The organism is Desulfoluna sp. HI9BLuna, assembly GCF_056829775.1.
Map to the genome: position 1 here is coordinate 3,477,434 of NZ_CP186555.1, position 461,373 is coordinate 3,938,806.

357 protein-coding genes, 7 tRNA genes, 1 other RNA gene, 2 pseudogenes and 4 riboswitches (2 of these 371 only partly in view) are annotated in these 461,373 nt (G+C 58.9%); of the genes and pseudogenes, 173 read left to right on the plus strand and 194 right to left on the minus strand.

What is annotated here, in order from left to right; translation table 11 throughout:
- A protein-coding gene (locus ACOYW0_RS14100; RefSeq protein WP_482418835.1) for a DUF3187 family protein crosses the window boundary here: on the plus strand, window positions 1–165 show its final stretch. Its footprint begins 858 nt before the window's first position; only the last 165 of its 1,023 coding nucleotides appear in the window; its start codon lies beyond the left edge, outside the window; the stop codon is at window positions 163–165.
- 52 nt (window positions 166–217) lie between these two features.
- On the opposite strand, the gene ACOYW0_RS14105 is transcribed toward ACOYW0_RS14100, so the two are convergent.
- From ACOYW0_RS14105 to serC, 4 genes are all read right to left on the minus strand, one after another.
- On the minus strand, window positions 218–877 hold the full coding sequence (locus tag ACOYW0_RS14105) for a metallophosphoesterase family protein (RefSeq protein ID WP_482414503.1): 660 nt from the start codon (window positions 875–877) through the stop codon (window positions 218–220).
- Window positions 878–942: 65 nt separating this feature from the next.
- Entirely contained in the window at window positions 943–1,467 is a 525-nt protein-coding gene (locus ACOYW0_RS14110; RefSeq protein ID WP_482414504.1) for a peptidylprolyl isomerase, read from the minus strand.
- 88 nt (window positions 1,468–1,555) lie between these two features.
- Window positions 1,556–2,218, minus strand: coding sequence for a uracil-DNA glycosylase (ung, locus tag ACOYW0_RS14115; RefSeq protein ID WP_482414505.1), 663 nt, complete (start codon window positions 2,216–2,218; stop codon window positions 1,556–1,558).
- A 77-nt stretch (window positions 2,219–2,295) separates the two neighbouring features.
- Window positions 2,296–3,381 (minus strand): 3-phosphoserine/phosphohydroxythreonine transaminase, encoded by a 1,086-nt coding sequence (serC, locus tag ACOYW0_RS14120; protein ID WP_482414506.1) that lies wholly within the window; start codon window positions 3,379–3,381, stop codon window positions 2,296–2,298.
- Window positions 3,382–4,297: 916 nt separating this feature from the next.
- Between serC and ACOYW0_RS14125 the strand changes: the two genes are divergently transcribed.
- On the plus strand, window positions 4,298–4,465 hold the full coding sequence (locus tag ACOYW0_RS14125; protein WP_482414507.1) for a hypothetical protein: 168 nt from the start codon (window positions 4,298–4,300) through the stop codon (window positions 4,463–4,465).
- Between the two features lie 80 nt (window positions 4,466–4,545).
- Here the strand turns inward: ACOYW0_RS14125 and ACOYW0_RS14130 are convergent, their stop codons facing one another.
- The 3 genes from ACOYW0_RS14130 to ACOYW0_RS14140 all read right to left on the minus strand — a co-directional run bounded on the left by ACOYW0_RS14130 (window position 4,546) and on the right by ACOYW0_RS14140 (window position 7,889).
- Complete coding sequence (locus tag ACOYW0_RS14130) at window positions 4,546–6,375, minus strand: AMP-dependent synthetase/ligase (RefSeq protein ID WP_482414508.1); 1,830 nt, start codon at window positions 6,373–6,375, stop codon at window positions 4,546–4,548.
- A 124-nt stretch (window positions 6,376–6,499) separates the two neighbouring features.
- Entirely contained in the window at window positions 6,500–7,357 is an 858-nt protein-coding gene (locus ACOYW0_RS14135; protein WP_180137399.1) for a CoB--CoM heterodisulfide reductase iron-sulfur subunit B family protein, read from the minus strand.
- A 4-nt stretch (window positions 7,358–7,361) separates the two neighbouring features.
- Window positions 7,362–7,889, minus strand: coding sequence for a 4Fe-4S dicluster domain-containing protein (locus ACOYW0_RS14140; RefSeq protein WP_180137398.1), 528 nt, complete (start codon window positions 7,887–7,889; stop codon window positions 7,362–7,364).
- Between the two features lie 240 nt (window positions 7,890–8,129).
- On the opposite strand from ACOYW0_RS14140, the gene ACOYW0_RS14145 reads away from it, so the two are divergent.
- A complete protein-coding gene (locus ACOYW0_RS14145) occupies window positions 8,130–8,381 on the plus strand; it encodes a hypothetical protein (RefSeq protein ID WP_482414509.1) in 252 nt (83 codons plus the stop codon).
- On the plus strand, window positions 8,357–8,782 hold the full coding sequence (locus ACOYW0_RS14150; RefSeq protein WP_482414510.1) for an endonuclease III domain-containing protein: 426 nt from the start codon (window positions 8,357–8,359) through the stop codon (window positions 8,780–8,782). The genes ACOYW0_RS14145 and ACOYW0_RS14150 overlap by 25 nt, the downstream gene beginning before the upstream one ends.
- 391 nt (window positions 8,783–9,173) lie before the next feature.
- Here ACOYW0_RS14150 and ACOYW0_RS14155 read toward each other — a convergent pair whose 3' ends face one another.
- The 3 genes from ACOYW0_RS14155 to ACOYW0_RS14165 form a co-directional block, all read right to left on the minus strand.
- On the minus strand, window positions 9,174–10,364 hold the full coding sequence (locus tag ACOYW0_RS14155; protein WP_482414511.1) for a vWA domain-containing protein: 1,191 nt from the start codon (window positions 10,362–10,364) through the stop codon (window positions 9,174–9,176).
- Between the two features lie 126 nt (window positions 10,365–10,490).
- Window positions 10,491–11,345 carry an AAA family ATPase gene (locus ACOYW0_RS14160; protein WP_482414512.1) on the minus strand — a complete coding sequence of 285 codons (855 nt, stop codon included), beginning with the start codon at window positions 11,343–11,345 and terminating at the stop codon, window positions 10,491–10,493.
- Between the two features lie 403 nt (window positions 11,346–11,748).
- A complete protein-coding gene (locus ACOYW0_RS14165) occupies window positions 11,749–12,810 on the minus strand; it encodes a uroporphyrinogen decarboxylase/cobalamine-independent methonine synthase family protein (RefSeq protein WP_482414513.1) in 1,062 nt (353 codons plus the stop codon).
- Between the two features lie 129 nt (window positions 12,811–12,939).
- On the opposite strand from ACOYW0_RS14165, the gene tatA reads away from it, so the two are divergent.
- Window positions 12,940–13,119 (plus strand): twin-arginine translocase TatA/TatE family subunit, encoded by a 180-nt coding sequence (gene tatA, locus ACOYW0_RS14170; RefSeq protein ID WP_092209519.1) that lies wholly within the window; start codon window positions 12,940–12,942, stop codon window positions 13,117–13,119.
- Window positions 13,120–13,257: 138 nt separating this feature from the next.
- Here the strand turns inward: tatA and ACOYW0_RS14175 are convergent, their stop codons facing one another.
- Window positions 13,258–14,136 (minus strand): alpha/beta fold hydrolase, encoded by an 879-nt coding sequence (locus ACOYW0_RS14175; protein WP_482414514.1) that lies wholly within the window; start codon window positions 14,134–14,136, stop codon window positions 13,258–13,260.
- Window positions 14,137–14,218: 82 nt separating this feature from the next.
- Window positions 14,219–15,106 carry a hypothetical protein gene (locus ACOYW0_RS14180; RefSeq protein WP_482414515.1) on the minus strand — a complete coding sequence of 296 codons (888 nt, stop codon included), beginning with the start codon at window positions 15,104–15,106 and terminating at the stop codon, window positions 14,219–14,221.
- 260 nt (window positions 15,107–15,366) lie between these two features.
- Between ACOYW0_RS14180 and ACOYW0_RS14185 the strand changes: the two genes are divergently transcribed.
- Together ACOYW0_RS14185 and ACOYW0_RS14190 are read left to right on the plus strand one after the other, a co-directional pair.
- Window positions 15,367–16,278: an EamA family transporter gene (locus tag ACOYW0_RS14185; protein WP_482414516.1), complete on the plus strand. Its 912-nt coding sequence runs from the start codon at window positions 15,367–15,369 to the stop codon at window positions 16,276–16,278.
- A 256-nt stretch (window positions 16,279–16,534) separates the two neighbouring features.
- Complete coding sequence (locus ACOYW0_RS14190; RefSeq protein ID WP_482414517.1) at window positions 16,535–19,501, plus strand: hybrid sensor histidine kinase/response regulator; 2,967 nt, start codon at window positions 16,535–16,537, stop codon at window positions 19,499–19,501.
- Here the strand turns inward: ACOYW0_RS14190 and ACOYW0_RS14195 are convergent.
- The 5 genes from ACOYW0_RS14195 to ACOYW0_RS14215 all read right to left on the minus strand — a co-directional run bounded on the left by ACOYW0_RS14195 (window position 19,496) and on the right by ACOYW0_RS14215 (window position 25,134).
- On the minus strand, window positions 19,496–20,092 hold the full coding sequence (locus ACOYW0_RS14195) for a CDP-alcohol phosphatidyltransferase family protein (protein WP_482414518.1): 597 nt from the start codon (window positions 20,090–20,092) through the stop codon (window positions 19,496–19,498). The two genes, ACOYW0_RS14190 and ACOYW0_RS14195, sit on opposite strands and share 6 nt — an antisense overlap.
- 415 nt (window positions 20,093–20,507) lie before the next feature.
- Window positions 20,508–21,152 (minus strand): ATP-binding cassette domain-containing protein, encoded by a 645-nt coding sequence (locus tag ACOYW0_RS14200; RefSeq protein WP_482414519.1) that lies wholly within the window; start codon window positions 21,150–21,152, stop codon window positions 20,508–20,510.
- Window positions 21,149–22,846: an ABC transporter permease gene (locus tag ACOYW0_RS14205; protein WP_482414520.1), complete on the minus strand. Its 1,698-nt coding sequence runs from the start codon at window positions 22,844–22,846 to the stop codon at window positions 21,149–21,151. Before ACOYW0_RS14205 ends, ACOYW0_RS14200 begins: the two co-directional genes overlap by 4 nt.
- Entirely contained in the window at window positions 22,822–23,982 is a 1,161-nt protein-coding gene (locus tag ACOYW0_RS14210) for an ABC transporter substrate-binding protein (protein WP_482414521.1), read from the minus strand. Before ACOYW0_RS14210 ends, ACOYW0_RS14205 begins: the two co-directional genes overlap by 25 nt.
- A 369-nt stretch (window positions 23,983–24,351) precedes the next feature.
- Window positions 24,352–25,134 carry a DUF2284 domain-containing protein gene (locus ACOYW0_RS14215; protein ID WP_482414522.1) on the minus strand — a complete coding sequence of 261 codons (783 nt, stop codon included), beginning with the start codon at window positions 25,132–25,134 and terminating at the stop codon, window positions 24,352–24,354.
- A gap of 908 nt (window positions 25,135–26,042) precedes the next feature.
- On the opposite strand from ACOYW0_RS14215, the gene ACOYW0_RS14220 reads away from it, so the two are divergent.
- The 7 genes from ACOYW0_RS14220 to ACOYW0_RS14250 all read left to right on the plus strand — a co-directional run bounded on the left by ACOYW0_RS14220 (window position 26,043) and on the right by ACOYW0_RS14250 (window position 37,576).
- Window positions 26,043–26,843 carry a dihydropteroate synthase gene (locus tag ACOYW0_RS14220; protein ID WP_482414523.1) on the plus strand — a complete coding sequence of 267 codons (801 nt, stop codon included), beginning with the start codon at window positions 26,043–26,045 and terminating at the stop codon, window positions 26,841–26,843.
- 292 nt (window positions 26,844–27,135) lie between these two features.
- The gene (locus ACOYW0_RS14225) at window positions 27,136–29,694 is read left to right on the plus strand and encodes an ATP-binding protein (protein WP_482414524.1); all 2,559 of its coding nucleotides are present in this window, start codon (window positions 27,136–27,138) and stop codon (window positions 29,692–29,694) included.
- 68 nt (window positions 29,695–29,762) lie between these two features.
- Entirely contained in the window at window positions 29,763–31,154 is a 1,392-nt protein-coding gene (locus tag ACOYW0_RS14230) for a sigma-54-dependent transcriptional regulator (RefSeq protein ID WP_482414525.1), read from the plus strand.
- Between the two features lie 1,400 nt (window positions 31,155–32,554).
- Window positions 32,555–34,129, plus strand: a complete 1,575-nt coding sequence (locus ACOYW0_RS14235) for a BCCT family transporter (protein ID WP_482414526.1) — start codon at window positions 32,555–32,557, stop codon at window positions 34,127–34,129.
- Window positions 34,130–34,289: 160 nt separating this feature from the next.
- A complete protein-coding gene (locus ACOYW0_RS14240; RefSeq protein ID WP_482414527.1) occupies window positions 34,290–35,717 on the plus strand; it encodes a trimethylamine methyltransferase family protein in 1,428 nt (475 codons plus the stop codon).
- A gap of 109 nt (window positions 35,718–35,826) precedes the next feature.
- On the plus strand, window positions 35,827–36,459 hold the full coding sequence (locus ACOYW0_RS14245; RefSeq protein WP_482414528.1) for a corrinoid protein: 633 nt from the start codon (window positions 35,827–35,829) through the stop codon (window positions 36,457–36,459).
- Window positions 36,460–37,078: 619 nt separating this feature from the next.
- A complete protein-coding gene (locus ACOYW0_RS14250) occupies window positions 37,079–37,576 on the plus strand; it encodes a MarR family winged helix-turn-helix transcriptional regulator (protein WP_180137379.1) in 498 nt (165 codons plus the stop codon).
- A gap of 124 nt (window positions 37,577–37,700) precedes the next feature.
- Here ACOYW0_RS14250 and ACOYW0_RS14255 read toward each other — a convergent pair whose 3' ends face one another.
- Together ACOYW0_RS14255 and ACOYW0_RS14260 are read right to left on the minus strand one after the other, a co-directional pair.
- Window positions 37,701–37,940, minus strand: a complete 240-nt coding sequence (locus tag ACOYW0_RS14255) for a hypothetical protein (protein WP_180137378.1) — start codon at window positions 37,938–37,940, stop codon at window positions 37,701–37,703.
- Window positions 37,941–37,958: 18 nt separating this feature from the next.
- On the minus strand, window positions 37,959–39,701 hold the full coding sequence (locus tag ACOYW0_RS14260) for a YeiH family protein (protein ID WP_482414529.1): 1,743 nt from the start codon (window positions 39,699–39,701) through the stop codon (window positions 37,959–37,961).
- A 740-nt stretch (window positions 39,702–40,441) separates the two neighbouring features.
- On the opposite strand from ACOYW0_RS14260, the gene ACOYW0_RS14265 reads away from it, so the two are divergent.
- Window positions 40,442–41,911 (plus strand): ATP-binding protein, encoded by a 1,470-nt coding sequence (locus tag ACOYW0_RS14265; RefSeq protein ID WP_482414530.1) that lies wholly within the window; start codon window positions 40,442–40,444, stop codon window positions 41,909–41,911.
- 618 nt (window positions 41,912–42,529) lie between these two features.
- Here ACOYW0_RS14265 and ACOYW0_RS14270 read toward each other — a convergent pair.
- On the minus strand, window positions 42,530–43,915 hold the full coding sequence (locus ACOYW0_RS14270; protein WP_482414531.1) for a sigma-54-dependent transcriptional regulator: 1,386 nt from the start codon (window positions 43,913–43,915) through the stop codon (window positions 42,530–42,532).
- Window positions 43,902–45,878 (minus strand): c-type heme family protein, encoded by a 1,977-nt coding sequence (locus ACOYW0_RS14275; protein WP_482414532.1) that lies wholly within the window; start codon window positions 45,876–45,878, stop codon window positions 43,902–43,904. The genes ACOYW0_RS14270 and ACOYW0_RS14275 overlap by 14 nt, the downstream gene beginning before the upstream one ends.
- A gap of 404 nt (window positions 45,879–46,282) precedes the next feature.
- Between ACOYW0_RS14275 and ACOYW0_RS14280 the strand changes: the two genes are divergently transcribed.
- The 10 genes from ACOYW0_RS14280 (at window position 46,283) to ACOYW0_RS14325 (ending at window position 59,400) form a co-directional block, all read left to right on the plus strand.
- Complete coding sequence (locus ACOYW0_RS14280) at window positions 46,283–47,011, plus strand: amino acid ABC transporter ATP-binding protein (protein WP_180137374.1); 729 nt, start codon at window positions 46,283–46,285, stop codon at window positions 47,009–47,011.
- Window positions 47,012–47,679: 668 nt separating this feature from the next.
- Window positions 47,680–49,020 carry a response regulator gene (locus tag ACOYW0_RS14285; protein WP_482414533.1) on the plus strand — a complete coding sequence of 447 codons (1,341 nt, stop codon included), beginning with the start codon at window positions 47,680–47,682 and terminating at the stop codon, window positions 49,018–49,020.
- A gap of 47 nt (window positions 49,021–49,067) precedes the next feature.
- Window positions 49,068–49,676 (plus strand): chemotaxis protein CheW, encoded by a 609-nt coding sequence (locus ACOYW0_RS14290; protein WP_482414534.1) that lies wholly within the window; start codon window positions 49,068–49,070, stop codon window positions 49,674–49,676.
- Window positions 49,677–49,749: 73 nt separating this feature from the next.
- Window positions 49,750–52,827 (plus strand): hybrid sensor histidine kinase/response regulator, encoded by a 3,078-nt coding sequence (locus tag ACOYW0_RS14295; protein WP_482414535.1) that lies wholly within the window; start codon window positions 49,750–49,752, stop codon window positions 52,825–52,827.
- 40 nt (window positions 52,828–52,867) lie between these two features.
- On the plus strand, window positions 52,868–54,547 hold the full coding sequence (locus ACOYW0_RS14300; RefSeq protein ID WP_482414536.1) for a chemotaxis protein CheW: 1,680 nt from the start codon (window positions 52,868–52,870) through the stop codon (window positions 54,545–54,547).
- A gap of 47 nt (window positions 54,548–54,594) precedes the next feature.
- Entirely contained in the window at window positions 54,595–55,122 is a 528-nt protein-coding gene (locus ACOYW0_RS14305) for a chemotaxis protein CheW (protein ID WP_482414537.1), read from the plus strand.
- The gene (locus ACOYW0_RS14310; RefSeq protein WP_482414538.1) at window positions 55,100–56,386 is read left to right on the plus strand and encodes a M16 family metallopeptidase; all 1,287 of its coding nucleotides are present in this window, start codon (window positions 55,100–55,102) and stop codon (window positions 56,384–56,386) included. Before ACOYW0_RS14305 ends, ACOYW0_RS14310 begins: the two co-directional genes overlap by 23 nt.
- Before the next feature lie 83 nt (window positions 56,387–56,469).
- Window positions 56,470–56,625 carry a hypothetical protein gene (locus tag ACOYW0_RS14315; RefSeq protein ID WP_180137367.1) on the plus strand — a complete coding sequence of 52 codons (156 nt, stop codon included), beginning with the start codon at window positions 56,470–56,472 and terminating at the stop codon, window positions 56,623–56,625.
- 95 nt (window positions 56,626–56,720) lie between these two features.
- Complete coding sequence (locus ACOYW0_RS14320; RefSeq protein ID WP_482414539.1) at window positions 56,721–57,086, plus strand: response regulator transcription factor; 366 nt, start codon at window positions 56,721–56,723, stop codon at window positions 57,084–57,086.
- Between the two features lie 94 nt (window positions 57,087–57,180).
- On the plus strand, window positions 57,181–59,400 hold the full coding sequence (locus ACOYW0_RS14325) for a methyl-accepting chemotaxis protein (RefSeq protein ID WP_482414540.1): 2,220 nt from the start codon (window positions 57,181–57,183) through the stop codon (window positions 59,398–59,400).
- Between the two features lie 282 nt (window positions 59,401–59,682).
- Here ACOYW0_RS14325 and ACOYW0_RS14330 read toward each other — a convergent pair whose 3' ends face one another.
- From ACOYW0_RS14330 to ACOYW0_RS14350, 5 genes are all read right to left on the minus strand, one after another.
- Window positions 59,683–60,741, minus strand: coding sequence for an HAD family hydrolase (locus ACOYW0_RS14330; RefSeq protein WP_482414541.1), 1,059 nt, complete (start codon window positions 60,739–60,741; stop codon window positions 59,683–59,685).
- 209 nt (window positions 60,742–60,950) lie between these two features.
- A riboswitch (cyclic di-GMP riboswitch) is annotated at window positions 60,951–61,031 on the minus strand.
- A gap of 354 nt (window positions 61,032–61,385) precedes the next feature.
- Window positions 61,386–62,381 (minus strand): ABC transporter substrate-binding protein, encoded by a 996-nt coding sequence (locus tag ACOYW0_RS14335; RefSeq protein WP_482414542.1) that lies wholly within the window; start codon window positions 62,379–62,381, stop codon window positions 61,386–61,388.
- Between the two features lie 258 nt (window positions 62,382–62,639).
- Entirely contained in the window at window positions 62,640–63,416 is a 777-nt protein-coding gene (locus ACOYW0_RS14340) for an ABC transporter ATP-binding protein (protein WP_482414543.1), read from the minus strand.
- Window positions 63,413–64,201, minus strand: a complete 789-nt coding sequence (locus ACOYW0_RS14345) for an ABC transporter permease (protein ID WP_482414544.1) — start codon at window positions 64,199–64,201, stop codon at window positions 63,413–63,415. The genes ACOYW0_RS14340 and ACOYW0_RS14345 overlap by 4 nt, the downstream gene beginning before the upstream one ends.
- 1,918 nt (window positions 64,202–66,119) lie before the next feature.
- Window positions 66,120–66,365: a hypothetical protein gene (locus ACOYW0_RS14350; RefSeq protein WP_482414545.1), complete on the minus strand. Its 246-nt coding sequence runs from the start codon at window positions 66,363–66,365 to the stop codon at window positions 66,120–66,122.
- A 543-nt stretch (window positions 66,366–66,908) separates the two neighbouring features.
- Between ACOYW0_RS14350 and ACOYW0_RS14355 the strand changes: the two genes are divergently transcribed.
- The 4 genes from ACOYW0_RS14355 (at window position 66,909) to ACOYW0_RS14370 (ending at window position 75,158) form a co-directional block, all read left to right on the plus strand.
- Window positions 66,909–68,429, plus strand: a complete 1,521-nt coding sequence (locus ACOYW0_RS14355) for an ATP-binding cassette domain-containing protein (protein WP_482414546.1) — start codon at window positions 66,909–66,911, stop codon at window positions 68,427–68,429.
- Between the two features lie 216 nt (window positions 68,430–68,645).
- Window positions 68,646–70,241, plus strand: coding sequence for an aldehyde dehydrogenase family protein (locus ACOYW0_RS14360; RefSeq protein WP_482414547.1), 1,596 nt, complete (start codon window positions 68,646–68,648; stop codon window positions 70,239–70,241).
- Window positions 70,242–71,116: 875 nt separating this feature from the next.
- Entirely contained in the window at window positions 71,117–72,841 is a 1,725-nt protein-coding gene (locus ACOYW0_RS14365; protein WP_482414548.1) for a methyl-accepting chemotaxis protein, read from the plus strand.
- A gap of 394 nt (window positions 72,842–73,235) precedes the next feature.
- Window positions 73,236–75,158 carry a RecQ family ATP-dependent DNA helicase gene (locus ACOYW0_RS14370; RefSeq protein WP_482414549.1) on the plus strand — a complete coding sequence of 641 codons (1,923 nt, stop codon included), beginning with the start codon at window positions 73,236–73,238 and terminating at the stop codon, window positions 75,156–75,158.
- 61 nt (window positions 75,159–75,219) lie between these two features.
- Here the strand turns inward: ACOYW0_RS14370 and ACOYW0_RS14375 are convergent, their stop codons facing one another.
- From ACOYW0_RS14375 to trhA, 6 genes are all read right to left on the minus strand, one after another.
- Entirely contained in the window at window positions 75,220–75,489 is a 270-nt protein-coding gene (locus ACOYW0_RS14375; RefSeq protein WP_482414550.1) for an NAD(P)-binding domain-containing protein, read from the minus strand.
- The gene (locus tag ACOYW0_RS14380) at window positions 75,435–75,803 is read right to left on the minus strand and encodes a hypothetical protein (protein ID WP_482418836.1); all 369 of its coding nucleotides are present in this window, start codon (window positions 75,801–75,803) and stop codon (window positions 75,435–75,437) included. The genes ACOYW0_RS14375 and ACOYW0_RS14380 overlap by 55 nt, the downstream gene beginning before the upstream one ends.
- A 24-nt stretch (window positions 75,804–75,827) precedes the next feature.
- Complete coding sequence (locus tag ACOYW0_RS14385; protein WP_482414551.1) at window positions 75,828–76,859, minus strand: S1C family serine protease; 1,032 nt, start codon at window positions 76,857–76,859, stop codon at window positions 75,828–75,830.
- Between the two features lie 27 nt (window positions 76,860–76,886).
- Window positions 76,887–78,878: a monovalent cation:proton antiporter family protein gene (locus ACOYW0_RS14390; protein WP_482414552.1), complete on the minus strand. Its 1,992-nt coding sequence runs from the start codon at window positions 78,876–78,878 to the stop codon at window positions 76,887–76,889.
- A gap of 244 nt (window positions 78,879–79,122) precedes the next feature.
- Window positions 79,123–80,010 (minus strand): alpha/beta hydrolase, encoded by an 888-nt coding sequence (locus tag ACOYW0_RS14395; RefSeq protein WP_482414553.1) that lies wholly within the window; start codon window positions 80,008–80,010, stop codon window positions 79,123–79,125.
- 61 nt (window positions 80,011–80,071) lie between these two features.
- Entirely contained in the window at window positions 80,072–80,722 is a 651-nt protein-coding gene (trhA, locus tag ACOYW0_RS14400) for a PAQR family membrane homeostasis protein TrhA (protein WP_482414554.1), read from the minus strand.
- Between the two features lie 598 nt (window positions 80,723–81,320).
- Between trhA and ACOYW0_RS14405 the strand changes: the two genes are divergently transcribed.
- The 7 genes from ACOYW0_RS14405 to ACOYW0_RS14435 all read left to right on the plus strand — a co-directional run bounded on the left by ACOYW0_RS14405 (window position 81,321) and on the right by ACOYW0_RS14435 (window position 88,361).
- Complete coding sequence (locus ACOYW0_RS14405; RefSeq protein WP_482414555.1) at window positions 81,321–82,949, plus strand: methyl-accepting chemotaxis protein; 1,629 nt, start codon at window positions 81,321–81,323, stop codon at window positions 82,947–82,949.
- Between the two features lie 196 nt (window positions 82,950–83,145).
- On the plus strand, window positions 83,146–83,436 hold the full coding sequence (locus ACOYW0_RS14410) for a YciI family protein (protein ID WP_482414556.1): 291 nt from the start codon (window positions 83,146–83,148) through the stop codon (window positions 83,434–83,436).
- Between the two features lie 26 nt (window positions 83,437–83,462).
- Window positions 83,463–84,011, plus strand: a complete 549-nt coding sequence (locus tag ACOYW0_RS14415) for an HD domain-containing protein (protein ID WP_482414557.1) — start codon at window positions 83,463–83,465, stop codon at window positions 84,009–84,011.
- Between the two features lie 128 nt (window positions 84,012–84,139).
- Window positions 84,140–84,490, plus strand: a complete 351-nt coding sequence (locus tag ACOYW0_RS14420) for a potassium channel family protein (protein ID WP_482414558.1) — start codon at window positions 84,140–84,142, stop codon at window positions 84,488–84,490.
- A 196-nt stretch (window positions 84,491–84,686) separates the two neighbouring features.
- Window positions 84,687–84,914 (plus strand): hypothetical protein, encoded by a 228-nt coding sequence (locus ACOYW0_RS14425; protein ID WP_482414559.1) that lies wholly within the window; start codon window positions 84,687–84,689, stop codon window positions 84,912–84,914.
- Between the two features lie 136 nt (window positions 84,915–85,050).
- On the plus strand, window positions 85,051–86,730 hold the full coding sequence (locus ACOYW0_RS14430) for a methyl-accepting chemotaxis protein (protein WP_482414560.1): 1,680 nt from the start codon (window positions 85,051–85,053) through the stop codon (window positions 86,728–86,730).
- A 71-nt stretch (window positions 86,731–86,801) separates the two neighbouring features.
- Entirely contained in the window at window positions 86,802–88,361 is a 1,560-nt protein-coding gene (locus tag ACOYW0_RS14435; protein ID WP_482414561.1) for a phage tail sheath C-terminal domain-containing protein, read from the plus strand.
- Between the two features lie 101 nt (window positions 88,362–88,462).
- Here the strand turns inward: ACOYW0_RS14435 and ACOYW0_RS14440 are convergent, their stop codons facing one another.
- From ACOYW0_RS14440 to ACOYW0_RS14485, 10 genes are all read right to left on the minus strand, one after another.
- Complete coding sequence (locus ACOYW0_RS14440) at window positions 88,463–89,137, minus strand: haloacid dehalogenase type II (RefSeq protein ID WP_482414562.1); 675 nt, start codon at window positions 89,135–89,137, stop codon at window positions 88,463–88,465.
- Window positions 89,138–89,179: 42 nt separating this feature from the next.
- On the minus strand, window positions 89,180–89,524 hold the full coding sequence (locus ACOYW0_RS14445; protein WP_482414563.1) for an antibiotic biosynthesis monooxygenase family protein: 345 nt from the start codon (window positions 89,522–89,524) through the stop codon (window positions 89,180–89,182).
- A 68-nt stretch (window positions 89,525–89,592) separates the two neighbouring features.
- A complete protein-coding gene (locus tag ACOYW0_RS14450; protein WP_482414564.1) occupies window positions 89,593–90,081 on the minus strand; it encodes a methylated-DNA--[protein]-cysteine S-methyltransferase in 489 nt (162 codons plus the stop codon).
- Entirely contained in the window at window positions 90,078–91,535 is a 1,458-nt protein-coding gene (locus ACOYW0_RS14455; RefSeq protein WP_482414565.1) for a DNA-3-methyladenine glycosylase 2 family protein, read from the minus strand. The genes ACOYW0_RS14450 and ACOYW0_RS14455 overlap by 4 nt, the downstream gene beginning before the upstream one ends.
- A 269-nt stretch (window positions 91,536–91,804) precedes the next feature.
- The gene (locus ACOYW0_RS14460) at window positions 91,805–92,443 is read right to left on the minus strand and encodes an amino acid ABC transporter permease (protein ID WP_482414566.1); all 639 of its coding nucleotides are present in this window, start codon (window positions 92,441–92,443) and stop codon (window positions 91,805–91,807) included.
- A 272-nt stretch (window positions 92,444–92,715) separates the two neighbouring features.
- Window positions 92,716–93,480, minus strand: coding sequence for a basic amino acid ABC transporter substrate-binding protein (locus ACOYW0_RS14465; protein WP_482414567.1), 765 nt, complete (start codon window positions 93,478–93,480; stop codon window positions 92,716–92,718).
- 482 nt (window positions 93,481–93,962) lie between these two features.
- Window positions 93,963–95,186: a dicarboxylate/amino acid:cation symporter gene (locus ACOYW0_RS14470; protein WP_482414568.1), complete on the minus strand. Its 1,224-nt coding sequence runs from the start codon at window positions 95,184–95,186 to the stop codon at window positions 93,963–93,965.
- A gap of 479 nt (window positions 95,187–95,665) precedes the next feature.
- Window positions 95,666–96,964, minus strand: coding sequence for an L-cysteine desulfidase family protein (locus ACOYW0_RS14475; protein WP_482414569.1), 1,299 nt, complete (start codon window positions 96,962–96,964; stop codon window positions 95,666–95,668).
- Between the two features lie 514 nt (window positions 96,965–97,478).
- Window positions 97,479–99,395, minus strand: a complete 1,917-nt coding sequence (locus tag ACOYW0_RS14480) for a sigma 54-interacting transcriptional regulator (protein ID WP_482414570.1) — start codon at window positions 99,393–99,395, stop codon at window positions 97,479–97,481.
- A 250-nt stretch (window positions 99,396–99,645) separates the two neighbouring features.
- Window positions 99,646–100,824: a patatin-like phospholipase family protein gene (locus ACOYW0_RS14485; RefSeq protein ID WP_482414571.1), complete on the minus strand. Its 1,179-nt coding sequence runs from the start codon at window positions 100,822–100,824 to the stop codon at window positions 99,646–99,648.
- A gap of 434 nt (window positions 100,825–101,258) precedes the next feature.
- Here ACOYW0_RS14485 and ACOYW0_RS14490 point away from each other — a divergent pair, with 434 nt between their 5' ends.
- A complete protein-coding gene (locus ACOYW0_RS14490; RefSeq protein WP_482414572.1) occupies window positions 101,259–102,830 on the plus strand; it encodes a phytoene desaturase family protein in 1,572 nt (523 codons plus the stop codon).
- A 306-nt stretch (window positions 102,831–103,136) separates the two neighbouring features.
- On the opposite strand, the gene ACOYW0_RS14495 is transcribed toward ACOYW0_RS14490, so the two are convergent.
- Entirely contained in the window at window positions 103,137–103,775 is a 639-nt protein-coding gene (locus tag ACOYW0_RS14495; protein ID WP_482414573.1) for a DUF1326 domain-containing protein, read from the minus strand.
- A gap of 610 nt (window positions 103,776–104,385) precedes the next feature.
- Here ACOYW0_RS14495 and ACOYW0_RS14500 point away from each other — a divergent pair.
- Window positions 104,386–104,865 carry a hypothetical protein gene (locus ACOYW0_RS14500; protein ID WP_482414574.1) on the plus strand — a complete coding sequence of 160 codons (480 nt, stop codon included), beginning with the start codon at window positions 104,386–104,388 and terminating at the stop codon, window positions 104,863–104,865.
- Between the two features lie 108 nt (window positions 104,866–104,973).
- Here ACOYW0_RS14500 and ACOYW0_RS14505 read toward each other — a convergent pair.
- Window positions 104,974–105,050, minus strand: a tRNA-Pro gene (locus tag ACOYW0_RS14505).
- A 228-nt stretch (window positions 105,051–105,278) separates the two neighbouring features.
- Here ACOYW0_RS14505 and ACOYW0_RS14510 point away from each other — a divergent pair.
- The 7 genes from ACOYW0_RS14510 to ACOYW0_RS14540 all read left to right on the plus strand — a co-directional run bounded on the left by ACOYW0_RS14510 (window position 105,279) and on the right by ACOYW0_RS14540 (window position 112,458).
- Window positions 105,279–105,845 (plus strand): hypothetical protein, encoded by a 567-nt coding sequence (locus ACOYW0_RS14510; RefSeq protein WP_482414575.1) that lies wholly within the window; start codon window positions 105,279–105,281, stop codon window positions 105,843–105,845.
- Between the two features lie 25 nt (window positions 105,846–105,870).
- A complete protein-coding gene (locus ACOYW0_RS14515) occupies window positions 105,871–107,649 on the plus strand; it encodes a long-chain-acyl-CoA synthetase (protein WP_482414576.1) in 1,779 nt (592 codons plus the stop codon).
- Window positions 107,650–107,884: 235 nt separating this feature from the next.
- The gene (locus ACOYW0_RS14520) at window positions 107,885–109,474 is read left to right on the plus strand and encodes a S8 family serine peptidase (protein WP_482414577.1); all 1,590 of its coding nucleotides are present in this window, start codon (window positions 107,885–107,887) and stop codon (window positions 109,472–109,474) included.
- 521 nt (window positions 109,475–109,995) lie between these two features.
- Window positions 109,996–110,484, plus strand: coding sequence for a GNAT family N-acetyltransferase (locus ACOYW0_RS14525; protein ID WP_482414578.1), 489 nt, complete (start codon window positions 109,996–109,998; stop codon window positions 110,482–110,484).
- Window positions 110,485–110,568: 84 nt separating this feature from the next.
- Window positions 110,569–110,754 (plus strand): MerR family transcriptional regulator, encoded by a 186-nt coding sequence (locus tag ACOYW0_RS14530; protein ID WP_180137313.1) that lies wholly within the window; start codon window positions 110,569–110,571, stop codon window positions 110,752–110,754.
- Between the two features lie 229 nt (window positions 110,755–110,983).
- On the plus strand, window positions 110,984–111,559 hold the full coding sequence (locus tag ACOYW0_RS14535) for a MerR family transcriptional regulator (protein ID WP_482414579.1): 576 nt from the start codon (window positions 110,984–110,986) through the stop codon (window positions 111,557–111,559).
- Entirely contained in the window at window positions 111,556–112,458 is a 903-nt protein-coding gene (locus tag ACOYW0_RS14540; protein WP_482414580.1) for a patatin-like phospholipase family protein, read from the plus strand. The genes ACOYW0_RS14535 and ACOYW0_RS14540 overlap by 4 nt, the downstream gene beginning before the upstream one ends.
- A 432-nt stretch (window positions 112,459–112,890) precedes the next feature.
- Here the strand turns inward: ACOYW0_RS14540 and ACOYW0_RS14545 are convergent, their stop codons facing one another.
- From ACOYW0_RS14545 to ACOYW0_RS14555, 3 genes are all read right to left on the minus strand, one after another.
- Window positions 112,891–113,568 (minus strand): lysophospholipid acyltransferase family protein, encoded by a 678-nt coding sequence (locus ACOYW0_RS14545; RefSeq protein ID WP_482414581.1) that lies wholly within the window; start codon window positions 113,566–113,568, stop codon window positions 112,891–112,893.
- 227 nt (window positions 113,569–113,795) lie between these two features.
- Complete coding sequence (locus ACOYW0_RS14550) at window positions 113,796–114,545, minus strand: sulfite exporter TauE/SafE family protein (protein ID WP_482414582.1); 750 nt, start codon at window positions 114,543–114,545, stop codon at window positions 113,796–113,798.
- A gap of 19 nt (window positions 114,546–114,564) precedes the next feature.
- Complete coding sequence (locus ACOYW0_RS14555) at window positions 114,565–114,939, minus strand: rhodanese-like domain-containing protein (protein WP_482414583.1); 375 nt, start codon at window positions 114,937–114,939, stop codon at window positions 114,565–114,567.
- Window positions 114,940–115,319: 380 nt separating this feature from the next.
- On the opposite strand from ACOYW0_RS14555, the gene ACOYW0_RS14560 reads away from it, so the two are divergent.
- Window positions 115,320–120,230, plus strand: a complete 4,911-nt coding sequence (locus tag ACOYW0_RS14560; protein ID WP_482414584.1) for an alpha-2-macroglobulin family protein — start codon at window positions 115,320–115,322, stop codon at window positions 120,228–120,230.
- Between the two features lie 530 nt (window positions 120,231–120,760).
- The gene (gene pbpC / locus ACOYW0_RS14565; RefSeq protein WP_482418837.1) at window positions 120,761–123,112 is read left to right on the plus strand and encodes a penicillin-binding protein 1C; all 2,352 of its coding nucleotides are present in this window, start codon (window positions 120,761–120,763) and stop codon (window positions 123,110–123,112) included.
- Between the two features lie 676 nt (window positions 123,113–123,788).
- Here the strand turns inward: pbpC and ACOYW0_RS14570 are convergent.
- Both ACOYW0_RS14570 and pta read right to left on the minus strand, forming a co-directional pair.
- A complete protein-coding gene (locus ACOYW0_RS14570) occupies window positions 123,789–126,989 on the minus strand; it encodes an AfsR/SARP family transcriptional regulator (RefSeq protein WP_482414585.1) in 3,201 nt (1,066 codons plus the stop codon).
- Between the two features lie 254 nt (window positions 126,990–127,243).
- Window positions 127,244–129,358: a phosphate acetyltransferase gene (gene pta, locus ACOYW0_RS14575; RefSeq protein ID WP_482414586.1), complete on the minus strand. Its 2,115-nt coding sequence runs from the start codon at window positions 129,356–129,358 to the stop codon at window positions 127,244–127,246.
- Between the two features lie 562 nt (window positions 129,359–129,920).
- On the opposite strand from pta, the gene ACOYW0_RS14580 reads away from it, so the two are divergent.
- Window positions 129,921–131,246, plus strand: coding sequence for a glutamine synthetase family protein (locus ACOYW0_RS14580; RefSeq protein WP_482414587.1), 1,326 nt, complete (start codon window positions 129,921–129,923; stop codon window positions 131,244–131,246).
- A 267-nt stretch (window positions 131,247–131,513) separates the two neighbouring features.
- Window positions 131,514–132,047: a hypothetical protein gene (locus tag ACOYW0_RS14585; protein ID WP_482414588.1), complete on the plus strand. Its 534-nt coding sequence runs from the start codon at window positions 131,514–131,516 to the stop codon at window positions 132,045–132,047.
- Here the strand turns inward: ACOYW0_RS14585 and ACOYW0_RS14590 are convergent.
- Window positions 132,044–132,439: a hypothetical protein gene (locus ACOYW0_RS14590; RefSeq protein WP_482414589.1), complete on the minus strand. Its 396-nt coding sequence runs from the start codon at window positions 132,437–132,439 to the stop codon at window positions 132,044–132,046. The genes ACOYW0_RS14585 and ACOYW0_RS14590 overlap by 4 nt on opposite strands.
- A gap of 195 nt (window positions 132,440–132,634) precedes the next feature.
- On the opposite strand from ACOYW0_RS14590, the gene ACOYW0_RS14595 reads away from it, so the two are divergent.
- Both ACOYW0_RS14595 and dsrP read left to right on the plus strand, forming a co-directional pair.
- Window positions 132,635–135,907, plus strand: a complete 3,273-nt coding sequence (locus tag ACOYW0_RS14595) for an AfsR/SARP family transcriptional regulator (RefSeq protein WP_482414590.1) — start codon at window positions 132,635–132,637, stop codon at window positions 135,905–135,907.
- A 538-nt stretch (window positions 135,908–136,445) separates the two neighbouring features.
- Window positions 136,446–137,597, plus strand: coding sequence for a sulfate reduction electron transfer complex DsrMKJOP subunit DsrP (gene dsrP, locus ACOYW0_RS14600; protein ID WP_482414591.1), 1,152 nt, complete (start codon window positions 136,446–136,448; stop codon window positions 137,595–137,597).
- 71 nt (window positions 137,598–137,668) lie between these two features.
- Here the strand turns inward: dsrP and ACOYW0_RS14605 are convergent, their stop codons facing one another.
- The 10 genes from ACOYW0_RS14605 to htpX form a co-directional block, all read right to left on the minus strand.
- Window positions 137,669–137,881 (minus strand): hypothetical protein, encoded by a 213-nt coding sequence (locus ACOYW0_RS14605; RefSeq protein ID WP_152004962.1) that lies wholly within the window; start codon window positions 137,879–137,881, stop codon window positions 137,669–137,671.
- 2 nt (window positions 137,882–137,883) lie between these two features.
- A complete protein-coding gene (locus ACOYW0_RS14610; RefSeq protein WP_482414592.1) occupies window positions 137,884–138,702 on the minus strand; it encodes a phospholipase A in 819 nt (272 codons plus the stop codon).
- 196 nt (window positions 138,703–138,898) lie between these two features.
- Window positions 138,899–139,708: a phospholipase A gene (locus tag ACOYW0_RS14615; protein ID WP_482414593.1), complete on the minus strand. Its 810-nt coding sequence runs from the start codon at window positions 139,706–139,708 to the stop codon at window positions 138,899–138,901.
- A gap of 213 nt (window positions 139,709–139,921) precedes the next feature.
- The gene (gene hrpA / locus ACOYW0_RS14620) at window positions 139,922–143,923 is read right to left on the minus strand and encodes an ATP-dependent RNA helicase HrpA (protein WP_482414594.1); all 4,002 of its coding nucleotides are present in this window, start codon (window positions 143,921–143,923) and stop codon (window positions 139,922–139,924) included.
- A gap of 514 nt (window positions 143,924–144,437) precedes the next feature.
- Window positions 144,438–144,998 (minus strand): hypothetical protein, encoded by a 561-nt coding sequence (locus ACOYW0_RS14625; protein ID WP_482414595.1) that lies wholly within the window; start codon window positions 144,996–144,998, stop codon window positions 144,438–144,440.
- Between the two features lie 7 nt (window positions 144,999–145,005).
- The gene (locus tag ACOYW0_RS14630) at window positions 145,006–145,467 is read right to left on the minus strand and encodes a hypothetical protein (protein WP_482414596.1); all 462 of its coding nucleotides are present in this window, start codon (window positions 145,465–145,467) and stop codon (window positions 145,006–145,008) included.
- A gap of 361 nt (window positions 145,468–145,828) precedes the next feature.
- A complete protein-coding gene (locus ACOYW0_RS14635; RefSeq protein ID WP_482414597.1) occupies window positions 145,829–148,009 on the minus strand; it encodes an acetyl-CoA hydrolase/transferase C-terminal domain-containing protein in 2,181 nt (726 codons plus the stop codon).
- A 265-nt stretch (window positions 148,010–148,274) separates the two neighbouring features.
- On the minus strand, window positions 148,275–149,222 hold the full coding sequence (locus tag ACOYW0_RS14640; protein ID WP_482414598.1) for a rhomboid family intramembrane serine protease: 948 nt from the start codon (window positions 149,220–149,222) through the stop codon (window positions 148,275–148,277).
- Window positions 149,223–149,528: 306 nt separating this feature from the next.
- Complete coding sequence (locus tag ACOYW0_RS14645) at window positions 149,529–150,128, minus strand: MarC family protein (protein ID WP_180137290.1); 600 nt, start codon at window positions 150,126–150,128, stop codon at window positions 149,529–149,531.
- A 410-nt stretch (window positions 150,129–150,538) separates the two neighbouring features.
- Window positions 150,539–151,453, minus strand: a complete 915-nt coding sequence (htpX, locus tag ACOYW0_RS14650) for a zinc metalloprotease HtpX (protein WP_482414599.1) — start codon at window positions 151,451–151,453, stop codon at window positions 150,539–150,541.
- 381 nt (window positions 151,454–151,834) lie between these two features.
- On the opposite strand from htpX, the gene ACOYW0_RS14655 reads away from it, so the two are divergent.
- The 4 genes from ACOYW0_RS14655 to ACOYW0_RS14670 are packed head-to-tail and all read left to right on the plus strand — an operon-like array spanning window position 151,835 to window position 155,332.
- Entirely contained in the window at window positions 151,835–152,761 is a 927-nt protein-coding gene (locus ACOYW0_RS14655; RefSeq protein ID WP_482414600.1) for a substrate-binding domain-containing protein, read from the plus strand.
- A gap of 55 nt (window positions 152,762–152,816) precedes the next feature.
- Window positions 152,817–153,623: an ABC transporter substrate-binding protein gene (locus tag ACOYW0_RS14660; RefSeq protein WP_246317700.1), complete on the plus strand. Its 807-nt coding sequence runs from the start codon at window positions 152,817–152,819 to the stop codon at window positions 153,621–153,623.
- A 21-nt stretch (window positions 153,624–153,644) separates the two neighbouring features.
- The gene (locus ACOYW0_RS14665) at window positions 153,645–154,328 is read left to right on the plus strand and encodes an ABC transporter permease (RefSeq protein WP_180137287.1); all 684 of its coding nucleotides are present in this window, start codon (window positions 153,645–153,647) and stop codon (window positions 154,326–154,328) included.
- Window positions 154,329–154,330: 2 nt separating this feature from the next.
- Window positions 154,331–155,332: an ABC transporter ATP-binding protein gene (locus ACOYW0_RS14670; RefSeq protein ID WP_482414601.1), complete on the plus strand. Its 1,002-nt coding sequence runs from the start codon at window positions 154,331–154,333 to the stop codon at window positions 155,330–155,332.
- 252 nt (window positions 155,333–155,584) lie between these two features.
- Here ACOYW0_RS14670 and ACOYW0_RS14675 read toward each other — a convergent pair whose 3' ends face one another.
- The 12 genes from ACOYW0_RS14675 to ACOYW0_RS14730 form a co-directional block, all read right to left on the minus strand.
- Complete coding sequence (locus tag ACOYW0_RS14675; protein ID WP_246317699.1) at window positions 155,585–155,866, minus strand: Trp family transcriptional regulator; 282 nt, start codon at window positions 155,864–155,866, stop codon at window positions 155,585–155,587.
- Between the two features lie 242 nt (window positions 155,867–156,108).
- Window positions 156,109–156,453 (minus strand): CGGC domain-containing protein, encoded by a 345-nt coding sequence (locus ACOYW0_RS14680; RefSeq protein ID WP_482414602.1) that lies wholly within the window; start codon window positions 156,451–156,453, stop codon window positions 156,109–156,111.
- A gap of 278 nt (window positions 156,454–156,731) precedes the next feature.
- The gene (locus tag ACOYW0_RS14685) at window positions 156,732–158,105 is read right to left on the minus strand and encodes a radical SAM protein (protein WP_482414603.1); all 1,374 of its coding nucleotides are present in this window, start codon (window positions 158,103–158,105) and stop codon (window positions 156,732–156,734) included.
- 190 nt (window positions 158,106–158,295) lie between these two features.
- Window positions 158,296–158,985: a type 1 glutamine amidotransferase gene (locus tag ACOYW0_RS14690; RefSeq protein ID WP_482414604.1), complete on the minus strand. Its 690-nt coding sequence runs from the start codon at window positions 158,983–158,985 to the stop codon at window positions 158,296–158,298.
- 369 nt (window positions 158,986–159,354) lie between these two features.
- On the minus strand, window positions 159,355–160,155 hold the full coding sequence (locus ACOYW0_RS14695; RefSeq protein WP_482414605.1) for a 4Fe-4S binding protein: 801 nt from the start codon (window positions 160,153–160,155) through the stop codon (window positions 159,355–159,357).
- Window positions 160,156–160,569: 414 nt separating this feature from the next.
- Window positions 160,570–161,550, minus strand: a complete 981-nt coding sequence (gene moaA / locus ACOYW0_RS14700; RefSeq protein ID WP_482414606.1) for a GTP 3',8-cyclase MoaA — start codon at window positions 161,548–161,550, stop codon at window positions 160,570–160,572.
- A gap of 250 nt (window positions 161,551–161,800) precedes the next feature.
- Entirely contained in the window at window positions 161,801–163,318 is a 1,518-nt protein-coding gene (gene cobA, locus ACOYW0_RS14705) for a uroporphyrinogen-III C-methyltransferase (protein ID WP_482414607.1), read from the minus strand.
- Window positions 163,315–164,247 carry a hydroxymethylbilane synthase gene (gene hemC / locus ACOYW0_RS14710; protein WP_482414608.1) on the minus strand — a complete coding sequence of 311 codons (933 nt, stop codon included), beginning with the start codon at window positions 164,245–164,247 and terminating at the stop codon, window positions 163,315–163,317. The genes cobA and hemC overlap by 4 nt, the downstream gene beginning before the upstream one ends.
- Window positions 164,247–164,480, minus strand: a complete 234-nt coding sequence (locus ACOYW0_RS14715) for an FmdB family zinc ribbon protein (protein ID WP_180137275.1) — start codon at window positions 164,478–164,480, stop codon at window positions 164,247–164,249. The genes hemC and ACOYW0_RS14715 overlap by 1 nt, the downstream gene beginning before the upstream one ends.
- A gap of 139 nt (window positions 164,481–164,619) precedes the next feature.
- Window positions 164,620–165,195: a D-sedoheptulose-7-phosphate isomerase gene (locus ACOYW0_RS14720; protein ID WP_482414609.1), complete on the minus strand. Its 576-nt coding sequence runs from the start codon at window positions 165,193–165,195 to the stop codon at window positions 164,620–164,622.
- Complete coding sequence (selA, locus tag ACOYW0_RS14725) at window positions 165,192–166,595, minus strand: L-seryl-tRNA(Sec) selenium transferase (RefSeq protein ID WP_482414610.1); 1,404 nt, start codon at window positions 166,593–166,595, stop codon at window positions 165,192–165,194. The genes ACOYW0_RS14720 and selA overlap by 4 nt, the downstream gene beginning before the upstream one ends.
- Before the next feature lie 194 nt (window positions 166,596–166,789).
- A complete protein-coding gene (locus tag ACOYW0_RS14730; protein WP_482414611.1) occupies window positions 166,790–168,127 on the minus strand; it encodes an HDOD domain-containing protein in 1,338 nt (445 codons plus the stop codon).
- 466 nt (window positions 168,128–168,593) lie between these two features.
- Between ACOYW0_RS14730 and pyrF the strand changes: the two genes are divergently transcribed.
- Complete coding sequence (gene pyrF, locus ACOYW0_RS14735) at window positions 168,594–169,322, plus strand: orotidine-5'-phosphate decarboxylase (RefSeq protein ID WP_482414612.1); 729 nt, start codon at window positions 168,594–168,596, stop codon at window positions 169,320–169,322.
- Between the two features lie 144 nt (window positions 169,323–169,466).
- Here pyrF and ACOYW0_RS14740 read toward each other — a convergent pair whose 3' ends face one another.
- The gene (locus tag ACOYW0_RS14740) at window positions 169,467–170,351 is read right to left on the minus strand and encodes a tetratricopeptide repeat protein (protein WP_482414613.1); all 885 of its coding nucleotides are present in this window, start codon (window positions 170,349–170,351) and stop codon (window positions 169,467–169,469) included.
- A gap of 544 nt (window positions 170,352–170,895) precedes the next feature.
- Here ACOYW0_RS14740 and ACOYW0_RS14745 point away from each other — a divergent pair.
- From ACOYW0_RS14745 to ACOYW0_RS14860, 24 genes and pseudogenes are all read left to right on the plus strand, one after another.
- Window positions 170,896–172,005 carry a two-component system sensor histidine kinase NtrB gene (locus tag ACOYW0_RS14745; protein WP_482414614.1) on the plus strand — a complete coding sequence of 370 codons (1,110 nt, stop codon included), beginning with the start codon at window positions 170,896–170,898 and terminating at the stop codon, window positions 172,003–172,005.
- A 24-nt stretch (window positions 172,006–172,029) separates the two neighbouring features.
- Window positions 172,030–173,451, plus strand: a complete 1,422-nt coding sequence (locus ACOYW0_RS14750; RefSeq protein ID WP_482414615.1) for a sigma-54-dependent transcriptional regulator — start codon at window positions 172,030–172,032, stop codon at window positions 173,449–173,451.
- 447 nt (window positions 173,452–173,898) lie between these two features.
- Window positions 173,899–174,279, plus strand: a complete 381-nt coding sequence (locus ACOYW0_RS14755) for a response regulator (protein WP_482414616.1) — start codon at window positions 173,899–173,901, stop codon at window positions 174,277–174,279.
- A gap of 185 nt (window positions 174,280–174,464) precedes the next feature.
- The gene (gene gvpA / locus ACOYW0_RS14760) at window positions 174,465–174,680 is read left to right on the plus strand and encodes a gas vesicle structural protein GvpA (protein WP_092209254.1); all 216 of its coding nucleotides are present in this window, start codon (window positions 174,465–174,467) and stop codon (window positions 174,678–174,680) included.
- A 270-nt stretch (window positions 174,681–174,950) separates the two neighbouring features.
- Window positions 174,951–175,607, plus strand: coding sequence for a hypothetical protein (locus tag ACOYW0_RS14765; protein ID WP_482414617.1), 657 nt, complete (start codon window positions 174,951–174,953; stop codon window positions 175,605–175,607).
- Between the two features lie 113 nt (window positions 175,608–175,720).
- Window positions 175,721–176,668, plus strand: coding sequence for a hypothetical protein (locus ACOYW0_RS14770; RefSeq protein ID WP_482414618.1), 948 nt, complete (start codon window positions 175,721–175,723; stop codon window positions 176,666–176,668).
- 68 nt (window positions 176,669–176,736) lie between these two features.
- Complete coding sequence (gene gvpN, locus ACOYW0_RS14775) at window positions 176,737–177,684, plus strand: gas vesicle protein GvpN (protein WP_482414619.1); 948 nt, start codon at window positions 176,737–176,739, stop codon at window positions 177,682–177,684.
- On the plus strand, window positions 177,684–178,016 hold the full coding sequence (locus ACOYW0_RS14780) for a hypothetical protein (protein ID WP_482414620.1): 333 nt from the start codon (window positions 177,684–177,686) through the stop codon (window positions 178,014–178,016). The genes gvpN and ACOYW0_RS14780 overlap by 1 nt, the downstream gene beginning before the upstream one ends.
- A 36-nt stretch (window positions 178,017–178,052) precedes the next feature.
- On the plus strand, window positions 178,053–178,802 hold the full coding sequence (locus ACOYW0_RS14785) for a GvpL/GvpF family gas vesicle protein (RefSeq protein WP_482414621.1): 750 nt from the start codon (window positions 178,053–178,055) through the stop codon (window positions 178,800–178,802).
- 64 nt (window positions 178,803–178,866) lie between these two features.
- Complete coding sequence (locus ACOYW0_RS14790; protein ID WP_482414622.1) at window positions 178,867–179,403, plus strand: Hsp20/alpha crystallin family protein; 537 nt, start codon at window positions 178,867–178,869, stop codon at window positions 179,401–179,403.
- 7 nt (window positions 179,404–179,410) lie between these two features.
- Window positions 179,411–181,540 carry a CDC48 family AAA ATPase gene (locus ACOYW0_RS14795; protein ID WP_482414623.1) on the plus strand — a complete coding sequence of 710 codons (2,130 nt, stop codon included), beginning with the start codon at window positions 179,411–179,413 and terminating at the stop codon, window positions 181,538–181,540.
- A complete protein-coding gene (locus tag ACOYW0_RS14800) occupies window positions 181,530–182,567 on the plus strand; it encodes a GvpL/GvpF family gas vesicle protein (RefSeq protein ID WP_482414624.1) in 1,038 nt (345 codons plus the stop codon). Before ACOYW0_RS14795 ends, ACOYW0_RS14800 begins: the two co-directional genes overlap by 11 nt.
- Window positions 182,564–183,232 carry a hypothetical protein gene (locus ACOYW0_RS14805; RefSeq protein ID WP_482414625.1) on the plus strand — a complete coding sequence of 223 codons (669 nt, stop codon included), beginning with the start codon at window positions 182,564–182,566 and terminating at the stop codon, window positions 183,230–183,232. Before ACOYW0_RS14800 ends, ACOYW0_RS14805 begins: the two co-directional genes overlap by 4 nt.
- A 13-nt stretch (window positions 183,233–183,245) precedes the next feature.
- Complete coding sequence (locus ACOYW0_RS14810; RefSeq protein ID WP_482414626.1) at window positions 183,246–183,989, plus strand: GvpL/GvpF family gas vesicle protein; 744 nt, start codon at window positions 183,246–183,248, stop codon at window positions 183,987–183,989.
- A 4-nt stretch (window positions 183,990–183,993) separates the two neighbouring features.
- Window positions 183,994–184,242: a gas vesicle protein GvpG gene (locus ACOYW0_RS14815; protein ID WP_180137256.1), complete on the plus strand. Its 249-nt coding sequence runs from the start codon at window positions 183,994–183,996 to the stop codon at window positions 184,240–184,242.
- 34 nt (window positions 184,243–184,276) lie between these two features.
- A pseudogene (gvpO, locus tag ACOYW0_RS14820) lies at window positions 184,277–184,546 on the plus strand (gas vesicle protein GvpO); the annotation flags it as partial.
- 4 nt (window positions 184,547–184,550) lie between these two features.
- Complete coding sequence (locus ACOYW0_RS14825) at window positions 184,551–184,916, plus strand: gas vesicle protein (RefSeq protein WP_180137254.1); 366 nt, start codon at window positions 184,551–184,553, stop codon at window positions 184,914–184,916.
- Window positions 184,917–184,919: 3 nt separating this feature from the next.
- Window positions 184,920–185,234, plus strand: coding sequence for a hypothetical protein (locus ACOYW0_RS14830; protein ID WP_482414627.1), 315 nt, complete (start codon window positions 184,920–184,922; stop codon window positions 185,232–185,234).
- A complete protein-coding gene (locus tag ACOYW0_RS14835; RefSeq protein ID WP_180137252.1) occupies window positions 185,224–185,529 on the plus strand; it encodes a gas vesicle protein K in 306 nt (101 codons plus the stop codon). The genes ACOYW0_RS14830 and ACOYW0_RS14835 overlap by 11 nt, the downstream gene beginning before the upstream one ends.
- Window positions 185,530–185,736: 207 nt before the next feature.
- Complete coding sequence (locus ACOYW0_RS14840) at window positions 185,737–186,780, plus strand: GvpL/GvpF family gas vesicle protein (protein ID WP_482414628.1); 1,044 nt, start codon at window positions 185,737–185,739, stop codon at window positions 186,778–186,780.
- 4 nt (window positions 186,781–186,784) lie between these two features.
- Window positions 186,785–187,432, plus strand: coding sequence for a gas vesicle protein (locus tag ACOYW0_RS14845; protein WP_482414629.1), 648 nt, complete (start codon window positions 186,785–186,787; stop codon window positions 187,430–187,432).
- A 45-nt stretch (window positions 187,433–187,477) separates the two neighbouring features.
- On the plus strand, window positions 187,478–189,274 hold the full coding sequence (locus tag ACOYW0_RS14850; RefSeq protein ID WP_482414630.1) for an Hsp70 family protein: 1,797 nt from the start codon (window positions 187,478–187,480) through the stop codon (window positions 189,272–189,274).
- Complete coding sequence (locus ACOYW0_RS14855) at window positions 189,210–190,133, plus strand: Hsp20/alpha crystallin family protein (RefSeq protein ID WP_482414631.1); 924 nt, start codon at window positions 189,210–189,212, stop codon at window positions 190,131–190,133. The genes ACOYW0_RS14850 and ACOYW0_RS14855 overlap by 65 nt, the downstream gene beginning before the upstream one ends.
- Window positions 190,134–190,229: 96 nt before the next feature.
- Entirely contained in the window at window positions 190,230–192,074 is a 1,845-nt protein-coding gene (locus tag ACOYW0_RS14860; RefSeq protein WP_482418838.1) for an ArsA family ATPase, read from the plus strand.
- A 42-nt stretch (window positions 192,075–192,116) separates the two neighbouring features.
- On the opposite strand, the gene arsB (ACOYW0_RS14865) is transcribed toward ACOYW0_RS14860, so the two are convergent.
- The 9 genes from arsB (ACOYW0_RS14865) to hisS form a co-directional block, all read right to left on the minus strand.
- Window positions 192,117–193,214, minus strand: a complete 1,098-nt coding sequence (arsB, locus tag ACOYW0_RS14865) for an ACR3 family arsenite efflux transporter (RefSeq protein WP_482414632.1) — start codon at window positions 193,212–193,214, stop codon at window positions 192,117–192,119.
- 82 nt (window positions 193,215–193,296) lie between these two features.
- A complete protein-coding gene (locus ACOYW0_RS14870) occupies window positions 193,297–193,797 on the minus strand; it encodes a thioredoxin family protein (RefSeq protein ID WP_482414633.1) in 501 nt (166 codons plus the stop codon).
- A gap of 14 nt (window positions 193,798–193,811) precedes the next feature.
- Complete coding sequence (locus ACOYW0_RS14875; RefSeq protein ID WP_482414634.1) at window positions 193,812–194,933, minus strand: permease; 1,122 nt, start codon at window positions 194,931–194,933, stop codon at window positions 193,812–193,814.
- Between the two features lie 305 nt (window positions 194,934–195,238).
- Window positions 195,239–195,314: transfer RNA gene (locus ACOYW0_RS14880), tRNA-Asn, on the minus strand.
- 72 nt (window positions 195,315–195,386) lie between these two features.
- Window positions 195,387–199,247, minus strand: a complete 3,861-nt coding sequence (locus ACOYW0_RS14885; protein WP_482414635.1) for a response regulator — start codon at window positions 199,245–199,247, stop codon at window positions 195,387–195,389.
- Between the two features lie 88 nt (window positions 199,248–199,335).
- A complete protein-coding gene (locus ACOYW0_RS14890; protein WP_482414636.1) occupies window positions 199,336–203,250 on the minus strand; it encodes a response regulator in 3,915 nt (1,304 codons plus the stop codon).
- A 378-nt stretch (window positions 203,251–203,628) separates the two neighbouring features.
- Window positions 203,629–203,704: transfer RNA gene (locus tag ACOYW0_RS14895), tRNA-Asn, on the minus strand.
- 132 nt (window positions 203,705–203,836) lie between these two features.
- Window positions 203,837–205,624 carry an aspartate--tRNA ligase gene (aspS, locus tag ACOYW0_RS14900; protein WP_482414637.1) on the minus strand — a complete coding sequence of 596 codons (1,788 nt, stop codon included), beginning with the start codon at window positions 205,622–205,624 and terminating at the stop codon, window positions 203,837–203,839.
- 32 nt (window positions 205,625–205,656) lie between these two features.
- Window positions 205,657–206,910, minus strand: a complete 1,254-nt coding sequence (gene hisS, locus ACOYW0_RS14905) for a histidine--tRNA ligase (protein WP_482414638.1) — start codon at window positions 206,908–206,910, stop codon at window positions 205,657–205,659.
- Between the two features lie 501 nt (window positions 206,911–207,411).
- On the opposite strand from hisS, the gene ACOYW0_RS14910 reads away from it, so the two are divergent.
- A complete protein-coding gene (locus ACOYW0_RS14910; protein WP_482414639.1) occupies window positions 207,412–208,284 on the plus strand; it encodes a Rossmann-like and DUF2520 domain-containing protein in 873 nt (290 codons plus the stop codon).
- A 22-nt stretch (window positions 208,285–208,306) separates the two neighbouring features.
- Here ACOYW0_RS14910 and ACOYW0_RS14915 read toward each other — a convergent pair whose 3' ends face one another.
- From ACOYW0_RS14915 to ACOYW0_RS14940, 6 genes are all read right to left on the minus strand, one after another.
- Entirely contained in the window at window positions 208,307–208,975 is a 669-nt protein-coding gene (locus ACOYW0_RS14915) for a helix-turn-helix transcriptional regulator (protein ID WP_482414640.1), read from the minus strand.
- Between the two features lie 418 nt (window positions 208,976–209,393).
- Complete coding sequence (locus ACOYW0_RS14920) at window positions 209,394–210,737, minus strand: sodium-dependent transporter (protein ID WP_482414641.1); 1,344 nt, start codon at window positions 210,735–210,737, stop codon at window positions 209,394–209,396.
- A 263-nt stretch (window positions 210,738–211,000) separates the two neighbouring features.
- Complete coding sequence (locus ACOYW0_RS14925; RefSeq protein WP_482414642.1) at window positions 211,001–212,383, minus strand: tryptophanase; 1,383 nt, start codon at window positions 212,381–212,383, stop codon at window positions 211,001–211,003.
- Between the two features lie 61 nt (window positions 212,384–212,444).
- Complete coding sequence (locus tag ACOYW0_RS14930; RefSeq protein ID WP_482414643.1) at window positions 212,445–212,828, minus strand: RidA family protein; 384 nt, start codon at window positions 212,826–212,828, stop codon at window positions 212,445–212,447.
- 342 nt (window positions 212,829–213,170) lie between these two features.
- The gene (locus tag ACOYW0_RS14935) at window positions 213,171–216,155 is read right to left on the minus strand and encodes an insulinase family protein (RefSeq protein ID WP_482414644.1); all 2,985 of its coding nucleotides are present in this window, start codon (window positions 216,153–216,155) and stop codon (window positions 213,171–213,173) included.
- A 673-nt stretch (window positions 216,156–216,828) separates the two neighbouring features.
- Complete coding sequence (locus ACOYW0_RS14940) at window positions 216,829–217,260, minus strand: hypothetical protein (protein ID WP_482414645.1); 432 nt, start codon at window positions 217,258–217,260, stop codon at window positions 216,829–216,831.
- 547 nt (window positions 217,261–217,807) lie between these two features.
- On the opposite strand from ACOYW0_RS14940, the gene ACOYW0_RS14945 reads away from it, so the two are divergent.
- Complete coding sequence (locus tag ACOYW0_RS14945; RefSeq protein ID WP_482414646.1) at window positions 217,808–218,425, plus strand: DUF2062 domain-containing protein; 618 nt, start codon at window positions 217,808–217,810, stop codon at window positions 218,423–218,425.
- The gene (gene rsmA / locus ACOYW0_RS14950) at window positions 218,412–219,284 is read left to right on the plus strand and encodes a 16S rRNA (adenine(1518)-N(6)/adenine(1519)-N(6))-dimethyltransferase RsmA (protein ID WP_482414647.1); all 873 of its coding nucleotides are present in this window, start codon (window positions 218,412–218,414) and stop codon (window positions 219,282–219,284) included. Before ACOYW0_RS14945 ends, rsmA begins: the two co-directional genes overlap by 14 nt.
- Window positions 219,285–219,420: 136 nt before the next feature.
- On the opposite strand, the gene ACOYW0_RS14955 is transcribed toward rsmA, so the two are convergent.
- The 6 genes from ACOYW0_RS14955 to tig form a co-directional block, all read right to left on the minus strand.
- A tRNA-Asp gene (locus ACOYW0_RS14955) sits at window positions 219,421–219,498 on the minus strand.
- A gap of 5 nt (window positions 219,499–219,503) precedes the next feature.
- A tRNA-Val gene (locus ACOYW0_RS14960) sits at window positions 219,504–219,579 on the minus strand.
- Between the two features lie 106 nt (window positions 219,580–219,685).
- Complete coding sequence (gene lon, locus ACOYW0_RS14965; RefSeq protein ID WP_482414648.1) at window positions 219,686–222,076, minus strand: endopeptidase La; 2,391 nt, start codon at window positions 222,074–222,076, stop codon at window positions 219,686–219,688.
- Between the two features lie 262 nt (window positions 222,077–222,338).
- Window positions 222,339–223,583, minus strand: coding sequence for an ATP-dependent Clp protease ATP-binding subunit ClpX (clpX, locus tag ACOYW0_RS14970; protein WP_180137232.1), 1,245 nt, complete (start codon window positions 223,581–223,583; stop codon window positions 222,339–222,341).
- A 3-nt stretch (window positions 223,584–223,586) separates the two neighbouring features.
- A complete protein-coding gene (gene clpP, locus ACOYW0_RS14975; RefSeq protein WP_482414649.1) occupies window positions 223,587–224,201 on the minus strand; it encodes an ATP-dependent Clp endopeptidase proteolytic subunit ClpP in 615 nt (204 codons plus the stop codon).
- A gap of 60 nt (window positions 224,202–224,261) precedes the next feature.
- On the minus strand, window positions 224,262–225,599 hold the full coding sequence (tig, locus tag ACOYW0_RS14980; protein ID WP_482414650.1) for a trigger factor: 1,338 nt from the start codon (window positions 225,597–225,599) through the stop codon (window positions 224,262–224,264).
- Between the two features lie 428 nt (window positions 225,600–226,027).
- Between tig and ACOYW0_RS14985 the strand changes: the two genes are divergently transcribed.
- Complete coding sequence (locus ACOYW0_RS14985) at window positions 226,028–226,717, plus strand: N-acetylmuramoyl-L-alanine amidase family protein (protein ID WP_482414651.1); 690 nt, start codon at window positions 226,028–226,030, stop codon at window positions 226,715–226,717.
- Window positions 226,718–226,780: 63 nt separating this feature from the next.
- Window positions 226,781–226,857: transfer RNA gene (locus tag ACOYW0_RS14990), tRNA-Pro, on the plus strand.
- Between the two features lie 75 nt (window positions 226,858–226,932).
- Here ACOYW0_RS14990 and ACOYW0_RS14995 read toward each other — a convergent pair.
- Window positions 226,933–227,250: an STAS domain-containing protein gene (locus ACOYW0_RS14995; protein ID WP_180137228.1), complete on the minus strand. Its 318-nt coding sequence runs from the start codon at window positions 227,248–227,250 to the stop codon at window positions 226,933–226,935.
- A 573-nt stretch (window positions 227,251–227,823) separates the two neighbouring features.
- On the opposite strand from ACOYW0_RS14995, the gene lnt reads away from it, so the two are divergent.
- From lnt to ACOYW0_RS15020, 5 genes are all read left to right on the plus strand, one after another.
- Window positions 227,824–229,431 carry an apolipoprotein N-acyltransferase gene (gene lnt / locus ACOYW0_RS15000; protein WP_482414652.1) on the plus strand — a complete coding sequence of 536 codons (1,608 nt, stop codon included), beginning with the start codon at window positions 227,824–227,826 and terminating at the stop codon, window positions 229,429–229,431.
- Window positions 229,432–229,623: 192 nt separating this feature from the next.
- Window positions 229,624–230,725 (plus strand): peptide chain release factor 2 gene (gene prfB / locus ACOYW0_RS15005; protein ID WP_482414653.1). Its coding sequence is split into 2 segments (ribosomal slippage): window positions 229,624–229,680 and window positions 229,682–230,725, totalling 1,101 coding nucleotides; the frame shifts between segments, so codons are not numbered across the junction.
- Window positions 230,722–231,270, plus strand: a complete 549-nt coding sequence (locus tag ACOYW0_RS15010; RefSeq protein WP_482414654.1) for an HD domain-containing protein — start codon at window positions 230,722–230,724, stop codon at window positions 231,268–231,270. Before prfB ends, ACOYW0_RS15010 begins: the two co-directional genes overlap by 4 nt.
- A 58-nt stretch (window positions 231,271–231,328) precedes the next feature.
- Window positions 231,329–232,318, plus strand: coding sequence for a thiamine-phosphate kinase (gene thiL / locus ACOYW0_RS15015; protein WP_482414655.1), 990 nt, complete (start codon window positions 231,329–231,331; stop codon window positions 232,316–232,318).
- Window positions 232,319–232,334: 16 nt separating this feature from the next.
- Window positions 232,335–233,114: a TatD family hydrolase gene (locus tag ACOYW0_RS15020; RefSeq protein ID WP_482414656.1), complete on the plus strand. Its 780-nt coding sequence runs from the start codon at window positions 232,335–232,337 to the stop codon at window positions 233,112–233,114.
- Window positions 233,115–233,480: 366 nt separating this feature from the next.
- On the opposite strand, the gene ACOYW0_RS15025 is transcribed toward ACOYW0_RS15020, so the two are convergent.
- From ACOYW0_RS15025 to ACOYW0_RS15040, 4 genes are all read right to left on the minus strand, one after another.
- Window positions 233,481–235,025 (minus strand): amidohydrolase family protein, encoded by a 1,545-nt coding sequence (locus ACOYW0_RS15025; protein WP_482414657.1) that lies wholly within the window; start codon window positions 235,023–235,025, stop codon window positions 233,481–233,483.
- A gap of 67 nt (window positions 235,026–235,092) precedes the next feature.
- Complete coding sequence (locus tag ACOYW0_RS15030; RefSeq protein WP_482414658.1) at window positions 235,093–235,857, minus strand: hypothetical protein; 765 nt, start codon at window positions 235,855–235,857, stop codon at window positions 235,093–235,095.
- Window positions 235,858–236,004: 147 nt separating this feature from the next.
- A complete protein-coding gene (locus ACOYW0_RS15035; protein WP_482414659.1) occupies window positions 236,005–236,529 on the minus strand; it encodes a hypothetical protein in 525 nt (174 codons plus the stop codon).
- A 78-nt stretch (window positions 236,530–236,607) separates the two neighbouring features.
- The gene (locus tag ACOYW0_RS15040) at window positions 236,608–237,570 is read right to left on the minus strand and encodes an AEC family transporter (RefSeq protein WP_482414660.1); all 963 of its coding nucleotides are present in this window, start codon (window positions 237,568–237,570) and stop codon (window positions 236,608–236,610) included.
- A 470-nt stretch (window positions 237,571–238,040) separates the two neighbouring features.
- Here ACOYW0_RS15040 and ACOYW0_RS15045 point away from each other — a divergent pair, with 470 nt between their 5' ends.
- Together ACOYW0_RS15045 and ACOYW0_RS15050 are read left to right on the plus strand one after the other, a co-directional pair.
- Window positions 238,041–238,961, plus strand: coding sequence for a molybdopterin-dependent oxidoreductase (locus ACOYW0_RS15045; protein ID WP_482414661.1), 921 nt, complete (start codon window positions 238,041–238,043; stop codon window positions 238,959–238,961).
- Window positions 238,962–238,970: 9 nt separating this feature from the next.
- Entirely contained in the window at window positions 238,971–241,607 is a 2,637-nt protein-coding gene (locus ACOYW0_RS15050; protein WP_482414662.1) for a hybrid sensor histidine kinase/response regulator, read from the plus strand.
- Window positions 241,608–241,734: 127 nt separating this feature from the next.
- Here the strand turns inward: ACOYW0_RS15050 and ACOYW0_RS15055 are convergent, their stop codons facing one another.
- Window positions 241,735–243,801 carry a methyl-accepting chemotaxis protein gene (locus ACOYW0_RS15055; RefSeq protein WP_482414663.1) on the minus strand — a complete coding sequence of 689 codons (2,067 nt, stop codon included), beginning with the start codon at window positions 243,799–243,801 and terminating at the stop codon, window positions 241,735–241,737.
- Between the two features lie 337 nt (window positions 243,802–244,138).
- On the opposite strand from ACOYW0_RS15055, the gene ACOYW0_RS15060 reads away from it, so the two are divergent.
- The 6 genes from ACOYW0_RS15060 (at window position 244,139) to ACOYW0_RS15085 (ending at window position 253,025) form a co-directional block, all read left to right on the plus strand.
- Window positions 244,139–245,626 carry an OmpA family protein gene (locus ACOYW0_RS15060; protein WP_482414664.1) on the plus strand — a complete coding sequence of 496 codons (1,488 nt, stop codon included), beginning with the start codon at window positions 244,139–244,141 and terminating at the stop codon, window positions 245,624–245,626.
- Window positions 245,627–245,797: 171 nt separating this feature from the next.
- Entirely contained in the window at window positions 245,798–246,787 is a 990-nt protein-coding gene (locus ACOYW0_RS15065) for a Smr/MutS family protein (protein WP_482414665.1), read from the plus strand.
- 373 nt (window positions 246,788–247,160) lie between these two features.
- Window positions 247,161–248,930 carry a hypothetical protein gene (locus tag ACOYW0_RS15070; protein ID WP_482414666.1) on the plus strand — a complete coding sequence of 590 codons (1,770 nt, stop codon included), beginning with the start codon at window positions 247,161–247,163 and terminating at the stop codon, window positions 248,928–248,930.
- 41 nt (window positions 248,931–248,971) lie between these two features.
- Complete coding sequence (locus ACOYW0_RS15075) at window positions 248,972–250,288, plus strand: hypothetical protein (RefSeq protein WP_482414667.1); 1,317 nt, start codon at window positions 248,972–248,974, stop codon at window positions 250,286–250,288.
- A gap of 205 nt (window positions 250,289–250,493) precedes the next feature.
- Complete coding sequence (locus ACOYW0_RS15080) at window positions 250,494–252,287, plus strand: hypothetical protein (RefSeq protein WP_482414668.1); 1,794 nt, start codon at window positions 250,494–250,496, stop codon at window positions 252,285–252,287.
- Between the two features lie 84 nt (window positions 252,288–252,371).
- Window positions 252,372–253,025, plus strand: a complete 654-nt coding sequence (locus tag ACOYW0_RS15085) for a hypothetical protein (RefSeq protein ID WP_482414669.1) — start codon at window positions 252,372–252,374, stop codon at window positions 253,023–253,025.
- Between the two features lie 532 nt (window positions 253,026–253,557).
- On the opposite strand, the gene ACOYW0_RS15090 is transcribed toward ACOYW0_RS15085, so the two are convergent.
- Complete coding sequence (locus ACOYW0_RS15090) at window positions 253,558–254,457, minus strand: CE1 family esterase (protein WP_482414670.1); 900 nt, start codon at window positions 254,455–254,457, stop codon at window positions 253,558–253,560.
- Between the two features lie 304 nt (window positions 254,458–254,761).
- On the opposite strand from ACOYW0_RS15090, the gene ACOYW0_RS15095 reads away from it, so the two are divergent.
- From ACOYW0_RS15095 to ACOYW0_RS15110, 4 genes are all read left to right on the plus strand, one after another.
- Entirely contained in the window at window positions 254,762–255,928 is a 1,167-nt protein-coding gene (locus tag ACOYW0_RS15095) for an ATP-binding protein (protein WP_482414671.1), read from the plus strand.
- Window positions 255,925–257,280: a vWA domain-containing protein gene (locus ACOYW0_RS15100; RefSeq protein WP_482414672.1), complete on the plus strand. Its 1,356-nt coding sequence runs from the start codon at window positions 255,925–255,927 to the stop codon at window positions 257,278–257,280. Before ACOYW0_RS15095 ends, ACOYW0_RS15100 begins: the two co-directional genes overlap by 4 nt.
- A gap of 91 nt (window positions 257,281–257,371) precedes the next feature.
- Complete coding sequence (locus ACOYW0_RS15105) at window positions 257,372–258,067, plus strand: hypothetical protein (protein ID WP_482414673.1); 696 nt, start codon at window positions 257,372–257,374, stop codon at window positions 258,065–258,067.
- A 184-nt stretch (window positions 258,068–258,251) separates the two neighbouring features.
- Complete coding sequence (locus tag ACOYW0_RS15110; protein ID WP_482414674.1) at window positions 258,252–259,172, plus strand: transposase; 921 nt, start codon at window positions 258,252–258,254, stop codon at window positions 259,170–259,172.
- 87 nt (window positions 259,173–259,259) lie between these two features.
- On the opposite strand, the gene ACOYW0_RS15115 is transcribed toward ACOYW0_RS15110, so the two are convergent.
- The 6 genes from ACOYW0_RS15115 to ACOYW0_RS15140 all read right to left on the minus strand — a co-directional run bounded on the left by ACOYW0_RS15115 (window position 259,260) and on the right by ACOYW0_RS15140 (window position 266,784).
- Window positions 259,260–260,210 (minus strand): class I SAM-dependent methyltransferase, encoded by a 951-nt coding sequence (locus ACOYW0_RS15115; protein ID WP_482414675.1) that lies wholly within the window; start codon window positions 260,208–260,210, stop codon window positions 259,260–259,262.
- Window positions 260,211–260,688: 478 nt separating this feature from the next.
- A complete protein-coding gene (locus ACOYW0_RS15120) occupies window positions 260,689–261,723 on the minus strand; it encodes an ABC transporter ATP-binding protein (RefSeq protein WP_482414676.1) in 1,035 nt (344 codons plus the stop codon).
- On the minus strand, window positions 261,716–262,888 hold the full coding sequence (locus tag ACOYW0_RS15125; protein WP_482414677.1) for an ABC transporter ATP-binding protein: 1,173 nt from the start codon (window positions 262,886–262,888) through the stop codon (window positions 261,716–261,718). Before ACOYW0_RS15125 ends, ACOYW0_RS15120 begins: the two co-directional genes overlap by 8 nt.
- A 2-nt stretch (window positions 262,889–262,890) precedes the next feature.
- On the minus strand, window positions 262,891–263,817 hold the full coding sequence (locus tag ACOYW0_RS15130) for an ABC transporter permease (protein ID WP_482414678.1): 927 nt from the start codon (window positions 263,815–263,817) through the stop codon (window positions 262,891–262,893).
- A 103-nt stretch (window positions 263,818–263,920) separates the two neighbouring features.
- Window positions 263,921–264,949, minus strand: coding sequence for an ABC transporter permease (locus ACOYW0_RS15135; protein WP_482414679.1), 1,029 nt, complete (start codon window positions 264,947–264,949; stop codon window positions 263,921–263,923).
- Between the two features lie 14 nt (window positions 264,950–264,963).
- Complete coding sequence (locus tag ACOYW0_RS15140; protein WP_482414680.1) at window positions 264,964–266,784, minus strand: ABC transporter substrate-binding protein; 1,821 nt, start codon at window positions 266,782–266,784, stop codon at window positions 264,964–264,966.
- Between the two features lie 448 nt (window positions 266,785–267,232).
- On the opposite strand from ACOYW0_RS15140, the gene ACOYW0_RS15145 reads away from it, so the two are divergent.
- From ACOYW0_RS15145 to ACOYW0_RS15160, 4 genes are all read left to right on the plus strand, one after another.
- Window positions 267,233–268,327 (plus strand): M20 family metallopeptidase, encoded by a 1,095-nt coding sequence (locus ACOYW0_RS15145; protein WP_482414681.1) that lies wholly within the window; start codon window positions 267,233–267,235, stop codon window positions 268,325–268,327.
- A 684-nt stretch (window positions 268,328–269,011) separates the two neighbouring features.
- Window positions 269,012–270,571 carry a sigma-54 interaction domain-containing protein gene (locus ACOYW0_RS15150; protein ID WP_482414682.1) on the plus strand — a complete coding sequence of 520 codons (1,560 nt, stop codon included), beginning with the start codon at window positions 269,012–269,014 and terminating at the stop codon, window positions 270,569–270,571.
- A 264-nt stretch (window positions 270,572–270,835) separates the two neighbouring features.
- Window positions 270,836–271,267: a putative signal transducing protein gene (locus ACOYW0_RS15155; RefSeq protein ID WP_482414683.1), complete on the plus strand. Its 432-nt coding sequence runs from the start codon at window positions 270,836–270,838 to the stop codon at window positions 271,265–271,267.
- Between the two features lie 195 nt (window positions 271,268–271,462).
- Window positions 271,463–271,567: riboswitch (glycine riboswitch) on the plus strand.
- Between the two features lie 3 nt (window positions 271,568–271,570).
- Window positions 271,571–271,708, plus strand: a riboswitch (glycine riboswitch).
- 230 nt (window positions 271,709–271,938) lie between these two features.
- The gene (locus ACOYW0_RS15160) at window positions 271,939–273,318 is read left to right on the plus strand and encodes an alanine/glycine:cation symporter family protein (RefSeq protein ID WP_482414684.1); all 1,380 of its coding nucleotides are present in this window, start codon (window positions 271,939–271,941) and stop codon (window positions 273,316–273,318) included.
- Window positions 273,319–273,373: 55 nt separating this feature from the next.
- On the opposite strand, the gene ACOYW0_RS15165 is transcribed toward ACOYW0_RS15160, so the two are convergent.
- Both ACOYW0_RS15165 and ACOYW0_RS15170 read right to left on the minus strand, forming a co-directional pair.
- A complete protein-coding gene (locus ACOYW0_RS15165; RefSeq protein WP_482414685.1) occupies window positions 273,374–273,640 on the minus strand; it encodes a GIY-YIG nuclease family protein in 267 nt (88 codons plus the stop codon).
- Window positions 273,641–273,894: 254 nt separating this feature from the next.
- Window positions 273,895–275,877 (minus strand): ribonuclease catalytic domain-containing protein, encoded by a 1,983-nt coding sequence (locus ACOYW0_RS15170; RefSeq protein WP_482414686.1) that lies wholly within the window; start codon window positions 275,875–275,877, stop codon window positions 273,895–273,897.
- Window positions 275,878–276,186: 309 nt separating this feature from the next.
- On the opposite strand from ACOYW0_RS15170, the gene ACOYW0_RS15175 reads away from it, so the two are divergent.
- The 3 genes from ACOYW0_RS15175 to ACOYW0_RS15185 all read left to right on the plus strand — a co-directional run bounded on the left by ACOYW0_RS15175 (window position 276,187) and on the right by ACOYW0_RS15185 (window position 280,283).
- Complete coding sequence (locus tag ACOYW0_RS15175; protein ID WP_482414687.1) at window positions 276,187–276,486, plus strand: hypothetical protein; 300 nt, start codon at window positions 276,187–276,189, stop codon at window positions 276,484–276,486.
- 428 nt (window positions 276,487–276,914) lie between these two features.
- Entirely contained in the window at window positions 276,915–279,065 is a 2,151-nt protein-coding gene (locus ACOYW0_RS15180; protein ID WP_482414688.1) for a CHASE2 domain-containing protein, read from the plus strand.
- Between the two features lie 15 nt (window positions 279,066–279,080).
- Window positions 279,081–280,283, plus strand: a complete 1,203-nt coding sequence (locus tag ACOYW0_RS15185; RefSeq protein ID WP_482414689.1) for a M48 family metalloprotease — start codon at window positions 279,081–279,083, stop codon at window positions 280,281–280,283.
- 621 nt (window positions 280,284–280,904) lie between these two features.
- Here the strand turns inward: ACOYW0_RS15185 and ACOYW0_RS15190 are convergent.
- The 5 genes from ACOYW0_RS15190 to uxx1 all read right to left on the minus strand — a co-directional run bounded on the left by ACOYW0_RS15190 (window position 280,905) and on the right by uxx1 (window position 285,178).
- Window positions 280,905–282,116 carry a diaminopimelate decarboxylase gene (locus tag ACOYW0_RS15190; protein WP_482414690.1) on the minus strand — a complete coding sequence of 404 codons (1,212 nt, stop codon included), beginning with the start codon at window positions 282,114–282,116 and terminating at the stop codon, window positions 280,905–280,907.
- Window positions 282,109–282,609 carry an SET domain-containing protein-lysine N-methyltransferase gene (locus ACOYW0_RS15195; RefSeq protein ID WP_482414691.1) on the minus strand — a complete coding sequence of 167 codons (501 nt, stop codon included), beginning with the start codon at window positions 282,607–282,609 and terminating at the stop codon, window positions 282,109–282,111. Before ACOYW0_RS15195 ends, ACOYW0_RS15190 begins: the two co-directional genes overlap by 8 nt.
- A gap of 58 nt (window positions 282,610–282,667) precedes the next feature.
- Window positions 282,668–283,801, minus strand: a complete 1,134-nt coding sequence (locus tag ACOYW0_RS15200) for a DNA-methyltransferase (protein ID WP_482414692.1) — start codon at window positions 283,799–283,801, stop codon at window positions 282,668–282,670.
- Between the two features lie 367 nt (window positions 283,802–284,168).
- The gene (locus ACOYW0_RS15205) at window positions 284,169–284,819 is read right to left on the minus strand and encodes an LOG family protein (RefSeq protein ID WP_180137187.1); all 651 of its coding nucleotides are present in this window, start codon (window positions 284,817–284,819) and stop codon (window positions 284,169–284,171) included.
- 140 nt (window positions 284,820–284,959) lie between these two features.
- Complete coding sequence (uxx1, locus tag ACOYW0_RS15210) at window positions 284,960–285,178, minus strand: UXX-star selenoprotein family 1 (RefSeq protein WP_482414693.1); 219 nt, start codon at window positions 285,176–285,178, stop codon at window positions 284,960–284,962.
- Window positions 285,179–285,386: 208 nt separating this feature from the next.
- Here uxx1 and ACOYW0_RS15215 point away from each other — a divergent pair, with 208 nt between their 5' ends.
- The 5 genes from ACOYW0_RS15215 to ACOYW0_RS15235 all read left to right on the plus strand — a co-directional run bounded on the left by ACOYW0_RS15215 (window position 285,387) and on the right by ACOYW0_RS15235 (window position 290,340).
- Complete coding sequence (locus tag ACOYW0_RS15215; protein ID WP_482418839.1) at window positions 285,387–285,641, plus strand: HPr family phosphocarrier protein; 255 nt, start codon at window positions 285,387–285,389, stop codon at window positions 285,639–285,641.
- Window positions 285,642–285,980: 339 nt separating this feature from the next.
- Window positions 285,981–287,750, plus strand: a complete 1,770-nt coding sequence (ptsP, locus tag ACOYW0_RS15220) for a phosphoenolpyruvate--protein phosphotransferase (RefSeq protein WP_482414694.1) — start codon at window positions 285,981–285,983, stop codon at window positions 287,748–287,750.
- A 132-nt stretch (window positions 287,751–287,882) separates the two neighbouring features.
- Entirely contained in the window at window positions 287,883–288,356 is a 474-nt protein-coding gene (smpB, locus tag ACOYW0_RS15225) for an SsrA-binding protein SmpB (RefSeq protein WP_180137184.1), read from the plus strand.
- 158 nt (window positions 288,357–288,514) lie between these two features.
- Window positions 288,515–288,915: a transfer-messenger RNA gene (gene ssrA / locus ACOYW0_RS15230) on the plus strand.
- Window positions 288,916–289,089: 174 nt separating this feature from the next.
- Window positions 289,090–290,340 (plus strand): tyrosine-type recombinase/integrase, encoded by a 1,251-nt coding sequence (locus tag ACOYW0_RS15235; RefSeq protein ID WP_482414695.1) that lies wholly within the window; start codon window positions 289,090–289,092, stop codon window positions 290,338–290,340.
- A gap of 264 nt (window positions 290,341–290,604) precedes the next feature.
- On the opposite strand, the gene ACOYW0_RS15240 is transcribed toward ACOYW0_RS15235, so the two are convergent.
- Both ACOYW0_RS15240 and ACOYW0_RS15245 read right to left on the minus strand, forming a co-directional pair.
- Window positions 290,605–291,840 (minus strand): HipA domain-containing protein, encoded by a 1,236-nt coding sequence (locus tag ACOYW0_RS15240; protein WP_482414696.1) that lies wholly within the window; start codon window positions 291,838–291,840, stop codon window positions 290,605–290,607.
- Window positions 291,841–291,843: 3 nt separating this feature from the next.
- Window positions 291,844–292,074 carry a helix-turn-helix transcriptional regulator gene (locus ACOYW0_RS15245; protein ID WP_482414697.1) on the minus strand — a complete coding sequence of 77 codons (231 nt, stop codon included), beginning with the start codon at window positions 292,072–292,074 and terminating at the stop codon, window positions 291,844–291,846.
- 2,111 nt (window positions 292,075–294,185) lie between these two features.
- Here ACOYW0_RS15245 and ACOYW0_RS15250 point away from each other — a divergent pair.
- From ACOYW0_RS15250 to ACOYW0_RS15265, 4 genes are all read left to right on the plus strand, one after another.
- Window positions 294,186–294,434: a helix-turn-helix domain-containing protein gene (locus ACOYW0_RS15250; RefSeq protein WP_152004871.1), complete on the plus strand. Its 249-nt coding sequence runs from the start codon at window positions 294,186–294,188 to the stop codon at window positions 294,432–294,434.
- Window positions 294,435–294,553: 119 nt separating this feature from the next.
- Window positions 294,554–294,772, plus strand: a complete 219-nt coding sequence (locus tag ACOYW0_RS15255) for a helix-turn-helix transcriptional regulator (protein WP_226860032.1) — start codon at window positions 294,554–294,556, stop codon at window positions 294,770–294,772.
- Window positions 294,773–295,241: 469 nt separating this feature from the next.
- The gene (locus tag ACOYW0_RS15260) at window positions 295,242–297,878 is read left to right on the plus strand and encodes a toprim domain-containing protein (protein ID WP_482414698.1); all 2,637 of its coding nucleotides are present in this window, start codon (window positions 295,242–295,244) and stop codon (window positions 297,876–297,878) included.
- 410 nt (window positions 297,879–298,288) lie between these two features.
- On the plus strand, window positions 298,289–298,600 hold the full coding sequence (locus tag ACOYW0_RS15265) for a hypothetical protein (protein ID WP_482414699.1): 312 nt from the start codon (window positions 298,289–298,291) through the stop codon (window positions 298,598–298,600).
- Window positions 298,601–298,637: 37 nt separating this feature from the next.
- Here ACOYW0_RS15265 and ACOYW0_RS15270 read toward each other — a convergent pair whose 3' ends face one another.
- Complete coding sequence (locus tag ACOYW0_RS15270) at window positions 298,638–298,982, minus strand: helix-turn-helix domain-containing protein (protein WP_482414700.1); 345 nt, start codon at window positions 298,980–298,982, stop codon at window positions 298,638–298,640.
- Window positions 298,983–299,147: 165 nt separating this feature from the next.
- Here ACOYW0_RS15270 and mads1 point away from each other — a divergent pair, with 165 nt between their 5' ends.
- The 10 genes and pseudogenes from mads1 to ACOYW0_RS15320 form a co-directional block, all read left to right on the plus strand.
- Complete coding sequence (mads1, locus tag ACOYW0_RS15275) at window positions 299,148–299,354, plus strand: methylation-associated defense system helix-turn-helix domain-containing protein MAD1 (RefSeq protein WP_482414701.1); 207 nt, start codon at window positions 299,148–299,150, stop codon at window positions 299,352–299,354.
- Window positions 299,355–299,381: 27 nt separating this feature from the next.
- Window positions 299,382–301,385, plus strand: coding sequence for a methylation-associated defense system DNA methyltransferase MAD2 (mads2, locus tag ACOYW0_RS15280; RefSeq protein ID WP_482414702.1), 2,004 nt, complete (start codon window positions 299,382–299,384; stop codon window positions 301,383–301,385).
- Entirely contained in the window at window positions 301,382–303,403 is a 2,022-nt protein-coding gene (gene mads2, locus ACOYW0_RS15285) for a methylation-associated defense system DNA methyltransferase MAD2 (RefSeq protein ID WP_482414703.1), read from the plus strand. The genes mads2 (ACOYW0_RS15280) and mads2 (ACOYW0_RS15285) overlap by 4 nt, the downstream gene beginning before the upstream one ends.
- Complete coding sequence (gene mads5 / locus ACOYW0_RS15290; protein WP_482414704.1) at window positions 303,400–304,815, plus strand: methylation-associated defense system restriction endonuclease subunit S MAD5; 1,416 nt, start codon at window positions 303,400–303,402, stop codon at window positions 304,813–304,815. The genes mads2 (ACOYW0_RS15285) and mads5 overlap by 4 nt, the downstream gene beginning before the upstream one ends.
- On the plus strand, window positions 304,815–308,987 hold the full coding sequence (gene mads6 / locus ACOYW0_RS15295; protein ID WP_482414705.1) for a methylation-associated defense system protein kinase MAD6: 4,173 nt from the start codon (window positions 304,815–304,817) through the stop codon (window positions 308,985–308,987). The genes mads5 and mads6 overlap by 1 nt, the downstream gene beginning before the upstream one ends.
- Complete coding sequence (gene mads7, locus ACOYW0_RS15300; RefSeq protein ID WP_482414706.1) at window positions 308,977–310,668, plus strand: methylation-associated defense system protein MAD7; 1,692 nt, start codon at window positions 308,977–308,979, stop codon at window positions 310,666–310,668. Before mads6 ends, mads7 begins: the two co-directional genes overlap by 11 nt.
- Window positions 310,665–316,103, plus strand: a complete 5,439-nt coding sequence (gene mads8, locus ACOYW0_RS15305; protein ID WP_482414707.1) for a methylation-associated defense system ATP-binding protein MAD8 — start codon at window positions 310,665–310,667, stop codon at window positions 316,101–316,103. The genes mads7 and mads8 overlap by 4 nt, the downstream gene beginning before the upstream one ends.
- A gap of 6 nt (window positions 316,104–316,109) precedes the next feature.
- Complete coding sequence (locus ACOYW0_RS15310; protein WP_482414708.1) at window positions 316,110–316,385, plus strand: hypothetical protein; 276 nt, start codon at window positions 316,110–316,112, stop codon at window positions 316,383–316,385.
- A 611-nt stretch (window positions 316,386–316,996) separates the two neighbouring features.
- Window positions 316,997–318,097 carry a virulence RhuM family protein gene (locus ACOYW0_RS15315; RefSeq protein WP_482414709.1) on the plus strand — a complete coding sequence of 367 codons (1,101 nt, stop codon included), beginning with the start codon at window positions 316,997–316,999 and terminating at the stop codon, window positions 318,095–318,097.
- 672 nt (window positions 318,098–318,769) lie between these two features.
- Window positions 318,770–318,931: pseudogene (locus ACOYW0_RS15320) on the plus strand (Wadjet anti-phage system protein JetD domain-containing protein); the annotation flags it as partial.
- 161 nt (window positions 318,932–319,092) lie between these two features.
- Here ACOYW0_RS15320 and ACOYW0_RS15325 read toward each other — a convergent pair.
- Window positions 319,093–319,470, minus strand: a complete 378-nt coding sequence (locus ACOYW0_RS15325; protein ID WP_482414710.1) for a hypothetical protein — start codon at window positions 319,468–319,470, stop codon at window positions 319,093–319,095.
- A gap of 644 nt (window positions 319,471–320,114) precedes the next feature.
- Here ACOYW0_RS15325 and ACOYW0_RS15330 point away from each other — a divergent pair.
- On the plus strand, window positions 320,115–321,164 hold the full coding sequence (locus ACOYW0_RS15330; RefSeq protein WP_482414711.1) for a hypothetical protein: 1,050 nt from the start codon (window positions 320,115–320,117) through the stop codon (window positions 321,162–321,164).
- Window positions 321,165–321,376: 212 nt separating this feature from the next.
- Here ACOYW0_RS15330 and ACOYW0_RS15335 read toward each other — a convergent pair whose 3' ends face one another.
- The 7 genes from ACOYW0_RS15335 to ACOYW0_RS15365 form a co-directional block, all read right to left on the minus strand.
- The gene (locus tag ACOYW0_RS15335; RefSeq protein ID WP_482414712.1) at window positions 321,377–322,480 is read right to left on the minus strand and encodes a GGDEF domain-containing protein; all 1,104 of its coding nucleotides are present in this window, start codon (window positions 322,478–322,480) and stop codon (window positions 321,377–321,379) included.
- A gap of 152 nt (window positions 322,481–322,632) precedes the next feature.
- Window positions 322,633–324,765, minus strand: coding sequence for a ferrous iron transport protein B (gene feoB, locus ACOYW0_RS15340; protein ID WP_482414713.1), 2,133 nt, complete (start codon window positions 324,763–324,765; stop codon window positions 322,633–322,635).
- A complete protein-coding gene (locus tag ACOYW0_RS15345) occupies window positions 324,749–324,979 on the minus strand; it encodes a FeoA family protein (protein ID WP_482414714.1) in 231 nt (76 codons plus the stop codon). Before ACOYW0_RS15345 ends, feoB begins: the two co-directional genes overlap by 17 nt.
- 19 nt (window positions 324,980–324,998) lie before the next feature.
- Window positions 324,999–327,101 carry a TonB-dependent receptor gene (locus tag ACOYW0_RS15350; RefSeq protein WP_482414715.1) on the minus strand — a complete coding sequence of 701 codons (2,103 nt, stop codon included), beginning with the start codon at window positions 327,099–327,101 and terminating at the stop codon, window positions 324,999–325,001.
- Between the two features lie 183 nt (window positions 327,102–327,284).
- Complete coding sequence (locus ACOYW0_RS15355; RefSeq protein ID WP_482414716.1) at window positions 327,285–328,283, minus strand: helix-turn-helix domain-containing protein; 999 nt, start codon at window positions 328,281–328,283, stop codon at window positions 327,285–327,287.
- Window positions 328,284–328,655: 372 nt separating this feature from the next.
- A complete protein-coding gene (locus ACOYW0_RS15360; protein ID WP_482414717.1) occupies window positions 328,656–328,970 on the minus strand; it encodes an aldehyde dehydrogenase family protein in 315 nt (104 codons plus the stop codon).
- Window positions 328,971–328,977: 7 nt separating this feature from the next.
- Window positions 328,978–329,499 (minus strand): hypothetical protein, encoded by a 522-nt coding sequence (locus ACOYW0_RS15365; protein WP_482414718.1) that lies wholly within the window; start codon window positions 329,497–329,499, stop codon window positions 328,978–328,980.
- A 348-nt stretch (window positions 329,500–329,847) separates the two neighbouring features.
- On the opposite strand from ACOYW0_RS15365, the gene ACOYW0_RS15370 reads away from it, so the two are divergent.
- Window positions 329,848–330,963 (plus strand): acyltransferase family protein, encoded by a 1,116-nt coding sequence (locus ACOYW0_RS15370; RefSeq protein ID WP_482414719.1) that lies wholly within the window; start codon window positions 329,848–329,850, stop codon window positions 330,961–330,963.
- 73 nt (window positions 330,964–331,036) lie between these two features.
- On the opposite strand, the gene ACOYW0_RS15375 is transcribed toward ACOYW0_RS15370, so the two are convergent.
- Window positions 331,037–331,363, minus strand: coding sequence for a hypothetical protein (locus tag ACOYW0_RS15375; RefSeq protein ID WP_482414720.1), 327 nt, complete (start codon window positions 331,361–331,363; stop codon window positions 331,037–331,039).
- Between the two features lie 1,456 nt (window positions 331,364–332,819).
- On the opposite strand from ACOYW0_RS15375, the gene ACOYW0_RS15380 reads away from it, so the two are divergent.
- Entirely contained in the window at window positions 332,820–333,521 is a 702-nt protein-coding gene (locus ACOYW0_RS15380) for a hypothetical protein (protein ID WP_482414721.1), read from the plus strand.
- 167 nt (window positions 333,522–333,688) lie between these two features.
- On the opposite strand, the gene ACOYW0_RS15385 is transcribed toward ACOYW0_RS15380, so the two are convergent.
- Window positions 333,689–333,931 (minus strand): hypothetical protein, encoded by a 243-nt coding sequence (locus ACOYW0_RS15385; RefSeq protein WP_482414722.1) that lies wholly within the window; start codon window positions 333,929–333,931, stop codon window positions 333,689–333,691.
- Window positions 333,932–334,255: 324 nt separating this feature from the next.
- Between ACOYW0_RS15385 and dndB the strand changes: the two genes are divergently transcribed.
- The 4 genes from dndB to dndE are packed head-to-tail and all read left to right on the plus strand — an operon-like array spanning window position 334,256 to window position 339,235.
- The gene (gene dndB, locus ACOYW0_RS15390; RefSeq protein ID WP_482414723.1) at window positions 334,256–335,353 is read left to right on the plus strand and encodes a DNA sulfur modification protein DndB; all 1,098 of its coding nucleotides are present in this window, start codon (window positions 334,256–334,258) and stop codon (window positions 335,351–335,353) included.
- Window positions 335,343–336,878: a DNA phosphorothioation system sulfurtransferase DndC gene (dndC, locus tag ACOYW0_RS15395; protein ID WP_482414724.1), complete on the plus strand. Its 1,536-nt coding sequence runs from the start codon at window positions 335,343–335,345 to the stop codon at window positions 336,876–336,878. The genes dndB and dndC overlap by 11 nt, the downstream gene beginning before the upstream one ends.
- Before the next feature lie 17 nt (window positions 336,879–336,895).
- Window positions 336,896–338,875, plus strand: a complete 1,980-nt coding sequence (gene dndD / locus ACOYW0_RS15400; protein ID WP_482414725.1) for a DNA sulfur modification protein DndD — start codon at window positions 336,896–336,898, stop codon at window positions 338,873–338,875.
- A 3-nt stretch (window positions 338,876–338,878) separates the two neighbouring features.
- A complete protein-coding gene (dndE, locus tag ACOYW0_RS15405) occupies window positions 338,879–339,235 on the plus strand; it encodes a DNA sulfur modification protein DndE (RefSeq protein ID WP_482414726.1) in 357 nt (118 codons plus the stop codon).
- Between the two features lie 78 nt (window positions 339,236–339,313).
- On the opposite strand, the gene ACOYW0_RS15410 is transcribed toward dndE, so the two are convergent.
- The 3 genes from ACOYW0_RS15410 to ACOYW0_RS15420 all read right to left on the minus strand — a co-directional run bounded on the left by ACOYW0_RS15410 (window position 339,314) and on the right by ACOYW0_RS15420 (window position 343,624).
- Complete coding sequence (locus ACOYW0_RS15410) at window positions 339,314–341,437, minus strand: ParB N-terminal domain-containing protein (protein WP_482414727.1); 2,124 nt, start codon at window positions 341,435–341,437, stop codon at window positions 339,314–339,316.
- 20 nt (window positions 341,438–341,457) lie between these two features.
- On the minus strand, window positions 341,458–342,138 hold the full coding sequence (locus tag ACOYW0_RS15415; RefSeq protein WP_482414728.1) for a hypothetical protein: 681 nt from the start codon (window positions 342,136–342,138) through the stop codon (window positions 341,458–341,460).
- 979 nt (window positions 342,139–343,117) lie between these two features.
- Entirely contained in the window at window positions 343,118–343,624 is a 507-nt protein-coding gene (locus ACOYW0_RS15420; protein ID WP_482414729.1) for a hypothetical protein, read from the minus strand.
- Window positions 343,625–344,025: 401 nt separating this feature from the next.
- Between ACOYW0_RS15420 and ACOYW0_RS15425 the strand changes: the two genes are divergently transcribed.
- Window positions 344,026–344,856: a lysophospholipase gene (locus tag ACOYW0_RS15425; RefSeq protein WP_482414730.1), complete on the plus strand. Its 831-nt coding sequence runs from the start codon at window positions 344,026–344,028 to the stop codon at window positions 344,854–344,856.
- Between the two features lie 211 nt (window positions 344,857–345,067).
- On the opposite strand, the gene rnhA is transcribed toward ACOYW0_RS15425, so the two are convergent.
- Complete coding sequence (gene rnhA / locus ACOYW0_RS15430; protein ID WP_482418840.1) at window positions 345,068–345,775, minus strand: ribonuclease HI; 708 nt, start codon at window positions 345,773–345,775, stop codon at window positions 345,068–345,070.
- Window positions 345,776–346,092: 317 nt separating this feature from the next.
- Between rnhA and ACOYW0_RS15435 the strand changes: the two genes are divergently transcribed.
- Window positions 346,093–346,168, plus strand: a tRNA-Thr gene (locus ACOYW0_RS15435).
- Between the two features lie 262 nt (window positions 346,169–346,430).
- Window positions 346,431–347,909: a rhomboid family intramembrane serine protease gene (locus ACOYW0_RS15440; RefSeq protein ID WP_482414731.1), complete on the plus strand. Its 1,479-nt coding sequence runs from the start codon at window positions 346,431–346,433 to the stop codon at window positions 347,907–347,909.
- Window positions 347,910–347,983: 74 nt separating this feature from the next.
- On the opposite strand, the gene ACOYW0_RS15445 is transcribed toward ACOYW0_RS15440, so the two are convergent.
- Together ACOYW0_RS15445 and ribB are read right to left on the minus strand one after the other, a co-directional pair.
- A complete protein-coding gene (locus ACOYW0_RS15445; protein WP_482414732.1) occupies window positions 347,984–349,420 on the minus strand; it encodes a hypothetical protein in 1,437 nt (478 codons plus the stop codon).
- A 297-nt stretch (window positions 349,421–349,717) separates the two neighbouring features.
- Window positions 349,718–350,374 carry a 3,4-dihydroxy-2-butanone-4-phosphate synthase gene (ribB, locus tag ACOYW0_RS15450; protein ID WP_482414733.1) on the minus strand — a complete coding sequence of 219 codons (657 nt, stop codon included), beginning with the start codon at window positions 350,372–350,374 and terminating at the stop codon, window positions 349,718–349,720.
- A gap of 211 nt (window positions 350,375–350,585) precedes the next feature.
- Window positions 350,586–350,738: riboswitch (FMN riboswitch) on the minus strand.
- Between the two features lie 437 nt (window positions 350,739–351,175).
- Between ribB and ACOYW0_RS15455 the strand changes: the two genes are divergently transcribed.
- Complete coding sequence (locus tag ACOYW0_RS15455) at window positions 351,176–351,844, plus strand: hypothetical protein (RefSeq protein WP_482414734.1); 669 nt, start codon at window positions 351,176–351,178, stop codon at window positions 351,842–351,844.
- Between the two features lie 42 nt (window positions 351,845–351,886).
- Here the strand turns inward: ACOYW0_RS15455 and ACOYW0_RS15460 are convergent, their stop codons facing one another.
- The 14 genes from ACOYW0_RS15460 to ACOYW0_RS15525 all read right to left on the minus strand — a co-directional run bounded on the left by ACOYW0_RS15460 (window position 351,887) and on the right by ACOYW0_RS15525 (window position 371,976).
- Window positions 351,887–352,849 carry a hypothetical protein gene (locus ACOYW0_RS15460; protein WP_482414735.1) on the minus strand — a complete coding sequence of 321 codons (963 nt, stop codon included), beginning with the start codon at window positions 352,847–352,849 and terminating at the stop codon, window positions 351,887–351,889.
- Window positions 352,842–353,816 (minus strand): PP2C family protein-serine/threonine phosphatase, encoded by a 975-nt coding sequence (locus ACOYW0_RS15465; RefSeq protein WP_482414736.1) that lies wholly within the window; start codon window positions 353,814–353,816, stop codon window positions 352,842–352,844. Before ACOYW0_RS15465 ends, ACOYW0_RS15460 begins: the two co-directional genes overlap by 8 nt.
- The gene (locus ACOYW0_RS15470) at window positions 353,816–354,649 is read right to left on the minus strand and encodes an oxygen-binding di-iron domain-containing protein (protein ID WP_482414737.1); all 834 of its coding nucleotides are present in this window, start codon (window positions 354,647–354,649) and stop codon (window positions 353,816–353,818) included. Before ACOYW0_RS15470 ends, ACOYW0_RS15465 begins: the two co-directional genes overlap by 1 nt.
- 136 nt (window positions 354,650–354,785) lie before the next feature.
- Window positions 354,786–356,831 (minus strand): DUF3131 domain-containing protein, encoded by a 2,046-nt coding sequence (locus ACOYW0_RS15475; RefSeq protein WP_482414738.1) that lies wholly within the window; start codon window positions 356,829–356,831, stop codon window positions 354,786–354,788.
- Entirely contained in the window at window positions 356,819–358,252 is a 1,434-nt protein-coding gene (locus tag ACOYW0_RS15480; RefSeq protein WP_482414739.1) for a DUF3131 domain-containing protein, read from the minus strand. Before ACOYW0_RS15480 ends, ACOYW0_RS15475 begins: the two co-directional genes overlap by 13 nt.
- Window positions 358,253–358,270: 18 nt before the next feature.
- Window positions 358,271–359,764 (minus strand): DUF3131 domain-containing protein, encoded by a 1,494-nt coding sequence (locus ACOYW0_RS15485; RefSeq protein WP_482414740.1) that lies wholly within the window; start codon window positions 359,762–359,764, stop codon window positions 358,271–358,273.
- Window positions 359,761–361,140, minus strand: coding sequence for a DUF3131 domain-containing protein (locus ACOYW0_RS15490; RefSeq protein ID WP_482414741.1), 1,380 nt, complete (start codon window positions 361,138–361,140; stop codon window positions 359,761–359,763). The genes ACOYW0_RS15485 and ACOYW0_RS15490 overlap by 4 nt, the downstream gene beginning before the upstream one ends.
- Window positions 361,137–362,951: a glycosyltransferase family 2 protein gene (locus ACOYW0_RS15495; protein WP_482414742.1), complete on the minus strand. Its 1,815-nt coding sequence runs from the start codon at window positions 362,949–362,951 to the stop codon at window positions 361,137–361,139. Before ACOYW0_RS15495 ends, ACOYW0_RS15490 begins: the two co-directional genes overlap by 4 nt.
- On the minus strand, window positions 362,948–364,678 hold the full coding sequence (locus tag ACOYW0_RS15500; protein WP_482414743.1) for a glycoside hydrolase family 9 protein: 1,731 nt from the start codon (window positions 364,676–364,678) through the stop codon (window positions 362,948–362,950). Before ACOYW0_RS15500 ends, ACOYW0_RS15495 begins: the two co-directional genes overlap by 4 nt.
- Complete coding sequence (locus tag ACOYW0_RS15505; RefSeq protein WP_482414744.1) at window positions 364,675–366,954, minus strand: glycoside hydrolase family 2 protein; 2,280 nt, start codon at window positions 366,952–366,954, stop codon at window positions 364,675–364,677. The genes ACOYW0_RS15500 and ACOYW0_RS15505 overlap by 4 nt, the downstream gene beginning before the upstream one ends.
- Window positions 366,951–368,621, minus strand: coding sequence for a DUF4301 family protein (locus ACOYW0_RS15510; protein ID WP_482414745.1), 1,671 nt, complete (start codon window positions 368,619–368,621; stop codon window positions 366,951–366,953). The genes ACOYW0_RS15505 and ACOYW0_RS15510 overlap by 4 nt, the downstream gene beginning before the upstream one ends.
- Before the next feature lie 15 nt (window positions 368,622–368,636).
- The gene (locus ACOYW0_RS15515; RefSeq protein WP_482414746.1) at window positions 368,637–369,125 is read right to left on the minus strand and encodes an ATP-binding protein; all 489 of its coding nucleotides are present in this window, start codon (window positions 369,123–369,125) and stop codon (window positions 368,637–368,639) included.
- 20 nt (window positions 369,126–369,145) lie between these two features.
- Window positions 369,146–369,484, minus strand: a complete 339-nt coding sequence (locus ACOYW0_RS15520) for an STAS domain-containing protein (protein ID WP_180137150.1) — start codon at window positions 369,482–369,484, stop codon at window positions 369,146–369,148.
- Window positions 369,485–369,522: 38 nt separating this feature from the next.
- Complete coding sequence (locus ACOYW0_RS15525) at window positions 369,523–371,976, minus strand: glycogen/starch/alpha-glucan phosphorylase (RefSeq protein WP_482414747.1); 2,454 nt, start codon at window positions 371,974–371,976, stop codon at window positions 369,523–369,525.
- Between the two features lie 738 nt (window positions 371,977–372,714).
- Here ACOYW0_RS15525 and ACOYW0_RS15530 point away from each other — a divergent pair.
- Window positions 372,715–373,035, plus strand: a complete 321-nt coding sequence (locus tag ACOYW0_RS15530; RefSeq protein WP_180137148.1) for an RNA recognition motif domain-containing protein — start codon at window positions 372,715–372,717, stop codon at window positions 373,033–373,035.
- 73 nt (window positions 373,036–373,108) lie between these two features.
- On the opposite strand, the gene arsB (ACOYW0_RS15535) is transcribed toward ACOYW0_RS15530, so the two are convergent.
- Window positions 373,109–374,293, minus strand: a complete 1,185-nt coding sequence (gene arsB / locus ACOYW0_RS15535) for an ACR3 family arsenite efflux transporter (protein ID WP_482414748.1) — start codon at window positions 374,291–374,293, stop codon at window positions 373,109–373,111.
- A 25-nt stretch (window positions 374,294–374,318) separates the two neighbouring features.
- Window positions 374,319–374,753, minus strand: a complete 435-nt coding sequence (locus ACOYW0_RS15540; protein ID WP_482414749.1) for an arsenate reductase ArsC — start codon at window positions 374,751–374,753, stop codon at window positions 374,319–374,321.
- A 423-nt stretch (window positions 374,754–375,176) separates the two neighbouring features.
- Between ACOYW0_RS15540 and ACOYW0_RS15545 the strand changes: the two genes are divergently transcribed.
- From ACOYW0_RS15545 to ACOYW0_RS15560, 4 genes are all read left to right on the plus strand, one after another.
- The gene (locus ACOYW0_RS15545; RefSeq protein ID WP_482414750.1) at window positions 375,177–377,183 is read left to right on the plus strand and encodes a methyl-accepting chemotaxis protein; all 2,007 of its coding nucleotides are present in this window, start codon (window positions 375,177–375,179) and stop codon (window positions 377,181–377,183) included.
- 136 nt (window positions 377,184–377,319) lie between these two features.
- Window positions 377,320–378,165, plus strand: coding sequence for an EamA family transporter (locus ACOYW0_RS15550; RefSeq protein WP_482414751.1), 846 nt, complete (start codon window positions 377,320–377,322; stop codon window positions 378,163–378,165).
- Between the two features lie 289 nt (window positions 378,166–378,454).
- A complete protein-coding gene (locus ACOYW0_RS15555; protein WP_482414752.1) occupies window positions 378,455–380,515 on the plus strand; it encodes a methyl-accepting chemotaxis protein in 2,061 nt (686 codons plus the stop codon).
- A gap of 348 nt (window positions 380,516–380,863) precedes the next feature.
- Window positions 380,864–382,156, plus strand: coding sequence for a peptidoglycan DD-metalloendopeptidase family protein (locus tag ACOYW0_RS15560; RefSeq protein WP_482414753.1), 1,293 nt, complete (start codon window positions 380,864–380,866; stop codon window positions 382,154–382,156).
- A gap of 46 nt (window positions 382,157–382,202) precedes the next feature.
- On the opposite strand, the gene ACOYW0_RS15565 is transcribed toward ACOYW0_RS15560, so the two are convergent.
- Together ACOYW0_RS15565 and ACOYW0_RS15570 are read right to left on the minus strand one after the other, a co-directional pair.
- Window positions 382,203–382,835: a histidine phosphatase family protein gene (locus ACOYW0_RS15565; RefSeq protein ID WP_482414754.1), complete on the minus strand. Its 633-nt coding sequence runs from the start codon at window positions 382,833–382,835 to the stop codon at window positions 382,203–382,205.
- Between the two features lie 320 nt (window positions 382,836–383,155).
- Window positions 383,156–383,788, minus strand: coding sequence for a corrinoid protein (locus ACOYW0_RS15570; protein ID WP_180137140.1), 633 nt, complete (start codon window positions 383,786–383,788; stop codon window positions 383,156–383,158).
- 526 nt (window positions 383,789–384,314) lie between these two features.
- On the opposite strand from ACOYW0_RS15570, the gene ACOYW0_RS15575 reads away from it, so the two are divergent.
- Window positions 384,315–385,043: an IclR family transcriptional regulator gene (locus ACOYW0_RS15575; RefSeq protein ID WP_482414755.1), complete on the plus strand. Its 729-nt coding sequence runs from the start codon at window positions 384,315–384,317 to the stop codon at window positions 385,041–385,043.
- 165 nt (window positions 385,044–385,208) lie between these two features.
- Here the strand turns inward: ACOYW0_RS15575 and ACOYW0_RS15580 are convergent, their stop codons facing one another.
- The 4 genes from ACOYW0_RS15580 to ACOYW0_RS15595 all read right to left on the minus strand — a co-directional run bounded on the left by ACOYW0_RS15580 (window position 385,209) and on the right by ACOYW0_RS15595 (window position 390,921).
- Window positions 385,209–386,363: a uroporphyrinogen decarboxylase family protein gene (locus ACOYW0_RS15580; protein WP_482414756.1), complete on the minus strand. Its 1,155-nt coding sequence runs from the start codon at window positions 386,361–386,363 to the stop codon at window positions 385,209–385,211.
- Between the two features lie 257 nt (window positions 386,364–386,620).
- Window positions 386,621–387,619, minus strand: coding sequence for a TRAP transporter substrate-binding protein (locus ACOYW0_RS15585; protein ID WP_482414757.1), 999 nt, complete (start codon window positions 387,617–387,619; stop codon window positions 386,621–386,623).
- A 1,034-nt stretch (window positions 387,620–388,653) separates the two neighbouring features.
- Window positions 388,654–388,863: a hypothetical protein gene (locus ACOYW0_RS15590; RefSeq protein WP_180136638.1), complete on the minus strand. Its 210-nt coding sequence runs from the start codon at window positions 388,861–388,863 to the stop codon at window positions 388,654–388,656.
- Window positions 388,864–389,202: 339 nt separating this feature from the next.
- Window positions 389,203–390,921 carry a Na+/H+ antiporter NhaC family protein gene (locus ACOYW0_RS15595; protein ID WP_482414758.1) on the minus strand — a complete coding sequence of 573 codons (1,719 nt, stop codon included), beginning with the start codon at window positions 390,919–390,921 and terminating at the stop codon, window positions 389,203–389,205.
- A 525-nt stretch (window positions 390,922–391,446) separates the two neighbouring features.
- Between ACOYW0_RS15595 and ACOYW0_RS15600 the strand changes: the two genes are divergently transcribed.
- Both ACOYW0_RS15600 and ACOYW0_RS15605 read left to right on the plus strand, forming a co-directional pair.
- On the plus strand, window positions 391,447–391,836 hold the full coding sequence (locus tag ACOYW0_RS15600) for a hypothetical protein (RefSeq protein ID WP_482414759.1): 390 nt from the start codon (window positions 391,447–391,449) through the stop codon (window positions 391,834–391,836).
- A gap of 216 nt (window positions 391,837–392,052) precedes the next feature.
- Complete coding sequence (locus ACOYW0_RS15605; RefSeq protein WP_482414760.1) at window positions 392,053–393,666, plus strand: PilT/PilU family type 4a pilus ATPase; 1,614 nt, start codon at window positions 392,053–392,055, stop codon at window positions 393,664–393,666.
- Between the two features lie 29 nt (window positions 393,667–393,695).
- Here the strand turns inward: ACOYW0_RS15605 and ACOYW0_RS15610 are convergent, their stop codons facing one another.
- Complete coding sequence (locus tag ACOYW0_RS15610) at window positions 393,696–394,844, minus strand: MFS transporter (protein ID WP_482414761.1); 1,149 nt, start codon at window positions 394,842–394,844, stop codon at window positions 393,696–393,698.
- Between the two features lie 156 nt (window positions 394,845–395,000).
- On the opposite strand from ACOYW0_RS15610, the gene ACOYW0_RS15615 reads away from it, so the two are divergent.
- Both ACOYW0_RS15615 and ACOYW0_RS15620 read left to right on the plus strand, forming a co-directional pair.
- Window positions 395,001–395,330: a hypothetical protein gene (locus ACOYW0_RS15615; RefSeq protein WP_482414762.1), complete on the plus strand. Its 330-nt coding sequence runs from the start codon at window positions 395,001–395,003 to the stop codon at window positions 395,328–395,330.
- A 38-nt stretch (window positions 395,331–395,368) separates the two neighbouring features.
- Window positions 395,369–395,644 (plus strand): hypothetical protein, encoded by a 276-nt coding sequence (locus ACOYW0_RS15620; RefSeq protein ID WP_482414763.1) that lies wholly within the window; start codon window positions 395,369–395,371, stop codon window positions 395,642–395,644.
- A gap of 111 nt (window positions 395,645–395,755) precedes the next feature.
- Here ACOYW0_RS15620 and ACOYW0_RS15625 read toward each other — a convergent pair whose 3' ends face one another.
- Window positions 395,756–398,815 (minus strand): cache domain-containing protein, encoded by a 3,060-nt coding sequence (locus ACOYW0_RS15625; RefSeq protein WP_482414764.1) that lies wholly within the window; start codon window positions 398,813–398,815, stop codon window positions 395,756–395,758.
- 7 nt (window positions 398,816–398,822) lie between these two features.
- Window positions 398,823–399,935 (minus strand): sensor histidine kinase, encoded by a 1,113-nt coding sequence (locus tag ACOYW0_RS15630; protein ID WP_482414765.1) that lies wholly within the window; start codon window positions 399,933–399,935, stop codon window positions 398,823–398,825.
- 451 nt (window positions 399,936–400,386) lie between these two features.
- Here ACOYW0_RS15630 and rlmN point away from each other — a divergent pair, with 451 nt between their 5' ends.
- Window positions 400,387–401,433: a 23S rRNA (adenine(2503)-C(2))-methyltransferase RlmN gene (rlmN, locus tag ACOYW0_RS15635; RefSeq protein ID WP_482414766.1), complete on the plus strand. Its 1,047-nt coding sequence runs from the start codon at window positions 400,387–400,389 to the stop codon at window positions 401,431–401,433.
- A gap of 3 nt (window positions 401,434–401,436) precedes the next feature.
- Here rlmN and ACOYW0_RS15640 read toward each other — a convergent pair whose 3' ends face one another.
- The 3 genes from ACOYW0_RS15640 to rplM all read right to left on the minus strand — a co-directional run bounded on the left by ACOYW0_RS15640 (window position 401,437) and on the right by rplM (window position 403,714).
- Window positions 401,437–402,681 carry a GGDEF domain-containing protein gene (locus ACOYW0_RS15640; protein ID WP_482414767.1) on the minus strand — a complete coding sequence of 415 codons (1,245 nt, stop codon included), beginning with the start codon at window positions 402,679–402,681 and terminating at the stop codon, window positions 401,437–401,439.
- A 163-nt stretch (window positions 402,682–402,844) separates the two neighbouring features.
- Entirely contained in the window at window positions 402,845–403,240 is a 396-nt protein-coding gene (rpsI, locus tag ACOYW0_RS15645; protein WP_180137126.1) for a 30S ribosomal protein S9, read from the minus strand.
- A gap of 39 nt (window positions 403,241–403,279) precedes the next feature.
- Window positions 403,280–403,714: a 50S ribosomal protein L13 gene (gene rplM, locus ACOYW0_RS15650; RefSeq protein ID WP_180137125.1), complete on the minus strand. Its 435-nt coding sequence runs from the start codon at window positions 403,712–403,714 to the stop codon at window positions 403,280–403,282.
- Window positions 403,715–403,880: 166 nt separating this feature from the next.
- Between rplM and ACOYW0_RS15655 the strand changes: the two genes are divergently transcribed.
- A complete protein-coding gene (locus tag ACOYW0_RS15655; protein WP_482414768.1) occupies window positions 403,881–404,492 on the plus strand; it encodes a class IV adenylate cyclase in 612 nt (203 codons plus the stop codon).
- Window positions 404,493–404,507: 15 nt separating this feature from the next.
- On the opposite strand, the gene ACOYW0_RS15660 is transcribed toward ACOYW0_RS15655, so the two are convergent.
- From ACOYW0_RS15660 to ACOYW0_RS15730, 15 genes are all read right to left on the minus strand, one after another.
- The gene (locus ACOYW0_RS15660; RefSeq protein WP_482414769.1) at window positions 404,508–404,924 is read right to left on the minus strand and encodes a bactofilin family protein; all 417 of its coding nucleotides are present in this window, start codon (window positions 404,922–404,924) and stop codon (window positions 404,508–404,510) included.
- 41 nt (window positions 404,925–404,965) lie between these two features.
- A complete protein-coding gene (locus ACOYW0_RS15665) occupies window positions 404,966–405,733 on the minus strand; it encodes a hypothetical protein (RefSeq protein WP_482414770.1) in 768 nt (255 codons plus the stop codon).
- Between the two features lie 96 nt (window positions 405,734–405,829).
- Window positions 405,830–406,885: a Holliday junction branch migration DNA helicase RuvB gene (gene ruvB / locus ACOYW0_RS15670; protein WP_482414771.1), complete on the minus strand. Its 1,056-nt coding sequence runs from the start codon at window positions 406,883–406,885 to the stop codon at window positions 405,830–405,832.
- 216 nt (window positions 406,886–407,101) lie between these two features.
- Window positions 407,102–407,719, minus strand: a complete 618-nt coding sequence (ruvA, locus tag ACOYW0_RS15675) for a Holliday junction branch migration protein RuvA (protein WP_482414772.1) — start codon at window positions 407,717–407,719, stop codon at window positions 407,102–407,104.
- A gap of 54 nt (window positions 407,720–407,773) precedes the next feature.
- A complete protein-coding gene (locus ACOYW0_RS15680) occupies window positions 407,774–408,262 on the minus strand; it encodes a crossover junction endodeoxyribonuclease RuvC (RefSeq protein WP_482414773.1) in 489 nt (162 codons plus the stop codon).
- A 73-nt stretch (window positions 408,263–408,335) separates the two neighbouring features.
- Window positions 408,336–409,106 (minus strand): tol-pal system protein YbgF, encoded by a 771-nt coding sequence (ybgF, locus tag ACOYW0_RS15685; RefSeq protein WP_482414774.1) that lies wholly within the window; start codon window positions 409,104–409,106, stop codon window positions 408,336–408,338.
- A gap of 128 nt (window positions 409,107–409,234) precedes the next feature.
- Window positions 409,235–409,804: a peptidoglycan-associated lipoprotein Pal gene (gene pal / locus ACOYW0_RS15690; protein ID WP_482414775.1), complete on the minus strand. Its 570-nt coding sequence runs from the start codon at window positions 409,802–409,804 to the stop codon at window positions 409,235–409,237.
- Window positions 409,805–409,823: 19 nt separating this feature from the next.
- On the minus strand, window positions 409,824–411,179 hold the full coding sequence (tolB, locus tag ACOYW0_RS15695) for a Tol-Pal system beta propeller repeat protein TolB (RefSeq protein WP_482414776.1): 1,356 nt from the start codon (window positions 411,177–411,179) through the stop codon (window positions 409,824–409,826).
- Between the two features lie 6 nt (window positions 411,180–411,185).
- Window positions 411,186–412,025, minus strand: coding sequence for an energy transducer TonB (locus ACOYW0_RS15700; RefSeq protein WP_482414777.1), 840 nt, complete (start codon window positions 412,023–412,025; stop codon window positions 411,186–411,188).
- 37 nt (window positions 412,026–412,062) lie between these two features.
- Window positions 412,063–412,476 (minus strand): protein TolR, encoded by a 414-nt coding sequence (gene tolR / locus ACOYW0_RS15705; protein WP_180137115.1) that lies wholly within the window; start codon window positions 412,474–412,476, stop codon window positions 412,063–412,065.
- Complete coding sequence (gene tolQ / locus ACOYW0_RS15710) at window positions 412,473–413,183, minus strand: protein TolQ (protein ID WP_180137114.1); 711 nt, start codon at window positions 413,181–413,183, stop codon at window positions 412,473–412,475. Before tolQ ends, tolR begins: the two co-directional genes overlap by 4 nt.
- Window positions 413,184–413,433: 250 nt before the next feature.
- On the minus strand, window positions 413,434–415,086 hold the full coding sequence (gene groL, locus ACOYW0_RS15715; protein WP_482414778.1) for a chaperonin GroEL: 1,653 nt from the start codon (window positions 415,084–415,086) through the stop codon (window positions 413,434–413,436).
- A gap of 89 nt (window positions 415,087–415,175) precedes the next feature.
- Window positions 415,176–415,469, minus strand: a complete 294-nt coding sequence (groES, locus tag ACOYW0_RS15720) for a co-chaperone GroES (RefSeq protein WP_092207912.1) — start codon at window positions 415,467–415,469, stop codon at window positions 415,176–415,178.
- Between the two features lie 264 nt (window positions 415,470–415,733).
- Entirely contained in the window at window positions 415,734–415,946 is a 213-nt protein-coding gene (locus ACOYW0_RS15725) for an FmdB family zinc ribbon protein (protein ID WP_180137112.1), read from the minus strand.
- A 149-nt stretch (window positions 415,947–416,095) separates the two neighbouring features.
- Window positions 416,096–416,620, minus strand: a complete 525-nt coding sequence (locus ACOYW0_RS15730; protein WP_482414779.1) for a hypothetical protein — start codon at window positions 416,618–416,620, stop codon at window positions 416,096–416,098.
- A 268-nt stretch (window positions 416,621–416,888) separates the two neighbouring features.
- On the opposite strand from ACOYW0_RS15730, the gene ACOYW0_RS15735 reads away from it, so the two are divergent.
- Window positions 416,889–416,987 (plus strand): 30S ribosomal protein bS22, encoded by a 99-nt coding sequence (locus ACOYW0_RS15735; protein WP_073474648.1) that lies wholly within the window; start codon window positions 416,889–416,891, stop codon window positions 416,985–416,987.
- A gap of 160 nt (window positions 416,988–417,147) precedes the next feature.
- On the opposite strand, the gene hflC is transcribed toward ACOYW0_RS15735, so the two are convergent.
- Together hflC and hflK are read right to left on the minus strand one after the other, a co-directional pair.
- Window positions 417,148–418,089 carry a protease modulator HflC gene (hflC, locus tag ACOYW0_RS15740; protein ID WP_482414780.1) on the minus strand — a complete coding sequence of 314 codons (942 nt, stop codon included), beginning with the start codon at window positions 418,087–418,089 and terminating at the stop codon, window positions 417,148–417,150.
- Window positions 418,086–419,033, minus strand: coding sequence for an FtsH protease activity modulator HflK (gene hflK / locus ACOYW0_RS15745; RefSeq protein WP_482414781.1), 948 nt, complete (start codon window positions 419,031–419,033; stop codon window positions 418,086–418,088). Before hflK ends, hflC begins: the two co-directional genes overlap by 4 nt.
- Window positions 419,034–419,307: 274 nt before the next feature.
- On the opposite strand from hflK, the gene ACOYW0_RS15750 reads away from it, so the two are divergent.
- From ACOYW0_RS15750 to ACOYW0_RS15760, 3 genes are all read left to right on the plus strand, one after another.
- Window positions 419,308–419,658 carry a DciA family protein gene (locus ACOYW0_RS15750; protein ID WP_482414782.1) on the plus strand — a complete coding sequence of 117 codons (351 nt, stop codon included), beginning with the start codon at window positions 419,308–419,310 and terminating at the stop codon, window positions 419,656–419,658.
- Entirely contained in the window at window positions 419,651–420,379 is a 729-nt protein-coding gene (locus ACOYW0_RS15755; RefSeq protein ID WP_482414783.1) for a tRNA1(Val) (adenine(37)-N6)-methyltransferase, read from the plus strand. The genes ACOYW0_RS15750 and ACOYW0_RS15755 overlap by 8 nt, the downstream gene beginning before the upstream one ends.
- Before the next feature lie 170 nt (window positions 420,380–420,549).
- Window positions 420,550–424,620 carry a hypothetical protein gene (locus tag ACOYW0_RS15760; protein WP_482414784.1) on the plus strand — a complete coding sequence of 1,357 codons (4,071 nt, stop codon included), beginning with the start codon at window positions 420,550–420,552 and terminating at the stop codon, window positions 424,618–424,620.
- Between the two features lie 526 nt (window positions 424,621–425,146).
- Here the strand turns inward: ACOYW0_RS15760 and ACOYW0_RS15765 are convergent.
- Entirely contained in the window at window positions 425,147–425,434 is a 288-nt protein-coding gene (locus ACOYW0_RS15765; protein ID WP_180137105.1) for an integration host factor subunit alpha, read from the minus strand.
- 202 nt (window positions 425,435–425,636) lie between these two features.
- On the minus strand, window positions 425,637–426,488 hold the full coding sequence (locus ACOYW0_RS15770; protein ID WP_482414785.1) for a ribonuclease H-like domain-containing protein: 852 nt from the start codon (window positions 426,486–426,488) through the stop codon (window positions 425,637–425,639).
- 207 nt (window positions 426,489–426,695) lie between these two features.
- Between ACOYW0_RS15770 and ACOYW0_RS15775 the strand changes: the two genes are divergently transcribed.
- Window positions 426,696–427,196 carry an acyl-CoA thioesterase gene (locus ACOYW0_RS15775; protein ID WP_482414786.1) on the plus strand — a complete coding sequence of 167 codons (501 nt, stop codon included), beginning with the start codon at window positions 426,696–426,698 and terminating at the stop codon, window positions 427,194–427,196.
- 1 nt (window position 427,197) lies between these two features.
- Here ACOYW0_RS15775 and ACOYW0_RS15780 read toward each other — a convergent pair whose 3' ends face one another.
- The gene (locus ACOYW0_RS15780; RefSeq protein WP_482414787.1) at window positions 427,198–428,670 is read right to left on the minus strand and encodes a sigma-54-dependent transcriptional regulator; all 1,473 of its coding nucleotides are present in this window, start codon (window positions 428,668–428,670) and stop codon (window positions 427,198–427,200) included.
- A gap of 193 nt (window positions 428,671–428,863) precedes the next feature.
- Here ACOYW0_RS15780 and ACOYW0_RS15785 point away from each other — a divergent pair, with 193 nt between their 5' ends.
- Entirely contained in the window at window positions 428,864–430,006 is a 1,143-nt protein-coding gene (locus ACOYW0_RS15785) for an ATP-binding protein (protein WP_482414788.1), read from the plus strand.
- Between the two features lie 365 nt (window positions 430,007–430,371).
- Here the strand turns inward: ACOYW0_RS15785 and ACOYW0_RS15790 are convergent, their stop codons facing one another.
- The gene (locus ACOYW0_RS15790) at window positions 430,372–430,962 is read right to left on the minus strand and encodes a CDP-alcohol phosphatidyltransferase family protein (RefSeq protein ID WP_482414789.1); all 591 of its coding nucleotides are present in this window, start codon (window positions 430,960–430,962) and stop codon (window positions 430,372–430,374) included.
- 433 nt (window positions 430,963–431,395) lie between these two features.
- Between ACOYW0_RS15790 and bioD the strand changes: the two genes are divergently transcribed.
- From bioD to ACOYW0_RS15850, 12 genes are all read left to right on the plus strand, one after another.
- Window positions 431,396–432,103: a dethiobiotin synthase gene (gene bioD / locus ACOYW0_RS15795; RefSeq protein ID WP_180137099.1), complete on the plus strand. Its 708-nt coding sequence runs from the start codon at window positions 431,396–431,398 to the stop codon at window positions 432,101–432,103.
- A complete protein-coding gene (locus tag ACOYW0_RS15800; RefSeq protein ID WP_482414790.1) occupies window positions 432,100–432,975 on the plus strand; it encodes a pseudouridine synthase in 876 nt (291 codons plus the stop codon). The genes bioD and ACOYW0_RS15800 overlap by 4 nt, the downstream gene beginning before the upstream one ends.
- Before the next feature lie 215 nt (window positions 432,976–433,190).
- A complete protein-coding gene (gene bioB, locus ACOYW0_RS15805; RefSeq protein WP_482414791.1) occupies window positions 433,191–434,171 on the plus strand; it encodes a biotin synthase BioB in 981 nt (326 codons plus the stop codon).
- On the plus strand, window positions 434,171–434,458 hold the full coding sequence (locus tag ACOYW0_RS15810) for an ApeI family dehydratase (RefSeq protein WP_482414792.1): 288 nt from the start codon (window positions 434,171–434,173) through the stop codon (window positions 434,456–434,458). Before bioB ends, ACOYW0_RS15810 begins: the two co-directional genes overlap by 1 nt.
- Window positions 434,455–435,186, plus strand: coding sequence for an SDR family NAD(P)-dependent oxidoreductase (locus ACOYW0_RS15815; RefSeq protein WP_482414793.1), 732 nt, complete (start codon window positions 434,455–434,457; stop codon window positions 435,184–435,186). The genes ACOYW0_RS15810 and ACOYW0_RS15815 overlap by 4 nt, the downstream gene beginning before the upstream one ends.
- Window positions 435,187–435,615: 429 nt before the next feature.
- A complete protein-coding gene (locus ACOYW0_RS15820) occupies window positions 435,616–435,987 on the plus strand; it encodes an acyl carrier protein (protein WP_482414794.1) in 372 nt (123 codons plus the stop codon).
- A 13-nt stretch (window positions 435,988–436,000) separates the two neighbouring features.
- Window positions 436,001–437,212 (plus strand): beta-ketoacyl-[acyl-carrier-protein] synthase family protein, encoded by a 1,212-nt coding sequence (locus ACOYW0_RS15825; RefSeq protein ID WP_482414795.1) that lies wholly within the window; start codon window positions 436,001–436,003, stop codon window positions 437,210–437,212.
- On the plus strand, window positions 437,209–437,628 hold the full coding sequence (locus tag ACOYW0_RS15830) for a hypothetical protein (protein WP_482414796.1): 420 nt from the start codon (window positions 437,209–437,211) through the stop codon (window positions 437,626–437,628). Before ACOYW0_RS15825 ends, ACOYW0_RS15830 begins: the two co-directional genes overlap by 4 nt.
- A complete protein-coding gene (locus ACOYW0_RS15835) occupies window positions 437,610–438,743 on the plus strand; it encodes an aminotransferase class I/II-fold pyridoxal phosphate-dependent enzyme (protein ID WP_482414797.1) in 1,134 nt (377 codons plus the stop codon). The genes ACOYW0_RS15830 and ACOYW0_RS15835 overlap by 19 nt, the downstream gene beginning before the upstream one ends.
- Before the next feature lie 247 nt (window positions 438,744–438,990).
- Window positions 438,991–440,808 carry a hypothetical protein gene (locus tag ACOYW0_RS15840; protein ID WP_482414798.1) on the plus strand — a complete coding sequence of 606 codons (1,818 nt, stop codon included), beginning with the start codon at window positions 438,991–438,993 and terminating at the stop codon, window positions 440,806–440,808.
- A 38-nt stretch (window positions 440,809–440,846) separates the two neighbouring features.
- Window positions 440,847–442,271 (plus strand): hypothetical protein, encoded by a 1,425-nt coding sequence (locus ACOYW0_RS15845; RefSeq protein WP_482414799.1) that lies wholly within the window; start codon window positions 440,847–440,849, stop codon window positions 442,269–442,271.
- 684 nt (window positions 442,272–442,955) lie between these two features.
- Entirely contained in the window at window positions 442,956–443,501 is a 546-nt protein-coding gene (locus ACOYW0_RS15850; protein ID WP_482414800.1) for a hypothetical protein, read from the plus strand.
- Between the two features lie 59 nt (window positions 443,502–443,560).
- On the opposite strand, the gene ACOYW0_RS15855 is transcribed toward ACOYW0_RS15850, so the two are convergent.
- From ACOYW0_RS15855 to ACOYW0_RS15895, 9 genes are all read right to left on the minus strand, one after another.
- Window positions 443,561–444,250 (minus strand): DVU0298 family protein, encoded by a 690-nt coding sequence (locus ACOYW0_RS15855; RefSeq protein ID WP_482414801.1) that lies wholly within the window; start codon window positions 444,248–444,250, stop codon window positions 443,561–443,563.
- Window positions 444,251–444,303: 53 nt separating this feature from the next.
- Complete coding sequence (locus tag ACOYW0_RS15860; protein WP_482414802.1) at window positions 444,304–445,509, minus strand: FprA family A-type flavoprotein; 1,206 nt, start codon at window positions 445,507–445,509, stop codon at window positions 444,304–444,306.
- A 112-nt stretch (window positions 445,510–445,621) separates the two neighbouring features.
- Window positions 445,622–445,780 carry a rubredoxin gene (rd, locus tag ACOYW0_RS15865; RefSeq protein WP_482414803.1) on the minus strand — a complete coding sequence of 53 codons (159 nt, stop codon included), beginning with the start codon at window positions 445,778–445,780 and terminating at the stop codon, window positions 445,622–445,624.
- Between the two features lie 58 nt (window positions 445,781–445,838).
- Entirely contained in the window at window positions 445,839–447,716 is a 1,878-nt protein-coding gene (locus ACOYW0_RS15870) for an FAD-dependent oxidoreductase (protein ID WP_482414804.1), read from the minus strand.
- Window positions 447,717–447,973: 257 nt separating this feature from the next.
- The gene (locus tag ACOYW0_RS15875; protein WP_482414805.1) at window positions 447,974–448,942 is read right to left on the minus strand and encodes a flavodoxin family protein; all 969 of its coding nucleotides are present in this window, start codon (window positions 448,940–448,942) and stop codon (window positions 447,974–447,976) included.
- A gap of 209 nt (window positions 448,943–449,151) precedes the next feature.
- Window positions 449,152–449,862: a phosphate ABC transporter ATP-binding protein gene (locus tag ACOYW0_RS15880; RefSeq protein ID WP_482414806.1), complete on the minus strand. Its 711-nt coding sequence runs from the start codon at window positions 449,860–449,862 to the stop codon at window positions 449,152–449,154.
- Between the two features lie 18 nt (window positions 449,863–449,880).
- On the minus strand, window positions 449,881–450,759 hold the full coding sequence (locus tag ACOYW0_RS15885; protein ID WP_482414807.1) for a PstA family ABC transporter permease: 879 nt from the start codon (window positions 450,757–450,759) through the stop codon (window positions 449,881–449,883).
- A complete protein-coding gene (locus ACOYW0_RS15890) occupies window positions 450,756–451,619 on the minus strand; it encodes a PstC family ABC transporter permease (protein ID WP_482414808.1) in 864 nt (287 codons plus the stop codon). Before ACOYW0_RS15890 ends, ACOYW0_RS15885 begins: the two co-directional genes overlap by 4 nt.
- On the minus strand, window positions 451,619–452,455 hold the full coding sequence (locus ACOYW0_RS15895; protein ID WP_482414809.1) for a phosphate ABC transporter substrate-binding protein: 837 nt from the start codon (window positions 452,453–452,455) through the stop codon (window positions 451,619–451,621). Before ACOYW0_RS15895 ends, ACOYW0_RS15890 begins: the two co-directional genes overlap by 1 nt.
- 225 nt (window positions 452,456–452,680) lie before the next feature.
- Between ACOYW0_RS15895 and ACOYW0_RS15900 the strand changes: the two genes are divergently transcribed.
- Window positions 452,681–454,414 (plus strand): PHA/PHB synthase family protein, encoded by a 1,734-nt coding sequence (locus ACOYW0_RS15900; RefSeq protein ID WP_482414810.1) that lies wholly within the window; start codon window positions 452,681–452,683, stop codon window positions 454,412–454,414.
- Window positions 454,415–455,162: 748 nt separating this feature from the next.
- Here ACOYW0_RS15900 and ACOYW0_RS15905 read toward each other — a convergent pair.
- Window positions 455,163–456,530 carry a sigma 54-interacting transcriptional regulator gene (locus ACOYW0_RS15905; protein WP_482414811.1) on the minus strand — a complete coding sequence of 456 codons (1,368 nt, stop codon included), beginning with the start codon at window positions 456,528–456,530 and terminating at the stop codon, window positions 455,163–455,165.
- Window positions 456,531–458,312 carry an ATP-binding protein gene (locus ACOYW0_RS15910; protein WP_482414812.1) on the minus strand — a complete coding sequence of 594 codons (1,782 nt, stop codon included), beginning with the start codon at window positions 458,310–458,312 and terminating at the stop codon, window positions 456,531–456,533. It abuts the gene before it with no gap.
- Window positions 458,313–458,879: 567 nt separating this feature from the next.
- On the opposite strand from ACOYW0_RS15910, the gene ACOYW0_RS15915 reads away from it, so the two are divergent.
- The 3 genes from ACOYW0_RS15915 (at window position 458,880) to ACOYW0_RS15925 (ending at window position 460,732) form a co-directional block, all read left to right on the plus strand.
- Window positions 458,880–459,284: a periplasmic heavy metal sensor gene (locus ACOYW0_RS15915; RefSeq protein ID WP_482414813.1), complete on the plus strand. Its 405-nt coding sequence runs from the start codon at window positions 458,880–458,882 to the stop codon at window positions 459,282–459,284.
- A 114-nt stretch (window positions 459,285–459,398) separates the two neighbouring features.
- Window positions 459,399–459,656, plus strand: a complete 258-nt coding sequence (locus ACOYW0_RS15920) for an SHOCT domain-containing protein (RefSeq protein WP_482414814.1) — start codon at window positions 459,399–459,401, stop codon at window positions 459,654–459,656.
- 458 nt (window positions 459,657–460,114) lie between these two features.
- Window positions 460,115–460,732 (plus strand): DUF2284 domain-containing protein, encoded by a 618-nt coding sequence (locus ACOYW0_RS15925; RefSeq protein WP_482414815.1) that lies wholly within the window; start codon window positions 460,115–460,117, stop codon window positions 460,730–460,732.
- Window positions 460,733–460,738: 6 nt separating this feature from the next.
- On the opposite strand, the gene ACOYW0_RS15930 is transcribed toward ACOYW0_RS15925, so the two are convergent.
- Window positions 460,739–461,373 carry the 3' portion of a hypothetical protein gene (locus ACOYW0_RS15930; RefSeq protein WP_482414816.1) on the minus strand. The gene runs 103 nt beyond the window's last position, so the window shows 635 of its 738 coding nt (coding positions 104–738); its start codon lies off the right edge, out of view; the stop codon is at window positions 460,739–460,741.

The window sequence follows — 461,373 nt, forward strand, 5'->3', positions numbered from 1 at the left end:
GCAGACTACCCGGAGCTGGAAGAGCCGGTGGTGGAGCTGACCATGGGCTTTAAAAAGGTGGTGGGGCCGGGCGTGCTGGAGTTCGGTATCATCGAAAACCTCTTCTTCTTCGACAACAGCCCCGATGCCGGGTTGCAGCTGGGGTACACCCTCAAGCTGCTGTAAGATCTCGCATGTCTCCGGCCTTCGTTTCCCAGGCCTGCCACAGGCGTTTGTGTTATGAAAGGGTTCCGAGCTCTGCTTCGGCGCCCTTTTTTGTTATGGAGACCATGGCATACCGGCCCTGGGCCAGGGCACCGGGGTTGACGATGAGGGTGCCGTTTCGGTTTTCGATGCCGCAGGATTCGTGGATGTGGCCGGTGAGGCAGGCCACGGGGCGGTGGGTGTCGATGAAGGCCGCCACGGCATGGCTGCCCGCGTGAACCCCCGAGGCCAGGCGGTCTGCGCAGGACTCCCACGGCGGCTGGTGGGAGATAAGGACCAGGGGGCCTGTTTCCGAAACGCCTTCCATGGCATACTCCAGCGTCGATGCCAGCTCTTCTTCCCTGTATTCGTTGGGGGTGCCGAAGGGGGTGATGAGGGATCCCCCCAGCCCCAAAAGCGAGACCCCGTCCACCTGCCGCACCCTTCCATGGATTCCCACCCCCTTTTTGATGAGGCCCTCTTCCACGTTTTTTTCATCGCAGTTTCCCGACACCGCAACAATTTGGTCCAGGGGCTTTTTTACGGCAGCGACCACCCGCAAGGCGGCGGCAGGGCCCTGAAAGCTGGTGAGGTCCCCGCAGAGGCAGACGAGGTCCGCCCGGTCAATGGCTTCCTTAAGTTTGGGAAGGTGTTCGGTGTGGCCGTGGATGTCGGAGAGAAGGAGAATCTTCATGGGCGCGGTCCAAATGAAAGGGTTTGCCCCCGGCAGGGCTGCCGGGGGCGATGTTTTATGCGGGGCTATGCTTTGGCGGGGAACTCTTTGTCGAGGATTTTGTTCCACTCGGCGAGCTTGTCCGCGCACTTTTCAAAGAGGGCGTCGGTGTCCCCTTCGATGGTGACGGAGGTGATCTCATCGCCCATGACGATGCTGTTGACCACGTCCTGATCGGCCTGGCCCATGACGCTGCCGAAGACGGAGTGCTTGCCGTCCAGCCAGGGGGTGGGCACGTGGGTGATGAAGAACTGGCTGCCGTTGGTGCCGGGGCCCGCGTTGGCCATGGAGAGGATACCGGGGCGCTCGTGGCGCAGGCTGTTGTCGAACTCGTCGTCAAAGCGGTAGCCGGGGCCGCCCGTGCCGGTGCCGAGGGGGCAGCCGCCCTGGACCATGAAGTCGTTGATGACGCGGTGGAAGTTGAGGCCGTCGTAGAACCCGCGCTTGGCGAGGTTGGCGAAGTTGGCCACGGTGTAGGGGGTTTTCTCGGCAAAGAGGGCAAGGCGGATGTCGCCTTTGGAGGTCTTGAATACTGCGGTAAGATCCTGCATGGTGTTTTCTCCTAAGGTCGAAGGATTTGCATTAATATGGTTTTCTTCGTTGTTGGTGTCGGTGCTGGAGCCTCCCGGCTGCCTGGGGTTACCAGGATACAGGGGTTTTTCCCTGTTCTGCCAGAAAGCGGTTGGCTTCGCTGAAGTGACCGCAGCCCATGAATCCCCGGTGCGCCGACAGGGGCGAGGGGTGGGGCGCTTCCAGGATTCGGTGCTTTGCCTCGTCAATGAGGTGTTTTTTCCCCCGGGCGTAGCCTCCCCAGAGCAGAAAAACGAGGCCGGACCGGCCGGCGCTCAGGGCGCGGACCAGGCCGTCGGTGATCTCCTGCCAGCCCAGGTTTGCGTGGGACGCGGCCTTGCCCTCTTCCACGGTGAGCACCGCGTTGAGGAGAAGAACGCCCTGTCGCGCCCAGCGGGAGAGGTCACTTGAGGCTTCGTCAAGGGGGCGGCCGGTATCCCGGGCCACCTCTTTGAAAATGTTGCGCAACGACGGGGGAATCCTGACCCCGTCGGGAACGGAAAAGGCCAGCCCGTCTGCCTGGCCCTTGCCGTGGTAGGGGTCCTGACCCAGGATCACCACCTTGACCTGGTCAAAGGGGGTGAGGGAGAGGGCCCGAAAGACGTTCTCTTCGGCGGGAAAGACCGAGGCAAGGCGTCGCCGCCTGCAAACCGCCTTCTCTACATCGGCAACGGGTTTTTGGGAAAGCAGGGGAACCTGGTCTTTCCACGAATCAAGGGCATGGTCAGTCATATGATAATGAGGTGATCTCTCTTGCATTGCAAGGGGTTTTCGCCGGAGGCCCGGGTGGCCCTCCGGCTTCCCGGTGCTTAGCGGTGTTTGCGCCTGAAGTCGTTCATGAACTCGCACAGGGCGGCCACGGAGGCTTCGGAGACGGCGTTGTAGATGGAGGCGCGGATACCGCCCACGGACTTGTGCCCTTTGAGGCCGGCAAGGCCCGAGGCCAGGCTCTGTTCGACAAACAGGGGCTCCAGCTCACGGTCTTTCAGCCGGAAGGTGACGTTCATCAGGGAGCGGCTCGCCTTGTCGGCCGTGCCGCAGTAGAAGTCGTCTTCGTCTATGAGGGTGTAGAGGGCACCTGCCTTGCGTTTGTTAACGGCCTCCACAGCGGCCAGGCCGCCCATGGTCTCTTCCAGCCACTTGGTCACCAGAGAGATGGCGTAGATGGGGAAGGTGGCCGGGGTGTTGAACATGGACTCCTTATCCACGTAGGTGCGGTAGGAGAGCATGGTGGGGAGGGTCTGGGGAATCTTCTCCACCATGTCCCTGCGAAGGATCACCACCGCTGTTCCCGAAGGGCCCATGTTTTTCTGGGCGCCGCCGTAGATCATGCCGAAGGGGGAGACGTCCAGGGGGCGGCTCAGGATGTCCGAGGACATGTCCGCGATGAGGGGGACGCCGCCGGTGTCGGGCAGGTCGTGCCACTGGGTGCCGCGGACGGTGTTGTTGGTGGTCATGTGGACAAAGGGGGCGTCGGCAGAGATGTCCGAAACCTTGGGGATGTAGCAGAACTCGCGGTCCCCGGAGCTGGCGGCCACACGGACCCCTTTGTTCTGGATGCGGGCCTCGGCAATGGCCTTGGTGGACCAGGTACCGGTTTCGATGTACTCGGCGGTCTGGCCTTCACCGATGAAGTTCATGGGAATCATGGCAAACTGCAGGCTGGCGCCTCCGTGGACAAACAGCACCTCGTAGTCATCGGACAGACCGTACAGGCGCTTGATGCGCGTGCGCGCTTCTTCGATGATCCCCATAAAAAGTTCGCCCCGATGGCTCATCTCCATCACGGACATGCCGCTGCCCCGGTAGCTCAGCAGGCCTTCCTGCATCTCCTGCATCACGGCGGTGGGAAGGGCCGAGGGCCCTGCACTAAAATTGTGAATCCGATCGTTCATGATTGGTCGCCTTCTTTGGCTGATGGCCTCGCAAAGCGTCGAACACCAGGGAGGTTGGTTGCGGTTCGGGTTCCGTGTCACAGGCAGAAGTCTTGCGAGGCGTGGTCGACGATGACGGGCTCCGGCGCATCTTGCCGATGGCCGTGACGGCCGTGTAACCTGTGAAGCAGGGACGTTGTATCACTTTTATTGCGAAATGGGAACGGAAGGACGGTCCGGGGAAGGGGGGCTCCGGTGCGGGGGGCGCACCGGAGCGGGTTGGTTGAGGAGTATGTGTGTGTGTCGCTGTTGGTCTGTTGTTTGAGTCAGGGGCAGACGGAAGAGCCCGTCCGCAGGTAGGAGATCGTGCTTTTATGGTTTTTGCAAGTTCGAAAAGAAACCGGGGCCCCACCCATTGCGGTGTGACGAGGGCAGAGCCCCGGCGGTTGTTCGGCAGGAGACTCGAGGGGGGGTGAGCCTTCTGCCTGTGCTCCGTTTCGCTGTGAGAAAAATGCATGATCGGTGCCAAACTTTGAAATAAGAAAGTAACGGGCGAAGATCTTTTGTTATTTTTAAGAGCGAGGGCTGTTTCGGCATATTGGGTTCCCGGACAGGGGTGTGTCAAAAAGTATCCATGGATACAGCGGGGGTGGTTCCAAAGGATACAGTTGCCGCTGCCAGGCAGGGGCGTGCATTCCGCCGGTGGCGGATGGGTGCAACCGGGGAACGTGCCACGGCACGGGGGCGGGATCGCAGACCTGGGACTGGAAAAAAAACGTCATTCCTTGTAAATCACTATGGTAAAGGGGCCGTCGGTGGTCGGCACTCACCGTGTGAGAAAACGGGCCATGCATGGCGTCAGGCGTCGTGGGACGGATCGGGCGGGCTGGTGCGGCGGGGGTGTGGCTAATTCATGTTATCGGAGAAGGATCGTCTGATGATGAAAAAAGTTGTGAAGTTGTCTGAGTACAGAAAGAAAAAGAAGCGCGACGCCCACCAGGGGACCGGAAGCCCCTTGAGCACCGTGTGGGTGGTGGCCGGGGTGTTTGGCGCGGCCGTGCTGATGGTGTTTGTGTACCTTGTGCTGACCGGTGGCACTCCCTGACGGAGCACAGGAGGCCGCACGACACCCGGTCTTCTTATGGTGCGCGGGGTGTCCCGGAGATCCGGCCGTGTTCGGTGCCGTCAGGCATACATCGACTCGATGACCTGGGCGTACCGCTCGTTGATGACGCGGCGTTTTACCTTCATGGTGGGGGTGAGCTCTCCGGCCCGCTGGGTGAGTTCGGTGGGGAGCAGGGTGAATCGTTTGATTTTTTTCACGCGGCCAAGCCGCTGGGTGTACTGGTCGATGCGGTATTTGTAAAAGCTGACGATTTCCGGATGGGTCACCAGCGATTCCCGGTCGTCCCATGAAATCTCCATCACCTCGGCCAGGGACTCCAGAATGGGAAACGCCGGGATCACAAGGGCCGAAACGTAGGGCTTGCCGTCGCCTACGGCCACGGCCTGTTCCACATAGACATCTTCCTTCAGGGCGGACTCAATGGCCTGGGGGGCGATGCTCTTGCCGCCGGAGGTGATGATGATCTCCTTGAGGCGGTCGGTGACGCAGACATGGCCCTCGGGGGTGATACGCCCCACGTCTCCGGTTTTGAACCACCCGTCTTCGGTGAAGGCCCGCGCCGTCTCTTCGGGCCTGTTCCAGTATCCCTGCATCACGCAGGGCCCCTTTGCCTGGATCTCTTCGTGGGCGCCCGTGCGCAGTTCCATCAAGGGGATGGGGGCTCCGCTGGTTTCAAGGGCCATGTCTTCCAGGGAGCGGACACACAAGGGAAAGACCTCGGTGAGGCCGTAGCCCAGCCCCATGGGAATGCCCGCGCTGATGAAAAAATCGGCGATTTCGGGGTTCAGGGGCGCCCCGCCCACATGAATAAACCGTGCCCGTCCTCCGGTGACGGACCGGAGCCTTCCCAACCCCAGAAATCCAGCCAGCACATACTTGATCCTCAAGGCCATGCCCACGGACCTTCCGCTGTTTTTGAGGTGGTTTCGTTTGCCGCCGATGCCCAGGGCCCACCGAAAGAGGGCCTGCCGGACAGGGGAGGCCCGGTGCAGCTTCTCCATGGCCGTGCTGTGGATTTTTTCCCAGACGCGGGGGGCGCTGACCATGAAGTGGGGCCTGGCTTCTGTGAGGAACTCTTGGACGTCGTTGGGATCGTGGCAGTAGACGTTCCTGGCACCCCGGCAGAGGGCAAACCAGGTCCAGCTCCGTTCAAAGATGTGGCTCAAGGGCAGAAAGCTTAAAGAGACGTCCTTTTCGGTCATGGGAGAGGGGTGGCCGGTGCTGTAGAGGCCGGTGAGCATGCTTTCGTGGGTGTGCATGGAGCCTTTGGGGCTGCTGGTGGTGCCGGAGGTGTAGATGATGGTGTAGAGATCGGTTCCCCTTGCTTCGGAGAGATGGCGCTCAAGGGCTCGCTGGAGCCCCGGCTCTTCTTTCCCCAGATTTAGAAAATCTTCAAAGCTGTGGCTTTCGATGTCCGGGCTCAGACAAACCCCGGGTGAGAAGGCCACCACCCGTTTCAGGGGGGCTCCCCGGGCTGCCATGGCAAGGGCTTTGTCGTACTGCTCCTGATCGTTGACAAAGAGGCAGTGGATCCCGGCGTCGTTGACGATGTAGGCGGCTTCGTCGGTGGAGTTGGAGGCATATACCGGGACGGTGACCCCGCGAATGGAGAGGATGGCCAGGTCGGCCAGGGTCCAGGCAGAGCGGTTCTGGGAGAAGATACCCACCCGGTCTCCGGGGCCGATGCCGCATGCCAGAAGGGCTCTGGCCAGGGCGTCGGCCGTCTGTTCCATCTCCTTCCAGGTGATCTGGGTCCAGGGGCCGTCGGCCCGGTCTTTCAGAGCCACCTTGTCTCCGTACCGGGGAACCCGCCTCCGGACCATCCGCGCAAGGTGCTTCTCACGTTCCAGAAAGAACCGGGACGCCTCGTGGTGCTGGCTCGCCATCATCTGAACCCTCCGTGCCTTGTGATGACCAATGTTTTAAGCGTGGAACATCCATACTATGGCATGGCTGGTGGAATCAAGGGGCGCATAAAAAAACAAGGAGGGCACAGCGCTCCGGAGCCCGGCGTTAAATCAGGCCCTTGGCGGTCAGCAGTGGGGCCGGGTCCACCAGGTGCCGCTTGATCCACTGGTCCGTGTTCTTCCCCTTGCCCAGGGCCAGGGTCAGGATTTCGGAGAAGTGGAGCACCGGGAGCCTCTGGCCCAGGTCGCAGCGGATCTCCAGATTGAGCTGGCACATGGCGCAGGCCGTGATGAGGCACTCGGCCCCGGCATTCTGGCCGCTTTGGACAATGCCGTTGACCACCTCGGTGACCGCATCGGGGCGGGCCACGGAGAGAAAGGTGCCGCAGCACCTGTTCTGGCCCTGCCAGGTCACGGCCCTGGCCCCTAAGGTTCCGAGGATTTTCTCCATGAGGCCGTGGAAATTTTTCTGGCGCCTGAGCTGCGGGGGACGGGCCAGCATGCAGCCGTAATACGGTGCGTAGGTGAGGCCTGAAAGGGGCTTTTCACCCTGGACAAAGGCCGAGATGTCCAGGCCGTCAATGAGTTCGAAGAAGTGCATGACCTGTTTGGACTCGTCAAAGGGGATTCCCCACTGCCTGTGGAACCGGGTGCGGGCATCGGCGCTCTCGGTGAGGTGGTGGTGGGCCTCCTTGAAGCGAAGGGTGCAGCTGGGGCAGGCCGTGAGAATGGGCCTGCCTGCCGGGGCCATGGCCAGGTTTCGTGTCACCAGGTCAAAGGCCAGGTCCCGGTCGATGCTGTGGGCTGAGGAGCTGCCGCAGCAGTTCCAGTCGGGAAGTTCCACCAGGCGGATGCCGATGGCCTCGCAGAATATCTTGAAGGACTCATGGTTTTCCATGGCCGACGTCTTCATGGAGCAGCCGGGAAACCAGGTGACTTCCATGGGGCGCGTTTCGCATTTCATGGCATTACCCCGCTTTTTTGAAAAGGTTTCGGATATCCCCCAGGGCCTTGACCCGCGAGGGCAGGATGTGGAGCTTTCGTCGGGTGAGCATGCGGACACCAAGGTCCATGTCGCTGAAAAAATCCCGGGTGGCCAGTTTGTAGCGCATCATGATCTCCAGTTTGTGGGTGCGGCCGTGGCGCTTTACCGAGCCCAGCATCTCCCGGTGGAAATGGTAGATCTCCTCGTCGGGGACCTTGTCTCGGGCAATGGCCATCTCCCGGAGGGTGTCCATGACCGCAGGGATGTCGATGCCGTTGGGGCACTCCATGCTGCAGGTGTTGCACCCCACGCAGATCCAGGGCCCGGAGGCGGTCAGGGCCTCCTCTTTCAGGCCGAGCTGCACGAGACGGATGATCTCATGGGGCTTTCTGTCCATGATGTGGGCAAACTGGCACCCGCCGGTGCAGGCACTGCAGTTGTAACAGCGGGTGGGCACGGTGCCGGAGCGGCGCGTGACCTCGGTGATGAAACTGGGCATGATGTCTGCCATGATCCCTCCCTTGGGCTTTGGGTCCGTTTTGTCGGGCGAAGGCTCATCATACCGGTCCGGCACGCAAAGGCCTTGACTCAGGTCAAAAAAAGGATTTTTACCGGGACAACTGGCAGGCAGGGCGGTTTGTGTGTATGGTGGGAACCCGACCCCGAGTGTTGCCTTTGTGGGGTGGCGGCGGGAAGGTTGGCCCATGAAAAAATGACAGGCAAGGACCCGAACAAAAGGCAGGAAAGGCCCATGGCTTTGGATATCAATGAGTTTGTAGATCGTTTGAAAGACGCCTACAAGGCGTGGAACGCACCGGTGATTACCTTTATGGCGGGCATCGGCGCCACCCCCTTTGAGGTGCTCATCGCCACTCTTTTGTCGTTGCGCACCAAAGATGAGGTGACGGCCCCTGCGGCCCGGCGCCTTTTTGCCGTTGCCAACACACCGGAGACCCTCCTGCCCTGGGCGAGGAGGAGGTGGCCAAACTCATCTATCCCGTAGGGTTTTACCCCACCAAGTCCAAGCGAATCATGGAGATCTCCACCATGATCCTGAACAAATACAACGGCGTGGTCCCCGATGACCTTGACGAGCTCCTCACCCTGCCCGGGGTGGGTCGTAAAACAGCCAACCTCGTTCTGGTGGAAGGCTACCAGATGGAGGCCATCTGCGTGGACACCCACGTCCACCGCATCAGCAACCGCATCGGCTACGTCAAGACCAAGAACGCCGACCAGACCGAGATGGCTCTGCGTAAAAAACTCCCGAAAAAGCACTGGATCCTCTACAACGAAATCCTCGTGGCCTTCGGCCAGGTGCTCTGTCGCCCCATCTCTCCTTTTTGCTCCACCTGCCCCGTTGCCGACCTCTGCCCGAAAATAGGCGTGACCAAACACCGATAAGGGCTATCCCTAAAATAATAGTAACTATTCAGCTTGCCTCCGGCGGGTCGCTTTTTTGAAAAAAAGCTCCGCAAAAAACTTTCCAAATACACCCGCCCTTTGTTTTGATCGCCCTTCGGGGCGATCAAAACAAAGGGCGGGTGCAGAAATAACGAATGTCTTTCTGCGAAGCCTGGAATGACTTTATTAAGACCTGTTTGTCAAACTTTTCAAAAGTTTGGCCCCCGGCAGGGCCGCCGGAGGTTTTTTTGAACTGAATCATTACCGATCCTCTAACCCGTCACATTTACAAACGGGCGTAGCCCGTCAGCAAATGCGTAGGGCGAGGAACGAGCCCCGAAGCATTTGCGATCCTGGGGCTCAGCCCCTGCCCGCCGGAGGCATGCTTTTTTTATTTTTCCATGAGGTGGGTGACGGCGCCTTCAAGGCCGTCCAGGGAGAGTTCGTACATGGGAAAGATCTGTCCGATGGCCTGGATGGTGCGGGTATAGCCCCACATGTGGGCCTGGACCGGGTTGAGCCAGACGCAGTGGGGAAAGGTTTCGGAGAGGAACCTCAGCCGCTCGATACTGGGCTTGCCGCTTCGGTCCTGCACATAGATGGAGCCGTCCCGTGAGAGGAGCTCGTAGGGGGCCATGGAGGCATCCCCCAGGATGATGAGCCGGGTGTCCGGGTCGATGGTGGCAAACTCGTCGATGGATTTGGGTTTCCGGTAGCGGCTGGCATCAAGCCAGACGCTGTCGTAGATGGTGTTGTGGAAGAAATAGGTCTTTAAGTCCTTGAACTGGGCCCGGGCGTAGTCAAAGAGGGTCTGGACCACGTTGACGTAGGGTTCCATGGACCAGCCGCCGTTGTCGATCATGAGGATGATCTTGAGGCGGTCCCGCAGGCTCTGATCGAAGACAAGTTCGATCTCCCCCCCGTTTTTCATGGTCTGGTAGATGCTCTCGTCCACGTTGATCTGGTCTTTGGGTCCGGCCGGGATGAGGTTCCTCAGGCGTTTCAGGGCTTCGCCGATGTGGGCCTGGGTCAGGGGGCCGTAGCCGGAGTAGTCCTTGTAGCGGCGCTCCCCTGCCACCTTTACGGCGCTTTTGCTCCGCGATTCGCCTCCCACCCGCATGCCGCCGGGGTGGTACCCGGAGTGGCCCACGGGTGAGTAGCCCCCGGTGCCGATCCACTTGTTGCCCCCGTCGTGGCGCTCTTTCTGGTCTTCCAGGCGTTTTTTGAAATAGTCGATGAGCTCTTCCGGGGTGTATTTGGAGAGCTCGTTTTCGTCCATCCCCAGGGCCTCGGCCATCTCCTTGGGGTTCTGGAGCCACTCGTCCAGCATGGCCCGGGCCACCTCGTCCAGCTCCAGCCCTTCGTCCTCCGGGATTTCCACTCCCTTGAAATACCAGGCAAAGACCTGATCGTAGATATCAAAGTAGCGCTCGCTCTTGATGAGGATGGTGCGCGCGGCCGTATAAAAATCGTCCACGGAGTTCACCAGCCCCGACGAGAGAGCCTTCTGAAGCCGCAAAAAGGAGGTGGGGCTCACCGGAACCCCGATCTCCTTGAGTTTGTAAAAAAAGTCGATGAACATGGTGCCTCCGGCGGGTCGCTTTTTAAAAAAAACTCCGCAAAAACGTTCCGGTTGCAGCAGCGATGTTCCCTTCGTTTCTTAGGGAAAATCGCTGTTGCGAAGTCATCAGGGGGTGCTCATGCCATGTTAAAACATCCGCCTGCGCGTCACCTGATTGGCGGCCCGGCTGTAGTCCGGGCTCTTTTTGAAGAGCACGCCGAGGAAGGGGATGTCCCCTTTGGCCAGTTGCTTGACCTTGAAGTCCGGGTCAGCCTGGAGGGCACGGATCCAGTTGATGAGTTCCCGGGTGGCCGGTTTTTTCTCGATGCCGTCGAGCTCCCGGAGTTTGTAGAAGGTGGTGGTGGCATTTTCCACCAGATCGTCGCTGATATCCGGGAAGTGGACGCGGAGGATGCGGCGCATCACCTTGGGGTCGGGGAAGGCGATGTGGTGGAAGTTGCAGCGCCCGAGGAAGGGATCGGAGAGGTCCTTCTTGGAGTTGGAGGTGATGAGGATCACCGGACGCGTCCTGGCCGAGATGGTCTTGTCGATCTCCATGATATCAAACTGCATCTGGTCCAGGACATCGAGCATGTCATCCTGGAAATCGGTGTCGGCCTTGTCGATCTCGTCGATGAGGAGCACCACGCGCTTGTCGGCGGTGAAGGCCTGGCCGATTTTGCCCATGGCGATGTACTCTTCGATGTCCGAGACGTTGCGGGTGGAGTCGCCGAAGCGGCTGTCGTTCAGGCGCGTCAGGGTGTCGTACTGGTAGAGGGCTTCCACCAGCTTCATGCTGGACTTGACGTTGAGGGTGATCAGCGGCATGCGCAGGCTCTCGCTGATGGCGTGGGCCAGCATGGTCTTTCCGGTGCCGGGCTCCCCTTTGAGGAGCAGGGGCATCTCAAGGGCCATGGAGATGTTGACGATCTTGGCCAGCTCGTCATCCAGGACGTACTTTTTTGCACCGGTGAATACGGCGGCATTTTCAGGTGAGGACATGGGGGATTCCTTTGCTTGGGGAGGAAACGGTGCCTCCAATCAATGTTTTGTCGGGTCGTGGGTCATGGCGTAGACGGAGCGCTGTTCTGCCTCCGGGGCATGCCTTTTCACTGCCGTGGAACCCTGGTCCCGATATCTGCCTGTATCGTGACGTCGCCCCTTCTATGTGGAAGCGTCGGTCGTTGGTCTGCGGATGCGTCGAGCCGCATGGGGCCGTTCGGTGGCCCCTGGCACGGGCATTTTTTTACTCCATTGAGACATCAAACGCCCATTATAAGGGAGAGTTTGTCTTTTTGGGAAGGATTTTATACGGCCGTCAAAAGAAGGGCGGGCCAAGGGAGGAACAGGGGCCCCTGCCGGGCAGGGGCCGCGTACGGTCTGGAGCCTGAGGGCTTGTGGCGCCTTATGCCTGGGCGCGCACCTTGTCCGAGAGGCCTTTGGTCAACGCAAGGACCTTTTCGGCCAGCTCCAGGGAGAGGGAGCCGGTGCCGCAGCTCGGGGTGATGAGGGTGGCGTTTATCAGGGCCTTTCGGTCAAAGCCTTTGGCTTCCAGGGTGCGCATCTGGGCGTCCCATTTTTCATACAGGCTCTCCACGGTCTCCTTTTCGATGTCTGCCTTTTCACCGGTGGGGACGATGCCCCAGGCGATGATACCGCCCCTGTCCAGGTAGGCTTTCAGGGGGGCCTCAAAGAGGATGAACTTGTCGAAGTAGCTGTAGGCGTCGAAGCTGATGATGTCGATGGCCGCGTCGAAGAGGAGGGTCCACTGGGTGTTGGCGCAGACATGGACCCCGGCCAGCCCCCCTTCCTTGTGGACGGCCTCGGCCATTTCGTTTAAGGCGGAGATGACGTGCTCTTCGGTGATGGTGAGGTAGGCGGAGGTACCGAAGCCCGCCAGGGCCGGTTCGTCGAAGAAGACGATGGGCAGGGCCCCGGATTTGCCGAGCATGCGGGCCTGCCAGGCGGCGTTCATGGTGAGGTGCTTTACCATGATGTCCCGGAGCTGGTCATCGTAAAAAATGGCCCGGTCTTCCTGGTCCTTGACAGCGGTGCCGAAGGTGACCGGTCCGGTGATCTGGCCTTTGAGGGCAAGGGCTGAAAGCGTTGGCGCCATTTCCGTCAGGGTGAAGAAGCCTTTGGCGCGTTCTTTGGAGATGCCGAAGGGGGACGCTTCGATGTCGCCGCCCCCCTCGCTGACGGTGAGGTAGGCTTCGTAGAAGGCGAGCATCTCTTCGGCAAAGGCCTCGGAAGTGGGGTCGATCCAGGAGGTCTCTTCGGTTTCCACGAGGCCGGGGAGCCCGGGAAGAAACTGGTCCACCATTCCCTCTTTGGGGTTTGATGGGAGCTGGACCCACAGGGGGATCTCGGGGGTGTGGGCGAGGACGAGCTCCGTGGCCCGGAGGTGGTCGGACAGGGGGAGGCTCCCGATGAGAAGGGGCCTGCCCTGAGGGGTAAATGTGCTCATAATGTATTGAATCCCTTTTCAGTTATAAAGATTGACACCCTGCCGAAGCCGGTGGTATGTTCGGTGGTCGCGTGAACAACTGTGATGTATACTAAAACCCACACAGACCTTTGCATGAAGGGGGAACAGATGTTTGGACTTGGTCCGATGGAACTTACCATCATCCTCATCATCATTCTCATCATTTTTGGCGCCGGACGACTTCCCGAGATCGGCTCAGGAATCGGGAAGGGCATCCGAAACTTCAAGAAATCCGTTTCCGAGACCGAAAACGAGAAGATCGAAGGGGACAAGAAGGACGACGCCTGAATGTGATGGGGCTCGGTATGCCGAGGCGCAACCGGTTGTCCGCTGAGCGTTACGGACAAGATACGCGGTTGGTTCCGGCAGCCTGATACACATTATGATATGCCGCGAAAAGGGGGACTTGACAAGGTCCCCCTTTTTTTATGGTGCCGTGGCCCTTGCCTCTTCTTCCGGGCCTGTTCCCATACCCTCGGCGATGAACCGCCCTGCGCGTCCGCTGTGGGTCTCTTTGTTGCTCTCCATCACCTCCACCCTTGCCTCGGGCATGCTGCCCGCCATCTTCGTGATCTCCTCGACCCCATGCAGTTTGTCGGAGGCCGCCCCGATGACCACCACCGGTGTGGCGACCCCGGGCAGGTCGTCCCATATGGTGTAGCCGTTCAGGGCACCGGCGTTGGCCTTCAGGCGAATGGGCTCGGCGTCCATGACGGTGCGGGTGTATTTTTGGGCCTGTTCGGGCTCCTTTTTTTTGTCCACCCGGAAGTTGACCAGGTACCAGACGATGAGGTAGCGGATGACGGTGAAAAAGCAGGGGGGCAGGAAGCGGATGATGAAGTTGCCCCAGGCGGGGAAGGCAAAGGCGGTGACCGGGGAGATGAGAAAGGCCCCTTTGGGGGAGACCCTCCCGCCGGACATGGCCCGGACCAGGGCCGTGGAGCCCAGGGAGCTTCCCGCCACATACAGGGGCGTGCCGGAAGGGACGAGCTCTGCCGCCACCTCGCCGATGTCGTCGGCGAGCCGGTCGATGTCAAAGCGGGGAAGGGGGCCTGCGGGGAGACGCGCGCTTCGTTTTTCGCGGGACTCCATGTAGATGACACGGTAGTGGGGCGTGATCTCCTCCAGCACCTCGTGCCATCCGGACAGGGCCGAGAGCCAGCCCGCCACAAAGAGGAGGACCGGCTTGTTCTCCCACGAGTCGGTTTTAAAATCAAACAGGGTAAGGGTGACGCCGTCGGAGACGGTCACAAGGGATTTGGATACCAGGATTCCCCTGGTTTCATATCGCAGGAGCTCTCTCATGATTTCTCAGGTCCGCTGGAATGTTGCATAAGGGGGGAATCGGCATCTGTGGGTGTGACCGTTTTCCCGGGTATGGGTTGCTCTACCGGTTGCGGTAGCTGGCGCTGATCTCCTCAAGGGTGGCCAGGTACTCTTTTTGCCTGGCAAGGCCTTTGTAAAGAGCGATGTCGCTCTGGAGCCCTTCCAAGGCCTGGGGGACATCCACGCCGTAGATATTGGTGCCGGACTGGTCGGCCCGGTGAAGCACACGCACGGCGTAGTATGTGGCCAGGATCCGGTACCTGGAACTCCGCCGGAGGAGGTAGCTCCGGCCGGACAGGGTGTGGAGAAAGTAGGTGGCGTAGAGGGTTTCCACTTCGGGGGTGCAGGCGGCGGGGACCACCTGGTGGCAGGTGCTGTCCGTCATGACCTTGTAGAGGTCGGGGAGAAACGCTTCCACCGCATCGGGCTCTTTGTCCAGAAACCCTTTGAAGGCCATGATGTCTTTGGCCCCCAGGGTGCGGTAGAGGTGGGCGATGTTTCGGAAAAGGGCCAGGGTGTCCAGGTCTTTTTCCACGATCTCCGGCGGGTTGCTCGCCAGGCGGGTGAGGGCGCTCTGAAAACGGGCCTGGGGCGCTTGATCCGAGGGGTATTTTTTCCCCAGGTAATCAAAAAAGGAGATCAGCCGTTTCTCCGAATCCGAACAGCCGGCGGCCTCGCCGGAAGAGGACGGGGCGATACCCTCGGGGGTCCCCAGGACCTCGCTTACCTTCTGTTCATGGGTCTCCATGGTGGTATCGCTGTGAAGCTCTTCGCGCAGGTCCTTGACCTCCCCTTTGAGCTTCTCCACATCAACCATCCATCGCTCCTGTTCCTGTTCGACGGCCTGCTGAACCGACGAGCTTTTCCAACGCTGAGCCTGTTTGGCCCCAAAGTAAAGCGCTGCTGACAATGCGGTGATGACGACAAGGGAAATAGCGACACGATTCATGATCACTCCAGATCTGTTATGTAGGAACGGTGACGCGGTTGGCGTTAGGCCGGGAAGGCTCGCCCTGTGGGGAGGGCGGCGTCACAGATGAACAAACTTATGAAAATATGATACACCATAATCGATGCTTGTGCAAAAACTCATGCGGCGGCACGCACCTTCGGTAAATGGGCGAATGTCGTTGCCTGGATGCGTTATTCTGAGAAACCAGGCGTTTTTGTTGCGATTTGAACCCTGCGGTATGGAGATAAGAGGAAACGATGGCGATACCTGAGACGGACACCCCCACCACGACCCCTGCGCAGAAGGCCCGAGGGACCCTGATGATCCTGACGGCGGCCCTGGGGTGGGCCTCCTCCGGGACGGCGGCCAAACACCTGTTTCTCATGGGGGTGACCCCTGCGGGCCTGGTCCAGATGCGGGCCACCCTGGCTGCGGTGCTCATCGGCCTGTGGATCGCCATGACCCGGCCGGACCTGTTTCGCGTGGAAAAGCGAGACCTGCCGCGCATCCTGGCCCTGGGGTTCCTGGGCATGGCCATGGTGCAGTTTACCTACCTGTTTGCCATCAGCCGTATCCATGTGGCCGTTGCGATTCTCATGCAGTACATGGCACCGGTCTTTATCTTTTTCTGGTCCCTGACCTTTGGGTCCAAGAAGCCCACCCTGCTCTCGGCGGCGGCCATTGCCGTCACCGTCCTCGGGTGCTACTTCGTTTCGGGTGCCTATGATTTCGACCTGTCCGAGCTGGACCTGCTGGGGCTGGGCAGCGGGCTGGCCTCGGCCGTGAGTTTTGCCGTGTACACCCTGTTGGGGGAAGGGCTGGTGGGGCGCTACGATCCCAGGGCCGTGACCTTTCACGCCTTTTTGGTGGCGGCGGTGACCTGGAACCTTGCGTCTGCGCCCCTCTCCTTTGTGGGCATGTGCGCGGATCCTGCGTTTCTCTTCTGGGGTCTCTACGTGGTGGTGATCGGAACCGTGGCCCCCTTTCTTCTGTATGTGGCGGGCATGAGGGGGATCAGTTCCGTCAATGCCTCCATCACGGCCACCACCGAGCCGATCTTTGCAGGGCTCATCTCCTGGGTGTTCATCGGAGAGGCCCTGACCCCCGTCCAGATGGCCGGGGCCGCCCTGGTCCTTTTTGCCGTGGGGGTGCTCACCGTCAAGGGGTAAGGCACAGGCCGAAAGCAACAGGGCTTTTTCCCGGGTGTGCTTTTGACCTCCCCATGGATTTTAAGTATAATGACTCATTGGTTTCCGGCTGTGATCCGCCTTTGTCTCTTTAAAGATGTCCCCTTCCTTTTGCGGAGAGATCGCCGGGCCTCCATTACCCACCTTTGTTTGATTCGTATCGCCGCCTGATGTGGCCAGCTGAAGTCCATCGCCCCTCCAATCCGTGTGCGGGCACGCTCTTTGAGGATTGCTACCCATGCAAAACAAACACAAGTCTGCGGGGATCCACGATGCCTTTGTCTGTTCCAGCACCCATGTGTCACAGGAAATTACTGCCATAGAGGACGCCATTGCGGCCCATGGGGGAGACCGCCGTGTCGTTGATTCATTGCGTCAGGCCTGTGCACGTCTGGAGCATGTCCACAGTGTGCATCGGGCTGTCCGGCGGTCCCTTGCCGTGACGTCGGGGATTAAGAGCCCCGAGGTGTTGATCGGAAACGTGTGCCGGTCCCTTGTGGATACGGGAGGGTACGAATCGGTCTGGATTGTCCTGTTCGGCACGGACAGGAGGCAACGCACCTGGGCTCAGTCCGGCATGGGGGATAAGGGGGAGGCCCTGGGCCGAAAACTGGAGGCTGGCTGGCTTCCCCGGTGCGGCAGGGACCTTCTGACGCCGGAAGGGGGATGTTGCCAGGCAGAGGCCTGCGGAATCTGTGCGAACTGCTCTTTTGGCAGCGCGTGCAGCCAGCAGGGGAGCATTGTGACTCGTCTGGCCAGGGGAGGTCAGCTCCTGGGGATGATGAGCGTGACCCTGCCTTCCCAGGAGGCCGCCGGAGACGAGGAGGCATGCCTGGTGCAGGAGGTGGAAGGAGAGATCTCCCGTGCCATTGAGGGGTTGAACCGGGACCTGGACCGGGCCGAGACCGAGGCTGGCCTGGGGGAATCGCGGCGCGTCATGGACACCCTGCTGAAGAACCTGCCGGGCATGGCTTACCGGTGCAAATACGATGGGGAGTGGACCATGGTGCTCGTGAGCCGGGGGGGATATGAACTGACCGGCTACCACCCGGAGGAGATGGTGGGAAACCGGGCGGTGGCCTACAACACCCTTGTCCACCCCGAGGACCGGGCCATGGTCAAGAAGACCGTGGACGAAGGTATTTCGGGCAGCGATTCCTTTGAGATGGAGTACCGACTCCTGACCAGGGACGGCACCGAAAAGTGGGTCTGGGAGAGGGGCAGTGTGGTGCGCATCGGCGGGGTGGTGGTGGCCCTGGAGGGGTTTGTCACGGACATCACCCAGCAGAAACATGCCATCGAGGGCCTCCGCTGGAGCAACCGGCGCTACCGGATCCTGGTGGAGGACATGCCGGCCATGGTGTGCCGGTTTCTGCCCGACGGCCGGTTGACGGACGTCAACGAGAGTTACTGCCGCATGTTCGGCATGGCCCGGGAAGAGCTTTTGGGGCAGAACTTTTTTGCTTTTCTTCCTCCGGCGGTGCGGGACGCCGTGCGGGATCATTTCCATGAGCTGACCCCTGAAAATCCCATGGACACCTACGAACATGAGGTGATCAACCCCACCGGCCGAAGGGGGTGGCAGGAGTGGACGGATCGCGCCATTTTTTCCGATGACGGGGAGCTTCGAGAATTTCAGTCCATCGGCCGGGACATCACGGAGCGGCGCCGTGCTGAAGAGGCCTTGAGGGCCAGCGAGAGGCGGTATCGGGCGTATATCGACAACTCGCCGGTGGGGATTTTTATTTTCGGCGAGGAGGGGGGCTTTGTGGAGGCCAACGAGGCCGCCTGCAGGATGGTGGGCTACTCCCGAAGCGAGCTGGCGACCCTGAAGGTAAGCGACATCGTCGGTGCCGACGCCACCGGCAAGCGAGCGCCCAACTTCGAGCGCCTGAAACGGGAGGAACATGTCCGGTCCGAGACCCCGCTGCACCATAAAAACGGAGCGATTATCCACGGCATCATCGAGGCCGTGGCCCTGGGGGAAGGCACCTACATGGCCTATTTCATCGACCAGACCGAGCAGAGAAAGCTGCAGTCCCAGCTTCAGCAGGTGCAGAAGATCGAATCCGTGGGTCGGCTGGCAGCAGGCGTCGCCCATGACTTTAACAACATGCTTTCCCCCATCCTGGGGTATGCGGAACTCCTGTTGGACGAGCTTCCCGAAGGGGAGGAGTGTTACGGCTATTCCCTGGAGATCAAAAACGCTGCCGAGCGTTCCCGCAACCTGGTGCGGCAACTTCTGGCCTTCAGCCGAAAGCAGGTGCTCCGGCTGGACCCCCTGGACCTCAGGTCCATTGTCTCCGGGATGCAGCCCCTGTTGCGGCAGACCCTCCGGGAGGATATTGCCCTCACCGTTTCCCTTGCGGAGACCTCGTGTCCGGTGCGTGCCGACATGGGCCAGGTGGAGCAGATCCTCATGAACCTGGCCGTCAATGCCCAGGATGCCATGCCCGACGGCGGGGAACTCTCCATTACCGTACGCATGGCCGTTCAGGAGGCCGATGCCCCTCGGCTTCACCTGGATCTCTCCCCGGGGGAGTATGTGCTGGTGGAAGTTCGGGACACGGGGCACGGCATGGACCCCACCACGGCCGAGCATGCCTTTGAACCCTTTTTCTCCACCAAGGGCAAGGGGGGGACCGGGCTGGGGCTCTCCACGGTGTACGGAATCATTACCCAGCACGGAGGGGCGGTGCGCATGGATACCCGCCAGGGGGAAGGCGCGGTGTTCTCCCTCTATTTCCTCCGGGAGGAGGAGCCCGTGGCCGAGATACCCGAGGTGACGGAGGAGAAGACCGTAGCCTCGGGCCATGAGACGGTGCTGGTGGCCGAGGACAACGAGGTGGTGCGGAACATGACGGTGAGTGTTCTGACCCGCCTGGGCTATCGCGTCTTTGACGCCGCAGGCGGTGAGGAGGCCCTGGCCGTGCTGAAGAACCACGAAGGGGCAGTCGATCTGCTCCTCACCGATGTGGTGATGCCGGGCATGAACGGCCGGGAACTCTACACCCGGGTATCCCAGCTCTACAGCGGGATCCGCGTTCTTTACATGTCCGGGTACTCAGACGACGTCATCGCCCACCACGGCGTGCTGGAAGATGGGATCCATTTTATCCAGAAGCCCTTCACCATCGAAGGGCTCACCAGCAAGGTGAGGGAGGTGCTGGATATCGCCTGCTGCGCCGGAGCTTCCGGGTCATGAGAGGTCTTGATAGGCCCTTGAAACACGGGTCACCGTGGTGATGCCGCAGGCCGCCGCAAAGGCAAGGGCAAGAACGGGAAAGGCCGCCGGAAACAGGCAGGCGGCCACGTAAAAGGCGATGGTCTCGGTCCCTTCGGTGAGCCCTTCCAGGTAGTGGAGGGCTTTTCCGCTGGGGTCACGTCCCTGCTTGTGGGCCATGGCCGCATAGGCCAGAAAGCTGGAGCCGGTCCCCACAAAGCTGAAAATGAGCACGGACGCTGCCAGGGCGTTGCGGCCGGGATCGGCCAGGGCAAACCCCACCACCACGGCGGAGTAGAAGATAAAATCCAGGACAATGTCCAGGAACCCTCCCGCATCCGAAGGGCCTGCGTCCCGGGCCAGGATACCGTCGATGCCGTCTGCGATGCGGTTGGCAACAATAAACACAAGGGCCGCACCGTACCACCCCATGGCAAGGGCCGGCACCGCCAGCATCCCCACGCCGAATCCTGCCATCGTCACCTTATCCGCATGCACCCCCCGGGCCTTTAACGGGGCGGCCAATCCCTCCAGGGGGCGTTTCACCCACCCCGCACTCCATTTATCCAGCATATGTTCTCCTTATTTGTTTTCACGACCCTTCAATGGCCAAAATCTGTTCAACAACTGCCTACTATGGTTAACGCCGGAGCAAAAAGCCAGCCTCCGGCGGCCCTGCCGGGGGCCAAACTTTTAAAAAAGTTTGACAAACAGGTCTCACGCCATCATTCCAAGGCTCCGCCGAAATTATTTTGATATGTTCGCCTCCGTGTATCGGTTTTTACGGCGCTTTTTTTCAAAAAAGCGACCCGCCGAAGGCAAGCTGAATAGTTACGTTTCCAGAAGAATAAAATGGGCCTCTCCTGCAAAAACGGTTGCCACATGTCACACACCACGCGAATGCCCTGTGAGCTTTCGCATAACAGCGGCCTCCATGCATTCGCCTTAGGGTTTCCAGGTTCCCCCACCTGGCCGCCGGAGGCGCTTTTTAACGTTTTTCCTGCGTTTCCAATCGAATGAGCCGGCCGCCTTCGGGGATGTCGTCTTCATCGTGGGTGACAAGCAGGGCCGGGATTCCCATGGCGGTGATCTGGTCGAAGACAAAGGCCCGGAAGCTTTTTCTCAAGGGCTTGTCCAGTTTGGAAAAGGGCTCGTCCAGCAGCAGGGCGTCGGGGCGGCTTATGAGGGCACGCATGAGGCTGATGCGGGCTTTTTGTCCGCCGGAGAGGGCCGTCGGGTGTCTGTGGGCCAGTTCGGCAAGGCCCAGGTCGGTGAGGACCTGCAGGGCCTTGGCCCTCCTTTGGCCTGGTTTTCCCCCTGGCAGGGCGAACAGGAGGTTTTCCAGGACGGTCATGTGGGGAAAGAGGAGGTCGTCCTGAAAAAGGATGGCAATGCCCCGTTTTTCAACGGGCAGGCCCGAGAGGGACCGCCCGCCCAGGGAAAGCTCGCCCGTGGCCTTGAAGGCCGGGGCCAGGGCCCCTGAGATCCAGCTGAGGATGGTGGATTTTCCGCAGCCCGACGGGCCCATGAGGGTGACCACCTCCCGGGGGGCCACGGTGAAGCTCAAGGTGTGGCAGAGGGCCTCGGTGCCGTGATGGATGGTGAGGCCGGAGACGGCAAGTGTGTGGGTCATGGGGTGCCTCGCTTGAGTCGTGGAACGATAAGGGCCGCAGCATAGGCCAGGGTGGGCAGGGCGAGCTGGATCAGGGCGTAGACCGCGGCAAGGCGCCTGTCCACTCCGCTGCCGATGGCCACGGCCTCGGTGGTGATGGTGGAGACCCGGCCGCCCCCGAGCATCAGGGTGGGGAGGAACTGGGCGATGGAGACGGAAAAGCCCACGGCCCAGGAGAAGAGAACGGGGCGAAGGAGCATGGGCAGCTTGATCTGGAAAAAGCAGGCCAGGGGCGACCGGCCCATGGAGAGCCCTGCGGTGACGTAGCGCTGGTCAAAGGCAAGGTAAGTGCCGTTGAGGCAGAGCCAGGTGTAGGGAAAGACAAAGAGGAGGTGCCCCCACATCACCAGGGCGAGGGACCCGGAGAGGCCCGCCTTGAGGGCTGCCACCTGGATCCCGAAGACCATGGGGAGCTGGGGGAGCAGGATGGGCAGGGCGATGAGGACCAGGGGCAGTCGCCTCTGGGAGCGTGCCTGATGCTCCAGGCAGCCCACCACGAGAAAAACGGCCGACGCGCTTACCACGGCGGCCATGGCAAAGGACACGCCCATGGGCTCCGAAGCAAAGGGCAGCTCCGCCATCCAGTTCGAAAAGGTCATGCGGGAGGGCAGGGCATCGGGGAACCGCCACCTTCGAGCGATGCTCCAGAGGCAAAGCCCGGCAAAAACGGACAGGGTGACCAGGGCCCCTGCCGGGATGCTGAGGCGGGCGACCCTCGACAAAAAACGGCTTGGGCGACCGCGTCGCCCGTTGACCTGGTTTTTTTTGAGCAGGGGAGCCAGGAGGCGCTCCATGGCCATCCAGCATCCCATGAGCCCCAGGGTCAGGCCGAAGAGGAGCAGGGCCCCTGCCGCGGCCCGGGGCATGAGGGCCAGATCCGGCTCCTGAAACCAGTGAAATACCTGGACCGCCAGGGTGGGGGGCCTGTTGGGACCCAGGAGCAGGGCCATGTCCACCACCGAGAGGCTGTAGGCCATGGCAGCGAAAAAGGGCAGGCGGATCAGGGGGTATAGCTGGGGGATGAGGAGCTTTTGCCAGACCCGGTGGGGCGGGTAGCCGAAGCTGCGCCCAAGCCGGAGCTGACGGTCCGTGTCGATCTGGGAGAGGGCCGCCATGCACATGAGGATGAGAAAGGGGGTCTCCTTGAAGGCCAGGGCCAGGGTGAGGCTAAGGCCCAGGGGGTCCTGGATGATCTGCCAGTCCGGGGGACGGTGCCAGCCGGTGAGCACCGGAGAGACCAGGCGCACCAGCCAGCCGCTGGGGGATATGAGGAAGGCAAAGCCCACGGCAAAGGCCACATGGGGCAGGGCCAGCACAGGGGGCAGCACCCGCCGGATCCACGCCCACCAGCCGGTGCCCCGGGTGAAGGTGACCACAAGAAGGGAAAGGATCAGGGAGAGGATCGGGGCGCCGACGCCTGTCAGCACGGTGAGGCCCATGCTTGCCCCCAGACCCGGTTCGGCCAGGAGCAGGCGAAAAGCCCCTGTGCCCGGGCGCAGCTGTCCTGTGGCTGGTGCCGCGCCCAGGGCGGGAAGCACCACGCCGGCCACACCGCAGGCCAGGGGGGCCAGGCAGAAGAGGGCAACAAGGGTTGGGAAAACACGCAGCATCATCGACGTCCCTTTGGGCATCACTGCCCGTACCGTCTTTTCCACTCCTTCTCAAGGGCCGTCATCCAGGAGGGGTGGGGCTCGGCTACGCTTTTGCAAAGCGTGGGGGCGGTTTTGAAGAGGGCTCGCTCTTCGGCTGTCAACCTGTCCATGGCAAGGACCGTGGGGTCTCCCCAGATGTCGGTGTCCGCTTTTCTGGCCTGGGCTTCGGGGGACAGGAGAAAGTTGATGACCACCTTGGATGCGGCCCTGGCATCGCTGTTGTAAGGGATGGCCAGAAAGTGGCTGTTGGTGAGGGCGCCGATGTCAAAGACCAGGGACCGGGCCCCGGCGGGGAGGAGGCCCTGCCCGGCTTTGGTACGGGCGTCCTGGGGGTTGAAGCTGATGGCCAGGTCGATCTCTCCGTCGTCCAGGAGCTGCACCATATGGGAGCTGCCCGTGGGAAAGGCACCTGCCCTGCGCCAGGCAACGGGGTGCAGGGCGTCGAGCCATCGCCACAGGGGCGATGTGATTCGGTCCACGTCGGCTTCGGAGGCGGGGCTGTACAGGGGGGCCGGGTCGTCGGTCAGGTCCAGGAGCACCTGTTTGAGAAAAGAGGAACCGTGAAACTCCGGGGGCATGGGGTAGGCCACGCGTCCCGGATGGCTCTTGGCGTAGGCCAGCAGGGCCGCTGCGTTTGTGGGGGGCTCCGGGGTGCGCTGCGGATCGAAGATGAGGTTGAGCTGCCCCACGCCCCAGGGTGCCTCCAGTCCATCCACCGGAACGGTGAAATCCCTGTCCACCTGGAGCCTTTCCCGGTCCAGCAGGGTGTCGTTGGGCAGCTCCTTGACAAAGGGGCCGTGGAGGAGCCCGGCCTCCTTCATGGCCTTGAAGTTCTCGCCGTTGATCCAGATCATGTCAACGGAACCGTCCCGGGTTTTGCCTGCGACTTTTTCAGCCAGGATGCGGCCCACAACGTCGGAGATATCTGTGACCTTCACATGGACAAGGCGAATGCCGTAGCGCTTTTTCACCTCGGCACCGGCCCATCGGATATAGGTGTTGATCTCCTGGCTGCCGCCCCAGGCGTTGAAGTAAACGGTCTGCCCCCGGGCGTCGGAAAGGGTCTGTTGCCAGGGCTCGGCGTGGGCCGACGAGAGGGGCAGGAGAAGGGCCAGGCAGAAAAGGAGGCGTGTGAGCATGATGGGCTGTCCTTTCGAAAAGGGCGGTTTATCGGCAGGTGTCTGCTCTATGGGAATTATTGGATTTGCCAATGACGTACTGCGATATACATCAATGCGAAAGACAATGCTACCATTTTGAGGATGTCCGGGGAAGGTGAAAGGGGGGGATATTCAGGGCCAACGCATTCAAAGTTCCATTGCCTCCGGCGGGTCGCTTTTTGAAAAAAAGTTCCGGTAAAAACGAAAAAACGGGAGGGGCTGTGGCCGGTTGCGACGCGTCCAAAAAAATGGAGCCTGTTTGTTTAACGTTTCAAATAGTTGGCCCCCGGCAGGGCCGCCGGAGGCAAAATCTGAATGCGTTGGCCCTGATTGGGTGAAAGGGCAGGGTTATGCGGCGTCTCCATGGAAGAAAACCGCACCCATGGCGCAGACGAAGTGGGCGGTGTGGCTTTCGTTGCTCCACTCCAGATCGATGCCGAAGCATCGCCGGGCCAGGTCCATGAGATTCACCCCCAGGGATTCAAGGCTGAAGATTCGTTGATCGGGCTTGGCGCATATGGTGACCCCCTCTTCAGCGACGCAGCGATCGCATGCCATGCAGGGGCCGGCACCGGCAATGGTGTAGCCCTCTTCCCGTGAGGCGTAGAGCTCATCCACCAGAAAGCCGCGGACCTGTTTGAAACAGAGGCGGTAACGGTCCTGCAGGAGTTCCCCGGAGAAGTATTCCAGGGGCAGGCGAAGGCAGATGACCCGGGCGCTTTTTTTGCCTTGCGTGTAGTGGATAAACGTCGGGCTGAACGGGGGGCAGGCGAGGTTGGTGCCGTATTGGCGGCAGGCTTCGCAGGCCGTTTTGTACCTGCTGTGGTGCTCGATGGCGGAGAGGGGCACCACGGTTTCAAACCTTTCGTAATAGATGGGCTCCCCCGACGGGTCCGCTGCTTCGCAGACGGCCATGGAGACCTCTTCCCCCACGGGGATGCGACGGTCGCGGCTCGAGATGTTGACAGCGTAGGCCAGGGCTTCCTGCCTGGCCACGTGGTTGGTGCAGGCGGCGCACCGTCCTTTTGATTCATCCCTCCAGATTTCGAGCTCCTGTCCGCAGTGGGGACAGGGAAACAGCTCGGGGACAGACATCAGGGTCTGGTCCCTTCCAGGGCACCTGGGCAACATGACTGGCTCTCCTTTGGTGCATGGCACCATGGGCGTTGTGGTGACGGATGGGAACACCCATGGTGTCTCCTTCCGTTGTTTTGCGCCGACATCGTCCATCTTGTCGGGGTGCTCGGTGAAAAAGCAAAAAAAGGTATTTCGCAGGTGCAGTATGCGGTGCTCAAGGTAAGTAATGCGGGATAGTGTCTAATGGTGTGGTATATTTCTATATATCTGAAATTGTATGTTATTGAAAGAAGAAAATGGTCGGCTTTCGGAGCGTTCGCTAAAGAAACAGGCGTATATTATTTAGGTGTAGGAAGACGGAGTGCGGGTTTAAGACTATATATAGTTAAATAGGGCGGGAGACACAGCTTCCAGCTTCAGGGAATGTGGGGATTTTGCCAATTCTTCGCAATTTTTCCAGGCCCCGGGCCCGCCCGGTGGCAGGCCGGCGGGCACCCATGGGTTGCTGCGCGGGGACTTTGTGTTTGGGGCCTCCCTTGGTACGGCTTGTGCAATACGAGGGGTGAATCACCGGCCGGTTCCACCGGAGGGTGAGGGCACGCATGGGCGACGGTGAATGAGCCAAGGCGGCGGCCCCGGCAGATAACGGATGCAGCCCCATTCCCCCCGGAAGAGACGGCTTCTACCCTGTCCGGATACGGCGCATGAGCCACCGCCATTATTATTTGCCGCAGGCGCTTTCAGGCACGTCCCCTGAACGTCCAACCACTGCCTGAAGCGCCCCCATGCAGCCCCCCAGTCTCCGTCAGGTTTCCACGGCCGGTTGACATGCCTCGATATCGGGGACCGGTATCGCCTGTTTGACACCGATGCCGACGCCCTTGGAATTCAACCGGTAACCGAAGAAAGAGAGCCCTGTGCCCCTCTGCGGGGTGCCTCGGCACAATGGGAGCGACGAGCCTATGTTTACTGTCATCGGAGAGCGGATCAACACCACCCTGAAAAGCGTGAAGGCGGCTGTGGCCGAACGGGATGCCGACTACATCGCAGAGGATGTAAAAAAGCAGGCGGCCGCCGGGGCCACGTACATTGATGTCAATGCCGGGGCCCGCATCGGGTGTGAAGAAGAGGACATGCGCTGGCTCCTCGGGGTGGTTCAGGAGGCGACCTCCCTTCCCCTGTGCCTGGACAGCCCGGACCCCGCGATCCTGGAGATGGCTTACGGTCTTGCAACGCAAAAGCCCATGATCAACTCCATCAGCCTGGAGACGGACCGGTTCGAGCCCATGATGGCTTTTTTCAAAGGAAAAGCGTGCCGGGTGGTGGCCCTCTGCATGGACGATTCCGGCATGCCCACTTCCGTGGATGAGGTCTTTGACCGGGCCAGGCGCCTGGTGGAGTCCCTTGCTTCCATCGGGGTGGAGCGGGACGACATCTTCATTGACCCGTTGATCCAGCCCCTGAGCGTGGCAACAGGCAACGGGACCATGGCCATGGAGGCGGTGGAACGCATCATGACGGAACTCCCCGGGGTCCATACCACCGGCGGGCTCTCCAATATCTCTTTCGGCCTTCCCCAGAGGCGGATGGTCAACCGCAGCTTTCTCGCCATGATGATGGCCCGGGGCCTTGATTCGGCCATCATGGACCCCCTGGACAGTGAACTGATGGCCACCTTGACCACGGGCGTCGCCCTGAAAGGCGGGGACAAATTCTGCATGAACTACCTTAAAGGCGTGCGTGCAGGCAGGATCAAGGCGTAATGATTTCGGGGCGCATGCGAAGCGCCCCTTTGATAAGCCGGCTGCGCGCGGCCCTGGTTCCGCCGCGTTTTTTTCCCGTGGTATGGCGGGACGGACGCCGCGCTGCAGCGGCTTTATCGTGGTGCCACCCCGTGGGAACGGGTGGCGGCGCGGTGGGGGGTTGGTTTTTCCGGCGGGTTTGTGATACCCCTGACAACAGGGAAAGATCAGTGGAAACATCCCTTTCTATGGACTCGGCTCATCGCAGGGCGTGGGTCGGGATGGTTCGAATGAACACAAAAAAGAGGGGGGCATGGTGCGACGGCCTGACGTGAAGTTCCTTTTGGCAGCTCTTTTGCTGCTTTTCGCTTTTTCGGCCGCGGCGTCGGCAGCCACCCCTGTGGCCGTGGATCCGTTGACCCCTGAGGAGCGTGAATGGCTCACAGCCCATGACGGCAAGATCCGCCTGGCCCCTTCCCCTAACTGGGAACCCCTTGAGTTTTTTGATGAAAACGGGCGCTATCGTGGGCTCGTTGCCGATTACATGCACCTTGTGGAGGAGCGCCTGGGATTTCGCTTCAAGGTGATCCGCATCGACTCCTGGGAGAATGTCCTGACCCTGGCGCGCCACCGGGAGGTGGACATCATCAGCGCCGCCCATCATACCCGCGAACGGGGGGAGTTTCTGGACTGGTCCCCGACCCTTTTTACCCTCTCCAACACCATCATCGTCAAAAAGAGCGTGCCGGGCGTGCTGACCCTGGGCCGGATGCAGAACATGACCATCGGCGTGCCCGCCGGATACGCCGTGTACCACTATATCAAGGGCACCTACCCGGACCTCAACCTGGTTCCCGTCGCCAGCGGCCGCGAAGGGATGCGCATGGTCTCCTTCGGGGAGCTCGATGCCATGATCATGGAGGTGCCCAACGCCCTGTTCGTCATCGAGGACCAGCAGATCACCAACCTGAGGCTGGCCGGCACCATCGACTTCAAGGTGGAGCTGGGCACGGCCACCCGCAACGACTGGCCCCTTTTCCGGAGCATCATGGAAAAAGGGCTGGCCCTCATCACCGAGGAGGAGCGGGCCGACATCTACAACAAGTGGGTCCGGCTGGAACAGATCCCTTTTTACCGGAACCCCACCTTCTGGACGGTGATCAGCTCCATGCTCATCGTGGTGGCGGTGGTGATGGCCGCCGTTATTGCCATCAACCGCACCCTGAAGATGCAGGTGGCCCAGCGGACCGAAGAGCTGCGCGTCAATGAAAAAAGGCTGGAGGCCCTGCTTCGCCTCAACCAGATGACCGACGCCTCCATGGATGAGATCATGGCCTTTGCCGTGAAAGAGGCGGTGAAGCTGACCCGGAGTCGGTTCGGGTACCTGGCCTTTGCCGACAGCACCGGCTGGCTGTTTGTCCATGACTCTCCGTATTCCGCCGCAGGCAAGGGGTGGACCGCCACCTGCACCCCGGAAGGCTTTCCCGAAGAGTTTCGAGGGTTCTGGGGCGAGGCCCTGGCCAGGCGGGTGCCGGTGACCACCAACGATTACCCGGCCAGCAATCCGGCCATGAAGGGTGTACCCACCGGTGTCGGCCCCATTTTTAGGTACATGAACATTCCGGTGTTGAAGCGCGGAGAGGTGGTGGTCGTGGCCGGGGTGGGCAACAAGCCCGTTCCGTATGACGACGCGGACCAGCGCCAGGTGACCCTGCTCATGGCGGGGATGTGGCGCATGGTGCAGAGGCGGCGATCCGAGGAGGCCCTGAAGCAGAGCGAAAAAAGGTTCCGCGACCTGGTGGAGAGCGCCCTGACGGGCATCACCATCGTCCAGGCCGGGGAGGTGGTGTACAACAACCCCGAGCAGGAGCGGATCATGGGGGCGCTGGCTCCCTTCGGGACCCGCAGGGACGAGGCGATCCATCCCGATGACCTGGAGGCCGTGAACCGTTTTTCCGAGGCTGTCATGAACGGGGAACCGGGCCTCCACGAGGCGGAGTTCCGGCTTACCCCCACCGCCGGAGACATGGGGGAAGGGCGTCAGACCTGGGTGACTTGCCGGGCCAACCCCATCGAGTTCCAGGGGGAGTCGGCCATGCTCATCAACACCATGGACATCACCCGGGCCAAGGAGCTCGAACACCTTTTGGTGGTTCAGGACAAGATGGCCTCCCTGGGCCACGTGGCCGCGGGCATCGCCCATGAGATCCGGAACCCCCTGTCGGGCATTAATATCTACATGAGCACCCTGGAAAAGAGGGTGGCCGCCGGTCGATCCATTGCAGAGCTGGAGCCGGTGTTCCGTCAGGTGCGCTCGGCTTCGGGAAAGATTGAATCGGTGATCCGGCGGGTCATGAACTTTTCCAAGCCGTGTGAACCCAAGATCGTGCTGACCCGGATCAACAAGCCGGTGCGGGAAGCCCTGGCCCTGTCCATGATGATGCTCACCAAGAGCAACATCCATGTGGAGCAGCGGCTGGACGAGGCCCTGCCCAGGTGTTACGCCGAGCCCCAGCTTATTGAGGAGGTGGTGCTCAACCTCATCACCAATGCGGCCAGCGCCCTGAAGGCGTGGCCCTGGGAGAAGCGTATCCGCGTCTCCACTTACCTGGAGGGCGGTGAGATCATTCTTCAGGTGGAGGACTCCGGGCCCGGGGTGCCCCGTGAGGTTCGGGACCGGGTGTTCGAACCGTTTTTTACCACCAAGAACAACAGCACCGGCATCGGCCTGAGCCTCTGCCACCGCATCGTCACAGATCACGGCGGCAGCATCCGGGTGGAAGAGGGCGAAGGCGGCGGGGCCCGGTTTGTGGTGGCCCTTCCCCTGGAGGGCGACCGCGGCGGAGCCGGGAATGTACGGCATGGACTGTAGCGGTGGGTGCACCGATATCACTATATAGCCCGGATCATTAAATGCCCGGGATGGGGACAATGCAGAGTATGATGACGATCGATTACAAAGTATTTATCGTAGATGATGAGGAGACAATCCGGGAGGGAATCACCCTGGCCCTCTCCGACCGGTATACCCTCACGGGGTTTGCCGACGCGGAGTCGGCCATTGAGGGGGTGACGGCCGAGGCCCCGGACCTGATTCTCCTGGATATCGGGCTCCCCGGCATGGACGGGGTCGAGGCCCTGGGCCGGATCAAGGAGATCCATCCGGATGTGCTGGTGATCATGATCACGGCCTACGAGGACATCAACTCCGTGATCACCTGCATGAAAAAAGGGGCCTACGACTACATCATCAAGCCCATCCACATGGAGGGACTTGAGAACACCATTGAAAACGCCCTGGAGACCATTCGCCTGCGAAAAGAGGTGAGGGCCCTGCAGGAGCGGCAGCTCACCGAGAACATGCCCTGCTTCATCGGAGAGAGCAACGCCATCCACGACATCATGGAGTTCATCACCATGGTGGCCAAGAGCCCGGACACACCGGTGTTGATCCTGGGGGAAACCGGCACGGGCAAGGAGCTCATTGCCAGCACCATCCACTACCGGAGCCCCAACTTCAAGGGGCCTTTTGTGACGGTGAACTGCGCGGCCATTCACAAGGAACTCATCGAAAGCGAGCTCTTCGGGTATGAAAAGGGCGCCTTCAGCGGGGCCAGCACCACGGGCAAGACCGGGCTCATCGAGGCCGCCGAAGGCGGGACCCTTTTTCTGGATGAGGTGGGGGACATGGGCCTCGACACCCAGGCCAAGCTCCTTCGGTTCCTCGAAGAGGGCGAGTTTTACAAGGTGGGGAGTACGGTGAAGCGCAAGGTGAAGACCCGCATCGTCTCGGCCACAAACCGGGATCTGGACAAGATGATCACCGAGGAGACCTTCCGCAAGGACCTCTTTTTCCGCCTGGGGGTCATCAAGATCAACGTTCCCTCCCTGAACGAGCGGCGGGAAGACACCCTGATCCTCGCCCGGAATTTCATGCACACCTTTGCCGAGAAGTTCGGAAAAACCATCACCGGCATGACCGAGGAGGCCGAAGACAGGCTCCTTATCTACAGCTGGAGCGGCAACGTCCGGGAGCTTAAGAACATGATGGAGCGGGGTGTGCTCACCGCAAGGGGAGAGAAACTCACCGTGGAGGACCTGGGCCTTGAGGACGTCCGGCGGGGAGAGATCATGGAATCCGGTCCCACCGGCTTTGCGCCCCTGCCCCCCACGGGCATCGATATCCAGGAGGTGAGGACCGCCATGGAGACCTTTTATTTCAAAGAGGCCCTGAAGATGGCCAAGGGCAACGAGTCCAAGGCCGCTCGCCTGCTAAACCTCAATCACCACACCTTTCGTTACCAGCGCAAGAAAATCCTGCCCGACGATTAGGCGGCCCGGACTGCCGGCGCCCTTTCCCGCACAAGGGCGGCCAGAAGAAACCACTCCCCCTTTTTTGCTCTGCAAAGGGGGAGTTTTTTATTGCCTTGAATTGGCACCCGCCTTCTTCCTACTTCATGCCTTCCATGTCTTCATTGCCTTTCCTTCAGATGCCAACCGGAACCTATGCTGTCATGCCTTCACGCCGGAAACCCCACCTGTGTCCGGATGCCGGGATGTGTGCATTTTCCGGGCATGCGTTTATCGGGTGAACCTGGTTTTGCATTCTTTCGAAAGATTTGAAGAATTGTCAGGCGCCTCTGGCAGGGCACATGGCAGGTCCGGAGGCCGTGAGGGAGGACGGGGGGCGTCCACTGAAATTTTCTAGATGAGTGAAAGCCAATGCTGGCAAGCTTTTCTAACTTTATTGCCCTTCCAATGACTACCCTTGAAGCCTTCGGTGGCACGCTCCATGCAATTTCCTGATGCAGACGCAATGAATCGCGTACCCAAAAAAGAGTCGCCGTGCATGGCCGGGAGGTGAGTACCCGCGGCGGTGGTGGGGACGGAACCGAAACCCGCCGTCCCCCACAGAAGCCTTGAAAGGGCTTCCGCCGCATGAAGGAGGGTGCACCTTGTCTGGCCCGGCCAGGGCACGGTGCCCGGAGAAGGGTCCGGGGGTGGTGTTTTTCCTGTTTTATGGCCTGCCCCTGTCCCCTTTGCCCGCCGCACCAAGTCGGGGCGCGTTACCAACGGGAACGATATGGAAGAGACCATGATGCACAACCAACCACACAGCCCACAGTCCCATCCGGCCCATTGCATGCTCTGCATTGAGCCGGCCGACGGTGTGGCCCAGGTGTATCGGTCCTCTCTTCTTGAACCGAGCCCGGAGTGCAGTGACCGTATGACGGTTTCTGCGCTGACAACCCTGAAGCGAATTGAATGCCTGTGTGGTGGTGTACCGCACAGGCATTTTTGTTTTTGGGGGGAGGCCTGGGGCGGTTTTCAGTCCGCAGGGGGGATCCATCCACTGACCCAAGGCCATATGGGGCGAGGATGCCGCGTTTTGACGGTATCTTCTCGTCACCGAACGTATGCCCGCACAGAGCTGAAGGGGGAGGCGCGATGTCCGGCACGCGCGCACTCGGCTCGCCCGAAGGGTGAGAAAATCGAGCAGAAAACCTTGAATGACATTCAATTTTTTGTCTCGGCCGTTTTCTCATGAAATATCCGGGAAAGGCGTTGCGGGGGAGTAGGGAGGGCATTCGGGAAGAACACAGCGGTCAGGCAAAGGGAGCGACGCCCAGGCGAGGCGGCGAGCCCGGAATCATGCCGTAGCCACAGGGCTCAGCCGCGGGGTTTTTCACGGAGTCCCAGAGAAGTCCAACCAATCAAGGAGGAGTGACACATTGAGTAACTCGACGGACAAACCCGTACAAATCGAACCGGTCCTGTTTTTTTCAGCGCTGGTGGTGACCCTGGTCACCTGTATTCCCATCGTCATGTTTCAAGACAAGGCGCTGGTGGTGCTGACCAACATCCGGAAATATTTCACAGGTAACCTGGGCTGGACCTTTATGCTCTTTGCCGTGGCCGCGGTGATTTTTTTCCTCTGGCTGATCTTCGGCCCCTACCGCCATGTGAGGCTGGGCGGCCAGGATGCCAAACCCGAGTTCGGTAACATCAGCTGGGTGGCCATGCTCTTCTGTTGTGGCATCGGCACCGGCCTCATCTACTGGTCTTTTATCGAGCCCATTTATTACATGCAGGGTCCTCCCTTCGGCCTGGAGGTGGGATCCAAGGAGGCCAAGGAGTGGGCGGCCTGCTACGGTATCTTCCACTGGGGCTTTGTTCCCTGGGCGCTGACCGCGGTCTTCGGGGTGCCCATTGCCTACTCGTATTATCAGCGCAAAACCAAGCGCCTCAGCATCGGCGCCGCCTTTGAAGGGCACGTGAAGAGCCCCGGGTTCAAACTGTTTGTGGACCTTCTCATCATGTTCGCCATCCTGGGCAACGTGGTGACGGTTTTGGGCCTGGGTACCCCCATGCTGTCGGCCACCATCGCAAAATTCGCCGGTGTGGAGACCAGCCTGACCCTGGACATCCTTGTCGTGGGCATCTGGACCGTCATGTTCTGCTGCAGCTGTTACTTCGGCCTGGAGAAGGGCATCAAACGGCTCAGTAACTTCAACCTGGTTCTGGCCTTTGTCCTCATGACGGCCGTGCTCCTGGTGGGCCCCACCAGCTGGATCCTCAACACCTTTGTCAACAGCCTCGGCATGATTTTCGACAACGTTATCCGCATGTCCATGTGGACCGACACCGCCGGGCAGAGCGGCTGGCCCCAGGGCTGGACCATTTTCTTCTGGGCCTGGTGGCTCGGGGCGTCTCCCTTTGTGAGCGTCTTCCTTGCCAAGATCTCCAAGGGCCGCACCCTGCGTGAAATGGCCGTTGCGGTTCTTGTCTGGGGCCCCCTGGGCTGCGCCGTCTTCTTCGGCGTGTTCGGCGGCTACTCCCTGTACATCGAGCTCAACGGCGCCGAGTCCATGACCGCCATGATGGCGGCCAGCGGCCCGGCCAAGACCATTGCCTCTCTCATCGCGGCCCTTCCCCTGGGCCAGCTCATGCTGCCTCTGTTCATTATGCTGATGTTCATCTTCTGCGCCACCACCCTGGACTCTGCCTCCTACGTTCTGGCCACGGTGAGCACCAAGGAGCTGCCCATGGACAAGGAGCCTGCCCGCTGGAACCGTATGTTCTGGTCCGTGATCAACGGCGTGGCGGCCATCAGCCTGATGTTCATCGGCGGCCTCAAGCCCCTGCAGGCGGTTGCGGTTCTCACCTCCTTCCCTCTGCTCTTCATCATGCTGGGGGCCGGTTACTTTTTCATCAAGGACCTTCACCGGTATGAGACGCGGTGTGTCTCGGCCCTTCAGCCTCCTCCGGAATCCATGGAAGAGGCGGTGGAAAAACAGGCCGCATAGCGCGGTCCCTTTCGGACGGCATGCAAGAGCCCTGCACTCCCTGTGCAGGGCCTTGCAGCTGGCCGGATGAAACCCTTTGACAGCAAGAAGGCGGAGGGGAGGCGCGCCCCTTCGCCTTGATATCCCGTAATACCGCGGCGTGACAGGAGACTACAAGGACATGGCATTGGCAAACCGTATCAATGTGGTGGGCACAGATGAGCTGGCCCGCATTCACGAAGCAACCGTCCAGGTACTTGAGACCACCGGGGTCGAGTTCAAGTCGGACGAAGCCCTGGCCCTTTTCAAGCAGAACGGGGCCGAGGTGGACGGGCACCGGGTGAAGATTCCCCGCTCCCTGCTGGAAAAATCCCTGGAGAGCGCTCCTTCGTCCATTTCCCTGTGGGGCCGGGACAAAGAGACCGTGGTGACCCTTGGCGAGGGACAGACCCGCACACATGTGGAGCCGAGCAACGGCTGCGTCTTTACCCACGACATGGAGCGCGGGCGAAGGGCCTCCACCATGGCGGACCTCATCGACTTTTTCAAGCTGGCTCACCAGAGCCCGGTATGCACCATTTCCGGGGCCATCCCCGTGGAGCCCAACGACGTGCCCCCTGAAGAGCGCCCTTTGCGCATCTTTTTCGAGACCCTCAAGCACACCACCAAGCCCTTGAAGCGCAACGTGCAGCCCGCCCGGGAAATCGAAGAGATGTTTGCGATGTACGAGGTGGCCGTGGGCAAGGGGTTCCTTGCCGATCACCCCAGCATCTACGCCAGCGTCAACCCCTTGAGCCCCCTGGCCTTCGACACCGAGCCCATTGAAACCATCATGACCTATGCCCGGTACAATCAGCCCGTGACGGTCCTCTCCTGCGCCCTGGCCGGGATCTCCGCGCCCATGAGCCTCCTGGGCGCCGCCGTGCTCCAGAACGCCGAGATCCTCTCGGGCCTGGTCCTGAGCCAGATGGTCACCCCCGGGGCCGGGGTGATCTACGCACCGGCCACGGCCGTGCCCAACATGATGACCGCCCAGTACGTCACCGGCTCCCCGGAGTCCCACCTCATCAATATCGTGAACCTGCAGATGGCCCTGGAGCTGTACCATCTGCCCACCCGCACCATGGCAGGGCTCAACGACGCCAAGGTGCCGGACGCCCAGGCGGGCTTTGAGACCATGCAGAACCTCATGCAGTGCATGCTCGGCGGGGCCCATGTCATCAACGAGTGCCTGGGCGTTCTGGACTCCATCATGACCAACTCCTTTGAAAAGTTCATTATGGACGAGGAGATGATCAGCCGGGTGCTCCGGTTCATGGAAGGGGTGGGCGGGATCCACACCGACCTTTCGGCAGAACTCATCGACACCATCGGGCCCCAGGGCTCTTTTCTTATGCACCCCACCACCATGAAGAACTGCCGGACGGCCTGGCGGCCCACGGTTTCGGACTGGAACAACCACGAAAAGTGGGACAAACAGGGGGGCGAAGACGCCCTGGTGCGGGCCAACCGTCTTTACAAAGAGCGGCTTGCCGCCTGCCCCGAGTCCACCCTGGAGCCCGAACTCGAATGCGAACTCTCCGCCTTTGTGGATAAACGGCTGGGTTGATTTTGCTGTGACTGATGAGCCCGGCCCGGCCTCCGGGGACACGCCGGAGGCCGGGGAGGCGGGCCGATTTTTTTAGACTGGTGCTACGGAAAACGTAAGGAGACTGATTATGGCTGACCTGAAAACCATTACCGAAACCCTCATTGCCGGAGACGATGAAGCCCTTGTGGGCCATGTGCAGGCTGCGCTGGATCAAGGCCTGGAGGCCGGGGTGATTTTGTCCGACGGCCTGATTGCCGGCATGGACGTGGTGGGGGGCCGCATGGAGACCGGAGAGATGTTTATCCCCGAGGTGCTCATGTCGGCCATGGCCATGGGGACTGCCGTGGAGATTTTAAAACCCCTGCTCTCCGAGGACGAAAACGCCTCGGTCGGAAAGGTGGTCATCGGCACGGTGAAAGGCGACCTGCACGACATCGGGAAAAACCTGGTGGTCATGATGATGGAGAGTGCCGGTTTTGACGTCACCGACCTGGGCGTGGACGTGGAGATCGATACCTTTCTGGACGAGATCCGGGAGAAGCAGCCGGACATTGTGGGCCTCTCGGCCCTGCTGACCACCACCATGCCCATGATGAAGTCCACGGTGGAGCAGATCACCGCCTCCGGCCTGCGCGACGGGGTGAAGATCATGGTGGGTGGTGCGCCGGTGGACCAGGCCTTCGCCGATGAGATCGGGGCCGATGCCTACGCCGCTGATGCCGGGTCCGCAAGCAAGCTTGCCAAGGCCATGCTGGCCTGAGGCTTGGACTCGATTTTATGGCACCGCGATGCCTTGCCGTCGTGTGTGCCAGTCCCTCCACAGGAGACCGAGGGGCAAAGGATGTTGCCGACCGCCTGTTGATGTGGTGAAACAGGGGGCGCGATACGTTTCCCGGGCGAATCTTCCCATTCGACCGGATCCTCCTAACGGCGTATCTTCAGGCACCCTTTGCCCCTCGACTCCCATGGCACCCTACCAGAAATCCCCCCTCATTCCGAGTTCCAAATCCCCTTCCCTATTTTGTAATGATTCAGTTGCCTCCGGCGGCCCTGCCGGGGGCTAAACTTTTGACTGATCTCATAACGACGGGTCTAATAAACTGGGTTTAAAAACAGACTCCGTTTCATCTGAATCAATAGCGAATGTGATTTTCCCTGAGGAACGAAGGGGAAAGCACATTGGCAACCTGCTTTTGAGGTGACACACCTCGCCGCCGGAGGCATCGATTTTAAGGTTGTTCTTTTTAAACAGGCGGATATGGCCATGCGTGAAACCAAAAACGCAGGGAAAAAGAGGTGGGTTCTGTACAAGCCCCATGAGAGCTGATAGAAGGGATTTTGTGTGGAATGATCACTTTTATTATGGAGAGGCGTAACCGATGGTTGATGACCATGATATCTGCTACGACCTGTTGATCTCCCTGCGGCAGATCATACGGGCCACGGACCTGCACTCAAAGCAGCTTGTAAAGAAATACGGCCTGACCGGGCCCCAGCTTGTGGTGATCCAGGTGATCGCCAGGGAGGGGGAGATCTCCATCGGGAGCCTGGCCAAAAAGGTGAGCCTCAGCCAGGCCACGGTGACCAATATCGTGGAACGCCTTGAGAAGAACGGCGTCCTGAAACGGAAAAAAGGGGAGACCGACAAACGGCGGGTGCTGGTGGCAGCCACCGACAAAGCCCTTGAGATTATCCAGAACAAGCCGTCCCTGCTCCACGAGCAGTTTGTGGCGCGATTCAATAAGCTCGAATCCTGGGAGCAGACCCTTCTGCTCTCTTCCCTTCAGCGCATCGCATCCATGATGAACGCGGAAAATCTGGAGGTGGCCCCCATCCTCTTTTCCGGTCCCATCAACACCCTGGAAGCCAAGGAGTAACCCCGGCTTTAATTAAGGTGCCCCCCCCTATAGGAAAAATAGAAAAAACAAAAAAACGCCCGCGTGCTACGCGGGCGTTTTTTATTTGGGCCTTCCCTGCCGTACTGTCGGGGGCGGAAAAGACCTATTTGGGCATGTAGGTCATGGTGTTTTTCATGTTGAGCTCGGCATCGGAGAACTCAGCCACCTCGGTGTAATAGTAGGCGTTGGCGTTGATGTCGCGCTCTTCAATGAAATCGGCCAGCGGCTTGATGGCGGAGAGGCTGTCCAGCCAGGGGCCGATGACGTAGATCATGAGAAGGCATCCGGCGATGCTTGCCAGAAGACCTCCGATCCGTTTTGACAATGGGCTGTTAGGGTCCATGGTTTTCTCCTTATTCCGTTAGATCTTGGCGGTGATCTCCGGGAAGACCAGGAAGAACATGATGTAGGCCATGATCAGGGTCAGGCACAGGTTGAGGCTCTGGCCGCAGACATAGAGAATCAAGGGCTTGCCTCCTTTGAAGTAGGACTTCAGCTCCCGGAAGTTGGTGGCCAGGCCGATGCTGGCAAAGGCCAGGCAGAAGAACCAGCCCCGACCGATTTTGGAGAAGCCCCGGATGGCGCCGTGGTCGATGATGACGTAGGCCAGGTCCTTGCCGATGGAGGTGTAGAGGGTCGAGAACGCAATGGAGGCGATGATGAACCCGATGACGAATTTGGGGAATCGGTTCCAGATTTCGATGAGCCCCACCTTGCGGCCGCTGGCGGCCTCCTCTTCAGCCACGAAGTAAATGGCCACACCAAAGGCGATGACGCCGATGAGCACGTTCTGGATCATCTTGATGGTGGCGGCCACGTAAAGGGCCCGCTCCGAGAGGAAGGCGCCGGCCGCGGCCACGGCGCCCGTGGCGTCAATGGTACCGCCCATCCAGGCGCCGCCCAGGATGTAGTCCATGCCGGTGGCCTTGATGACGGCGGGCATGATGATCATCATGATGGAGGTAAAGATCAGGGAGAGGCCAACGGCCAGGGTCAGCTCCTCTTTTTTGGCCCGGCAGGCCGAGGCCGTGGCGATGGCTGCCGAGACCCCGCAGACGCTCATGTCCGCGGAGATGGTCATGTTCATGGTCTTGGATTCGATCTTCAGGATTTTCTGGCCGAACCAGTAGGTGGTGATCAGCACGACGGGGGTCACCACCCAGGCCACGAAGATGCCCGGGATACCGATGGAGAGGATCTTGTTGAAAAGTACCTCAGCCCCAAGGAGTACCAGGCCGGTTTTGATGTAGTACTCGGTCTGGACACCGGGTTTCACCCACTCGGGGGTGCCCACGGTATTGCTGATGATCATGCCGAAGAGAATGGCCCAGGCTGCGTAGCCGATGCCGTAGTGCTTCATGGTGGCGTTGGCCGCGGCCACGTAAGCCAGCACCGCCACGGCGAAGACAAAGCAGAAGGCCTTGGCGAACCTGGCAAAGGAGTCTCCCATGAAGGCGATGCCCACGCCGAAGAAGAGGGCCAGGAAGATCATGAAGCCGATGAGGCCGGGCAGCAGGTTGTAGGGTTTGACGTTGGCCTTCTTCTTGAGGCTGCCCAGCTTGGCGTGGGCGCTGCGCCAGTCATCGATCTTCTTGCCGGCATCGGCATTGAGGGCGGTGTCGCCGAAGTTTGCGGCAGCGGCTGCGGCCTGGGCTGCGGTGGCCGCTTCAAGGGCTTCAGACACTTTGGCCTTGCCCGCGTCGTACTTCACCATCCCCTTGGCCGACAGGGCCTTGGCGTCTTCGGCGCTCAGGTAAAAGGCGGAGATGGGGTTGCCGCTCCATTTATGGGGCTTGCTGGTGAATTTTTTGATGGCCTTGCCCACGGGGCTGGAGGTGGCCTTGAGCTTTTTCTTGGCGTCCACGGCCGAGTACCACTCAATGGTCTTGAACGGCGCCCGTTCACTCTCCTGGGTCAAGGTGGCGTTGGCCTCGGTGATCTTGGCCTTGACCGCGGCGTCTCCCTTGGGAAAGTAAATGATCATGCCCGCAAAGAGCAGGATAAAGCCCAGCCAGATGGCCCAGTAATCTTCTTTTTTCCATAAGTCCGACAGGCGCCCTTTGCCACTGTCGTAGACGATGTTGTCCTTGTTTTCCGTTGTCATATCTCTCTTCTCCTCCCAAATGGTGGTGGAACAGCGTCCCTCGTAAAAGGTGTGCCCGGGTGAAGCAGGCCTCCTGCCCCCTGCATGGAGGGCAGCGCCCGGCAAACAATTCATGCCCGGTAAAGGAGCAAGGGGAATGCCAGAAGATGCAGCGGAATGCATAAGTTCTCGGAATGAAACCGATAAAAATCGCTTATGGATGTTGTTGGGTGTCGGGGGGTGCCCCCTGTAGGGGGCGCAAGGTTAATGAATGAAACTCATCAGTGAATTTGATGAAGAGCATTGGAGGGCAGGGAACAGAGGCGCCCCCGGCGGGTGAGATGATAGGGTGCCGCCTTGGGGGGGCACCTGCCGTGCTGGGGGGGCAGGGGTAATGGTGGCGTTTGCTTTAAGTATTTTATTCGGAGGTGTAGGGACTCTATTTCTGTGGTCTGGTATGACGCAGGAACAGGAAGAAACGAGGTGCCCTTATTCTCTTGCACAAGGTATCGAAGATATAATACTTTGCCCAGTGAAATGGCAAAAACCCTATTGCAAAGCAGGTCTTCTCAATTCGTAGACCATTTAGTCAATCAAATAGCTTGAAGTTGTTCAATTCGCCAAGCTCCGTGATTGCCTTCTAACAATGCTTATGAACGGTCAGATGTCTGTGGCATAAAGAGCTGTTTTGTGATGAAATTCGACGGTATCTGCCATAGCTGTATATAGATATTTCATATCCACTGGGAGGTTTCGAGACGATGACCGTTGATCGTTCCACCGAGTATTTGTTGAGCCTGCTCCACGAACTGCGCAACCTCCCCATGGAAACCGAGTGGGTGGAGTTCAAGCGCAACAACGGCAAGCCCGAGGAGACTGGCGAGTATCTGTCCGCTCTGGCAAACAGTGCCGCGTTGATGGGAAAGGTGCATGCCTATCTGGTCTGGGGTGTGGACGACGCCTCGCACGGGGTGGTGGGCACGACCTTTGATCCTGCGTCTTTACGTGTGGGCGGTGAAGAACTGGAGAGTTGGCTGCTGCGTTTGCTGTCGCCCAAGATCAATTTTCGCTTTCATTCACTTCAGGTGGAGCAAAAAACGGTTGTGATGCTGGAGATCGGGGCGGCCTTTCGTCACCCCGTGCAGTTCAAGGGGACAGAGTTTATCCGGGTCGGATCCTACAAGAAGAGGCTCAAGGATTTTCCCGAAAAAGAGCGAGAGCTGTGGCGGGTGTTTGACCAAACCCCTTTTGAACGGGAAATCGCAGCAGAGCATGTCTCCGCAGGGGATGTTCTGAAGCTACTGGACTATCCGACTTATTTCGATTTGCTCGGGTTGCCTTTGCCCGAAGGCCGCAATGGAATTTTGGACGCCTTGGCCTTAGATGAGATGATTGCTCCCGGAAAAGGGGGGGCGTGGAACATTACAAACCTGGGCGCGGTATTGTTTGCCAAACGTTTGGCCGATTTTCGTTCTTTGAAACGAAAAGCCTTGAGAGTCGTACTGTATAAAGGTGAAGGCCGGGTCGAAACGGTTCGAGAGCAGGAAGGAACCAAGGGCTATGCGGCAGGCTTTGATGGGCTTATCGGCTTTGTTACCAATCTGCTGCCCAGCAATGAAGTGATCGGCAAGGCCTTTCGAAGGGACGTGCCCATGTTTCCTGAATTGGCCATCCGCGAGCTCGTTGCCAACGCCATTATTCATCAGGATTTTCATGCCACCGGTACCGCACCCATGGTTGAGATTTTTGATCATCGTATGGAGATTACCAACCCCGGACTTCCATTGGTCAATACCGAACGGTTTCTCGACAGTCCCCCAAAATCACGCAATGAAGCGTTGGCGTCGTTCATGCGCCGCATTGGCGTCTGCGAGGAGCGTGGCAGTGGCGTGGACAAAGTCGTGTTTGAAACCGAAGTATTCCAATTGCCAGCACCATTGTTTGAAACCACTGAGGAACATACCTGTGCTGTCCTTTTTTCCCATCGAGAATTTAAGGATATGGACAAGGATGACCGCATTCGAGCCTGCTATCTCCACGCCTGCCTGAAATATGTGCAACGGGATTTTATGACCAATGCCACCCTGAGGGAGCGGTTTGGCATCGAAGACAAGAACAGTGCCATGGCCTCACGAATCATAAAAGATGCCATCACCTCGGGCTTGATTCGTTGCCATGATGAGAGTGTCGGAAGCAAGGCCCGTAAGTATCTTCCAGGGTGGGTTGAGTGACCTTTTTGGATTTGTTTGACCGTTGTTTGACTGAAATGGGGATGGTTGGGATGTTTGTTTTTTAATGTTTCTATTTTTCAATATGTTACGTGTTGGCGTTTGTTTGATTTTGTGAAGCGCTATGTCGTTTCTGTAGAACCCAAAGGGTACGTAAGCGCACTCTCATGTGGATGTGACGGGTTGTCCACAGTGGAAGGGTCGTGAGGTAGGGTGGGCTTGCGCACCGCCGAAGAACCTTAACGGTCATGAAACCCCATGCCAGGGTGATCATGGCGCAGCATAGAAAAGGCAAAAGACGTCGGGTTTTCAAACACGAGGCTTGATACAGGCATTGCCCTTACCTTCGGTGCTTCTGCAAACACTGGGTTCCAGTGGCTCAGCCTTTGACCGCTGGAGGTATTCCGGTTAATGTCAAGCGAATCTCAAATGCCTTTTATCGTGTTTATAGAAGAATGAAATGGGCCTCTCCTGTAAAAACGGTTGTCGCAGTCACACATCACGGGAATGCCCCGAGAGCGATAGCATAATGGTTGCCTTCATGCATTCGGCACAGGGTTTCCAGGTGCCCCCACCTGGCCGCCGGAGGCATTTTCCCCTCCTCCCTTTTTTCCTATCCCCTTACGTTCTGTACGACTCCACGTCGATGGCATAGCGCTGGATGATCTTCTGGAGGGACTGGCGCTTGATGCCGCTTTTGCGGGCGGAGAGGGCGACGTTGCCGCCGGTTTCGGTAAAGAGGCGGTGGAGGTAGTCCCGGGTGAAGGACTCGATGATTTTCTCCTTCTGGTCCAGGTAGGGCACGGCAAAGGAATCCGTGGGGGTGTCTCCATGGGGCGGTGTGTCCGGTACTTCGCAGAGGTCGATGGTGTCGCCCTGGGTGAGGGCCACCCAGCCGGTGAGGGTGTTTTCGAGCTCCCGGGTGTTGCCCGGCCAGGGGCGGCTGCATACCGAGGCCATGAGCACGGGGGAGAGCTGTTTCCTGGGGAGTTTCAGGTCCCGGGAGGCCTTGGAGAGGAAGTGCTCCACGAGAAGGGGGATGTCGTCGCGTATGTCCCGCAGCGGGGGCATGGTGACGGTTGCCACGTTGAGGCGGTAAAAGAGGTCTGCACGAAACGAGGCGTCGTCGATTTTGGCCTCCAGGGCCTGGTTGGTGGCGGCCAGGATGCGCACGTCCACGGTGTGGCTCTCGGGATCGCCCAGGGGGCGGATTTCCCGGTTCTGGAGGACCCTGAGGAGCTTGGTCTGGAGGCCGGGGGTGAGGTCGCCGATTTCGTCCAGAAAGAGCGTGCCTCCCCTGGCCTGGTCGAAGAGGCCGACTTTGTCTGTGTCCGCGTTGGTGAAGGCCCCTTTTTTGTGGCCGAAGAGCTCGCTCTCCAGAAGCCCCTCGGGCAGGGCCGGGCAGTTGACGGTGACAAAGGGCTTGGCCTTGCGGTCGCTGGCCTCGTGGATGATGCGGGCGGCCAGGTCCTTGCCCGTGCCGGTCTCTCCCCGGATCAGGACGGTGACGTCGCTTTGTCCCAGCATGGCCAGGGTGTCCAGGGTCTGGCGGATGGGGACGCTGTTGCCCACGAGGGGGCTGCCCGAGGTTTCGGCGAGGCGGGCCGTGAGTTCCCGGTTCTCCCTGAGGAGCCGGTGGCGCTCCAGGCCCTTGGTGACGATGCGCACGAGGGTGTCCGAGGCAAAGGGCTTCTGAAGGAAATCCCAGGCCCCTTTTTTCATGGCTGAGACCGCCACGTCGATGGTGCCGTAAGCCGTCATGAGGATAACGGTCTGGGTGGCATCGTCTGCAAGGATCTGTTCCAGGAGTTCCATGCCGCTCATTTCCGGCATGCTGATATCGGTGAGGATAAGGTCCACGGATTCCAGTTTCAGGATGGCCAGGGCCTCTTCACCGCTTGCGGCGGTGCGCACCGTCACGGGCAGGGCCATCTGAAGGGTGCGTGCAAGGCCCCGGGTCAGGTCGGTTTCATCGTCCACGATCAGGATGGTTTCATGTGGGTTCACTGTTGCTTTTCCCTTTTGTCTCCGGGTCTTTTCGTAAGGGCAGGGTGACCGCAAAGCAGGTCCCCTCCCCGGGGGTGCTTTCCACGTCGATGGTCCCGCCGTGCTGCCGCACGATGCCGTAGCTCACCGACAGGCCCAGGCCCGTTCCCACGCCTTTGGCCTTGGTGGTGAAGAAAGGCTCGAAGATGCGCGTGCGGTCCGAGGGGCTTATGCCCACGCCGGTGTCGGCCACGGTGACCTCCAGGTGGCTGGCGTCGACAAGGCGCGTTGCGACAGTCAGCTCGCCCCCTTTGTCCATGGCCTGGATGGCGTTGATGACAAGGTTCATGAAGAGCTGCCGGATTTTTTCCGGGTCCAGGGGGAGCTCCACCCCGGTGGCCAGGTAGCGGGTCTGGGCGGTTACCCCGACCTTTTCCATACGGTGGCGCAGGATGGAGAGGATATCGTCCAGGATGCCGTGGAGGTCGTGCATGAGGAACTCCGGTTTGTTGACCCGGGCGAAGTTGAGGAGGGACTCCACCACGTGGGTGCACAGGGAGGCGTGCTTGGTGATCACCCCCACGTCCTCTTTGAGCTGGGCGTTGCCCTTCACCTGTTTGTCTATAAGGTCCGCATAGCAGCTGATGACCCCAAGGGGGTTGTTGATCTCATGGGCAAACCCTGCGGCGAGCTGGCCGATGGAGGCGAGCTTTTCGGTCTGGGCCAGGTGGGCGTTGATCTGCTTTTGCCGGGTGATGTCCCTTAAGACCATCTCCATGCCGAGGTAGGTGCCCGAAGCCTCGTCAAAGAGGCCGGTGGCAGTGACCAGGGCGTCGATGCGCACCCCGAAGCGATCCACCATGGAGAGCTCTTTTTCGTAGAGGACGAGTCCTTCCTTGACCTGGGCGCCCACGGTAGCGGCGTCTCTGCCGTCCCAGAAGAGGGTATGGAAGGCTTCCATGAGAAAGGCCTCGGCCATGGAGTCGAGCTTGAACAGGGAAAGGCCTGCCCGGTTGATGTCGGTGAGGCGGTCGTCGGCCCCGAAGAGAAGGATGGCGTTGGGGCTGTGTTCAAAAAGGCGCCTGTATTTGCTCTCGGATCGGGTGAGATCGTTGTGGGCTGCCTCCAGGTTCTCGGCGGCCTCTTCAAAGGCCAGGGCCAGGCGGTCCACCTCGTCACCGGCCGGGATGGGGTCGCTGGGGGTGTCGCCGGAGGTGCCCGACAACCGGGTGAAGGTCTCCAGCAGGTGGGAGAGGCGGTTGTGCACCGTGCGGTTAAAGAGGAGGCGAAACAGGCCCATGAGGCAGAAGAGGGCGGCAAACCCCACGATAAAGACACCCCACGCCTTCTCCTTGATCTGGATGCGATAGTGGGTCATGGGGATGTACAGGGTGTCGGCTGCCACCACGTCCCCCACGGCGTATCCGTAGCTGGCCGCGTCTCCGTAACGCTCCCTGAGCTCTTTCGGAGCGTCTTCGGGAACCCCGTGGCACCTCAGGCAGGAGTCTTCTACGGTGATGGGTTCCATCTTGACGTAGTGGGTGCCGTCCGACCGGGTGATCATGCCCTCCCAGCCGGTCTCCTCGCGGTGGGTGTCGAACCAGGCAATGCGCTCTTCTTCAAAGGGGTCTGCCCGGTTCAGGGGGTTGCGGGGGTTGTCCGCGGCCCGTTTGTAGGTGAACTCCGGGAACCTTTCGTTGAGGTTCTTCATGATCTCCCGGGAGATGTAGGAGGTGGACATGGATTCGATGACAAAGCGGTTGGCAGAGAGCTCGCTTTCCATGACCGGGCGCAGGACATCCTTGGCGTAGGTGCGGATGGCCGAGGCCGTTGCCAGGTGGCGTGCGGCGTTGTGGGCGGCCTGTTCCTCCACCTGGTCCGAGAGCCAGGCGTACTCCACCAGGGAGACCACGCTGCAAAAAAGGAGCAGGATGGCGGAGGCCCCTGCAAAAAACCGATTTTTAAGGGACGCTCGACGTTTCATATGGTACCTGTCACTTCATAAGGTGGACGTCGGGCGGGGTTCCGACCGGCCGGGCCAGGCAACGGGCGCGGAAAGGGAAGTCCCCGGGAGAATCTGTTTTTCTATAGCATAAAAGGAGGATTGACAGAATCTTCCTGTGGCCGTCCACGGGGACCGGTGATGGGGTGAGGGACAAAGGCAGCCGCGGGATGTGCCTTGCCTTCACGATTGACTTTTGTTTCATTGTCGTGAACAATCGTTGCCTTGAAACATGACGCGACCACTGGAAATTCCCTGCGCACGGCGTAAAGGTTCCGTAACGCGGCCTGAAGGGCCGCTGGGGGTTTTTAAGGGGCGCCACACCAGAATCAACCGCCCGTCCCGGATACGGGGCGGCGCGCGCAATCCATCGGGAGCATGGCCGGATGATTCAGTTTGATAATGTAAATAAGTGGTACGGGGACCTGCATGTTCTCAAGGATGTCGATTTTCACGTGGGGTCCGGGGATGTCACCGTGGTGTGCGGGCCCAGCGGTTCGGGCAAAAGCACCCTCATCCGGTGCATCAACCGCCTGGAACCCATCGACTCCGGCTCCATTGTGGTGGACGGCATCGCGGTTCACGACCCCAAGGCAGACCTGACCCGGCTTCGCACCGAGGTAGGGTTCGTGTTTCAGCAGTTCAACCTCTATCCCCATATGTCGGTGCTGGACAACATCACCCTGGCACCGAAAAAGGTCCGGAAGATGGGGGACAAGGAGGCCCGGGAGATCGCCATGGAACTCCTGGCCAAGGTGGGGATCCACGACAAGGCCGACGCTTACCCCTCCCAGCTCTCCGGCGGCCAGCAGCAGCGGGTTGCCATTGCCAGGGGCCTGGCCATGAAGCCGCGGATCATGCTCTTCGATGAACCCACCAGCGCCCTGGACCCGGAGATGATCAACGAAGTGCTGGAGGTCATGATGAACCTGGCCAGGGAGGGAATGACCATGGTGGTGGTGACCCATGAGATGGGCTTTGCCCGGGAGGTGGGCAGTGAGGTGGTCTTCATGGACAAAGGCGTGGTGGTGGAGACCAACACCCCGGATGCCTTTTTCACCCACCCTGAAAACGAACGCACCAAGCTCTTCCTCAGCAAGATCCTGACCCACTGAGCCCCATAACATTCATTTGCCTTCCTTTTGACCCCATGTCGTCCCGTCGGCATGGGGTTTTTGTCTTTTCGAACCCACTGTTATTTCCCCTTACCCCCGGTTGAACCCTGGCAGATCCATGGCCCTGTTTATCCTGTCTTGGCCGGGGCCGGAGAGCGATTTGTTCGGCATAGTGAACGCCATGGACGAGTTCCCCACCCGGGATCTGTCTTACCTAATTGTTGAATCTGTTGGTATAAAAAACAGGGAACACAGGCGCGGTTTTCGAGGCTTTTTGCTGTAGAAAATAGACAAAGTCCGGATGCCCTTTTCATTGCGTATGACTGCGTTTTGTTTTTCGGACAGTTGTTCACTTTAGTGTAATTTCGGCATGCAATACCATGGTTTTCATGAGGCATCAAAGGCATGTCGTTTTAAGTCAGCGAGGGATACAGGCTGAGCTTTTTATGTAGTCAATGAGAAAAAACATGTAAATTTATCTGGTTGCGCATAAAGGAGTTTTTCTGGCGTTTAGAAAAGATGACAAGGGAAAGAATCTGGCCCGTTTTCTGCTTTCATCTTCCGCGTAGCATTGCGCGGTTTTGTTGCGGGGGGGCTGCTGCATGCTTTGAGGCGTTGAAGAACAACAACAGGATGCATCTGTCCAGGTGCTGAGCAAGGTGGTGATTTTGGCTGGTACTTCGCATGACTATGTAAGGGGTTTTTCCCTGGACAGCATGGTGACCATGATTGAGATGAATCAGGAAACATGGTCCCTGAAGCTGAGGTCCGGGGGTCGGGTGGGGTACCTTTACTTCAGGGACGGGGCCGTTGTGGACGCCGCCGTGTGGGAGCTGACGGGCCACGCCGCCGCCCTGGAGCTGATCTCCTGGGAAACCCCTGAAATTGAAATAATCAAATTTTGTGACCGGCCCCGGCGGATCCACACCTCCATGATGCAGCTGCTTCTTGAGGGCAAGCGGATCAACGATGAGGCCAAAGACCAGAGGGCCGATGAAGCCCGGTCCCTTGAAGAGGCCGTGGCCCACATTGAGGGGTTTCGGCTGAAGCGGGGGCAGCAGCTTCTTGTGGCGCTGTTGAACCGCAACAAACACCTGGCCGGGGCCTGGCTGTGGTATTCCCGGACCATCGGCACCCTCAAGACCATCCAGGGGGCCATTGAACGGGCCCTGTTCCTGGCTCCGGAAGACAAGGAGATCGCAGAGGAAAAAGAGCGGTTCGAAAGGGCCCGTGGCGCCGTTACCGATGACCGGGTGAAGCGCTGTCCCTTTTGCTGGGCTCCCCTGAACATGAAGGCGGTGCTCTGCACGGACTGCGGAATGCAGCTTCTCATTACCCGTACCAGCCTCTCCCCGGGCAACAGCAGCTGCGATTCCGATGTCGTGGACACTTCGGTGAAGCGCTTTGCCAGGGTCCTGGCAAGGGAAGCGAACCGGAACCTTTATGCGTCGTATTACATGGCCATGTGCCATTTCAATATCAAGGACACGGACCGCACCTTAGAGCTCTTCAACGACACCGTGGCCCTGGCAGGGGAACAGCCTTTTTTTTCAGACCAGCTGAAGCTCTACCTCACCTGGATGGCCGCCCAGCAGGTCTCGGATGAAACGGGGGAGAAGGCCTCGCCCCAGGCCGAGACCGTGGGGGACGGCAAGACGATTCTGGTGGTTGAGGACAGCGCCACCACGCGCAAGGTCATCGGCGCCACCCTGAACATGAAGGGGTATCGCATCATCGAGGCCGTGGACGGCCTGGAGGCCCTGAGCAAACTCAGCGAAGAGCGACCCGACCTGATCCTGCTGGACATCATCCTGCCCAAGATGAACGGATACGAGATTCTCTCCATCATTAAGAACAAGCGAGACCTCAAGGCCATCCCCGTTGTGATGCTGACCAGCCGGGACGGGTTCATGAGCCGCATGAAGGGAAAAATCGCAGGAAGCGCTGCGTACCTGACCAAGCCTTTTAACCCCGACGAGTTGTTGCAGACCATAGTCAAGCACATGTAGGGCGTGGACCGTGCTCCGGCCCTGTTCTGAAAAACGGGATGTTACAAATGGACAAACGAGAGACCGACGGGCTCGGACCGGATGCGGGAAGCGACACATCGCCCCCCCTGGATGAGCTGCTGGCTGAGATGGGGGCGGAGGAACCGGAGCGTTCCTTCCCTTCCGAAAAGACAGGACCTTTCCGGGAGCCGGAGGCCGGCCAGGCCGATTCCGAGCCTTACATCCGCTTCCGGATGGATGGGGTGCATTTTGCGGTTCCTCTGGGCTGTGCCCTGGAAGTGGGGAGACTCCCCAAGGTGACCCCTCTGCCGAACCTTCCCGGCTGGGTGTCGGGCATCAGCAACATTCGCGGAGACGTGGTCTCCATGGTCGATTTGAAGGCTTTTTTCGGCAGGGGCCCTTCGGTCTCTCCGGGAGGGGGCAGCATGGTTGTGCTGCATGCCCATCATCTCAAGGTGGGGGTTCGAGTGGATCGGCTGGAGGGGATGGTCTCCCTGGCCGAAGGGGCATGGAAGGTCTCTTCCAACCCGTTCACCAGGGGGGATATCACGCCCTATCTCGCAGGGGTTGCCGCCACCGGTGACTCGCTGCTCTACCTTCTTGATGTGAAGGCACTGCTGACCTCGGACCGGATGAACAGCTTTCGAAAGGCGTGAGCGGACACGGGCGGAGGCTCAACACGGAGCTTTCGAGCCGTTACGACAGTCAATATGGGGGACGAATCGTATCGTGGGATCTCAAAACAGCAGCATTGTCAATGGATTTATTGATGAAGTGACAACTTACATTCCGTTGCTTCGCCGCGGAATCGAGGCGCTGTCCGCCGAGCCCCGCCGTGTGGAGGAGGTTCAGGAACTCCACCGGTTGGTCCATATCATCCACGGGGCGGCGTCCCTTGTGGGACTTGTGGGCCTGAGCCATGCGGCCGCGCCCGTGGAAGAGGCACTGGAGGAGGCCATGGAAGGGGCCTTGCCGGTGGATGCCCCTTTCCTCGACGCCATGGCAGAAGCCGTGGACCACTTTGACGCCTTTGCCCTGGGACGGATTACGGACCGTGCCCATGAGACCTCCATGGTGGCCCGATCGGTGGCGGTGTTCAGGCGCCTCCGGGGGTTGCCCGAAACAGGGGACAAAGAGGCCGTGGCCTTGTTTCTGGAAGAACTCGGCGAAGACCCCGGCCCCGGGGACGTCTCTGTCCCCGGGGTTGGGGTGCCGGAGCCTGATCAGGAGCCCACCCTGTGCGTTGAAGGGGATGACGAGGCCGAGCTTCTCCTGGGCGATGTCCCTTCGGGTGCCGAGGGCCTTGAAGGGATGCCCATGCCCGAGGACGACGACGTGGCGTCGGTGGATCCCTTTCTCTTTGATGCCCCTCCGGTGTGTCCCGCTCCCTTTCCCGAACAGGAACCGGACGGTTCGCCGGGGGTTCTGCCGGAGAGCGGCGACGCCCCCAGCGGGGTGGCCCCGGAGATCCTCGCCGTGTTCAACGACGAGGTGGAAGAGCACGTGGAGTCCATCAACCGGAACCTGGAGGCCTTAGAGGCGCAGGTGGCGGAACCCATGATCATGGGGGCGGACGAAAAAGAGAAGATTCGCCAGGTCCGCCGGGCCGTGCACACCATCAAAGGGGCCTCAAGCCTTGTGGGCATGACCGGGCTGCCTGCCTGGGCGCACCGGGTGGAAGACCTTTTGGACTGGCTCTACGATGAGGCCGAAGAGATCACGCCCGAGGCCGTGGCCGTGCTGTTGAGGGCAACGGACATCATGGCTCTTTTCCTGGCCGACCCGTCCCGGGTGACCGACCACGAAATGTCCGCTCTTGAAACCGATTTTTCCCGCATCCGCGGCGCCTCCCCCGGGGCACCTGCCCCTGGGGAGGGGGATGGGCCCCACGGTGAGCCCGGAGAGAGCGTGGGGATCTTTGACGCCCTGTCCGTTGAGGATGAGGCAGCCATGGACCGGGAGGCTGCAGGCGCACCGGGCCCCGCATTGTCGGGGACCTTTCGCGTGGGCATGGAAAAGCTCGACGACCTGGTCAACCTCGCCTCCGAACAGATCATTGCCTTGAGCGCCTTTGACCGGAAACTCGACGCCTTCATGGGGACGGTCTCCGAGCTGGACCTGTCCCGGGCACGCCTGCGGGAGACCTCCCGCAGCCTGCAGGTGGGCTACGAGGTCAAGGCCATCGCAAAACCGGGTGCGGCCCTGGCCGAGGCCGGTGACGGGGATCCCTTCGGCGACTTCGACAGCCTGGAGCTGGACCGCTACTCCGAATTCAACCTCATGCTCCGGGATCTGGCCGAATCCGCGGTGGACATCGGGGAGATCTACAGCGTCATGCAGACCCTTCACAGCGACTTCGAAGGGTACGTCACCCGGCAGCGCGTCCTGCTGAGCGAGCTCCAGGGAAAGTTGATGCACATCCGCATGGCCCCCATGTCCGTGATCACGACCCGGATGCGGCGGGCGGTGCGGGAGGTGGCCGACAGGCTGGCAAAACAGGTGCGTCTGACCATCCGCGGAGAGGGCATCGAGCTGGACCGTGTGATCTGGGAAAAACTGGCCGACCCCCTGCTCCATATCCTTCGCAACGCCGTGGATCACGGTATTGAAGACCCGGAATCACGCCGTAAGGCGGGCAAACCCGACACCGGTATCATCGCGGTATCCGCCTCCCGGGAGGGGAACCAGGTGCTGATCCGGATCCGGGATGACGGGGCCGGGTTGAACCTTGCGGCCATCCGCCGTAGAGCAGAATCCATGGCCGGTGTGGATGCCGCATCTTTGAGCGACGAGGAGCTGGTCTCCCTGGTCTTTGCCCCCGGGTTCAGCACCCGGGGCGAGGTGACGGAGATCTCCGGCCGCGGGGTGGGCATGGATGTGGTGAAAACCAATATCGAAGAGCTCAAAGGCTCGGTGCGCATCTCTTCCCCCGGTCCGGGACAGGGCACGGTGCTTCTGGTGCGTATTCCTCTGACCCTTGCCGTCACCCGAGCTGTGCTGTGTACGGCGGCGGGTCGCACCTTTGCCGTTCCTTTGAACGAGATCAGCGACATGCTGAGGGTCTACCCGGAAAACATGGTGCGCGAGCCCATGGAGTCGGTTCGGGTGGATGATGAGGTCTTTCCGCTCTATCGTCTCTCCCGGGTCCTGGGCATGGCCGACGACACGGCGAGTCGCGAGGGCGTGGGAGACCGGCCCCTTGTGCTCAAGATCGAGTCCCCCGAGAGGACGGCGGCCCTGGCCGTGGACAGCCTCGTGGGGCAGCAGGAGATTGTTATCAAGAGCCTCGGCAGCCACCTGCAATACGTCAAGGGGATCTCCGGGGCCACGGTGATGGGGGACGGGAGCCTGGTTCCCATCCTCAACGTCCGGGAGCTGCTGGACGGTGAGTTGGGTGACGCCCGACCTGCTGCACCGGTGACGGACTCCGAGGCCGACACGCCCCTGGAGGTCCTCATTGTGGATGATTCCGTCAGCGTCCGCCAGGTGGTGGCACGGCTCCTGGAAAGCCGGGGCTGGAAAACCACCTTTGCCAGGGACGGGGTGGAGGCCCTGGAGACACTCTCTTTCCTTACCCCCGATGTGATTGTCCTGGACGTGGAGATGCCCAGGATGAACGGGTACGAATTTTTGAGCGCAAGGCGGTCCCACCCGTCCTGCCGCACGGTTCCGGTGGTCATGCTCACCTCTCGGTCAACGGCCAAGTACCGGGAAAAGGCAAGGGCCTTAGGGGCCGACGGGTACGTTGTGAAGCCTTTCGACAACCGGCAGTTTCTCAACCTGATTGAACGGCTGGCCATGCGGTGAATGGGCACGGCCCACCCTCATGACCCGGAAAGGGGACCAGATGCATACCTATTTATCGTTTACTGTGGGGCCCCTGACCCTGGGCGTGGACATGGGCTCTGTTGCCTCCGTGGAACAGGGCCGCCCGGAGCATGGCGGCAGGCAGGCTACCGTACAGATGGGATCGGTTGCCTTTCAAGGGGAGACTGTGCCCCTGTACAGCGCGTCCCTGCTCCTGGGGGCGGCCGGTTTTCACCATGGCGACACCTCCGGTGCCAAAACCGTGATCCTTCGCCTGGAAGACGGGGCGGTGGCCCTGTCCGTGGACGGGGTGGGCAAGGTGCTGGAAGGCGCTGATAAGGATATGGCGGAGATGCCTCCGGTGTTTAACGGCCCGGCAAAGGACCTCTTCCCGGAGGCCCTGCACGGACCGGATGGCTGGGTTCCCCTGATTCGCCCGGAAGCCGTGGGCAGGGCGGCTGTTTCCCGAAGCCGGATCCCGGTGACAGACGATCTTTCGGCTTTCGACATCGAACCGGCGGTGGAAGCCTTTGATGCCTTTGATGCCTTTGAGGCCGAAGAACTTCTTGTTCCAAATATCGAGCTTGCGGTGGAAGCGTGTGAAGCCCCTGAGGCCGAAGAACTTCTTGTTCCAAATATCGAGCTTGCGGTGGAAGCGTGTGAAGCCCCTGAGGCCGAAGAACTCCTTGTTCCAGATATCGAGCTTTCGGTGGAAGCGTGTGATGCTTCTGAGGCAGACGAACTCCTTGTTCCTGATATCGAGCTTTCGGTGGAATCGTTCGATGCCCCTGAGGCAGAAGAAGTTCTTGTTCCTGATATCGAGCTTTCAGTGGACGTGTGTGATGCCCCTGAATCGGAAGAACTTCTTGTTCCTGACATCGAGCTTGCGGTGGAAGCGTTCGATGCCTCGGAAGCGGAAGCATTTCTTGTTCCTGATATCGAGCTTGCGGTGGAATCGTTCGATGCCCCGGAAGCGGAAGAACGCCTTGTTCCTGATATCGGGCTTGCAGTGGAAGCATTTGATGCCCTTGAGGCCGAAGAACTCGCTGTTCCAGATATCGCGCTTTCGGTGGAAGCGTGTGATGCCCCGGAAGCCGAAGAACTTCTTGTTTCTGATATCGGGCTTGCGGTGGAAGCGTGTGATGCCCCGGAAGCCGAAGAACTTCTTGTTCCTGATATCGGGCTTGCGGTGGAAGCGTGTGATGCCCCTGAGGCCGAAGAACTCCTTGTTCCTGATATCGGGCTTGCGGTGGAAGCGTGTGATGCCCCGGAAGCCGAAGAACTCCCTGTTCCTGACATCGAGCTTGCGGTGGAAGCGTGTGATGCTTCTGAGGCCGAAGAACTCCTTGTTCCAGATATCGCGCTTTCGGTGGATGCGTGTGATGCCCTTGAGGCCGAAGAACTCTTTGTTCCTGACATCGAGCTTGAGGTGGAAGCGTTTGATGCCCCTGAAGCCGAAGAACTCCTTGTTCCTGATATCGAGCTTGCGGTGGAAGCGTGTGATGCCCCTGAGGCCGAAGAACTCCCTGTTCCTGATATCGGGCTTGCGGTGGAAGCACGCGAAACCCCTGTTACAGACGATGCCCTGGCTGAGGCCATCTCCCCCGCCCTGTTGGAAAAGGTGGTCCACCGTGTGGTCAAACGCATGATGGTTGAGGTGGTCTCAGAGCTGGCGGCCGATTCCGTGGCAGCTGATTATCCTGAGGACGAAGGTCTGTGAGAATCGTTGCGCGGTCATGCTGCGCACCATCGTAAAAAGAGAAAAACATGGACGTAAGAGAGTACAAATCCGCCTCATCGGGTTCCCTGATCCTGGCCCCGGCCGTTGGGGCTTTTGCCCAGGGGGAGCCGGTGTGGTTTCTGTTCGGCATCTCCCAGGTGGAGGATATTCTGGGATCCCTTGGGTTTTCCGAGGTGCCCTTTGCCCCGGCCTATGTCGGCGGCCTCGGGGACTGGCGGGGTTTGGCCCTGCCGGTTCTCTCCCTGGAGACCCTCCTGGGCTTTGCCCCCGATGAGGCCGGATACGGCGGCACGCGCATGCTGGTGGTGCGAAAGGCGGGCCTTTCAGGAGAACCTGAGAACTGGAAGCGGGCCCTTGTGCGCATCGCCCCCGGGGCAAGGCTCCTTGGCAGCGCTCCCCGTACCGAGCCCCTGTCTGCGGGGGCGTATCTGGAAGCATCCCTTCTTCCGGCGGTCAAGGGGATGTACCGATGGGAGGAGGGGCTCCTTGTGGTGCCCCATCTTGAACACATCCTGGGAGGGGAGTTGAGCGGTGTATTCAGCCACGACACTTGAAAACGGTATCCGCGTGGTCACCGAGTCCATGCCCGAGACGCGGTCTGTGTCCGTGGGGATCATGATCGATGTCGGACCCCGGGATGAGCCCGAAGGGTGTCACGGCCTGGCCCACCTGGCCGAGCACATGATGTTCCAGGGCACGGGAAGCCGCAGTGCCCGGGATATTGCCCTGATGATGGACGAGTCCGGCGGGCAGATGGGGGCCTTCACCACCCGGGATTACACCTGTTATTCGGCCACGGTCCTGGACGATTACACCACCTACGCCCTGGATCTCATGGGGGACATCCTTCTTAACTCGGTGTTTCCTGAAGAGGCTCTGGAGCGGGAGAAACACTCGATCCTCCGGGAGATCGACGGGGAGTCCGACATCCCCTCAAGCAGGGCCCACGACGCCCTGAAATCCCATGTCTGGGGCCGACATCCCCTGGGGCGCTCCGTGGCCGGTTCTCCGGAGGTGGTCCGGGGAATGACCCGGGAGGATTTGATCTATTTTGTCCACCGCTACTACCTTCCCGACCGCATGATCGTGGCGGCCGCTGGCAACCTTCACCACGGGGATTTTCTCTCCCAGGTGCGGGACGCCTTCTGGCGGATGATGGGGACCGGGGAGAAGACCCATAGCCTTAGCCCTTCGTTTGCTTCCGGGGTGGTGGTGGAGGACGTGCCTGTGTCCCAGGCTTACTTTGCCATCGGCATTGACTGCCTGCCCTACGGGGACGAGGGGCGCTACGGGGTGCACCTGCTCAACAGCATCATCGGCGGCGGATCGAGCTCCCGGCTCTATGCCCGGTTGAGGGAGGAACGGGGCCTGGTTTACCGCATCGGCTCGGAATACCACGCCTATGCCGACGGCGGTATGCTGGTCATCGAAGGGAGCACGGCCCCGGAGTATCTCATCCGGGTCCTGTGTCTTGTGCTGGTGGAGCTGTGGCAGCTTGCCGCAGGGGATGACCCCGTCTCCGAAGAGGAGCTGTGGAAGGCCCGCATGCAGCTGCGGGCCCAACACCTCATCGCCTCGGAGAATTCTTCGACCCGCATGAGCCGCCTGGCCACCCAGGCCTTTTATTTCGAGCGGTTTCTCTCCGGAGAGGAGATCCTATCGTCCATCGACGCGGTGGGGTGTGCGGAACTCAAGGAGACCGCAGGCAGCGGCCTTGCCAGGGCCCTGAAGCATGTGGCTGTCTCCGTGGTGGGCCCCGAAGGGCCCGAGACCTTTACCCGGCAAGGGATCGAGGATCTGCTGGCAGAGTTTGTCTGAAAAAGCCGGGCACATGGCGACGGCATGGCCGTAGGGCCAAGGGGCGTCGTCCATCAATCCATAGACCAAGAAGGAGTGCAATCATGACCATCGACAACGCCGTGAAGAAAAACTGGATCGACGTGCAGAAGAAACATGATGTTCCCGTCAACGCCATCGGGGTCAAGATCAACCCCAAGGACGAGAAGACGCTGAAGGTGTGGAAGGAAGAGGGCATCGATCAATTTGTGAAGCGGTAGGGCCGCAGGTACGGACGATGTGTCCGGGGCGCCCCGGTAAGCGGGGCGCCTGCACCGGCGCTGCATGGGTTTTTGAGTAATTCTGGAGTGAAACAATGGCGAAACATAAAATTCTGGTTGTCGAGGACAGCCCGACGAACATGATCCTTATGACCACCCCCCTGACCGAGGCGGGGTACGATGTCATCACGGCTGTGGATGGCGAAGAGGCCCTTGAAAAGGCCACCGGTGAGCACCCCGATCTCATTGTCCTGGACGTGATCCTGCCGAAGAAGAACGGGTTCCAGGTGTGCCGGCAGCTGAAAACGGCCCCGGACACCCAGGATATCAAGATCATCATGCTCACCAGCAAAACCCAGGACAGCGACCGGTTCTGGGGGACGAAGCAGGGTGCCGACGGGTACATGACCAAGCCCTTTGATAATGGTGAGTACCTGAATGCGGTCAAGGCGCTGCTCTGATCCATCGGGTTCGGTTTGAATCTCCCCTGGTTACGCGGGGTTTTTTCGACGGCCCGTCGTGCATGGGCCGTCGCCACGAGGAAGGAGTGGCGCATTGGAACGCATAAAATCGTTTTTTCAGAGCCTCAAGGTCGGCACCAAGCTGTCTTTTGGCATCGTATCGATGATCGTGTTGGTGATGGCGGTCCTGTTGACGACCATTATTAACTCTTACCGCGAAAACCTGATTGCCAACAGCCAAGAGCTGATGATTGCCTCGATCAAGAACGTGGGCCAGTCCACCGAGGCGGATATCTCGGCCACGGCGCAGATGGTGCGGACAACGGCCATCTCCCAGGCATCGGGGATGTTCGGAGACCGCGAAGGGACCATTGAGCAGATCAAGGCCGGCATGGAGGCTTTCCCCGGCTGCTTTGGTATTGCCATCAACTACGAACCCGACGCCGACGGCCAGGATGAGGCGTACCGCGGCGACACCGTGCATACGATCGACGGTCGGTTTCTCCCGTTTTATCACTGGAAAGACGGGCTCAAACGCGATGAGATCGTGCCCAGTAAGAGTATCCAGACCGCCAAGGGGTGGTACCAGGTGCCTAAGAAAAATGCCCTTGAGATGCTGCGGGGCCGAAACGTGACAGACCTGATGTACTACTCGGATGTCTACCTGACCCGAGGGGTTCCCACGGTCTCCATCGTCCATCCCATCATCCGGGACAGGGAGTTCAAAGGGGTGGTCTCCGTGGACATGTCCATGATCAATGCCCAGGCCGACCTGAAGCGGCTCAAGCCTTATGCCACGGCCCGACCCTTCCTCGTGGGCGAAAAGGGGACGATCCTGGCCGGGGAGCTCTTCGGACAGGCCAAGGTGGGCTCATCCGTTTACAAGGAGCCCGGCTACTCCGACGCATTTTTCCGGTTCTTCAAGGAGCACAAGGGCGGAATGCTTGAGGAGACACGGGCCTCGGACGGCAAAGAGATCTACTATGTGTTCTCCCTTCTTCCCACCACCGGCATGGTGGTGGGCCTGGCCGTTGAAAAAGAGGAGATCGTAGCCCCCATCAACGCCCTTATCGCCAAGATCTCCGTGGGCGCAGTGGTGGCTCTTATTCTCTGCCTGGCCGTTGTCTGGCTGGTGGCGCGGCGCATTGTCGTCAGGCCGGTCAACAACATCATGTCCCTTTTCAGTGAGATCGGTATCGGTAACTTTGACGCCCGTGCCGAGGTCATGAGCCGGGACGAACTCGGCATCATGGCCGAGAGTCTCAACGCCATGCTGGACAACACCCTCTCCCTGATCCAGAGCCGTGAAGAGCGTGACGCCATCCAGGGCAGCGTCATGAAGCTCCTTACCGAAATCAGCGGCCTCACCGAAGGGGACCTGACCGTGCGGGCGGAGGTGACCGAAGACATGACAGGCGCCATTGCCGACTCCTTTAACCTCATGGCCGAGCAGATCGGCCAGGTGGTCCGGGAGGTCAAGGCCGCAGCGGGCCGCGTGAACGACACCTCCGGCGAGGTTCATGAATCCACGGAAAAGCTGGCCCAAACCAGTACCTTCCAGGCCGAGCAGATCGCCTCGGCCATCGACGACATCCGAGGCATGGCAGACGCCATTCGCCAGGTTGCGGAACGGGCCGTGCATTCGGCCTCGGTATCGGAGCAGTCCACGGCAAGCGCCCGTGAAGGGGCCGACGCGGTGAGCAAGACCAACGCCTCCATGTCAGCTATCCGGGAGAACGTCCAGGAGACAGCCCGGGCCATTAAGCGCCTCGGGGAGAGCTCCCAGGAGATCGGCAACATCGTGCAGATCATCGGTGACATCGCCGACAGGACCTCGATCCTGGCTTTGAACGCCTCCATCCAGGCAGCCATGGCAGGGGACGCGGGCCGGGGCTTTGCCGTGGTCGCCGAAGAGGTCCAGCGCCTCGCGGAGCGTTCCACCAACTCCACCAAGCAGATCGACACCCTGGTAAAGAACATCCAGGGGGAGATCACCGAGGCCGGTGCCAGTATGGACGCCAGTATCCAGAGGGTTGTTGAGGGCTCAAAGCGAGCCGACGACGCCCACGCCAAGCTGGAGGAGATCCGGGAGGTATCCGGCGAGCTCGCCGAACTCATCGGCGGCATCTCCCGTACGTCCGAGGACCAGGCCAGGGAGTCGGAGAAGATCACGCAATCCATGGAAGCCATCGGGACCATCAGCTCCGACACCTCGGAGGCCAGTCTTGCAACCGCCGCCCGCATGGACGAGATGGAGGAGACGGCACTTGCCATGATCAGCTCCATCGCGGCCTTTAAGGTGGACGCGGCGTAAGAAAGGCTGCTCGACCTTATTGATTGATCGTGGGCATCTACCCGTTTTTTTCCCCCCCGGGGTGATGCCATCACGTGAAAAACCCCCTGAAGCAAAATGCTTCAGGGGGTTTTTTCATGGGAGAGGCTCCGCCCCGGGTCTTGCTCAAGGTGGGGCGGAGCGGGGAGCCGGCACCTGGATGAAAGGCACCATCGGGGGGGCATGCCGTGTGGGGACGGCATGGGGTATGGTGCCCGGAAAAGGTGCTCGGTTCCCCGAAAAAAAGCCTAAATGGTCATGTTGTTAAATGCCGATGTCGTCGGGGCGGACCATGAGCCAGCGCTTGTTGGCGGAGGGGTACTGCCAGGCCTCCTGCTGCTGCCGGGCGCGGAGGGTTCGGGCCGCCTGGGTGGCTTCCCAGAGGTCTTCCCTGCGGTTGACCCAGAGCTTAATGCCCCCGAACTCTTCGGCCTTGAAGAGCATGGGGTGATCGTTGGGGGAAGCCCCGGCCGCTAAAATGGGGCGGTTTACCGGGTGGATATAGTCCTCGATGGCCCAGACCTTGCCGGAGGTGATGGTGTAAGGGCTCCACAGGGTGGGGGTAAGCTCCATGGTCATGTGCCGCGCTTTGGGGTAGCTCTCATCCAGAAAATGACCTCTCTGGATCTGCAGGCGGGCCGTGGTGATGTTGCCGGTGGCACGGTCCTTGAGCAGGGTGCTGACGCCGATGACGTTTTCGGGTTTGATGTTGAGCCCGTACCGGGGGTCGCAGGCCACCATGCGCACCAGCTCTTCCAGGGCGGAGGAGATCAGGAAGACCTCGATGTCGTTCTCCTGCATGGCGTTGATGAGTTCCCGCATGCCGGGGTAGATACGCGGGGCCTCCACCTCTATCTCGGTAAGCACGCCGCTTTGCCGGTACTTGGCGGGAATGGACGCGCCGTTCAGGGCGAAGAGATCGTCCACGTGGCCCTTGAGCTCTTCCAAGGTAAACCCGGAAAAGATCCGGGCGAGCCAGGGAGACCCCACCTTGGGGTCGATCTCGAAAAGCCGTCGGGCATAAGAGGTGAGGGTGTCTCCCGGAAGCAGGGGGACGATTTCAAGGGCGGGATCCATGGACTCCGGGGTCATGAGTCCCTTGTTTTCCAGGTAGGCCAGCAGGGATGCGTCCAGGTTCCGGTACCAGAGGGTGTTGTCGCAGGCAAAGACAGCAAATTTGTCCTGAAAGGCGTTGCGTTCGATGAGACGGATCAGCTTGTGGCGTTGAGCCCCGGGCCAGTGGGTCAGCTCTGCGGCTTGGGCCGTGCAGGTCAGGGCGATGAGGCTCACTGCAACAAGGGCGACCTTGCGAAACCATGTCATGTCTGCTTTTTCTCCTTGCCATCTTGCGGTTGACAAAAAAACGGATCAGGGGCGGTTCAGCCATCCTGACTGCATGTGTTTCCTGCGGGGGTGAAAAAGCAAACCGGGTGCTTGGGCCAGTGTGGCGGGAGGGGGGTGGGAAGGGCTCCATGGAGCGGTCGCACGGGTGACGGCACTTGGGCTGCGAAGGCGGCCATCGGGCGTCATCCATGGGCAACCCGGCTGTCTTCGTTTGGGGAAGACCCGTGGCTTTCCGTCCCTGCTTCACAACAGGTTTGGCTTTTTCCAGCGTCTTCCCCGACAAGTTGGGCGTCGAGGGCGCTCGGGAAAAAAGTATGTATGAACCGAGAGGTATCCTGGGATTTTTAAAACCAGGAAACATAAGATGTTATCAGGCACACTGTTCCGTGTCCTAGTTAGATATAAACCATACGAGTGAACTCCTGGTCAACGCTTGTTTTTCTTTTTAAACAAAAAAATAAGGCAGTAAGTAAAATGGGCTTTTTATAGAAATCAGTAAATGGAGGGTGGGGGTGTGTAATGCACTGATATGCAGAGGGTTTGTTGTTCAGGTGATGGCGGGCGCTTTGGGGGGGGCGGGGCAGGGCCCTGCCCCCGGCAGGTCGGTTGCATGCTTCCTATTTTCAGTTCAGGAAGCGGTCTGTACAGGCTGTAGATAAATCGGGGACCGTCTGGACCTTGCCCTGGGCCTTTAAAAAAGCGGCGGTGTCCGAGAGGCTGCCTACGATGGAGGCGTCCAGGGAGAGGGCGTAGGTGTGGCGGGCCATGGCCGACTGCATCACCTCCCGGGGAAGCCCCGTGGCCCGGGCCATGATTTCGGCTGTCTCCTCAGGGTGGGCCTGCACAAAGGCCTCGGCGGTCTTGAGGGCCTTTATGAACGCAAAGGTGTCGGCCCGGCGATTGGCAAGGAACTCCTTTTGGGCCAGGAGCATGATGGGGTAGCGGTTGCCAAGGCCGCCGAAGGTCATAAGCTCCCTTCCCCCCTTGAGCTCTCCCATGGAGGGGGTGGGCTCACTGGCGGCAAAGGCATCGATGGAGCCTGCGGCCAGGGCCTCGGGCAGGGTGGAGGGCGACAGGTCCGTTACGGTGATGGTCCCGGCCGGGATCCCGGCAGCACTTAAAGCCGCAAGAAATCCCCCGTAGGTGGAGGTCCCTTTTTTGATGCCCACGCGCTTGCCCGAGAGATCGGCCAGGGTGGTGTAGGGTGAGTCCTTGCGGACGATGAGGCGGTGGCGATGCTCCCCGGTGCAGTGGCTGGCGATGATGGTGAGGTTCTCGGAACGGGAGGCGCTGATGATGGCCGTGGTGTCTCCCATGGTGCCGAAGTCTGCGGAGCCGGAGTAGAGGGCCTCGGCACAGGCCGGGCCGTTGTTGAAGCGAAGGGGTGTCACGTCAAGGCCCTCATCGGCGAAAAAACCTTTTTCCACCGCAATGACGGGCAGGGCGCTGCCGATGCGGTTCTGGAAGGCAAAACGGATGGGCTCTGGGGCCGTCTCCGGTTTCTGGGTGCAGGCGGCAAAGGTGACCGACAGGCCAAGGACCAGGGCGGTAAACAGGAGAGGGATAGGGCCTCGATGGCGCGGTGCGGTGTGGCCTGGGAAAAGAGCTGTGAATTTCATGTGTATGGTTCCTTAACGATGGTTAACGTGAGTTCAAAAAGAAAAAAATGCCTCCGGCGGCCCTGCCGGGGGCCAAACTTTTGAAAAGTTTGCCAAACAGGTTTTTTGGGTGCCCCTCCAGCCCTCCTGAGATAGTGCGGTTAAATCGATAACGAATAAGTGGGGACAGCCTATCCTGTCACGTCGCAGTGTGTAGATAGGCCGCACAAACCATCAGCGTTTATGTCGGGCGTAGCCCGAGCCGAAGGCCTGCTTTCTTTAGGCATCGATGCGGGTGGGGCCGATGCAGCAGGGCAGGGCGTTGAGTTCACGTCTCAGGTCGCGGACCACCGCTTCCATGTCGTGTGAATACCGGGTGCGGGGGCGGGGCAGGCCGATGGGTTTGTCTGCCCGGATGTTGCGGGGGGAGGGCCCCATGACGATGACCCGATCTGCCAGGAAGGCCGCCTCTTCCACGCTGTGGGTAACGTAGACCACGGTCTGGCCGAAGCGCTGCCAGAGCCGGAGCAGCTCGTCCTGGAGCCTTTCCCGGGTGTTGGCGTCCAGGGCGCTGAAGGGCTCGTCCATGAGCAGGACGTCGGGGGCAAGGGCCAGAACCCGGGCAATGGCCACCCGCTGCTTCATGCCGCCGGACAGGGTGTGGGGGTAGGCCTTGGCGTGGTCGGCCATGCCCACGAGCTCCAGGTGGTGCAGGGCCTCTTCGGTGCAGGTTTTATCCGGCTTGCCTTGCTGCTCCAGGCCGAATGCCACGTTTTTCAGCACCGTGAGCCAGGGAAAGAGGGTGGCCTCCTGGAAGACCACGCCCCGCTCCGGCCCGGGGTCCGTGATGGGTTCCCCCCGAAACAAAAGGGTCCCAGAGGTGGGCCGGACAAATCCTGCAATGAGGTTGAGGAGCGTGGTTTTACCGCACCCGCTGGGGCCCAGGATGCAGGTGAACTCCCCATGGCCCAGGGAGAGGGAGACATCGGATAAAATGGCCGGGCCCGAGGCACCGTTTGTGCCGTATGCTTTATGAAGGTCGGTGCAGGAGATCATGCGTCATCCCCCGTGAGGTACCATTTGGCAATGGTCCTCTCTTCAAGGGGCTTGAACAGGAGACGTTCCACCAGGAGCCCGATGAGGCAGATGATGCCGATGCAGGAGAAGGCCGAGGCGTAATCCAGGGTCCAACGGGCTTCGATGATGGCGTAGCCCAGGCCCGTTCCCGTGCCCACCACCATTTCAGCCGCCACCAGGACCCGCCACCCGTTGCCCAGGCCGATGCGAAGGCCGCTGATGGTGGCCGGAAGGGCCCCGGGCAGCAGCACGCGAAGGAGCAGGGTCTTTCCCCTTGCCCCCATCATGCGCGCCGCCCGCAGATAGGTTTCGTCGAGCTGCTGCACCCCGGACAGGACGTTTAAGGCAATGGGGGTAAAGGCGGTGATGGCGATCATGGAGACGGTGGCGGCCTCGCCGATGCCGAAGCAGAGGATAGCCACGGGGATCCAGGCCAGGCCCGGGATCAGCTGTAGGACGTGGAGAATGGGAAGGGTCGCATTGCGAAAGCCCCTGGACCACCCCGCCAGCAGGCCGTAAAAGGTGCCGCACACCGCGGCGATACCGAAGCCAGCGAGCCAGCGCAGGAGGCTGTCCCCTATGTGGCGTATCAGGGGCGCTTCGGACAGGGGAGCGCCGGACACCAGGGCCGCCAGGGTTTGGCCCACCTCCCAGGGGGTGGGAAAGGCCACGTGCCGGTTGGCCTGGATCATCAGGGCCATTGCCTGCCAGATCATGAGAAAAATGAGAAAGGGTAGCATTTTTCCAAAGATGGTTTTTGCCATGGAGGTTCCTGCCTTGCACATGATGTGGGGTTTTTCACGACGTTGGGGCGTTGCGGCGGTTTCAGGCGGGGCACGCACCCAGGGTTACCCTTGATACGTTGCAAATTTCAGTCCACGAGTATCTCATGTTTTGGGCCAAGGGGCACGGGAAAAGTGGGGAGAGGCTTTGTTAGGGTGGGCAAAGCGGAGCGTGCCCATCGTTGCACGGTTAACCCGCACCTTCCCAACTCCATGACAGAGAGCATCGCCACACGCGATGGGCACGGCGCCAGGGCCGTCGCAACCTCAGCGGATACGGCTGTGCCTTTGCCCATCCTACACCACCTCGGGTTATCGCCTCAGATGGCCGTGTATCACACGTAGGATGGGCAAAGCGGAGCGTGCCCATCGTTGCACGGTGAACCCGCACCTTCCCAGCTCCATGGCAGAGACCTTCGCCGCACGCGATGGGCACGGCGCCAAGGCCGTCGCAACCTCAGCGGACACGGCTGTGCCTTTGCCCATCCTACACCACCTCGGGTTATCGCCTCAGATGGCCGTGTATCACACGTAGGATGGGCAAAGCGGAGCGTGCCCATCGTTGCACGGTGAACCCGCACCTTCCCAGCTCCATGGCAGAGACCTTCGCCGCACGCGATGGGCACGGCGCCAAGGCCGTCGCAACCTCAGCGGACACGGCTGTGCCTTTGCCCATCCTACACCACCTCGGGTTATCGCCTCAGATGGCCGTGTATCACACGTAGGATGGGCAAAGCGGAGCGTGCCCATCGTTGCAGGGTTAACCCGCACCTTCCCAACCCCATGACAGAGGCCATCGCCGAACGCGATGGGCACGGCGCCAGGGTCGTCATAACCTCAGCGGATACGGCTGTGCCTTTGCCCAACCTACACCACCTCGGGTCATCGCCTCCGGTGTCCGTGTGTCACACGTAGGATGGGCAAAGCGCAGCGTGCCCATCGTTGCAGGGTTAACCCGCACCTTCCCAAATCCATGACAGAGAGCATCTCCACACGCGATGGGCACGGCGCCAGGGCCGTCGCAACCTCAGCGGATACGGCTGTGCCTTTGTCCATCCTACACCATCTCGGGTTATCGCCTCAGATGGCCGTGTGTCACACGTAGGATGGGCAAAGCGGAGCGTGCCCATCGTTGCACGGTGAACCCGCACTTTCCCAACCCCATGACAGAGGCCATCGCCGCACACGATGGGCACGGCGCCAGGGCCGTCACAACCTCAGCGGATACGGCTGTGCCTTTGCCCATCCTACATCACCTCGGGTTATCGCCTCAGATGGCCGTGTGTCACACGTAGGATGGGCAAAGCGGAGCGTGCCCATCTTTCCACGATTAACCCGCACCATCCCAGCCCCATTGCAGAGGCCATCACCACACACGATGGGCACGGCGCCAGGGCCGTCACAACCTTAGCGGATACGGCTGTGCCTTTGCCCATCCTACACCCCCTCGGGTTATCGCCTCAGATAGCCGTGTGTCACACGTAGGATGGGCAAAGCGCAGCGTGCCCATCTTTGCAGGGTTAACCCACATCTTCCCAACCCCATGACAGAGAGCATCGCCACACACGATGGGCACGACGCCAGGGCCGTCGCAATCTCAGCGGACACGGCTGTGCCTTTGCCCATCCTACACCACCTCGGGTTATCGCCTCCGGTGGCCGTGTGTCACACGTAGGATGGGCAAAGCGGAGCGTGCCCATCTTTGCAGGGTTAACCCGCACATTCCCAACCCCATAACAGAGGCCATCGCCGAACGCGATGGGCACGGCGCCAGGGTCGTCACAACCTCAGCGGATACGGCTGTGCCTTTGCCCATCCTATACCACTTCGGGTTATCGTCTCCGGTGGCCGTGTGTCACACGTAGGATGGGCAAAGCGGAGCGTGCCCATCTTTGCACGATTAACCAGCACCTTTCCACATGATCATCACCACCCGTTCCTGGCCGTCTTCGGCGATGCAGGAGAGGTGCAGGGTGCCCCGGTCGAGGAAGAAAAAGGTGTTGTCGTCGGCGTTGCTCAGCTCGTGGTGCCGGGGCAGGGTCTTGCGCGTTCCTTTGTCCAGGATCTCCCGCCAGGGGGCGTTCAAATCCCGGATGCGAAACACGGCCAGGTCCTGTTTGTAGGTGTCGATGTCGGGGTGGTTCATGGCAAAGCCCTCCTTGTTTTTCTGGTCTGAACGACGCCCCGGCATGTTGCGGCGTGTTCCTCTGTCCGTCATACGACATTGGGGGATATTTGGCACGCGGGAATTGCCGATGCCGGTGCAAGGGAGGGGGAGGTTTTTTTCTTCTGTGGGGGGCTGTGGGCAGGACAGAAAGATATTGATGAAACCTCCCTTCCCGTATAAGAATAAGACACCTTTACCCGATGTATCCACGTCGGGCCCCCTTTACTCCACCAAAGGAACGAACCGATGAGAAACTAGCCAAGGGAATCAGACCAGATCATGTGAATCGGTACACAAGGGCGACCGCTTTCGGGCTGTCATGCCATCACCATTCCCATGTTCCGTTCCCCTCGGCTCTTTTGGTTTGACGTATCGCGTCGGACCCGTCGGTTTTCCCTCCCACATGTGCACCCTTGTTTCTCAAGGGCGTATCATCCACGGGTACACCCATCCGACAACAGAGCGCACTCCCCTTGCCCGACGGTGACGGAACATGGCCATAATAATGATGAAGAGGGAACCATGGGCCACTCAACCGTTGTTTTTGATGCGATAACCTTTTCCTATCCAGCGTCGTGCTCGCTTGTCTTTGATCACCTTTCCGTGACGGTTCCCAGGGGGTGGACCGGCGTGGTGGGGGGTAACGGCACCGGGAAAACCACCCTTTTAAAGCTCGCTGCCGGAGACCTCAGACCGGATTCCGGCCGCGTCACCGCACCGGAGCATGCGGTTTACTGCCGCCAGGACACGGACCGGATGCCAGATCTCCTGGAAGAGATGCTCGTTTCCGGGGACAAGGCCGCAGGCCGCCTCGTCTCGGAGTTGGAAATGGGCTACGACTGGCCCTACCGGTGGGAGAGCCTGAGCCATGGGGAGCGGAAGCGGGCCCAGGTGGGCACGGCCCTCTGGAGACAGCCCCGTTTGTTGGCGGTGGACGAGCCCACAAACCATCTGGACGCCAGGGCAAGGGGGCTTCTTTTCAACGCGCTGAAGGCTTTTCAGGGCATCGGGCTCCTGGTGAGCCACGACCGGGAGCTTTTGGATGCGCTGTGTGATCGGTGCCTCTTTATGGACCCTCCGGCTGTCCGGTTGAGGCCGGGAACGTATTCCCAGGGCCGGGAGCAGGCCAAGCTGGAGGAGCAATCCGCGGAAAAAGAGCGCGAAACTGCAGGCCGGGCTCTGAAAAAACTGAAGCAGGAGGCGGCCCGAAGAAGGGACCGTGCCTCCAGCTCCAACGCCAGGCGGTCCAAACGGGGCGTTGCTTCAAAGGATCACGACGCAAAAGCCAAGATCGATCTCTGCCGCATTTCAGGAAAAGACGGGGCAGATGGTCGGGCCTTGAAACGCCTTGCGGGAAGGATACGCCAGGCCGATGAGACGCACCGGAACATCCGGGTCATCAAGCGGTATGACACCGGCATACGGCTGCCGGACAGCCGGTCGAAGCGTGACTTTTTGTTTCACATCCCCAGGGGGACAATGGCCCTGTCTCCGGACAAGCGCCTGAGCTTTCCCGACCTCGACATGGGGCCATCAAGCCGGGTGGGGATCACCGGAAACAACGGGACGGGCAAAAGCTCCCTGATTCGCTATGTCCTCACCCGAATCCGCATAGCGGAAGAGCGGGTGTTCTTTCTGCCCCAGGAGACAGACCCGGACGAGGCCCGTGGATTTGTCCGCAAGGTCCGCTCGTTGCCCGAAGAGGAGCTGGGGCGGATCATGACCCTTGTCCGCAGGCTGGGATCGCCACCTGCAAGGCTCATGGATACGCGGCAGCCGAGTCCGGGAGAGCTGAGGAAACTTGCCATCGCCATGGGCATTGCCAAGCATCCCCATCTCATTGTCATGGACGAACCCACCAATCACCTGGACCTGCCCTCGGTGACCTGCCTGGAGGAAGCCCTGGCTTTGTGCTCGTGCGGCCTTCTTGTGGTGAGCCATGACAATCGTTTTCTGGCGCGCATTGCCGAGACCCGGTGGCACCTGGCACCTGTGGCGGGCGGGAACGGTAACGTGGCTTTGGAGGTGTCCGGTTTTGCATGACGGGCATGGCCCGTACCCTGGTTGTGCCGGTGCCGGGAACCTGTTTTACTTTCGTGAACCACATTTTCTGGTGTGTATTGACAGGGTTGTCGTTGGAGGCTATGGTTGGGGGAGTTGTCGGCCGTCTGGCCGACTGAGAGGCTTGGGAATCAAGGCACGAACGGTTGGTCCAACACAACGGCTCCCCGTTTTATCAGGGCCGGAAAGGAGGCACAGATGAGCAGTTCCATGGAGGCACAGGTTCTACCGGACAATGACGCGACCCCTTGCTGCGACGCCGTTACAGGGGAGCTTCTCGGGCACTCTCCCCTGCATTCCACAGAAGACCTCAAAGAGGCCATTGCGGCGGGAAGGCTGGCTCAGAAGGCTTGGGCGGGCATGCCGGTGAAAGAGCGGGTCCGGCGGATGATGCCGGTGCGGGAGTATATGATGGCCCATCTGGACGAGCTGGCCGAGACCGTGGCCCGGGATGTGGGGAAAACCCGTATCGACGCCCTGGTTTCCGAGATCGTGCCCGCCATGATGGCCCTGACATATTACGGCGGCAAGGCCAAGGGGTTTCTCAAGCCCCGAAGGATGATGCCGGGGAATCTCTTTTTTGCCAACAAGTGGAGCAGGATTCACCGGGTGCCCTTTGGGGTGATCGGGATTATCTCGCCGTGGAATTACCCCTTCAGTATTCCCTTTTCAGAGGTGGTCATGGGGCTGCTTGCGGGCAACGCCGTGGTTCTCAAGACCGCTTCGGAGACCCAGGCCGTGGGCCTGGCCCTGAAAGAGTGCCTTGCGGCCGCGGACCTGCCCGAAGGGCTCTTCAGCTTTATCAACATGCCCGGTCGCATGGCAGGGGATGCCTTTCTGGAGTCCGGGGTCGACAAACTCTTCTTCACCGGCTCGGTTCCCGTGGGGAAGATCCTCATGGCCAAGGCGGCCGAGACCCTTACCCCTGTCTCCCTGGAACTTGGGGGCAACGACGCCATGCTGGTGTGCGAAGACGCCGACCTGGACCGCGCGGTGAACGGGGCGGTGTGGGCGGGCCTTCAGAACGCCGGGCAATCCTGCGGGGGCGTGGAGCGGATCTATGTGCATGTCGCCGTGTACGAGCCCTTTATGAAGCGCCTTAAGGCCAAGGTGGAGTCGCTGAGGATTGGGTACGATCGCAACCACACCACGGACGTGGGGGCCATTGCCACCGAACGGCAGCTGGAGACGGTGAAGCGCCACGTGGATGACGCCGTGGCCAAGGGCGCGGTGGTCTATGCCCGGTCCAAGCCCCCCAAAGACCCCATGCAGGGACATTTTTATCCGCCCACGGTGCTCACCGAGGTGACCCACGATATGCTGGTCATGGCCGAAGAGACCTTTGGCCCGGTGCTGGGGGTGATGAAGGTGGCCAGCATGGACGACGCCGTGATCCTTGCCAACGACTCCGATTTAGGGCTCACCGGCTCGGTGTGGACGAAAAAGTGGAAGAAAGGGGCCGAGCTTGCACGGCGCATCATGGCCGGTGCCGTCACCGTCAACGATCACCTTATGAGCCACGGCCTGGCCGAAACCCCCTGGGGCGGCTTTAAGGAGTCCGGCATCGGCCGTTCCCACGGCGCCATCGGCTTTGCCGAGATGACCGAATCCCAGGTGGTTGTGCAGGACGTGATGCCCCTTGTGAAGAAAAACCTGTGGTGGCACCCCTTCAGCCCTAGGGTCTACGCCACCATCAAGGGCGTGGCCCAGACCCTGTACGCCCCCACCTGGAAAGAGCGGGCCAAAGGACTTGGCAAGGTGCTCATGGGCTTTCCCCGGATGTTTATGAAGTAGGGTAAATAGATAAGAAAAAACGCTGCCTCCGGCGGCAAGGTGAGCCACCTTGAAAGCAGGTTTCGGATGTGATTTCCCCCTCGTTCCTCGGGGCAAATCACATCCGCCTTTAAAGTAAACATTCACTCAAAAAGATGTTTTAAAACCTGTTTGTTAAACCCGCCTTTATAAAATCAGGCAAACGTTTAGCCCCCGGAAGGGCCGCCGGAGGCATAAGCTGAATAGTAACAAATGCCTTTACCTGTGACGGGAAGATGTCTCGTCTGTGGTAAAGGCATTTTTTTTGTGCGTAGCAGGTGTCGGGAGGAAGGCAACGCAAGCCGGACAGGGATCACGGGGAACGTTCCGGGTGGCAGGGGCTGAGCCTCTTATCCCGGATATTTCATGGCTCGTGAAATATCCGGATGATGCGTTTTGCTTTCAGGCTTGAGATGCATGTTGCATGGAATCCCGTATCAAGGGTGATTCCCTATCACCTATCACCTATCACCTATCACCTATCACCGACGGCATCGCTGCTGTTTTTTTAAAGTGGGACTGTCTCAGAAAATCGGTGATTTGCCACTTGGGTTTTGCCGCAAGGGCAGCCCAGAGCTGAAATTGATCTAAATCGCGGGGCGCAATCGGCGATAACAGAAGTGTGTGGAACAGTGTTTGGTCTGGTGACCAGAGGGTATGTGACTAAATTTTTTTTGACAGAGGAGGGTGTCCCCTGTGCGGCCTGTTTTTGGCTGGGACGGGGTGTTGGTTGCTAAAAAAAATGCGTACGTTTCGTCTGTTCCACGGATGTTGAGACAGGGCCCTTTCAACGGCGAAAGGGCAAGGGCTCATAGTTTCTGGAGAGCCCCGAATTGCATGGCTGCAAAGGAGAAGGAATGCTCAAAAACGTATCAATCAAAGCACGTCTGTTTGTTGTTGTCGGGATGGTCATGGTGTTGTTTGTCGGTATGTTGTTCGGCGTGTTTGAAACGGGACGTTTGGCAAAAGAGGTGGGGATCGATGCGGCTGAGTCGATGATGCTGGAAAGGCAGAAGGAGACGCTGAAGGTGGCGTCCCATACCGTGGGGGAGATGCTGGGCAAGGCGTTAAAGGGCACGACCGACCCTGCGGAGGTGCGTGCCGTGGTGGAAGACCGCATCGCCTCCCTCAGGTTTGGTGAGGATAAGTCGGGCTATTTTTTTGTTTACGACAAGACGACCGTGGTGTGTGTGGCGACCAACCTATCCCTTGCGGGAAAAGAACTCTCCGGCGTCAAGGATTCGGTGGGGGTGTATTACGTCCGCGATCTTCACAATGCGGCCAAAGGCGGCGGCGGGTTTGTACGGTATCAGTACAAGAAGCCCGGCAAGGGGATCCAGCCGAAGCTTGGGTATGCAGAGATGATCCCGGGTACCGGCCTCTGGGTGGGGACCGGTGTCTACATCGACAACATTGACGTGGAGAAAGCACGCATCGAAGCCCTTGTGTCGGGCAATGTGGCCCGAAAGGGGGCATGGGTGGCCGGGCTCGCCGGTGCCTTTTTCCTTTTAATGATCCTTCCCGTGACCCTGACCATTGCTTTTGGCATTTCCCGCACCCTGGGGGAAGCCATTGAAGGGCTTCAGGGCATAGCCGAAGGGGAGGGGGACCTCACCACACGCCTGGTGATCAAGAAACATGACGAGATCGGCGTTTTGGCCCACTGGATCAACGTCTTCATCGAGAACCTTCAGGGCATCGTTCGGGACGTCACGGATAACGCCCGGGGGCTCAACGGTGCCGCAAACGAACTCTCGGCCGTCTCCACCCAGCTTTCCCAGAATGCGGATGAGGCCTCTTCCAAGTCCAGGACCGTTGCCGCGGCAGCCGGTGAGATGAGCGGCAGCATGACCTCGGTGGCCGCCGCAAGCGAGCAGGCCGCAGGCAACGTCGGCATGGTGGCCGCAGCCTCCGAAGAGATGAGCGTCACGGTCCAGGACATCGCCGCCAACTCCGAAAAGGCCAGCACCATGACCCACGAGGCCGTGGACAAGGCGCGCATGGCCAGCCGGAAGGTGGATCACCTGGGCGGGTCGGCCCAGGAGATCGGCAAGGTGACCGAGGCCATCACCGAGATCTCCGAGCAGACCAACCTGCTGGCCCTGAACGCCACCATCGAGGCGGCCCGTGCCGGTGAAGCCGGAAAAGGTTTTGCTGTTGTCGCCAACGAGATCAAGGCCCTGGCTGCCCAGACCGCCGACGCCACCCAGGAGATCAAGCGCCAGGTGGCCGGGATCCAGGGGGCCACCGAAGAGACCGTGGTGGAGATCCGGTCCATCACGGATGTGATCGTGGAGGTCAACGACGTGGTGGCAACCATTGCCGCTGCCGTGGAAGAGCAGGCCGTCACCACCCGGGAGATCGCCGGCAACGTGGCCCAGGCTGCCCAGGGTATCGATGAAGTGAACTCCAACGTGGCCGAAAGCTCCATGGTGGCCGAGAACATCGCCCAGGAGATCAGGGTGGTGAACGCCACCGGCGCCGAACTCGCCTCCAGCAGCACCTTGCTCAGCACCCATGCCGGTGAGTTGACGCGGCTCTCCGATGCCCTGACAGGGATGGTGGCGCGGTTTAAGGTGTGAGAATGGTAAAAGGGTAAAGGCTAAGGGCAAAAGGCAAAAGGCAAAAGGTAATTAGGTAATAGGAAATAGGTAATAGGGTGAAAGGTTGAAGGAAAAGGCTTCCGGTGGCCGCTTTTTGAAAAAAGCTGGACCATAAACCTTTGGTAGCCCCCTGGTTTTCTCCGTGTCCTTCGGAATAAGCCAGGGGGCTTTTTTGTGGAAGGAAATCGGTGTGTTTTGGACGGCAGGCTAATCTTTTCTGGATGAAGGTGGCTCCTGTTGACAACACCCCTGGGTTTCTGGTTGCATGACGGGGCATAAGGGGCACATTCCATGCCTGTGTAAGGATTCAGTTGCCTCCGACGGGTCGCTTTTTGACCTGACTCGTGACCACGTTTGATGAGGAAAGGAAATCATGAACACAGCAGAGCTGCTTAATCGGTTTGGTTTTTCAGGGTTTCGGCAGGGGCAGGAGCCGGTGGTGGAGAGGATCCTGGGCGGGGGATCGGCCCTGGCTGTGTTTCCCACGGGGGCGGGCAAGTCCCTGTGCTATCAGCTTCCGGCCCTGGCATTGCCCGGGCTTACCGTGGTGATTTCGCCCCTCATCGCCCTGATGAAGGATCAGGAAGATTTTCTCAAGGCCAAGGGCATCCCGGCGGCCCGCCTGGACTCTACCCTGACCCGCGAGGCGTCCCGGAAAATTTTGGGGGAGGCCATGGACGGGACCCTCAAGATCCTTATGGTGTCGGTGGAGCGCCTTCGAAACGAGATTTTCAGGGAGCAGCTCAAGCGCATGAACCTATCGCTCCTTGTGGTGGACGAGGCCCACTGCATCTCCGAGTGGGGCCACAATTTTCGGCCCGATTACCTGAAGATCCCCGAGTACAAGTCCTTTTACAATATTCCCCAGGTGCTTTTGCTCACGGCCACGGCAACGCCCAAGGTGGCCCGGGATATCTGCGAGAAGTTCGGTATGGGTGAAGAGAGCGTGGTTCGCACCGGTTTTTTCCGGCCCAACCTGCACCTGCGGGTGCTCCCGGCGGCCACATACACCGAAAAGCGCGGGGCGCTCCTGGCGGCCATGGGGGATGAGCCCCGTGGGCCGGCCATCGTTTACACCACCCTCCAGAAAGGGGCGGAGTCTGCGGCGGCCTTTCTGACGGAAAACGGGTTCCCCTGTGAAGCCTATCATGCGGGGCTGGCACCGGACGTTCGGGCGTCCATTCAGAACCGGTTCATGGAGGGCTCTTTGCCCACGGTGGCCGCCACCATCGCCTTTGGCATGGGCATCGACAAGAGCGACATCCGCAAGGTGATCCACTTTGACCCGCCCAAATCCATCGAAGGGTACAGCCAGGAGATCGGCCGGGCGGGCCGCGACGGCGAGCTCTCCGCCTGCACCCTCATCGGCTCCCGGGAGGGGATTTACACCCTGGAGAACTTTGTCTACGGGGATACCCCGTCCAAAGAGAGCATTTTCAAGCTGGTCTCCGAAATCGCCTCCCACTCCGAGAAGCACTGGGAGGTGAGGCAGTCCGAGCTCACCCGGCAGCTGGACATGCGGCCCCTGCCCTTAAAGACCCTGCTTGTGTACCTGGAGCTTTTCGGGGTGATCAAGCCCGTGCGGGTTTTTTTCGAGAATTACGCCTTTAAGTACGAGCGCCCCAAAGGGGCCATCATCGATGCGTTTCAAGGCGAGCGCCGTGCCTTTGTGGAGACACTCTTTTCCCTGTCCGCCGACAAGAAGGTGTGGAGCTATCCGGACATGCAGGCGGTCTGCCAGGCCACCGGATCTCCCAGGGAGCGGATCCTGAGCGCCCTCTCCTGGTTTGAAGAGCAGGGGATGATTACCCTGAAGCAGGGCCGGGCCGTGGATGTCTTTGAGATTCTCCAGCAACAGGTGGATGTGCCCGCTCTTTCCGAACGCCTCCACGATCTCTTCAGCCGGAAAGAGGTCTCCGAGGTGGCGCGGATTCATGAGGTCCTCGACCTTGCCGACGGCACCGCCTGTCTGCCCCAGGCCCTCTCTGCTTACTTTGGAGAGCCCCTGGAGCACCCGTGCGGGAGTTGTTCGGTCTGCCTTGGCAAGCATCGCCCCATTCCGCCTGCCCCCCATGCCCGTGATTTATCGGCCCTTCACCTTGATCAGGTGGCCGGGTCCTTTGTTGCCGGGCTTGCCAACCGTGATCCGCGCCTCATCGCCAAGTTTCTCTGCGGCATCCCGTCTCCCTCCCTGTCCCGTACCCGGGGAGAAAAGGGGTTTGCCGCCCTGGAGACCGAGCCATTCCATGAGGTGATGGCGTGGTGTGAGAGAGAATTGGGGACCCGTGAACAGTGAATCTGTTCCTGCAGCTCCGATGCCTTGACTATGGGTGCACCCGACCCGTGAAATATCCGGGCTAAGGTGTCCCCACCTTGCCGTCCATATACGTTTCCATGGCAGCCACGGCCCGTTTGGAGAAGGCCACGGCTTCCACCACGGCCTTGGCGCCGGTGACCACGTCCCCGGAGGCAAAGATCCCTTCCACTTTGGCGTAGTCGTACTCAAAGGGGGTGGCGGGCATTTCGGCTTCGCCGCGCCGGTAGACCACGGTGACCTCCTGGGCCCCTTTTCTCAAGGCCGTGCGGGCGACGTCCATGGCCACGTTTCCGGCGCCGATGATGGCCACGCGTTTGCCCAGGCGATAGACATCCCCTTACGGAAAAGCTCGATCATGTCGCGGATGGGTGTAGAAACGGGGTATCCCGTGGTGCAGCGGGGTTTTTTACAGACAAGGCACTGATTGGCCTCTTCGATGACATGGGTTCCCAAGGCAGACTCCTCACGGTTGGGGTGGAGCCTTTGGGACGGGGGTGTTGCGGCGATGCGCGGTCGGTTCTGCGGTGCGTGGAACAGCGGCCCCAAAGGCATTCCCGGACGCTTTCTGTCGGTGGGTTTCCGGAAAGAATGACTCCGATTATCGGGGGCGTTACTATGCCACATCCCAGGCAAAATGGAAAGGGAGCCTTAAGGGATCAGTTCCTGGAATTCATCCAGGGCAGCCTCAATGGGGATGGCTAAGCCGATGCCTTCGGAACCGGCGAGGCTCATGGTGTTGACGCCCACCACGCAGCCTGTTTGATCAATGAGGGGGCCCCCGCTGTTGTCGGGGTTGATGGGAGCGTCGGTCTGGATGTAGGTGTGGCCTTCATGGCTTCGTTTCCCGGAGAAAATGCCGGAGGTCACGGTGTGGGAAAGCCCCAAGGGGTTGCCGATGGTGAAGACCGACTGGCCGACTTTCAGGGCACCTGATTGCCCTTTTTTCATGCAGGGGCACTCTTTCTGGTCCAGCCGCAGGAGGGCCAGGTCATGGGTGTCGCTGAAGGTGACGTCGGTGGCCGTGTAGGTGGAATCGTCGTAGAGGATGACCGTGTAGCTGGGGTTGGCCCGGCTTTCTTCGATGGCCGCAAGACGGGTTTTGAGTTCGGCGAAGCGCAGTGCCGGAGTGGCCCTGTCATTCAGGTGCCTTTGGACGGTGGTGTCGCGCTTTTTGCTCTCTTGCCTGCTGCGGATGACATGGGCAAGTACACGCAGTTCCTGGCGTATCTCCTCGACCTCTTTTTCGCTTACGGTGAGAACATGCTTGTTGGTGAGGATCCGGCAGGAAGAGTCAATAAAGAACCCAGAGCCCGAGCCCCAGGGCGTTTCGATGAACACCGTTGCCAGCCGGCTTTCTTGGACCGGGTTGCCGTGGGGGCGGACCGCGTTGAACTGCCGGGCGATGCCGGTGGGGCCTCCTGGCCGGGGCTGCATGGGGGCCGACCGGATGGCGAGGTACATGCCACCGGTGATAAAGGCCCAGACAACGGTGAGGCTTAAGGTGACCCGTACCCATCTGGGGAGCCGGGTCACGGGCAGCCGGACGGGCTTGCGATCCGAGATGCTGTGGATGGGGTCGTTGAGACGTTCCTGTATCCTTTGGTATTTTTCAAAAACGACGCCGCATACCTCGCACTCTGATCCTGCGACTTGGTCGTGATGGCACTTGGGGCATTTCATGGCAGTTGTCCGTGTGTGGGTGAGCCCTTACTCCAGCACCTCGGTATCGAGATCGGGCGTGTTGATACCGGCCAGGGCCTGAAAGAGGCTGCGGGCCTCGTCGGTGCCGATGATGGCCACCAGGTCGCAGGCCGAGAGCCTCAGGTCTGCGTCGGGATTGGGGATGAGGGTTTCACCCCGGAGAACGCCCACCACGGACACCCCGGTTTCCGTGCGGATGCGCGCCTCGCCCAGGGTGCTGCCCACCAGGGCGCCCGAGGGCTCGAGGCGGACCCACTGCAGGTCGAACTGCTGCTCTGCCCTGGAGAGCTGGCCCAGGGTGGTCATCTGTTCGTGGTCTCCCAGCATGGGGGCGAAGATTTTCTGCCGGAGGGTCTCGGTCTGGTGCTGGATCTCCGTGGGGGGGACGCGAAGGTGGAGAAGGGCTTTACGGGTCATTTCCTGGCCGGCCTCGAACTCCGGCAGGATCACCTCGGAGACGTTCATGTCCTTGAATATTTCGATGAACTCCCTGCCAGAGGCCCGGGTGATGATGGTGATGTCTTCGGCCATGTTCCGGGCATGGGTCACCACGGAGCGAGCCTCCACCGGGCCGGGGAGGGTGATGAGCAGGAGGCGGGCCCTCAGGATGTCGGCCGCTTCCAGCACAATCTCGTGGCAGGCGTCGCCGAAGACCACGGGCAGGTTGTCCTGCCTGGCCAGCTCCACCCGCCGCTGGTCGAGTTCGATGATGACAAAGGGAAGGCCCATGGCCTTGAGGGCCGAGGCAATGTGGCGCCCCACGCGCCCGCCCCCGGCGATGACCACGTGGTCCTGGAATCCCTCTTCCGGGACGTTGACGGTTTCCAGGGGTTCATGGCGGAACCATCGTTTTTTCAAGGTGTAGAGTCGTGGGGTCAGGCCCGAGACAATGGGGGTAAGGACCATGGTGAGCACCGCCGTGGTGAGGAGCAGGCTGTAGAGATCATGGCTGATGGAGGACGTGGCTACCCCCACCCGTGCCAGGACAAAGGAGAACTCTCCCACCTGAAACAGGCCCAGGCCCACGGCCAGGGGTACCACGTTGCCGTAGCCGAAGAGGCGGGTGACCCCCATGAAGATGAGGCCCTTGCCCAGGCTGATGACGGTGACCAGAAGCAGCACCGCCCCGAGGTGGTCTTTAAGGAAGGTAAGGTCCAGGAGCATGCCCACCGAGGCGAAGAAGAGGAGCCCGAAGAGGTCCCTTAAGGGGATGATGTCGCTTAAGGCCTGGTGACCGTAATCCGATTCACTCAGGACCATGCCCGCCACAAAGGCGCCGAAGGCAAAGGAGAGGCCCACCAGGTAGGTGAGGTATCCGATGCCCAGGCCGATGGCGGTGATGGCCAGTAAAAAAAGCTCCCGGGAACCCAGGCGGGCGATGTGGGCCAGCAGTCGGGGCAAAAGGCGGGTTCCCAGGAAAATCATGGCAACAAGAAAAATCGTTGCCTTGGCGGCCGCGGCCCCCAGGTTATCCAGGCCCATACCCGGTGTGCTGAGCTGGGGCAGGATGATCATAAAGGGCACCACGGCCAGGTCCTGGATGATGAGCATGCCCACCATGACCTTGCTGGAGAGGGTGCCCATCCAGCCCTGGTTCATGAGGGTCTTTAAGATGACCATGGTGCTGGACAGGGAGATGAGGGCCCCGAGCCAGAGGGCCGGAAGCCAGCCCCAGCCCAGTGCCTTGCCGATGACAAAGCCCAGGGCGGTGGTGAGCCCCATCTGCAGGGGCGTGCCTATGATGGCGATTTTTTTGACCGGCTTAAGGTCCTTGCTGGAGAACTCCAGGCCCAGGGCAAAGAGCAGCAGGGCCACGCCGATTTCGGCCAGGAGTTCGATGTCGTGGATGTTGGCAACGGTGGTGAGGCCGGTGTGGGGACCCAGGGCGATGCCGGCGGCAATGTACCCGAGAATCAGGGGTTGACCGATACGCTGCATGAGAAGGCCACAGCAGAAGGCCGCGACCACGATGAGGATGATGTCTGTTGCAATGCCCATGGAAACCTCGGTTGCTGTGGCTGAGCAGGTGAATGAGACCGGAGTCCGGGATAACAGGTTTATATTAAAGCACGGTTTGAGCGTTTCTGTGAACAGAATACGATGTCTGGGGACACATTTCGGGCGGGGAGACAGCTTTCAAGCTCGTGGAGGGATGGAATGGGGCTTGCCGCCGGATTGACAGGGGGCGGTCATGAAGGGAGGGACCGCAGCCTTTGTTCAGCGGTCCCTCTGGTCTTTCGGGTCAGGGTGTTTCCAGGCTTTTCAGAAAACGTTCCACTTCGTCAAAGAGCTCCGCGGCGATGGGGCCGCGGACGATACCGTGCTGGTGAAAGGGGATCTCCCGGTAGGTTTTGTTTTCGTGGCCGATGCGGGCAAAGAGTTTTCTGCCGCTTTTGTCGCTCACCTTGGGGTCGCCTTTGCCCTGGACGATGAGGGCGGGAGGGCAGAAGTCAGGCAGGCCTTTCCAGACCCTCTTCATCAGGGCTTTCACCTGGACGAGGCCTGCGATGGGGCTCTTCAGGTAGTTGATGTGGGGGTTGTCCGCGTGGTTGGTAACGAACTCCTTGGTGAACCAGGTGAGACCCAGGGCACGGCAAAGTCGGTTCCAGTCGTTTAAGGCCTCCACGCCGGAGACGGAGAGGCTCTTGAATTTTAAGGGGGCACTGACGGAGATGACGGCCTCAAAGGCCTCGGGCTTGAAGAGGGCCTGGGCCAGGGCCAGTCCGGCGCCGGTGGAAAAGCCCGCCACCACGATGCGCGTGCAGCACGTTTCGAGGATGGCGTGGCCTCGGTCCGCGGAGTCCATCCAGTCGTCGCAGGTGCGCCCGGCAAGGTCGGCAGGGGAGGTGCCGTGGCCCGCAAGCCTGGGGGCGTAGACGGTGTACCCGAGCCCGTAAAGGAATTCAGCCCATTGGCGGACCTCTTCCGGGGCGGCCATGAAGCCGTGGAGCAGCAGGATGCCGGTCTGAGCCTCCGGGTGGCGGAGGAAGACCGGGGCGCCGATATGCCGTGGTTTGGATTCGCCTTCCAGGGCAAAGGCGTCGTAGTCGTCGTAAAAGCGGAGCATCTCCGTAAGGGCGAGAGACTCCCATTCCCGGCATGGTACCTGTTCTTTCCGTGGTTCAATCAAAGCGTCTTGTTGTCCAATCTCGTTTTTCAGTGTGCAGTCACATTCGTTGTCCGGGGCCGTGTCATGCCAGGGAGGTTGCATAGACCCGGTAGATCAGGGCGTAGTGGAGGACGCCCCCTAAAAGGACCATGATGTGGAAGAGTTCGTGGAAGCTGAAGATCCCCGGGACAAGCCGGGGTCTTTTGATGGCGTAGATCAGGGCACCGGCCGTAAAGGATGCGCCGCCCGTGAAGAGCAGCACCGTCTGCCCGGCCGAGAGGTTGGCCAGCACCTGTTTGATGGGAAAGACCGCCGACCAGCCCATGGCGCTGTAGATAAGGGCATAAAGGACCCTCGGGGCCCTGGGGAAGAAAAGCTGGGAGATGAGGCCGAAGCCCACCACGCTCCATTGAAAGGCGATCATGACCCAGCGGGTGTTGCCCTCAAGGCAGAAATAGCTGATGGGGGTGTAGGTGCCGGCGATCATGAAGAAAATGGCCAGGCGATCCATTTTTCGCCAGAAGGAGAGCTCGTTCTCCTGTTTTTTAAAGGCGTGGTACAGGGAACTGGCCGAAAAGAGAAAGACCAGGGAGAGGGCGTAGACAAGGGCCGTGATTGTCATGGACGCCGAGTGGCTGGCGATGCGCAAAAGGTAGACCGTCCCCACCAGGGAGGCGATGGCACCTGCCAGGTGTGAATAGAAGTTGAACGATTCCTGTGTTTTGATTCCCATATCGCTTTCCTCGAAAGAATGGATGGGGCGTCGCGTGGTCCGGCCGGGGGACCCCGCGTCCATGGCCTCTGCCTGACCTTGGTATATAGTATGTTACCGGGGGGAAAGACAGGAAAAAATGAGCCCCACGTTGCTCAAGATCACATGGAATTTCAAGGGGCGGGAGGAGCGGCACCGGTGTGTGTCAAAAGGGGTGTGGGACAGATCTGGCTGAAAGGTAGGTGGGTGGGACAGTTTTTTTTGTGTGCCGCAGGCGTTTTGGCATGGAAGGGACCTGTGTTGTGTCTTGCGGCTCGTTTTTTTGGGGGGCGCTGTCCGGTGGGGGTCGGGATAGGCCAGGTTTGGATGAGACTATGGAAACAGATGGTTGTCCTGGGACGTACCCGCACTCTCAGGGGCCCTGGGCCGTCGAACCGTATACTTCGGCTTTTTTTAAGGCGCTTCAGGTGTCGGGCTGGCACAGTTGTTGTTATGTAGTGTGGGCATGCCCCTGGGCCGGAGAGACACTCCGGGATCCCACTGGGCTGGATGTGCCGTGTGTCGCACCGGGTGAGACAGGGCCGGTCATGGGAATTGAGTTGCAGCGGAGTGTGAAGAGATGAGTATCAAGGTCAGGCAGACGCTTTTGATGGTAGGATTTTCGGTGATTGTCGTGTTTATGTTCTGTTCCACCGTGGTGGTGTCCGGCCGCATGAAGGACGACGGCCTGGTCATCAACCTGGCGGGCAGGCAGCGCATGCTGACCCAGAAGATGACCAAGGAGATCCTTCATTACACCGCCTTTCCCGATGCTTCTTCGGCCGCCACCATCCGCAACACGGCCAAGGTCTTCGACCTGACCCTGAAGGCCCTCACCGACTCCGGAAACGCCCCCCTGACCCTGAATCTGAAGACCACGGCTTACCGGCACTGCCCCGCAGCCGGAGGAGAGGTGCGGGATCAACTTAACACGGTATCCGGCCTGTGGAGGACTTTTTACGGACACCTTGAGACCGTTGTTTCGGACGGGGAAGGTGCCGCCGACAGCCTGGCCTGGGTCCAGGCCAACAACCTTTCCCTTCTGGGGGAGATGAACAAGGCTGTGCTTCTGATGCAGAAGGCCTCCGAGAAAAAGCTCTCCCTGCTCTACACCCTCCAGATCGGCGGAGTGGCCGTGGGGCTGCTGGTCATGCTCCTGGGCATCCGCATGACCTTCGGCCTGCTGACCCGCCTTGCCCGGGTGGAGAAGTTCGCCCGCCGCCTTGGCTCCGGTGACTTAAACGCCACCTCCGGCATCGACGGAGGCGATGAACTCGGGCGCATCGGTGGCAGCCTCGACTCCATGGCCGGGGAGATGAAGGCCATGCTCCAGGGAGTGGTGGACAACTCGAAAACCCTGTTTGTCTCCTCTGGTGAGTTGAGCACCCTGTCTGGAAGCATGAACGTGAACCTCTCGTCCATTGTGGGAAAATCCCAGTCCGTGGCAGCCTCCGCAGAGCAGATGAGCGGCAACATGAACACCGTGGCAGCCGCCATTGAAGAGGCCTCCACCAACGTGGGCATTGTGGCCGAGTCCGCCGAGCAGATGATGGAGACCATCGGGGAGATCGCCGGGAGTACGGGCAAGGCCACGGAAATCACCGCTCAGGCCGTGGACCAGGCCGAGTCCTCGGCCACCCGCATCGCCTCTCTGGGCGAGGCGGCAAGGGAAATCGGTCACGTCACCGAGGCCATCACCGAGATCTCCGAGCAGACCAACCTGCTGGCCCTGAACGCCACCATCGAGGCGGCGCGGGCCGGTGACGCGGGCCGGGGTTTTGCCGTGGTGGCCAACGAGATCAAGGAGCTGGCCCGTCAGACCGCCGAGGCCACAGGTGATATCCGTACCCAGGTCAGCATGATCCAGGACGCCACCCGGGACGCGGTCAGCGAGGTGACGGGCATCAACGAGGTGGTCCACGGCATCAACGAGGTGGTGGGGGGGATCTCCGCCGCCGTGGAAGAGCAGTCCGTCACCACCCGCGAGATTTCCGAGAACATCGGGCAGGCTTCCCTGGGGATTCAGGAGGTGGCGGCCAACATCGCGGACACCTCTGTTGCCGTGGGCAGCGTGGCCCATGACATCACCGAGCTGAACCGGGAGACCACAGGCCTCGGCGAGGGCAGCTCCAAGGTGGCCTCGGAGGCCTTCACCCTCAACGGCCTCTCCGAAGAGCTGGAGACTGCTGTGGGGCAGTTTCGCCTGTAGTGTCTCCGTGTGAAGTGGGGCTCGCCCGGTCGGGGAGCCCCGGTGCTTGAGCAAGGAAATCCTTGAAGCTTTTCCGTGGCTGTGGTTCCCTTGGGCCGTTGTGATCCATGGGCCCTTGGGGGCGCTTCGGATCAAAGGGGCTGCGGATCCAGGCCCTCCCCATTGCATGACTCGATCAAGATGAAAAGGACGACGCATGTATATTGTTTCCCTGACCTATGTATGCGAAATGGATAAAGTGGACGCGAACCTTGAGGCCCATGTCGTTTACCTGAAGGAGCAGTACGAAAAAGGACATTTTATCGCCTCCGGTCGCAAGGTGCCCCGCACCGGTGGGGTGATCCTTGCGGACATGCCTACCAGGGAGGCCCTGGACGCGGTGCTGGCCGAAGACCCCTTTTGCAAAGAGGGCGTGGCGCGATATGATGTGACGGAGTTTGTCCCCTCCATGGCGGGCAGCGGCTTTGAGTGCCTCTTGCCGAATTAACCGGTTTTTTTTGAAGGATCTTACCCATGACTGTTTGGAATCAGGACCTTGTCCTTGCCGCCTGGAATTTTGCCTCCAGGGCTCACAACGGGCAGACCATGCCCGGTACCGAGATCGCGTACATCAATCATGTCGGAACCGTCTCCATGGAGGTGATGGCCGCCATCACAGAGGACCCCGCCTGCACCGAAAAGCCGGATCTTGCCGTGCTTTGCGCCCTGCTGCACGACACCCTGGAAGACACGGAGACCTCCTTTGAGACCGTGGCCGAGGGTTTCGGGCTTGAGGTGGCCCGAGGGGTAAAGGCTCTTTCCAAGGACAAAACCCTTGGCAGCAAGCAGGAGCAGATGGCCGACAGCCTCGCCCGCATTCGGCAGCAGCCCGAAGAGGTCTGGATGGTCAAGCTCGCCGACCGCATCACCAACCTCCAGCCGCCGCCTGCCCACTGGGATCGGGAGAAGATCACAGCCTACCGGCAGGAGGCCGAAATGATCCTTGAGACCCTGGGGGCGGCCAACGTCACCCTGGCCGAGAGACTCCGGCTCAAGATCGAGAACTACCTGCGATACAGCTGAGCCCCACCTGCCTTGCTGTGGTGGAGATGCCCGGTTGTTTTTGGGGTTGATCAATGATTACATCTTTCGTATGACATCTCATACGGAAGATCCACCTGGCCGATAACCCCCACCGAAGGTTCCTGATTATGGGCTTTACCCTGACGTTCATTCGGTTTCTGCTGTGGGCCCTGTACTTTGCAGCCCCCCTGATGGTGTTCTTGCTCCTTGTGATCGTGATGCTGGGGCAGTGGGTGGGCCGCCTTGAAAAATGGGGCCGGTTCGACACCCTCTACTGGACATTTATCACGGCCACAACCGTGGGATACGGGGACATGCGTCCCAGTCGGAAGGGGTCCAGGGCCCTTTCCGTCCTCATTGCCCTGACGGGGATAACCTTTACAGGGATCCTCGTGGCCCTGGCCCTTCATTCCGCCACCCTTGCCTTTGGAGAGCACGTGGACATGGGGATGGTCAAGGAGATCAAAGAGCAGATTTAGCGCCTCTGCTGCTTTTTTGGCTGAGCCGGCCGGTCATGCGCTGACGCTCCCCGGATGGCGTGACCCCATTCTCCCTGCCCCTTTACTCACTGTTCCCCGTTTCAGTCCCCTTTTTTCCGACCCCCCGGACAGTTCATGAGAAAATAACCCTGCCAAAGTGATGTGAGGTTATGTTTCCCGACCTCTGCGGGGAAGAGTGGGTATTACTGAAAGAGCAACCCCAACTCACGGTTTTCTGCTCGATTTGCCAACCCTCCTCGCCTTGCCTGCCGCACGCCCTTTCTCTGATTGGGTCGTGCGGTTTTTTATTGCAAAAAAAATGAAAGAAATATTCAAGGCGGTTTTTGTTTTGTCGATGGATGAGGGGATAGTATTTCTCATTTTCGTGGGCTGTGAACCCAGGCGTGTGTTTGCATGGAACTGACGAGAGATACTCCTTGTCGCGTGGACGGCGGGGTTGATTTATTTATCGGGGCCGTTCATCAGGCAGTCCGTTCAAAGCGGCTGCATGATGGCTTTTATGGCCCACCCTTTGTGATCCTTTATGAGGAAAGATAGAGATGGCGTTTAAACTCAATGATGTGTCGGTGCGGGTGAAGCTTTTTGCAGGCTTCGGGATTGTGTGGGTGCTGTTTGCCATTTCGGGCTTGTGTATCACACGGTTCACCCAGGCGACGGTGGAGGAATTGGCATCTGCAGAAGGGGAAGTTCTTCCCCACACCTTTAATTTCATCGAAACCAAGCGGGATATCGAGCAGATTCAGGGCTGGCTCACGGACATCTCTGCCACCCGGGCAGCCAAAGGATACGATGACGGATACGATGAGGCCAAAACCTACTACGACGACGCAGTCAAGCGTATCGCCTTTGCCATTGATGAGCACAAAAAGTACGGCGAAGCCGAGACCGTGGCCCTGTTAAAGGCGATGCGGGTGAGCCTGGACCGGTATTACGCCATGGGACGCTCCATGGCCCAGGCCTATATCGACGGGGGGCCGGAGCAGGGCAATCCCATGATGGAAAAGTTTGACCCCTTTGCCGAAGAGCTCACGGGGATGATCGACAAACTCGTGGCCCAGCATGTGGAAGAGCTGGACCATTCCCTGACAACCATGAGGGAGCACAGTGCCCTCACGGCCCGTACCGTATGGGTCTCCATGGGGGTTGTGCTGGTGATGTGCGTGGGGGTTGCCCTTCTCATTGCCGGTCCCATCGTCTCATCACTGTCACAGGCCGCGGCGTTTGCAGACAAGATGGCCCAGGGGGACCTGCGGCAGACCCTGGACATCCGGGGCAAAGATGAGATCGGGGTTCTGGTGGCGTCCCTTAACAGCATGTCGGCCAATCTCAAATCCATGTTCGGCGACGTCAGCACCGGGGTGGGGATGCTGATGTCTTCCTCGTCGGAGCTGTCTGCCGTTTCGGAACAGATTACATCGAACTCGGACCATACCGCGGAAGCCTCCGGCACGGTCTCAACGGCAGCCGATGAGATGACCGACAACATGAACGAGGTATCCGCGTCCACGGAGCAGACCACCGTGAGCATCCAGATGATCGCCGCTGCCTCTGAGGAGATGACGGCAACCATTGAGGAGATTGCCGGAAATACGGCAAAGGGAAGCGAGATCACCCGGGGGGCCGTGGACGAGGCCCGCATGGTGTCGGAAAAAGTGACGGAGCTGGGAAGCGCTGCAAAGGAGATCAACCAGGTGACGGAAACCATCTCTGAGATTTCTGAGCAGACGAACCTGCTTGCCCTCAACGCCACCATCGAGGCGGCACGGGCCGGCGAGGCCGGAAAAGGGTTTGCGGTGGTTGCCGAAGAGATCAAGGCCCTTGCCCGGCAGACGGCGGATGCCACCGGGGAGATCAGGGGAAAGATCTCCGGGATCCAGACCGTGACGTCAGAGTCCGTAGACGCCATCGAATCCATTGTCACGGTGATTCACGATATCAATCAGGTGGTGACCACTGTGGCTGCCTCCATTGAAGAGCAGTCCGCCACCACCCGTGAAATTTCGCAGAGCGCTGCCCAGGCTGCTTCCGGCGGCCAGGCCGTAAGTGAGAACGTGGGACAGGCCTCGGCCGCTGCCGAAGGCGTGGCCCAAAGCATCTCGGAGGTGAGCCGGGCGGCCCGGGAGATGAATGAGGGGAGCCTTCAGATCCGCACCAAGGCCCGGGAACTCTCCGGCCTGGCCGATCAGTTGAGTGGCCTTGTGGGGCGGTTTACCCTGTGATGAGTCGCGGGGCGCGGTGAGCCGTGCCTTGCGTGATGATACGGAATGGATACATAGATAAGGGCTTGCGCATGGCGCGGGTTGGTTGGCGCAGGGCCTTGATGGGGGGGATGATGATGAAGGGGCGTTCACGCGTCATGGGGCTGGCATGTGCCCTGGTTTTCTTGTCTTTTGTCTGTGCATGGGCCGAAGGGCTTCCCGGGTCGGTGACGGCGGTGCCCACGGCCGTGCCGATTTTTATCGGGCACACGGGAAAAATGCCTGAAAATGTGATGGAACCGGTTTCGGTGAGTAACATGGCCGAGTACGTGGCCTTGTTCGGTGGTGCGCCGGTCCTCGGCTTTTCCCTTGAGGAAAAGGGGGCGGGCTCACCCGATGCCTCGGATGTGGTTCTAAATGGCAAATCCTTTTCCCTGACCCAGAGCTCCGAGCGCTACATCCTGTACCGCAGCCTGGAACTCTTTTTCCAGAACGGGGGCGGACCCTGCAGCATCGTGTCCGTGGGGGACTACAGAGATGCCGTGGAAACCGAGGGCTTGGTCCGGGGGATTGGTGCCCTGTCGGGGGAGGATGGGCCCACCCTGGTGGTGATCCCCGAGGCCGTGCTTCTGGATGGGGCAGGGTGCAGCGCCGTGCAGCAGGCCGCCCTGCGGCGGTGCGCAGAGCCGGGTCGCAGCCGGTTTGCCATCCTGGATGTCCGGGGAGGAGACCGGCCTTCACCAAACTCTTCTGCGGATTGCATCAAGGTGTTTCGGGACGGCATCGGCTCTGCGGACCTGGGCCTCGGAGCAGCCTATTACCCATGGCTGAACACCACGGTGGTGCAGGAACGGGACCTGGGGTTTGAAAACCTTACCCCCCTTTCGCTTCTCCAGCGGCTTCTGACCGAGGAGCTTTCCCAAGGCCGGGGGGAGGCCCCCGCCGCCGAGTCAGGCGCCATGGCGTCTGTCATCAGTAAGATGACCTCTCCCTTACTCACCCACGCGGAAAAAACCGGCATCAACAATGCCCTGGTGGCAGAAAGCCCGCTTTTCAACACCCTGCTCAAAGCCATGAAGGAGCGTGCCAACCTGCTGCCGCCGTCGGGCGCCGTTGCCGGTGCCTACGCCATGACGGACAATTCACGTGGCGTCTGGCAGGCCCCTGCCAACATCAGCCTGAACAGCGTCTGCAGCCCGGCTGTCACCGTTTCCGGTGATCGCCAGGAGTTCCTTGCCATTCCCCCGGATGGCCTGTCTGTCAATGCCATCCGCGCCTTTCCCGGTGAAGGGACCCTGATCTGGGGAGCCCGGACCCTGGACGGCAACAGCCCGGACTGGCGCTATGTGAACGTGCGGCGGACGGTGATGATGATTGAGGCCTCCATCACGGAAGCCCTCAAGGGATGCGCCTCAAAACCCAACACACCGGCGACCTGGGGGAAGGTGACGCCCCTGATCAGGCATTTTCTCATGGACCTCTGGAAAGAGGGGGGGCTGGCCGGGGCGGACCCGGACGATGCCTTTAACATCACCGTGGGCGCAAGCGACGTGGATGCCGGAATGATGCGGGTGGTGGTGAACGTTGCCGTATCGCGACCAGGGCAATTCATTCCCATCACCATGGACGTGCGTACCGGGGCCTCGGAGTAGAGACAAAATCTCCGGTCACACAGACGCGGTTGACTGATGACGGGGGTTTTTCCCGACGGCTTGCGAGCGCCCCATGGGAATGGGGCCTCTATCCTGTGGGGTTAAGGCGTACTGAGGGCGTCGCGAAGTTCGGTTAAATCATGGATGGTGGCCGATGGCTCAATGCCCCAGGGATCAAAGGGGGCTTCTTTGGATCGGTTGACCCAGGCAGCGCGCATGCCGGCTGAAAGGGCACCGATCACATCAAAGGGATTGCTTGAAATGAGCCAGGCTTCGTGCCTTGCGGCTCCGGATTTTCTCAGGAAGTGGGCATAGACACCGGGGTTGGGTTTGAACGATTTGATCTCATCGACGCTTACAATGCCATGGAAAGCATCCCGGATTCCCGAAGCGTTCAAGAGGGTTTCCACCGCGTCTGCGGTGCCGTTGGAAAAGGCAAAGAGGTTGCAATCCGTTGCCTTCAGACGGGCAAGCCCTTCACGAACATCCGGAAAGGCGGGGAGGGTGCGATAGATTTCCAGGAGGCCTTTTTTTTGCTCGCTGTTGAACGGTATTCCATGGACGGTGCAGGTGTAGTCCAGTGCCTGGGCGGTGCATACGGAAAACGGAGCATAGTGCTGCATTAACCCCCGCCTGAACGAATATTCCAGCTGTTTTTCGCGCCAGGTACGGGAAAAAGCCGCAGCCTTTTCCCCGATGAGTTCTTTGAGGTGCTCAACCACACCGTGGGTGTCGATGAGGGTGCCGTATACGTCAAAGGCGAGGGTGATGGTCATGGTGTGGTTCCTTTGCTGGCCATAGATCAGGGTGCTCGCTGTTTAAAGAAGGGCGCTGTTGGAGTCCGCAGGGGCTTGGCCCCGCTTGTCGTGGGTGTAGTCCCGCACCACGTTGGCCACGCGGATGCGGTAGGAGGTGAAAAGGGAGGCCTTGCCGGTTCTCTGTGCGGTCCGGTGGTCCAGCATGGTGCGCCATGCCTCGATGGCGGCCTCGGATTCCCAGAAGGAGAGGCTAAGCAATTTTCCCTCCTCGTTGAGGCTGGCGAACCGTTCAATGGAGATAAAGCCTGGTCGGCTCTCGAGGAAGCCCCGGATTTCCGCGGCGATTTTCAGGTACTCGGCTTTGCCTTCGGCCTTGGGGGTCACTTCAAAGATGACGGCATACATGGTGGTGTGTCCTTATTTGTTACTGATGCATTCATAAAAGCCTCCGGCGTCCTGCCGGGGGCTCTTCGTTACGTTGGGTCCTTCTCTTTTTCCAGCCGGATGAGCTGCTCCTTGATGGTCAGGCCATGGGCAAAGCCCGTGAGCTTGCCGCCTGCCCCCACCACCCGGTGGCAGGGCACGATAAGGGGGATGGGGTTCTTGCTGTTGGCCATGCCCACGGCACGGCAGGCCTTTTCGTTGCCCAGTTTTTTTGCAATGTCTCCGTAGGTCCTGAGCTCTCCGAAGGGAATGGCCGTGAGTGCCTTCCATACTTGTTTCTGGAACTCCGTTCCCAAGGGGTTGAGCTTCAGGTCAAAGTGATCCCTTTTTCCTTCCATGTACTCCCGCACCTGCCCCACGGCGTCGTCAAAGAAGGCGTCGTTTCGAACCCACTCCGGTGAGATCTCAAAGACCCGTTTGCCTTCCCCTGTGCAGAGGTGAAGATGGGAGATGCCTCGCTCATCCCCTGCGATGATCACCTCGCAGAGGGGGGCCTGGAATTGTGTGTAATAGGTCATGCCTCGTCTCCTTTGTCCATATGCCACAGGCACAGGGTTGCATAGCTCCGGTAGGGGCGCCACGCTTCGGCCATGGCCTGGATTGCTTTTTTGGTCGGTTTTTCGTCCCGGGTCAGGGCCTTGATGACCCCTAGGTCCGTGGCCGGAAAGCAGTCTTTCATACCCAGGCCCCGCATGGCCACGTAGTGAACGGTCCAGTCGCCGATGCCTTTCAGGCTGGAAAAGTCCCGGTGAAAGGCGTCAAAGGGTTGGTTGGGGGTGAGCTTGACAGCCTCGTCCAGAACGGCCCGCATCGCGGTCTGCAAGGTAGCCTGGCGGGTCTGGGTGAGGCCGATGCCGGAAAGATCGAGGCTAACGAGCTCTTCGGCATCGGGAAAGTAGCGGTCCAGGCCGTCCGGGTACTCAGGGCCGGTGTTTTGTTCCGCTTTTTCAGCGATGCGTCCGGCCAGGGTGGTGGCGGCCTTTACCGTGATCTGCTGGCCGAGGATGGCGCGGACAACAAACTCAAAGGGATCAAAGGCCACGGGCAGGCGGGGCACGTGGCCGTTTGTCATGCCGCGGGACAGGGTGGTGTCCGCTGCAAGGAGGTGGTTGATCCGGGAAAAGTCGGTGTCCAGGTCGAACATCCTGCGGACGCGGTTGTGGATCTCCATGCAGCAGCGGATGTCGTCACAGGCGATGTGAAGCGCAAGGGCCGAGGTCTCCGGGGCATCGGTGACCGTGACGTGTCCTCGGGCTGAGCCCACTCGAAAGGTGCGGCTGTAGCTTGTTTCGGTGACCACCTCCACCCCCCGGATGGCCCGCGGGGCCAGAAAGGAGAGGATTTGCTTGAAATCAAAGGGCTGCCGGTAGGGGAGCTTCAGCAGGGTGTCGGCGCCGGGATTTTCTTCCCCGGGTCCCTCTTCCCGGCGCAGCTGCGTGGGTGTTTTCCCAAAGGTCTTTTTAAACACCTCGTTGAACTGGCGAATGGAGCCGAAGCCTGAGGCATAGGCGATGTCCGTGATGCTTTGGCGGGAGTAGACCAGGAGTTTCTTGGCGAACAGAGCCTTGTGGTACCTGGCCACGGCCCCGGGCCGGGCACCCAGGTTGTCCTGGAAGAGTTGCCGCAGGTGGCGATCCGACACCCCCACCTCGGCCGCCAGATCTTCGAGGCCGTGGTCGTGGAGAAACCCGCCGTAGATTTTTTCCAGGGCCTCTTTCACCAGGAATGTTCCCCGGATGTTTCCGCTGGTGTACTCCGTTTCAAGGTCCGGCCTGCACCGGTAGCAGGGCCGGAACCCTTCTTTCAACGCTTCAAAGAGTGTCTTGAAGTAGCGGACGTTCTCCTCTTTGGCCACAGGAGACGGGCACGAAGGCCTGCAGAAGATCCCCGTGGTTTTCACCCCGAAGAAGAACCTGCCGTCGTAGTTCCTGTCCTTGGCTATTCTGGCCTGGCTGTATTCGTGCTGTATCATGGTCTCTTTGCCCCAAAAGGTGGTGCGGCGTGCCGCAGGAGACCACGGGGGATGATCCGAAAAAAAACGACCCGTGACCTCTTTCCTGTATGGATAACGTTCCTGCCGGAATCCTGGCAAGCGGTTTTCGGAGATGGCATTTTTTTGATGGGCAGGGGAGGTGCGGTGTGTTGGGCGCTGCCGCTCCGCCGGGCCGTCATGACCGTGGGCGGAGCAGCGAAAGCCGCTGTGGGGGGCCTTTCTTCGCAGAAAAACGGGAAGGCGAGGTGCTACTTGTCCATGACGCCGAGTTTTCTCTCCAGGGCGGCCAGGGCCTGGGAGATGATGAAGGTCAAAAAGAGGTAGACCACACCGGCGCCGAAGAGGAACTGGACGTAGTCGTAGTACCGGGCGCCCATGACCTTGGCCGAGTACATCAGCTCACCGGCCCCGATGACGGAGACCAGGGAGGAGTCCTTTAAAAGGACGATGAACTCGTTGCACAACGGGGGAATGATTTTGCGAAAGGCCTGGGGCAGGATGACGTCCCACATGGCCCGGCCGTGGGGCATGCCCAGTGAGCGGGCGGCTTCCATCTGGCCGCTGGGAACGGCCTGGATGCCCGCGCGGACGATCTCCGCCACGTAGGCGCCTGAGTTGATGCCCAGGGCCGTGATGCCCGCCTTGATGGGCGAAAACATGATGGGGTCCCCGGTGATGGCCAGGTAGAGCTGGGGCAGACCGAAGTAGATGAAAAAGATCTGCAGCAGCATGGGGGTGCCGCGCAGGACGTAGACATAGACACCTGACACGGCTCGGATCAGGCGGTTTCTGGAGATGCGGCCCATGCCGGCAAGGGAGCCGAGGATGATGCCGATGATCAGGGCACCGGAGGTCAGCTGAATGGTGACCGCGGCTCCTTTAAGCAAAAATAACTTGTGCTGCCAAACCAGCGCAAAATCGATCACTGTGATGATCCTTCTATGGGGTTGCCGCCGGCGGGCCTGCCGGGGGGCAAACGGTTTTTGAACAGACCCGTTGAGGCGCGGGGGCGGCATGGAAAACCGCATGGTTTTCCAGGGGGCCTTACGTGATCATGGTCGCGGTCTGTTGTGGTGCATGCTGTGAAGGACAACACCCCAACCGGTTTTCCGGCTGGGGTGGCGTCGTTTTACAATCAAAGCTGAGGGCCTTCGATCCTCTATACGCCCCACTTCTTGCGGAGCTTGGCGATGGTGCCGTCGGCTTCGAGCTTTTCGATGGCCTTGTTGAGGGCGTCCAGGAGCTCAGGGGAGTTCTTGCGCACGATGGCGGCGGTCTCTTCGTAGCTCAGGGGCTTTTCAAAGACGGTGAACTCGGGCTTCTTGGCGTAGTTTTCGGCAATGGCCACGTCCAGGACAGCGCCCTGAACCACGCCGTTTTTCATCATCATCACTGCGATGTTGGCGTCGTCCACGATCTGGGCGTCGCAGCCCTTGATCTTCTTGGCCGCTTCGGCGCTGGTGGAGCCGATCTGGGCGGCAACACGCTTGCCCACCAGGTCTTCTTCGGTTTTCACGGGGGAGTCTGCCTTGGTGAGAACCGTGGAGCCGTTTTTGTAGTAGGGGATGGTGAAGTCAACGCTCTGCTTACGCTCTTCGGTGACGGAGAAGCTGGACATACCCAGGTTCACCTGCCCGTTTTTCACGGCAATGATGATGGAGTCAAAGCCCATGGCCTGGAACTTGGTTTTAAGGCCCAGCTCGGCGGCAACGGCGTCGATGAGGTCGATGTCAAAACCCACGATTTTGTTGGTGGCGGGGTCCACGCTTTCAAAGGGGGGGTAGTCGGGGCTGGTGCCGATGGTGAGAACGCCGGATTTTTTGATCTTTGCCCAGTTCTTGTCCGCGGCGGATGCCGTGGAAACCATTGCCATGCAAACCCCTGCCATGACCATGACGGTCAGCAGTTTTTTCAATCGTGCCATGTTCGTCTTCCTCCTGGTTATCATATGGAGACGGCTCCCAAGCCAGCGGCTGCCCTCCTCCCGGTGAGCCGGGCCTTCGGCAAAGGGCCTTGATGCGGGGCCCTTGATCTGTCGCGTGGTTGATGAGAAGCGACATCCCCTGTTTGATGGATCCGTCCAGTCAAATCAAAATTTTATTTAGTATGACTGAAGGGCTCGGATGTCAAGACGAAACCGGTAACAGGTCAGGGCCAACGCATTTAAAAACTCCGTTGCCTCCGGCGGGTCGCTTTTTGGAAAAAGCTCCGCAAAAACGTTCCGGTAATCAAGATTAAAGAAGGAGAGGGGCTATGCTCTGCAGGCACGAATCCTCAAAAAACAAAACCTGTTTGCTGAATTTTTCAAAAGGTTGGCCCCCGGCGGGGCCGCCGGGGGCTGTTCATTGGGCTGAATCGTTCCTTTAGTGTTGCCCCCGGCAGCTTGGCCGGAGGCAACCCGTGGGGCTATTTGAGTTCGGTGCTGAGTTCTGCTTCGCAGGCGTGCTCCTGCTGGAGCTCGCCGTTGCGGTTGAACAGGCCTTCGAGCATCAGGGTGAGGGCACCGTCACCGGTGACGTTGCAGGCGGTGCCGAAGCTGTCCTGGAGGGCAAAGACCGCCACCAGAAGGGCCACGCCCGCGGGGTCGAACTGGAGGACCCCCACCACGATACCCAGGGAGGCCATGACGGTTCCTCCGGGAACGCCGGGGGCGCCGATGGCAAAGATGCCGAAGAGAAGGATGAACAGGGCCATGACGCTGACGGAGGGCAGGTGGCCGTAGAGCATCATGGAGATGGTCATGGCAAAAAAGGTTTCGGTGAGCACGGAGCCGCACAGGTGAATGGTGGCACCCATGGGGACCATGAACTCCACGGTGTCCTTGCTGAGCGCGCTGGACTTGGAGGCGCAGGAGAGGGACACGGGAAGGGTGGCGGCGCTGGACATGGTGCCCACGGCCGTGAGGTAGGCAGGGGAGTAGTGCTTGACCACCTCAATGGGGTTCTTGCCGGAGATCATGCCCGCAATGAGGTAGAGGATGGTGAGCCATACAAACTGCCCCACCAGCACGATGGCGATGACCTTCAGGAAGACCGGAAGCTGCCTGGTGAGGCTGCCTTCGTAGGCAAGGCAGGCAAAGGTGGCGGCAATAAAGATCGGGAGAATGGGGATGACCACGCGATGGACAACCTGCATCATGATCTCTTCAAATTCGTTCATGAGCTTGGCAAAGGTCTCGGCCTTGGTCCAGATGGTGGCACTGCCCAGCATGATGGCGGTGACCAGGGCGGTCATCACCGACATGACAGGGGGGATGTTGAGCTGGAATACCACTTCGGGAAGTTCCCGGAGTCCCTCCACGCTGGTGGCGATGGAGAGGTGCGGGATGATGAGATAGCCCGCCATGGCAGCCATGGTGGCCGCTCCGGCTGCGGAGAGGTAGGCCAGCAGGACCCCTGTGCCGAGCATTTTGTTGGCGTTGCTTCCGAGCTTGACGATGGACGGCGCAATGAACGCGATGATGATCAGCGGGACCGTGTAGTAGATCAGCTGCCCGATGACGTATTTGATGGTGGTGACAACCTCGATGACGGCCTCGTTTGCCACAAGGCCGATGATGATACCGGCGGCGATCCCGCCGATGAGCTTGATAATCAGAGCAAATTCTCCAAACCTGTTTTCCAATGACATCCTATCATCCCTCCTGGTTGAACATATTGGGCCCGGGCAAAAAAGCCGCTTGCGTGCGGGCGTTCCGGGGTGTCTCAACGGTGAAACGATTCCCAGGCGAGCCCATGTCGGCTGCAGTGTCTCCAACCTGCCTGCCGCCGAGCGCCGTGCTTTTTATGCCGAAACCTTTATTTTTTTGGGGGACGGCTCCCAGGCCATGGGCCCGAAGTGCGCCTGCCCTCCGTTTTTTACACGTGTTTGTCAACTCCCTTGCATATGGGGTCCCCGGCCGGGGGGCCGGGGGGCTTTGCGTTGGCCAGGGTGACCATATAGCGCGATTCCGGCCATGTCCCGTGAAAAAACGGGGACCGGTAAAAATAGTTTTTACGTTGCGTGAAAGGGAACGCGGGCCGGATGGATGGTCGCCGTGACCGGGGAGGGAAGAGCTCCCTTTGTGGGGTTGCTTTTCCCCCGTTTTTATCAGGCACCGGTTCCCTTATTTACCCCACCTTTTTGTACTGCCTTTCCATGATATCGAGGATGGAGTTGTTGGCACCGGCCAGGCCTGTGTTGCACAGGTATCCGAGGTTTTCAAAGAGCTGGCGGAAGCTGAAGGCCAGGATGCCGTTGTCCTCATGGACAGCGACCCCTTTCTGGGCCAGAAGGGCTGCCTTGACGGCCCAGCTGGCTGAAAGGGCCAGCTTGTAGGCGCATCCCTCTTTGCCGCCGTCGCAGATCAGGCCCGTGATGCTGCCCACCATGTTGAGCATGCTCTTGAAGATCTGGGCTTCACTGCCGCCCATCATGTAAGAGACCCCGGCACAGGCCCCGATGCCCGCGGCCACACCGCATCCGCACATGGCCGACAGGGTGCCGGTAAAGGACTTGATATAGACGGTGATGAGGTTGCTGAAGGCCAGGGCCCGGAGCATGGCTTCCGGGGATGCCTCGGTGGCTTCGGCCACCCCGGCAATGGTCAGGAACACGGTGATGCCGTGGTTGCCGCTTCCCGCACTGCTCATGGCAGGCAGGGTGGAGCCGGACATGCGGGCTTCCGAGGCTGCTGCGCAGAGCATCTCCGCCTTGGTGACCATCTGGTCGTTCAGGATCCCTTCCTCCACGATTTTCTTGTATGCCTGGCCGATGCCTCCCTCATAGGAGAGCCCCTCTTTGGCCAGCATCATGTTCTTGTCCACCCCTTCCTGGAGAAAACGGATCTCATCCAGGGGCACGGTGTTGGAAAAATCCAGAAGGTCTTTGAGGTCGTATGCCTGGATCAGCTTTTTGTGGGCCTGCTCATCCACGGCGCCGGGCTCTTCATGGGAGAGGTTGATCCCTTCTTCCACCTTGACGATGTTGTTGTGGCGGTCCACGGCCATGACCTTGATCTGCCTGCCGTCGGTGAGGGTGACAAAGATCTCCACGAAGAGCCTGCTGCAATTGCCCTTGATGCAGACGGAGATCAGCTCTTTTCCCACCAGGGCTTCGGCCTTTTGGTTTTGCTCCGGGGCGATGGTCTCCAGGACCCGCAACTCTTTGTCGGGGGTTGCGATGGCAAGGCCCAGGGCCGCGGCGATTTCCAACCCGCGCTTTTTGATGCCCGGGATGCCTACGCGAAGGCCGTTTTTGAACAGGGCGGCATCCACGCAGACCTCAACGGACTTGATCATGGAGAGGTCCTTGATTTTAGCCCCCGCCACAGAGGCTGCGTATGCCACGGCAATGGGCTCGGTGCACCCTGTTGCCGGGACAACTTCCCGCTTTAAGATTCCAACCAGCTCGGAATAATCGGTGGCCATGGTCTGACTCCTTTCTATGGTTCGTACGTGTCGTACTTGATCGTTCACGGTTTTTTGTTTTCGTCCCATGACTAAGCGCAAGGAGCATGCCATGTTTGAAAAAAGCGAAACGGTCTCGTTGGTTTCTTGATGATTTGCACGGGGTAGGGAATGGTAAGTGTTTGTCAAAAAAACGGATTTGCAAGGGGTGGTGAAGGGGGGCGGCACGCCGTACGTTCAGGCACCACAGGAAGGATACACACAGGTCAGTTTCACATCTGATACAAAAATCTGTGTCAGATATGGAACTGTGCCGGTATTGAAACAAAAACAGATCGGTTCACCCCCGCTGCCCCTGACCGTCGGCATGAGAAGAGGTGCTTGCCGAGGGACATCCTGCCCCACAGCGCTTGTTCAGACCGATTTCACTGGTGGAGGCAGAGCCTCCGAGCATCATTTCCGGGCAGAGCCTGGGAACGAATGAGATCCTGCCGATATGTTGAACATGTAAATCAGCGTTTGCTGTTTGATTTTTTCACCCTTGGGGCGAGCCGGGTTCGTGCCCCTTGCCCTCGCCTTCCCCACGGGCTGAGCCCGTTTGCACATGTGACGTCCCTGAGGAATGAAGGGATGGCGCATTTGCGACCCTGGGGATGGTGATGGCGTGCTTGCGGAGCCTTCGGTAGAGGGTGGTGCGGCTGATGTTGAGGTCTTTGCAGGCATTTTTGACGATCTCTTTGTGTTTTAAATCGCTGTGGGCGTCGATGGTTTTCTGGATCAGCTCTTTTTCCACGCGGTCCATGTCCGAGGAGAGGGTGGCGCCTGGGTGGGCAAGGGGCAGGCCCGCTCCGGGGGCCGCACCTTTCAGCCTGTTGTTGCCGCCTGCAAGCCGTCGCTTGATGAGGTCCTCGTGGATTTCGTCTCCCGTTTCAAAGTTGACGGCGTACTCCAGGATGTTCTGCAGCTCCCGGACATTGCCGGGCCAGGCGTGGGCCGTGAAGAGTGCTTCCGCGTTTTTCGAGAGCCGCTTCACCGACTTGTCGAACCGGAGGTTGTACTGCCCGATATAAAACTGGGAGAGGTAGATGATGTCCTGGACCCGTTCTCTTAAGGGGGGGATGTGGATGGGGATGATGTTGAGCCGGTAGTAGAGGTCTTCCCGGAAGGTGCTTTCTTCGATGCGTTCCCTCAGGTCGGCGTTGGTGGCTGCGATGATGCGGATATCGATTTTTCGGGTCTCGTTGCTGCCCACCCGGCAGATCTCTTTTTCCTGGAGCACCCGGAGGAGTTTCACCTGGAGGGCGTAGGGCATCTCGCTGATCTCGTCTAAGAAGAGAGTCCCTTCGTCCGCCCCTTCGAACTTGCCGATGCGGGTGTTGATGGCACCGGTGAAGGCCCCTTTTTCGTGGCCGAAGAGTTCGCTTTCCAGGAGTTCGTCGGGGATGGCCCCGCAGTTGATGGCGATAAAGGCGTTGTCCCGTCTCTTGCTCCTGTTGTGGATGGCCCGGGCAAAGAGCTCCTTGCCGGTGCCGCTCTCCCCGTAGATGAGGACGTTGGAGTCGGATTCGGCGGCTTTGGCTGCCGTGGCCTTGGTGTCCAGAAGGCTTTCGGACACGGTGAGGATGCTGTCGAAGTCCACGTTGACCTGGTTCTGCTGGGTGTACCGGATCATCTTTTTTTCGAAGCGGATGAACTCGTGCAGCTTGACGATGAACTCGCTGCCCTCCGCGTCCATGGTGTAGACCGAGGCCACCAGGGTGGTGACCTGGCCGTGGAACCGCACGCGGATTTTCCTGTTCTCCACCACCTCCCGGTTGAGGGCTTTCTCCTTCAGTTCATCCCACAGGCCCGTCAGGAATCCCCCTGAATCGGAGATGGATAGTTCGGTGAGGAGCTGGTTCAGGGGGTCGTTCCTGTAGAGGATCTCCCCGGAACGGTTGAACACCACCAGGGCCTCCTGCATGGTGTTGAGGATGGTCTTGAGCCGGAGGGCCAGGAGCTGGTTCTCCCTGGACATCCTCTCTTCCGAGAGTTTGGCTTCCAGGAGTTCGGCCATCTTCTGGATGAAGTTGATGTACTGGGCCTTGTTCCGGACGATTTTGTTCCGCTGCTCGTCGGTAAAGGCAATGACCCCGATGACCCCGATGGGCACATCTCCCCGTTTGAGGGGCATGCACACCTCGGCCTTTTCGCTGCACCGCACCCGTCTTTCGCACACCGCGCAGATTTCGCTCTCGCGGGCGGTCTCCACCACATAGTGCCGACCGGTCTTCAGGGCGTAGCCAAAGGCTGTCTGCTCTTCAATCTTGAGTCCGATGCGGTCTTTGTAGATGCCCGTTCCGGCAATGCGCACCATGTTGCTGTCCATGACGGTGACATCAATGTTAACCACCGCCTCAATGGCCTCCGCCACCTTTTGGGCAATCACGGCGAATATTTTCTGGGTTTCCATGGATAACGACTCCATCTTCATTCTGGGGGCAAAAAACGAGTTGAAAAAACGTACCACACCATGGCTGGCAGGTGTGCTTTTTTTGCTCTCATTCGGGCGAGGGGGCCGGGCCAGGCCGCCGGAGGTCGCAACACACTGCGCGTTGCCATGATTCTGTGTCATGGCTTTTAAAAAAAAAGGGGCAGGCCCTTTTGGCTGTCTCAGCCATAACGGGCCTGCCCCTGTGTGTATGTGTCTCTCTTTTGCCGGGTTAGTTGGCTTTTTTCATTCCGGGTTGCGCGGCCTGGGTCCCTTTCTTTCCAAAAGCCCGGCCAATAAAGTTCTGCACCCCGGCCACGCCGCTGTTGAACAGTTTCTGCTCATCGGCTTTGCTGAGCTTGAAGTCGGTGGCGGGGATGCCGCAGCCGCTGACGTTGATGGTCCTCTGCTCGTTTCTGGAGAAGAGGAGCATGGCAAAATTCTGGCTGTTCATCAGGTCGTTCAGCATGTACCCGGCAAACTCAAGGCCGTTGGTCGGTGGGGGCTGGCCCACGTCCGTGGCCATTTTCCCCGGATCCTGAAGAATGGCGATGGCCGCGTCGCTGTCGAGCTTCAACCCCAGGGTGGCGGGGTTGGCGTCTAAGTTGCCGTAGGGGCCGGGCCTGTAGTCCGGCATGAACTGCTCCTGGTCGAAGAGTTCAATGGGGTAGTTCCAGACCACCCCGCCGTCCACGAAAAGGCACCTGGCCTGACCCCCGTCAAAGGGAAAGGGCATCTCCACGGGTTCGAAGAAGATGGGAATGGACATGGAGACCCGGACCGCATCGGCCAGGAGGATGTCGGGGGTGTCCTGATAGGAGAAGACCACCGGGTAACCGGAGTTCAGGTTGGTCCCGATGACAAAGGGATCGATTCTGAAATAGTCTGTTTCATGGATTCTCGCAAAGGTCAGCTCTTTGCTGGTGATACCCAGGCCCGCCTCTTGAAGGGCCGCATCGATGGCATCTTCCAGCCACTGCTTGAAGGCGTTGCCTGCCCAGATTCCCGTTTTGGTGGCGTCAAATTTACTGAACAGGTCCTTGTAGACTGCCGAGGCGTCCTCAATGGTTTTGATTCCCTTGCCCACGGCCCAGGGGAAGAGGAGGAACTTGTACCAGTCCCATCCCCTGAAATCGCCGATCAACGCCTCCACCTCCCTGCCGAAGGGGGTAAAGTCTTCAAACTTGGAAAAGTCTTCGTCCATCAGGGTTTTCATGGCGTCGTAGTTGCCGTTGTAGACGGCATACAACGCCGCGAGAATGGAACCAGCGGACGTTCCCGCGGTCCTTTTGACCTGGGAAATATCGATTTTGTCCGAATTCTGCAGAAGCTCATGGATGGCCCCCATATAGGCCAGTCCCTTGATGCCTCCACCGCTGAATGCCAGGTTTTCAATGGTCAACATGTCCATGACATGCCTCCTGAAAGAAGGTTGGTGGTGCGGGGGCGGGCACATCATGATGGCAAAGGGTGCCCGTTCCCCCCCAGGGTCGTGATCTTTCTCTCCGGGATATGTCTTGAGAAACCGCGATTATGAATGAAGTCGACAGGGAAAAGGCGTGGTGGCTGAATAAAGAGGGCTGAAATGCGCACTTCTCATGAGTGCCCGTGCAGGTGAAGAGGCCTGACTGTGTCCCCTTGCGTTTCGTTGCGATACCGGAATCCGATGGTGTATAATATATCAAATTTTCAATATATTTTAAACGGAAGCCCTGGCGGGGCCTGTGTCCCTGTGGCTTCATAACCCGAACGCACGTTCCGGCTCGGTTCTTTCCCGTGTTTTTGCATTCCGTCATTGTCTGAAATGAAGGAAGGGACGGTCGTCACGGTGCAAAGGAGATGGCTATGGCAACATTAACGGAGCTGGCATCCAAGGTACCGGACAAAGAGAGGGTTCCTGTTGCGATTATCGGGGCTGGGCTCGGAGGCCTGATGGCGGGCGCCTGCCTGGCCAGAAACGGCTTTCCCGTGACTGTTTTTGAAAGGTATGACAAACCCGGCGGCTACGCCACGACCTTTTCAAGGGGGGCGTTTACCTTTGATGTTTCACTGCATGCCACGGTGGCCGCAGGCCCTCCCGTGGATTTTTTGCTGGAAGCCTCCGGGGTAAAAAACAGGATCGATCCTGTGCTGTTGCCCGAACTGGCCCGGTTTGTCACCCCCGGGCGCCCGGACCTTTCGTATCCCAGGCAGGAGGCGAAAAACCTGCTCCCCAACGACCCGACGAACTATGTCAAAGAGATCATCGCGTCCTTTGTGGCCCGGTTCCCCGATGATGCCCAGGGGATTCAGGCCTTTTTCGGCAAGATGATGCAACTGCTTCAGGCGTTTTTGAAAGAGGGCATGGCTGGGCTGGAAAAAGATCCTTTAAGCAAGATATCCCTGTCGGAATTCCTTGATGAGTGCACGGGAGACCCCTGGCTCAAGACATTGCTGGGAGGGTTTATTTCGTATTACGGGAAAACCCCGAAGACCTTACCGGCAAGCTTTTACCTGTTCAGCACCGGCGGCCTGATCACCTGCGGGAGCTGGTATTACAAACGGCGTTCCCAGGATTTTTCCAACGCTTTTGTGGATGTGATCAGGGAACATGGTGGAAAGGTGGTGACCGGAGCCGAGGTCACGGATGTCCTGATGGAGGGGGAGGGGGTTTCCGGTGTGGTGTGTCAAACAGGTGGGGACAAACGCAAAGAGGCGGCAAAAGCCGTGATCTCCAATGCCTGCGTTCCGGAGACCATGTTTAAGCTGCTGCCTGCGGGTAAGGTCCCCCAGGATTACCGGGAAAAGCTCGGAGCCCTGAAGCCCTCCATGTCCATGGTGAATATCTGGCTGGGGCTGAACAGGGACATCAGTACGGATATCCCTGCTTACGAGACCTTTGTGTTTGACTCCTGCGACGATGCGGCAAACCTTCAGGCCATCAATGCCTGCGACCCTGAGCGAATGCCCTACGGGGTGACCGTTTACAACAACGCCTACCAAGGGTACGCGCCTCCCGGCACCAGCATTGTATCGATCTTTGCGCGCAGCAGCTACGAGCCATGGCGGGCTTTTGAGGTGGAGTACAGGACGGACCACGCCCAGGCATCTGCCTACAAGAAACGGAAAAATCATGTCAGGGACGTGTTGATACAACGGGCGGAAAAACAGGTCATCCCGGGGCTGACCGCCATGATTCGGGAGAAGGAGGCGGCAACGCCCCTCACGAATCTTCGGTTTACAGGCAATGCCCAGGGCGCTTTTCTCGGGTACAGCCAGCTTCTCGGCAACAGCGGCGACAGCCGTCTGAAGAATACCTGTCCTGTTGAGGGCCTGTACCTGGCCAGCGCCTGGGGGACGCCCGGAGGGGGCTACTTCGGCGTTCTCAACGGCGGCTACGACGCTGTTTGTGACCTGTTAAAGGACCTGCAGCCCTGAAACAAATCCATGTGGAGCGAGGTGGCCTTCGGAGGCTAATCCTCTGTGAATAGGATGCGGGCCGCACCGGCGTCACGTAAACCATCCATGATGATCTGCCGCTGATACCCATGCAATACAGGTTGCAGCTCGTCGACGCCGCGTACAATAAACGTGGGGCGTACCATGGCAAATTGCGGTGACCAAGGGTTTGGCCCCCGGCAGGGCCGCCGGAGGCCGCTCCTTTTTTTTTGATCGTTGCGTCGAGACGTAACGCATTTGAGGCGAAAGATCGTTATGTATTATTATTTTGGGGCATAGCCCTTACTACAAGGTTCCCGAGGCATCAATTTTTGAGGTCAGGCCGTTGGTACCGGTGTGCTTGAACTCTTTGCCTTTGCTTTTGTGGGTCAGGGTGACGGCTTTGTACTGGGTGTGGTCCTCCATGAAGGGCACGGGAAGGTTTTTGATGCTGATGGGCTCGCCGTTTAAGCCCTTCATCTTTTCGATCTCCACCTTGGAGGCGGGCACGGAAAAGGTGACTTTGGTGTCGGTGCGTTCCACGGAGATGGGAGCCCTCTCCTCGGAGAGGATTTTCGAGCCGCCGGAGTAGATGATACCGAAGGTCTGGTCCAGCTTCAGGAGCTCGACCACGGCTTTGGCCTGCTCCATGGAGGCGGACTCATCCACATACACCCTCAGCCATTTGCCCAGGCTGAAGGCCGTGACCACGGATACGCCGTCAAGGTTGACGTCCCCGTAGTGACCCTCCTTGATTTCAATGAGGTTGTTGCCCTCGCAGTAGCCCCGTGTCGACGGAGAGCCGAACAGGCAGGGGCAGGTGGGGTTGCAGCTGCAACTCTCCGTATAGTTGGCTTTGATGGCCCACCCTTCGGCATGGACCGTGGTCGCCGTGATGCCCATGATAAACAGGCCCAGCACCCATAATATGATGTGATGTTTCATGACTCCATTCCTTATGTACGGATAAAGACATATCGGATTCCCGGGCGGAAGGTGTCCGGGAATCATGTTTTTTCGGTCACGGCGCGTTGCCGTTGCCTGGGAAGGCAAAAGGGATAAAAGCGGTGCGACGAAGGGGGTGTAAAGCCGGAAGGGGGGCCACACAACAACAGGGCGGGGGCAGAACCGGGGTCATACGAAAGGGGGCATAAAGCGCACATGCCGTCTATCAAAAATACACCAGGCCCCAGTGGTTATCAACATCGAATCCGGCTGCTTGATGCCCGGGTCCGAGGTCGGCGCGTGCCTTCGTATTTGACAAAAGGGGCGGCTCCCCATAAGGATAGTACACTGTTTACCGTGTTCCGCCGCCCTTGATTTCAGGGGATTGCCGAATCCGGGCCCTTTGCCCCGCAAGGTCCTGGGCACATGACGCCGCCCGCAGGCGTTGCCGCCCCGGCGTCGGCACGTTTCATCGATGTTTCTGAAAAGACCGTATGAACCCATTGGAGTTGAAGGAATGACTATGTTTCACATCACAAAGACCCGGATGAACCCTTTGATGAGGGTGACGATTGCAGTGTCTCTTCTTGTTATGCTGAGCGGTTGCGGAATGATCAAATCGTGGCGGACACCCGAACCGCCCAAGCCTGTCTACAAGTACATCCCCAGTGTCGGTGACAACGTGCGATTTGTGGTCATGCCGTTTAACAACTACATCAACCAGCTGGAGTTCGCCGCCAAAGTCGAGAGCCACCTGCTGGGCGCCGGGTTGAACCTCGTGGCTCCTCCGCGCGGGACCAAGACCGTTGAAGAGCGAAAAGGCGCAGGGTTCCCCCGGACCGGCCTGGACCGCAAAGAGATGAAGACGGTTCGTATCGAAAGGTACATCGTCTCCGATGCCGTGGACGCCGAGTACCTGGTGGAGACCATGCTGAAGGATTCCCACGGGACCGTGAAATTCACCCGTCTGAGCGACCACAAGATCATGGGTGTCCTGACCCTGAAAGGATCGAAGTCCAAATTTAAAAAGGAACTCTACAAAGAGCTTGAAGCCATGAGATTTGTCTCAAGGACCATTGTCCGGGGATAGCGGGGCAGGTTGCTCGTCTGGGGCATAACCGACGCATTACGCTCGTACAAACAAAAAAAGGATCTGATCGGTACCGATCAGATCCTTTTGTTTTTTAAGCTGTTGTTTTGGTCGGGGCGAGAAGATTCGAACTTCCGACCCCTTGACCCCCAGTCAAGTGCGCTACCAGGCTGCGCTACGCCCCGCCAAAAACAGATCGGGTTATACGCCCTTGCCCGGCGTGGTGTCAAGGGAAAAGGGGGGCAGGGTTATTTTACAACACAATGGTAAACAAAGATTATTGTTGTTATGGTGATTGACGAGTGTGGTCTTGCGGTTTTTACGGGCGTGCCCGGTGCCGGGGAGCGGGCCAAAGGGGCCGCGCCTGCTTTGAGATAAACAAATCCGGATGGTTTTCCATGTGGGAGGGGGCCATGAGCGAAGTGCAACGGCAAAAGTGTCTGCAGTCGGTGACCCGGAAGCTGGTGGTGGTGACGGCGGGGTGCCTGGTCTTTCTGGCCATCTTTTTTTATGCGGTCAACCCGTCGGAGGCCAAGCGGACATACCTGGTGAGCTACGTGTTCATGGCAGGGCTCATCGGCGGTTTTGTCAGTATCCAGCAGCGGTTGCCCTCCCTGGGCCTTGATGAGCTGCGGGAGCTGTCCAACTCCTGGTTTTCTATTCTTCTTATTCCCATCAACGGGGGGGTGTTCGCCCTGGTGCTCATGATCTTGTTTCTCTCCGGGATACTGGAAGGCTCCATGTTTCCCCGATACACCCACAGCGCCATCAACCACGACGACCTGGTGGGCAGCTTTGCCCTGTGGCTGAACTCTACCTTTCCGCAAAGCGGGCCGGACATCGCCAAGCTTCTCTTCTGGTCCTTTGTGGCCGGGTTCAGCGAGCGCCTGGTGCCCCAGATCATCCGATCCGCCACCCAGAACATCCAGGAGACCCGCGAAAGCGAAGACGACGAGACGCCGCCCGTCTCAGAAACATAAATCATGCAGCAGATGAAGGAACGTTATGAGTCAGGTTAAGCAATGTGTGTCCATGGTCAAAGGGGCCCTGGGGCCCTTTTTCCTTTCGCCTTCAAGCCGAAAAAACGTGGGGGCGGTTCTGGAGCGTCAGGCGAAAAAGCGTCCCCACCAGGCCCTGATCTGCTTTGAAGACCGGGTGATGACCTACGGGCAGGCCAATGAACTGGCCAACCGGTATGCCCGGCTGTTTCTCTCCCGGGGCTTTGCCAAAGGAGACACCGTGGCCCTGCTCATGGGGAATCGGCCGGAGTATCTTGTCATCCACGCGGGCCTGGCCAAGGTCGGGGTGGTACCCGCCCTTGTCAACACGAACATCCGGGGGCGGGTCCTGGCCCATGCCCTGGAGATCGTGGAGGCCAAGGCGGTGATTGTGGGCATCGAACTGGCAGAGGCCTTTGATGCTGTTGCCGAGGAGGTGTCGCTTTCAGGCCCCGTGTTTGTGGAGAAAGAGGGGCAGGATGTGGCCACCCCTCCCGGCATGGAGGACCTTGCGCCCCTGCTCGCCGAGCAGCCCGGGTCCAACCCCGAGCCCCCATGGCCGGTTGTGGCCGCGGACACCCTGGAGTACATCTACACCTCCGGCACTACGGGTATGCCCAAGGCCACGGTGTTGACCCATCGCAAGTGGTTTCAGATGGGGTACGCGGCGGGGGGATTTGCCATGAACGTCGTCCCCGGGGATGTGCAGTACCTCTGCCTGCCCCTCTACCACAACAGCGGCATCAACATTGCCTGGCCCCACTCCCTGATGTGGGGCGGAACCCTGGCCCTGGCCCGCAAGTTCTCCGCCGGCCGGTTCTGGGACGACGTAAGGCGGTTCAATGCCTCCCATTTTATCTACGTGGGGGAGCTGTGCCGCTACCTTTACAACCAGCCCCCCTGGGACGACGACAGGGAGAACCCCCTGCGCGTGATCCTGGGCAACGGCATGCGGGCAGAGTACTGGGAGGCGTTTCAGGAACGCTTCGGCATTGAGAAGGTCTTGGAGGTCTACGGTGCCACCGAAGGGGTGGGAGGCCTTGTGAACCGAAAAGGGATTCCCGGCATGATCGGCCAGCTCTCCTTTGCCGGGGTGGTGCGCATGGGGGAGCTGGCCCGCTGTGATGTGGAGACCGGGGAAATCTACCTGGACGCCAACGGGTTTGCCCAGAAATGTAGGGTGGGAGAGACCGGGATGTTCCTGCCCAAGATCAATGGCCTCAACCGGTTTTCCGGGTACAAAAACAACAAAGCCGCCACAGACGAGAAGATTCTCAGCAATGTCTTTGCCCCCGGGGATCGGTACTTTTTGAGCGGGGACCTGATGAAGCTCCATGAAAAGAGCTACGTCTCCTTCGTGGACCGCCTGGGGGATACCTTTAAGTGGAAGGGGGAGGTGGTCTCCACCAACGAGGTGGGGGACCTTCTCTTTCGATTCGGCGACATCGAAGATGCCAATGTCTACGGGGTGGAGGTGAAGGGGGCCGAGGGCCGGGCCGGAATGGCAGCCCTTACCCTGCTTCCCGGTTGCGAGATCGATTTTGCGGCCTTGAGCGCCTACGTGGCCGAGAACCTGCCCGCCTATGCCCGGCCCTGGTTCTTGAGGCTTCGGGAGCAGTGCGATGTGAGCGTCTCCTTCAAGCAGCAGAAAGTCTCCCTGAGAAAAGAGGGGTTTGCCCCCCACCGCATCAACGACCCCCTCTACTTCTACTATCCGGGCGAAGGGTACCGCCCCCTGACCCGGGACCTTTACGACGATATCCAGGGCGGGGCGGTGCGGTTTTGATACCTTATCCGATCAACGGGGATTGCCGTCGGCACCAGACGAAATAGATTGCCATGTGCTGAATACCGACATTTCATATGAACCCTCCCCCATCCCTCGTCGGATGACGGGACTACGACACGGAGGTTTGTGTATGAGACATCGTTCGGCTTTGCAGATTGTATCGTTTGTGCTGTTTGTTCTGTGCGGTTTGGGTGCAGTTGCTTCGTCTTTTGCAGCGGGAGGCCCGCTTACTTTGGAGCTTCGGGGGAGGCTGGAGACCCTGGCTGGCCATGAGGTGCTGCCCGTCATCGTGGTCCTGAAGGAAACCCCCGGCCTGAGGGCCATGGCAGGGGACCTGGATACGGCGGCGTTGTCCCGTGCCCAGGACGTTCTTCTGGATGCCGTTGGCGGCACTGTGCCCCGCTATCGCTACACCCGCATTCCGGCCCTGGCCCTGGATGTGAGCCGTGTGGATATCCAAGCCCTTTCAGGGCTCGCCTCTGTGGCTCGCATTGAGTACGACGCCCCGGTCCATGCGTTTATGGATACGGCAGCCCAGTGGAGCGGGGTCACCGCCGCCCGGCAGATGTACGGCCTGGACGGCCAGGGCGTCACCGTGGCGGTGATCGATACGGGGATCGACGCGGGGCACGCCGCCTTTGGCGATCGCGTGACGGCCTTCTGCGACCTGGTGGGGGACGACACCGGGGCCCCCGCCTACGACGACAACGGCCACGGCACCCATTGCGCGGGTATCATCGCAGGGGCAGGCGATGAAAACGGGGCCAACATAGGGATTGCCCCGGCAGCAGAGCTGGTGGGCGTCAAGGTGCTGGACAGCCGCGGCAGCGGCAGCATGAGTACGGTCATTGCCGGGATTGAGTGGTGCATTGAGCGGAAACAGGAGCTGGGCATCGATATCATCAGCCTGAGCCTGGGAAGCACAGGGAGCTCCGACGGCACCGACGCCACCTGTCTTGCCGCAAACGCCGCCGTATCCGCAGGGATTGTCACCGTGGTGGCCGCCGGCAACAGCGGGCCGGCTTCTGCCACCATCGGGTCACCGGGTGCAGCCGAAGAGGTGATCACCGTGGGGGCCATGGGCGATCCGGGTGAGGGCGGCTTTTTCCTGGCGGACTTTTCCAGCCGGGGGCCCACGGCGGACCAGCGCGTCAAGCCGGATATCGCCGCTCCCGGGGTGAATATCATGGCCCCCCTGGCCAACTCTCCGGCAGGGTATATCGCCCACAGCGGCACCAGCATGGCCACTCCCTTTGTGGCGGGAACAGCGGCCCTGCTCCTACAGGGGGATCCGGCCCTGACCCCGCAAGGGATGAAGGCGGTGCTGGCGTCCAACGCCCAGCTCTGGGGACCGGCCGGGAAAGACAATGAAGTGGGCGCAGGCCGTCTGGACGGCCTTCAGACCATCAGCAAGACCATGGACGGGTACCCTGCCCCGCCCCTTGAAGGCGCCCCTTACCACCTCGGCGTCACCGATACCCTGAGCGGAAGGAATTGGTTTGCCTCGGGCACGGACAAACGGGACGAGTGGACCTTTGACGTCTATGATACCTCCCAGCCCATCGCCGTGACCCTGATCATCGAGGCCTGGCATCCCATCCTGCTGGTGTTTCCCAGCCACGACTACAACCTGAGCCTCCTGGATCCTGATGGCACCGAAGTGGCCTCGTCCGCCAAGTGGTCAAGCAGACAGGAGACCGTGACCTTTGCGCCCACCGTCACCGGCACCTACACCATCCGGGTGGACGCCCGCAAAGGATCGGGGGCCTACACCCTGGACGTGAGCGCGTTGACCAGCAACCTGGCCCTTATCGGAGGGTAAATCGGTGCGGGAGCCCCGAAACGGCTCGAGCCAAACGTAGGGTGAGCTTGCGCACCGTTTACCGTACGATGCGCGTTGGCGGTTCGCGTCACGCAAATCGGTGCGGGGGCCGCACCCTACAGGCCACGGCAACCCCGAAGGGGCTTGATTCAAGCGTAGGGTGAGCTTGCGCACCGTTTACCGTACGATGCGCGTTGGCGGTTCGCGTCACGCAAATCGGTGCGGGAGCCGCACCCTACAGGCCACGGCAACCCCGAAGGGGCTCGATTCAATAGTAGGGTGCGCTTGCGCACCGCCGAGAAATCGAAACGGGCGTGAAAGCCCATGCCCGGGTGAGCTTCACGCAACATGGACATGGCAAAAGGCGTGGGGGTATTCCGAATACATGATGCGAATGGGTGGACGTGTGGCCCGTAAGGCGCTATCTCAAGAAAGAGAGAGGCGGCCTTTTCGGGCCTTTTTTACGCAATTTGCGTTTCTGCAACTCGCAGCAGTGACGCCGTCATGGAGTGGGAAGCATCATGTCATATACCATCGAAGAGATCCGTCCTGAGTGGGACGGTGCCATCTGTGAGATCATCAGACAAGCCGGCGCCGAGTTCGGGGCCGTGGGGGAGGGCTTCGGCCCTTCGGACCCGGAAGTGAGCGCCATGAGCCGCCACTACGCCCCGCAGGACGGGAGCCTTTACCTCGTTGCGCGGGTGGGGGACCGGGTGGTGGGAGGGTGCGGCGTTGCCCCGTTCCAGGGAAGCCGGGAGACCTGCGAGCTGCGCAAGCTCTTTCTCCTTCCCGAGACCCGGGGCCTGGGCGCGGGAAGGGACCTTGCCGAGCGATGCCTTGCCTTTGCCGAGTCCGCAGGCTACCGACGCTGCTACCTGGACACCCTGGCCGCCATGGCTGCGGCCATTTCCCTTTACGAAACCCTTGGCTTCGAGCACCTCGGTGCCCCCCTTGAAGGCACCATCCACGGTGGCTGCGATGTCTGGATGCTGAAAGCATTTTCCGGTTGACCCGTTTATGGCTTCACAGTCTATACCCTTTTCTGTCATGGCCGTGACGCATTCAAAAACACATGAACGGTAAGGAGAAAAATCATGGAAAAAAACGTCAGCAAAGAGCAGTGGGTTGCCATGTTTCAGGAGATCGGGTTGTCCGAGGAGCAGATGATGGCATGGCACAAGGTGTTTGAAACGCGCCATCCCGAGGTCCACGATCAGTTCCTGGCGTGGCTGGGGATGTCCGAGGCGGAAATCGCCGATGTGCGGAAACGCTGCAGTTAAGGCATAAGTCAGGAAAAACAAGTACGCCTCCGGCGGCCAGGGGATGATCCCCTGGACCCCAGGTTGCGGATGCTTTTTCCCTCGTTCCTCGGGGAAAAGCATCCGTGGAGATGTTCATAAAATCATCCCAAACCTGATTGTCAAACCCGGCTTTATAAATCAGGCAAACGTTTGGCACCCGGCAGGGCCGCCGGAGGCATTTCTTGTTTATTCATCCGGGAGATGGACTGTGAAAACCTACACGATTTCTCAGCTGGGCCGGGCCTTCGGGTTGTCCCGGAGTACCCTGCTTTACTACGACCGCATCGGGTTGCTGCGGGCGCCTGAGCGCACCCCGGCCGGATACCGGGTGTACACCGAGGCAGAGTACGACCGCCTGGCAAGGATCACCATGTTTCGGGGGGCGGGCATGGCCCTGTCCGATGTGCAGGCGATTCTGGACAGCGGGCAGGCCCCTGCCGTGAAGATTCTGGAGAAGCATGCCAGGGAGTTGGAGGCGGAGATTCTCTCCCTCAGGCACCGGCAGCATGCCGTCATCGGGATGCTCAAGGCCATGACCGGGGATGCGCCCACCCCTGTGGTGGACAAGCAGATGTGGGTGGCCATGCTGGAGGCCGCGGGCATGGACGAGGCGGCCATGACGGTGTGGCATGCCGAGTTCGAGGCGCGGGCCCCCATGGCTCATCTGGAGTTTCTTCTCTCCCTGGGTATCTCCCGGGAGGAGGCGGAAAAGATACAGGCATGGTCGCGCGAGCACTGCAACGAGGGCACACAGGCCCGAGGGCCGGAAGGGGACAACGCATGAATGGCAACACAAACAACAAAAGGGGAAAAACGGTCTCCCTTGTGCTGGGAAGCGGTGGGGCACGGGGGCTGGCCCACATCGGGGTTATCCACTGGCTGGAGGAACACGGGTTTCGCATCGCCTCCATCTCGGGGTGTTCTGTGGGAGCCATGGTGGGCGGCATCTATGCGGCGGGGCACCTGGACGAGTTTGAGGCCTGGGTGCGCTCCATCACCCGCATGGACCTGGTGGCGCTCATGGATCTCTCCTGGGGAAAGAGCGGCCTGGTCAAGGGGGACAAGGTGATGAGCACCCTGGTGGGGCTGGTGGGCGATCAGTGCATCGAGGACCTGCCTATTCCCTTTACGGCCGTGGCCACGGACATGTTGAACGAAAAGGAGGTGTGGCTCACCTCCGGGAGCCTGTTTGACGCCATTCGGGCCTCGTGTTCCATCCCCTTTTTCCTGACACCCGTTCACCTGAACGGGGTGGAACTCATCGACGGCGGCGTCCTGAATCCCGTGCCCATCGCCCCCACCTTCGGAGACTCAACCGACATCACCCTGGCCGTGAATTTAGGGGGGCCGGCAGAGGAGCACCAACACGAGGAGGCGGATCAGGTGCAGGCTGCGGAGGAGTCCCCGACGATCCGTCGAAAGATCAATCGGTTTATCCATCGGTTCAAGAACAATGGAAAGGAGAATGCGGGCAGGGATTGGGGCGTCTACGACATCGCCCACCAGGCCTTTGACGCCATGCAGGGCACCATCGCGCGGCAGAAACTGGCCGCGTATCCGCCGGACAGGCTGGTGGTGATCCCCAAAAACGCCTGCGGCACCCTGGAGGTGTACCGGGCGGCGGAGATGATTGAACTGGGGTACCGGCGGGCCGAGAGATGCTTCAGTGAGCTGTTGGCGTAATGCTTACATGGGTGTAAAAATTCAGATAGACAAAAAGGATGCCTCCGGCGGCCAGGTGGGGCACTGGCTTAAACCGGAATAACTCCGGCAGCGAGGTGTGCCACCTCGAAAGCCGGTTGCAAATGTGCTCTACGGTGTATGATGTGAGGTCGGGTGCGCTTGCGCACCGCCGAAGAACCGTAACGGTCATGAAAACCCATGTAGGGTGACCTTCACGCAGCATAGAAATATCAAAAGACGTCGGCTTTCTTAACAATATGGTGCGCAAGCACACCCTACAGGATGCCACAGAATAAACTGTTCAGGTTATTCTGACAGCCAGAGGTAGATTGCGTTGGGTCGTTCCGACTTTTTAAAACCTGTTTGTCAAACCCAGTCCATAAAATTGTCAAACCTTTGGCCCCCGGCAGGGACGCCGGAGGCGTTTTCCCATCAAGCCGCAAGGCATTCCCGCTTCAGGCGCTCGTTGTCTGAGAACATGACGCCTTCCAGGGCCAGTCGGTGGTCTTCAAAGACGCCTTCGCTGTCAGTTTCCGGGAAGGTCAGTTCCTCGCCGAACCGCAGGATGACTTTGGAAAAGGGCTTGGGCAGCAGGAACCTGTCCCAGCTCTTGGCATACCAGGCGCGGTCTGCCTGGATGTAGAAGGGCACAATGACCGTCTCGTGCCCATGGGCAAGGCGGATGGCACCGGGTTTGACTTTTCCGAAGGGGCCCCGGGGGCCGTCGATGATATGGGCGGCGAGTCTGTGGGTGCCCAGGTGGTCGATCATTCCCTTCAGGGCGTCTCCTCCCCCCTTTGATGACGATCCCCGCACCGTGGTCCAGCCGGTCCGGTTGGCCACGGCCGCGATGAGCTCCCCGTCTTTGCTCTGGCTGATCATCAGGCCGGGGCAGTACTCCCTGTACTTTTGGAAATACCGGATGGCTGCGAAAAACTGCTGGTGATGGACGCACAGGAGGATACGCTTGTCTTTGTTCAGGTAGGCATCGAGCCAGGCATCCTCGTTTTGGACCTCAAGCCTGAAACTCAGGGAGTACATTCGGATGAATTTGTAAAGAAGCCACTGGGAAAATCTGGACGAGAGCATCCTGTTGATCTTGATCGCCATGATCACCTCGACGGTTGAAGGCGTTGAATCACCGGCAATGCGTGGGGACTCATCCATAGCGGACGATGCAGAACAGGCGAGGAAAGGTGTGCCCCTGCCTGAGACACAAAGGGGAATATCCAAGGAAATGAACACACGGGATTAAGACAAGATTTATCTTAATTCGGGGTAGAAAGCAAATCGCATTTTAACGGCCATGGGCTGCGGGCGTGACTAAGTGATGGTGTTTACCAGAGTTTCATGGAGAGCTTCACCGCCAGGAGGAGAAGCACCATACCCAGGCATTTTTTTACGGAAGAGGCTTTCATGTTTCGCTGCATCACCCGGGTCCCCATGTACCCGCCCGCCCAGGCAGCGAGCCCTGCAATGGCCAGGAGACGCGGGGAGACCGACCCCAGGGCCGCGTAGGCAAGAAAAGCGGAAAACGAGGAGAAGGGAACGGCAAAGGCCGTCACCGCTGCGACCCGTTTCGGGTTGAAGCCCTGGACGATCATCAGGGGCGAAATGAGCCCGCCGCCGCCCACCCCCAGAAGGCCGGAGAAGAATCCCGCGATTGCTCCCACAAGCATGGGGCCCACAACCGGTCGGTCCTCCCTGTACTGGTTTGCATACTTCGCCCCCTTGAAAAAGAGCATCATGGACCCGGAAAAGGCGAGGAACCCGATAAAGGCGAAGAGGACCGCCCGGGTGGGGACGCGGTGGCTGACCCAGGCCCCCACCGGAGCCAGGAGAACGGATGCAGCGATGATGGGGACGCCCAGCCTGATGTCCAGGCGTTTTTCCCGGATATTGGAGACCGTGGCCCCGAGCATGCTCACCGTGTTGACGAACAGGGCCGTGGGCCGTGCCTGGGCAAAGGGGATTCCCAGCCAGGTGAGGGTGGGGATGAGGACCAGGGCCGACCCGACGCCCCCCAGGGCAAAGAGGAAACTCAGGCCAAAGGAGAGGAGGGCGACGGTGAGTGTGAGGTGATCCATGGGACGTCTCCGGGATGGCTTACAGGGTGGCCAAAGGGCCGGGTTTGAAGATAGTGACCAGATCCTCCATGGGTGCGGTGAGGCCCTTGACCTCGTCAAACCCCTTGGCCGACAGGTAGGTGTAGGCCACAGCCCCGCGGAAGATCGAAGAGCAGAAGGCAATGATGCATTTGTCCCGGGGCAGCTCGTCCAGACGGTTGGGCAGCTCATGCAGGGGGATGTGAACGGCAAAGGGGAAAGCGGTGTAGGCGATCTCTCGGTCTGTGCGGATGTCGAGGAAGACAAAGTGATCGTTGCCGAGAGCCTTCCGGGCCCCTGCCACGCTCATGGCGTGCTCTCCTGAGCCGAGAAAGTCAAAGTCCATTTCGGTGATAACCTGGTCCAGTGCGTTCATTTTTACTCCTTTGCGTAATGAGTCGGGATGGATATATCTTTATATTCCCATATTGCCAAGTAGAAATATACTCCCCTTGCGCCCTGTGTCAACTCCGGAGTGGCGTCGCCATGGTTTTCCAGGGTGGCATTGTGGTTCCATGGCCGGTTTATTAGGGGCATGGCGGGGTGGGGCAACGGCTGTATCCGGTCTTTCGGTATCACCTCCGAAACTGTCGTTTGATGCAAATAGAGTAAAGGAAGAACCCGTGGAATTACCTTGTTATTGAGATGTAGAAAAATGATTGACAAGGTGATCAAGGGGTGGTTATTTTGCGCTGATATATTTGAACTAGATTTTAGGTAACTATACGATAAAATGTTACATGAGGTGAGCCTACCGTGAGACGGAATTTTTTTGACAGGAGCGTTCCCATACTCCGAGCAACCCTGACCCTGCTGATCAGTCTCATGCTGCTGGTCCAGACCGCTTCGGCCTTTGATCTTGAGAAGGCCAAAAAAGACTACAACGGAGCCGGTTTTGCCGTGGCGTCCATCAAGGAGATCCTTTACGAAAACGCACCGGCCATTGCGGTGAGTTTCACGGCACCGGTGGACCGGGACCTCCTGGAAGACAAACAGATCTACCTGAAAGGGGGGAGGTCCGACCACTGGGTGGTGAATGAGGACCGCACCAAGGTGATTTTTCCCTTTGTGACCCCGAAGGCCAGGTACATCGTCAATGTCTCCAACAGGATAAAGGACATCAACGGTCAGAAGCTGGAATTTTCCGAGTACAAGACGGTCACCACCAAGGCCCTGACCCCTGGGGTGAACTTCACCTCCAGCGCCCACATCATCAGCAGCTCCAGCCCCAGACAGCTTCCGGTCACCACCCTGAACGTGGATGAGGTGACCATCGATTTTTTCCGCATCAACGCCAAGAGCCTGCCGAAGATGATGGAGCGTTTCGGCAAAAACGGCTGGGCCGACTATTACAACCTGAAGAAGCTCAAGACGTACGGCTCCCTTGTGCATACCGGCCGGTTTGCCTTGAACCCCCGAAAGAACCAGCGCACCGACTACAACATCGATCTGAGCGGCATCGATGCCCTGAGCGCCCCCGGGGCCTACGTGGCGGTGATGTCCCAGCCGGGTGAGTATAACTATCAGTACGAGCACGCCCTCTTCATGCAGACCGACATCGGGCTCCATATCCGCGAGTACAAGGGCCGGTTTGATGTCTATACCCAGAACATTGCCACGGGCAATCCCATGGCAAACGTGCAGGTGAAGATCATCAACCAAGAGGGCAAGGTCGTCGACGCCGGTGAGTCCGACGAGCTCGGGCGTGTCTCATTTCGCGCCAAGTCCAGTCAGCATCAGCTTCTGGCCACCTTGGGGGACCAGTTTTCGGTCCTTCGCCTCGGCCGAAATGCCCTGGACCTCTCGGGGCTCAAAAACGCCGTGACCGTCCACAGCGAATACCAGATTTACCCCTGGGGTCCCCGGGACCTCTACCGCCCCGGCGACAACATTGAGGTCAAGGTGCTGGTGCGGGACTTTGACGGCAAGCTCCCGGAAGGGCTTCCCCTGAGCTATGCTTTTTACAAGCCCGACGGCAGCCGGCTCACCTCGGGCCAGCTTCAGCCTAAGGAGACCGGGCTCTATGGTTTTGATTACCAGACCTCGGATTCAAGCCAGACCGGTACCTACACGCTCAAGCTGGCCTATGCCGGGGGCAACGCCTGCCGGTACCAGGTCAAGGTGGAGGAGTTTCTCCCCGAGCGCCTGGACCTCACCCTGTTTGACGGGCCCCAGGAGGGCAAGCGGCTCTATGCCTCGCCTTCGTACGTCAAGCTGCCCGTGGCCTCCAAGTACCTCTACGGTGCCCCTGCCTCCGGCAACAAGGTGGACGGCTTTATGACGGCCAAGGTGGATCGCCACCCCTTTGACCACCTGCCCACCTTCTTTTTCGGGGACAAATCCGAGAAACTGATGGTACGCCGCCGTGATTTTCGCACCCACAGCCTGGATGAGAAGGGCAAAACGTGGCTGAGCGTGGGCAATCTGTGGACCAAACAGACGTCTCCGGTGGAGGTCCACGCCAACGTCAGTGTGTACGAGACCGGTGGACGCCCCGTGACCCGCTCCACCCGGCTGACCATTCTCAACGGAAAGCGTTTTCTGGGCATTGAGCCCCAGTTCAGCGGCAACCCGGATTCCGACACCACCGTGGACATCAAGGTCGGGGTCGCGGACTCCGCCGGGGAGTGGCAGGAGGCCAGGGATATCCAGCTCTCCCTGATCCGGCAGGATCGCAACTGGTACTGGCGTCACTCCGACAGCCGGGGCTGGCACTGGGACTGGGACGAGAGCCCGGTGACGGTGTTCACCAAGTCCCTTACCACCCGCAAGGGGGAGACCACCACCGTGAGCCTGCCCCTGAGCTGGGGCCGCTATCGTGTGGAGATCACCGACGGCACCACCCGCACCGCCTATGGGTTCAAGACCTCCTGGTCGTGGTGGGGCAACGCGGACACCGGCAGCGCCCAGAAGCCGGACCAGGTGAGCCTGGGCTTCGGCAAGGCTTCTTATGTCCCCGGGGAGACGGCAGAGCTGCGCATCACCCCGCCCCAGGACGGCCTGGCCCTGGTCACCGTGGAGAGCTCTGAAAAGTCCCTGTACACCACCTACGTTCCCGTGAAGTCCGAGGGCACGGTGGTCTCCATTCCCACCAATGCCACCTGGAACCGTCACGACCTCTACGCCTCGGTGATGGTCATCCGTCCGGGGGACATGACCGCCACCCCTGTGCCCTCCCGTGCCTTCGGCATGGTTCACCTGCCCCTCAAGCGCAAGGGGGCCCACCTGGATGTGTCCATTGACGCGCCTGAGCGCACCCAGCCCAACAAGACCGTGAAGGCATCCATCTCCGTTTCGGCCGAAGACGGTCCCGTTCCCGCCAACACCCGCGTGGTGGTGGCCCTGGTGGACGTGGGGATCCTGAACATCACCCGCTACGCCACCCCGGACGCGGAAGGCTACTTTTTCGGTGCCCGACGCTACACCGTGGACCTGTACGACAACTACGGAGAGATCATCGACAACATAGGCCCGGCGGCGGCCCGTCAGCGGTTCGGCGGCGGTTTTGCCGAGTCCGACGCCGAGCTCTCCCGGGGCGGGGACAAGCCAAAATCCGACGTGCGCATGGTCTCGTTCTTCTCCGAGCCCCTGGCCGTGGACGCAGACGGCCAGGTTACCGCCGAGTTCGAGCTGCCCGACTTCAACGGCCAGCTTCGGTGGATGGTCCTGGCCTATGCCGATGAGCAGTTCGGCAAGGCGGACGCCAACACCACCGTGGCCGACAAAATCGTCACCCAGGTGGCCATGCCCCGGTTCCTGGCCATGGGGGATCACTCCACCCTGGCCCTGGACCTGCGCAACATGAGCGGCGAGCCCCAGACGTTTTCCGTTAAGATGACCCAGGGTGGCTCCCTTGCCGCGTCCACCGAGACCCGCTCCGTCTCCCTTAAAGAGAAGGAGAAGACCACCCTGCGCTTTCCCCTTACGGCGGAAAAAAGCACCGGCCAGGGTGTGATCTCCATGCATCTCACCGGACCGGGGGGCGACTCCGGGGAAGCCCTGGACATCGACCGCATCTGGCGGCTGGGTGTTCGTTCGCCCTATCCTTCGATCTCCCGGAAAACCGTGGCCACCATTGATCCGAACAGTCAGTGGACCCCGACCCTTCAAACCGATGACCTGGTGCCCGCCTCCGTGCGGTTCCAGATGAACCTGTCCGACCGTCCCCCCATTGACTTTGCGGGGCACTTTGAGTACCTGCTTCACTACCCCTACGGTTGCCTGGAACAGTCCATCAGTTCAGGGTATCCCTGGGTTCTGGCCACCCCCGAGGGCCTGGGAGAGCTGGGCCTGACCAACCGTGTGGAGGAGCAGTTCAAGCGTCCCTATGATGAAGCGTTTCGACGGGCCCAGGTGGACAAGGCCGTGACCCGGGTACTGGACTGCCAGAAGTCCAACGGGAGCTTTGGCCTGTGGTCCTCGGACAGCCCTGAAGACGAGTGGTTGACGGTTTACGCCGCCGAGTTTCTCCATGACGCCCAGAAGATGGGGATCCCCGTGGGCTCAAAGGCCCTTGAGAAGGCCGACAAGAGGCTGCGTACCTATCTGAAAGGCAACAACGCCAGCAGCAGGCACTGGAGCGAAGACCCCGATCATTACCGGTTTGCCTACCGAAGCTACGCCGGCTACATTCTTGCCCGTAACGGAAAGGCTCGCCTGAGCGACCTGCGTCGTCTTTATTCCCACTACGACGAAAAGACCGATGACGACGGCCTCAGCTGGATGTACCTGTCCGCGGCCTTTAAATTCACCGGGGATGAGCGGCACGGGGAGGCATCCTATGAAAAGGCCCTTTCCGAGCGACTGCGTTCCGATCGCAGGTACTACGGCGATTACGGGTCCCCCGTCAGGGACCTGGGCCGAATGACCGAATTGGCCATGGCCTATGGCTTTGAGGGCCTCGGCGAGCTGGTGGAGGACCTGGCGGACACCGTCAGGGAGCGCAGGTGGCTCAGCACCCAGGAGCGCATCTGCCTGTTCCGCACCGCCACCAAAGCCTTGTCCGGACAGGGCGACGCCAACAAGAAAAAATGGCAGGCCGTGCTCATGACCCAAAACGGCGACCAGGCCCTTTCCCGCAACAGGGATTTCTCCTCCCTGTTTGACCTGGACCAGTTCCAGGGGCTTACGGCCATCAAGGCCGGGGAAAAGCCCATCTACGCCAACGTCAGCCTCACCGGTGAACGCAAAAATGCCCCTGAGCCGGTCTCCAACGAGATGACCATTACCCGGAACTTTTACGACGTGGACGGCAACGAGATCTCGCCCGCAACCCTGAAGTCCGGTGCCCTGATGGTGGTGAAGCTGACAGTTTCCGCCACCCGGCGCACCCCGGACGGTCTGGTGGTGGACCTGCTCCCCGCAGGGGTGGAGATCGAGAACCAGAACCTGGGGCTTTCAAGCGTCCGTCTGGACGAGATCCGTATCGGGGACAAGCCCGTGGGCAAGCTGTGGGACAAAGGCGCCGTCTCCCACGAAGAGTTCCGGGACGACCGCTACGTGGCCGCCGTCTCCGTGGGCGAGGAGAGCACCGTTACCCTGTTCTACCTGGTGCGCGCCGTTACCCCCGGGGTCTACCGCATGCCGGGCAGCTACGTCGAAGACATGTACCGGCCCTTCCGCCACGCCATTGGCGGGACCTTTGAAACCCTGACCGTGACGGAGTAATATCGCTTCTGTTCCGAGAAAAGGGTGCGCAAACGCACCCTTTTCACGAGAGATACCGCCTTCGACGGTGGGTCGGGTGCGCTTGCGCACCGCCGAAGAACCGTAACGGTCATGAAATCCCATGCCCGTGTCTTCTGTATGCCGCATAGGTAAGGCAAAAGAGGGTGTTTTTTCTCATTCTCGAGTCCCTCAGCAACCTGGGGGCCAGGGGGGCGGAGTCACTAAGGCCAGAACTCCCTTGGCCGGCGGAGGCCTGCTTTTTCCATTCATTTTCACCATAGAAGGCAGTTCGGTTAAATCGACACGGAGCACGTGGTGACAACGTATCCTGTAGCGGTGAAGCTTGTGATCCAGCCCGCATAACCCATCAGCGTTTATGTCGGGCGCAGCCCGAGCCGAAGGCCATTGCGCTTTGCCCTGAGGAACGAAGGGCAAAGCGCAATGGCAATAAGCTTTCGAGGTGGCTCACCTCGCCGCCGGAGGCATGCTTTTTTTAACCATTTTCATTTGAGAAGGCTTGATTGAAACAGATGCTTTTCAATCGCAGCGCGGTCGCGCAGAAGATCCAGGCCCTGGGGGGGCGGTTTCCCAGGGCTTTTTTATGTTTGGGCCTGTTTGTCCTTTTGCTGGTGGCAGGGCTTTTTGCGCTGGATCGCCTCTACCCTGTGGACCTTGCCCCCCGGACCCGGACCTGCGTGGTCCTGGCCGAGGACGGCACGCCCTTGCGTGCTTTTGCGGACCCCAACGGGGTGTGGCGCTATCCCGTGACCCCGGAGCAGGTCTCCCCCTTGTATGTGGAGGCCCTTCTTGGGTACGAGGACAGGTGGTTCTACCGTCACCCCGGCATCAACCCCGTGTCCATGGTGCGGGCGGCCTGGCAGTGGGCGGCAAGCGGCCGCATCGTGTCGGGGGGCTCCACCCTCACCATGCAGGTGGCCCGGCTGCGTCGGCCGGTGCCCCGAAGCCTTTGGGGCAAATGCCTTCAGATGGCCACGGCCCTTCAGCTTGAGTGGCATTTTTCCAAGGCTGAGATTCTCACCTACTATGTGAACCACGCCCCCTTTGGCGGGACCTTTGAAGGGGTCCAGGCGGCTAGTCACGCCTATTTTGGCCACGGGGCAGACGACCTTACCCGTGCCGAAGCAGCGCTTCTGGCGGTGATGCCCCAGTCCCCGAGCCGCTTTCGGCCGGACCGGTTTCCCGAAGCCGCGGAAAAGGCAAGGAACAAGTGTCTGGATCGGCTTCAGGACTTCGGGATCTGGAGCGCCCTGGAGGTCACCGAAGCCAAGGAGGAGAAGGTGATCCCCTGGCCGGTGGAGGCCAGCATGACCGCGCCGATCCTGGCCCGTCGGCTTCATGCCGGGGCCGCGGAAGGGACCGCCCGGGTGGAGACCCTCATCGATTTTCCCCTGCAGGAAGCCATGGAGCAGCTGGTGATGGATTATGCCACCGCGCTGCCCCCCCATGTGTCGGTGGCGGTCCTTGCCATGGAGAACCGAACCGGGGCGGTGACGGCCTATGTGGGGTCTGCGGATTTTTTCAATGAGGAGCGGTTCGGCCACGTGGACATGGTGCGGGCCCTTCGGTCCCCGGGGTCCACGGTAAAGCCCTTTGTCTTTGGCATGGCCCTGGACCAGGGGCTGATCTGTTCCCAGAGCCTTCTCATGGACGTTCCCATCCGGTTCGGGGACTACCAGCCCGTGAACTTTCACCGCAGCTTCAGCGGCCCGGTGAGCAGCGCCTCGGCCCTGGCCCACTCCCTGAACCTTCCGGCCGTGCAGCTCATGGACCATGTGGGCCCCCGTTTTTTTTATGCGGGGATGGTCAACAGCGGGTTTCACATCAAGCTGCCTGTGGGGGCCGTGCCCAATCTCTCCATGGCCCTGGGGGGCTTTGCCACGAGCCTGGAGGACCTGGTGCTGGCCTTCTCCAGCCTGGGACGTGGCGGCAAAACCATCAAGCCCCGCCTGGTCCGGGGCGCTCCCGCCGAGGAAGCCAAGCTTCTCTCCGAAGGGGCCGCCTGGATCATTCAGGATATGCTGATTCCCCCCCGTGCCCGTCAGATCCGGGACACCGGGGCCTTGTTTGCCGTGAAGACCGGCACCAGCTACGGGTTCCGGGATGCCTGGTCTTTGGGGGTGGATCGGGACTACACCGTGGGGGTGTGGGTGGGGCGGCCCGACGGCGCTCCGGTGCCGGGCCATTACGGTGCCCAGACCGCCACCCCGCTATTGAAACTCGCCTTTCAGCTCCTGCCCCGTCACACCGGTCTGGTGCCGCGGCCGGACTCCGTCTCCGAGGGCACCATCTGCTGGCCCGAGGGCAAGGCCGTGGCTCCGGGGCAGAGCTGCGATCAGCCACGCATCGCCTGGCTCCTGGACAGGACCGCCCCTCCCACCCTCACCGCCACCCGGGAGACCTCCGGGCCTGCCGTGACCACCCTGGAGCTCCCTGTCACCCCGGACGGTCGGTATCGCATCCCGTCAGGCTGCGATGCCGGAGAACCTTCTGTGCGAAAGCGCTTTACTCTCTGGCCTGTGGCCCTGGAGAGCTGGCTTGAGCCGTCCCGGAGGCGACGGCAGATCATACCGCCTCGGCTTCCTGCATGCGCAGGGGTCTCCGACAGCGTCATTGACGAGCCTGTGCGTATCAAGGGGATCGAAGACGGGGAAATCATCATGCGAAAGGATGCCAAGCGGGATTACCCCTCCTTTGACCTGAGGGTGGAAGGGGGCAACGGCCCCTGGTACTGGTTTGAAAACTCCGTTGCGGCAGGGCAGGGGCCCACCTGGTCCTTCCGGCCCACCCGTGGCGGCCGGTACCAGATCCTTGTGGTGGATCAGAGCGGCGCCCTGGACCGGGTTTCCGTGGAAGTGTATTAGCCCGGATCGCCCGAAGGGTGAGAAAAACAAACAGCAAAGGCTGATTTACAGTTTGTATTATCAACATAGCTGACATGTTCATATCTCCGTTCCAAAAAAAAGACCCCGCCCTCCATTGCTGGAAGACGGGGCCTTTATGTCTAGGGCATTGAGCACCAACCGTGCGCTGGGCCAAGGGAGAACTCTCCCCCCCGGATGAGTCCTCACAAGACCGCATCGACAGGATCGATGCTCGCCCTATACACCTGTATCAGGGCTCCGGCATCACAGAAGTCGTCTCCCAAGGCTGGGCAGGCATGGGCCGTGACGAGACTGCGGCCCTGGCCCTGTCGGCCGGGAGGTGTTGCGTCGACTTCGTCGAGTGAGCCCCTGAGTCGGGACGTCATAATCTTATTAAAAAAAACGGGATGCTTCTTTCAGGGGAGCGGATACGATAGATGGCTCATTCTGCCACGGCCATCATGGGACTTGCCCGGGGGTGTTCAATGTTATTCTTCCGTCTTCCCTGTTTACTGCGGGGCTGAGAAACGCCCCTGTGGTCACCAAACCATGGCAACCATATAAAAATGGGAGTTACATTTCGGTTACGAAACGGCCGCCCTTTCGCCTCTGAATGTGAAGCTTCGGGGGGATGTCTTTGGAAATGGTGAGGTTAGCGGACTTTTTTATGTGGGGGTTAAACCGTTGACGCACCAAAATCAGGGGCCCAGAGCCTGTCTATTTCTTCTTTTACTTCCTCTTCTGTGTATCCGGTACGGACCAGTGCTTCCTGGTAGGCACGGGTGAGGTCGTGGATTTTTCCGGTGTTCCCGGCGGCTGCGTGGAGGTCAAAGAGGTTGTTCATCATTTCTGTGGTGCCTGCCCCACGGGGGACGGAGCGTTCGATGAACTCCAGGTCTTCCCGGCTCGGGATGCCGTGGGCATTGATCAGGGCGCTCCAGGCGGTTGCAGCATTACTTAGTGTGTTGAGGAAAAAGCGATCGTTAAATTCTCCGGCGGCGTCGTCGTAGGAGATGCTCTTGAGAAAAGGTCCCTTCCAGAAGGAGAGGGCATGGCGAAAGGCGTTGGCCGCCTGCCAGTGCTGGCGGTTTCTGTAGTGGGTCATCCCCTTGGAGGCGGCGTCCAGGAAATCATGGGCGTCAATGCGGCAGTGGGCCAGGAAGAGCTGCCTGTTTTTGTGCTGGAGGTAGTCTTGGAAATCAAAGGCAGGTCGGCCCGCAGGGTGGGAGACTTTTTTTCTCAGCCTGAAGAGCATGACTTTCAGGGCTTTGAGCGCCTTTTCCTCATCGGATTCGGGCCATATCATATGGAAGATATCGTGGATCCCCATGCTGCGGGAGGGGGAGCAGATCAAGGCGGCCAGGAGGCGTTGCTCGTGATGGCTTAGCCGGGTGCCGTCCAGGATCTCGTGGCCCTCGATGTACAGGGCAAACCTGCCCAGGGTGATGATTTCAAGGAGGGGCAGGGGGCGATGTTCCGCATCAAAGGAGACCTTCAGCCGGTCTTCGGCCAGGGTCAGGGCAAACTCGGGCAGGATGCCCTGGGCGCGGGCCATCTGCAGAACAGGGAGCATGACCCTGGGGGTCCAGGTGTCAAAGTGGACGTATCGCTCCTTCTGCATGAGGGAGAGCAGCTTTCGAATGTCGCCGCAGGCCTCCTGGTCCCGGTTGCGGGCCAGGTAGAGGCAGGCCCTGTGGGCAAGGGCGCCGCAGCGGATGAAGCGCTCGCCCGAGCCCCGGCTGTTGTCGATGGCCCGGGTCAGGTAGGCCTCGGCCTCTTCGGCTCTGTCGAGCTGCACATACATGGCCCCCAGCACCATGGACTGGAGAGTCACAAAATAGGGCACCCTGGCCTGATGGCGAAGGGCCAGGGAGACCTGGGCGGCTTCCAGCGCTTTGACGGGTTCGTGTTTCAATCCGTAGATGTAGGCCTGGTAGTGAAGAAACTGGCTTTTCAGGTGGGCGTTTTCCCCTGCGTTGTCCGGGGAGAGGGCCCTTTCCGTTAGCTGCAGGGCCGTTTCCGTGTCGCCGACGGCAAGGGCCTGGCAGGTCTCCCAGATGGTTGAAAAACCATTGAGGACCGTCTGTTGGAGCAGGTCATGGCGCGTCCGCCGCTGGAGGATGGGTTTCAGGTGGTTGTAGTTGAAAAAGTCCCCGGTGATCTCCAGCTGGTTGAGCTGGGCCAGCCCGGCGCGCAGCCTGGCGGACTCGGTGAGCCCGGGGGTGGAGAGGTGAGGAAGCTGTGCGTCGAGCTCTTCGGCGGATTTGAGAAACCGGCCCCGGCCCATGCGGTTGAAGCAGGAGGCTGTGTGTGCCTCCACCAGCAGGGGCTGCATGTGGTGTTCGCGGGCCGTTCGTTTGGCTAAGGTTGCACAGGCTTCGGAGGCGCTGGTGTCCCCCGTAAAGTAGAGGTGGCAGGTGCCCAGGGCCGTGGCTGCCCGGGTCAGGTAAAAAGGAGACAGGCCCTGGCGCAGGCGGTTGAAGAGCTCGGTTGCCCTGGCAAAAAGGGGCCTGGCCCGGTTGACTTCGCCGTCCATGAAGACGTGGTTGATACAGATCTCGGTGGTGGCCAGGAACTCTCCGGGCAGGTCCCTCTGGGCCACAAAGAGAGTGCGGGCGCGGTGAAGGTTCTTAAGGGCCGTGGCGGGATCTGTCTCAAGGGCGATGAGGCCTGTGAAAAAGGAGGTCCATCCCCTGGTGTCGGCCTCGTCAGCTGGAATCGTGGAGAGGATTTTGTAGATGGCATGGGGCTTTTCGGACCGGTAGAGGGAGAGGCCGTGTCGCCTCAGCAGGGTCTCCGTGGCGTTGAAATTGCCCGCGGCTGCATAGGAGGAGAGGGCTAACCGGAACCCATGGTTTTTTTCGTGCCATGCCCCGGCCAGATTCAGGAAGTCGGTGATCTCTTCGGCACTGCATTGCTCCCTGCACTTTATCCTCAGGAATTCCCGGAAGAGGGGATGGAAGGTGTAGGGCGCGTCCTTGCCTTTGCTTTGGGAGAGAAAAAAGTGGTCACGGCGGAGGACCTCCAGGGTATCGCAGAGCTCCGGGCCGTCTCCTGCCTGCCGGGCAATGCCCCGCGGGATCTCCTCCAGCAGGGCCAGTTTGAGCAGAGCATCCGAGACATGGGCAGCCATGGCAGGGTAGACCTCCTCGGCAAAATACCAGAAATCGAACTCCGCGTCACGGCAGGGCCGCTCCCCGGAAACCGGAGGCAACGCCGGGATGCCGCCCATGAAAAGGCACCTGGCCCTGAGCCCCGTGATCCAGCCGCCGCAGGTCTCAACGAGTTGGTGGAGCTGCGCCCGTGACAGGGGCAGTTCCATGCATCGGTGCACAACATCACGGGACTCTTCCGCGCTGAAGGCCAGTGACCGGCTGTCCAGGTAGACACACTGGCCCGACTGAAACAGGGCGCGGACCTGCCTTGGGATACGGCGCCTGGAGATGAGGATGACGTAGAGCTCCGGGGTGGGTTGCGACAAAAAGGCGGTGAGGAATTTTAAGGCCGCCGGTGAGGCCTCGATGTGGTGCAGGTCGTCAAAGACGATGTACAGGTCGGTCTTAAGGGCCTTTTTCAGGTCGGCAAGGAGGGCCCGAGCGATTTTGCCCATGGCCTGGATGGAGAGATCGCCCCGGGTGAGCATGGTGCCTGCCGTGCGGGAGGAAAAGGCGGGGACAGCCTCTTTCAGGAGGGTGTAGAGCCCTGAAATGAGGCGGGTGGCATCCATGTCCGCAGGGTCCAGGGCGCACCAGATGTTCCGGGTGGAGACGTGGTCCAGGTACTGGCGGGCAAGGGTTGTTTTCCCCTGGCCGGCCTGGGCCTCGATGAGCAGGGATCGTTTTTTGCCGAAGGCGCGCAGGTCAATGGCCTGCAACACAGAGTGTCGGACGCAGGTGCGATCTGCCGGGGACTTCGGGGCAGATGGCGTGGAAGGGGACGGGACCTGTCTGGTCTTTCCGTCTCGGGACTCAAAAGAGGTGCAGGGTACAGGCATAGCGTTGGGCCGATGTCATGGTGATGCGTATGGAAGCCGTGGGGGTGAAAATACCGCGGCCTTGAATCGTTCAACCGTCAAGGGGAACCGGGCAGGGCCCGTCTGTAAAGGCGGTACCCTGCGCAGGATGACTCGGGCTATCGGGGCTTTTCCTCCCTTGCCGCCTGAGCCTGGACAGCCGTGATGGCCACGGTGTTAACGATGTCGGGGACGGTGCAGCCCCGGCTGAGGTCGTTGACCGGGTACCTCAGGCCCTGGAGGATGGGGCCCACGGCCACGGCGTCGGCGGATCGCTGCACCGCCTTGTAGGTGTTGTTGCCGGTGTTCAGGTCCGGGAAGATAAAGACCGTGGCCTTGCCGGCCACCTCGCTGTCGGGGAGCTTGGTGCGGGCCACGGCCGAATCCACGGCGGCGTCGTACTGGATGGGCCCTTCGATCTTGAGGTCCAGGCCATTTGCCCTGGCCATGTCCCGGGCAAGGCGGGTGGCCTCGCGGACTTTCTCCACGTCGGCACCGCTTCCCGAGCCCCCGGTGGAATAGGAGAGGAGGGCCACCGTGGGGTCGATGTGGAAGGTGCGGGCGGTTTCGGCCGAGCTGATGGCGATTTCGGCAAGCTGGGCCGCATCGGGGTCGGGGTTCACCGCGCAGTCCCCGTAGACGAGGACCCGGTCCTCCAGGCACATGAGAAAGACGCTGGAGACCAGGGAGACCCCCGGCTTGGTGCGGATGATCTGCAGGGCGGGCCGGATGGTGTCCGCCGTGCTGTGGACCGCTCCCGAGACCATGGCGTCGGCGTCGCCTTGCCGGACCATCATGGTGGCGAAAAAATTTCGTCCCCTGACCACGTCCCAGGCGTTTTCCTCGGTGATGCCCTTGTGTTTGCGCAGTTCGTAGTAGGTTCGGGCATAGGATTCGAGGAGGGGGGAGGTGTGGGGATCGACGATGTTGGCCCGGGAGAGGCGCAGGCCCAGTTGGGTGATTTTTTCCTGAATGCGCTCGGTGTTTCCCAGCAGGGTGATGTCGGCCACCTCCCGATGAAGGAGGAGCTCGGTGGCACGAAGGATTCTCTCTTCGTCCCCTTCGGGAAGCACGATGTGCTGTTTTTTTCTCTTGGCCCGCTGGATGAGGTTGTACTCAAACATCTTGGGGGTGACGATGGCCGTACGGGTGGTGACGAGTTTTCGCTCCAGCTCGGTTGTGTCCACATGCTTTTCAAAGAGGGCCAGAAGCTGGGTGATTTTTCGGTCGTCGTCCGGGGAGATCTTGGTGTGGAGACGGCTGACCCGGCTGGCAATGGGGAAGGTGTCCTCCTGCACGCTGAGGACCGGGAAACTCCGGGGGGCGGTGGTGAGCAGGTCCATGATGGTGTCGTCGGGTTTCAGGCCCCCGGTGAGGATCATGCCCGCGATGTTCTGGCGGGTGGCGGAGGCTCCGGCGGCCAGGCAGGCCACGATGACGTCGGTGCGGTCCCCTGCGGTGATGACCAGGGAGCCTCGCCTGACCCGTTTCAACAGGTTCTGGATCTGCATGGCGCCGATGGTAAAGCTGCTCACGTGAAATCCGAGCCACTTCTCCCCGCAGAGCACCTCGGCTCCCAGGGCGCGTGCCACCTCTGAAACGGTGGGGCGCGCCAGGGCCGGGTTTTCCGGGATACCGCAGATAAGAAGGGACGCTGCCTGGGGGTTGGACCGGAGGCGACGGACGATCTCTTCGGTCTGCTCCGGCGCCGTGCGGTTGATAACGGCCCCTATGGTCTGGCACTTCTTGTCCTGGAGGGACTCCAGGGCCACTTCCATGGCGCGGACGGTTTCGTGGGTGGATCTCCCGTGGCCGTTGGCCACCAGCAGCACCGGGCAGGAGAGGTTCTTGCTGATCTCGGCGTTGATGTCGAACTCGAAGGCGGCGGTGGATGTGGCGTAGTTGGTGCCGTCGCAGACGATGAAGTCGCAGGTCTCTTTGAGTTCATTGTACTTTTTGATGATCCCTTCGATGACCTCCATGGGCCTGCCCCGTGTGGCCAGGTCCGTGGCCTCCTTGGCCGAGTAGCCGTACATCTTCTCGTAGGGAGCCTCCAGGCCGAAGTGGGTGGCTATGAGGTGGGTGTTGCTGTCCAGCTCGTCCAGCCCCGAGATGATGGGGCGGAAAAATCCCACCCTGCCGATTTTTCGATGCAGCAGCTCCATCACCCCCAGGACTATGGCTGATTTTCCGCTTCTGGCCTCTGTTCCCGCAATATACAGACTGTCGGACATCTTATCCTCCCTCGTCACCCGTGAAAAAGCCCGGATCGTGTGGATCACCGTGATGGGATGGGGGCAGGCACGTCATGGCCTGCACCCCTGCCGTTGCGATTCATCGCCGGGTTTGCCGTCGTGCATGGTCTTGTCGTGTAAATGGCTGTGGAATCTGTGCCCGCAGGCCGTCGCGGGCGGTAAGTGTGTGCTGCGAATACCCCATTTTGTCTCAGAGATCGCAGGGTTCGTCAAGCCTCATCTCATCTTCCGCAGGGGGCTATATCCATGGTGGCCAAGGGGTGTTCCCCTTCCACTGTTCGGCTGGCTGACGAGGCCAGTCAGGGGGTGTGGGGTTGGGTTAAACTGAAAAATTGTATTGTATTGTAATTAATTTTTTATGGTAAAACGGCCTTTTTTGGGAGATATTATAAATAAAATCCACTGGAGGTCGGGGTAAACATATATTGAGTTCAAAATAATTTCGTGGTAGGTGGTGAATCAATGTTTTTACCTGGTAAACAGGCAGCACAGGGGCAGGCCCTTTGCTGTCATGGCGGAAATTACACCTGGGCGGGAGATTATGGACGAGGTAGACAGTCATCTTGAACACGTGGATTGCACCAAGCTTTTTTTTACAGACCTCAACGGCAGGCTCATGAACCTGTCGGTGAACAAGCACAAAATCGGCGAAATTTTCGAAAACGGCGTGGGGTTTGACGGCAGCTCCATTGCCGGGTTCGCCAACGTGGAGCACAGCGATCGCATCCTGATGCCGGACGCGGACACCCTCTGGAAGATTCCCTTTGAAGAGGAGAAGGTGGGGTTTTTCATCGCCAATGTACTCAACGAGGAGGGGGCCCCGGCAGCCGTGGATCCCCGGACCATTCTCCAGGAGGTGGTCCGGAGCGCCGAAGAGGAGTTCGGCTTTCGGTTCCTGGTGGGGCCCGAACACGAATTTTTCCTGCTCAACGGCGATGAATTTGCCCTGACCGCAAAGCGGGGCTTTCCCTCGGATGTTCACACGGATCAGGCAGGCTACTTCCACTCCACCCCCCACGACAAGGGCCAGGCCATCCGCCAGCAGATCACGGATGTTCTGGAGCGCTGCGGTATCGTCTACGAAAAATCCCACCACGAAGTCACCCCGTCCCAGCACGAGATCAACCTGGAGTGCACCGACCCCGTGAGCGCGGCAGACCGGACCCTCCTGTTCACCTATGTGGCCCAGCGGGTGGCCCAGGAGAACGGGTTCTATGCCAGCTTTATGCCCAAGCCCTTCAAGGAGCACAACCGCAACGCCTTTCACATGCACCTCTCCGTTCAGGACGCCGAGGGCACCAACCTCTTTTACGACGAGGCCGCAGACCAGAACCTGAGCACCGTGGCCCGTCAGTTCATCGCCGGGATCCTCAAGTACGCCCGGGAAACCTCGGTGGTCATGGCCTCCACCGTCAACTCTTACAAGGCGTATGTGGTGGAAAAGGAGGCTCCCATTGTGCGTGGCTGGGGCTTTCGAAACCGCAGCTCCATGGTTCGGGTCCCATACACCACAAGCCCTTCGGCCACCCGCATCGAGCTGCGCAACCCGGACCCGGCGGGCAACGTCTACCTGCAGATGGCAACCCTCATCGCCATGGGCCTGCAGGGCATTCGGGAGGCCCTTGCCTCGGACAACCCGGACAAGGGCAGCACCTACGAGCGTGATTACCAGATGAAGGTCTGGGACGAGCGCTTCCTGCCCCGCACCTTCTACGAAGCACTGGTGGAGGCCGAGCGCAGCGAGTTTCTCAAGGACTTTCTCGGGGAGAAGCTGTACGACAACTTCATGACCCTGAAAATCGAGGAGTGGGAAGCGGATCGTATCCATATCTCGGCAAGGGAGCAGCGTCAGTACCTCTCCATCTGACGCCATGGCAGGGTGACTATGCTCCCTTGAATGAACTTACTACTGAAGGCCCGGCAGGCATCCGCCCGCCGGGCCTTTTGTGTTTTCTGAAAGGAAACCATTGGAAAAAATTGGCCTTGTTTTAACTTTTTTTTGCGTCTGCCTCGGTATACGGTTTCATCCCGGATGGTGTGTGCGAAAAAACGGCTGCGGAAAACATGGGTGATTGCCCTGCAATGCCTCAAGACAACGAGGTGTCGAAAGAATGGTTGCTGAGGAAAACAAACAATGAGCTCTCCTTCACGTGTGTTGCTCATCGGGTGGGATGCGTCGTGCTGGGACGCCATCTTCTCCCTGATGGAGAGCGGAAACGTACCTTCAACGGACCGGAACGACTCTCTTTTCAAGGTGTTGTGTGGGGCGCTGGACGAGGTGAAAGACGGCGTCACGGTGGTTCTGGTTGCTTCCGACGAGGAGCCGGGGCTCTGCCAGGCCCTGGGGGCGATGTTCCTGAAGATGGGATGCTGGAGCGACGCGGAGAGATACTTCAAGCGAACCCTTGCCGTGGTCCCGGACAATTCCGGGGCAACCTTGGGGCTGAGGCGATGCGCCGTGGCGCGTCGGCGATGCCAGGAGGCCGGGTCCGAGTGGTATCGGGCCCTTGCCTGCCAGGCACGCAGGCGCATCCATGCCCTCAAGGCCGAAGCCTTTGTCGCGGCAGGGGAATCTTGCAGAATGTCTTGCGGGCACAGCAGCGATTCTCTGTCCGGGGCGGTGGCAGGTTCGTCTCAAGAAAAGCAGCAGAGGCATGTCCCCGGTTAGCCGAGGGTGACCTCGCTTACCTGGGGCGGGGTGATGGTGACCACGTCGATAATGGCCTCTTCGGTGATGATCTGAAAGTGGTGCAGGGGATGCTTCATGGTGGAGGCCGCGTAGGTCTCGGCCCGGACGTAGTCGAGGAAGGGGGAGGCCGTGTAGTTTCTGAGGAGGGTCCCGGTGTACGTTCCCTTGTCGGCCTCGCGGGTGTAACTGGCGTTGAGGCTCTCTAAGGCCATGATCTCGCCGGGGAAGGCGATGTGAAAAAGGCGGGGGGACCTTCTGGGGGTTGTCTTGCCGTTGTCCTTTGACTCTTCCGCCCAGATCTCAAGGGTGCCTGCAACTTCCATGCGCATCAGAACAAGGGCTTCGGCGCTGTTGATCTGCGAATAATCCATGGGGCCATCCATTGTTTTGGTTTGGTTCACGGGGAATACCCTTAGTGTAATTCGGTGCCCGGGGAAGATCAAGGGATCCTTTGGTGGAAGCCGCACCCTGCAAAATCTTGGCTGGCCCTTGCCCGGGTTTCTGGTATAGATTGCCAAAGGCAAACGTTTTTTTATGGGCAACGTCTTCGACAGGGTTTCCCCAAGATGGCAGACATCCTTCACTCCAAGCTCCTTGCGCCTCACCCGCAGGGCCTCCTCGACCGGGGACGGCTCCATGCATGCTTCGGTGAGCTCTTCCAACGAAAAATTACGACGGTGGTGGCCGGGGCCGGTTACGGCAAGAGTACCCTGGTGGCCCGGGCCTTAGGGCAAGGCGGGGCTCAGACCGTCTGGTACCGGCTGGATGCCTTTGACCGGGACCTGTCGGTGTTCATGGGGTATCTCATCAGCGGGATCGAAGGGCTTTGTGCCGGGTATGGCGGGGTGCTTCCGGCTGTCCCGGAGAGGGTCTCGGTCTCCCGGGAGGAGCGCGAAGCGTTTCTTTTGGCCTTTGCCAAAGGCCTTGAAGAGATGGTCGCCACCGAGACCGTCATTGTGCTGGATGACTACAACCTGGTGGGCGAGAGCGCCGAGGTCAACGGGGCTCTGGATTTTCTCCTGGAGAGACTTCCTCCCTTGATGCATGTGGTTGTCATCAGCCGCACGGCCCCGCCCCTTCGCCTGTCGAGGCTTCGGGTGGCAGGGGGGCTTCGTGAGATCGGTGAGCGGGAGCTTGCCTTCACCGAGGAGGAGATCGGCGCGCTTTTTTCCCGGGTGTTCGGCATGTCCCTTTCACGGGATGCCGTGGGACATCTGCGTGAGAAAAGCGGGGGATGGGCCGCCAGTCTCATGCTGTTTCGATGTTCTCTGCAGGATGCGGGGGACCGCGGGGTGGAGGGCAGGCTCCTGGAGCTCAAAGGATCCCAGGGCTACGTTTTTTCCTACCTGGAGGAGAACGTGTTCGAGACGCTGGAGCCCGACGAACAGGATTTTCTGGTGAAGAGCTCTCTGCTTGCAACCTTAGATCCCGGGCTGTGCGATGCCGTCCTGGGCATTGACGACTCCCTGGCGCGCCTTCGAGCCCTCGAAGACCGCCACCTGCTTACCTTTTCCCTGGACCCAGGCCGCAGGTCCTTTCAGTACCACCACCTGCTTCGGGATTTTTTGCTGGAAAAGCTCTCCGAACAGGTGGACGGCGAGGCCATTGGCGCCCTCCACCTTGCGGCGGGCGAAGCCATGGAGACGGACACGCCCCTGGAAGCCCTGAACCACTACCTGGACGGGCAGTGGTACGACAAGGCAGCCCGGGTTGTGGAAGCCCTGGAGGGGCGGTTCATCATCCAGGGCAAGGTTCGTTCCTTAAGGGCGTGCCTGGAGGCGTTCCCGTCGGCCTACCGCAATCGGACCCCCCATCTTCTGACCATCGAGGCAAAGCTCCTGTCCTGTGCGGGCATGCCCCGGGAGGCCATCGCCCTGTTGAGGCGGGCCCTGGTTCTTTTTCGCGATGTCCATGACGGCCCCAACGAGATGAAGTGCCTGTCGAACCTGGGGTTTCTCTATTACTACACCGGCAACGTGCGTGAAGCCAGGCTCCTGCTGGAGCAGATTGTGGGGGGCCAGGACCCCCACTCCGAGACCTACGCCTTTACCATGACCTTCCTTATCTTTTTTGCCGCAGTGCTGGGGGATATGGAAGCCTCGGACGCCTACACCCGGGAGGCCATGGATGCCATCTCGCTTCTGGACGAACCCGACCGGTCCGCAAACCTCACCATCGTGGAAACCTCCCTGGCCTACCGTCTTTACTACGCAGGGGAGTTCAAGGCTTCCCTGGAGGTGAGCCGCCGCTCCCTTCAACGGGCCGGGGAGCATGGGCTGGATTTTTGCCTGCCCCTGACCTACTACCAGCTTTCTGTGTGCTGCTTTTTCATGGGGGCCTTTGATGACGGGTGCGCCTATGCGGAGCAGGGCATCGCAGCCTCCGAGGCCATTGACCTTAACGACAGTCAGAAGGGATGGGTTTATGTGGCCTGGGCCCAGAATTGCCTGGGGTTGGGAGCCCTTGACAGGGCCGAGTCCCTGGCGCGAAAGGGTCTTGCCATCTTTGAGTGTCCGGAGAACAGGTGGGGCATGGCCAGCACCCACGACTTTTTCCACGAGATCAGCCTGGCGCGGGGCGATGTCGAGTCTGCCCGGGCAAGCCTGGAGACCGCCGCAGGGCTCATCAAAGGTTACGGTCTCACCGTCACCGAGGGCATTCTGGGCATCGGTCAGGCCGGGCTGGCCCTGGGAGAGGGGAACCCGCAAAGAGCCCTGAGCATTCTTGAGGAGAGCAGAGACAAGGTTCGGCCCGCCGCCCATCATCTCCTTGCCCTTTATCTTCTGGAGACAAGGTGCCACCTGGCAGCCTCACGGGGGGAAGAGGCTCAGGTCGCTTTCGAGCGCGCCCTTCACCTTGCCGCAGACAAGGGACTTGCCCACCGGATGACCGGTGAACCGAAGCAGCTCGTGCCCCTTCTGGCCCGATGTTATGCAAAAGGCTGCCGGACAGAGCTGGTGGTGCGTCTCCTCAAGGCCATGGGTGCTCCCGCAACAGATGGGCTGGCCGTTCTTGCCAGGGGCAGGGACTCTGCGACCAAAGGCAGCGCAAAAGCGTTGATGGCCCTTATGCCCTCCCCTACCGCGCCCCCTTTGACTCTCTCTCTTCTGGGGCCGTTTGTGGTCAGTGTTGGGGGGGAGGCAATCCCTTCCGAGGCCTGGACCAGCATCAAGGCCCTGACAATTCTACAGGCCTTGGCGGTAAAGCGGCGCGCGGGCTTTGTCCATCGGGAGACCCTCACCGAACTCCTCTGGCCCGAAGAGGATGCGGAAAAGACCGCCAAACGCTTCAACGTGGCCATGAGTTCCCTGCGCGCCACCCTGGAGCCCCACCGCACCGCCAAAGGGGCCTCGTCCTATCTTGTGAAGCAGCAGGACGCCTATCGGCTCGACCTGGGCGATGGGGGAATCATCGACGTGGAGGTGTTTCTGGATCACCTGGAGGCCCTGGACAACGAAAAGGACGCCCCCCTTAAGGACCTCCTTGCCGCCGAAGCCTGCTGGAAAGGCCCTCTCCTGGAAGAGTACCCCTTTGACGCCTGGTGCCAGCCGGAGCGCGACTCCCTGACAACCCGGTACCTTGCCCTGCTTATTCGGATCATGGATCACCCGGACATGGCAGACCACCCCGCCAAAGCCCTTGCCTGCGCCGAAACCTACCTGGGGCTCGATCCCCATGCCGAACCCGTCTACCGCACCGTTATGCGCCTTAATGCCCTCATGGGCAACAACGCCGGGGTGGTGACCGCCTACACAGCCTGCTGTACCCACATGCAGGCCCTGGGATGCCCCCTGCACGAAAAAACCATGGCGTTGTACGAGCAGCTTATTGGTTTCTAATCGTTAAGGCTCTGCCTTGTCGGTGAGAAGCATCGAGCGAACAGTTCACGAGTCGAGTGCACCCATATTTTTTGGCTTGGTATTGCCGTTTTCTCATGAACTATTCGGGACAGCTGCATCATGGACACATGGCGTAGGGTGTGCTTGCGCACCATGTGCTCGGAACACCGACGCATTTTGCTATGTCAATGCTGCATGAAGACCACCCGTACATAGGGTTTTATGGCAGTTAAGGTTCTTCGGCGGTGCGCAAGCGCACCCTACCTGAGCTCGTATGGCAATGAGGGGGGCCCTGATACAGGGTTGTGCCCCTTCCTTTGGCATTCAGAACGGGCGCAGCCCGTCAGCAAATGCGCAGGGCGAGGAACGAGCCCCGGAGCATTTGCGAACCTGGGTTCCAAGGGCTCAGCCCTTGGCCGCCGGAGGCACGCTTTCCCCTGGTTTTTTACTGCTGCTTTATTCCTGTTTAACTTGCGATTTGTATACTCCCTCCCGACAGATGTTTGATGACTTGGATTTTTTTCTATGCGGAGGGCGTATGCTTGAGTTGGCGATTAAGGGTGGAAAAGGGTATTGGGCGTGGATTGCGGGGCTTTTGGCGGTGCTGGTGCTGGGGGCGTTGTGTTACGGGCAGCAGCTTGAACACGGGCTGATGATCACGGGCCAGAGCCGGGATGTCTCCTGGGGATTTTACACGGCCCAGATGACCTTTCTGGTGGGGGTTGCGGCAGGGGGGGTGATGCTGGTGCTTCCGTATTACCTCCATGACTACAAGGCCTTCGGGCGGATCACGGTGCTGGGGGAATTTCTGGCCGTGGCCTCCATTGTGATGTGTTTTCTCTACCTGCTCATTCATTTGGGGCAGCCCTTCCGGGCCCTGAATATTTTCCTCAACGCCACGCCGTCGTCCATGCTCTTCTGGGACGGCAACGTGCTGATGGCTTACCTTCTCATGAACATCATCATCGGGTGGAATGTCCTTGAGGCCGAACGTAACGGGGTGGCACCGGCCCCCTGGGTGAAAGTGCTGGTGTATCTTTCCATTCCCATGGCCTTTGCCATCCACACCATGACGGCCTTTATCTACTGCGGCCTTCCCGGCCGGGGATTCTGGCTGACGGCCATCCTGGCTCCCCGGTTTCTGGCATCGGCCTTTGCGGCGGGTCCGGCCCTTTTGATCCTTCTTTGCTTTGTTATTCGAAAGGTCTCGGATTTCGATCCCGGCCAGAAGGCGATCAAGACCCTTGCCGTCATCACCGCCTACGGCATGGTGGCCAACCTCTTTTTCCTGGGGTGCGAGGTGTTTGTGGCGTTTTACTCCCGGATTCCCGAGCACATGGCCCACCTGAAGTACCTCTACGTGGGGCTCCACGGCCACGGGGTCCTCGTTCCCTGGATGCGGGTTTCCCTGCTTCTCATGGGGGCGGCCGCGCTTTTGCTTGTTCCCCCTGTGACCAGAAACAACGAGACGATCCTTGCTGTGGCCTGCCTCAGCGCTTTTGTGGGCATCTGGATCGACAAGGGCCTCGGCATGATCGCGGGGGGCTTTATCCCGTCTCCCCTCCACCATGTCACCGAGTATGTGCCCTCCTTTACGGAGCTGATGATCTCGGCGGGTATTACGGCCATCGGTCTTCTGGTCCTTACCGTGCTGTACAAAATAACCCTGGGCGTGAAACAGGGCGGTTGAAGAAAACAATGAAGAAGCATGCCTCCAGCATTCCTGCCGGAGGCATAACTGAATCGTTATTGAAAAATATGCTACACCCCGTCGAGGATGATGTCATCGGAGGAGAGCCCCAGGATCAAGGCGAGGGCATCCCGCAATTCGTGGAGGCTCGTGAAGCGGCGGTCCGGTGCCAGGTGCTGGGCGAGCTCGTTGCCGGATTCATCCGTTGCCGAGACGACCCGGAAGCTGTCGTAATATCCCTCGTATTCAGCGTATTCCCACTCTATATCAGCGTAAATAATCATGCTTATCTGCAGAGCATAAAACCCGCTCCCACGCGGGTGATCTCGCGGTTGTAGTCGATGAGGCTGTCTCCGTACCCGTGGAAGCCCTGGATCATAAAGAAAACGCCCCCTTCGGTGACGGGGATGCTCCAGGTGAGGCTTGCGGCCCCTTTGCCTTCCCGCAGGTTGCCCCGGGCCATGAGGTGGATGAGCTGCTCTTTGGCGAACTGATACTTGATGTTGAACTCACTGTAGCCCATGAAGTCTGCAATGTCCGGGTTGTTGCTTCCTTCGGAGCCGTCTGAGGAGACGTCTTTGCTGTCTTCGGTGATGTACCAGAGCTTCAGCCAGGCAAGGAGGTTGCCGTCGGCGTAGAAGGGGGTGACGTAAAAGCGGTTCCAGCTTCGGGAGTCGGGCATGTCCTGGCCGTTGGATTCGTGCTCGAAGCCGAGGTCCGCCCCCATCTTGTTGATAAGGGGGCCGTTTCCCAACAATTGGTGAAGGGGGCTGCCCGGCAGGAACCGGTAGAAGATCTCCGGGTTGTAGTTGGTCTCCCGAAAGGGGGAAGAGTCGTCTGTGTTGTAAGCCTGCCAGAAGGATTTCTGTGTGTAGGCCACGTGGAACCCGGTGTTCATGATCTGTTTTTTGAGGCTGAACTGAAAGACGAGTTCGCTGTGTTCGCTGTGGTAGGCATCGGACCAGGTGAAGGGCATGATCCAGGTGGCCTTGTGCCGGGAGATGCCCTGGGCCATGTCGGTGATGGTGTAGTCAAAGGCGCGGGCGGGTGTTGAAAACACAAGCCCCGCAAGGAGCAGGAGGAGGAGAAAAGCACGTGGGCGCATGGGGGTTACCTTTTCAAAGCTCGCATGGGTCTGAGGGCCTCCGCGCGGAAGGCCCCGGTGAGAAGCGTGCTGCTTGCATATCAGCGCCGTACGTTAGCATGAAAGGCTGATTTGTGAAAAGGCTTCACGTGATGTGTACAATGTTTTGGGTGGGGGCCACGCCATGAATACCTTGACGCCACAGGAGCCGGAGGGCTTACCGGGAGAGCATGATGCCCACACCCACGCGGGAGACGGACCGGTTGTAGTCGATGAGGCTGTCCCCGTATCCATGGAATCCCTGGACCATGAAGAAGGCCCCGCCGTCGGTGATGGGAATGCTCCAGGTGAGGCTCGCGGCCCCTTTGCCCGTTGCCGGGTTGCATCGGCCCATGAGGTTGAAGAGCTGGTCCCCGTAGGTCTGGTATGTGAGGTTGAGCTCTCCGTATCCCATGTAATCGGCGATGTCCGGGTTGTTGCTTCCGCTCTTTCCGTCTTCCGGTACGTCTTCGCTGTCCTCTGTAATGTACCAGAGCTTTAGGGCCACAAGCAGGTTTCCGTCGGCGTAGTACGGGGTGAGGTAGGCGCGGTTCCAGCTTCGGGACTCGGGCATGGAGCGGCCGTTGGACTCGTGCTCGAAGCCGATGTCCAGACCCAGGTTCTGGCTTCCCAGGGACTGGAACAGGTCGTTGCCGGGTTCAAAGCGGTAGAAGACTTCAGGGTTGTAGTTGGTCTCCCGAAAAGGGCTGGACTCGTCCGTGTTGTAGGCCTGCCAGAAGGATTTCTGGGTGTAGGCTACGTAGAGCCCGGTGTCCATGATCCGCTTTTTGACGCTGATCTGAAAGACCGCTTCGGTTTCGTCTCCGTTGTATTCATTGGACCAGGTGGCGGGCATGATCCAGGTGGGTTTGTGAAGGGAGATTCCTTTGGCCACATGGGTGATATGATCGCCTGCGGCCCCTGCCGGTTGTGTCACGAAAAGGGTGGCCGTGAAAAACGCCAGGGCCACGATAAAACGAAAAATCATCAGTTTGTCCTGCTTGGAAATGATGGGGTGGTCAACTTAAAGGGACGACACCGCACCGTGCGGTATCCTCGGATGTTCCCGCGGGGATGCGGGAACGGTGTTTTATCATATAACGGTCAATGGGGCGTTTCCCTTGAGGGAATAATGTCAGGGGGAGGCGCGAAGGCATGGCCTTCGCGCCTTTTTTTCTGGGGGGCTATACCTCGGGAACCGTCAGATCATTACCTCGATCTCCCGGATCCATTTGTTGAGTCGCTTGGCCGAGACCTTTTCCCGGGTGCCGATCTCCTGGGCGTAGATTGAGATCTTGAACTCTTCGATGGACCAGAAGAGGGCCTCGATGGCCTCTTTTTTCTCTTCGGAGGAGTCGGGGTTGAGGGAGGCCACCAGGCTGTTCATGGCCTGGACAAAGGGAGCCACCTCCCGGGCTTTGACGCGGTCTTTTTCCGGGGCGTCAAAGGCGCGCTTGGCGCGCAGGGCGATGGCCCGGATGTGGCGTTCCAGCTGGGTGAGGCGGCTGGGGCCGTAGAGGTCGATGAAGTTTTTGGGGACCAGAAGGTCCAGCTCGTTTCGCATCATGCCGGTTAAGAGCTGGCCCGCCGGGGTCTTGGAGCGCCGGAGTTCCTCGGTGTAGATGAGGCTGCTGGTGGCGTGGTACTCGGTGAGGATGGCCTCCACCGCGGCCAGGAGTTTGGTTCCCGTGGCGTAGAGTTTTTTGGACACCTCGTTGACGTGGGCCTCGAAGGCAGCGCGGGTGCGGATGTCTGCTGCAAAGAGCAGCTCCGTGGTCTTGGCGGCCAGGGCCGTGGTTAGGGGGGCGTCCCCTCCGAAATAAGCGGCGCGTTTTTTTGCCTCTCCGGTGAGTTTCAGGTCTTTGGAGAGGCTTCTGACCTCTTTGGCCAGGCGCAGGGCTGTGAGGGCCGATACCCCTTTTCTGTGGAGGCGCAGGGCCTCCTTGTCGTGGCGGTGGAGGACAAGGTCCACGGAGCCTTTGCGTACGGTCAGGGCCGGGTAGGCAAAAAGGCCTCCGGGCGCGGGGACGGAGGCTGGGATCTCGTCCATGGGCCATTCGGTGAGGCCGGTTTTCTCCCAGGTTCGGCTCAGCTTTCTGAAGGCGTCGTCTTTGGGGGCCACGGCTTCGGCTGCCGGGGTGAGGAGGACGGATTTGTCCCGGGACGCGGCCAGCTCCTTGCCCTTGGCGCCGGTGACGGCGATGCGCACCTTGAGGTGATCGGGCACGGCCCCGGCCTGCCAGGCGTTGGGGGGAATGCGAACCCCGAACCGCCTGGCAATGAAGGAGCCCAGGGCGGTGATGAGGGGGCGGGTGGGAAAGGCTCCCTGTTTCAGGGTGTCGAGCTCTTCCATCTCCCGGGCGATGACGGCCACGGTGTCGGAGACGGGCACCAGTCGCTTGCGGTGCTCCTTGGGCAGGGCCTTGATCATGGCCTCGATCTTTTCGGGCATGAGGCCGGGCACCACCCAGTCCAGGGCCTCTTTGGAGAGGGCTTTGGCCGAGTGGGCCGGAACGGTGAGGGTGACGCCGTCTTTCTCTTTTCCCGGCTCAAAGGCGTAGGAGAGGGAAAAGGTGCCGCCTCCCACGGTGATGCCCTTGGGAAAGGCCGCCAGCTCCTCTTCCTCCGGGGTGTACCGGGCGATGGCTTCGGGGTCCATCATCAGGTGGGCGTCTCCCCCGGCCACCTTGAGGTGCCGTGAGAAGGTGCGGATGTCCCAGGTGTTGGTGATTTTGTCCGCGTAAAAGGAGAAAAGGTCTTCTTCACTGATGAGGATGTCCCGCCTTCGGATGCGGTCTTCCACCTCCCGCACGTCGTCGATGAGGGCCCGGTTGTGTTCTAAAAAGGTAAAATGCCGGTTGCCCTTGGGCACCTCCAGATCCCCTTCCACCAGGGCGCTGCGGATGAAAAGACGGGTGGCCTCTTCGGGATCGGTGGGCCCAAAAAGGACCTTGCGGTCTGCGACGATGATCAGGCCGAAGAGGGTGACCTGCTCGTCGGCCACCACCGCGCCCATCTTCTTTTCCCAGCGGGGGTTGGAGAAGGTGCGCTTCACAAGGTCTCCCCCCAGTTCCTCCAGCCAGTCCGAGTCGATGCGGGCGACGTTCCGGGCAAAGAGCCGGGAGGTCTCCACCATCTCCGATGCCACGATCCATTGCCCCCCTTTGTTGAAGAGCCCCGACCCCGGAAAGATCATCACCTCACGCCCCTTGGTGGCGTTGTAGCGGTTTTTCTCCTTGCAGGTGGCGATGCTGGAGAGGTAACCGGCCAGGATGGATTTGTGGATGGCGGTGTACTCGGCTCCGAAGGTCGCTTTTTTCCCCTTTTGGGGCTCAGCCGGTCGGGTGGATTTTTGGGTGACGCCCGGGGAGAACTCCTTTGCAATGCGGGAGAGTTGGCCGTGGATGTCGATCCACTCGCGCATGCGCAGGAAGGAGACGTAGTTCTCCTTGCAGAAGGCCTTCATGGCGCTCATTTTTTTGGTGCCCCCCATGTGCTCCTTGAACCGCTTCCAGATGTTGAGCAGGGTCACGAAGTCGGAGCTGGGGTCTTTGAAGGCCGCGTGTTTCTGGTCGGCCTGGGCCTCTTTGCCGTCGGGGCGCTCCCTGGGGTCCCGGATGGTCAGGGCCGAGATGATGACCAGAACCTCTTCGAGGCAGCCGTTGGCCGAGGCGTCGATGAGGATGCGGGAGAGCTTGGGGTCCACGGGGATGGAGGCCATGATGCGGCCGGTGCGGGTGAGGGCATGGCGCACCTCCCCGTTTCGGCCCTTTGTCTCCTGGATGGCCCCGAGCTCCAGAAGGGTCTGGAAGCCGTCGGCAATGCTCTGGGGAGAGGGGGGATCCACAAAGGGGAAGGTCTCCACTCGGCCGAGTTTCAAGGAAAGCATGCGCAGGATAACCTCGGCCAGGTTTGCCCGCAGGATCTCCGGCAGGGTGAACAGGGGGCGGCTCTCCAAGGATGCCTCGTCGTAGAGGCGGACGCACACCCCGTTTTCCACACGGCCGCAGCGTCCTTTTCGCTGGTCGGCGCTGGATCTGGAGATCTCCATCACCGGCAGGCTGGTGGTGCGTGTGCGGGGGGAGTATCGTGGGATTCGGGCCACGCCCGTGTCGATGACGTACTTGATGCCCGGAATGGTGATGGAGGTCTCGGCCACGTTGGTGGAGACAATCACCTTGCGGCCGAAGGCGCTCTGGAAGACCTTTTTCTGGTCGTGGGCGGAGAGGCGCGCATACAGGGGCAGCACGGTCATGGCCTTGTGGCGCCTACCCTCGATCATGTCGCAGGCCTCTTTGATGTCGGCCTCCGTGGGCATGAAGATGAGGACATCCCCGTAGGGGCCCAGGGCCACGAGCTGATCCAGGGCGGTGACCGCGGCCTCCACGTAGCTGTCGTCTTTGGATTCCAGGGGCTGGTGGATCACCTCCACGGGGAAGGTGCGGCCGGACACCTCAATGATGGGGGCCCCGGAAAAGGCCTTGGAGAATTTCTCCGTGTCAATGGTGGCCGACGTCACAATGACCTTCAGGTCCCGCCGTTTTTTCACCAGGGTGCGCAAAATGCCGAGGATAAAGTCGATGTTCAGGCTGCGTTCGTGGGCCTCGTCCACGATGATGGTGTCGTAGGTGGAGAGGAAGGGGTCTCCCTGGGCCTCGGCCAGGAGGATCCCGTCGGTCATGAGGCGGATGGTGCCGTCTTTGTCCCCGGTTTCGTGGAAGCGGATCTTGTAACCCACGCTGTTGCCGGGCTCTTCGCCCATCTCTTCGGCCAGGCGGTTGGCCACGGAGACAGCAGCAATACGCCGGGGCTGGGTCACGGCGATGAGCCCGCCAGTGCCGCGCCCTGCCTCCACGCAGAATTTGGGGATCTGGGTGGTCTTGCCCGAGCCGGTCTCCCCGGAGATGATCACCACCTGGTGCTTCTTGATGGTCTCGACGATCTCTTCTCTTCGGGCGGTGACCGGAAGGTCCGGGTTGTAGTTGAGGGCAGGCGGGTTCTGGCGACGGCGGTTGCGCTCGTCCATGGACGCTGCAAGGCGCTCCCGGAGGGCGGTAAGCCTTCCCATGGCTTTCTCGTCCGGGGTGTTGATGCGTTCGAGTTTCTTCAGGTCCCGCCGCAAGGGGTGGCGGTCCCTGATCATGGTGCGGCCCAGGCTCCGTAAGGCCCGTTCCACCTCTTTTTTAAACGCCTGTGATTCCATGCGTCTCCTGCTCTCCACGGGTGATAAATCCTCCGGGGGTTTCCACTATTACCCCGGCTTCGGCAGGGACACTTTAATGACAATGCCATGTAAAATCAAGGCCACGGCGAGGCGTGGGCAGGGCCAATGCATTTAAAAAATCAGTTGCCTCCGGCGGGTCGCTTTTTGAAAAAAGCTCCGCAAAAACGTTCCGGTAATCAAAGCGCTTATCTCCAGCCCCGCAGGGGGTGGAGATAAGTGATTTGATAAATTGAAAAAGAAGAGGGCCTATGCTCTGAAGTAACGCACCTTCAAAAAACAAAATCTGTTTGTCAAACTTTTCAAAAGTTTGGCCTCCGGAGGCCAAAATCTAAATGCGTTAACCCTGTAGGCGTGGGTTTCTCCCTTTGCAACCGTTCGGTTCAAAAGAGCCGTCTATGGTTAACGTGGGGAAAAAGCAAGCCTTCGGCGGCAAGGTGGGGCACCTTGAAACCCTTTGTTGCGTGCAGGGATGGATGGGCGAGGCTGAGGCCGGCTACGGATGAAAGGTGCTGAGCAGCTCGTCGATGCGATCGTTTCTGCGGCGCGCTTCGGTGAGCATCTCAGGGTTGTGGGAGGCCTTTTCCAGGCTTTCGGCAAGGGCGAGGTTTTCTTGCCGGAGGGCGGTGAGCTGGTCTGTCAAGGAGTCCAGGGCCTCGTTGACCATGTCTGCTTCGTCCCGGAGATAGTCCCGTTCCCGAAGCCGGATGCGACGTGAGAGGTTGCCTTCTGCTATGGATTCAAAGGTGCGGGTAAAGTTGACCAGGGGGCCGCAGATGCGGTGGGTCATGATTACCAGGTGGACGAAAAAAAAGAGGAAGAGAACCAGCACGGCGGGCACGAGGCGCTGGGCCAGCAGGAGAAAGACCTGGGCGGCTTCGTACTGGGCGTTGGGGTCGGAGGCGTCGAACATGGCGTGGAGAACAGGCAGGAGGGTAAAGGCGAGGGTCACGGCAAGGGTGATGGCCATGTACCCCAGGCTGACAAAGATCAGGCGGAGCTGAAGGGAGCGGTTGATGACATAGTTTCTCAGCTTGCGTTCATGATCCTTGGACATGACGGCTCTACCTTTCGATGATTGTGTCGGTTGCAAAGCTGTATTCGTAAACGGTTGCGGCACGTTTGTGCTTGGCCTGCATGGTGAACGGATTGTTGGGATTGTACGGGTCCTCGGGTGATCCTGCAACGATGGTGATGGAGACCCCCTTGGAGAGGGTGTAGTCGGTCAGGTCGATGGTGGAGGGCAGGCCGTCGTTGCGAATGGACTCCCCCTGGTCGCCGATGCAGGTGCCGTTCATGGAGAAATGAAATTTCTGGAAGTCTGCAAAGAGCTGAAGGTCGTGCTGGGTGGTGATATTGAAGGCCGAGGCGCTGGTGATCTTGAGGAAAATGGCCCCACCGGCAAAAAGGGCGGTGGTGAGGATGGCCACAATGCAGATCTGGGCGGGCGTCACAACGGGCTTTCGCTCTCGTTTGCGATGCGGCTTGGCATAAGGGTGTCGTCGGTTTTTTTTCCGAACGGTCATGGCTTCCCTCATGTGGGACGGCGGCCCCGGTGAACGGGTCCGGGTGCCGTTTGGCTGTGCGTCGTTGGGTGATGTTGCGGGAACCGATGAGTGCGTCGCTGGGTTGGGCTCCCATATGCTGTAGCTGATGAGGAACGTGCCTTGTCGGGTGACGTGGGGTGAGTCGGTGCGGATCATCGTGTGCATACGGGCATCCTTGGGCACAAGGGTCGGGTTCCAGGACCCGACCTGTGAAGTATGCGATATATTGTATTGAATCTCAACAGAATAAATCAGGGGCGCCGGTACTCCCTGCAACGGCCATGGGGATGCAGGGGCCTGCCCCCCGGACGGGGTGCAGGCCCTGTTTCGGGATGACGGGTTACCCGGCGATCCGTCCGTTGGCTTTCAGGGCGGAGATCACCACTTTCTGGAGGAGCCTCTCCTTGAAGACCGCCGGGGTTTTAAGGGCCATGCGGTCCAGGTAGGGCTCGGCCCCAGCGGGCACGGGTTTAAAGAATTCACTGGCCAGGGACATGGCCACGCCGAGCTTGTTTTTGCCGGCCTTGGCCTTGAAGGCCCGCAAGGCACCGCCTAAGACCACCTCTTCGTCGGTAAAGTCCGTGCCAAAGGGAAAGACCTGAAAGAGCCCCTCTTTTTTGTACGGGGCCAGAAAGGCAGAAACCTTTTCCGGGGTGTTGTGACGATAGGCTTCGGGGATCTCGTAGTGAGAGGGCACCTTGCCGGTTTTTTTGGCCCGGGCCAAAAGGTCGCCCTGGAAGCGGGAGTCGGCGATCTTGATGAGTTCCAGGATGACATCCTTGTCGGGCAAGCCCCGGACGTCGGCGATGCCGTATTCGGTCACCACGATGTCCCGAAGGTGCTTGGGCACGGAGCAGTGGCCGTAGTTGAACACGATGTTGGACTGTGGGTTGTCTGCGCTTCCCCGGGTGCTGCGGACCATCATGATGAGACGGCCGTCGGGAAGGGCATGGGCCATGGAGACAAAGTTGTACTGCCCCCCGATGCCGCTCACCACCCGTCCGTCATCCAGGGCGTCGGAGACAACGGAGCCGAAGATGCTGATCATCATGGCGGTGTTGATGAAGCGGCCGTCCTTTCTCTGGAGGCTGCGGAGCTTTTCGTCGCCGTAGAGCTGGTTCACCTTGTCCACCCCGGACATGCCAAAGAGCTTTCTCTCCTCTTCGTCCATGGTGTTGAGGGCCTTGTAGAAACTGCGCGGACCAATGAAAAAGGCCCCTAAAATCACGCTGCCCCCGTTGAGCTTTTCTCCGCGGATCGCTTTGATGGCCTGGAGGTTTTTCGGTACGGACAGGTCGGTTTCATAGGCGGTCTCCCCGTCGTAGAGTGTGCCGTCTCTCCAGGTCACCCCCTCTTTGAGAAGGCCGAAGGCGGTGAGGAACCGGACATCCTTTTCCCTGAGTTTTTCCTGCACAGCCTCTTTTTCGACGAGAAGGTCAAACAGGTTCTCCGGGAGAGCCTCGCAGTCCAGGCGTTTTTCGTTGATCAGCTCCATGAGGGGCTCGCTCTCAAAGACCTTTCGCTTGAGGATGCCGCTTTTGTAGAGCTCCATAAAGGCGTCCACAAACATCTCGGAAGAGCCGTAGAGCCCTTGGGCAAAGGTGTCGGTGCCTCCCACCTTCTGGATCAGGTCGCCGTAGGCGGCCGTGATCCCGGCCTTTTCAATGATGGTGTTGTACCTGGCATTGTCGGTGTGGCGAAGCTGCAGGCCGGAGACGATGGCGTCCCCCAAAGAGCCGATACCCACCTGGATGGTCCCCCCGTCCTTGACCAGGGCGCTCACATGGAGCCCGATGAGGTGGTCCACGTCGGAGACCGACTCCTTGGGCGGGCCGAACAGTTCGTAGGAGGTGTTGTCGTTGTTTAAGATGAAGTCGTAGTCCGCAGCCGGGACCACGGCGTCTCCGTACATGAAGGGGAGGTTGGTGTTGACCTCGCCCACCACCGCCACTTTTTTGCCCTTGGCCCGCTGGTTTTTCAGGGCCGCAATGCACTCTAAGCTGATGTCGGTGTTGCAGCCCATGGAGTACTGGGGGCCCGATCCGTTGCCGTCCCGCACGGAGAGCATCTGGCCGTAGACGTTGATGCCGAAATTGATGCCGTCCCGGATGACGTGGGTGTAGTTGGAGTTGAGGTGGTTCTGCTGGGCTTCGGGGCTGCCCATGTACCCCCCGGCTTTGTTGAAGAACTCGTAGAGCTTGATGTTTTCGGGCATGGTTCCGGCCCGGAAGTCTTTCATGTAGTCAAACTCCGGGCATCCGCCGAAGATGCGCTCCACAAGGGGACCTAACAGGCGTTTTTCAAGGTCGCTGGCTCCTTCGGGTTTTTCCAGGGCCAGGGCGGTGAGGATGGTCAGCTTGATCTGCGGGTTTCTTTTGGCGTGTCGGTAGAGTTCGTTGACAAAAAGGGCCGGTTTTCCCAAGGCCAGAGGCATGCCGAAGATAATCTCGTTTCCGACGGTGCGGATGACTTCTTCCACACAGGCGGAGGTGTTGTCATGGTACGTTGTGTTGCTTGTCATAACCCATATCCCCCCTTGCTGTTTCAATGTCTCCATGGGGCTCGAAGCCCGCGGATCCTGCCTTGATACTATGGTGGCGCACATGAACTATGTTATTTTTGAAGATGCAGTAATGCCTGTAAAAAAAACCGTGGGAAGGAAAATAGTATGAGTATTGTTCGGGAATGTCAATACAAAGGGGGACGCGATCTCTTTGGGCTAAGACCAAGAAAAGGCAGGGGGATCGGACAACGGCACCGGCCGTTGTCCGATGATTTCGGCTCCATCAATCCATGGCAATGGTGAGGAAAAGATCGCCCCGTGAGCCGTTGGGGTGGGGAAGCCCCAGGCCCTTTAAACGAAGCCGTTTGCCCGGTTCGACACCGGGTGGCACGGTGATCTTGATGAGGCGGCCCTTGCCGAAGCGGAAGAGGTTGATGCGCTTGACCGCCCCTTTGCGCGCCTCTTTGGGCGTGATGGCAAGGCGCCCGGTGAGGTTGAAGCCTCCCTGGTCCACGCGGACATGGATGATCTGCAGGCGCGGGGACCGTGACCGGACGGCCTGGAACCTGTGTGGTTTGGTGGGCGCCTTGCGGGCTCCCGTGACCAGAACAAAGGCCATGCCGCAGAGAAACCCGCCGATGTGCGCCCACCAGGCAATGGCGCTGGCACTGCCGCCGGTGGCGTTGAAGAACTGCATGAGAAACCAGATTCCGAGAAAGATGAAAGCCGGAATTTCAAAGAAAAGGGGGATGAAGAACAGGGGCACCAGGGTCAGGACCTTGGCCCGGGGGTAGAGGAGGAAATAAGCCCCCATGACCGCTGCCACGGCACCGCTGGCCCCGATGGTGGGCACGGTGGAGCCCGGATTCAAAAGCATGTGGGAGAGCCCGGAGACGACACCCCCGCCCAGATAGAAGAGAAGGTAGCGTACATGGCCCAGCCGGTCTTCCACGTTGTCCCCGAAGATGTAAAGGCTGAGCATGTTGCCGAGAAGGTGCAGCCAGCCGCCGTGGAGAAACATGAAAGAGACCAGGGCCGTCATCTGGCCCGCCACGCCAAAGTACTCCCAGGCCGCAGGGGTGGTGTAGCGCGCCGGGATAAGTCCGTAAATATGGTAAAAGTGGGCTGGTTGCGACAACGTCTGCAGAAAGACCAGGAGGTTGATGACAATAAGGGTGGTGTTCACCACCGGCAGGGTGCGGGAGGTGAGGGTATCTCTCAGGGGGATCATGGGCGGTCCCTTAGGCTCTGGGGTTTTCGTTTGAGGCTGTCATGGCTTCTATCCTGCCGATTTTGAGGGCGGCTGGCAAGGGGATAGGGGATAGAAGGCGGATCGATTCATATCAAGACGACTCAGCTTCTGTGGGGATGACGCGTTGCCACCGGTATAGCCCGGATATTACATGAGGCTGGTAGGGTGCGCTTGCGCACCGCCGAAAAGTCGTAACGGTTATGAAACCCTATGAACGGGTAATCTTTACGCATTACAGGTCTGGCAAACGCTTGGCCCCCGGCAGGGATGCCGGGGGCTTTTCGTTTAAAGCAACAGAAAATTCCGGATGCCGGTGAAGATGATCTGGGCGGAGATGGCCGAAATCATCAGGCCCGTGACCTTGGAGAGGATGACCACGCCCTGCTTGCCCACGGCTTTAACCACCAGGGGCGCGAAGAAGAGCATGGAACCCACAAAGCCTGAGGCCGTGAGGATGGCCGCACCGATCTCCAGTTTGGCCGGAAGGGTGGTGGCTTCTGCGCCGAAGAGGAGCAGGACCCCGATCCCCCCGGGACCGACGGTGATGGGCAGGGCCAGAGGCACGATGGCGATGTCGTTGCCCTCCCCGGCGCTCTTGATGTTGGAGCTGCCTCCTACCATGGAGACCCCCGAAAGGAAGAGGATGCTGCCTGCCCCGATGCGGAAGGCATCCAGGGTGATGCCGAAGAGGGCAAAGAGGTATTTCCCGAAGAGAAAGACGCAGAAAGAGATGACGATGATGCCGAAGGTCACCCGCAGTGCCAGGCATTTTTTCTCCTTCTCTTCCATCTCCTGAGTCATGGAGATGAAGGCGGAGAGAACGAAAAAGGGGGTGAAGATAAAGAAGATCTTCAGGGCGTCGTTGATGAATAAAGAGAGGTCCACGGGGCTTGCTTCCTTGATTCAGAATACTACGCATGGGCACGCCGGGACACTTCGGGCTCCGGCAGCCGGGCAAACAGATCCCCGTGTTTGGAAAACGACAGATGTTCCATGGGGAGGCAGCTTTGTATACACCAAATCAGGGAGGGATAAAACAGGAATTTGAAAGGATTTTATAAAATCTTGGAGGGGGACGCAAACAGGGAGTAGGGGATGGTGAATAGGGTGTAGTGAATGGTGAGTGGTGAAGGGGGCGTAGTGGCCTTCGTCATCGTATCGGTCACCGGGGTGTTTTTGATGACACCGCCCCAAAAGGCCGCCGGCCCTTGCGCTTTTTCCTGAGGAACGAAGGACAAAGCACAAGGGCAATCAGCTTTCGAGGTGGCTCCACCTCGCCGCCAGAGGCTTCTTTTTTACTTTCCCCGGATGCTATCCCAGGGGTTGGCGGGGCCGGAAGGGCCCTTGGGGCTGCCGCCCGTGGGACGGGGACGCGTGCCTCGGAGCTTGGCCACCCGCTCTTCAATGGGGGGGTGGGTGGAGAAGAGGTTGGCCAGGCTGCGGCCCGACAGAGGGTTGGTGATGAACATGTGGGCCGTTGCCGGTTCCGCGTCCATGGGGATGCGGCTGGAGGCGGCCCCCAGTTTTTCAAGGGCGCCTGCCAGGCCTTCGGGGTTGCCGGTGAGCTGGGCGGCGGTGGCGTCGGCCAGGTACTCCCGGGACCTGGAGATGGCCATCTGGACCAGCATGGCGGCCATGGGGGCGATGATGCTCATGGCGATGAGGCCGAAGATGCCGGAGCCTCCTTCTTCATCACTGCGCCCTCCGCCGAAGATGGCGGCCCAGCGGGCCATGGACGCAAGGGTCATGATAGCACCGGCCAGGGTGGCGGCCACGGTCCCCACGAGGATGTCGCGGTTCTTGATGTGGCCCAGCTCATGGGCCAGGACGCCCTTGACCTCTTCGGGCCCCATGAGGTCCAGAAGGCCCTGGGTGACGGCCACCACCCCGTGTTCCGGGTTGCGGCCCGTGGCAAAGGCGTTGGGGGCCTGCTGGGGGATGATGCACACCCTGGGCATGGGAAGCCCTGCGCGACCTGCAAGCTCTTCGACCATGGCGTAGAGTTTGGGCGCTTCGGTTCGGCTCACCTCCCTGGCCTTGTACATTTTAAGGACCATCTTGTCCGAGTAGAAGTAGGAGAAGAAGTTCATGCCCCCGGCCAGGACCAGGGCGATGACCATGCCAGCCTGGCCGCCGATGACACGTCCTGCCATGACAATAAGAAGGGTTAAGACCGTTAAGAGCATCGTGGTTTTGATCTGGTTGCCCATGGAAGACTCCTTGATGAGAATGAAATATTCGGGCTCGGAAACATCGCCCCTGCGCCCGGTACCTTGGCCCGCAATGGCTGGCGGTGCGGATTGCGGGACGTCGGTCTGCTTTCTTTCTGGCCTTTGGGGCGCTGAAAGGGATGACGCCGAAGTGTATTCACCAAAATATAAAGACAAATTTTGTTTTGGCAAGGGGCGGGGCGGCGTGAAACATGAAATGAGGTTTTGGAAAAACCGGCGGAAAAGGGACAATATGGGGGCTGGTTGTCATTATAGGTCATTCTGGGTTATTCTTGGTGCGTCTCTTCAAAATGAGTTGACAAGAAATGGATGGGATGGGTAACTCTGAAACGCTGAAATGCATTGTTTCAAGGGGGATGGATGAAAAACAGGGGTCGTGGAAAAGACCTTCTTACCACCAGGGAGGTGGCCGATTTTCTCGGTGTCAACGAGAAGATGGTGTATCAGCTGATTTCGGACAAAGGCCTGCCCGCGTCCAAGGTCACGGGAAAGTGGCTTTTCCCTCGATACCTGGTGGAGCAGTGGGTGGAGAACAGCACCATCAACTACCCGGATGCCGCCCACATCCACAACGGCGGCAGCGGCCCCTTGGTGGTGGCCGGGAGCAACGACCTGCTTCTGGACCGGGTGCTTTCACAGTACAACAAGAGCAGCCGGGGAGAGCTGGCGGTTTTCGGCAACGTGGGCAGCATGGGGGGCATCCAGGCCCTTAAGAGCGGCATGTGCCATATCGCCTCCAGCCACCTCGTATCCACCGATGACCAGGACTACAACTTTGAGTTTGCCGGTCGGGAGCTGGAGCGTCAGCCGGTGGTGATCAACTTCTGCCACCGGGAGCAGGGCATCGTGTACCGCCCGGGCTGGACCGATTTTTCCGGCGTGGCAGACCTTTCGGCGCCCGGGGTTCGCATTGTGAACCGTCCTTTGGGAACAGGTACCCGGCTTCTTTTCGATCGGGAACTCAAGGCCTGCGGCATTGAGGCCGGGAGCCTCGACGGCTATGGCGAGGAGGTTTCCCGCCACATGGACGTGGGGCTGGCCGTGCTCTCCGGCCGGGCCGACGCCGGACCGGGCATCCGGACCGTGGCAGATCTTTTGGGGCTTGGCTTTTATCCCCTGCGACGGGAGCGGTTCGACCTGCTTGTGCTGCGTGAGTTCTATTTTGATCGAAGGGTTCAGGGCTTTTTGGCCCTGCTTCGGGAGAGCTCTCTCAACGAGTTGAAACAGGGCTTAACCGGATACGATATTGAGGGGAGCGGGCTGATGCGGTTTCCCGACGGTCCGTGACATGAACAACCAGATGCAACAAGGGATGGGATTTACCATGATGAAGAGACGATTTATGACCACGATGATGGCCCTTGTGGCGGCCATTGCCGTGGCGGGAAGTGTTCAGGCCAAGGCGCTTATGATGGCCACCACCACCAGCACCGACAACACCGGACTCCTGGACTACCTGGCCCCGGAGTTTACCAAGGACACTGGCATCGAGCTCAAGTGGACCTCTGTTGGAACGGGCAAGGCCCTGAAGCTGGGCATGAACTGTGACGTGGATGTGCTCCTCGTCCATGCGCCCCCTGCCGAGAAGAAGTACATCAAAGACGGCTACGCCGAGTCCCGCAAAGAGATCATGTTCAACGACTTTGTCATCGTCGGCCCCGAAGCCGACCCTGCCAAGGTGAAGGGCATGGCCGTGGAAAAGGCCCTTGCCACCATCCGCACCAAAGGCAAGACCTTTGTGAGCCGTGGGGACAACTCCGGCACCAACAAAAAAGAGAAACTGCTCTGGAAAGCGGCGGGCGGCCCCCTTCCCGAAAAGGAAGCCTGGTACGTCCAGACCGGCCAGGGCATGCTGGCGTCTCTTAACATCACCGCAGAGCGCGGTGGTTACACCATGACCGACCGCGGCACCTACATCAAGTACAGCCACAAGAACGGCGGCAACCCGCCCTTGAAGGTTCTCGTGGAAGGCGGGGCTATTTTGAAGAATCAGTACAGTGTGCTGATCCTCAATAGCAGCAACTGCCCAGATGCCCAAAAGGAGCTGGCCGAGGCCTTCTCCGCGTGGATGGCAGGCGACAGGGCCCAGAAGCTCATCGCCGATTTCCGCCTGCTGGGCATGGCGCTGTTTACCCCCAACGCCCAATAAGGCCAGGACCAAGGAGGGGCGGTGGATTTTCTCGTTGACGGTTTTTATCGGGCCCTGGTGCTGCTGATTCAGGCAGACCCCCAGACCCTTTCGGCGGTCACCACCACCCTCAAGGCAGCCTTTCTCTCCATGGGCATGTCCCTTTTCATCGGGGTGCCCGCCGGGTTTTTCCTCGGATACTGTGAGTTCCGGGGAAAAAAAACGGCGCGCACCATCGTGGATACAATGTTGGCCCTTCCGACAGTCTTCATCGGCTTGCTGGTATATGCGTTCCTCTCCAATCGGGGGCCGTTGGGCGGGTTGGGCCTTCTTTTCACGATTCCCGCCATCTCCGTGGGCCAGACCATTCTGGCCCTTCCTGTCATTACCGCCCTCACTGCGGCAACTCTGGACAATCTGGACAACGGCATGCGGCTCACCCTGGTCTCTCTGGGGGCCGACAAGCGCCAGCTCTTCTTCACCACCCTGTGGGAAGTGCGCTACGGCATCGTGGCCGCAGCCATGACGGCCATGGGACGGGTGATGACCGAGGTGGGGATCTCCATGATGGTGGGGGGAAACATCAAATGGCACACCCGCACCATCACCACGGCCATTGCCCTGGAAACGGGCAAGGGCATGTTTGCCGAGGGCATCGCCCTGGGACTGGTGCTGCTCAGCATCGCTTTGGTGGTGAACGTCAGCGTGTCGGTTTTCAGGAGGTAGGCATGGATCGCCCTTTGTATCAGCTGGAAGAGGTGTCCCGGTGTTTCGGTGCGTCCAGGGCCCTGGATCGGTGTTCGTTTACCATTCCCGCAGGCCGGGTCACGGGCATTGCCGGGCCCAACGGCAGCGGCAAGAGCACCCTTCTGAGCCTTCTGGCCTTTGTGGAGCGACCCGATGAAGGTCGGGTCCTTTTTGAAGGTCGGGAAGAACACCCCTTTTCCCCGGCAGTCCGCCACCGCGTGACCCTCATGCCCCAGACCCCCTTTCTGCTGGACCGCAGCGTCTTTGACAACGTGCGCTACGGCCTTTCCTTAAAAAAAGAGACCACGGACGTGGCCGACAAGGTGGGCCTTGCCCTTGCCCGGGTGGGCCTGGATTTTGATGCCTTTTCCCGGCGCAGGCGACACGAACTCTCCGGGGGCGAAGCCCAGAGGGTGGCCCTTGCAGCCCGCCTGGTCCTGGATCCTGAGGTGCTGATCCTAGACGAGCCCACGGCCAGCGTGGACGCCGCCAGCTCCTTTCTCATCCATCAGGCCATCCTCGCCTTTGCCGCCCAGCCCGGAAAAACCGTGATCCTCACCAGCCACGATGCGGCCTGGCTCGACAGCGTCAGCGACGAAGTCCTCTTTTTCTTTCGGGGGCGGCGTGTCACCGAAAAGATGGGCCTTCTCCTTTTCGGTCCCTTTGCAAAAGACCCCGCCTCCGGTTCGTGGGCCGCAGGCACCGGGCAAGGGGCCATTGCCCTTCCCGAACCCCCGTCGGACGATGCCGTGGCCGCCATCCCCGAGCGGTGCCTTCGCATGGGGGCGGAAGAGGGGGATCACGAAGCCGGGTTCGACGCCGAGGTACGGGAAACCGCCCTGGAAAAAGGCCGGACAGGCGCTCGGGTTACCCTCATCGGCGCCGGATTTCCCCTCACCCTCTCCTGTCCTCCCCACCAGCTCCCGGAACCGGGCCGCACCGTCCGCGTCTCCTATCCCCTTTCATCCGTCCAGTGGCTCTAACCCGGGTTCGCAAATGCTCCGGGGCTCGTTCCTCGCCCTGCGCATTTGCTGACGGGCTTCGCCCGTGTTGAATACCGAGTCTGTATCAGGGGACCTTTCGTTCCCAGGCTCTGCCTTGGAATGACGCACGGAGGCTCTGCCTCCACAGTCGAGATGGCGGCACGCGCAAAAGCATGTCCTATGCGTCAAACCAGGCACATTGCATAACAGTCGGCAAATGATGGTTCACGGCAGGTCTGCCGGAGGCGTGGACTACTCTTTGGGGTGGCGTTTTTTGAGGGCGTTGGCGGTGAAGGAGTCTTCGGTCTTGAGGATCTTGGAGCCCCGGGTGATCTTGCAGAGGCTGATGTTGTGGCGTTTGGCGATGCTTCGCTGGGTCTGTCCCTGATGGAGTTCCACCATGAGCTGCCATCGCATGGCAAGATCCGAGCGCTCCTTGGGGGTGAGGATGTCGTCAAGGAAGGCGCGCACCTTTTCCAGGTCGGTGGTTTCCGCGAGCACGCTCAATAATTCGTCGTAGGCCTCTTTCATCATGTCGCTCCAAGGGTAAGGTCAAAGGTCGATTGAAATGGGGTTATATCACAGAGAAGGTGTTTCTGTAAAAAGAAACATGACGGCCTGGAAGGCAGCAGATACAGAACCTGCGGCGCACCCTTGTGGCGATGTCGAGGGCCGACAGGAAGCGGCATCGACGCCAAAGGGCGCGCGGCGGGTGGGGCTGAGGACAAGCAGCATGGCCGAACAAGGGCCTTGCCGTGTGGCTCCTCAAACACCCCTTATTTGTAATCGTGGGTGCCTAAGATGACGGGAACACCGGTTTTTTCTTCGATGAACTTGGCTTTTTCTTCCGGGGTGGAGTAGGGGCAGTCGGGCTTGGCGCCCACCATACAGCTGCTCAGGAAGATGGCGTCGGGCTTGACACCGGAGAGCTTGATGGTCATGCCGACGTTGGGTGCTGCGGAACGTCCGGGGCATTCGCATTTCACAAACCCGATGATCTGGGTGGGCTCTTCGAATTTGCCGTCGCCCATGGCACCTGCCTTTAGACATCGCCATTCACCGGGGCATCCGTAGCCAGAATCCAGATACGAGCCGCATCCTACAACAATCGCCTTTTTCATGTTTTACTCCTTTTAAGGTATTGTAGTTATTGCGCCGAATCATAGGGGATGAACCCAGGGGTGTCAAGTCCCCTGGCAGGGCACTTCAGGGCCAACGCATGTAACAATTCAGTTGCCTCCGGCGGGTCGCTTTTTGAAAAAAGCTCCGCAAAAACGTTCCGGTAAAACGAAAAAATAAGAGGGGCAGTGAACGGTTTCGATGCGCCCCAAAAAAATGAAACCTGTTTGTCAAACTTTTCAAAAGTTTGGCTCCCGGCAGGGCCGCCGGAGGCTGTTTTTTAAAAATAAGAAAGGAGCCCTTGGGGAATGGCCTCAAATGGTGCGGCTGGGGCCCAGCCTTCGAGAATCCTGTCCATGGGGTCGTGGCATGGGACGTTATCTGGCAGGATGAGCGAGGGACTGCGGCGGGTTCGTTGGGCGTAAACCGTGCATGAGCCGAAATGCATCTCTTTTTCCCCGGGCCCTCCGGAGGGTATGGGGCTCAAGGCGGCCTCGTCGTAGGAGACCCTGCAGGTCGTGTTTTTATCGGGCGTGTGCGGTGCAAGGTGCGCAGGCAGGTGAAGGCCGTCGGGGGTGCGCGTAAAGGCTCCCCCATGACCGGCGTCGGCCAGGCTTGCCTCCAGAGAACCCACGGTGTTGTTGGCCCCGGTAATGGTGAGGTTTCGGATGTATCCGTTGGCCGTCACTGCCTCCCACGGCGCACACAGGGCTTCGGCGGCACGGATTCGGGCCGCGGCGCCCTGGAAGCGCTGCTTGTAGACAAAGGAGCAGTAGTTGACCCCCATGGGAAGGCCCAGTTCAAGGGCGTGGCGCACCAGCTCCAGGGCCCCCAGCTCCGATTCCAGCACGGTGACCCGGCTGCCGTGGAGAAAGGTGTAGTCCCGAAGGGCCAGGTGACGGATGTTGTGGGGCGTAAGGCGCAGCTGGTGGAGGTTGAGGTGGGAGACGCCGGCCGCGGCCATGGGGGTCAGGAGACTCTTCAGCCGGGAGGTCTCCTCCGGGACCATGGGGATCTCCACGGTGACGGTGGGGATGATGCCTTTGGCCATGGCGGTTTTCTTCAGGGCGTAGTTGGTGGCCCCGATGTCAAAGCGGATTTCGTCCAGCCCTGCCTGAGCCAGGGCTTTCAGTTTTTCCCGGGTCACGCGCGTGCCGTTGGTGTAGAGCCAGATGTGGACCTTGGGGCCGAGGTGCTCGCGCACAGCCCGGATATGGGCCAGGCTCCGCTCAAAAGTGAGGAAGGGCTCGCCCCCGCTGATGCTCATGCCGGAGAAGCCGAATGCATCCACGTAGGCGGCGTAATCTTCCGGGGAGGCAAAGGCAAGGTGGTTGGTGGTGGGGATCCCCACCTCATCCTGGGGTGTGGGGCAGCAAAAACACCTGCCGTTGCACCGGCCGTTGACAAAGAGACAGGACCATGTCCCCTGCATGCAGGCCCGGCATCCCGGGGAGAGCGGCGGGGCAGCGACCTTGGTCCCTGAAGCGAGGATCTCTCCGCCCAGGCCGTGGATTTTTTCCATGAGGGCGTCGCGACTGGCTTCCCCGGCGGCTGCCTGCTCCGGCGTCACCCAGGAAAGGGCGGCGTAACTCCTGCCGTACTCTTTTCGGTTTCCTTCCACCAATAAAGCCTTGCGATTTTCCGAAAGACCCATCGTTGTCTCCTGTGACGGATGCGTGATGTGTGGCAACCAGCTCGGACAGGTTGGGGGACCGAAGACACCCTCAAGGGATCTCCGGGTTGATAAGAATGCTCTCCTTATGAGGAAAAGAAGTCAAGGGGTTCGGTCAAAAATAATGAGCATGTGACCGGTCAGAGGGGCGAAGACCGGGAGTATTCGCGAATCAGGCTCCCAGGGCGCTGAGAACTCCTTTCATGATGCGGTTGATGGCCTCAAACCGTTCCGCTTGGCCCAGCATCTCGGCCTTGCTTTGCACATAGGGAAGGTCCTCCAGCTCGTGTCCGCAGTGTTCGATGAGCCGGGCAGCAGAGTCCGGGGTGGTCTCCAGGTGAAACTGCAGGGCCAGGACCCGGTTGTCCATGAGAAACCCCTGGTGCCTGCACGCCTGGCTTGAGCCCACGGCAACGGCCCCGTGGGGGACAGAAAAGGTGTCCCCGTGCCAGTGAAAGACCTCGGCCTGCTCAGGAAAAATGTCGCCAAGGCAGGTGCCGGAAAGGGCCGGGTCCCGGGTGACGGGAAACCAGCCGATCTCCCGGTGGGGATTCTTCGTGACCTCAGCCCCTAAGGCCTCGGCCAGGAGTTGAGCCCCCAGGCAGACGCCCAGGACCTTTTTGCCCTGGTCCACGGACGCCTTGATAAAGCGCTTTTCCGGGGCAAGCCAGGGATAGACGCTTTCATCGCCAACCCCCATGGGCCCGCCCATGATGATGAGAAGATCAAAGGCCGACGGGTCGGGCAGCTCCTCGTCACGGTACAGGTGCGTGGCGGTTAAACTGTGTCCGGCCTCGGTGAGAACCGCTTCCATGCTGCCCAGGCCCTCAAAGGGGACGTGTTGCAGGTAATGCACTCTCATGATGGCTCCATGGTGCCTTTTATGGTGAAAATCGCAGGAGAAAATCAGCCTCCGGCGGCTCTGCCGGGGGCCAAACGTTTAAAAAGTTTGATAAACAGCTCCTAAATCATCAGCTCCAGGCTCCGCCGAAATAATTTCGATATTTTCGAACCCGTGCGTCGTTTTGATCGCCCTTCGGGGCGATCAAAACGACGCACGGGTGTATTAGAAAAGTTTTTTGCGGAGCTTTTTTCAAAAAAGCGACCCGCCGGAGGCAACGGAACAATTATCTGAAAAGGCGCATGTGCTTTGACCCGAGGAACGAGGGGCAAAGCGCAAGGGCAATCTGCTTTCGAGGTGGCTCCACCTCGCCGCCGGAGGCTTTATCGTCTACAGGAAGAGCTCAGGTTCACGCCGCTGTCGGCAGTTTTGGTGAAGGACCCCTGCGATGTGGGCGATCTTGGGCTGATTGAAGGCCAGGGCCCCTTTGGGGCAGGTCTTGACGCAGGCGCAGCAGACGGTGCAGCGGGAGGGGTCGAAGGTGACGGTCTTGTCCACGGTGATGGTGCCGGTGGGGCAGGCCTGGGCGCAGAGGCCGCACAGGACGCAGGCCGAAGCTTTCCAGTCCGGGGCGATGTTGCCCGGGCCGCCGTAGGGGCCCTCGGGAAGCTCACCGGGGACAGCCACAGGAGCCATGGCCGAGAGATCTGAAAGGGCTTTCAGCTTGTCTGCCACATCGGCACCGAAGCTGCTGGCTGCGGTTTTGTCCTTGTTATCGGGACGGCCCTGGGCAATGGGCTTTTCCTGGGTGGAGAAGGTGTGCTCGCCCACGAGGGCTGCTGCTGCCACCACCTTGAACCCGGCGTTTTCCGCAAGGGTCTTGAGTTCAAACAGGGCGTTGTCGTAGTGACGATTGCCGTAGACAGCCACGACGACGGCCGGAGTGCCGTTTCCGCGGATGCCTTTGAGGCGTTCCACGGCCACCAGGGCAATGCGGCCGGAGTAGACCGGGGCTCCGATGACGGCGATGCCGTCTTGAATGGCGATCGAAGGGGCCTTTGCTTCGGTGGGCCGGGTCAGGTCCAGGCTTTTTGTCTCGGTCACGTCCAGCCCTTTGGCGATGTGCTCCAGGGTGGTGAAGGTGGTGCGGGTGGGGGAGTAGCAGATGAGGTGTGCTGTCGTGATATTCATTGAAAATCTCCATGGTCAAAACAGGTGATACGCGTTGGGCTCGAGGGAACCGGAGACCATGCACGCGCCGCAGGGCCATGGTGATTAAGGTGCTGCGGGCTGCATACGGAAAGGTCGTCGTGGTTCGGCGTTTCCGGTTGGTTCATCAAGCCCTTATGTTTCCGGGATTTGGTGTATCACGTTCTGGTAGGCTTGTCATGAAGATAGCACGTGAAATTTGGTAACTATTCAGCTTGCCTCCGGCGGGTCGTTTTTTTGAAAAAAAGCTCCACAAAAAACGTTTGTAATTGCGAAAAAGTGGAAATTATTTCGGCGGAGCCTGGAAAGGCTTGCTTAAGACCTGTTTGTCAAACTTTTTAAAAGTTTGGCCCCCGGCAGGGCCGCCGGAGGCATCAGCTGAATAGTAACGTTTTTTTATCCGCCGATGGAGGACATCATGTCCTGGACCCCATTGGCCGAAAGGTCGTGGCGCTTGCCTTTGATACCGGCTGCATGGCGGAAGAGGGCGGCCAGGGTGGCGTCGTCGGCGGAGCCTCGCAGGGCGTCCTTGAGGTTCACGGTGACGTCGGAGAGGAGGCAGGGGCGCAGGTGGCCGTCGGCGGTGAGGCGAAGGCGGTTGCAGGTGGCGCAGAAGTGGTTGGTCATGGGGCTGATGAGGCCGATCTCCCCTTTGGCGCCGTCGAGTCTGAAGCGCCTGGCCGGGCCATCGTGGGGGCTTTTTGGCACAGGGATCAGTGTGCCAAGGGCTTGGAGGCGGCGGGTGATCGCAGGCGCCAGGAGCTCGCTGTGGTCGGGACCGGAGCCTTTGCCGATGGGCATGTATTCGATGAACCGGATGTGCACGGAGTGATCGAAGGTGAGGCGGGCAAAATCTTCCAGCTCGTCGCCGTTGGTCCCGTCCAGCAGCACGGTGTTGATTTTCACCGGGGCAAGGCCCGCGTCCAGGGCACCCTGGATGCTTTTTTTGACCTCGGCAAAGAGGTCTTTTCCGGTGATGCGGGCAAACCGTTCGGGCTTGAGGCTGTCCAGGCTGATGTTGATGCGGGTGAGCCCGGCCTCCTTCAGGTTTTGAATCTCATCTGCAATGAGGGTCCCGTTGGTGGTCACGGCCAGGTCCTCAAGGCCTTCCAGGGCGGCAAGCTCCCGGATGAACCCGGTGAGTCCTTTTCTGGCAAAGGGTTCTCCCCCGGTGAGGCGCACCTTTCGAATCCCCAGGGAGATGCCGATGCGCACAAGGCGGATCAGCTCTTCATAGGAGAGGATGTCCGTGTGGTCCATGTGGGCAAAGGGGGTGGGGGGCACACAATAACTGCACCGCAGGTTGCACCGGTCCGTGACGGAGATACGCAGGTAGTCGATGGTTCGGTCATAGCTGTCGGTGAGTGTGTGTGTCATGGCAACGTGCCTTTTATTATGGGGTCATGGCCGGGGGGTGCCCATGAAGGCGGCCACCGGCGTGGTGTACGGTAAATCCGGATGTTGATTGTAGCAGGAATAATTCAGGTGGCAAGGGGAGGATAGGCTTTAAGCATCTTTCTTGAATGCAGTTCGATGCAAAGGCGGATATGAAAAGCTGCGGCGCTGTGCCTTGAGAACGAAGGGCACAGCGCCGCAGTAATCCGCTTTCGAGGTGGCTCACCTCGTTTTATTCGGCAGCACCGACGATGGTGTCCACGAGGCCGTCGATGGTGAAGGTGTCGGCCACGAGGTGGGGGGTGAGGCCCAGCTCTTTGGCGGTCTCTTCGGTGACGGGGCCGATGCAGGCCACGGTGACGTTCTCCATGAGGGAGAGGTCGCCGTCCGGGATCATGGAGACGAAGTTTCTCACCGTGGAGGAGCTGGTGAAGGTCACCATGTCCACTTCTCGGTTGGTGAGGGCGTCGGCCACTTTGTCGGTGGAGGTGGTGTCCATGGTGGTGCGGTAGACGGCCACTTCGTTGACTGTGGCCCCCATCTTGGTGAGTTCCACGGGGATGACCGGGCGGGCTTCTTCGGCCCTTGGGAGCAGGATCTTTGCGCCCTGGATCTCCTGGTCCTTGAAGGCCTCCACAACGGATTCCGCCACGTAGCTGTCAGGCAGGACATCGGTGCCGATGCCGTATTTTTTCAGCTCGGCGGCCGTGGAGGGGCCGATGCAGGCGGTTTTAAGACCACCCAGAGCCCGGGCGTCCAGGCCTTTTGCGAAGAGCTCGTCAAAAAAGGTGATGACCCCGTTGACGCTGGTAAAGACGACCCAGTCGTACTCCTTGAGGGTGGTCAGGGCGTCGTTTACGGCTGCGGAGTCTTTGATGGGCTCGATCTCGATGGCCGGGGCCTCAAGGCACTCGGCACCCAGCTCCATGAGGCGGGTGGTGAGGCCGCTGGCCTGCTTGCGGGCGCGGGTGACCACGATGCGCTTGCCGAAGAGGGGGCGGTTTTCAAACCATGTCATGGTGTCGCGCAGGGAAACCACATCGCCCACCACGATGATGCTGGGGGACTTGAGCCCTGCTTTTCGGACATCTTCCACAATGGTGGCCAGGGTACCGGCAACGGTCTCCTGGCGGGTGGTGGTGCCCCACCGGACCAGGGCCACGGGGGTGTCCGAAGGCTTTCCGCAAGCACTGAGCTTTTCCACGATGTTGGGCAGGTTCTTCACGCCCATGAAAAAGACGATGGTGCCCGACTTGGAGATGGCGTCCCAATCGATGTTGGAGTTCTCCTTCTCCGGGTCTTCGTGGCCGGTGACCAGGGACAAGGTGGCGGTGAACTTGCGGTGGGTCAGGGGAATCCCTGCGTAGGCCGGGGCCGCAATGGCCGAGGTCACGCCCGGGATCACCTCCCAGTTGATGCCCTCTTTGATGAGGACTTCGGCCTCTTCGCCGCCGCGTCCGAAGATAAAGGGGTCGCCTCCCTTAAGGCGGGTGACCGTGGCCCCTGTTTTGGCTTTTTCCACCAGAAGGGCGTTGATGCCGTCCTGGCTCAGGGTGTGGTCTCCGCCCTTTTTGCCCACGTAGATGATCTCTGCATCTTTTTTGGCGTGGGCCAGGTGGGAGGGGGCGGCCAGGTAGTCGTAGACCAGGACGTCGGCTTTTTCGATGCACTCTCGGCCCTTGACCGTGATCAGGCCGGGGTCTCCGGGTCCTGCGCCCACCAGATAGACGGTTCCGTATGTCTTGCTCATGCTTGGTTCTCCAGGAGTCTCGTAAGGATATCTGCTGCGCCGGCCTCTTTGAGGCGCTCTGCCACGGTGACGCCCAGGGCTTGGCCTTGAGCGTTTTCGGCGGTCTCTTGTTCCATGAGGATGCGGGATCCGTCCACTTCGGCCACCAGGCCGCGGATGGTGACGTCTTTGCCGTCGGTTTCGGCAAAGGCGCCCACGGGGATCTGGCAGCTTCCTTCCAGGGTGTTCAAAAAGGCGCGCTCGGCAAGGACCGTGACCCGTGTGGGCATGTGGTTCAAGGGGGCAAGGGCCGCGTCGATGCGGTCGTCCTGTTCCCGGGATTCGATGCACAGGGCGCCCTGGCCCACGGCCGGGAGCATGAGCTCCGGTGCCAGGCATTCGGTGATGTGCTCACCGAGCCCCAGGCGCTTGAGGCCTGCGGCTGCCAGGATGATGGCGTCCAGGTCGCCTTCCGTCACTTTCCGAAGGCGGGTGTCGATGTTGCCGCGCAGGGTCTCGATCTGAAGATCGGGGCGCTTGGCAAGGAGCTGTGCCGAGCGCCTGAGGCTGCTGGTGCCCACGCGGGCGCCCTGGGGCAGGTCCTCGAAGGTGAGGCCGTTTTTGGAGATGAGGGCGTCCCTGGGGTCTTCGCGTTCGGGGATGGCACCGATCTTGAGGCCCTCGGGGAGGTCTGCGGGCATGTCCTTCATGCTGTGGACGGCCATGTCGATGCGGCCGTCCAGGAGGGCCTCTTCGATCTCTTTGACAAAAAGGCCCTTGCCCCCCACCTTGGCCAGGGGCACGTCGAGGATCTTGTCCCCTTTGGTTTTGATGACGAGGAGCTCGCAAGTGACCCCTGTGTGGAGTCGTTCCAGTTCAGATTTGACCCAGTTGGCCTGCCAGAGGGCCAGCTGGCTCCCCCGGGTGCCGATGACAATTTTATTTTCCATCAGGAACCGCACCCCGCGCAACTTGTGGCTGTGCAGCCGGTACAGGAAGAGCCGGAAGCCGATGAGGAGGAGATTTCACCCCCGGCTCCCTTGCTGACGAATCCGCAGCGGGACATCAGTTTGGCAACGTTTTTGTCGCCGCATTTGGGGCAGCTCTCCGGGTCTTTTCCTCCCATGACGAGGTACTCGAACTCGTGGCTGCACGCACCGCACTTGTATTCATAAATGGGCATGGTCTCACCTCATGGTTATTCGGGTTATGGCCCCTCAGGCCGGGCGTTTGGACGCATCGGACGGGCCTGTCCTTAAGTTCAGGGTTTTTCGGGTACGACACACAATAAGCACCCTGGGGCAGGATGGCAAACGGTGTCGTTAAAAATTTTCGGGAAAGAGGATCCGGTCCACCAGGTCGCAGAGGATGTGGCCCATGAGGATGTGGCTCTCCTGGATGCGCGCGGTGATCCCCACGGGCACGGTTAAGGCGATGTCGGCCATGTCGGCGGCGAGCCCCCCTTTGCCGGTGAATGCAATGGTGTGCATGCCTTTTTTTTCGGCGGCTTCAAGGGCCTTGACCACGTTGGGGGAGTTGCCGCTGGTGCTGATGCCGATGGCCACGTCGTTGATCTGTCCCAGGGCGGTGACCTGCTTGGAGAAGATCTCCTCAAAGCTGTAGTCGTTGCCGATGCTGGTGAGGATGGAGGAGTCCGTGGTCAGAGCGATGGAGGCCAGGGGCACCCGCTCGGTCTGGAATCGGTTGACGAACTCGGCGGCGATGTGCTGGGCATCGGCGGCGCTGCCCCCGTTGCCGAAGAGAAGGATCTTTCCTCCGGCGGTGAGGCTTTCGGCCATGAGGGTTGCAGCGTTAATCAGGCGCTCACCGTTTTCGGCGATGGCCGATTTTTTGGTCTCGATGCTGGCCTGAAGGGTGTCGTTGATGATGGTGATCATGGGCGGGCCTCCACAAGGGTCTTTAGGGCGCCTGCGATGAGGGGGATGTCTCCCTCCTGCAGGGTTCGGGGGTCGAGGATGAAGGTGTCGTTTTCAATGCGCCCGATGACGGGCGGCTCGTTTTCTCTCAGGGCCTTTTCCAGGGCACTGGCCCCCATGCCGGGGACGGTGAGTCCCACGCAGCAGGAGGGCAGCTCCAGAAGGGGCAGGGAGCCGCCGCCGGGCCGGGAGGCAAGGGCCAGGGCCTCGGTGGTGACGGGAAGGCTTGACAGGGCTTCCATGAGGGCGGTGGCCCGTGTTTCCGTCTCTTCCCTGTCCATGGTGATCATGCGCAGGGTGGGGATCTTGGCCACGGCCTCGGCCTCGTCCCGGTAGAGGCGCAAGGTGGCCTCCAGGGCGGCCAGGGTGAGCTTGTCGATGCGCAGGGCGCGGGTCAGGGGGTTCTTGCGGATGGCGTCGATGTGGGTCTTGCTGCCCACGATGATGCCGGCCTGGGGGCCCCCCAAGAGCTTGTCCCCGCTGAAGGTGACGATGTCGGCCCCGGCTTTCACCGACTGCTGCACCGTGGGCTCGCTGGGCAGGCCGTATTGTCCGAAGTCCACAAAGGTGCCGCTGCCCAAATCGTCCATGACGGGGATGCCCCGCTCTTTGCCCAGGGCTGCCAGCTCGGCCACGGAGACCGCCGATGTAAAGCCCACAATGCTGTAGTTGCTGGTGTGGACCTTGAGAAAGAGGCCGGTCTCGTCGGTGACGGCGTTTTCATAGTCCCGGAGGTGGGTGCGGTTGGTGGTGCCCACCTCTTTTAATATGCCCCCGCTTTTGGCCATGACGTCGGGGATGCGGAAGGCCCCCCCGATCTCCACCAGTTCCCCCCGGGAGACCACGGCCTCTTTGCCGTTGACCAGGGTATCCAGGCAGAGGAGCACGGCCCCTGCGTTGTTGTTCACCACCATGGCCGCCTCCGCCCCGCTGATCTCGCAGATCAGCTCCTCCACGGCGGAATAGCGCAGGCCCCTTTTTCCGGTGGCCAGGTTGAACTCTAAGTTGGAGTAGCGATCCCCCACGGCCTTGATGCGGTCCAGGGCTTCTTCGGCCAGCAGGGACCGTCCGAGGTTGGTGTGAACCACCACGCCGGTTCCGTTGACCACCCGGGTGAGGTTGGGGCGCATTTTTTTTGCGATGAGTTCATGGGCCAGGGTGAGCACCGAGGCCAGGTCCACGGTGGGGTCTGCCCCGGTGAAGATGGCGCGACGGGTGGCTTCCAGGGCTTCCCGGGCCGACGACGTGAGGACGCTTCGGGGCACCGTTTCTGAAGGGATCTCTGCCGTCAGGGCGTCAAGGAGGGTATCCACACCCGGCAGGGCGCGAAGCAGCTGTTTCTGAGTGTCCCGTAATTCCATTTTTGACTACCTAAAAATATAGTGGGATGCGGCGTGGTGCGGCTTCCCGTATCCGGGTCTCAAGGGACAGGGACGACAGGGAGCCCGCAGGGCCGGAGATGGTTTCATCAGTTCTGCCAAACCCCTTCTTTGTATCTCAAAAGGTCTGCCTCGGCAAATGCTTTTCCCCGCGGGAAGGGGGGCGTTGCAAGGGGTCAGGTGATGGCCAGTTCCGGGCTCCCGGAAAGCACCTGGTGGGGGATGGCGTCCACGATGGCGGGGAAGTCCGAGATGGACATATCCAGAAGCTCCAGCCTGCGGGACAGGGAGTTCATGTCCACCTTATGGAGGCTGGGGCTGGCGCTGAACATGTGGAACAGGGAATTGGCCACGGAGATGATGGTCACCAGTTCCCGGTGGGCTTCGGCCTCGCACGGGCAGTGGTGGTAGCGGATGGTGTTGGCGATGGAGGCAGGCAGGTCCCATTTTTTGGCCAGCTTGAGCCCGGCCTTGGTGTGGTTGGTCTTCAGGAGCCGGTTCTCCGTCTCCACCAGGTCGTTTTCACCCATGATCTCCCGGTAAAAGAAGGGGCGCGCGCCGGAGACAAACTGGTCCAGGACCACCTTGCCCAGGTCGTGGGTGAGGCCTGCGGAGTAGGCGGCAAAGGGGGAGGCCTTGCCGCTTAAAGAGGCTATTTTTTCCGCCACCAGGGCCACGCCGATGGCATGGTGGTACAGGCCGCCCTTGGCCAGGGAGTAGCCGGTGTAGCTGTTGTTGAGCAGTTTTTTTACGGCCATGGCCGTGACGATCTTGGCCAGGGCGGCCTGGCCGATGATGAGCAGGGCATCGTCGATGGAGTCGATGCCCCCCTGCCCGCAAAACACTGCGGAGTTGCAGTATTTGAGGACCTGGGCGCTGATCACCTGGTCTTTTCTTACCTCCTGGGAGAGGTTGTGGATGTCGTAGATGTCCTCATCGATCATCCGCAGGATCTTCAGGGCCACCTGGGGGATGGGCTGGATGTCGTCCAGTCGGGAGATGCGGCCGTGGGTGGTGTCATCGGCTTCCTGCTCGTCGGAGAGGAGTGCCGGGATCACTTCGTAGTCGAAGGTCTCCAGGTTGAAGTTGAGGCAGCAGGTAAAAAAACCGCCGGTCTCGGAAAGGGCAACCTTGATGCCGTGTTTGCCCAGCACCTCTTTGACCACCTCGGCCGTGCGCCCGCCGATGTCGAGGCGGATGTCCTGGTTGCTGACCTTTCCTGCCAGGGCCCCTCCGGCGATGACGGCCTGGAGGCGGGAGATGTCAGCCCCTTCGCGGACGAGACTTCCCAGAAACAGGGGCAGGCCGGTGGCGGCGTATTTTTCCCGGTTGTACTCGGATTTGTGGGAGACGGGCTCGGGCAGGAGGATGTGGTAGAGGCCCCCGATGCCGGCTTCGGCATCAAAGAGGGCGACCCCGACACAGGAGTTGAGGTACGCTTGGAGAATCAGGGGTTTTCGGGCGTTTACCTGGAACGTTCCTGCCGGAACATGATATTTCTGGTAGTAGGTCATACGGAGAGACTCTCTTGCAAGGGGTCGTTCCCAAGTGTGGTGAACAAGGCCCTTGCCATGTCGGGTGCCTGTTCAACCGGAATGCGCTCGGCAAAAGGACCGGATCGGGCTCGGAGAGGGGGGCACCGCGGCGGTGTAACCCCAAAGTGAGTGGTTGCTCACCCTGGTGGGTGCAAAAGGTCCCTTCCCGGCTTTTCAAGCGCTGTTAAGAGAAAAGAGGTAGCACTTTGCTTGGTGTATTGCAACCCAAAAGGCATTAAACTCACTGTTTTTTCATTGTTTTCGAAGGGCTATGGTCCGGTGTGCGGACCACGGTCCCGGCGGGGGGCTGCCGGAGGGGTGATGCCAAACGATTTTGATGCTTTATCCTGTGGGAGAAATAAGGTATACCCCCTGTGACCATGGACACAGCCGTGGTTTTTTATTGTTCAATGACCGCAATCAACATGAAGGTAAGGAGGCGCCCTTGGGTTCCCACGATCGAATCATTTTTCCTCTGGATCTCCCGTCGGAGAAAGAGGCGCTGGCGTATGCCACCCTGCTCTCCGGCAAGGTGGGGTTGTTTAAAATCGGGCTGGAGCTTTTCCTGGAGTGCGGGCCGTCCATTGTGGAGAAGGTCCGCAAGGCGGGTAATGCGGATATTTTCCTGGACCTGAAGCTCCACGACATTCCCGTGACGGTGGAGCGGGCTGTGGCCCGCGTGGCCGATCTCGGCGTGCGGTTTCTGACGGTGCACTGCGGGGAGTCCGAGGCCATGCTCAGAGGCGCGGTGGCCGGCAGCCAGGGCAAGGTGGGGATTTTGGGGGTCACGGTGCTCACCAGCGTGGGGTCCGAGGACATCCGCAAGTCAGGTTTTCTGCCCCAGTATGCCGACGACATGAGGCAGCTCGTGGTCAAGCGTGCGGTGATGGCCCACACCTGCGGGTGTGCCGGCGTGGTCTGCTCCGGCCATGAGGCTGGCGTGATTCGCGATGCCGCGGGCGACGGGTTTTACACGGTGACACCGGGCATTCGCCCGGCCTGGGAAGGCACGGGCGCGGACGACCAGAAGCGCGTGATGACCCCTGCCGCCGCCATGGCGGGCGGGTCCGACTACCTTGTCATCGGGCGGCCCATACGGGACGCTGCCGACCCTGCGGCGGCCGCGGACAAGGTGGCCGAAGAGATCGCCGAGGGGCTTGCCGCACGGCCCTGATCCCGGTTGCCATGGGCCCCATGGGGCCGAAAGATATCTTCGCTTCGGACACATAAAGCCCGACCCGCATCATGCGGATCGGGCTTTTATCGTTTAGGAGCCTTGCCCGAGATATTTCATGCGCAAGGCGTGGACAGCTTCGGGTCACGGGGTGTTGAGCTCCATGGCGTGATACCTGGCGAGGGAGACGGTTTCGGACCTGATGAGGTCGCCCTTCTCTCCGTAGTAGAAGAGCTCCACGTTGCCCAGTTTTTTGCCGGTGAGGTGATACTCCATGAGGGTGTAGTCCCCCTGGGCGTTGAAGTGGGTGATGGTTTTGTTTCGGTTGTTTTTTGTGCTGAACAGGGCGTGGTGAAAGGTGTCGCTGCGCCTGAGAACGCCGGCTTCGTTGAAGTGGTTGAGTTGCTTGAAGATGCCCTCCGGGCCGTCGTAGAGCGGATCTCCCTTGGAAAAGACCGTGGTGGTGGTTTTACCGCCATACAGATTGTGGGTCAGGGTGGTGCGGGTGGTCCGGGCGCCCGCCGTCCCCGAGATCCCCTCGGCCAGGAGCTCGATGGCCTTGTCCTTCCGGGACATGGAACCGGCTTTGCGCTTGAGTTCACCGTCCTTCAAGTGGTCTTTTGCCAGCCTGTTCTTTTTGCCGGCGGCGCTTTGCATATCGGAAAGGGCCAGCCCGAACTGGCCGGTCTTTTGGTAGGCAAGCCCCCGGGAGTAGAGAACGTCCGGGTCGTTGTGCCTTAGTTCCAGGGCGCGGTCGAAGTCCACGATGGCCTTGTAAAAAAGTTTCAGGCTGTGCCAGGCCAGCCCCCGGTTGTAATACGCTTCAAAATAGTCTGGGGAGGCTTTGATGGCCTGTGTGTAGCTGGCGACGGCCTCCATGTAGCGACCGGCCTTGAAGTGGCGGTTCCCCGTATCTTTTTGTGCCACGGCTGCCTGGGAGGGCCGGGAGGACACGGGGGCCTTGGCCCGGGCTGACGTGGGGACAGCGAGCAGTATGAGGGCCATAAGGGTGAAGAAAAGTTGTTTCATGGTCACGTCTCGGGTTGTGAGGGCTTCCCACGGGGCCCGGGGAGCCGTTCGGGCGGTATGGTAGGCTTGTCGGGAGCCTGCAACGGGGGGCCTACCCCGTTCAGGGGACGCGGCACCCTCCCTTGCCCTTGGAGCCTGAACCTGCGTTCAGGGATGGCTATTCTATAGATCGGGGGTGCAAAGGCTGTCAAGGAGAGGTCGGAGGCGTGGGGGCATCCGGCGGTGCGTGGGATACTATGGGGTTTTGTCGTATAAATAATTGACATTATAGCTGTTTTTGGTGTAATGTAAAGCAATTTGCTGCGGTGGTTATTTTGGTGGCCCATGGCCGTGATCCTGCCCGTTGGCCCCAAACCTGAAACACCGCGTCCATCCTGGCTCCTTTGCCCGTATCGTGACCTGCTTTCTCTCCGACTCAACGAAGACCATCACCCACCCCGGTAGACGGGCTGTGGTCGCGGGTTCTTTTCCGTGCCACACCCCTTGCATGGGCACAGGAAGACCATATCCCCGCCTTATCCGACCTATGACGAACAGGCGTGCCATGAAACGACCTGACCAGCGAGACATGCTCAAGGAAAAGGTACTGGAGTGCCATCGCCTGGCCTGCGCCTTGAGGATAAAGGAGCATGCCCTGGCCCACTCCCTCAATGCGGTCTTTTTCGCCGATTCCCAAGGGACCGTGTTTGACGTCAACCCCGCTTTTCTGAGGCTGTGGGGGTATGGGGAGACACAGGAGGTGTTGGGGGCAAAGCTGGATCGGTTTTTTATCCTCAAGGGGGGGCTTGGTAAGTGGCGCAGTGGGGTGGGGCCCACGGGAGAGGCGATTCGGGAGATGACGGCGGTGAAGAAAAACGGCACCGTCTTTCCCGTGGAGGCGGCCATCAGCCTCTTTCAATCATCGGGCCGGGGGCCCTCAGGGCTCATGGGGGCCTGCGTGGCCCTGGCGGAAAAGAGCCGCACCGAAGAGTTCAAGCGTCAGTCCCTGAAGCTCCTTGCCCTGGGACACCTGTCCGCCGGGCTTGCCCACGAGCTGCGAAACCCCCTGGCGGTGATCAGCTCCTGTGCCCAGTTCAGCATCGAAAATCTCACCATCGAAAGGCCGCTGGCGGAGAACCTGAAGGTGATCTACCGAAACAGCCAGAAGGCGAGCCGCCTGATTGAAGAGCTGCTCTCCTTTGCCAAGCCGTCCAACCTGGACTGGAAACGGCTGAGCGTGAACGCGCTTCTGGCCCATGTGGTGAAGATGGCCCGCCTTGAGGCCGGTCAGGGGAGGATTCAGACCTGCCTCAAGGCAGATCCCAACCTACCGCGGATCGTGGGGGACAGGGAAAAGCTGGAGCAGGTTTTTTTGAACATTACCCTGAACGCGTTTCAGGCCGTGGCGCACCAGGGGCGGGTGACCCTCACCACGCGGCATGTGAAAACGGCAAACATGGTGGAGGTCAACGTCATCGACAACGGGCCGGGGATTCCCGAGGAGTATCGGGAGCAGGTGTTCGATCCGTTTTTTACCACCAAAGACAACGGCACAGGCCTGGGGCTGAGCATTTCCCATGCCATCATCAAACAGCATGGCGGGCAGATACGCATCAGCGGAGACGCTCGCCACGGCACCGATATGTCCATTTTGCTGCCCATCGGGAAACCGTAACAGGAACGGAGACTGGGAGGCTGGATGAACAACCCCACAGAGGCGATGCAGAAAAAGATCATGGTGGTGGATGATGACCAGGACTTTCGCTGGGCCATCTCCAATGTGCTTTCCCTTGCGCGGTACGACGTGAGGCAGGCCCCCAACGGGGACGATGCCCTGAAGCTGTTAAACGACGACATGGCGGACCTGGTGCTTCTCGACCAGAGGATGCCCGGACAAGACGGCATAGCCGTTGCCGAGTGCCTGTATCGGCAGTACCCCTCCCTTCCCATTATTATGGTGACCGCTTACTCCGAGGTGAAAACCGCGGTGAAGGCCATGAAGATCGGGGTCCGCGACTACGTGACCAAGCCAGTCAACAACAACGACCTGCTTTACCTCATTGAGGAGGCGCTGCAGCACGCGGATATTTTAAACCGCAACCTGCCCGGGGCCGGGCGGTGCGTCGGGGAGAACCCCCTGTTTGAGACCATGGGGCGGAGCCATGCGGTACAGACCCTGGCCTGGAAGGTGGAGAAGGTTGCGGCCAGCGACTTGACGGTGCTCATCGAAGGGGAGAGCGGGGTGGGCAAGGAGCTGGTGGCACAGACCATCCATGCCCTGAGCCCCATGAAGGAGGGGCCTTTTGTGGCGGTGAACTGCGGCGCCATCCCGGAGACCCTCATCGAAAGCGAGCTCTTCGGGTACATGAAGGGGGCCTTTACCGGTGCCCAGGAGAACAAGCCGGGTTTTTTCGAGCTGGCCCAGGACGGCACCCTGTTCTTGGACGAGGTGGGGTGCCTCCCCTACGGGGCCCAGCAGAAGCTGCTCAGAACGGTGCAGGAGCGCTGTGTGCAGAGGCTGGGAGCCAAGCGGGCCCAGCCCGTTCAGATACGGATTGTGGCGGCCACCAACCAGGCCCTGGACCAGGACCGTCACTCCGACCGCTTTCGTTCGGACCTGTACTACCGCTTAAAGGAGTTTTACATCCGGGTCCCGGCTTTGAGGGAGCGCAAGGAGGATATCCCCTACCTTGCGAAACGGTTTTTCAACCGCAATCGCAAACGCTCTTACGGCAGGCAGGTCATGGGGTTTTCCGACGAGGCCATGGAGGCCCTGCTTGCCCATGACTGGCCCGGTAATGTCCGTGAATTAAAGAACATTGTGCGCCAGGCGTCCCTGATCTGCGAAGGGCAGCTCATCGAACCGGGGTGCCTGGCGCTCCATGCCGAAGACGAGGTGATGGCCCCTGCCGCGTTCCCGGTTCCGGCCACAGGCCTGGGGGGCCGCTCCCTCACCGATGCCATCAAGCATGTCTCGGGCCTCTGGGAGAAAGAGATCATCCGGGAAACCTTAAAACAGAGCCGGGGCAACAAGCGGGAGGCTGCCCGCCGGTTGAAGATCGATTACAAGACCTTGTATCGCAAACTCAAATCCCATGGCTTGGGCGGTACGGGCCATTAACCTCACCTGTTCTGTCATCATATCTCCTTTTCACATCTGTTTTTTTACTTCTTTCTACAGATATTCATCCGCATCATCAGATCCCATCGTGCTATGGCACCGGTGCCCCATGAGAGTCAGGCCTGCCACGGGTTGCGCGCGGGGCGGGTGCAGGGTGTAACCCCTGTGAACAAAAGGCCTTTTTGTATGGGTTTTCCGGCAATGGGTTCCGGGCTGTTTCTGTTGCCGTGAAACCGGGGGTGTCGGTGTGGGGTGCGGGTGCCCTTCCCCGAACGGGGGGCAGAGTGCCCGAAACCCTGATTTTCGGGCATTTTTCGCGATGGCGGGTGGTGGTACGCAAGTTGCATTAACTTGATGTAATGCGTAGCCAATATTCAACAATTTGTTAATTAAAAATAAAAATATCAGCCATGAAAAATGAATGAAAAACCTCCCTTGATATTGCTTGTGGAAGATTCGGACGAGTTGCTCTGGGTGGTCGCCAATATCCTTGATGCCGCAGGGTTTCATGTGGAGGCGGCCCTGAGCGGCGGCGAGGCTCTAGAAGAGTGGGGCCGCCACCCCGAGACAGCGCTGGTGATTTTGAACTATCGCCTTCCGGACATGAGCGGGCTGAGTGTGCTCCGAAGGCTTCGGGAGAGGGGGTACACCCGCCCGGTCATCGCCATTTCCGGGTTCGGGACCCGGGAGGTGAAAGAGGGGTTTTTGAGCAAAGGGGCCTTTGCGTTTCTTGAAAAACCCTTCGACATGCATGTGCTCATCGGTCAGTGCCGCATGGCCCTCAATGGCCAGCCGGGGATGAAGCCCGAGGCCGTGAACCAGGCCTAAGGGGCCGAGGGGACCGGACTCTCCGGGGAGGTTTTAACGAAGACGAGATTTCAGCATCCGGTGCAGGGCGGCCGGGTGCTGGACAGCGGAACGGCGGGCAACTTTCCGCGGTTCCAGGCACGTCCGGCGGTTGGTTTGTGATGAGACCGCATTGTTACTTACCCTTACGACAAAGGAGTGTAGCCATGGCAGTTGAAAAAACCAATGCATCGTCAAGCCTTGTGGAAGTTGTGGACCGGATCCTTGACAAGGGTGTGGTCGTGGATGCCTGGGCCAGGGTTTCCCTGGTGGGCATCGAGCTGTTGGCAGTGGAGGCCCGGGTCGTTCTTGCCGGTGTGGACACCTACCTCAAGTATGCCGAGGCCGTTGGCCTGACGGCAACGGCGACCACAACAGCCTAACATCAACGCGGAGGTGAGATCGGCAGGTATCCTTGAGGGCATCGAAGGCGCCTTTCAGCGCCCCTTTGATCACGACGCGAACCTTAAGCATATCTGGTATCTCGGGTGTTGATGGCAATGGATGGGACCGATCCCCGGGCGGCTGCAAAAGGCCCCCCAAAAAAGGGACGGCGCCATTTAAAAAAACCGTCAATCAATCCGACAATACCCCGCGGAGCCAAACCATCCTGGCTATTGTCCGATTTATTGACGGTTTTTGAACATAAGATCATGGAAAAAATAGGTGGGCGCATGGGCACCGGTGAGGAGTTGAGGCAACTGGCGGAGAGCATCATCGATTCCTATGAAGGGCGCGTCAAGACGGTGTGTGCCCTGATGGCACAGGCCCATGAGGTGCTGGTAACCTATCGATCCGACCTGGCGGCCATGGTGGCCGAGGTCCGGGCCAATCTGGCCGCCTCCCGCAGCCTGAGGCGCACGGATTTTGACGCCATGGTGGGGGATGTCCTGGACCGGCACCATCGGATCGAAACAGAAGCCGCCGGCCACCTGATTCGGTTTCGAACGGAAGAAGAGGAGGTGATCGAACGGTTGCGTCACATCATCAGCAGCGGGTGCGCAACCCCCCTTGAGGATGTGGAGTTCATCCGCGAAGAGATCCTCTCCCGGCAGAAGGAACGGGAACTGGAGGTGATCGGCATCTTGAAGCGGTTTCAGGTGGAGCAGGTGGAACTTAAAATCGGCCTGCGCAAGCTCCTGGACAAGGGGGACGAGGTGAAGGTGAAGGATCTGAAGACCATGCTCAAGGCGATCAGGGCCCAACAGAGCGAGACAAACCAGACGCTTTTTGCCTTTCTGGACGATTTTGACCGGATGCGAAGCCGCGTCCAGGGTCAGTGGCAGCAGGTGGCCCGCCTGAGCAGTTGATGGGAGGAGCCCCGGTCTGTGCCGGGCGGTGCGGCCGGAAGCATTCAACAACACGCGCAAAGGACGCTGAGCAACAGGCGTCCTTTGGGTCGGCAGTCCATGGAGAGGGTATCATGTCAACAACCCAGGATTTCAATCGGTTGGGGGAGGAGATCGCACAGGCGTACGAGCAGCGGTGTCTCTTCAGGGAAAAAATGCAGCAGGATTTTTCCGACATCAAAAAGGGTACGGCAGAGTTGCTCGGGGCCCTGGCGGAACATCGGTTTGAAATGGCCCAGGACCTGAAGGCGGGGTTGAAGCAGTTCACCGACGAGCTCGGGGAGAAGGGCAGACAGCGCCAGAAAGGGGCGGAAGATGCATCCCAGGACCGCATGGCGCAAATCGATGCCCTTCGGGCGGACATGCGGCAGATGGAGGCCGAGACCCGCAGCTTTCTGGAGGGCCTGGAGGGGGCGCACCGAGCCATGGGCGAGAGCCTCAAATCGGAGTTGGCTGAGTTTTCCAAGGCCTTTGGGTCCCGGTCCAAAAAGGATTTGACCCGCCGCGTCCAGGAGATCAAGAGCAGGCGGGACGATGTGGGGACAATGCGGGGAGAGATCCGCTCTTTTCTCGGGGGACTCGCCAAGACCCGGGAAGCCATGGAACGTGCCCGCAGGTCCGGCATGAAGGCCTTTGAAGAGGAGCGAAAGGCCGGTGTGCAGGATTTTCTGGATACGGTGCGAACGGAGCACCAGGAGATGGCCGCGGCCTGGCAGGGGATCGTGACGAAGATTACCTCGGTCCTGGAGCGGCACAGCCAGGAGAGTCCGGCCAAAGGCAAAACAAAGGGCGGGACACAGGCGGGGGCCTCTTCGGCGGCTGCTACGGGTGAGGCCGGAGACCTGGGCCGGCTCAAGGCCGAGATCGCCGAGACCCTTTCGGCCCATCCGGACGGGCTGAAGATGACCCAGATCGCAGAGATTCTCGGGATCGGGCAGTGGCGGATGCTCATTCCCATCATGCGAGACCTTCAGGATGCCGGAACGATCCGGAAAGAGGGGGCCCTCTACGTTTCCGAGTGATGGCGAGAATTCAATTTTGTGCGCCATCGTCATCCCCATGAGGTGGTGCCTGTGCAAAGGAGAGTGCCATGTCCATAGCTCACCCCACCACCGTCCTTGAACCCCGTTCCATGTCCGACTTTGTGGAGACACCCTACATCAAAGGTGTGGCGGACCGGGCCCTGGGGTACATCACCGCAGGGTTTCCCGTTCACCTTCGGGGCATTTCCGGCACCGGAAAGACCACCCTGGCGATTCACATCGCCGCCAAGCTGGAGCGCCCCCTGATCCTGATCCACGGGGACGAGGAGTTCTCCACCTCAAACCTCATCGGCAGCGAAAACGGATACAGCATCAGCAAGGTCCGGGACAACTTCATCCATTCGGTGCTGAAAACCGAGGAGAACATGAGCAAGCAGTGGGTGGACAACCGCCTGACCGTGGCCTGCAAATACGGGTTTACCCTGATTTACGACGAGTTCACCCGATCCCGCCCTGAGGCCAACAACGTGCTGCTCTCCGTGCTCCAGGAACGGATGCTGGACATTCCCACCACGGGCAACGGGGACAGCAACTACGTCAAGGTGCACCCCGATTTCACGGCGATTTTCACCAGCAACCCCGAAGAGTACGCAGGGGTCCATCGCAGCCAGGACGCCTTAAGGGATCGCATGGTGACCCTGGATCTCGACTACTTTGACGAGGAGACTGAGGTGGGCATTGTCCATTCCCGCTCGGGGGTCTCCTACGATGACTCCAAAAAGATCGTGGGCATTGTCCGGGGCCTGCGGGACTCGGAGGTGTTCGAGTTTGCCCCCACCATCCGGGGGTGCCAGATGATCGCCAAGACCGCCAGGGTGTTGGGGGCCTCCGTGGACAAGGACGATTCGACGTTTCGTCAGATCTGTGTGGACATTCTCTCGTCGGAGACCACCCGCATCGGGAGCCGGGCCACCAAGGAGAAGGTGACCAAAGAACTCTTCAAGCTCATCGACAAGCACTGCAACGGCAAGGCCAAGGCCAGGGAGAAAGGGTGATGGCAAAACATCGGCATGGAAAGGACATCTACCGGAGGGGCTACGGCAACATGCGGACCCCCATCAAGCACAACATCGCGGCCAAGTTTCGGCCGGTTCAGTCGAGTTACCTTGAGATGTTCATCCTGGACAAGCACCGGAGCCGCCTGCGGCAGGAGAGGGCAAACCTGCTGCGACGCATAAATGAGATCGAGGCCGAGCTGGCGGCCCTGGATGCCAAGATTCATGAGGTGAGAAGCGGGGTTGAGGTGGAGATGGACCAGATGGACGAGGAGCAGACGGGAAAGCAGGGGCCCGAGAGCGGAATCCGGACCATGCCACTGGGGTACTGACGGGTCACCATCTGCGCTTCCTATATGGGGTGAGGCATGAGACAGGACGGCAAATACGTGTACTGCATCATGGGTGAAAACGACGGCAGGAACTTCGGGCCCAGGGGCATCGGGGGGCGGGAGGATGTTGTCACCACCATCGGGTACAAGGACATCAGCGCGGTGATCAGCAACACCCCCATGACCCGCTACGTCATCAGCCGGGAAAACCTGACCCACCATGAGAAGGTGATCGAAGCGGTGATGAAGGAGTACACCATTTTGCCGGTGCGCTTCTGCACCATTGCCGAAAGCACCGAAGAGATCCGGACCCTTCTGCGAAACCGCTACGCCGAGTTCAAGGGGTTGCTCAGGGACATGGACAACAAGATCGAGATGGGGATCAAGGCGTACTGGAAAGGGATGCCCGGGGTGTTTCAGGAGATCGATCGGGACGATGCGTCCGTGAAAGAGCTCAAACATAAGCTTGGGGGCAGGGGAGGGGACGACGCCGGGATCAAGGAGGCCCTGGGAAAGGCCGTTGAGAAGGCCCTGGCCGTGAAGAAGGCCGATGAGAGCTGGCCCCTGGTGAACCGCCTGCGGCGTATCTCCGTGGACGTCAAAGCCAAGGAGCCCCAGGCCGGAGCCATGGTGTGCAATGTGGCCTGCCTCATCGATCGGACCCGGGAACGGGAGTTTGACTATGTGGTGGAGGAGCTGGCCGAGGCAAACGAGGGGCGTTATGCCTTTGCCTACGTGGGCCCGGCGCCTCCCTTTCATTTCGTCAACATTGAAATCAAAGCGTGATGGTCGCCCCGGCAGACGGAGCGGGGAGCCATCAGGCACCATCAGCAAGGCACGGGGGTAGGCAATGAGCGACAAGGAAAGATCCGACAGGAAGATGGAAGCCCACGGAGACTTCGGTTTCGGGGGGCTCTTGAAAGGACTCGGCAACCTCATCGACGCCGCCGCCAAGCTGGCCGAGACCGGCGAGGGCCAGAAGCGAACCGGAGAGTTTGACCTGAGCAGCCTGGACAAGATCAAGGGGCTCAAGGACATTCGGGGGGTCTACGGCATCAACGTGCGGACCCTGCAGGACGGCAGCCCCGTTGTGCAGTCCTTCGGCAACATCAAAAAGAGCCCCAAGGGGCCCGTGGTGGAGGAGGTGCGCGAACCCATTGCGGACCTTTTTGAAGAGGAGGGCCAGGTCCGGGTGGTGGTGGAGATGCCGGGTGTGGAGGCCGAAGAGATCTCGGTGTCCGTCTCCGACGACATCCTGACCATCCATGCCGAGGGCAAGAACCGGGAGTACCAGAAGGAGGTGCTGCTGTCCGAGTCGGCCCAGGAGGACCGGATGAACTGGACGTACAAGAACGGGATTCTGGAGATTACCCTAACCATGGATTAGAGGCCCTATGGATAAGACAAGCCTGACCCTGAAGGTAAAGGAGGCGGAGTCCAAGGATGTGGGCCGCGGCATCGTGCGGTTCGATCCTGCGGATTTTCCCGGCATCGGCGTGGAGGTGGGCGATATCGTCGAGATCAAGGGCAAACGAACCACCGTGGCCAAGGTGATGCCGGCCTTTATGGAGGATCGCGGCCAGGGATGGGTGTGCCTGGACGGCATCGCCCGGGACAACGCCCAGGTGGGCCTGGACGAGAAGGTCAGCATTGCGCCCTGTGGCTGCAAGCCCGCCCAGAAACTGACGGTGAGTCCCCTGACGCCCCTGCGGTCCTACGACTCCACCTACATCGGGAGCCTCCTGGAGGGCATCCCCCTGGTGACAGGGGACACGGTGCGGGCCAAGCTTTTCGGGGCCCAGACCCGGGACTTTCAGGTGACGGGCACCAAGCCCGACGGGGTGGTCATTATCCGTCCCGAGACGGCGGTGGTGATCCAGGAGCCCCGGGAGAAGGGAGAGGTGAAGTCGGCGCGGGTCTCCTACGAAGATGTGGGTGGCCTGGGCAAGGAGATCCGGCGGATCCGAGAGATGATCGAGCTCCCCTTGAAGTACCCCCAGGTCTTTGACCGGCTGGGCATCGACCCCCCCAAAGGGGTGCTCCTGCACGGTCCCCCCGGCTGCGGCAAGACCATGATCGCCCGGGCCGTGGCCAACGAGACCGATGCCTTCTTCAGCCATCTGAGCGGGCCGGAGATCATGAACAAGCTCTACGGGGAGAGCGAGGCCAACCTGAGGCGTATCTTCGACGAGGCCTCGGCCCGTGCCCCCAGCATCATTTTTCTTGATGAGATCGACGCCATCGCCCCCAAGCGGGAGGAGATGGGCGGGGAAAAGCAGGTGGAAAAACGGGTGGTGGCTCAGCTTCTGACCCTCATGGACGGGCTCTCCTCCAGGGGTCAGGTGATGGTCATCGGCGCCACCAACATCCCCAATGTCATCGACCCCGCCTTAAGGCGCCCCGGACGGTTCGACCGCGAAATCGAGATCAGCATTCCGGACCGCAACGGCCGCCTGGAGATCCTCACCATCTACACCCAGGGGATGCCCCTGGCCGACGACGTGGACCTTGCAAAAGTCTCTGAGATCACCCACGGCTACGTGGGGGCCGACCTGGAGGCCCTCTGCCGGGAGGCGGCCATGGCCTCCCTTCGCAACATCTTTCCCCGCATCGACTTTGAGTTGGAAGAGATTCCCATGGATACCCTGCTGAACCTGCAGGTGACCATGGGCGATTTCACCGAGGCCATGAAAGGCATCGAGCCCTCGGCCATCCGGGAGGTGTTCACCGAGGTGCCCAACGTCACCTGGGGGGATGTGGGCGGGCTGGACGGGGTAAAATCCCTGCTCAAAGAGACCATTGAATGGCCCCTGGCCTATGCCCCTCTGTTTGAGCGGGCAAATACCTCCCCTGCCCGGGGGATCCTGCTCCACGGCCCCCCCGGAACGGGCAAGACCCTTTTGGCCAAGGCCGTGGCCTCGGAGTCCGGTGTTAACTTTATCTCCGTCAAAGGCCCGGAGCTTCTCTCCAAGTGGGTGGGGGACAGTGAAAAGGGGGTGCGGGAGATCTTCCGCAAGGCTCGCCTGGCCTCTCCCTGCATTGTGTTTGTGGATGAAATCGACAGTCTGGTGCCCCAGCGAGGCATGCACGGGTCTTCGGCCGTCACCGACCGGGTCATCAGCCAGTTCCTGACGGAAATGGACGGCATTGAGGAGCTCAACGGCATTGCGGTGCTGGCGGCCACCAATCGCGTGGACCTCATTGACGCGGCCCTGCTTCGTTCCGGCCGTTTCGATTTCCACCTGGAGCTGCCCCCTCCGGACGGGGGGGCGCGCCGCGAGATTTTTTCCGTGCATACCAAGGGCAAGCCCCTGGCGGACGGCATTGATCTCAACGCCCTGGTGGCGGCCACCGAGGGCATGGTGGGGGCCGACATCGAGTTCATCTGCAAGGCCGCGGCCATGGCTGCCATCCGTGCCTTTATTGCCTCCGGGGAGAATGAGACGGAGCGGTTTGAGATCACCATGGGCCATTTTGAAGAGGCCGTGGAAACGCGTCAGAGGGATCGGGGCGATGGACGGTAACGCACTCTACCTTTACGGCTTCATGACCGCTGATGCCCCCTTGCGCCTGGGGCCCTTCGGGCTGGACAACGGGGAGGTCGTCCTCAAAGGCGGTCCGGGCCTTGCCGTGGCTGCAAGCGAGGTGGCCCCCGTGGACTTTCCGAGGCTGCCCCGGGACACCCTTTTGAAGTACGTGGCCGAGCACCAGCGGGTCCTTGAAGGGATGATGGTCCGGGGGCCGGTGATCCCCTTGAAGTTCGGTACGGTTTTGGGGCGGGGCTCTGAGGTGGAGGCCCTGCTGGCCAACGGCCGCTCCCGGATCCTGGCGGCCTTTGAAACGGCCCGTGGCAAGACGGAGCTGGATGTGGTGGCCCGATTCAGTGATTTTGAGCGGGAGCTCAGGGAGATCGGCACCTCCGAGGCCGTGGCCCATTTCCGGCGCGAAGCGGTGCTGGCCTCCGAGGCTGACCGGCAGAAGGCCCGGATGACCCTGGGCAAGATGGTCAAGGCGGAGCTGGAGCAGAAACGTAAAGGGTATGCCGAGGCCATCGTCGAGGGGCTCAAAGGGGCTTCGGCGGCTCTTGCCCCCCTTGACGTGCGGGACGATGCCGTCATCGTCAGCCTGGCTGCCCTGGTGGAGGAGAAGGAGACGCCCCGCTTTGAAGAGGCCCTCACCGATCTGGATCGGCGCCTTGAAGACCGGGTCGACTTTCGCCTCATCGGGCCCCTTCCCTGCAACAGTTTTTACACCCTGTCCGTCCAGCAGGTGGACTTTGCCGAGATCGACGGGGCCCGAAGGTGCCTCTCCCTTCCCGAGCGCGTGACCCCGTCGGATATCCGGGAGGCTTACCGGCTCATGGTCCGGGAATGCCATCCGGACAGCAGCTCCCACGGAGACCTTCAGGCAGGCCGGTTTGAGGACGTGAGCAAATCGTACCGGCTGCTCCTGGCGTTGTGCGGGGAGGGGCCGGTCTCCTTTGCAAAGGGCGGTGAGAGCCGGTGGCTGACGGTTCAGCGGTCGGATCAAACCGGCAGGGGGGGGCCATGAGAGAGCTGATCCTGGTACCCATGATCCATTCTGACCCCGACTTGGGGGCGGCCGCCGAGAAGATCCGGCTCATGCGGGAAAAACTTTACGGACCGGACCGGCTTGCGCGCCACGAAGCGGTGGTGACGGCCTTCTGGGGAGGGGTGGAGCAGCGCCTGGGAGCCGAAGATGCCCACCGGCTCAAGATCTATCAAGACGGCATGGTGGAGGCCGGCGAGATCGGCGATGCGGTGGTGCGGGAACTGGCCGCCAAGGGGAGCCCCAACTTCCTGTGCATCTCCCGTCTCATGGCGCAGGGGGCGGAGATTCGAAAGACCGAGGATCTTGCCCTGATCCGCCGGGAGTACGAACTCACCATGAACCTGGTGCAGGCCCGGTCCCTGTGGCAGAAGCTCTATCGCCTGGCCCTGTCGCGGTTTCAAAGACGGGGGCTCCTGAAGCGCCGGGACCGGTTCATGGCGCATCGGATCAACACGACCCTGGAAGACGGGGAGGTGGGCGTTCTCTTTGTGGGGGCGGCCCATCAGGTGCAGCAACACCTTGACGCGGACATTGGCGTGGAACCTTTCAAAACGCCCGGGCTGGTCCGGGCATACATGAAGGCGGTGAAGCGTCGCGGGGGAGAAGAGGAACTCCTTCGCCTGGGCGAGGAACTGATCGGGTGACACAAAGGTGACTATGGGCCAATACATCTATGCAGTGGCCGCAACGGGCGAGGAACGGACCCTGGAACTTGGCGGCATTGACGAGGAAGGGGGCCAGGTGTCCATCATCTGCCACCGGGACATCGGGGCGGTGGTGAGCCCGTCGCCGGTGACGGAGTATGCGGTGAACCGGAAGAACACCATGGCCCACCAGACCGTCATGGAGCAGGTGATGGCCGAGACCCCCATCCTGCCGGTGAAGTTCGGTACCGTGGGCGACGGGGCAGAGGCCATCCGGACGAAGCTTCTGGCCGAGCGTTACGATGAGCTCAAGGCAAAGCTGGCCTACGTGGCGGACAAGGTAGAGCTCGGTCTCAAGGTGCTGTGGACCGACCCGTCCCAGGCATATCGGGAGATTGTGGAGGAGAACCGGCAGATCCAGAGGCTCAGGGACCGGCTCAATACGCAGAAAGGCGGGGCGCGCAAGGAGCAGATCCGGCTGGGTGAGATGGTGGCAGGCGCCCTGGCCCGGAAGCGCGAGGCCCTGGATACGCGTATCGGGTCGTTTTTCGACGGGCTCTGGGTGGAGCAGAAGAAAAACCCGCCTTTAGGGGACCGGATGATCACCCACAGCGTCTTTCTCGTGGCCCGGGACAAGGAGAGGGCCTTTGATGAGGCGGTGCACCGTCTGGACGAGAGCACCGAGGGGCGCATGAAGATCAAGTATGTGGGGCCTGTCCCCCCAAATCATTTTATCGAGCTGGTGGTCAGGTGGTAGACCCATGGTGCTGATTCTCGACGACATATTGCTGGCGCCTGTGAAGATGACCGTGTGGGTGGCCGGAAAGCTGAGGGACACGGCGCTTCAGGAGATGACCGACGAAGCCGGCATCCATGAAGAGCTTTTGCACCTCCAGATGCAGTTTGAGATGGAGGAGATTGACGAGGCGGAGTTCGACCGGAAGGAGCAGGCGCTGATGGACCGGCTGGACCGGGCTCGGCGTTTGAAAAAAGAGATGGACGAAGGTTGAACAACCCCTTCAACCCTGGACAAAAAAGGACACAGCCATGGCGATTTCATTTACCGAGGCCATTCAGAAAGCCCGCGAGGAGCTCAACATGCTCATCGGGCTTGAGATCGATTCCACGGTGAGCGCCGAGCCCAACGCCGAAGGCTGGCGGGTGACGCTCGAAGCCATCGAGAAAAGAGCCATTCCCGACAGCCTGGACATCCTGGGGGTGTACGAGACCATGCTCGACGACGAGGGAAAGGTATCGGAGTTCAGGCGGGTTCGCATGCGCAAACGTACCGACACCGACGATCCGGAGGGTTGATTATATGAGCCTGGAACCGACCCGGGAAAGCAGTGGAAGCCTGGCCGATGTGGTGGACCGGATTCTGGACAAGGGGCTGGTGATCAACGCGGACATTGCCGTGTCCGTGGCCGGGGTGGAGCTCTTGGGGATCCGGATCCGGGCGGCCCTGGCCTCCTTTGAGACCGCGGCCAAGTACGGCCTGGAGTTCCCGTCCGGCACCGAGCTCCAGACCCCGGCCTGGGACGAGGCCCTTTCGGCCAAAGAGCATTGTCCCCAGTGCGAGAAGGTGCTCCCCGCCGAAGAACTCATCACCACCGGTTGCCCCTGGTGCGGCTGGATCAGCGCCAAGGCGAGGCAATCGAACCCCGGCCTTACCACCTCGGTGTAACCCGTGTTCAAGACCCTCATGGACAAAGTCCGCCAGGGGCAGAAGGAGAAGCAGGCCCTTCGGCAGCAGAGCGGGTACTGGACCCGATGCCCTTCCTGCGGCAAGGGCGTGGTGAAAAAGGTCCTGGTCAGCACCGGGTGCTATGTGTGCGGGGCAGGGCCTGAGGGGGGCGGGGACAACCGGGCCCCCCTGGTCTACAAGATTCCCTGTCCCGGGTGCGGGCGCCTTGTGGTTCGGGAGTCCATGGAACGGACCGGGTGCTACCTCTGCGGGTTCTCCCCGGAAGGCACGGACAAAGGCAACCCCCATGGCCATTGATATCGACGAGAACAACTTAAAGCACGGGGTGCTGGGGCTGGTGGTGGCCCTGGTGGAAGTGATCCAGGACGCCTTGCGGCTTCAAGCCATGAAGCGGGTGGAGGGGGGGAGCCTGTCGGACGAGGAGGTGGACCGGCTGGGCCAGGCCTTGATGGACCTGGACGAGGCCATTGCCGAGATCAAGGCCCAGCAGGGCATCTCCGAGGCCGTGAAAAACGTGCGCGACGGCCTGGACGAGATGGTGGACGACGTCCTGGAGAAAATGATCAACCCGAACCGCTGGTCCGGGCCATAAGGCCATACCTAAAAAGCGAGCCTCCGGCAACAAGGTGGGGGCACCTTGAAACCCTATGGCGAATCCTTAGAAATAATGACGTAAGGCCTGTTTCTCGAACTTTCTAAACGTTTGGCCCCGGCAGGGCCGCCGGAGGCAATTTTGAACTGAATCGTTACGGCATGTTTCAACCGGTTGAGCCACACCCACCCCAACGGTTTTCTGCCCATGGACCCCATTCTCAGAGAGCGAGTGTTGCAAGAGATCCGGAGCCTGCTTGACGCATACCGGCCGGAGATCCGGCGGCTTGTGCGGGAGGCCTTTGTTCCCGAGCTGCAGCGGGTGATCCGGGATGAGATTGCCGGGGCGCTGGCCCCGGAGACACCGGTTCCCCCGGTGCCGTCCCCAGTGGTGGAGGCCCCGGCGGAGCCTAGGCCCTCTTCCCCGGAGGAGGCCGCGTCCCGGGAAGCGATCCCGGAGGAAACGCCCCGTGACCTCGGGGAGCCCGGAGAGGGGTGCTATGTCTACGCGGTGATCCGGGGAGAGGCCGGGCCTGTGCTGGGCCCCATGGGCATCGACGGCAGGGAGGTCCGCATCATCTGGGAGGATGGCTTAGGGGCTGTGGTCCACGACTGCACGGCCGCACCCTACGAGTCCACGGACGAGGAGACCGTAAAGCAGTGGCTGTTTGCCCATCAGGGGGTCATTGACCGCGCCTGGAGAGAGTTCGGCGGGGTGATCCCCCTCTCCTTTGACACCATCCTGGCAGGGGGTGAGGCGCAGGGAACCGACGAGACCGTGGCGGCCTGGCTCCGCCAAGGCCGGGAAGACTTTTCAGCCATGCTGGACCGTTTCGCCGGGCAGGCCGAGTACGGGGTGCAGGTGTTCTGGGACGCCCCGGCCATGATGGAGACCCTTGCCCAGGAGAGCGAGAGCGTCCGGCACATGACAGCAGACCTGGGGGATAAACCCAAAGGGGCGGCCTACCTGCATCGCCAGAAGATCGAGGCGATGCTGAAAAAGGAGCTGGAGACCAAGGCCGATCACTATTTCCGGGAATTTTTCAAGGACATCCAGGGGTGCGTCACCGAGGTCAAAATCGAGAAGACGAAAAAGGCCGAGGACCCTGCCCGGCAGATGATCATGAATCTTGCCTGCCTGCTGCCCGAGGCCAGGAGCGGGGAGTTGGGCCGGGAGCTTGAGCGTATTCAGGAGATGGCCTGGTTCTCCGTGACATTCACCGGCCCCTGGCCGCCCTACAGCTTTACGTGAGCCCATGGAGCCCGAAAATCACACCAAAGCCACCCTGGTGGATCTCCTGGACCGCATCCTGGACAAAGGGCTGGTGATCCATGCAGACCTGGTGGTTTCCGTGGCCGGTATTCCCCTTATCGGGCTTAACCTCAAGGCGGCCCTGGCCGGTATGGAGACCATGGTGAAGTACGGGATGCTCAAGGATCTGGACGAGAGCATGCGGGCCCGGGAGCGCGAAGCGCGTCAGCAAAAGGAGGTGTTGCTCCCCAACGGGGAGGAGGTGCTTTTTTCGGCCCACGGGGGATGGTATTGCTCCGAGGGGTTGCATCCGGCCTGGCGCTACGGGCACCTCTACCTTACCCGGGAGAGGCTCTTTGTCTACCAGCACCCCTTTGAACGCATGCTTTTTGAGGCCCCTTTAAAGGCTGTTGCCCGGTTCGGGGTACCGGAAGAGGCCGCTTGCGAGGAGACAGAGATCCGAGAACTCCACCTGGTGATGGTGGATGGCCGGATTGAAAAGCTCAGGAGCGGGGAGGCGCCCCGGCTTCAGGAGTGTCTCGCGCAGGAGGTGGACGCCGGTGTCAGCCTCGACAAGGGCGTCTGGAAGGCCATCTGGCAGGGGAACCGACCCGGCGATGATGTGCTTCCCATGGAGACGGTGTGCAAATAGGCGAGCAGGCATCTGCGTAACGCATCACTTACAATGAGGCAGCCCATGGACCGAGTCATCGGCATCGACCTTGGAACCTCCAACACGGTGGCCGCCGTGGTGGACAACGGACGGGCCCGCATCATCCCCAACAAAGAGGGGGAGCGCCTGACACCGTCGGTGTATGCGGAGACCGGGGACGGGCGTCGGCTTGTGGGGAGCGCGGCCAGGCAGCGGCTTGCAGAGGGGGGCGGCGATGCGGTCTCCAGCGTCAAGCGGCTCATGGGCAGCGGCAGGCAGGTGATGGTCCGGGGGACGCCCCGGTCACCGAAAGAGATCTCGGCGGCCATTCTGGAAAGGGTCAGGGCCGATGCCGAGGAGGCCCTGGGCGGCTCCGTGACCCAGGCGGTGATCACCGTGCCTGCCTATTTCCATCACGCCGCCCGGGAGGAGACCCGTCAGGCTGGACAGGCAGCTGGCTTTGAGGTGCTCAGGATCATCAACGAGCCCACGGCCGCGGCCCTGGCTTACGGTCTTCATCGTCAGGAACTCTCCACGGTGCTGGTCTGGGATTTAGGGGGAGGCACCTTTGACGTCTCCGTTCTGGAGCTTGCCGAGGGTTTTTTTGAGGTGCGCGCGGTGTGCGGGGACAACCACCTCGGCGGGGACGACTGGGACCGGCGTTTTGCCGACCACGTGGCCGCACGGATCAAGGCGGCGTGCGGTGTGGATATCCGGGGCGATTCCCAGATGCTGGCGCGGGTGGGGCTGGTGTGCGAAGGGGTGAAAAAAAGATTGTCGGAGAAGCCGGTGGCAAGGCTTTCCCTTAAGCACCTGTCCGGGGCGCCCCGAAGCGTGTCGGCCTTTGAGGAGGTCATGACGCGGTCTGCCTTTGAGGCGGTAACCGACGACCTGGCAAGTCGGCTCCTTGCCCCCACGGAGCGCGCCCTCTCCGATGCGGGGCTCTCGGCCGCCGGTATCGACAGGGTCCTTCTGGTGGGCGGTGCCACCCGCATGCCCGGTATTCGGGCCCTTGCCGAGTCTTTTTTCCGGCAGCGCCCCTTTCTGGGCGTCAATCCCGACGAGGTGGTGGCCATCGGGGCGGCGGTGCAGGCCGGGATCATCACCGGGCAGATTCGCGACGTGGTGCTGGTGGACGTCACTCCCCTGTCCCTCGGCATCGAGTCCCAGGGCGGGCTCTTTGCCCGCATCATCCCCCGGAATACCACCATTCCCACCTCGGCGCAGGAGCTGTTCACCACGGCCCGCGACGATCAGGAGAACATGGACATCCACGTGCTGCAGGGGGAGCGGGAGATGGCCTCGGACAACATCAGCCTGGGGGCGTTTCAGCTCTCGGGCATTCCTCCCCTTCCCCGGGGACAGGCCCACGTGGAGGTCTGCTTTTCCATCGACGCCGACGGCATCGTCACGGTCTCTGCCGAGAATCTCCAGACGGAAGCCAGGGAAACCCTCTCCATGGAAGCCATGAAGGATTTGAAAGACGAAGAGGTGAGCCGTGTGCTTGCCGATGCCGAGGCCTGTGCCCATGGGGACCTGGAGAAGCGGGAACAGATCGAGGCCGCCACTCGGGCAGAGACCCTGATGCGGTCCGTGGAGGCGCTTCTGGAGGACCCTTCAGCCTCCCTTGCCGAGACCCTGGTCAAGGAAATTGAAGCCCATGTTGCCCTGTGCCGGGACGCCCTCAAGCGGGGCAGCGCCCTTGAGATCAGGAGCCGTTGCGCGGCATTGCAGTCCCTTGTGTCAACCTCCGACCCCCATGCAAAGGAAGCAGGCCATGAGACCCCGATTGAGCTCCATGCCCCCTTTGACCAAACCCGCCCCGCCCCTGAAGCCCCATGAGACCCTTATCTTGAGGGACCAGGGGGGCTTCAGGGCGCATCCGGGGGCGGGCTGGAAGGTTGTGGAATGCCTGTTCACGGACAGGAGGCTGATTTTCTGGCAGCTCAGGACGGTTCTCCTTGAAATTCCCCTGGGGGCCATTTCGGACCTGCGCATGGGGACTTTTTACTATGTGCTGCGTAAACGCCATGCCCTGGGGGTGTGTTACCACCCCGGCGGAACCCTGCGCCCCCGGATGGTCTGGCTTATTGTCAATGGGGCAGCCATCTGGAAAGCCAGGCTGTTCCAGATGGCCCTGCTGAAGGTGGATGAGCCCCTGATTGAAACCCTTGCCGGGAAGCTCGACGACAGCTGCCGGGCCATCCTCATGTATCTCTGGGAACAGGGCCACGCAAGGATCGCAGACCTTGCCGAGGTCTGCGGAACAGACAACCACATGGACGTGCTGATGCACATCAGGGATGCCATCAACCCCGTGGCCCTCAAGACCATGGGCTGCCCGATCCTCACCTTTGAACGCAAACGGGTGGACCCGGCGTCCGGGGAGGCCGTTCTTTTCAGCTGGTGGCTTGCCGGAAGCCCGGGGAAGCGGCACCCTTCCTCCGAACGCCTGCTGGATCTCTTTGACGAGGGCGGTCACTATCAGGTCATCTTGGATGTCAAAGGGGTGGGGCGAAGCGATCTTCATGTGGGGGTGGAGGGCAGGGAGCTGACCGTTGCATCCCGTCATCCGACGGCTCCGTGGGTGGAGCGGTTTGAGCTGCCCGAAAAGGTCGTGTTCGACGCCCACCGGGTGAGCCTGAAAAACACCCTCCTTGAGATCTGCCTGCAAAAGGCCGAGGGCGTCCATGGCCTCTGATTTCGCATTGTCCCGGCCGCCCATGGCCGGGACCGTTATGAACCCGCGCAGAGGACGCGTTATCCCATCAAACCCGACTACCTCCATAACCCTGACCTGAAACTTCTTCTCTTCGGCGGAAAAGGCGGTGTGGGCAAGACCACCTTGTCTGCGGCTGCCGCCATCTGTCTTGCCGAAGCCCGTCCAACCTCCAGGGTCCTCCTGCTTTCCACGGACCCTGCCCATTCCCTCTCCGATTGCCTGGACATGGACGTCTTCCATGACATGACCCCGGTGCCCCTGAACGGGCAGGGGAACCTGTTTGCCCGCCAGTTGTGTGCGGAAACATTGGCAAACCGCTTCAGGGAGCGCAACGGAGAGATCCTTGAGACCATCGCCGAGAGGGGGACCTATTTTGACCGGGAGGACATCTCCGGGTTTTTCGCCCTGTCCATGCCTGGCCTGGACGAGGTGATGGCCGTCCTTGAGGTGGCAGATCTCCTGGCCGAAGGGGCGTGTGACCTCCTGATCCTGGACACGGCCCCCACCGGGCATACCTTGCGCCTTCTGGCCCTTCCGGAGCACATGCGCACGTGGATTCGGGTGATGGATTTGATGCTGCACAAGCATCGCTACATGGCATCGGTCTTTTCCGGGAAGAGGTACGCCAAAGACCGGTGTGACCGGTTCCTTGAGAGTCTGGGCCGGGATATAGAGGTGGTGGGAACGCTCTTCAGAAACGGTCACCGTACCCGCTTTGTGCCGGTGATGACCCCGGAACTCATGAGCTTTCGTGAGACCGAACGGCTGGTGGGGCACCTTGAAGCCGACCATATCCCGTGTCGGGAGATCCTCGTGAACCGGGTGGACCCGGCAGGCAACGCTGGGATTTTTGGGGCGATCCAGGCGCGGTTCCGCCGGTATGACCTGGTCCTGGTGACAAAGGAGGGGGCAGAGGTAAAAGGGCTCCCCGGCCTGAAGGCCCTGGGGGCCCGCATTGAATGTGAGGTGCGTGAGCTTGGGGCTGCTTCATCGGAGCCTTGGGATAAAGACCAGGCCCCGGACCGTGTAAGGGAATCGACCCTTTCGGGACTCTGTGACTCTGCGGTGTGTCGGTTTCTTCGCTACGGGGTGGCCGCCGATCTGGAGGTCATTGTGGTGGGGGGCAAGGGCGGCGTTGGGAAAACCACGGTGGCGGCATCCCTGGCGGTTCAGCTGGCCGATTGCTTCAAGGGAAAACGCTTTTTGATTGTCTCAACGGACCCGGCCCATTCGTTGTCCGATGCCTATCACACACCCATCGGGGATCGGGTCACGCCCATAACGGAGAACCTCTCGGCGTATGAGATCAATGCAGATGGGCTGTTTGAGCGTTTCAAGGAGGGGTACCGAAAAGAGATCCAGACGCTCTTCAAGCGGTTTGCGGGGCGGGGCATGGACATCGCCTTTGACCGGGAGGTGATGGCAGAACTCCTCTCCCTGGCGCCCTCGGGCCTCGATGAGATCATGGCCCTGGATGCGGTGATGGATGCCAGGGGGGACGGCGCCCACGACATCCTGATCCTGGACGGCTCCCCCACCGGCCACCTGCTTAGATTCCTGGAGATGCCCGGCCTGGTGAGGGAGTGGCTCAAGGCCTTTTTTGCGGTGCTGAGGAAGTATCACGGGGCGGTGAAACTGACGGCCACCATCGAACGGGTCCTTGACCTGTCCCGCCGTGTCCGGAGGATGCAGGGGGCGCTGCAGGACAGGGACAGGACCGCCTTTGTCTGCGTGGCCCTGCCTGAAAGCATGGTCCTGGCCGAGACGGAACGTCTGGTGGCATCCGTGGCCCGGGCCGGGATCTCCTGCAGGCATCTTGTGGTCAACCGGGTAACGCAACAAGGTGAGCTGGAGGCTGCCTGCTCCCGGTTTTCCCGGCTGGAGGTCACCGGGATTCCCGAGGAACAAAACGGCCGGTAGCTTGTGACGTGTCCGGGTAAAGGGCTTGACCCGTCGCATCCGTTATTCCAGGACGTTGTCGGGGAGCGGGGCCTCATCCTTCGGGGCCTCGTCGGTTTCAGGATACCAGGATTTTTTCAACCACAAAGCGGCATTCACGAGGCCGATGAGGACGGGCACCTCCACCAGGGGGCCGATGACAGCGGCGAAAGCCTGTCCTGAATCGAGTCCGAAGACAGCAACGGCAACGGCAATGGCCAGCTCGAAGTTATTGGAGGCGGCCGTAAAGGATAAGGTGGTCGCCTGCCCGTACGTGGATTTGGCTTTCAGGGAGAGCCAGAACGATACGAAGAACATGGCCACGAAATAGATGCACAGGGGAATAGCCACGCGTACCACGTCCATGGGAAGCTGGACAATATACTCACCCTTGAGGGAGAACATGACGAAGATGGTGAAGAGCAGCGCCACAAGGGTCAGGGGACTGATTCTGGGGATGAATTCGTTTTCGTAACGGTCCGCACCGATGGTTTTGAGGCCAATGAACCGGGAGAGCATTCCGGCGATGAAGGGGATGCCCAGGTAGATGAAGACGCTTTCGGCGATCTGGCCCATGGCGATGTCGACGGCCATGCCTTCATGGCCGAGGAGCGCCGGCAGAACGGTGATAAAGAGCCAAGCATACACCGGGAAGAAGAGCACCTGAAACACCGAGTTGAAGGCCACGAGCCCCGCGCAGTACTCGGTGTCTCCCCCGGCCAGGTCGTTCCAGACAATGACCATGGCGATGCAGCGGGCCAGCCCGATCAGGATGAGCCCCACCATATACTCCTGGTGCCCGGACAAGAAGGCCATGGCGAGGAGAAACATGAGAACGGGTCCGATGACCCAGTTCTGGACAAGGGAGAGGGCGAGGACCCGTGTGTTTTTGAACACCAGGCCCAGCTTTTCGTATTTCACCTTGGCCAGGGGCGGGTACATCATGAGAATGAGGCCCACGGCAATGGGAATGTTGGTGGTTCCGACGGAAAACCGGGTGATGATGTTTTGTACCTCGGGAACAAGGTATCCCCCTCCGATCCCCACGGCCATGGCCAGGAAGATCCAGAAGGTGAGGTATCGGTCAAGAAAAGAGAGTCGTTTGATGGTGGACTCAGACATGGGACATACTCCATTTGTTTCAAACAAGGGTTTTGTGAAGCCCGGGGACAACGCCCCGGGTTTTCTTTCGGGAAGCCTTTCCTTAGCCTCCGGCTGAGGCCTCTGTGACCCAGGCCGTCAGGTTGATCTTGGAAGGCACCTTGCCCACGGCTTTGACCTCCCGGTTGATGATGAGGGCAGGGGTGCCCATGACCCCGTAGGATGCAATCTCCGTGAGGTCCCGGACATGGTCTAAGTCCGCTTGGATACCGGTCTCGGTCATCACGGTCATGACCAATCGCTCCAGGCGTTCGCATTGGGGGCACCCCGGGCCCAGGACCTTGATCTCAACCAGCCCTGCGGGTACGGCGTCGTCTTCCGGTGCGCCGATGTGCCGGAGGTAGGCTCTGTGAAAGGCTTTCTCATAGGTGGGGGCGGCCGCCGGGGCGATGTAGTTTTTTGCCGAGAGTTTTTCAAGGAGAACACGTCCCGCCGCGGTGTCGGGGTTGCCGTTAAATTTCTCCGCTGCCTCGGCAAGGGCCTCTTTGAGGCCCCGGATGCCGATGGTGTTTTTACCGACGCGTAGTTTCGTGATGTGATCCATGCTGATCCCCCGTGCTATGCGATGATGAGGTTGAAGAGGTATCCCACCAGAAGGATGCCGGTGCCCACCACCCCGATGAAGGTGGCGATCAATCTGGGTTTGAGAACCTTCCTGAGGATGATGATCTCGGGAAGGGAGAGGGCGATGACCGACATCATGAAAGCCAGGACGGTCCCTAAGGCCGCGCCCTTGCCCAGGAGGGCCTGGACAATGGGGATGATACCGGCGGCGTTGGAGTACATGGGGATGCCGAGAAGAACCGACAGGGGAACCGACCACCAGGCCGACTTGCCCATGAACCCGGCCATGACCCCTTCGGGGACGTAGCCGTGGATGCCGGCCCCCACGGCGATGCCCAGGATGACATAGAGCCAGACTTTTCCGAGGATTTCCCCCACGGCCTCGACGCCGGAGCCGATGCGATCCGCCCAGGTCAACGTGTCTTCAGCCATGGGCCCGGCTCCTGCCTGGATCTCGTGGACCCAGGACTCCAGGTGGCCTTCCATCTTAAGCTTGCCGATGATCCACCCGGCGGTCATGGCAATGGCCAGGCCGGTGCCGAGGTAAAGGGCCGCCACCTTCCACCCGAAGAGGCCGTACAGGAGAACCAGGGCGATTTCGTTGACCATGGGAGCGGCAATGAGAAAGGAGAAGGTCGCCCCCAAGGGGACACCGGTGGTGACGAAGCCCAGGAAAAGGGGGACGGCGGAACAGGAGCAGAAGGGGGTGACAATGCCCAGCAGGGCGGCCAGGATGTTTCCGGTGAAGGCCCCTTTTCCTGCCAGCATGGCCCGGGTTTTTTCCGGGGTAAAAAACGAGCGGACAATGCCCACGGCAAAGACCACCAGGGTGAGGAGCATAAGTACCTTGGGCACTTCGTAGATGAAGAAGGCAAGGGCGCTTCCCAGGTGGCTTTCCCGCGAAAAGCCCGTCATGGCCGATAAAAATGCCGTGATGGCCTCGGCCAGGGGGGTAAGGTTCAGGTAAACCACAAACCAGAGGGCGATGCCCAGGGCGCTTGCCGTGATCATGGCAGGTGTCTTTGATTTTTCTTCTCCGGGGGCAGACGCGGTGTCACGGCCGGTTGCCTCTTTTTTGCATGGGCACGGCGTGCCTGTCAGGAGCTGGTGGGTCATGATTGATATCCTTATTTGTGTCTCTGTGAAACTATATATCGCCATTTAGCGATTCAAAAAGCTGGATGGCTGCCTGTGGGGAGAAAGGGACAGGCCGGTCATCTCTCATGGTACGAAGGTTTTACATAAATCGTTATTTGTGAATATAGCTATTTGGTTGACGCTGTCAAGGGATTTGAGCCCATGTGGGGGACTTTTTTATGTTTTTCCATGCGTTGAACCGGCAGACCAAACAAAAAAACCCCGAAGGCTTAAGCCTTCGGGGTTTTTATATATCGGCTCTGTCCGAAACGGACAGTTGTTTTTGGCTCCCCAGCACGGATTTGAACCGCGGACCCAGTGGTTAACAGCCACTTGCTCTGCCGACTGAGCTACTGGGGATCAGTCAAAAGACTCGGACTATTTAGTGTGATTTGCCGGTGGTGTCAATAGAAAAATGCATCCCCATGCCCTTTAGCTGTCCAGGACCTTCCGAACCTTGGCGGCAAGGTCCTCTGAGGTAAAGGGTTTCTGGATAAACGAGGTGCCGTTGTCGAGGACACCCCGGCGGCTGATGACGTTGTCCGTGTACCCGGATACGTACAATACCTTCAAGGCCGGGGCCAAGGTCACCAGGTGGTCGGCCACCTCCTTGCCGCTCATGCCCGGCATGATGACGTCGGTGACCAGGATGTGGATGGCCCCGGTGTGGCCCTTGAAGCGTGTGATGGCCTCTTCGCCGTGACCTGCTTCCAAAACGGTATAGCCCTTTGCGGCCAGGATGCGCCGGGCGGTCCGCCGGACGCTCTCTTCGTCTTCCACCAGCAGGATGGTCTCGGTGCCCCGGGAGCTGGGTTTGGGGGCCGGGTCCCGGGGTGGTGACGGGCAGCTGGTCGACTCGTCGTTAACCCGGGGCAGGCAGACCCGGAAGCATGTTCCTTGCCCCGGCTTGCTCTGGACCCGGATGTTCCCCTGGCTCTGTTTGACGATGCCGTAGACGGTGGAAAGCCCGAGGCCCGTGCCCTTGCCGTTTTCCTTGGTGGTGAAAAAAGGGTCGAAGATGTGGGCCTGCGTCTTTTCGTCCATGCCGTCTCCGGTATCGGTCAAGACGAGCATCACCATGGGCTCCGGCGGCCTGGTGTCGGGACCGTCGGGCCCTGTATCGGCGGTGACGTTGCGGGTCTCGATGGTGAGGGTTCCTCCGCGGGGCATGGCGTCCCGGGCGTTGACGGCCAGGTTGGCGATGATCTGCTCGATTTTGCTCTCGTCTGCCCGGGTGTTGCCGAGGTCCGGGGTGAGGCGTTTTACGAGTTTGATGTCTTCTCCGATGACGCGGGAGAGCATTTTTTCCATGCGGGTGACCACCGTGTTCAGGTTCAGGCAGGTGAGCCGCATGGGCTGCCTGCGGCCGAAGGCAAGGAGCTGCCGGGTGAGGCGGGCGCATCGATCAGCCGCTTCCTGGATTTCACGGATATCCTCGTGCATGGGCTCTCCCGGGGAGAGATCGCTGAGGAGCATGTCGCTCACCGCCAGGATGGGGGTCAGGGCGTTGTTGAAGTCATGGGCCACCCCACCGGCCAGCCGTCCGATGGCCTCCATTTTCATGGCCTGGTGGAGCTGCTCCTCCAGTTTTTTGTGCTTGGTGATGTCCTGGAATGTGCCGGTCAGTTTTTCGACCTTGCCCGCAGGGCCTGCGGCACGGCCCGTGACGCGGGCCTGGAGGTTCCGGCCCCCCGCCGTGGTGACGTGGAGCTCGAGATCAAAGGGGGTGGCTGTTTCCCGGCAGGAGGCAAGGGCTTGTTCCATGGCGGGCCTGGATGCGGTGTCGCAAAAGGCCAGGGCTTCGGCAAGGGTCACTGATTTGCCCTCGGGGATCTCGTGGATGCGGTAGGTTTCCCGGGTCCAGCGCATGGCTCGGGTGGACAGGTCCAGCTCCCAGCCGCCCACCTTGGCCATGGCCCCCATTTCGTTGAGCAGGGTTTCGCTCTCCCTTAAGGCCCCTTCCACGCGGCTTTTGGCAAGGGCGATGCCGATGCTGGTGCCCAGGCCTTCAAGGAAATGGATCATCTCCCGGTTGAAACAGCCGGGGCGGGAGTCCCCCAGGTGGAGCAGGCCCAGGATCTGTTCATCCGCCTTCAGGGGGATCAGGGCCACCGACTGAAACCCCTGGGTGCTGCAGAGGTTTCTGGGGCAGGTTTCCTGTATGGCTGAGGGGGCGGATTGGCCCCAGGTTTCGGTGCTGTTGGTCCAGAAGCTTCCCCCGTCGGTGAACGCGGGGGGCAGGGGCGCTGTGTCTCCTGAGAGCACGCGGCCGCAGAGACCTTCCAGCAGGGCCTCTCCCTTGTTGTCTCGGAGGGCACTTCCGTCGGCGTCTCGCCTGCACAGGAGGGTTTCGGTCTGGATAAAATGCTCGGGGAACCCCTGGGTGTGTCCGTAGGGACTCTCGTCGCCGTCCCGCAGCCGGATGCCCAGGGCTTCCACATGGGTGCTGCGACGGATGATGGAAAGGATCTCGTCCAGAAAGTCCGGTGAGTGCTCCTTGCGGTTGAGCAGTTCCAGCACATCCCGGGCCAGCCTGTCCCGACTTCGGGCACGCCGTGCCTCCAGCATGGTCCCCAACCGCCGGGCCAGGTTGTCGATGAGTTCCCTCTCTTCCTTCAGGAAAGGGCCCTCGTCCAGGGACGGGCACTCTTTGAGGACAAAGACCTCCACCTGGCCCACCTTCTCACCCGACACCAGGATTTCTGCGGAGAGGGTCCAGGGCGTTTCCCGGAAGCCCGCGCTGGTGAAGCGTTGGCGGTGGCAGGTGATGCGGGCGCAGGTGAGTTCCGGGTAGAACCAGCCTGCGGGAATGAGGGAGACCACCTCCTGCAGCACCTCCCTGACCGGTGCGGTGGAGTCCGCCGCGAGCCGGGACACCTCGTAGAGGCAATGGAGCTCCTTGACCCGTTCGGTAAGGGCCCGCGTCTTCATCATGAGGGCTGCCTCCGATGCTTTGAGTTCGCCGATGTCGTGGCTTGATCCCACGATGCCGATGGGGGTACCTGCGTCATCCCTTACCACGGCAAAGGTGGCCGACGCCCAGGCCGAAGAGCCGTCTTTTTTCGTGAACTCGATCTCCATGGTGATGGAGAGCTTTTTTCGGGGGTCGATGAGGTTTTCCGGGGTGATGGTGGTGTTGTACGCCTCCATCACCCGACGGTAGGAGTCCGGGGTCATCTGTTTTGACAGGGGCAGGCCTTTGAGCTCTTCTGAGGTGTACCCGCGGCTGCGTGCGGCGCTGATCCAGATGGGGTACAGGTTCATGTCCATGAGCCAGATCACGTCCCGCATGTTGTCCAGGACCATGCGAAGACGGAGCTCTTTTTCGATGGTGTGCAAGGCAAAGGCGAGGTCTCCCCCGGCTTCCTCCAGGAGACTCAGTTCGTGCAGGTCACTTGCCAGCTGGCGCGGCATGGCCAGGGTCATGAGACCGTAGACCCTGTCGGCATGCTCCAGTCGGATGGTGATGGAGGCGTGGTCGCGGCCCTTCCCGGACAGGGGACAGTCGGCGCAGTCTGCGTGGGGAAGGCGCGTGAGAACAGGGGTCGGCTGGATCAGGGCTTTTTCATAGCATCGGGACAATGTGCCGGCTTTGAGGTTGTCCAGAAACGGGGGGAAATCGTTGCCAAGGCCGGTCTCCGCCGCGGTTTCCAGTTTTCCCGAGGCATCCAGAAGGGTGATGAAGGCAAAGTGGAAGCCCCGGGTCTCGATGAGTTTTCGGCAGGCGTCCCGGATGAGTCGGGCGGGTTTTTTCTCCCGGACGATGAGCTGGTTGACATGGCGGATGCCCAGGAGCACGGAGTTGAGGTGGCTGAGCTGGAGGGTGCGCGCTTCCACCATCTTCTCAAGCTGCCTTCGGTGGGTGTCGAGTTCCAGCAGGGTGCGGACTTTCCCGATGAGGATGGCCGGGTCAACGGGCTTGACGATGTAATCGATGCACCCGGCCTCATACCCCTTGAATGCCTGGTGCTCATCGGCTGTGGCGGCGGTGTTGAAGATGATGGGAAGCACCCGGGTTCGCTCCTCTCCCCTGAGGATTGCCGCCAGCTCGTAACCGTCCATGCCCGGCATCTTTACATCCACGACGGCCACGGCAAAATCGTTGTCCAGGGTGGCCACAAGGGCCTGGTTGCCGCTTGAGGCTTCGATGATCTCCACATCCAGGCAGGTGAGGGTCTTCCTGAGGGCAATGAGGTTCTCCTGCTTGTCGTCGACAATGAGGATTTTCTGCCTGTGCGCCCAGGAGCAGGGTTCCGTGGGGGCGGGGCTGGGGGTGTCCGTGGTGTGTGTCATCGAAGGGTCCTTGCAACGTTTCCCATGAGCGTTGACTGGGTGTCGGTTTGTGCCTTTTCGTCAGCAGAGGCGCTTGATGGGTTCCTTTCTATCGGTGAAGCCACACGCGCATCATGGAGATGAGGCGGTGGGGGTCCACGGGTTTGGGCATGTAGTCGCTGGCACCGCTGGCAAGGCATTTGGTGCGATCTTCTTTCATGGCCTTGGCGGTGAGGGCGATGATGGGCAGGTTCCGGAAGGCCTCTTGGGCGCGGATTCTCCTGATGGTTTCGAACCCGTCCATTACGGGCATCATGACATCCATGAGCACCAGGTGCAGGTCGGGCTCCCGGGACAGGACCTTCAGGGCCCGCTCCCCGTTGTCTGCCTTCAGGGGAATCATGCCCCTCTCCCGCAGGAGTTTGGAAAGGGCAAAGGTGGCGCGCATGTCGTCGTCGACAATGAGCACCTTTTTGTCCCGCAAAAGGGCATCGGTGTCGTGGAGGTTGGTGATGATCTGTTTTTGCCGGTCCGGCATGCGGCTCACCACCTGGTGGAGGAACAGGGAGACTTCGTCCAGGAGTCTTTCCTGGGAGCGGACGTCCTTTACGATGATGGCATCGGCGTGTTCCCGGATGCCCATCTCCTGTTCGGCGGTGAGGTTTCGGGCCGTGTAGATAATCACCGGTGGGAGGGGCACCCCCTCGGCGCGGAGGGCGCGCAGGAGTTCCAGGCCGTCCATGTCCGGCAGGCCCAGGTCGAGGATGATGCAGTGGAACTGCCTGGCTCGAAGGGCGTCCATGGCCTCAGAGGCCGAGGTCGCTTCCGTGGTGCGCACCCCTTCACATCCGATGAGTCCCACCACGCTTTGACGTGTCTCCCGGTTGTCGTCCACCACCAGGACGTGCTTGGGACGTTGGGCCGTCATCTCTTCCAGGGTGGAAAAGGTCTTCTCCAGGGCTTCGGTGCTCATGGGCTTGGTGGCGTGCCCCACGGCTCCCAGGCGGAGGGCTTCCGCTGCTGCGTCGTGGGCGGAGATGATGTGCACCGGGATGTGGCGGGTGCGAAGGTCTTCTTTTAAGGCGGTGAGCACCGCCCACCCATCTATCCCCGGAAGGGTGATGTCCAGGAGCACGGCGCAGGGCAGGTGCGTTTTCAGCAGCGCCAGGCCCTCCTCTCCGGATGGGGCGGTCAGGCACTTGAACCCTTTGTCCCTGCATGTGGTGCAGAGGTGCCGGGCAAAGACGGGGTCGTCCTCAATGACGAGGATGATCCTGTCTTCCGAGTCCAGGGCCTCCCGGTCATCCTGTACCGGTGAGGGGGCAGGGGGGGCGATGTCGGGGGACGGGATCGGTTCCGGGACGGGCTGCCTGGACGGCAGGGAGACGGGGAGGAAAAGGGTGAAGGTGGCTCCCTTGCCCGGCTGGCTGGTGAGCTGTATTTCGCCCCCCAGGAGGGTGGCGAGCTTTCGGGCGATGGAGAGGCCCAGTCCCGTGCCTCCGTAGCGCCGGGTGGTGGTTCCGTCGGCCTGTTGAAAGGCGTCGAAGATGATTTGCTGGCGGCTCTCTTCGATGCCGATACCCGTGTCGGTTACGGACAGGGCCAGGGTGGTCTGGGGCGTGAGCTTTGATTGAAGGAGCCGGACGCCTTCGGGGCAGGGGGCGGCGGTGAGGGTGACACGCCCCGATGCCGTGAACTTGATGGCATTGGCCATGAGGTTGTTGATGATCTGGTCCAGGCGCTTTCGGTCCGTGACGATGTGCGCCGGGGCTTCCGGTGAGACTGATGTCACGAGTTCGAGGCCTTTTTCTCTTGCCAGGTGCCGGAACCCGGCCTGGATATCGGACGTGAACTCTTTGAGATCCACGGTGACCGGGGCCAGCTCCATGCGCCCGGCCTCGATTTTGGAGAGGTCGAGGATGCCGTTGATGAGGTTGAGCAGGTCTGTGCCGCTGGCGTGGATGACCTCGGCAGATTCCACCTGCCCGGATGTCAGGGTCTCCTCCTTGTTGTCGGCAAGGGATCGGGCCAGGAGCAGCAGGCTGTTCAAGGGGGTGCGGAGCTCATGGGACATGTTGGCCAGAAACTCCGATTTGTAGGAGCTGGCCAGGGCCAGTGCTTCGGCCTTCTCTTCGGTCTCTCTTTTAACGGCAAGCATCTCCCGGGCCTGGCGCTGGAGGAGCTCGTTTTTCTCTTCCAGCTCTTCGTTGATGGCTTTGAGCTCTTCCTGCTGCTCTTTGAGCCGCTCTTCGGAGCGCAACAGAGTCGATGCCTGCCCTTCCAGCTCTTCGTTGGACTGGCGAAGCTCCTCCTGCTGGGCCCGGAGCTCTTCCGACAGCTTTTCAGACTCTTCCAGGGAGAGGGCAAGCCGTGTCCGGCCCTGGGTGTTTTCCACGGCCAGGGCGATGCTGCCTGTCACCAGATCCAGGAACTGGGATTGGGACTCCGAAAAGGTGGTGAGGGTGCCGAGCTCCAGAACCGCTTTGACCTGGTCGTTGCGGATCACGGGTTTGATGCACAGGGTGGTGGGGGCTGCCGTGCCCAGGCCCGACTCGATGGTGATATAGCCTTCAGGGACCTGGGTGAGGATGATCTCCTCTTTTTCCAGGGCGGCCTGGCCCACGAGCCCTTCGCCGGGACGGTATGCGGATGCCAGGTGCTTGCGCCGCTTGTGGGCGTAGCTGGCCACCAGGCGTAGGGTCCCGGTCTCGTCGGCCAGATAGATCAGGCCGGTGACGGCGCCTAAATACTTGCAGAGAAAGGTGATGATCCGGCGGCAGAGGGCCTCGGGGTCCGACTCGCTCTGCATGAGGTGGGAGAGTTGTGCCTGGCCGGTTTTCAGGTCATTTTGGTCTTCCAGGGCCCGGGCCGTTTTTTTGCGGTCGGTGATGTCCCAGAAGCTTTCGATGATGCCCCCGAAGGTCCCGTCGGGTTTTTCAAGGCGCATGGCGTTGAGGAGGTAAAAGGCCTGGGTACCGTCGGGGTGTTTTTTTTCCACCTCGGTGTGGATGTGGGTGGTGGCCCCTGTTTTCATCTGGGTGAGGGGGCAGGCATCGGTGTGGCACAGGGGGCCGCCGAAGGACTCGTAGCATTTCACAGGGCCGGGTCCCGGGGGGGCGCCTCCGGCCAGGGCCGCCAGGGTGTCGTTGGCCTGCACCTGGTTGAAGTGGCTGTCCACCATGCGTTTGCCGTCCACCCCCACATGGAAGAGGGTGTCCAGCTCGGCATGGGTGCGGAGCATCTCCTGTTCTGTTTTGCGGTAGGCCACAAGGGCCAGGAGAAAGGCGATGAGGTACCCGGAAAACCGCAGGAGGTGCCAGAACCACCAGCCCGCCTTCCAGGAGGTGGTAACGGAGAACAACATGCCGGAGATGCCGAACAAAAGGGCCAGAAGCAGGAAGAGGAGCTCTTCCTGCTGCCTGGTCCGGTTGTAGTTCACCGCAAAGTTGAGGGCGGCCATGAGGATAAGAAGGCCCCCTGCAAGGGCCGTGATGTCGGCGGGGGAGAGGCCTGGTGAGCCTGCCTGGGGAAGCGGCTGGCCCTGGGGCCAGGTGGTGATGAGCGTGCCTGCGGCCACCGAGGCGAGAAGGGTTGCGTTGGCTGCCACCAGCACCGTGGTCCGGGAGAGGGGGCGGTCGGGGAACCAGACCAGGGCGAAAAAGAGGCCACCTGTCAATACGGAGAGGCTTCGAAACCAGATGAAGGCCCGGCCCTCGGGGGTGCAGCTGTGGAAGATGTCGAAGACGGCCATGGCAATGAGGGCCAGGGCGATCCACATCCTTCGGGTGGTGGTTTTTTCCTGGCTCAGGAGGAGGAGGGCGGCCAGCACCAGGCCGAGGGTGGCCCCGGCCACTTCCAGGGAGGTGTGGAGGGGCTGGGAGACGAGACGCCAGTCCGGGTAGCGGGTGCCGATGAACAGAGTGCCCATGAGGGGGATCGCACCGCCGAGCCCCAGGGCCGTGGACAGCCACTGGCCGGAGTGGGGGCGTTGCTCAATGAAAAATTCCCGTGTGGAGCGGGCCATGGCCTATCTCCTTGGGGTGACGCGGCCGCCAAAGGCGATGGGCAGATCAGCAGGTTGAGACCGCCCGCGTCGTTCAATTGTCGGGTTGTGTTTGTTTTGCCCGGCCCACGGGGGTTCCCACGGAAACCGAGGCGGGCCTTTCAAGGGGCTTTGCTGTGGTATGCCGTGGTGTCCGGTGAGCCTCTGCAAAGGGGGGAAAGGAAACGCTCTCCTTTTATACCATATCGTGTTCCGCCAAGAAATGGTCATGTGTGGTGTATTGGAACGTTTTTTCAGGAGGTTATCGATTTGGTGGGCAAAAGGGCACAAAAAAACCCCGAAGACTTAAGCCTTCGAGGTTTTTTATATCGGCGCTGTCTGAAACAGACAGTTGTTTTTTGGCTCCCCAGCACGGATTTGAACCGCGGACCCAGTGGTTAACAGCCACTTGCTCTGCCGACTGAGCTACTGGGGATCAGTCAAAAGACTCAGACTATTTAGCCCGAACTCCGGGCGGTGTCAATTAAAAAACAGGGCGAGGACCCTGTTTTTTTTGCCCCAGGCACCGGCGGGAAACCGGTGTCGGGGGTATCTGACTTGAATTGCTCTACGATTCGATTTTCTTGATTCGAAGGGCCAATTCGTTGAGCTGTGCCATGCCCGCCTCGGAAGGGGCGTCGGTGAGCATGCAGGAGGCCTTCTGGGTTTTGGGGAAGGCGATGACGTCCCGGATGGAGGGCATGCCGCACAGGATCATCACCAGGCGGTCCAGGCCGAAGGCGATGCCGCCGTGGGGAGGCGCACCGGATTCCAGGGCGTTTAAGAGGAAGCCGAACTTCTCCTCGTACTCTTCCTTGTCCATGCCCAGGGCCGAGAACATGCGTTCCTGGATGGCACGGTCATGGATACGGATGCTGCCGCCACCGATCTCGGAGCCGTTGAGAACCAGGTCGTAGGCCCTGGAACGCAGCTTCAAAGGATCGGTCTCGATGTGCTCGTAATCCTCCTCCAGGGGTGCGGTGAAGGGGTGGTGCAGGGACTGGTAGCGTTTTTCCGTCTCGTCGTATTCGAAGAGGGGGAAGTGGGTGACCCACACAAAGCGGAACTCGTCCTTGTTGATGAGGCCCAGCTTTTCGGCCAGGTGGTTTCGCAGGTTGCCCAGGGACTCGTTGACCACCTTGGGCTGGTCCGCCACAAAGAAGATGAGGTCGCCGGGCTCCATGTCGATGCGCTCGGCAAGGGCCTTCTTCTCGTCGTCGGTGAAGAACTTGGCGATGGGGGACTGCCACTCGTTTTCCTTGACCTTGATCCAGGCCAGGCCTTTGGCGCGGTAGATGGAGACGAACTTTGTGAGATCGTCGATCTCCTTGCGGGAGAAGTCGATGCAGCCCTTGGCGTTGAGGGCCTTGACCATGCCGCCTTTCTTGACCACGTCGGCAAAGACCTTGAAGCCGGAGGTCTCCACGATGGAGGAGACATCTTTAAGCTCCATGTCGAATCGCAGGTCGGGTTTGTCCAGGCCGTAGCGGTCCATGGCGTCGGCGTAGAGCAGGTGCTCAAAGGGGGGCTCAAGGTCCACACCCAGCACCTCTTTAAAGACGCTTGAGACCATGCCTTCGGCAATGGACATGATCTCTTTTTCCCCCACAAAGCTCAGCTCCATGTCGATCTGGGTGAACTCGGGCTGGCGGTCGGCGCGCAGGTCCTCGTCGCGGAAGCACTTGACGATCTGGTAGTAGCGGTCGAAGCCGCTCATCATCAGGAGCTGCTTGAAGAGCTGGGGTGACTGGGGCAGGGCGTAGAAGAGGCCCTGGTTCACGCGGCTGGGCACCAGGTAGTCCCGGGCGCCTTCCGGGGTGCTTTTGGTGAGGAAGGGGGTCTCGATGTCGAGGAACCCTTTGCCGCTGAGGTAGTTCCGAACCGCCTGGGTGGTCTGGTGCCGGGCGATGATGTTTTTCTGGTACTTGGGACGCCGCAGGTCGATGTGTCGGTTTTTAAGGCGGATGTTCTCACCCACCTCGATGTCGTCTTCGACGGCGAAGGGCGGGGTCACGGCGCGGTTCAGGATGCGCAGCTCGTCCACGTTCACCTCGATGGCGCCGGTGACCATTTTGTCGTTGACCATGTCTGCGGGGCGCGCGGCCACGGTGCCCCGGACGCCGAGGACGAATTCGCTCCTGACGGCGTGGGCTTTTTCATGGACCTCGGTGTTCACCTCGGGGCTGAAGACCACCTGGGCAATGCCGCTTCGGTCTCTCAAGTCCACGAAAATGACGCCGCCGTGGTCCCGCCGGGTCTGTACCCAGCCCATAAGGACCACTTCTTCTCCCACGTGGGCGGTGGTTAAGTCGCAGCAGTTGTGGGTTCGTCTCATATCACCAAGTAGATCTGTCAATGCCCTGACTCCTTTGTGCTTTCTGATATCGTTTAGTTGAATCGGTCGACCAGTGTCTCCACCAGCCCATCCAGGGGAAGATCCCACTGCTCTTTGGTGGCCATGTTCCTCAGGGCGGCCACGCCCCTGTCCAGCTCATCGTCGCCCACCATGAGGACATGGGCTGCGTTCAGCTTATCGGCCCGCTTCATGTGGCTTTTGAGGCTGCGCCCCGCAAAATCGGCCTCGCAGAAGACGCCGTTGGCGGCCAGCTGCATGGCCCAGGTGGCCGCTTTTTCCGTGGCCGCATCGCCTAAGGGGGCGATGTAAAGGGTGGGGCCGTCCGCTTCGATGGTCTGCTGCATGGCCACGATCTCCGCCAGTCGGTCAAAGCCGATGGCAAATCCGATGGCGGGTATTTCCGGCCCGCCCAGGGCCTTGACCAGTCCGTCATATCGCCCGCCGCCGGCCACGGCGTTCTGGGCGCCCAGGGAGGTGGTGAGCACCTCAAAGGCGGTGCGGGTGTAGTAGTCGAGGCCACGCACCAGGCGGGTGTCCACCTCATAGTCCACCCCGTTTTCCGTGAGAACGCTCTTGACGGTCTCAAAGTGCTCGCGGCAGTCGTCGCAGAGGTGGTCGAGGATGGAGGGCGCTCCTTCCACGGCCTCGCGGCAGGACGGAACCTTGCAGTCCAGGACCCTTAAGGGGTTCTTCTCGCTTCGCCTGAGGCAGTTCTCGCAGAGGCTCTCTTTCTTGGCGTCGAGGAGGTCCTTGAGGGCCTTCTGGAAGTTGGGACGGCAGCAGGGGCAGCCCAGGGAGTTGATGTGGGCCTTGACGTCCCTGGCCTTGAGTTTTTCCAGCAGGGTGGCCAGCATGAAGATGAGCTGGGCGTCGAGGTACGGGGAGTCGATCCCGAACACCTCGGCGTCGATCTGGTAAAACTGACGGTAGCGCCCTTTCTGGGGGCGTTCCCTGCGGAACATCGGGCCGATGGTGTAGAACTTTCGGATGGGGTCCTTGGCGTACATCTTGTGCTGGATGTAGGACCGGACCACCGATGCGGTGGCTTCGGGACGCAGGGTCACGTGCCCCCGTTTGCCGTCCTCAAAGGTGTACATCTCCTTTTCCACAATATCGGTGGTGTCGCCGATGCTTCGGGAAAAGAGCTCCGATTTTTCCACGATGGGAAGGCGGAGTTCCTGGAACCCGAAGTTTTCAAATGTCTCTTTGGCTGCGCGTTCGATGGTCTGCCATACTTCGATTTCACCGGGCAGAACATCTTTGAATCCTTTGATAAGCTGTATCATGTGCTGTGCTTAAACCGCCTTCGTACCTGCGTTTTGAAGTTCAAAAGAAAAAGCCGGCCCCGTGTGCGGCGCTCCGGGATGGGGTCGGTGCCCCCTGCCGCATGCACGAAAGTGCCGCCCTTAAAAAGACCGTGGGAGTCTCGGATACTGGCAGGTAAGGCGCCCGGGACAGCCATGGGGCTGCGGGCGGTGTCCGGATGATTCCCAGTGATTTTTCAAGCGGTTGCGCCGTCCCGTGTGCATGGAGGGGTGCAAATCAACCCCTACTTGTATCGCAACAGGTAATTGCCGGTCAATACTTAATGTTTTTCAATAGATGGCGTTACCGGGAAATGAATTGAGTTTTTCCCGGAGCTGCAGTATGCATGAACATTGTTGGCCCAGCCGGAAGTTCTGTGGTTGAACAGGGTTGGGCCTTGCATCCGCGATGCAGGAAAGGGCGTTGGGCCTGCAGGGGCCGGTGCGCTCCAAATGAAAAGCTGGAAAGAAGGGGGAGTAGACGTGAAAGCAAGATGTGCAGTGGTGGGATGTGGACGAGTGGGAACCAGCCTGGTGATCCATCTGGACCGTGTGGGATACCCCCTGTGCGGGGTGGCGAGCCGCAGCGCCGAATCGGCGGAGAAGGCGGCGGGCCTGGTTTCCGGGATCCCGTATTCGACGGACCCGGTGGCCGTGACCCGGGACGCCGATCTGGTCTTTATCACCACGCCGGACGACACCATCGCCGAGGTGGCCGAGGCCATTGCCGCAGCCGGGGGATTCAAACAGGGGGCCACCGTCCTTCACTGCAGCGGCTCACTGCCGTCCACCATCATGGAGAAGGCCAGGCTTGCCGGGGCCCGTATCGGATCCATGCACCCCCTGCAGAGCTTTGCCGGGGCCGACCGGGAGACCAACCCCTTTGAGGGCATCATCATGTCCGTTGAAGGGGACGCGCCGTCTGTTGAGCTCGCCCTGGGCCTTGCCGCGGACCTGGGGGCCAGGGGCCTTACCATCGAGACCCGGGCCAAGACCATGTACCACGCCGCAGCCGTGGTGGCCTCCAACTGCTTTGTCACCGTCCAGGACATGGCCTGGCAGTTCATCGGTGATGCCGGGGTTTCGGAAGAGGACGCCTGGAGCGTGCTTGGGCCCTTGATCGAAGGGACCATGGCCAACATCCGGAAGGTCGGCCCGGTGGCGGCCCTTACCGGGCCTGTTGCCAGGGGCGACGTGGACACCATCGGCACCCACCTGGACAAGATCGCGGAGATGAAGCCGGGCCTTGCCGCCCTTTACAAGGCGTTGTGCCTCCACACCGTGGACATGGCCAGCCGCAAGGGGACCCTCACCCCGGAGGCCGAAGAGGCGCTGGTGCGCCGGTTGACATCCTGATGAATAGGGGCAGGGCGCACGGCTACAGCTTGCTCAAGTACCGGTAGATGGTGGGCTCCGAGCACCCGAGCTGTTTGGCCACGGTGCGTACCGCGCCCTTGAGTTTGAAGATCCCTTTCTGGTTCAGGATGTCCACGATGTCGATGCGGTCGTCCTGGACCAGTCGGTCGATGGAGGTGTTGTGCTTGTTCAGGTAGCCCTGGATGACGGCATCCGTCTCTTCAATGGCCGAGTCGTAGAACCGTTCCCCTGCATTGTTGACAAGGGAATCCACCGATTCGTAGGCGTTGTTGCTCTCGATGAGCATGTCCGGGTGGCAGAGCTTCAGGATCTGCTCGCTGATGTTTTTGTACCGGCGGTCATCGAAGTTGATGCAGAGAAGACCCACGATGTTTTTGTTGTCGTCGCGGATGAACATGGTGGAGGACCTCAGGATGCGATGATCCTTAGAGACCCCGTTGTAATTGATCTTGTATTTTTTTTCGCTGAAGCTTTCGTTGGAGATGACCTCCAGGCCGAAGTCGGTCAGGGGGGCCCCCACGGTTCGCTGGCTGATATGCCCGTTGGCGATGGCCACGATGGAGTTGATGTGATCCTCCGTGTCGTGGAGGACCACTTCGAAATCGGGGCCCAGGGCTTTTCCCAGAAATTCCACGATCAGGCTGTACTGGCGTTTTAAGGCGTCGTTCATGGTCTTTTGTCTTTCAAGATATGTTGGGTGCGTTTACCGGCCACCGTGGAAAGGGGGGAATGGCCCCGGAGCATGGTCTCGGATCCGTTATCAGCATGACGGCAGCATGGCTTCAACGCTTGCGAAACGCCGGTGCCTGGCATGTCTTCGTGTTTTCCTGTACCTCGGGCTTCGGGCCGATACGGCCTGGTTCCCGAAAGGGCCCCCTCGCCCCTCAGCTGGTGTCGGACTGCACGTTGTTGCGTGAATGATACCCTTTTGTACTTATACCACCGCCGGTAAGGATGCAATGCGTAACTGGGCTTAAACGCCGGGAAGACCCCGGAAAATAAAGGGGCTTTGCAACTCCGGCGTAAAAAAAATCCCGTAACCCACACTTGGGTTACGGGATGGGATCAGCAGGCGATGGCCATGGGGGTTACCCGATGCCTCCGTAGACGATGCCCAGAATGTAGACGATGATGGTGGCTCCGCAGAAGCCGTATTTCGTCATGGGCTCGAACCAGGCGCCGATGGTTTTGTCCTGGCCGGTCTGGGCCTGCTCCCTGGCAAAGCCCGGGCCGCAGACCCAGAAGAACATGATGCCCGCCAGAAGGGCTCCTAAGGGGATGAGATAGATGGAGACGATGTCCATCCAGGTGCTCAAGGTGGCCCCGTTTTCCAGGATCAGCCCCACGGTGCCGCTGATGAGGGCGATGATGACGATGGCCGCGACCCGTGAGATCTTGAGTCGCTGCTGAAGGGCCTCCACCGGCGTTTCAAACAGGTTCATCAGGGAACTGACGCCGGCAAAGAGGACCGCCACAAAGAAAACGATGGAGAAGAGCGTGCCGCACGGCATCATCTTGAACACGTTGGGCATGGTGATGAACATCAGGGGAGGACCGGCCGTGACATCAAGCTTGAAGGCAAAGACGGCCGGGATGATGACCACCGCGGCCAGCAGGGCGGCCAGGGTATCGAAAATGGCCACGTTCTTGGCGCAGCCTACCACGTCTTCGCTCTTTTTGAGGTAACTGCCGTAGACCACGGTGCCGGATCCGGCCAGGGAGAGGGAGAAGAAGGCCTGTCCCAGGGCGTAGACCCATGTTTTGGGGTCTTTTAAAAGGTCCCACTTGGCCACAAAGAGATACCGGTAGCCTTCCCCGGAGCCCGGGAGGGTGAAGACCCGGATGGCCAGCAGGATAAAGAGAATAAAAAAGCCGGGCATCATGACCTTGTTGACCTTTTCGATGCCGTTGGAGATCCCCAGGATCATGACGGCAAAGGTGAGGGCAAGGCCGAGGAGGTGCCAGCTGACGCTGCCCATGGGCCCTGCGATCTGCCCGAAATAGGCGCCGCAGTCCGGGGCACTGGTGACGGCCCCGGTGAAGGAGCCCACGGTGAATCGGAGGATCCAGCCCACCACCACCGCGTAACCGATGGCAATGCCCAGCGAGCCTAAGACCGGGATGATGCCGAAGACTTCGCCGTACTTGAACCCACGACGCTCACACGCCTTTTTGAAGGCGCCTAAGGGGCCGGTGCCCATGGCCCTGCCGAAGGACATCTCTCCGATGACGCCGAAGAGGCCGATGATGACAATAAATAGAATGTAAGGGATGAGAAAGGCGGCTCCGCCGAATTGCCCGAGCCGATAAGGAAACAGCCAAATATTTGCCATCCCCACTGCAGAACCGATGCAGGCGAGGATGAATCCAACTCTCGAATCAAAGTTATCCCTGTCGACGGGATCCGTATTGATCTTCTTTTGTTCAGACACAGCTTCACTCCTTCAAAAAACACCAGAAAAAAATCAAAGAGAGAGCTTCCGGAAAGATACAGCTGCATTGCTGCTTTTCCGGAACATAATCTGCGGTCGACATCCATGGGTGGAACGGTCATCCCATGGATGTGTTGTTCAAAAACAAGACAAAAGGTTGGTACACGTTTGTAGGGGGTGTCCGCAAGGCGTTGGGCTGATTTTTGCCCGGGACAATCAAAAATACCTGCAGCCCCGAAGGGCTGCAGGTATGTGGAGGTGGACTATTTTACGGGTTCAAGGTGAGCCTGGAAGTGACGCAGGACGGGGGGCTCCCAGGTGATGCGGTAGCCTTTGACCTGGTCGGCCCGTTTTTTGATCTCGATGAGGGCGTCGGCCATGATGTCGATGTGGGCCTGGGTGTAGACGCGGCGGGCGATGGCAAAGCGGGTGAACTCAAAGTTGGCTTCGAGCTGCTTGCCGGTGTCCGGGTCGTTGCCCAGCATGTAGGAGCCGATGTCGCAGGTTCGGATGCCGGCCTCGATGTAGAGCTCGATGGCCAGGGCCTGGCCCGGGAACTCATTGTAGGGGATGTGGGGGAACAGCGCCTTGGCGTCTACGAAGACACCGTGGCCGCCCACAGGGGACTGGTAGGCGATGCCGGCGTCGTCGAGGCGGGAGGCAAGGTACTCCATCTGGCCGATGCGGTACCTGAGGTAGTCCTCGTCGAGACCTTCGTAGAGGCCGATGGCCAGGGCTTCGAGGTCACGGCCGGAGAGACCGCCGTAGGTGGTGAAGCCTTCAAAGGAGATGGTGCGGCCCTTGCACGCCGTGAAGAGCTCCTCGTCGTCCTTGACGCCGAACAGGCCGCCCATGTTGACGATGGTGTCTTTTTTGGCGCTCATGGTGAAGCTGTCCGCGTAGCTGAACATCTCGTTGATGATCTCTTTGATGGACTTGTCAGCGTACCCTTCTTCGCGCTGCTTGATGAAGTAGGCGTTTTCCGCGTAGCGGGCGGCGTCGATGTTGAGCTTGATGCCGTATTTTTTACAGATGGCTGCGGTCTCTTTGACGTTGGCCATGGAGACAGGCTGGCCCCCTGCGGAGTTGTTGGTGACGGTCATGATGACCAGGGCCACGTTCTCGGGGCCGTATTCCTTAATTAAGGATTCGAGCCGCTCAACATCCATGTTGCCTTTAAAAGGAGCTCGTTTTGAGGGCTCGTTGGCGATGGGAACCACACAGTCCACAGCGCGTGCCCCGGCAAGCTCCACATGGGCGCGGGTGGTGTCGAAGTGCATGTTGGAGATGGAGTACTGGCCCTCTCCCATCATCACGCCGAAGAGTACTTTTTCCGCGGCACGACCCTGGTGGACAGGCTGGATGTACTTGTAACCGGTGATGTCCCGGGCGGCGTCGAGGAGCTTGTAGTAGCTTGAGCTGCCTGCGTAGGCTTCGTCACCGCGCATGACGCCGGCCCACTGCTCCTGGCTCATGGCGTTGGTGCCGCTGTCGGTGAGCAGGTCGATGTAGACATCTTCGCCCTTGAGGTTGAAGGTGTTGTATTTCGCCTCGGCGATTTTCTGCACCCTCTCTTCGCGGGTGAGCATTTTGATGGTTTCGACCATTTTGATTCGGAAGGGTTCGGCGACGTATTTGATTGCCATGATGTTAGCCTCCAATGTATCTGATTTTATATGAATCGTAAGAGATAGAGATGTCCGGTGCCTAACCGACGACCGCGATGGCTTCAATTTCGACCAGGGCGTCCTTGGGAAGTCGTGCCACTTCGACGGCCGATCGTGCCGGGTAGTTGCCTTCCCCGAACATCTCTTGATAGACGGCGTTCATTTCGCTGAAATCGTCCATGCTGGACAGGAAGACGGTGGTCTTCACGACATGGCCCAGGGTCATGTTTTTGCATGCGAGGATTTCGGCGAGGTTTTGAAGGGATTGTCTTGTCTGGGAGGCGATGCCTCCTGCGGGAAACGCTCCGGTTTTCGGGTCGACCGGAAGCTGTCCTGAAACAAAGACAAGGTTGGGAGTCACGACGCCCTGGGAGTAGGGCCCGATGGCTGCCGGTGCTTTTTCTGTGAAAAGTGTCTCTTTCATGATCTATTCCTTAACTCGTGATTTCAATCATGACCGCTGTTGACTGATAGGGTTTTATAGTGAAAAAAAATTATTGTCAAAGAAAATCTTTATTATCTGAGAATAAAATTTTGCGGAAAGTGGTTTGTATATCTAAGCAACTGTATTTAAATGGTAAGAGGCGTCTTGTGTAGAGTTTCTGTGATGAGAGAAAATGAGAAAGTTTTATTAAATCTGGGGCGGTGTGGGGTGTTGGTCGGTTTGTTTGTGGTCCTGCGGGGTACGGACACGCACACCCTTGGTGTGTGTGTGTCGGAAAGGGAGGAGGGCAGGGGCGGTGCTTACGCCCCTGCCGGATTCGGATCAGATGGTGTGAATCTCGAGCTCCTTGTCCAGGCGACCGGAGAGTCCCTTGAGCCTGTCGGCACCGGAGATAATCGCCACACTCGCCAGGTCGGCTTCGGGGGGGAAGTAGCGCGCGGCAGCGGCCCGGACCTTTTGGGCGTTCAAGGCCAGGAGTCCCTCTTTAAAGGCCTTGCGCGTGTCGTCGGAGAGGCCCACCAGCTCGCGGAAAAATCCTTTGCGCGCGGCAGCCGCCGGTGTCTCGGGGCGATCAATGGCGGCTGCGGCCTGGAGAATGGCCTCTTTGACGTCCTCGTCGGTGTAGTCGGTGCCGGTGATGTACCGGGCGGCGCCGTCGTATGCCGAAAGGGTTTTTACCACGTGGGGATCCCGGTAGGAGCCCATGCTGAAGGTGCCCTCTTCGCTGCTGTAGGCGGCAAAGGCGCCGTAGGCCCCGCCCTTTTCCCGGATCTCCCGGTGGAGGTAGAGGGAGCGGAGGAGCCGGGCGATGATGGACAGGGCCGGTGCGTCCTCGTGCCCCATGGAGACCACGGGAAAGGAGGAGGCCACAAAGGAGACGGCGCTGTTGGTGGCCCACCCTTCGTGGACCGGGGTGCAGGTTGCCGGTACCGAGGCAAAGCTCAAGGGCGAGGAGCCCTCGGGCAGGGCCTGGGACAGGGCAAGCTGATCGGCCTCTGCACGGGCCAGGGTGGCTTCGTCTCCGGCCAGGGCGCAACGCAGGTTGCCCCGGTTGAGGAAGGCGTCGCCGATGCGGGCGAGCTGGTCGCCGATGCGGGCCAGCTGCTCTTCGGAGGCGTCCCCGCGTACCAGGTCCTCGGTGATCTCTTTGATGTACCGGATCTGGCCAACCCCGTTCCAGAGTTCCGAAAGGGCCAGGGAGTCGGTGAAGTTTCGGTTGGCAAGGGAGATGGCCAGGCTGTGGCCGTTCTGCACCACCGCGGCCTCTAAGGACGCCCGGTACTCCAGAAGGAGGTTGCGGAGCCGCTTGAGGTCGGTGAACCGGTACTGGGTGAGGGTTTCGGTGAGAAGGTCGAACATGGCCCCCCGGTTCCTGGCAAGGCACTTGCTGTTGACGGCGATGAGGGGCAGGGCGGATCGGTTTTCGTCGTAACGCCTTCGGGAAGCCGGGGAGAGCCCCATGCCGCCGGTGTGGGCGGCAATGGCCCGGGCGAGCTCCTCGTAGTTCTTTTGGGCGGTGCCCACCTTCATGATGGCGGAGCAGAAGAAGGGGACCAGGGGCACCAGGTCGTCGTCAAGGCTGCCTGCCTCCAGCACGCCGGTGTAGTACAGAAGGGTGTTGGTGGCGCAGGGGTAGGTGAAGATGCGCTGGCCGTTCCTGCTTGCCGGGATGACCGAGTCGATGGTGGCCGGGATGTCGGAAAGCTCTAAGGTGGGCAGGCAGGAGATGTCCTCTTCTGCCTCCTGAAGGACCTTCAGGGCCCGGGCATCGGCGTTGATCTTCTTCTTTTCGTCCTCGGTGAGTTTTTGGGCGATGGCTTGCAGCCTGCTCGTCTCTTCCTGGGCCTGTCTGGCGGCCAGGGTGCTGTCCGGGGCCAGGGTAAAGCGGACCCGGTGGGGGTTCTCCAGCAGGCGCTCACGTATGAGGGATTCGAAGTAGCCCCCTTGTTTGACGGCATCCTTGATGGCGCTCAGGTCGTCATCCAAAAGGAGGAGCTTTTCGGGATCCCCGCCGTGGAACCAGCAGCCGGCAAGCCCCAGAAGGATCTTGATGCCGTAGGGGTACGGGGTGTTGGAGATTTCACGCCGCCTTATCTCCATCTGGTGGATGGCCGAGTCGATGAGGTCCGTGTCGATGCCGTCGTCGGCGATGCGCGCCAGGGAATCAAAGACCAGGGCCTCAATGGCGTCGGCGTCTTCAACGCGGGTCTCTTTGAGGCCGCAGCCAAAGGAGGCGTCCCGGGCATCGGAGTCAAAGCCCGTGGCGTCGCAGAGGGAGGAGCCGAGGTTCGAGTCGATGAGGGCCTTGCGCAAGGGCGCGGCCGCGTTGCCCAGGAGGATCTGGGAGAGGAGGCTGAAGGCCAGGGTCTCCCGGGTGTTGAGGATGTCGGTGATCAGCCAGACCAGGCTCACCTGGGCGCGGTTGTCCCGTCCCTCTTCCTCGTCGGCCGGGTAGTACTCCACCACCTTGCGGGGTGCGGTCCAGCGCCCCTGGGGCTCCACCGTGGTTTTGGGGTCGATTTTTTCGAAACGGGAGAGGACCTTTTCGCTGATGACCTTGAGGTGATCGGCCAGGGGAATGTCCCCGTAGGTGAAAAAGTAGGCGTTGCTGGGGTGGTAGTGCCGGGCGTGGAAGGCCTTGAGCTCATCCCAGCTGAGGTCGGGAATGGCTTCGGGGTCCCCGCCGGAGTTGTTGGCGTAGGTGGTCTCGGGCATGAGCGCCTTGTTGAGGGCGCGTCCCAGCACCTGGTGGGGGGAGCTCATGGCTCCTTTCATCTCGTTGTAGACCACCCCTTTAAAGGAGAGGGCCTCTTCATCCCCCTCTTTGCCGGCCTCGAATTCGAGGCGGTGGCCTTCCTGCTTGAAGCTCAACTCATCGATGCGGGGAAAGAAGGCGGCGTCCAGGTAGACATCCATGAGGTTGTAGAAGTCCTTCCGGTTCTGGCTGGCAAAGGGGTACATGGTCCAGTCCGACGCGGTGAAGGCGTTCATGAAGGTGTTGAGGCTCCGCTTGATCATGGAGAAAAAGGGGTCTCGTACCGGGTAGCGCTCTGAGCCGCAAAGGGCGGTGTGCTCCAGGATATGGGCCACCCCCGTGGAGTCTTTGGGCACGGTTTTGAAGGCCACGGAAAAGGTGTTTTCCCGGTCTTCTGCGCTGATGTGGATGTGGGACGCCCCGCTGGCATCGTGCTTCAGCTCGTAATAATAGGCATGGATGTCAGGGATGGGGCACGCCTTGACGACGGTGTAGCCGTGGAGGGTCTGCCCCGGTCGGATGGGGGTGTTGCAGGGGTCGTTGTGTGTCATGGTCTGGTTCATCCCAAAATCTATGGTTCTGCGCACGCCGGGTTGCATGCAGGACAAGGCCACCAAAGACGATTCACCGTGCTCGGCGCGGGGCCGGGTGATGTGTTGTGGCCGCCTCGGGCCCTTAACGTGACAATCCGGTCGGGCGCGTGAAGGTGCGCTGCGATTCTATAAGATGGGCATCCCAAGCCCGTTTGTCGAGGGCTGGGCCAAAGAGTTCGTGTTTTCTTCGGATGAAACAGTGGGGAAGGAAAGGGGGTTGTCCTCCCTGACAGGTTGTGGACAACACACCGGCCGCCAGGGCGCAAAGGGAGTGCATCGCCTGTGCGCGACGGCGTAAGGGCCTTGGAATCACCCGTTTGCTATGCAAAGGGGCACGAGTACGTGCCTGGCGTAAATCCAGGGGCCCGGGATATCCACAACCTGTAAGGGAGAACGATCCTGAATCGGGCAAGAGCAAATGAAATGGATGTGGGACCCGGAAACGCGGGTTCGTACAGGCGCACCCGGATTTCAACCCGACGATGTCTGGTGACAGCGGGTGAGGGGTGTCGGCACGGATGAGTATGCCGAAGTGCACGGGCCGTTTCCATGTCCCTGAAGCGTGTATACCGGGCGTCACTTGGAAGAAGGACGTCAGAGGGCAGGTGCCCGGTATGAAGCTTCCGGCTCTTTAGGCGGCGATATACACGCCACGGGTCTTGCGCTTGATGCGGCCGATTTTGTTCAGGCGGAAAATGATGTTGCGAAGTTTTTTGTCTTCAAAACCGGTTTTTGCCTGAATTTTAGCGAAGTCGGCTCCGTTGCGTGAGCTCTTAATGACCTTGAGCACTGTGCCGGATGCAGTCATTTCGGAGCGGTCGCCTTTTTCTTTTCCGGCGCTGGCGACGTAGCCACGGCCTGAGGTCTGGCGAATCAGTTTTTCAAGACGATCAATCTGAGCAGAGAGCTTTTCGATGTCCTGACGGGACGGGATATCGTAGCTTTTGATGATGGTCTTGAAAAGGGAGTCAATGCTCACCGGCTTGGTACGTACGCGACGACGGGTGGCCGGGGTTTCGGGTGCTTGCTCTTCCTGAACGGGGTTGGGGGTCTCTGCAGACATATGTCCTCCTTGTGCTGTTTTGTTTCTTATTATTTGGGTTTATATACAACCAGAAGGATGTCTGAATACCACACGACCGATCTGCACACCCCTGCACGCGCATTTCCCCCCTCTCGTCAGCACGCACGCTCAGGAGCTCCATGACAAACATGGTTTATGCTTGTAGGCAAAACAGAAATCGATCAAGAGACATCCTCTAGTAAGGATTACCCGTTAGATAACTTAATTGTTTATGAGAGTCAAGCAATCTTCAAAGGAAAAAACGGACCTTTTAGTAAAAATCATGAAAACGTGGGGACGTCACGGCGGAAAAAGCACAAATCGTGTTGAAAGGGTATGCGTTTCATGGTATTTTCAAATCGCCGAAAATAAAATGGATTGGTGGATCGGCCCATGAAAATTTCGGTGCCGTTTCAGCCCTTTCCATACCCTGCGACAGTCACTGTAACGAAAACGTCCACCCGGGAAAAAAATTAGGTCGTTGTTACAGTTTTTGTTTATGTGACGTTGTTTTCTAAGGCTTTGCTTTTTTAGGGATTTGACAAGTATGAATCAGATCGGACAGAAATCCTTGATGTCTAATGAGAATATAACATATTGGAACAAAATAAAAAAACACTTTTGTTCTCTTTTAGAAAAAATTAAGAGGTTGCAGGGTAATCCTCACTATATTGCCATGGGAATGGCAATCGGCGTGTTTGTGGGTGTAACTCCCACCATTCCTTTTCATACGGCTTTAGCAATCGTCCTGGCCTTTGTTCTCCATGGCAGTAAGCCGGCGGCAGCAATAGGGGTCTGGATTGCCAATCCGTTGACGATCCCCCTGTTTTATTACAGCAGTTACAAGGTCGGTGTGGGGCTGTTCGGCGGGAACCGCGGGGATGGACCGAATATCGACCTGATGATTCGGGTGATGGAAAGCGGGATCCCCCTGGCAGAAAAACTGGAACGGATCAAAGGCTTTCTTGCTCACCATTTCGGGGTGGCGTGCATGATGCTTGCGGGAAGTATTGTGTTGGCTGTTATTCCTACCATTGTAACCTATTTTTTAACGCGAAAGATGATTGCGGGCACATACACGAGTGTAAAAGTGATCAGTAAATCAAGATACAAGAATGATGGAAATCGCCAATGCGGCGAGGAGAGTGACGATGACATCGCCTAGAATTACCCTGGCTGCGTGGGATATGCATGCGAAAAAGAAGTTTGGGCAGAATTTTTTGAACGACCCCTCGGTGCCGGAGCTTATCGCCGAGCGCGCGGGCATCGCGCCCGAGGACCTTGTGGTGGAGATCGGCCCGGGCCTGGGGGCCTTGACCGTGCCCCTTGCAAAGCGGGCTGCCCGCGTATGTGCCATTGAAAAAGACAGCCAGATCCTGCCTGTTCTTCGCTCCGAGCTTCTTGCTTCGGGCACCGAGAACGTGGAGATATTGAATGAAGACATTCTGAACGTCAGCCTGACGGAGATCGCCGAGGCCCACGGGGGGCCCATTATTGTGGCGGGAAACCTCCCGTACAATATCTCGTCCCAGATTCTCGTGCAGATGATTCGTGAGCGTCGCTGGGTGAAAAAGGCCCTTTTCATGTTTCAGAAGGAGTTGGCCGAGCGCATCACGGCCCCTGAGGGAACTCGGAATTTTGGCCGTATGGCGGCCATGCTGGGCTATTGTGCGCGGATTCGGACCCTGGTGCGGGTGGATGCCTCCAAGTTCTTTCCCCGGCCCAAGGTGGACTCTGAGGTGATCGAGGTGACCTTCCTTGCCGATCCGCCCCACGTGGCCACGGACGAGGCGTTATTGTTTGCCGTGATCAAGGCGGCTTTCGGGAAACGTCGCAAGAACCTTCGCAACGCTCTGTCCAACAGTGAGCTGCCCCTGAGTCCGGTACAGGCCGAGGCGGTGCTGGGCGCTGCGGGGATCGCGGTGAACCGAAGGGCCGAGTCCCTGACGGTGGCCGAGTTCGTCGGGCTGGCCAATGCCCTGGCCGATTTCCTTGCGGCATCGCCCGAGGCGTCCGGCGACTAACGCGGAAACGATCGTTTTTTAAGGCTCCGGGGCATGGCTTCGGGGCCTTTTTTTTGTAAGGGGGATGAAAAAGGTATTTTCAGGGCATAAAAAAAAGGGTTCCTTTTTAAAAAAGGAACCCTTGTTCTTTTTATGGTGGCGGGAGTGACGAGACTCGAACTCGCGGCCTCCAGCGTGACAGGCTGGCGTTCTAACCAAACTGAACTACACCCCCGCAGGTGGTGGGCGATGCAGGGCTCGAACCTGCGACTTCAACCTTGTAAGGGTCGCACTCTACCAACTGAGTTAATCGCCCGTTGCCGTGAAGGCTTTCGCCCTCAGGAACGAAGCCTTTTTAGCAATATTCATCGGGTCACGTCAAGGGAATAAAGTGACCCGGTGTTATTTTTTTTTGCCTCGGATCAGGCCAGCTCCGGGCTGGTGAAAAGGCTGGTTCCTTCAGGCGTGATAAGGGCTTCGTTTAACACGTCATCCAGATGGTCGGCCGGAACCACCTCCATCTGCTTGAGGATGGAGGCCGGAATCTCTTCCAGGTCCTTTTCGTTCTCTTTGGGGATGATCACCTTTTTCAGGCCCCCGCGATGGGCGGCAAGGATCTTCTCCTTGAGGCCGCCGATGGGCAGGACCCGTCCCCTGAGGGTGATCTCGCCTGTCATGGCCACATCTTTGTCCACGGGGTATTTGGTAAAGGCGGAGACAAGGGCCGTGCACATGGTGATGCCGGCAGAGGGGCCGTCTTTGGGGATGGCTCCTTCGGGCACGTGGATGTGGATGTCCACCTTGCTGTAGAAATCGTCGTCGAGCTTCAGGGCTGAGGATTTGGATCGCACGTAGCTTACCGCGGCCCGTGCCGACTCTTTCATGACGTCCCCGAGTTTGCCCGTGACCGTGAGGTTGCCTTTGCCGGGCATCAGGGCTGTTTCAATGCAGAGGAGCTCGCCCCCTACCTGGGTCCAGGCCAGGCCCGTGACAATGCCGATCTGGTCCTTCTCTTCTCCCTGCCCGTAGCGGAAGCGGATGGGGCCGAGGTGTTTTTCCACCTTCTTCGGCACGATCTTCACTGGCTTTTTCGCTTTCTTCTTGACCACCTCCAGGGCGCTTTTCCTGCAGACGCCGGAGATCTCCCGTTCCAGGTTACGAACCCCTGCCTCCCGGGTGTAGTTGCGGATGATGTCGAAAACCGCCTGGCGGGTAAAGTCGATCTCATCCACTTTCAGGCCGTTCATCTTGGTCTGTTTGGGGATGAGGTGGTCCTTGGCGATCATGTATTTTTCCTGCTCGGTGTAGCCGGGGATACGGATCACCTCCATCCTGTCCTGCAGGGGCAGGGGGATGTCCGAGAGGGTGTTGGCCGTGGTGATGAACAGGATGTCCGACAAATCGTAGTCCACATCAAGGAAGTGGTCGTTGAAGGTGTTGTTCTGCTCGGGATCCAGTACCTCCAGAAGGGCGGACGAGGGGTCTCCCCGGAAGTCGGTGCTCATCTTGTCCACCTCGTCGAGGCAGAAGACCGGGTTGTTGACTCCGGCTTTTTTCAGGTTCTGGATGATTTTACCGGGCATGGCGCCCACGTAGGTGCGGCGATGTCCCCGGATTTCCGCTTCGTCGCGCACGCCCCCTAAGGAGATGCGGATAAAGCGCCTGCCCGTGGCACGGGCAACAGAGCGTGCCAAGGAGGTCTTGCCCACACCCGGAGGGCCCACCAGGCAGAGGATGGGGCCCCGCACCTTGTTGACCAGGGATTGCACGGCCAGGTACTCCAGGATGCGCTCCTTGGGCTTTTCCAGGCCAAAGTGGTCCTTGTTGAGGATGGCCTCGGCTTCGGTGAGATCGCTCTTGGTCTTGCTGCGGTTGTACCAGGGCAGGTCCAGCATCCAGTCGATGTAGTTTCGTACCACACTGGCCTCGGCGCTCATGGGCGACATCATCTTGAGCTTTTTGAACTCCTGCTTCACCTTGAAGGCCGCCTCCTTGGAGAGGCGCTTGCCCTTGATGCGCTGCTCAAGCTCCTGGAGTTCGTCGTCGGCGCTGTCGTCGGCACCCATCTCCTTTTTAATGGCCCGCATCTGTTCGGTGAGGTAGTAGTTTTTCTGGGTCTGCTCGATCTGGTTTTTCACTCGACCGCGAATTTTCTGACCCATTTCGAAGATTTCGCCTTCGCGCTTGATGAGCCCCAGAAGGATGTCCATGCGCTTGCCGATGTCCACCGCTTCCAGAAGGGTCTGCTTGTCGGCGACCTTGAAGGGCAGGTGGGAGGCGACGGTGTCGGCCAGCTTTCCTGATTCTTCGATGGCGGCAACTTTTCCGATGAGCTCTTTGGAGATGCTCTTGTTGAGCTTGGTGTACTCTTCAAAGGCATCGATGACGGCCCGGGACAGGGCTTCGCCTTCGGCTTCGGTCACCGGGGTCTCCGGCATGGGCTCGGCATCCACGGACAGGAATTCCTCGCCGGGGATAAACGAGACGATGCGGCCTCGGGCCTTGCCTTCCACCAGGGCCTTGACCGTGCCGTCGGGCAGTTTGAGAAGCTGAAGGATGGTGCCCACGGTTCCGACACTGCTGATGTCCTGCTCTTCGGGGTTGTCCACTCCGGCGATGCGCTGGGTCGACAGGAAAATGGTTTTGTTTTTTCCCATGGCCTCAGCCAGTGCGTTGACGGACTTGGTCCGTCCCACAAACAGGGGCACCACCATTCCGGGGAAAACCACGATGTCCCGCAGGGGAAGAATCGGAAGCGTCACACGGCTGGAACTGGAATCATCGTTTTTAAATATCTTCGGTATATTGATCATCGGAGCTTCTTCACCATCATCTGATAAGGTAGTTGGTCGAGGAGGAAGGGTCAGCGGCCTGAAGGGCACGTTCAAAGGATGGTCCCACAGGGGATCGCCGATCAAACCGGGGCCCTTTCCGCACCGCGAAGGGGCGGAAAGGGCGTTCAACCGGATTGTGCCGGCCAGAGGGCCAGGGGAACAGTCACCCGCGGGGGCCTGAAGGACGGGGCCGGTCCTGCGCCGGTACGTCAGGTGGTTCCGCGGAGGGGTTCCGTGTTCCTCAAGCCTGCTGCTGAGGTGTTTCGTAGAGAATGATGGGGTCCTCTTTTTCGAGGATCACATCTTCATTGATCACGCACTCGCTGATGTTTTCCAGGGAAGGGATTTCGTACATGATATCAAGCATGGATCGCTCGAGGATGGCCCGAAGGCCGCGGGCACCGGACTTACGTTCCACCGCCTCGTGGGCGATGGCCTTCACCGCGTCGTCGGTGAACCGGAGCTTCACGTCTTCGAACTCGAAGAGCTTCTGGAACTGCTTGATCAGTGCGTTCTTGGGTTCCGTCAGGATCTTGATCAGTGAGTTTTCGCCCAGCTCGTTCAGGGTGGCGATGACGGGAAGGCGTCCGAGAAATTCGGGGATGAGCCCGAACTTGATGAGGTCTTCCGGTCGAACCATCGTGAGGAGTTCACCCAGGCTCTTGTCTTGTCGGCTGGTGACCGTGGCCCCGAAGCCCAGCGCTTTTTCGCCGGTTCGCCTCTGGACCAGTTTCTCCAGGCCGGTAAAGGTACCGCCGCAGATAAACAGGATGTTGTTGGTGTTGATCTTGACAAAGTCCTGCTGCGGGTGCTTACGGCCCCCTTTGGGGGGGACGCTGGCCGTTGTTCCCTCGATGATCTTGAGGAGGGCCTGCTGCACCCCTTCACCGGAGACATCCCGGGTGATGGAGGGGTTGTCGGAACGCTGGGCGATTTTGTCGATCTCATCGATGTAGACAATGCCGCGTTCGGCCCGTTCCACGTCGTAATCCGCATTCTGGAGCAGGGAGAGAATGATGTTCTCCACGTCTTCGCCCACGTAGCCTGCCTCGGTGAGGCTGGTGGCGTCGGCAATGGTGAAGGGCACATCCAGGAAGCGCGCCAGGGTCTGAGCCAGCAGGGTTTTCCCCGAGCCGGTGGGCCCGATGAGCAGGATGTTGCTTTTCTGAAGTTCCACCTCCGACGAGCTCATGGCCGAGTCCAGTCGCTTGTAGTGGTTCCGGACGGCTACGGAGAGGACTTTCTTGGCCCGATCCTGCTCGATGACATACTCATCGAGTCGCTCTTTGATCTCCTTGGGGGTCAAGAGCACTTCGGGGCTCTGGGGCTCCTTGATGCCTTCATCCTCAATGATCTCGCTGCAGAGCTGGATGCATTCGTCGCAGATATACACTGCGGGACCGGCGATGAGCTTCTTGACTTCTTTCTGGTTTTTACCGCAGAACGAGCAGAAAAGCTTATCATTTCCGTCCGACTGTTTTGTCATGGATTACTCCTCCGATTTTACAAGGTTCGCCAGATCTTCCCTGTTCTTGACGACATGATCGATGAGGCCGTACTCCTTGGCTTCCAGGCCGGACATGAAGAAATCCCTGTCGGTATCCGCCTGAACTTTGTCGTAGGGCTGCCCTGTGTGGGTTACCAGGATGTTGTTGAGTTCTTCGCGCATGCGGAGAATCTCCCGGGCGTGGATTTCGATATCCGCCGCCTGGCCCTGGGCTCCACCCAATGGCTGGTGAATCATGATACGGGAGTTGGGAAGGCTGTATCGTTTTTTCTCGGCCCCTGCACACAGGAGCAGGGCCCCCATGCTGGCGGCCTGTCCGATACAGACGGTAGCAACCTCCGGTTTGATGTATTGCATGGTGTCGTAAATAGCCATACCGGCTGTTACGGACCCCCCCGGGGAGTTGACGTACAGGTAGATGTCTTTGTCAGGATCTTCCGATTCCAGGAAGAGTAGCTGCGCCACCAGCAGGTTGGCGACTTCATCGTTGATGGCGGTGCCTAAAATAACGATCCGGTCTTTGAGAAGTCGTGAATAGATGTCGTACGACCTTTCACCTCTGCTTGTCTGCTCAACTACCATGGGGATAAGTGGCACGAGTGTCTCCTCCTTGGTGAAAGGCTGCCCCAAAGGGCAGCCCTTGGTTTTAATTCGGCGTTACGCTTCGTCCGCTTCCGCGGCGTCTGCGTCTTCGAGCGTTGGTTCCACTTCGTCAACGTCGCTAATCTCAATAATAAGACGCACTGCCTTTTTTTCAAGCAGGGTAAGCTTCAAAACATCGATTTTGTCGGGGTTGGCCTGGTAAAAAGCGTGGATGGCGTCCACGGGCTGGCCCACCATGGCGGCCATATCGGCGTAACCTGCTTCGAGTTCTTCGTCGGTGAGTTCCATCTCTTCCTGCTGGACGATGGCGGCCAGGAGGAGGTGACGGCGAACCTGCTTGTCGGCCAGCTCACGGTACTGATCACGGAGCTCTTCGCGGCTCTTGCCAAGCTGCTCGATGCTCATGCCGTTCATCTGGAAGGCACGCTCGGCCTCGGCCAGAATGGCGTCGAGTTCGTACTCGATCATGATGTCGGGGACGTCAAACTCATGGCGCTCGATGAGGGTGGAGAAGATCTGCTCGTTGAGCTCCTGCTCCATTCTCTTTTCGTAGTTGGCGGTGAGGTTTTTAACGATCTCTTCCTTCAGGGCGTCAATGGAGTCGAAGGGACCCATGGTCTTGGCGAATTCGTCGGTGAGCTCGGGGAGCACCTCTTCCAGGATCTGGTTGAGCTTCACCTTGAAGGTGAGGGTGTTGCCCGCCAGGTTGGAGTTGACGTAGGTGTCGGCGTAGGTGATCTCGAACTCTTTTTCGTCACCGGCGTTCATGCCCACGAGCTGCTCATCGAACTGGTTGCTCATGGCCGCAGCACCGATTTTCATCTGCTGGTTTTCCACGAGGGGGGTGTTCTCGAAGGACTCGCCGTCCTTGAAACCCTCGTAGGTCAGCACGGCGTAGTCGCCGTCGGCTGCGGGACGGGCCTCGGCGATGGGCTCTCGCTTGGCGCCGTTGCGGCGAAGCATCTGGAGCTGGGCGTCGAGCTCTTCGTCGGTGGCCTTGTAAAGGGTCTTGGTGATTTTCATCTCTTTGAAGTTGATCTCGCCGAGTTCGGGGCGGAGTTCAACGGAGGCGGTGAACTTGAAATCAGCCGCAGGATCCAGCTCGGGGGCTTCCACCAGCTCGGGCTGGCCGATGATGCTGTACTCTTTGTCACGGATCGCTTCCATGAGAGCGGACTGGATCAGTTTGGAGACGACGTCGCCGTGGACATCATTTTTATACATGCGCTCCAGAACGGAACGGGGGGCCTTGCCGGGGCGAAAGCCTTTGACCTTGGCTGTTTTCTTCAGCTGGTTGTATGCTGCATCCAGTTCGCCGACAACGGTTTCATTCGGCACTTCGATATGCAGGGTCTTCTTGACGCTGCTGACGTCTTCTACAGTAAAATTCATTGTGATCCTTTCCACTTCGGCACCCTTTCGGCCTGCCTGGAACCAGGCGGTCGACATGCGCCTTGATTGCTGCTGACGTTACCCCACCCTTTGGTCGGCAAAAGGTGAATACCCGTAAGGGCCGCGCGAGGGTGCAGCCCTGTTTCATAATGTCATCATCTTCCGGTGCCTGCCGGGTTTCGGCATGGGGCTCGGGGGATGTTTTTTCCTGTTCAAATGCCGCTTTATCTTTTATAGTTTTCAGCGGCGTTGAACGCCTGAAAGGGCCTTGGAATCAAGATTTTGGGCGATTCTCGGGGGCCCTGGGTTAAATCTGTGTATTAAAGCCAAATTTTTCGGGCAATGTCAAATACTATTGGTGAAGGGCGTGATGAGAAGGGGCTTCGGGTTTCATCCTCCCCGCGCAGCGCCGCCGAAGGGGTGAAGGAATGCTCAAAAGTGGAAGGGGGCCGAAGGCCGTGGCCTTGGTTTCCGCCTGTGTCATGGTTCTGCTGTTTGCCGCAGCAGGTTATGGGGGGGAGAGGCCCGTGGTGGTCCTGGATCCCGGGCACGGCGGCGACGATGTCGGTGTGACCGGTTCCTACGGGTCCCGAGAGAAAGATGTGGCCCTGGCCCTGGCCCTCGAACTGAGGCGGCAGCTGGGACTCTCCTGTGATGTGCGCCTGACGCGGGAGTCGGACCGCGAGATGTCCGTCATGCGTCGGGTCGAACTTGCCAACAGCTTCCACGGTGACCTCTTGATTTCATTGCACGCAGGTGGGGGGCTCTCCCGTGATGCCAACCGCATCGCCCTTTTTGTTCAGCATGAACCCAAGGGCCGTGCGACAGATTCGGGCCGTGATAACGGATGGGGCGGAGGCCATCGGCCCCATATTCCGGAGAGCCAGGCACTGGCCACGCTGCTGGAGCGGCCCCTGGCCCTTCTTGACGGGTATGAAGGGGTGGATTACTCGGCGGTCCCCCTGGGAATAGCCAGGGGCGCCGGGATGCCGGTGGTGCTTCTGGAGGTTGGAAACCTCACCAATCCCCGTGAAGAGGGGCGGCTCGAGAGTCCCGAGCACCTCCGGCGGGTGGCAGCCGCCGTGGCTGCCGGGATCGACGCTTATCTCCTGCGCTGAGCAGGCGGCGGTATTAGCCCTTGCATGGTCCAGGCAACTGTGTTAGTTTCCCTGTCGTTTAATCGGGGCGTAGCGCAGCCTGGTAGCGCGCCTGCTTTGGGAGCAGGATGTCGCAGGTTCGAATCCTGCCGCCCCGACCAGATTTCTTGAAACCACCCCTTGAAAAAAGGGGTGGTTTTTTTATGGCCGAAATGAAGGCCGCCCCTGCCTTCGCCTCAGGGCGAATCCCCCGCCTTTTCAATGGTAAAGTGGCGATCCAGGCGCATGGTCGTGAAGAGCCCGTAGATGTCTTCGGCAATGTTGATCACCTTCAGGGTGGCGCCGTGCTGGTCCAGGGTGTTGTGGGTGGCGATAATGACCCCGATCCCCACGGAGTCCACCATCTCAACCCCATGCAGGTCGATGGTCAGTTCCTCCAGCTCTTCGGCAATCTCACCGTTTAATTCCGATCGAAACTCGCCGGCCATGGAGGCGACAATATCTCGTCCCGGGCGAATGGTCACGCGACGGTCATCTCGAATGATTTCACTCATGTTCCACCTTTTCGTCGTTAAAATAAGGATGGGGTTGTGGCGTCATTATGGTTGTTCGGGTTGTGGGCCGGGCATGCCCCGGCCTCTTGTCCGGCAATCCTGGCGGTGCTGCGCATGCCGCGTCACCTGTCGAAGGGGTGGGCTCGGGAAAGAAGGATGTCAGCGTGAAATGGCGGGGCTGTCTGGCCCGTTGGTCGACGTATCGGTTCCGCTGAGGGTAACGGTTTCACGGTTTATGATTCCTGGGGATTGGGACAGTGCCCTTACGGTGTGAGGCGTTTGTCAGGAATTAAGGCCGCAGCCTCCTCATCAAGGGTGCATATATGGCTATTTTTACCACACCGGTTGGGAAATCACAAATAAAAATATGGGCCCAACCGCTTGTCCTTATGAGGAATTCGTCGGCTGGCGCGGGCCGCGGGCCGTCGCAAAATCCATTGACACCCTGCCCGTGGCTGGTCAATAGTTGGCAGCTGAGGGCCGTTGGCAGGTCCGACCCCATGGAAACCGCAAGCACTGAATTCAGCCGGAGCCCACGGCTCCGCATCTCATCTCATGCGAGGAGACAAACAGGTGGTATCTTTAAGCGACATCGCCGTATGGCGGGGGGAGTCAAGTTCCCGGATCCGGTCGGAGCTGTTCTGGGCATGTGCCGGGGCCCTTCTTCTGACCTTTGCCTTTCCCGGCCCCGCCCTGGGGCTGCTGGCATGGGGGGCCCTTGTCCCCCTGATCGTGATTTCCCTGACCTCTGAACCCAAGCGCGCCCTGCGGGTGGGGTATCTCACCGGTGTCCTCCATTTTCTGGCCCTGCTGCGCTGGGTGGTGGGGACCATTCATCAATACGGTGGTATTCCCTGGATTGCGGGCATTGCCGCCCTTCTCCTGCTCTGCCTTTACCTTGGCGCCTACGTCGGGGCCTTTGCCTGGTGCCTTGCCCGCTGGCGACGGGGTACGCTTTATTCCCTGGTGCTGGCCCCTGTTCTCTGGGTTGCCCTGGAATACCTCCGCACCAAAGCCCTCACCGGGTTTCCCTGGGGGCTTCTGGGCTACACCCAGCAGGATGCCCTGGCCCTTATCCAGCTGACGGATGTCACCGGAGTGTACGGGCTTTCGTTCCTCGTGGTGCTGGTGAATACAGCCCTGGCCCTGTGCGTGGTGCACGGAATGGGACGAAACGGCGACGGACATTCCGGTTCGGCGTGGGGCGCACCCGTGCTGGCTGTGGCCCTGGCCGCTGCCTGTGTGGGCGGGGCCTTTGCCTACGGCACCCATCGCATGGCCGAGGTGGATGAAGCGCAAGGCAAGGCCAATACCCTGAAGGTTGCGGTGATTCAGGGAAATATCGATCAGGCGGTCAAGTGGGACGCAGCCTACCAGACCGCAACCATCAAGACCTATCAGACGCTTTCAACGGAAGCCCTGGCCAAAGAGCCCGACGTGATTGTTTGGCCCGAAACAGCCACACCTTTTTATTACCTGAATCCGGTGGACGGGCTCTTGACCCGCGAGGTGAACCGGGGGCTTGCCAAAGGAGATGCGGACTGGATCCTGGGAGCCCCTGCGGCGGAACGCGCAGGGCAGGGGTGGCGCTATTTTAACCGGGCCTATGCCGTCACCTCGGAAGGGGCGGTCATCGGCAGCTACGACAAGGTGCACCTCGTTCCCTTCGGGGAGTATATCCCGTTTCAGAACCTGCTTTTTTTCGTCAAGCGCCTGGTGGCCTCGGCCGGTAATTTCTCTGCCGGGACCAAGGGAGACACCATCAAGGGCTGGGACTGGCATGCCGGGATCCAGATCTGCTTTGAGTCCATCTTCCCGGAGCTCTCCGTGGCGTCGGTGCGGTCTGGGGCGGGGCTTCTCATCAACCTGACCAACGACGCCTGGTTCGGTCGGTCCGGGGCACCTTACCAGCATTTTCAGATGGCCCGTTTCCGGGCGGTGGAGACCCGAAGGGCCCTGGCCCGCAGCGCCAACACCGGCATCAGCGGGTTTGTGGACCCCGTGGGGCGTGTGAGCGGGGCCACGGGCCTGTATGAAGAGGCCTGGCGCGTGGCCTCCCTTCCGGTGATGACCCTGACCAGCCTGTATGTGCGGTACGGTGATTTTTTTGCATGGCTTTGTGTTGCCATGGCCCTTGCTTTCGGGCCGGTGGGCGGGGGCATCAGGCGGCGATTTCTGTGAAAGGCCAGGGGCTTTTCCGGGGGGCATGAAAAAACGGTTTCACTGTCTGGGGATCAATGGTAGATAGGGGAGTTGAGGCCGGGTGTGTACCGGCTGGTAACCCATTGCTCTGCCATCGCTGCCCCGTCCGGGGGGCGTTGCTGAGGGCGTGGGCAGACGAGTTTGACGGCAAGCCCTTTAAGGAGATAAAACATGTCAATTGAGTTGAAACAGGCATTTCGAGAGTTCAGTACTCGCCTGGGACAGCTGGGAGGTTGTCTTTGACCTGCCTGGCAAAGAGTTTCGACTAAAAGAACTTGAAGCCCAGGTGTCCCACAAGGACTTCTGGAACAATCCCGACGCCACCACCGCCGTTCTCAAGGAGCGGTCCTTCCTGACCACCCTTTTAGACAACTGGAACGAGCTTTCAAAGGACATCGAAGACGGTGAACTCCTGCTGGAACTCGCCATGGAAGAGGGCGACAAGGAGACCCTGGAAGAGGTGGCGCGCCATGCCGACGGGATTGATAAGCGACTGAAGAGCCTCTCTGTTGAGATGATGCTCGATGGAAAAGATGACGATCGAAACGCCATCGTTTCCATCAACCCCGGCGCAGGGGGCACCGACTCCCAGGATTGGGCCGAGATGCTGCTGCGCATGTACACCCGCTGGTGTGAGCATAAGGGGTTCAAGGTGACCATGGTGGACTACCAGCCCGGTGACGAAGCCGGGATCAAGGGTGCCACCTTTACGGTGACCGGGACCAACGCCTTCGGATACCTGAAGGTGGAGAGCGGTGTACACCGGCTGGTGCGGATCTCTCCCTTCAACGCCAACGGCAAGAGGCAAACCTCCTTTTCGTCGGTTTTCGTCTGTCCCGAAGTGGACAACGAGATCGTCATCGACGTTCAGGAGAAAGACCTGCGCGTGGATGTCTTCCGGGCCAGCGGTGCCGGCGGCCAGCACGTCAACAAGACGAGCAGCGCCGTGCGCATCACCCACATCCCCACGGGGATCGTGGTGCAGTGCCAGCAGGAATCCTCCCAGCATCGGAACCGCGAAATCGCCATGAGCGTGCTGCGTTCCCGCCTCTATCAGGTGGAGATGCAGAAGGTGGAGTCCGAGATGCAGGAGATGCACGACAACAAGGACGAGATCGCCTGGGGCAGCCAGATCCGTTCCTACGTGATGCATCCCTACCAGATGGTGAAAGACCATCGCACCGATGAAGAGAGCGGAAACATCAAGGCCGTCATGGACGGTGCCCTGGATCCCTTCATCGAAGCCGCCCTCATGGCGAGGCGCAAGCGATGAGCGTGGACGTCGACGCCATCTTGAAGGCCCACTACGGCAACGGGTCGGAAGCCCTTGAGGTGCTTTTGACCCACAGCCGCTGCGTGGCCCACAAGGCCCTGGCCGTGGCTCAGCGGGTGGCCCACCTGAACCCGGACCTGCGGTTTATCGAGGAGGCCTCCATGCTCCACGACATCGGCATGGTCCGCACCTGGGCGCCGGGCATCGGATGCCGGGGGGAGGCCCCCTATATCCGTCACGGCGTCATCGGTGCTGAAATGCTCCTGGAGGCGGGGCTTCCCCGCCATGCCCGGGTGTGCGAGCGCCATACCGGGGCCGGGCTCTCGGCCCGGGAGATCATGGACGCTGATCTGCCCCTGCCCCACCGGGACCTCCAGCCCGAAACCCTGGAAGAGAAGATCATCTGCTACGCCGATAAATTTTTTTCCAAAAACCCCGACACCCTGACCGTTGAAAAATCCATGGACAAGGTGCGACGCCTCATGGCCCGGTACGGCGACACCCAGCTTGAGCGATTCGAGGCCATGGCCAGCCTCTTCGGCTGAGTCCGCCGCCCGGCCCCGGACCCCTCCGGGTTTTGCACGGGCCGTCGCATCCAACCCCATGCGTACCCCACACACAAAGGCGCTTCCGTTGACTTCAGACCCCAAAGAATCCGGAGAATTCGGGCTCATCGATACCCTGGTGACGCGGCGGCCCCACAGGGCCAGTCTTTACCGTCCCTGCCGCGTGGCCGCAGGGGACGATGCCGCCCTTCTGGCCTGGCTTGCCCAGCCTGTGATCACCACCGACACCCAGCGGGAAGGGGTGCACTTCCGTCGCGACTGGCAGACCCCCTTTGAGATCGGCGCCAAGGCCGTTTCCGTCACCTTAAGCGATCTTGCTGCCTCCTTTGCCAGGCCCGTGGCCCTGTTCGTGAACCTGGGGCTTCCACCCACACTCCCCGGAACCGTGGCCGAGGAACTCTACGACGGCCTGGGTCATGCGCTGGAGCGTTACGGGTGCGACCTGGGCGGAGGCAACACCTCCCGGGCCTCCGAGCTCTCCCTGGATCTTTTTGCCGTGGGTGAGGGCCAGGGGCGCATGCCCCGTCGAACAGACGCCTGCCCCGGAGACCTGGTGTGCGTCACCGGCCCCCTGGGTCTGGCCCGGGCCGGGCTTCGGTGCCTGGAAACCCAGGAGACCCGTTATCCAGAGCTTGTGAAGGCCTTTAAAGAACCTGCGGCCCGGTTCGATGCGGCCGAGGTGCTGAGAAAACACCGGGTACGCTGCGCCATGGACATCAGCGACGGCCTTGCCGGAGACGCCGGGCACCTGGCCCGGGGATCCAAGGTGAGCCTGGTTTTTGATCTGAGGCCGGACATGGCCCACGGCGCCCTTACCGACTGGTGCGGAGCCACAGGGGAAGACCCTCTTACGTACATGGCCTCCGGGGGAGAAGAGTACGAGTTGCTTTTTGCCTGCAACCCGGATACCCTTGCGGCCATCGAAGCCGACTTACCCGGCGTGATGTGCGTGGGCCGCGTGACGGACCGGTCCGGCTCGCCCCTTTCGGGCCTTCCGGACGATGCATCCTCTTTTGAACACCGATGAGCAAAGCAACAGCGATATGCGTATTATAGACAGTCATTGTCACCTGGATGACAAGAGTTACCAGGATGACTTGAATGAGGTGGTGGCCCGGGCAGAGGCCGCCGACGTGGTCAGGGCCATGGTGGTGGGTGTTTCCGAAGCAAGCTCCCGGCGCTGCGCAGCCCTTGCCGACAATTCCGATTTTTTTTACGCCTCCGTGGGCATCCACCCCCACGACGCCGCCGATACCGACGAGGGCGTCCTGACCCGCCTGGCCGAACTGGCCAAGGGGGACAGGGTCAAGGCCTGGGGTGAGTGCGGCCTGGACTTCAACCGCATGTACTCCCCGAAAGACGTGCAGGAAAGGTGGTTTGTCCGTCAGCTTGAGGTGGCGCAATCCCTTGACCTTCCCCTGATCTTTCACGAACGGGACACCGAGGGCCGGTTCCTGGAGATGCTCTCCGCCCACCGGTTCGACGGTCTGCGCGGCGTGGTCCACTGCTTCAGCGGCTCCACCCAGGAGATGGAGGCCTATCTGGACATGGGGCTCCACATCGGCGTCACCGGCATCGTCACCATCCAGAAGCGGGGCGAGCACCTCCGGGAACAGGTCCTTGCCATCCCCCGGGAGCGCCTCCTCGTGGAGACCGACGCTCCCTACCTCACCCCCGCACCCCACAAAAACAAGGTGCGGCGAAACGAGCCCGCCTTTGTCCGCGAGGTGCTCTTCAAGCTGGCTGCGGTTCGCGGCGACGACGTGGAACTCCTTGCCGACACCGTCTGGAACAACACCACAGCCCTGTTTGATCTTTCGTAAGAAAGAAAAAGCGGCCTCCGGCGGCCAAGGGCTGATCCCTTGGATCCCTGGTTCGCGAATGCTCCCGGCCTTCGTTCCTCAGGCCATCGCATTCGCTGACGGGCCTTGCCCGTGAACCCAAGGGCACGCAGGTGCTTTTCCTTTGCTATAGAGAACACAAAAAAGCCCTGATGATTCTTGCAGATCATCAGGGCTTTTTGCGTGTTGTCGCGTGAATTCATCAACGTCGCACCCTGGGAGCCAGGGGATCATTTCCTGGCAGCCGGAGGCTGCTCTTTCCACCAACTGTAACCATGGAAGACAGTCCGGCTAAACCACCGGCAATATGCTTTCGAGGTGGCTCACCTCGCCGCCGGAGGCACGGTTTTAGGCTTTTTCGTACACGGTGCCGTTTTTAACGATGAGGGTGAGGTTGTTTAAGGCGGCGAGGTCCTGCAAGGGGTTTTCCGCCATGGTGATGAAGTCGGCGCGTTTGCCCGGCGCGAGGGTGCCGGCCTCGTTTTCCACGCCCAGGATGCGGGCGTTGTTTACGGTGGCGCAGGTGAGGGCCTCTGTGTTGCTAAAGCCCAGGCGGGCCATGCACTGGAGTTCGCGCACGATGGCGCCGTGGTAGTTCAGGGGGACCCCGGCGTCGGTGCCGCAGCCGATGCGGATGCCCGCCTCTTTCATGCGCATGAGGTTTTTCTGGCCGTGGGTGAGGATGGGAAAGAAGAGGTGGGGGTTGAAGGTGTACTCGCCCCGTGTGTAGAGCTCGGAAAAGGTGTGTTTTTGCATGGCGTCCAGCATGGCCAGGTTGTTTTCGTGGATGGCGGGCTCCACGTCGTCCTCGGTGACGGCGGTTAGGTAGGCCTCCCGGATGGGGGCTTCCAAAAGGGCCCGGCGGGAGAGGAGTCCCTTGGGAAGGGGCTCGGCAAGATCCAGCAGGGTGTAGAGGTTGGCCAGGATGGTGGTGGGCACCACGGAGACCTTGTTGTCGGCCATGGCCTTGAGGGTGGCCTCGTTCAGGGGCCCGTCCGAGACGGTGTGCTCCAGGGAGTGGATGGGGTGGGCAAGGGCGCGGTCCACGCCGAAGCGGCTCATGGCGTGGCCTGCCACGGGTTTTCCGGCGTCCCGGGCCAGGCGAAAGATGGTGGTGAGTTCAGGGTCGCTGTAGCGGTTGATAAAGGGCTTGCCCGCGATGAGGGAGGTGTTGTCCAGGGTGATCTTGACAAAGTCGGCGCTTCGGCAATTGGCCTCAAAGGCTGAGGCCAGCTCCCCCTCTTTGAAGGAGACGGTGGGTGCCCCGGTAAAGAGGCTGCCGAAGGCCGCGACCCAGGAGACATCGGACGGGGAGATGTCGGGGTGGCCCCCGTCCACGTTGAAGATGGCGTTGCAGGTGATCACATCCGGCCCGGCCAGTTGGCCTTTTTCCACCTGGCGGACCAGGGTGCCCAGCACCGGGGGCATGGCGCCCATGTCCCGAACGCGGGTGACCCCGGAGGCGAGCTGGTTCTCGAAATTTTTTCTGAGCTGTCGCCAGGTGGCCAGCCCCAGCAGGGGAGAGAAGCTTGCGGCCGAAGGCAGGGTCATGTGGCAGTGGGCGTCCATGAGGCCGGGCAGGAGGTACCCTCCCTGGAGGTCGATGTGCCGGGCGTCCAGGCCGGAACAGGGCGTGTCCGGCCCGGCCCAGGCAATGTGTCCGGATTCCACCAGCAGGGACCAGCCGGGGGTGATCCGTCCTTCGGGCAGGGAGAGAAGCTGTCCGTTGGTGAACAGGGTCCTGTGGGGCGGTGGTTCGCCTGGATGGGCAGGGGCGATGGCAGGCGTCTGCCCGGCGCACCCGCCTGCCGCCATGGAACCTGCCACGGCGGCAGAGGTTTTTTTCAGAAATTCCCTTCGCGACAAAGGGGGGATGGTGACGGGGGTGTCCATGGCTGCTCCCATGCATGGGGGGGAGGCAAAAATCCGACTGTTCGGTTCTCCTCCCGGTTCAGGCTGGTTACGGTGGGAACACCGAGGTGGCGCCATTGTATCCGTAGGCGATGGTGGTGGCCCGGGTGTGTTCGTCTTCGATGAGGATGGCGCCGCTGACCGGAACGGAGCTGTGGCTCAGGCTGCGCCCGCTGGAGGTGATGCCGGATATGGTGACGGTGTAGCTGTGGGAAAAGCAGCTGCGGGCCAGGATATAGGTACCGTCGTAGGCCTGGCGCTCGGCCTCCCCCACGCGGACCGTGGAACCGGCCAGGGCGCTTTCGGTGAGGCCCCGGGCCATGGCCAGAAGTTCAGGGGGCATGTCGTTGACAGGGCCGTCCCCCTCCCTGGTGCGGACCCGGATGATGCGTAGCTGCCCTGCGATGCGGTCGTATTCGTCCCGGGTATAGAAGAGGCTTCCCCACACCGGGTAATTCTCGAAGGTGACCTGGCTGTGGAGGGGCCGGGCCTCATTGGATGCGGAGATGCTTTCCGTCTCCAGGGTCACGGTGTTGCCGTCCACGGAGATGACCTTGGTGGTGGTCAGGGCGACATTTTTATCCCCGTCCAGGGTCTCCTGGAGAACCGTGATCCACTGGCCTTTTTTCAGGCCCATGCGGCGCTCCTTGGACCGTCCCAGCTTTCGGGCTTCGGGAAAGGCCATGGTGTCGGCCATGTCGTAGATTTTCTGGCGTTTGTGTTGCGGAATCTCGGGCATGAGGTTCATGAGGGTGGTGCAGGAGGCAAGGGCAAACAGAACCGGGACGAAAAAGGCAAGGATGCGCGTCTTCATGGCGGGGTTCCCCTTTGTTGGGTATGGCTGCGATGTGTTGACGGGGTCCTGCGGGCCTGCAGAACGTGGTTGTGATCGTTCGAACGTACCAGAGATATACCGGATAATCAACGGCTTCCATGTGGGTCGCCCCTGTGGCCGGGCGCGTCAGCAGGCCTGGGCGGACCTGGCCTCCAGGGTGGTGATCATGTCCAGGCAGCTCTGGCGGAATTCGGTGTAGTCGGCAAGGGACATGTCGCCGGTGAGGATCCACTCCAGAGCGTAATTGAATCCCAGGTAGTCGTAGGTATAAATGCCGTAGCCGTCGCGGAGGGCGTCGATGCTCTTTCGGCACATGAAGGCCAGGCAGATGGGGCTTTTGTGGGTGGGAAGGGTGCAGCCGGTGTTGGTGTGGTACTCGCAGGGGCTCACCAGGCTGGACTCTTTCACGTCCTCGGGTTTGCCGTAGAGGGCTTCCCGCTCTTTGCGCAGGAGGTCAAAGCTGGGGTGGTCCAGATCGTAGACCTTGTAATACTTGTCCTTGCAGCAGGCGGCAAAGGGCTGGTTGCCGTTGCGCTCCAGCTCGGGCAGCACGCATCCTTTGAGGCAGAAGTCAAAGATCCCGAAAAACCGGTTGAGGATCGTCTCCATTTCCAGGTACCGGTTCAGGTTTTCCTGTGCGCTCTCCATCATCACTCCTTTATGCAATCGTCACAATCCGTCTCTTTTAGCGCAATCCCGGGCTGCTGGCAAGGGTGGCACCGGCTGTTCTCAGGGGGATACCGGTCCTGTGGCCAGGGTCAGCCAGAAGGGGATGGCCATGAGGCAGACCACGTAGCAGGCCAGCATGGCGCCCCCGATGACCTCTGTGCGGCCGTTGTAGGCCCGGGCCTGGAGGATGAGGTTGGTGGCCGGTGCGGCCGCGGCCTGGATCATGAAGAGGGAGGCGATGAGGGGGCTTTGCCGGGCCAGGTCAAAGGCGGAGATGGCCCACAAGGTGATGAGGGGGACCAGGCCGAACTTGACGCCCGCAAGGCCGAGGAGGCGGTGCCAGGGCGGAAGTTTTTGCAGGCGAACTTCCCCTAAGGTGGCCCCGAGGATGAAGGTGGCAAGGGGAATGGTGGCGCTTCCGAGGAGGCCCGTGGCGTCCAGGACAAGGGATGGCACATGGGGGGAGAGCCCCGACAAGGCGATGGCGACTCCGGCAAGGCTCGCCACAAGGGGCGGGTTGATCATTTCCCTTAAGCGGACCTTGCCCTTTCCCCCCACGAGGCGCACCCCAAGGGTCCAGTGGATGGGGGTGTTTCCGATGACAAAGAGAAAGCAGTAGGCGGCGAAGGTGTCGAAGGTCTCCGGGAAAAGGGCCTGCCCCACGGGCAGGACCAGGTAGGCGGAGTTCTGGATGCCGCTCATGGCGATGAGCTCCGGGTGGCGCCGTGTGGTCCGGCCGAAGAGGACCCATCCGAAAAAGAGGCCGCCCAGGTTCATGGCCATGGAGGCCAGGGGGAGGATCCACCACAGGGGCGTTGAACCGGTGTCCAGGCGCGTGATCAGGGAGGTGAGGATGAGGCAGGGAAGCAGCACATGGATGGTGATGCGGGAGAGGGTGTCGATGTCTTCGGACCGAATGACCCGACGCCTCACCAGAATACCTGCCAGCAGGGCCACGACCACGATGCGCAGCATGGAGAAAAAGACGGTCTGGAATCCGGTGGCAAACAAAGGGGACATCATGGGGGCTCCTTGCCCGGATATTTCACGAGTCGATTGCGCCCGAAGGGTGAGAAAATCGGGCCAAAACCGGTGAATTACATGGTGCATTCTTGAAATAACTAATTTTTGTCACAATGACCATCTGTCATAATTCCCTACCCCTGTCGCCCTGTCGTTTTCTCATGAAATATCCGGGCTTGGGCGTCGTGGGCGAATACGTTCCAGTTTGTAGGGGTAGATGAAGGCACCCTACCGCGCTTCCCGTCACGGGTCAACTCAAGGACGAGCCGGGCAGGCAGAACCCGGTGCCATCGAATAGCGTTTAACTAATCGGCTTTATCGGCCGATACGTTTTTCTAGACGCGGATTTTCTACGACAAAACCCTGAACCCGGATATGTTACGAGTCGCATAGCATTGTATTGTGTCGGCCTGATGGTTTTTTACGACATTTCCGGGTGACATTGTGTTTCAACCCATCATGGAGAGGATATGACGGTGCGCTCCTGTACCCTTCGTTTGTGTGTGTTCGCATGGCTTCTTCTCTGCCATGCCGCCCTCCTGTTCGCAGAGACGGGCCCTGACGGGCGCGTCAAGGTGATGGGGGGAAAAAAGGGGCACGGCACGGTATCTGTTGCCGTGGGGGGCCGGGCTCCCGGAGCGGTGACCCTTTCCTCCGGGGACCCCAACTTTGACACCGGCGGCTCCTTTTCCTTCACGGGGGTTCCCCTGGACCGGATTCTTCGCCGGGCGGGCGTTACGGAGATGGCGGGGGTCACGCTCATCGGCCACGATCAGTACACCGTGTACCTTCCCGCCGAGGTGGTTTCAAAACCGGGGGTGATCATCGCCTCAGAGCAGGACGGCAAGCCCCTGAGCCGTTATCTCGGGGGGCCCCTGAAGCTTTTGTTCCCTCCGGAGATGGGCATGCACCAGAGCGCCTATTGCTGGTACGTGGATACGCTGGTCCCGGATTACCTGGACGATCCGGAGGTGAGGGTGTCCGTCAACGGGAAAACAAAAACCTACACCTTGCCTGACCTGGATGCGTTGTTGCCGGAGCACCGGACCCTTTATCTCTCTATTCCCCTGGGGTACCGGTGGGACCTGCCCAAGCTGAACCAGCCGTGCCGGGTAACGGCCGTCCCCTTAGCGGCCCTGTTTGACGGAGAGGATGTCACCGGCGGGGAGCTGACCCTGACACCTTTTGCGGGGAAGCCCATCACGTTGCCTGTGGCCCCGCTTCTCTCCTGTGACGTGATGCTGGTGTATCGCATCAACGACCAGCCCATCCATCCGGCCATGGGCGGTCCGTTTTCCGTCTATTTTCCTGTCATGAGCTGCGGGGAGCTTCAACGTGTTGCCCCTGAGACGGCTTCTCTCTTTTTTTTACATGAGATCTCCGTGGATTAGGAGTGGTTTATGGCGTTTCACATGCGGTTGCAGACCAAGCTTCTGGCAGTGGTGAGTGTGCTGGTCCTGGCAGTGGTTTTTGTCTCCTCCGGCCTGGTGACCTATTCCCAGAAAAAACGGGTCACCGAGGCCACCTACAAGCTGATGGAGCGGGATGCACGGTACCTTTCCCGCCGGATCAGCCACAACATCTACAACTCCAACTGGCGAACCATCCAGATTACCCTGGACATGGCCCTGCAGTCCAACGGGGACATGCTGTATTATGCCATCCACGACAAGGACGGCAAGATTCTCTTTTCATCGGACAGCAGGAGCGTGGGAGGGTGGCTCCCGGGGTGTGTCGCGGACGTCCCCCGGTCCGAGGTCTTCGAGCGTTACCAGTCCAGGGAGTTCTCCGTCCGTGAACGCCCCCTGGCCGAAGCCGTTGCCTACAAGGGGGTCGTGCGTGGGGGCAAGGGGGAGTCGGTTTTCGACACCTGCATGAAGGTGCGGTATATCGGGCGGCCCATCGGCTGCCTGCGCATCGGGTATTCGTCCCGGGAGCTTTCGGCACATATCCGAAAGAGCGCCATGGATGTCCTTGCCGGGGGGGCGGCCATTCTCATGACGGTGATCACGGGGCTTCTGATTCTGATCCGCATCAGCATCGCCCCTTTGGGGCGGCTCAACCGAAAGCTCCTGCTCCTCAGGAAGCGGGCTGAGACGGAGCCCGTGGGCACGGTGCTGGGAAGCCTGGACATCGACGAGATCTCCGAAGGGTCCACCACCACGGAGATCCGGGAGCTCTCCCTCTCCTTCGGGGCCCTCAGCGGGATGCTGGTGGAGAACTGGCAGCAGCTGGAGGCCCAGCAGGTCGATCTGGAAAAGAACGTGGCCAAGCGGACCTGCGCCCTCAGAAAGGCCAACCGGGCTTTGCTGCGGGAGATCGCGGAAAAGAAAGAGGCCGAAGAGAAGCTCCGGGTGAAAAATTCCCTTATGGAGGCCCTCCACGACACCACCCTGGACCTCATGCGCCAGCTGGGGTTCAACGAGCTTCTGGAGCTTCTCCTCAAACGCGCCGGGGGCCTCATGAACATGGAGAGCGGATACTACTTCGAGTACAGGGAGTCCACCCGCCAGCTTCACCCCATCGTCACCTCCGGCCCCTTTCTGGAGGTGCCCAAGATTCCTTCCCGCATCGGGGAGGGGCTTGTGGGGCGCGTGTGGGAGACGGATCGTCCCCTGTACGTGGAGGACTACAAAACATGGAACGGCCGGGTCAAAGGTCACCCCGGCCTGGAGACGCTGGGGGCCTCCGTGGCCGTGCCCATCCGCCTGGAGGGCAACGTGGGCGGGGTCATGGGCCTTGCCCAGTTCGGGGATGATTTTGAGATGGACGAGACGGCCATGGCGGTGCTCATCCGCTTTGCGGAGCTTGCCACCATTGCCCTGAACAACGCCATGATGCACACCAAGCTCCAGGAGGAGCTGGATGAGAGGCGCCGGGTGGAAGAGGAGAAGGACCGATTGTTCCAGCACCTCCTCCAGGCCCAGAAGCTGGAGGCCATCGGAACCCTGGCAGGTGGCATTGCCCACGACATCAACAACCTGCTCATGGCCATTCAGGGCAACATCTCCCTGATCATGAGCCTCACCGGTCCCGGGGACATTGTGCACAAGCGCGGGGGCAAAATCGAGGAACTGGTGGCCAGCGGCTCCGCCCTCACCAGCCAGCTCCTGGGCTTTGCCCGGGGGGGGCGATCCCATGTGCGGCCGGAGAGCGTGAACACGGTGGTGAAAAGCAGCCTCTCCATGTTCGGCAGGACCCGCAAAGGGATCATGATCTCCGAATCCATGGCCGAGTGGCTCCCCAACGTGGAGATCGACCGGACCCAGATGGAGCAGGTGCTCCTGAACCTTTACCTGAACGCCTCCCACGCCATGCCGGACGGTGGCAGGATTCACATCGAGACCGGCATGACGGACCTCGACGACAAGCTGGCCGCAGCCTTCAACCTCAAGTCCGGGGCCTATGTGACGGTGGCGGTCTCCGACACCGGCGTGGGCATGGACAAGAAGACCCAGAGCAAGATTTTCGACCCCTTCTTCACCACCCGGGAGATGGGACGGGGCACGGGCCTGGGCCTGGCCTCGGCGTACGGCATCGTCAAAACCCACAAGGGTGCCATCACCGTGACCAGCGAAAAGGGCCGGGGTGCCTGCTTTACGATTCACCTGCCCGCCACCTCCAAGGCGCGGTGGGAGGAGGAGGCCTCTCCCTTGGCGGTCCACAGCGGCGAGGGAACGGTCCTGGTGGTGGACGACGAACCGGAGATCCGGGAGGTGGTGAAGACCATGCTCAAGGGGCTGGGGTATCGCTGCCTGGTGGCGGAGAACAGCAGCCGGTGCGTTGCCGTGTTCAGGGAGGCGTGGCAGGAGATCGATCTGGTGCTCCTGGACGTGGTCATGCCCGACGCCGGAGGGGACATTGCCTACCGGGCCATGAAGAAGATCAACCCGGATGTGCGGGTAATTCTCTGCAGCGGCTACAGCCTGGAGGGGCGCGCCGAAAAGATGATGGAGGCCGGGTGCAACGGGTTTATCCAGAAACCCTTTTCCGTGGAGGTCCTCTCCACGGAGATCCACCGGGTGCTCGAAGGGTAGGGGAGAAAACGACCGCCAACGAGGATATACGTGGGGCGGGGATGGTGCTTGTGAAGAACAAAAGCCCGCAGGGGGATAATCCTGCGGGCTTTTTTGCGTTTTGATGGTTGCCGGGAAGGGCGTCAGGCTAAATTTTGAAACGTCCCACCAGGCCGTTTAAGGCCTCGGCCATGGCTTTGAGTTCCCGGGCGCTCTCCTCGATCTTGTGGCTGCCGTCAGAGATTTCGCTGGAGGCGTTGTTAAGGTTGCCCATGTCCCGGTTGATGGCATCGGCGGCTGTGGCGCAGTTGCCCACGTTGTTGTTGACCTCCTCCACGCCGGCCGATGCCTGGCCGATGTTGGCCGAAATCTCGCTGGTTGCGGCGGACTGCTCTTCCACGGCCGCGGCGATGCCGGAGACGATGTCATTGACGTTTTTGATGACCCCTAAAATGGCGTTGATCTTCTCCACGGAGACGTTGGTCTTCTCCTGGACGCTGTGGATATTGCCCCGGATCTCCAGGGTGGCTGCGGCGGTCTGGCCGGCCAGGTCCTTGATCTCTCCGGCAACCACGGCAAAGCCTTTTCCCGCTTCCCCGGCCCGGGCCGCCTCGATGGTGGCGTTCAAGGCCAACAGGTTGGTCTGCTCGGAGATCTCGGTGATGGTATCGGTGACCTTGCCGATTTCATCCACGGCGTTGCCCAGGCTGTTCATGAGGTCGGCGGTCTCCATGGCGTCGGAGAGGGCCCCGTCGGATACGGATCGTGCGTTTTCGGAGTTTGCGGCAATCTCGCCGATGGTGGCGGTCATCTCCTCGGCGGAGGCGGCCACGTTGTTGATGTTGGCCGTGGACTGTTCCATGGCCGAGGCGATGGTGGCCAGGTTCATGGCCATGGTGCCCGCTTCCTGGCCCACCTGGGATGCCAGGGTGTGGGTCTCGTCGGCGGAGGAGGACATGGCACCTGAGATGGTGAGGAGCTCACCGGAAGAGCTGTCCACAGACCCTGCATTGCCCTTGACCTCTCCGATGATGGACTGCAGATCGGCCATGAAGGTGTTGAACCATCCGGAGAGTTCGCCCACTTCATCTTTGGACTGGACCTCCAGTCTCTGGGTGAGGTCCCCGTCCCCTTTGGCGATCTCTTCCAGCAGGGAAGCGCTTCGGCGCAGGGGCTTGGCAATGGAGCCCGCCACCCAAATCACCACGGCGGTGAGGAGAACAAAGGCAGCCACCCCGATGCCCACGATGAGCCAGCCGATGGCGTTGGCTTCGGCCATGACCTGGGCCATGGGGATGTTCACGAGAAAGGACCAGGGCGTGTCCTGGCCGGAAAAGGGGATGGGGGCGAAGATGCGGACGATGTCGGTGTTGAGGTCCCGGGAGACCGTTTCGAACTGAAAGGGTTGTCCTGCCTGGATGGCTTGTTTGGCTGCCTCCCAGTCTGCGGAAGACCCTGCGTTCTGGCCGTGCTTGGTCTGGTTGACCTGATGGGCCACGTAGGTGCCGTTGTTGGCGATGACAGAGGTGTAGCCCGTATCGAAGGGGGTCAGCCCCTTGATGAGCTCGGAAAAGATGGAGAGCCTCAGGTCCACACCGCAGACGCCCACGGTGGTGCCTTCCACCTGAATGGGCACGCAGAGGCTGATGATGGATTCCTGGCTGCCCTGAACCTCATAGAGGTAGGGCGGGGTCATGGTCTCTCGGCCGGTGCGCAGGGGGACGAGGTAGTAGTCCCCTTCTCCCTCCTTGTCGTAATTCACCAGGGGCGTGACATCGATGCTGTCTCCGGTGCGGTGCCAGTAGGGGACGTAGCGGCCCGTGGCGTCGTGGCCTTTCTTGTTTTCAAAGGCTGCGTCCAGGCCGTCCAGGGCATCGGGTTCCCAGGCGGTCCAGACGGCAAGGAGCTCGGGGTTGTTGTCCAGGACCTCGGTCATGATCTGGTCGAGGGCCTCCCTTGGGTTGAAGCTGCCCGCCTTTTTGAAGGCCTCCATGGTTTCGGAGAGGGAGCGTACCGTGCTGAAGGATGCGTCGATTTTCCCGGAGATGACAGCGCTGTATCGGGCGGCGATCTCTTCGCCCTGGGCAATGGCTGCGTGATGGGCAGAGCTGCGAACTTTCAAGGTTACAGCCGTGATGGTGATGAAGTAGGAGAGAAAAGCAATGGTGGAAATGGCAAGGATGAGCTTGCCGCGTAGTTTTATGTCCCTGAACATCCGCAGAACTCCAGTTTAAGGGTGGTAAATAAGGTGTATGGGTTAAATATCGGATGAAGGCGTGTTTGGGTTTAGAGTGATTACATGAAATATTTAATAAAATTGATTATCCCGTTTGGAGGAACGCCGGGCAGCTTCTGCTTTGGTCCGAATCGGTCTGTCAAAATAGGGCCTTTGGGGGCATGGGATGGCCCTTGCGATGGACGGATCTCTTTTTTTGGGGTTGAAACTTGACGGGTGTTTATCATAAGTAAGTATTCGATATGGCTTGGGTTAAGGTGTCGGCTGCAAAACCCGGTCGAGAACAACCTCAAAATACAGGATCAAGGGGAGTGTTATGGTTTTTGTCAGAGGGACTGCTATTCGATGGATGGCCGCTGTTGTTGCGGCGGCGTGTGTGCTCGGCTTCTGGCAAACCGGTTTTGCAGGCAATGAGACGCGGAACTCTCTGTTCCAGGGGACCGAGGCGATGATTGTCCAGGCCAAGGAGAAGCGGGCCTACCTTTTTGCCCCGGATGCCTTTGGTGAGGCCATGGAGGCCTATCAGGACGCCCTCACCGATTTTAACAAGGGACGAAACCTGAACGGGATCCGAAAAGAACTCAAGAAAGCCGAGTCGTACCTTACCCGGGCCATGGCCGTGTGCGTGACGGCTGAGGTGACCTTCGAAAACGTGTTAAAGGCCCGGGAGGATGCCTCCTCCATCGGGTCCGAAAAATACAGCGCGAAACTGACGTCCAAGGCGGAGGCCGAATTCCAACGGGCCGTGAGGAGCCTTGAGGATGGCGACGTGGACAAGGCCCGCGGTCAGGCCGGTGAGGCCGAGGTTCTGTTCCGGGGCGCCGAGCTTGAGACCATCAAGCACGCCCTTCTGGGCAAGACCCGGGAGAAGCTGGCACGGTTCGAGGACCTGGGGCGTAAGAACAACGCTCCGAAAACCTATGAGAAGGCCCGTCGGCTGGTGGCCCTTGCAGAAAAGAAGCTGGACCAGAACCGCTACAACAATGCCGAAGCCGTGGCGCTGGTGAAGGAGGCCGAGTACGAGCTGGCCCACACCGAGCACATCCATACCCGGGTGGGCAAGCTCAAGGAGGCCGACTATAGCTTTGAAGACGTGATCATCGACATGGAGATGCAGCTGGTCAAGATCGCCGAGGGGCTGGACATGGAGCTTAAATTTGATCGGGGCGTCAGCGGTGCCACCTGGCAGCTTCTGGACGGGGTTCAGGCCCTGAAGGCGTCCAACGACGCCAAGGACCGGGAGATTGCAGATTTGAAGGCCAAGGTCACGGATCTGGAGACCTCCGTGGCCAGCCTGAGCAAGCTGGAGCAGGACCTCATGGCGCGCAAGCACGAAGCCGAAGAGGCCCTGAAACAACAGAAAGAGGCTGAGCGGCTGAAGCACATGAAGATCACGAGGATTCGCGATGCCTTTACCCCGGAAGAGGGCAAGGTCCTCATGGACGGAGACAAGATTATCATCCGTCTTTACGGGCTCTCCTTTTCCAGCGGCAAGGCGGTGATCGACTACAAATACTTCGGCCTCCTGGCCAAGGTGCGGGACACCTTCAAAGAGTTTCCGGGCTGCCGGGTGATCATTGAAGGCCACACCGACTCCCTGGGCAGTGAGAAGGTCAACAAGCGCCTCTCCAAGGAGCGGGCTGATTCGGTGCGCCATTACCTTATCGCCAATTCCGTGGTGACGGACGACCAGATCTCGGCCGTGGGGTACGGGGAGGACAAGCCCGTTGCCTCCAACGAGACCCGCCAGGGGCGCGCCAGCAACCGGCGTATCGACGTGGTGATTATCCCTGCCAGGGGGTGATGCGGCAACAGCCGGTGCGATGGATCCGGTGGCATTGATAAGGGGCGGTTATCCGCCCCTTTTTTTTACGCGGGTTTGACCTTTGGGGAAAAATAGCCTAATCAGTTGGCCCCGGCGGGATTGCCGGAGGCACGTGGACGCACACCAACAAACAAGGCACAGGGTATGGGGATGTTTGAGAAACTGAAGCAGCTGTTAACGAAAAAAGAGACGGGAAAAGCCCCCCAGGCACCGGTGGATAAGCCCCGTGCCGAGGTGACGGCTCCGGTTGAACCTGCGGCTGTGGAGCCCCCGGCTCCCTTAGAGAAACCCGGTGGCGGGAAAAAGGCGCCGTCACCCGGCAAGGGGACCAAGGCTGCCCCCAAAAAAGGAAAACACGGGATCTCCGTACTGTCCGGCGACGAGGACCTGGAGAGCCTGTTTCGCGACGAGGGGCCCCAGGAGGTCCCGGCCCCGCCCAAGCCAAAGCCCAAACCCCGACCACCCAGGCCGACGGCTCCCCCGCCCAGGAAAAAGCAGAAAAAACGAAACCGCAACGGGATTCTGGTCCTCTCCGATGAGAAGGACCTGTGCAGCCTCATGGCCGAAGAGGCTCAGCGCGAAGGGGACCGGGTGGTGCCCACGGCCCGGAAAAAGGTGATCCCCGAGGAGGTTCCTCCGGCCAAAAAGGTGCAGCGGGACCGGCACGGGCTTCCCATCCTGGAACAGGGACAGATCCCCGCCTCCGAGGAGAGCGAAGAGTTTGCCGAGCTCCTGGCCTCTTCCCTGTCGGAGAAGAGCGGGGAGGTGCTCTTGAGCGAAAAGGTGGACAAGCTTGAGCAGGCCCGTACCCTCACGGTGAAAGAGCGACTCAAGCGCTACCCCGCTCCCCAGGGCCAGCTGGATCTTCATGGCTACACCGCGGCCAAGGCGGATCAGACCGCCGAACACTACGTGCGGCGCGCTTTTTCCGTCGGAACCTACACCCTTCGTCTCATCGTGGGCAAAGGGCTCCATTCCGAACACGGGGCCGTCCTCCCCGATACCATCGCCGATCGCATGACAGCCCTGAAACAGGAGGGCATTGTCCTTGCCTGGGCCTGGGAAAAGGGCAAAAAGTCCAAGAGCGGCTCCATCCTTGTGTATCTCAACAACTACGACACCTCACGCCACGGGCGGTAAACCGAGCTCCGGCGTTCAGGCGAAAACCCGCACCCCGCAAAGGGTGACGGGTTTTTTTGCGTGCATCAGCGCGCACCTGGGTCGCCTTCCCATGGGCGTCGTTTTCTTATTTATCCATTTTATCAATGGCCCGACATTCAGGGCGGTGTTGAAATATTCCCTGGGAAGTAATGGCGTTACCGCAAAGGTTGCGTTTGCTTGTCAGTCATGAGTCTTTGGAGAACCTTGAACAAAAGGCCTTTTGGAAGTCGAGGCTTTTTTTTAAGTAAAAAGTTGTAAACAATGTTTGCGAACAAGAAGAAGTATTTATATAATGCATCGCGTTCCACCTTGATTCATTATTCCCACAGCAGACGGCCGGAGGCTCCATGCCATGAATCACCCGATTCTGAAACGACTCCTTTGTTTTGCAATGATGGCCGCAGGGTTCTCCCTGGCGGAGGGCAGGCCTGCACAGGCCCTGACCCCCCTGTCCGACGAAGGGCTTGCCCAGACCCATGCCGCCAACGGGATTCGCCTGGCCTTTGAAGACATGGTGGTCCATCACGCCACCGATGGCATGGGCTACATCGCCCAGGGGAACATGGATTCCCTGGGGGGCCATGGGGGGGCCTACGGAAGCCTCGGCCTCAACGATGTGTCCATGGCCCTTGCCGTTTCAGGCACCGTGGAGATTGAGGCCGAAACCTTTGCCTACCCTGCGGGGTCGGGGCCCTATTTTGCCACGGATGTCTGGAAAGAGGACGATTTTGTGCACGTGGCCAAAACTCATACCCTGGACAAGGAGCCCCAGGTCAACGACGCCCACCGGCAGGTGGTGGTGCTGGAGGCCATGGGGCTGGGCGGGCCCTTTTTGACCCTCGGACCCGACGGCAGCCCGGTGGAGGGCAACCTGGAGGTGCGCTACGGCACGGAGAGCGACCTTTTTTCCCTGGGGGCCCTGGGCCTCTCCAACCTTCACCTCATCGATCAGCGGACGATCCTCTACGCCATGCCCGAGATTGACGGGTATTGCTCGGGCGAGGGCATCGCCATGGAGATCGGGCTCCGCCTCTCCCTTTCGTCCATGACCATCGACTCCCCTTCGGAGGAGGGTTTTCACTTTTTCCAGATGAAGGGGTTTCATCTGAGGGAGAGTTTCGAGGAGCTGGACCCTGTTTATGACCACCTGGGACATTACAAAAAGAACTCCATGGGCGATCTGTACGCCAACAGCACCGGGGATTCAGACGGGTACGGCCCCGGGGACAAATCAGCCCTTCTTGCGGACTATGCGGCGATGACCGAGACCTGGGGGAGCACGGAGGTCCCTGCCGAGCGCTCCGTCAACAACATGTACGACGGCCGGTTCATGATCGGCAACCTGCGGCAGGTGGGGTTCACCGACTATGTGGCCGGGAACAGGGAGATTGCCTACCATGAAAACCACAGGGACCAGCTCACGGATGAGTTGAGGGATGACGGCTGGGATAACCAGGAATACAGCATCGCGTTTCCCATTCACTATGTGTCCGACGAAGACCGCGTGGACTATGCAGAAATCGTGGAGCGCCCCATGACCCTCTCCTTTAAAACGCGGACCCGTGAGGAGTCTCTGGACGAGTCCTCGTGTATGGTACTCAACATGCCCCTTCACGGGGCCATCCGCGTGGAGGAGACCGTGGGATACAACTCCAGTGGGGACAACAGCTACCTGGGAGGCAACGCCATGGGGCCCCTCATCGTAGAAGGGCTGCGGGCGAAAAAACTCTATATCGAGTTTCCGGGGCGGCACACCACCTATGCCCTTGAGACCGCGGTGAACGAGAGCGCCTCGGATCCGAACCCCCACCTGTACACCTACCGGGCCGGAAGGCTACCCGTGGCCCAGGACATTCCCGCAGGGCAACAGGAGTACAACCCCATGGGCCGGGGGGCGGAAGAGTTCATGGACCGGCTGAGGCCCGAGCCGGGGCCATGGGTGGACAGCAGTGACCACAGCTTGGGGGTCACCCCGGCCCCGGTGAATTCGGGATGGGCCCAGTACCGCACCCGCATCGGCGAAAATGTGTACGACGGGGACAGGCTGGTGAAAGACACGTCTTTCTGGCAGATCCGGGAACCCTATCCCATCAACAGCGATTACACGATCTACAGGAATTGAGGCACGCAGCAGGCATGGGTAACGGCAGGAAAGGGGAGAGCATGAGGCAATTGGGGACAGGCAGAGCATTGAGGTGTGCGGGACGAGTTCTTGCGGTGGTGGTTGCGGTCTTTGCTGGTACGGCGGAACCTGCGGATGCCCTGAAGCCCCTGAGCGATGCGGCCCTGGCCATGGTGGACGCCCAGGCCGGGCCCGTAACCATCTCTGTAGAGCAGGACACGGTGCGTATCTTTTTTGACACCTATATCAAGACCTATGTGGAGGCCGACCAGGTGCGCATGGGGTATTACTACAAGGACAAGACGGATCTTGTGACGCGCAAGGGGATGAACCCCGGGGTACACGGTGGCCAGGGCATGAAAGACTTCGACCCCCGCATCAACCAGAAGTGGAAGAAAAATGAAGTGGTGGACGGCCACCGGACCTTCAAGGTCGATTATAGGATGTACGGCGGCGAAAAGACCCCCGAACGGTACGCCATGGAGTACCAGCTCTTCAAAGACGGTGAGCTGGAGACGGAGTATGTGCCGTGGACCGATGACGACCTGTTTATGGCCAAATACAAGGTCTCCACGGGCCAGAAGCTGTGGGTGGACGGGGTTCAGGCCGACAACGATGCCACCTTGCTGGGGATTCCCCTGTTTTATTTCTCTGAAAAAACCTACCAGAACCGCAATTACCTGGACTGGGACATCAGCCTGGACAACCTGCGCCTGGGCGCCAGCCCGGATAACCCGGCGGAGATCAACGGATTGGTGATTCGCCTGAAATACGACAACATCAACGACCCGGACCGTCGCCTCACCGACATCATCATCGGCACCAACGACCTTCAGGCCGATCTCATGGTGGACTTCCGCCGGGCCACGGGCCTGTACAGCCCGAAAAACGCGTACCGATCGAGGCAGGTGGGCCGTATGCTGGGGATTCCCATGCTCCAGGGGTCAAGCGACCTGGCCAAGGAGTTCAACAGCACGCCGGTGCCGGTGATCCTCCAGCGGGACTCCATGCTCATGTTGGTGGACCACTACTATTTCGGCCGGGACTACCGGGTCCCCGACGGGGAGAGCTATATGGCGGCGGTGCCCGACAATCCCACCAACAGCAACGCCCACAACGGCATGTTCCTGCGCATCGGCTTGGATCGGGAGAGTCCCCATTTCGGGTACCAGATCGTGACAGGCTACAACGAGCTGGTTGCCACGAGTTTTCAGTACCGGGGAGAGCACATCAACGAATCCCTCTACAAATGGTGGCACGGAGAACCCCACGCCGAGGCCACCCATACCTACCCCTCGTACCTGCCCCAGGACGGCCTGTACACGGACAACTCCAGCAACTTCAACTACCACCCCTGATACCCCTGTTGCGTTTTACTGTGCTCGGTCACGTGCGTGGCCCTCGGTGGGGACGATGCCCTGCCGAGGAGCCTTCCTCCTCCTTCTTTCCTTTTTTGTGCGGATGATGCATATTTTTTAAGTAAGGATACCTGTGCCCTGGCCGTACCGGTGTCCTTGCCGTGAATGCATACCTGTTTTTGTCCAGCCTGATGAAGGGGGCCCCATGAAAAAATGGTTGATTGCACTGGCCGCGGTTGTGAGCCTGCCTGTCGTGGCCGGGGCGCTGCTCTGGCTGTTTCGGAATCCCCTTGCGGATTATGCCCTCTCCCGAGGTGCCGAGGCCCTGGTGGGCGCCGAGGTGTCCGTGGAAGGCGTAAAGGCCGGGCCCTTCAGCCTGGAGCTTGCCTGGGAGAGGCTGGTGGTGGCCGATGCCCGTGATCCCTGGAAGAACCTCGTGGAAACCGGTCCAGGACGCCTGACCCTTGCCGGGCCCCCGCTGCTGAAGGGGTGCCTCAAGGTGGAGAGCCTGACCACCGGAGGGGTGGTGGTGGGGGGAGCACGCCGGGTGAAGGCTCGGGTGACGGATCCGTCCTCTGTGGCCGGGACACCTTCGGATCGTCTGTCGCTCTGGCTGCGCAGGCAGCTGGAGGAGGAGGCAAAGGAACTGCCGGGTGTGGCAACGGTTGACCGGGGAAGCTTGGAGACGGTGCGCGGGGTGATGGGGGCGGTGTCGTTTCAGACCCCGGCACAGGTGGACAGGGCCCGGGCCGATATGCAGGCACGGTCGGCCCGGTGGCAATGGCATCTTCGGGGCCGTGACTACAAGGGACGCCTGAAGGCCATTGCGGAAGCCCTTGATGGCGAGGACCCCTCCGCCGCCGAGACCATGGAGGCCCTGGCGGCGATGACGGAGAGAGGCCAGGGCCTCAAGGAGGACCTGGAAACCTTAGGTGATGAGCTGGCTAAAGAGAGAGCCACAGCCAAGGCCGAGCTCTCCCGCCTCGGGCGATGGACCGCAGCCTACCCCGGGTGGGTGGCTCGGGACGTTGAAGCAGCCCGGGGCATGGTCAGGCCGGGGGAGCCCGGGTTACAGGATCTGGCGGAGACTCTCTTCTCTTATCATCTGGCCCGACTGACGGTTCCTGCGGTGGAGGGGCTGGAGAGCTTAGGGGCCTTGGTCTGTGCCCTGAAAGAGGATGAGGGCTTAAAGGCTGCGGGGCCTTGTCCGAAACTGTGGATTGACCGGGCTGGTGTGGCCATGGATCTGGGGGTGTTTTCCATGAGCGGGACCGCAGAAGGCTTGTCCAGCCGCAGGCCCCAAGGAGAGGGGGCCCTCACCTTTGACCTGGAGGGGGAGGCGTTGTCCGAGTCAGGACGGCTGAAGGTGACGGGCAGGGCCGGTTGCCCCGGGGACGCCTGTGATCAGGGAGGGATAATCCATGCCCAGGGGGTCTCGTCCGGGGAGGTGATCCTGGCGCCGGGCGTTCATCTGACCCAGGGGGTGGCAGACGTTCGCATGGCTTACCGGATGGTGGGACAGGAGGCCCGGGTGGAGACTCTTGTGACCCTTACCGGTGCCACGGTGACGGGGGACGGAGGGGGGCTGGGCTGGCTGCGCCAGGCCCTGGAAGAGTCCCTGGCACGGGTTCCTTTTCTGGAGGTGCGCGCGGTCATGACCTTTGACGGTGGGCAGGGGCGCTGGGAACTGGAGAGCAACCTGGATGCGTACCTTGCCGTGCGCTTTGACGAGGCCGTGGCCCGGGAATCAGAGCGGGTGGCCCAGGGGTTCAAGGAGGAGGTGGAGCGGCGCCTCAGGCGCCATGGCGTGTTGCTGGAGGAGGAGCTTGCCGTGGCGCAGCAGCGGATGATGTCTCCTGTGGCGTTTCTGGAGGAGAGCCTGGGCCGGGAGACCCTGGCCGTGGACCGGTTCCTTGCCGGGGTGGAAAAAGAGCGCGCGAAAAGGCAGCAGGAGATTGAGGAAAAGGGGATGGATGCCCTGATGAGGTGGAAGTACTAACGTGACATATCCGGGGCAAATACTGGCGAAAGCAACTCTGGCTGCGGGTTGAAAAAAAGGGCCGTTGAATTGGCAGGAGTCACCATGGATCATGGAACCATCAAAAAGGCACTGGTCGAGCATTTGAAAACTGCGCGTCGTGAGACCCTTTCCGGCTTGCTGTGGGGCGGTCTCCTGGCTGTTGTGGGGTATGTGGGCGCCGGAATTTTATTGAAATGTGGGGTGATGTTTTGCCTGGAGGTGGACCAGAAGGTGGTGGAGGACTGGTTTTGGGCGTTTTACGGCGGTTTTTTTGTGCTTTTGATGGCGGTGGGGTTCTTTTACCAGCCCAGGGCATCGTATGACTTCGGGATGAGGGGCAACCCGTTCAGCCAAAAGGACGATATGGAAAGGGCCCATATGACAGGCGGTTTTATTCTGGCGCTACCCCATTTTACGTACCACTACCTGAGAACCCTTTTGGGGTATTTTTTCAATGCGGGTGAGCAGGTTGACCTGAACCTGGCCGCAGGGCTCCTGGCCCATGCGGCTCATCCCCATTACACCGTTTCCCTGAAAAAGGCCTATGCCTCCCACCTGCCGAAGAAGACGGTGGACGGGACCCTTATCACCCTCGAAGACACGGGGGTGGTCAGCATCTCAAGGCAACGGGGCCTCATGACCCTGACCCTGAAGGGCCGGGAAATAGTCGGCAGGGATCCGGTGAGAAGGCAGGCCGAACGATTTATGCCCGAGTAAGTGTTTGTTCCGTTGCCTCCGGCGGGTCGCTTTTTGAATAAAGCTCCGCAAAAACGTTTCGGTTGAATGCCTGTTACGTTGAAAACAGTGGGATGTTCGATACATTTTGGCCGCCGAAGGCGGTGCGGTTAAAGGTGCCTCCGGCGACCCTGCCGGGACTAAACTTTTAAAAAGTTTAATAAACAGGTTTTAAAAACAGATTCGGTTTAATTTGAATCAATAGCGAATGTGATTTTCCCTGAGGAACGAAGGGGAAAGCTCATTCGCAATCTGCTTTCGAGGTGGTACACCTCGCCGCCGGAGGCATTGCTTTTGTTTTTTCCTGAGCCCTCTTGACCCTGTGATTCATCAGACTTTAACCATAGAAGGCGGTTGCCAGATGTCACACATCACACGAATGCTCTGATAACGCATGCAAAATGGCTGCTTCCATGCATTCGCCACAGGGTTTCCAGGTGCCCCCGCCTGGCCGCCGGAGGCCTGCTTTTTTAACTCACGTTAACCACAGAAGGCCTTTTTTGCGCTTGGGGGATTATGGCGTGGACCCTGTCATAAAATCCCAGGACATCTGGCTGACAGAGATGTCGCCGTGTTCGTAGAGGGCGTTGTGTCCGCCGCCTTTCAGGGTACAAAGGGTGACGGTGACCCCGTCGTCGCAGGCGCTGGTGGTGGTGCACCAGCTCGCCCCGTGAAAGTGGAGTTCGGCGGACCCTTTGATGCAGCCGTTTTTGTCGCACCAGTCGGCAAAGCTCTCCTCGGCGCCCATGTATGGGGCGTCTTCCAGGGGAATGGTGCCGCCTGCGTAGGCGATGGTGTTGTCTGAGGCGCCGTGGAAGTGGATGACGGGGATGGGGTAGTCCGGTGTGATGTCGGGCACGAGGACCGGCATGGAGGAGACGGAGACAGCGGCAAAGAGATCCGGGGCTTCCCGGCCCAGCCTGTGGGCCATGCCACCGCCGTTGGCGTGGCCATGGGCGTAGATTCTGCCGGCGTCGATGGCGCAGCGGGTCTGGAGGTGGGCCACGAGGTGCCGCGCAAAGCCCACGTCGTCGACGCTGTTGTTCTCTGCCTGGCCGCAGCAGGCCGGACCGGCATTCCACCCCAGGAGTCCCGGTGTTCCCGAGCCTTTGGGATAGGCCACGACAAACGGCTCGCGGTCCGCAAGGTGGGGGAACCCGTCTTTTTCCGCCTGGCCCGCCGGGGTGTCCCGGTGGCCGTGGAAGGAGAGCAGCAGGGGGAGGGGGACGCCTACCCTGTATCCTGAGGGGACATGCAGGTAGACCGGCCGCGTTTTTCCTTCGTACGAGAGGGTGAGTTTCCAGTTGCCGGGGCCCAGGGAGCCGCCGGGATCCTCGGTGTACTCATCATCGCATCCCGCCATGAGCAGCACACTGATCAGCAGCAGGCATGCAAGCAAGGGTTTCAGGTGCATGGGGCATTCTCCATGGTGTGTGATGGGTGGGCCGGAAGGGGATGAGGCCCTTGGACTTTGGGGAGGTGTACGTAACTGTTTAAGTTACCATGTGGATTCGATGTGTGTCAAAGCCAGCTCGGTCCGGCCAGCGCAGCATCGTGGGTAGAATGGTTATTCTAAATGGTGTATGGTGCACTGATCGTGTGAACATTGATGGCGTTTGGGGGCGTGTGCAATGGGGCTTTTTCCCCCGGGCCGTTACGCAGGAACAGAAGACGTGCATGGGCGGCATCACGGCTGCCCGCAGAAAGGCAGTGAGGGTATGCAGAAACGACCGGTGGAGGTGGATGCAGGGGAGATGGCAGAGATTCTGGACCGCTATCTGGACGCTGACGGCCAGGTGAACTATGCCGTGAAGATCGTGGGGCATCCGGGGATCGGGAAGTCATCCATCGTCAAGCAGGCGGCGGAGCGCAAGAACCGGTATTTCATCGATACCCGGCTTGCCTTCAAGGAGAATATCGATCTGGGGGGCTACCCGGTGCCGGACCATGAGAACCGGCGCATGGTCTATTACCGTCCCCGGTTCATTCCTCCTGAAGAGGTGCCTGAAGGATTTGACGGCATTGTGTGGTTCCTGGACGAAGCGAACCGGGCCCATCCCACGGTGATTCAGACCCTGTTTCAGGTGATCACCGAGGGGCGCTGCGGGGAGCACCTGCTGCCAGAAAAGACGGTCATCGTCATTGCAGGCAACCTGGGGGAGGAGGATCACACCCACATCACCGATTTTGACGACAGCGCCCTGGACGGGCGCCTGGGGATCTTTCACCTGAAACCCCTGGCCGAGCACTGGCTGAACTGGGCGCGCAAAAGCGGCATCCACCCCACGGTGGTCCGGTACATCTCCCGTTTTCCCGAGCGGCTCTGGGATGCGGCGGCCATTCACCCGAATCCCAGGGGGTGGCACCAGGCCTCCCAGGCCCTGTGTCTCTCCTACGGCCTGGAAGACGAAGACGCACTTTACAGAGCCCTTGCCGGGGAAGGGCGCCGGGCCGTGGAAAAGGTCCTGGCCTCTCTGGTGGGAGAGCTGGCCGCCTCGGATTTCGTCACCCAGATTCTTACCCCCAGGCAGCTGAGCACCCATGAGGTGCTTTCCGGCGATGCCGGGGCCTTTGCCCGGTTCAAAGCTGGGGAGGTGCCTGTTGAGGATCTGCTCTGGGCTGTGTCCGGGGCGGTGACGCGCATCCGCGAGAAAAAAATGGCCGGGGATGAAGGGCTCCTGGAGCCTTTGGGGTGTCTGCTCCGGTATGTGGCGGCATCCCGAGCCGATGCCCGCGTGAGCTTTTTCCTCATGCTGCTGAGGGAGTGCGGCGTCTTTTCTCAGATTCCCGATGCGGTGCGGGCTGTGTCCCAGGGGCAGGAGCAGGAAGAGATTCTCTCGTTGCTCACCGACGTGGTGTTTGACGGGGAGAAGGTACCGGCATGACCCCCTGGGATCCCCTGTTGAAGGAGCTTTGGAAGCGCAGTCGGTTCACCTCCTACTTTTACCAGCTGGTCTCCTTTGTCGAGGACAACAGCCTGCCCACCCTGGCCCTTACCGTTCGATCGGGGCGGGTGACCCTTCTGTACAACGGCGCGTTTGTCGAGGGGCTCTCCATGGAGGAGCGCATGGGGCTCCTGGTCCATGAGATGATGCACGCGGTGTTCGGGCACGACCATCGCGGCTTTCGGGATGAGCACCCGTATCTTCAGAACATGGCCCAGGACATGGTGATCAACTCCTGGATGGACGACCACCGTGGGACCTTTTTCTCAACAGGCGAGGCAACGCTTACGCTCCCCGAGGGCCTGCCAAGGATTCCGGCGGAGTTTTACGAGAAGACCGGTGAGAATGATCCTTCATGGGAGAGCGTGTATCGCTTTTTGAAAACGGATGAGCCCACTGTTCTGGGGGATTTTGCCGAAGGCCTCAAGGAGAATTTCCGGCCGAGCAAAAGCCGGGAGCAATCGGGACAGCCGGAGCCTGCCCCCATGACGCCGAATGAGGAGGGCAGGGCGGAGGACGGTGAGTGGTGCCTCTCGCCGGGCCAGGGCCAGCAGCTTCCCACGGGGGTGCATCGCATGGAAGATGCTTCGGCCGCCGTGAGGATACGGAAAAATGTCCGTGAGGCCCTTACGCTCTCCGGCCAGGATGTCAAGGCGCGGGACGAGCGGCTGGTCCGGGAGATCAGCACCTTGATCCAGCAGGTGGCAAAGGTGGACATCTCCCCCTTGAAGCGTAAGATCTGCACCATTGTGGCCCGGGGCACCCCGTCCCGGGAGTGGGAGTACAGCTCCGCCCGGTTCAACAGGCGCTATTTTACGGAAGGGATCTACTCGGCGGGGCGGCATTATGTGGACAAGAAGCTGTTGACGGTGGTGGTGGACCTTTCCGCCTCCATGGTGACGCGACCCGAGCAGATCGAAGAGGCCTTCGGGGCGGTGGAGTCCCTTCTGGACGGGTACCGCATCAACCTGCTGTGCATCGACGAGACCCTTTTCGTCCCGGAAAAACAAGGCGACCGCTTTGTCAAAGGGGGAAGCGAAACGCGGGTGTGCACCTACCGGCGCGGCGACTGGCGCCTGATCCGTTCGGGAAACAGCGGTACCACCTTTTTTTCTGCCCTGTTCAATCGTTATCTCCTTAACCATCGGGAGATGGTGGTGGTGATCACCGACGGGGAGATCTACGACCTGGAGCGGCTGCTCCCCTACCAGCGGACCCTGTGGCTTCTTCCCTCCACGGCCCAGGGATTCCACGCCCCCTTCGGCGACGTCGTCAGACTGGAACGGAAGTAAAAGGGGACAGGCAAATTTCTCTATTTACCCACGACAACCACCCGGGCTCTTGGTGAAACCGTCAGGGTGCACGGCTTTTGGAGCAAAGCATATGCCACAATCGTTACATACGCTGACCGATTCGGAATCAATTGTTGAGATGGGAGCCGCCGGTGGTGATTTTTCGGTGGCAGAAGGCCTTCGCCGACTCGTTGTGCTGGGGGACGGGCAGGCCATTTACAAGGCCGGTTTGCGCTGGGAAGGTTTTGATACTGCCGACGGCTTGACGGCGGTCATCGGGTTACGGGATGCCGAAAGTCTTTATAAATGCGGATGGATGTGGAAGGGCTTTGATTATGAACGGGGCATGGACGCGCTTTTTTCATGGGCCGGTGCCCGGTATATCTACCTTGCAGGCCTTAACTGGAACACCTTTGACGCGGCAAGGGGGCTTGAGGCCCTGACCAGGGCCGGTGATCCAGAACAGATCTGTTATGCAGGCTTTCACTGGAAGCGGTTTGATTACGAGCAGGGGATGAAATCTCTTTTGGAGATCGCATCCCCCGAGCACCTTTACAAAGCGGGCGCCAGGTGGCCGGTCTTCGACTATGCTGCTGCCTGGGATGTCATGGAAACACAGGTAGCGGAAGGCGAAAAGTGGCGTGAAGAGGCCTTTGATCAGCCCTTTTGGCGTCAGGCCTTGCGGTGTATCTGGTTACGCAAACGAAGCCCCGACAATCCGATAAAGGTTCCCATGCCCAAGGGTGCCACAAAGGAAAAACGACAAGGCGGCAGCTGGTCGTTGTAAAAAAAAGGTAATAAAAGGGACAGGCAAATCAGCGTTGACATATGCTGGTTTGTATATCATAAGAATATCAGAACTTTGAGGCCTGTATGTTTCTTTATTCCAGTATGTTAGAAGGCTGGGCTTAATCCATCCACCAATTGACCACCCTGCAATACGATTCCATGATCCGATGAAGGAGGTGCCAATGCCCCGAAGTCTGAGAATGGTAGTACCCGACGAAAGCACTGCGTATCACATCATTTCACGAACGGCCTTAGACGGTTTGCCCTTCGGCGATATCGAAAAAGAAGCGCTGGTTGATATCATCAAAAAATTCAGTTCGATCTATTTTGCAGATGTCCTGGGCTACGCTGTCATGGGAAATCATTTTCATCTGCTGGTCACCATGCATACCGAGATGCGGGCTTCCGATGCGGAGATAAGGCATCGCTATGGCCTCCTGTACGGAGAAAAGACGGTTTTTCCTGAGGGGAAAATGTCTCATTTTCGGAGCAAATGGTGCAATTTGTCCGAGTTCATCAAAGAGATCAAACAGACGTTTTCACGGTTTTACAACAAAAGGTATGATCGCAAAGGGACCCTTTGGGGGGAACGGTTCAAGAGTGTGATTCTGGAAAGGGGGGAAGCGGTTGTACGTTGCCTTTCCTATATTGACCTCAATCCCGTACGTGCAGGCATCGTCAAAAGGCCGGAGGCCTACAGGTGGTGCTCCATGGGCTATCATGCGCAGACGGGCAATCGCGACGGCTTTTTGTCCCTTGATTTCGGGTTTGTGGACTTTGGTGTGGAGGACCCTGAAGATCGGCTGATCCGGTACCGGGAGTACATGTACCATGCCGGCTCCCTCGAAAAAGAGGGAAAGGGGGCCATTCCCCGGAGCATTCTGGATAATGAAGTGGCCCATGGGTTCAAGATCAGTGGATCCTCCCTCGTGAAGGGCAGGGTACGACATTTTACGGAGTCCGGGGTGATTGGATCCCGCGCGTTTGTGGAGGCGACGTGTCGGCGTTTCAAGAATAAGTCCTTCTCGACTAGGGCGCGCATACCCAGAGTGATCGAGGGGGGCGGAGGGCTGTTTGTGGTGAAGAGGGTGAGTGACACCTGAAACCGGTTGGCTGCAGGTGTCGTGTCAACAAGGGGAGTGGGTTTGATTTAAATTTGCCTGTCCCTTTTGCATCTTCACCTAAGTGTATCACACGGTGATCTTCCAGCACCGGTGAATGGTTTTTCGTTTGCTGATGTAATCTTCCGGAATGGTTGTGTGGGTGATTTCCTCGAAGTCGGTGACAGGAAGAACATCGAGCTTGGGGGTGAAATCCTGGTGGTTGGTGGAGAAAAAAATTGTGCTGCCCGGCTTCATGATGGCCACCACGGCGTTTAGCAACCACGGGTGGTCTTTATCGATATCAAAGGCCTCGCCTGTGGTCATGGTGGTGGAGTAGGATGGTGGGTCCACCACAGCGAGGTCAAAAGTGCGCCCTTCTTTTTTTGCAATTTCCAGAAATTCCGGTGTGTGCTTTTGAATGACCTCGTTGCTCTCTGAAGAAAGCCCATTGAGTTCGAGGTTCTCTTTAACCCAGTTGGCGGCTGTTTCGGAGCGATCCACGCTGGTTGTAGTGGCTGCGCCTCCCTTGGCCGCGTAACAGGTAAAGGCACCTGTGTAGCAATAAAGATTCAGAAAATGTTTCCCTTGGGCCATCTCTCGGACCATCAGCCGTGTGTTGCGATGGTCGGAGAAGAGCCCGGTGTCCACATAGTCGCATGGGTTGACATAGAATTTCAGGTCCCGTTCTCCCATGATAATTTTGGCGTCGGTATGGTCGATACGCTCGTACCGTTTGCCGTTTTGCCTTCCTGCCTTGCGCTGCTTCAGGTGGACCTTCTCCATGGGAACGTCAAAGGCCTTGGCAAGTGCCTGCCCCATCATGGGGAGCCATTCGGGTGTTGACTGGGCACGGGTGTATTCTCCCACCACAAGGTGTCCTGCGTACCAGTCGACCACTGCCCTGATCTCTGGAATATCCCAATCATAGATCCGAAACACCTCGATTCCCTGCTTGGCAAAACGTTTTTTCAGGTGTTTGAATTTTTTCTTTGCTTTGTTGGCAAGCATCTCTCCTTGCCGCAGATATTTATTTTCCATAATGGGATCCATGTCGTGCCTCGCCCTGTATATATGCCGCGCAAGGCATGTGCACCTTCCTCTTTTTTCGGAAGGCGATGCCGTGCTGCGGAGATGAGTGTGATAAAATGCTCGTTTTATAACAGAATGGGGGAGAAGGGTCCATGGCCTCAAATGTGAATCAGCCGTTCCGACAAATTTCCCTTCACAAACAGTAATTGATCAACTGTGCCTCCAGCGGATCGCTTTTTGAAAACGCTTGGCATGAACTTTCGGCCCCTTCCCTTTTTACCGCTTAGCCCCGTTAAGCCTGAAACCAACGAATCCGAATAAACCCAAGAAGCGCTTAAAACCTGTTTGTCAAACTTTTTAAAAGTTTGGCCCCCGGCAGGGCCGCCGGAGGCAACACCACTCCGATCCGAATCGAATTGAAAAATAAACTTGCCTGACCCTTTTTTTTCTTCGATCGATCTGGGTGTGGGGTGTGCTGTTGGGGTGGTCACTGGGCAGTTTGGCTTTGTTTGAACAGGGCTGGCGTTTCGTGGCTGCGATGGCAGGCCACCATGTGGCCGTCGCCCATGTCCGTGAGGAGGGGCTCGGTTGTCAGGCAGGTGTCTTCGGCAAAGGGGCAGCGGGTATGGAACCGGCAGCCCTGTGGCGGGTTCAGGGGGCTGGGAACGTCGCCTTTCAGAAGGACCCGCTGTCGTGTGGCGTCCGGATCTGTGCTGGGGATGCCGGAGAGAAGGGCCCAGGTGTACGGGTGGAGGGTGTTTTCAAAAAGATCGTCCGTGGCGGCGAGTTCCACGATTTTACCCAGGTACATCACGGCGATGCGGTCGGCCATGTACTTCACCACCAGAAGGTGGTGGGTGACGAAGAGGTAGGTCAGCCCCATCTTTTTTTGCAGGCCCTGGAGCAGGTTGAGGATCTGGGCCTGCACCGATACGTCCAACGCGCTTGTGGGCTCGTCCAGGACAAGGCACTCCGGGTTGGTGGCGATGGCCCTGGCAATGGCGATGCGCTGCCTCTGGCCCCCTGAGAATTCATGGGGGTAGCGATACAGGTGGGAGCGGTCCAGACCCACCAGTTTCAGGAGTGCCACCACTCTGGCCTCCAGTTCAACGGAGGTGAGGGACTCTTTTTCGATGATGGGCTCGGCGATGATGTGCTTGACCAGCATGCGTGGGTTCATGGACGTGGTGGGGTCCTGAAAGACCATTTGCAGCCGGTGGCGGAGGTCCTTTTTTTTGAGCTGCCTGGGGGAGAGGTGGGTGATCTCCACCGGCGCGTCTTGATCCTTGGGGTGAAAGACAATGGCCCCGGAGGTTGTCCCATGGAGCCGGATCACGGCCTTTGCGGTGGTGGTTTTGCCGCACCCGGATTCACCCACAATGCCCAGGCATTCGCCCCGCCTGATGGTAAGGGAGACGCCGTCCAGGGCCTTGACGGAATTCACCTGTCGCCTGAGCACCCCGCCCAGGACAGGGTAATGTTTTTTCAGGTCCACCAGCTCCAGAATGGTCTCGTCAGGCATTACTCTTTTCCTTGTTTCCATACAGGTGGCAGGCCACCCTGTGGTTTTCTCCAACGGGTTGAAGCTCGGGAACCTCGGTTCTGCATCGCTTCATCACGTGGGGGCACCGGGGGTGGAACCTGCACCCCTGCGGTGGATTCACGAGGTTGGGCACCGCACCGTCAATGCTCTTAAGCTCGCCTTCTTGGTGAAAGCGGGGCACCGAGTCCATGAGGGCTTTGGTGTACGGATGTTTCGGCCCCTGGAAAAGATCGGTGACGTCGGCCTCTTCGCAGAGGGTCCCGGCATACATCACCCCCACGCGGTCGCAGGTCTCGGCCACCACACCCAGGTCATGGGTGATCATGAGGATGGAGGTAATTTCGGTCTCTTTCAGTTCGTGCAGCAAGTCGAGGATCTGTGCCTGCACCGTGACGTCTAAGTTGGAGGTGGCCTCATCGGCGATGAGCAGGTCCGGCTTGCAGGCCAGGGCGATGGCAATGATGATGCGCTGCTTCATGCCGCCGGAGAGGTTGTGGGGATAGCTCCGGGCCACCTCGTCCGGATGGGGGATGCCGAGGCGCCCGATGATCTCCGTGGCACACCGGAACGCCTCTTTTTTCAGGCGCGTCTCCCAGCGTTTCAGGATCGGGATGCGACGGGAGAGTCGAAGCAGAAGGGCCTCCGGGTTCGATGCGGTGCGCGTATACAGAACGTGTTGCAGCCACCTGCTTCCCGGGAAGACCCGGGTGTCGGCATCGGCCAGGTCCGAAAGGATTTTTTGTGCCATGGAGCGCCTGCGGTGAAAGAGAAAACTCTCCGCCACCTGGTCCCCCACCCGCAAAATGGGGTTCAGGGCCGCGTTGGGCTCCTGGAAGATCATGGAGATGCGGTCCCCCCTCAGCCCCTGCATCCAGGCTTCGGACTGGGCGATGAGGTCCACGGGGGCTTCGCCGGCACCTTGCCCGCCGTAAAACAGCACCTTGCCGCCCACGATGCGTCCGGGCTCCTGGATGATGCGCATCATGGAGCGAACCGTTACGCTTTTCCCGCACCCCGACTCCCCCACGAGGCCGAAGGTGATGCCCCGGTCCACACGGAGGCTTATTCTGTCCAACGCTTTTACCACCCCTTCGTAGGTGTAAAAGTGGGTGGTGAGATCCGTTGCTTCGATGAGGGGGGCCATGGTCATCTCCTTCGCTGCTTCGGGTCGAAGGCGTCCCTCAGGGCATCGCCGATGAGGTTCCAGGCCAGCACAAAAAGGATGATGCAGATCCCGGGGATGGCCACGGTGTACCAGAATCGCAGCGGGTCTTCCGGCGGTCCCACAATGTAGTTACGGGCCAGGGCCACCATCTGACCCCAGTCCGCATAGCCCTTGGGTGCTCCCAGCCCCACAAAGCTCATGAAGGAGGCGGAGATGACCATGGACCCCATGTCCATGGAGGCCATGATGAGTACGGGGTAGATGGCGTTGGGGAGGATGTGGCGTGCGATGATTTTTGTATCGGAGCGCCCCATGAGCCGGGCCGCCTGCACAAAATCCCGGTCCCTCAGGGTGAGCACCTCCGAGCGGATGACCCGCACATACCAGCGCCACTCCACAAGAGCCAGGGCGATCATGATGTTTTCAAGGCCCCTGCCGAAGGCCACCACAATGGTCATGGCCAGCACCAGGAGCGGCACGGACCAGACAATGTCCACGATGCGCATGAGGATCTCGTCGAACCATCCCCCGTAGTACCCTGAGATTACCCCGAGAAAGGTGCCGAAGCATCCGGCGATGCCCACCACAAACAGGCCGATCTTAAAGGCGGTTCGCGTGCCCCAGACCACCCCGTAGTAGATGTCGTACTGGCCGGAGGTGGTACCGAACAGGTGCAGGTCGCCCGGCGGTTTCGGCGTGGGGGAGAACCCGGTGTGGGGCATCTGGTAGGGGGCGTGGGCGTATTTCGGCGGTGCAAGGTACGGCGCGGCTAAGGCCACGGCCACAAAGAAGAGGAGCAGGCCGAAGCCGATGAGGGCCGAGGGGTTTCGAAAAATCCGGTGCAGGGTGAAGGTGAACTCTCGCCATCTCGGGTGCCTGGTTTGTCTTGGCTCCGGTGCTGGGTCCATAGGAGGTGCCTTTCAGCAAGCAGGTGTTCTGGTTTGCAGCAGGGAGGTGCCGGTGGGTGCCGTCCCCGCGTCGCTTCCGTGGCGATCCGGGCATCATCACGTGTTATGTGAGCCGGATCCTCGGATCGACCTTCGCGTAGAGGATGTCGATGACAAGGTTGGAGACCACAAAGACAACCCCCATGAACATGCAGACACTCATGAGCACGGGCATGTCGAGCTGGGTGGCGGATTCAGCCAGCCACCACCCCATGCCCTGGCGGCTGAAGACCACCTCCACGGCGATGGAGCCTTCCATGGCAAGGGCCACGAGCTGGCCTGCCACGGTGATTACGGGGATCAGGGCGTTGGGCCTGGCGTGGGCCCGGGTGATGGTGTGGGTGTCGGCTCCCTTGGCCCGGGCGGTGATGATGTAGTCCTTGCCCATCTCTTCGATCATGCCCGATCGCATCACCCGCATGAGAAGGGCCACTACCACGATGATCTGGGTAATGACCGGCAGGACGAGGTGGGCCAGGGCGTCACCGGTGATCCACAGCTCGCCGTTTAAGATGCCGTCCACGGTGTACATGCCGGTGTAGCGGATAAAATTCGGGCTCCTGGCCACCCACAGGGCCGTGTGGGTGGAGACGATGCCCGGCTGAAAAAGGTCCAGATAGCCGTAGAAGACCATGAGCAGCACCAGGGCAAAGAGAAAGGTGGGCAGGGACCAGCCGATGATGGCGGCAATGCGGGTTCCGTGGTCGAGCCAGGTGTCCCGGTGGACCCCCGAGAGGGTCCCGAGCCAGATGCCGATGAGGATCACCAGGGGAGAGGCAAACAGGTTCAGCTCCAGGGTGACGGCAAAGTAGCCCCAGAACGCCTCGGTGACGGGCCGGGCAGCCACCAGGGACCATCCCAGGTTGCCCGAGGCCACCTCTTTGACCCAGCGGGCATACTGCACCGGGAAGGGGTCGGTGAGCCCGAACTGCTCCACGATCCTGGGGATGTCTTCGGCCTGCTGGGGTGTGGTGACGTAGGCGGCGGCCCGCCTCTCCGGGCTGAAGGTCATGAGAAGCCCGAAGATGAGCACCGACACCCCGAACAGCACAAAGAAAAGGAACATCAGGCGACGCGTGATGTAGGCTGTCATGGCTGGTTCCCCGGCTATTGGGTGGCGGCGTCCGACTTGGAGAGCCGCTTAAGATCCTCCCAGGCCGTGTCCAGCATGGGGTGCGGGACAAATCCCCTGATGTTGCTGCGGTAAACGAAGTTGTCGATTTTCTGGTAGATCATGCAGCCGATGGCCTCTTCGTACCAGAGATTCTGGAGGCGCTCATAGATGGTCCGGCGTTTTTCGGGGTCCACCTCAAACCGGCCCTCTTTGCAGAGACGGTCCACCTCTTCGTTTTCATAGGCCATGTACTTGCCGTAAACCCCTTCGGAGCTCATGAAGGTAAACATGAAGTTGTCGGGGTCGGGGTAGTCGGCGCCCCAGCCGATGATGAAGATGGGATACCTGTATTTTCGGTAAGCCACTGTGTAGTCTTTCCAGTCCACGTTGCGCACCTCGATCTGGAATTTGGGGCTCAGGCTCATGATGTTTTCCGCCAGCATGTGGGCGGCGGCTTCCCGCTGGGCGTTGCCGGTGTTGTGGGTGATGACCATCTTGAAGCCCTTTTTCCACAACTCACCCCCCCAGGCCTGCTTCATTTCCTCTTTGGCCATTTCCAGGTCAAAGTCGTAGATGGGGACACGGATGTTGTAAGGCATGCCGCTGGCGTTGGGGCTGGTGGGCATGACCACGCGATCGTCCCAGACGTCCTTGGCGTAGGTGCTGCGGTCAAAGGCGTGGAGGAAGGCCTTTCGCACGTGGGGGTCGGCAAAGAAGTCTGGGGGGATCCCGTCCCCGTCAAGCTTCCCGCTGCCGATGTTGGGGTTGGCCTCGGGATTGACCTGGCGGCAGAAGAGGGCTGCCGTCACCGAGAGCTGGGGCACGGCGTGGATCACCACGTCTTTCATGGCCTGCACTTCGGACAGGTACTGGGTGTCCACCAGAACGCGGTCGGCGTCGCCGTTCTGAAGGGCCAGTTTCCGTGAACTCCACTCTTTGTTGTACCGAATGACGGCAGTCTTCAAGGCGGGCTGCTCGCCCCAGTAGCCGTCGAAGCGTTGGAAGATAAAAACCTTGGAGGGCTCCCAGGTCAGCATGGTGTAAGCGCCGGTGCCGTTGGTGATGTGGTGCAACGGCTCGGCCCCGAAGGCAGGGTTGTTGTGGGCTGCCGCGGTTTCCAGGGTGCCGTCCCAGCCGCCGTGCTCAATGGTCCACTCCTTGTCGAGGATGGCGCCGCAGTTGGCGTAGGCAAGGAGGGCCAGCAGCGGGGGAAAGGGGCGGGGCAGGGTCAGGACCACGGTGTCGCCGGAAACGGCAACGCTCGCATCGATTTTTTCAAAGATACCGGGCTTCAGGGTGCCTCCCTTGGTCCGGGTGCTTGTTTCACCCACCAGGGCTTCCAGAAGCATCCAGATGGGGCCGCCGTCCTGGTCCACCACCATGTGGCGTTTGAGGGAGTAGGCCACGTCCTCGGGGGAAAGGGTCCCCCCTGCGTGGAAAGTGACGCCCTTTCGGATTTTGAAGGTGTAGGTCTTGCCGCCGTCCGAAATGCCGCCGTTTTCCACGGTGGGGACCTCTTCGGCCAGGACGGGCACGAAGGCATCGGTGGCCGAGCCGTCAAAGGCCACGAGGGGCTCGTAGATGTTCATGATGCGCTGATGGGAGACATTGTCGTAGGCGCATGCGGGGTCAAGGGTCCGGACCGTTCCGTAATCTTCGAAGACAAAGGTGTCCGGGTTTTTTACTTCCGGTTTGACCACTTTGATTTTGGTGGGTCCCTGGGGGGCCTCTTCAGCGGGGCCGCTACAGGATGTGGCAAAAAAGAGAAACAAGAGGAAAAACAGGGTGCGTTTCAACACGCTTGATGGGCTCATGGATTTTTCCTTTGTGCGGGTGATCGGGTGCCCGGAACGGGTCGCCTGGTCGTGTTATGTGCTTCTTTTTGATTGCTCTTTACTTTAAACGCAGGAAGGCTTGGTGATCTTTGTTGAAGAGGCTACCACAAAGTGAATCGCGCTTCAAAGGCGAAGTTTGCTTTCCTCGCGGCGAGCTATTCCCCTCCGGGGTCTTGCTTGCTGATTTTCTTTGGAATACAACAGGAGGAATCCTCTCCTTTAATGGCGGTGTCAGCAAGAGCGCGACGGCGGGCGAACGGAGAGGCGGAGCGTGGTGTCTCCATGCTTCGGATTATGATGCGCCCGGTGGGGAGCCCGTTTTCCCGCTGGCGGAGTCTTTTCGCGTCGCTGTCGGAAAACGGGCGCGTCTGCCGGGTGAGGGCTGCCTCGGCGGATGATGCCACAGAGAATGCAAGGATGTGTGAGTATGGACGAGATGGTTCCCCTGTTGAAACGCCTGATTCAATTTCGTTCCGTGGCCGATCGGCCGGATGAGATCACGGCCTGCGCCGATTTTATCGAACGCTGGATGACGGAGGCGGGCCTCACCGTAAATCGCATGGAGGTGGACGGCACCCCCTCCCTGTGGGTGACACCCACTGCCGACGCCGCACCGGTGCTTTTGATGGCCCACTTTGATGTGGTGCCTGCAGAAGACGAGCTCTTTACCCCCCGGGAAGAGGGGGGGCGGCTTTACGGCCGGGGGGCCGTGGACGATAAATACGCCGTGGCCTTGTGCATGGTGCTTGTGAAAGCGTGGCTCGACCGCCTGAGGGCGGAAGGCAAAGGTCAGGAGGCCCTTCCCTTTGGCGTGCTGTTGACAGGTGACGAGGAGACCGGTGGATTCAACGGGGCCGGTGAGGCCTTGAAGCGCGTGTCCTGCGACTATTGTGTGGCCCTGGACGGCGGAAGCCCGGAGCGCCTGGTGGTCCGGGAAAAAGGGATCGTGCGGCTCAACCTCACCGCCCGGGGCAAAGGGGCCCACGGGGCCCGCCCCTGGCTGGGGGACAATGCCATCGATACCCTGCTGGACGATCTGATGAGGGTGCGGCGTCATTTTATGGAGACCCGTGAGGACCACTGGCACCGAACCCTGAACATCGGCTGCATCCAGGGAGGCAGCGCCGTGAACCAGGTACCGGGCGAGGCCCGGGCAAAGCTCGATATCCGTTACACCGAGGCCGACGATCCCCACGCCCTTATTGAGGCGATACGGGCCGACGTGGCCTCCGAGGTGGAGGTGGTTTCCGTGGACACCCTCTTCAACGGCGGGGACGGACCGGTGACCCGATTCCTGGCAGAGCTGGCCGGGAACATCGAGAAAGTGGCCGAGCATGCGTCCAGCGACGCCCGGTTCCTGAACCGGACCGGCACACCCGGGGTCATCTGGGGGCCACAGGGAAACATGAGCCAGCACACCGACGAAGAGCATGTGGAGATCGAGAGCCTTTACAGCCTGTATGGGGTGCTGGACAGGTTCGCGGAGGCGGTGTTCAATCATGAGGTGACCCTCAGGCCATAACCCGGAAGCATCTCTTTGGTTACCGGAACGTTTTTGCGGAGCTTTTTTCAAAAAGCGACCCGCCGGAGGCTTTTTTGAGCTGACTTTCTACCTAATGCCGGTGTTCGTTTAAAAATGGCCGGCCAGGCCAGGGAGCCTGGCCGGCCTGTCCGGGTAGGAGGGCCTTCACCATGTCGGGCAATCATGTGAAGGTCCCTGTGGGGCGGGATGTTTTTGACGCCCTGTGGTCCGGCGTTTGTTACGCGGCGTTGGCAGGGCGTTTTTTTTGAGACCTGAAGGCCGTGTACGTCTTAACGAACGACGTTCGGAAAACTACGCTGAGCGTTCCATTGTCTTGACATCGGGCCCGACTGCTGCCTTTGCCGAGGCGGGCGCTGCAGGCGAAATGTGCGCCGGAGGAATCCGTAAGGGCAAGGGGGGATATTCCCATGTCTTGCGCGAGGCAAGGAAATGGAAACGTGAATGCCTGACTTTCGGATTCCGCCGGCACAGCGAAGATTCGGACTTGGAAAGGTGGATCCTGACGTGTGGGGTCCGAATATTCTGCCTATGAGATAAACCAAATATCATGCCAGGGTTTCAGGTTGAGTATTATTGAGGGGTTGCGGTGCGGGTGGTGGGTATGGTAAACGAGATATCGTGACCAATGCACGAAATATCGTTTAAGTACGGAATGGAGGAATTGTGTCCGACCGGTTTCGAGAAGTCGCCCGACGTATCTTCAGCAGCCTGGAGCTGGAGTCCGCCCTCTTTGACGCGTATACCTACCTCAAGGGGATCATGCCCTTGGACGGCGCGTTCATTACCTCCTATGACCATGGCCAGAAAAAAGCGCGGGTCATCGCCCTTGCCTGTGCCGAGGGAGGGATCGGGCTTGATGAGATGATCTCCATCTCCGACGGAACCTGGGAGAGGATGGGGGCCTGGCACGAGGAATCCCTTCAAAACCCCACCCCCTGGATCCGCGACCATACCCATCCCATCAACAAAGAATTCATGGGGCTGGTGAAGCACTGGCTCCCCTCGGTCCGAAGTCGTCCCGAAGGATTCCAAAACCTGTGCTGCACCATCTCCTGCGCGCTGAAAAACCAGGGTGAGATCATGGGCAACCTGATCCTTGCCGCGGCAGGGGAGTCCCTTTATAACGAAAGCCATCTCGACGTGATGAAGGATATCTGCGAGCCCTTTGGCATGGCCCTGGCCAATGCCATGCGGTTCAAGGACCTGGTCCGGGATCACCAGGCCCTTCAGCGCGACACCCGGCAGATGACCGGTGACGTCATGATCGGCTCCCACGGGGGACTGGGCGAGGTGCGGCGCCTCATTGAGCAGGTGGCTCCCACCGAGAGCCCGGTTTTGCTCTTCGGAGAGACAGGGACAGGAAAAGAGGTGGTGGCCGGAGAGATCCACAAGCTTTCGCCCCGATGCAAAGGGCCGCTTATCCGCTTGAACTGCGGGGCCATCCCGGAGTCTCTCATGGACTCCGAGCTGTTCGGGCATCAGAAGGGGGCCTTTACGGGGGCCTTTGAGACCTCGGTGGGTCGGTTTGAGCGGGCCGCCGGAGGGACCCTGTTCCTCGATGAAATCGGAGAGCTGCCCATGGCCGCACAGGTTAAGCTGCTTCGTGTGCTCCAGAGCGGGGAGTTCGAGCGGGTGGGCGGTACCCGGGTGATGCAGGCCGATGTGCGCATCATTGCCGCCACTCACCGGAACCTCGAGGCCATGGTGGCCGAAGGGACCTTTCGTTCGGACCTCTGGTTCCGCCTCCATGTGTTTCCCCTGGGGATTCCCCCCTTGCGCAGGCGAACCGAAGATATCCCGGCCATGGTGGACCACTTTATCCTCCGCAAGACCCGGGAGATGAACCTGCCGTACCGCCCGCGCCTTGAGGAGGGCGCCCTGGCAACCCTGATGGACTATCACTGGCCCGGCAACGTCCGGGAGTTGCAGAACCTTGTGGAGCGGGCCCTCATCCTTTCTGGCGGGCGCCCTTTGCGCTTTGAGGCCCTTTTGAACCGGCCCGCCCCCAGGACGGAGACAAAGGCCTGGGAAGTCACAGAGCCCCTCTCCGGAACCTTCGACGAGATGGCCGCTTCCTGGATTCGCAAAGCCCTCGTCCTGTGCCAGGGGAAAATTGCGGGCCCCAACGGCGCTGCCGAACGCCTCGGCCTTCACCCCAACACGTTAAGAAGCAAGATGAAAAAGTACGGCATCTCCCTGAATCGCCATGTGAATGTGGATTAAAAAAAGGGGACAGGCAAAAATTGGCGGGGCGAGGGATGCGAGGGCATGATACGTTGTCTTTGGGCTCGGCCATCAGTCCATCCTGTTTTTTTCCCTTTTATTTGCCTGACCCTATTTTATTCTTTCGTTCCGAAATAAAAAAAAGGACAGGCAAAACAAACCAAGGACATGGCGATCCTATCCCGGACCTACCCGCTGTTTTTTTGTTCTGTTGTTTTGCCTGACCCCTTTTGACACGGCTTCGGCCACAACCAAAGCGAGGGCATGATGCCACAGGAATCACTGGTTACCATCGCGACCTTTACCGCACCTCACGAAGCCCATCTGGCCAAGGCCCAGCTTGAGTCCAGCGGCATCGAGGCCTTTGTGTTTGACGACAACCTCGTGGGCATTCATCCCTGGTACTCTCTGGCCGTGGGCGGTGTGAAACTGCGGGTGTTTGCATCGGATCGCCAGGACGCCCTGGCCGTCTTGGGGTACCGGGATCCCCTGGCGGAGACCGAAGAGCGGTGCCCACGGTGCGAAAGCTTTGACGTGGATTGTGAGCGAAACGTGGGGTGGCGGCTTCGGATGTGGCGTGGGATCTTGCTGCTGGTTTTCCTGGGCATCCCCTGGTTTTTCCGACGCAGGCGGTGGGTCTGCAATGTGTGCGGTCACCAGTGGAACGGTCCCGTGGACAAGGGGCCGGGTTCATAAACGGGACCCCCACGGTTCAGTTGTGTGTGGCGTTGTTCCATTGTTTTTCTTTTTTATAATTTATTCGTGTGCGCATTCTTTGATTTTTGGCGCAGCGACTGTTCAGGGCTTGATAAATTCTCCAGAAGGTGTAGAAGAAGTGCCTTACCTGCGGCGCCTCGGGCATGGCCCGGATGCGCTGCGGGGACAACTCGGATGAAAACAGCAGGAGAGACCTTTCGGCGCGTTGTTGCGAGTGCGATGCGATGGGAAGGCACCGAAGAAGTAAATCTTTCAGGTAAAAGGGACTGCTGTTGGACGAGCCTCTGGAGAGTCTCAATATTCGGGGGCTCTGCACAACCCAAGGGTTGTGCGGAGCCGCTTTTATTGAGCGCCGAAGGAGCAAGCTGCCGCACCGTATCGCACGGGCGGTGGTGAAACTCTCAGGTACAAGGGACAGAGTGGCATGGCAGATCAGAACCGCCGGTATCGATTCCGGTGCGCGCTGGCTGTCGTGAAAACTGAAGTAACATCAGTTGGTAGTGCCTCTTTTTTACGCCTTTCTCTTAGCAGACCGATCCATTCATCCACATTATTCATCTTATTTCATTATTGAAGCGGCAGCCAAACGCCGTGATCATGCCCTGTGCTTTGCCTTGTTGTGCGCACACGGGCTGGAAAGGAATGATACTGTGGAAAATTTTGCACAACTTTTGGGAACGATTGATTCCTTTGTCTGGGGGCCTCCCCTTCTGATCCTCCTTGTGGGAACCGGGATTTATCTCACCGTGGGCCTTGGCCTGCTGCAGATCACCAAGCTGCCCCTGGCCATCAAGTATCTCTTCAGCAAGGACCACGGCGACGGGGCCCAGGGGGATGTGTCGAGCTTTGCCTCCCTCTGCACCGCCCTTTCCGCCACCATCGGTACGGGAAACATCGTGGGTGTGGCCACCGCCGTCAAGGCCGGCGGTCCCGGAGCGATCTTCTGGATGTGGGTTGCCGCGTTTTTCGGCATGGCCACCAAGTACGCCGAAGGGCTCCTGGCCGTGAAATACCGGGTGGTGGACGAAAACGGGCAGATGTCCGGCGGCCCCATGTACTATATTGAGCGGGGCCTCGGAAACAAATTCCTGGCCAAGATGTTCGCCCTGTTCGGCATCGGCGTGGCCTTCTTCGGCATCGGGACCTTTGCCCAGGTCAACGCCATCAAGGACGCGGCCCTGCTGAGCTTTCACATTCCTGTTCCGGTGACGGCAGCGATCCTCACCGTGCTGGTGGCCCTTGTCACCATCGGGGGGATCAAACGCATCGCCCAGGTGGCCTCGGCCATCGTGCCCTTTATGGCCATCTTTTTTATTCTGGCCTCTGCCGTGGTCCTGATCCTGAACCTGTCGAGCATTCCGGCCGCCGTCTCCCTGGTGATCCAGAGCGCCTTCAATCCCGAAGCCGCCTTCGGGGGCGCAGCGGGCGTCACCATGATCATGGTCATGCGAAGTGGCATTGCCCGCGGGGTCTTTTCCAACGAGTCGGGCCTGGGCAGTGCGCCCATCGCAGCGGCCGCCGCAAAAACAAACTCCTGCGTGCGTCAGGGCCTCATTGCCATGACAGGCACCTTCATCGACTCCATCATCATCTGCACCTTAACCGGCCTGGTCCTGGTGATGACCGGCACCTGGAACGATCCGTCCCTTGCCGGGGCTGCCATGACCAACACCGCCTTCAACATCGGCATGGGAAGCGGCATCGGTCAGTACGTAGTCACCGTGGGCCTGATGTTTTTCGCCTTTACCACTATCCTCGGCTGGAACTACTACGGGGAGCGCTGCACCGAGTACCTTTTCGGTATCAAGGGCATCAAACCCTACAAGCTGATCTATATCGTCCTGGTGGCCTCAGGTTCCTTTCTCCACCTCAGCCTTATCTGGACCCTGGCCGACATCGTCAACGGGCTCATGGCCATCCCCAACCTCATTGGTCTTCTGGGCCTGAGCAAGGTGGTTTTCTCCGAAACCCGGAGCTTTTTCAGCGGCCTCTCCGTGGCCGCCAAAGCCGAAAAAGGCTTTCAGTCATAAGACGGGTAGAACGTGAGCCCTTGGTGACGCATGGGTGGCCGCGATAAACGGCCACCTATGACCTATGACCTGTTTTTTCAGCCCTTATCATCTCGAGCTTTGTTTTCCGGGGAAGTTTTTTGATGCGGTATTCGAGGCGGGATGCTTCAGATCGGTCTTTCACCGAGACCTGGTAGACCATGGTCACGGGGAGGCGAGCCCGGGTGTAGCGGGCGCCGACGCCTGCGTTGTGTTCGTCAAGGCGTCGCCCGGGGTCGGTGGTGATGCCTGTGTACAAGGTGCCGTCTGCGCATTCAAGGATGTAGAGATACCATGGTTTCATGGGGGCACTGTAGATCATTAAAAGTGGTGGCGCCAGCATGAAGGTGGCCCGGCCTGTCAAAACAAAAAGCCCTGCCGATGAATCGGCAGGGCTTTTTTATGCTGAACCAGGTGGAGGCAAGGAGCGGGGCGGTCTGGCCGGTGCTTGGTTCACCGATCCTTAAGGCCCGGAAAGGCCCTTGACACAAGCACACTATCCCATTTTTTTACTCACTACTCACTACTCACTACTCACTACTCACTACTCACTACTCACTACCCAACAAACACCGCAAAATTGTCTTTTCGCGCATCGGCGTGCTGGATCACGGTCTGGACCATGTCTCCGGACTTGAGGCTCAGGCCGCTGGCCGGGAGCATCACCTCCATCATGTAGTCCGGCAGGAGGACCTGGAAGCTGTGGCGGCGCTTGTCCAGGACCAGCCCTTCCACGCGTTCGCCGACTTTGGACTCCAGGTACTTAAGGATCCAGTATCGGCGCCGGTTGGACTGAATTCGCCCGATGCTGCCCATGGGGATGTCGAGGTGCTGGGAGACCTCGGCCACCTCATCCTCGGTGTACGGCTCTTCCAGGCCCATGACGGATCGGATCTGGCGCTGGGAGACAAGGTCGTAGTAGCGCCGGATGGGGCTGGTGGCCGTGGTGTAGGCGTCGAGGCCGAGACCGGAGTGGTGGCCTGCCTTCTGGCTGATGTAGGCCCGTGAGAGCTGCTTCCTCTGCATGCAGTTGAGGTAGAGGGACGCCTCTTCCCCCTTGAACAGGCGTTCCTTGGGATCGGGCTGGAGCCGGAAGAACGAGGGCAGGTTGTGGCGGGCCAGAAAGCTTGCCATGAGCCAGTTGGACATGATCATCAGCTCTGCCACCATCATGCGGGAGGGGCTCTCCCGGTCCACGGTGGAGATGACGGGGGTGCCCTCTTCATCCAGGTGGACATTGACCTCGGGCAGGCTCAGGTGCACGGCACCGCTGTCCAGTCGCTTCTTGCGGAAAGCCTGTCCGATCTTGATGAGGGTGGACAGGTCTTCGTCCCCTTCCTTGGCCAGGGTGTTGGCCCCTGTGTAAGTGAGCTGGCGCCGGACGGTGACGATTGTGGGTACCACCTCAAAGTCTTCCACGGCGTGGAATCGGTTCAGGGTGATCATCACGCTGATGCAGGGGCGCACCGTGCCTTCCACCAGGCTGCAGAGGTTGTCCGAAAGGTCCGAGGGCAGCATGGGGATTTTCTGGTCGGGCATATAAATGGAGCTGCCGCGGGACAGGGCCCGTTTGTCGATGAGGCTGCCCCGTTTGACGGACTCGGCCACATCCACGATGTGGATGCCCAAAAGGGTCTTGCGGTCGTCCAGGCGCTCAATGGTAACGGCGTCGTCGTAATCGGTGGTGAACCTGCCGTCGATGGTGATGGTGGACAGGTGGGTGAGATCCCGCCTGCCTTCGAAGGAGGCCGGAGCCTCCTCCACCAGGCGTTTCGCTTCAGCGAGCACCTCGTCGGAGAAGTGTCGCGGCACCTCCATGCGGATGAGGTCGATGTTTTCGTTTTCGTCGAACACGTCGAGTTTCACCAGCAGGCGAAAGACCGTTTCGTGGGAGGAGATGTTGGCTTCTGCGAGGATGGCCTTGGCCATGTCGAAGTGGCGGCTCTCCCGCTCCTCGATGTACCACCCCTTGAGGCAGGCGATGATCTCCATGGCGTGCTCGCAGGGGCCGGGCTTTTTGTCTCCCAGGAGGCCCTTGAGCCAGGCCGCCCCTTCGGTGATGACCTTCAGTCGCCTCTCCTCTTCCCGTTTTTTGGCGAGCATCTGCTCCACCTGTTCCGGGGTGTAGGGGAGGAATCGGTCGTGGTCGAACTTGAACCAGGTCCGGTTTTCGAAGAACGCCCGGATGATGGCTGACTTGTGGTCGGAGGTCACGGCTTCGGAGAAGCAGTATTCCGCCATGGTTGTGAGATCGATCCACTCCCCTTCTTCATTGAGCAGTTCCCACAGCTCTTTGAGGTCGATCTCCTGTTTGAGGGATTCACGACGGGCGACGGTGGCCTTGAGGGCTTCCACCATGGTGGCGCGGCTGGCCGATTCAGAAAGGGCGTCGTCCGAGGTCAGGGATATGCGGGAGGCGGAAAGGCTCACCTCTTTATCGCTTTCGGTGATGAGTCTCAGGCGTTTACCTTTGACATCTGCCACCGCGGCGCATATCAGCTTCTGCTGATCTATGTATTCGATGATGGTTCCAGATTTCATAACTAATCAGGATATCAACGGCACCCCTGAAAGTCAATTCAAGCCATAAAAACCCCGGTGCCAGCGCCTTTACCTGTGCCGTTGCCTCTGGTGGGTCGCCTTTTGAAAAACGTATTAAAAAAGGGGACAGGCAAAAAAAACGGTGCTGCTTTATGGCCGGGGCCAAGGTGCTTTTTTTGCTTTCATGTGTGGTGTTAAGAGGAATAAGAGATGGCAGGGCAGGGCAAGGGGTGGTACTATTCACCGGAGTGAACAGGGCTTTGTACCTGGCGGTCGGGCCCTAACCGACGGGATCTTTTAGGAGGGATCGTGACACAGATCGAACTGGACGTGAGCCGTCACTGCATCGCCAGCGAGGTGAAGAGGCTCCATAATCGTCGTATCTCCGATTACTTCAAGGGACGCGGAAACAAGGAGTCCCTGGAAACCCAGATAGCGCTCCTTACCCGGGCGCTGGAGGAGCTGGACCTGCCGGCCCTGAGGGGCAAGGATGCCCGCCTTGCAGGGGGGGAGGCCGTTGATGTGGTGTTGAAAGGCGTCGAGGGCAAGCCCCTTGCCATCACCGTCTCCGGGGAACCCGTGGACCTGTCGGGGGTTGAGCGGGGCTGAGGCCGCCCCGGCTTTCTTTACCCTGTATATTTCACGAGTCGAGTGCACCCATAGCCGCAGGGTGGCGGCATCGCCGTGTCAGGCATCAGTAAAAAGCAGCCGGCACTATTTCAGCGAAGCCTGGGAAAACTTACCTGACATCTTTATTGTTCTACGTTTAAACGTTTTGTCCCCGGCAGGATCGCCGCTGGAGAGGCACACCTGTGCCATCGCTTTTAACATACGATGCGGGGCTCTTTGCACGTCAATGGAATCGTCTCGGTAAGGCGGTTTTTTGCTGCATGGGATGCCGCGTGTTGTGACTCGGGTCACTGGAAAAATCCGGGATTCGGGCTATACTTTGTTTGTGTTCATGCCAAAAAGAGGCGCCGGGTTTATCGGTCGGGCGCCCGGAAGCGGGATCGGATGCGTGTGGGTAAAGGAGGGGTATGGAGACGGTAAAGAACTGGCCGGCCATGGTGGCGGCCCTGGCCACTGCCTGTGTGGCGACCCTGGTGGTGGGGCTTTTTTCATTTTCCCCTGTTTATCAGAACATGCGTCACGCAGCCTTTGATGCCGCCCTTCGCATGGTAACGGACGAGGGCACGGCCGACCCCGATATGGTGATGGTGGCCATTGACGACGCCTCCATCCGCAACCTGTCCGAAGCGTATCATGTGAACTGGCCCTGGCCCCGTGAATTCTACGGGGTGGTGACCGGCTACCTGGCCGACGCCGGTGCCCGGGCCGTGGTTTTTGATATGCTGTTCACGGAAAAAGAGGTGGACCGCCTGGATGTGGACGCCGAGTCTTCTGAGCAGGCCTTTGCCCAGGCCATCCAGGAGTCCGGCATCGTGGTGCTGGGGTCGGTGGTGTCCACCAACGGCGACGGCCGGTTGTCCGATGACGGGGTCATGGTCTTTGAAAACAGCGGGATGCTCAAGCTGCCGCCATACCACAGCATCACCATGCCCATTGACTCCCTTGGGGCCCATGCCACAAACGGCGTGGTGAATTTTCTGGCCGATGACGACGGCACGGTGCGGCGCATGCCCCTTTTTTTCCGTGTGGGGGAGCGCCTCTACCCCCAGCTCGCCTTTGCCGCCTACCTGGCGGTGACCGGCGATGAGGTTGTGCGCTACGACCCCCGGAAACGCGAACTGGTGACCAGAAAGCGCACCTTTGCCCTGGACGCTCAGGGCAATCACATCGTGTACTGGCACGGCAAGGGGGGGAGTGGCGGGGTCTACCGCTACGACAGCTTTTACGACACCCTGCGCTCTGCGGTCCAGGCCCTGGGCGGGGAGACGCCGGTGATTGCCCCGGAGGCGTACAAGGACAAGGTGGTGGTGGTGTGCGCAACGGCTCCGGGCCTCACGGATTTGAAGACCACTCCATTTACGGCCCTGGCGCCTTACCCCGGCGGTGAGATCCAGGCCACCCTTCTGGATAACTACCTCAACGGCCACGGGATCCGCGGCCTGGGGTTTGTCTGGCTGGTGCTTTTTTCCTTTGCCGGCAGCTTTCTGGCGGCTGTGGCCTTTACCTCCAGGTCGTTTCCCGTGGCGGCCCTGACCAGCGGCGTGTTGCTGCTGGTGCCGCTTGGGGGCAGCTGGGTTCTGTTTCGCACGGGGGCCGTTGCCGCGGATTTTCTCTTTCCCATGGCATCCCTGGGGCTTTCCGCCTCGGGCGCTGCGGTTTACCGCATGGTCACGGAAGGGGCGGCGCGCCGCCAGATTCGGACGGTTTTTTCTCGATACCTGCATGAGGATGTCATCAATCAGCTCATGAAGGACCCGGACAAGGTCTCCTTAGACGGGGTGGAGTGCCACGGCACGGTGTTGTTCACCGACCTCCAGGGGTTCACCACCTTTTCCGAGGACAAGACGCCCAAGCAGCTCATCAAGGTGCTCAACGACTATTTTCAGGTGGTGACGGACATCGTGCTGGACCAGGGGGGGCTCCTGGATAAGTACACCGGAGACGGGATCATGGCTGTGTTCGGGGCGCCGGTGGACCGCAAGGACCATGCCCGGGCCGCCTGTGAGGTGATCCTTGCATTTCGCCGGGAAAAGGTGAACGAGATGATCTCAACGGACAAGGGCAACATCCTGACACGCATCGGCATCAGCAGCGGGCCGGTGGTGGTGGGGAACCTTGGCAGCACCCGACGCATGGATTTTACCGCCATCGGGGACACCGTGAACCTGTCGGCCCGGCTGGAGGGGGTGAACAAGGCCTACGGCACCACCAACATGCTCTCGGAGCAGACCTGGGAGCAGGTGAAGGACGAATACGTGTTCCGGGAGCTGGACTGCATCCGGGTAAAGGGTAAGAACAAGCCCATCCGGGTCTTTACCCTGGTGGACCGCCTGGAGCATGTCACGGACCGAATGCAGCAGGTGGAAGACGCCTTTAAAGAGGCCCTCTCCGCCTATCGACAGAAGATGTGGGACGATGCCATCTCCCGGTTTGAGAAGGTGCTGGCCCTGGACCCGGACGACAAGCCCAGCGCCGCCTACATCGACCGGTGCAGGCTTCTCAAGCATACCCCCGAGCTGGTGGACGCAGACGGGGTGTTTACATTTAAGACCAAGTAATCTCATGGAGGGACCATGAAAACGATTCAATGCATGACGGCGATGCTGGTGATGCTCTTCTGCGGCGCGGCCTTTGCCGAGACCATTCAGGTGTCTTCCGCCTCCCTGCGGCAGAACCCCGGCTCGTTCTATCCGGTGGTGTCAGTCCTGAACAAAGGGGACGAGGTGACCATTCTGAAGACCCACGGCATGTGGCGCCGGGCAAAGACCGCGGACGGCCAGACCGGGTGGGTGTCTGAAAACGCCTTCAAGGCCCAGGGGCGCTCCATCGATTACGGCCTCATGGCCCAGGATACCTCGGGACGTCGCATGGCAACGGTGATGGTCACCGCTGCGGTGAAGGGTTTTTTTGAAAACAGGGTGCGCACCGGCAACCTCAACCGGGCCCTGTTTGAGGCGCCCTTTGTGCGATACGTGACCCCAGAAGGGTACGGGGCGTTCAAGGAAGAGACCTTCAGGGGCCGCCGGTCCCACGGGTATTTCCTCTCGAAAACCCCGGTGTACTCCAAGGGGCCCTTTTTTATCAGCGAGCAGATGGTGGCGGTGAGCGCCTACATCACCGGGCGCCTTGCCGCCCCGGGGCTGGTGACCGACAGGGCCCTTGTCTCCTACGTCAACAACGTGGCCCAGCTGGTGGCAGAGAGCTCGGAGTTTTATGATCTGCCCATCAGTGTCCATGTGGTGGATACGGATGCCATCTTTGCCAACGCCACCCCCATGGGAGTGATCCTCGTGTCCAGGGGGATGCTGGATATCATCCGCAGTGAAAATGAGCTGGCCTGTCTCCTGGCCCACGAACTTTCCCACGTGACCCTCCAGCACGGTGCCATCGAAACCGAGGCGAGGAAATCCAAGATCCATGCAGAGGATGCCTTCGCCGAGATGGACGATGAGCTGGGCAAGGATGAGGTGGAGCAGGAACTCGATGACCTGGCCATGGACATGTACGAACATGCCATCAGGGGGCGCAAAGAGGTCTACGAGATGGAGGCCGACGCCCGCGGTGTGCTCTACGCCAAACGGGCGGGCTACGACCCCTCCGGTATGGCCACGCTCTTGACCCGCCTAAGGCGCGTCCAGGCCGATGTGCCCTGGGACGAAGAGCCTTCCCACTGGCTTCCCAACTCCATGGGCCGCAGGATCAATGCTCTGCCCAAAAAGACGCCGTCAGGGGACTACGTCAATTTCGGCAGCCGGTACAACCGGATGGTGCGTTAAAAGAATTCCCCAGACTATTTGAACACATCAGGCCGTGGATGATCCCTTGGATCATCCACGGCCTGTTTTGTTTTTGGGGGGCTATGGGGGAAGAACCAGGCACCATGGTGGAACCGCAATGGGCTTCGTCTTTTGATGAGGTTCAGCCTTACTGGCTCGTTTTGAATAACGCTTGGCGGTGACCTTAAAAAAACCGAGAAAGACCAACTGAAATGGAGTGCGGCGCTCCAGGGGACAACGGTTTTCGGGGGGGGGGGACATACGCCCATGGACCAAACGGTGGTCAAGGCCGATGCAGCCTTCGTTCTTCGAGTACGCCCCATGTGCCGACGGGCTGCCTCCCTAACCGACTTGGCCATCGTTCCCAGGCTCCGCCTGGGGATGCTTTTCGGAGGCTCTGCCTCCATGGTTGCGCCTCGGCAACCTGTGGGTTTCTTGCCTGCGCCACGGTTTTTTATGCTGGCAAGGCAGAGCCTTGCACCAAACACTCCCAGGCAGAGCCTGGGAGCGAGGAAAAGATCCCGTCCTTAATGCCCTTACGTTTTGCCCTGAGGAACGAAGGGAAAAACGCAAGGGCAATACGCTTTCGAGGTGGCTCACCTCGCCGCCGGAGGCACGCGTTTAAAAAAGCAACACCTCACGGAACTGGCCGCGCATGCAGTGGTTGGAGCTCATGGAGGAGGCGTAGGCCCCGGCGTTGATCAGTGCCAGGGTGTCTTCCTCTTCCACGGGGGGCAGGGGGATCCCTTCGGCAAAGAGGTCCAGGGCTTCGTTGATGTTGCCGGCAACGGTTGCTGGAAGGCAGGGGCCTTTTTTGAGTCGGGTGACAACCGGCTCGAAGGGGAGGCGGTAAAAGGCGGGCTCCACGGCGATGTTGAACCCGCCGTCCACGCCGATATAGCGGGTGGATCGCCGGGTCTCCACGGTGTTGGCGGTGAGGAGGAGCAGGCCTGCGTCTTTGGCGATGTAGTCCCCGGGCTCCACCTCGATTGTGAGGCCGGAATCTCCGAAGACCCGTTTGATGACAGCGGCCCATTGGCCAAGGTCCAGGGCGGTGTCTGTGGGGGTGTGGGGCACGCCCAGGCCGCCACCCAAATTAATGGTCCGCAGGCCGGGGATTTTCTCGGCAAAGGCTTTGGCCTCTTCAAGGATCTGTTCCCATGGGGCGAGCTGATCGCTTAAGTAGCCGCAGCCGGTGTGGAGGTGAAGGGTGGTGACGGCGAGTTTGTGCTTTGCAGCGATTTCCAAGGCTTCGTCAAACTGTTCGGCGTAGATGCCGAATTTGGTGGTGCTCTCGCCGCTGTAGCGCAGCAGTGCGTTGTCCCCGTAGCCCACGCCCATGGCCGGGTTGATGCGCAGGCCGATGTTCCGCCCCGAGGCCCGCGTGCCCAGGCGGCGCAGGGTGCTTATGGCGTCGCAGTTGATGTGCAGCTTTTCGAACCGGGCCAGGGTGTCCAAGTCCTCATTGGAGACGGCTGTGGCCGTGTAGGAGATATCGGACTCTTTGAATCCGCATCCCATGGCGTGCATCACCTCTTCCGGGGAACAGGCGTCGATGCCGCAGAGTCTTTCCGTGGCCATAAGGGTGAGGATGGGCGCGAACCGGTTGGCCTTCATGGCGTAGTGCAGGCGATACGGGCGTCCTGTGGTCTCCAGTGCCTGGCGGAGCCTGGCCAGGTTTTCCCGGATGCGTGGGGCGCTGTAGAGAAAGGTGGGGGTGCCGAAGCGCCGGGCCAGGGATTGCACCTTTTTTTCTGCAAAGCGAAGGTGCCCTTTGTCGTAGCAGAGCCCTTGGCGTTCCCACCAGAATGGGGTGTGGCGGGCATCAGGCATGGGCGTAGACTTTCTTGGCCGGAGTGGCGAGTTTCAGCCCTTCGAGGTAGGCGTATCCCTCTTCGCTCGGGGCCTCCAGGCGTCCGGTGATCCACTTGCGGCAGTTGTCGGCCTCACAGAGGCAGGGGAACTGCCTGTAGAGGACGTCTTCGGTGGAGGTGTAGTCCATGGTGAGGGCTTCACCCGGGTCGATGTCCTTGAGGGCCCACATGGTGAGGGTCTTCATGTCCAGGGCCACGTTGGGGTCGCAGGCGTGGAGGAGGTAGCCCACAAAATGGGGATCGTGGAGGTGTTTTGTGGGGCTGATCTGGAGGGTGTGGAGCCGGATCTCGTCGAGGACCTCGCCGGTGAAACGGGCCATCATCTCCCCTTTTTTGAACGCTCGCCTGGTAAAAAGACCGAATCCTTTTTCATCACCTTCCGTGGAGACGAAAAAATCCTTCCGCGAGGGGTAGCCCTCTGGTTTCTCTGTGGTGTCTGGGTATATATGCATGCATCCTCCTGAAAACACGGATCGGGGTGTGGTGAAAACCTGTTTTCATTGGTTGGGTTTAGGTAAACAGTGCCATCTGGGTGGCACCTTTCTCTTCAAGGGCCTCGCCTGTTCCGGTGAGGGGCGACGGCTTGGGCGCCTTTTGGCCCGGAACAAAGGGGGCGTGTTCAGCGCTGAAGCCGGCCCCGTTTTTTTCGACGGATACGGTCACCGGCAGGGTCATCCCCTTTTCTTGGGCGGTGACCACGGGCAGCTCCCAGGCTTCATGTGTATGTTTGATCGCTTTTCCGGACGCCAGCCTTTCATCGACAAACCGCACATGGTCCTCGTACCTGCTTCGCGCGATGGTGTGCGAAAGGCCGGGTGCCTGTGTGGCCCGGGCATCGAACATGGGGGCAAACCCGCTGTCGATCTCATAGGAGATGCTGTTGCGGCCGGTGGCAAGGGCGGCCTGCATGGTGGTGCCTGTCCCGGAAAACGGATCCAGCACGGTGTCTCCCATGGCAGAGTACATAAGAATGAGACGCAGGGGCAGCTCCAGGGGGTAGGCGGCGCTGCGTTGCCTCAGGGCTGTGTCGCCTGTTTCCTGGCGTACGCCGGAGATATCGCTCCAGGTGTCCGAATACCAACGGTTTCTCTCTTCCCAGAAGATGGCCGAGGCCTTTCGAATCTCCTTGTCCGGGCCGTTTTTAAAGACCCGTTTGCCGCCGTTGCGGAAGATAAGAATGTATTCGTGTTCCTGGGTGACATAAGCTCCTGCAGGAAGCATGCCGGAGCCCATGAATTTATTGGGCGCGGTGCTCACCTTGCGCCAGAGGATTTCGGGCAGGGGGGTGAATCCCCTTTTCAGCATGGCCATGGTGATGCGCGAGTGGTTGGGGTAGATGGCGAACTCCCCGGCGATGGTGCGGGTGGCGTCGCCCATGTTGATGGCAACGAAGCCTCCCTTTTTCACCACGCGGGCCAGCTCGTCCCAGACCGCATCCAGGATCCCGTGCATGGCCTCAAAGGCCTCCATACCCCGGCCCTGGTCAAGGGCCTCAGCCACGGCGGGGTCTGCGTTGGAGAGAGCCTCGTCCCACATGGCAATCATGGGGTACGGGGGGGAGGTGACCACCAGGTCGACGCTGTGGTCCGGGGTCGCCTCCATGGCGGCGGCGTTGAGAAAGTGAAGGGCGTGGGTGGTGTTCATGAAAATGTACTGCCTTATATGTCGAGCCCGTGCAGGCACAGGCGTTGTCGGGTGTCGGGCATGGGGCCATAAAGCCCCTCGGGCTCGGTCGTCTCTGGTCCGGCCAGAAAGACGCCAGCCTGTTTTTCCGGTCTGGGGCCCGTATCCCGGGGTTATGCTGGGGTTGTTCGTGGTTCGTTTCGGTGTGCGATGTGTTTCATGTGTCTCATAAACAGACGGTACGTGTATCAGGTTGTGGCCTGTGCCACAACGCCGGAATCACGGAAGGGGGCGCGGGGCTGTATGCCCGCTCGCGGGGGACGGGGTCGTCCCTGCCGGGCCGAGGCGGCTGCATGAGCCGCCTCGGGGGGCTGGTGTGCCTCGCGGATTAATCCTTGTTGCTTGCCTTGACGAACTCAACGATCTCTTCGGGATCGTCGGTGAGCTTGATGATATCGAGGTCCCCTTCGCTGATGGTGCCTTCCTCGAGCATGCGGGCCTTGATCCAGTCGATGAGGCCGCCCCAGTACTCTGTGCCGAAGAGGACCAGGGGCAGGGGCATGACCCGCTGGGTCTGGATGAGGGTCACCGCCTCGAAGAGTTCGTCCATGGTGCCGAAGCCGCCGGGCATGATGACATATGCCGAGGCGTACTTGACGAACATCACCTTGCGGATGAAAAAGTAGTTGAATTCCACGCAGATGTTGGCGTAGGGGTTGGGCTTCTGTTCAAAGGGCAGGTTGATGTTGAGGCCCACGGACTTTCCCCCGGCCTCGGTGGCGCCGCGGTTGGCCGCTTCCATGATGCCCCCGCCGCCACCGGTGATGACGTTGTACCCGTTCTTCACCATGAGGGCCGCAATCTCACGGGCTTTTTCATAGTAGGGTGTCCCCGGTTTGGTGCGGGCTGAGCCGAAGATGCTTACGGCAGGGCCCAGGTCATGCAGTCTGTCCACCCCTTCCACAAATTCGCCGATGATGCGGAACAGTCTCCAGGATTCTTCAAGTTTGAACTCTTCGATGACGTACTGATGCTTCATGGTATTACTCCTCATGTGGTGAAACGCAACGTCCGCTCAACTGGGCATTCCAAAAGGGGTGCCGGGCCGCTGGGCCCTTGGTTGATGTGCAGACAGGCGATGGGGTGCTCCGGCAACCTGCCGGAGTCGTCTCAGACCCGTCAGGTTTTTCCCTGCCAGCCGACGGAGACCTCTCCGTCGGTGTCGATGACCGGGATTTTTCGCCCGCCCCCGGAGAGGGCGAGCATTTTATCCATCATCTCCGGGGATTTGAGGACATCGATGTAGACCACATCGTTACCCCGTTCTTTCAGGGCGTCGACGGCGGCCCGGGTAAAGGGACATTTGTCTTTGCCGTATATGGTGACCGAGTGCTTCATGGGATCAGCCTCCTTTGTTGATGAACCGGTTTCAGCGAATATGCGGGTAAACCCAACCCCTTGGGATTGTTTTTAATCTGGAAGAATCTCGACGTTTTTCAATTTGACACAAGGGGGTGCTGTGTGCTAATAATGTCCGGTATTTTTCGTTGGACCGGGAAACCGGGCTGTTACGCATCATTTCCTGAAGGTAAGTCATATCAAAGCAATTTCAAGAAAAACAACGGTAAAAAGTGAATTGGGCATCCACGCTCGGCCTGCCGCCATGATTGCAAAAGCCGCGGCTGAGGCGATGGGGGAGGTGTGGCTGGTTCGTGATGGCGAAAAGGCCGACGCCACCAGCATCATCGATATCCTGACCTTGGGCTGCGCCTGCGGCACCGAGGTGGAGATCGAAGTGGAAGACGCTTCCGACAGGCCTGTCCTTGATCGAATTTTCGAACTCATCGAGGATGATGAGTGAAGACCCATCGAGGTCGATGAGTGGTTCCCCGCCCCGGCCGTCCGGCCCGGGGAGATACGCATCAAGCGTGGTCCGCGGCGATACTTTTTCAACTATTCATTCATTGATTGACGTTTCCCTCCAAGGTGTTTTGACACCAAAGGCCGTTTTCCGTTTAAGTTGGCGGACGGCTTGGTGTATAACACCATGAGGTGCGCTCGCCGGGAGCCCGATCCTTTGGGTTGGGCCGTGGTGTGCGAGTGTCAACACCGGGCGTTGCAAGGCCCGGGCAATACAACGTGAACCGGCACCACGACGTGTGCAAGGTTACGAAAAATTAAGAAGAGCAGATCTTTACCCATGGCAGACAAAGGTTCAGATACAGTATTGAAGGGCATCAGCGGATCACCGGGGATCTGCATCGGCCAGGCTTATCTCGTGGATCGGGAGGGCGTGGACGTTGTGGAGAAGTACACCGTCCGACCCGAGAGCATCCGAGACGAAGTGAACCGTTTCAAAACAGCGGTGAAAAAGTCCGAGGACGAGCTCATCGAAGTGATTGAAGAGCTCCCCGAGGAGCTCCATCATCACCTGACGATCCTGGAATCCCATCTTGCCCTGTTCAAGGACAAGATGCTTTACGAACGGGCCATCGACGCGATCCGTGACGAAAGCATCAACGCGGAGTGGGCCTTGAAAAAGGTGGCCACCCGTGCCAAGGCCATGTTCCAGGACATTGCCGATCCCTATCTCCAGAGCCGCGTGGACGACATCGTCCAGGTTTCGGATCGCATCATGATGAATCTCGTAGGGGTCGACGCCGTGAACATCGGCAACATCGACAAGCGGGTGGTCCTCGTGGCCAAAGACCTGACCCCTGCGGACACCAGCCGCATCCAGCTGGAGCGCGTCAAAGGCTTCGTCACCGACCGCGGCGGGAAAACTTCCCACACCAGCATCATCGCGCGGACCCTTGAGCTGCCCTCGGTCATGGGCCTGGGCAACGTGTCCGCCCTGATCAAGAACGACGACATCATCATCGTGGACGGCAACGACGGGCTGGTCATCATCGACCCCTCGGACGAGACCCTCCTCGAGTACGAAGAGAAGAAGCTGCGCTACGAGACGCGGCGGGCCAATATCAAGCGCCGGAGCAAGATTCCCGCCACCACCGTGGACGGGGTGACCATCAAGCTCATGGGCAACATCGAGCTGGCCGAGGAGATCGTCTCGGTGATGGACTACGGCGGAGAGGGCATCGGCCTGTTCCGCACCGAGTTCCAGTACCTGAGCCGCTCCCATTTCCCCACGGAAGAGGAACTCTACGAGCAGTACCGGGAGGTGGCCGAGCTCATCTTCCCCGAGCCCGTGGTGATCCGGACCCTGGACATCAACGGGGACAAGGCCCTGGCCTACGCCCGGGAGAACGATGAGGAGAACCCGGCCTTAGGGCTTCGGGCCATCCGGTTCTGCCTCCAGCGGCCCGATGTGTTCATGACCCAGCTCCGAGGGATCCTACGTGCAGCCGCCTTCGGCAATGTCCGGGTGATGTTCCCCATGATCTCCGGCGTGGAAGAGGTTCTGGAAGCCAAAAAAATGCTCAAAGAGGCTGCAGCCCAGCTCGAAGCCGAAGGGATTCCCTACAGCGAGAACTTCGAGATCGGTATCATGGTGGAGGTTCCCTCTGCCGTGGTTATGGCCGAGCGCCTGGCCGACGAAGTGGACTTTTTCAGTATCGGCACCAACGACCTGACGCAATACACCCTGGCCATTGATCGCGGCAACCGTAAGGTGGCCCATCTTTACAACTCCCTTCACCCTGCTGTGCTGCGCATGATCAAGCAGGTGGTGGATGTGGGCAAGAAGCACGGCGTCAAGGTGTGCATCTGTGGCGAGATGGCCTCTGAGCCCGCCAACATGCCGGTGCTTCTGGGCATGGAGCTTGACGAGCTCTCCATGACGCCCCAGTCCCTGCCCATGGTCAAGGAGATGGTTCGGGGTCTGAGTTTTTCCGAGTCCCGGAAGTTTGCAGCCAGGGTTCTTGAGGCAACCACCGTGGACGGCGTGGCCTCCATGATGGACGAGTTCGTCTACCCCGAAGAAAACGAGAACGGCACCGCTTCGGCGTGATGCTTTCGGCCGCCTGTGCGGCTTCCATGAGAAACCGGTGCCGCATAGGCGGCCACCGGTTTTTTTCGACCGCATCTCTGTAGTCAGGGCCATGCGGGATCAGCCACCATAAGGTGGGCAAGGACAGCGATTATGGCAGAAAAGAGCACCCGAACCATCGCCAACAACAAAAAGGCGCGGTTCAACTACGAAATCACCGATCAGTACGAGGCTGGCCTGGTGCTGGTGGGCTCCGAGGTAAAATCCCTGCGCGACGGGGCTGTGAACCTCAAGGAGTCCTACTGCAAGATTGCGGAGAACGGCGAGCTGTTCGTCTATCAGATGAGCATCTCCCAGTACCCCTTTTCCTTTCACTCCAACCACGACCCCCTGCGCCCGAGAAAGCTGCTCCTGAACAAGAAGGAGATCCGCAAGATCTCGGACATGCTCAACATCAAAGGGTGCTCCCTGATTCCCTTGAGCATTTACATCAAGGGCAATCGCATCAAGATGAAGGTGGGAGTCGGCCGTGGCAAGAAGCTCTACGACAAGCGACAGACCCTGAAAGAGCGGGACGCCAAGCTGGAGGTGAACCGCATGAACAAGCAGAAAGACTATTCGGATTAATACACCCGGGCTGCAGCGCAAGAGTGCCGCGCCCGAAGATGCCTCCGGAATCACCCTGACCATTGACAGGCCGCCCCGGATGCATTACCTTACGTTTGATCTGAGCCACCCACCTCACAGGTTCAGATCAAGTCACATCTCTTATGAAGCCAATTTATGGGGGCGTCCTGGGTTCGACTGGGATATGAGAGCTGTTTGACTGCACTCCGAGGATGATCGTTGGCCTCGTTAATAATCGATCACAACATAAATGCAGACGATTATGCATATGCGGCAGCTGCTTAGCAGTTAATCCGCAAAAAAAATGTATCCTTCGGGATGCACGTCACCTGACCTTCTCACTTAAGGCCAACGTGGCGACACTCTAATGTGATAGGGACCGGAAGCCTGGTATTCCACCACCTGGCGGCGTCCGGAACCGAAATTAATGCTGCAAGGGGACGTTCAGGGGACCGAGTCAGCGGGTAAAACCTGGATGTATTTGGATGCTGACTATGAGTGTAGAGGTCTTACGGGGAATTATTTCAGGACGCGGGTTCGATTCCCGCCGCCTCCACCATTTTATAGTTCCGATAGTTTCCGAGAAGTTCCAAAGAAAACGGTAACCCTAAGATTTTAAAAGAATCTTGGGGTTTTTTCGTTCCGTCCAGTTCCACCCAAAACCCTTGACAGCCAGTTCCTTATGGCGGTATTTTTGACGGTATATTAACGTATCCACTAAGGAGGTACCGTCATGCCACTTACCGATACAGCCATTCGTAACGCCCAGCCTAAAGACAAGCCTTACAAGATGACCGATGAGAAGGGACTCTACCTTCTCGTGAAACCAAAGGGGAAATATTTTCGCTACGATTATCGTTACGGCGGAAAGAGAAAGACCATGGCCTTGGGGGTGTACCCTGATGTGAAGTTGAAAGAGGCCAGGGAAAAGCGGTACCAAGCTCGTAAGTTACTTGATAGTGACATTGACCCCATGGACCATGCCAAGACCGCAAGGTTGCTGTCAGTTAATCTTGCTGAAAACACGTTTGAAGCTGTAGCCTTGGAGTGGTTTGCGAAGGACAAGCATCAATGGGTGGAGGGGCATTCCAGGACCATAATCAGGCGCCTTGAACGTGATGTGTTTCCTTGGATCGGATCACGTGGGATTGCGACTTTATCGGTGCCTGATGTTTTGGCAGTCTTGAGGCGAATTGAGGCGCGTGGTGCTATTGAGACCGCCCATAGGGTAAAGCAGATTTGTGGGCAGGTTTTTCGACATGGTTCTCGAACTGGGCGTGGTAACGAGGACCTGACTGTTAATTTGAAGGGGGCCCTGACTCCGGCAAAAGTGAATAGGATGCCAACCATTACAGATCCTGTAAAAATAGGTGAACTTCTCAGGGCCATAGATGGATATGAAGGGCACCTTGTCACGCGTTGTGCACTGCGTCTGGCCCCTCTGGTGTTTGTAAGACCAGGGGAACTCCGTCATGCCGAGTGGCAGGAGATCAATTTTAAAAATTGTATGTGGAAGATTCCCGAAGAAAAAATGAAGATGCGCTTTCCTCATCTGATTCCCCTTGCAAGGCAGTCTGTTGAAATTTTGAAGGAAATTGAGCCTCTGACTGGTCAAGGAAAATATGTATTCCCTTCTCTGCGATCTTCAGATCGGCCGATGAGTGACAATACGATCCTTGCCGCCTTACGTCGGATTGGCTATGCGAATGACGAAATGTCTGGGCATGGTTTCAGGGCTATGGCCTATACAAGATTGCTAGAACAGGGTTGTGATAAGAGGTTTGTTGATCGTCAGCTTGCCCATATACCGCCTAATACTGTCCAAGCTGCGTACGACTATACAAAGTATATCGATAAGCGCAGTAAGATGATGCAGTTTTGGGCTAATTATCTGGACCGCCTGCGAGCTGGAGATGGTGCACATGATGAAAATCTATATTCTGGGGGCGTTTGTTTTGTAACGCCTTCCAACTTATTGGCTTGAAATTTCGTATAGTGACCATTTCATATTAATCCTTTCCGCTCACAGTTGCAAAAAAACCATCGCCATGCTCCATGGTAAGGCTGTTGCTCGAAGCGTGCAAAGCAGCCTGGGTATGGTGCGTGGCGATGGTAACGATTTGGCTTTGAATGGAAAGGGTATGTTTCTTGTGGCGCTACTTGATGGGGCTTTGTCGCTTTTAACAGTGAACTTTCAACCAGGAGTGTGATCTTGGCTGATAGAGGGGAACCATCTCTACAGAACCATTTAAATGCTTTGGATTCTGTGGGTTTGGGTCTGAATCGTTGCCACAATTTTTGAGGCCGTCTCCTGGAAAGTGGGGTCGTCTGGTATTTCTTCTTTGACCTGACCTGTCAGGGCGCCGAGAAGGCTGGACATCGTTTTTATTCTGCGGCTTAGTTGCTTGGGGCTGATCTCAAGGTCATCAGTCAGGCGCTGCCAGTGGATAGGGAAAAGGTAATTCATTTGGCCTTTTCCGCCAATATGCATGGCCATTTTCTGTGAAAGCTCGGGGTAGATGAGCGTAGAGACGAGGTCGTAAAATGGTGCAAGGGTCGTTCCTGCTTGCGTATAAAGAAGCGAGATGTTTTTTGCGTGGGCATCGCAATTTCCGATTAAAAAGTTGAATACCATCCAATCGATCAGTTTGTTTTTTTCAAGGACCGGTGTGGTGCAAAGTGAATTGATGGCTTTAAGACAGTCGGCATACCCGGGGCCGCCTTCGTTTTCATACTTTCTGTCGGGCATGACACCAAGGGCCTGGCAGAAGTCCTCTTGATGGAGCCGGTGAAGAACGCCATCGTCGTCTTTGAATCGATCATAGCGCTCAACAATCAAGGCCTTTACCTCTTCGTGGGACCAGATAAATACCTGAGGCACTGAAAGACCAGCCTTATCGGCAAGCTTCATGCAAAAGAATTCATTTTCGATGAGATCGGGGAAGCCCGGAGAGGTGATTTTCAGTATGTGGCTGCTGGGTGCAGTCCCTTTGGGAAGAGAGCAGTTGCTGTTTTCATAAAAAACAGGGATTTTATTCTGTGCTCCGGCAAGGGAAAGGCGAATCTCATCACTATGGATGATAAGAGGCTTCAGCGATGCAGACTTGATCATGTCGGCAAGATAGCTGTCGGATAGCAGCTGATAATTGGCATCTACCTGGGGCTTCTCACCGTGGGGGAGAAGAGAGACCGCACCCGCGCATTCACCGCCAATCTCCCGTAGCAGCGCAAAATCGTTGTCTGCAGATACTTTTCGATCCTTTGCAATGAGGTGCCGCAGGTCTCCCTCTGGAAGCAGGTTTGAAAAAAAGGCTTTCACCCGATCGGGGGCCTGGGCATCAAAGGCTAATGGCAACGTGGCTGAGAGTGGGACGGGATGGTCTGAAGCGAGATACTCCGGTGCGTACTCAAAGGAGAAGACCCGATCTTTTTGAGAAAGCACCCCCGCCAGCTGGTTGTGTATGAACACATGAAGAGTCTCCACCTATCACCTTCCTTTGGCAAAGAGATCTATACCAATAAGCTGTGTTACCCGTAACACTCGATCAAACTCTAAGGTAGGCTTCCCGTTTTCAAGTTCAGATATAAACCGGGTGCCCACATTGCAGAGCCCTGCAAAATCCGCCTGGGTCATTCCAATCTCCTTTCTTTTGGTGCGAATCAGTGAGCCAAGATCTTTTGCGTTTTTTATAAGGATCATGTCTTGTGATGAGTGCATTGTGTTCCCGTTCGGGTATTTTTTAAGGTGTTACGGCAAGTATATCTAATTTATTCCCGTTCGGTAACTATAAACGAGATACTGCCTGGTGGCAATATATTTTTCCCTTACGGTAAAATAGTGTGACTTGATACGTGAGGGTGTTTAGAATTTTGTGCCAGTATCAGCTTCCTATCAGTATCAGCTTCTTATCAGTATCAGCTTCTTATCAGTATCAGCTTCTTATCAGTATCAGCTTCCTATCAGTATCAGCTTCCTATCAGTATCAGCTCCTTATCAGTATCAGCTTCCTATCAGTATCAGCTCCTTATCAGTATCAGCTCCTTATCAGTATCAGCTCCTTATCAGTATCAGCTTCTTATCAGTATCAGCTTCCTATCAGTATCAGCTTCTTATCAGTATCGGCTCCTTATCAGTATCACCTCCCTATCGTTATCACCTTCTTATTCATAATCATTTTGCCCATCTCTGAATTAAGCAGGCTGAAGGGGGCAATTAGTGTTGGTGTAAGGCAGGGTGCCGTTATTACGATGCTTTGCTGTTTTTGATTTGGCCTCGATACGTAAATATTGGATCAACCGATTTTTTGATGCACCACTCCTGTTAATACCAAGTCTAAAATAAACTCTTTGACCTGCTATTCTCAATCGCCACTGATATGACACCTTTATTTTGAAGATGAGTCCTAATTCTTATGTGCGCGTTAGGCTCGCGCTGGATTAGCGTAAAAAATGAGCGAATTATAATCGCTATAGCCGAACTGCTGTGTGATAATTTTGTGCTTTGGGTCCTCCTTTGTCGTGGTAAGGGTTGTCATCATTATTCTGGGTTTGTCGCCTCCTCTTGAAATAAAACAGATTGTCATCGTTATTTGGGCCGGGAACCTCCATGTAGGTTGAAATACGTTTAAATCGTTGTGCTTTCCAGGCTCTTCCTTTCTTGTGATATCAAAGATGGAAAAATCATTACGGAGCTCCGGGAAATGTGTTGGGCTGCGTAACACACTGATATGCATTTTAATGAACACATATCGCCGATGGGCAAGACGTTCGTCTTTGATTGAAGTGCTGGGGAGGTGTCCCCGAAAAAGTGAAATGTGATCAAGCGTGGGAACTCAACGATTGCGACAAAATATTGATTGTAAATCAATTGATGTATAGCCCGGCGAGTTCGATGATCAATCGAAATTGCCACGTTGAGTCTTGTGTTTGAAGGGACTGTTTGAGTCCCTTTTTGGCATTAAATACCGCAGGGGTATGAAATGCTTACGCACAGAGGCGTGTATAAAATCGTTAAGAGATTTTTTTTCTTTAATGATCGAACTTTATATGTAAATACAGGATATTAAATATTTTTGTCAATGCCCTGTTAATGCCATTAGAGTTCCTTTATTGATTGTTTTTTGCAAAATGTGGATTCCAAACCTCTTTATAGGGCAAAACCCAATAAAGAGGTTTAGCCCATTATAACGGTCTGTTGATGTGATTTTTGGTGTCGGTTTTATTGTTTTTTAAAAACGTTTCTAAAAAACACACCAAAAAAAAATCTGTTATCGAATTTTTTAGAAGGCGAACTTCACATTCAAACATGTGTGCGGTGTGAGAAACTTTTGCCACATGCTACGACTGCCCCCCTTGCTGTCAAGGCCAAGCCGCGCTGTGCGCGGTGCTTCGCAACCTTGACAGCTGTGTGTGACAGTCGTCTATGGTGGCTAAGGGTTTATACCCCCCGTATGCCTGTTGGCATAGACCTGGTTCAAATGAAACCGCAAGTAGTCCCACCGATTTTTTCAGAGTTACCCACCTGATTTTCAATTTCAAAAGCCACAAATTAAATACCCCTATGAAGCCAAGATCATCTTTTCTGGCACAAGGGTATAGAAATGAACTTTTTTCTCATTTGATAAAAGCCGTCATGAACGGATTTCTGACTATTCCTGTGGCCATCAATGATGGCGTCTGTTGAAGTTTACGTAATCTAAAGGTGTACATCTGAAGAAAACTAAACCTGTGCGCTATTGATAGAATAGCAGAGGGTGCCGTCGCGTTTTTAAGAACATAAGCGCTATGGATGCGTTACCCTAAATCAACTTTATAAATCAGGAGGGAAAAATGGGCGGTAAACGTAAAAAATACCGGAAACGCGCAATTCCAATGAACTGTCTTTCTATCGAGCAAACAGCGGCCATTGTCGGCATAGGCAAGCGGACTTTGCAGTGTCGGATGGCACCTTCGGGCATCAAGAAATGGGGAAAGTTTGGAATTTCAGCACAAAAAAGAAATGGGATCTGGGTCTTTAAGCGCTCTGATGTTGAAGCGTATATGAGCAAGGAGTTCGATGAAGATATAACCATAAAATAAGCGGATTGGTGGTATTTCACCTGCACCGTACTCAATGAGGATAGCGAATCGATAATCTTACAATACCCTCCATTATTATTTGGGTGGGAATGACCATTGACAGGATAAGGAGCTCAAATATGGGAACCGACAATTCGACAAAAATTAACATTCTTCGGCGTGGACGAGTTCAAGAACGAACCGGGCTTTCGAGGTCAACGATCTACGATCGAATAAAAGATGGGACTTTCCCAAAGCCAATACAGCTTGGCCCAAGATCTGTGGGCTGGGTTGAAAGTGAAATTGAAGACTGGCTGATTGAGTGCGTTCAAAATCGTGACGCTGAGCAAAATGCCTGATGGTGGTGCCTCTGGAATAGAAGGGGCATTTGCCCGGATTGTGTGGCTGAGCAAGAAAAGGCGTCCCGATGTATGAGGCCCTGATTTGGCATAGCCGTGAAACGTGGCCGGGTTCCTTTTGGAACTCACCCCGTGCCAATGATGACAGAGTTAATCCGGATATTTCACGAGCCGAGTTCACCCATATTCAGGCAGCAGAGCTGCAGATGTAGTGGTTTACCTCAAAGCTCTGATAACGCGGAAGATGGGTGCTCTCGGCTGGCCCGAAGGGTGAGAAAATTGAGCAGCGAGCCGTGAACTACATTTTACATTTTTGAAGTAACTGGATTTTCCACACTAACACCTTGCAATCACGATCTATTGTTTTGTTTTGATCGTTTTCTAATGAAATACCCGGGTTAAGGCCAGATCACTTTGATTCTGTATGGCGGTTGGGAGCAGATCAAAAACAGAAAATAAGGATTTTATCATGTATGAAGGCGTTGTACCGAGCAACCGATCCGATGAAATCATCCAGGCCTTGTCACAGGATCCCCGCTTTCAGTTCAAGGATCAAGCTGGATACCTGCGATACGGAATCTGTCCCAATTGTGGAAAAAAAGAGCTTTACGTCAGCAAGGCCAAGCCATTTCGCATTGCCTGTGGACGTGAGAATAAATGTGGCCAAAGCTGGACGGTAAAAGAGCTTCTCCCCCATCTCTTTGGAAATTATGAAAAACGATATCCCCCATCGAGAGACAACCCAAACGCCACGGCAGACGCGTACCTTCAAGAAGAAAGGGGCTTTGATCTTCACCGCATTCGGGGATGGTACCGGCAATATCAGTGGAAAGACGGCGACCAGTGGATTTCTTCCATCCGTTTTCCATTAAACCGTGACGGTTCTGTCTATTGGGAACGGCTTGTTCGTATCGGTAAAGATGGCCGCAAGGCGAATTTCAGGGGCAAATACCGAGGTATGTGCTGGCTGCCTCCGGCCCAGGTATTAGAGCAGGGAGACAGGTGCTTCATAACCGAGGGCATTTTCGATGCCATGGCTTTTGAGCATATTGGCGAAAAAGCGGCGGCCTCGATGTCATCATCCAATTTTCCAGAGCAGTTGATCAGGGGGGCTGAGAAGAAGCGTGTGGTTTGGGTTCTTGCGCTGGATAACGATAAGGCCGGTCGAAAGGCGGCTGTGAAGCATGCCAATCGTCTGAATGGAATGGGGCAGCACGTGGCTGTGGCGCTTACTCCGGATGGAAAAGAGGATTGGAACGATTTCTATAAAAAAGGCCTTTTGAACGAGACGTTCATTGATGAATGCCTGTATCGTGGGCGGCTCTTTATGGCCAGGTCTCCGGGGCAGAAGGCATGGCATATGTTTCAACGGAATCAGGGCCAGCGAAAATTCGTGGTGGAGTTTGCCAATGGCCTTTATCGATTTGAGGTGAGCAGCGATTTGGATACTGCCTTGGAAGGGGCCGACACCCCTTTGTGCGGTGAAGATGGTTACCGTCTCTTTACGCAGCACACCACCCAAGCCCAGATAAGCAACGCCGTTCCGGAGTTGCTTTACATCATAGATGACGTGGATATGGATCAATTCAGGTACGTGTTCCGCATCCGTTACAAGAACAGCGAGCGGGTGGATATCAAAGAGTTCACTGGAAACGCCCTCACCAAGGCGGAAGCCTTCACAGCAACCCTTCTTACCACAGCCCGCGGCGTGATTTTCAAGGCCACGGAAGCCGAGTTTCAATACATGCTCCAGGGGTGGCTGGATCCCATTGGCGGTGAGCCGGATACCGTTACCACAGTGCCCTACCTCGGGTATCATGCGGATACCGGTGCCTACATTTTTCAGGATCACGCCTATTATCAAGGCAAGGAGATCCCTGTAAATGAGTTTGGCTATTTCAAGATCGGAGAACTTGGGTTGAAAAGCTCTCTTCGTTCCGGCGTTCGTATTCAAACCGGCCAGGAATTCAACCCCTCCTGGTTCCTCGACTATGTCACTGTTTACCACTGGCAGGGGCTCTCCTGTTTGGCGTGGTGGCTTGGGTCCTTTTTTGTCCAGCAGATCCGGAAAAAGTATCGTCGTTATCCCTTCTTTGAGCTCTCTGGAGAGAAGGACACGGGCAAATCCGATATGCTCCAGCTGCTTTGGAAATGCTCCGGCCGAGACGACTATGAAGGGTTTAACCCCAGAAAGGACAATCCCAAGGCCGTGCGCCGAAAGTTCAACCAGCTTTCCAATCTCCCAACCAGTCTTTTGGAGACGGACTACGGAGAAGGCAAGGAGAACGGACAGCAACAGCAGTACAACTTCGACTCCCTGAAAGATCTGTTCAACGGACGTGGAACCGGTGCTATCGGACTTCCCACAAAGGGCAGCGACATCTTTGAACAGCCATTTCTTGGGGCTTTGATCGCTTCTCAAAATCACCGGGTAACAGGCCATGAGGCCACCCTTTCTCGAATCGTTCATTGCCATATGACAAGGGCGCACCATAGGGCAGAAAACAAGGCCTTGGCCGAAGAGCTTCCTGCCCGCCCAGTGAATGCGTTCAGCGGGTTTATGGGGGCCGCGTTAAAACGTGAGCAGCTGATTCTTTCCCGGACTTACGATGCTTTCGAAGAGCTGTCGCCGAGGTTTGAGAATCAAGGGTTAAGCAACCGCGTTGCATTCTGCCATTGCCTGGTGGCCGCCCTTGGCCATGGCCTTTGCGTTCTTTTCCCGGATATGGCGGAATCGCTTGCAGATAGATTAACGGAATACCTTCTTGTGCGTGCCAAAGACCGGGAGAATCTTCTTCAGGAAGAAGATGGCCTGGTCGCTCAATTTTGGAAGACCTATGAATACATGAACGAAGAGATCTGGGAGAAGGATGTGATGGAAAGCCGGGCGGGTTGGTTGAACCATTCAGCGAAGAAAGAGCTCATCGCCATTAACCTCCAGGAGTTCCGGGCTGCCTGCGTGGATTACAAACAGCCGCTCCCCCAGGACATGCAGCGTCTACAGGAAGCGCTGAAAACAAGCATCAAACACCCCTTCGTCAAATCCGGTAACGTCTACAGCCGCCATAAGAAGCGAAGTATCAGTTGTTTTGTGTTCCAAGCATAGAAACAGACCCCTTTGGGGCTTTAAACGTACGATATACGATAAGCTTAGGATTTTTGTGGGTGGGTCTGGAAAGGGCGAATGAAACGAATGGATCGTAAAATATTTCAATATAACAGGGTTTTGTGTGGTGGATGTGCGCGAATGTTTGAGCGAATGCCCACCGAATGCTTTGCGAATGTTTGCCAGGCGCAAAATCGCATGATTTTTAATTTTATTGTTTTGTATATTATTAATATAATTGAAGATATAAGAAAAAATTAAATATACATTCGTCCTCATTCGTCAAACATTCGTTGGCTGTTTGGGTTGTATCAAGCATGAATACAGTCAATTAGCCTGATACATTCGTCCATTCGGGCATTCCGGAGCATCACCCCACCCAAAGATGAACCCCCGATAAAGAGGCCAGTATGAAACCCGTGTGTACAAAGAAACTCTGGAGTCTGTTTCACGAGATGAAGGGCGTTGATGACAACATCGGCTCTATGTGTTGCGATGCCTTTGCCACCGCTTGTTACCTCCACCTGAAGGCCGAGTGCAAGGAGGAGCGGGTTGCCGCCCGCAAGCTGATCCAACAGGTGCTGGATGTGATGGGGTGGGATGGGCGAAGAACATTCTTCAACCGCCTGTTTGATTCTCTGCCTGGTAATGAAATTTTGTATGTGGATGCGATTCCGAAGCATTCGGAGTTTAGGCGGTTATTTCTGTGGGATAGGGTTTGAGGGGGAACGGCGGTGTGGGGTGGTAAGATATTGAATTTTAAGCTGTTTTTATGGTTTGCGCCGCTTTGGTAAGATTTTGAATTTCATCTTCACTGAAGCCGGCCTCCTTGATATAACGCAGGAGGTTCATGACAGCCGGTTGGTTGTGAAGGAAGTCGACAACCTCTGGGTCTGTTGATGAAGAAAGGCGGAAAAGGACATCGGGGTCAGCGGCCAGTTCTTTGGCCAGGGTTTTGACGATTTCCGGCCGAGGAGGGCGTTCTTTACCGCGTTCGATACGGCTTAGGTATGCGGGTGAGATACCCACTTTGGCAGCCGTTTCGCGCAGGCCTAAATCCTGGGCGGTTCTGAGGTTACGAATTGTTTCACCGAATTTATTCATGAATACGACTATAGCCTGCTGTTTAGTGTTTTGCAACACGAAAAATATCTGGTGATTTTTGCCGTACTTTGGTAAATTTTAGTGATTTACTACTCCTGTGAGAGTAGGATAACCCGTTGGGGGATTGTTACCCATAAAGGATTATAGCCCTTCAGGAGAAAATATATGAGCTATGGGGAAATTCTTAAAATTAAAGATGTCGTTACATTGCTCAAGGTTGGTGAAAAAACTGTCTACTCTATGGCTCAGGCCGGAGAATTGCCTGCATTTAAAGTGCGGGGTCAGTGGCGGTTTACTCGAAAAGACATCGATGTCTGGATAGAAGCACAGAAATCTTCGATTCAGAATTCCGATAGAATTGATACGAAATAGATTAGCCCTTGGTGAATGGAGTTTCTAATGGCCAAAGAAAATATTGCGCAAACTGAGGGTGCTATCCCTGCAGGTTTCACACTTGATTATGTTTCAGGTAAACAAATCAAGGAAACAAAGAAAGAGTTGGTTCGCCAGCGGGTGGTTCGAGCTTTGATCCATGAATATGGATTTTCTCCGGAAGATATGGAGCTCGATTTTAAAATAGGTGGGCGTAAAAAGGTGGACGTGGCCATCTTTCATCATGGGAAAGACCACGTGATTGAAAATCTTGGCCGAGCTGTGTTGTGTCGACAAGAACCAAAGGCCGGGAAGAGCGCTGTCCGTATTCGTGACTTTGAGCAGGCCTCAAAGGACTTGGAAGATATCGAAAACATTATGCGCGATATTGAGGCCATTAAGTATGGTTTGTGGACCAATGGTCTTGAGTTCTTTTTTGTTGAGAAAGAACAGAAACGATTTGAAACCAAATGTAATCCCATTGGCGACTGGCCCATGGCGGAAGAGTCTGTCGGCACGAAAGAGGTGCTTTCCGATGCCCACACCCGCATAGCGGACAACGAGATGCTGAAGATTACTTTCCGCCGTTGTCACAACTTTATCCATGGCAATGAGGGGATGCCAAAGGATGCGGCTTTTTGGCAGTTTCTTTATTTGATTTTTTGTAAGATGCATGACGAAAACTTGCGGGGCAAACAGCGTCAGGCATGGCAACGCCGTTTTTGGGCTGGGCCCAAAGAGCAGTTTGAAGTCGAGGGGCGAGAGGCCATCCGTAAGCGAATCGATGAACTGTTTTCTGAAGTTAAGAAGCAGTTTAATAATATTTTTAGGGGTAACGAAGAGATTACCCTCTCGGACCGTGCTCTTGCCTTTATCGTTTCTGAACTGGCCAAATACGACTTCACCCGTACCGATGTCGATGCCAAAGGCGTTGCTTACCAAGAATTGGTAGGGGTCAACCTGCGGGGTGACAGAGGCCAATATTTTACACCCAGGGGTGTGGTGAAGCTGGTTGTTGAAATGCTTGCCCCGAAAGAGAATGAAACGGTTTTGGATCCGGCTTGTGGAACCGGTGGATTTTTGGTTGCGGCCCTTGGCTATATGCTGAAAAAATTCCGTGATGAACAAAACATCCAGGCTGGAAACGAAAACACAACAGAGTTCCTGAGTGTCCATGAACGGCTTAAGGATTATGCCGCCAAAAACGTTTTTGGTGCAGACTTCGATCCTTTTTTGATCCGTGCCGCCCAGATGAATATGGTTTTGGCGGGGGATGGCCGAGGGCATATATACAATATTAACTCACTTGAGTTCCCCAAAGGCCATCTGGCCGATCTTCCAATGGCAGAGAGAGAGATCCCATTGGGTTCGGTCGATATTATCGCAACAAATCCTCCGTTTGGTTCCGATATTCCCATTACAGACAAACATATACTGGAACAATACGAGTTGGCTCACAACTGGGAGTCCGATGGGGACGGTGGATTTCGAAACACAGGCCAACTAAAAAGCAGCGTTTCGCCAGAAATTTTGTTTATTGAACGTTGTATCAAGTGGATCAAGCCGGGTACCGGCCGCATGGGGATTGTTCTTCCCGATGGTGTGCTCGGCAACCCGGCAGCGGAGTACATCCGTTGGTGGATCATGCGTGAAACACAGGTTCTTGCTTCTGTCGATTTGCCGGTTGAAGCTTTTATTGCCGAGGCAAACGTAAATATTTTGACCAGCCTGCTCTTTTTGCGTCGTAAGAGTGATGAAGAAAAAAAAGCAGAGGCTCTGGGAGGAAGCGAAGGGTATCCGGTTTTTATGGCTGTCGCCGATAAGGTTGGATTCGACCGCCGTGGAAATAAGCTCTACAAGCGTACACCGGATGGAGAAGAGATCGTTAAGCCCAAACAGTACACCGAACGCCTTCGTATTGGCGGTCGTTTTGTGGAGCGCACCTTAACTCGTAGTGAAAAAATTGAGGATGACGATCTTCCAGTTATCGCTGAAAAGTATCGAGAATTTCTTAAGGAGCAGAACGAGTGAATGATCAAAACGCAGATATCAATGGCACATCCAATGACGATTCCGATGTAAAAGAGCCCGATAACTTTTATATCGATATTCTGACGGGTAAGAAAGAGAGTGCCTCTCCCAAAAAACTGATCGTACAGAAAGTGCTGCGCCAACTCATCGAGGGGTATGGTTTCAACCGAGATGATATTGAGGTGGACTACAAACACCGAATTAAGGGCGGGAAGCCGGCGAAGATGGATATCGGTATTTTTCGCCCCGGAGCCAAGCACACCAACGAAAATTTACAGCGGATTATTGTCTGTAAACATCAAAAGAAACGAGACAAGCTTCGTTCCATCATTGAGGCCGATACTGACCTCCAAGAACTGAAAAATTTGCTGGAACTTATTCCTGGTGCGACGCTGGGCATGTGGACCAATGGACAGGAAGAGTTTTTGTTCCAGGTTGAGCATACCCGTTTTGAAGTGAGACAAAAACCGTTGGGTGTCTGGCCTGTTCCGGGTGAAGCGACATCAGACTTAGATAAAACAGGTGGTGTTGTACAGGTTGCTGCGGATTCGGAAGGCCTTGAAGCTGCTTTGATGCGGGCGCATAGGTATATCAATCGTAACCTCGGGCTGGACCATAAAGATACCTTTAAACAGGTCGGGCTGTTGATGTTTGCTAAGATCTATGATGAGACTCGGCCATGGGGTGAACGGAAGTTCTGGATCAAGGGTGATGAGCCTTTTGATGAGGCAGGCCAGCTGGCCATTCAACAACGCATTAGCAAATGTATTGCATCGGCTAAGGCTTGGCAACCGGACCTTTTAACACGGGGTTGGGATCTCACATTGGAACCCCAGGAAACGGCTCGGGTTGTTATGGAGCTGGCTCGTTTCTCCTTGAGTGAAACCCAACCACGTTACCGTACCCATGCTTATCGTTCCGTGGTGAGTAGTGTGATGGACGGCCGAGAAGGAAGATACCCGACCCCTTTGAATGTCGCCGAAATGGCTGTTCAGATGCTTGACCCTAAGCCGGGTGAACGCATCATGGACTGTTCCAGCGGAACCGGTACCTTTTTGGCCATGGCTGCAGATCACATTTTCAAGCAAAAGCTTTCGGGGCATGGCACGACCCCAGATGAAGCAACAGTCGAGCAGATTGTTCAATCGCAAAATGAAACGGCTTCATGGGCGGATCGTAACGCGTTGGGTTGCGAGATCGATCCGTTTTTGGCAGTCGCCAGTCGTATGAACATGCTTTTGACAACGGGCAACCCTGGTCGCGTGTTTCGCATAGACGCTCTGACTTTTCCAGATGGAGATTTGGATGGCGTTGAGGCGGCTCGGCCAGCGATACCTCTAAACAGTATGGATGTGGTTTTGGTTAACCCCTGGTTTTCGACAAAGGAAGTGGTTACCGATAAATCAATTCTGGAAAATTATGACCTTGGGCATGCATGGAACCCTGATGGTGAGGGGGGGTATCGCAACTCAGGCAATATAAAAGTGGGTGGCGTTCCCCCCGAGGTGTTGTTTTTGGAGAGAGCCCTTCAGTGGGTGAAGCCCGGCACAGGACGTATCGGTATACTGTTGCCAGATGGTCTTTTGGGGAATCCGGGGGATGAATATGTGCGTTGGTGGATTCTGCGGCATTGTGAAGTGATGGCAAGCGTTGATTTGCCGATAGAACCTTTTAAGGTGACGGTGAAAGAGTATGGTTTGACCCCTGCCTTGCCGAGTTTTTTGGTTTTGCGTCGTCATAGTCAGGAAGAATTGATTCATACTGAACATCCGGAATACAAAGTTTTTATGGCTGTGGTAGGCCGTGCAGGGGTGGATGCACGTGGTAACATGTTGTTTCATCGCGCGCCCGATGGAGAAGAATTGATTTTTAACGAAGAAGTCATTGAACGTGTTCGAAAAGGTGGAGAGGTGGAAACTCGCCGCACCACTCGTCGTAATCGACGCATTGATGACGAGCTGCCGTTGGTGGCAGAGAGATTCAAGGAATTCCGCGTAACCGGCGAGGTGATGTTATGAGCAGAAAATTTCAAATAAAGGCAGTTCCAAGTAGTTGGATCGAAAAACAAGGATGTCGACTCGATTGTGGACCGTATATGTCAGGTGCTATCGAGGCGAAAGAATTGCTCCGCCAGTTACCGGTGAGAAAGGACCAACTACAAAACCTCACAAAAGGAGGCATCTCTGGAATTATTAACGCGGGTCGTATCACGCGGCTCTGGGTTGATGATGATCAGCATGGTTATCCATTTTTGTCGAGCACCGATATTCTTCAGGCGGACCTGAGTAACATTAGTTACATTGCTAAATCTGTTGCTTGTCAAAATAGCCAACTTTTAATTAAGGATCGTTGGACGCTCATTACCCGTTCCGGTACTATAGGCCGCATGGCGTACTCTCGTAAAGATATGGCGGAGATGGCCTGTTCAGAAGATGTCTTGAGAGTGATTCCTGATGAGAATGCAGTTTATCCTGGCTATATATATGCATATTTGGGCACAAAATTTGGTTTGCCGATTATCGTTGCAGGAACTTACGGTTCAATAATTACACACTTGGAACCCCACCATATCGCTGAACTTCCTGTGCCTCGTCTTGGTGAAGTGGAAGAAAAAGCTCATGATTTGGTTCAACAGGCGGCCGAGCTACGTACAAAGGCAAGCGAATCCATTACAGAGGCGATTGAGCTAATGGAGCGCGAGTCAGGGCTCCGTGGGTTATCACAAAACCAGACCAATGGAATTGAATTTGGCGTTAGGACAGTTTCTTCAGCCAGACTTCTTAAACGGCTTGATGCAGGTTTTCATAGCCCTTTTCATAATGAAGCTATCGATTCAATAAATACAGCATCTGTAGGCACAACTACCGTGGCGGACATTTCAGAATCGATAGTAGAACCGAAACGATTTAAAAGGATCCATGTTGATGACGAAGAATTTGGCGTTCCCATGTTCGGTACCACGGCATTGATGTGGGCGGACCCTCAGCCGAGCTTCTTAATTCCTAAAAAAATCGTGGATGCATACAATTTGACTGTGGATCAGAGGACTTTATTGATCCCAAGGTCTGGTCAGTTATCCGGTATTATAGGAACTGCAGTATTACCATATGGCAAGTTAATCGGTGGTGCAGTATCAGAAGATGCTATCCGGATTCACTGCAAAAACGAAGTTGATGCTGGTTATTTGATAATTGCTCTAAGATCAGAGTATGGAAGACGGCAACTCAAGGCTAGGGCTTATGGTTCCTCTATACCGCATCTTGATGAATATCAGATAGGCCAAGTCGTTGTCCCAGATCTTGATGAAAGTGTGCGCAATGAGATTGGGAGCATCGGGTTCCGTAGCTCTGAACTACGTAGTCAAGCCATTGATCTTGAAGACGAAGCCCGAGCCCTTGTTGAGCGCACCATTGAGGAAGGAGGCCGTTAATGGCAAAAGTCATCCCCATCGGGCAACCCGTGAACGATTCTGAACGTCAGGCCATCGGTTTCCTTCGAGATCATTTGCCCGATGGGTGGCTGATTTTTCATAATTTTGAGATGCGTCAGGGGCAGGACGTTTTTGAAATCGATGTCGCCATCCTGGCTCCCCATGCTGTTTATTTGGTTGATGTGAAGGGGACGCGTGGAAATATCGATGTGTACGGCTCCAAGTGGTATCCCGAAGGCCGACAACCGTTTTTTTCTCCTTTGGGCAAGTTGCGAAGCCATGCCAAGGCCATGGCGACTATGATTCGTGAGAGTAACACCGGACTGATCGAATTGCGTAAAGCGCATGTGCACGCCGCTGTGCTGCTCACATCAAGTGATGCTAACCTTTTGGATCAAGCCGGTATCGATAGCCCGGACGTAACAGATCTTAAGCATTGCTTAAAATATTTTTGTGACAAGAGCCGTATCCCTGAGCATCGGCTTAAAAATATCAGCCGTTTTCATTCACACATTTCGAAAGCCATCAGAGGTAAAGCAAAACCCCAAAAAGCAGCCTTGGTTTTTCGGGATTGGCTGGTGGAAGAGAGGTTGGGAGGGACGGATCGCTATACAGAGTATCGTACCAAACACAATCTTCTTGGCAAAAGGGGGGGGATGGCTCGGCTGCGTGTGTATCAGGCCGACCCTTACCAGGAAGAGACCGCCCGTAAGGAAGAGTTCAAGAAGATCAGCAATGCTTATCGTGCCGTAGCCCATATGCCAACCCACGCCAATGTTTTGGCGGTAAAAGCCCTCTTTCAAAATGAAGAAGAAGATAAGGTGATACTGGTCACCGAAGATTTACCCGCCCAAGTTCTTCGACTTCATATCAGTAAGCCCTCTTTGGCTCTTACCTTTGATCAGAAACTTCAAATTATGCGCAATGTTTTATCGGCGTTGGATCATGCGCATCGCCATGAAGTGATTCATCGCAACTTGACGCCTGATGCTATTTTGGTGACTAAAGGTGGGCAGGCCCGGGTGACTGGTTTTGATTTCTCCCGGGTTGGAAAGAACCGTAGCAATGAAAGTACCATTGCAGAGCAGATTATTGAAGATCTCGATCCAACCTATCGTGCTCCGGAGTTGGTAAAAAGTGAAAAAGAATCGTTTCCCAAAGAAGCCAGTATCGCTTCGGATTTATACTCTGTTGGTTTTATTTTCTACGAATTGCTCACAGGTGAACGCCCTTTTGTAGATGTTGATGAGATGATCGAGGCGGATGGCAAGTTTTTAATCAAACCATCGGAGCACAAACCGGATTTGCCCAAGGGGTTTGATGAATGGTTACAACTGTTCTGTGAGTTTGATCCGGAAGATCGTCCTGCGAGTGCAGCGATTGCCCGAAAGGCTCTTGATGATCTGATTCTGCCTGAAGGAAAAAATGATTTATCATTTGGTGTGGCATCTCATGCATCAAATGAACAACCAATTTTGGAAGATTTAACAAATTTGCCCCAAGATTACATTCTTGCTGAGCGATTTCGTATTCAGAAAAAATTGGGAAGTGGTGGGTTCGGTGTCGCTTATAAAGTCTTCGACTCTTTGGGGGATGTCGTACGAGTCATCAAGCTGGTCACTCGGGATCGACGAAGCGTTTATGAGCGCCTTCGCCGAGAGTACAAGACGCTCACCGGTCTGCCCGATCACCCCTATGTGGTGAAAGTCGTCTGGGCAGATCGTATGGCTGATGCCAATCAGACACCTTATATCGTGTTTGAATATGTTGAAGGCATTGATGTCTCTGACATGATCGAGATTGAATCCATTTCAATTGAAGATGCCGTTCAAATTGCCACCGAAGCAGCAGAGGGGTTGGGGCATTTACATAAGCATGGTGTGTACCATCAGGATGTGAAACCATCTAACCTACTTTGGACGGATAAAGGCATCCGTATCATCGATTTTAATGTGGCCGTCAGCGAAAACGATGAAATTCAAGGCGGTGGGGGTACCCGCCGCTACCTCCCGCCAGATTATGACTATTCAGTAGAACCCGATGCTGCTGATCGAGTAGACCGTGATCTCTATGCACTGGGCATTTCTTTTTACGAATGCCTGACCGGAAAGTACCCTTTCGATGAACCCACTCCACCGATAAAGACTCTGCCCAAGGATCCAAAGCAATTCAAAGGATGCGCTGATTTGAGTCGGGGGTTGGTTGACGTCGTGTTTAAGATGGTCGCCCCAGAGCGTAAAGACCGTTTTACATCGGCAGAGGAGGTGTTGGCAGCACTGCAGGCCGTAAAACAATATCGCTCGATACTCACTACTGGTGAGCTAAGTGGCGGCCCGAAGGTGGTTGCGACGTTGGGATTTGAAACAAGCGCGCCGAATGTAAATCCTTTTGTGACTCATTTGTTGACTTTATACAGCCAGAGCCAGATTTCAAATGCCGGCACCCGTGGATTAGACGAGATTGGCAAGGCCACCTATGTATCGACTTATCTCGACGAGAGGCTCAAGCCGGCCCTCTTCAAAGGCGAGTTTGGGCTGGTGATTATCAGCGGCAATGCAGGTGATGGAAAGACAGCTTTCATCCAACAGTTTGAGGCTGATGCCGAGAGCAAGGGGGCGCAGATTCAGCGCGGAGGGAACGGTGCCATATTTCAGCTCAAAGGGCATACGTTTCAGAGCAATTACGACGGCAGTCAGGATGAGGGCGAAGAACGCAATGACATCGTTTTGCGGACATTTTTCGGCCCATATGCTGGCAATGACAAGACAGGTTGGCCGGAGAATCAAACCCGCCTGATTGCTATCAACGAAGGGCGATTGGTGGATTTTTTCTTGGAGAATGAAGATGAGTTTCCGCTTCTCTCCAAGCAGGTTCAACGAGGCCTGAGGGGGGAGATGCCTGACGATGGCATTGCCGTTATTAATCTTAACTTGCGTTCGGTGGTTGCCGATCCTGAAGAGGGCAAACCCTCCATTTTGGAACGGTTGGTCTCATGCATGACTCAGCAGGTGTACTGGCAGGCTTGTGAAACGTGTGATCTTAAAGGCAAGTGTTACGCCTATCACAATGCCAAAACCTTTCAGGACCCAGTTGCCGGCCCCAAAGTCATTGAGCGGTTGAAGCTGCTCTACACCATTACCCACCTGCGTGGCCGGTTGCATATTACGATGCGCGATTTGCGCTCTGCCCTTGCATTTATGTTGGTTGGAACCCGGGACTGCGACGGAATTCATCAGCTATACCAGAGTGGTGGTGAGGAGAACCAAAATCGCATACTGAATGGGTTCTATTTCAACTCCTGGCTTGCAAGTGGTGCTGGTTCAAATGACCGTTTAATTTCATTGTTGAGTGAGATTGATGTTGCTGAGGTCAGTAACCCTGATCTGGATCGTTCCTTGGGATTTTTAAACCCCAAGGCAAAGGCTATGAGCCGTTTTTCGTTTGCAGACCGTCCTGCTTATGACGATGAATTGGTGGAGGTATTGTTTAATAGTCTTCCCCGTGATTATTCGTCAAAGAGCCGTTCTCGACTGATTGCCAAACATCGGAACTACCTTTCACACATGCGCCGGCGTCATTTTTTTGAGTGTCGTGATCTTAGCTGGAAGGCGATGCAGCCTTATGAAAGCATTGATCCTTTTCTGACTGCCATTAAACAACCCGCTATACAAAGCATTGATTCAGTTTCCGCTATTCTTCGGGCTATTAATCGGGGAGAAGGATTGAACGACCCATCGCGTCTGGGTCACCAGCTGGCACTCCGCGTTCGTCAAGTGGATAAAGGGACTATTCGTAGCTACCGGCTATTTAATGGTGAACACTTCACCCTTCGTGCTGAACAAGAAACAGCAGCCCATCCTTTTTTGGAGTGCCTCTCTCAAGCGCTGGTTCTGTTCTACGATTCAGGAGAAGGCCATACCGCGAGCCTCCGAATCAATCTTGATATTTATGAGATGCTGGTGCGATTGAACAATGGTTATCGGCCCAGTATTGAAGAGCAAGAAGGCTTCTATCTTAGCCTGTCTGTATTTAAGAATGTCCTATCGGCAGCCCCATATCAGGAGGTACTCCTGACAGAAACGGGTCATCGCTTTTATCAAATTAATCGTGAAGAAGACGGGGTATTGAGTCTCACTGTGTCGGAAAAGGGGTGCGAGTATCATGTCGATTAAAGGAAGGGATAAGGAGTTCAGAACCCCGAAAGTAAGTTACTTAGAGTTTAAGCATACCGAGATGGATCGGGTGCTTACGATGCTATTTCCAAGGTTGAAGTTTGGTGGATATGGGAGCAGAAAACCACCTCGGGCAAACAACCTTCAGCCTGAGGCGTTTGTTTATGAAATTATAGAACATTCTGATATTCAAGAATATTTTAGAAACTTTGATCAATATCCAGATATTGTACAGAAGTGGATGGAAACCGACTTGCTCGATGTGGTGAACAGGGGACAGTCAAAACAAGCTGTGGCCTCTCCTCGTCCCCTTCATGGAGAAACCTATAAATTTCGAAATGCAAAGCATTGCCGTGATTATGGCGCCGGTGAACATGTTTACTGGATGCTTTTTTATGCTCGCAAGAGCAAAGGGCAGGCTGCCAGAGATGCCCTGAAACGCTTTTTTTTCCCCGGAATTGATCTTGTCACTGATAAATATGACTCTGGTGTCACTGTCGATGTTGAGACACAAGCATTGCTACGGTTTAATTCTCAAGTGACTGCAGACATGCGTGATTCAAGGGAGCCGGAGAGGATTCATCCGTTGTGTATAGGGCAGGCCGATATTATGGCTGATGACATCCTGAGGCTTTTGGCTTACGAGCCCTACATCCCGCGTTCGGTCTTGGTTGATTATCTTAAGACCCTTATGGCTTTTCATTTGTCGCTTTATCACCTTAAGCTGATGCAGGTGCTGCCAAAATTTGTGAAACAGCGCTCTGGAAACGACCTTTGCTGCACCAAGGCATGTCCGGTCAACCCCAGCCTTGATAATTCGTTAGAGGGGTGCCCTTATCGCATAGCTTTAGTGGTGGACATGGGCGATGTGAATAATCCTCATATGGCAGAGTTGGCTCGTAAGTCCACCGAGCGACTGTACCGTCAAATCCCTTCTTTCGTGCAAGCCAATTTTGTTGTTAAAAAGCTTGATGAAATGGCGGATTATTTAAGCAATAAAACCGGAAAACTTGCCGCGCCAGCCTCTGGGGTGTTTTCTGTCGGCGATTTGGTTTCCCTGCTGAAACCTGAGCATGATGCAGATCGGAATGCCTATTTCAAATTCCGTTTGGCAGGCTTGGTTGATGAATCAACGTCGGGGAACGGGGATGTCGATCCAGAAATTCGCGAAGTTATGTCAATGGGGTTGGACGAATTCGAGTCTTTTATCGAGATATTAATGGCTTACCGTGGCAAGTATCATCGGAAATACATAACAGAGTGTCTGGACTCTTTAATGCTGAAAAATAAGAAAAGCGGGTTGCTGGCGCAGTCACGGTGCAAAGGAAGCCCTCGTCGGTTTGTACTGGGCAGCCAACTGCTTGAGGTACTTCTTCAACTGGCCGTGTTGAATCAAGATGGGGGCCATTTTGTAACCCGGGAAGTTCGTATTGAAGAGTTATTGGTATTCTTGAGGAATCGTTACGGGCTCTATATTGATCGGCTCCCTGAAAACACGTCTGATAATGATAGTATTCTGGCCCGCCGAGCATTACGATTAAACCTTGACTCCTTTAAACGTCGCCTTCGTGAAATTGGTTTTTACGAAGATTTGTCAGACGCTTATGTAACCCAAAAGGTATCGCCTCGTTATGCAATTGAGATACGTGACGGAATAGATAAGAACGGGAGGGAGGGATGAGTAACACGTTTACCAAGCTATCCCAAGATAAATTGAATACGGCGGTTGCAGACCTACTGTGTCCTTCTTTCGAAGAGATATTGGGTGATCGGAGTATTGGTCACTGTATGCGGGTTACCGATCTCGATGATGATGTCATGGAGTCTGTATGCAAGGAGCTTCGAAGGATCCGTCCGAATGGTAACATTTTTATCCTTGCCAACGATGACCAAGAGGGGCTGCCTTACCGGGTGACCTCCACCAAGCTGGTTGAGTTGCGAAATCCTGATGCGAATGGAGAGTTGCGTCCACCGCTTCTTGTATTTATTCCAACGTCACTGCGTACTAGCGCTGAAGATTCTTTCGGTGTAGCCACATTCGAGGAACTGACCTTCACCTCAATTTACGAAGATTTGATAGACGCTTTGCTTGATAGGATTCCCACCTCCTTTCTTGGGCATGTGCGTGATTTTTTTCAGAGCCTAACCGAAGAAGGCTGGCTGTTTGCGGATGAAGTTTCCCGTGTAAGGTATCTACTTACTGCGTTAGAAAATGGAATTGACGGCGAAACGCTTGGGGCTAGTTTGTATGAATTGACTCTAATTCCAGACTTTAAGCTGTTTTCTGATCTCGGGATGATTAATCGTAAGATCCGGCGGAACCTGGACAGTGTTCGAAGTCTTATGGGTTCGTACAAGTCCGTTCGTGGGCGCATCGCGGACTTGGGGCTCCGTGATAAGACGCTTGAATTGCGTTTATACACGTATTTCAAGAAATACGATATCCACGAGCCGGAAGCCTGGACACCACCTATTGTCACAGAAAAAAGTTGGTGGGATATTTCGTTCGATAAATGGATTTTTCAGGATGAGTTGTCTCTGACCAAGGTATCACTAACTGTTTTGGAAACTGATTTGCCATTCGTTCAGAAGGATGAAGCTGACGTTCATTTATCCGGGCTCATTGGGCAACAAGTATTGGTTCCTAACGACCGAAGAAAGATGAAAGTTGTTTTTGACGTCAATCCTCACCCAGGGAAAGTTAGCGGTTTGGACCACTTTACAGTCCAAATGGTTTCACAAAACGGTGGGCCGGTCGGAAAATCCAAAAAGGTAAATGTTTGGAAACCAAGCCGAACCAAAGCAACGGTTAGTATATTAAAATTAAATAAGGTTGAGTTTGAAGAAGGGTGGCACTTTGTTCGGGTTCTTCCATGGACAGCAGATGGAGATCCGATTCCATTGGACGCTGATTCTGTCTCCGATACAGCCAAACGTACCTATGAGAGTGAACCGTTCTATGTTCTTCCGACTGGGACCATTGAGGAGGATCCTCCTCAGCGGGCAACCCCGATTGAGCTGAGTGTAGAGCACGCTCATTTTCGTCTACAGCTTTCTGCATTGGGGGATGAGCGTGATTCTGACGAGATAGCTTTGAGTGACGTCGCTTGGGCTGAGGGGAGGCGCACAAGCAAAGCTTCACGCAATGAAGTACTTCTGGCTAAGTTTGGCCGTGACGGTGGAGTTCAGATTCCGTTGTCAAGAAGGCTAAAAGCCATTGAACAGCGGATATTGAATGAACCAAAGCATCCATCAGGCTGGCGGATGCAGATAAATTTAGACACTGCTGAACCTCCATCGGAAGTTGGGTTGAATTTTCCCTCTTCGGCAGCTATGGCATCTTTTTTGGCCGCCCGGGAAGAGTTATTTGCAAGAGTGAAGAAGGGTACCGGCGAATTGGTGATGCAGGGCTTCTCATTTAGAGATGCCGAGAAAGAGTGCTTGGCGTATGCCGAGGCTTATCTCGATTTAATTCGCAGCCTGAATCGACAGGCGGAAACGACATCTGGAACTGAACGGCAGCAACATCTTCAGACACTTCGTAATATGCTTGCCGTGGATTCCATTCATGTCGTTTTAACGGACTTTCGAGGAGGGCATCGTGAGGCGGTACTGGTTTCCCCGACACATCCACTTCGCGCGCTATGGCTATCCAGTTGGGTGGCCTTAGGCAGGGAGTGGATTGAAAAGATTAAAGTGGGGGGGAAGGACCACATCCCATATGTTAAAGCATCTCTTTTGGGTGGGCTTGTGCCTTCGGCATTTCCAGTAGGGGTTCCAGTCGAGGATGGGCGCATTTTTACCCCGGTAGACAACCTGAACGCGTTTTGGGCGTTGTACGCGCCGACGACCGAGGACAACTCTCGGGGCTTAATGGCAGAAATTTGCTCGGCTCTTGGCTTGGCAGAACCATCAACAGCAGGTGTTGACATTTCCGGCAAGGTGATTGCCGATAAGATTGAGCGGTATCTGTCGCAGCACCCATACGTTCGCGAGTTGTCACTTAATGTCTTCAATCCAGGTGCCGGCTCCGTCATAGCGGATGCATTGCTGTCGCTACAACAGAAGCTTGAATATGCTGATTTGCGTTATGATATTCGTCTGTTTGCTGCGGACCCTGATTCGCCGGTATTGGGTGAATCTCTTGAATTGATGGCGCGACCGGGATCCAACATCAACGAGGCCGCCGATGCCTTTGCGATTTCCTCCGGCAGCCATTTGTTTTCAAAACTTAATTTGGCTAAGCATGCTCTTTCCGAATTTCATGAAAACGCCAAAGAGTTCTCGGCTCACCTCAGCTTTTTGCTTGACGTGTTTCCTGCTGAGGTGGTCTCGATATTAGAGAAACCAGTGGGGATTACATCACTCCATGGATTAATACAGGATTTCGATACAGAGTTTGTTGATGATGATTCAGGTACCTTCTGGAATAAGATGCCTGTGGTCGGTCGTCCTTTTAATACAGATAGCCCGGCGGCATGTTTTGATCTACTTTCATCCTTGAGCCGCCATGTGAGCTTCGCAACTGCAGCCGTCGCCGCATCTGGAGCCAGTTTCAAAGCGGTGCCCGTCGTAACTCTGGGCCTGGGTGTTGCTCAGCGAGAGTTAATCTATGAAGTCCATCAGATTAGCGACTGGGTGTTTACCATTGACCGCAATATGGGGATCGAGTTTTTCGATCATGGTGGTCGGAAAAATAGACCTGACTATCTGATTGATTACGTTCCGGGGGCAAGTTCTCAAGCAACACATAATTTGATCATTTCTTCGAGGTCCAACGCTGAACTTGAGGCAATGTTGAGGCCTGTTCTTCTCGGACACGGGTTATCGGCCAATGGCGAACAATCAGTCGAGATTTTGGCTAATCTCCGGTCATTGTCAGGGCAGCTTGCCTTGAAGTTGATTTCAGCACCGACACAGCAGGCCGAAGCCCTGGGACTGGCCTTGGCGCGTCTGTACCTTGAATATCAAGGAGCGTTGAGCAACCAGATTATTGTTCCATTGGATGCTCATACCGACTTATATCGCTCCAGCGGGGACGCTGACGACGTTAGTGATGCCATTAGTTTACAGCGTACCGATCTTGCTTTATTCGATCTCGATTTATCTGAGAGATCCATTACATGCAACTTGATCGAGGTGAAATGCTATTCACAAGTGGGGGACTTTGCGGCTTTCAACCAGCTCAAGGAGCGGATTTCCTCTCAAATCAACCAGAGCGAGCGTATCATTCAGCGTCATTTTGATCCGGCACTTAAAAAGCCAGATCGACCGGATAGGCTTATTAAGAGTCGAGAATTTAGACAAATTCTTAGGTTTTATCTCGAGCGCTCATTGCGCTATGGAATTTTTGATTCAATTGCAGCTCAAGAAGCGAAAGTTTTTCTGGCATCTATCGAACAGGGATACTCGCTGAAGTTCCGGCGTTGTGCACTGATATTTGACTTCGAAAAAAACGGTACCGATGCCCCAGACAACGAAGTTGGAATTGAATTCCACCGTATCGGTAAGGATCTGATCCATGCATTGCTTGAGAACTGTCGCAAACCTGTATCGGTCGAAGTTGAAAAAGAGCCTACCAAGTATCTTCTCAGCGAGCAGTTGATTCCGAGCGTTCCAAAGCTCGAGACGGCAGCTTTTATTGCTCCCCATCGGGAGAGGTCAATAACCTCGACTATAAGTGAATTCTGGGGTGAACAGGAGGCGTTGCCTGCGCCTGTTGCAAAGGATGTTTTTGTCACCGGTAATACGGAATCAACACAAGAGCCCGTTGTTCAGGTTCCGGATGTTTCGGCTAAGCCCGAAGAAGTCGAAAAGGTTGATGCACAAGCCGAGGCAGCTGAGCCTGAAGCTCCTCTTAACTCAGAAGAGAGCATGCCTCAAGAGTCTGTATCAGAGCAGTCGCTTTCTGCAGATGTCAACTACGATATTATGCTTGGTGTGAATGGGGACTCACCGCAGTACGGCTTACTGGGGGACGTGTCCGGGAGAAAGATTGCCTTGGATTTGAATCATACTCATACGATCAGCCTCTTTGGGGTCCAGGGTGGCGGTAAGAGTTATACGCTTGGCTCGGTTATCGAAATGGCATCCATGCCGCTCGAGCACATCAATGTGCTGCCAAGTCCGCTTGCCACCGTGATTTTTCATTATAGCCCTACGCAAGACTATGCGCCTGAGTTCACCTCAATGATCAATGCGAACTCGGTGGATGAAGAGATTCGTATCCTCCGCGAACGTTACAAGGCAAATCCTGAAGCTTTGAAAGATGTTCTGATCCTCACTCCTGCGAGCAAGGTAGATGATCGCAGAGCCGAATACCCGGATATAGAAGTGAGGCCTATTGCATTCTCTGCCTCTGAATTGAAGGCCGCACATTGGAAATTTCTGATGGGTGCCATTGGCAGCCAAAGTATGTATATGCGTCAGATAAACCTCATCATGCGCGGTCTTCGGGATAATTTGACCTTAGACGCCCTTCGCACCGGTATTGAGGCGTCAGGATTGTCTGATCATTTAAAGGATCTGGCTCTGACACGGCTCCTTTTTGCTGGTGAGTATATTGACGATGACCTGTGTCTTCAGGAATTGATACGTCCGGGGCGTCTTATTATCGTCGACTTGCGAGATGAATACATCGAGAAAGATGAAGCGCTTGGGCTGTTCGTGGTAATGTTGCAGATTTTATCTGAGGCAACTTATCAAGGTAATGCTTTCAATAAGCTGGTTGTATTTGATGAGGCCCATAAGTACATCGAGAACGATGATTTGGTTTCTGGGTTGGTTGAAGTCGTTCGGGAGATGCGCCACAAAGGAACCAGCATTATGGTGGCATCCCAAGATCCGCCATCAGTCCCCGTGTCGTTGATTGAACTTTCATCGCAGATCATTATGCATAAATTCAATTCACCTGCATGGCTTAAGCATATTCAGAAAGCCAACGCTGCTTTGGGGGAGCTGACTTCTGAAAAGATGAGTCACCTTGGTACAGGGGAGGCTTACGTTTGGTCGAGCAAAGCATCAGATGATGTCTTTTCCAAAGGTGCACTAAAAATCAAGTGTCGACCTAGAATCACACAACACGGTGGGAGCACCAAAACCGCCGTTGGAAATTAATGATTAATGGAGTCTGCTGAATTTACTCAGTCTGTCCAAAAAACAGAGGCAGTTGGTCGGGCTGCAGTGGAGAAGTTGGTGGAAGCGACCCTGGTTGATGCTCACGGTTCGAAACGTGGGCGGTCTAATATTTTGAGTGCTAAGGTTTGTGAAAAATCAGTCAAAAAAGCTGAGTCCGGCCAGCTGATTTTGACGGCTCTCCGTCATCTTTGCGGCGCAATCCCGACTCCCCGTAAAGGTAAGGGCCGAATCCAACATTCGAAAGCGATCGCAATCGCTTAAAAGTTTATGGCGGGCTTAAACTGTTAACGCCTTGCTGTTTCAGCGCATACTCGCTTTGGCTTAATGAGAACCTAAAGAACCAAACGTCTGTGAGCATTCTGCTTCATCAAGAATTCTGCAACAGAACGCAAGGTGGCGTTCAGGGGGCAATGCTTGCGGCCAACCCAATCGACAAGGGCCTTATTTTGCCTGGCAATTCGGCCAACGCGGATGCCAACGTTCAGCAAACATGACGGAGACCCATTTTGACAAGCTGCAACAAGATTGAATGGTGTTAAACATCAATGCCCATGGAACCAAAAAGTGTGCAGGGGGCATGGCGCTGTGTTGAATTACAAGAGATTAGTCTTCTAAGTTTTTGAAATTGTAGGTTGAGTATGGGGGGAAGTGCAAGGGATCCTTAGAGGTGCATATTATGAGCTAAAGCCATAATATATGCGCTTGACGCATAATAGTTACGATCCGGCTCATTATAGGCTCATAAGTTAAGATTATCTTGCTGAGAAGCCCCCTGCTTTAATGCTCACGAACTGAACACAAATTATTTTGTCGCTCATATTTTGTAAAATGTGAGCGACAACATAAGTTGTTGCTAATAAATGAACCACAAAATGTTTCGAGAGAGCATTTCTGTCGGTGATAATTCTATATTGGGGGGCGTGACACAGATGGGGGAGACCAAGAAACCGTTGATCCGCAACAGCACGGCGGAGTTTCTGATTTTTACCGGGCAAGCGGGTGAGCAGAGCATCGAAGCCAGGTATGAGGATGAGACGATCTGGCTGTCTCAAAAGTTGATGGCCCAGTTGTTCGATGTAGGTGTGAATACGATCAATTACCACTTGAAAGAGGTGTTTGAGATCGGTGAAATTCAGCCGGAAGCAACTATTCGAAAATTTCGAATAGTTCAAATGGAGGGGAGCCGGGAGGTTTCCAGACAGGTTGATTTTTACAACCTCGATGCCATTATTTCCGTGGGCTACCGGGTCAACTCCGTTCGGGCCACTCAGTTTCGCCAGTGGGCCACCCAGGTGCTGCGCGAGTTTGCCATCAAGGGGTATGTGCTGGATAGGAAGCGCATGGAAAACGGCAGCTTCCTTGGCGAGGATTATTTTGAACGCCTTTTGGAAGAGATCCGTGAGATCCGGCTCAGCGAGCGCCGCTTTTACCAGAAGATCACTGATATTTATGCCACGAGCCTGGATTACAACAAGGACGCACCAACCACAAAAGCCTTCTTCTCCAAGGTTCAGAACAAGCTGCACTTTGCCATCCATGGCCACACTGCCGCTGAACTTATCGTGCATCGTGCCGACAGTACCAAAGTCAATATGGGGCTGACATCCTGGGGGAATGCTCCCGATGGAAAAATTGTGAAAACCGATGTGTCCATTGCCAAGAACTATCTGGATAAAGAAGAGATCGAGTCACTGGGCCGTATCGTAAACGCCTATCTGGATTTGGCTGAAGACCGTGCAAAAAGAAAAATTCCGATGACCATGGAGGATTGGGCGAAGCGGCTGGATATGTTTTTGGAGTTTGATGACCGTGAGGTGCTCAAAGACCGTGGTAAGGTGAGTGCCAAGCTGGCAAAGGCCCATGCAGAGAGCGAATTTGAAACGTACCGTTTTGTTCAAGATAGACTTTTTGAGAGCGATTTTGATAAAATCATCAAAAAGATAGGGCAAGAAGATGAGCCCCTTGATGGGTAGCCTTTGGGGGCACCGTGTTTGGGCTTTCCCGGACTAAAACGGCTGGAAAAAAAGTACCCAAGTTAGGTGACGGTATTTATGACGGTACCTACCAAAAATCTAATTTAATAAAGCTCTTATTGATAGGTGCTTTAGGGCTTAATTCGATGGACGCCGCCTCCACCAGGCTTCGCCTGAGCGCCAGCGAGCAAGAAGCCTGCCGCGGCGTAGCACGCAGTGCGAAGCCGGGCCATTTCAAGACACGCCACAGAGGGGGCTCAGGCTACGCCCCGGCAAGCCAGACAATCCACCCAAACGCCATCGGTATGAAGTCTTAATCAAGCTTTTTTCATTTTCACTGAAATAATTTAGCCCAATAACAATCCAATCTTGTTGATTTATTGAAGGAATTCTGGGGGCGGCCTTGGGATTTTACTATGTATACATGCTCCGAAGTGAGTCGTTTCCGGAACGGTTTTATACCGGTATGACCTCTGACCTTGGAACTCGCCTATAGGCCCATAATTCCGGAAGCGTCCCCCACACGTCAAAGTACAAACCCTGGAAAATTGAAATCGCCATCGCCTTCGAGACCTACCTCAAATCCCACTCCGGCAGGGCCTTCGCTGCCAAGCATTTTTGAACTGAAATAACTGTTGCTTTGTCCACTATTTCCAGCATAGGTCAAAAGAGTCACGGCAGGAAAATCGAGACTTGAAACGGCTTTCAAGGAAAGGGGCAGGCCTTTACGCTGAGTTGCGAGGAGGGCATTATGGTGAGCATGTCAGGCTGGAGCAGGAAAGGATTTCCTTTGGTTGGTTAATGGAATCAATCATGGGGATTCTTGATGGGTGAGTATCCATCGCTTTACTGCGTGCCAGCTGTATCATAAAAACCTGCACCCATCACCGCCAAAATCGTGATCACCTGCCTTGCCCCTCCGTTTCGAAAACGTTCAAAACAGAGGGGCAAAGCCTGAATATTCCATCTTATTTATTCCATTTTAGCGCTGGGTTTTACTCGGCGGCGGGCTCTGCCTCAGCGGTAGGTTCCGTTTCCGCTGCAGGCTCTGCCTCAGCTGTGGGCTCGGCTTCGGCTTCAGGCATTGCTTCAGCAGCTGGTTCCGCTTCAGGTTCTGGTGCGGGGGCTGGTTCTGCCATGCCTGCTTCGTAGGCATCTTTGTCAACTTCGATCACCTCAGAGTTCTGGATGATGATCTCTTTACCTGTGGCTGAGTCTTTGAACTCGATGGCTCCGTTGTTTTTCTTGTTTATTTTTTCAGTGTAGTAGACTTTGTCGCTTGAAGGGTCTGTCACTTGATAGTAGGTGCCGCAGGCCGCCAGGGAAACCATCATAATCAGGGTCAGGATTAAAGCAGAAACGTTGATCTTCATGTTAGCTCTCCTTTTTTAGATTCGAAATTACCTCAAAAATGTAACGGACTATGGGGTTGAGTTCCGGCCATACGGCATACAGTCGTCCAAATGTTGGCGGGACGATTTTTTACTCATTTTTGGAGAATTACGAGAGCGCTTTTCAGCAGAAGAGGCAGGCCTCAGGTTTCTCATTTGTCCGGGAGGGTTTTCTCTTCATTATACGGGAAAGCCTTGCCGGGATTGAGAAACCATCATGCCGCATTGTATTGGCATGGCTGCATACGTTCAGGTCGCGATGATCTGTATTGAATTGTCGAAGCAGGTGAAAGGCGTATAGCCCTTAAAAATGACAGGATATCGTTAATAATCAGCCCAATTGGATGCAAAGTCAATCATTTTAATTTGTCATACGCTGCATACGATACATGGCGAAAGGCAGAGCACATTCCAACGTGAGGGTGGGCAACACCGGTGGGCCCTCATTTATCCTCCGCACGCATTCCACATAAGAATAAAGACAACGTCTCTTTTGGTCGATGACATCCTTCAGGGGCCCTGACTGCTGAGTACCCACAGGGTTTGAAGGTTGTCGCCCCCTGAAAACTTTACTATTGAGTGTCTTGTTGCGATGTTGCGCCTTAAACCGGATTGATGGATGCGTTGTGGATAACATACTGGATTATTGTGCCCGGCTGCTGAGCGGCCTGATGGCACTGCTTGCCACCCCCAATTATACCGCTATTTATAAGAGCGTCCTGGCCGCCGGGTCCCACGCAGGGCCGTGGCAGTTCCTGGGGCTGTTTCTGGTTTCTTCCATGGTCATGGTCTGGCGGCTCAATGCCTTTGAGAAGCGCGGCTTTGAGGGGACTGCCATCGGCACCATGGTGATGCCGTACTGCTCGGGGTTTTCCAATCTCGCCTTTGCCTATGTGATGGGAACCACGGGCGGGGACGCGGCCATGGTCCTTGAAAACTGCATCGTGAATAACGTCACCAACCTGACCATCCTGTTGGGTATACCCGCCCTGCTGTGGGGCCTGACCCTCAAGGGGACAAAGGAAGACCGTTCAGAAGAGAAGCTCGATTACCTCTCCCTGCTTCTTACCCTCATTGCCATGGTGTTTTTTACGGCCGTGACTTGGGCCCTGGGTCGGGACGGGGGCCTGAACCAGGGGGACGGCCTGGTGCTCATGGGGCTGTTTCTTTTCTGGCAGGTGTTTCAGGTCTTTGATGTGATGAAGACCAACGTCCAGAAACACAGAGCCGTAAGTCTCTGGGTGGTTGTGGATATCCTGCTGGTGGGTGGTGCTGCCTGGGGTACTTATGTCAGCATCGAAGGGCTTGTGGCCTGGGTGTCGGCCGGGGGCGGGGGGATCATCTCCACAAGCCAGATCGGCATCTTAAGCGGCCTTCTCATGGTGGTCCCCAACGGGCTTCTTGCCTTTTACTATGCAGCCGTGGACCGCTCCGACATCGCCTACTCTTCCCAGATCGGGGACGGCCATATCTGCATTCCCATGTGCATCGGCATTTTCGCGTTTTTTTCTCCCATCCGAATCCCCGATTCCTTTGAAACCGGGGCCTTCACCATCATGGCGGCGTGTGCCGTCCACTTCTTCTTTGTCGGGGCCATGAAGCGCCTTCCCCGGGGCGCAGGGGCCCTGCTCGCCGCAAGCTACGGTTATTTTATCTACAAAGGCATCTTTATGTAGGTGTGACGCGTTGCCGACGGTGTCGGGGGTGTGAGGTAGGGTGCGCTTGCGCACCGCCGAAGAATCGTACTGGCCATGAAAACCCATCTGCAGGTGACCTTCACAACGCATAGAAATGGCAAAAGGCGTTGGTTTTCCGAACAAATGGTGCGCAAGCACACCCTACGGGATGTCACATTTCGAGGTGGTCCACCTCACCGCCGGAGGCAGTCTTAAGCCGTTTCTACGCACGCCTCATCCAGGGCATGGCTCCAGAGGGTGGCCCGGTTCCTGCCATCGTGTTTGGAGCGGTAGAGGGCCCGGTCGGCCCGGCTGATCCACTCCAGGGCATCGCAGGGGGAGGCGTCCGCCCGGTTTTCGGCCACGCCGAAGGAGAGGGTGATGCGAAGGGAGTCGCCGGGGATGGGTTTTCCGGCCTGGTCCACCTTGGGGAAGGCGTGGGTTTCGATTTTTTTGCGGATGCGCTCGATCATGGCGATGGCTTCGGGGCCCGTGGTCTCATCCAGGACCAGAAGGAACTCCTCCCCGCCGTAGCGCCCTGCCACGTCAAAGTGTTTGCGCATGGAGGTGGAGAGGAGTTCGCCCACCTCCTTGATGACCATGTCCCCCTGGATGTGGCCGTGGGTGTCGTTGACGGCCTTGAAGTGGTCGATATCGCAGATCGCCACGGAGGCAACGGCCTTGGGCTTTCGGGCAAATCGGTTTCGGATGCGGGAGGCCTCTTCTTTGATGCGCCTGCTGTTGGCAAGGCCGGTGAGGCTGTCGTAGACGGCGAGTTTTTCAAGCTGGGCCTTGATGAGGATGGTGCTGAGGAAGTTGCACATGATCTCGCAGACGCTGGCCTCGTAGTCCCGCACCCGGGATTCTTCTCCGCAGTAGTCCCCGCCGAAGAGGTAGCCGCCGCCCAGGCTCTCCGGGAGGTAGACAAACCCCATCATGTCGCACCCCTCGTTGGGCACGTTGATGCAGGAGACCTTGCGGGAGGTGAAGGCTTTGACCTCGTTAAGGTAGATCCCTTCGGCACGGGTAAGGTCCAGGATGAGTTTTTTTCCTTCCTTCAGGTCCTCACGGTAGCCCTTGGGATCAAACACGCGGGCCACTTCCAGGATCAGCCAGTTGTCCACCACGTTGCAGACTTCATAAAGGACACTCACGTCAAAGGACATGGCCTCTGTCATGATCGAAAGGGGCATGGTGAAGCAGGCGTCCCCTTCGGTGTGCGGGTCCATGCCGGTGAGAAAGGAGCTCAGGGAGCCCAGCTGGTTGAGAATGTGCTTGGCGTCTGTTTCGACTTTGTCTATATCGCTGCGGGTCATTGCACCTCCTTTGCCCATTAGCCAGGTATGATCAGAAGAAGTACTATCGCAATTTTCCGGTCAACACGCCAGTATTATACGCATGCGCACCCAGATGCCGGAGCTGCCCCGGGCGGGTGCGCATGCAGTTTGAGTGTTCATTTTTCTGATGGCTATCCCCCCGGAAAGAGAACCCGGCCCACCTGAAACGCCACGGCCCCCATGGTGATAGAGACGGCGAAATAGTAAAGCAGGGTGCCTGTGGTCCATCGTACAGAGCGGGTCTCTGCATAGATGGTCCCTAGGGTGGCAAAGCAGGGCAGGGAGAAGAAGATCGCAAAGACAAAGGCCAGGGCGCTGGCCTGGGAGACCCCTGAGGACGCCAGAAACGAGCTGAGTCCGTTGTGGACAACCGAGAGGAGCTCCTTGTCCATGATGATGTTGAAGAGGTCGGCTCCGGTGGTGGTGGCCGCTCCGAAGATGACGGCCATGGTGCCCAGGGTGGCCTCTTTGGAGGCAAAGGCCACGATAAAGGCGATGCAGAGCCGCCAGTCAAAGCCCATGAGCTGGCCCAGGGGTTCTAAAGAGCGTCCCAGGGAGGCTATGTAGCTTTGGTGGATGGTGGGCCCGGGAAAGTAGATTCCGGCCCAGGTGAGAAAGGAAACTCCTGCCAGAAACCAGAACCCCTGGTGGTAAAAGGCCTTCATGCGGGTGAGGCTGTAGAGGCAGACGTGTTTCATGTCCGGTTTCTGGTAAGGGGGCAGCTCCATGATGAGGCCCGTGGGCTCACCGGGCACCACACACCGCTGCAGCAGGCGGGAGGTGACCACCATGTGAAGGCCGGTGACGGCAAAAAGGGCGAGCATCACCCAGAGGGCCTTGGAGCCGAAAAAGATGCCGCTGAGAAAGGCCGTGACAATGAGAAGGGATTTGCACGGCACAATGGGAATCAGGGCCAGGGTGAGCATGCGTTGTCGCCAGGAGTCGATGGTGCGGCTTCCGGCCACCCCCATGATGTTGCAGATGAGCCCCATGAGCATGGGCATCACGGATTTGCCGTGGAGGCCGAGCCGTCGCATGAACGGATCGAAGATGTAGGCGAGCCGGGCCATGTAGCCAGAGTTTTCCAGGATCCCCATGACAAAAAAGACCGCCCCGATAAAGCCCATGATCATCAGCCCGAGGCTCACACCGCAGAGAACGCCGTTGCACACCATGGCCGCCAGCCAGGCCGGGGCCACCCGGGCGATCGCGTCATGGATGGCGTGGGTGGAGAAGAAAAGGGCAAAGGCCGGAACCATGAGGGGAATGGCCACGGCGTAGGCCGCCACAATGCCCAGCAGGAGAACACAGGCGGCCACCCCTTTGCCCCAGACGGGGTGGGTGGCCAGCCTGTCAAAGCGTCCCTGGAAGCTCTTGGGCGTTCGGTCTGCCTGGGACCGCACCTCGGAGAGGATATGGCTGATCCATGCGTATCGGGCCGTGGTTCCTGCCACGAGGCCGTCCGGGCATGACTCGGTATGGCGGGACACCTCTCGGGCTGTGTCACCTCCCATGGTCTCTTGGACTTTTTCCAGGATCTCCGGATCTTTTTCCAGGCATTTCACCGCCAGCCACAAGGGCGGCATCCCCGGGCGGGTGTGCGGCGCAAGGGCTTCGGAGACAGCGGGAAGCACCCCTCCGAAAGCCGCCTCCATCTCTTCGGCCAGCACCGGGGCACAAGGGACAGCCGGTGCACCCACGGAACCCAGCAGGGCCTCGATGCCCGTCTCCTTTTTGCGGTCGATGGCCGACAAGGGCACCACGCGCATTCCGGTGAGGAAGGCGAGTTTTTCCGCGTCCACCGTGATGTTTTTTTGGGCTGCCAGGTCCATTTTGTTCAGGGCGATCACCGTGGGAACGTTGAGCAGGGCCAGCTCCGCCACCATGTAGAGGGATCTCTCCAGTTGGGCCGCGTCCACCACCGCCACCACGGCATCGGGGCGCTCTTCGGTGAGAAAGTCCCGGGAGATGCGCTCCTCCATGGATCCCGCGGTGAGGCTGTAAGTACCGGGCAGGTCGAAGATGTGGACGGTTCGTCCCCCTGCCTTCACTTGTCCCTCTTTTTTCTCCACGGTTTTACCGGGCCAGTTGCCTACGTGCTGGTTTGCCCCGGTGAGGCGGTTGAAAAGGGTGGATTTTCCGGTGTTGGGCTGGCCCACCAGGGCCACGGTGAGGTCCCGGTCACAGGCCGGAGTGCAGGCGGCGGGTTCTGCGTGGCAACACCCGGCTGCACACCGCCCCTGACAGCTATTTGCTGGGTTCATGGATGGCGATCCTTTCGGCGTCGTGCCTGTCAATGGCCACCAGGGTGTCCCTCAGGTGGACCAGAAGGGGAAGTGTGCGGGTGTTCTGCACGGCCGTGACCCGCGCTCCGGGGGTAAACCCCATGGCCGCTGCCCGGTTCACAAAACCCGGCGTCCCGGAAAGGGCCTCGATAACCGCGCTGCGGCCTTTGGTTAATTGTTCAAGGGTAGACATACGCCTTGGTCTCCTTTCATCAGAAAAATACATTCACTCGGCCGCCCACCACGGCGGGCTCGCCCACGCGACCGGCGTTGGCGAAGGTGTGCTGAAGGTAGGTTTCGTCCAGGAGGTTTCGTCCGTAGAGGTAGGCGCCCCAGGTGTCGCTTTCGTAGCCGACCTTGGCGCTGACAAGGGTGTAGCTCTCCTGGCGGGTGGTGTTCTCCTCATCCATGTATTTCGGGCCCATGAAGGCGGTGGTAAAGGAGGTGAAAAAGCCGCTCTCGTGGCGGTACCGTCCGCCCAGGGTGGCGCTGTACTTGTTGGCGTTGGGCAGGTCGTTGCCCGCAAGGTCCTTGCCGCTGGGGTGGTTGTCAAAGGAGTCGAACTCCCCTTCCAGCCAGCCCAGGCCCATGAGCAGGTCGAACCGGTCGGCCACCTTGATGATGGCCTCCACCTCGGCTCCGTAGCTGTGGGCTTCGGCTGCGTTCTGCATCACGGCCACGTTGTCCTTCATGATGCTTACCTGCATGTCCGTGTAGTCGATGTAGAAGAGTGCGGTGTTGAGCTCCAGGCGGTTGTCGGCCAGGAGCCCTTTGTAGCCCAGCTCCCAGGTGACGGTGTACTCAGGGTCCACAGGCTCTTTGATGGCGTCGAGTTGAAACTGGTTGGCAGCGTAGTCCCCCACCTTGTAGCCCCTGGAAACGGAGCCGTAGGCCTGCTGTTTGGGGGTGAGGGCGTAGCTCAGGCTGGCCGAGGGCATGAGGCCCACCCAGTCGTCATCCCGGGAAAAGTGGTCCGCGGGTCCCAGGGCGGTGCCGCCCAGTTCCGTGCGCCCCTGCCAGGTGAAGTCCCGCCGTTCATAGTCCACCCGAAGGCCGGTGCGGAGTTTCCAGCGGTCCAGGAAGGTGAGGGTGGTCTGCCCGAAGAGGGCGCCCCCCTGGCTGTCGATGGTGGCATCGGCGATCTGGTGCATGCCGCCGGGGCCGGTTACCGGAGGGCCCGGTGCATCCTGGCCGAAGCTGAAGTCGGTGAAGATGTCGTTGGTCTCGGCCAGGAAAAAGAGGCCGCCGAGCCACTGGAGCCGCCCTTTTTCTCCGGAGAGGCGTACCTCCTGGGTGATGGTCTTGAACTGCTCGTCAAAGGCCAGGCTCATGAGGTCTGCCGGAGAAAAATCCATGTCGTAGGAGAAGCTGTAATCCGAGCTGCTCACGTTGGTGATGGTGGTGAGCTCAAAACCCGGAAACGCCTTTTCCCAGGTGAGGGTGGGCGAGAAGAGGGAGCCTTCGTTGCTCCCTTTTTCGTTGTTGGTTGTGGTGCGGGAGACCCCTGTTGCCAGCGGGGTGAAGACGTCAAAGGCCCCGTCGTAGCTGTCCCCGGTGATGCTGAGGCGAAGGGTGTTGTCCACTGCTGGTTTATACTCCCAGGTGGCCCGGCCGGAGAACTGCTCGTGCTCGCCCCCGTCTTCTTTGTCACGGTAGCTGTTTTTGTAGTAGCCGTCCCCTTTGGTGTAGCCCAGGGCAAGTCGATACCCCTGTTTGGGCCCCAAAGGCCCGCCGAATGCCGCCTTGAACCGGGTGGTGTTGAATCGTTCCACCTCAAGGGAGCTGTCCATGGTAAAGACTTCGGTGGGTTTTCGGCTGATAACGTTGACCATGCCCGCGTGTGAATTGCGCCCGTAAAGGGCCCCCTGGCTGCCCCGGATAAGCTCTACCCGTTCGGGGTCCAGGAACATGTCCATGCCCACATAGGGGATGGTGACGCCGTCCACGTTGGTGTTCCATACCTTGTTCATGTTGGTGAGGCCGCCGATGCCCCGGAAGACCACCTGGGTCGTGTGGGAATCAATTCGGTTCACGTTGATGTTGGGGGCGAGTTCGGTGAGGGTATCGATGGTGTTCTTGCCCAGATCGTCCATGAGAAAGCCGTCCACGGCAGTGACGTTTCCGGGCACGTCCCGGATGCTCTCTTCACGCTTCTGGGAGGTGACGGTGAGGCTCTCCAGCTCGGTGGCGCCGCGCTGTTCCTTGGCCGTGGTGTCGGCCGGGCAGACCGGTGCGGAGAAGAGGATCATGGCGCTTATCAGGGCGGCGTGCTTCAAGGCACGGCGACCGGGGGGAGTCTTGCGGTGGGTGATCATATTCCGTTTTTTCCTTCCTTCGTTCATTCAGTCCCTGTGTAACGGCCCGGGCCGCGTTTCCTGCAAACCGTTGGCCCGAAGCCGATACCCTACATACGGCAGGCAAAGGGCCTGGGCTTTGCCGGACGGACCGATGGTGTTGCCATGCGACACATTTTCTTGGGTGGAAGGAGAAATTACGGACTAACGAAAAAGGCCGGAGGGGGAGATGCCGAAGTGCTTCTTAAAGGCTTTGGTGAAGTTGCTGTGCTGGGCATACCCCACCTCAAGGGCCACCTGGGTGATGCTCATCTGGCCGGTCTCCAGCAGCTGCCTTGCCTTTTCCAGGCGGTGGATCCTCAGGCAGTCGTAGACGCTTTTGCCGTAGAGTTCCCGGAACCCGTGGTTGAGCTTGTTTTTGTTGGTGCCCACGGAGCGGGCAAGCTCGGGCAGGGAGGGCGGGGACTCCAAATTCCGGGTCAGGAGGGTGTGGGCCATGCGGACCCGCTTGAGTTCCCGGTCGGTGAGGGGACACGGCGGGCTTAAGGGGCATGCGTCCGGCAGGAGCGCCTGGAGGCTGTCCCGGATCAGCTCCAAAGCGTAGGCCTGAAGGGTTACAAGGCGGAAGGGCTCTTCGGGGCCCAGGTCGAGGATCCGGTTGACGGTGGCGGCTGTGTGGGGGGAGAGGGGAAACCGCCGGTAAAAATGTGTGTGGTCGTCGCCCCTGATGATGTCGTGGCATTCCCGGGGAAGGGATTCCGCTTCCGGGCCGGTGAGGGACATGAGAAGGGACGGGTCCACATAGAGCATTACGCCTTCGAGGGAGACCCCCGACGGCGGGTAGGTCACGCCCTGCCAGAGGGGAAGGTAGCTCATGATCCCGTGGCCCGCCTGGAGATGCCAGACGTCCAGTTCGCCGTGTTCATAGGTGATCCTCTGGCGGATGTTGCCTGCGCGGCTGAAGGCGATGGTAAAAGGCGACGTTTCGATTTCAAAGGAGAAAGAGAGGTTGGACAGGAGCCGGTAACATCCGATCCCAAGGCTGAGGCCCGGGCGAAGCTGAATCATGGACATGGAACCGCAGCCCATCTCTTTGGGCCATTCCCAGCGTCTTTCAACATGTTCGGAGCCGCCCTCCAAGGGGGCATCGGCTTCGAAGAAGCGGCCGAACAACCGGTTTGCCTGAATGGATTGTGAGCCCATGGCGCTCTCCCGGGAACGAATCGGCCGAAAGTCTCCCGGCCGTGTTTCTGTGTTTTGTTTTGATTCTGCTAAAAATATTTGGACTTCCTAAAATAAGGGGTGGTGTAATACGATGGTGGGTTTGTGTCAAGGCAGAGAATAAGGGAAGGGGGACTCAACGGACGAAAACAGGCCGTTGAAAAAAGGACGTGTTCAGCTCTAATTCGCCTTCGGCGGGGCGTTTTTATTTGAAAAAAGCGCCCCAAAGAACGTTCCTCACGCACCAGAGCCAGTTTAGAGCTGAATAGCTACAGAAAAATTCGAGTGATCATTATAAAAAAAGCCCGGCCCCGGGGCAGTTGCCCCGAAGCCAGGCTCGGGTGAGGTAAGGCGTTAGTTCTCGTACCAGATGGTCTTGGTGGCCATGTACTGCTCAAGGGCTTCAAAGCCTTTGTCGCGGCCGCCGAAGCCGGACATCTTGTAGCCACCGAAGGGGGTGCCGATGTCTCCTTCGGAGAAGCAGTTCACGGAGACGGTGCCGGCCTTGATGCGCTGGGACACGCGGTGGGCGCGGCGAATGTCCGAGGTGTAGATGGAGGAGGCCAGGCCGTATTTTGTGGCGTTGGCCAGCTCGATGGCTTCCTCTTCGGTTTTAAAGGTTGTGACGGCAAGGATGGGGCCGAACACTTCGTCGTTGAACTGGTACATATTTGGCCTAATCGTCCATGCCGGACTCGGCCTTGATCATCTCCCACCCCTCATCCACCACACAGGTGGGGGCTTCCATGTAGAGCAGCTCCTTTGTGTTGAAGAGCAGCTCTTCCCCTTCACTGTTCAGAAAACCCGCAAAAAAACCGGAGACCTCCGGGCCGAGGTCAAGGGACGAGAAGAATTCGTGGAGCTCATCCGGGGAGTCTGTGTAGCTCTCCATGGGCTCTTTTCTGTTTTTCAGAAAGATCGTGATGGGGCCGTCGTTTAGTGGCTGATCTTTTTCGGAGGTGGCGGGTTCCCACAGGATATTTACGGCCTGGATGTTGGAGAGGTTGATGGCGATGGTTTTGCCGTTAACGGTGTCGCTGACGAAAAAGCCCTCTGCCTCAACACCTTCGCCGAACTGAAGGAGGGTGGAGGTGAAGCGATCCTTTTCTTCTTTTCGAAGGCTGACGAAGACGGGTTCGTCCACCGTGGCCAGATACAGTCTCAGGATGAAGGTGTTGGTCTGTTGGGTGTCGTTCACGGTGAAGGCCTCCTGTTGCCGGAATGAGTGGGTACGTTTGAGTTGAAGGCCCACGATACGTGATGCGTTTTGTTTCAGCAATAACTCATTGGACTGGCTGCCCACTGTTTTGTCGGTGGCATTTCCCCCCTGATTCACACGGGTGTTCCCCGATGGCGGATCCTTCTGTTTTATTTCGACTATCCATGGAATTTGAATTGAAAACGCCCCGGGATTGGCGTAGGCAACGCAAAAGGGGCGAAGCCCGAGCCCTGAGGAAGATCGCGTTTCCTCCGCAATTCCCCGGTCCAACGGGCCTCCGCCCCGTGCCTTTGTGTGTTAACCCCCCAGACCCCGTGTGGAGTGATTATGGACAACTCAAACCGACTTTATTTCATGGATAATTTACGGAGCCTTACCATCATCCTGGTGGTGGCCCTTCATACATCCCTTTGCTACATGGCCTTTGCCCCGGAGTGGTGGTATGTGCTGGACCCCCAGCGCAGCCTTTTTTTCACCGCCGTGGTCATCGTTCTGGATGTCTTTATCATGCCCGTCATGTTCTATATTTCGGGGTATTTTCTCTTTGCCTCCTTAAGAAAACACGGCACCGGGCGCTTTCTTAAGGGCAAATTCATGCGCATCGCCCTGCCCTGGGTGGTGGGGGGGGGGGGCCTGGCCCCGCCCCTTGCCTACATGATTTACTTTTCGCGCCAGATCCCCGTCTCCTACATCGACTTTTTCACCCATGATTTTTGGGGCAAAGCCTATCAGCAGGCCCACTACTGGTTCATCGGGGTGCTTATGGGGTTTGTTCTGGTGACAACAGCCCTGGCGTCGGCCTTTCCCTCCCTTGTGAAAAAGCCCGATCAGCAGAAAGCTCCCGGGCCTCTGTTCCATGTGGGCTTTGTGGCCCTCATCACCCTGATTTTCCTCGGTGCTTCCCTGTCTTTCCCCCTGGACAGCTGGATCCACCCCGGCTACGTGTTCGTGTTCCAGCCCGTGCGCATCGGCGGCCTGTTCCTCTTTTTTCTCCTGGGCATTTACTGCGAGCAAAACGGCTGGTTCACCCAGGGCGGCTATGAACCCAAAGCGCTCCCCTGGGGCGTTCTCGCATTGATCTCCGGGGCCCTGTACCTTTACATGAAGCTTGTCTTCCCCGAACCAAAGCTCACGACCCTGCTTCTCAAAGGGGCCAACGCCGCGCTTTTCAATCTATTCTGCTACACCTGCATTATTTGGCTCCTGGCCCTGTGCAAAACCTGCTTCAACCGTACCGGCACCGTGCTCAGGCACTTCTCCGACAACTCCTACGGCAGCTACTACGTGCATCAGTTCTTCGTGTTCGGGGTCTCCTACGGCCTCACCAAGGTGCAGCTTCCCATCTTTCTCAAATTCGCGCTGACCCTCACCCTGGCCGTGACGCTCTCCTGGGGCACCTCGGCCCTGATGCGCAGCAGCGCCGCCATGCGCCGGGTGTTTTAACCCTCTTCGTCCTGTGCCGGGGCCTGCCACAGGCCGTGTCCCGGCACCAGGGAACACACGCCTCGGTGCCGGTTCATTGCCGCAGCACCGGATGCTCCTCCATTGGCCGCGGCCCCCGGCCTTCGGACATCTTCTCCTGTTCCTGCTTGTAAATCGCCACAATCCGATCCAGCTTTTCATACTGCCGGGCCAGCAAATCCTCGGCGATGGTCCGCACGCCCCACCGCTTGAAATCCACCTGAAGCCCGTTGCCCCCGGGGGCCTCAGCCCCGTCCAACTCCACAAGAAAATCCCCCACTGACGCCAGCAACCGGTGAATGTCCTTAATGGCCTCACACAACTCCGTGATCTCCGACCCCGCAAAAATCCCGGGCTCGCTACACGTTTCTGATCGTGTCATGATGGACTCCTTTTTTTTCGTGAATTGCAAATGGTGAAAGGTGAATAGGGAATAGAAAAAGAGCCTTCCCGCTATGCCGTGCCGCCCGGGGTACCTCCAACGCCCGAAGTTCCGTGGCCCGTAGGGTGCGTCCCACGCACCGAAACCGATGCGTGGCGTTCCCCGGCAACACCCCAAAAGCGGAAGCCTTTGGAACGCGATTATCTATCCCCCATGACCTATGACCTTTATCGCGTCCCACTCCCCAGAACCGATGCGTGGCGTTCCCCGGTAACACCCCAAAAGCAGAAGCCTTTGAGGCCCGCTTATTTCTCCCCCCCTATGCCAAAGCACTCAAGCTACCTCCAACGCCCGAAGCTCCGTGGCCCGTAGGGTGCGTCCCACGCACCGAAACCGATGCATGGCGTTCCCCGACAACACCCCAAAAACGAAACCCTTTGGGACACGCTTACTTCCCCCCCCCTATGCCAAAGCACCCAAGCTACCTCCAACGCCCAAAGCTCCGTGGCCCGTAGGGTGCGTCCCACGCACCGAAACCGATGCGTGGCGTTCCCCGGTAACACCCCAAAAGTGGAAGCCTTTGGAACGCGATTATCTATCCCCCATGACCTATCACCTGTATCGCGTCCCACGCACCAGAACCGATGCGTAACGTTCCCCGACACCACCCCAAAAACGAGACCCTTGGGGTCACCCCTGTTTCCTATCCCCTATGACCTATAACCTATAACCTGTCTCTCGCCCCACATACCGAAACCGAATCATGGCGCTCCTCGGCGCCCCGCCATCATTCGCATGGCTTCATTGTTGGCCAACACCCAAGCGTACCAACAGCAACACCAAACACGGTTTTTATTCACAGCTTACTGGAAGAGGAAAATTTTTCAGGGCCAGACATGCCTCAAAAAAGAAAACAGACCGTTCCCTGAAAGGGAAAAGGGAAGGCGCGACTCCGTCAAACACAGGTCGCGAAGAATGGGCGCATCGCTAAGAATACCAGGGCTGTTAGAGCACGCGCAGAGACCCGGTGAAGCGCCTTCCCGGTCGTTAATCAGGGAAGCACGCGTGCATGGGCCATTTGGCACAGCAATAGCGTTTGTAAAAGGGGATTCGTATACTGGGGATTAAGGAAAAATCGCCTTGAAAAGGAGAGGGGGGTGGTGTAAAAAACCGTTTAGCCATGATGACCTCTCTGGAAGGTTGTTTTGGTCAGGCCTGGCAGGATGTTCGCTGCATCCTGTCGGGTCGCATCATGTATCGATAATAACTAGTTATCGTCTCCCACCATAATTTCATCTTTTTTGCCTGTCAAGATTTTTGTCTGAAAAATTCAACTGTTATTCATTTTGAGAGATATGGAATGATGCCGTGCGGTGTAGCCGTCAAACGGCTCAAGATGAAAAATACGGGCTCGAATCATCTCGGTGGGGGTGATGACAATGACAAGGTGGCTTTTATGAAGACATCCCTGCTCTCAATGGTTTTTGCTTTCATGGTACTACTCATGTCTTCTTATGTGTTTGCATCGGAAAATCCCTTTGAATGTTACAGGTACGATCCGTTTCAATTTCCGTACAAGGAATACTATTACACTGCGGACGTGGTGCCATTACCCCAGACCCCAAAGCCTTCCGGGGCTGGTGTGGATCTGTTTGGCGTGTCCGCAGCTCTTCCCGCAAAATACATGGGGGAACTCCATAGAAAATCCAACACCCAGATTCAGGTGCGGTCCGAGCATGGGCTGGTGATCTTTCGGTATGAAGAGGACGACCTGATGGGTTGCAGAAACGAACAAGCAAGGGCCGGTAACCTTGATTTTTGTTCGGCCTTTAAGTCCACGCGCGAGTTTTACCAGAAGCTCTTTACATTGACTCCGGACAATGCCGGTGATCCTGTGAAGCGAGGGGATCTGTGGCTTCTGCATGAGAAGGGGGCCTTTTTTGAGCACGCCGAGAAAATACGTATCTATAAAGGCGAAAAGACCACGGGGTATGCAAAGGTATTTACCAATCCTGAATGGAAGATCCGTCAGGAGGTGGTCATTTTTCATGATCAGATTCCCAAGAAGGGCTACATTGTCATGACGACGACCATTGACGATGACAGTATGGTGACCACACTCCTTTCAAGCCTGAAGCCGACGTCCGGCGAAAAGTAAACCGTTACGAATTTCAATAAGCCGGAATTGCCCGAGAAATCGCTAAAGGGTAGGGTGCGGCTCCCGCACCGTTTGCTCGGGTACACCTGCATCGTGGCATACCCCACCTACCCTCCGATTCTCTTTGGACGAATGGAGGTATCACCCGTTTGTCCTGCGGCTGATTTTTACCTGATGAAAACTTTCTTCCTGTGCCAGGCAAGGTTGTCGATGCCCGGGGCAAAGCTGGGCTCTTTTGGTTGGAAGATGGGGCGCTTTTCGAGTGTGAGGAGATGCCCGGCGCAGTTGTCGGCCGATTTCAGATGACGGGATACAAGGACCTGGTGGTTCTTGTCGATACCCAGCATGCCCCGATCAAAGGACCAGCGGCAGCAAGGGATATTGAGGGCAGTACTTTGTATTGTTTTCATGTGTCTCAATCGTATTGAAAAGCGAGTGTATGACACCTTAATACCAAGTCAAGGCAGATGCTGCAGGTTTTTAGTTTGTTCAGATACATTGAAAGGCTTTCATTGACGAGGGTACCTTAACACACATCTATAGTATACTTTTGATGCTATGGTAAGACTCTTAAAAAATAGGGTAAAGAAGATATTATTTAGAAATCATAATGTTACTTGATCGGGACCGCGTTGGGCGGTGGATGTTCTTGACAAGACGCTTGTGGTTACATACTTACGTTAAAAAATATACAAACACATTATTACATATTACAAACATCCCATAGGTGACCAATGTCAGATCCATTCGAATACGTATTCCCTGCCATTAAAGGGGTTCAAGCGAATCGGACGTATTATACAACCATGTGCCCATTGCGGTTAATTCCGAAGATTTTTCTTTTTAATGAAGAGGAGTTGGTTCCGGAATTACGGGCTCAAAGGGTTTTGAATAAAGCACGTGTGCCTGATATTGCGAAATACCTGGTTAGTAATAGGAATGATTATGTTTTTTCGTCTATTACAGCGTCTGTAGATGGTGATGCCCGTTTTGAACCTCTCATAGAAGGGGGCGTAGGCGAAAGGATGGGGCTGCTTCATATTTCGATGTCATCCCAGTTCATCATAAATGATGGGCAACATCGTCGGGCTGCTATTGAGATGGCCTTACGAGAAAATCCCGATATTTCAGATGAGAGTATCTCGGTGGTCTTCTTTATTGATAAAGGATTAAAGCGGTGCCAGCAGATGTTTGCCGATCTCAACCGTTATGCAATCAGGCCGTCGAAATCCATAGGTGTACTGTATGATCATCGTGATGAAATGGCAGAGATAGCAAGGTTTTTATCTGCCAATTCAAAAGCTTTTAAAGATCTCGTTGAAAAAGAGAAACCAACATTGTCAGCTCGGTCAAGCCGACTGTTTACTCTGAGCTCAATACATTCGGCTACGTCAGCACTTCTGAAAAAAGTGGAAGAAAAAGATGAGGAGAAGCTGAAAAAGCTGGCATTGAACTATTGGAATGAGGTGTTCAAGCACATTCCAGAATGGAAGCTCATTCAAAATAAGAAGATTACGTCTGGGGATATTCGAAGGGATTATATTCACTCTCATGGCGTTGTTTTGCAGGCCCTGGGGCATGTTGGAAACGCTTTATTGCTGAGCGGCAATGCTCAGTGGAAAGATACTCTAAAACGCCTTAAGGGTATCAATTGGTCTCGATCAAATTCCAAAGAGTGGGAGGGACGTGCTCTTATTGGTGGGAGGGTCTCAAAATCTCATCAAAACGTGGCGCTAACCACGAACCTAATTAAACAATATTTGAAAGTCGAATTGGGCCCAGAAGAACTTCGGGTTGAAGAGGCTTTTTTGCGGGGTGACAATGGCCTCTAAAGCCAAAAAAACAAGTGTTCGATCAGCATTTAACGAGCTTGGATTTGAAGAAACAGTATCCAGCTTAATTAAAGAAATTCAGATATTATATACGTCCCGGAAATCCCCATGGGTGATTGGGTATAGTGGTGGAAAAGACTCCTCAACAGTTGTCCAGCTTGTTTGGAAAGCTCTGGAGGGGTTAATCCCGGAAGACCGTATTAATGATGTTCATATCATCAGTACTGATACGTTAGTTGAGAATCCTGTGGTTGCAGACTGGGTTTCTAGTAACTTGAAGATTATGGCTGATTCTGCGGCCTCTGAAGGGTTGCCAATTTATACCCACAGGTTGACTCCCACAGTGAAAGATTCATTTTGGGTAAATCTCATTGGAAAAGGCTATCCAGCTCCCAGGCCGACGTTTCGGTGGTGCACATCTCGACTTAAGATCAACCCATCCAATCGGTTTATCGAAGATCTTATTAAGCAAAGCGGTGAAGTTTTATTGGCCCTCGGAATGCGAAAGCAAGAGAGTTCTGCACGGGCACGAGTCATGAACAAGCTTGAAAAAAAACGGATTCAAGAGCGACTGACGCCGAACAAGAATATGGCCAATAGTTATGTCTACACACCCATAGAAGACTGGACCAATGATGATGTATGGTCGTACCTTCTTCACCATCACACCACGCCGTGGGCGTTTAACAATAATGAGATTCTGGATATGTATAAGGGGGCATCCCCCGATAACGAATGCCCCCTTGTTGTTGAATCCGGGTCGCAAAGTTGTGGGAACAGCCGGTTCGGATGTTGGATCTGCACACTGGTAAGCAAGGATAGCTCCATGCAAGCCATGATTCAAAATGATGATGAAAAGGTCTGGATGAAACGGATGCTCGATTTTAGGGACCAGCTGGACCCAGCCAACGATCGTCCATTCAGAGATTTTCGAAAAATTGATGGTCGCCTTATGCTGCATCGAGATCGGTTGGTTCATGGGCCGTACGTCCAATCCTATCGTGAAGAGTTGCTGAAGCGGATCTTAACAATTCAGGTTGATATCTCTAAAGAAACAAATCGCTCATTTGAATTGATATCATCTGACGAACTACAAGAAATACGGCGTATCTGGATCGAAGAGAAGAATGAAATTGAAGACACGCTTCCTGGCATTGTGGAACTCCTGACAGGTAAGCCCGTTGGTTTTTCGACATCAGAAAACTTAATTTTCGGATCAGAGGAGATCGACACATTGCGTGAAGTGTGTGGTGGTGATTCCCTCCATTTTGGCATGGTTCGGTCTCTGTTGAATACAGAGCGCAAGTTCAAGGTTAAAGCCAAGCGAGCAGGTATATTTCAAGCCTTGGAGGCAGAAATTAAAAAAGGCTTTTATGCAGATGAAGAGGATGCTCAGGCGTTAGCCTTGCAAATTCAAGAAGCCAAAAAATCCGCAAAAGCAGGGTTGCTGGATGAATTTAACTTTGTATCATCCTTGTCTGAAAACGAAGCAGATTCAGATTTTGTTGAAGCGTATATCGAATAATATAAAGGCGTCTCTCCATGATTTTTGATGAGATTGTGTTACATAATTTTGGGGTGTATAAAGGCACTCATACCATTGCCTTAACTCCTCACCCGGATCAGCCTGTTGTCATTTTTGGTGGGCACAACGGCGCTGGAAAAACCACTCTGCTAGATGCCTTTAAGCTATCCCTGTTTGGTAAGTTTGCTGACTGTGCTGGACGCGGCAAAAAACCGTATTTGGACTATTTGAAAGGCATGATTAACCGAAGCGCTTCAGATTCTGAAGGCGCAGGTGTCGCTCTTTCTTTCAGAAATTTTGACGATGGTATTGAACTTAAATACATGGTCAAACGAACATGGCGATCTACTGGTAAAGGATGCAAAGAGACTGTCGATGTCTTTTTAAATGGTGTTCGGAACCAAATTTTTTCAGAATCTTGGGAAGAGTTTGTTGGCGATTTCATTCCATTGGAAATCTCGCGTCTTTTTTTCTTTGATGGTGAGAAAATAAAGGATCTTGCGGATCAATCGAAAACCGCAGAGCTTCTTTCAACAGGGATTCACTCCCTGCTGGGGTTGGACTTGGTCAGTAAGCTTGAGTCAGATCTTTCAATTATTGTGAAAAATAAACTGGCTGGCTCTAAGAAACAAACAGATGATGTTCGAGCAAAGCAATTACGTTCGGATATTCAGACAGTCGATGAACTTCGTTGCAAGCTTAAAAATGGAGTATGCGATTTGTCCGAAGAAATTGACAGTATAAAATCTCAGCTTCATAAAAAGAAAATTGAGTTTAAACGCTTAGGCGGTGATTTTTATAATAAACGAGAGCATCTCCAGCAAGAAAAAGAACGTTTAGTATCTGAGTTGGAAGGGGTTCAAGAACGTACTCTTGACCTCTCAGCATCGGCTATGCCCTTATCTCTTGTCACTGATTTGCTGGATGACATCATCATTAGCGATCAAAAAGAGCAAGAATACCTGAAAAACCAAATGGTGTTGGATGTTTTAGAAGAGAGGGACCGAGTCCTTCTCAATACTCTCAAAGGGGAAATCGATGATGCCAAGGTGTTTGGTGTTATTAAGGATCATTTAGCCCGGGATATTCAGCGGCGTGAATCAAAGGAAGAAGTAGAGATTGTTTTTGGCCTCGATGATAACGTAAGGACACAACTCAATGATGTTAGGCATCATATAATCCCCAACCTTAGGGATCAGGCCGGTGACGTTCTGAAGGACCGTGAAGCGTTGAAGGAGCAGCTTCTCTTGGTAGAGAGAAAGCTTGAAATGGTTCCAAGTGAGGATGAAGTTGGTGAACTCATGGGGACCATCGATTCATATGCAAACGCACTCGCTGAAAAAGAGCTTCAGTTAGTGATGAGAGAAGCAGAATACAACCAAGCGTGCCATCAGCACGAGCAGTTAGAACTCTCCCTTACAAAAGAACTTGAGAAGTCCATCGAAAACTCTGTTGAGAATGAGACCAACAAGCGAATCATTGAGTACGCTAGGAAGTCGGCCTCCACATTAGATAGTTTCAAACGAGAAACAATCAAGCAACATATCTCAACCATAGAAAGTTTTGTGTTGGAGAGCGCAGGTAGTTTGTTTCGTAAAAAGCCTTTCATCCACGATTTAAAGATTGACGAAAGCACATTTGAATTGGAGTTGATGGGAGCCAACGGAAAGATTACACCGAACTCCTTTTCTGCAGGGGAGAGACAAATTTTGGCCACTGCCCTTTTATGGGGGCTATCACAAGCATCAAAATACCCACTTCCTGCTATTATCGATACGCCCCTTGGTCGGTTGGACAGCATTCATCGGAAGAATTTAATTGATTCGTATTTACCCAATGCAAGCCACCAGGTCATTATTTTATCCACAGATGAAGAGATTACACAGTCTCATTATATGGCCATGGGTAAGTGCGTGAGCCACGCCTACTATCTCGACTACAACAACCGGACCGAGTCAACGCAGGTCTGCGAAGGATACTTTGGGGAGTTGATTTAAACTATGCTTGAAACGGTGAGACTATCTGAACAGAATAAAGAGCAGTTGATTCGGATCAAAAGAAAGACCAAGATTCAAAATTGGAATGTGTTGTGCCGTTGGGCATTGTGCCTGTCTTTGAAAGATCCAACGCCTCCCCCGGTTATTCATTCAGAAGTCTTAAGTAATGTTGAGATGAGTTGGAAAGTTTTTGGTGGAAGGGAGGCTCACTTATACTTAAATTGCCTGAAGCTTTGGTGCATTAAATCAGGGGTGATGATATCAGCCACTAACTTACAAGACCAGCTAAGGCTTCATCTTAATAGAGGGATAAATATGATTTCCTTAGATTGTAAATTGATTAACATATCAAATTTATAAACAAAATGTTTAGCCCCCCCCCCCTCCCTTTTTTTTACTTTGTGCGGGGGGGGAGGGGGGCTTGTGTGGAGAGTCTTATTAAGAAAGTTCCAATTCATCAATCCAGAGCTGATATTGATCTTCTGTATAATTAAACCAATGTGTTAAAGCTTTTTTTAGGCTCATTTGTGTAATCGTTTTAGCTTGTGAAATTATTTCATTAGAGTTTTTATCTTCAGGGGCAGCATCTTGATTTAGCGTTGTTATTCTTTCATTTAAAAGAAAATCGTAATAAAGTTTTCTACTTTGTCCTAAATAGGTTCTGAACTCTATTTTATCAATCCAACTTGGGAATATTTCTTTATGGATATTAAACATAAGGATTTCTAACCAAAAGTACCGAAAATAAGCAGCATGATGCGTGTCCATTTTGCGGATCATATTTAAAGGGTTAGTGATGTCAGTAGAGAATATTAATTTTCTTTTGCCCTTTTCACATTCGAGTGTCTGATTAATACAGTTAATGAAATCTAACGCACATGATGGTAAATCATTAGGTTTAACATCATTCAATTGCGTTGTTGAGGCAAAAGCTAAGGCACCACCAACTGTGCAGGCATACGTTCTAATTTTATTGTAAAATGTTTTTGTTTTTTTATTTTGAGGGTCCTCCTTGCCGTAATAGGCTTTCGAACGTAATGTATAAAATTTTTCTTCCCTTTTCAGGGTTTCTGTCCATGCTTCATATACATCTTCCATTTCCCCATTTGTAGAATGGTTATTATCATTTCGTTTTTCGTAACTCTCCTTAAGGGTCCAATACATTCCAACACCAGAAAATATAGATTCCTTTGAGAGTGAACCAATTGTATTTGCATCAGACCACCCAACTTCTAATCGTTTTAGGGCATCAATATGCTTAGAGAAAGGAAGAAAATTTGACAATATTGTAAGTATTGCATTTCCCCAAGTGTCTTGAAATTTACTTGTAAGTTCTGAGGTTTTACTTTGAGGGAAATTAGTATTTTCTATTTCTGCTCGTTTGTAGTTTACCCCATCTATGCAAAACTCCTCGGGTAACCAATGTTTTAGTTCTAACTGCCTCCTCATGTAATTGTTTTTCTTTGTCCAGTTGGGCTTTCTTCCACCAACCTTTTGAGATAAATTTTTAATATAAAGGTCTGGACCAAAGACACAGCGTTTTATAGTTTCTCGTAAAATCTCAATGTTAGTTATAGCGCTCCATTTTATTGGGGTTGTTACTAACTTGTTTGTTGGAGAGCCAGGATAGTCATATTCAATCGCATATATTGGAAAATTTTTTTCTTCGCTTTTTCTTGCGGTATTTAACGTATTACGAGTAAATATATTTAGTAATTCTTGATCAGATAAAAGTATCATTCTGGACTCGCTAGGTCTTCTTGCATTTTTGTTCACATCAATGAAAAGTTTGCGAGCCGCTTTTTGTTGATTTAATTTTTCACCCTTGAAGTTACATATTGTAACAGGGAATTCAATGTTTTCTAAATTTGCTTTAACCCAGTCTTCTCCACCAAGCTCATTAATTGTTTTTTGAATAGATTGCTCGTAAAAATGTTTGTACTTTGAAGCGGATGTATCTCCCCATGAATTGTTTATTGTTCTGTGTATAGCGATGAGAGCCATTGCTCGATGTTGTCCATCTAGAACTACTACTTTCGCTTTTTTTTCATTCCACGCAAGCTTTCCGGTTTTGAAGTGAGGATTAATTTCTCCTTTAGGTGAAACCATCCACTCATATGAATAAGAATCACCATATGACTTACCCTTCCAAAATGTACCGAATTTTTTATATGTATTAACCTCTGATTCGGGTGGAAAGTAGTCATTTTGAATATTCCCTTTAAAAGGAAGAATCGCAGCTACAATTGGGGGGAAAAAGGCAGGTCCTACAGATGATTCCCCCAAGATATAGGGTATGAGGTCAACTGCAACACGATGGTCATCAAGATCTCTTTGAAGTAAGTGGTCAAAATCCATCGTTTTAGTGTCTAAAATTTCACGGACAGGTCGAAGCTGATTCGTTAATTTAACGGAATCATTGTTCTCATACTTGCTTAGTCTGGCAGTTGTCATTAAGTAGTCTATGGGGCCTGAAACGCTTTCAAAAGACCCATAAGTTCCAATAATCTTGAAATCCCATTCTTTTTCATCTGAATAATCGAACATTATGTCATCGTTCATGAATTATCTCCTTAATACAATTATGATCTACCTAAAAAAGGTCTGTGAGATCTGTTTAAGATCCATTCAATAATTTCGGCTATTCTTTCGAGGTCGTTATATCTTATATCATTTATTTTTTGGTTCTTAGCATAGTCAAAAATATCAAGCGTGTATACTTTTAAATTTTCAGCGTAAAATCCTGCCCCTACGGCTCTTTCAGCAAAGGTTTTGCCACTTTGGAAAAAATGTAATTTCTCTTTTTTTGATAACTTTTCGGCTAACAGATCTTCAACAGCACTAACATGCTCGTTTATTCGCCTTTGAAGGTTGTTTGTTTTTCCAATATATAGTGGTGAACTAAATATTGGAGCACTGTCTGTTAAAAGATTAGCTACCAAATTCCTGTAATTTTCTTTTGTGAGTAAGTCGTTACACTGTGAATTGATCTTACTTTTGAGCTGATCACCTCTTTTTTCAGACCCAACTTCTTTTATGTGAGCATTCCAGTGAAACTGAAATGGTAATCTGGCCTCTGTCGAAATACTCGCCGGGTGATATCTTGAGAGCATATTGATCATAATAGATTCTAACTTGCTCATGTCCCCTTTTTCAATGCCTTTCCAGTCGATTGTACCTATATTGTACGTGCCATACCAAGCATATATTCCTGGCCCACTGCTTACTAAGTCAATTTCATCGAAAGAATATTTAGTCCACATTTATGCCTCAGTAATTGAGAATGCTTATGATTAATTAATGACCGATCAATGTGCTTTTATTGCTGTGTATTTAGCTACCCTAAAGCATTTTTGCTGTCGCTTTTGTCGTAATTTCTGTCACATGATATTGATGCTGATTGATTATTTCTGAGGGGCACTGCTTAGAGTAATATCTGATTGTAGCTAATTTTTTATGGATGAGGTACTTATGTATTTGAATCATAGAATTTTATTCCATTGGTTAAACTCTGTCAAAAATGAAAGTTATTGATAGTTTGTTAATTCCACTGTACCAAAGTCTTAAGAATAATTGTACCTTGAATTGGTTCAGAAATATAGTTGCTATAATAGCATTCATTTAGCCATACTCGTTGATTTTGAAGATCTAAGTGATGGAAGAACTTTTTTAGGCCTTGGCGTTGAAATACTAGGGCTTGACATGAACTACAGAATTCTTGTCTCCAGCCACATGAAGGCGGCGGGAAACTCTGCGGCCAACTTGCTTGATTTAGAACATCAGCCCATCGTGGAACCGAAGAATCCCATGTATTCACCTGGGGAAGAGAATCTGGCAAAGCACCGGAGAAGCGTGTTTATGAGGTAGGGTAGTGAACAGGGAATGGTGGGTGGGAAACAGATTATTTCAGATAAGAATGTGGGGGGATGGGAATGGAGAGCCGCCTTTGTGATTTCGGGGCCGTTCCAGCCCATGAATGCCGCACGGGAGTGCGGCGCTCCATGGGTGCTTTTTGTGGCGGGCTGCGGGCGCGGGCAAGGATGCCAACCGGCAGCCTTTGGCTTCGTTGATAAAAAACAGGGTATGCAAGCTGGCCTTGCCGGTGTACGCCCGCCTCAGCCCTCAGCCCTCAGCCCTCAGCCCTCAGCCCTCAGCCCTCAGCCCTCAGCCCTCAGCCCTCAGCCCTCAGCCCTCAGCCCTCAGCCCTCAGCCCTCAGCCATCAGCCCTTTAGCCTTTCAGCCTTAACTTATATTCAACGCCGCCCGCACTTTGGCGTAAGCCTCTTCCCGTCTCGTCCTGTTGCTTGAAAACCCGACGGTGACCCTGGGGGTGTCGAAGTCTTTGGTGTTGAGGTGGATGAGGTACTTCATGTGGTTTCCCATGGCATAATCTTCCCATTCGATGCTTGAGACGTCGCTGAACTCAAGGACCTTGCCTTTGCCGATTCTTCCGGCAAAGATTTTGCTGCTGGTTCTGTCGATGGCAATGCCGTTTTCGCCGTAGCTTGCCACGTATTCGGGGGTGATGTTCATTGAGGTGACGTGATTTATGAAACGGTCTTTTTCCCGTTTGCCGTCCCAGATCAGGTAGGCAAGGGAGGCGATGACCGAGACAAGGATGGGAATCCACAGGTTCTGGCTTGCAGAGTAGGATACCTGGGCGAGGATGATGGCTGTGGCCTTGAAGCTTGCCACGGCAACAAGGGGCAGGACGACAATCACTTTAAGCAGAGTTTTGAGGATAAACATGTTTTTCCTTACGTTGGTTATGAATAAGCCCCGTTACGCGGGGGAATCAACAGCATGTTCGGGGGGGGCGGAAGGCCCCTGGAAGGGAACAGATACCCGTGAAAGGGAACCTGTGTCAAGGCAGATGTTGCCTTACCGGAAAAGAAGTACTGTCAAGCCCTTCGGCGTGTGACATACCCCACACCCGGGGGCTTTTTTCTGAAAAAAGGCAAGGCGTCCCGGGGAGGAAAAAATGTGTGCGGCAAAGCCAGGCAATGCCGTGAAAAATAGGAGACATGGGCGGGAGGTTCCCAGTAACGTCCGGGCGGGGGTGTTTGACTTTTCTCAAAAAAGGAGTAGGAACATAAGGGGCCCGGGTGACGGGGCCGTGATTACCATCTCAAACCGAAGGAGCTCGCCATATGCCAAGTGATACCGTCGAAACAACGATACCGTCCAGCACCCCGGGTGTGGATTTGTTTGTGGCCGTTAATCGGATTGAAGCCGCCAGGGCCGTGGTGGTCATCGTCCATGGCCTGGCAGAGCACCTGGGCCGGTACGACCTGGTGACCAGCGAGCTCAATGAGGCGGGATGTTCGGTGTACCGGTTCGACAACCAGGGCCACGGGCGCTCCGGGGGCGAGCGGGGCTACCTGGACAATTTTCAGTCGTTCATCGACGATGCGGACCTGCTTGTTGAAAAAGCAAGAGAGGAAAACCCGGGGCTTCCCGTGTTTATGCTGGGGCACAGCATGGGCGGGTTTATCACGGCGGGCTATGGGGTGAAATACCCGGGCAAGCTCAAGGGGCAGGTGCTCTCCGGGGCGGCGGTGATCCAGCTGCCATTGTTCGAGGCCTTCAAGGATGTTGATTTTGAGAAAGAGCCCCGCGTGAAGGTTCCCAACGCTCTGTCCGAACTCATCTGCCGGGACAAGGACGTGGTGACGGCCTACGACGAAGATCCCCTGGTACTCAAGGAGACCTGCCAGAAACTCCTGGGAGAGGTGTTCATCAACGGCGCCGGGTGGTTGACGGGGAAACTGCCGGAGTACGCCTACCCCTGCATGATTCTCCACGGCGACGATGATCAGATTGTCACACCGGATGCCTCCCGCTACATGGCGGACCACATCGCTTCACAGGACAAGACCCTCAAGATGTACCCCGGTTTTTTCCATGAGATTTTAAACGAGACCGGACGAGACGAGGTGGTGGCGGACATTACCGAGTGGATCTGGGCGCGCCTTGGCTAACCCGGATATGTCATGAAAAAACGGTCGGGGAAAACCCATAAGGTGGCCGCGATCGGTTTGTCCGGTGTGTTGATTTTCTGTTGATAAAAATGCAGCGCGAATCTGATTTCCCTTGCAGCCGAGGGAATCGAAAAAGGCCCTCTGGATGCGAATCCGGGGGGCCTTTTTTTGATGATGAAACAAAAGGGGGACAGGATGCCTCGAATGGCGTTTAGAGGTTCTTGACGTAGCCCACATCCAGTTCGAGGTTTTTGCCGTTTCTGGCGGTGGTGTTGGCAAGGGTGTCGCAGCGTTCGTTTTCCGGGTGGCCAGCATGGCCCTTGACCCACTGGAAACGGACGGCAAGGGGAGCGCAGAGGTCGAGAAGCTTGGCCCAGAGGTCGGTGTTGACGGCGGGCTTGCCGTCGGACTTTTTCCAGCCCCTTTTGCGCCAGCCTTCGGCCCAGCCCTTGGAGATGCCGTTGACCACATAGGAGGAGTCGGTGGTGATGACCAGGGGACGCTTGGTGGAACCGATGTGTTCCAGGGCCTTGATGCAGCCCATGAGCTCCATGCGGTTGTTGGTGGTGTAGCCGTAGCCGCCCTGGAGTTCCGTGCGCTTTTTGCCGTCCACGATCACCACGCCGTAGCCCCCGGGTCCGGGGTTGCCGATGGCGCCGCCGTCACTGTAAATATGCAGGGTTTTTCCGTCGCCTTTGGGCCGCGGTGCCACCGTTTTTTTAACGGGGGCCTCCTTGGGCTTGCAGCGCTTGCGCACCACGGTGTTGTAGGAGGGTTTCTTGCACCAGCTTTCGGCCTCTTCCCGGGTTGTGAAGCTTTTATACATGGCCCCTTCAAACCCCGAAACCTGGGATTGAGCGTCTGGCCAATTGGTGTAAATGCCGGGCACACGGCCTACTGCGACGGCATAAAATTTCATTGATGCCACGTGATAATCCTTTCGTCGCAACGAAACAGGCGACGGTGGGTTTTTTTAGAATTCAATGGCCGGTACGGCCGCGTCTGGCAGGGATCTCTGCCGAGGAAGAAGATTGCTCCGAGAAGAGCGCCTTTTCCTTTTATCCCCCTTGAACCCAGAAGTCCAGAAATATGGTGCGTGTTTTTGAGGCGAATCGCGGATTTCGAAGAACAGTTCCCTCAGGGCTGTGTTTTGGCCTTCCCTCAGGGCTGGTTTTTAGCAGATGCGGAATTCCTCTTGACGGCTTCACTGGTTTTCGCCTATTTTGGGCCCGTCGAGCCAATGTAGCTCAGTTGGCAGAGCAGCTCACTCGTAATGAGCAGGCCCGCGGTTCGAATCCGCGCATTGGCTCCACACCACGAAACATCCCAAGCCCGAAGATCCCGACAGAGGATCATCGGGCTTTTTTTGTGGTGGAAAACGCCCGCCCCGCTGGTTGACAGCCCTTGTTTTGAACGATATCACATTGTAAGCTTTTTCCGCCGGTTTGGGAAAAGAAATCGCCCCGGACGCCCCTTTGTCCTGCCGCCCTTGTCCCTCCGGCCCGTAGTGCCCAGACCCGTTTGCCCGTTGATCCGGTATTTACCCTCATCTGCGCTGTCGCCCGGAGGCACCCATGCTCGTCGTTCCACTGACCGGAAAGCTGACCCTCAAAAACCTGCCGGTGGTCACCATCTCACTGATCGTGCTGAACTGCGCGGTCTTTTTTTTTACCAACCAGGCCGACCAGGACGCGTATAACGCTGCCATGGCGCACTACGAGGCGTCGGGCCTCTACGAGACCGAGGTGACAGCCTACCGCGAATACCTGGGGGGCGACGAAGGGGAGAGTGGGCCATGCCGACATGCCGTGGACCCGGAGTCCCAGGCGTTTCCGGAATGCTACAGCCAGATGGTGAAGGATGAGGCGTTCCAGCGGGAGCTTACAGCTAACCGGGTGATCTCCCCGGGTATGGACGGCTACAGGCGCTGGCACCTGAACAGGGACATTTTTGAGGACTCCCTGAACAAGATGACCTCCCGACGGTGGGGCCTGATCCCGGACAAGCCCAGGGCCCTGACCTGGGTAACCTGTATGTTTCTCCACGGAGGCCTGGCCCATCTTCTGGGCAACATGATTTTTCTGTGGCTGGTGGGGTGCGCCCTGGAGCTGGGCATCGGCAGCCTGGCCTACGGCATTGGGTACGTGGTGACGGGCGTCTGTTCAGCCGTTCTTTTCGGGCTGGTGTACAGCACGAGCACCACGCCCCTGGTGGGGGCCTCCGGGGCCATCGCCGGGCTCATGGGGGCGTTCTCCCTTCTGTTCGGCAGGCGCAAAATCCGGGTGTTCTATTCTCTGGGATTTTATTTCAACACGGTGTGGGCCCATGCCTGGCTTCTGTTTCCCGTGTGGGTGGCCTGCGAGGTGGGGCAGCTGCTCTTCGGAGGTGTGTCTCATGTGGCGTATATGGCCCACATCGGCGGGCTGATTTCCGGGGGACTGTGCGCCCTTTTCTTTACCCATGTGCTCAAGGGGCAGGTCAAGGAGGTGTTTGACACAGAGCCGGAGGAGGACCGGGTTACCGTGTTGATGGACGAGGCCCTGGCCTGCATGGCACAGCTTGATGTGGCCGGTGCGAAAACGGCCCTGGAATCGGTGCTCGCCCTGGAACCCGGGCATCCCAAGGCCCTGGAGCAGCTCTACACCCTTGCCCGGAATACCCCCAACGACCCCGCTTACCATCAGACAGCCGTGGCGGTGCTCACGGCCATGCTCCGCCACAACGCCCTGCCCGAGGCCGTGCTCAGTACCTATGACGATTACGTGGAACGGGCTCCGTCCGTGAAATTTCCTCCCTCCCTCTACCTTGCCCTTGCCGGGTTCTTCCCAGGGCACGGGCGGGAAGCCGACGCCGATCGGTTTCTCATGATGCTCACCCGCAAAGCCCCGAACCTTGCGGGTCTTCCCGATGCCCTCCTGCGGCACGCCACCCACTTCAAGCAAAAGGGGGACGACGCACATTGCAGACGTTTCCTTGCTGTGCTCCGGGAGCAGTTTCCCGACTCCGCCGAAGCCGCCCTGGTTCAGCGAACCATGGGGGAGTTGGTTTCGTAAGGATAGCCCGAGTCCAAGGCAATCTGCTTTCGAGGTGGCTCGCCTCGCCGCCGGAGGCAGGCTTTAACTTTACATCACATAACCGAAAGGTAGTTTCTCACCTGGGGGGCGATCTCGTGCTCCGGGAATTTTTTGAGGATGCCGTTCAGCAGCTTGAGCGCTTTGTCGTGCTGGTGTAGCCGGTCGTTTAAGATGCGGGCGGCCCGGAACCAGATGGCGGGCAGCATGGGGTCGTCCGGGTGGTTTCGGATGGCTCGCTGGAGGATGGCGATGGCCTGTTCAGGGGAGACCCGGTCGCTGGTCCAGGTGCCGATGTGGTAGAGGATACCGGCCGAGGGGACAAAGTCCGGGTCCGCTTCCATGCAGGCGGCATAGGCGGCTAAGGCCTCCTCTTTTTTTCCGGCGGTGATGAGCTCGTCAAGGTGGGTGTGGCCGTGGGCCGTCAGCTTTTCAGTGTGTCCAAGCATGTTCAGCAGGCTGAAGTATTTTTCCGAGAGCTCCGGTGTGGGCAACTCTCCTTTCTGTGCCTTGATCTCCCCGATATATGCCAGGGCGTCCTCCAGTCGGCCTTCCCGCAGCAGGAAGGTGACCTGCTTGAGCTGAGGATCTTCCACGGTTTTTTCTTCTGCGGCCTTCATGGGGGTGGCGGCGGCCTTGAAGTTTTCCTGGGCCACGTCGTACCCGATGGATTCATGGTACTGGAGGGTGACGTAGCCCATGAGGTGGTAGGAGACCAGGCTGTAGTACCCGCTGACGACGCAGGTGAGGGCACTCAGAAAGTTGGGGGAAACATGGGGGGCCAGGCGGCCGACCACCAGGGCAGGGGCGCCCCAGAGGATGGTGAGGAGACCGAACATGCCCAGGTACCCCCTGCCGATGCGGGTGGCCAGGCGGATAAAGGCGTTGGGGTTCACCGCGTGGAGTACCCGGTTGGAGGTGGCCAGCAGGATGATGATGACCGGGACGCAGAGGATGATAACGACCAGCAGAAGGTAGGCGGCGGTCTGGCCTGCGATGGTAACGACAAAGGCGTATGGCACGATGAGGAGAAAGGCCACCAGCCCCTGTTTCAGCACAATGACGATGCTGCTGCCCAAAGGAATACCGTCCATGGGCGGCGGGGTCAGGTCTCCGCTGCTTGTGGTGGTCAGGGCCAGGTATGCGTACCGGAGGACCAGGGCCGAACTGGAGATGCTTACGAGCACTCCCGGGAGGCTCTCCGGGTCAAAGATGTAGTGAAGCAGGCCCAGCACCCCCAGAAAGAGGAGGATCTTTGTGGTCAGGGGGTAGAGGAAAAAGTGGGGCAGCCTTTCCCAGTAAGGGACGATGGCGTTCTGGGCACCTATCCAGTCCATCTCCCGGTTGCACTTCGGGCAGAGGGTGATCTGACGGTCGACGGTGAGGGTGCGATGGGTGCTGGTTTTTACGCAGGCATTGCAGAAGGTGCCGCCGCAGAGGGGGCAGCTCCAGTGGGCAGGGTCGTGGGGGTGGTGGAGACAGTAAGTGGTCATGGGCCCTTGCTCGGTCTGATGTCGTGGTCCGGTTGGCGATACGTACTGTTCTTGGATGGTTGGTGTTATTGGTCATAGCACAGGTATTTGTGCAGGGTAAACACCGTATGGGAAAGATGCTGCTGTTTTGGGGGGCTGCGGGAGAAGGGTGCGGTTCGGCGCGTTGGAGGGACAAAACAAAAAAGGGGCGCTGTCGGGAGGAGGGACAGCGCCCCCTTTTATTCGGGTTGTCATAGGTCAGGTGATGTCATCGCGACAAGGTGCGGCGTTGAGCCGGCCCCGGACGAAGGGCTTGGATCAGGCCACCTGCCTGGACTCCACAGTCCGGCGGTAGTGGACAATGTCCTCCACCGTAAGGACCGGGAACCCGTGTTTCTTTCCGAAGTCTACCAGGTCGGGAAGGCGGGCCATGGTGCCGTCTTCCTTGGTGAGCTCGCAGAGGACGCCCGTGGGCTTGAGCCCTGCCAGGCGGCAGAGGTCCACGGTGGCCTCGGTGTGGCCCCCGCGCTCCAGCACGCCCCCTTTCCTGGCTTTCAAGGGGAAGACGTGGCCGGGCCGGTTGAGGTCGTCGGGGTGGGCGCCGTCTGCGATGGCAGCCTTGATGGTGGTGACGCGGTCTTTGGCGGAGACACCGGTGGTGACCCCTTTGGCGGCTTCGATGGTGAGGGTGAAGGCGGTGCCGTACTGGGAGCTGTTGGCCGGAACCATCTGGGGAAGGTCCAGCTGGTAGGTCATCTCCGGGGTGAGGCAGAGGCAGACAATGCCGGAGCACTCCCGGATCATCAGGGCCATCTGGGCATCGGTGATCTTTTCGGCGGAAAAGATCAGGTCGCCTTCGTTTTCACGGTCTTCGTCGTCGGCAACAAGGATACCGTTGCCGTTTCGAAGGGCTTCAAGGGCCTTTTCAACCCGTTCAATGGGGTTGCCAAACTGTTCGAGAAGATTCTGATTCATGGAAAAACCTCCAGATAATGTTTAACCCGACTCCTAAAGGCACGCATGGGACCAGACAAAAAAATCATGCACCAGGGTCGAGGATTTCCAGAATCAGGGCTAACGGAAGGGGTGTGGGCAAAAGGACCATCCTTTGCCGCACGCGTCGAAAGGCATCACGAAACAGGGCACAACGAAAAAATCAATTTCGTTCAAGCCCCGTATGGGGACATCCTATCCTCTTCCATCCGGACTGTAACCGTCGGCTCCGGAATCTCACCGGATCTGCTGTCCCCTCGCCGGTGATGAACCGGAAAGAGCGCTCGCGGGCTTGCCATTGAGGCTTACCGCCGGTGGGGAATTTCACCCCGCCCTGAGAATAAGTGGCACCCATTAAACGCCTGATTGCCCCCTTTGTCAATGGGTATTCTGACGCTCCGGTTGCCAAACGTATTGAAAAAATATATAATTGTTGCATATATCCCATTGAAAACAGGTTTCTTTTTTCTCTTGCCGGGGCGGTGCGCCGCCTTGCTCTCCACGACCCTGTTTGCGCCTGCTCCCAGCCCTTTCGGGCTCTGTTCCAGCGACCTGCACAAGCGATTCTTTCCCTTTCCCATTCCTGCCCGGGCCCTGTGCCCGCCTTGAACCTGGTGCGATTGGCAACCGGCCGGACCGACGCGCCGCGGTCCGCCGACACCTTCGGGGCTGACATTCACAAGGGGAGACCGACCTCTTCGGTTCTGCCCGTGTCACGGCCCCGGACCCTTACCGGAATATACCTACGATCCCCATGAAAACGGGATGAATTGGAGGCAAACCATGAACCACGACATGCAGGAGACCCTGACCAAACTCATCGGCGGCAAGGCAGAGAGCCTCGTCCATCATGCCGACGCCTTTCTGGATTTCTGGTCCGTCCTTGAGCCCGATGACCGCCAGGTGGCGCTGAAGGACCTCATGACCCGTTACCGGCTTCCCGCCTTTCGGACCGAAGACCCCATCTACGGGGGCGGCTTGTCCCAGGAGCGGATGAAAGAGCTCACCGGAAAGGTGGGGAGCATGGTGGACGCCACCTTGGGCAGCATCCTCTCCAACCGCATGGAGCCGGACTCGGCCGCCGCAGAGGTGCAAAAGCTCCTGGAAGGCCGGGAAGAGAAGGACGAGCAGGTATTCTGCCTGGCCGGGATCCTCTCCTCCAACGTGGTCCCCTACGCCGTGGTGCCGGAGTTCAAGACCCAGCTCACCAACGAGATGTACCAGGCGCTGCTCAAGGAGCTCTCCGAAGGGGTCTCCCGTATTCGCATCGCCTCCGGGGTCTCCAAGAACGCCGCAGAGATGGCGGACCTTGTGCTTTCGGTGCTGGACCAGGAGATGGACTGGGAGAAGAAGGTGGCGCTTCTGGCCTACTTTATCGTGCTTCGTGAGCGCACGGTGATGGCGGGCAAGGGGGCACGTTCAGGCAACGGCGGCAAAGAGAGCGCTGAGTGAGGGAGCGGCCCGTGGGGCGCCTTAGGATTGGGGCTCCACGGGTCACCACACCCAGGACCAGAGAACGGAGATGCTTCCGTACTTGAAGCTGCCGGTATCCTCCGGGGAGTCGTTCCAGGGGTACCGGTTGCCCGAGTAGTTGTTGTACTGAACGGAGACGGTGCCGGGGTGCCAGTCGAAGTAGCCGAAGCCGTAGGTGTAGTCGGGGTCCCAGGGCTGCTGCTGGTCCGGCCGGGGGTAGTAATAGCAGGTGATGGTGGCGTACCACCATTTGTAGATGGTGTACTTGAGGGTTAAAGAGAGGCTCTGTTTCCAGCTTTTCTCCTCGCCGGACGCGAGGTCGGAGTAGGTGGGGGTGAGGTTGTAGTTGATGCCGCCGCCCAGGCCGCCGGTGGGGTGAACGATAAAGAGCTCTTCAACGCTGCGGGGGATGAGGAATTTCCAGCCAAGGGAGTAGGTGCCGCTTGAAAAGTCGGTGACCTTCTCCCCTTTTTCTTTGTCCGGGTTGAGTCGGTTGCCTCCGTAGTTGGCGTAGGTGAGGCTGAAGGTGTAGGGGTGCCAGTCGTCGTAGCCGAAGACGTAGGAAAAATCAGGGTCCCAGGGAGCTCTACAGTCCGGGCACCAGGGGTTGCTCTCATCGAAGTTCAGGTACCCGTAAAAGGTCACCGAAGCAAACCAGTAGCTGAGGGGGTTGTACTTGAAGGTGGCCGATACCGTGGCCTTTCGAAAGCCTGATTCTGTCTGGGTGCCGTCCGGCCCCCGGGACTCTTCCACGGTGTCTGCAAGGGGGTAGTTGAAGGCGACGTTGCCGCTGAAGCCGGAAAAGAGGTTGCGCCACTCCGAGTCGTGCTCTTTCTCCATAAGATCGCTTAAGGGCATGGAAAAGGAACTCAAGGCCGCATGGTAAATCTCCTGGGCTGTTTCGCCCCGGCAGGGCACGTGGAACAGCAGGGCCAGAACCAGGGCGGCGAAGCTTGCAGCCCATGGGAGACGGGGACTACACAAACTCAACTCCCAGCATGGTGACGTCGTCCCCCAGGGGTTCGTTCTCCCCGAAGTTCATCATGTCCTCGTGGGTTCGGGTGAGCAGTTCGTCGATGGGCAGGTGTTTGTGGGCGTCCAGGGTATCCTGGAGGCGCTGGTCTCCGTAAAACTCTCCCAGAAGGTTGCGGGATTCGGTCATGCCGTCGGTGTAGAGGATGAGTTTGTTGCCCGAGCGGAGGCGGATGGTCTCCTCTTCAAAGGGGATGATGCCCCCCATGCCCACGATGGTGCCTCCTTCGGTGAGAAGGGTCGGGGGGCCGTCCGGGTGGAGGAGGATGGGGGCGGGATGGGCTGCGTTGCTGTAGGTCAGGTGGCCGGTCTTGAAGTTGATGATGAGGTAGACCGCCGTAAAGTACTTGTCGAACCGCTCCATGGGGTACTCTTCGTCCAGGGCCTGAAGCACCTCAGACGGAGAGGTGAGGCTGTAACGGGGCGGGTCGTCCTGCTTTTTTTTCACCAGCATGCCGCTCTGGGCGTTGAGGCGCTGGGATACGGAGACCGTCACCAGGGCAGACGGCACCCCGTGACCGCTGACATCCAGGATGTAGAGCCCCATGTGGTCCTCGTCCAGGCGAAAGACGTTGAAGATGTCCCCGCCGATGCTCTGGCAGGGGATAAACTTCCAGGCAAAGTTTAACCCCTCGACGTTGGGTGCGGACTGGGGAAGCAGGCTCTCCTGGATCCCGGCGGCCGCCTTCAGGTCGATCTCCAGCTCCTGCTGGGAAGCCAGAAGCTTGCGGTTGAGGGCGGCGAGCTGTCGCTGGGACTGGGAGAAGTGCAGGATGATGGTTTTCAGCACCCGGTTGTTGAGGTCGTGGTCTTTCTTCTCCGTACGGTAGCGTACGGCGGCCTTGTAAACGTTGTAGGCCATGTCCCGTTTGAGCTTGAACCCGCTGAGTTCCGGGAAGCCCAGCTCTTCTATGTTCATCAGGTGTCTCCTTCGTCTGTAATGATCCTGTCGATGCCCACCCCGTCAAGGTTGATGAGCCTCTCTCCGATGGCCCGGAAGTCCTGTTCCATGGGGATCACGCTGCCGTGCTGGGGAGCCACCATGCCTGCGGGGGTCTTCAAAATCTGCCGGATGGCGTGTCTCAACGCCTTGCCCGAGGGCATGATCATCTGGTGGAAGGTGAGAATGTCGGTGATGGGGCAGTAGTCCCTGCCCTTGGGGCAGTCGTCCAGGTGCTTGCAGGTCCTGCATTCGTCGTCCAGGCCGATGAAGAGCTCCCATTGACTGCCGTAGCTGCCGAACAGATCGCTGGTAAAGGCCACGCCGCTCAACTCGTCGTAGGTGATGAAGCTGCCTGCGCTGTGGGCATACGGGGTTCGGATGAACTCCAGCACGCGTCCCGACGAAAAGGTGAACCGGTCGTTGTAGTCTGCGATGTCTATGAGGGTTGCCGACGGGCCGTAGTGCCGGATGAAGAAGTTGTTCTCCAGGGCCGACATGATGCGCAGGTCCTTCCGCTCGATGATGTCTTCGTAATCGGAGACGCTGCCGCAGAGGTCCGGGTCGTAGTGGTGGTAGATGAGCCCCCGAATGGCCGAGGGGTTGGTGCCGGTTTTAAGGATCTTTGTCATGACCGTGGGAAAATCGGGACGGCTGCCTCCGTCGATGACCACGGCTTCGTCGCCGTCCACGATGAGGTAGGGGTTGCAGTGCAGCCCGGTTTCCTCGTCGTAAAAGCCTACCCAGTAGATGCTTTCAGCGATTTTGATGGGGTCGTCGTAGTTGAGGTTGAGGTTGATGGTGTTGATCATGGACAGACTCCTTGGGTTGTCCCGGACATTTCATGAGAAAACGACCAGGCTAAAATTAATAAAACGTCATTACAGCTTGTTACTGAGAAGACTTAAGATATTTCAGAATACAGAGTGTAACTTAGCGTTATGAGATCTATTCTCTCATCCCTTCGTGAAATATCCGGGATAGAAATGGGGTGGACCCTCGTTTCATGTAAAGCATCGCCTCAAGAATGACGGCGTTGGTGTTGATGTTTCGGGAGGTGTTGATGGTGCCGTCCGGGTATTTCCCTGCGTAGAAGCCGTAACGGGGGTGCTTCAGGCCGACGACGGCCTTGCGAAGGGCGGTGGCGTATGCGTCGTCAAAGAGGGCGCTCCAGCCCAGGGCCGCCTTGGTGGAGAGGGAGAAAAAGGCGTCGGCCGGGGTGCCGTTATGGGTGACACAGGCCCAGGGCGTCCCCTCGTAATAGATGTTGGTGTAGACAAACCAGGGCGCTTTGCTCACGGCATCTTCGTTCACCGCCGTCACCTCCTCGCTCTTGAGCCAGCGTTTTTGCTGGAGGCCGTATACATCATGGGTCAGAGCCGTAAAGGTGTCGTCCACAGATCCCAGCTCCATGGCGGCCATCACAAAGGGATCGCTGGTGAAAAATGCCTTGTTCCGGGTGTCATGGCGAATGGTGCTTCCCAGGATCGTGACCGTGTCCGTCTCTTTGTAATCAAGGGCGTTTCGCATATCCGCTCCGAAAAGCGCCACCCCCATGGCTGCGTACTGCTCGTAGCCCAGGCGTCCCTCCTGCCGAAGCCACTCTTTCTCTCCGTTAAAAAGCATGCCGTTAAGCTCCCGGTGCCGAACCAGCCGGTCAAAGGTCCAGCGGTCCACCACCTTGTCCACCATGGGCGCAAAGTCCGGGTACCAGGCCGCGGTGATCTTGAGCCAGATAAGGAGCCTGCCGATGTCCAGGGCCGACCACCCGCTGCCCACGCTGCTGGGCCTGCTGCCAAGATCCGTCATCTCCCCGGTTTTTGTGATGTATTCCCGGTTGGGAAGCTCGTTGTTGTAGAGTTCCACAACCTGGAGGGTTTCTAAAAAACGGGTGATCTTCTGCTTCCCCTCGGCAGGCCCGATGATGCCGAGCTGCATGGCACAGGAAAAGGCGGCCAGGGTGCTCCCCAGGTCCCAGAGGGTGGCGTAGGGGTAGTTGTGCACGGAGTTCACCAGGCCGGTGTTGGTCTGGTAGTTTTCGATGACATAGCGCCAGGCCGTGCGGGAGATCTCCAGGTCCTCGGCGGTGAACCCCTCGGCTTTCCGGAGGTTGCCCCGGGTGGTGAAGGGCATGGGGGCCGCCTTGGGGGCTGTCTCGACCACCGTGGCGTCCGCCTCCGGCACGTCTTGGACCGGGGACGCGGCAAGGGGCTCCTCCCTGACGGGCGGCGGTGGTAACGGAGGAACGTCCGTGGGTACCGTCTCGGTGGCGGGGGGCGGGATCATCCCTTTGCCCGGAAGACCCTCTGTCTTGGGCTGTGACGCGGCCTCTGCTGCCAGGGAGCCGTGGCGGGTCCCTTTTTGTACCGCCGGGGCCTGTGTCTCGCGGACGGCAAGGGCCTGGGGCCGGGGAAAGTAATTCCGAGTGACCCGGATCTCGGGTTCGTCGTCGGCCACGTCCCGTACCTGGAGCCCTGCTTTCGGGCCGCTGTAGGTCAGGAGACCCAGGCCCTCCACCATGTCCATGAGCCGCCGCTGGGGATCGTTTCCAGACAGGGGCAGGCTGCCCGAAAGGCCCGCCTTCAGCCGGGTGTCGATGGCGTGGGCCTCCAGGCGGAGGGCCTCCTGCTGGGCCTCCCAGGAGGTGTTGCTCTCCAGGAAGTAGCGCACGGCAGCCGACCAGGTGACGTAAGCCCTTGCGTTGTTCGCCTTTTCAAAGGCGATGGAGGCAAACACGTTGAAACAGGCGGCCAGGCGAAGGGTTTCCTGGTCCCGGGACCGCTTGAGGTGGGTCTCGCCGTCGGCCACCCAGGTCTGGGCCGCGCGTTGCCAGGCCTCTTCTTCGGCATGGCGGAAGCCGTCTTCAAAGGGAGACGGATCGGACAGGGGACCGGCCGCAGCGGTCCAGGCCCACAGGAGCAGGCACAGCCCAAGGAGCCACGGGCCAGGGCGTCTTTGGCCGCCATGGGGGCTTGCTTGGGTTACGGGACGCATCCTGTTCGCTCCAGGGGCAGGCATTTGCCCTCCTCGGTAAAGGGGTTTTCCACGTTGAGGTCGTAATAGGGCCTGGGAAACGCTTCATTGGGGTCGACGCAGGCCGAGAGCTTGCCGTCGGCCTTGTAAAACAGGGTCTCCAGCACCGCGGCGTTGGTGCCTGCGGTGATGAGCTTCATGTGGTTCCCGGTGTTCTCCATGCGGCCTTCGTACCACCCTTTTTCCGGGTCGTTGAGGCAGTGGAGCAGCTCCATGAGCCGGTCGGTGTACGGCGTCTCCCAGAGGCCCCACATGGCAAAGGCGGCCCGGGTGGAAACCAGGGCCTGCTCCTTGTGGTAGGTGCCGCTGTCCGAGATAACGTTCCACGGGTACCCGGCGGCAAAGATGGAGTCGTAGACAAAGTAGGGCGGCCCGGCCACCTGGTGATCGGTGCGGGCGGTGAAGACGTGGTCGTTTTCAAACCGCGCCTCCTGGACCCGGTAGATGGCGTCGGCGATGGTTGCCATGTCCGTGTCGCTGTGGATGCTGTCCCACCCCTGCCTCTGGTCGGTGCGGTCCCAGTTGAATTCCAGGCCGTCTAAAAGGTAGCCCATGCTCAGCACCGGGGCGTAAGTGCCTGTCTCCCGGACGTCCCGGCTGTCGTAGGGAAACTCGATCCCGTACAGGGTGGCCTTTTCAAAGGGTTCAATGCGGGAGGCCTGGGTCGTGTCAAACCCCCAGAGCTGATAGCCCCTGGCACAGTACTCCTCGTAACCCAGGCGCCCCTCCTGGAAGGTGTCCACGGCGTTGTGTACCTTGAGGCCGCCGTAGAGGGTCCCGCAGTTGTCCACCACCCGGCAGAAGGTCCAGCGGAGCACGGCTTTGTCGATGTACTCCGAGTAGATGGGGTAGCGGCACTTGACGATGTAGAGCCAGGACAGAAGCCGTCCTAAATCCATGGCCGACCAGCCGATTTCGCCCGGCTGGTTGGTGTAGTCCACCATGGCCCCGGTCTGGGTGTTGTAGACCTTGTTGGGGAGCTCGTTAAAGCACAGGGGCATGGTGTTGAAAAAGTGCATCAGGCGGCTGAGCCGCTCGTCAAACTCGCACGGGGTGATGATGTCGAGCTCCCGGGCCGAGACCATGGCCCCCAGGTAGTCCGCTGTGTGCCACATGGTGGTGGCCGGGTAGCGGTCCACGGAGTTGACGAGCCCCGTCTTGGGGTTGTGGTTGTTCTCAAAGTATCGCCAGGCGATTTTGGCCCAGGTCTCTTCCTGTTCTGTGAGCTCCCCGTGGCGCCCCTGGTGGAACAGGTCGGAGTTGGCCGTGGCCGACACCCCCCGGTCCACCCCGCGGACGATGACCCCGCAGCCCGTCATGGCTCCAAGCATGAGCAGGAGCAGGCCGAGCAGCATGGGGCCAAAAAGGGGAACGCGGGCCATGGGCTCTCCCGTCATGGGTCAGGGCACCTTCTCTTTTACAAAGGGGCCGCAGCTCTCGCGATGGCCGGGGTAACACTTGTCGGATCCTGAAAATTCGTCGGCGATGACCTTATCCCACTTGCTCGGGTGGTCCCCGAACTTCAGGAGCTTGCCCTGGACCTTGTGGAGCAGGGTTTCCAGGATGATGCCGTTGTTGTTGGCGGTAAAGGTATTGATGAGGCCGCCGTTGACCTCGTAGCGTCCTTCGTAAAAGCCTTTTTCCGGGTCGTAGAGGCCGGAGACCGCGTCGTAGAGCAGGTCCGTGTACGGGGTCTCCCAGAGGGTCCAGAGGCCGAAGGCCCCTTTCAGGGCAATGGCCGAAAACTGGGGCACGTAGGTGCCGTCCTCGGTGATGGTGTTCCAGGTGTAGCCGTCGGTGTAGATGGTGTCGTAGACAAAGTACGGGGGGCCGTCGAGCTGGTGCTCGGTGCGGGCCGTGAGAATTCCTTTCATGCGGTACCTTGCCTCCTGCACCGCGTAGATCCGCTGGGCAAAATCCTCGGAGATCGTGTCGGAGTGGGAGCGGTCGTTGTCGTCCCTGTCCGTGGTGAGGTCCCAGTTGAGCTCGATGCCGTCCAGCACGTAGCTCTCGCACACCACGTAGTTGTGGGCCACCAGCTCCCGGGGGTCCCGGGTGTCGTAGGGGACGTCCACGTCAAACATGAGGATGTAGGCAAAGGGCTCGGCCTTGGAGGCCCGGGTGGTGTCAAAGCCCCAGAGCTGGAATCCTTTGGCCGCGTACTCTTCGTAGCCCAGGCGCCCCTCCTGGAGGTACTGGGGCTGGCCGTCCTTGAGGATGGCCCCGTACATGGTGCCGCATCGGTCCAGCACCTGGCAGAAGTCCCAGCGCAGGATAAAGCTGTCGATGGCGTTGCTGTGCTCTGGGTAGCGTTCCTTGATGATGCGCAGCCAGATGAGCAGGCGGCCCAGGTCCAGGGCCGAGTAGCCGATTTCCCCGGGCTGGTTGGCGTAGTTCACCTTCTGGGCGGTCTTGGTGTTGTACGCCTTGTTGGGCAGCTCCCCCCTGAAAAAGTCCAGCTCGTTGAAGGTCTTTAAGATGGCCGTGAGGCGCATGTTGAGTTCGTTCTTGTCGACGATGCCCAGCTCATAGGCGGACACGAGGCCCCCAAGGTAGGAGCCGGTGTCCCACATGGTGGTGGAGGGGTAGGCGTTGACCGCGTTCACCAGGCCGGTTTCCGGGTTGTAGTTGTTCTCGAAGTAAACCCAGGCCACCCTGGCCAGGGCCATCTCCTCTTCGGTGAGGGCGCCGTTGCGCCCCACATGGCGCGGACCGTCCCGGGGCGGCTCGGGCTTTTTGTCGATGGCAATGGCCTCGATGCGGTCCTCCTCGCCGTCGTCGTAGGAGGGGATGAACCGGTAGCCGTCCGGGGAGCAGGCGCCGAGGATGAGCAGGAGCATCCCGGCAGCGGCACCGAACAACACCGTGCGTCGGGCTGGGGTCGGAGTGGTCATGGGGTCTCTCCTTCGGGGTGGAGCCGCACTGCGGTCTGCGGCTCGGACTCTTTGGCGTCGCTGGTGCCGTGGATGGCGACGAGTTTTCCTGTCTGCTTCCTGCAGAGGCTCTCCAGGACAATGGCGTTGGTGTTGCAGGTGATGGCTTTGTTGGGAGCCCCGCTTTTTTCGTAGAGGCCGGAGTACCAGCCCTTGGCCGGGTCGTTGAGCCCGGCCACGGCGGTCATGAGGCGGCGGGTGTAGTCGGTGTCGAAGATGCAGTGCCAGCCGAAGGCCGCCTTGGTGCTGAGGCTCTTGAAGGCTGAGGCGTCCTCTCCGGCTTCGGTGATGCAGTTCCAGATCTTTCCGTCGGTGAAGACCGTGTTGTAGACGAACCAGGGGGCGGTGTCGATGTTGTCCTCACTCACCGCCGTCAAGATGCCTGTGGCCTCAAACCGTCGCTGCTGGGCCGTAAAGACCCGGTAGGCGAACTCCCGGGAGGTTTCGTCCCAGCCGTATTCCAGGGCATCCAGGATAAAGGGCTCGCTGACCACGTAGTTGTGGGCGTGGTAGATCTCCGGGTCCCGGCTGTCGTGGGGCACCATGACCCCGTAGACATCCACGAAATCGAGGAAGGCCGTGTAAGAGAGGGCCCGGGTCACGTCCAGGCCCATGAGGGCAAGGGACTTGGCCGCGTATTGCTCGTAGCCCACGCGTCCCTCCTGGAGCAGGAGGATCTCTTCGTCGTCGTCCAGGGCCGCCCCGTAGAGGCTTCCTTCCTGAATAAGGGCCTCAAAGTCCCAGGCCGAGAGGATGGCGGCCACGCGCTGGGTGTGGCGGGGGTGGTTCCAGACCAGGATGTTCATGGGGGTGAGGATCCGCCCGATGTCGATGGCCGACCATCCGATGCCACGTTCTGTTGGCCGGTTGTTGTAATCCACCATGGCGCCGGTGACGGTGTTGTAAGATTTGTTGGGGAGCTTGCCGTCAAACAGGGGCAGGGTTTCCAGGGTCTCAAGGAGCGTGCCCATGCGGCCGTGGAAGGTCCCGTCGTCGATGAGCCCCAGGCGCCGGGCCGAGATGAGGCCCATCATGTAGGAGGCGGTGTCCCAGAGGGTGGTGGCGGTGTAGCCGTCCACGGAGTTGACGAGGCCGTTTTCCTGGAGGTTGTTCTCAAAGTAGGTCCAGGCGATGCGGGCCCAGGCCATCTCTGTCTGGGACAGGGACGCCGGAGCCCCCATGGCAAGGTCGGCGGTCTCTTCGATGACAAGGGCCGGGGCCGCGGCCTGCTGGAACTCGGCCCGTTCCAGGGCGATGACCGTGCCGAAGGCGGCAACGAGTCCCAGGAGGAAGACGATGTGACTGCGTGCCCTGAGCAGGCCTTGGGTAAAGGTCATGGTGTCTCTCCTTCATCGTTCGGGTCGGGTTTCCAGAAGGCGGCGGCCACAATGCCCCACATGGCCAGGATGTTGTTTGCGCCCCAGAAGGCGTTGGTGAGCAGGCCGTTGACATTGTCGAACCGGCCTGCCCAGGCCATGAGGCCCGCATAGACAAGGCCTGCGGCGGTGAGGACCATCACCAGGATCTGGGGGACCACCAGGTGGGCGAAGTTTCCCTCCTGCCGGGTCTTGGGGGTCACGGGAAAGGAGATCTTTTTTCCCCTGAGCACGGTGGTCAGGGCCCGGAAGTTGATGGGGAAAAACGAGAGGTAAAAGGACTGGCCGGACCAGGCCGCCACCCCCCAGGTGCCCACCATGGTGGCCAGGGTGTTCAAAAAGAGGAAGGGGAGCACGTGCTTGTAAAAGTCCATGGAGTAGGCGGCCACCGGGGCGATGCCCGTGAAGAGGTAGATGATGGGGGCCGCAAGGAAGATGACGTTCCAGATGCACCCTAAATAGGACCAGAAGGTGGAGGCGTACATGAGCTTCTGGGGAATGGTCATGCCCCGCCTGAACAGGGGGTTGTCGTTCAAGGCCACGTCGATGGTGCCCCCGGCGTACTTGAACCGCTGGACCGCCCAGCTCACCAGGTCCTGGGTGGAGAGCATCTTGGACTCTATGGGGGGATGAAACACCGACTTCCACTGCCGGTCCGGGTCGGAGTGGAGGACGATGGAGGTGTACATGTCCTCGGAGACGTGGAACTTGTACGGCGTGAGCTCGGTCTCCAGGGCCAGCTCCCGCTGCATGGCTTCGGTGAGGTCGGACTTCAGGGAGAGGTCCTTGATGTCCCGGGTGATGTTTCCGATGAAGCGGTCCATGGCCGTGGAGTAGGACTTCAGGGCCGCCTCCATCACCGCCTCACGCCGGTGGATGGAGCCCGCCCCGCAGCAGAAGGAGGCGTTGGCCCAGTTCCTGCGCCGCTGGATCACGTCGTAGAACATCTGGGGGCTGTTGCAGAACGGATCTTCCCCCACCATGACCGGACCCACGATCTTTTCGATGCCCCGGCCGAGGAGGTGGCCCGGGGTGCCCAGCCGCTTTTTCATCACCTGGGCAAGGGGGGTGCCCGGGGGAAGCTCAAAGAACCATTGGGGGGTCTGGACCCAGGCCACGTCCGGGTCCCGGAAGTAGCCCAGGGTGCGCCGGAGCATGGTGGGAAAGGGCCGGGTGTCGGCATCGCAGATGACGATGAAGTCCCCGAAGGTCTGCTCCATGGCGTTTCGCAGGTTGCCCGCCTTGAACCCGATGTTGGAGTCCCGGGTGATGTAGTTGACCCCCTCCTGCCGGGCCACCTCTGCCATGGCCGGGCGCTTGCCGTCATCCAGCACATGGATGGTGAGATCCATGGGGTGGGGGTAGTCCATGGCCTTGGCGTCCAGGATGCTGAGCCTTACCAGCTCGGGATCTTCGTCGTAGGTGGGAAAGAAGATGTCCACCTGAAGGGGGCGGTCCTCAAAGGCGTCCGGTTCGGAGACGCACTGGCGAATGGAGGAGGGGGGCTCCTTCATGGGGATGTCCCGCACGGCCCAGAGGTTGATGACAAAGAGGATGAGCCCCACATAGGCAAAGGTCTCGGCCGTGGCCAGGGGCACGGCAAACCAGAGAGCCTCGGGGTTCAGGGAGTCGGTCCATCGCCAGGCAATGTACCAGAATCCCACCCCCAGGCTCATGGTGGCCAGGAACTGCCAGAGAAGCTCCCGGGGGATGGAGTGGGGGATGGGCTCCGGGGGCAGGACCGATTCGTATTTTTCGAAATAGGCGGTCATAAGGCGGTCTCCAGGGCCCTTAAACGGACCATCAGGCCGATGAGGGCTGCGTTGTAGTCGATGGCGTACTCGTTGGTGGCGTAGGAGGTCTCGTTGTCGATGTAGCTCCTGAGCCCCTTGTCCTTGGGGGCGACGCCGTCTTCGGCGTTGACGTTGGGCCCGCCCACCAGAAGTCCCGGGATGTTGATGCCCACGGCCCTGCCGTAGAGGTGGTTGACGTGGTTCACCGAGGTCTCCCCCAGGCCTGTGACGTAGCTTATGCCAAAGGGGTTGATCCCCAGAAGGTAGTTGAGCTGGCTGACTGCCGCCGACACATGGGCGGGGTTTTTGGTCTTCTCGGCAACCAGGGCCAGGGTGATGCCCTCTTCGGCGATCATTTTATTGGATCCCCAGATGATGCGGGGGTTGGCTGTCATCCAGGGGCTTTTGCGCACATTGGCAAGGAGGCTGTCCGCCCTGCGGAGGAGCTTGGCCTCAAGGGCTGCGGAGACCTTGCCCGGTGTGTTTTTGTGGCGCAGGAGGTTGGCCATGCCCAGGGCCGAGGGGTCTTTCCACTCAAAGAGTCCCCAGGGAAGCAGGGGCAGGATGCGCTGCACCTCTGCAAGGAAAGGGGCCTCTCCCGTGGTGATGTAGAGCTCCGCCGCAGCCCAGAACCGGTCGTCTATATCCGTGGTGAGGGTGGCCTCCCGGTCGATGGGACCGGCAAGGTAGGGGCCGGAGCCCGTGTCGTCTCCCTTATGGATATCCACCACCATCTCCGGGGTGGCTTCAAGAAAGTCCCAGCCGCGCCGGGCTGCCTTAAGGCAGGTCCCGGCAAAGGCGGGGTCTTTGGTTCTGTAAACCCGGGCCGCCATGGCAAGGGCCGCTGAAGCCTTGGCGGTTTCCGGGGAGGAGATGCCGTAAAGATACCGGATCTGCAAATCCGCGTCCGGCGGGATGGCCGCGGGCCAGGATGCCCCGGAGAGCTTTCGGTAAAAGGCGCCGTCGCTTCGCTGCATGCGCAGCATCCAGTCAAGGCCCACCCGGATCTCCGCAAGGGTGTCGCACAACGGGCTTTTCTCTTTGTGCGGCAGGGAGAGGTCGAGGCTTTCGAAGAATTCCGGTGCCTCTTCCCAGGCCGCGAGGAGCCTGCCCACCGTGACGGCGGTGGTGGCCACGTATTTTCCAAAGTCTCCGGCATCGTGCCATCCGCCCCGGGCGTCCACGGTAGAGCCTGTGGCGGCAAAGGCATCTTCATGGGCCACCACCCCGTCCCGGGTGTGGCAGGGCTCGTGGACCAGCCCGGTGACAGGGTCGTTCAGGGCCGTGCCGCACCGCTGCAGGGTGTAGGAACGCAGCAACAGAGTCAGGCCGTCATGGAAGGCCTTGGGGTTGACCTCAAAGGGGGCGGAGCGTACCCCCTGCCAGGTGATGCGGTAGCGGCCCGGCTGTGTGAGCCTTGAGAAGTCCAGAACCCTCAGGGCGGTGCCGTGGGGCTCTTCCCGGTACGGGGTCCCCGGGGCGATCTCAAGGATGGGGGAGCCGGTGTTCTCGTCCACCAGGGTGGCCCGGGCATCCCGCGCGCCCTTCGGCTCTCCGGTGAGCAGGGCCAGCTTGGGCAGGTGGGGGAGATACCCCACCTGATTGACCAGGATGCGCGTGGGCTCGGACCCCGGGTGCAATGCATTGCCGAGGCTTGCCACGGGCAGGGCGACAACCATGAGGGCAAGGGCCAGGAAACGGGTCACGGTTTGTCTCCTTTTTCCACCCTGAAATCCAGGGCGTTTGTGGCCAGGACCCCGCCGTCTGGCCCCTGGAGGGCCGCCTCCATGCGGTAGTCCCCTGGGATCAGCCCGGCCCGGGAGAGGTGGGTGATTTCTCGGGCGCTGTCTGCCTCAACGGTAACGGGCGTCCGTGTTTTGGTGAGGGTTTTGTCACCCTGCATGAGGGCCAGGGTCAAGGTGGCCTCGGGGATTCCCTCCGGCCGATCGTTGATGACCCAGAACCGGGCGGTGACGGTTTCATTTTCTGCCCAGGTCTCTTTTTTCATCTCGATGCTGGGCAGCAGGGGCTGATAGGCCCGTTTCAGGGCTTCGTAGCCCGGTTTCGGGTGCCTGAGGTAATCCACAATGGCCCAGTTCATGGAGGGCCAGCCCTCCACGAACATGAACTGGAAGACGCCCCCCACCGGGGCAAAACGCTGGCGCCTGTACGATTCCGCCGCAAGCTGGGTGAGTTTGGCCTGGTAGGACTGGGTGGCGTGGATCAGCTCGTCGACGGACTCTCCCCGGGGGATTTTTGCGATTTCAAAACTCTCCCTCTCCTGGAAGTTGTGGTAGGCCCAGAGGTCCCATGCCTCACGGGTCCGGGGCCAGAGGGCGTCCGGGGGCAGAAAGCTCTCCAGGGTCTTGCGTGCGGGCAGGGCCTGGGCCCCGTACTCCGAGATAAGGGCCCTGTCCGTGGGCCGGGCATAATCCCGCCAGTGTCCCGAGTACCACCCCAGCCAGGGGTGGTCGGCGGTGGGGGAGATATTCTGTACGGGCCGGGAGGCATCGGCTTTGGCCAGGGCCCGCCCCACCGTCTCGCCCAGCAGGCGGTTCTGGCCCGGGGTGTAATTGGGGTATTTCCACTTCATCCACGTGGCATCCCAGGGGGGTTCGTTGTGGCCGCACCAGGTGAAGATGCCGGGGTGGTTGTAGAGGGAGACCACCATCTCCCCTGCCTGCCGGGCGGCCTCGGCGGCAACCTCCCTGTCGTCTGAGTAGCCCCACTGCAGGGGCATATCCTGCCAGACCAGAAGGCCCATTTCGTCGCAGAGGCGGTAAAAAGCCTTGGGTTCCACGTGGGCATGGACGCGGATGGCATTGATGTGGGCCTCTTTCATCATCCGAAGGTCTGCTGCCAGGCGCTCTTCGGTCATCTCCGAGAGCCACTGGGAGGCGATGTAGTTGGTGCCCCTCAGGAAGATGCGTCTGCCGTTGATGAACCAGGTGCCGGAGTCGGGATCCCTTCGGACCTCTCGGAACCCCATGGTCTCCGAGCGTGTATCCAGGATTGTCTTGCCCTGGCGAACCGTGGCCGTGAGGCGATAGAGGGTGGCCTCTCCGTGGTCCCAGGGCCACCATAGCCTGGCCTCGGGCACGGAAAGGACCATGTGCCCCGTAAGGGCAGTGCCCGGGCAGGGGAACTCCGCCCGGGTGGTGACGGTTTGCGTTGGCTGGCCCTCTGCCGTGTGGGGCGTGATCCCGAGGAGGACCTCCACGGTCTCCCCTTCCATGTCCGGTGTGGCCAGGTCAATGGCAACCCGGGCCTCGGCGCCGGTGCCCGTAAGCTTCGGGGTGACGGCAAGGCGCGTGATGGAAGCCTTTCGGGTGATCCGAAGGGTTACCGGCGCCCAGATTCCGCCGCAGTTTTTCTCCTGCCCCCGGTGGGACCAGGCCCCGCCGGGGCGGGTGTCGTGGTGGTTCAGCACCCCTTTGATGAGGCGCTTGTTCAGGCTCCACTCTTTGCCGTACTCCTCATTGGGGCTGTTGACCCGCACGGCGATGAGGTTTTCTCCTTGCGTGAGCCGGTCCGTGACATCAAAGGCAAAAGGGGCGAAATAGCCCTGGTGGTGGCCCACCCAGTGGCCGTTGACCCAGACGTCGCAGGCATAGTCCACGCCCTCAAAGTGGAGTCGGGCCAGGGCGTCTTTCGGCAGGTCAAGGGTCACGGTTTTTCGAAACCAGACCACCCCGGCGTGGTCCAGGCCGCGGAGGTACCAGTTGGACGGGAGCTCCATGAGGGCCCAGTCGCCATGGGAGAGGGCCGGGTCAAAGAGGTTCTCAGGGCCCAGCCCCCCTGTTTTGTAGTGCCAGGGGCCGTCCAGGGAGAGCGCCTGTACGGCATGGTTTTCAGGCGATGCGTCGGGAGGCGCCTGGGGCGTCATGCAGGCGACACACCCCATCACCACCGCCAGGAAGACGGCGACCCAGGCTCCTGTGCGTACCGGGCCCATGGACGGTATGGGGCGCTCAGGTTTCATGGGGGGACCTCTCCGTCGGGGGGCGCTGTGCCCGAAGAAGGTTGCCCGAATGCGGCGCCCCTGCACAGGGCCCAGGGACGTGAGGGGTCCTGGTACGCGGGGGCGGACCGATGCTCGTCCCGCAGGAGGTCCAAAACGGTTTTAACCGGGGCGAAGGTCTCGGGGGGCACCTCCACGAACACGGTGTTCCATCGTGCCATGCCGCCGTTCCAGAGTCCGGGGTGCTCCAGGGCCTTGAGGTCTCGCCCGGCCTTGGTCTTTCTGGAGATAAAAACCGCCTCCGGGTCCGTGAATTGGGTAAGGTCAAAGGTCCGTCCCTGAAAGTCCCGGAGCCCCAGGACCAGGTCCACGGGGTTGAAGTGGGTGGCGGACTTCAGGTGCTCCTGCTGGCGGGGAGAGGACGGATCCACGGACGACGCCTCCACGATCTGCAGGGAAGGGCCATTGTCCTGGCCTACCCAGAAGGGGCCTCCCCCGGCCTCTCCGTGGTTTTCCACCACGCCGCAGACGCGCAAGGGGCGATGCAGCCTGTCGATGATCCAGGTGCGACGGTGGGGGGGCGAGGCCCGCCGGATGGACTCCGGAATGTTGATGTTGAGGCAGCTTTGGGCGAATTCCATGGCTTCGTCGGCCATGGTGGGCGGCCCGGGCACGCTTAAGAGCTTGAGCCACCTGAACGTGTCTGCCTGGAGGGTGAGCAGCAGCCCGGCCAGCGCCTTTTTGAACCGTGTGGTGGGGGGCTTTAAGGGGTCGGGGACCACGTTGTCGATGTTTTTGATAAAGACGATGTCCCCTTTCAGGCGGTTCAGGTTGTCCAGAAGGGCTCCGTGGCCGCCGGGTCGGAAGAGAAGGGAGCCGTCGTCCTGACGGAAGGGCTTTCCGGAGAGGTCCAGGGCCAGGGTGTCGGTGCTGCTCTTCTGGGTGGAGAAGTGCAGGTCGAAGCGGACACCTAAGCGGGACTCGTAACCCTGGCGAACATGGTTGAACAGGGCTTCGAACCGGGGCTGGTGATCCATGGAAACCGTGAAGTGGAGCCTGCAGATATCGCCTCTTCCCCTGGCGTAGTGGGCCGCCTCCACCAGGTGCTCTTCAAAGGCGGTGCGGGGACCTTCCGGGGCATGGTGAAAGAGGATGAGGCCCTTGGGGCGCCGGGAGTAATTCAGGCCCACGGGGTGAAGGAGGTAGCGCAGGATTCGGAGGTGGTGGCTGCGGTCCCGGAGTCGGGCCAGGGGGATCCCTTCGTGTGCGGACAGCACGGAAAGGGCCTCATAAAAGGCAAACTTGTCCAGGTTCGCCATGAAGGTGACCAGGGTCTTGCTGGCGACGTCTCCTTTGTCTGCTTTTTTCTGGACCCAGTCCGGCTCCACAAAGGCATCGTCTTTTTCCATGCGGATCAGGTCCTGAAACATGCGGGTGGCCGCCCCCGAGGCCGGGGTGAACTTGGTGATCTCCCGCCTCGGGGCTTCCCGCTCGTAACGGGCGATGCACTCCCGGATGGTGTCCGGGGAGAGCCGGATGATGCCGTCGTCTATGGTGCAGGGCCTGTCCAGGGGGAGGTAGGGGACTCCCTGCTCAAGGGTCCTGAGCTGCTCTGTCGCCTGCTCCTCGGAGATGCCCCGGGCGGCTAAGGCTTCATGGTCTGCCTGTGTAAAGGAAGGTGTCTTCATGAGTCTCCTTGTCCCTTACCCGGGGTGTGGGGAGGCAGAGGGCGCCTGGTGGGGATCCGTGTGACCGTCGAGGAGGGGGTGGGGCCCGAAGTTTTTGGTCATTTCAAGGGTGTTTTTGCCGTTGGCCGTGCAATAGGCCACCTGGTCCATGACCTGGTGGATGATGAACAGGCCCATGCCGCCTTCGGGCAGCTTGTCCAGATCCTCGGGGTCAAAGTCCAGGGAGGGGCTGACGGCCGGGTCCATGCTCAACCCGGTGTCGCTGACCTTGAAGGCGATGCGGTCGAGGTAGAGGTCCACGTCCACCTCCACGCGGTGGCCCGTGGTGTGCTGATACGCGTGTTCAATGGTGTTGTTGATGGCCTCCACCACGCAGGCCTCGATCTGGTAGACCTCCACGTCTGACAAAGGGATCTGGGAACAGATTTTGTTGATGGACAGGCCGATGAGGGAGACGTCCCTCAGGTTGCTGTCGATGGCAAAGGTGATCTTTTTTGAATCCATGATGGGCTCCTCCTGAAGGGTCAGCTGGAAAGGGCCTGGACCGCTTCGGTTTCCGTATCGAACATCCGGAAGACCCGGTCCATGCGCGTGAGCTTAAACATGCTCAGAACGGTTTCGTCGGCTTCGGCAATGACGAAGGCGCCGTCCCGGCCCACCTGCTTGAGGCAGGAGACGATGGCTCCCAATCCGCTGCTGTCGATGAAGTTGAGGCCTCCCACATTGAGGACGATGCGCGTGTTACCGTCGTCAATGTAGCGGGCCATGTCCGTGCGAAAGTCCACGGCCACCTTGGCGTCCATTCTGTTCTCAAGGGAACGGACGATGAAGACCTCTCCCTCTTTGCGTGTCTCTAAACGCATGTGCTGCCTCCTTAAGTATGGCGATTATGCCCACCGGGTCAGACCTGGGGCGTTGCGTTCCAAATGTCCTTTGCGTATTCCATGATGGTGCGATCGCTGGAAAACTTGCCCATGCGGGCCACGTTGAGGATCGCCTTTTCCATCCAGGTCCGGGGCGTGGCGTAACAGGCCTCCACCTGCTCCTGGGCCGTGATGTAGGTCGCCAGATCGGCCAGGTGCAGGTAGGGGTCGTATTTGCTGAGCAGGCTTTCGCAGACCGGGATGAACCGGCCCGGGGCGTCCGGGCTGAACCGGCCTGTGCCCAGGGCATCCAGGATCCGCTTGATGGCCGGGCTGGTCTCGGCGATCTCCCAGGGTCGGTAGTTGTGGGAGGCCCGGATGGCCTGTACCTCCCCGGCGGTGAGGCCGAAGATGAAGATGTTCTCCTCCCCCACCTCTTCCATGATCTCGATGTTGGCCCCGTCCAGGGTGCCGACGGTCAGGGCCCCGTTCATGGCAAACTTCATGTTGCCCGTACCCGAGGCCTCTTTGCCTGCCGTGGAGATCTGCACGCTCAGGTCGGCTGCCGGGATGATCTTTTCGGCCAGGGAGACCCGGTAGTCCGGGATAAAGGCCACCTTGAGGGCATCACCCACGCGGTCATCGTTGTTGACGGTGTCGGCCACGCTGTTGATGAGTTTGATGATGCGCTTGGCCGCCTCGTAACCCGGTGCGGCTTTGCCTGCGAAGATGTAGGTGCGCGGGATCTTAGGGGTCTTGCCGCCCTCGGCGATCTCCAGGTACTGGTGGATGATGTGGAGCAGGCAGAGGAGCTGCCGCTTGTACTCGTGGATGCGTTTGGCGTGGATGGTAAACAGGGAGTCCGGGGAGACGGTGAGGCGGCATGTGTCCCAGATGGTCTGGGCCAGGACCTCCTTGTTGGCCCGCTTCACCGCGGCAAATTCGTCCTGGAACGCCGCATCGCGGCTCAAGGGGGCCAGGTCTTCGATTCGCTCCATCTGGGTGACCCATGAATCACCGATGTGCCGGGTGATCAGGGAGGTCAGGCCCGGGTTGGCCTTGTAGAGCCAGCGCCGGGGTGTCACCCCGTTGGTTTTGTTGTTGAACCGTTTGGGGTAGAGGGCATAGAAGTCGGGCAGGAGCTCGGTCTTGACCAGCTCGGAGTGCAGGGCGGCCACCCCGTTGACCGAATGGCTTCCGATGATGGCCAGGTGGGCCATGCGTACCTGGCGGGGGTGGGACTCTTCGATGATGCTCATGGAGGCCAGTCGGCCCGTGTCTCCGGGCCACTTGGCTTTTACCTCGTCCAGGAACCGGTGGTTGATCTCAAAGATGATCTGCATGTGCCGGGGCAGCACGTGTTCCATGAGGCCCACGGGCCATTTTTCCAGGGCTTCAGGGAGCAGGGTGTGGTTGGTGTAGGCAAAGGTGGCGCGGGTGATGGTCCAGGCGCGTTCCCAGGAGAGGGCGTGTTCGTCCACCAGCAGGCGCATGAGTTCGGCAACGGCCAGGGCCGGGTGGGTGTCGTTGAGCTGGATGGCCACCCGGTCGGTAAAGGTGTTGAAGGTTTTGTAGGAGCTCAGGTGGCGGTTTACGATGTCCCGGATGGCGCAGGCCACGAAAAAGTACTCCTGAACCAGGCGCAGTTCCCTGCCGGACTCCATGGCGTCGGAGGGGTAGAGAACCTTGGAGACGGTCTCGGAGGTCATCTTCTGCTCCACGGCCCTTAAGTAGTCGCCGGTGTTGAAGATGTCCATGTCGAAATCGTCGGAGGATTTGGCCGCGTAGAGCCTGAGGGTGTTTACGGTCTTGCCCCCGTACCCGGCCACGGGCATGTCGTGGGGAACCCCGATGAGGGTCTTCCAGTCCATCCACATGGGGTTGTAGTTGCCGTCGCGGTCTTTGGCGTGGACGATGCGTCCGTACACCGGGATGATGCACTGCTCCTGGGGGCGCGTGATCTGCCAGGGGGTGCCGTCCCCCAGCCAATTGTCGGGCTTCTCTTTCTGGTAACCGTTGTCGATCTCCTGCTTGAACAGACCGAATTCATAATTGATGCCGTAGCCGTATCCGGCCAGGCCCAGGGTGGCCATGGAGTCCAGAAAGCAGGCGGCAAGTCGTCCCAGGCCGCCGTTGCCCAGGGCGGCATCGTGTTCCTGGGCGCGGATTTCGTCGATGTCGGCCCCCATGTCTGTCAGGCTTTGGGCAAAGTCTTTGAAGAGCCCCAGGTTGTACAGGTTGTTCCCAAGGGATCGCCCCATGAGGAATTCAAGGGAGAGGTAGTAAACACGCTTTGCCTTTTTTTTCTCATACCGGGCTTCGGTCTCCATCATCTTGTCGATGAGGTGGTCGCGCACGGCAAGGGCTGTGGCTTCGTAGAGGCTTGGGAGCGTTGCCTGTTTCTCCGGGGTTCCCAAAGAGTACCTCAGGTGTCGGGAGATGGACTGGCGATGGGGCGCTGACGGCTTGGCAGACTTGGCTTTGGCTTTCATTCAATCCTCCGGGATGGGGTGGGGCCTTCTGTGAGTCGCATCGTAGGGGGTGCGAGCAGGGCCGTGTTGACGTCGACACCTTTGATGACAAGGGTCGAGGGGCTTACGGATTGAGGCTGTGGCGTCTGCCGTGTTTCCCGGGGAGGTATCACGTGGTCCGGGAAGGGCATTGTCCTGCCGTGGCGGCAGATGCCATGGTCCGTGGGGCCTTATTCTGGTGCGTCGGGTTGGCGGCGATGGGGTGAGACTCCGGCGAAGGGGCCTTCGTGCGTGGAACCATGGGGTTTGGGTGCCATGGATATGATAAGGTGAGTATTGCTTATAATTGGCTATAATTACTAATTAATCGCATGGTTTGATCTTCCGTGTCAAGGGAGAAGTCTGCAGAGGTCAATCGTCGGTTGAGGACCCTTGTCTTCCCGGGGCGGCCACAGAAAGTGCTGAACGCCCGTAAAGATCTGTAGGGCCTGGGGTTTGAAAAAATAACCGCCGGTCACTATTCGTGTTGACAGCCTTGGTGTTGATCTGTAATCTTTTAGGTATTCCAATGACTAAGTGTACTGTATCGAAATGGCGCCGAACGTGGGGAGGCCGTGACACAGGATATCCAGGTCTGATGGTACCGGCAAAATGGAAAAAGCCCGGATGACGTATCCCGGGTATCGAAGTTTGTCTGCGTTCGCCATGGGGTAAATTTCGATGATGACATGGAACCAATGGCGATGAGGAAAAGCGCAGATGAACATATATGTCGGCAATATTGCCTACAGTATGTCCGATGATGAGCTCAGGACAGTCTTTGAAAATTTTGGTGAGGTGGACTCAGCACGCATCATCACCGATCGTGACACCGGCCGTTCCAAAGGGTTCGGGTTTGTGGAGATGCCTGATTCAGACCAGGCGGCCGCGGCCCTGGAAGCGCTCAACGGCTCAGAGATCATGGGCCGCACCCTGACCGTTAACGAAGCACGGCCGAGAAAACCCCGTTCGGATTACGGCGGTGGCCGTCGAGGCGGTTACAACAACGGCGGAGACGGCGGAGGGTACGACCGCTACTAAGCGGTGCCTGCCTCGTTTGACGTAAAAAGTAAGGAAAAGCCCCATGCAGCGACCGGCTGCATGGGGCTTTTTTTTATGGGGTAAACCAGTGGCGGGTCCCGGTGCAGATTTTTACCAGCATGAGCATCACCGGCACCTCGATGAGGACCCCCACCACCGTGGCCAGGGCAGCGCCTGACGAGAGCCCGAAGAGCATGGTGGCCGTGGCGATGGCCACCTCAAAGTGGTTGGAGGCCCCGATCATGGCCGCGGGCGCCGCGTCTTCGTAGGAGAGCCTCAGGACCCGGGCCGCACCGTAACCTAAGGTGAAGATGAGGATGGTCTGCAGAAACAAGGGAACGGCAATCCAGAGGATGGTCAGGGGGTTGGCAAGGATCACCTCGCCCTTGAAGCTGAAGAGAAGCACCAGGGTGGTGAGCAGGGCGGTGATGGTCACCGGGGTGAGCAGGTGGAGAAAGGTCTCCTCAAACCAGGCGCGCCCCCTGGCCTTGATCAGCCATCGCCGGGAGAGGTAGCCAGCCACCAGGGGCAGGGCCACGTAGACGGCAATGGAGAGAAACAGGGCCTCCCAGGGCACGGGGAGGCGGCCCACCCCCAGCAGGAATCCGCCCAGCACCCCGTAGAGAAGGAGCATGGTCAGGGAGTTGATGGCCACCATGACCAGGGTGAGGCCGTCGTTTCCCCGGGCCAAGTAGCCCCAGACCAGCACCATGGCCGTGCACGGGGCGATGCCCAGGAGGATGCAGCCAGCCAGGTAGCTCCGCCACAGGGGGACTTCGAGCATCCTGATGCCGCCGGAGACCACCACGGTGCCTGCCCCGTGGGCGGCCCCTTCGGGGAGGTCCAGACCAAAGGGCATCTTGACGAGGTCCGTGGCCTCGGGGCCGATGAAGCCCCGGAAGAGGACCCCCAGGAAGAGAATCCCGATGCCGTACATGGTAAAGGGCTTGATCATCCAGTTGAGCACCAGGGTCAAGGTCACCGGTTTTCCGCTTTTTCCCGCCTTGACCACCTCGGCAAAGTCGATCTTGACCATGATGGGGTACATCATGAAAAAGAGACAGACCGCGATGGGGATGGAGACCACCGGGGCACCGTTGACCCGGATGCTGATGCCGTCCAGGGTCCTGGCCAGCTCCGGGGCGATTCTGCCGAGGAGGATGCCCCCCGCAATGCAGAGGCCTACCCAGACCGTCAGGTATCGCTCAAAGGGGTTTTTCATTTCGCGATGGTCGCCGTCGGGGCGTGGGGTGGTCATGGCGTCTCCTTATGTTGCGATGGGGTTATCCGGTGATGGCGTCGGGCAGGGTCTCCACAAAGGCTTTGATCTCATCGCGCACTTTTCGGTAGCAGTCCAGCTCGCCTTCGCGGCTTGTTGCATCCCGGGCCAGGCGGGGGGGATCGTCAAATCCCACGTGCACCACCCTGGCGCCGCCCGGGAACAGGGGGCAGGTCTCGTGGGCATGATCGCAGACCGTGACCACCACATCGATTTTTGTCTCCATGAAGTCGGCAATGTTCTGGGACCTCTGGCCGGAAATGTCCACCCCGGCTTCGGCCATGACGGCAACGGCGTCGGGGTTCAAGCCGTGGGTCTCGATGCCCGCGGAGCAGGCGTCGATGACATCGCCCTTCAGGTGGCGGGTCCAGCCTTCGGCCATCTGGCTTCGGCAGGAGTTGCCTGTGCAGAGAAAGAGAAGGGTGAGCTTCTGGGGCATGGGTGTGTCTCCTTAATCGTGAAATGCGTGTTCTGTTTTTTTTGATTCGGTTGGGTGCGTGTTGAGGGAACTCGGGCTGTTCCCTTTAAATGGACCGTTCACCATACCGCTGTTTTGTAAGGATTGTGTGAGGGGCCTTGCCACATTGGCGTCCATTGTATCGTATGGCTGATTTTTACAGCAACTTATTTTTGCCTTGGGGGGCTGAAGGGTGTGTCGTCCGGGGGAACTTACGGAAATTTTCTATTCCGGGGAAAAAAGAAAGTAAAGAAAATGTCATTCTACGCGAAAACAAGGGATGTATACGAAAGGCTTCCTTCTCTGTTCTGGAGAGTGAGTCCGCTGCCATCCCCACACACAGGCAGGGCAACCCGTACCGGCAGGTACATCCCGGGTGCCGCCCCAGTCGAAAGGCCATAGAACATGACATTTTCAATCAAGCAGAAACTGGTGATCGCTTTTACATGCGTTGCCGTTGTCCCCATCGCCATTATCATGGGGGCGGTTGCCCTTCAATTAAAGCAGCTGTCCATGGACGGATTTGTAGGGGCCACGACCCGGGAGCTCGTCCAGGTGGACAACGCCATGAACCTTTTCATGGACGGGATTGCCAGCCACGTGACCCAGCTGGCCTCCGACCCTTTGCTCAAAGGGGTGGGGGACAAGGTCACCTCCTATGTGCACACAACGGAAAAGACCCGGGTCACTCCCCTTGAGGACGGAGGCGTCAACGCAGATCTTTACCGTCTTTTCAAGAGGGTTCACGAATCCAGCCCCTCCTATTGCGAGATCTACATGGGCACCGAGGCCGGCGGGTTGCTCACCTCCCTTCCTGCGGTGAAAAAACCGGGGTACGATCCCCGCAAGAGGAGCTGGTACCGGAAGCCCGCCGAGGCAGGCAAGCTGGTGATGACTCCGGCGTATCTCTCCGGCGGTAACGGGCTGACGGTTGTGGGGCTGGTGGCCCCGGTGACCGGGCCCGACGGCAGGCGCACCGGGGTGGTGGGCATTGATGTCTCCCTGTCGCGCTTAACCGACATGATCCACGGCATCCGCATCGGCGAAAGCGGGTTTGCCATCCTGGTCCAGGGGGACGGAACCATCCTGGCCAACCCCCATGACCCTGCCACCAACTTCAAAAAAATGACGGAGCTGGACTCACCGGCCTACGCCACCCTCAACGAAATCGCTTCGGGACATGTGGCCGTGGAGATGGGCGGGGTGGATTGCCTGGCCGATGTCTACACCTCTCCCACCCTGGGCTGGAAGCTCATCGGCGTCATTGAGACCCGGGAAGTAATGGGGCCGACCCGGCGCCTGACCCTGATGATTCTGGGAATCGGCGGCGTGCTTTTTCTTCTGGCCGCAGGGGCGGCCCTTGGCCTGGCCCGGGTGGTGACACACCCCATTGTCAACACCGCCGAAATGCTGCGGGACATCGCCGAAGGGGAGGGCGACCTTACGCGTCGGCTTGAGGCAGGCACAGCCGATGAGGTGGGGGCCCTTGCCACCTGGTTCAACGCCTTTATCGACAAAATCCACGGGGTGATCCGTACCCTTGCGGAGAATGCCGAGGCCGTGAAGGATTCCGGGGGCGAGCTCTCCCGTCTCTCGGTGACCATGTCCGACGGCGCCACCGAGATGAACGACCGCGCCGGAACGGTGGCGGCTTCTGCCGAGGAGACCAACCGCGTGATGGCCGATGTTGCCGCATCCACCGAGCAGGCCACCGCCAACGTGAACATGGTGGCAGCAGCCACCGAGGAGATGCGCGCCACCATCCAAGAGATCGCCGGGAATTCCGAGAGGGCCCGGGGCGTCACCACGGAGATGGTGCACCAGGCCAAAGAGGTGCGAGTTATCATGGATGCCCTGGGGGCAGCCGCCGGGGACATCGGCAAGGTCACCGAGGCCATCTCCGAGATCTCGGAACAGACCAACCTGCTGGCCCTGAACGCCACCATCGAGGCGGCCAGGGCAGGTGAGGCGGGCAAGGGGTTTGCCGTGGTTGCCGGAGAGATCAAGGCCCTTGCCGGTCAGACCGCCGAGGCCACCGGCGAGATCCGGCAGCGCATCGACGGGGTCCGGGACTCTTCCACCCGATCCGTGGAGGGGATCGGCCGGATCTCTGCGGTCATCGACGACGTCAGCGAGCTGGTGGGGGCCATCGCCGCCGCCGTGGAGCAGCAATCCGGCTCCACCGGCGAAATCGCGGAGAACCTTGCCCAGGCCTCCCGGGGCCTGGAGGAGGTCTCCGGCCAGGTGGCCCAGTGTGCAGGCGTCTCAGGGGAGATCGCCGAGGAGATGGCCGGGGTGAACCGGTCCGCCGGTCGCTTCACCGAAAGCAGCAACGCGGTCCACGGTCGCTCCGAAGAGCTTGCGGGGCTGGCCGCAGGCCTCAATGAGGTGGTGGGGCAGTTCAAGATCTGATGACCAGGGTTTTTGACGGGCCCCGGGCTCCTGTTTCAGGACCCGGGGCCCCGTTCCTGCCGGGGCATCATTATGTGCTATGTTGTTTCTATCGAGGTCTGTTTCGCCTTAATCCCTGCCGTACAGGAGTTTTTTGATGTCTCTTACCGTTATGATCGTTGTGTTGCTTGCGGCCCTCTTGCACGCAACCTGGAACTTCCTGGTCAAAAACACCCCGGACAAGCACGTGAGCATGACCTCCGTGGTGCTGGGGCACACCCCCTTTGCCCTGGGCGCCCTTCTGGTGGCGCCCCTGCCGTCCCTTGACGCCTGGCCCTACCTGGTGGCAGGGGCCCTGCTCCATGTGGGGTACCAGCTCTTTTTGCTGGCCTCCTACCGCATCGGGGATTTAAGCCAGGTCTATCCCCTGGCCCGCGGGGTGGCCCCCATGATCGTGGCCGTGGTGTCCGTGGGGTTTCTGGGGGTGGAGCTCTCCTTCAGCGAGCTGGCCGCCATCGGGATCATCGGCACCGGGATCATGAGCCTGACCCTGGTGCGCAAAAGCGACGGGCTCCGCAACGGCCAGGCCGCATTTCTCTCCATTGTGACGGGGTGCTTCATCGCCTCCTACTCCCTGGTGGACGGCATGGGGGCCCGGGTGGCGGGCACGGCCCTTGGCTTTTACGGCTGCCTGTCGGTGCTCAACGCCATCGGGTTTGCCGCGGTGATGCGGATCCTCAGGCCCGGGATCCTGACCCGGGTGGTCTGCCACGAGTGGGCCTTTGCCCTCAAGGGCGGGGGCGCTTCTTTTTCCGCCTACGCCATGGTGACCTGGTCCTTTACCCTGGCCCCCATTGCCATGGTGGCGGCGGTGCGGGAAACCAGCATCATTTTTGCCCTGCTCCTGGGAGTCATGGTGCTCAAGGAGCGGCTGGACCTGATGAAGGTGCTCTCCACCCTCATGACCCTTCTGGGCGTGGGCATCCTGAGGCTGAACCGGTAGACAGCCATGGCGTGGCCGGGGGCTGTGCTTTTTTCTTCCTGTTCTTTGTCGTCTGATTTGCGGCCTTTACCTCCGCCGCTGCCCGAGATTCCCGCATCGTAAGGAATAAATCAGTAAAGGCAGTGCTTGGGTATGCCGAATAAATTTGAGAGGTTGGAAGTATGACGGTGTGTTCCCTTAGGGGTAGCATTTGTCGTGATATAAGGTTTGGTTTTGAGGGGGACCGATGCCTGTCCGTTATGGTCGGCAGACACGGACCATCGAACGGAAGGAAAGGAGGCTGCTCTGTATGTTGAAACTCAGTGATATTCCCTTGAAGAAAAAACTGGTGGGAAGTTTTTTGCTGCTCTCGGTGGCAACGGTGGTGATCGGGCTTTTCGGTCGATACGCGGCCACCACCATCGGGCGTTACCTCCAGACGGCCACCGAAGAGAGCCTGCCGGCCATGGAGCACATCGCGGAGATGCGTGAGCTGGCAAATCGGTTTGTGCAGGCTCAGCAGGGGCTCCTGAGTGCCTACCTGGACCCGGAGGCCCTCCAGGCCGAATACGAAGAGCTGGATATTGTTCGAACGAAATACGCCGAAAGCATGGCTGCCTTTGAGGCCTTTCCCCGGTCACCGGAGGTGGACGCGGCGTGGAAGGCCTACACCCAATCCTTTGAGGAGTGGACGGGAGTCAACGACGCCTTCTTTGCCAAGCTCAAAGAGCTGGAGGCCACAGGCATCCTCAACCCCCTTCCGCTCCACGCTGAGACCCTGAAGGCCAAAGGGGCCTTTGACGCCGCGGTCAACCGCATGGCCCGGCGGATCTACACCCTTGAAGACAAGGACGGCACGGACTGGAACGTCATTGCCGAGTCCCTTTATACCTGGGGCCAGAAATACCCCCTCGTCAACGAGGCGATTGAAGGGGAGCTGATGAACATCGAGCTGGAGGCCATGTCCCTGCAGCGGCATTTCAGCCAGATCGATTCCTTTGTGGAGCAGGGCTTCAGGTCCCGGGCCGCGGGGATTTACCAGCAGGACCTGTTGCCCGTGCAGTCCAGTGTCTCCGAGGCCTTTTCCAGGATCGGCGAAGAGGTGGACAAGGCGGTGGCCGTCAACATCGAACTCAACGCCATGGCCAACGGCCCCTGCCTGGCAAAGCAGACCCAGACCCTGGCCCTTCTGGACGAGGCCGTGGCCGCCCTGAGCCGGGATGCCCGGCACCTTACCGAAGACGGGCAGGCCCTGTATTCCAAGATTCAGGCCGCCAACTTTATCATCATGGCGATTGCCGTGGCCCTCTCTCTCTTTTTCGGGGTGGCCATCAGCGTGGCCATTACCTCCCCCCTCCAGGAGGGGGTCGATCTTTCCCGGAGCATGGCCGAAGGGGACCTCACCCGGACCTTGTCGGTGAAACGGGGCGATGAGATCGGAGCCCTGTCGTCGTCGCTGAACAGTGTGGTCAAGAGTTTGCACACCATGATGGGGAGCATCAACGAAGGGGTCGATCACCTGGCCCGCTCTTCCAGTGAACTCTCCACCGTTACCGCCCAGGTGAAATCCGGTGCCGCAGGGACTTCGGATCGCTCGGACACCGTGGCCGCGGCCGCCGAAGAGATGAACACCGGTATTGCCTTTGTGGCCTCCTCCGTGGAGGAGGCAGCCGATAACATCTCCTCGGTGGCATCCGCCGCCGGGCAGATGGCCTCCACCATCGAAGAGATCGGCAAGAACGCCAACACAGCCAAAGAGATCACGGATTCGGCGGTCTCCGGGACGAAGAACGCCACGGAAAAGGTGGGGGCCCTGGGCGAGTCAGCCCATGAGATCGGCACCATCTCCGAGACCATCTCGGGCATCTCCCAGCAGATTAACCTGTTGGCCCTGAACGCCACCATCGAGGCGGCCCGTGCCGGGGAAGCCGGACGGGGCTTTGCCGTGGTGGCCGGGGAGATCAAGGACCTGGCCGGTGAGACCTCCGGGGCCACGGAAAAAATCCATGAGCAGGTGGCCGAGGTTCAGGCCCAGATCGAGTCCACGGTCTCTGAGATCTCCAATGTCTCCTCCGTGGTGGGAAAGATGGAGGAGATCGTTTCCATCATCGCCTCGGCCATGGAAGAGCAGGCCATTGCCACCAACGAAATCGCCGGAAACATCGAGGCGGCCTCGGCCAAGGTGGAGGATGTGAACCGTCAGGTGGGGAAAAACTCGGCCACCGTGGCCTCCATTGCCCGGGACATCGCCGACGTCAATGTGTCGGCCCGGGAGATCACCGACAGCACGGACATCCTCACCCGGTGCGCCGGAGACATGAACACCCTGGCCGGCGAGCTCAAAGGGATGACAGGGCGCTTTACCCTGTAAGCCTTCCTTCCCCCTTCTCATTTTTTCAGTTTTTTCAGGGCAGCCACAGCCCGTGAATTCCAGGATTCACGGGCTTCTTTTTTGTGCTTCGGTACAACCCGTTCCCTTTGCCCGGCCTTTGTGTTTCCAACATGCGGTTTTCGTGCCGATTTCCCGACCCTTGGGGCAAGGCGGCACCGGGGCCGTTTGACAGCGAATCATTGATCGTGGTACGTCCTGTTGACAATAAATCTTCAGCAGGACGGCGGCTTCTCTTCATCCCATTCTTGCTGGCCCGGCCTTTTCTCGCCGGGCATCGCCGCGTCCGTTGCCCGATACAATGACCCCAAACGTAAGTGAATTCGCTTCATGAATTATACATATCGTTCCCTTCTTGCTGTCCTTCTGGCTGCCCTTTTGTTTACCGCCTGTGACGAACACGATGAGACCTCTTTGTCTGCTGCCGTTGATGCCGCCGACGCCCCGGCAGCAGCGTCGGAAGCACAGGCCCCCGTCCTTCCCCCGGAGCCCCGGGAGACCCTGGTCAAGGGAAAGGTCTCCTCAGGAAACACCGCCGCCTCCATATTAAAGAAGTGGCTCTCGCCCTCGGAGGTCTATGCCTTCGCAGGGGCATGCACTCCGGTGTACGACCTTACCCGGATCCAGGTGGGCAACACCTGGCAGGTGGCCACCCTGGACGAAGAGTTTGCCCGGTTTGAGTACGCCATTGATTCGGATAGCTATCTTGAGGTGTCCCGGGAAGGGGATGACTACACGGCCGTGGTAAAGCCCATTGCCTACGATGTACGCACCGAGACGGTGACGGGCTCCATCCGGACCTCCCTGTACGGTGCCATGTCCCACGTGGGGGAAAGGCCCGAACTGGCGGTCCGCATCGGCAACCTCATGGGCTGGGAGATCGATTTTGTCCATGACCTGAGGGTGGGGGACACCTTTTCGGTGCTCGTGGAAAAACGGTATGCGGGAAACCGGTTCAAGGGGTACGGCAAGATCCTGGCCGTGGCCTTCACCAACCAGGGGGAGCTTCACGAGGCCTTCAGGATGGAAGAGCCCGACGGCAGCGGTGAGTACTACGCCCCGGACGGCAGGAACCTGCGCCACGTCTTTCTCAAAACCCCCGTGGCCTTTACCCGCATCTCCTCGGGGTTTTCCCTGAGGCGCTACCATCCCATTCAGAAACGCTACAAACCCCACTACGGCGTTGACTACGCCGCCCCCACCGGAACCCCCATCTACGCCATTGGCAGCGGCACCCTCAAGCGGGTGGCCTCCAACAACAGCTCGGGCAACCACATCCTCATCACCCACGGCAACGGCTACGAGAGCGGGTACCTGCACATGTCCCGCTTTGCCAAGGGCATGCGCACCGGCAAAAAGGTGAAGCAGGGGGACCTCATCGGCTACGTGGGCTCCACCGGCCTTGCCACCGGGCCCCATCTCTGCTTTCGCATGAAGATCCACGGCAAGCCCGTGGACCCCACCAAGATCGACACCCCCCGTGCCTCGTCCATCGACAAAACCCGCAAAGACGAATTTTCCCGCATCATGGCCCGGTACCGGCCACAGCTTCTGGATTCCATCGCCAGGATCGCAGACGGCGACCAGAAGGCAGGTGGCGAGGCCATAGAATCCAAAGGGTGATCAGCTTTCGAGGTGGCTCACCTCGCCGCCGGAGGCGCAGTCCTTTTTAGTGACTGGCTTCTGCCTGGAAGAGGCAGGCCTCCGGGTCCTTCAGGGCCAGGTGTCCGTCTGTTGCCTGCAGGGTGAGGATGCGGCCGTTTTCAGGCAGCCGGATGTCGCCCAGCTCCCAGATGGCCTTGCCCAGGAAGTGGGCCAGGGCTGTTTTGATGGCGATGGCGTGGGAGACCAGGAGAATGGCCTGGCCCTTGTGGGCCTGGAAGAGTTCGTCGATGGCGGCAAGGACCCGGTTTTGCACCTGGCTGTATCGCTCGGCCCCGGGCAGGTCAAAGTCCTGGGGCGCTTCCCAGAAGTCCCGGCACGCTTTGGGGTGAATTTTCTCCGCCTCGGTTAGCGGCATGCCCTCCAGGGGGCCCAGGCCGATCTCCCGGAGCCCGTCGTGGTGCGTCAGGGCGATGTCGCGGTCTCCGATGATTCCATTGGCCGTTTCCACGGCGCGGCCCGAGGGGCTGGAAAAGGCTGCGGCAATGGGGGTGTCTGCAAGGATGTCTCCGGCGGCCCGGGCCTGGTTGCGGCCGGTCTCCGTAAGGGGTGAGTTCAGGTGGCCCTGAAGGCGGCGTTCGACGTTCCAGGTGGTCTGGCCGTGACGCACGAGAAAAAGGGTGGTGGGGGCAGGTGCCATGGCAGTATCCCGTCTTCTTGAAGGGTTCATGTGAAAACGTGGATGAGCATACCGCGATGCCTGCAAATTGCAAGGGGGTTGAAAAAAAGAAGGCGATGGTTGCGGGGCGGGTGAGGGACGAGGCAAAGACAGGCCTCCGGGTTCGTAAACACAAAGCCCCTCCACATGTGCTGACGGGTTTAGCAAACAGGCCTTTAAAAAGCAGATTCAGGCCGATCAACATCAAAGGCCAATGCGCTTTTCCCTGAGGAACGAGGGGAAAAGCGCATTCGCAACTTGCTTTCGAGGTGGCTCACCTTGCCGCCGGAGGCTGATTGCGGTTAGTGAAGGACAAGCTCCCGGGCCATTTTGCCAGCGGCACCGGCGTCCGGGGCAAAGCCGTCGGCCCCGATGCGGTCTGCAAAGTCCTGGTTCAGGGGGGCGCCGCCCACCATGATCTTCACGGAGTCGCGCAGGCCCGCTTCGTTGATGGCCTCAACGGTCTCTTCCACCACGCACATGGTGGTGGTCAGGAGGGTGGAGAGCCCGATAATATCCGCCTTGTGTTCGATGGCCGCCTCAATGAATTTTTCTTTCAGCACGTCCACGCCCAGATCCACCACGTTGAATCCCGCTCCTTCCAGCATGATGCAGACCAGGTTTTTTCCGATGTCGTGCAGGTCCCCGTGCACGGTGCCGATGACGATGGTTCCCACCTTTTGCACGCTCTCCCCGGTGAGCAGGGGCTTCAGGACCTCCACACCGGCCTTCATGGTGTGGGCGGACATGAGCATTTCGGGGACGAAGGTCTCCCCGGCGGAGAATCGCTCTCCCACAACATCCATGGCACGGATGAGCCCCTGGTTGAGGATTTCATCGACGGGGGTTCCTGCTTCAATTTCAGCGTTGACATCTGCAACCACTTTGGCCGGATCAAGGCCGATGACGGCATCGAAGACACTTTCAACAGACATATTGCTTACTCCTTTGATGAAGACGGACAGATGGCATCGTTCTTTCCGGGACCTGGCGGTTGGTTGGGCCGGAAAGGACGGGGCGGCGCACATCACTGCCGGCGCCTGTGGTCGGGTGCGTACCCGTCCGTCGAAAAAACAGATCGGTTGACTGGACGGGACCTTGACGGGGTGCCGTCCCTGCAGCGGATTCCCTTAAACGGTGCCTGGGCATCAGGGATTTCCGCTTGCGCGGTGCATGGGGAAGACGGGGGATGGACCGTGTGACAGTGGCTTCCCGGCATCTTCACGGGCATCATGACACAGGGGATATATGGTGTCAATATAATATGGGATTTTATAATCATTATCCCACAATATGAAATTTATGGGGTGCGGAGTCGCCTGGGAACCTGGGATTTTACTTGCAATTTTCCCGGGGCGTGGGTATGTCATCGTTGTGAATTAATGATGGATTCGAGGTATTCTGCAGGCCGGTCCGGCCGGAAGAGAGTGACGGATCCCAAGACACCACAGGTTGGATTCCATGATTCAAGGCGCACAAAGTGTGTATCGTACCCTCAATATATTGAAGATGATCATTCAACGGGGGGAGTCCCCCACCACCCTCAAAGAGGTGAGCGAAACCATGGAGATCACCACCTCCACGGCCCACAGGCTCCTTTCGGTGCTGACGGACTGCGGGTTCCTCTCCTTTGACCAGAAAAACAAGACCTACATCATCGGCTCGGACAGCGTGATCTACTCCGGCCTCTCCATGGAGCACTATGTGCGGACGAGCTACGGGGCGCTGGCAGGCAACGTGGCCCGGATGTTCGGCTACACCACCTCCCTGTTTATCCGGGAGGGGGACGACTGCAAATGCGTGGGGATTTACCAGGGCACCAACGTGATCCAGCTGGCGGCCTGCCGACCCGGAGAACGGGCACCCCTGGGGTTCGGGTCTCCGTCCATGGGCATGCTGGCCTTCCTCGACGATGAGAGGATCACGGCCATTCTGGACCGGAACACAGAGCGGCTTCGCGATGTGCTGCTGGTGGACCGCGAGACCTTTATGGAATTTGTGGCGCTCTCCAGGAAGCTGGGCTACGGGTACGCAGAGTCCTTTCTTGTCCAGGGGGGGCTTGGGGTCTCCTATCCCTTGAAATTCGAAGGCAAAATCGTAGGGGCCATGGCTGTGGATGCCCTTGTGGGCCGTGAATGGGAGTCCAAACGCGATGAGCTGGTGGGCTACCTGAAGCAGAACATCGGCTGACAGGGCGTTGCCCGGACATGGCGTTGTATGGCTGGCGGATCGCTTTTTTTAAAAGCGCCGCCTTTTTTTTCGCCGGGTTTGCCACCATAAAAAAAGCCCCCCTTCACGGATGAAGGGGGGCTGGCTGGCCTTTCGAGTCCACCACGTGGGGGACCCAGGAGGAAATCAGCAGGCGATGGGGTACTGGCCGAACTCCACGGCGGCCTCCAGCATGGCCACGACATTTTCAGGGGAGATGTCGGACTGCATGTTGTGGACCGATCCCAGGATGTAGCCGCCGCCCGGGGCGAGGTCCCGGATGCGGGTGGCCACTTCCTTGCGGACGTCGTCGACGCTGCCGTTGGGCAGAACATGGAAGGTGTCGATGGCGCCCCAGAAGGAGAGCTTGTCCCCGAAGCGTTTTTTGAGCTGGTCGGTCTCCATGCCCGTGGCCGAGACCTGGACAGGGTTTAAGATATCCACGCCGATCTCCACGAGATCGTCCAGAAGGCCTGTGACGGCCCCGCAGCTGTGGTAGTAGAGCTTTGCCTTGGTCATGCTCTTGATGTAGCTGAAGAGTTCTGCCTGGTAGGGCTTGATGAATTCCCGGTACATGGGCATGGACATGAAGGGGGCGTTCTGCATGGCCAGGTCGTCGGCGCACTGGATGACGTCGATGTACTCACCGGCCTCTTCGAGGAAGAGGCGGGCGTTCTCTTTTCGATGGTCGCAGACCTTGCGGAGCAGGGCGTGGGCGAAATCCTTTCTGGCCATCATGTCCATGAAAAACTCGGGCATGCCCCGCATGCACCAGCACTGCTCAAAGAGGTTGCCGGGGCTTCCCATGCATCCCACCACCGCGTACTCCCCTTCATCGTGGAGCTTTTTTGCCTCTTCCCGCACATGGCTGAAGTCAAAGTCCGTGGCCGCATGGGGCCACGGGTGGTTTTCAATGGCCTCCAGGGTGGGCTCTTTCATGTTGTACTCGTGGATGGTGGCGTATTCGCCGTCCACTTTCCTTTTGACTCCCCACTGATCCGTGAAAATTTCGCAACCGTCTTCGGTGAACTCCTGCTTCACGTCCTCGCCCAGGACCACCATGTTTTTGGGCCGCACATGGCGGAAGTCGGCGTTGTACATTTTCAGGAAGTGCTCATCGATGAAGGCCGTCTGCCACACCTTGGACATGACCTCGGTGGTTAGGTCCTCTTTTCCGTGTTTTTTCTTGAAGGCCTCGTATCCGTTGAGCATGAGGGTGGTGTTGCGACCTCCCAGGTCGATGGGAACCCGGTCCGGCTCTTCGTGGTTCAGGGCGGTGAGTGCGCGTTCTTTATGGTTCATGGATCACTCCTTCATCCCGGAAAGGGATCTCGTGTCTGTGGGTTCACGTCGTTTGGGCACTGGGGCTCCGGGGCCTGGTGCAGGTGCCGGAAAACCCCTAGTTTTTTTTAAGCTGCGGTTCGGCTGAACACGGCCGGGGCGGACGCGTGGTCGGCCCGGGTCGTCCTCGGCCGAATCGTCCCCCGGGCCCTTGCAGGCATCGGGGGACACCTCCGGTCAGGGTGGCTAACCGGAGGCTGTGGAGGGAAGCACCGGGGTTATTTTGCTTCGAGGGTGGCTTCGACTCTGTCGATGAGGTCCTTGCCTCCGATGAAGTCGTAGAACTCGGGCCAGACCTTCTCCTTGGCCAGGCGGATCCACTCCTCTTCATCTGTGAGGTTGTCCATCTGGACCCCTGCGGCGGCCATGGCTTCTTTGGCCTTGGAGGCTTCGCTCACCTGGAAGAGCAGGTTGTATTGCTGGGCCTCGATACCGGCGCGGGTCAGAATGTCCCGGGTTTTCTGGTCGTATTTTTTCCAGCTGCGCTCACCCACGGAGAGGAACTGCAGGGCATACATGTGATGCACTTCGGTGCAGTACTTCTGCACTTCCTGGAACTTGGAGGTGTGCATGACGATGTAGGGGTTGTCCTGTCCGTCCACCACGCCCTGCTGAAGGGCGGTGAAGGTCTCGGGCCAGGAGATGGGCACAGGGTTGGCGCCCCAGGCGCGGTAGGTGGCCATGTGGATTTTGTTCTGGGGGATACGGATTTTCAGGCCCTTGACGTCCTTGAGGGAGGTAACGGGTCGCTTGTTGTTGGTGAGGTGACGGAAGTTGGAGTAGACCCAGCCGAGGATACGGAATCCTCCTTTTTTAACGCAGGTCTCGTTCCAGAAGGCGCCGAGCTCGCCGGTGGTGGCTTTCACCGCGTCGTACTCGTTTTTGATGAGGTAGGGCATGGTGAGGGTGCCCAGCTCTTTGACGAAGGGAACGGCGTTGCCGCTGAAGACCAGGGACATGTCGAGGGTCCCTTTTCGCGTGGTCTGGAGCATCTCGGTTTCGGTGCCCAGGGCGCCGCCGGAGAAGAGCTCCACTTTGATTTCGCCGTCGGAAAGACCTTCCACAACAGCTTTGAAGCGCCGGGCGTAAACGCCCTGGTCAGACTCTGGGGGATCACCGTAGCCCAGCTTGATGGTCTGTGCGGCCTGAGCGCTTGAGAGGCCGAACACGGCCAGGGTAAGGAATGAAAGGGCAACGGCAAAAGACTTACGTAACATACTACCTCCTCCTATACGCATTGTTGATTGGGGCATATACGGTTTGGGGCGGATTGGGACCCCGGGTAACCATACAGGGATATATGCCTTGTCCGTTCCCATGAAGGCAACGGACGGTGTACGCGTTCGCATGGTTCGAGCCGCTGCGTTGCGGTTCGAAACAGGGCACCTGGAGGGTCGTCGGGCAGAGCGATCCGGGCACCCAGCGGTATGTATCTGGAGGCGGGCCTTGGGAGGCGCCGCGTGGTCTCTTTCTGGGGATGTCCCTGTGTACGTTTGCTGTAACTCCATGGCCGGCGTGGTTGAGATCCCGGCCCTTCCTTTGGCTCACCACCACAGGGCATGGTGGCACAGTGCAAAGGTTTTAACGTAACAATCAGGGATGTCCGTGCCCTTGGGTTGCGTCGGGGCGGTGTGTGCCGAAGAGAGGGGGCATGGACCTCTCTGCTCACCCCGATGGTTGATAAGGTGGCACACCTTTTTGGATAGTGTCAACACAATATGATAAAATAAAATATTAGTTTCATATTATGGGAATTAAGGGCGCAGAGAATTTCTCCATATTCTACGGCGCGGACGATGGTTTGTCTTGTTGATTCAGCAGGGTATGGGCGTCATGAAGCGCAGGCAGGGCGCCTGGGGAGGGGAAAATGCATCCGTCGGGTGGACGGTGGATGGGAGGGTGACATGCGTTTTGTACCCTTTCTCTAATGTGCGGGCTGGTCTGTCGGTTCACTTGGGGGCACTAAGGCGAACCCGTCCTTGCCATGGAAGCCACAAGGGAACGCCCCGGTGGTCCGGGGTGTGGGGGCCCGTTTTTGTTCAGCGGTGCGGGGACGTGGGTTGGAGGTGCTTTCAGGCTGGGCGCGCCCCTTGCTCAGAGAAAAGCGATGGGTGTGACGGCAGGCTTTGCCGTGGGGCGATGCGGTACAATGGGCTCTTTTTGTGTCCCGTGTTCGGGTGCTGGGTGGAATGAAAACGCGTTGTGTCACCGGCCATTACCGGAAGGTGGGAGGTCTCGGGGTCGATCTCGTTCAAGGATGCTCTTCCCACCAGCCTTTCCGAATATGGGCTTCCCGCTCCATCTCCGCCACCTGCTTGATCTTGTAAGCGGCGTCCCGGAGGATGCCGTACAGGATACCGCATCCGCTGTCTTCACGGTCGCTGTCCCCTCTTTCCGCCAGCTGGATCATGGCCTCAACCAGTTCAAGGGTTGTCTTTATGTTGTGGTCACATGCTCTCACGTTTTGTCTCCTGCTTGGGTTCCGTTCAACAGGGCGCTCCGCAACGGGCGTTTCCCTGTGATTCAATCTTTCAAGATACATGCCAGAAACGCTGGAGAACGGGGGAGAAGGTGGTAAAAACCGGGGGAGGGCCCTGGGTGACGGAGCGAATGTGCCGTGGCATCAAATAGATCGGGCTGCGGGGCGATTGCACAGGTCGGTGGGAGATACGCGGAAGCCCCGGGGGGCGGGCTGTGTCTCACAAAGGAGGAATGAAACAGAGATGTCTTACCAATACAGGGGAGACAGCCCCCGCCGCAGGGGCGGGGGCTGACTCAAAGCTCATCCCGAAGGGACGGATCAGGCCTCTTCCACGGGCTTGCCGAAGAAGAAGAGGATGCCGATGAGGGCAACCACGGCCACGGGCAGGATGATGTACACGGGTACACCGAGGCCTGCGGGGATGTAGCCGAGGAACACGGTGACAAGGGCAACCGTCACGGCGTAGACCAGCTGGGTCCGGGTGTGGTCGATGTGGTCACAGGCCGCACCCATGGACGAGAGGATGGTGGTGTCGGAGATGGGGGAGCAGTGGTCCCCGAAGATGGCGCCGGTGAGGACTGCACCGATGTTCATGAGCATGTACCCGCTCTCCGGGTTGATGGCGTGGGCTAGGGGAATGGCCAGGGGCATCAGGATCCCCATGGTGCCGTAGGAGGTACCCGTGGCAAAGGAGATAAAGGAGCCCAGGATAAAGATGATGGCCGGCAGCGTAAAGGGCGGGATGGCGTCGGAGAGAACCGACACAAGGTACATGGCGGTGCCGAGCTGCTTGATGACGGAGCTTAAGGACCAGGCCAGGAGGAGGATGACCCCGGTGATGACAAGGGATTTCACACCCTGGACCCAGGTGTCCACGGCCGCCTCGATGGTGTAGATCTTCTGGGTAACCCCCAGGATCATGGCCACGATGCCTGCGAAGAGGGCCGCCTCAAAAAGCACGATGGAGGCGTCCGAGGCGCCGAAGGCTTCCCGGATGGCGGTGAAGGAGGCCGGGCTCTCCTTGAGGAGCTGGATGAGGGCGGCGTCGTCCCCGCCCATGATGGCGCCCCGTCCGTTGAAGTAGAAGCCGACGAAGGCCCCCAGGATCAGGGTCATGATGGGGATGATGGCGTTCCAGATGTTGAGCTTGACGGACTCGTCGGGCTCAAGGCCGGTGGACTCGGCGGCCACCATGGGCTTGGCCCCGTCGGCCAGGACCTTGCCGGTTTTGCGGGCCCGCTTCTCAGCGGTAAGCATGGGACCGAATTCCCGGAGCATGACGGCCGTGGCCACGATGAAGATGAGGATCAGGATGTTGTAGAACCGGAAGGGGATGGTGCCCACAAAGAGGCCGTAGGCGTTGGCCTCGATACCGAGACCGGCGTAGCCGTCTTTGATGAGGCCGATTTCGTAGGCCACCCAGGTGGAGATGAGGGCAATGCCCGCAATGGGGGCGGCGGTGCCGTCGATGATGAAGGCCAGCTTTTCCCTGGAGATCTTCATGCGGTCGGTGACCGGTCGCATGATGGGACCCACGGTGAGGGAGTTGGCGTAGTCGTCGAAGAAGATCAACAGGCCCATGAACCAGGCGTAGAGCTGGGCGCTGGTGGCGCCGGTGGCTTTTTTGGCCAGGGCCTCGGCGATGGCCTTGGCGCCGCCCATTTTGGAGACCAGGGCGATGAGGCCGCCGATGGCGAGGCACTGCAGGACGATGCCCGCGTTCCAGGGATCGGCCAGGGAGCTCAGGACCTCGTGGTTCAATTTGATGAAGCCGTCTTTGAAAGCGGAGACAACACCGCCTTCAAGGGAGAGCATGAAGGTGCCGGAGAAGATGCCTGCAAACAGGGAGAGCACCACGTTGCGGGTGACAAAGGCGAGCACGATGGCCACCACCGGCGGGATCAGGGTGAGCATCTTGAAATGATCCGCGTTGGCCTTGGCCACCGCCGGATCGGCGGCCAGGAGCATCGCGGGGACTGCAAGGGTCAATAAAAACGAAACGGCCGTAAACAAGGCCATTTTGCGTGAACGAACCATGGGTATCCTCCTTAAACTGTAACGCATGTGTTGCAGGGTTACCCGGTGGCCAGATCCCACCGGGTCGAGTCGTATGGCAAGGCTGTGTGGCTGCCGTGCAGTGGGGCGTGCCACACCTGTGATGCCGTCAGGGGTATTTCATCGCGCGGCATGCTGACTTTTATGAACGGTTGTCAGTACTTTTCATGAGATTGCCGTCATTGAGAAAAAGCAGGAATGAGGTAGGAAAGCAAGGGAAAAATGAGGGGGATGCCGGGGGGCAGCGGTGATCTGACGGGGGTAAATCAGGGAATAACAGCGCGTTGCAGGGGCGAAATCCCTGTGATAGAGGGGCTCTGTTCCGGTGGTGGGCGCCCCGGACAGCCCGGATGATCCGCTGTGTCGGGGAGGCTGTGCCTTGAAAGGAGAGGGGCGATGGGGTATAATTGCACCCATCGAAAATTACCTCAATTTGTCATGTTTCCCTATGGTTTCCCCAGAGTCTTTCTCCACCAGCCCCTTGCAGGGCCACACGGAGGTTGAGCTATGGATGGCGCACCGGTTCAGCAGGCACGTATCACCCAGGCAATAAGGACCCTGCCCCCAGAGATGTCCGGCCTCTTTGTCTCCATGGACCGGAAAAAACACTACCCGGGGAATCCCGACGGCGGCATCCCGGCCATGACCTATTTTACAAACCGGAAGCAGGTTCCCAGGGGCATGCTCAAAGCCATATCCCTGTGGTTTTCCGGGCACGACGCCATGAAAGAGAGCCGCCCGGAATGGGGGGAGTACTATGCCACGGTGCAGGGGCTCAGCGGCGGGGAGATGTGCGTCTCCATGCGGGTCCGGGACCCTGAAGGGGCGGGCAGCGTCGAGGTGATGGTGGAGGTCGAAATCATCCACAGCCTGGCCGACGGCAATCCCGTCCCCTGAGGCCACGGGCCGGGCGCTGTGCGATGGGCCGTGATACGGGGAATCTGTCTTTGTATATCATGCCTTGTCACCCGGCATGATTCCTAAAATCGTTGCGAAAATCAGTCTTGAATCCTTGAGGCAATGTGAGAACTCATGCGGGGTTGGTCTCGCTTTGGTCTGTGGTACATCCGGGCCCGGAGGAGGGCGCTGCCCGCGCAGAAAGGAGGCATCACCATGGCAAAGGAGAGCAGTGGCGCCAAGCGCATTCCGGGGCGGAAGCATCGCCTGGGCGAACTGATGATGGAGTACGGTTACATCAGCGAAGAGCAGCTGGAGACGGCCCTGAAACGGCAGATGCACGACGGCGGGCAGTTGGGCTCCATCCTCATTGACATGGGCTTCATCGGGGTGGACGACCTGTTGAAGTTTCTGAGCAAGCATTTTGAGGTGAAGCCCGTCAACCTCTTCAGCATCAACATCCCCCAGCATGTCCTGGACATGATTCCCCAGGAGAAGATGCGGACCCTGCGCGTCCTTCCTGTACGCCTGGAGGGGCATGAACTTGTCCTTGCCATGGTGGCGCCCCAGGATTTCATGACCATCAACGACCTGGGGTTTTCCCTGGGCATGAAGATACGGCCCGTGGTGACCCCGAGCTTCATGATGGAGGCGGCCCTCCAGTCCCTTGCCGGGGGATACGGCGACGGCATCTCCGGGGAGGTGATCCGGCGCACGGCCGAGGCCTTGAGCCTTCGCATCGAAAAGGCGCCGAAGCTGAAAAGCCTGATGGAGGAGATGGTCAAGCAGGGGGCCAGCGATATGTTCATCTCGGCGGGGGCGCCTCCGTCCCTGAAGATCAGCAACCAGCTCAAGCGCATGCCCATGGGGGTTCTCTCCCCTGCAGACTGTGAAAAGTATGCCCGCGAGCTGCTCACCGATGACCAGTGGCGCAGGTTCCAGATGGAAAACGATGTGGAGATGGCGCTGAACGTCAAGGAGGTGGGGCGGTTCCGCATTGCCCTGTACAAACAGCGCAACACGGTCTCCATCGCCTTCAGGGCCCTGCCCGAGGTGCTGCCCAGCATGGAAGCCCTCGGCCTGCCGGACTGGGTCCACGATTTTGCCCTGAAGCCCCAGGGGCTGATCATGGTGTGCGGACCGGCCGGTCACGGAAAGTCCACCACCCTGGCCAAGATCGTGGACATCATCAATGACAACCGCCGGTGCAACATCATCAGCCTGGAAGACCCGGTGGAGTACCTTCACAAGCACAAGAAGTGCAACGTGAACCAGCGGGAGGTGGGGCGGGACTGCGAGACCTTCCATGACGGGTTGCGAAGCATTTTCCGGCAGTCACCGGACGTGATCGTGGTGGGAGAGATGCGGGACAAGGAGAGTTTCGAGATCGCCCTTCGGGCGGCCAATACCGGGCACCTGGTGATCAGCACGGTCCATGCCGACAATGCCACGGGGATCATCGAACAGGTGATCAACATGTTCCCCTCCCATCAGCAGAACCTCATCAGGAGCCTTCTTTCCGCCTCCCTTCTCTGCACGATTTCCCAGCGGCTGATTCCCAGACGGGACGGCAAGGGGCTTGTTCTGGCTGTGGAAAAGTTCATCAACAGCTACCGCATGAAGAACCTGATTCGCGAAGAGAAGACCCACATGATCCGCACCCAGATGCAGACGGCCGGCGAGGAGTTTGTTCCCCTGGATTTTTCCCTGGCGGATCTTTACTCCAGGGGGGAGGTGACCTTCGAGGATGCCGCCCGGTACATGGAAAACATCGGGACCCTGCAGAACGCCTCCACCCGGAACGGGTACATGGCGGCCAGGGAAGGCTAAAGGGCGGGGAGCCACTCCCGCCCGTGATGTCATCGAAGGGATCTTGCGGCCATGTCGGCCTGGTGCCTTTTTAACTCTTCGGGGATCCGCTGCACCGCCGCCAGGGAGACACAGGCCATGAGGGCTCCCCCTATAAAAGGAATGCGGTAGTCCACCACCCAGAGCAGGCCCCCGATGAAGGGCAGCACCACCGCTGCAATATGGTTGATGGTAAAGCCCGCTGCCATGCTTGGAGCGATGTCCCGGGGATCGGCCACTTTCTGGAAGAAGGTCCGGATGGCGATGGCGAAGTTGAAAAAGATGTGGTCGAGGATGTAGAGGACGGCCACCAGCACCCTGGACTCCGCAAAGGCGTAGGCGATGAAGACGAAGATAAGGCTCAGGTACTCCAGGGAGAGGATGCGCCGCTCCCCGAAGCGGACGATGGCTTTTCCGATAAAGGGGCTGAGGAAATAGTTCACCAGGTTGTTGAAGAGGAACAGCACGGCGATCTCCTGGACGGAGAAGCCAAAGCGCTGAACCATGAGGAAGACGGAAAACGCAACAAAGATCTGTCGCCGTGCCCCGGCCATGAAGGTGAGGAAATAGAAGAGCCAGTAGCGCTTTCGAAAGATCGCCTTTTTGCGTTGGGGAACGGCGGCGCTGTGGGTGGGGTCTCCCACAAGGCTGTAGAGGCCCAGAGCAACGATGGCCGTGCCGCTGAAGATGTACATGCCCTCAAAGCTGAGGAAGGGGGCGGCGCAGAAAAAAAGGACACTGGCGAAAATGGCGGTGGCGGCACCGAAGCTCCGCAGCTTGCCCAGCACAAGGGGAGCTGTGTCACGGTCAAAGTATTGAAGGGTAAGGGACTGGTTGACGGTTTCAAAGTAATGGAACCCGAAGCTCATGGCCAGGGTGGTCAGGGCAAGGCCCCAGAAGCTGGGAAACCATCCCGTGACGCAGACGCCGATGCCGAGAATGATCACGGAAAACGAGGCGATGCGGTGCTCTTTCAGGAAGAGGGTGACGTACACCACAAGCAGGGCCAGAAAGCCCGGGATTTCACGGATGGATTGAATGGCGCCCACATGGCTGCCGTCAAGGCCGATGACCTGTACGGAGAAGTTGTCAAAAAGGATACGCCAGGATTGCAGCCCGAAGGTGGCACCGAGCGTCAAAAGCAGAAGGAATCGGTACATGGGCCGATTCCACGGTTGGAGAGAGAGTTTCGTCATGGCCTTATATCAGTTGCTGTCTATGGGTAAAGTGCAAAGTATGTCACAGGGTCGCAGGCCGGGCAAGGTCAACCTTTTCCAACGGGGGAGGGTGGTTGACGGCTCCCCCGCGGAGGAGAGATGAGACAATTGATGCCGTTTAACTCCCAGGAGATCGCCCGGGTGGAAGCCCTGGGGGAGTTTCTCCTCAAGGAGGACATGGAAGATTTCAACCGGGACTACTCGGTGTGGTCGCGCCTTCCCGAGTCCGTGCTGAAGATCGCCCTGAAAAAACGGTTGGCCCTGGAGCGCCAGGTCCTGGAAAAGAACGGGGCCTCATCCCATGAAAACATCCACGCTGTGGTGGATGCCGGGATGCGGTTGATGTCCCTGGCCCGATTCTATTACCAGAGTTCCGAGTCGTACCGGGAGTTGATCCACGAACTCTACCCGGTGCAGCTCCCGTGGTAGCCAGGGGGCTCGCCAGGGAAAGACAAAAGGAGAGGACGATGAATCGCTGGTTTCTGATGGGAAGTGTCTCAATGGTTGCCGGCCTGTTTCTGCTGGTGATGAAAGCTTTGGCCAATTTGACTCCGGGGGATCCCCTGCGGTTCGACTTCAGCCTCAAGAGCCTGATGCCTCCTGAGCGGCTGACGTGGATCGACGGCATCTCCAGCTCCGGGCTGCAATCCGCAGCCCATTGGATGGAAGCGGCCCCCCTGTACATCTATTGCTTTGGCCTGGGGGTGCTGCTGATCCTGGCCAGCGGCCTGGTCCGGGAATAAAGCACGCCCGTTTTCCGGCGGGGTGAGGGCCATGGGGTGCACCCGGTTTGCTTGAACGGTGGGAATATCAGGTAACGATGAGGCTGTTTTGTGCCGTTGACGCGCTTTGGCTCAGCGGCAGGACGCCATGATTTTTTCCAGGGTGGCCAGGGCCGAGTAGTAATTGAAGTTTTCAATGCTGTAGGTGAGTTCTTCGATGAGGTGCCCGGCCTCAGGGGGGATCAGGACCTTGAGAAGGTCGGTCTCCTGTGTCGTCTCAAATTTGTTGTGGGAGAGTTTGTCCCGCAGCCGTACCAGGGTGTGGGTGAGCTGGGCGGGCGGAGCCGACGGGGTGGGACCCCATTTTTCGGGGGCTTCCGTGGACGGCATGGGAAGGGGGCAGAGGGAACCACGGATCTCCACCAGTCGCCGTGAAAGGTGGGTGGGTTTCAGGGGCTTTTTCAGGATGGAAAGGGCCTCAACCTCCTTGAACAGGGAGGCGGCGGCGTCGAAGAGCCCTCCGGAGCAGACGGCAAAGGTGTGGGCAATTCCCTGGGGCCAGTCCGGGACAACGGGCGCACCGGGGGGCGACAGCTCGGCATCGGAGAGGAGCCAGAAGGCAAGCTCCCAGGGAGGGCTGGGGCAGGGCACCGCATGGGCCGGGTGGATGCGGTCCACCTGATAGCCCCACCACTCCAGGCACCGGCAAAGGCCTGTCTCATCAGCGCAGGGAGGGCCCACCAGCACCACGGGTTGGGAGGTGGTGAGGCGCGGTAGGTGCGGTGGGGTTCTCCAGGGAACGGTGAGCTGAAACGCAAAGACGCTTCCGAGGCCTGGCCTGCTGCGGACAGTGATCTCTCCCCCCAGAAGGGCCACGATTTTTTTGCAGATGGCCAGGCCCAGGCCGGTGCCGCCGTACTCCCGGGTGGTGGAGCAGTCCGCCTGGCTGAAGGGCTCGAAGAGAATGCGGGCGTCTCCGTGGGGCAGCCTGGAGAAGTCGATGCCGATGCCCGTGTCCCGGACACCGGTCTCCAGGGTGATGAGGTCTGATTCGCGCCCGACCACCCGGCAGCAGAGGGTGACGCTCCCCGAGGGGGTGAATTTCACGGCGTTGGCCATGAGGTTCACAAGCACCTGGCGGATGCGCAAGGGGTCCCCGGTGACCATGGCGGGCAGATCCGGGTCCACCTCCAGGACCAGGGCCAGCCCTTTTTTTTCAGCCTGGGGGGTGAAGGTGTCTGTGACCTCTTCCAGAAGCTCCAGGTAGCTGAAATCAATGACTTCGGCCGTGAGTTTTCCCGCATCGGCCCGTGAAAAGTCGAGGATGTCGTCGATGAGGGTCATGAGGGCGTGGGACGAGCGCATCATGATCTCGATGTAGTTTCGCTGCTTTTCGGTGAGCCCCTCGGCCTCCAGAAGCTCGGCAACCCCCATGATGGCATTCATGGGGGTTTTTATTTCGTGGCTGATGTTGGCCAGAAAGCGGCTTTTTGCCTTGAGGGCACTTTCGGCCAGATTCTTGGCTTTGGTGAGCTCCCGGGTCTTTTCCGCCACCTTGTCTTCCAGGCGCTCCCGGTAATCGGTAAGCTCGATCTCCGTGGCTTTTCGACGGGTGATGTCTGAAAAGGTGCAGAGAGCCGCAGGCCGCCCCAGGTACCTCAGGTGGCTCACGGTGATCTCGATCCACACGGTGCTGCCGTTGCCGTGACGGATGCGGTACGCCCAGGTGCGGGGAGGGCTGTCCGGGTTTCGGAGGGCCGAGTCGAAGTAGGTCCAGACGGGGTCGATGTCATCGGGGTGGGTCCACCCCCAGAGGATGTCGGCGGTGGCTTCGAGGAGTTCCCCGGAGGTGCGGCCGGAGAGGATGCTGCAGGCGGCGTTGGTGAAGACGATGCGCTGATCCTGGAGAATCATGACGCCCTGGAGGGTGTTGTCCACCAGGGTCCGGTATTTCTCTTCGTTTTCCTTCAGGGCCTTTTCGGCAATTTTCCGCTTGAGGATCATGCGGTTGGCGGCATCGGCAAGGTGCTTGAACTCGGAGAAGAAGAGCTTGTCCGGATCAATGGTGGTGAAGTCCCTGGAGGCTTTTTTGAAAAAGGTGCCGAAGGAGGCGAAGGAGCGGGCCAGGTGCCTGGCAAAGAACCCGGAGACCGTGGCGCTCACGGCCACGGCCGCGCAGAGGATGACGAGGACATAGAGGAGCTGCTCGCGGATTCGTTGCTTCAGGGCATCCTGTTTCTGGCCGAGGGCAAGGCCCATGGCGTGGGTGTCCGCCGACGCCCCGATGACCCAGCCCAACCTGGAAAAGGGACGGAGATAGCCCAGGTAGGCGGTGCTTCCGTCCGGAGCATCGTACTGGATGAACCGTCCGTCCTCTTCTAAGCCCTGGGTGGCAAGGGCGGCGGTACTTTCGGCGGCAAAGTCGTGGCCGGTGAGGGGGGCGCCGGTGTCCGAGAGGATGAAGACCCGGTCGGCCGTGGGGCTTGTGGGGCGGTACAGCTCCTTGACGATCCGTTTTTTAAGGGTGCGGTAGAAGTCGTCATGATAATAGCCCGTGCCCACGATCCAACCCAGGGGTTTGATCAACCGGACGTAGGTGGTTTTCAGGAAAAGGGGCCCTTCGGGGGCTTCCGGTTTGGGGTACCGGTAGGTGAGGTACCCGTCTCCGGCGGACAGGGCGAGGTCCACGGCCCGCCTGGCGATGGGAAACTCCTCCTGGCCCGACAGGCGGGCAAAGGGGGTGCCGTCAAGCTTGGGCCGAATGGCGTTGAACATGAGGGTGCCGTCTTCATTCAAGGCAAAGAAGAAACGCTGGTTTTTCTGGGACCGTGCCTTTCGAAGGGCGTTACGCATGAGGGCGTGGCGAATCTGGAGGGGCAGCCCTGCCTGGTTTTCCGAATGGATGGCCAGAAGGATGGAGGAGGTCTCCAGGACCCGCTCCTTGAGCTGCTGTTGGCGTTGCTCTTCGGCAATGGTGATGGCCCGGTCCAGGGTTGCCTCCAGGCGATTTGTCATTTCAACGAGGCTCTGTTTCCGGGTCTCCATGAAGTGGGTGCGGACCTGGTCGGACTGGTCCCGGAGGCGGTTGTTCTCAACGGCAACCCAGAGGGCCCCCAGCCCCGACAGGGCGCAGGTCATCAGGATCATCATGAGGGAGAAGTAGGATTCCGAGATGGTCCAGCGTCTCTTCATGGAGGGGTCAGTTCAGGGGCAGGGTAAAGGTGAACTCAGAACCCGAGGCATCGGTGCGCGTCAGGTGGATTTCCCGCCCGTGCCGCGAAAGGATGTGCCGGGTGATGAAGAGGCCCAGCCCCGTGCCTTTGTCGTCAGCTTTTTCAGTAAAAAAAGGCTCGAAGATGGTGTCGATTTTGTCCGGCGGGATACCGGGGCCGTTGTCCGAGAGGGTGACCCAGGCCGAGTCGTCTGTTTTTCCGGCCCGGATGACGATGGAACCGGAGCCGGTGGTGAGGACCTCGGTGGAGTTGTTGATGAGGTTTACAAAGACCTGGGAGATCTGGTGGGGGTCGCAGCAGACGCTCAACTCTTTGGAGACGCCGGAAGTGTTAATCTCCACGCCGCATTTCAGGAGGCGGTACCGGAGCATCTCCAGGGCGTCGTCGATGATGTCGCACAGGGGGGTGAGGACATTGGAACGTCCCCGTTTTTTCGAGTAGCCCTTGAGCCGGTCGGTGAGGGCGTTGATGCGCTGGGCCCCCTTGACGATGTTAACGGCCCGCTGCTGGATGGAGACCATGTTCCCCCCGAGGATGTCGTCCATGATCATCTCCGCGTTTCCCACCACGTAGTGCAGGGGATTTTTCACCTCATGGGCAATGGCCGCGGACAGGGTCCCTAAGGTGGCGAGGCGATCCGAGTGGATCAGCTGGCGGGTTCGGTCGTGGACCAGGCTGTTGAGGCGGTCCCGGTGCATTTTGAGTTCCATGTGGGTGCGCACCCGGGCCTTGACCACCGCAGGGCGGAATGGCTTGGTGATGTAATCCACGGCCCCCAGCTCCAGGCCGAAGGTCTCGTCTTTTTCGTCGTCCCTGGCTGAGATGAAGATAACGGGGATGTGGGCGTGTTCGGGGTTGTTCTTGATGCGTCGGAGGACCTCGTAGCCGTCGATGCCGGGCATCATGATGTCCAGGAGGATGAGGTCCGGGCAATGGTCGTCAACCATCTCAAGGGCTTTGGAGCCGCTCCGGGCAAAGCTGATGTCGTATTCTTTTCTTAAGGTTTCACCGAGAATTTTGATGTTGGTGGGCATGTCGTCCACAATCAGAACGTTCATTCGGTAGGGCGTGGGGCTCATCGTATCTCCTTGCTGCCCGGTTAAGACTTGGCCGGTATGTAAGGGGCATGGACGCGGGCATGACTCTATTTGACGTCGGCTCCGGTTTTGCATACACAAAGGGCGTTGAGCGGTGCCGAATATCATCGCCAAGGCGGCCGAAACGTGGGATGGTGTGGGTTGTGTGCCGAGCCCCTCACGTACCGGAATATCCTGCGGTGTTCTCTTCCCTGTCGGTATGAATGACTGAGCGAGTCATTTCCTTAGTGATATTCATACCGGGTGACAAGGAAGTAAAAAGTGTATCAATATACCCTGTCAAATGCAACATGGATAAGTCTTTTCAATTTTGTGTTACTTCATAGGTAACACCTTTGGTGGGAGGTATTCGTGCCACCGGGCGGGGCATTGCCCCCGGCGTGAGATAAGATGGCCGGATGACATAATAAGTTCACGGGACGGAGAGTGCAGAATGGAGATATTGGAGACCCCCTACGACGAGGTGGTCGGCTATGTGAAGGCCCGGTACGGCAAGGGGGCCTTTCATGCCTCGGCACTGGTACGGGAGGTGATGGTTCACGGCAACCCCCGCTTTTGGGAGGCAAAGGCCTTTTCCGAGGCACCGGCCCTGGCCTCTTCCCTGGCAAAAGAGGTGCGCTTTGCCCCGCCCGTGATAGAGGAGACGGTTCAGCGGGAGGGGGTGGTGAAGGTCCTCCACCGTCTTTCCGACGGCCTGGCCGTGGAGTCGGTGGTGATCCCCATGAAGGGGTATGCCACCTTGTGTGTCTCCACCCAGGTGGGGTGTCGCATGGGATGCCGGTTCTGCCGTACCGGGCGCATGGGCCTGCACCGGAACCTGACCGCAGCCGAGATCACCGGGCAGCTCTGGAACGCCCGGTTTGTCTTGAAGGCCCCCATCCGAAATATTGTGTTCATGGGCATGGGGGAGCCCCTGGACAACCTTGAGAACGTGGTCCGGGCCATTCGGGTGATGACGGACGGCCGGGGCTTTTCCATCGGCCCCAGGCGCATCACCGTCTCCACCGTGGGGCTGGCCGATGAGATCCCACGCCTTGCCAACGCAGGGACAGGGGTTCGCCTGGCCCTCTCCCTGAATGCGTCGGACGACGCCGTGCGTGCCGACCTGATGCCGGTGAACAGGCGCTACCCCCTGGCCACCCTCAAAAAAAGCCTGGCGGCCCTGGCCGGGCACAGCGGGATCCGGGACGGGGTGCTCCTGGAGTACGTCTTGATCCGGGGGCTTAACGACCGGGGCGAGGACATCTCCAGGCTGGCGGATTTTGCAAGGGGGGTGTCTGCCACCGTGAACCTGATCCCCTTTAATCCCTCCGGGGAAGAGACCCCCTTTGAGCCCCCTTCTGATGCAGAGGTCAACGCTTTCCATGACCGGCTGGTGGCTGAGGGGCTCCATGTGCGACGGCGCTGGTCCCAGGGGGAAGATCTCCTGGCGGCCTGCGGCCAGCTGGGGGAAAAGGCGTGTCCGCACAAAAGCAGGTGACGTCTACAGGGCGGTGTGAAGGAGCACGTCGCCCTCTTTGGCCGGGTCCAGGGAGACAATGCGGTTCCGCCCTGACTCCTTGGCCCGGTAAACGGCGGTGTCCGCAAATTTAAGGAGTTGCTCGGGGCACCCGGAATCCCCGGGGGTCATGCAGGAGACGCCGATGCTCAGGGTTACAAAGGGGTGGGTGGGGGATGCCTCGTGGGCAATGCCCAGCTTTTCCGTGCTCCGGACAATGAGGTCGGCCACGATAAGGGCCTTGTCCAGGGGCGTGTGGGGCAGAAGGACCACGAACTCCTCGCCACCGTACCTGGCCGCCAGGTCGTGGGCTCGTTTGACGCAGGCGCTGATGGCCCCGGCCACCCGTTCCAGGCATCGATCCCCGGCCTGGTGGCCGTAGTGGTCGTTGAATCTCTTGAAGTGGTCGATGTCGATGAAGATCAGGGAGATGGGGGAGCTGACGCGTGCGGCGCTGCGCCACTGGGCGTCATAGACGGTATCGAAGTGGCGGCGGTTGTAAAGGTTGGTGAGGCCGTCGGTGATGGAGATCCGGGCGAGCTTCCGGTTGGTCTCGGCCAGTTTGCGGGCGTTGATGCGCTGGAGCATGGCCTGGAGGAACTCCCGCCGTGCCTCGCTTTCGAGCTGAAAGCACCCGAAGAGGCTGATGATGAGGGCAGCGCAAAGGACCAGGGCGCTGTTGATCCCCGCCTCCCGCCCCATGGCGGGCATGCTGTCCAGGCTGACGACATAGGCAAAGAGAATGACCGAGGAGGTGATGAGCCCGGTCTTGAACCGGATGCCTGCCACGATGTTCCCGAAGATGGCAATGAGGATGATGCCGGTGTAGTAGTGGGCCACGTTGGGGTGGTGGCTCTGGGTGAGCAGGTAGATGATCCCCGAGGAGGTCAGCATCATCAGCACCATGATAAAGAATTCGCTGTGGCGCCGGAAACGTTTGATGGTCACAAGGCCCATGACCAGCAGGATGGCCGGGGAGACCACAAAAAGCCTGAGCCGCCATGCCGTGGCGGAGATGTCGGGCACCATGATGCGGTCGCTGATGAAGAAGAGATTATAGATGACGATGGCCAGGAAGCCGGCCAGGGGGAAGTGGCGGTTCCGCTTGTCGGTTTTCTGGTCCCGAAATCGGGATTCCAGGGGTTCGGGAAAGGCGAAGACCCCGAAACGGCGGGCCAGGCAACGACGGATGACCCCTTCGTGGGAGAGTCGGCTGTGTGGAGAGTCCAAGGGCACCTCACTCAAGGTCGTTAAGTCCGTGAGAAAATCACCGCGCCCGGGGGGGAGGGCCTTGCATGGGATAGGGCAGGGTGCCGGGGCAACCTGAATAGAAACGCATACAAAAAAAGGAGGCAGTCTCCTGCCTCCTTCCTTTGAAAAAATCGAACGGCGATTAGCGCTTGGAGAACTGGAAGCGTGCTCGGGCGCCTTTCTGGCCGTACTTCTTACGCTCTTTGACCCTGGAGTCACGGGTAATGAACCCGGCGCGCTTCAGCACGTCGCGAAGCTCGGGGTCGGCAAGGAGAAGGGCCTTGGTGATGCCGTGACGGATGGCACCGGCCTGTCCCATGATACCGCCGCCTTTGACCTTGACGTTGATGTCGTAGGCGTCCTGGGCCTCAACGAGGGCCAGGGGGGAGGCGAGAACAAGGCGAGCCATGGGGTTGGGGAACGCCTCTTCAACAGGTTTATTGTTGACGGTGATTTTGCCGCTACCGGGGGTGATCCAGGTGCGGGCAATGCCGTTTTTCCGTTTGCCGGTGGCGTAGAATACGTTTTCTTTTTCCATGAATATCCTCAGTATCTCTTGATTCGCTGTGATGGTTGCTTAGACTGCGAGGGTCTCAGGCTTCTGGGCCGCATGAGGATGTTCTTCCCCTGCGTACACGAAAAGCTTTTTGTTCAGCTCACGACCCAGTCGGTTTTTGGGCAGCATGCCCTTAACGGCGAAACGGAGCAGATCCTCGGGACGCTTCTCAAGAAGTTTGTCGGCGGTGATGGCGGTGATGCCTCCAACGTAGCCGCTGTGACGGTAGTACGTCTTGTTCTTGAGCTTGTTGCCGGTGAGCTTGATCTTGTCGGCGTTGATGACAATGATCCAATCTCCGGTGTCAACATGCGGTGTGTACATGGGGTTGTGCTTACCACGAATGTGTGCTGCGACAACGGAAGCGAGTCGGCCAAGCACCTGATCCTTGGCATCGACGACGAACCATTTCTGTGGATTGTCCGATTTCTTTGCGCTATAGGTATATTTTTTCAATGTTGTATACTCCCGGTCGGTTTTCGTACAAATAACTGAAATTAAATAATTGAATTCACCTGATTTGTCAAGTGGATTCTTAATATTTGGGCACACGTGGTAAAGGCTTGCCGGAGACGTGATACCACAAATCAGATCGTAAAAGAAAGAGGAGATTTCAAAAAAAATGAAAAATGTGGAAGTGGAGGTGAAATACCGTCTGGCCGATGCCGATGCCCTGAGACAACGCCTGGTGGATGCCGGGGCAAAGGGGACGGGAAGGGTTTTTGAAGCCAACTCTCGCTATGATACTGCAGATGGCGGAATCAGGCAAGCCGGATGTCTGCTTCGCCTGAGAAAAGATGGAAAAACGCGCCTCACCCACAAAACGCCCCACGCCGACACCGGGACGGACGGCTTTAAAATCTTCCGGGAGCTGGAGGTGGAGGTGAGTGACTTCGACACCATGGACAAAATCTTGAACGCCCTGGGATTTGAGGCGGTTCAGACCTATGAAAAGTGGCGGGAGACCCTTCACTTCAAAGGCTGCGAGATCTGCCTGGACACCCTCCCTTACGGTGAGTTCATGGAGATCGAAGGAGAGAAGGCGCGCATCGAGGAGGTGGCGGCCCTGTTGGGTCTGGCCCGTAAAGGCCGCATCGCCACCAACTACCTCTCCCTTTTCGAGGCCCTGAAAACCGAGTTCGATCTCCCCTTTTCCAACCTGACCTTCGACAACTTTTCAGGCCTCACCCACGACTTTGGTAAGGTCCTGAAGCGCTTTGAAGCCGCTGGCTGAAGCCGGGGACGGGGGCTAAGCCTCGGCCTTGGCCTTGGCAGCGAAGGGCTTGACCGCGGCCTCGTGGGTCTCGTTGCCCCGGGCGTGGCTTTGCCCCTTGCCGGTGGCGGGCTTGGTACAGGTCACCGCAGCGTTGATCACCCCGCCGGCCTCCACGATGAGGTCCCCGCAGGTCACGGTTCCGGAGCAGCAGCCCCCTTTAAGGACAATGAGCTCTTTTTCCGCCTTAAGGGTCCCCTCATAGGTGCCGCCCACGGTGATGGAGCTGACAGTGACGTCGCATAAGGCTTTTCCCTCTTCGGCGATGATGAGGCTGTCCGCCTGGATGGTGCCGTTGACCACCCCTTTGATCACGAGCTGGCCCTTGCCGGAGATGTTTCCGGTAAAGGTGAGGCTTTTGTCGATAACGGAGAGATGTTTCGATGGGTTCATTGTGTGACTGTTTCCATATCGTACCCAGGCGGGCCGGGCGGTTAGAAGGTGAATTTTTTCTTATAACGCAGGGCACCGCCCTGGTCGAAACCGTAGAGAGTGACCTCTTTAAAGGGCAACGTTCCCGGATCTGTTCCAATGGTGAAGGTGTGGTTGGTGAAGTTGCGCATCTTGAACCCTTCCCCGCGGGCGGGGTCTGACGGGACCCCTTTTTTCAGCTGGGCGGGGGGGAGGCAGCGCTGCGCGGTTCCCCCTTTGCCTGGCGGGACCACCAGAAAGAGGGTGCCTTTGATGCGCTTTTTTTCCGGGGTGTCGTTGGCGATCTTGAAGGTGATATTGAGAAAGGAGCCGTCCTCGGTCCTCTGGGCGTCCATGGCGTCCACCCGGATAAAGGGGGGCTCAGGGGGCGCCACAGGCTTTTTGGTCTTGGACGGCGCCTTGGCGGGTGTGGTCTCGGGGGCCTTTGCCTTGACGTTTTTTTCGGCCAGGGCCAGTCGGGCCATGAGCAGCTCCTGGTCGGCGGTCTGCCGGGCCAGGGTCGTGCTGAGGTTGCGTTCCCGCAGGATGCTTTCGGTCAGCGTGTTTCGGGTGTGGAGCCAGAGGCCCGTGATGACGGCAAGGGCAATGAGGAGCAGCCCCATGCATATCAGGGTGGCGGTGACCACCCGGCGGTAGTTGCCGGAGTGGACCATGCGTCCGTCGGTGCTGACAAAAAGGAGGCGCCACTGGCGGGTATGGCGGTAGGGGTTGGGAAGGGCGTAGCGGGCCAGCTCACCTTGCAGGTCTTTGGTGTAGTCGTCCGAGGGCAAAAGATCCTCCTTGAAAACCAGGCCGGGCAGGGGGCGTCACCCTCCCGGGGCGTTACAGGGTCGTGCGGCCGGTGGACAGGCTGCGAATATCTCCGGTTAAAACAGGCGTCCTTGAACCGCGTATCCCAAGTGCCTGCAGGCATCCTGGGAGACCTTTCGCCCGGAGGAGGTTCGGGCGAGAAATCCGATTTTCAGGAGGTAGGGCTCCACCACATCCACAAGGGTGTCGGTCTCCTCCTGAAGGGTGGCGGCAATGGCCTCGATGCCCACGGGGCCGCCGCGGTAGTAGTCGATGATGGTTTTCAAAAAGGCCCGGTCGAGGTTGGTGAGACCCAGACCGTCTACCCCTTCCAGGGCCAGGGCTTTCTCCACCACCTCGTCGGTAAGAACGCCGTCTGCCCTTACATCGGCATAATCCCGCACACGCTTTAGCAGACGGTTCAGGATTCGGGGGGTTCCCCGGGAACGCAGGGCCAGGGCCCGGGCCCCTTCGGGGGTCAGGGGGGTGTTGAGCAGGGCGGCGGATCGCCTGGCGATACGGATGAGGTCCTCGGTGTCGTAGAAGTCCAGGGTGCGGAACATGCCGAAGCGGTCACGCAAGGGGGCCGAGAGCAGCCCGATACGGGTGGTGGCGCCGATGAGGATAAAGCGGTTGAGCCGAAAACGATGGCTCCTGGCGTGGACCCCTTTGTCAAAGACGATGTCGATGGAAAAGTCCTCCATGGCCGGGTAGAGGAACTCCTCCACGGCCTTGGGGATCCGGTGGATCTCATCGATGAAGAGGATGTCCCCCTGCTTGAGGTTCGTGAGAAGCCCCACAAGGTCTCCCCCCTTTTCAAGGGCCGGTCCCGAGGTGATGGTGAGGTCTCCCCCCATTTCGTTGGCAATGATGTGGGCCAGCGTGGTCTTGCCGAGGCCCGGAGGGCCGTGGAAGAGCACGTGCTCGATGGGTTCCTCGCGTTTTTTGGCCGCTTCGATGGCGATCTCAAGGGTCTCCACGGTCTCCCGCTGCCCGACGTAGTCGGCAAAGGAGTCCGGCCTCAGGGAGAAGACGCTCTCTTCCTCCTCTGGGTTGATGGGATTCCCGGAGACAAGGGGGGTGGTCCGTGGGGACGAACCGGAAGATGAAAAAGAGAAAAGATCATCGCTCATCGCGTGGGGGACACTCCTGGGTTGAGATGGCCGCGGCATGGCGCAAACACACCATGGCAGCGCACCTTCGGGTAAAGGGATGCTTGCATGAATTAAGGCCGACACACATGGGGATGATACCTTTTTCCAAAGGTGGAATCAACCGGGAAGCGTGCCGCCTCCGGGGTGAACGCATTTGGCCCCGGCAGGGCTGCCGGGGTCAAAAATCAAGATGCGTTACCCCTTGGGGGCGCGGTAGACTTCGTCCAGGAGTGACTCGGGGCTGTCGATGTCCGGGTTGCGCGTCATGGCGTCTGCCACCAGGGCCTTGGCGTCGCTGCCCTTGTGGCCGAGCTGGTGGGTGAGGACGTCGATGACCTGGTCCACGAAGGCGGCCCTGGGGGGCTCGGGGGCACCGGTTGAAGAGACTGCCTCCAGGGCGAACCGGGCGGTTTTCCCTTCCAGGGTGGCGATGATCTTCTGGGCCGTGCGCTTGCCGATGCCGGGAAGCTTCATGAGGCTTTTTAGGTCAGCGCCCTCGATGGCAGCGGCGATCTCCTCAATGGGAAGGCCCATGGCCTTCACCGCCTTCATGGGGCCGATGTCCTCCACGGAGATGAAGAGCTGGAAGAACTCTTTCTCCTCCTCGGTGTGGAACCCGATGAGGGTGGCCTTGGGCTGGCGCTCGGTCTGGTGGGTGTAGATGGAAAAGGAGAGCTCGTCTCCGGGCTCACGTGAGGCGATGGAGGCCATCACCGAGGCGGGAAGCAGGATGTTGTAGCCGACGCCCCCCACGAGAAGGAGAATTTTCTCTTCTTCTTTCTTGAGGAGTCGTCCTTGCAGGTAACCGATCATAGGGGTGTTGTAGCCTCGCAAAAAGTTAAGGGGTGCGCTTTATGCTGATTTTTATCAGCGGCGAAGACGGTTGTGCCGGAAGAGGCCGATCATGGCCAGTGCCAGGGCATCGGAGGCGTGATCGGGCTTGATGGGCTCCGGGTGTTTCAGGAAGTCCCGGACAGATCGCTCCAGCTGGGCCTTGCTGGCGTTGCCGTTGCCCGAAAGAATTTTCTTTGCCTCACGCACCGGGACCTCGTTCACCGGAATACCCGCAGTGCACGCGGCCAGGAGGACGACTCCCACCACCTTGCCCAGCAGGATGCCGGATTTGGGGTAGCGTTCCAGGGAGAAGACGTCTTCCACCACCATGAGGTCCGGGTGTTTGATGGCGATGGCTTCGCTGATCCGGCTGTGGATAAGGTGAAGCCGGGCTGCGGTGCTCATGTCCTTTGTGGTGCGGATGTGACCGAAGGAGTAGTCGGAGACGGTGAGGGCTGCGCCGCTGACCACGCCGATGCCCGTTTCGGCCAGGCCGGGGTCGATCCCCATGACTGTGACCATGCTTTAGGCGCCTTGTTGACGATGCCCCGCTTTGGTTTTGCGGGGCGGGAAAAAAGAACGGATGCTGCCGAATCTACTTCTCCAGTTTTTTTCGTGCGATGGAGGCTTCGGCGGTGTCGGGGTGTTTTCGCAGGAGTTCTCCCAGGATCAGGTGGGCGTTTTCGGTTTCGCCCAGGGCTTCGAAGGCCAGGCCCTGTTTCAGGTAAGCCGCCGGGACCTTGTTGCCGTCCGGGTAGTTTTCAATGACCTTCTGGTACTCGAGGATGGCCTTCTGGAACCATTTTTCCCTGTAGTAGATCTCGCCGATCCAGAACTGGGCGTTGTCCGCGCTGTCCGAAGAGCTGTAGGTCTCCACCACGTCGGAGAATCCTTTTTTGGCGGTGTCCATGTCCCCGGCATCAAAGGCCTGCTTGGCCTTGAGGTAGGTGTTTTCGGCGGTGGCTTCGGTCTCCGGCGCTGGGGACTTGCCCTCCGTGGGCTCATAGCCCGTGAAGGCTTCGAGGCGTGCCAGTTTGGCGGCCAGGGCGTCAATGCCGGCCTGCATGGCCGTGAGGTTCTTTTCCGTATCGGCTCCCTGGGAGGTGGCCTGGCTGCTGTGGTGGAGGGCTGCCTCCATATCCCCGCGAATGGCCCGGAGCTCCTCTTCCAGTTGCTCAAGTTTGTTGGCCAGTCGTACGTTTTTGCTGGTCACAGACTCTTCCACCCCTTTGGAGGCGGACTGGCTTTGGCGCATCTCCTCTTCAAGGAGGGTGATACGTCCGTTCATGGCAACGTAATCCTTTTGAAGGGCGCAGCCGGAGAGACACAGGCCCGCCAGCAGGCAGGCGACGACCTTGGGCTTCATAGCAGGGTACTCCTGATGCAGTCGTGGTTGGGCATGAAAACGAAAACGACCGAAGGGCGTCCGTGGACGCCCTTCGGTAACTTGGATAGACTAAGGTTGCTGCGGGCACAAGGTGCCGGAGAGCGAACCTATCGGATGACGAACTCGGCGCGCCGGTTCTTGGCCCAGGCGCTTTCGTTGGCGGCGGGGTCCATGGGACGCTCTTCGCCGTAGCTGACGGTGACCATGCGGTCTGCGTCTACGCCGAGGCTTTCAAGGAAGGCCTTGACGCGTGCCGCACGACGGTCGCCCAGGGCGAGGTTGTAGTCGGTGGTACCGCGGTCGTCACAGTGTCCTTCGATGGTGATGCGGACGCCGGTGTTCTCTTTGAGCCACTCGGCCTTGGCTTCCAGGACGGCGATCTCAGAGTCCTGAACCGCAGAGCTGTCGTAGTTGAAGAATACAGGGGTGTTTTCAAAGGCGGCACGGGCTTCGGCCCTGGCGGCAGCCTCTTTTTTCATCAGTTCTTCTTCGGCGATCATGGCAGCGTCATCAGCTGCGGCCGCGGCATCGGCGGCTTCCTGGGTCATGGTCTCCTGGGAAGCGGCGTCTGTTGTGGGATCGGTTTCCACGGGTTTTTGGGAGCACGATACCGCCACCAGCATGGTGAGCAGCACGGTAATGAGCGCTAAGCTTCCTCTCCAGTTTTTTCCCATCATTCCTCCTCGTCAACAAGTTTCATTGGGTTAAATTGGGAGACCACACCGGGGCGGTCTGTTCACCGGGCAGTGATACGAGTTGCCGTTGATCTGTGCCGTATGCGTTCATGACATAAATGGATGATCTGCCTCTCCTGTTCGAGGAGAAAACAATCAGGCTGCCATCGGGCGACCAGGACGGGGTCTCGTTGTCCCCGGAGTCGTAGGTGAGCTGCATGGGGCGTCCTCCGCGGGCATTGATGACATGAATGTCAAAATGGCCGTTTTTGGATCCGGCGTATGCAATCTGGTCACCTGTAGGGGACCAGGCTGGGCTCGTGTTGTACTTTCCGTCGAAAGTGAGGCGTTCAATGCGGCCGGAGGCCAGGTGTTTGACATAAATCTGGGGGGTGCCAGATCGCTTGGATACAAAGGCCATCCTGTCGCCAGAAGGGGAAAATACCGGAGATACGTCTATTCCCCACTTGCTCCACTTTCTTGTTAACCTTTTACGTATTTTACCCTTTTGGGTCAACAGATAAATCGCTTGATCCCCGTCAATTGTCAACGATGCCGCCATGGTTTTTCCCCCGGGGAGCCACGTCGGTGTGATGTTTGTTGTGCCCTCTGCCGTCACAAGATCGCGTCGGGATCCGGGCCAGGCTCCCTGGATGAAAATATCGGGTTTTTTATTGACATAGGAGGTGTAGGCCAGGGTTGATCCGTCCGGGGACCAGGAGGGGGTCAGGGTAATGGCGTTGTTCCTGGAAACCTGTACCGGGGCGTGGCCGTCGAAGGCGCAGGTCCAGATCTCCTTGATGCCGCTGGTTCCCGTGGAAACAAAGGCGATGCGGCTGCCGAAGAACCCGTGTTTCCCCGAGTAGGTCATCATGATCTTGTCGGCGAGCTTCAGGATCAGGGGGCGCAGGGTCTCCTCCGCTGCGCCGGCACCGCGGAAGCGGACCCCGAAGAGGCTCTTCTGGCGGTAGATGTCGAAAAGGTAAAAGTCGCCGATGACGGTCTGGGCGCTGACGGTGAGGCTGCCCGTCACAAGGAGCTCCGCACCGGAGGAGCGCCACCGGTCGAAGTGGATATCCTGTTCGGTGATACCGGTGCGGGCGGGCTCTTCAAGGAAGGCGTCACGGCTCACCATGCGGAAATACCCTGTAAATGCAAGAGTGTCCTGGAGAAGGGCCACGGCCTCCTCGGCCAGGGCAACCTCCCGGTCCGTGTTGCCCGTGACCCGGAAAGCGGGGACGGCAACCGGGGTTTTGTTCTCAAAGGGGTTGGTGACCCTCAGGCGCACCCGCTCTTCGGCCTGGGCCGGGGCGGCTGCAACAAAAAGGAGCATCATAAGGAGAAGGGAACGTCCAAGGCTTCTGACTAATGTTTGCATGGCTACCTACAACAGTTCGCTGATGTCAAAGTCAATGACAAAAGGCATCTTTCGATCGGTGATCCCTGCCGGATAGGGGGGCAGGGGAGTGGATTTGTGCACGGCGCTTAAGGCCGAACGGTCAAAGCTGGCATTGCCGGACCGCTGGGAAACCCAGACGTCCCGCACGGAGCCGTCGGGCATGACCGTGAAGATGATCTGGGTCTTGAGCTGGGAGTCTGTACCCACCATCTGGACGGGGTAGGCCCAGTTTTTCCGGATGATAACCTCAATGGTGCGATAATAGCGCTCTTTCACGGAGATCTGGGCGGCGGTGGGCTGGCCGTCGCTGGTTCCCGATGAGGGCTGAGCCGGAGGGGCCTTGGTGTCGGCCACCTCCTGTTTCAGGCGGTTCATGCGCTCGGACAGTGGCTCGGGTTTGGATGTCTCCCGGGCCATCTTCTCCAGGGCGCTTTGCACCAGCTCGTCCGGGGTGATCACCTTGCGCTTGCGCTTAACCGACTTGTTCCCGGAGATGGTTTTGGTCACCGGGGTCTGGACCTTTTTCTCGCTTTTTTTACGGGAGGCCTTCTTGGACGGCGTGGTGGGCCGCTTGGCCTTGGCCGCAGGGGCTGCTGTCTGTTTGTTGGCCTTGGATACCTTGGTCGGTTTTTTTACGGGCTGCTCTGTCTGCATCAGGTCCACGTCTATGGAGCGCGGGGTTTTGTGGGGCTTGTACCCGCTGGTGGTAAAGACATGGGAGAGGGTGAACAGCAGGACGTGTCCGGTGAGCGAGAGGATCACGGCAAGGGTGAGGAGGCGGTTGTCATCACCGCCGGTGGGGTTCTGTCTGGGCGCAGAAGTCATGTGGGGCGTCTTCGTTCCGGACCTGTGCTGAGGATCATTACTTGGTTTCAAGGGGCTCCGTTACCATGCCTAATTTTTCCACGCCGGCGCCCTTGATTTCGGCCATGGTCCGAACCACCGTGCCGTAACTGATGGACTTGTCGGCCCGCAGAAAGACGCGGGTCCCGGGCCGCTCCTTGAGAAGGGCGGTGAGCTTGGGCCGGAGCCTGTCCGAGTCCACGGGAAAATCGTTGATGAAGATCTCTCCGCCACCTTTGATGGTGACGTAAAAGGGTTCGTCGTCGTCCCGGGCAAGGGAACCCGCCGCTGCCTCGGGCAGGGCGACGTCCACCCCCTGGGTCATCATGGGGGCCGCCACCATGAAGATGATGAGGAGCACCAGCATCACGTCCACAAAGGGGGTGACGTTGATCTCGCTCATCAGCTCGTTGTCGTTTCCGCCGGAGATCATTTTCCGTTTCCTTTGCGCAGGATATCCCGCTCCACGATGTTCAAGAAGTCCGAGGAGAAGTTGTTGAGCTCCACCTCGATGATCCGGATGCGCTGGGCAAAATAGTTGTAGGCGATGACCGAGGGAATGGCCACCATGAGGCCCACAGCCGTTGCAATGAGGGCTTCGGCGATGCCCGGGGCCACCACGGCCAGGTTGGCCGAGCCCTTGTAGGCGATGCCCTGGAAGGAGTTCATGATGCCCCAGACCGTTCCGAAGAGGCCGATGAAGGGGGCCGTACTGCCGGCGGTGGCCAGGAAGGGGGTGAGCTGCATGAGGCGGGTGACCTCCTGGGAGGTGGCCCTGCGCAGGGTGCGTCGGACGTTGTCCAGGCCGTTGCCGCCCATGACGATGCCCACCTCGCTTGAGGCGCCGATGCCCGCGCTGGAGAGCTTTTTCAGCTCGCTGTAGGCGGTGCGGAACACCTTGCCGATGGAGCTGTAGCTGAGCTCTTTGGCCAGGGAGTAGGCGTCGGAGAGGTTTTTGCTCTTCCAGAAAGTCTCCACAAAGACAAGGGACTCCTTGTGGGCGCGCCGGATGGTTCGGAATTTAAGGATGATGATGGTCCAGGAGGTCACGGAAAAGAAGAGAAGCGTTAAGAGGACCAGTTTGACCATGGGGCCGGCCCCGCTGATCATCTGAAAAATACCTAAAGACTCGTTGGCCATGTGTGCCGTCTCCATGTTGGGCAAAAAAAGGAGGTGTCAAGAACGTGCGAAACGACCGCCCGGCCGCTGTTTCACGTTAATCTATACAAGCCGGGGCAGGGTGTCAAGGCTGGAGGTGGAGGGCCGTGGGGCGGATAAAGTCGGGCAACCCGTTGAAAGCATATAGAAACCCCCTTTTGCCCGCGGGGCAAAAGGGGGAGGATATCAGGGGCTCAGGAAGGCGCCGGGCGGCGCCTTCGCTGAAGCGGTCTTACATCATGCCGCCCATGCCGCCCATGCCACCCATGCCGCCCATGCCGGGAGCTCCGGCGGGCATTGCAGGCTCTTCCTTGGAAGGAAGATCAGCGATCATCGCTTCGGTGGTGAGCATGACGGAGGCTACGGAAGCAGCGTTCTGAAGGGCGAGACGAACCACCTTGGTGGGGTCGATAACGCCAGCTTCGAGGAGGTCTTCGTAAACGTCGGTGGCCGCGTTGTAACCGAAGGAACCTTCGCTGTTCTTGACCTTTTCCATAACGACGGAGCCTTCGACACCGGCGTTGTTGGCGATCATGCGGAGGGGCTCTTCGATGGCGCGCATTACGACCTTGACGCCGATCTTCTCTTCGGCTTTTACCTTCATCTTGGTAAGGGCGTCGATGCAACGAACCAGGGCCACGCCGCCGCCGGGGACGATACCCTCTTCAACAGCAGCACGGGTGGCGTTGAGTGCATCTTCCACCCGGGCCTTCTTCTCTTTCATCTCGGTCTCGGTGGCTGCGCCGACGCTGATGACGGCAACACCGCCGATGAGCTTGGCCAGACGCTCCTGGAGCTTCTCACGGTCGTAGTCGCTGGTGGACTCTTCGGCCTGGGCGCGGATCATCTTCACGCGGGCTTCCAGGGCGGTACGGGAACCGGCGCCGTCCACGATGGTGGAGTTGTCTTTGTCGATGACAACGCTCTTGGCCTTGCCGAGGTCTTCCAGGGTGATGCTCTCAAGCTTGACACCGAGGTCTTCGGAGATGACCTGGCCGCCGGTGAGAACAGCGATGTCTTCGAGCATGGCCTTGCGACGGTCGCCAAAGCCGGGAGCCTTGACTGCGGAGACGTTGAGGGTACCGCGGAGCTTGTTGACCACGAGGGTGGCCAGGGCTTCGCCGTCAACGTCTTCTGCGATGATGAGAAGGGGCTTGCCGGTCTTGGCAACCTGCTCAAGGATGGGCAGGAGGTCTTTCATGCTGGAGACCTTCTTCTCGCAGAGGAGGATGAAGGGGTCGTTGAGGGAGCAGACCATCTTCTCGGTTTCGGTGACGAAGTAGGGAGAGAGGTAGCCGCGGTCGAACTGCATGCCTTCCACAACGTCCAGGGTGGTGTCCATGGACTTGGCTTCCTCAACGGTGATGACGCCTTCTTTGCCGACCTTGCTCATGGCCTCGGCGATGATGTTGCCGATGGTGGCGTCGCTGTTGGCGGAGATGGTGCCAACCTGGGCGATCTCATTCTGATCTTTGGTGGGCTTGGAGATCTTGACGAGTTCTTTAACGGCTGTTTCGATGGCTTTGTCGATGCCGCGCTTGATGCTCATGGGGTTGTTACCGGCAACCACGAGGCGCTGGCCTTCTTCATAGATGGCTCGGGCGAGAACGGTGGCGGTGGTGGTGCCGTCGCCTGCGGTGTCGCTGGTCTTGGAGGAAACTTCCTTGACCATCTGGGCACCCATGTTTTCGAATTTGTCTTCCAGCTCGATCTCTTTGGCGACGGTGACGCCGTCTTTGGTAACCGTGGGGGAACCCCAGGATTTGTCGATGACAACGTTGCGGCCTTTGGGACCTAAGGTAACGACGACAGCGTCAGCAAGGGTCTTGACCCCGGTCAGCATTTTTTCGCGTGCTTTTGCATCGTAAATAATCTGTTTAGCCATGGTTCACCGAACCTCCGTGTATGTTGAAAATGTTGAGTTCAGGTCGTTAGAATATCTATTACAGTCAGGTCGTGGATTGCAACCGGGGCCTAAGCTTCGTCGACGACGCAGAGGATGTCGTCCTGGCCCATGATGAGGAAGTCGTTTCCGTCGAATTTTACTTCGCTTCCGGCGTACTTGCTGAAGAGAACACGGTCGCCGACTTTCAGTTCCATGGGGATGAGGCTGCCGTCTTCTTTGGTTTTACCCTGGCCTGCGGCCACGATACGCCCTTCTGCGGGCTTCTCTTTGGCGGTGTCGGGGATGATGATGCCGCCTTTGGTGGTGGTTTGCTCTTCCAGACGTTCTACCAATACTCGGTCCTGTAACGGTCTGATTTTCATGATTCCTGTTCTCCTTTGCGCTGTATCCACGTAAATGGTGTAAGATGTTTATCTGAAGAAGAAATGTCTGGTTAAATAAACACGATATATGCCACGACACCTTAGTAGATCCACAAAAAACAGCTGCCGCCCGGCTTGTTGAAGGCCGCGCCCCCATGGGGGCGGGTGCGTTGCGTTTTTACTGTGTGACGTCCTGCAGGTGCATCATGGTTGCGTCAGAGCCTGGGGGCCCAGGCGTGGCGCCTTGCTTGAAGCCCGGCCGGCCTAAGAGCCGCCGGATGTGCTGGAACCGCCTCCCGTACTGCTGTAGGAGTCAGCGTACCATCCCCCACCCTTTAAGTGGAAGGAACTGTGGGAGATCAGTTTGCGGAGTGGTCCGGAGCATTTTTTGCACCGGGTAAGGGGCGGATCGGTCATTTTCTGGACCGCCTCTTCCACTTCACCGCATTCGGTGCATTCATACTCATAAATCGGCATGGTGGTTACCTCCTCGTCGCTTCTAAGAATCAGATCTCAAAGGCCTTGACGCCTGGGACCTGTGCGTTTGAACGTCTGAAATATAATCAGGATAAAACGCTTGTCAAGAATCCCTTTTAAAAAAAATCCCCCGGGGTATGGGCCCAGATTTATTTGCTGCAATGCCGGATCGCCCAGTGTTGGGACATAATTTTTTCAATGCCGGGAAGGCTCGTCCTTGAAAGGATCTCCCGGGTCCGGTCATGGACCAGTTTCTCTTCGGGCTCCCGCTGGGCCGTGGGCGTGGTGAAACTCTGGAGAAAACGCCCGAAGCGGATGATGTGGACCAGCTCATGCACGAAGATATAGCAGAGGAAGGGGAAGATGGAGACGTCGGTGTTGGTCTCCACCTCTTTCAGGATGGCGTGATCCTGGAGGCAGATCATGTACAGATCGAACTCCCGGGGGGCGCCCGCGTTGGGGGAAGGCACGCCCCGGTAGCGGATGACCTGGGCGAAGACATCCTGGTTCACGCGTTCCTGGTCCGTTAAGTCTTTGCCGGTCTTGACGTCAAATCGGTTTCTAAGCCATTGGCTTTCCGAGATTTTGTAATGGTCGCTCACCAGCTCCTCGGAAACGGAGACAGCCCGATTGACCAGGGTGAGTTCGTCGCTGTTGAAAAGGTGTCGGTCCATGGTCTCCTGGAAAAACATGTGGACAAAGTGAGGGTAAAGGTGATAATTTCTTGTTTTGTGTAACGCCGTAGAGTGATGAAAAGGTAAGGAAGTTACATGCTTTCCCGGGTTTACCCAGGGTGAGTGCATGATGGAAGAGACGCTCTTTTCGTGTACCTGACCGTGCAGCGTTTATGTTTCGCTCGGTTTGATTCTTCGGCGGTTACCAAAACACACATTCAATGTGATTATGATTGCATAAAATATCTCTATGAACGGAGGTGGTCTGTTGGGTAGCGTGATTAAAAAAAGGCGCAAGAAGATGCGCAAGCACAAGCATAGAAAACTGTTGGCCCGTACTCGTCATCAGCGACGCAAGGGCAAATAGGGTTTCTATCCCGATTTTGTTTAAACAGAAAAAGCACCGGCGCTTGCGCTCAGGTGCTTTTTTTGTGTCCGAGGGCCGGGCAGGCGCCGGCCTGGTAAGCGCGATGTAAGTGCACGGCCCCGAAAGGGCCGTGCACTGAGCCTGCTCTGGAGATGATCCCCTAGCGCCTCTCTTTCAGGTACTTGAGAAACTCGGAGTCCGTGGACAGGACCAGGGTGCTCTCTTTGTTGAGGGCGGTCCCGTAGACCTCCAGGGATTTGGTGAAGGAGTAGAACTCCGGATCCCGCCCGTAGGCATCGGCATAGATGCTGGTGACTTCCGCATCGGCCTTACCCTTGAGCTCCTGGGCTGTTCGATAGGCCTCGGACTCGATCTTCTTGAGTTCTTTTTCCATCTCGCCCCGGATCTTCTGGGCCTCGCCCCGGCCTTCCGACCGAAACTTCTCCACAATCTGGGTTCGCTCGGCGATCATGCGGTCGTAGACCGAATTTCGCACGTCGTCACGGTAGTTGAGCCGCTTGATCTTGACGTCCACCAGGCTGATGCCGAAGCCCTTGAGCTTCTCCCCGGCGTTTTCCATGATCTGGTGGGTGATGACGCTACGGCCCGCCTTGATGGTCTGGTTGGCTTCGTACTCCTCTCCGATCTCTCCCAGGACCAGGTCGTCCACGTTCTCCAGGCGGTTTGAGTTCCGCACCGTCTCGATGAGGTCGTAGGAGGCGATGGCGTTTTTCACCGCCGGGTCGATGATGTCCCCGATGCGGATAAGGCCGCCGCGGACGTCCCGACAGGTCTGGAAGAAGAGGACCGGGTCCACCACCTGCCAGCGGGCAAAGGTGTTGACCAGGATATAGGTCTTGTTGAGGGTGGGGATCTCACCGCTCTCCCCGTCCCACTGCTGCAGGTTTTTGGGGAAGGGGTTGACCTGGTCCACAAAGGGGAGCTTGAAGTGAAGCCCCGCGTCGGTGGTGGGTTCGCCGATGACTTTACCGAAGCGGGTGATGACCACCTGCTCGGTCTCGTCCACGGTGTAGGCGGACATGACCAGCACGGCCACGGCGGCAAAGACAAGGATCAGGGTTGAAACTGCGGTTGTTTTCATTTGGCCATCGCCTCCTTGCCCGGTCCCATGTTCAGCAGGGGAAGCAGGTTCTGCTGTTTTTCATCCACAATGTACTTCCGGCCGAGTTTGGGCAGGATCTCGCCCATTTTTTCCAGGTAGATGCGCCGGGTGGTGACATCTTTGGCCTTGGCGTACTCTTCATACAGGGAGAGGAAGCGGGAGGCGTCACCCTTGGCACGGTTGATGCGGTCCAGGGCATAGCCTTCGGCCGCCCGGATGGTGCGTTCGGCCTCGCCGCGGGCTGCGGGGATGGCTGTGTTGTAAGCTTCCCGCGCCTTGTAGATCATGGTCTCCTTCTCCTGCTGGGCCTTGTTGACCTCGTTGAAGGAGGGCTGGACCGGTCCCGGCACGTTGGTCTTTTTCATCTCGATGGTGGAGATGGTGATGCCGGTCTTGGCCTCGTTGAGTTCCCTCTGGAGTCTCTCCTTGGCCGCCATGGCGATTTCGTCACGCTTGATGATCACCTCGTTGATGGTGCGGTCCCCCACCACCAGACGCATGGACGCTTCGGCCATGTCCCGCAGCAGGTTCTCGGGCTGATCCACCTCAAAGAGGTATTTCACCGGATCTTCAATGCGGTACTGCACCAGCCAGGGCACGAGGCCCACATTGAGGTCGCCGGTGAGCATTAGGGATACATCGTCCCTGGGCGTCACGCCGGGCCGACCGGAATATTGGTTTTCGGTGAAACCGAACTCCTCTTTCCGGATGATGTCGACGTTGACCTTGGTGAGTTTTTCGATGCCGATGGGCAGCTTCAGGTGAAGGCCGGGCAGGGTCTGGCGGGAGTACTGCCCGAACCGCTGAATAACGCCCACTTCACCGACACCGATGGTGTAGATCATGGATTTGCCGAAAAATAGAAGAAAAAGAACGATGAGGATCAGTCCGCCGGGGAGCCTGAAGTTTCTAAACTGATTCATCAGGTCATCCAACTGCGGGGGGTTGGGGCCGTCACCGCCCGATCCTCCGCCGCCACCGAAGGGTTTTTTCTGACTCTGTTGTTCTCTGAGTTTGTCCCAGTCCCAATTCATAGTGGTTCCTGTGGTTTGTGATTGCAGATTCGTGAAGGGTCTCATGCCGAAGGCACACTGTTAAAAATCTAATAAAATGCGTGAAAACTTTCAAGGATCAAAGTGGAAACTCGCATAAAGTTGCGACAGGGACCACACCGGAGGTTGACAGGCAGGGGCAGGTATGTTGAATCTTCGAGCCATGAAACGACATGGAAAAAAAGACGGGGCCACCCATGTGGGGGATCTCCTGTCACAACAGTTGGGCTCTTTGACCCAGCGTGCGGACCTTGAACTGCTCTCCCTCTGGAAGACCTGGACCGAGGCCGTGGGCGAAGAGGTGGCGCGCCACACCCGCCCCAAGGCGTTCAAAGGGACCCTTTTGCTTGTCACCGTGGACAGCTCTGTGTGGATTCACCACCTGTCCATGATGAAAGACGAGATCGTGGCCAGGATCAACGCACAGCTCGGGGAGGACACCCTTCGGGAGATCCGTTTTTCCATCGGCCACGTGGCGGAGGATGAGCGTGGGTGACACCGAGCTCACCGCAGACACCCTCTTTGACGGCGAGCTGGTCCTCTATCAGGAGAAGAGGGGGTACCGGTTCTCCATGGACTCGGTGCTGCTGGCCCATTTTGCCGAGGCCGGAGACGCGGAATCCCTCCTGGACCTGGGGTGTGGCTGCGGGGTGATGCCCCTGGTCCTGGCGTGTCGGTACCCCGGCCTGAAACAGGTGGTGGGGGTGGAGCTCCAGGCCTCCCTTGCCCGCCTTGCCCGGCGAAACGCTCTGGAAAACAACTTCTCCCATCGGGCCTTCATCCACCATGCCGACATGCGCCGGTGCCAGGGGCCTTATCCCGGTGGCCCCTTTGACCTGGTGATCAGCAATCCGCCCTACACCCCTTTGGGCCGTGGCCGCCTCAACCCCCGGGACCAGAAAGCCATCGCCCGCCATGAGGTAAGCCTCTCCCTTCCCCAGCTCTTGGATGCAGCCTTTGCCAACCTGTCGCCCTCCGGGACCTTTCACCTGGTCTATCCGGCGGAGCGGTGCGAAGAGGTGCTGGCGGCCGCGCAACAGAAAAAACTCTACCCCCTGCGGCTCCGCATGGTCAGTTCCCATGCCGGTGCGCCCCCCAAACGCCTGCTTCTCTCCCTTGGCAGGCTTCCCGGATCCTTCCACACCCTGCCTCCCCTGACGGTCCATCAACACGACGGGACCCTGACGGATGAGGTTGATAAAATGTTTAAAAAATAGGATGGTTGATGGCGACGGGTCGTCGCTTCGACCCCTGCGGCCCTGAAGGGGCCAGCCTGTTGCCTGGTTGACAAAAGGCGTTATCCGCATGGATTTTTCGGCCCTGGCTCCAGGGTGGCTGTGAGTCGGGGAAAACGGGCATGTGCACTCAGCGTTCTAAGGAGATGGGGATGAAACGGTTGTTGACGGTTTTTTTCGTGTTGCTGGCAAGCGCGGCAGGGTGGGCGTCGGATGAGGTGACGGTACCGGAACCCCTGGCACCCTGGCAGGGGTGGGTCATGGACGGTGAGGCGCAGGTGGCCTGCCCCGGACTCAACGGGGAGAGCGACCGCGTTTTATGCCTCTGGCCGGGAACCCTTCACTTGGTGGCGGACCAGGCGCAGGGACGCTTCCGCCAGGAGGTGACCCTTTTTGCCGACGGGTTCGTGGGCCTTCCCGGGGACACCTCCCTGAGGCCCCACACGGTGACGGCCGACGGCGCCCCCATCCCCGTGACCCTGGCTGACGGCAGGCCCCGGGTCTACCTTGGGGCCGGGACCCACAGCCTTTCCGGCCGGTTCAGCTGGACCCGCCGTCCCCACGCCATCTCCGTGCCCCCCGCCACTGCCTCCGTTGCCCTGACCGTGGACGACGGTGTGGTGGAAGCCCCCTACCTTGACGGCGACCATCGCCTCTGGATGAATCGCCCACGGCAGACGCCCAGGGAGAACGACCAGCTCTCCGTGGAGGCGGCGCGGCTCTTTGCCGACGTCCTGCCCGCCACCGTCACCACACGCCTTACCCTTTCGGTCTCAGGGGGCAAGCGCCGGGAAACCCTGGAGGGGATTCTCCTGGCCGACACCTCTCCGGTCTCCCTGTCCAGTGACCTGCCTGCCCGCATGGGGGAGGACGGAAGCCTTGAAGTGGACGTGAAACCGGGAAAATGGACGGTGACCGTCACCGCGGTGTACGACGATATCCTTTCCACCCTTGCTCCCTTTGCAGCCCCTTTTGGCCCGGAGGTCTGGGTGTTCAGGCGCTCGTCCTCCATGCGGCTGGTTTCCCTGGAGGGCTTGAAACAGGTGGACCCCCACATGACCCGTCTGCCCGAGGCCTGGAAACGCTTTCCCGCGTACCTGGCGAAAAAGGACGATGTCCTTGGCGTCACCGAGGTGAGGCGGGGCCAGGGGAAGGGCGCATCGCGCCTCACCCTGGACCGGGAGGTGTGGCTCGATTTTGACGGGGGCGGGGCCACGGTGAGGGACCGGATTTCCGGTGAGCTCAATGCCCGGCGATTTGTCTCTCTTCCGGACGGGCCCTTTCAGCCCGGGCGCATCCGCCTGGACGGGCGGGACCGCATGGTGGCCGACTCCGGTCGGGACCGGTTCGGGGTGGAGGTGCAGAAAGGGGCCGTTGCCCTTGATGCCGTCTCCCGCATGGACCGGGACACCTCCCCCATGGCCCTGCCCGTGGGGTGGAACCTTGCCTTTGACCGGACCTCCATGGTGGTTCATCTGCCTGTGGGCTGGGGGATTCTGGCCGTTGCCGGGGCCGCCGTGGAGTCGGGGCGTGTGTTTCTGGATGCCTGGTCCCTCCTTGATTTTTTTCTGATTCTCGTGGTGGGGGTGGCTGCCTTTAAGCTCTGGGGACCGATTTGGGGGTGCCTCTTTGTTCCCGGCCTGGCCCTTGTGTGGCAGGAGCCCTTTTCCCCGGGCCTTCTCTGGCCGGCGGTGCTGATCACCACCGCCCTGATGCGTCTGACCGTCCAGGGTGACGGACGGCTTGCCGGCCTGTGGGGCCGGGGGGTAAGGGGGCTTCACGGAGCCGTCCTCGTCTCTCTTGTTGCCGTTTCCCTTGTGTTTGCATCCCAGCAGCTTCGCCAGGCCCTGTACCCCCAGCTGGAGCTGCGGCATGGGGGAACGTATCGCGGGGCTGGGATGGAAACGGACGGGGCTGTTCGGCCCATGGAATCCCCCATGGAGTCCATGATGCAGATGGATGAGGTCGTGTCCCGTTCCAGCCTTGCCAAAACAGAGAAAAGGGCTCGCCCGCGGATGGTCCTTCCCCCGGATGAGGGAGAGACCCAGACCGGGCCCGCTTTGCCATCCTGGCGCTGGATGCGTGTGGCCGCAGTGACGGGCCCGGCCGCCGAATCCCACAGCGTGACCCTGCACCTTGTGCCACCGAGCCTCCGGCGCGGTCTCCATGTGGTTCGGGTGGCTGTGCTGCTTCTCCTTTTGTTGCGGGTAGCCCCGGTGCCCCCCGGCGGTTTTTTCCGGCGGCAGGGGGCCCAGGCCCTGTTGCTGCTGGGTGTCTTTCTCTGCCTGCTTCCCCGGGGAGCTTTTGCCGACGCCTTTCCCCCTGCACCTCTCCTTGATGAACTCCGTTCCCGGCTCACGGAACCACCTCCCTGCGCTCCCTTCTGTGCTGCCCTGTCCCGGGCCGAGCTGACCCTGCCGCAGAAAGAGGCGGACCCGGCGCGCCTGGTGCTTCAGGTGGATGCCCAGGCCCACGTGGCTGTTCCCCTTCCGTCCGGGGACGGCAGCTGGCGCATCGCCTCGGTGGCCGATAAGCGAGGAAGAAAACGTGAGCTTCTGAAGGTGGACGGGGAAACCTGGGTGCGAGTGACCCCCGGGATCCATACCGTGGTCCTGAACGCCGAGGGTGGCGGAGGTGAGTGGACCTTCCGGTTCCCCCTTGCACCGGGGACGGTGCGGGTGGGGGGGACCAAGGGCTGGCAGGTCTCCGGGCTCACCGACACCCTCCAGGTGGACGGGGTGATCCGGGCCACCCGCATGGCCGCAGATGGGGACACGGGCAGGCCTCTTACCGGCAAAGGGCGACTGTTCAGCTGGTTCCGCGTGCAGCGCCGCATGGAGTTCGGTCTGGAGTGGCGGGTGGTGACCACCGTTACCCGCAACGGAGGGGACCTTGCCGGACCGCCGGTGGTGATGTCCCTGGATCTTTTGGCAGGGGAGGAGATCCGAACCGACCTCAAAGGCGTCAAGCGCACCGGGGACTCCGTGTCCGTGACCTTTCCCTCCGGGGTGACGAGGAGGCGATGGGAGAGCGTGCTTCCCCCGGGCACGCCCCTTGCCCTCAAGGCCCCGGACAGCGGGCGCGTGGTGGAGGCCTGGACCCTTCACCTGGATCCCATCTGGCACCTGGCCTGGAAGGGCATCGCCCCCACAGGGGGCACGGACCGAAAAGGCATGGTGTGGCTGCCCAGGCGGGGAGAGGCCGTGAACCTTTCCGTGTCGCGCTTTGCCGGTGCCGTGGGACGCACCCTCACCGTGGACCGGGCCCGTGTTACCCTTCGGCCCGGCAGGGGGGAGACCCGCATGGAACTCGAAGCGGGCATCCGCGCCTCCAAGGGGGCGGAGGTGGCGGTGACGAGCCGTTTCAACCCCAACGTCAAGGAAGTGACCGTCTCAGGAGAGCCGGTGCCCGTTCCTGAGGAGGGCGGGGCCCTTACCGTACCCGTGGACCCGGGAGAATCCGAGGTCCGGGTCTCCTGGCGAGCCTCCGATACAAAAGGCTTTTCCCTGTTCAGTCTGCTGGTACCACGCAAAACTGCCATGCCCGATCTCTCCCTGGGCCGCAGCACCTCAAACATCGACCTGATCATGCACCTGTCAAGGGATCGATGGATCCTCTGGACCCAAGGGCCCGTGCTGGGCCCTGCCGTGCTGATGTGGAGCATCGTGGCCCTGGTGATCCTGGCTGGGGCCCTGTTGGGGCGGGTCCCCTTTTCGCCCCTGTCCGGTACCGAGTGGGCCCTTCTGGGGCTGGGGCTTGTGACCCGCAGCCTGCCCGCCGTGGTGATGGCCGCCGGGTGGTTTTTCGCCCTGGAGGTCAGGCGGCGCAAACGGCCTTCAAAGCGCCTGGTGTTTAACGGCATGCAGCTTGGCCTTGTGGCCTGGGGCGTGCTGGTGGTGCTGGTCCTCTTTGAGGCGGTGAGAGCAGGACTCCTGGGGATCCCGGACATGCAGGTGTCCGGCAACGGCTCCACCGCCATCTTGCTGCGCTGGACCGTGGACCGGGTGGCCGGGGCCTTCCCCGAACCGGCCGTCTGGACCCTGCCGGTGTGGAGCTTTCGACTGGTGATGCTTGCCTGGTCCCTCTGGCTGGCCCTGAAGGTGGTGGGATGGGGCCGATGGGCCGCAGGCTCCCTGGGGGAAGGCGGGTTTTGGATGAGCAGGCCCGAAAAAAAGAAAGATCCGGAAGCGCCCGCCGCCGATGCGGAACATCCCGAGTCGTAACGCCAAGGCTTTTATTGCCAATGCTGGCCTCAATGGCAAGCCCCGGCGGCCCTGCCGCAGGGGCAACGCATTTAAACATTCAGTTGCCTCCGGCTGGTCGCTTTTTGGAAAAAGCTCCGCAAAAACTTTCCGGTAATCCAGTTGCTTGTCTTCAGCTCCGCAGGGGCTGAAGATAAGCGTCCGAACGTTTTGCCCCCGGTAGGGACCCCGGAATCCTTCCGGTTAAAGTCAAGCGAATCCCACATGCCCTTTATGGTGTTTCCAGAAGAATGAAATAGGTTTCTCCTGCAAAAACGGTTGCCACATGTCACACATCAGGCGAATGCCCCGAAATCGTTTGAAGGATGTCTGCTCCCATGCATTCGCCACAGGGTTTCCAGGTGCCCCCACCTGGCCGCCGGAGGCTGGTTTTTTCGCCCGTTTTAACCATGGAAGGCCCCTGTTTGTTTGATCGGGATATAAAAAAAAGCCCCCTTCGATCTGACTCGAAGGGGGCTTTTTTTTGAAATCTGAAGACACGGGGTGTTCAGCGGTGGTCGTTGATCCTGTCCCGAAGAACCGATGAGCATTTGAAGGTGACGACCTTTCTCTTTTCCAGCATCATGTCGTCTCCCGTGGCCGGGTTGCGCCCTTTTCGTGCGCCTTTTTCTTTGACGCAGAACTTTCCGAACCCGCTGACCAGGACGTCTTCTCCTGACCCGATGGTGTCTTTGATGATTTCAATCAGGGTCTCCACAAGATCACTGCTGCGTTTCCTCGAATACCCTATGCTTTCCTGAACTTGATCCACAATGTTCGTCTTCGTAAGTGCCATTGTCGGTGCTCCCGCAAGATATTTCCAAAACTTGATGTTCCAAGGGTTGCGTGCAAAACAGTTATTCTTTATATGGGTAATTTTAATGAAAATCAAGAGTGTTACGGTGGGGAAGCACGTTTTTTTTACTGAAGGGCACGTCAGCATGCTTACCAATTCCCGCTGACTTCACCTGACAATGGGCCGCGAGGATCTATCATGGTTACCACGGGTTCCCGTGGGAGGATCGGTAAATCCGGCGCATCTCCTCAATGACTCCATGGTCGGGAGCGTAAGGGAGGTGGGGGCTTCCCGGGGTGGGAAGGGAAAACCTGGCTCCCTCGGGGAGTGCGTCCCTGCGCATGCGGCAGGCTTCCATCAGGAGGGGCTCCATGTTGACGGTGTCCGCTACGTTGTAGGCCAGAAGGGTCTCCAGGTAGCGCCGCTCCCCGGTCCGTTTGTAACGGTCCCACATCACCACGGCAGAAGAGCCGTCCACACCGGCCAGGTCCGTGCGACCCATGCCGAGGGTCTCTTCGCAGCGCTTGAGGCCGCCTTTGATGCCCAGGCTCCCCAGGACGTAGCGCAGGTCGATGTGGGCCATCTCCATGGGAATCCCTAAAACGCGTCGGATGACGGGGATGTCAAAGCATTTTCCGTTGTAGGTCACCACGGTGGTGAAGGGGGACACAGCCTCCCCGAAGTCGGCAAGGTTCTCTCCGTTGACGTAGGTCCGTACGGTGTTGCCGTCGTAGAGGGCGATGGTGGTGATATCACACCAGGGACCGTCCCCCGTGGTTTCGATGTCAAGGTAGCAGGTGGTCTCTTGAAAGCCCGGAAAGAGTCGCCAGGCCTCCCCGGCGGGCATGAGCCCCTCGAAGTGGAGGAGGTCGCCCTCTTCATAGCGGCGGCGGGAGGTGCGGATGCCCGGAAGCACGGTGCCGGGCATGGGAAGTTTTTCCCCCCGTTCGTGGGCCTCCTCGTAGAGAGACCAGGTGGTGATTCCCCGGTGCCAGAGCTTCTCTTCGGTGGCTTTGCCCACCCCCTGCATGTGGATGAAACTGTGTTGAATCACGGAAATTCCTTTAATATGTTGACAATGATCTTGCCGGGTTATTATGTTTCCTGTGCCATGACGGCTGGCAGCTTGCCATGCCCTTGCCGGACGTTTTCCGGTGGTGGCGGCTATGCCGTTTCACTCCGAAAGGAGCCGACCTACGACCCATCCATGGGTCAGCCCACCATAAACATCATATTTTCACCAACCTGACAAGGAGTCGTTATGCAGGGACACCCCGTCTCAGAAAGCCGTGTGATCCTCTCCCATCTCATGCTGCCCCAGGACGCCAACCCGGCGGGAAACGTCCACGGCGGCGTGATCATGAAGTACATCGACAACGCTGCAGGGGTGGTGGCCACGCGCCACTCCCGCACCAACTGCGTCACCGCCTCCATCGACCGCCTGGATTTTTTCAAGCCCATGTTCATCGGGGAGCTGCTCACCTTGAAGGCGAGCCTCAACATGGTGGGGAGTACCTCCATGGAGATCGGAGTGCGCGTGGAAGGGGAGAACCTTTTGACCGGTGAGAAAAAGCACGTGGCCAGCGCGTACCTCACCTTTGTGGCCCTCTACGCCGAGGACTCCAAGGTGAAAAAGTTGCTCCCCGTGCTCCCGGAGACCCCGGAGGACAGCCGCCGAAACGAAGAGGCCCGTTACCGAAGGGCCCATCGTTTAGAGGAGAAGCAGCGCATGCTGGCCCGCCAGGAGAAGGCGGGCTCCTGAGTCAGTCCGCGTCAAATGTTTCGATGTATTTTTTTGCAGTGCGCCGGTCCAGCCCCGTGATGCGGGCCACGTCGCCGTAGGTGCCGTACCGCCTGTAGAGCATGGCGCAATAGGTGCACGTCAGGGCCTTCAGGTCCATCTCCCCGTTGCGGATTCCCCGGGCAAGGGCCTCGGTGAGGGAGGTGTCGTCCGTATCCCGGGAGAGGAGGTAGCTCTTCTTGATGAGGACCCTTCGGGTGCACTGCTCCAGCTCCCGGACGTTGCCGGGCCAGGGGTAGTGGGGGCCGAGCTGGCGGTGGATGACCTCCAGGACCATGTCCGTGTACTCGGGGGATGCCTTGCCCACCATGCGGGTCACCGTGTGGTTCAGAAGGGTGGTGAGCTCCTCGGGGTCCTCTTCGATGCGGACCCGCAACGGAGGCACGGTGATGATGTCCGAGCAGAGCCGGTAGAAAAAATCGTCCCGGAACCCCCCGCTGCCCGTGATCTCTTCAAAGGGGCGGTTGGTGGCGGCGATGACCCGGCCGTTGAACCGGGTCTTGAGGTGGCTGCCCACCGGGGTGAACTCGCGTTCCTGGAGCACCTGGAGGAGCTTGATCTGGGTGTGGGCCGGGATTTCGCCCAGCTCGTCCAGAAAGATGGCCCCGTTGGGGCTGCACCGTTCCAAAACCCCTTTGTGGTCCTCCACGGCCCCTGTGAAGGCCCCTTTCTTGTGGCCGAAAAGTTCCGACTCCAACAGGGTCTCCGGGTACTGGGAGAGGTTCAGGGAGACAAAGGTGCGGGTAAAGCTTTCGGTGAAGGTTTTGCGTTCCGGGTCAAAGGGGATGTAGCCGCTTCGGCCGATGGCGATGGCAGCCGTGCCCTTGCCCGTGCCGGTCTCTCCCAGAAGCAGGGTGGAAAAATCCTCCATGCGGTTGATGAGGTAGCGGGCGTAAAGGCCGATATCGTGGGTGAAGACGTTGTTCCAGAGGTCGCGCCGAAGGTTGCGCATGGCCCGGCTCTCCCCCACCAGGGAGTCCCGGATCAAAAGAAAGGCGCGCCGGAGCTGGTAACACAGGGCCATGTAGTGGCAGAACTGGTCTGTGGAGAACCCCCGGTCCTGGAAAAAAGCCCGGGCCTCGTCGGCAAAGGGGACGGGCAGGGAGGTGTCCCCTGCCTCCACCTGGCGGTGGATCAGGGCGTCGAACCGCTCCCGGAAAAGATAGAAAAATTCAAAGACCAGGGCGTTCTCCACAAGGGTTTTGTCTTTTTTCTCCACCCGGTCGATGCGGGGGCGACCCGACGGCTCAAGGGCCTCCAGCCGGGCGCTGACCTCTCGGATGGTCTCATCAATGAGGCTCTCCACACGGGCACCGGGAAAGAGCCCTGCGATGCGGGTGTCGATGGCCTCCCGCTCCTCGGCAAAGGGGTTGGCGTAGATGGCTTCACTGACCAGGGCGAAGAAGATGCGTTGGGTGTCGGTAAGCCGGATCATGGGCTCTCCTCAGGTGGCGCGGCTGTGCATGAAAGGCACATGGATGACCTTGCGTTGATTTCGGTTGATATGGATGGTACACAAACCATCTGAGTGTGCCCTTGAACCCATGCCAGAGTAAAGGCAAATTTTCGCTCGGCATCCGATGCCCGGCCCTTCGTCCATCCTTCATGACATGCATTGGGAGACCCCTATGATGATGCCCCGCGAAGACATATCCCCCGACATCCACCAGAAAAAACTGGCCCGGCGCTTCAGCTCGGTGTGGCTCATCGGTCCACCCATGGGAGACGAACTGCAAGCCTTGGTCTGCCATCTTTTTGACCCGGAAGAGGCCCGGGTGGCCCTGGGCCTCCCCTCCTATGTACCCAAAGGGCTCAAGGCCGTTGCCCGGCGTGCGCAGATGGCCGAGGCAGAGGCCCTTCCCGTCCTGGAACGCCTTGCCGCGCGGCGGGTGATCTATGGCGGGTCGTCCGGGTATTCTCTTATGCCCCTGATCCCGGGGATCTTCGAGTATTTTCTCATGAACGGCAAAGAGACCCCCATGCACCGGGGCTTTGGAGATCGCATCACCCGGCTCTTCGGCACGGGGTATGTGAAGGATTTCTTAGGCTGGGTCCGGGCCCCTGCCATCCGCAATATCCCCATCGAGGAGCATGTGTCCCACCAGCAGACCGTGGCCGACGCCGACCTGGTGGAAAAACTCCTGGCCGCCCACGACACCTTTGCTATCCTGAACGTCTGCCAGTGCCGACAGTCCGTGGCCTTTGCCGGCGGCCGCTGCAAACGGGCCCGGGTGGAGGACGGCTGCCTGCTCTTCGGCTCCTTTGCCGAAGGCGTGGTGCCCCAGGGCACCGGGTACCACGTCACCCGCGAGGAGATGCGGGCCGTGATCCGGGAACGCTGGGAGAGAAACCTCGTGCTGCTCACCGCCAATGTCTCCCACGAAAGCCCCAACGCCATTTGCACCTGCTGCGACTGCTGCTGCCATGGCCTGGAGACCATCAACCACTTCGGCGGCATGGCCCTCATGGCCGAGCCCCGCTTCAAGGCCGTGGTGGATGCCAAAGCCTGCACGAACTGCGGTCGCTGCCTGCGCCCCTGCAACACCCGCGCTCACACCATCGAAAACAAAGAACACCGCTACGACCCCACCCGGTGCATCGGCTGCGCCGCTTGCCTCTCCGCCTGCCCGGAAGGGGCCATCTCCCTGGAACCCAACCCCCTGTACATCCCCCCTTCGGAAAGCTTTACCCGCCTTTTCCTCCGGCTGAGCCCCAAGGTGGTCGCCTTCGGTGCCCGCGCTTTTCTGGTTCGGCTGAAGGCGAGATTCTAACGGTTCAGTTTGCCTTAAAAAGCGTGCCTCCGGCGGCAAGGTGGGGGCACCTTGAAACCCTATGGCGAATGCATGGATGCAGTCATCATGCAAACGTTTTCGGAGCATTCGCTTGATGTGTGATGTCTGGCAACCGCTTTTTCATGATAGGCCCATTTCATTTTTCTGGAAATACGATGAGTGGTATTGGGTAATTGATTGATTTTAATTAGAAAACTATTACGAGTCGCTTTTTTGAAACAAAGCTCCGCAAATAAAGCGAAAAAGTCGAATGTATCCCTGCGAAGCCTGGAAAGTCTTGTTTTAAATCTGTTTGTTTAACTTTTTAAACGTTTAGCCCCCGGCAGGGCCGCCGGAGGCGTTTATTATTTATCTTTTGAGTGTTCCAGGGCGTGCCAGATGGAGTGGACGTTGTAGTTCCACCTGGGAAGGATGAGGGTGATGAGAATGGACTCCACGGTGGAGGCCAGGTGGAGGATGGCGGAGAACCGGAAGGGGCCGCTCATGTCCTGGGTGTAGAGGAGGACGAGCAGGGAGATGGAGAGGAGCAGGGTGGCGCTTTTGGAGGTCCATGTGTGATAGCTTGGGGTTCTGCCGAACTTGACGTAGCCGCAGGTGAGCTGGGCAAAGCTCCCCACCAGCACGATCATGAAGTAGCGCAGTTCCGCCTCCAGGAGATGGGGCCAGAGCCACCAGATGCAGGGCAGGACCGCCAGGGCCAGGAGGAAGTCGGCCATGCTGTCGAGCTTGGCGCCCAGTTCCGTGGTGTGCTTGAGCATGCGTGCAATGGCACCGTCAAAAAGGTCTGAGATCAGGGCAGAGGTGAGGAAGGCCAGGAAAGGGCGTTCTTCTCCGTTCCAGGCAAACCAGAGGATTACCGGTGAACAGGCGAGCCGGAAGAGGCTCAGGGTGTTGGGGACGGCATATAGGATCGTTCGTGCTATCTTTCCAGCCATACGTGGGTGTGCTCCGAGTGAGAATCTGAGGAAAAGTCCCAATGGCAGGGCTTTTGCATTGTTCTTTGAACAATGTACACTTCATATCACCGCAGGTTCCCCTTCGCAAGGAGGATATCCACGAAAAGGTTTGTGTGCGATCTTTTTTTGTGTTCCCGGCCGGGGCAGGGAACATCTGATGGGGTTCGCAGGTGATTGAAATATGTTTTTGTTCATAGTACCACTATACCCATTCGTCTTTCAGGCTGTCCACGGAAGCTGACCTTCGGGTAATCCCGGCGGGACACCCTCCGTCAGCCATCAAGGGGCTTTGGATCCCACGCATGGATTATGGAAACGGCGGCCCCCCGGGATTTCCGGGCCGCACGTTCGATGCGCGGGCTGTTACCATGCCGTTTTTCCGTGGCCCCCAACCCGTGATTTGGAGACCGTCATGTCCCCCATCCGAGACATCTGCATTACCGGCACCGACACCGATGTCGGAAAGAGCGTCCTTTCACTTCTGGTGATGAAAATCCTTCGCGCCCAGGGCCTGGATCCCCTTTACCTGAAACCCTTTCAGACCGGTTGCCACAGCCCCACGCATCCGTACAGCGACCCCTCCTTTGTGCTCACCCTCATGGGCGGGCGTGACGAAGCCAAGGATTCTGTCCTCTACTGCTTCCGGGAAGCCAAGGCTCCCTATTTCGCGGCCCGGGAAGAGGGGAAAAAGATCGACCCCGAGGCGTTCAAGACCTTTATTCAGGAAAAGAGGGCCCTGGGCCGCCCCCTGGTGGTGGAAGGGGCTGGCGGTGCCCTGGTGCCGGTGACCGAGCGTTTGAACGTCATCGACCTCCTGGCCGAAGAAAAATTTATCCATGTTGTTGCCGCCCGCGCAGGCCTTGGGACCATCAACCACACCCTGCTTACCCTGGAGGCCATGGCCAGCCGGGGCATCACCCACCCCTTCGTGGTCTTCATCGACCGGGACGGCTCTACAGAGCCGGTGATGATCGCAGAGCACATGGAGGCCGTGGCCCGCATTACGGGTATTCGTCCCGTGGCGTCCATCGGGCGCATGTGCTGCATCGAGACCGAGGCCGACGCCATGGCCGAGCGCCTGCTTCCCCTGGTGCGGGCCCTGGGGCTGGAAGCGGAATGAGCCGGAGTCCTTATGCGTCCACGGTGACGGTGGGAGAGGCGGTGCCTTCGGGGACCCCCATCCTGGCGTTTCTGGAAGCGCGCTTTCCTGCCGTGTCTTCGGACGTCTGGGAAGCGCGCTTAGACTCCGGTCTCGTCACCGATGAAAAGGGCGCGGCCCTTACCCGGGATGCCGTGGTCTCCCCCCTGATGGTGCTGCGCTACTATCGGGAGGTGGCCCATGAAGATCCCATCCCCTTTGCCGAAGAGGTGGTTCATGTGGATGATCACCTCATCGTTGCCTGCAAGCCCCACTTTCTGCCCGTGATCCCTGCCGGTAAATTCGTCAACGAGACCCTTCTTACCCGGTTACGGAACCGCTTCGACAACCCGGAGTTGATCCCCGTAAACCGCATTGATCGCGAGACCGCAGGCCTGGTGCTTTTTTCCAGGCAAAAAGAGACCCGCGGGCTCTACCAGGGGCTGTTCATGGAAAAAAAGGTGAGCAAGGTCTACGAGGCCCTCTCCCTGAGCCGCCCGGAGGTCGTCGGCCCCTTTCATGTGACGAACCGACTCGTCAAGGGAGATCCCTGGTTCCGCATGGCCGTAGGGGAGGGGCCCTGCAACGCCGAGTCCACCATTAAACTTATGGAACCAAAGGGGGCGGGCGGACTGTTCCGTATCTCCCCTGTCACCGGCAAGAAACACCAGGTACGCCTCCATATGTGCGCCATCGGCGCCCCCATTGAAAACGATCGCCTCTACCCGGACCTCCTGGAAGAGGCCCCGCCCGATTTTGAGCGCCCCTTGAAGCTCTTGGCCAAAGAGGTGCGTTTCATCGACCCCGTCACCCAGACACCACGCCGTTTTATCTCGCCAAGATCCCTTGATTGACTGTGTGCACCGAGGCAACAACCAGCGCCCATGGGGAATGCCTATCTGTTAACCCTGTACGGAGACGCAGTTGACAGCTCGGGGGATATGGCTGTATAACGGGCCTTTAAATACAACCAAGGCCCTGTGGCCCGGGGCAAACGCCAGCCGGGCAGCATGCGCAACCGAGACGGTTTTTTGCGGGGCTTTTTATTCAAGGAAAGCGACACGCCACCATGCATACCCATGAACTGATACGCCAACTCATTGCCGACCCCTCCTACCAGGTAGGGGAGGAAGAGGCCCTGCTTCTGTCCGAAGCCGGGCACGAATCCCTCTTTCTCCTGTTTGAAGCCGCCCGGGTGAGGTGCTCCCAGAATCGGGGAGACACGGTGTTCCTCTGCTCCATCGTCAACGCCAAATCGGGCAAATGCTCCCAGGACTGCGCCTTCTGCGCCCAGTCCTCCAGCCACGACACCGGGGTGGACATCTATCCCCTCATGGACGAGGAGACCCTGGTGGAGCGGGGCCATGCCATGGCCCGTGCCGGGGCCACCCGCTTCGGCATCGTCACCAGCGGACACAGCCTGAACGACGCCGAGATCGATCGGGTCTGCCGGGTAACCGAGCGTCTGAGAAAAGAGACAGACCTTGCCATCTGCGGCTCTCTGGGCATGCTGGACGCCAAGCGGGGTGAACGCCTGCGGTCAAGCGGCATGGGGCGGTACCATCACAACCTGGAGACCTCCCGCAGCCATTTCGACGCCATCTGCACCACCCACACCTACGACGAGGACATCGAGACCGTCCAGCTGGCTGCTGAGATGGGCTTCGGCGTCTGCTCCGGCGGAATCCTGGGCATGGGCGAGAGCTGGGCCCAGCGTGTGGAGCTGGCCCTGACCCTGAGGACACTCAACGCCGATACCATCCCCATGAATTTCCTGACCCCGGTACCCGGGACCCGCATGGAAAATCGCCCCCTGATGCCGGTTTTGGACGCCTTGAAGTCCGTGGCTCTGTTCCGGCTCATCGCCCCTGAAAAGCGCATCACCGTCTGTGGCGGGCGTGAGGTGACCCTCCGGGATTTTCAGTCCTGGCTCTTTCCCGCCGGTGCCGACGGCCTCATGGTGGGCAACTACCTCACCACGGCCGGGCGTTCCCTTGACGACGACCTCAAGATGGTGGCCGACGCCGGGCTCATCGTGGGAGAGGTGTAATGGAAGCCGTCCTGTCCGGACTCTTCCGGTTCGACGGCTCAGACCCTCTGTACAAGGGCCACTTTCCCGGCAACCCCGTGGTCCCCGGGAGCCTTGTGGTGGAAGCGTTTTATCATCGCCTCAGGGACGAGGGGCACGCCCCTGTTGCAGCAAAAAATTTCAGGTTCAGGGTGTTTGTCCCGCCCGGGGAGTATCGGTATACGGTCCGTTGCGAAAAGGGGCGGGCAAACTGCACCCTGTTCACCGATGAGGCTCCGGCCGTGACCGGAGAGATGGTGCTGCCATGACGTTTTCCGGACAAACCGTATTGATCGTGGGGGGGAGCTGCGACATGGCTCTCTCTCTGATTCCCTTCCTTGCAGGGGCCGGCCTTCGGCCCGTGTCCACCTTCAGGTCAACGGAAGGGGAACAAAAAATCCGTAATGCAGGCGGCACGCCCTGCGCGTTCGACCTGCAAGACGCCCTGGAGCCCGACGGGTTTTCAACGCTGGATGCCCTGTTTCAAGACGGCGGCCCCGACTACCTGGTGGACTTTGCCCACGGAAACTTCGAAAGCCTCGTGGCCACGGCCGATGTGGCGGCAACGGGGCGCTACATGCAGGAGAACATCACCTGCCGCGCAGCCCTTGTGAAGTGGGCCTCCCGTCGCATGATGGCAGGCCGCTTCGGCCGGATGCTCTACGTCTCCTCCACCGCCGCTGCCCTCCAGAACGGCGGCCAGGGGTTTTACGCCGCCTCCAAGCAGGCCTCGGAATCCCTCTACCGGGGCGCGGGCATCGAGCTGGCCAAAAAGGGCATCACCAGCGCCATCCTGCGGCCCGGCTACGTGTCGGCAGGCCGCGGCACCGATTACCTGGAGGCACACGGAGATCGAATCCGCCAGCGGGTCCCCCTGGGACGCGCTGCCACCCCCGCCGAGGTGGCCGAGACACTTCTCTTTTTGCTCTCCGACGCCGCACGCCCCATCAACGCCACCGTGGTCACCATGGACGGCGGCCTCACCGCGTGCAAGTAGGGCCTGAAAGCGTGCCTTCTATGGTTAAAGTCGGGAGCAAAAAACAAGCCTCCGGCGGCGAGGTGAGCCACCTCGAAAGCTGATTGCCATTGCACTTTGCCCTTCGTGCCTCAGGGCAAAGCGCAATGGCCTTCGGCTCGGGCTTCGCCCGACATGAACGCTGATGGTTTGTGCGGGTTGGCTCACACGATTCGAAGCAACAGGATACGTTGTCGCTACTTGCCCAGTATGGATTTAACCGCACTGCCTATGGCGTAAACACTTTGAAAGCAAGCTGCGGGGGCCAATCATACTCACTTTTGAATAAAATTGGCCCACATGTGTTTTTTAAAATCTGTTTGTTAAACTTTTCAAAAGTTTAGCCCCCGGCAGGGCCGCCGGAGGCAAGCTGAATCTTTATTCTTTTATATGTGGAGTGATACTGAGCCCATGACTGTTTTTGAAAAAATCCAGGCCACCCTGGCCGATATCCTGGACGTGGACGAAGAGCGCATCGGATTCGAGACCTATCTGTTCCGGGATCTGGACGTGGAGTCCATTGATTTGCTGGAGCTGGCCGTGAGCCTGAGCTCCGAGTTCAACATCGATGTCAACGACGACGAGGTCTTCCTGAAAACCCTGCGGGTCTACCTGAGCGAGCCTGGGGACCACGTCACCGACACCCGGGCCTACCTCATGGAAAAATACCCCTACCTCACCGCGTCCCGCGTGGACGAGATCCTGGCAGATCAGGACGGCGGCCCTGTCCTTAAGGTGAAAGACATCGCTGATTACGTCTCCTGGCGTAGTGATGCTGCATAATTAAGGAGTCTTCATGCGCAGGCGTGTGGTGGTGACGTCCATGGGGGTGGTTTCATCCCTGGGGGCGACATCGGAAGAGATTGGAGAGAGGCTTTCCTCTGGGGCTCCCCGGTTTGTGTTTACCGGGGAGGAGGGGCTCTGGGCGGCGCCGGTGGAAGGCTTTGACCTCAAGGCGTACACCGGGCGTTTTAAGGCCGGCCGGTACCTCAACCGGGGGGCGCAGTTTGCCGTGGCATCGGCTGCAGCGGCCATGGAGATGTCCGGGCTTTCCGAGAAGCAGCGGGCCGACACCGGGCTGTTCTGCGGGAGTGGGCCCAACTTTGATGTGGGGGAGGAGTTTGCCAGGATCGACCATGGCGAGATCTCCGAGGAGGGGCTCTCTGCCTTGTGGATGCTCCGTTTTCTTCCCAACACGGCGGCATCGGCCATCTCCCGCCTCACCGGCATTCACGGGGAGAACCACACTTGCGGTAGCGCCTGCGCCGCGTCATTGACGGCCCTTGGGGAGGCGTACCGAAAGATCCGGGACGGGTATCTGGACACGGCCCTTGCAGGGGGCGGCGATTCCCGGATCAACCGGGGCGGGCTTTTGGCCTACGGCATGGCCCGGGCCCTGCATCGAAGCGACGGGGACCCGTCCACGGAGTACGCTCCCTTTAATGCCCGCCGAAAGGGCTTCCTGCCCGGGGAGGGCGGGGCGTTTTTCCTTTTTGAAGAGCTGGAGCACGCCAGGCGGCGGGGGGCCGATATCCACGCCGAGGTGCTGGGGTTCGGCTCTTCCATGGACGGCTACAACATGACGGCCCCGGATCCTTCGGGCACCTGGGCGGAAAAGGCTGTTCGCCTGGCCCTGGACGAGGCGTTTCTGCTGCCCGAGGAGGTGGACGCGGTGTCGGCCCACGGCACGGCCACCGACCTCAACGACAGCATGGAAGCCGATCTTTTCAAGCGGGTTTTTACGTCCCGGAAACCGGCCATCCTGGCCCCCAAGGCGTGGCTGGGCCATCTGGCCTCGGCCTGCGGGGCCGTGGAGCTGGCCGTGATGCTGGCTGCCCTGAAGAGCGGTGTGCTGCCCTCCAACCCCAACCTCACCGATCCCCTGGACCCGTCCCTGGATGTTGTAAGGGGCCCTCGAAGCGCCGACGGGGTTTCGACCCTTTTGTTTGAAAACTTCGGTTTCGGCGGCCAGAACAGCGCCTTGGTGGTGCGCAGGTGGCAACCATGACACAGGTTCTTGACACCCCTTTTCTGATGCTCTCCCGGATTTCGTCCGTGGAGGAGAAATCCATGACGGCGGACTCCGCAGAACTGGGCGGCGAGCCCCATGGCCTTCTGGAGGCCATGGCCCAGTGCGCCGCCTATCATGTGCGGCATCTTACCGATTTTTCCCGCCAGGCCTTTCTCATGAAGGTGACCCGATATCCTTTTCCATCGGCCCCGGTGACAGGGGTGGTGACCCTCACCGCCGTCCTTACGGGATCGGCCACCGATGCCCGGGCCTACCAGGTGTCGGCGGAGGTTGGGGGCGAGACCGTCAAGGCCTCCCTTCTCATCGGCACCACCCCCTATGACGACCGTTTCGAGGCCGCCCGCCTCAGCCCTCACTATCAGGAGATTTTTCAATGTTTGACACGCGCTTGAGACAGAAACTGGCCCTTCAGAAAGAGAAGGGGCTTTACCGCAACCCACCGGTGGTGGAGGGCGGGGACGGGCGCACGGTGACGGTGGATGGGCGTACTCTTGTTAACTTTGCCTCCAACGACTACCTCGGCCTGGGGCGCTGTGAGGCACTTCGCACCAAGGCCGCAGAGGCGTTTTCCCGCTACGGCACCTCCTCGTCGTCTTCCCGGCTAGTGTCGGGCAACGGTTCGGCCATCCGTGAGGCGGAAAAAGCCTATGCCGATTATTTCGGCTACGAGGACGCTGTTTTTTTCCCTTCCGGGTACCAGGCCAACCTGGCCATCCTCTCCACCCTTTTCGGGCCGGAGGAGACCCTTTTGTTTGACAAGCATGTCCACGCCAGTACGGTCAAGGGCATGCAGCTGGGATCTGCCCCGTTTAAAGGCTTTCGCCATAACAGCATGGGGCATCTGGAAAAAAGGCTGAAGAGCGCCTCGGGCCAGCCCGTGGTGGTGACCGAATCCCTCTTCAGCATGGACGGGGACACCCCGCCTCTGGCCGAGCTTTCGGACCTGAAAGAGACCCTCGGGTTTCTTACGGTGGTGGACGAGGCCCACGCCTATGGCGCCATGGGCATCGGAGGACGGGGCATCGCCCGGGGGGTGGCTGACGTGGCTTTAGGTACCTTCGGCAAGGCCATGGGGCTTTTCGGGGCTTTTGTGCTGCTGCCCTCCCTGTATCGGGAGTATCTCTTCAATTTTGCCTCCCCCCTTATCTACACCACGGCCCTGCCCGAAGCCCACGCCGTCACCGCCCTGGCCGTGCTGTCGGAGGTGGAGCGGGGGGATGACCGGAGGGAGCGCCTTTCTTATCTCAGCCGGAAGCTGACCCGGCTCCTCACCGACCGAGGGTTTACCGTCTGCGGCGAGGCCCACATCCTTGCTGTTCAGATCGGCAGTGAAGAGCGGGCCCAGGAGCTGGTGACAAAGCTTTTTGACCAGGGGTATTTTGCCTTTACCGCCCGTTTTCCCACCGTTCCCATGGGCCAGGCCATTATTCGCCTGAGCCTGACAGCCAACCACACCGAAAAAGACCTGGAAGATTTTTCCGACGCACTGGCCGCATTGGACCGTTAGCCCGGATACGTCTCAGGGGCCTGGGCTTCCGGGCCATGGGGCTGCTTAGGCTGTGTTTTGTTGCCCGTTCCTCTTTAAGTGAATTTGCCAGTTACCGGAAAAGGATTGATTTTGTTTTGTCAAAGTGGTAACAATGTTCACTATAAATAACACGGTGCGAATAACGAATCCGTGGCCATTCGCTCGGCGTGTTGCCAGCGTGGTCACATGATAACCCCAGGGACCAGTCCCAGCCAGGGAGGACGGCATGGCTTTTTCCGCCCGGGATTTCCGTCACTATATCGTCTGTGCCTTTTTTTTATGTGCCTTTGGTGCGGCAGGGGCTGTGGCAGCCCCCAAGCCCATGAAGGAGTGGGAACTGGGCGGGGTTGAAGCCAGGACCGGGGTGAACCTGGGGTTCGACAACCTTGTGGTGGAGAGCACCGGCGGCAGCTCAAGGTTTGTGCCCGATGACCAGAACAAGCCGGACCACTACCTTGAGTTCACCTCCATGGACAGCAGCACCGCATACAATGGAGATATCTCCATTGTGGCCGGGAAATATGTTGCCCCACAGCGGCAGTGGTTCATCAAGGACACGGCCAAGGTCCGGAAAGGGGAAGCGGGCATGATCGGCCTCGGCATCGACTGGTACTACAAGCACAAACGCACGGACCCATACGAGATCAACAAGGGGAGTGACTTTACCCCTCCGGCCGAGGCCCGGGGGGTGACGGCGGTGGTGATCTCCATGGACAACGGCGAGGAGCCCTTCACGGTGGGGTCCAGCAGCAGCAACCTCAATTTTTCCGCCATCGGGTCGTACACGGACATGGGAGAGGACGTCGGTGATCGCATTGTGTCCGGGGTGCTTGGGGCGGACACCGGGCTTTTGTCCATGACCGGTGTGAAGAACCTGGGCCAGCGGGTGACCCTCTACCCCATCGGAACCATAGACGGCTATGTCGAAGGGGAGGGCATTGCCCTGGAGCTCCGGAGCAAGACCACCATCGACGAGGTCACCATCTCCCGGGAGATCGGCGGGGAGACCTTCGTCAACCTGAGGGCCTCGGGGATTCACATGCGCGAGAGCTTCAGCCAGGAGCTCCATGTCCAGTACAACAGGTGGGGGGACATGGACAAAGACTACTTCGCCAGCGACGCCCCGTCGGAGTACCTGGACAGCACCTACGACCCGGACGGCTTTTTCGGCAGCGATTACAACCCGGACCACGTCATGCTTTCGCGTAACCTGGTGAGGTCCCCGTATACGGGGGGGCCCGGTTATCACAACATGTACGACGGGTTCATGCTCAACGGGAACATCAACCAGATCGATTTTGCCGACCGCATCTCCGGACGAAAGCTGGTACTGGACCACGGTCAGATGACCGAGGCCGACGTAATCACGGGCAAGAATTTCGACGACCCCGGCAAGCTGGATAACGATTACCAGATCCATAACCAGGACATGGCCAATGACATCGAGATCCTGGAACGTCCCATGACCATCCAGGTGAAGACAGGGCGGAACTACAAGAGCTTTGACCCGGCAACGGGCCAGCCCGAGCTTGTTTACGACGAGCGGAGTTTTATCGCCATCAACTGGCCGCGCCACGGCTCGGTGCGGGTGGAGGACCTCCAGGGGTTCGTCTCAGATCCCGGGGAGTGGCCCTACAACCAGTTCGGCCCCAGCATGGGGGGCGTGATCCTGGACGGAATGCGTGCCAAGAAGACCTACCTGGAGATTCCCGGTCGAAAAGAGATGTACGCCATTACGGAACAGAACATCGACAGGTCGGATTCCAACAACTGGGTTCGCCACTACTATCTTTACGAGGCGGGCAAGATGCCCGATGAGATGAATCCCAACGGCCTTCCCTCCAACCAGGCGGACTGGGACCCCATCGGGCGGGGTCAACTCGACTTTTTAAGCAAGCTGGGCAACCCGTCGAATCCCACGGGGGGGCGGTGGGACCTCTACGATATCAAGAAGATCATGCCGGACGGGGTAACCTACGACTTCTGGCATATCTACGAACCGGAGTATCCCGGTTCCGGTGCGAGATGGGTACCGGATCATTGACCGCGATTGAGGCCCTTGAGCGTAAAAGGAGAAGGTCCATGGGGTGTGAAAACCACAGGCGTGAGAGCTTCCGGCGTACCCTGGCATGTGTGCTTGCCCTGGCGTGGTTCTGTGCATGGGCAGGAACGGTGCGCCTAGCCCATGGCGCGGTACGTCCCATGAGCGACGGTGCCCTGTCCGACATCACGGCCCAGACCAGCCCCATCTCGGTTGATATCGAGCGGGACACGGTGCGGATCTTTATGGACACGTACCTGGAGGTCTATCAGGAAACGGACAGAGTGCGCCTGGGGTACTACTACAAGTCTCCGGCCGAGCTCACCACCCGAAAAGGCCTGAACCCGGGGGATTATGTGAGAAAATACATTCCCTGGTCGGTCCCCGTTTCCTATCACCACCTGTTTGAAAACGGTGACCCCAGGATTGAGTGGCATCCCGGCGATGTGCCGGCACATGACAACACCCCCTGGGAGAGCAAGCGGTTCAGGGTGGTCATGAACCCGTGGGTCACCGAGGACTCGCAAAAGATCTACTCCCCCTGGGAGGTGGCCACGGAGTACACCCTGCACAAGGGCGAGGACAAGGACCTCTCTTTGGAGACTGTCTATGTGCCCTACGTGGACGACGACAACTACCTGTACAAGTACAAGTACAAAAAAGTTCTGGACATCGCCCCATCCCACAGCTGGGTGGACGGGGCGCAAGGGGACAACAACGCAAACGGGCTCTTTTCCACCCGTCCCTATCGCAACCGGAACTACCTGGACTGGGATTTTTCCGTGGACAACCTGAGGATGGGGATCAGCCCGGACGAGCCGGTCCGCATCAACGGGCTGGTGATTCGGCTCAAGTACGACAACATTGCCTCGGCCAACCGAAAGCTGACGGACATCATCGTGGGAACCAACGACCTGCAAGGCGACCTCTCCTTTGATTACAAGCGGGCCACGGGGATCTATAGCCCCAAGCTGCCTCACCAGGCCCGGCAGATCGCCCTGCAGACCGGGGGGGACGGCAACAGCCTGGCCGGTTCGGACCTCGGGGAGGAGTTTAACTCGACCCCCATTCCCGCCATCTATCAACGGGACACCATGATGTCCCTTGTGGATCAGTTCAGCCTGTCCCGAAACTACAAGAATCCCAATGGAAAATCGTGGGTGGACGCCGTTCCGGACAACCCCTTGAGCAATGCCCAGCATTCGGGCTTTTTTATCCGTATTGGCCTGGACCGGAACAGCCCCCATTTCGGGTACCAGCTTGTGGGGGGCTACAGCGAGCGAATTGCCTGCTCGTTCCAGTACAAGGGCGAGTCCATCAACACCTCCCTGCACAACTGGTGGAACGGCATCGAGCCGTCGGCCGCAACGTCCCAGTACCCGGCCTCCCTTCAGAAGGTTTACCAGAATGACCCCAATGTCACCGGGTTTTCCTATTTTGGGCAGGACCCGAATTATTTCCCGTAAAATGTGTGCTGACCCGTCGGATCTTTTTTGTGGGGCCGGTGGCGTGGGAACGGGACCGGGCTTTTTTGATGTCCTGCCAGGGGGTGTTCCCTGAAAAAGGGACCACAAGGTCTCCGGCCGGTTGAGCTCCGTGGGCTCAGCCGGATTTTTCGTTTTGGGAGCCGGGGTACGGCAGGCGGTGTGTCTCCACAGGCGCGCGGGTGTCTACCGGGAACTCCTTTCTTTGCCTAATGAGTGGCCGTTGCGCATTTGCTTCTTTTTCTCTGTGGAAAGGTGTTGCTTTTTATGCATTATTGATATAATTATCCCGCTCGTTTGTTCCTTCTGAATCTCTTCATGTGATTTTCTTTCATCCAATCCGGATCGATACCTTTGCCCAGAGACGTAAAGTGAGTTCTGTATGACGGCCTTGGAAGAAGCTGAAGGGCGGATTGTGTATGCTGCGTGTGACGGGTTTCTGCATGGATTGTGCGGGACCGGAAGACACGGCATCAGATTCGTCGGGGGGCCCTTTGCGGGAAAGCCGCGGGGTGCGTTTTGCATGCCGGAAGAGATGGTGTGGCAGGGGCAACAGGGCACGGCGTCATGGGGGATCACCCCTTTGGGCAGATCCTGAGATCTGTTTTGTGAATGACTGCATGAGCCCAAACCGTAACCGTCTATACACATAAGGAAACCCAAATTATGACTCAGGTAAAGAAACATTTTTTCAGCGGCGGCCTGAAAGGGGCTGAAGCGGCATTCGGCGAGCAGGCAGAAAAATACGGAATCACCGAGACCACCTACGCCTTTGAAGGGCAGACCCTGACCCGTGAGGTGAACGTGGAGATCCTCTCCGAAGAAACCCTCAAAAAGGGCGATGTCAGCATGGAGATCGTCTCTGCCCGCATGGGACGACGCTACGCCCAGGCCGACAAGATCCGTAAGGTTTTCCAGGTGATCTTTCACATGGTGAACAAGGGCTGTCAGGTTCTTGCCATTGGCTGGATCCAGGACGACAACACCGTCAAAGGCGGCACCGGCTGGGCCGTGGAGCTTGGCAAATTTTTCAACCGCCCCGTCAGCGTTTTCGATCAGGACAAGAACCAGTGGTATACCTGGAAAGAGAACCGCTGGGCCCTGGACACCCCCGTCATCACCCAGGACACCTTCTGCGGCACCGGGACCCGGAACCTTTCCGATGAAGGCAAGGCCGCCATTGACGAGCTGTTCAAGCGCTCTTTTGCGTAACGAAAAAAAGCCCCGGCTTTTGCCTGGGGCTTTTTTGTATTGATCGTTCAAAGGGGGCGTCAGGTGGCACTTAGGAGTTTCCGTGCTTCATCGCCCACCGTGGTGGTTGTCAGGTGCCAGCCCGTGTAGAGGGTAAAGGGGTGGGAAGATCCCACCAGCCCTTGGGCCTGGGGCCGCGCCGCCTCATCTCCCGTGCGGGCGGCAAAGAGCAGGGCAAGGCCTTGCTTGACGGGGTCCGTGGAGCGGAGGTGGCCCCTGACATCGGCCAGGGCAGGCCTCACCTTTTCAGGGTCTGCTTCGGCGAGCCTGCAGAGCCCCCAGAGGGCCCCGCGTTGAAGGATTTCGTGTTCCAGGAAGTTCCCCTCTTCACTGACGTAGGAGCAGAGGATACGGTGGTACTCATCGGCGAGCAGCCGGTTGACGGCCGTGATCTCTCCCATGGCCTCGGGCGCTCCCCATCCGATCCCCCCGGACTCGTCGTTTAAGGTCCACATCAGGCGTCGCATCACCACACGCGCCTCTTCCAGATTTTCCCCTGCCAGGGCATCGGTAACCATCCCCAGCGAGGTTACGGCCCGCCATCTGATCTCCTCCTGTCGATCACAGAATAAGCCGATGAGGGGGCTCACCAGTCGCCTTAATGGGTGGCTGAGGAGTTCCGTCTTGACGTTATCGTGCGTGCCTTCCAGAAGGAGGGTGCGAAGGGTGCGTTTGATCTCCCGTCCACCGGGGGTGTCGTTGTCGGTCATGGGACCTCCTCGAAAAGGCTTCCCCTCCGGCGAGGCCGCCGAAGGCGAGTGGATCATGATTCGGCGCTTTTGGCCTTGACGGTCTCGCCGATGAGGACACCGTAGTCAAAGCACGCCTTCAAGGCCTCGGGGTCGGGAACGTAGAGGGTGCGCAGGCCGTCGTCGATGCGCTCGAATCCCATGGTGTCCAGCTCGTTGTTGAGGAGCTTCACCGCTTCGCCGCTCCAGCCGTAGGAACCAAAGGCAGCCCCGAGTTTGCCCTTGGGCTTGAGGCCTTTCATGTAAGACAGAACATCGCAGAGGGTGGGGAAGATCCCGTTGTTGAGGGTGGGAGATCCCACCACCAGGGCCCTGGCGTCCATGAGTTCGGTCATGATATCGCTTCGGTGCCAGTTGCGGACGCTCATGGGGATGACCTCGACACCGGTGGAGCGGGTGCCGTCCACGATTTTGCGGGCCATTTTTTCCGTAGAGTTCCACATGGTGTCGTACATGACGATCACCTTCTCTCTGTTCTCCTGACGGGCCCAGGAGGCGTAGCGGTCCAGAATCATCTCCGGGTTTTTCCGCCAGAGGATCCCATGGTCCGGGCAGATCATGTTGAGGGGCAGGTCCATGGACTTAATGGACTCTAAAAGCTTCTCCACCCTGGGGGCAAAGGGCAGGAGGATGTTGGCAAAATACTTTTTGGCATGCTCGAAGAGCCCTTCGCCCATTTCGTCATCAAAGTTTTCGTGGGATGCGTAGTGCTGGCCGAAGGCGTCGCTGGAAAAAAGGATGCCGTCCTCTTTGAGGTAGGTGAACATGCTGTCCGGCCAGTGGAGCATGCGGGTTTCGATGAAGCTCAAGGTGCGCTTGCCCAGTTTGATCTCCGTGCCCGGTTTGACCACGTTCAGGTTGATCTTTTTACCGTTGAAGTGGGCTGAAAGGGCTTTCTCTCCCATTTTGGAGCAGTAGACCGGGGTCTCTTCTCCGATGAGGTGAAGTACCCGGGGCAGGGCGCCGGAGTGATCCATCTCCGCATGGTTGCTGATGATCATATCGATTCGCTTGGGATCGATGATCTTGCGGATGTTCTCCATGAACTGATGGGTGAAGGGTTCCTTGACCGTGTCGATGAGCACCACCTTGTCGTCATCGACGATAAGAAAGGCGTTGTAGGTGGTCCCCATGTAGGTGGAGTACCCGTGAAAGTCTCTGATGTTCCAATCCTTGACACCCACATCGTAGATGCCTTCGGCGATTTTAAGTGGTCTCATGGCTTGCTGTCGTCCTTTTTGTTTCCGGATGGAAAACCCGGATCCCCGTGCGAACATGGCCGAGGGAATCCGGGTTGAGGATACCCGGGGATCACTCCCGGGGTGTTACCTGTTACACTTCTTCAAACTCAGATTTTCCCACACCGCAGACGGGGCAGAGCCAGTCTTCGGGAAGATCTTCAAAGGCGGTTCCTGCCTCAATTCCGTTTTCGGCGTCTCCCTCTTCCGGGTCGTAGATATAACCGCATACCGTGCACTCGTACTTTTTCATCGGATCACCTCACTTGGGTTGTTGGTTGGGTGTGGTTCGGTTTAAAAAAAACCGTCTGTTATTTGTCAAAATAGCGTTTCAAAAGCCCGGCAAAGGCCTGGCCGTGTCTTGCTTCATCCTTGCACATTTCGTGAACGGTGTCGTGGATGGCATCCAGGTTGAGCTGTTTGGCCCGGGTGGCAAGGTCTTTTTTGCCCTGGCAGGCTCCGTGCTCGGCATCCACGCGAACCTGAAGGTTGGTGCGGGTGTCCGCTGCCACCACCTCGCCCAGGAGCTCTGCGAATTTGGCCGCGTGCTCCGCCTCTTCAAAGGCGATGCGTTTGTAGGCTTCGGCCACTTCCGGGTAGCCCTCCCGATCGGCCTGACGGCTCATGGCGAGGTACATGCCCACTTCGGTGCACTCTCCGGTGAAGTTGGCGCGGAGCCCTTCGATGATTTCGGGGTCCACCCCTTTGGCCACGCCGATGACGTGTTCGTCGGCCCAGGCCAGGGTGCCGCCGGCGCCCTGCTCCTTGAATTTCTCCTTGGGGGCCTTGCACTGGGGACAGTGGTCCGGGGGCACATCCCCTTCGTGGATGTAACCGCAGACGGTGCATCCCCACTTGGCGGTCGCCTTCTCTTCGGCAACTTCCTTGAATTTGTCGGAAGGAACGCCGCACTGGGGGCAGGCTTCAGGGGGAGTGTTTCCTTCGTGGACATAACCGCATACCGTACAGACAAACGTTTTCATTTCTGCTTTTGCTCCTTTGTTTCCGTTCAGTTTTCGCTCCACGTCGCTTCGCTCAGATGGGCTCAAGGGGTGAGCCCCGGCAAGGAGTGTTTGTATTTCGTTAAAATGGTCGATGTTTCCCACCATCTGGCATCCCGTCAGGCATCCCTGCTGGAAAACAATTTTTTTATACGTGCATTCATCGCTTCGGATGATGGAGTCTTCGGTGCCTTCGGCGTCCACGCTTCCCACCGATGCAAGGTAGATTCCCGTGACCTTGAGCATGGTGGCGAAGGCAGGCTCGCGGTAGCTGGCCGCCTGGCCGCTCATGTTAAGGCCTGCGATGCGTCCCTGGGCAAGGCCCGTGGACCAGATGCCGTGGACGGTGCCGTTGAAAAGGGCGCAGTCTCCGGCAGCGTAGACCCCGTCAAGGGGGGTCTCCATGGCCTCGTTAACTGGAATCCCCTGCTGTGAGGGGAGCCCCGATGCCTCGGCAATGTCTGAGACCGGCCGGATGCCGGCGGAGATCAAGACCATGTCCGCCGTGACCAGGGTGCCCGAGGAGGTGATGACCCCCGTGACCTGCTGCTGGCCGGTGATCTCCCTGGCCGCCGTGCCCGTGTGAAACTGAAATCCCTGTGCCACCATTTTTTCCATGAGCAGTTCGGCGCCCTTTGCGTCGAGCTGCCTCGGGAGGATCCGGTGGGCATACTCCAGAACCGTCACCTTCTTCCCCCGTTTGATCAGGGCGTGCCCTGCTTCAAGGCCCAGGAGCCCGCCGCCGATGATCACCACATTGTTGACCTCCGGGGCGCGGGCAAGGATTCGCCGTGCATCCTCAATGCTGCGCAGGGTAACGACTCCTTTTTTCCGAACTCCCTCGATGTCCGGGATGTGGGGGCGCCCTCCGGTGGCGATGAGAACCTTGTCCCAGCCGATGGTCGTGCCCTCTTCCGTTAGGGCCGTGCGGCTGTCGGGGTCGAGGTGCGTGATGCGTGTGCCCGTGGTCAGGTCGATCCTGTGGGCGGCGTACCACTCCGGGTCTACCCCGGGGAGCTCTGTCTCGGGGAGGTCCCCCGAGATGTAGTCGCAGAGGCGAATACGGTTGTAAAAAGGAGCCTCTTCGTCGGTCACCATGGTGATGCTGCCGGTGGGATCGTTGTCCCGAATCGTTTCCGCTGCGGTCATTCCGGCAATGCCGCTTCCGATGATCAGGTATCGTTGCATGATGTGTCCGTTGTCTCAGTTGGGCGCGTTACGCACCGGGGGCCCCTGGATGGTGAAGCGGGGCGGCTCATGGGGATTTCAATAAAGCATCTTGCGTGCCAATATTTTGGATAAAATCAAAAGCTGTCGATTTTACATCGTTTCTGGGCCTATGCATGCTTTTCCGGCCTGTTGCCGGGATGGATCCTTCTGTATCAGGGCCTCCCGAATGGATCGAATTGTCTCATTTCCCGTGTGAGACACCCGTGGTTGCGGGCTTAAAGGGTCGGCAGGAGTTTGCGGACCCGGGTTTCCACCTGGCGAATGAGGGCCAGGGCCTCGTCGTCGTTTTCCGGGGGTGCCGAAGGCAGGTCCCAGGTAATATCGGCAGTTACCGCCGGGTTGTCGTTAAGGGAGCCGTCCATGTCCACCGTGAGGGTGGGGGAAAAGGTCTCCAGGGTCTCCTGGAGGGCGAAAACAGGGATGTACCGGATGTCCGTTTTCCTTCGTTCCATCCAGGCATCGCATCGGGCCTTGAGCTGGGGCGCGGGCTCGGTGCCTGCGTGGCTCACCCAGGTGGTGGACGGAGAGAGGGACATGGCAACGGCCCAGGCAATGCGGCTTTTAACTGCACCGTCCTTGCACACAAAAAGAAGGTGGTGCTTTGGGGGGAACAGGGGGCCTGCGGCGAGGTCGGCGGCTGCGTGGACCCTTTTTTCGGTATCGGAGCGCTCGGCAAGGGCACCCTTGCCTTCGGCCCCGCGAAAGGTGAGGGCCCCTGCGTAGGTGGCGTCGATGGCATCGAAAAAGTAGCGGGAGTTGAGGACAAAGGCGGTGAAGAGATCGTCCCCGTGGGTGGCGGCCGAAGAGAGGATATAGCCCCGGCGTCTTTTCTTGCCGGGGTCGCTCAGCTTGAGCCGGTACTTGCGCGACCAGAACATCTGGCCCCGGTCCATGGCGGATTTCAACTGGCCGGACGGCCCGTAAAAGTAAACCGGTGAGGCCATGACGATCACCTCGGCCCGGCGGATCAGGGGGGCGATTTTCAGGGCGTAGTCATCTTCAAAGATACACCAGCCGCTTTTTTCACACGATCCGCAGCCGATGCAGAACGCGAATTTCATTTGAGGAATGGGAAGGGTCTCAGTCTGAAAGCCACGATGTTTCAGACGGTTGAGGAAGAGACCCAGGGTGTGGTTGTTGTTGCCCCCTTTTCTAGGGCTTCCCTGCAGACCCACTGCTAACATCTGGCGATTCCTTCTTTTGGTGATGAAAGAGAAGCCCGGATCCCGGCGAGGGCGGACATGCCCTTGGCGTAAGGGGCGGGATACGACGGGCGCTGGCGTTTATTTGCCGTGGAATCAGTGCGATAAAGCGTTTGTGTTATTATAGCAGTCGGTGAGGCATTTTCAAGGCGGTTCTGTAAAAATGGCCGACCCGTCCCGGTACGGCGGGCTCACCGGATTTCCCTGGATTCCGTGCACAACGCCAGCTGCCCCCCGGTGAGCCGGTAGACCCGATCAGCCAGGCGGGCGACCTGGGCATCGGAGTGGGACACCAGCAGGATGGTGCAGTCTCCTTTGAGGGCCAGGAGCTGGGCCTCGATGTGGTCCCGGCTTTGTGAGTCCAGGGCGGAGGTGGGTTCATCCAGAAGAAGGATCTCCGGCTCGGTGACCAGGGCACGGGCCAGGGCAAGGCGTTGCTGCTGCCCTCCGGAGAGGTGTGTCGCCGGGGTGTGCAGACGCTCCTTGACCTCTTCCCAGAGCCCTGCCCGGGTCAGGGCCCGTTCCACTCGCCTGCGGACCTCTTCTTTGTTTTTGATTCCTGCAAAGGAGAGGGGCAGGGCCGCATTCTTGAAGATGGTAAAGGGAAGGGGCGTCGGAGCCTGGAAGACCATAGCCGCTTTGCGCCTCAGGGCGGGCAGGTCGAGGCCGGGGCCCAGCAGGTCCACCTCCCCGTCGGTAAAGCTGGCCCTGGCCGAGCCCTTGGCCCGGGCCCCCTCTTCGGCGGACCAGAGGCGGTTGATGACGGAAAGCAGGGTAGATTTTCCTTCCCCGGAGGGGCCGGTGACGGCCGTAAGAGAGCCCTCGGGGACCTCCATGGAGACGTTATCCAGGATGGTATGGGGACCATAGTAAAAGGAGAGGTCGCGGATGGTTAGTTTCATGGGGCGTCTGCGGCTTTCTTATGTGTTGGAGGGTTCGGTGCCAAGGCGCTTGGCGATCCATGCGGAGAGGCCGAAAAGCCCGGCACAGAGCAGCAGGAGGATCAGGGCGGCGCCGTAGCCCCTGGCAAGCTCCTCAGGGCCTGAATACTCCGAGGCGATGGTAAAGACGGTAAAGGAGAGGGCTTCGAATCGCCCGAAGAGGGCGTAGGGCACCCCGGCCGAGGCCACCACTCCGGTGAGCATGATGGCGGCGGTGTCTTCGGCACATCGCCCCAGGGCCAGGATGGCCCCCCGGAAAATACCCGGAGCGGCCATGGGCAGGTAGACCCTGTAGATGGCCTGGACTTGGGTGGCCCCCATGGCCTCGACGGCCCGTCGTGTGTCCGGGCCGATGGCTGCCAGGGCCAGCTGGGTGTTTCGCACGATGCCCGGAAGGACCAGCACCGCAAGGCTGAGGGCGGCCACGCACAGCCCCGGTCCGAGGCGGCCGTTGCTGATTTTGTGGAGAAGGACGGCAAAGGAGAACCCGAAGAGCCCCACCACGATGGACGGAACCCCGGTCAGGGTGTCGATGCACAGGGAAAGGGCTGCTTTGGCCTTAGGGGTGCCGAAGTGGCAGAGCCAGATGCCGGTGAGGACCCCTGCCGGAAGGGCCAGGGCCACGGCCAGGAGCACCAGGCAGAGGGTGCCGCAGATGGCCGGGAAGAGCCCGTCAAAGACCCGGGTGGCAAGGGTGAGGGCCTCCCAGGGGGGCACGTCTCCGAAGATGAGGGACACCTTCAGGGCAGGCAACCCCTTGAGGACGATGTACCCCAGAAAGCAGCCTGCTCCGCCCACAAGGGCCAGGGTGGCCACGAGGGCGAATCCGTATAAAAGGGCTCGTTTGAGACGGCTCATGCTTCCGGCCCCCGGGAGAGCCGCCTCACCAGAAGGGTGAGGACAAAGACCAACAGGTAGAGCAACAGGCCGCAGGCAAAGACCGAGCGGAATTCCGGGCTGTCGAAGTCCGCGGCCATGACCAGGGCGATATGGCTGGTGAGGGTACGGGCCGGTCCCAGGGGGTCGGTGGGTGCCAGCACGGCGTTGCCCGCCAGCATCAGGGCGATGAGGGTGTCCCCGGCGGCCCGGCCCAGGCCCAGAAGCAGGGCCCCTGCCATGGCCCGGGAGGCCTGGGGCAGAAGAAGGGTCCACACGGTCTCTTCCGGGGTGGCGCCCATGGCCGTAAAGCTGCGCAGCCACGCCCGGGGCACGGCGTCAAAGGCGGTGATGAGGATGAGGATCATGGTGGGGCTGATGAGCAGGGCCAGCACGAGGACGGCGGCCACCACCGAGAAGCCGGAGCCTCGCTCCCCCAGCTGCCGGATGAGGGGCACCAGGAGAAAGACGGCGGAAAAACCGTAGACCACCGTGGGGATGCCGGTCATGAAACCGGCCAGGGCCTTGAGGACCTTGCGAAAGCGAACAGGGGCCAGGTGGGTGGCAAAACAGGCAAAGCCAAGGCTCATGGGAAAGGCCAGGAGCGTTGCGGGAAGGGCAACGGCCAGGGTGCCTCCCACCATGGGAAGGATGCCGAAGCGGCCCTGGTCCGGCTGCCAGATCGGGGCCAGCAGGGTGGACAGGGCCTCGGTTTTCAGAAGGGGCAGCGCCAGCCAGCCCATGAACCCGAAGATGGCAAGGGTCAGGCCCATGGTGATGAAGGCAGCCCCGGAGGCCGCCTTTTCACCAATGAGCTCGTGGGCTCTCCGGCGCGGCGTCATTACCCCTTCACCGGAATAAAGCCTTTGGCGGCAATGATCTCCTGTCCTCGGGGGGAGTAGAGGGCATCGATGAACGCCTTGGCAAGGCCGGTGGCCTCCCCTTTGGTGTTGCTGTAAAGACCCCGGGCAATGGGGTAGGCGCCGGATTTCACGTTGGCCAGGGTGGGGGCGGTGCCGTCAATGGCAAGGCCTGCCACTGAGGCGTCCAGGTGGCCCACGGAGAGGTAGCCGATGCCGTAGGGGTCTCCTGAAAGGGCGCTTTTCATGGCGCCGTTGGACTTGACGAAGTTGGCTCTGGGGTGGATCTCACCCTTGCCCAGGGCCTTTTTCCAGAAGACCGACCGGGTGCCGCTGGAGGCGTCTCGGGTGTAGAGGTTGATGGCACGGTCCGGGCCGCCCAGCTCCTTCCAGTTGGCAAGGGTACCGGCGTATATGGCCCGAAGCTGATCGCTGGTGAGGGTGCGGACCGGGTTGTCCGGGTGAACGGCCACGGCCACGCCGTCCACGGCCCACCGGTGGAGGACCAGGCCGTATTTTTTGATCTCGTTGGGTTTGGGGGACCTGCCCGAGTTGCCGATGGTTACGATGCCTTCGCCCACCTGCTTGATGCCGAGGCCGGAGCCGCCGCCTGCAATGGAGATCCGCACGGCCGGAGCGGCCTTCATGATCTCGGTGGACAGGGTTTTCATGACGGGGATGTGGGCTGTGCCGCCGGAGATGGCAAGTTCTCCTTTCAAGGGGGCAAAAGCATTCCAGTTGTCTGCCTGGACGTCGGTTGTCAGCGGAGAAAGGGTCCAGGCCAGAAGGGCCGCAAGGATAAAGATGCCACGTTTCACGGGTCGCCTCCTTTGGCGTTTCAGTGATGGTTTTTCCGTATGCGTCATAGTACTATAAAAGGTGAGAGATTCAGCTACCACAAGCGCCCCTCTTCCTCAAATCGATTGATTCAATACAACCTCCCCTTCGTATAGACAAGATCCATGACCATCCCGGTACCTGTGGACCCGGCCTCGCCGCTGACCACAAGGTGCCTGCCGCAACCGACATCAGGGGGTAACCCGATGACGCAAGAGAGAGTCGAATCCCGACCCTTCCATGAGCTGGACAGCCTCTGGCATGCCATCCAGGGGCGCTGGACCATGAATTTTTCACCGGTGGCCACAGGGCTGGCCTTCAGCGACTGGCTCCTTCACCTGGCCAACTCACCCGGGACCCAGGCCACGTTGTGGCTCCGGTTCTGGGAGCTGGCCGCCGAGGCCTTAGATGAAAGATCACGTCCCCCGGCCGATGCCACGGAGCTTTCGGATCGGGACCGATCGCGCTGCCGGTGCGACGATCCTGCCTGGGAGTCGGAGCCCTACCTCTCCATGCGTGTGATTTACGAGAAGGGCTGCCGGTGGTGGGAGTCCTATGCCACGGATGTGCCGGGCATGAAGCCGAGGCACAAGGCGTTTATCTCCTTTCTCGGCCGGGAGATGCTGGCCTTTTTTTCTCCCTGCAATCACCTGTGGACCAACCCGGAGCTCATGCGCCTCACCGCGGAAGAGGGGGGAGCCAACCTTGCCCGTGGGGGGCTTTTCTGGGCGGAGGACATGCTGCGCCTCTGGGGCTGGCCCGTGCCCCGGGACGAACCCGCGCTTTCCGTGGGAAAGGACCTGGCCGTCACCCCCGGAGAGGTCATCTACCGCAACCGCCTCATGGAGCTCATCCAGTACCGCCCCGCCACCGGGGAGGTGGTGGACAACCCCGTGCTCATCATCCCGGCCTGGATCATGAAGTACTACATCCTCGATCTCTCCCCGGAAAACTCCATGGTGAAATACCTGGTGGACCAGGGACATACCGTGTTCATGGTCTCCTGGAAGAACCCGGGGTACGAGGATCGGGAGACCGACCTGGAGGACTATATCGAGCTGGGGGTTATGGAGGCCGTGGACAAGATAGAGGAGGTGATCCCAGGCAAAAAGGCCCATGCCGTGGGTTACTGCCTGGGTGGCACCGTCCTTGCCATGGCTGCCTCGGCCATGGCAAGGGACGGGGATGATCGCTTGAAGAGCCTTACCCTTCTTGCCGCCCAGACCGACTTCAGCGAGGCCGGGGAGCTGATGCTCTTCATCGGCCATGCCCAGTTGAGTTTTTTAGAGGACATCATTCACTTTCAGGGCTACCTGGATACCGGGCAGATGGCCGCCGCCTTTCAGATGCTCAGGGCTTACGACCTCATCTGGGGTACCTGGGTGACCCGCTACCTCATGGGCAGGCGCGAGCCCTTAAACGATTTGATGACCTGGAACGCCGACGCCACACGCATGCCGAGCCGCATGCACTGCCGTTACCTTCGAGACCTGTTCCTGAACAACGACTTTTCCGAGGGGCGCTTTCAAGTCAAAGGACGCCCGGTGGTGATAAGCGATATCCACGAACCGGTTTTTCTTGTGGCCACGGAGCAGGATCACGTGGCCCCCTGGACCTCGGTCTATAAATTCCACCTCTCCTCGGACGCCCGCTCCGTCACCTTTGTCCTCACCCGGGGCGGCCACAACGCAGGCATCGTCAGCGAACCCGGACACCCCGGCCGCAGATACCGCATCGCCACCATCAGGGAAGGACAGCGCTACATGCCCCCGGGCCACTGGTACCACGACACCCCGGTGAAGGAAGGCTCCTGGTGGATCGACTGGCAGCGGTGGCTCCTGGCAGGGTCCGGGAAAAAGGGGACTCCCCCGCCCATGGGCCGGTTTACAGGCACAGGAGAAGGCTGCCCCGCCCCGGGACGATACGTGTTCGGACGGTAGTCATGGGCGTGCATACCTTCTATGATCAATGACTTTTCAAAAAGCATGCCTCCGGCGGCAAGGGGCTGAGCCCCTTGACCCCAGGGTTGCGAATGCTCCCGGCCTTCGTTCCTCAGGCCGATCACATTCGCTGACGGGCTACGCCCGTAACAGGGGCTGTGGATCACAACGATCTCCACGCATTCACCACAAAGCCTCAAGAAGAATCAGTGATGTCCGGTTAGGTCTTTGCACGTGGCTTTTTACGCTTTTTTGATCGTTTTTTATTGACCACTATATCTTTCATAAGGTCAATTTCAACGGACGATCTCCTCAGTTGAAACGTAGGGTGCGCTTGCGCACCATCGAAGCACAGTATCGCCCACCGAAGCCGAGGTGACAGAGGCCGCGTATTGCTTGGATATGACGATGGGTGGCGGTCTTTCAGACAAATGGTGCGCAAGCACACCCTACGGTCCTCGGTTCCCGAAACGTAAGACATGACAAGCGGCCTTCAAGAACGATGATGGGCTGAATAGTTACGATTCATTTAATGCAAAAAGCTAACCGGACACTACTGAAGAAGAATGAAACAGGTCTCTCCTGCAGAGGCGGTTGAGGTATGTCACCCGTCACGCGAATGCCCCGATAATGTTCATGTAACGGCTGCCCCCATGCATTCGCCATAGGGTTTCAAGGTGCCCCCACCTTGCCGCCGGAGGCCTTTTTTTCCCTTTCTCCCTTTTTGGTCTTTAGGCTTTTATCGGACTCACCCTTTCTCCAAGCCGTAGGCTTTGATTTTAAGGTGAAGGGTTTTGCGGTTGATGCCCAGGCGCCTTGCAGTTTCGCTTTTGTTGCCTCCGGTTTCCCGGAGGGTGGCGACGATGGCCTCCTTTTCAAGTTCGGCCAGGGGGCGTCCTGCCATGGAAGGGGGGATATCGTGGTGGGGGGCGGGGTGGTTCCCTGCGGTGAGGGTCATGGGGAGTTCCCGTTCGGAGATAAATTCGCCGCACATGAGGATCACGGCCCGTTCCATGGTGTTTTCCAGCTCGCGGACGTTGCCGGGCCAGGGGTGGCGAATAAGGCGGTCCATGGCCTCGGGGGTGATGCCTTTGACTATTTTCCGGTTTTTTTCAGCGTAGGTGTCGGCAAAGTGCTGGACGAGCAGGGGGATGTCCCCGTGGCGTTTTCGCAGAGGGGGGATGGCAAGGGAGACCACGTTGAGCCGGTAGAAGAGGTCTTCCCGGAAGCGCCCTTCCTTGACCTCCTCGGCCAGGTCCCGGTGGGTGGCGGCGATGATGCGCACGTCCACGGAGATAACGGCCTCTCCCCCCACCCTCTGGAACTCCCGCTCCTGAATCACCCTGAGGAGCTTGGCCTGCATGGCAGCTGAGGTCTCCCCGATCTCGTCCAGGAAGAGGGTGCCGCCGTCGGCCTGCATGAAAAGACCCTCGCGCCGCCGGTCCGCCCCGGTAAAAGCGCCCCGCTCGTGGCCGAAGAGTTCGGACTCCAGGAGGGTGTCGGTGAGGGCGGCGCAGTTCACCACCACCATGGGGTTGTGGTTCCGGGAGCTCTTCCTGTGGATGAGCCGGGCCACCATCTCTTTGCCGGTGCCGCTCTCCCCGGTGATGAGGACCGTGGCCTCGGAGGGGGCGATCATCATCAGCATCTCCCCGAGCTCCTTCATGGCCGGGCTGGATCCGATGATCTCATCCAAGGACGAGTCCCCCATGGTGGCTTTGAGCTTCCGGTTTTCCTCTTTCAACCCCGCGTGTTCCACGGCCCGGTCCAGGGTCAGCTTCAACAGGTCAAAATCCAAAGGTTTCATCAGGTAGTCGTAGGCCCCGGACTTGAGGGCGCTCACTGCGGTCTCCACCGAGGAGTAGGCGGTCATGATCAAAATGGGGATGGCCGGGTTGTAAGCCTTGATCTCCTTCATGGCGGAGATGCCGTCCATTTCGGCCATGCGTACGTCCATGAGCACGGCGTCCCAGGAGGCCTCTTTGATGCGGGCCACAGCCTGGAGGCCGTCCTCGGCCATGCCGGTTTCGTGGCCCCAGCTGGTAAGCAGGGTGTTCAGTGTGATTCGGTGGCCCCGGTCGTCGTCGACGATGAGGACCCTTATTTTTCGGCTCATTTACTCTCCTTGGGGAAGCTCGATGTCAAAGCGCGCACCCTGCCCCGGGTGGCTGGTCACCTCAATGGTGCCGCCGTGGGCTTCGATGATGTTGTGCACGATGGCAAGGCCCAGGCCAGTTCCGTCGGCCTTGGTGGTGAAATAGGGGTCAAAGAGGCTCGCAAGGGTTGCCTCGTCCATGCCGCAGCCCGTGTCGGCAACCGAGAGGCGGACCGCTTCGGGCGTCTCTTCCAGGGTGACACCAAGCTCTCCGCCCTGGCCCTTCATGGCCTGAAGGGCGTTGAGGAACAGGTTCAGCAGGGACTGGGTGAGGCGGTCTGCGTCCAGAAGGGCCATAACCGGGGTTTCGGGGGCCTTCACCGTGAGACTCACACCCAGGGTGTCGGCCTCGGCCTCCACGAGGCGGACGGCGCGCTGGATAATCTCCCCCACGTCGTGGCGTGCCGTCACCAGGCGGGTGGGCCCGGCGATGGTGAGGAGTTCGGTGACGGCCCGGTTGAGGCGGTCCACCTCGTCGATCATGACCCCTGCGGTCTCCCTGGCGTCATGGGATTCGTCAAAGAGCCCCTTGAAATAGGTGGCGATGCCCTTGATGGAGCTCAAGGGGTTGCGTATTTCGTGGGCCACGCCTGCGGCCATGTCTCCGATGGCGGCCAGCTTCTCCTTGTGGCGCAGCTCTTTTTCCAGGCGCTTGACCTCCCGCAAATCCCTTAAAATAACCACGCGTCCCACGTTGCCGCCGTCCTCGTGGACGATGTCCGAGGCGCTGATGCTCACCGGGATGACCCGGTGGGCGGCAAACCGGCAGAGGTGCTCTTCCTCGTGGAGGGGGGGGCCTGTGTCAAGGGCGGTGTTGACGGTCTCCATGAGGCCGGGCAGCACAACGGCGGCGGGCTTGCCTCTCACCTCGTCGTCCGTGAGGCCGGATAGTTTTTCGGCGGCCTGGTTCATAAAGGCCACGGCGCCGCTCCGGTCCACCACCATGAGTCCCACGGGAAGGGAGGTGACCACCTCCCGGGCCATGGCGCTGGTGTCCCTTAAGCTCTCCCGGGTCAGGCGGTAGTTCTGGAACCAGAACAGGGAGGCAATGCCCCCGACACCCAGAAGGAGCAGGAGCCCCGAGATCACCAGGGTGCTTCGCAGGTCCCTGTTTCGGACCACCTCATAGGGGGTTCGGTCCTGGGCCAGGACAATGAGGGGCTTGTCCCTCTCTTCAGGGAAGAGGCGATGGTCTTTTCTGGCTTTCCACGTTTCCATGTGGTCCCGGCCGTGCATTCCGTCCATGTGGTCCCCCATGTGTCCGGGCCGTTTGTCGATTTTCAGGGGTCGGAATTCCCGCCAGACAAGGAAGGTGAGGTTTCCATCGGCCTCTTCCCGCTGGAGGATGCGGAGGCCTTTGGCCTCTTTGGCCTCTTTGGTCCCTTCCGGGAGCGTGAGGTTTCGACCCAGAAAGTCCCGGTCGCTGTGGGCCAGGATACGGCCGGACGGGGTGGTGATGGCAAGAAAGAGGACGCCGGGCTGATGCCCGGTCTCTTCCAGGAGGTGCTGGAGCTGGCCGCGTCCCCACCGCATCCGCATCATCCCGGCCCGGGTGCCCGCTTCGATGGTCCGAATGAGGGCGTCCCCCTTTGCCAGGAGAAGGGCCTGGGCGTTGTCCACCTCACGGCGATGGTTGCGCACGGCCAGAAGGAGCACCACCAGGATGAGGATTATGACGGCCCCTGCCGCTACCCAGATTCCGGATCGGTTTGTGTTGGATGATCGTTCCAGTGTCAGTTTCATTGCCGCATACACACCTTTGTTGCAGTGATGGTGAAAAGCGCCTTTCGGCGGATCGGTTTATGGGGGCTGTTTGCCGCATACACGACTCGGATCCCCCCGATGGGGATTCTTATGCAAGATTAACGCCACCATTATGTGCAGGTGACAGCTGAGGGGCGGGGACCACCCCTGACCGGTGATGCCGGATCTCAGGGGTGCGGTCAACACCCCGGAAATAAAATACATCAGTTTCGTGGCTCGGGCCGGGATGGCCCGGAGGGATGAAGGGCTTTTTTTGGGGGCGTCTCCCCGTGCCCGGCGCCATGTGGGGTATTTTTGGACACACCCCACCCCGGTCCATGCCCGGTGGGGCATTATACCACACCCTGAGGATGGCTTGCCATGGCCATACGAAAAGAATGTTGTGCAAATAGATTGTGTTTTCAGTGACTTGAAAAATAAAAAGCGAACTTGGCACGGCTCTTGGAATATCTTCTTGTCAAACGCCGGCATCTCCAACCGGCATCAGGTTTCAAACCAAACAACACAATCATTTATTTTGGAATAAAACAGTAAAGGAGTCAGACCATGAAAAAAATCGCACTTATCCTTATCGCCGTAGCCATCACCGGATTTACAGCCACGCAGGTCTTTGCAGGACGGGCACATCACGGATACAGGGACGGAGGATGCATCCAGCAGAACCTGACCGACGAGCAGATCCAGGCGCGGCAGGCCTTTATGAAGGACACCGCCGAGCTTCGCCAGAACCTTGCGGCAAAGAAAGGCGAGTACCGCGCCCTCATGGCCGGTGAGAACCCCGACCCCAAGACGGCCGGCAAGCTCTCCGGAGAGATCGTTGCCCTGAAAGACCAGCTCCGTGAAAAAGCCGTGGCCGCAGGGGTTCATTACAAAGGAATGGGTATGGGGCCCGGCATGAATCACGGCATGGGTGACGGACCCCACCAGGGGCGTCATCACAACAACTGGTAGCCTCAAACCAAAGGGTCATGACACAACCCCCGGATTGGTACCGAGCGGATCGGTCCGGGGAGTGTCGGCCCTTTTTTTTATGATATGTTTCGTATGATCCGCAAGGAGGTCACGATGTGGCAGTGCAATACCTTATTCGGTTTCTCCGGTATGGGAATTCCCCATGCCTGGGGATGGATTATTCACCTTCTTTTCTGGGCGGCCCTCATCGGGTTTGTCCTCTGGGCGTTTAAGCGCGTCACCTGCCAGGGGGCCAGTCCGTCCTCTGCCGTGGGAGGCGAGGCCGCATCCATTCTGGACAGCCGGTTTGCCCGGGGGGAACTGACGGCCGAGGAGTACCGGCAGGCCCGGCAGACCCTCCACAAGAGATGAGCCTGTCCCACATGCTTTCACCCCGAGGGGGGGAAAGCACTCGCAACAGGGGTTCCAGGTGTCCCACCTGGCCGCCGGAGGCAGCCCGGTTAAAGATGCCTCCGGCGGTCCTGCCGGGGCTAAACGGTTAAAAAGTTGAATAAACAGCTTTTTAAAACAGACTCCGTTTAATCTGAATCAATAGCGAATGTGATTTTCCCTGAGGAACGAAGGGAAAAGTGCATTCGCAACTTGCTTTCGAGGTGGCACACCTCGCCGCCGGAGGCATCGTTTTTGCTTTTTGCTGAGATTTCTTGATCCTGTGGTTCATTCGACTTTAACCATAAAAGGCTTGTTTTTACCCGCTTGAACCATGGCCCTGCAGTATCCGAACAACGGTGCATTTTGACTGCACCCGGGTTTCCACCTGTGATATACATGGGGGACACCCAAACCCAATCAGGATGCAGAGAGGCCAGATGACCAATACCCGACCCATGAGTCTTCAGGAAATAACAGAGCAGATGGTGGCCATTGCCTTGGAGTTCGGCGCTTCGGAGGCTGAGGTGGTGGACGCTTCGGCACTGACGGTGAACCCGGAGCTTGTACGGTACTGCCGTGAGCCCCAGTGCCCCAGCTACGGCACCTCCGGGCACTGTCCGCCCAACGGGCCCTCGGCACGGGAGTTCCAGCTTTCCCTTGCCTGGTATGAAAAGGCGGTGGTGTTCAAGTACGATCTGCCGGTCTCGGTGTTGATGACCGATGAGCGGTTGCCCGTCTCCCGGAAGATCCACGAGACCGCAGCGATTCTGGAGCGGTTTGCCGGACGGGCGGGGTGTGTGGTGACCATGGGTGTGGCCACGGGCGGGTGCAAAACGCTTTTTTGCAGTGGGTTTGATGAGTGCCTGAGGCTCAAAGGGGGGCTCTGCCGTCACGAGGGGCTTTCCAAGCCTTCCATGTCGGGGCTCGGCCTGGATTTTACCGCCCTGTGCGAGCTGGCGGGCTGGCCGGTGAACAAGGTGACCTCGGAGAGCTGTGCCTCCGACGGGCAGATGGGGGCCCTGGCCGGTCTGGTTCTCGTGGGGCAGACCCCCTGATGCGTCTTATCCGGCCGCCCTCTGGGTGAGGGTGGCTTTGTGGTTGCTGCAGGTGAGGGTGCAGCTTCCCCCCATGCGGCAGAGGCGGCAGGGGGAGCCGGCCTTTGCGTCCGTGAATCCCGGGCCGATGGCGATGACCACCGACAGGGTGTTCATGGGGGAGAGGATGGCGTCGTCTCCCTGGGTGATACCGATGGCGCCCATGGGAAAGAGGGCGCACAGCTCACGCTGGCTGTGGAGCTCCCATCCTTCGATGGAGCCAGGGCTCAAAGGGGGGCTGACACCGACCCCTTCCTGTTTCGCGCGGTTTTCGGCCAGCCGGGTGAGGACCGAGGCGGTGCGGGTGAGGGCGGCCAGGGAACCCATGTTTACGAAGTGGGCCTCCATCTCCCGGTCCTTTGTCGTAAGGCGGTGAAGCAGGGTGTCCACCTTGGGGCCCAGGGTGTACAGGGCGGCCAGGAAACGGGTGGCCCGGTGAAAGTACGGGGAAAATCCGCCGGTGGTGAGACGGGCCGAGGTGCCGGAGACCGGTTCCGTGATCATGATCTCCTCGTCCAGGACCTTTTCTAAATCAAACCATTGGAACAGGGCCTCGGGGCGGATGATGCGGTTCATCTCCCCCACGATTTTTTCGGCGACGG

What these genes read in the sequence shown, in the direction of transcription:
- ACOYW0_RS14105 (WP_482414503.1), bottom strand. Translation starts at nt 877, where the DNA reads ATGAAGATTCTCCTTCTCTCCGACATCCACGGCCACACCGAACACCTT.
- ACOYW0_RS14110 (WP_482414504.1), bottom strand. Translation starts at nt 1,467, where the DNA reads ATGCAGGATCTTACCGCAGTATTCAAGACCTCCAAAGGCGACATCCGC.
- ung (WP_482414505.1), bottom strand. Translation starts at nt 2,218, where the DNA reads ATGACTGACCATGCCCTTGATTCGTGGAAAGACCAGGTTCCCCTGCTT.
- serC (WP_482414506.1), bottom strand. Translation starts at nt 3,381, where the DNA reads ATGAACGATCGGATTCACAATTTTAGTGCAGGGCCCTCGGCCCTTCCC.
- ACOYW0_RS14125 (WP_482414507.1), top strand. Translation starts at nt 4,298, where the DNA reads ATGATGAAAAAAGTTGTGAAGTTGTCTGAGTACAGAAAGAAAAAGAAG.
- ACOYW0_RS14130 (WP_482414508.1), bottom strand. Translation starts at nt 6,375, where the DNA reads ATGATGGCGAGCCAGCACCACGAGGCGTCCCGGTTCTTTCTGGAACGT.
- ACOYW0_RS14135 (WP_180137399.1), bottom strand. Translation starts at nt 7,357, where the DNA reads ATGAAATGCGAAACGCGCCCCATGGAAGTCACCTGGTTTCCCGGCTGC.
- ACOYW0_RS14140 (WP_180137398.1), bottom strand. Translation starts at nt 7,889, where the DNA reads ATGGCAGACATCATGCCCAGTTTCATCACCGAGGTCACGCGCCGCTCC.
- ACOYW0_RS14145 (WP_482414509.1), top strand. Translation starts at nt 8,130, where the DNA reads ATGGCTTTGGATATCAATGAGTTTGTAGATCGTTTGAAAGACGCCTAC.
- ACOYW0_RS14155 (WP_482414511.1), bottom strand. Translation starts at nt 10,364, where the DNA reads ATGTTCATCGACTTTTTTTACAAACTCAAGGAGATCGGGGTTCCGGTG.
- ACOYW0_RS14160 (WP_482414512.1), bottom strand. Translation starts at nt 11,345, where the DNA reads ATGTCCTCACCTGAAAATGCCGCCGTATTCACCGGTGCAAAAAAGTAC.
- ACOYW0_RS14165 (WP_482414513.1), bottom strand. Translation starts at nt 12,810, where the DNA reads ATGAGCACATTTACCCCTCAGGGCAGGCCCCTTCTCATCGGGAGCCTC.
- tatA (WP_092209519.1), top strand. Translation starts at nt 12,940, where the DNA reads ATGTTTGGACTTGGTCCGATGGAACTTACCATCATCCTCATCATCATT.
- ACOYW0_RS14175 (WP_482414514.1), bottom strand. Translation starts at nt 14,136, where the DNA reads ATGAGAGAGCTCCTGCGATATGAAACCAGGGGAATCCTGGTATCCAAA.
- ACOYW0_RS14180 (WP_482414515.1), bottom strand. Translation starts at nt 15,106, where the DNA reads ATGAATCGTGTCGCTATTTCCCTTGTCGTCATCACCGCATTGTCAGCA.
- ACOYW0_RS14185 (WP_482414516.1), top strand. Translation starts at nt 15,367, where the DNA reads ATGGCGATACCTGAGACGGACACCCCCACCACGACCCCTGCGCAGAAG.
- ACOYW0_RS14190 (WP_482414517.1), top strand. Translation starts at nt 16,535, where the DNA reads ATGCAAAACAAACACAAGTCTGCGGGGATCCACGATGCCTTTGTCTGT.
- ACOYW0_RS14195 (WP_482414518.1), bottom strand. Translation starts at nt 20,092, where the DNA reads ATGCTGGATAAATGGAGTGCGGGGTGGGTGAAACGCCCCCTGGAGGGA.
- ACOYW0_RS14200 (WP_482414519.1), bottom strand. Translation starts at nt 21,152, where the DNA reads ATGACCCACACACTTGCCGTCTCCGGCCTCACCATCCATCACGGCACC.
- ACOYW0_RS14210 (WP_482414521.1), bottom strand. Translation starts at nt 23,982, where the DNA reads ATGCTCACACGCCTCCTTTTCTGCCTGGCCCTTCTCCTGCCCCTCTCG.
- ACOYW0_RS14215 (WP_482414522.1), bottom strand. Translation starts at nt 25,134, where the DNA reads ATGTTGCCCAGGTGCCCTGGAAGGGACCAGACCCTGATGTCTGTCCCC.
- ACOYW0_RS14220 (WP_482414523.1), top strand. Translation starts at nt 26,043, where the DNA reads ATGTTTACTGTCATCGGAGAGCGGATCAACACCACCCTGAAAAGCGTG.
- ACOYW0_RS14225 (WP_482414524.1), top strand. Translation starts at nt 27,136, where the DNA reads ATGGTGCGACGGCCTGACGTGAAGTTCCTTTTGGCAGCTCTTTTGCTG.
- ACOYW0_RS14230 (WP_482414525.1), top strand. Translation starts at nt 29,763, where the DNA reads ATGATGACGATCGATTACAAAGTATTTATCGTAGATGATGAGGAGACA.
- ACOYW0_RS14240 (WP_482414527.1), top strand. Translation starts at nt 34,290, where the DNA reads ATGGCATTGGCAAACCGTATCAATGTGGTGGGCACAGATGAGCTGGCC.
- ACOYW0_RS14245 (WP_482414528.1), top strand. Translation starts at nt 35,827, where the DNA reads ATGGCTGACCTGAAAACCATTACCGAAACCCTCATTGCCGGAGACGAT.
- ACOYW0_RS14250 (WP_180137379.1), top strand. Translation starts at nt 37,079, where the DNA reads ATGGTTGATGACCATGATATCTGCTACGACCTGTTGATCTCCCTGCGG.
- ACOYW0_RS14255 (WP_180137378.1), bottom strand. Translation starts at nt 37,940, where the DNA reads ATGGACCCTAACAGCCCATTGTCAAAACGGATCGGAGGTCTTCTGGCA.
- ACOYW0_RS14260 (WP_482414529.1), bottom strand. Translation starts at nt 39,701, where the DNA reads ATGACAACGGAAAACAAGGACAACATCGTCTACGACAGTGGCAAAGGG.
- ACOYW0_RS14265 (WP_482414530.1), top strand. Translation starts at nt 40,442, where the DNA reads ATGACCGTTGATCGTTCCACCGAGTATTTGTTGAGCCTGCTCCACGAA.
- ACOYW0_RS14275 (WP_482414532.1), bottom strand. Translation starts at nt 45,878, where the DNA reads ATGAAACGTCGAGCGTCCCTTAAAAATCGGTTTTTTGCAGGGGCCTCC.
- ACOYW0_RS14280 (WP_180137374.1), top strand. Translation starts at nt 46,283, where the DNA reads ATGATTCAGTTTGATAATGTAAATAAGTGGTACGGGGACCTGCATGTT.
- ACOYW0_RS14290 (WP_482414534.1), top strand. Translation starts at nt 49,068, where the DNA reads ATGGACAAACGAGAGACCGACGGGCTCGGACCGGATGCGGGAAGCGAC.
- ACOYW0_RS14300 (WP_482414536.1), top strand. Translation starts at nt 52,868, where the DNA reads ATGCATACCTATTTATCGTTTACTGTGGGGCCCCTGACCCTGGGCGTG.
- ACOYW0_RS14305 (WP_482414537.1), top strand. Translation starts at nt 54,595, where the DNA reads ATGGACGTAAGAGAGTACAAATCCGCCTCATCGGGTTCCCTGATCCTG.
- ACOYW0_RS14315 (WP_180137367.1), top strand. Translation starts at nt 56,470, where the DNA reads ATGACCATCGACAACGCCGTGAAGAAAAACTGGATCGACGTGCAGAAG.
- ACOYW0_RS14320 (WP_482414539.1), top strand. Translation starts at nt 56,721, where the DNA reads ATGGCGAAACATAAAATTCTGGTTGTCGAGGACAGCCCGACGAACATG.
- ACOYW0_RS14330 (WP_482414541.1), bottom strand. Translation starts at nt 60,741, where the DNA reads ATGACATGGTTTCGCAAGGTCGCCCTTGTTGCAGTGAGCCTCATCGCC.
- ACOYW0_RS14335 (WP_482414542.1), bottom strand. Translation starts at nt 62,381, where the DNA reads ATGAAATTCACAGCTCTTTTCCCAGGCCACACCGCACCGCGCCATCGA.
- ACOYW0_RS14340 (WP_482414543.1), bottom strand. Translation starts at nt 63,416, where the DNA reads ATGATCTCCTGCACCGACCTTCATAAAGCATACGGCACAAACGGTGCC.
- ACOYW0_RS14345 (WP_482414544.1), bottom strand. Translation starts at nt 64,201, where the DNA reads ATGGCAAAAACCATCTTTGGAAAAATGCTACCCTTTCTCATTTTTCTC.
- ACOYW0_RS14350 (WP_482414545.1), bottom strand. Translation starts at nt 66,365, where the DNA reads ATGAACCACCCCGACATCGACACCTACAAACAGGACCTGGCCGTGTTT.
- ACOYW0_RS14355 (WP_482414546.1), top strand. Translation starts at nt 66,909, where the DNA reads ATGGGCCACTCAACCGTTGTTTTTGATGCGATAACCTTTTCCTATCCA.
- ACOYW0_RS14360 (WP_482414547.1), top strand. Translation starts at nt 68,646, where the DNA reads ATGAGCAGTTCCATGGAGGCACAGGTTCTACCGGACAATGACGCGACC.
- ACOYW0_RS14365 (WP_482414548.1), top strand. Translation starts at nt 71,117, where the DNA reads ATGCTCAAAAACGTATCAATCAAAGCACGTCTGTTTGTTGTTGTCGGG.
- ACOYW0_RS14370 (WP_482414549.1), top strand. Translation starts at nt 73,236, where the DNA reads ATGAACACAGCAGAGCTGCTTAATCGGTTTGGTTTTTCAGGGTTTCGG.
- ACOYW0_RS14380 (WP_482418836.1), bottom strand. Translation starts at nt 75,803, where the DNA reads ATGTGGCATAGTAACGCCCCCGATAATCGGAGTCATTCTTTCCGGAAA.
- ACOYW0_RS14385 (WP_482414551.1), bottom strand. Translation starts at nt 76,859, where the DNA reads ATGAAATGCCCCAAGTGCCATCACGACCAAGTCGCAGGATCAGAGTGC.
- ACOYW0_RS14390 (WP_482414552.1), bottom strand. Translation starts at nt 78,878, where the DNA reads ATGGGCATTGCAACAGACATCATCCTCATCGTGGTCGCGGCCTTCTGC.
- trhA (WP_482414554.1), bottom strand. Translation starts at nt 80,722, where the DNA reads ATGGGAATCAAAACACAGGAATCGTTCAACTTCTATTCACACCTGGCA.
- ACOYW0_RS14405 (WP_482414555.1), top strand. Translation starts at nt 81,321, where the DNA reads ATGAGTATCAAGGTCAGGCAGACGCTTTTGATGGTAGGATTTTCGGTG.
- ACOYW0_RS14410 (WP_482414556.1), top strand. Translation starts at nt 83,146, where the DNA reads ATGTATATTGTTTCCCTGACCTATGTATGCGAAATGGATAAAGTGGAC.
- ACOYW0_RS14415 (WP_482414557.1), top strand. Translation starts at nt 83,463, where the DNA reads ATGACTGTTTGGAATCAGGACCTTGTCCTTGCCGCCTGGAATTTTGCC.
- ACOYW0_RS14420 (WP_482414558.1), top strand. Translation starts at nt 84,140, where the DNA reads ATGGGCTTTACCCTGACGTTCATTCGGTTTCTGCTGTGGGCCCTGTAC.
- ACOYW0_RS14430 (WP_482414560.1), top strand. Translation starts at nt 85,051, where the DNA reads ATGGCGTTTAAACTCAATGATGTGTCGGTGCGGGTGAAGCTTTTTGCA.
- ACOYW0_RS14435 (WP_482414561.1), top strand. Translation starts at nt 86,802, where the DNA reads ATGGCGCGGGTTGGTTGGCGCAGGGCCTTGATGGGGGGGATGATGATG.
- ACOYW0_RS14440 (WP_482414562.1), bottom strand. Translation starts at nt 89,137, where the DNA reads ATGACCATCACCCTCGCCTTTGACGTATACGGCACCCTCATCGACACC.
- ACOYW0_RS14445 (WP_482414563.1), bottom strand. Translation starts at nt 89,524, where the DNA reads ATGTATGCCGTCATCTTTGAAGTGACCCCCAAGGCCGAAGGCAAAGCC.
- ACOYW0_RS14450 (WP_482414564.1), bottom strand. Translation starts at nt 90,081, where the DNA reads ATGACCTATTACACACAATTCCAGGCCCCCCTCTGCGAGGTGATCATC.
- ACOYW0_RS14455 (WP_482414565.1), bottom strand. Translation starts at nt 91,535, where the DNA reads ATGATACAGCACGAATACAGCCAGGCCAGAATAGCCAAGGACAGGAAC.
- ACOYW0_RS14465 (WP_482414567.1), bottom strand. Translation starts at nt 93,480, where the DNA reads ATGGCACGATTGAAAAAACTGCTGACCGTCATGGTCATGGCAGGGGTT.
- ACOYW0_RS14470 (WP_482414568.1), bottom strand. Translation starts at nt 95,186, where the DNA reads ATGTCATTGGAAAACAGGTTTGGAGAATTTGCTCTGATTATCAAGCTC.
- ACOYW0_RS14475 (WP_482414569.1), bottom strand. Translation starts at nt 96,964, where the DNA reads ATGGCCACCGATTATTCCGAGCTGGTTGGAATCTTAAAGCGGGAAGTT.
- ACOYW0_RS14480 (WP_482414570.1), bottom strand. Translation starts at nt 99,395, where the DNA reads ATGGAAACCCAGAAAATATTCGCCGTGATTGCCCAAAAGGTGGCGGAG.
- ACOYW0_RS14485 (WP_482414571.1), bottom strand. Translation starts at nt 100,824, where the DNA reads ATGGACATGTTGACCATTGAAAACCTGGCATTCAGCGGTGGAGGCATC.
- ACOYW0_RS14490 (WP_482414572.1), top strand. Translation starts at nt 101,259, where the DNA reads ATGGCAACATTAACGGAGCTGGCATCCAAGGTACCGGACAAAGAGAGG.
- ACOYW0_RS14495 (WP_482414573.1), bottom strand. Translation starts at nt 103,775, where the DNA reads ATGAAACATCACATCATATTATGGGTGCTGGGCCTGTTTATCATGGGC.
- ACOYW0_RS14500 (WP_482414574.1), top strand. Translation starts at nt 104,386, where the DNA reads ATGATCAAATCGTGGCGGACACCCGAACCGCCCAAGCCTGTCTACAAG.
- ACOYW0_RS14510 (WP_482414575.1), top strand. Translation starts at nt 105,279, where the DNA reads ATGAGCGAAGTGCAACGGCAAAAGTGTCTGCAGTCGGTGACCCGGAAG.
- ACOYW0_RS14515 (WP_482414576.1), top strand. Translation starts at nt 105,871, where the DNA reads ATGAGTCAGGTTAAGCAATGTGTGTCCATGGTCAAAGGGGCCCTGGGG.
- ACOYW0_RS14525 (WP_482414578.1), top strand. Translation starts at nt 109,996, where the DNA reads ATGTCATATACCATCGAAGAGATCCGTCCTGAGTGGGACGGTGCCATC.
- ACOYW0_RS14530 (WP_180137313.1), top strand. Translation starts at nt 110,569, where the DNA reads ATGGAAAAAAACGTCAGCAAAGAGCAGTGGGTTGCCATGTTTCAGGAG.
- ACOYW0_RS14540 (WP_482414580.1), top strand. Translation starts at nt 111,556, where the DNA reads ATGAATGGCAACACAAACAACAAAAGGGGAAAAACGGTCTCCCTTGTG.
- ACOYW0_RS14545 (WP_482414581.1), bottom strand. Translation starts at nt 113,568, where the DNA reads ATGGCGATCAAGATCAACAGGATGCTCTCGTCCAGATTTTCCCAGTGG.
- ACOYW0_RS14550 (WP_482414582.1), bottom strand. Translation starts at nt 114,545, where the DNA reads ATGGATCACCTCACACTCACCGTCGCCCTCCTCTCCTTTGGCCTGAGT.
- ACOYW0_RS14555 (WP_482414583.1), bottom strand. Translation starts at nt 114,939, where the DNA reads ATGAACGCACTGGACCAGGTTATCACCGAAATGGACTTTGACTTTCTC.
- pbpC (WP_482418837.1), top strand. Translation starts at nt 120,761, where the DNA reads ATGCTTTTCAATCGCAGCGCGGTCGCGCAGAAGATCCAGGCCCTGGGG.
- pta (WP_482414586.1), bottom strand. Translation starts at nt 129,358, where the DNA reads ATGTCCGACAGTCTGTATATTGCGGGAACAGAGGCCAGAAGCGGAAAA.
- ACOYW0_RS14580 (WP_482414587.1), top strand. Translation starts at nt 129,921, where the DNA reads ATGGACGAGGTAGACAGTCATCTTGAACACGTGGATTGCACCAAGCTT.
- ACOYW0_RS14585 (WP_482414588.1), top strand. Translation starts at nt 131,514, where the DNA reads ATGAGCTCTCCTTCACGTGTGTTGCTCATCGGGTGGGATGCGTCGTGC.
- ACOYW0_RS14590 (WP_482414589.1), bottom strand. Translation starts at nt 132,439, where the DNA reads ATGGATTATTCGCAGATCAACAGCGCCGAAGCCCTTGTTCTGATGCGC.
- ACOYW0_RS14595 (WP_482414590.1), top strand. Translation starts at nt 132,635, where the DNA reads ATGGCAGACATCCTTCACTCCAAGCTCCTTGCGCCTCACCCGCAGGGC.
- dsrP (WP_482414591.1), top strand. Translation starts at nt 136,446, where the DNA reads ATGCTTGAGTTGGCGATTAAGGGTGGAAAAGGGTATTGGGCGTGGATT.
- ACOYW0_RS14605 (WP_152004962.1), bottom strand. Translation starts at nt 137,881, where the DNA reads ATGATTATTTACGCTGATATAGAGTGGGAATACGCTGAATACGAGGGA.
- ACOYW0_RS14610 (WP_482414592.1), bottom strand. Translation starts at nt 138,702, where the DNA reads ATGCGCCCACGTGCTTTTCTCCTCCTCCTGCTCCTTGCGGGGCTTGTG.
- ACOYW0_RS14615 (WP_482414593.1), bottom strand. Translation starts at nt 139,708, where the DNA reads ATGATTTTTCGTTTTATCGTGGCCCTGGCGTTTTTCACGGCCACCCTT.
- hrpA (WP_482414594.1), bottom strand. Translation starts at nt 143,923, where the DNA reads ATGGAATCACAGGCGTTTAAAAAAGAGGTGGAACGGGCCTTACGGAGC.
- ACOYW0_RS14625 (WP_482414595.1), bottom strand. Translation starts at nt 144,998, where the DNA reads ATGTCCAAGGATCATGAACGCAAGCTGAGAAACTATGTCATCAACCGC.
- ACOYW0_RS14630 (WP_482414596.1), bottom strand. Translation starts at nt 145,467, where the DNA reads ATGACCGTTCGGAAAAAAAACCGACGACACCCTTATGCCAAGCCGCAT.
- ACOYW0_RS14635 (WP_482414597.1), bottom strand. Translation starts at nt 148,009, where the DNA reads ATGACAAGCAACACAACGTACCATGACAACACCTCCGCCTGTGTGGAA.
- ACOYW0_RS14640 (WP_482414598.1), bottom strand. Translation starts at nt 149,222, where the DNA reads ATGATCCCCCTGAGAGATACCCTCACCTCCCGCACCCTGCCGGTGGTG.
- htpX (WP_482414599.1), bottom strand. Translation starts at nt 151,453, where the DNA reads ATGGGCAACCAGATCAAAACCACGATGCTCTTAACGGTCTTAACCCTT.
- ACOYW0_RS14655 (WP_482414600.1), top strand. Translation starts at nt 151,835, where the DNA reads ATGAAAAACAGGGGTCGTGGAAAAGACCTTCTTACCACCAGGGAGGTG.
- ACOYW0_RS14660 (WP_246317700.1), top strand. Translation starts at nt 152,817, where the DNA reads ATGACCACGATGATGGCCCTTGTGGCGGCCATTGCCGTGGCGGGAAGT.
- ACOYW0_RS14670 (WP_482414601.1), top strand. Translation starts at nt 154,331, where the DNA reads ATGGATCGCCCTTTGTATCAGCTGGAAGAGGTGTCCCGGTGTTTCGGT.
- ACOYW0_RS14675 (WP_246317699.1), bottom strand. Translation starts at nt 155,866, where the DNA reads ATGATGAAAGAGGCCTACGACGAATTATTGAGCGTGCTCGCGGAAACC.
- ACOYW0_RS14680 (WP_482414602.1), bottom strand. Translation starts at nt 156,453, where the DNA reads ATGAAAAAGGCGATTGTTGTAGGATGCGGCTCGTATCTGGATTCTGGC.
- ACOYW0_RS14685 (WP_482414603.1), bottom strand. Translation starts at nt 158,105, where the DNA reads ATGGGTCTTTCGGAAAATCGCAAGGCTTTATTGGTGGAAGGAAACCGA.
- ACOYW0_RS14690 (WP_482414604.1), bottom strand. Translation starts at nt 158,985, where the DNA reads ATGAGAGTGCATTACCTGCAACACGTCCCCTTTGAGGGCCTGGGCAGC.
- ACOYW0_RS14695 (WP_482414605.1), bottom strand. Translation starts at nt 160,155, where the DNA reads ATGAATATCACGACAGCACACCTCATCTGCTACTCCCCCACCCGCACC.
- moaA (WP_482414606.1), bottom strand. Translation starts at nt 161,550, where the DNA reads ATGACACACACACTCACCGACAGCTATGACCGAACCATCGACTACCTG.
- cobA (WP_482414607.1), bottom strand. Translation starts at nt 163,318, where the DNA reads ATGAGCAAGACATACGGAACCGTCTATCTGGTGGGCGCAGGACCCGGA.
- hemC (WP_482414608.1), bottom strand. Translation starts at nt 164,247, where the DNA reads ATGGAAAATAAAATTGTCATCGGCACCCGGGGGAGCCAGCTGGCCCTC.
- ACOYW0_RS14715 (WP_180137275.1), bottom strand. Translation starts at nt 164,480, where the DNA reads ATGCCCATTTATGAATACAAGTGCGGTGCGTGCAGCCACGAGTTCGAG.
- ACOYW0_RS14720 (WP_482414609.1), bottom strand. Translation starts at nt 165,195, where the DNA reads ATGATCACCATCATCAACGACACCCTTCAGGCCAGCATCGAGACCAAA.
- selA (WP_482414610.1), bottom strand. Translation starts at nt 166,595, where the DNA reads ATGGAATTACGGGACACTCAGAAACAGCTGCTTCGCGCCCTGCCGGGT.
- ACOYW0_RS14730 (WP_482414611.1), bottom strand. Translation starts at nt 168,127, where the DNA reads ATGACCTACTACCAGAAATATCATGTTCCGGCAGGAACGTTCCAGGTA.
- ACOYW0_RS14740 (WP_482414613.1), bottom strand. Translation starts at nt 170,351, where the DNA reads ATGAAACAACTTTTCTTCACCCTTATGGCCCTCATACTGCTCGCTGTC.
- ACOYW0_RS14745 (WP_482414614.1), top strand. Translation starts at nt 170,896, where the DNA reads ATGAAACGACCTGACCAGCGAGACATGCTCAAGGAAAAGGTACTGGAG.
- ACOYW0_RS14750 (WP_482414615.1), top strand. Translation starts at nt 172,030, where the DNA reads ATGAACAACCCCACAGAGGCGATGCAGAAAAAGATCATGGTGGTGGAT.
- gvpA (WP_092209254.1), top strand. Translation starts at nt 174,465, where the DNA reads ATGGCAGTTGAAAAAACCAATGCATCGTCAAGCCTTGTGGAAGTTGTG.
- ACOYW0_RS14765 (WP_482414617.1), top strand. Translation starts at nt 174,951, where the DNA reads ATGGAAAAAATAGGTGGGCGCATGGGCACCGGTGAGGAGTTGAGGCAA.
- ACOYW0_RS14770 (WP_482414618.1), top strand. Translation starts at nt 175,721, where the DNA reads ATGTCAACAACCCAGGATTTCAATCGGTTGGGGGAGGAGATCGCACAG.
- gvpN (WP_482414619.1), top strand. Translation starts at nt 176,737, where the DNA reads ATGTCCATAGCTCACCCCACCACCGTCCTTGAACCCCGTTCCATGTCC.
- ACOYW0_RS14780 (WP_482414620.1), top strand. Translation starts at nt 177,684, where the DNA reads ATGGCAAAACATCGGCATGGAAAGGACATCTACCGGAGGGGCTACGGC.
- ACOYW0_RS14785 (WP_482414621.1), top strand. Translation starts at nt 178,053, where the DNA reads ATGAGACAGGACGGCAAATACGTGTACTGCATCATGGGTGAAAACGAC.
- ACOYW0_RS14790 (WP_482414622.1), top strand. Translation starts at nt 178,867, where the DNA reads ATGAGCGACAAGGAAAGATCCGACAGGAAGATGGAAGCCCACGGAGAC.
- ACOYW0_RS14795 (WP_482414623.1), top strand. Translation starts at nt 179,411, where the DNA reads ATGGATAAGACAAGCCTGACCCTGAAGGTAAAGGAGGCGGAGTCCAAG.
- ACOYW0_RS14800 (WP_482414624.1), top strand. Translation starts at nt 181,530, where the DNA reads ATGGACGGTAACGCACTCTACCTTTACGGCTTCATGACCGCTGATGCC.
- ACOYW0_RS14805 (WP_482414625.1), top strand. Translation starts at nt 182,564, where the DNA reads ATGAGAGAGCTGATCCTGGTACCCATGATCCATTCTGACCCCGACTTG.
- ACOYW0_RS14810 (WP_482414626.1), top strand. Translation starts at nt 183,246, where the DNA reads ATGGGCCAATACATCTATGCAGTGGCCGCAACGGGCGAGGAACGGACC.
- ACOYW0_RS14815 (WP_180137256.1), top strand. Translation starts at nt 183,994, where the DNA reads ATGGTGCTGATTCTCGACGACATATTGCTGGCGCCTGTGAAGATGACC.
- ACOYW0_RS14825 (WP_180137254.1), top strand. Translation starts at nt 184,551, where the DNA reads ATGAGCCTGGAACCGACCCGGGAAAGCAGTGGAAGCCTGGCCGATGTG.
- ACOYW0_RS14835 (WP_180137252.1), top strand. Translation starts at nt 185,224, where the DNA reads ATGGCCATTGATATCGACGAGAACAACTTAAAGCACGGGGTGCTGGGG.
- ACOYW0_RS14840 (WP_482414628.1), top strand. Translation starts at nt 185,737, where the DNA reads ATGGACCCCATTCTCAGAGAGCGAGTGTTGCAAGAGATCCGGAGCCTG.
- ACOYW0_RS14845 (WP_482414629.1), top strand. Translation starts at nt 186,785, where the DNA reads ATGGAGCCCGAAAATCACACCAAAGCCACCCTGGTGGATCTCCTGGAC.
- ACOYW0_RS14850 (WP_482414630.1), top strand. Translation starts at nt 187,478, where the DNA reads ATGGACCGAGTCATCGGCATCGACCTTGGAACCTCCAACACGGTGGCC.
- ACOYW0_RS14855 (WP_482414631.1), top strand. Translation starts at nt 189,210, where the DNA reads ATGAGACCCCGATTGAGCTCCATGCCCCCTTTGACCAAACCCGCCCCG.
- arsB (WP_482414632.1), bottom strand. Translation starts at nt 193,214, where the DNA reads ATGTCTGAGTCCACCATCAAACGACTCTCTTTTCTTGACCGATACCTC.
- ACOYW0_RS14870 (WP_482414633.1), bottom strand. Translation starts at nt 193,797, where the DNA reads ATGGATCACATCACGAAACTACGCGTCGGTAAAAACACCATCGGCATC.
- ACOYW0_RS14875 (WP_482414634.1), bottom strand. Translation starts at nt 194,933, where the DNA reads ATGACCCACCAGCTCCTGACAGGCACGCCGTGCCCATGCAAAAAAGAG.
- ACOYW0_RS14885 (WP_482414635.1), bottom strand. Translation starts at nt 199,247, where the DNA reads ATGACACACACCACGGACACCCCCAGCCCCGCCCCCACGGAACCCTGC.
- ACOYW0_RS14890 (WP_482414636.1), bottom strand. Translation starts at nt 203,250, where the DNA reads ATGGCCCGCTCCACACGGGAATTTTTCATTGAGCAACGCCCCCACTCC.
- hisS (WP_482414638.1), bottom strand. Translation starts at nt 206,910, where the DNA reads ATGATACAGCTTATCAAAGGATTCAAAGATGTTCTGCCCGGTGAAATC.
- ACOYW0_RS14915 (WP_482414640.1), bottom strand. Translation starts at nt 208,975, where the DNA reads ATGAACGACGCCTTAAAACGCCAGTACAGCCTGATCGTGGAATTTCTG.
- ACOYW0_RS14925 (WP_482414642.1), bottom strand. Translation starts at nt 212,383, where the DNA reads ATGGCAATCAAATACGTCGCCGAACCCTTCCGAATCAAAATGGTCGAA.
- ACOYW0_RS14930 (WP_482414643.1), bottom strand. Translation starts at nt 212,828, where the DNA reads ATGAAAGAGACACTTTTCACAGAAAAAGCACCGGCAGCCATCGGGCCC.
- ACOYW0_RS14935 (WP_482414644.1), bottom strand. Translation starts at nt 216,155, where the DNA reads ATGACACACAACGACCCCTGCAACACCCCCATCCGACCGGGGCAGACC.
- ACOYW0_RS14940 (WP_482414645.1), bottom strand. Translation starts at nt 217,260, where the DNA reads ATGTCTGCAGAGACCCCCAACCCCGTTCAGGAAGAGCAAGCACCCGAA.
- ACOYW0_RS14945 (WP_482414646.1), top strand. Translation starts at nt 217,808, where the DNA reads ATGAATCAGATCGGACAGAAATCCTTGATGTCTAATGAGAATATAACA.
- rsmA (WP_482414647.1), top strand. Translation starts at nt 218,412, where the DNA reads ATGACATCGCCTAGAATTACCCTGGCTGCGTGGGATATGCATGCGAAA.
- lon (WP_482414648.1), bottom strand. Translation starts at nt 222,076, where the DNA reads ATGATCAATATACCGAAGATATTTAAAAACGATGATTCCAGTTCCAGC.
- clpX (WP_180137232.1), bottom strand. Translation starts at nt 223,583, where the DNA reads ATGACAAAACAGTCGGACGGAAATGATAAGCTTTTCTGCTCGTTCTGC.
- tig (WP_482414650.1), bottom strand. Translation starts at nt 225,599, where the DNA reads ATGAATTTTACTGTAGAAGACGTCAGCAGCGTCAAGAAGACCCTGCAT.
- ACOYW0_RS14985 (WP_482414651.1), top strand. Translation starts at nt 226,028, where the DNA reads ATGCTCAAAAGTGGAAGGGGGCCGAAGGCCGTGGCCTTGGTTTCCGCC.
- ACOYW0_RS14995 (WP_180137228.1), bottom strand. Translation starts at nt 227,250, where the DNA reads ATGAGTGAAATCATTCGAGATGACCGTCGCGTGACCATTCGCCCGGGA.
- ACOYW0_RS15010 (WP_482414654.1), top strand. Translation starts at nt 230,722, where the DNA reads ATGAGCGTGGACGTCGACGCCATCTTGAAGGCCCACTACGGCAACGGG.
- thiL (WP_482414655.1), top strand. Translation starts at nt 231,329, where the DNA reads ATGCGTACCCCACACACAAAGGCGCTTCCGTTGACTTCAGACCCCAAA.
- ACOYW0_RS15020 (WP_482414656.1), top strand. Translation starts at nt 232,335, where the DNA reads ATGCGTATTATAGACAGTCATTGTCACCTGGATGACAAGAGTTACCAG.
- ACOYW0_RS15025 (WP_482414657.1), bottom strand. Translation starts at nt 235,025, where the DNA reads ATGGACACCCCCGTCACCATCCCCCCTTTGTCGCGAAGGGAATTTCTG.
- ACOYW0_RS15030 (WP_482414658.1), bottom strand. Translation starts at nt 235,857, where the DNA reads ATGAAGACGCGCATCCTTGCCTTTTTCGTCCCGGTTCTGTTTGCCCTT.
- ACOYW0_RS15035 (WP_482414659.1), bottom strand. Translation starts at nt 236,529, where the DNA reads ATGATGGAGAGCGCACAGGAAAACCTGAACCGGTACCTGGAAATGGAG.
- ACOYW0_RS15040 (WP_482414660.1), bottom strand. Translation starts at nt 237,570, where the DNA reads ATGATGTCCCCTTTGTTTGCCACCGGATTCCAGACCGTCTTTTTCTCC.
- ACOYW0_RS15045 (WP_482414661.1), top strand. Translation starts at nt 238,041, where the DNA reads ATGACGGTGCGCTCCTGTACCCTTCGTTTGTGTGTGTTCGCATGGCTT.
- ACOYW0_RS15050 (WP_482414662.1), top strand. Translation starts at nt 238,971, where the DNA reads ATGGCGTTTCACATGCGGTTGCAGACCAAGCTTCTGGCAGTGGTGAGT.
- ACOYW0_RS15055 (WP_482414663.1), bottom strand. Translation starts at nt 243,801, where the DNA reads ATGTTCAGGGACATAAAACTACGCGGCAAGCTCATCCTTGCCATTTCC.
- ACOYW0_RS15060 (WP_482414664.1), top strand. Translation starts at nt 244,139, where the DNA reads ATGGTTTTTGTCAGAGGGACTGCTATTCGATGGATGGCCGCTGTTGTT.
- ACOYW0_RS15065 (WP_482414665.1), top strand. Translation starts at nt 245,798, where the DNA reads ATGTTTGAGAAACTGAAGCAGCTGTTAACGAAAAAAGAGACGGGAAAA.
- ACOYW0_RS15070 (WP_482414666.1), top strand. Translation starts at nt 247,161, where the DNA reads ATGAATCACCCGATTCTGAAACGACTCCTTTGTTTTGCAATGATGGCC.
- ACOYW0_RS15075 (WP_482414667.1), top strand. Translation starts at nt 248,972, where the DNA reads ATGAGGCAATTGGGGACAGGCAGAGCATTGAGGTGTGCGGGACGAGTT.
- ACOYW0_RS15080 (WP_482414668.1), top strand. Translation starts at nt 250,494, where the DNA reads ATGAAAAAATGGTTGATTGCACTGGCCGCGGTTGTGAGCCTGCCTGTC.
- ACOYW0_RS15085 (WP_482414669.1), top strand. Translation starts at nt 252,372, where the DNA reads ATGGATCATGGAACCATCAAAAAGGCACTGGTCGAGCATTTGAAAACT.
- ACOYW0_RS15090 (WP_482414670.1), bottom strand. Translation starts at nt 254,457, where the DNA reads ATGCACCTGAAACCCTTGCTTGCATGCCTGCTGCTGATCAGTGTGCTG.
- ACOYW0_RS15095 (WP_482414671.1), top strand. Translation starts at nt 254,762, where the DNA reads ATGCAGAAACGACCGGTGGAGGTGGATGCAGGGGAGATGGCAGAGATT.
- ACOYW0_RS15100 (WP_482414672.1), top strand. Translation starts at nt 255,925, where the DNA reads ATGACCCCCTGGGATCCCCTGTTGAAGGAGCTTTGGAAGCGCAGTCGG.
- ACOYW0_RS15105 (WP_482414673.1), top strand. Translation starts at nt 257,372, where the DNA reads ATGCCACAATCGTTACATACGCTGACCGATTCGGAATCAATTGTTGAG.
- ACOYW0_RS15110 (WP_482414674.1), top strand. Translation starts at nt 258,252, where the DNA reads ATGCCCCGAAGTCTGAGAATGGTAGTACCCGACGAAAGCACTGCGTAT.
- ACOYW0_RS15115 (WP_482414675.1), bottom strand. Translation starts at nt 260,210, where the DNA reads ATGGAAAATAAATATCTGCGGCAAGGAGAGATGCTTGCCAACAAAGCA.
- ACOYW0_RS15120 (WP_482414676.1), bottom strand. Translation starts at nt 261,723, where the DNA reads ATGCCTGACGAGACCATTCTGGAGCTGGTGGACCTGAAAAAACATTAC.
- ACOYW0_RS15125 (WP_482414677.1), bottom strand. Translation starts at nt 262,888, where the DNA reads ATGGCCCCCCTCATCGAAGCAACGGATCTCACCACCCACTTTTACACC.
- ACOYW0_RS15130 (WP_482414678.1), bottom strand. Translation starts at nt 263,817, where the DNA reads ATGGACCCAGCACCGGAGCCAAGACAAACCAGGCACCCGAGATGGCGA.
- ACOYW0_RS15135 (WP_482414679.1), bottom strand. Translation starts at nt 264,949, where the DNA reads ATGACAGCCTACATCACGCGTCGCCTGATGTTCCTTTTCTTTGTGCTG.
- ACOYW0_RS15140 (WP_482414680.1), bottom strand. Translation starts at nt 266,784, where the DNA reads ATGAGCCCATCAAGCGTGTTGAAACGCACCCTGTTTTTCCTCTTGTTT.
- ACOYW0_RS15145 (WP_482414681.1), top strand. Translation starts at nt 267,233, where the DNA reads ATGGACGAGATGGTTCCCCTGTTGAAACGCCTGATTCAATTTCGTTCC.
- ACOYW0_RS15155 (WP_482414683.1), top strand. Translation starts at nt 270,836, where the DNA reads ATGATGCCACAGGAATCACTGGTTACCATCGCGACCTTTACCGCACCT.
- ACOYW0_RS15165 (WP_482414685.1), bottom strand. Translation starts at nt 273,640, where the DNA reads ATGAAACCATGGTATCTCTACATCCTTGAATGCGCAGACGGCACCTTG.
- ACOYW0_RS15170 (WP_482414686.1), bottom strand. Translation starts at nt 275,877, where the DNA reads ATGAAATCTGGAACCATCATCGAATACATAGATCAGCAGAAGCTGATA.
- ACOYW0_RS15180 (WP_482414688.1), top strand. Translation starts at nt 276,915, where the DNA reads ATGGAGACGGTAAAGAACTGGCCGGCCATGGTGGCGGCCCTGGCCACT.
- ACOYW0_RS15185 (WP_482414689.1), top strand. Translation starts at nt 279,081, where the DNA reads ATGAAAACGATTCAATGCATGACGGCGATGCTGGTGATGCTCTTCTGC.
- ACOYW0_RS15190 (WP_482414690.1), bottom strand. Translation starts at nt 282,116, where the DNA reads ATGCCTGATGCCCGCCACACCCCATTCTGGTGGGAACGCCAAGGGCTC.
- ACOYW0_RS15195 (WP_482414691.1), bottom strand. Translation starts at nt 282,609, where the DNA reads ATGCATATATACCCAGACACCACAGAGAAACCAGAGGGCTACCCCTCG.
- ACOYW0_RS15200 (WP_482414692.1), bottom strand. Translation starts at nt 283,801, where the DNA reads ATGAACACCACCCACGCCCTTCACTTTCTCAACGCCGCCGCCATGGAG.
- ACOYW0_RS15205 (WP_180137187.1), bottom strand. Translation starts at nt 284,819, where the DNA reads ATGAAGCATCAGTACGTCATCGAAGAGTTCAAACTTGAAGAATCCTGG.
- uxx1 (WP_482414693.1), bottom strand. Translation starts at nt 285,178, where the DNA reads ATGAAGCACTCGGTCACCATATACGGCAAAGACAAATGTCCCTTTACC.
- ptsP (WP_482414694.1), top strand. Translation starts at nt 285,981, where the DNA reads ATGGCAGACAAAGGTTCAGATACAGTATTGAAGGGCATCAGCGGATCA.
- smpB (WP_180137184.1), top strand. Translation starts at nt 287,883, where the DNA reads ATGGCAGAAAAGAGCACCCGAACCATCGCCAACAACAAAAAGGCGCGG.
- ACOYW0_RS15235 (WP_482414695.1), top strand. Translation starts at nt 289,090, where the DNA reads ATGCCACTTACCGATACAGCCATTCGTAACGCCCAGCCTAAAGACAAG.
- ACOYW0_RS15245 (WP_482414697.1), bottom strand. Translation starts at nt 292,074, where the DNA reads ATGCACTCATCACAAGACATGATCCTTATAAAAAACGCAAAAGATCTT.
- ACOYW0_RS15250 (WP_152004871.1), top strand. Translation starts at nt 294,186, where the DNA reads ATGGGCGGTAAACGTAAAAAATACCGGAAACGCGCAATTCCAATGAAC.
- ACOYW0_RS15255 (WP_226860032.1), top strand. Translation starts at nt 294,554, where the DNA reads ATGGGAACCGACAATTCGACAAAAATTAACATTCTTCGGCGTGGACGA.
- ACOYW0_RS15260 (WP_482414698.1), top strand. Translation starts at nt 295,242, where the DNA reads ATGTATGAAGGCGTTGTACCGAGCAACCGATCCGATGAAATCATCCAG.
- ACOYW0_RS15265 (WP_482414699.1), top strand. Translation starts at nt 298,289, where the DNA reads ATGAAACCCGTGTGTACAAAGAAACTCTGGAGTCTGTTTCACGAGATG.
- ACOYW0_RS15270 (WP_482414700.1), bottom strand. Translation starts at nt 298,982, where the DNA reads ATGAATAAATTCGGTGAAACAATTCGTAACCTCAGAACCGCCCAGGAT.
- mads1 (WP_482414701.1), top strand. Translation starts at nt 299,148, where the DNA reads ATGAGCTATGGGGAAATTCTTAAAATTAAAGATGTCGTTACATTGCTC.
- mads2 (WP_482414702.1), top strand. Translation starts at nt 299,382, where the DNA reads ATGGCCAAAGAAAATATTGCGCAAACTGAGGGTGCTATCCCTGCAGGT.
- mads5 (WP_482414704.1), top strand. Translation starts at nt 303,400, where the DNA reads ATGAGCAGAAAATTTCAAATAAAGGCAGTTCCAAGTAGTTGGATCGAA.
- mads6 (WP_482414705.1), top strand. Translation starts at nt 304,815, where the DNA reads ATGGCAAAAGTCATCCCCATCGGGCAACCCGTGAACGATTCTGAACGT.
- mads7 (WP_482414706.1), top strand. Translation starts at nt 308,977, where the DNA reads ATGTCGATTAAAGGAAGGGATAAGGAGTTCAGAACCCCGAAAGTAAGT.
- mads8 (WP_482414707.1), top strand. Translation starts at nt 310,665, where the DNA reads ATGAGTAACACGTTTACCAAGCTATCCCAAGATAAATTGAATACGGCG.
- ACOYW0_RS15310 (WP_482414708.1), top strand. Translation starts at nt 316,110, where the DNA reads ATGGAGTCTGCTGAATTTACTCAGTCTGTCCAAAAAACAGAGGCAGTT.
- ACOYW0_RS15315 (WP_482414709.1), top strand. Translation starts at nt 316,997, where the DNA reads ATGTTTCGAGAGAGCATTTCTGTCGGTGATAATTCTATATTGGGGGGC.
- ACOYW0_RS15325 (WP_482414710.1), bottom strand. Translation starts at nt 319,470, where the DNA reads ATGAAGATCAACGTTTCTGCTTTAATCCTGACCCTGATTATGATGGTT.
- ACOYW0_RS15335 (WP_482414712.1), bottom strand. Translation starts at nt 322,480, where the DNA reads ATGACCCGCAGCGATATAGACAAAGTCGAAACAGACGCCAAGCACATT.
- feoB (WP_482414713.1), bottom strand. Translation starts at nt 324,765, where the DNA reads ATGAACCCAGCAAATAGCTGTCAGGGGCGGTGTGCAGCCGGGTGTTGC.
- ACOYW0_RS15345 (WP_482414714.1), bottom strand. Translation starts at nt 324,979, where the DNA reads ATGTCTACCCTTGAACAATTAACCAAAGGCCGCAGCGCGGTTATCGAG.
- ACOYW0_RS15350 (WP_482414715.1), bottom strand. Translation starts at nt 327,101, where the DNA reads ATGATCACCCACCGCAAGACTCCCCCCGGTCGCCGTGCCTTGAAGCAC.
- ACOYW0_RS15355 (WP_482414716.1), bottom strand. Translation starts at nt 328,283, where the DNA reads ATGGGCTCACAATCCATTCAGGCAAACCGGTTGTTCGGCCGCTTCTTC.
- ACOYW0_RS15360 (WP_482414717.1), bottom strand. Translation starts at nt 328,970, where the DNA reads ATGTACCAGTTCAACGACGAAGTGTTCGGCCCCATCCTTGCCGTCACA.
- ACOYW0_RS15370 (WP_482414719.1), top strand. Translation starts at nt 329,848, where the DNA reads ATGGACAACTCAAACCGACTTTATTTCATGGATAATTTACGGAGCCTT.
- ACOYW0_RS15375 (WP_482414720.1), bottom strand. Translation starts at nt 331,363, where the DNA reads ATGACACGATCAGAAACGTGTAGCGAGCCCGGGATTTTTGCGGGGTCG.
- ACOYW0_RS15380 (WP_482414721.1), top strand. Translation starts at nt 332,820, where the DNA reads ATGAAGACATCCCTGCTCTCAATGGTTTTTGCTTTCATGGTACTACTC.
- ACOYW0_RS15385 (WP_482414722.1), bottom strand. Translation starts at nt 333,931, where the DNA reads ATGAAAACAATACAAAGTACTGCCCTCAATATCCCTTGCTGCCGCTGG.
- dndB (WP_482414723.1), top strand. Translation starts at nt 334,256, where the DNA reads ATGTCAGATCCATTCGAATACGTATTCCCTGCCATTAAAGGGGTTCAA.
- dndC (WP_482414724.1), top strand. Translation starts at nt 335,343, where the DNA reads ATGGCCTCTAAAGCCAAAAAAACAAGTGTTCGATCAGCATTTAACGAG.
- dndD (WP_482414725.1), top strand. Translation starts at nt 336,896, where the DNA reads ATGATTTTTGATGAGATTGTGTTACATAATTTTGGGGTGTATAAAGGC.
- dndE (WP_482414726.1), top strand. Translation starts at nt 338,879, where the DNA reads ATGCTTGAAACGGTGAGACTATCTGAACAGAATAAAGAGCAGTTGATT.
- ACOYW0_RS15410 (WP_482414727.1), bottom strand. Translation starts at nt 341,437, where the DNA reads ATGAACGATGACATAATGTTCGATTATTCAGATGAAAAAGAATGGGAT.
- ACOYW0_RS15415 (WP_482414728.1), bottom strand. Translation starts at nt 342,138, where the DNA reads ATGTGGACTAAATATTCTTTCGATGAAATTGACTTAGTAAGCAGTGGG.
- ACOYW0_RS15420 (WP_482414729.1), bottom strand. Translation starts at nt 343,624, where the DNA reads ATGTTTATCCTCAAAACTCTGCTTAAAGTGATTGTCGTCCTGCCCCTT.
- ACOYW0_RS15425 (WP_482414730.1), top strand. Translation starts at nt 344,026, where the DNA reads ATGCCAAGTGATACCGTCGAAACAACGATACCGTCCAGCACCCCGGGT.
- rnhA (WP_482418840.1), bottom strand. Translation starts at nt 345,775, where the DNA reads ATGAAATTTTATGCCGTCGCAGTAGGCCGTGTGCCCGGCATTTACACC.
- ACOYW0_RS15440 (WP_482414731.1), top strand. Translation starts at nt 346,431, where the DNA reads ATGCTCGTCGTTCCACTGACCGGAAAGCTGACCCTCAAAAACCTGCCG.
- ACOYW0_RS15445 (WP_482414732.1), bottom strand. Translation starts at nt 349,420, where the DNA reads ATGACCACTTACTGTCTCCACCACCCCCACGACCCTGCCCACTGGAGC.
- ribB (WP_482414733.1), bottom strand. Translation starts at nt 350,374, where the DNA reads ATGAATCAGAATCTTCTCGAACAGTTTGGCAACCCCATTGAACGGGTT.
- ACOYW0_RS15455 (WP_482414734.1), top strand. Translation starts at nt 351,176, where the DNA reads ATGAACCACGACATGCAGGAGACCCTGACCAAACTCATCGGCGGCAAG.
- ACOYW0_RS15465 (WP_482414736.1), bottom strand. Translation starts at nt 353,816, where the DNA reads ATGAACATAGAAGAGCTGGGCTTCCCGGAACTCAGCGGGTTCAAGCTC.
- ACOYW0_RS15470 (WP_482414737.1), bottom strand. Translation starts at nt 354,649, where the DNA reads ATGATCAACACCATCAACCTCAACCTCAACTACGACGACCCCATCAAA.
- ACOYW0_RS15475 (WP_482414738.1), bottom strand. Translation starts at nt 356,831, where the DNA reads ATGCGTCCCGTAACCCAAGCAAGCCCCCATGGCGGCCAAAGACGCCCT.
- ACOYW0_RS15480 (WP_482414739.1), bottom strand. Translation starts at nt 358,252, where the DNA reads ATGGCCCGCGTTCCCCTTTTTGGCCCCATGCTGCTCGGCCTGCTCCTG.
- ACOYW0_RS15485 (WP_482414740.1), bottom strand. Translation starts at nt 359,764, where the DNA reads ATGACCACTCCGACCCCAGCCCGACGCACGGTGTTGTTCGGTGCCGCT.
- ACOYW0_RS15490 (WP_482414741.1), bottom strand. Translation starts at nt 361,140, where the DNA reads ATGACCTTTACCCAAGGCCTGCTCAGGGCACGCAGTCACATCGTCTTC.
- ACOYW0_RS15495 (WP_482414742.1), bottom strand. Translation starts at nt 362,951, where the DNA reads ATGACCGCCTATTTCGAAAAATACGAATCGGTCCTGCCCCCGGAGCCC.
- ACOYW0_RS15505 (WP_482414744.1), bottom strand. Translation starts at nt 366,954, where the DNA reads ATGAAACCTGAGCGCCCCATACCGTCCATGGGCCCGGTACGCACAGGA.
- ACOYW0_RS15510 (WP_482414745.1), bottom strand. Translation starts at nt 368,621, where the DNA reads ATGAAGACACCTTCCTTTACACAGGCAGACCATGAAGCCTTAGCCGCC.
- ACOYW0_RS15515 (WP_482414746.1), bottom strand. Translation starts at nt 369,125, where the DNA reads ATGGATTCAAAAAAGATCACCTTTGCCATCGACAGCAACCTGAGGGAC.
- ACOYW0_RS15520 (WP_180137150.1), bottom strand. Translation starts at nt 369,484, where the DNA reads ATGCGTTTAGAGACACGCAAAGAGGGAGAGGTCTTCATCGTCCGTTCC.
- ACOYW0_RS15525 (WP_482414747.1), bottom strand. Translation starts at nt 371,976, where the DNA reads ATGAAAGCCAAAGCCAAGTCTGCCAAGCCGTCAGCGCCCCATCGCCAG.
- ACOYW0_RS15530 (WP_180137148.1), top strand. Translation starts at nt 372,715, where the DNA reads ATGAACATATATGTCGGCAATATTGCCTACAGTATGTCCGATGATGAG.
- arsB (WP_482414748.1), bottom strand. Translation starts at nt 374,293, where the DNA reads ATGACCACCCCACGCCCCGACGGCGACCATCGCGAAATGAAAAACCCC.
- ACOYW0_RS15540 (WP_482414749.1), bottom strand. Translation starts at nt 374,753, where the DNA reads ATGCCCCAGAAGCTCACCCTTCTCTTTCTCTGCACAGGCAACTCCTGC.
- ACOYW0_RS15545 (WP_482414750.1), top strand. Translation starts at nt 375,177, where the DNA reads ATGACATTTTCAATCAAGCAGAAACTGGTGATCGCTTTTACATGCGTT.
- ACOYW0_RS15550 (WP_482414751.1), top strand. Translation starts at nt 377,320, where the DNA reads ATGTCTCTTACCGTTATGATCGTTGTGTTGCTTGCGGCCCTCTTGCAC.
- ACOYW0_RS15555 (WP_482414752.1), top strand. Translation starts at nt 378,455, where the DNA reads ATGTTGAAACTCAGTGATATTCCCTTGAAGAAAAAACTGGTGGGAAGT.
- ACOYW0_RS15560 (WP_482414753.1), top strand. Translation starts at nt 380,864, where the DNA reads ATGAATTATACATATCGTTCCCTTCTTGCTGTCCTTCTGGCTGCCCTT.
- ACOYW0_RS15565 (WP_482414754.1), bottom strand. Translation starts at nt 382,835, where the DNA reads ATGGCACCTGCCCCCACCACCCTTTTTCTCGTGCGTCACGGCCAGACC.
- ACOYW0_RS15570 (WP_180137140.1), bottom strand. Translation starts at nt 383,788, where the DNA reads ATGTCTGTTGAAAGTGTCTTCGATGCCGTCATCGGCCTTGATCCGGCC.
- ACOYW0_RS15575 (WP_482414755.1), top strand. Translation starts at nt 384,315, where the DNA reads ATGATTCAAGGCGCACAAAGTGTGTATCGTACCCTCAATATATTGAAG.
- ACOYW0_RS15580 (WP_482414756.1), bottom strand. Translation starts at nt 386,363, where the DNA reads ATGAACCATAAAGAACGCGCACTCACCGCCCTGAACCACGAAGAGCCG.
- ACOYW0_RS15585 (WP_482414757.1), bottom strand. Translation starts at nt 387,619, where the DNA reads ATGTTACGTAAGTCTTTTGCCGTTGCCCTTTCATTCCTTACCCTGGCC.
- ACOYW0_RS15595 (WP_482414758.1), bottom strand. Translation starts at nt 390,921, where the DNA reads ATGGTTCGTTCACGCAAAATGGCCTTGTTTACGGCCGTTTCGTTTTTA.
- ACOYW0_RS15600 (WP_482414759.1), top strand. Translation starts at nt 391,447, where the DNA reads ATGGATGGCGCACCGGTTCAGCAGGCACGTATCACCCAGGCAATAAGG.
- ACOYW0_RS15605 (WP_482414760.1), top strand. Translation starts at nt 392,053, where the DNA reads ATGGCAAAGGAGAGCAGTGGCGCCAAGCGCATTCCGGGGCGGAAGCAT.
- ACOYW0_RS15610 (WP_482414761.1), bottom strand. Translation starts at nt 394,844, where the DNA reads ATGTACCGATTCCTTCTGCTTTTGACGCTCGGTGCCACCTTCGGGCTG.
- ACOYW0_RS15615 (WP_482414762.1), top strand. Translation starts at nt 395,001, where the DNA reads ATGAGACAATTGATGCCGTTTAACTCCCAGGAGATCGCCCGGGTGGAA.
- ACOYW0_RS15620 (WP_482414763.1), top strand. Translation starts at nt 395,369, where the DNA reads ATGAATCGCTGGTTTCTGATGGGAAGTGTCTCAATGGTTGCCGGCCTG.
- ACOYW0_RS15625 (WP_482414764.1), bottom strand. Translation starts at nt 398,815, where the DNA reads ATGAAGAGACGCTGGACCATCTCGGAATCCTACTTCTCCCTCATGATG.
- ACOYW0_RS15630 (WP_482414765.1), bottom strand. Translation starts at nt 399,935, where the DNA reads ATGAGCCCCACGCCCTACCGAATGAACGTTCTGATTGTGGACGACATG.
- rlmN (WP_482414766.1), top strand. Translation starts at nt 400,387, where the DNA reads ATGGAGATATTGGAGACCCCCTACGACGAGGTGGTCGGCTATGTGAAG.
- rpsI (WP_180137126.1), bottom strand. Translation starts at nt 403,240, where the DNA reads ATGGAAAAAGAAAACGTATTCTACGCCACCGGCAAACGGAAAAACGGC.
- ACOYW0_RS15655 (WP_482414768.1), top strand. Translation starts at nt 403,881, where the DNA reads ATGAAAAATGTGGAAGTGGAGGTGAAATACCGTCTGGCCGATGCCGAT.
- ACOYW0_RS15660 (WP_482414769.1), bottom strand. Translation starts at nt 404,924, where the DNA reads ATGAACCCATCGAAACATCTCTCCGTTATCGACAAAAGCCTCACCTTT.
- ruvB (WP_482414771.1), bottom strand. Translation starts at nt 406,885, where the DNA reads ATGAGCGATGATCTTTTCTCTTTTTCATCTTCCGGTTCGTCCCCACGG.
- ruvA (WP_482414772.1), bottom strand. Translation starts at nt 407,719, where the DNA reads ATGATCGGTTACCTGCAAGGACGACTCCTCAAGAAAGAAGAAGAGAAA.
- ACOYW0_RS15680 (WP_482414773.1), bottom strand. Translation starts at nt 408,262, where the DNA reads ATGGTCACAGTCATGGGGATCGACCCCGGCCTGGCCGAAACGGGCATC.
- ybgF (WP_482414774.1), bottom strand. Translation starts at nt 409,106, where the DNA reads ATGAAGCCCAAGGTCGTCGCCTGCCTGCTGGCGGGCCTGTGTCTCTCC.
- pal (WP_482414775.1), bottom strand. Translation starts at nt 409,804, where the DNA reads ATGATGGGAAAAAACTGGAGAGGAAGCTTAGCGCTCATTACCGTGCTG.
- tolB (WP_482414776.1), bottom strand. Translation starts at nt 411,179, where the DNA reads ATGCAAACATTAGTCAGAAGCCTTGGACGTTCCCTTCTCCTTATGATG.
- ACOYW0_RS15700 (WP_482414777.1), bottom strand. Translation starts at nt 412,025, where the DNA reads ATGACTTCTGCGCCCAGACAGAACCCCACCGGCGGTGATGACAACCGC.
- tolR (WP_180137115.1), bottom strand. Translation starts at nt 412,476, where the DNA reads ATGATCTCCGGCGGAAACGACAACGAGCTGATGAGCGAGATCAACGTC.
- tolQ (WP_180137114.1), bottom strand. Translation starts at nt 413,183, where the DNA reads ATGGCCAACGAGTCTTTAGGTATTTTTCAGATGATCAGCGGGGCCGGC.
- groL (WP_482414778.1), bottom strand. Translation starts at nt 415,086, where the DNA reads ATGGCTAAACAGATTATTTACGATGCAAAAGCACGCGAAAAAATGCTG.
- groES (WP_092207912.1), bottom strand. Translation starts at nt 415,469, where the DNA reads ATGAAAATCAGACCGTTACAGGACCGAGTATTGGTAGAACGTCTGGAA.
- ACOYW0_RS15725 (WP_180137112.1), bottom strand. Translation starts at nt 415,946, where the DNA reads ATGCCGATTTATGAGTATGAATGCACCGAATGCGGTGAAGTGGAAGAG.
- ACOYW0_RS15730 (WP_482414779.1), bottom strand. Translation starts at nt 416,620, where the DNA reads ATGGACCGACACCTTTTCAACAGCGACGAACTCACCCTGGTCAATCGG.
- hflC (WP_482414780.1), bottom strand. Translation starts at nt 418,089, where the DNA reads ATGAAAACAACCGCAGTTTCAACCCTGATCCTTGTCTTTGCCGCCGTG.
- hflK (WP_482414781.1), bottom strand. Translation starts at nt 419,033, where the DNA reads ATGAATCAGTTTAGAAACTTCAGGCTCCCCGGCGGACTGATCCTCATC.
- ACOYW0_RS15750 (WP_482414782.1), top strand. Translation starts at nt 419,308, where the DNA reads ATGTTGAATCTTCGAGCCATGAAACGACATGGAAAAAAAGACGGGGCC.
- ACOYW0_RS15760 (WP_482414784.1), top strand. Translation starts at nt 420,550, where the DNA reads ATGAAACGGTTGTTGACGGTTTTTTTCGTGTTGCTGGCAAGCGCGGCA.
- ACOYW0_RS15765 (WP_180137105.1), bottom strand. Translation starts at nt 425,434, where the DNA reads ATGGCACTTACGAAGACGAACATTGTGGATCAAGTTCAGGAAAGCATA.
- ACOYW0_RS15775 (WP_482414786.1), top strand. Translation starts at nt 426,696, where the DNA reads ATGCAGGGACACCCCGTCTCAGAAAGCCGTGTGATCCTCTCCCATCTC.
- ACOYW0_RS15780 (WP_482414787.1), bottom strand. Translation starts at nt 428,670, where the DNA reads ATGATCCGGCTTACCGACACCCAACGCATCTTCTTCGCCCTGGTCAGT.
- ACOYW0_RS15785 (WP_482414788.1), top strand. Translation starts at nt 428,864, where the DNA reads ATGATGATGCCCCGCGAAGACATATCCCCCGACATCCACCAGAAAAAA.
- ACOYW0_RS15790 (WP_482414789.1), bottom strand. Translation starts at nt 430,962, where the DNA reads ATGGCTGGAAAGATAGCACGAACGATCCTATATGCCGTCCCCAACACC.
- bioD (WP_180137099.1), top strand. Translation starts at nt 431,396, where the DNA reads ATGTCCCCCATCCGAGACATCTGCATTACCGGCACCGACACCGATGTC.
- ACOYW0_RS15800 (WP_482414790.1), top strand. Translation starts at nt 432,100, where the DNA reads ATGAGCCGGAGTCCTTATGCGTCCACGGTGACGGTGGGAGAGGCGGTG.
- bioB (WP_482414791.1), top strand. Translation starts at nt 433,191, where the DNA reads ATGCATACCCATGAACTGATACGCCAACTCATTGCCGACCCCTCCTAC.
- ACOYW0_RS15810 (WP_482414792.1), top strand. Translation starts at nt 434,171, where the DNA reads ATGGAAGCCGTCCTGTCCGGACTCTTCCGGTTCGACGGCTCAGACCCT.
- ACOYW0_RS15815 (WP_482414793.1), top strand. Translation starts at nt 434,455, where the DNA reads ATGACGTTTTCCGGACAAACCGTATTGATCGTGGGGGGGAGCTGCGAC.
- ACOYW0_RS15820 (WP_482414794.1), top strand. Translation starts at nt 435,616, where the DNA reads ATGACTGTTTTTGAAAAAATCCAGGCCACCCTGGCCGATATCCTGGAC.
- ACOYW0_RS15825 (WP_482414795.1), top strand. Translation starts at nt 436,001, where the DNA reads ATGCGCAGGCGTGTGGTGGTGACGTCCATGGGGGTGGTTTCATCCCTG.
- ACOYW0_RS15830 (WP_482414796.1), top strand. Translation starts at nt 437,209, where the DNA reads ATGACACAGGTTCTTGACACCCCTTTTCTGATGCTCTCCCGGATTTCG.
- ACOYW0_RS15835 (WP_482414797.1), top strand. Translation starts at nt 437,610, where the DNA reads ATGTTTGACACGCGCTTGAGACAGAAACTGGCCCTTCAGAAAGAGAAG.
- ACOYW0_RS15840 (WP_482414798.1), top strand. Translation starts at nt 438,991, where the DNA reads ATGGCTTTTTCCGCCCGGGATTTCCGTCACTATATCGTCTGTGCCTTT.
- ACOYW0_RS15845 (WP_482414799.1), top strand. Translation starts at nt 440,847, where the DNA reads ATGGGGTGTGAAAACCACAGGCGTGAGAGCTTCCGGCGTACCCTGGCA.
- ACOYW0_RS15850 (WP_482414800.1), top strand. Translation starts at nt 442,956, where the DNA reads ATGACTCAGGTAAAGAAACATTTTTTCAGCGGCGGCCTGAAAGGGGCT.
- ACOYW0_RS15855 (WP_482414801.1), bottom strand. Translation starts at nt 444,250, where the DNA reads ATGACCGACAACGACACCCCCGGTGGACGGGAGATCAAACGCACCCTT.
- ACOYW0_RS15860 (WP_482414802.1), bottom strand. Translation starts at nt 445,509, where the DNA reads ATGAGACCACTTAAAATCGCCGAAGGCATCTACGATGTGGGTGTCAAG.
- rd (WP_482414803.1), bottom strand. Translation starts at nt 445,780, where the DNA reads ATGAAAAAGTACGAGTGCACGGTATGCGGTTATATCTACGACCCGGAA.
- ACOYW0_RS15870 (WP_482414804.1), bottom strand. Translation starts at nt 447,716, where the DNA reads ATGCAACGATACCTGATCATCGGAAGCGGCATTGCCGGAATGACCGCA.
- ACOYW0_RS15875 (WP_482414805.1), bottom strand. Translation starts at nt 448,942, where the DNA reads ATGTTAGCAGTGGGTCTGCAGGGAAGCCCTAGAAAAGGGGGCAACAAC.
- ACOYW0_RS15880 (WP_482414806.1), bottom strand. Translation starts at nt 449,862, where the DNA reads ATGAAACTAACCATCCGCGACCTCTCCTTTTACTATGGTCCCCATACC.
- ACOYW0_RS15885 (WP_482414807.1), bottom strand. Translation starts at nt 450,759, where the DNA reads ATGAGCCGTCTCAAACGAGCCCTTTTATACGGATTCGCCCTCGTGGCC.
- ACOYW0_RS15890 (WP_482414808.1), bottom strand. Translation starts at nt 451,619, where the DNA reads ATGACGCCGCGCCGGAGAGCCCACGAGCTCATTGGTGAAAAGGCGGCC.
- ACOYW0_RS15900 (WP_482414810.1), top strand. Translation starts at nt 452,681, where the DNA reads ATGACGCAAGAGAGAGTCGAATCCCGACCCTTCCATGAGCTGGACAGC.
- ACOYW0_RS15905 (WP_482414811.1), bottom strand. Translation starts at nt 456,530, where the DNA reads ATGAGCCGAAAAATAAGGGTCCTCATCGTCGACGACGACCGGGGCCAC.
- ACOYW0_RS15910 (WP_482414812.1), bottom strand. Translation starts at nt 458,312, where the DNA reads ATGAAACTGACACTGGAACGATCATCCAACACAAACCGATCCGGAATC.
- ACOYW0_RS15915 (WP_482414813.1), top strand. Translation starts at nt 458,880, where the DNA reads ATGAAAAAAATCGCACTTATCCTTATCGCCGTAGCCATCACCGGATTT.
- ACOYW0_RS15920 (WP_482414814.1), top strand. Translation starts at nt 459,399, where the DNA reads ATGTGGCAGTGCAATACCTTATTCGGTTTCTCCGGTATGGGAATTCCC.
- ACOYW0_RS15925 (WP_482414815.1), top strand. Translation starts at nt 460,115, where the DNA reads ATGACCAATACCCGACCCATGAGTCTTCAGGAAATAACAGAGCAGATG.